The sequence below is a fragment of the Microbacterium marinum genome, assembly GCF_014204835.1.
GTDB lineage: Bacteria > Actinomycetota > Actinomycetes > Actinomycetales > Microbacteriaceae > Microbacterium > Microbacterium marinum.
The window spans coordinates 1-452,744 of record NZ_JACHMD010000001.1 but is presented as its reverse complement, the minus strand read 5'-3'; the positions used below and the strand labels follow the sequence as shown (position 1 = coordinate 452,744).

General features: G+C 68.8%; 432 protein-coding genes, 8 tRNA genes, 3 rRNA genes and 7 pseudogenes (1 of these 450 running past the window's edge). 202 read left to right on the top strand and 248 right to left on the bottom strand.

Features of this window, described 5'->3' with window-relative positions; translation table 11 throughout:
* Positions 1–484: the 3' portion of a DISARM system phospholipase D-like protein DrmC gene (gene drmC / locus BKA24_RS02245; RefSeq protein WP_184214648.1), read on the top strand. 227 nt of this gene lie to the left of the window's left edge; only the last 484 of its 711 coding nucleotides appear in the window; its start codon lies beyond the left edge, outside the window; the stop codon is at positions 482–484.
* A 282-nt stretch (positions 485–766) separates the two neighbouring features.
* Here the strand turns inward: drmC and BKA24_RS02240 are convergent, their stop codons facing one another.
* The 3 genes from BKA24_RS02240 to BKA24_RS02230 are packed head-to-tail and all read right to left on the bottom strand — an operon-like array spanning position 767 to position 3,021.
* Positions 767–1,990: an MFS transporter gene (locus tag BKA24_RS02240; protein ID WP_101305188.1), complete on the bottom strand. Its 1,224-nt coding sequence runs from the start codon at positions 1,988–1,990 to the stop codon at positions 767–769.
* Entirely contained in the window at positions 1,987–2,367 is a 381-nt protein-coding gene (locus tag BKA24_RS02235) for an ArsR/SmtB family transcription factor (RefSeq protein ID WP_067121069.1), read from the bottom strand. Before BKA24_RS02235 ends, BKA24_RS02240 begins: the two co-directional genes overlap by 4 nt.
* A 48-nt stretch (positions 2,368–2,415) precedes the next feature.
* Positions 2,416–3,021 carry a TetR/AcrR family transcriptional regulator C-terminal domain-containing protein gene (locus BKA24_RS02230; protein WP_067121071.1) on the bottom strand — a complete coding sequence of 202 codons (606 nt, stop codon included), beginning with the start codon at positions 3,019–3,021 and terminating at the stop codon, positions 2,416–2,418.
* 93 nt (positions 3,022–3,114) lie between these two features.
* Here BKA24_RS02230 and BKA24_RS02225 point away from each other — a divergent pair, with 93 nt between their 5' ends.
* Positions 3,115–4,056 (top strand): cation diffusion facilitator family transporter, encoded by a 942-nt coding sequence (locus BKA24_RS02225; protein WP_067121073.1) that lies wholly within the window; start codon positions 3,115–3,117, stop codon positions 4,054–4,056.
* A 45-nt stretch (positions 4,057–4,101) separates the two neighbouring features.
* On the opposite strand, the gene BKA24_RS02220 is transcribed toward BKA24_RS02225, so the two are convergent.
* Positions 4,102–4,488 (bottom strand): four-helix bundle copper-binding protein, encoded by a 387-nt coding sequence (locus tag BKA24_RS02220; RefSeq protein WP_067121088.1) that lies wholly within the window; start codon positions 4,486–4,488, stop codon positions 4,102–4,104.
* A 129-nt stretch (positions 4,489–4,617) separates the two neighbouring features.
* Here BKA24_RS02220 and BKA24_RS02215 point away from each other — a divergent pair, with 129 nt between their 5' ends.
* The 3 genes from BKA24_RS02215 to BKA24_RS02205 all read left to right on the top strand — a co-directional run bounded on the left by BKA24_RS02215 (position 4,618) and on the right by BKA24_RS02205 (position 6,645).
* On the top strand, positions 4,618–5,043 hold the full coding sequence (locus BKA24_RS02215) for a DUF6153 family protein (protein WP_067121074.1): 426 nt from the start codon (positions 4,618–4,620) through the stop codon (positions 5,041–5,043).
* Between the two features lie 79 nt (positions 5,044–5,122).
* Complete coding sequence (locus BKA24_RS02210; protein ID WP_067121076.1) at positions 5,123–5,734, top strand: DUF305 domain-containing protein; 612 nt, start codon at positions 5,123–5,125, stop codon at positions 5,732–5,734.
* Positions 5,735–5,805: 71 nt separating this feature from the next.
* Complete coding sequence (locus BKA24_RS02205) at positions 5,806–6,645, top strand: F510_1955 family glycosylhydrolase (RefSeq protein WP_082914452.1); 840 nt, start codon at positions 5,806–5,808, stop codon at positions 6,643–6,645.
* A 29-nt stretch (positions 6,646–6,674) separates the two neighbouring features.
* Here BKA24_RS02205 and BKA24_RS02200 read toward each other — a convergent pair.
* From BKA24_RS02200 to BKA24_RS02120, 17 genes are all read right to left on the bottom strand, one after another.
* Positions 6,675–6,745, bottom strand: a tRNA-Cys gene (locus BKA24_RS02200).
* A 58-nt stretch (positions 6,746–6,803) separates the two neighbouring features.
* Positions 6,804–7,118: a metal-sensitive transcriptional regulator gene (locus BKA24_RS02195; protein WP_067121078.1), complete on the bottom strand. Its 315-nt coding sequence runs from the start codon at positions 7,116–7,118 to the stop codon at positions 6,804–6,806.
* 18 nt (positions 7,119–7,136) lie between these two features.
* The gene (locus BKA24_RS02190; protein WP_221417263.1) at positions 7,137–9,311 is read right to left on the bottom strand and encodes a heavy metal translocating P-type ATPase; all 2,175 of its coding nucleotides are present in this window, start codon (positions 9,309–9,311) and stop codon (positions 7,137–7,139) included.
* An 18-nt stretch (positions 9,312–9,329) separates the two neighbouring features.
* The gene (locus BKA24_RS02185; RefSeq protein ID WP_067121082.1) at positions 9,330–10,535 is read right to left on the bottom strand and encodes an FAD-dependent oxidoreductase; all 1,206 of its coding nucleotides are present in this window, start codon (positions 10,533–10,535) and stop codon (positions 9,330–9,332) included.
* A 62-nt stretch (positions 10,536–10,597) separates the two neighbouring features.
* Positions 10,598–10,810, bottom strand: a complete 213-nt coding sequence (locus BKA24_RS02180; protein ID WP_067121084.1) for a YHS domain-containing protein — start codon at positions 10,808–10,810, stop codon at positions 10,598–10,600.
* Between the two features lie 143 nt (positions 10,811–10,953).
* Positions 10,954–12,474 carry a multicopper oxidase family protein gene (locus BKA24_RS02175; RefSeq protein ID WP_101305190.1) on the bottom strand — a complete coding sequence of 507 codons (1,521 nt, stop codon included), beginning with the start codon at positions 12,472–12,474 and terminating at the stop codon, positions 10,954–10,956.
* A complete protein-coding gene (locus BKA24_RS02170; protein ID WP_184214646.1) occupies positions 12,471–13,718 on the bottom strand; it encodes an MFS transporter in 1,248 nt (415 codons plus the stop codon). The genes BKA24_RS02175 and BKA24_RS02170 overlap by 4 nt, the downstream gene beginning before the upstream one ends.
* Positions 13,715–14,866, bottom strand: coding sequence for an FAD-dependent oxidoreductase (locus BKA24_RS02165; RefSeq protein WP_067119688.1), 1,152 nt, complete (start codon positions 14,864–14,866; stop codon positions 13,715–13,717). Before BKA24_RS02165 ends, BKA24_RS02170 begins: the two co-directional genes overlap by 4 nt.
* A 55-nt stretch (positions 14,867–14,921) precedes the next feature.
* Complete coding sequence (locus BKA24_RS02160; protein ID WP_067119691.1) at positions 14,922–15,218, bottom strand: metal-sensitive transcriptional regulator; 297 nt, start codon at positions 15,216–15,218, stop codon at positions 14,922–14,924.
* 55 nt (positions 15,219–15,273) lie between these two features.
* Complete coding sequence (locus BKA24_RS02155) at positions 15,274–15,516, bottom strand: YHS domain-containing protein (RefSeq protein ID WP_067119694.1); 243 nt, start codon at positions 15,514–15,516, stop codon at positions 15,274–15,276.
* A gap of 49 nt (positions 15,517–15,565) precedes the next feature.
* Positions 15,566–17,839 carry a heavy metal translocating P-type ATPase gene (locus BKA24_RS02150; RefSeq protein WP_067119698.1) on the bottom strand — a complete coding sequence of 758 codons (2,274 nt, stop codon included), beginning with the start codon at positions 17,837–17,839 and terminating at the stop codon, positions 15,566–15,568.
* A 35-nt stretch (positions 17,840–17,874) separates the two neighbouring features.
* Positions 17,875–18,837, bottom strand: coding sequence for a heavy metal-binding domain-containing protein (locus BKA24_RS02145; RefSeq protein ID WP_067119702.1), 963 nt, complete (start codon positions 18,835–18,837; stop codon positions 17,875–17,877).
* Positions 18,837–19,046 carry a heavy-metal-associated domain-containing protein gene (locus BKA24_RS02140; protein ID WP_067119704.1) on the bottom strand — a complete coding sequence of 70 codons (210 nt, stop codon included), beginning with the start codon at positions 19,044–19,046 and terminating at the stop codon, positions 18,837–18,839. Before BKA24_RS02140 ends, BKA24_RS02145 begins: the two co-directional genes overlap by 1 nt.
* A 450-nt stretch (positions 19,047–19,496) precedes the next feature.
* Positions 19,497–20,732 (bottom strand): IS256 family transposase, encoded by a 1,236-nt coding sequence (locus BKA24_RS02135; protein WP_046746337.1) that lies wholly within the window; start codon positions 20,730–20,732, stop codon positions 19,497–19,499.
* Between the two features lie 194 nt (positions 20,733–20,926).
* Positions 20,927–21,469 carry a hypothetical protein gene (locus BKA24_RS02130; protein ID WP_184214645.1) on the bottom strand — a complete coding sequence of 181 codons (543 nt, stop codon included), beginning with the start codon at positions 21,467–21,469 and terminating at the stop codon, positions 20,927–20,929.
* Positions 21,470–21,537: 68 nt separating this feature from the next.
* The gene (locus tag BKA24_RS02125) at positions 21,538–22,548 is read right to left on the bottom strand and encodes an ABC transporter permease (RefSeq protein WP_221417262.1); all 1,011 of its coding nucleotides are present in this window, start codon (positions 22,546–22,548) and stop codon (positions 21,538–21,540) included.
* On the bottom strand, positions 22,545–23,009 hold the full coding sequence (locus BKA24_RS02120) for a sugar ABC transporter ATP-binding protein (protein ID WP_184214644.1): 465 nt from the start codon (positions 23,007–23,009) through the stop codon (positions 22,545–22,547). The genes BKA24_RS02125 and BKA24_RS02120 overlap by 4 nt, the downstream gene beginning before the upstream one ends.
* Before the next feature lie 20 nt (positions 23,010–23,029).
* Here BKA24_RS02120 and BKA24_RS02115 point away from each other — a divergent pair.
* Both BKA24_RS02115 and BKA24_RS02110 read left to right on the top strand, forming a co-directional pair.
* Positions 23,030–24,073: pseudogene (locus tag BKA24_RS02115) on the top strand (FAD-dependent monooxygenase); the annotation flags it as partial.
* A gap of 158 nt (positions 24,074–24,231) precedes the next feature.
* On the top strand, positions 24,232–24,687 hold the full coding sequence (locus BKA24_RS02110; RefSeq protein WP_221417261.1) for a MarR family winged helix-turn-helix transcriptional regulator: 456 nt from the start codon (positions 24,232–24,234) through the stop codon (positions 24,685–24,687).
* Between the two features lie 6 nt (positions 24,688–24,693).
* On the opposite strand, the gene BKA24_RS02105 is transcribed toward BKA24_RS02110, so the two are convergent.
* From BKA24_RS02105 to BKA24_RS02000, 22 genes and pseudogenes are all read right to left on the bottom strand, one after another.
* Complete coding sequence (locus BKA24_RS02105; RefSeq protein WP_184214642.1) at positions 24,694–25,485, bottom strand: IclR family transcriptional regulator domain-containing protein; 792 nt, start codon at positions 25,483–25,485, stop codon at positions 24,694–24,696.
* Positions 25,486–25,606: 121 nt separating this feature from the next.
* Positions 25,607–26,773, bottom strand: a complete 1,167-nt coding sequence (locus tag BKA24_RS02100) for a thiolase family protein (protein ID WP_184214641.1) — start codon at positions 26,771–26,773, stop codon at positions 25,607–25,609.
* Entirely contained in the window at positions 26,770–27,405 is a 636-nt protein-coding gene (locus BKA24_RS02095; protein ID WP_184214640.1) for a 3-oxoacid CoA-transferase subunit B, read from the bottom strand. Before BKA24_RS02095 ends, BKA24_RS02100 begins: the two co-directional genes overlap by 4 nt.
* Positions 27,402–28,154 carry a 3-oxoacid CoA-transferase subunit A gene (locus BKA24_RS02090; protein WP_184214638.1) on the bottom strand — a complete coding sequence of 251 codons (753 nt, stop codon included), beginning with the start codon at positions 28,152–28,154 and terminating at the stop codon, positions 27,402–27,404. The genes BKA24_RS02095 and BKA24_RS02090 overlap by 4 nt, the downstream gene beginning before the upstream one ends.
* A 259-nt stretch (positions 28,155–28,413) precedes the next feature.
* Positions 28,414–29,631, bottom strand: a complete 1,218-nt coding sequence (locus BKA24_RS02085; protein ID WP_184214636.1) for an acyl-CoA dehydrogenase family protein — start codon at positions 29,629–29,631, stop codon at positions 28,414–28,416.
* A gap of 7 nt (positions 29,632–29,638) precedes the next feature.
* A pseudogene (locus tag BKA24_RS02080) lies at positions 29,639–31,002 on the bottom strand (NtaA/DmoA family FMN-dependent monooxygenase).
* A 288-nt stretch (positions 31,003–31,290) separates the two neighbouring features.
* The gene (locus tag BKA24_RS02075) at positions 31,291–32,796 is read right to left on the bottom strand and encodes an aldehyde dehydrogenase family protein (RefSeq protein ID WP_246366981.1); all 1,506 of its coding nucleotides are present in this window, start codon (positions 32,794–32,796) and stop codon (positions 31,291–31,293) included.
* Entirely contained in the window at positions 32,793–33,437 is a 645-nt protein-coding gene (locus tag BKA24_RS02070) for an HD domain-containing protein (protein ID WP_184214634.1), read from the bottom strand. Before BKA24_RS02070 ends, BKA24_RS02075 begins: the two co-directional genes overlap by 4 nt.
* Positions 33,438–33,446: 9 nt before the next feature.
* On the bottom strand, positions 33,447–34,730 hold the full coding sequence (locus BKA24_RS02065) for an NAD(P)/FAD-dependent oxidoreductase (RefSeq protein WP_184214632.1): 1,284 nt from the start codon (positions 34,728–34,730) through the stop codon (positions 33,447–33,449).
* An 11-nt stretch (positions 34,731–34,741) separates the two neighbouring features.
* On the bottom strand, positions 34,742–35,062 hold the full coding sequence (locus tag BKA24_RS02060; RefSeq protein ID WP_184214630.1) for a 2Fe-2S iron-sulfur cluster-binding protein: 321 nt from the start codon (positions 35,060–35,062) through the stop codon (positions 34,742–34,744).
* A gap of 29 nt (positions 35,063–35,091) precedes the next feature.
* Entirely contained in the window at positions 35,092–35,841 is a 750-nt protein-coding gene (locus BKA24_RS02055) for an SDR family NAD(P)-dependent oxidoreductase (protein ID WP_184214628.1), read from the bottom strand.
* A 30-nt stretch (positions 35,842–35,871) separates the two neighbouring features.
* Complete coding sequence (locus BKA24_RS02050) at positions 35,872–37,710, bottom strand: PEP-utilizing enzyme (RefSeq protein WP_184214626.1); 1,839 nt, start codon at positions 37,708–37,710, stop codon at positions 35,872–35,874.
* 27 nt (positions 37,711–37,737) lie between these two features.
* The gene (locus BKA24_RS02045) at positions 37,738–38,811 is read right to left on the bottom strand and encodes a PEP/pyruvate-binding domain-containing protein (protein ID WP_184214624.1); all 1,074 of its coding nucleotides are present in this window, start codon (positions 38,809–38,811) and stop codon (positions 37,738–37,740) included.
* Position 38,812: 1 nt separating this feature from the next.
* A complete protein-coding gene (locus tag BKA24_RS02040; RefSeq protein ID WP_184214622.1) occupies positions 38,813–40,117 on the bottom strand; it encodes a cytochrome P450 in 1,305 nt (434 codons plus the stop codon).
* 75 nt (positions 40,118–40,192) lie between these two features.
* Positions 40,193–41,017, bottom strand: coding sequence for an IclR family transcriptional regulator (locus tag BKA24_RS02035; protein WP_184214620.1), 825 nt, complete (start codon positions 41,015–41,017; stop codon positions 40,193–40,195).
* Between the two features lie 78 nt (positions 41,018–41,095).
* Positions 41,096–41,743, bottom strand: a complete 648-nt coding sequence (locus tag BKA24_RS02030; RefSeq protein WP_221417260.1) for a substrate-binding domain-containing protein — start codon at positions 41,741–41,743, stop codon at positions 41,096–41,098.
* A gap of 14 nt (positions 41,744–41,757) precedes the next feature.
* On the bottom strand, positions 41,758–42,747 hold the full coding sequence (locus BKA24_RS02025; protein ID WP_343065857.1) for an aldo/keto reductase: 990 nt from the start codon (positions 42,745–42,747) through the stop codon (positions 41,758–41,760).
* Positions 42,744–43,697, bottom strand: a complete 954-nt coding sequence (locus BKA24_RS02020) for a Gfo/Idh/MocA family oxidoreductase (protein WP_221417259.1) — start codon at positions 43,695–43,697, stop codon at positions 42,744–42,746. Before BKA24_RS02020 ends, BKA24_RS02025 begins: the two co-directional genes overlap by 4 nt.
* Positions 43,698–43,730: 33 nt before the next feature.
* Positions 43,731–45,140: a protocatechuate 4,5-dioxygenase subunit alpha/beta gene (locus tag BKA24_RS02015; RefSeq protein WP_246366979.1), complete on the bottom strand. Its 1,410-nt coding sequence runs from the start codon at positions 45,138–45,140 to the stop codon at positions 43,731–43,733.
* A 23-nt stretch (positions 45,141–45,163) separates the two neighbouring features.
* Positions 45,164–46,108, bottom strand: coding sequence for an amidohydrolase family protein (locus BKA24_RS02010; protein ID WP_184214616.1), 945 nt, complete (start codon positions 46,106–46,108; stop codon positions 45,164–45,166).
* A complete protein-coding gene (ligK, locus tag BKA24_RS02005) occupies positions 46,108–46,800 on the bottom strand; it encodes a 4-carboxy-4-hydroxy-2-oxoadipate aldolase/oxaloacetate decarboxylase (protein ID WP_184214614.1) in 693 nt (230 codons plus the stop codon). The genes BKA24_RS02010 and ligK overlap by 1 nt, the downstream gene beginning before the upstream one ends.
* 14 nt (positions 46,801–46,814) lie before the next feature.
* A complete protein-coding gene (locus BKA24_RS02000; RefSeq protein WP_184214612.1) occupies positions 46,815–47,846 on the bottom strand; it encodes an amidohydrolase family protein in 1,032 nt (343 codons plus the stop codon).
* Between the two features lie 106 nt (positions 47,847–47,952).
* Between BKA24_RS02000 and BKA24_RS01995 the strand changes: the two genes are divergently transcribed.
* The gene (locus BKA24_RS01995) at positions 47,953–48,867 is read left to right on the top strand and encodes a LysR family transcriptional regulator (protein ID WP_184214610.1); all 915 of its coding nucleotides are present in this window, start codon (positions 47,953–47,955) and stop codon (positions 48,865–48,867) included.
* On the opposite strand, the gene BKA24_RS01990 is transcribed toward BKA24_RS01995, so the two are convergent.
* The 5 genes from BKA24_RS01990 to BKA24_RS01970 form a co-directional block, all read right to left on the bottom strand.
* Positions 48,864–49,514: a nucleotidyltransferase domain-containing protein gene (locus BKA24_RS01990; RefSeq protein WP_184214608.1), complete on the bottom strand. Its 651-nt coding sequence runs from the start codon at positions 49,512–49,514 to the stop codon at positions 48,864–48,866. The two genes, BKA24_RS01995 and BKA24_RS01990, sit on opposite strands and share 4 nt — an antisense overlap.
* A gap of 312 nt (positions 49,515–49,826) precedes the next feature.
* Positions 49,827–51,278: an aldehyde dehydrogenase family protein gene (locus tag BKA24_RS01985; protein ID WP_184214606.1), complete on the bottom strand. Its 1,452-nt coding sequence runs from the start codon at positions 51,276–51,278 to the stop codon at positions 49,827–49,829.
* 74 nt (positions 51,279–51,352) lie between these two features.
* Complete coding sequence (locus tag BKA24_RS01980; RefSeq protein WP_221417258.1) at positions 51,353–51,778, bottom strand: carotenoid oxygenase family protein; 426 nt, start codon at positions 51,776–51,778, stop codon at positions 51,353–51,355.
* Between the two features lie 288 nt (positions 51,779–52,066).
* The gene (locus BKA24_RS01975) at positions 52,067–52,495 is read right to left on the bottom strand and encodes a MarR family winged helix-turn-helix transcriptional regulator (RefSeq protein ID WP_184214604.1); all 429 of its coding nucleotides are present in this window, start codon (positions 52,493–52,495) and stop codon (positions 52,067–52,069) included.
* Between the two features lie 44 nt (positions 52,496–52,539).
* On the bottom strand, positions 52,540–54,453 hold the full coding sequence (locus BKA24_RS01970; RefSeq protein ID WP_184214602.1) for an FAD-dependent monooxygenase: 1,914 nt from the start codon (positions 54,451–54,453) through the stop codon (positions 52,540–52,542).
* Between the two features lie 108 nt (positions 54,454–54,561).
* Here BKA24_RS01970 and BKA24_RS01965 point away from each other — a divergent pair, with 108 nt between their 5' ends.
* From BKA24_RS01965 to BKA24_RS01925, 9 genes are all read left to right on the top strand, one after another.
* Positions 54,562–55,311: an IclR family transcriptional regulator gene (locus BKA24_RS01965; RefSeq protein WP_184214600.1), complete on the top strand. Its 750-nt coding sequence runs from the start codon at positions 54,562–54,564 to the stop codon at positions 55,309–55,311.
* 90 nt (positions 55,312–55,401) lie between these two features.
* Positions 55,402–56,589, top strand: a complete 1,188-nt coding sequence (locus BKA24_RS01960) for a 4-hydroxybenzoate 3-monooxygenase (RefSeq protein ID WP_184214598.1) — start codon at positions 55,402–55,404, stop codon at positions 56,587–56,589.
* A 115-nt stretch (positions 56,590–56,704) separates the two neighbouring features.
* Positions 56,705–57,400 carry a sirohydrochlorin chelatase gene (locus BKA24_RS01955; RefSeq protein WP_184214596.1) on the top strand — a complete coding sequence of 232 codons (696 nt, stop codon included), beginning with the start codon at positions 56,705–56,707 and terminating at the stop codon, positions 57,398–57,400.
* A gap of 144 nt (positions 57,401–57,544) precedes the next feature.
* On the top strand, positions 57,545–59,266 hold the full coding sequence (locus tag BKA24_RS01950; RefSeq protein ID WP_184214594.1) for a nitrite/sulfite reductase: 1,722 nt from the start codon (positions 57,545–57,547) through the stop codon (positions 59,264–59,266).
* A complete protein-coding gene (locus BKA24_RS01945; RefSeq protein ID WP_184214592.1) occupies positions 59,263–60,003 on the top strand; it encodes a phosphoadenylyl-sulfate reductase in 741 nt (246 codons plus the stop codon). Before BKA24_RS01950 ends, BKA24_RS01945 begins: the two co-directional genes overlap by 4 nt.
* Positions 60,000–60,917, top strand: a complete 918-nt coding sequence (gene cysD, locus BKA24_RS01940) for a sulfate adenylyltransferase subunit CysD (RefSeq protein ID WP_246366977.1) — start codon at positions 60,000–60,002, stop codon at positions 60,915–60,917. The genes BKA24_RS01945 and cysD overlap by 4 nt, the downstream gene beginning before the upstream one ends.
* Positions 60,917–62,215, top strand: a complete 1,299-nt coding sequence (locus tag BKA24_RS01935) for a sulfate adenylyltransferase subunit 1 (RefSeq protein WP_184214588.1) — start codon at positions 60,917–60,919, stop codon at positions 62,213–62,215. The genes cysD and BKA24_RS01935 overlap by 1 nt, the downstream gene beginning before the upstream one ends.
* A 100-nt stretch (positions 62,216–62,315) precedes the next feature.
* On the top strand, positions 62,316–63,338 hold the full coding sequence (locus tag BKA24_RS01930; RefSeq protein ID WP_184220295.1) for an ABC transporter substrate-binding protein: 1,023 nt from the start codon (positions 62,316–62,318) through the stop codon (positions 63,336–63,338).
* A complete protein-coding gene (locus BKA24_RS01925; protein ID WP_184214586.1) occupies positions 63,335–64,171 on the top strand; it encodes an ABC transporter ATP-binding protein in 837 nt (278 codons plus the stop codon). Before BKA24_RS01930 ends, BKA24_RS01925 begins: the two co-directional genes overlap by 4 nt.
* Before the next feature lie 345 nt (positions 64,172–64,516).
* Here BKA24_RS01925 and BKA24_RS15990 read toward each other — a convergent pair.
* The 4 genes and pseudogenes from BKA24_RS15990 to BKA24_RS01905 all read right to left on the bottom strand — a co-directional run.
* Positions 64,517–64,744, bottom strand: a pseudogene (locus BKA24_RS15990) (class I SAM-dependent methyltransferase); the annotation flags it as partial.
* A gap of 503 nt (positions 64,745–65,247) precedes the next feature.
* Positions 65,248–66,423 (bottom strand): thiolase family protein, encoded by a 1,176-nt coding sequence (locus BKA24_RS01915; protein ID WP_005055005.1) that lies wholly within the window; start codon positions 66,421–66,423, stop codon positions 65,248–65,250.
* A gap of 30 nt (positions 66,424–66,453) precedes the next feature.
* Positions 66,454–67,656: an acyl-CoA dehydrogenase family protein gene (locus BKA24_RS01910; RefSeq protein WP_005055001.1), complete on the bottom strand. Its 1,203-nt coding sequence runs from the start codon at positions 67,654–67,656 to the stop codon at positions 66,454–66,456.
* Position 67,657: 1 nt separating this feature from the next.
* Positions 67,658–68,929 (bottom strand): CaiB/BaiF CoA transferase family protein, encoded by a 1,272-nt coding sequence (locus tag BKA24_RS01905; protein WP_230005329.1) that lies wholly within the window; start codon positions 68,927–68,929, stop codon positions 67,658–67,660.
* A 206-nt stretch (positions 68,930–69,135) separates the two neighbouring features.
* Between BKA24_RS01905 and BKA24_RS01900 the strand changes: the two are divergent.
* From BKA24_RS01900 to BKA24_RS01890, 3 genes and pseudogenes are all read left to right on the top strand, one after another.
* Positions 69,136–69,890: pseudogene (locus tag BKA24_RS01900) on the top strand (SDR family NAD(P)-dependent oxidoreductase).
* Between the two features lie 96 nt (positions 69,891–69,986).
* A complete protein-coding gene (locus BKA24_RS01895) occupies positions 69,987–70,886 on the top strand; it encodes a LysR family transcriptional regulator (protein ID WP_005054995.1) in 900 nt (299 codons plus the stop codon).
* Between the two features lie 102 nt (positions 70,887–70,988).
* Positions 70,989–72,047 carry an alcohol dehydrogenase gene (locus BKA24_RS01890; RefSeq protein ID WP_005054993.1) on the top strand — a complete coding sequence of 353 codons (1,059 nt, stop codon included), beginning with the start codon at positions 70,989–70,991 and terminating at the stop codon, positions 72,045–72,047.
* A 28-nt stretch (positions 72,048–72,075) separates the two neighbouring features.
* Here the strand turns inward: BKA24_RS01890 and BKA24_RS01885 are convergent, their stop codons facing one another.
* Both BKA24_RS01885 and BKA24_RS01880 read right to left on the bottom strand, forming a co-directional pair.
* The gene (locus BKA24_RS01885) at positions 72,076–72,924 is read right to left on the bottom strand and encodes a 3-hydroxyacyl-CoA dehydrogenase family protein (protein WP_005054991.1); all 849 of its coding nucleotides are present in this window, start codon (positions 72,922–72,924) and stop codon (positions 72,076–72,078) included.
* A complete protein-coding gene (locus tag BKA24_RS01880; protein WP_005054989.1) occupies positions 72,921–73,673 on the bottom strand; it encodes an enoyl-CoA hydratase/isomerase family protein in 753 nt (250 codons plus the stop codon). The genes BKA24_RS01885 and BKA24_RS01880 overlap by 4 nt, the downstream gene beginning before the upstream one ends.
* 212 nt (positions 73,674–73,885) lie before the next feature.
* On the opposite strand from BKA24_RS01880, the gene BKA24_RS01875 reads away from it, so the two are divergent.
* The gene (locus tag BKA24_RS01875; protein WP_005054987.1) at positions 73,886–75,256 is read left to right on the top strand and encodes an NAD-dependent succinate-semialdehyde dehydrogenase; all 1,371 of its coding nucleotides are present in this window, start codon (positions 73,886–73,888) and stop codon (positions 75,254–75,256) included.
* Positions 75,257–75,338: 82 nt separating this feature from the next.
* Here BKA24_RS01875 and BKA24_RS01870 read toward each other — a convergent pair whose 3' ends face one another.
* The 4 genes from BKA24_RS01870 to BKA24_RS01855 form a co-directional block, all read right to left on the bottom strand.
* A complete protein-coding gene (locus tag BKA24_RS01870; RefSeq protein ID WP_005054985.1) occupies positions 75,339–77,054 on the bottom strand; it encodes a helix-turn-helix domain-containing protein in 1,716 nt (571 codons plus the stop codon).
* Between the two features lie 69 nt (positions 77,055–77,123).
* Positions 77,124–77,579 (bottom strand): acyl-CoA thioesterase, encoded by a 456-nt coding sequence (locus BKA24_RS01865; RefSeq protein ID WP_230005328.1) that lies wholly within the window; start codon positions 77,577–77,579, stop codon positions 77,124–77,126.
* A gap of 50 nt (positions 77,580–77,629) precedes the next feature.
* On the bottom strand, positions 77,630–79,243 hold the full coding sequence (locus BKA24_RS01860) for a flavin-containing monooxygenase (protein WP_005054981.1): 1,614 nt from the start codon (positions 79,241–79,243) through the stop codon (positions 77,630–77,632).
* Positions 79,244–79,286: 43 nt separating this feature from the next.
* On the bottom strand, positions 79,287–80,198 hold the full coding sequence (locus tag BKA24_RS01855; RefSeq protein ID WP_005054979.1) for an alpha/beta hydrolase: 912 nt from the start codon (positions 80,196–80,198) through the stop codon (positions 79,287–79,289).
* A gap of 482 nt (positions 80,199–80,680) precedes the next feature.
* Here BKA24_RS01855 and BKA24_RS01850 point away from each other — a divergent pair, with 482 nt between their 5' ends.
* Positions 80,681–81,115 carry a hypothetical protein gene (locus BKA24_RS01850; RefSeq protein ID WP_184214584.1) on the top strand — a complete coding sequence of 145 codons (435 nt, stop codon included), beginning with the start codon at positions 80,681–80,683 and terminating at the stop codon, positions 81,113–81,115.
* 305 nt (positions 81,116–81,420) lie between these two features.
* On the opposite strand, the gene BKA24_RS01845 is transcribed toward BKA24_RS01850, so the two are convergent.
* The 5 genes and pseudogenes from BKA24_RS01845 to BKA24_RS15465 all read right to left on the bottom strand — a co-directional run.
* Positions 81,421–82,677: a hypothetical protein gene (locus BKA24_RS01845; protein ID WP_005054973.1), complete on the bottom strand. Its 1,257-nt coding sequence runs from the start codon at positions 82,675–82,677 to the stop codon at positions 81,421–81,423.
* Positions 82,640–83,983 (bottom strand): hypothetical protein, encoded by a 1,344-nt coding sequence (locus BKA24_RS01840; RefSeq protein ID WP_005054971.1) that lies wholly within the window; start codon positions 83,981–83,983, stop codon positions 82,640–82,642. Before BKA24_RS01840 ends, BKA24_RS01845 begins: the two co-directional genes overlap by 38 nt.
* A 69-nt stretch (positions 83,984–84,052) precedes the next feature.
* On the bottom strand, positions 84,053–85,156 hold the full coding sequence (locus BKA24_RS01835; protein WP_184214582.1) for a hypothetical protein: 1,104 nt from the start codon (positions 85,154–85,156) through the stop codon (positions 84,053–84,055).
* Positions 85,153–86,772: an AAA family ATPase gene (locus tag BKA24_RS01830; RefSeq protein ID WP_230007221.1), complete on the bottom strand. Its 1,620-nt coding sequence runs from the start codon at positions 86,770–86,772 to the stop codon at positions 85,153–85,155. The genes BKA24_RS01835 and BKA24_RS01830 overlap by 4 nt, the downstream gene beginning before the upstream one ends.
* Before the next feature lie 42 nt (positions 86,773–86,814).
* Positions 86,815–86,964 (bottom strand): annotated as a pseudogene (locus BKA24_RS15465) (translation initiation factor IF-2 N-terminal domain-containing protein); the annotation flags it as partial.
* A 517-nt stretch (positions 86,965–87,481) separates the two neighbouring features.
* Between BKA24_RS15465 and BKA24_RS01825 the strand changes: the two are divergent.
* Positions 87,482–87,943 (top strand): hypothetical protein, encoded by a 462-nt coding sequence (locus BKA24_RS01825; protein ID WP_005054965.1) that lies wholly within the window; start codon positions 87,482–87,484, stop codon positions 87,941–87,943.
* An 80-nt stretch (positions 87,944–88,023) separates the two neighbouring features.
* The gene (locus BKA24_RS01820) at positions 88,024–88,830 is read left to right on the top strand and encodes a metallophosphoesterase (protein ID WP_184214578.1); all 807 of its coding nucleotides are present in this window, start codon (positions 88,024–88,026) and stop codon (positions 88,828–88,830) included.
* Here BKA24_RS01820 and BKA24_RS01815 read toward each other — a convergent pair.
* From BKA24_RS01815 to BKA24_RS01795, 5 genes are all read right to left on the bottom strand, one after another.
* On the bottom strand, positions 88,827–89,234 hold the full coding sequence (locus BKA24_RS01815; RefSeq protein ID WP_043341843.1) for a hypothetical protein: 408 nt from the start codon (positions 89,232–89,234) through the stop codon (positions 88,827–88,829). The two genes, BKA24_RS01820 and BKA24_RS01815, sit on opposite strands and share 4 nt — an antisense overlap.
* A 227-nt stretch (positions 89,235–89,461) precedes the next feature.
* Positions 89,462–91,705 (bottom strand): TniQ family protein, encoded by a 2,244-nt coding sequence (locus tag BKA24_RS01810; RefSeq protein ID WP_101305218.1) that lies wholly within the window; start codon positions 91,703–91,705, stop codon positions 89,462–89,464.
* Positions 91,702–92,862, bottom strand: coding sequence for an AAA family ATPase (locus tag BKA24_RS01805; protein ID WP_005055282.1), 1,161 nt, complete (start codon positions 92,860–92,862; stop codon positions 91,702–91,704). Before BKA24_RS01805 ends, BKA24_RS01810 begins: the two co-directional genes overlap by 4 nt.
* On the bottom strand, positions 92,859–95,012 hold the full coding sequence (locus BKA24_RS01800; RefSeq protein WP_005055284.1) for a DDE-type integrase/transposase/recombinase: 2,154 nt from the start codon (positions 95,010–95,012) through the stop codon (positions 92,859–92,861). The genes BKA24_RS01805 and BKA24_RS01800 overlap by 4 nt, the downstream gene beginning before the upstream one ends.
* A gap of 56 nt (positions 95,013–95,068) precedes the next feature.
* Positions 95,069–95,788, bottom strand: a complete 720-nt coding sequence (locus tag BKA24_RS01795; protein ID WP_005055286.1) for a TnsA-like heteromeric transposase endonuclease subunit — start codon at positions 95,786–95,788, stop codon at positions 95,069–95,071.
* Positions 95,789–96,120: 332 nt separating this feature from the next.
* Between BKA24_RS01795 and BKA24_RS01790 the strand changes: the two genes are divergently transcribed.
* The gene (locus tag BKA24_RS01790) at positions 96,121–96,444 is read left to right on the top strand and encodes a hypothetical protein (RefSeq protein WP_005054589.1); all 324 of its coding nucleotides are present in this window, start codon (positions 96,121–96,123) and stop codon (positions 96,442–96,444) included.
* Here BKA24_RS01790 and BKA24_RS01785 read toward each other — a convergent pair.
* From BKA24_RS01785 to BKA24_RS01745, 9 genes are all read right to left on the bottom strand, one after another.
* Positions 96,441–97,172 (bottom strand): DUF6602 domain-containing protein, encoded by a 732-nt coding sequence (locus BKA24_RS01785; RefSeq protein WP_005054591.1) that lies wholly within the window; start codon positions 97,170–97,172, stop codon positions 96,441–96,443. The genes BKA24_RS01790 and BKA24_RS01785 overlap by 4 nt on opposite strands.
* Before the next feature lie 165 nt (positions 97,173–97,337).
* On the bottom strand, positions 97,338–97,859 hold the full coding sequence (locus BKA24_RS01780) for a Mov34/MPN/PAD-1 family protein (RefSeq protein WP_052323164.1): 522 nt from the start codon (positions 97,857–97,859) through the stop codon (positions 97,338–97,340).
* Entirely contained in the window at positions 97,856–99,145 is a 1,290-nt protein-coding gene (locus BKA24_RS01775; RefSeq protein ID WP_005054595.1) for a ThiF family adenylyltransferase, read from the bottom strand. The genes BKA24_RS01780 and BKA24_RS01775 overlap by 4 nt, the downstream gene beginning before the upstream one ends.
* A gap of 13 nt (positions 99,146–99,158) precedes the next feature.
* Positions 99,159–99,665: a hypothetical protein gene (locus BKA24_RS01770; RefSeq protein ID WP_005054597.1), complete on the bottom strand. Its 507-nt coding sequence runs from the start codon at positions 99,663–99,665 to the stop codon at positions 99,159–99,161.
* A gap of 2 nt (positions 99,666–99,667) precedes the next feature.
* On the bottom strand, positions 99,668–100,432 hold the full coding sequence (locus BKA24_RS01765) for a nucleotidyltransferase (protein ID WP_221417257.1): 765 nt from the start codon (positions 100,430–100,432) through the stop codon (positions 99,668–99,670).
* Between the two features lie 535 nt (positions 100,433–100,967).
* Complete coding sequence (locus BKA24_RS01760) at positions 100,968–101,348, bottom strand: VOC family protein (RefSeq protein WP_085603663.1); 381 nt, start codon at positions 101,346–101,348, stop codon at positions 100,968–100,970.
* A 2-nt stretch (positions 101,349–101,350) separates the two neighbouring features.
* Positions 101,351–101,755, bottom strand: coding sequence for a DUF1801 domain-containing protein (locus BKA24_RS01755; RefSeq protein ID WP_062637438.1), 405 nt, complete (start codon positions 101,753–101,755; stop codon positions 101,351–101,353).
* Positions 101,755–102,210 carry an SRPBCC family protein gene (locus BKA24_RS01750; RefSeq protein WP_054687628.1) on the bottom strand — a complete coding sequence of 152 codons (456 nt, stop codon included), beginning with the start codon at positions 102,208–102,210 and terminating at the stop codon, positions 101,755–101,757. The genes BKA24_RS01755 and BKA24_RS01750 overlap by 1 nt, the downstream gene beginning before the upstream one ends.
* Complete coding sequence (locus BKA24_RS01745) at positions 102,207–102,974, bottom strand: AraC family transcriptional regulator (protein WP_067121902.1); 768 nt, start codon at positions 102,972–102,974, stop codon at positions 102,207–102,209. The genes BKA24_RS01750 and BKA24_RS01745 overlap by 4 nt, the downstream gene beginning before the upstream one ends.
* A gap of 56 nt (positions 102,975–103,030) precedes the next feature.
* On the opposite strand from BKA24_RS01745, the gene BKA24_RS01740 reads away from it, so the two are divergent.
* Entirely contained in the window at positions 103,031–104,266 is a 1,236-nt protein-coding gene (locus BKA24_RS01740) for an IS256 family transposase (RefSeq protein WP_046746337.1), read from the top strand.
* Positions 104,267–104,820: 554 nt separating this feature from the next.
* Here the strand turns inward: BKA24_RS01740 and BKA24_RS01735 are convergent.
* The 3 genes from BKA24_RS01735 to BKA24_RS01720 form a co-directional block, all read right to left on the bottom strand.
* Positions 104,821–105,537 carry a class II aldolase/adducin family protein gene (locus BKA24_RS01735; protein WP_062633823.1) on the bottom strand — a complete coding sequence of 239 codons (717 nt, stop codon included), beginning with the start codon at positions 105,535–105,537 and terminating at the stop codon, positions 104,821–104,823.
* A gap of 95 nt (positions 105,538–105,632) precedes the next feature.
* Entirely contained in the window at positions 105,633–106,820 is a 1,188-nt protein-coding gene (locus tag BKA24_RS01730; RefSeq protein WP_139833214.1) for a thiamine pyrophosphate-dependent enzyme, read from the bottom strand.
* 291 nt (positions 106,821–107,111) lie between these two features.
* A complete protein-coding gene (locus tag BKA24_RS01720; RefSeq protein WP_062633835.1) occupies positions 107,112–108,566 on the bottom strand; it encodes an aldehyde dehydrogenase family protein in 1,455 nt (484 codons plus the stop codon).
* Positions 108,567–108,831: 265 nt separating this feature from the next.
* On the opposite strand from BKA24_RS01720, the gene BKA24_RS01715 reads away from it, so the two are divergent.
* From BKA24_RS01715 to BKA24_RS01690, 6 genes are read left to right on the top strand one after another with little or no spacing between them, the layout of a single operon-like run.
* Complete coding sequence (locus BKA24_RS01715; protein ID WP_228164524.1) at positions 108,832–110,274, top strand: Rieske 2Fe-2S domain-containing protein; 1,443 nt, start codon at positions 108,832–108,834, stop codon at positions 110,272–110,274.
* The gene (locus BKA24_RS01710) at positions 110,271–110,861 is read left to right on the top strand and encodes a 3-phenylpropionate/cinnamic acid dioxygenase subunit beta (RefSeq protein ID WP_062633826.1); all 591 of its coding nucleotides are present in this window, start codon (positions 110,271–110,273) and stop codon (positions 110,859–110,861) included. The genes BKA24_RS01715 and BKA24_RS01710 overlap by 4 nt, the downstream gene beginning before the upstream one ends.
* Positions 110,858–111,202 carry a hypothetical protein gene (locus BKA24_RS01705; RefSeq protein ID WP_085603657.1) on the top strand — a complete coding sequence of 115 codons (345 nt, stop codon included), beginning with the start codon at positions 110,858–110,860 and terminating at the stop codon, positions 111,200–111,202. Before BKA24_RS01710 ends, BKA24_RS01705 begins: the two co-directional genes overlap by 4 nt.
* Positions 111,183–111,377, top strand: coding sequence for a ferredoxin (locus BKA24_RS01700; RefSeq protein WP_062633830.1), 195 nt, complete (start codon positions 111,183–111,185; stop codon positions 111,375–111,377). The genes BKA24_RS01705 and BKA24_RS01700 overlap by 20 nt, the downstream gene beginning before the upstream one ends.
* Positions 111,378–111,387: 10 nt before the next feature.
* A complete protein-coding gene (locus BKA24_RS01695; protein WP_062633832.1) occupies positions 111,388–112,626 on the top strand; it encodes an NAD(P)/FAD-dependent oxidoreductase in 1,239 nt (412 codons plus the stop codon).
* Positions 112,623–113,462, top strand: coding sequence for an aldo/keto reductase (locus BKA24_RS01690; RefSeq protein ID WP_005050739.1), 840 nt, complete (start codon positions 112,623–112,625; stop codon positions 113,460–113,462). Before BKA24_RS01695 ends, BKA24_RS01690 begins: the two co-directional genes overlap by 4 nt.
* 99 nt (positions 113,463–113,561) lie before the next feature.
* Here BKA24_RS01690 and BKA24_RS15845 read toward each other — a convergent pair whose 3' ends face one another.
* Entirely contained in the window at positions 113,562–114,386 is an 825-nt protein-coding gene (locus BKA24_RS15845) for an IclR family transcriptional regulator (RefSeq protein WP_005050741.1), read from the bottom strand.
* 118 nt (positions 114,387–114,504) lie between these two features.
* On the bottom strand, positions 114,505–114,699 hold the full coding sequence (locus BKA24_RS01680; protein WP_043340511.1) for a hypothetical protein: 195 nt from the start codon (positions 114,697–114,699) through the stop codon (positions 114,505–114,507).
* Between the two features lie 542 nt (positions 114,700–115,241).
* Here BKA24_RS01680 and BKA24_RS01675 point away from each other — a divergent pair.
* Positions 115,242–115,796, top strand: a complete 555-nt coding sequence (locus BKA24_RS01675) for a putative antibiotic biosynthesis monooxygenase (RefSeq protein WP_005050743.1) — start codon at positions 115,242–115,244, stop codon at positions 115,794–115,796.
* Here BKA24_RS01675 and BKA24_RS15985 read toward each other — a convergent pair.
* Positions 115,717–116,124: an AMP-binding enzyme gene (locus tag BKA24_RS15985; RefSeq protein ID WP_005050745.1), complete on the bottom strand. Its 408-nt coding sequence runs from the start codon at positions 116,122–116,124 to the stop codon at positions 115,717–115,719. The two genes, BKA24_RS01675 and BKA24_RS15985, sit on opposite strands and share 80 nt — an antisense overlap.
* Before the next feature lie 159 nt (positions 116,125–116,283).
* Positions 116,284–116,508, bottom strand: coding sequence for a hypothetical protein (locus tag BKA24_RS01665; protein WP_039712023.1), 225 nt, complete (start codon positions 116,506–116,508; stop codon positions 116,284–116,286).
* On the opposite strand from BKA24_RS01665, the gene BKA24_RS01660 reads away from it, so the two are divergent.
* Positions 116,495–117,580, top strand: coding sequence for an SAM-dependent methyltransferase (locus BKA24_RS01660; RefSeq protein ID WP_039712022.1), 1,086 nt, complete (start codon positions 116,495–116,497; stop codon positions 117,578–117,580). The two genes, BKA24_RS01665 and BKA24_RS01660, sit on opposite strands and share 14 nt — an antisense overlap.
* A 268-nt stretch (positions 117,581–117,848) precedes the next feature.
* Here the strand turns inward: BKA24_RS01660 and BKA24_RS01655 are convergent, their stop codons facing one another.
* From BKA24_RS01655 to BKA24_RS01635, 5 genes are all read right to left on the bottom strand, one after another.
* Entirely contained in the window at positions 117,849–118,274 is a 426-nt protein-coding gene (locus BKA24_RS01655; RefSeq protein ID WP_005050749.1) for a hypothetical protein, read from the bottom strand.
* A gap of 35 nt (positions 118,275–118,309) precedes the next feature.
* Positions 118,310–118,711, bottom strand: coding sequence for a hypothetical protein (locus BKA24_RS01650; RefSeq protein WP_005050751.1), 402 nt, complete (start codon positions 118,709–118,711; stop codon positions 118,310–118,312).
* A complete protein-coding gene (locus tag BKA24_RS01645) occupies positions 118,708–119,532 on the bottom strand; it encodes a hypothetical protein (RefSeq protein ID WP_047801722.1) in 825 nt (274 codons plus the stop codon). Before BKA24_RS01645 ends, BKA24_RS01650 begins: the two co-directional genes overlap by 4 nt.
* Entirely contained in the window at positions 119,532–121,160 is a 1,629-nt protein-coding gene (locus tag BKA24_RS01640; protein WP_005050756.1) for a hypothetical protein, read from the bottom strand. Before BKA24_RS01640 ends, BKA24_RS01645 begins: the two co-directional genes overlap by 1 nt.
* Before the next feature lie 100 nt (positions 121,161–121,260).
* On the bottom strand, positions 121,261–121,497 hold the full coding sequence (locus BKA24_RS01635) for a hypothetical protein (protein WP_043340519.1): 237 nt from the start codon (positions 121,495–121,497) through the stop codon (positions 121,261–121,263).
* A gap of 93 nt (positions 121,498–121,590) precedes the next feature.
* Here BKA24_RS01635 and BKA24_RS01630 point away from each other — a divergent pair, with 93 nt between their 5' ends.
* Positions 121,591–122,124, top strand: a complete 534-nt coding sequence (locus BKA24_RS01630) for a helix-turn-helix transcriptional regulator (protein WP_005050761.1) — start codon at positions 121,591–121,593, stop codon at positions 122,122–122,124.
* 5 nt (positions 122,125–122,129) lie between these two features.
* On the opposite strand, the gene BKA24_RS01625 is transcribed toward BKA24_RS01630, so the two are convergent.
* From BKA24_RS01625 to BKA24_RS01605, 5 genes are read right to left on the bottom strand one after another with little or no spacing between them, the layout of a single operon-like run.
* Positions 122,130–122,882, bottom strand: a complete 753-nt coding sequence (locus BKA24_RS01625; protein WP_005050763.1) for an HNH endonuclease family protein — start codon at positions 122,880–122,882, stop codon at positions 122,130–122,132.
* A complete protein-coding gene (locus tag BKA24_RS01620; RefSeq protein WP_005050765.1) occupies positions 122,879–123,355 on the bottom strand; it encodes a hypothetical protein in 477 nt (158 codons plus the stop codon). The genes BKA24_RS01625 and BKA24_RS01620 overlap by 4 nt, the downstream gene beginning before the upstream one ends.
* On the bottom strand, positions 123,355–123,657 hold the full coding sequence (locus tag BKA24_RS01615) for a hypothetical protein (protein WP_005050767.1): 303 nt from the start codon (positions 123,655–123,657) through the stop codon (positions 123,355–123,357). The genes BKA24_RS01620 and BKA24_RS01615 overlap by 1 nt, the downstream gene beginning before the upstream one ends.
* Positions 123,650–123,901: a hypothetical protein gene (locus BKA24_RS01610; protein ID WP_005050769.1), complete on the bottom strand. Its 252-nt coding sequence runs from the start codon at positions 123,899–123,901 to the stop codon at positions 123,650–123,652. The genes BKA24_RS01615 and BKA24_RS01610 overlap by 8 nt, the downstream gene beginning before the upstream one ends.
* Entirely contained in the window at positions 123,901–124,785 is an 885-nt protein-coding gene (locus BKA24_RS01605) for a hypothetical protein (RefSeq protein WP_005050771.1), read from the bottom strand. Before BKA24_RS01605 ends, BKA24_RS01610 begins: the two co-directional genes overlap by 1 nt.
* A 152-nt stretch (positions 124,786–124,937) precedes the next feature.
* Here BKA24_RS01605 and BKA24_RS01600 point away from each other — a divergent pair, with 152 nt between their 5' ends.
* The gene (locus BKA24_RS01600) at positions 124,938–125,597 is read left to right on the top strand and encodes a type IV toxin-antitoxin system AbiEi family antitoxin domain-containing protein (protein ID WP_005050774.1); all 660 of its coding nucleotides are present in this window, start codon (positions 124,938–124,940) and stop codon (positions 125,595–125,597) included.
* Positions 125,590–126,648, top strand: coding sequence for a nucleotidyl transferase AbiEii/AbiGii toxin family protein (locus tag BKA24_RS01595; RefSeq protein WP_005050776.1), 1,059 nt, complete (start codon positions 125,590–125,592; stop codon positions 126,646–126,648). Before BKA24_RS01600 ends, BKA24_RS01595 begins: the two co-directional genes overlap by 8 nt.
* Positions 126,649–126,653: 5 nt before the next feature.
* Here BKA24_RS01595 and BKA24_RS15395 read toward each other — a convergent pair whose 3' ends face one another.
* Positions 126,654–126,809, bottom strand: a complete 156-nt coding sequence (locus tag BKA24_RS15395; RefSeq protein ID WP_425488716.1) for an Lsr2 family DNA-binding protein — start codon at positions 126,807–126,809, stop codon at positions 126,654–126,656.
* On the opposite strand from BKA24_RS15395, the gene BKA24_RS01585 reads away from it, so the two are divergent.
* Positions 126,800–127,243 (top strand): SDR family NAD(P)-dependent oxidoreductase, encoded by a 444-nt coding sequence (locus tag BKA24_RS01585; protein WP_082157159.1) that lies wholly within the window; start codon positions 126,800–126,802, stop codon positions 127,241–127,243. The two genes, BKA24_RS15395 and BKA24_RS01585, sit on opposite strands and share 10 nt — an antisense overlap.
* An 85-nt stretch (positions 127,244–127,328) precedes the next feature.
* Here BKA24_RS01585 and BKA24_RS01580 read toward each other — a convergent pair whose 3' ends face one another.
* The 4 genes from BKA24_RS01580 to BKA24_RS01565 all read right to left on the bottom strand — a co-directional run bounded on the left by BKA24_RS01580 (position 127,329) and on the right by BKA24_RS01565 (position 130,397).
* Positions 127,329–127,721 (bottom strand): SDR family oxidoreductase, encoded by a 393-nt coding sequence (locus tag BKA24_RS01580; RefSeq protein WP_005050794.1) that lies wholly within the window; start codon positions 127,719–127,721, stop codon positions 127,329–127,331.
* Positions 127,722–127,772: 51 nt separating this feature from the next.
* Positions 127,773–128,438, bottom strand: a complete 666-nt coding sequence (locus BKA24_RS01575; protein ID WP_005050795.1) for an N-carbamoylsarcosine amidohydrolase — start codon at positions 128,436–128,438, stop codon at positions 127,773–127,775.
* The gene (locus BKA24_RS15390) at positions 128,435–128,740 is read right to left on the bottom strand and encodes a polysaccharide deacetylase family protein (protein ID WP_005050797.1); all 306 of its coding nucleotides are present in this window, start codon (positions 128,738–128,740) and stop codon (positions 128,435–128,437) included. Before BKA24_RS15390 ends, BKA24_RS01575 begins: the two co-directional genes overlap by 4 nt.
* A gap of 260 nt (positions 128,741–129,000) precedes the next feature.
* A protein-coding gene (locus BKA24_RS01565) for an IS3 family transposase (protein WP_370428832.1) occupies positions 129,001–130,397 on the bottom strand; the annotation gives its coding sequence in 2 pieces (ribosomal slippage) (positions 129,001–130,061 and positions 130,061–130,397; 1,398 coding nt in all).
* A 124-nt stretch (positions 130,398–130,521) separates the two neighbouring features.
* Here BKA24_RS01565 and BKA24_RS01555 point away from each other — a divergent pair.
* Genes BKA24_RS01555 through BKA24_RS01535 form a run of 5 tightly spaced genes read left to right on the top strand, consistent with a single transcriptional unit; the run spans position 130,522 to position 133,725 of the window.
* Entirely contained in the window at positions 130,522–131,775 is a 1,254-nt protein-coding gene (locus BKA24_RS01555; protein WP_005054956.1) for an aromatic ring-hydroxylating dioxygenase subunit alpha, read from the top strand.
* Positions 131,772–132,359 carry a 3-phenylpropionate/cinnamic acid dioxygenase subunit beta gene (locus tag BKA24_RS01550; RefSeq protein ID WP_005054954.1) on the top strand — a complete coding sequence of 196 codons (588 nt, stop codon included), beginning with the start codon at positions 131,772–131,774 and terminating at the stop codon, positions 132,357–132,359. Before BKA24_RS01555 ends, BKA24_RS01550 begins: the two co-directional genes overlap by 4 nt.
* A complete protein-coding gene (locus BKA24_RS01545; RefSeq protein WP_005054953.1) occupies positions 132,356–132,682 on the top strand; it encodes a hypothetical protein in 327 nt (108 codons plus the stop codon). The genes BKA24_RS01550 and BKA24_RS01545 overlap by 4 nt, the downstream gene beginning before the upstream one ends.
* Positions 132,683–132,685: 3 nt before the next feature.
* Positions 132,686–132,883 carry a ferredoxin gene (locus tag BKA24_RS01540; protein ID WP_005054951.1) on the top strand — a complete coding sequence of 66 codons (198 nt, stop codon included), beginning with the start codon at positions 132,686–132,688 and terminating at the stop codon, positions 132,881–132,883.
* Positions 132,880–133,725 carry an NAD(P)/FAD-dependent oxidoreductase gene (locus tag BKA24_RS01535; protein WP_184214576.1) on the top strand — a complete coding sequence of 282 codons (846 nt, stop codon included), beginning with the start codon at positions 132,880–132,882 and terminating at the stop codon, positions 133,723–133,725. The genes BKA24_RS01540 and BKA24_RS01535 overlap by 4 nt, the downstream gene beginning before the upstream one ends.
* Positions 133,726–133,768: 43 nt before the next feature.
* On the opposite strand, the gene BKA24_RS01530 is transcribed toward BKA24_RS01535, so the two are convergent.
* Positions 133,769–135,004: an IS256 family transposase gene (locus tag BKA24_RS01530; RefSeq protein ID WP_046746337.1), complete on the bottom strand. Its 1,236-nt coding sequence runs from the start codon at positions 135,002–135,004 to the stop codon at positions 133,769–133,771.
* Between the two features lie 56 nt (positions 135,005–135,060).
* On the opposite strand from BKA24_RS01530, the gene BKA24_RS01525 reads away from it, so the two are divergent.
* From BKA24_RS01525 to BKA24_RS01510, 5 genes and pseudogenes are all read left to right on the top strand, one after another.
* The gene (locus tag BKA24_RS01525; RefSeq protein WP_184214574.1) at positions 135,061–135,516 is read left to right on the top strand and encodes an oxidoreductase C-terminal domain-containing protein; all 456 of its coding nucleotides are present in this window, start codon (positions 135,061–135,063) and stop codon (positions 135,514–135,516) included.
* A 112-nt stretch (positions 135,517–135,628) separates the two neighbouring features.
* Positions 135,629–135,781, top strand: a pseudogene (locus BKA24_RS15685) (helix-turn-helix domain-containing protein); the annotation flags it as partial.
* 42 nt (positions 135,782–135,823) lie between these two features.
* Positions 135,824–136,369, top strand: coding sequence for an IclR family transcriptional regulator (locus BKA24_RS01520; RefSeq protein WP_223159176.1), 546 nt, complete (start codon positions 135,824–135,826; stop codon positions 136,367–136,369).
* 161 nt (positions 136,370–136,530) lie between these two features.
* Positions 136,531–137,253 (top strand): alpha/beta fold hydrolase, encoded by a 723-nt coding sequence (locus tag BKA24_RS01515; RefSeq protein WP_005054944.1) that lies wholly within the window; start codon positions 136,531–136,533, stop codon positions 137,251–137,253.
* 16 nt (positions 137,254–137,269) lie between these two features.
* Complete coding sequence (locus tag BKA24_RS01510; RefSeq protein WP_005054941.1) at positions 137,270–138,184, top strand: alpha/beta fold hydrolase; 915 nt, start codon at positions 137,270–137,272, stop codon at positions 138,182–138,184.
* 1,037 nt (positions 138,185–139,221) lie between these two features.
* Here the strand turns inward: BKA24_RS01510 and BKA24_RS01505 are convergent.
* The 5 genes and pseudogenes from BKA24_RS01505 to BKA24_RS15380 form a co-directional block, all read right to left on the bottom strand.
* Entirely contained in the window at positions 139,222–139,317 is a 96-nt protein-coding gene (locus BKA24_RS01505) for a hypothetical protein (protein ID WP_370651862.1), read from the bottom strand.
* Positions 139,318–139,401: 84 nt separating this feature from the next.
* A pseudogene (locus tag BKA24_RS01500) lies at positions 139,402–139,827 on the bottom strand (integrase core domain-containing protein); the annotation flags it as partial.
* A gap of 16 nt (positions 139,828–139,843) precedes the next feature.
* Positions 139,844–140,953 (bottom strand): IS110 family RNA-guided transposase, encoded by a 1,110-nt coding sequence (locus tag BKA24_RS01495; RefSeq protein ID WP_184214570.1) that lies wholly within the window; start codon positions 140,951–140,953, stop codon positions 139,844–139,846.
* 195 nt (positions 140,954–141,148) lie between these two features.
* A complete protein-coding gene (locus tag BKA24_RS15840; protein ID WP_184214568.1) occupies positions 141,149–141,820 on the bottom strand; it encodes a DDE-type integrase/transposase/recombinase in 672 nt (223 codons plus the stop codon).
* The gene (locus BKA24_RS15380; protein ID WP_197077644.1) at positions 141,817–142,179 is read right to left on the bottom strand and encodes a transposase; all 363 of its coding nucleotides are present in this window, start codon (positions 142,177–142,179) and stop codon (positions 141,817–141,819) included. The genes BKA24_RS15840 and BKA24_RS15380 overlap by 4 nt, the downstream gene beginning before the upstream one ends.
* 315 nt (positions 142,180–142,494) lie before the next feature.
* Between BKA24_RS15380 and BKA24_RS01480 the strand changes: the two genes are divergently transcribed.
* Complete coding sequence (locus BKA24_RS01480; RefSeq protein WP_046746337.1) at positions 142,495–143,730, top strand: IS256 family transposase; 1,236 nt, start codon at positions 142,495–142,497, stop codon at positions 143,728–143,730.
* Positions 143,731–143,773: 43 nt separating this feature from the next.
* Here BKA24_RS01480 and BKA24_RS01475 read toward each other — a convergent pair whose 3' ends face one another.
* Positions 143,774–143,989, bottom strand: coding sequence for a helix-turn-helix domain-containing protein (locus BKA24_RS01475; protein ID WP_005055296.1), 216 nt, complete (start codon positions 143,987–143,989; stop codon positions 143,774–143,776).
* Between the two features lie 471 nt (positions 143,990–144,460).
* On the opposite strand from BKA24_RS01475, the gene BKA24_RS01470 reads away from it, so the two are divergent.
* Positions 144,461–144,754: a hypothetical protein gene (locus tag BKA24_RS01470; RefSeq protein ID WP_005055297.1), complete on the top strand. Its 294-nt coding sequence runs from the start codon at positions 144,461–144,463 to the stop codon at positions 144,752–144,754.
* A 271-nt stretch (positions 144,755–145,025) separates the two neighbouring features.
* Here the strand turns inward: BKA24_RS01470 and BKA24_RS01465 are convergent, their stop codons facing one another.
* Positions 145,026–145,625, bottom strand: a complete 600-nt coding sequence (locus BKA24_RS01465) for a GNAT family protein (RefSeq protein WP_043341936.1) — start codon at positions 145,623–145,625, stop codon at positions 145,026–145,028.
* 112 nt (positions 145,626–145,737) lie between these two features.
* Positions 145,738–146,581 (bottom strand): IS5 family transposase gene (locus BKA24_RS01460; protein ID WP_241186004.1). Its coding sequence is split into 2 segments (ribosomal slippage): positions 145,738–146,274 and positions 146,276–146,581, totalling 843 coding nucleotides; the frame shifts between segments, so codons are not numbered across the junction.
* A 169-nt stretch (positions 146,582–146,750) separates the two neighbouring features.
* On the opposite strand from BKA24_RS01460, the gene BKA24_RS01455 reads away from it, so the two are divergent.
* The gene (locus BKA24_RS01455) at positions 146,751–147,332 is read left to right on the top strand and encodes an ABC transporter permease (RefSeq protein ID WP_005052801.1); all 582 of its coding nucleotides are present in this window, start codon (positions 146,751–146,753) and stop codon (positions 147,330–147,332) included.
* 22 nt (positions 147,333–147,354) lie between these two features.
* On the opposite strand, the gene BKA24_RS01450 is transcribed toward BKA24_RS01455, so the two are convergent.
* The 6 genes from BKA24_RS01450 to BKA24_RS01425 form a co-directional block, all read right to left on the bottom strand.
* Positions 147,355–148,521: an amidohydrolase family protein gene (locus BKA24_RS01450; RefSeq protein ID WP_045245739.1), complete on the bottom strand. Its 1,167-nt coding sequence runs from the start codon at positions 148,519–148,521 to the stop codon at positions 147,355–147,357.
* A gap of 54 nt (positions 148,522–148,575) precedes the next feature.
* Positions 148,576–149,481, bottom strand: coding sequence for a phosphodiesterase (locus BKA24_RS01445; RefSeq protein WP_005052799.1), 906 nt, complete (start codon positions 149,479–149,481; stop codon positions 148,576–148,578).
* 18 nt (positions 149,482–149,499) lie between these two features.
* Positions 149,500–150,330 carry a tyrosine-protein phosphatase gene (locus tag BKA24_RS01440; RefSeq protein ID WP_005052798.1) on the bottom strand — a complete coding sequence of 277 codons (831 nt, stop codon included), beginning with the start codon at positions 150,328–150,330 and terminating at the stop codon, positions 149,500–149,502.
* On the bottom strand, positions 150,327–151,160 hold the full coding sequence (locus tag BKA24_RS01435) for an extracellular solute-binding protein (RefSeq protein ID WP_005052797.1): 834 nt from the start codon (positions 151,158–151,160) through the stop codon (positions 150,327–150,329). Before BKA24_RS01435 ends, BKA24_RS01440 begins: the two co-directional genes overlap by 4 nt.
* 102 nt (positions 151,161–151,262) lie before the next feature.
* Entirely contained in the window at positions 151,263–151,853 is a 591-nt protein-coding gene (locus tag BKA24_RS01430) for an SIS domain-containing protein (protein ID WP_005052796.1), read from the bottom strand.
* Positions 151,769–152,185 carry a MurR/RpiR family transcriptional regulator gene (locus BKA24_RS01425; protein WP_165801295.1) on the bottom strand — a complete coding sequence of 139 codons (417 nt, stop codon included), beginning with the start codon at positions 152,183–152,185 and terminating at the stop codon, positions 151,769–151,771. Before BKA24_RS01425 ends, BKA24_RS01430 begins: the two co-directional genes overlap by 85 nt.
* Before the next feature lie 117 nt (positions 152,186–152,302).
* On the opposite strand from BKA24_RS01425, the gene BKA24_RS01420 reads away from it, so the two are divergent.
* Entirely contained in the window at positions 152,303–152,653 is a 351-nt protein-coding gene (locus BKA24_RS01420) for a hypothetical protein (protein WP_005052795.1), read from the top strand.
* Positions 152,654–152,817: 164 nt separating this feature from the next.
* Here the strand turns inward: BKA24_RS01420 and dnaB are convergent, their stop codons facing one another.
* Positions 152,818–154,188, bottom strand: coding sequence for a replicative DNA helicase (gene dnaB / locus BKA24_RS01415; protein WP_184214566.1), 1,371 nt, complete (start codon positions 154,186–154,188; stop codon positions 152,818–152,820).
* 440 nt (positions 154,189–154,628) lie between these two features.
* Between dnaB and BKA24_RS01410 the strand changes: the two genes are divergently transcribed.
* On the top strand, positions 154,629–155,708 hold the full coding sequence (locus BKA24_RS01410) for a hypothetical protein (RefSeq protein WP_184214564.1): 1,080 nt from the start codon (positions 154,629–154,631) through the stop codon (positions 155,706–155,708).
* Between the two features lie 106 nt (positions 155,709–155,814).
* Positions 155,815–157,362, top strand: a complete 1,548-nt coding sequence (locus BKA24_RS01405; RefSeq protein WP_184214562.1) for an LPXTG cell wall anchor domain-containing protein — start codon at positions 155,815–155,817, stop codon at positions 157,360–157,362.
* A gap of 264 nt (positions 157,363–157,626) precedes the next feature.
* Here BKA24_RS01405 and rplI read toward each other — a convergent pair whose 3' ends face one another.
* The 4 genes from rplI to rpsF are packed head-to-tail and all read right to left on the bottom strand — an operon-like array spanning position 157,627 to position 159,285.
* Positions 157,627–158,079: a 50S ribosomal protein L9 gene (gene rplI, locus BKA24_RS01400; protein WP_184214560.1), complete on the bottom strand. Its 453-nt coding sequence runs from the start codon at positions 158,077–158,079 to the stop codon at positions 157,627–157,629.
* 11 nt (positions 158,080–158,090) lie between these two features.
* Entirely contained in the window at positions 158,091–158,345 is a 255-nt protein-coding gene (gene rpsR, locus BKA24_RS01395) for a 30S ribosomal protein S18 (RefSeq protein WP_005054609.1), read from the bottom strand.
* A gap of 53 nt (positions 158,346–158,398) precedes the next feature.
* A complete protein-coding gene (locus BKA24_RS01390; RefSeq protein ID WP_184214558.1) occupies positions 158,399–158,914 on the bottom strand; it encodes a single-stranded DNA-binding protein in 516 nt (171 codons plus the stop codon).
* Between the two features lie 5 nt (positions 158,915–158,919).
* Complete coding sequence (rpsF, locus tag BKA24_RS01385) at positions 158,920–159,285, bottom strand: 30S ribosomal protein S6 (RefSeq protein WP_184214556.1); 366 nt, start codon at positions 159,283–159,285, stop codon at positions 158,920–158,922.
* A gap of 165 nt (positions 159,286–159,450) precedes the next feature.
* Between rpsF and BKA24_RS01380 the strand changes: the two genes are divergently transcribed.
* Positions 159,451–160,449, top strand: coding sequence for a hypothetical protein (locus tag BKA24_RS01380; RefSeq protein WP_184214554.1), 999 nt, complete (start codon positions 159,451–159,453; stop codon positions 160,447–160,449).
* A 160-nt stretch (positions 160,450–160,609) separates the two neighbouring features.
* Entirely contained in the window at positions 160,610–161,722 is a 1,113-nt protein-coding gene (locus BKA24_RS01375; protein WP_184214553.1) for a hypothetical protein, read from the top strand.
* 1 nt (position 161,723) lies between these two features.
* Here the strand turns inward: BKA24_RS01375 and BKA24_RS01370 are convergent, their stop codons facing one another.
* The 5 genes from BKA24_RS01370 to BKA24_RS01350 form a co-directional block, all read right to left on the bottom strand.
* Positions 161,724–163,025, bottom strand: coding sequence for a DUF6716 putative glycosyltransferase (locus BKA24_RS01370; RefSeq protein ID WP_184214551.1), 1,302 nt, complete (start codon positions 163,023–163,025; stop codon positions 161,724–161,726).
* Positions 163,022–163,894, bottom strand: a complete 873-nt coding sequence (locus tag BKA24_RS01365) for an N-acetylneuraminate synthase family protein (RefSeq protein ID WP_184214549.1) — start codon at positions 163,892–163,894, stop codon at positions 163,022–163,024. The genes BKA24_RS01370 and BKA24_RS01365 overlap by 4 nt, the downstream gene beginning before the upstream one ends.
* A gap of 102 nt (positions 163,895–163,996) precedes the next feature.
* Complete coding sequence (locus BKA24_RS01360; protein WP_184214547.1) at positions 163,997–165,148, bottom strand: acylneuraminate cytidylyltransferase; 1,152 nt, start codon at positions 165,146–165,148, stop codon at positions 163,997–163,999.
* Positions 165,145–166,497, bottom strand: coding sequence for a polysialyltransferase family glycosyltransferase (locus BKA24_RS01355; RefSeq protein WP_184214545.1), 1,353 nt, complete (start codon positions 166,495–166,497; stop codon positions 165,145–165,147). Before BKA24_RS01355 ends, BKA24_RS01360 begins: the two co-directional genes overlap by 4 nt.
* On the bottom strand, positions 166,494–167,471 hold the full coding sequence (locus BKA24_RS01350) for a glycosyltransferase family 2 protein (RefSeq protein ID WP_343065832.1): 978 nt from the start codon (positions 167,469–167,471) through the stop codon (positions 166,494–166,496). The genes BKA24_RS01355 and BKA24_RS01350 overlap by 4 nt, the downstream gene beginning before the upstream one ends.
* Positions 167,472–167,684: 213 nt before the next feature.
* On the opposite strand from BKA24_RS01350, the gene BKA24_RS01345 reads away from it, so the two are divergent.
* Positions 167,685–168,230, top strand: coding sequence for a hypothetical protein (locus BKA24_RS01345; protein WP_184214541.1), 546 nt, complete (start codon positions 167,685–167,687; stop codon positions 168,228–168,230).
* A 75-nt stretch (positions 168,231–168,305) separates the two neighbouring features.
* Here the strand turns inward: BKA24_RS01345 and BKA24_RS01340 are convergent, their stop codons facing one another.
* The 5 genes from BKA24_RS01340 to BKA24_RS01320 form a co-directional block, all read right to left on the bottom strand.
* Entirely contained in the window at positions 168,306–168,692 is a 387-nt protein-coding gene (locus BKA24_RS01340; protein ID WP_184214539.1) for a DUF779 domain-containing protein, read from the bottom strand.
* A gap of 11 nt (positions 168,693–168,703) precedes the next feature.
* Positions 168,704–170,251, bottom strand: coding sequence for an acetaldehyde dehydrogenase ExaC (exaC, locus tag BKA24_RS01335; protein WP_184214537.1), 1,548 nt, complete (start codon positions 170,249–170,251; stop codon positions 168,704–168,706).
* A gap of 111 nt (positions 170,252–170,362) precedes the next feature.
* Positions 170,363–171,688, bottom strand: a complete 1,326-nt coding sequence (locus BKA24_RS01330; RefSeq protein WP_184220292.1) for a GAF domain-containing protein — start codon at positions 171,686–171,688, stop codon at positions 170,363–170,365.
* 73 nt (positions 171,689–171,761) lie between these two features.
* Positions 171,762–172,190, bottom strand: a complete 429-nt coding sequence (locus tag BKA24_RS01325) for a hypothetical protein (RefSeq protein WP_184214535.1) — start codon at positions 172,188–172,190, stop codon at positions 171,762–171,764.
* A 23-nt stretch (positions 172,191–172,213) separates the two neighbouring features.
* Positions 172,214–172,543, bottom strand: a complete 330-nt coding sequence (locus tag BKA24_RS01320) for a winged helix-turn-helix transcriptional regulator (RefSeq protein WP_184214533.1) — start codon at positions 172,541–172,543, stop codon at positions 172,214–172,216.
* A 72-nt stretch (positions 172,544–172,615) separates the two neighbouring features.
* Between BKA24_RS01320 and BKA24_RS01315 the strand changes: the two genes are divergently transcribed.
* On the top strand, positions 172,616–173,263 hold the full coding sequence (locus BKA24_RS01315; RefSeq protein ID WP_184214531.1) for an FMN-dependent NADH-azoreductase: 648 nt from the start codon (positions 172,616–172,618) through the stop codon (positions 173,261–173,263).
* A 16-nt stretch (positions 173,264–173,279) separates the two neighbouring features.
* Here the strand turns inward: BKA24_RS01315 and BKA24_RS01310 are convergent, their stop codons facing one another.
* The 7 genes from BKA24_RS01310 to BKA24_RS01280 all read right to left on the bottom strand — a co-directional run bounded on the left by BKA24_RS01310 (position 173,280) and on the right by BKA24_RS01280 (position 179,563).
* A complete protein-coding gene (locus tag BKA24_RS01310; RefSeq protein WP_184214529.1) occupies positions 173,280–173,786 on the bottom strand; it encodes a hypothetical protein in 507 nt (168 codons plus the stop codon).
* Complete coding sequence (locus BKA24_RS01305; protein ID WP_184214527.1) at positions 173,783–174,388, bottom strand: hypothetical protein; 606 nt, start codon at positions 174,386–174,388, stop codon at positions 173,783–173,785. Before BKA24_RS01305 ends, BKA24_RS01310 begins: the two co-directional genes overlap by 4 nt.
* Positions 174,385–174,990, bottom strand: coding sequence for a hypothetical protein (locus tag BKA24_RS01300; RefSeq protein WP_184214525.1), 606 nt, complete (start codon positions 174,988–174,990; stop codon positions 174,385–174,387). Before BKA24_RS01300 ends, BKA24_RS01305 begins: the two co-directional genes overlap by 4 nt.
* Positions 174,987–176,165, bottom strand: coding sequence for a hypothetical protein (locus tag BKA24_RS01295; RefSeq protein ID WP_184214523.1), 1,179 nt, complete (start codon positions 176,163–176,165; stop codon positions 174,987–174,989). The genes BKA24_RS01300 and BKA24_RS01295 overlap by 4 nt, the downstream gene beginning before the upstream one ends.
* Positions 176,165–176,476, bottom strand: a complete 312-nt coding sequence (locus BKA24_RS01290; protein ID WP_184214522.1) for a hypothetical protein — start codon at positions 176,474–176,476, stop codon at positions 176,165–176,167. The genes BKA24_RS01295 and BKA24_RS01290 overlap by 1 nt, the downstream gene beginning before the upstream one ends.
* Before the next feature lie 87 nt (positions 176,477–176,563).
* Complete coding sequence (locus BKA24_RS01285) at positions 176,564–177,991, bottom strand: CCA tRNA nucleotidyltransferase (protein ID WP_184214519.1); 1,428 nt, start codon at positions 177,989–177,991, stop codon at positions 176,564–176,566.
* A gap of 48 nt (positions 177,992–178,039) precedes the next feature.
* Complete coding sequence (locus BKA24_RS01280; RefSeq protein WP_184214516.1) at positions 178,040–179,563, bottom strand: DUF7059 domain-containing protein; 1,524 nt, start codon at positions 179,561–179,563, stop codon at positions 178,040–178,042.
* Positions 179,564–179,656: 93 nt separating this feature from the next.
* Between BKA24_RS01280 and BKA24_RS01275 the strand changes: the two genes are divergently transcribed.
* The 4 genes from BKA24_RS01275 to trxA all read left to right on the top strand — a co-directional run bounded on the left by BKA24_RS01275 (position 179,657) and on the right by trxA (position 184,866).
* Complete coding sequence (locus tag BKA24_RS01275; RefSeq protein WP_246366970.1) at positions 179,657–181,789, top strand: DUF6049 family protein; 2,133 nt, start codon at positions 179,657–179,659, stop codon at positions 181,787–181,789.
* Entirely contained in the window at positions 181,773–183,389 is a 1,617-nt protein-coding gene (murJ, locus tag BKA24_RS01270) for a murein biosynthesis integral membrane protein MurJ (RefSeq protein ID WP_184214514.1), read from the top strand. The genes BKA24_RS01275 and murJ overlap by 17 nt, the downstream gene beginning before the upstream one ends.
* A gap of 98 nt (positions 183,390–183,487) precedes the next feature.
* On the top strand, positions 183,488–184,468 hold the full coding sequence (gene trxB, locus BKA24_RS01265) for a thioredoxin-disulfide reductase (protein WP_184214512.1): 981 nt from the start codon (positions 183,488–183,490) through the stop codon (positions 184,466–184,468).
* Between the two features lie 74 nt (positions 184,469–184,542).
* Positions 184,543–184,866, top strand: a complete 324-nt coding sequence (gene trxA / locus BKA24_RS01260; protein WP_184214510.1) for a thioredoxin — start codon at positions 184,543–184,545, stop codon at positions 184,864–184,866.
* Positions 184,867–184,992: 126 nt separating this feature from the next.
* On the opposite strand, the gene BKA24_RS01255 is transcribed toward trxA, so the two are convergent.
* The 9 genes from BKA24_RS01255 to rpmH all read right to left on the bottom strand — a co-directional run bounded on the left by BKA24_RS01255 (position 184,993) and on the right by rpmH (position 190,695).
* On the bottom strand, positions 184,993–185,328 hold the full coding sequence (locus BKA24_RS01255; protein WP_184214508.1) for a tryptophan synthase subunit alpha: 336 nt from the start codon (positions 185,326–185,328) through the stop codon (positions 184,993–184,995).
* Between the two features lie 58 nt (positions 185,329–185,386).
* Positions 185,387–186,373: a ParB/RepB/Spo0J family partition protein gene (locus BKA24_RS01250; RefSeq protein WP_184214506.1), complete on the bottom strand. Its 987-nt coding sequence runs from the start codon at positions 186,371–186,373 to the stop codon at positions 185,387–185,389.
* Positions 186,373–187,299: an AAA family ATPase gene (locus BKA24_RS01245; protein ID WP_184214504.1), complete on the bottom strand. Its 927-nt coding sequence runs from the start codon at positions 187,297–187,299 to the stop codon at positions 186,373–186,375. The genes BKA24_RS01250 and BKA24_RS01245 overlap by 1 nt, the downstream gene beginning before the upstream one ends.
* 255 nt (positions 187,300–187,554) lie before the next feature.
* The gene (gene rsmG, locus BKA24_RS01240) at positions 187,555–188,205 is read right to left on the bottom strand and encodes a 16S rRNA (guanine(527)-N(7))-methyltransferase RsmG (RefSeq protein ID WP_184214502.1); all 651 of its coding nucleotides are present in this window, start codon (positions 188,203–188,205) and stop codon (positions 187,555–187,557) included.
* Positions 188,198–188,704: a R3H domain-containing nucleic acid-binding protein gene (locus BKA24_RS01235; RefSeq protein ID WP_184220289.1), complete on the bottom strand. Its 507-nt coding sequence runs from the start codon at positions 188,702–188,704 to the stop codon at positions 188,198–188,200. Before BKA24_RS01235 ends, rsmG begins: the two co-directional genes overlap by 8 nt.
* Complete coding sequence (gene yidC / locus BKA24_RS01230; RefSeq protein WP_184220286.1) at positions 188,698–189,849, bottom strand: membrane protein insertase YidC; 1,152 nt, start codon at positions 189,847–189,849, stop codon at positions 188,698–188,700. Before yidC ends, BKA24_RS01235 begins: the two co-directional genes overlap by 7 nt.
* A 6-nt stretch (positions 189,850–189,855) precedes the next feature.
* The gene (yidD, locus tag BKA24_RS01225; RefSeq protein WP_184220283.1) at positions 189,856–190,170 is read right to left on the bottom strand and encodes a membrane protein insertion efficiency factor YidD; all 315 of its coding nucleotides are present in this window, start codon (positions 190,168–190,170) and stop codon (positions 189,856–189,858) included.
* Between the two features lie 38 nt (positions 190,171–190,208).
* Positions 190,209–190,547: a ribonuclease P protein component gene (gene rnpA / locus BKA24_RS01220; protein WP_184214500.1), complete on the bottom strand. Its 339-nt coding sequence runs from the start codon at positions 190,545–190,547 to the stop codon at positions 190,209–190,211.
* A 10-nt stretch (positions 190,548–190,557) separates the two neighbouring features.
* Positions 190,558–190,695 (bottom strand): 50S ribosomal protein L34, encoded by a 138-nt coding sequence (rpmH, locus tag BKA24_RS01215; RefSeq protein WP_064002918.1) that lies wholly within the window; start codon positions 190,693–190,695, stop codon positions 190,558–190,560.
* 305 nt (positions 190,696–191,000) lie between these two features.
* Between rpmH and dnaA the strand changes: the two genes are divergently transcribed.
* The 7 genes from dnaA to BKA24_RS01180 all read left to right on the top strand — a co-directional run bounded on the left by dnaA (position 191,001) and on the right by BKA24_RS01180 (position 200,944).
* Complete coding sequence (dnaA, locus tag BKA24_RS01210; protein ID WP_184214490.1) at positions 191,001–192,422, top strand: chromosomal replication initiator protein DnaA; 1,422 nt, start codon at positions 191,001–191,003, stop codon at positions 192,420–192,422.
* A gap of 488 nt (positions 192,423–192,910) precedes the next feature.
* A complete protein-coding gene (gene dnaN / locus BKA24_RS01205; protein WP_184214488.1) occupies positions 192,911–194,053 on the top strand; it encodes a DNA polymerase III subunit beta in 1,143 nt (380 codons plus the stop codon).
* 42 nt (positions 194,054–194,095) lie between these two features.
* Positions 194,096–195,259, top strand: a complete 1,164-nt coding sequence (gene recF, locus BKA24_RS01200; RefSeq protein ID WP_184214485.1) for a DNA replication/repair protein RecF — start codon at positions 194,096–194,098, stop codon at positions 195,257–195,259.
* Positions 195,246–195,740, top strand: coding sequence for a DciA family protein (locus BKA24_RS01195; RefSeq protein WP_184214483.1), 495 nt, complete (start codon positions 195,246–195,248; stop codon positions 195,738–195,740). The genes recF and BKA24_RS01195 overlap by 14 nt, the downstream gene beginning before the upstream one ends.
* Positions 195,741–195,864: 124 nt before the next feature.
* Entirely contained in the window at positions 195,865–197,937 is a 2,073-nt protein-coding gene (gyrB, locus tag BKA24_RS01190) for a DNA topoisomerase (ATP-hydrolyzing) subunit B (RefSeq protein WP_184214481.1), read from the top strand.
* Between the two features lie 47 nt (positions 197,938–197,984).
* Complete coding sequence (gene gyrA, locus BKA24_RS01185) at positions 197,985–200,543, top strand: DNA gyrase subunit A (RefSeq protein ID WP_184214479.1); 2,559 nt, start codon at positions 197,985–197,987, stop codon at positions 200,541–200,543.
* The gene (locus tag BKA24_RS01180; protein ID WP_184214477.1) at positions 200,540–200,944 is read left to right on the top strand and encodes a DUF3566 domain-containing protein; all 405 of its coding nucleotides are present in this window, start codon (positions 200,540–200,542) and stop codon (positions 200,942–200,944) included. Before gyrA ends, BKA24_RS01180 begins: the two co-directional genes overlap by 4 nt.
* A 13-nt stretch (positions 200,945–200,957) precedes the next feature.
* Here BKA24_RS01180 and BKA24_RS01175 read toward each other — a convergent pair whose 3' ends face one another.
* Entirely contained in the window at positions 200,958–201,668 is a 711-nt protein-coding gene (locus BKA24_RS01175) for a VIT1/CCC1 transporter family protein (RefSeq protein ID WP_184214475.1), read from the bottom strand.
* 115 nt (positions 201,669–201,783) lie between these two features.
* Between BKA24_RS01175 and BKA24_RS01170 the strand changes: the two genes are divergently transcribed.
* The 3 genes from BKA24_RS01170 (at position 201,784) to BKA24_RS01160 (ending at position 202,593) form a co-directional block, all read left to right on the top strand.
* Positions 201,784–201,857, top strand: a tRNA-Ile gene (locus BKA24_RS01170).
* Positions 201,858–201,871: 14 nt separating this feature from the next.
* Positions 201,872–201,944 (top strand) — tRNA-Ala (locus tag BKA24_RS01165).
* Positions 201,945–202,167: 223 nt separating this feature from the next.
* Positions 202,168–202,593: an NUDIX domain-containing protein gene (locus tag BKA24_RS01160; protein ID WP_184214473.1), complete on the top strand. Its 426-nt coding sequence runs from the start codon at positions 202,168–202,170 to the stop codon at positions 202,591–202,593.
* Here the strand turns inward: BKA24_RS01160 and BKA24_RS01155 are convergent.
* Together BKA24_RS01155 and BKA24_RS01150 are read right to left on the bottom strand one after the other, a co-directional pair.
* The gene (locus BKA24_RS01155) at positions 202,584–203,081 is read right to left on the bottom strand and encodes an aminoacyl-tRNA deacylase (protein WP_184214471.1); all 498 of its coding nucleotides are present in this window, start codon (positions 203,079–203,081) and stop codon (positions 202,584–202,586) included. The genes BKA24_RS01160 and BKA24_RS01155 overlap by 10 nt on opposite strands.
* Complete coding sequence (locus BKA24_RS01150; protein ID WP_184214469.1) at positions 203,074–203,646, bottom strand: DNA helicase; 573 nt, start codon at positions 203,644–203,646, stop codon at positions 203,074–203,076. The genes BKA24_RS01155 and BKA24_RS01150 overlap by 8 nt, the downstream gene beginning before the upstream one ends.
* A gap of 99 nt (positions 203,647–203,745) precedes the next feature.
* Between BKA24_RS01150 and BKA24_RS01145 the strand changes: the two genes are divergently transcribed.
* Positions 203,746–204,303 (top strand): peptidylprolyl isomerase, encoded by a 558-nt coding sequence (locus BKA24_RS01145; protein WP_184214467.1) that lies wholly within the window; start codon positions 203,746–203,748, stop codon positions 204,301–204,303.
* 247 nt (positions 204,304–204,550) lie between these two features.
* Positions 204,551–205,189 (top strand): rhomboid family intramembrane serine protease, encoded by a 639-nt coding sequence (locus tag BKA24_RS15450; RefSeq protein WP_343065827.1) that lies wholly within the window; start codon positions 204,551–204,553, stop codon positions 205,187–205,189.
* An 84-nt stretch (positions 205,190–205,273) separates the two neighbouring features.
* Here the strand turns inward: BKA24_RS15450 and BKA24_RS01135 are convergent, their stop codons facing one another.
* On the bottom strand, positions 205,274–205,510 hold the full coding sequence (locus tag BKA24_RS01135; RefSeq protein ID WP_184214463.1) for a cell division protein CrgA: 237 nt from the start codon (positions 205,508–205,510) through the stop codon (positions 205,274–205,276).
* A gap of 55 nt (positions 205,511–205,565) precedes the next feature.
* Between BKA24_RS01135 and BKA24_RS01130 the strand changes: the two genes are divergently transcribed.
* From BKA24_RS01130 to BKA24_RS01120, 3 genes are read left to right on the top strand one after another with little or no spacing between them, the layout of a single operon-like run.
* Entirely contained in the window at positions 205,566–206,360 is a 795-nt protein-coding gene (locus BKA24_RS01130; protein ID WP_343065826.1) for a class E sortase, read from the top strand.
* Complete coding sequence (locus BKA24_RS01125) at positions 206,360–206,524, top strand: hypothetical protein (RefSeq protein WP_184214460.1); 165 nt, start codon at positions 206,360–206,362, stop codon at positions 206,522–206,524. Before BKA24_RS01130 ends, BKA24_RS01125 begins: the two co-directional genes overlap by 1 nt.
* Before the next feature lie 3 nt (positions 206,525–206,527).
* Positions 206,528–207,184 carry an anthranilate synthase component II gene (locus BKA24_RS01120; RefSeq protein WP_184220277.1) on the top strand — a complete coding sequence of 219 codons (657 nt, stop codon included), beginning with the start codon at positions 206,528–206,530 and terminating at the stop codon, positions 207,182–207,184.
* A 2-nt stretch (positions 207,185–207,186) separates the two neighbouring features.
* Here the strand turns inward: BKA24_RS01120 and pknB are convergent, their stop codons facing one another.
* The 7 genes from pknB to BKA24_RS01085 all read right to left on the bottom strand — a co-directional run bounded on the left by pknB (position 207,187) and on the right by BKA24_RS01085 (position 216,096).
* Positions 207,187–208,902 (bottom strand): Stk1 family PASTA domain-containing Ser/Thr kinase, encoded by a 1,716-nt coding sequence (gene pknB / locus BKA24_RS01115; RefSeq protein ID WP_184214459.1) that lies wholly within the window; start codon positions 208,900–208,902, stop codon positions 207,187–207,189.
* A 70-nt stretch (positions 208,903–208,972) separates the two neighbouring features.
* Positions 208,973–210,757, bottom strand: coding sequence for a protein kinase domain-containing protein (locus BKA24_RS01110; RefSeq protein ID WP_184214457.1), 1,785 nt, complete (start codon positions 210,755–210,757; stop codon positions 208,973–208,975).
* Positions 210,754–212,211: a peptidoglycan D,D-transpeptidase FtsI family protein gene (locus tag BKA24_RS01105; RefSeq protein ID WP_184214455.1), complete on the bottom strand. Its 1,458-nt coding sequence runs from the start codon at positions 212,209–212,211 to the stop codon at positions 210,754–210,756. The genes BKA24_RS01110 and BKA24_RS01105 overlap by 4 nt, the downstream gene beginning before the upstream one ends.
* Positions 212,208–213,584, bottom strand: coding sequence for an FtsW/RodA/SpoVE family cell cycle protein (locus BKA24_RS01100; protein ID WP_184214453.1), 1,377 nt, complete (start codon positions 213,582–213,584; stop codon positions 212,208–212,210). Before BKA24_RS01100 ends, BKA24_RS01105 begins: the two co-directional genes overlap by 4 nt.
* The gene (locus BKA24_RS01095; protein ID WP_184214451.1) at positions 213,581–214,813 is read right to left on the bottom strand and encodes a PP2C family protein-serine/threonine phosphatase; all 1,233 of its coding nucleotides are present in this window, start codon (positions 214,811–214,813) and stop codon (positions 213,581–213,583) included. Before BKA24_RS01095 ends, BKA24_RS01100 begins: the two co-directional genes overlap by 4 nt.
* A 12-nt stretch (positions 214,814–214,825) precedes the next feature.
* A complete protein-coding gene (locus BKA24_RS01090) occupies positions 214,826–215,362 on the bottom strand; it encodes an FHA domain-containing protein FhaB/FipA (RefSeq protein WP_184214449.1) in 537 nt (178 codons plus the stop codon).
* On the bottom strand, positions 215,359–216,096 hold the full coding sequence (locus BKA24_RS01085) for an FhaA domain-containing protein (RefSeq protein ID WP_184214447.1): 738 nt from the start codon (positions 216,094–216,096) through the stop codon (positions 215,359–215,361). Before BKA24_RS01085 ends, BKA24_RS01090 begins: the two co-directional genes overlap by 4 nt.
* 143 nt (positions 216,097–216,239) lie before the next feature.
* On the opposite strand from BKA24_RS01085, the gene BKA24_RS01080 reads away from it, so the two are divergent.
* A tRNA-Leu gene (locus BKA24_RS01080) sits at positions 216,240–216,326 on the top strand.
* A 208-nt stretch (positions 216,327–216,534) separates the two neighbouring features.
* On the opposite strand, the gene BKA24_RS01075 is transcribed toward BKA24_RS01080, so the two are convergent.
* Positions 216,535–217,497 carry a diacylglycerol/lipid kinase family protein gene (locus tag BKA24_RS01075; protein WP_343066146.1) on the bottom strand — a complete coding sequence of 321 codons (963 nt, stop codon included), beginning with the start codon at positions 217,495–217,497 and terminating at the stop codon, positions 216,535–216,537.
* 38 nt (positions 217,498–217,535) lie between these two features.
* Positions 217,536–218,069 (bottom strand): hypothetical protein, encoded by a 534-nt coding sequence (locus BKA24_RS01070; RefSeq protein ID WP_246366965.1) that lies wholly within the window; start codon positions 218,067–218,069, stop codon positions 217,536–217,538.
* A 183-nt stretch (positions 218,070–218,252) separates the two neighbouring features.
* Here BKA24_RS01070 and BKA24_RS01065 point away from each other — a divergent pair, with 183 nt between their 5' ends.
* Entirely contained in the window at positions 218,253–219,941 is a 1,689-nt protein-coding gene (locus tag BKA24_RS01065) for a DUF885 family protein (protein ID WP_184214445.1), read from the top strand.
* A gap of 8 nt (positions 219,942–219,949) precedes the next feature.
* Here the strand turns inward: BKA24_RS01065 and BKA24_RS01060 are convergent, their stop codons facing one another.
* A complete protein-coding gene (locus BKA24_RS01060; RefSeq protein ID WP_221417252.1) occupies positions 219,950–221,209 on the bottom strand; it encodes an amidohydrolase family protein in 1,260 nt (419 codons plus the stop codon).
* 179 nt (positions 221,210–221,388) lie between these two features.
* Between BKA24_RS01060 and BKA24_RS01055 the strand changes: the two genes are divergently transcribed.
* A complete protein-coding gene (locus tag BKA24_RS01055; protein ID WP_064002832.1) occupies positions 221,389–221,595 on the top strand; it encodes a cold-shock protein in 207 nt (68 codons plus the stop codon).
* A 34-nt stretch (positions 221,596–221,629) separates the two neighbouring features.
* On the opposite strand, the gene BKA24_RS01050 is transcribed toward BKA24_RS01055, so the two are convergent.
* From BKA24_RS01050 to BKA24_RS01035, 4 genes are all read right to left on the bottom strand, one after another.
* Positions 221,630–222,310, bottom strand: coding sequence for an HAD hydrolase-like protein (locus tag BKA24_RS01050; RefSeq protein WP_184214443.1), 681 nt, complete (start codon positions 222,308–222,310; stop codon positions 221,630–221,632).
* Positions 222,307–223,029, bottom strand: coding sequence for a hypothetical protein (locus BKA24_RS01045; protein ID WP_184214441.1), 723 nt, complete (start codon positions 223,027–223,029; stop codon positions 222,307–222,309). The genes BKA24_RS01050 and BKA24_RS01045 overlap by 4 nt, the downstream gene beginning before the upstream one ends.
* A gap of 109 nt (positions 223,030–223,138) precedes the next feature.
* Positions 223,139–223,723: a DUF2510 domain-containing protein gene (locus tag BKA24_RS01040; protein ID WP_184214439.1), complete on the bottom strand. Its 585-nt coding sequence runs from the start codon at positions 223,721–223,723 to the stop codon at positions 223,139–223,141.
* Positions 223,724–223,781: 58 nt separating this feature from the next.
* Complete coding sequence (locus BKA24_RS01035; protein WP_184214437.1) at positions 223,782–225,638, bottom strand: hypothetical protein; 1,857 nt, start codon at positions 225,636–225,638, stop codon at positions 223,782–223,784.
* 165 nt (positions 225,639–225,803) lie between these two features.
* Between BKA24_RS01035 and nucS the strand changes: the two genes are divergently transcribed.
* Entirely contained in the window at positions 225,804–226,490 is a 687-nt protein-coding gene (gene nucS, locus BKA24_RS01030) for an endonuclease NucS (protein WP_184214435.1), read from the top strand.
* A 27-nt stretch (positions 226,491–226,517) separates the two neighbouring features.
* Here the strand turns inward: nucS and BKA24_RS01025 are convergent, their stop codons facing one another.
* Positions 226,518–227,732, bottom strand: coding sequence for an MFS transporter (locus BKA24_RS01025; protein ID WP_184214433.1), 1,215 nt, complete (start codon positions 227,730–227,732; stop codon positions 226,518–226,520).
* A 65-nt stretch (positions 227,733–227,797) separates the two neighbouring features.
* Here BKA24_RS01025 and BKA24_RS01020 point away from each other — a divergent pair, with 65 nt between their 5' ends.
* Genes BKA24_RS01020 through mnhG form a run of 7 tightly spaced genes read left to right on the top strand, consistent with a single transcriptional unit; the run spans position 227,798 to position 235,176 of the window.
* Positions 227,798–228,886, top strand: coding sequence for a LacI family DNA-binding transcriptional regulator (locus BKA24_RS01020; RefSeq protein WP_184214431.1), 1,089 nt, complete (start codon positions 227,798–227,800; stop codon positions 228,884–228,886).
* 41 nt (positions 228,887–228,927) lie between these two features.
* Positions 228,928–231,849 (top strand): Na+/H+ antiporter subunit A, encoded by a 2,922-nt coding sequence (locus tag BKA24_RS01015; protein ID WP_184214429.1) that lies wholly within the window; start codon positions 228,928–228,930, stop codon positions 231,847–231,849.
* Positions 231,846–232,370 (top strand): Na(+)/H(+) antiporter subunit C, encoded by a 525-nt coding sequence (locus BKA24_RS01010; RefSeq protein ID WP_184214427.1) that lies wholly within the window; start codon positions 231,846–231,848, stop codon positions 232,368–232,370. Before BKA24_RS01015 ends, BKA24_RS01010 begins: the two co-directional genes overlap by 4 nt.
* A complete protein-coding gene (locus BKA24_RS01005; protein WP_184214425.1) occupies positions 232,367–233,938 on the top strand; it encodes a Na+/H+ antiporter subunit D in 1,572 nt (523 codons plus the stop codon). The genes BKA24_RS01010 and BKA24_RS01005 overlap by 4 nt, the downstream gene beginning before the upstream one ends.
* Positions 233,928–234,554 carry a Na+/H+ antiporter subunit E gene (locus BKA24_RS01000; RefSeq protein WP_184214423.1) on the top strand — a complete coding sequence of 209 codons (627 nt, stop codon included), beginning with the start codon at positions 233,928–233,930 and terminating at the stop codon, positions 234,552–234,554. The genes BKA24_RS01005 and BKA24_RS01000 overlap by 11 nt, the downstream gene beginning before the upstream one ends.
* Positions 234,551–234,823 carry an MrpF/PhaF family protein gene (locus BKA24_RS00995; RefSeq protein WP_184214421.1) on the top strand — a complete coding sequence of 91 codons (273 nt, stop codon included), beginning with the start codon at positions 234,551–234,553 and terminating at the stop codon, positions 234,821–234,823. Before BKA24_RS01000 ends, BKA24_RS00995 begins: the two co-directional genes overlap by 4 nt.
* The gene (gene mnhG / locus BKA24_RS00990) at positions 234,820–235,176 is read left to right on the top strand and encodes a monovalent cation/H(+) antiporter subunit G (RefSeq protein ID WP_184214419.1); all 357 of its coding nucleotides are present in this window, start codon (positions 234,820–234,822) and stop codon (positions 235,174–235,176) included. Before BKA24_RS00995 ends, mnhG begins: the two co-directional genes overlap by 4 nt.
* A 2-nt stretch (positions 235,177–235,178) precedes the next feature.
* Here the strand turns inward: mnhG and BKA24_RS00985 are convergent, their stop codons facing one another.
* The 4 genes from BKA24_RS00985 to argG all read right to left on the bottom strand — a co-directional run bounded on the left by BKA24_RS00985 (position 235,179) and on the right by argG (position 239,932).
* On the bottom strand, positions 235,179–237,074 hold the full coding sequence (locus BKA24_RS00985) for a YhgE/Pip family protein (RefSeq protein ID WP_184214417.1): 1,896 nt from the start codon (positions 237,072–237,074) through the stop codon (positions 235,179–235,181).
* Positions 237,071–237,757 carry a hypothetical protein gene (locus BKA24_RS00980; protein ID WP_184214415.1) on the bottom strand — a complete coding sequence of 229 codons (687 nt, stop codon included), beginning with the start codon at positions 237,755–237,757 and terminating at the stop codon, positions 237,071–237,073. The genes BKA24_RS00985 and BKA24_RS00980 overlap by 4 nt, the downstream gene beginning before the upstream one ends.
* Positions 237,754–238,365: a TetR family transcriptional regulator gene (locus BKA24_RS00975; protein WP_184214413.1), complete on the bottom strand. Its 612-nt coding sequence runs from the start codon at positions 238,363–238,365 to the stop codon at positions 237,754–237,756. The genes BKA24_RS00980 and BKA24_RS00975 overlap by 4 nt, the downstream gene beginning before the upstream one ends.
* Before the next feature lie 136 nt (positions 238,366–238,501).
* Entirely contained in the window at positions 238,502–239,932 is a 1,431-nt protein-coding gene (argG, locus tag BKA24_RS00970) for an argininosuccinate synthase (protein ID WP_184214411.1), read from the bottom strand.
* 195 nt (positions 239,933–240,127) lie between these two features.
* Here argG and BKA24_RS00965 point away from each other — a divergent pair, with 195 nt between their 5' ends.
* Complete coding sequence (locus tag BKA24_RS00965) at positions 240,128–240,625, top strand: substrate-binding domain-containing protein (protein ID WP_343065818.1); 498 nt, start codon at positions 240,128–240,130, stop codon at positions 240,623–240,625.
* A gap of 130 nt (positions 240,626–240,755) precedes the next feature.
* Here the strand turns inward: BKA24_RS00965 and BKA24_RS00960 are convergent, their stop codons facing one another.
* Entirely contained in the window at positions 240,756–241,487 is a 732-nt protein-coding gene (locus BKA24_RS00960; protein WP_221417249.1) for a Pr6Pr family membrane protein, read from the bottom strand.
* Positions 241,488–241,592: 105 nt separating this feature from the next.
* Here BKA24_RS00960 and BKA24_RS00955 point away from each other — a divergent pair, with 105 nt between their 5' ends.
* From BKA24_RS00955 to BKA24_RS00905, 11 genes are all read left to right on the top strand, one after another.
* Positions 241,593–242,879, top strand: coding sequence for an adenylosuccinate synthase (locus BKA24_RS00955; RefSeq protein WP_184214409.1), 1,287 nt, complete (start codon positions 241,593–241,595; stop codon positions 242,877–242,879).
* 4 nt (positions 242,880–242,883) lie between these two features.
* Positions 242,884–244,023, top strand: a complete 1,140-nt coding sequence (locus tag BKA24_RS00950; RefSeq protein ID WP_184214407.1) for a beta-propeller fold lactonase family protein — start codon at positions 242,884–242,886, stop codon at positions 244,021–244,023.
* Positions 244,024–244,066: 43 nt separating this feature from the next.
* Positions 244,067–244,927 carry a hypothetical protein gene (locus tag BKA24_RS00945; protein WP_184214404.1) on the top strand — a complete coding sequence of 287 codons (861 nt, stop codon included), beginning with the start codon at positions 244,067–244,069 and terminating at the stop codon, positions 244,925–244,927.
* The gene (locus BKA24_RS00940; RefSeq protein ID WP_184214402.1) at positions 244,924–245,679 is read left to right on the top strand and encodes a hypothetical protein; all 756 of its coding nucleotides are present in this window, start codon (positions 244,924–244,926) and stop codon (positions 245,677–245,679) included. Before BKA24_RS00945 ends, BKA24_RS00940 begins: the two co-directional genes overlap by 4 nt.
* A 34-nt stretch (positions 245,680–245,713) precedes the next feature.
* Positions 245,714–247,327 carry an AAA family ATPase gene (locus BKA24_RS00935; RefSeq protein WP_184214400.1) on the top strand — a complete coding sequence of 538 codons (1,614 nt, stop codon included), beginning with the start codon at positions 245,714–245,716 and terminating at the stop codon, positions 247,325–247,327.
* 5 nt (positions 247,328–247,332) lie between these two features.
* Positions 247,333–247,539 (top strand): DUF2997 domain-containing protein, encoded by a 207-nt coding sequence (locus BKA24_RS00930; protein ID WP_246366963.1) that lies wholly within the window; start codon positions 247,333–247,335, stop codon positions 247,537–247,539.
* A complete protein-coding gene (locus BKA24_RS00925; RefSeq protein WP_184214399.1) occupies positions 247,536–248,288 on the top strand; it encodes a 4Fe-4S cluster-binding domain-containing protein in 753 nt (250 codons plus the stop codon). The genes BKA24_RS00930 and BKA24_RS00925 overlap by 4 nt, the downstream gene beginning before the upstream one ends.
* Positions 248,285–248,788 carry a hypothetical protein gene (locus tag BKA24_RS00920; RefSeq protein WP_184214398.1) on the top strand — a complete coding sequence of 168 codons (504 nt, stop codon included), beginning with the start codon at positions 248,285–248,287 and terminating at the stop codon, positions 248,786–248,788. The genes BKA24_RS00925 and BKA24_RS00920 overlap by 4 nt, the downstream gene beginning before the upstream one ends.
* Positions 248,785–249,561: a ComEA family DNA-binding protein gene (locus tag BKA24_RS00915; protein WP_184214396.1), complete on the top strand. Its 777-nt coding sequence runs from the start codon at positions 248,785–248,787 to the stop codon at positions 249,559–249,561. The genes BKA24_RS00920 and BKA24_RS00915 overlap by 4 nt, the downstream gene beginning before the upstream one ends.
* Before the next feature lies 1 nt (position 249,562).
* Positions 249,563–249,703, top strand: a complete 141-nt coding sequence (locus tag BKA24_RS00910) for a hypothetical protein (protein ID WP_184214393.1) — start codon at positions 249,563–249,565, stop codon at positions 249,701–249,703.
* A gap of 65 nt (positions 249,704–249,768) precedes the next feature.
* Positions 249,769–250,059 (top strand): chorismate mutase, encoded by a 291-nt coding sequence (locus BKA24_RS00905; RefSeq protein ID WP_184214391.1) that lies wholly within the window; start codon positions 249,769–249,771, stop codon positions 250,057–250,059.
* Between the two features lie 64 nt (positions 250,060–250,123).
* Here BKA24_RS00905 and BKA24_RS00900 read toward each other — a convergent pair whose 3' ends face one another.
* The 7 genes from BKA24_RS00900 to BKA24_RS00870 form a co-directional block, all read right to left on the bottom strand.
* Positions 250,124–251,815, bottom strand: coding sequence for a thiamine pyrophosphate-binding protein (locus BKA24_RS00900; protein WP_184214389.1), 1,692 nt, complete (start codon positions 251,813–251,815; stop codon positions 250,124–250,126).
* A 167-nt stretch (positions 251,816–251,982) separates the two neighbouring features.
* Complete coding sequence (locus BKA24_RS00895; RefSeq protein ID WP_184214387.1) at positions 251,983–252,789, bottom strand: HpcH/HpaI aldolase family protein; 807 nt, start codon at positions 252,787–252,789, stop codon at positions 251,983–251,985.
* Positions 252,774–253,559: a 2-keto-4-pentenoate hydratase gene (locus BKA24_RS00890; protein ID WP_184214385.1), complete on the bottom strand. Its 786-nt coding sequence runs from the start codon at positions 253,557–253,559 to the stop codon at positions 252,774–252,776. Before BKA24_RS00890 ends, BKA24_RS00895 begins: the two co-directional genes overlap by 16 nt.
* 14 nt (positions 253,560–253,573) lie before the next feature.
* Positions 253,574–254,722, bottom strand: a complete 1,149-nt coding sequence (gene hpaD / locus BKA24_RS00885) for a 3,4-dihydroxyphenylacetate 2,3-dioxygenase (protein ID WP_184214383.1) — start codon at positions 254,720–254,722, stop codon at positions 253,574–253,576.
* Between the two features lie 40 nt (positions 254,723–254,762).
* Complete coding sequence (gene hpaE, locus BKA24_RS00880; RefSeq protein WP_184214381.1) at positions 254,763–256,292, bottom strand: 5-carboxymethyl-2-hydroxymuconate semialdehyde dehydrogenase; 1,530 nt, start codon at positions 256,290–256,292, stop codon at positions 254,763–254,765.
* A 19-nt stretch (positions 256,293–256,311) separates the two neighbouring features.
* Positions 256,312–257,010 carry a GntR family transcriptional regulator gene (locus BKA24_RS00875; RefSeq protein ID WP_184214379.1) on the bottom strand — a complete coding sequence of 233 codons (699 nt, stop codon included), beginning with the start codon at positions 257,008–257,010 and terminating at the stop codon, positions 256,312–256,314.
* On the bottom strand, positions 256,992–258,497 hold the full coding sequence (locus BKA24_RS00870; protein ID WP_184214377.1) for a fumarylacetoacetate hydrolase family protein: 1,506 nt from the start codon (positions 258,495–258,497) through the stop codon (positions 256,992–256,994). The genes BKA24_RS00875 and BKA24_RS00870 overlap by 19 nt, the downstream gene beginning before the upstream one ends.
* Before the next feature lie 114 nt (positions 258,498–258,611).
* Between BKA24_RS00870 and BKA24_RS00865 the strand changes: the two genes are divergently transcribed.
* Entirely contained in the window at positions 258,612–259,994 is a 1,383-nt protein-coding gene (locus tag BKA24_RS00865) for an MFS transporter (protein ID WP_184214375.1), read from the top strand.
* A gap of 12 nt (positions 259,995–260,006) precedes the next feature.
* Entirely contained in the window at positions 260,007–261,905 is a 1,899-nt protein-coding gene (locus tag BKA24_RS00860) for an FAD-dependent monooxygenase (RefSeq protein ID WP_184214373.1), read from the top strand.
* 57 nt (positions 261,906–261,962) lie between these two features.
* Here BKA24_RS00860 and BKA24_RS00855 read toward each other — a convergent pair whose 3' ends face one another.
* From BKA24_RS00855 to BKA24_RS00845, 3 genes are read right to left on the bottom strand one after another with little or no spacing between them, the layout of a single operon-like run.
* Positions 261,963–262,661, bottom strand: a complete 699-nt coding sequence (locus tag BKA24_RS00855) for a hypothetical protein (RefSeq protein ID WP_184214371.1) — start codon at positions 262,659–262,661, stop codon at positions 261,963–261,965.
* The gene (locus BKA24_RS00850) at positions 262,658–263,554 is read right to left on the bottom strand and encodes an ABC transporter ATP-binding protein (protein ID WP_184214369.1); all 897 of its coding nucleotides are present in this window, start codon (positions 263,552–263,554) and stop codon (positions 262,658–262,660) included. Before BKA24_RS00850 ends, BKA24_RS00855 begins: the two co-directional genes overlap by 4 nt.
* Positions 263,551–263,934 carry a GntR family transcriptional regulator gene (locus BKA24_RS00845; protein ID WP_184214367.1) on the bottom strand — a complete coding sequence of 128 codons (384 nt, stop codon included), beginning with the start codon at positions 263,932–263,934 and terminating at the stop codon, positions 263,551–263,553. Before BKA24_RS00845 ends, BKA24_RS00850 begins: the two co-directional genes overlap by 4 nt.
* 420 nt (positions 263,935–264,354) lie before the next feature.
* Between BKA24_RS00845 and BKA24_RS00840 the strand changes: the two genes are divergently transcribed.
* The 3 genes from BKA24_RS00840 (at position 264,355) to BKA24_RS00830 (ending at position 267,639) form a co-directional block, all read left to right on the top strand.
* Entirely contained in the window at positions 264,355–265,647 is a 1,293-nt protein-coding gene (locus tag BKA24_RS00840) for a quaternary amine ABC transporter ATP-binding protein (protein ID WP_343065816.1), read from the top strand.
* Positions 265,647–266,627, top strand: coding sequence for an ABC transporter permease (locus BKA24_RS00835; RefSeq protein ID WP_184214365.1), 981 nt, complete (start codon positions 265,647–265,649; stop codon positions 266,625–266,627). The genes BKA24_RS00840 and BKA24_RS00835 overlap by 1 nt, the downstream gene beginning before the upstream one ends.
* A 97-nt stretch (positions 266,628–266,724) precedes the next feature.
* The gene (locus tag BKA24_RS00830; protein ID WP_184214363.1) at positions 266,725–267,639 is read left to right on the top strand and encodes a glycine betaine ABC transporter substrate-binding protein; all 915 of its coding nucleotides are present in this window, start codon (positions 266,725–266,727) and stop codon (positions 267,637–267,639) included.
* Between the two features lie 51 nt (positions 267,640–267,690).
* On the opposite strand, the gene BKA24_RS00825 is transcribed toward BKA24_RS00830, so the two are convergent.
* From BKA24_RS00825 to BKA24_RS00805, 6 genes are all read right to left on the bottom strand, one after another.
* Positions 267,691–268,416, bottom strand: a complete 726-nt coding sequence (locus BKA24_RS00825; RefSeq protein ID WP_184214361.1) for a hypothetical protein — start codon at positions 268,414–268,416, stop codon at positions 267,691–267,693.
* A gap of 9 nt (positions 268,417–268,425) precedes the next feature.
* Positions 268,426–269,451: an efflux RND transporter periplasmic adaptor subunit gene (locus tag BKA24_RS00820; protein ID WP_246366961.1), complete on the bottom strand. Its 1,026-nt coding sequence runs from the start codon at positions 269,449–269,451 to the stop codon at positions 268,426–268,428.
* A 232-nt stretch (positions 269,452–269,683) separates the two neighbouring features.
* Complete coding sequence (locus tag BKA24_RS15680; protein WP_343065815.1) at positions 269,684–269,818, bottom strand: hypothetical protein; 135 nt, start codon at positions 269,816–269,818, stop codon at positions 269,684–269,686.
* Positions 269,815–272,148 carry a phosphoribosylformylglycinamidine synthase subunit PurL gene (gene purL / locus BKA24_RS00815; protein ID WP_184214359.1) on the bottom strand — a complete coding sequence of 778 codons (2,334 nt, stop codon included), beginning with the start codon at positions 272,146–272,148 and terminating at the stop codon, positions 269,815–269,817. The genes BKA24_RS15680 and purL overlap by 4 nt, the downstream gene beginning before the upstream one ends.
* 59 nt (positions 272,149–272,207) lie before the next feature.
* A complete protein-coding gene (locus tag BKA24_RS00810) occupies positions 272,208–272,468 on the bottom strand; it encodes a hypothetical protein (protein ID WP_184214357.1) in 261 nt (86 codons plus the stop codon).
* Between the two features lie 82 nt (positions 272,469–272,550).
* Entirely contained in the window at positions 272,551–273,789 is a 1,239-nt protein-coding gene (locus BKA24_RS00805) for an amidohydrolase (protein ID WP_184214355.1), read from the bottom strand.
* Between the two features lie 69 nt (positions 273,790–273,858).
* Between BKA24_RS00805 and BKA24_RS00800 the strand changes: the two genes are divergently transcribed.
* The 3 genes from BKA24_RS00800 to BKA24_RS00790 all read left to right on the top strand — a co-directional run bounded on the left by BKA24_RS00800 (position 273,859) and on the right by BKA24_RS00790 (position 275,809).
* Positions 273,859–274,206 (top strand): TraR/DksA family transcriptional regulator, encoded by a 348-nt coding sequence (locus BKA24_RS00800; protein WP_184214353.1) that lies wholly within the window; start codon positions 273,859–273,861, stop codon positions 274,204–274,206.
* Between the two features lie 209 nt (positions 274,207–274,415).
* The gene (locus tag BKA24_RS00795; protein ID WP_184214351.1) at positions 274,416–274,778 is read left to right on the top strand and encodes an ArsR/SmtB family transcription factor; all 363 of its coding nucleotides are present in this window, start codon (positions 274,416–274,418) and stop codon (positions 274,776–274,778) included.
* Between the two features lie 50 nt (positions 274,779–274,828).
* Positions 274,829–275,809 (top strand): SRPBCC family protein, encoded by a 981-nt coding sequence (locus BKA24_RS00790; protein WP_184214349.1) that lies wholly within the window; start codon positions 274,829–274,831, stop codon positions 275,807–275,809.
* A gap of 49 nt (positions 275,810–275,858) precedes the next feature.
* Here the strand turns inward: BKA24_RS00790 and sufU are convergent, their stop codons facing one another.
* The 3 genes from sufU to BKA24_RS00775 are packed head-to-tail and all read right to left on the bottom strand — an operon-like array spanning position 275,859 to position 278,416.
* Positions 275,859–276,320 carry a Fe-S cluster assembly sulfur transfer protein SufU gene (sufU, locus tag BKA24_RS00785; protein WP_184214347.1) on the bottom strand — a complete coding sequence of 154 codons (462 nt, stop codon included), beginning with the start codon at positions 276,318–276,320 and terminating at the stop codon, positions 275,859–275,861.
* Positions 276,317–277,612: a SufS family cysteine desulfurase gene (locus BKA24_RS00780; protein WP_184214345.1), complete on the bottom strand. Its 1,296-nt coding sequence runs from the start codon at positions 277,610–277,612 to the stop codon at positions 276,317–276,319. The genes sufU and BKA24_RS00780 overlap by 4 nt, the downstream gene beginning before the upstream one ends.
* Before the next feature lie 48 nt (positions 277,613–277,660).
* A complete protein-coding gene (locus tag BKA24_RS00775) occupies positions 277,661–278,416 on the bottom strand; it encodes a hypothetical protein (protein ID WP_184214343.1) in 756 nt (251 codons plus the stop codon).
* Between the two features lie 100 nt (positions 278,417–278,516).
* Here BKA24_RS00775 and BKA24_RS00770 point away from each other — a divergent pair, with 100 nt between their 5' ends.
* Entirely contained in the window at positions 278,517–279,461 is a 945-nt protein-coding gene (locus BKA24_RS00770) for a hypothetical protein (RefSeq protein ID WP_184214341.1), read from the top strand.
* A 1-nt stretch (position 279,462) separates the two neighbouring features.
* Here the strand turns inward: BKA24_RS00770 and BKA24_RS00765 are convergent, their stop codons facing one another.
* The 5 genes from BKA24_RS00765 to BKA24_RS00745 are packed head-to-tail and all read right to left on the bottom strand — an operon-like array spanning position 279,463 to position 286,226.
* Positions 279,463–281,511, bottom strand: a complete 2,049-nt coding sequence (locus tag BKA24_RS00765; protein ID WP_184214340.1) for an APC family permease — start codon at positions 281,509–281,511, stop codon at positions 279,463–279,465.
* Between the two features lie 39 nt (positions 281,512–281,550).
* Positions 281,551–282,318 (bottom strand): hypothetical protein, encoded by a 768-nt coding sequence (locus tag BKA24_RS00760; protein WP_184214339.1) that lies wholly within the window; start codon positions 282,316–282,318, stop codon positions 281,551–281,553.
* Positions 282,315–283,529: an amidohydrolase gene (locus BKA24_RS00755; protein ID WP_184214337.1), complete on the bottom strand. Its 1,215-nt coding sequence runs from the start codon at positions 283,527–283,529 to the stop codon at positions 282,315–282,317. The genes BKA24_RS00760 and BKA24_RS00755 overlap by 4 nt, the downstream gene beginning before the upstream one ends.
* A gap of 19 nt (positions 283,530–283,548) precedes the next feature.
* Complete coding sequence (locus tag BKA24_RS00750; RefSeq protein WP_184214335.1) at positions 283,549–284,544, bottom strand: substrate-binding domain-containing protein; 996 nt, start codon at positions 284,542–284,544, stop codon at positions 283,549–283,551.
* 2 nt (positions 284,545–284,546) lie between these two features.
* Positions 284,547–286,226: a glycoside hydrolase family 13 protein gene (locus BKA24_RS00745; RefSeq protein ID WP_184214333.1), complete on the bottom strand. Its 1,680-nt coding sequence runs from the start codon at positions 286,224–286,226 to the stop codon at positions 284,547–284,549.
* A 210-nt stretch (positions 286,227–286,436) separates the two neighbouring features.
* On the opposite strand from BKA24_RS00745, the gene BKA24_RS00740 reads away from it, so the two are divergent.
* Entirely contained in the window at positions 286,437–286,955 is a 519-nt protein-coding gene (locus BKA24_RS00740; protein ID WP_184214331.1) for an adenine phosphoribosyltransferase, read from the top strand.
* 49 nt (positions 286,956–287,004) lie between these two features.
* Here the strand turns inward: BKA24_RS00740 and BKA24_RS00735 are convergent, their stop codons facing one another.
* From BKA24_RS00735 to purS, 7 genes are all read right to left on the bottom strand, one after another.
* A complete protein-coding gene (locus BKA24_RS00735; RefSeq protein WP_184214329.1) occupies positions 287,005–287,919 on the bottom strand; it encodes a 2-hydroxyacid dehydrogenase in 915 nt (304 codons plus the stop codon).
* Positions 287,920–287,939: 20 nt separating this feature from the next.
* Entirely contained in the window at positions 287,940–288,740 is an 801-nt protein-coding gene (locus BKA24_RS00730; protein ID WP_184214327.1) for an ABC transporter permease, read from the bottom strand.
* Positions 288,737–289,540: an ABC transporter permease gene (locus BKA24_RS00725; RefSeq protein WP_184214325.1), complete on the bottom strand. Its 804-nt coding sequence runs from the start codon at positions 289,538–289,540 to the stop codon at positions 288,737–288,739. Before BKA24_RS00725 ends, BKA24_RS00730 begins: the two co-directional genes overlap by 4 nt.
* Positions 289,540–290,364 carry an ABC transporter ATP-binding protein gene (locus BKA24_RS00720; protein ID WP_184214323.1) on the bottom strand — a complete coding sequence of 275 codons (825 nt, stop codon included), beginning with the start codon at positions 290,362–290,364 and terminating at the stop codon, positions 289,540–289,542. The genes BKA24_RS00725 and BKA24_RS00720 overlap by 1 nt, the downstream gene beginning before the upstream one ends.
* Position 290,365: 1 nt before the next feature.
* Positions 290,366–291,460 carry an ABC transporter substrate-binding protein gene (locus BKA24_RS00715; protein WP_246366959.1) on the bottom strand — a complete coding sequence of 365 codons (1,095 nt, stop codon included), beginning with the start codon at positions 291,458–291,460 and terminating at the stop codon, positions 290,366–290,368.
* Between the two features lie 215 nt (positions 291,461–291,675).
* Positions 291,676–292,383, bottom strand: coding sequence for a phosphoribosylformylglycinamidine synthase subunit PurQ (gene purQ, locus BKA24_RS00710; RefSeq protein ID WP_184214318.1), 708 nt, complete (start codon positions 292,381–292,383; stop codon positions 291,676–291,678).
* The gene (purS, locus tag BKA24_RS00705; protein WP_184214316.1) at positions 292,380–292,625 is read right to left on the bottom strand and encodes a phosphoribosylformylglycinamidine synthase subunit PurS; all 246 of its coding nucleotides are present in this window, start codon (positions 292,623–292,625) and stop codon (positions 292,380–292,382) included. The genes purQ and purS overlap by 4 nt, the downstream gene beginning before the upstream one ends.
* A 259-nt stretch (positions 292,626–292,884) precedes the next feature.
* On the opposite strand from purS, the gene BKA24_RS00700 reads away from it, so the two are divergent.
* The 5 genes from BKA24_RS00700 to BKA24_RS00680 all read left to right on the top strand — a co-directional run bounded on the left by BKA24_RS00700 (position 292,885) and on the right by BKA24_RS00680 (position 298,764).
* Positions 292,885–294,207, top strand: coding sequence for an ABC transporter substrate-binding protein (locus BKA24_RS00700; RefSeq protein ID WP_343065814.1), 1,323 nt, complete (start codon positions 292,885–292,887; stop codon positions 294,205–294,207).
* A gap of 69 nt (positions 294,208–294,276) precedes the next feature.
* On the top strand, positions 294,277–295,323 hold the full coding sequence (locus BKA24_RS00695; protein WP_184214312.1) for a carbohydrate ABC transporter permease: 1,047 nt from the start codon (positions 294,277–294,279) through the stop codon (positions 295,321–295,323).
* A complete protein-coding gene (locus BKA24_RS00690; protein WP_184214310.1) occupies positions 295,320–296,246 on the top strand; it encodes a carbohydrate ABC transporter permease in 927 nt (308 codons plus the stop codon). The genes BKA24_RS00695 and BKA24_RS00690 overlap by 4 nt, the downstream gene beginning before the upstream one ends.
* A 12-nt stretch (positions 296,247–296,258) precedes the next feature.
* A complete protein-coding gene (locus BKA24_RS00685; protein WP_184214308.1) occupies positions 296,259–297,746 on the top strand; it encodes a GH1 family beta-glucosidase in 1,488 nt (495 codons plus the stop codon).
* A gap of 7 nt (positions 297,747–297,753) precedes the next feature.
* Positions 297,754–298,764, top strand: coding sequence for a LacI family DNA-binding transcriptional regulator (locus BKA24_RS00680; protein WP_343065813.1), 1,011 nt, complete (start codon positions 297,754–297,756; stop codon positions 298,762–298,764).
* Positions 298,765–298,798: 34 nt separating this feature from the next.
* On the opposite strand, the gene BKA24_RS00675 is transcribed toward BKA24_RS00680, so the two are convergent.
* The 3 genes from BKA24_RS00675 to purD form a co-directional block, all read right to left on the bottom strand.
* Positions 298,799–300,151, bottom strand: a complete 1,353-nt coding sequence (locus BKA24_RS00675; RefSeq protein WP_184214306.1) for a uracil-xanthine permease family protein — start codon at positions 300,149–300,151, stop codon at positions 298,799–298,801.
* Positions 300,152–300,231: 80 nt separating this feature from the next.
* Positions 300,232–301,116 (bottom strand): phosphoribosylaminoimidazolesuccinocarboxamide synthase, encoded by an 885-nt coding sequence (locus BKA24_RS00670; RefSeq protein ID WP_343065811.1) that lies wholly within the window; start codon positions 301,114–301,116, stop codon positions 300,232–300,234.
* Between the two features lie 144 nt (positions 301,117–301,260).
* Complete coding sequence (gene purD, locus BKA24_RS00665; protein WP_184214302.1) at positions 301,261–302,529, bottom strand: phosphoribosylamine--glycine ligase; 1,269 nt, start codon at positions 302,527–302,529, stop codon at positions 301,261–301,263.
* A 57-nt stretch (positions 302,530–302,586) separates the two neighbouring features.
* On the opposite strand from purD, the gene BKA24_RS00660 reads away from it, so the two are divergent.
* The 3 genes from BKA24_RS00660 to BKA24_RS00650 all read left to right on the top strand — a co-directional run bounded on the left by BKA24_RS00660 (position 302,587) and on the right by BKA24_RS00650 (position 304,160).
* Positions 302,587–302,940, top strand: coding sequence for a sterol carrier family protein (locus BKA24_RS00660; protein ID WP_184214300.1), 354 nt, complete (start codon positions 302,587–302,589; stop codon positions 302,938–302,940).
* Positions 302,941–303,031: 91 nt separating this feature from the next.
* Positions 303,032–303,811 (top strand): HtaA domain-containing protein, encoded by a 780-nt coding sequence (locus BKA24_RS00655; RefSeq protein WP_184214298.1) that lies wholly within the window; start codon positions 303,032–303,034, stop codon positions 303,809–303,811.
* Positions 303,812–303,845: 34 nt separating this feature from the next.
* On the top strand, positions 303,846–304,160 hold the full coding sequence (locus tag BKA24_RS00650) for a potassium transporter Trk (RefSeq protein ID WP_184214296.1): 315 nt from the start codon (positions 303,846–303,848) through the stop codon (positions 304,158–304,160).
* Positions 304,161–304,255: 95 nt separating this feature from the next.
* Here the strand turns inward: BKA24_RS00650 and BKA24_RS00645 are convergent, their stop codons facing one another.
* Positions 304,256–304,867 (bottom strand): zinc-binding alcohol dehydrogenase, encoded by a 612-nt coding sequence (locus BKA24_RS00645; protein ID WP_184214294.1) that lies wholly within the window; start codon positions 304,865–304,867, stop codon positions 304,256–304,258.
* Between the two features lie 165 nt (positions 304,868–305,032).
* Between BKA24_RS00645 and purM the strand changes: the two genes are divergently transcribed.
* The 3 genes from purM (at position 305,033) to BKA24_RS00630 (ending at position 309,032) form a co-directional block, all read left to right on the top strand.
* Positions 305,033–306,139: a phosphoribosylformylglycinamidine cyclo-ligase gene (purM, locus tag BKA24_RS00640; protein WP_184214292.1), complete on the top strand. Its 1,107-nt coding sequence runs from the start codon at positions 305,033–305,035 to the stop codon at positions 306,137–306,139.
* A gap of 48 nt (positions 306,140–306,187) precedes the next feature.
* Complete coding sequence (purF, locus tag BKA24_RS00635) at positions 306,188–307,651, top strand: amidophosphoribosyltransferase (protein WP_184214290.1); 1,464 nt, start codon at positions 306,188–306,190, stop codon at positions 307,649–307,651.
* 151 nt (positions 307,652–307,802) lie between these two features.
* Entirely contained in the window at positions 307,803–309,032 is a 1,230-nt protein-coding gene (locus tag BKA24_RS00630; RefSeq protein ID WP_425488701.1) for an MFS transporter, read from the top strand.
* Positions 309,033–309,072: 40 nt separating this feature from the next.
* Here BKA24_RS00630 and BKA24_RS00625 read toward each other — a convergent pair whose 3' ends face one another.
* Positions 309,073–309,291, bottom strand: coding sequence for a DUF3073 family protein (locus BKA24_RS00625; protein WP_184214286.1), 219 nt, complete (start codon positions 309,289–309,291; stop codon positions 309,073–309,075).
* Positions 309,292–309,445: 154 nt separating this feature from the next.
* Here BKA24_RS00625 and BKA24_RS00620 point away from each other — a divergent pair, with 154 nt between their 5' ends.
* The gene (locus BKA24_RS00620) at positions 309,446–309,973 is read left to right on the top strand and encodes a universal stress protein (RefSeq protein WP_184214284.1); all 528 of its coding nucleotides are present in this window, start codon (positions 309,446–309,448) and stop codon (positions 309,971–309,973) included.
* 5 nt (positions 309,974–309,978) lie between these two features.
* Here the strand turns inward: BKA24_RS00620 and BKA24_RS00615 are convergent, their stop codons facing one another.
* From BKA24_RS00615 to BKA24_RS00605, 3 genes are all read right to left on the bottom strand, one after another.
* Positions 309,979–310,590 carry a PadR family transcriptional regulator gene (locus tag BKA24_RS00615; RefSeq protein ID WP_184214282.1) on the bottom strand — a complete coding sequence of 204 codons (612 nt, stop codon included), beginning with the start codon at positions 310,588–310,590 and terminating at the stop codon, positions 309,979–309,981.
* 1 nt (position 310,591) lies between these two features.
* On the bottom strand, positions 310,592–311,446 hold the full coding sequence (locus tag BKA24_RS00610; protein WP_184214280.1) for a DUF4097 family beta strand repeat-containing protein: 855 nt from the start codon (positions 311,444–311,446) through the stop codon (positions 310,592–310,594).
* Positions 311,447–311,662: 216 nt separating this feature from the next.
* Positions 311,663–311,821 (bottom strand): hypothetical protein, encoded by a 159-nt coding sequence (locus tag BKA24_RS00605; protein ID WP_184214278.1) that lies wholly within the window; start codon positions 311,819–311,821, stop codon positions 311,663–311,665.
* Positions 311,822–312,003: 182 nt separating this feature from the next.
* Here BKA24_RS00605 and BKA24_RS00600 point away from each other — a divergent pair, with 182 nt between their 5' ends.
* From BKA24_RS00600 to BKA24_RS00580, 5 genes are all read left to right on the top strand, one after another.
* Positions 312,004–312,273 carry a DUF7218 family protein gene (locus BKA24_RS00600; protein ID WP_184214276.1) on the top strand — a complete coding sequence of 90 codons (270 nt, stop codon included), beginning with the start codon at positions 312,004–312,006 and terminating at the stop codon, positions 312,271–312,273.
* A gap of 1 nt (position 312,274) precedes the next feature.
* Positions 312,275–313,237: a DNA topoisomerase IB gene (locus BKA24_RS00595; RefSeq protein ID WP_184214274.1), complete on the top strand. Its 963-nt coding sequence runs from the start codon at positions 312,275–312,277 to the stop codon at positions 313,235–313,237.
* A gap of 83 nt (positions 313,238–313,320) precedes the next feature.
* On the top strand, positions 313,321–313,725 hold the full coding sequence (locus BKA24_RS00590) for a fluoride efflux transporter FluC (protein WP_343065809.1): 405 nt from the start codon (positions 313,321–313,323) through the stop codon (positions 313,723–313,725).
* Complete coding sequence (locus BKA24_RS00585) at positions 313,722–314,102, top strand: fluoride efflux transporter FluC (RefSeq protein ID WP_184214272.1); 381 nt, start codon at positions 313,722–313,724, stop codon at positions 314,100–314,102. The genes BKA24_RS00590 and BKA24_RS00585 overlap by 4 nt, the downstream gene beginning before the upstream one ends.
* 126 nt (positions 314,103–314,228) lie before the next feature.
* Positions 314,229–317,774 carry an efflux RND transporter permease subunit gene (locus BKA24_RS00580; protein WP_343065808.1) on the top strand — a complete coding sequence of 1,182 codons (3,546 nt, stop codon included), beginning with the start codon at positions 314,229–314,231 and terminating at the stop codon, positions 317,772–317,774.
* 2 nt (positions 317,775–317,776) lie between these two features.
* On the opposite strand, the gene BKA24_RS00575 is transcribed toward BKA24_RS00580, so the two are convergent.
* Entirely contained in the window at positions 317,777–318,355 is a 579-nt protein-coding gene (locus BKA24_RS00575; protein WP_184214270.1) for an antibiotic biosynthesis monooxygenase, read from the bottom strand.
* Between the two features lie 34 nt (positions 318,356–318,389).
* Positions 318,390–319,295: an aldose 1-epimerase family protein gene (locus BKA24_RS00570; RefSeq protein ID WP_184214268.1), complete on the bottom strand. Its 906-nt coding sequence runs from the start codon at positions 319,293–319,295 to the stop codon at positions 318,390–318,392.
* Between the two features lie 288 nt (positions 319,296–319,583).
* On the opposite strand from BKA24_RS00570, the gene BKA24_RS00565 reads away from it, so the two are divergent.
* Positions 319,584–321,809 (top strand): DEAD/DEAH box helicase, encoded by a 2,226-nt coding sequence (locus tag BKA24_RS00565; protein ID WP_184214266.1) that lies wholly within the window; start codon positions 319,584–319,586, stop codon positions 321,807–321,809.
* A gap of 166 nt (positions 321,810–321,975) precedes the next feature.
* Here the strand turns inward: BKA24_RS00565 and BKA24_RS00560 are convergent, their stop codons facing one another.
* The gene (locus BKA24_RS00560) at positions 321,976–324,075 is read right to left on the bottom strand and encodes an intein-containing Rv2578c family radical SAM protein (protein WP_184214264.1); all 2,100 of its coding nucleotides are present in this window, start codon (positions 324,073–324,075) and stop codon (positions 321,976–321,978) included.
* Between the two features lie 103 nt (positions 324,076–324,178).
* Here BKA24_RS00560 and BKA24_RS00555 point away from each other — a divergent pair, with 103 nt between their 5' ends.
* Both BKA24_RS00555 and BKA24_RS00550 read left to right on the top strand, forming a co-directional pair.
* Positions 324,179–325,141 (top strand): M15 family metallopeptidase, encoded by a 963-nt coding sequence (locus BKA24_RS00555; RefSeq protein ID WP_343065806.1) that lies wholly within the window; start codon positions 324,179–324,181, stop codon positions 325,139–325,141.
* A gap of 159 nt (positions 325,142–325,300) precedes the next feature.
* Positions 325,301–326,464: an acyl-CoA dehydrogenase family protein gene (locus BKA24_RS00550; RefSeq protein WP_184214262.1), complete on the top strand. Its 1,164-nt coding sequence runs from the start codon at positions 325,301–325,303 to the stop codon at positions 326,462–326,464.
* 140 nt (positions 326,465–326,604) lie between these two features.
* On the opposite strand, the gene BKA24_RS00545 is transcribed toward BKA24_RS00550, so the two are convergent.
* The 6 genes from BKA24_RS00545 to BKA24_RS00520 form a co-directional block, all read right to left on the bottom strand.
* Positions 326,605–327,843: a saccharopine dehydrogenase family protein gene (locus BKA24_RS00545; protein ID WP_184214260.1), complete on the bottom strand. Its 1,239-nt coding sequence runs from the start codon at positions 327,841–327,843 to the stop codon at positions 326,605–326,607.
* A gap of 21 nt (positions 327,844–327,864) precedes the next feature.
* On the bottom strand, positions 327,865–329,409 hold the full coding sequence (locus BKA24_RS00540; RefSeq protein WP_184214258.1) for an amino acid permease: 1,545 nt from the start codon (positions 329,407–329,409) through the stop codon (positions 327,865–327,867).
* A gap of 231 nt (positions 329,410–329,640) precedes the next feature.
* A complete protein-coding gene (locus BKA24_RS00535; protein WP_184214256.1) occupies positions 329,641–330,495 on the bottom strand; it encodes a siderophore-interacting protein in 855 nt (284 codons plus the stop codon).
* Between the two features lie 28 nt (positions 330,496–330,523).
* Positions 330,524–331,330 carry an energy-coupling factor transporter transmembrane component T gene (locus BKA24_RS00530; protein WP_184214254.1) on the bottom strand — a complete coding sequence of 269 codons (807 nt, stop codon included), beginning with the start codon at positions 331,328–331,330 and terminating at the stop codon, positions 330,524–330,526.
* Positions 331,327–333,162, bottom strand: a complete 1,836-nt coding sequence (locus BKA24_RS00525) for an energy-coupling factor transporter ATPase (protein WP_184214252.1) — start codon at positions 333,160–333,162, stop codon at positions 331,327–331,329. Before BKA24_RS00525 ends, BKA24_RS00530 begins: the two co-directional genes overlap by 4 nt.
* Before the next feature lie 68 nt (positions 333,163–333,230).
* A complete protein-coding gene (locus BKA24_RS00520) occupies positions 333,231–333,770 on the bottom strand; it encodes an ECF transporter S component (RefSeq protein WP_184214250.1) in 540 nt (179 codons plus the stop codon).
* A 160-nt stretch (positions 333,771–333,930) separates the two neighbouring features.
* Here BKA24_RS00520 and BKA24_RS00515 point away from each other — a divergent pair, with 160 nt between their 5' ends.
* Genes BKA24_RS00515 through BKA24_RS00500 form a run of 4 tightly spaced genes read left to right on the top strand, consistent with a single transcriptional unit; the run spans position 333,931 to position 336,361 of the window.
* The gene (locus tag BKA24_RS00515; RefSeq protein ID WP_184220247.1) at positions 333,931–334,896 is read left to right on the top strand and encodes an intradiol ring-cleavage dioxygenase; all 966 of its coding nucleotides are present in this window, start codon (positions 333,931–333,933) and stop codon (positions 334,894–334,896) included.
* Between the two features lie 18 nt (positions 334,897–334,914).
* Positions 334,915–335,187, top strand: a complete 273-nt coding sequence (locus BKA24_RS00510) for a Sec-independent protein translocase subunit TatA/TatB (protein ID WP_184214248.1) — start codon at positions 334,915–334,917, stop codon at positions 335,185–335,187.
* Positions 335,184–335,948 carry a twin-arginine translocase subunit TatC gene (tatC, locus tag BKA24_RS00505; RefSeq protein WP_343065803.1) on the top strand — a complete coding sequence of 255 codons (765 nt, stop codon included), beginning with the start codon at positions 335,184–335,186 and terminating at the stop codon, positions 335,946–335,948. Before BKA24_RS00510 ends, tatC begins: the two co-directional genes overlap by 4 nt.
* On the top strand, positions 335,948–336,361 hold the full coding sequence (locus BKA24_RS00500) for a twin-arginine translocase TatA/TatE family subunit (RefSeq protein ID WP_184214246.1): 414 nt from the start codon (positions 335,948–335,950) through the stop codon (positions 336,359–336,361). Before tatC ends, BKA24_RS00500 begins: the two co-directional genes overlap by 1 nt.
* Here the strand turns inward: BKA24_RS00500 and BKA24_RS00495 are convergent.
* Both BKA24_RS00495 and BKA24_RS00490 read right to left on the bottom strand, forming a co-directional pair.
* Positions 336,336–337,307 carry a pirin family protein gene (locus BKA24_RS00495; protein ID WP_184214244.1) on the bottom strand — a complete coding sequence of 324 codons (972 nt, stop codon included), beginning with the start codon at positions 337,305–337,307 and terminating at the stop codon, positions 336,336–336,338. The genes BKA24_RS00500 and BKA24_RS00495 overlap by 26 nt on opposite strands.
* The gene (locus BKA24_RS00490) at positions 337,304–337,639 is read right to left on the bottom strand and encodes a GNAT family N-acetyltransferase (protein ID WP_184214242.1); all 336 of its coding nucleotides are present in this window, start codon (positions 337,637–337,639) and stop codon (positions 337,304–337,306) included. Before BKA24_RS00490 ends, BKA24_RS00495 begins: the two co-directional genes overlap by 4 nt.
* A 206-nt stretch (positions 337,640–337,845) precedes the next feature.
* Between BKA24_RS00490 and BKA24_RS00485 the strand changes: the two genes are divergently transcribed.
* From BKA24_RS00485 to BKA24_RS00450, 8 genes are all read left to right on the top strand, one after another.
* Positions 337,846–340,125: a carbon starvation CstA family protein gene (locus BKA24_RS00485; RefSeq protein ID WP_184214240.1), complete on the top strand. Its 2,280-nt coding sequence runs from the start codon at positions 337,846–337,848 to the stop codon at positions 340,123–340,125.
* 101 nt (positions 340,126–340,226) lie between these two features.
* Complete coding sequence (locus tag BKA24_RS15445) at positions 340,227–340,433, top strand: YbdD/YjiX family protein (RefSeq protein ID WP_281385758.1); 207 nt, start codon at positions 340,227–340,229, stop codon at positions 340,431–340,433.
* A gap of 22 nt (positions 340,434–340,455) precedes the next feature.
* Positions 340,456–341,637: a sensor histidine kinase gene (locus BKA24_RS00475; protein ID WP_184214236.1), complete on the top strand. Its 1,182-nt coding sequence runs from the start codon at positions 340,456–340,458 to the stop codon at positions 341,635–341,637.
* Positions 341,638–341,646: 9 nt separating this feature from the next.
* The gene (locus BKA24_RS00470) at positions 341,647–342,360 is read left to right on the top strand and encodes a LytR/AlgR family response regulator transcription factor (protein WP_184214234.1); all 714 of its coding nucleotides are present in this window, start codon (positions 341,647–341,649) and stop codon (positions 342,358–342,360) included.
* Complete coding sequence (locus BKA24_RS00465) at positions 342,357–342,746, top strand: heavy metal transporter (RefSeq protein ID WP_184214232.1); 390 nt, start codon at positions 342,357–342,359, stop codon at positions 342,744–342,746. Before BKA24_RS00470 ends, BKA24_RS00465 begins: the two co-directional genes overlap by 4 nt.
* Positions 342,743–344,203: a sodium:solute symporter family transporter gene (locus BKA24_RS00460; protein ID WP_184214230.1), complete on the top strand. Its 1,461-nt coding sequence runs from the start codon at positions 342,743–342,745 to the stop codon at positions 344,201–344,203. The genes BKA24_RS00465 and BKA24_RS00460 overlap by 4 nt, the downstream gene beginning before the upstream one ends.
* Before the next feature lie 63 nt (positions 344,204–344,266).
* The gene (locus BKA24_RS00455) at positions 344,267–346,762 is read left to right on the top strand and encodes a DEAD/DEAH box helicase (protein ID WP_184214228.1); all 2,496 of its coding nucleotides are present in this window, start codon (positions 344,267–344,269) and stop codon (positions 346,760–346,762) included.
* A gap of 36 nt (positions 346,763–346,798) precedes the next feature.
* The gene (locus BKA24_RS00450) at positions 346,799–347,335 is read left to right on the top strand and encodes a DUF1697 domain-containing protein (protein WP_184214227.1); all 537 of its coding nucleotides are present in this window, start codon (positions 346,799–346,801) and stop codon (positions 347,333–347,335) included.
* Positions 347,336–347,339: 4 nt separating this feature from the next.
* On the opposite strand, the gene BKA24_RS00445 is transcribed toward BKA24_RS00450, so the two are convergent.
* Positions 347,340–347,825, bottom strand: a complete 486-nt coding sequence (locus BKA24_RS00445) for a DUF4262 domain-containing protein (protein WP_184214225.1) — start codon at positions 347,823–347,825, stop codon at positions 347,340–347,342.
* 62 nt (positions 347,826–347,887) lie between these two features.
* Here BKA24_RS00445 and BKA24_RS00440 point away from each other — a divergent pair, with 62 nt between their 5' ends.
* Genes BKA24_RS00440 through recQ form a run of 3 tightly spaced genes read left to right on the top strand, consistent with a single transcriptional unit; the run spans position 347,888 to position 350,747 of the window.
* Positions 347,888–348,079, top strand: a complete 192-nt coding sequence (locus BKA24_RS00440) for a type II toxin-antitoxin system VapC family toxin (protein WP_184214223.1) — start codon at positions 347,888–347,890, stop codon at positions 348,077–348,079.
* A gap of 37 nt (positions 348,080–348,116) precedes the next feature.
* Positions 348,117–348,602 carry a GNAT family N-acetyltransferase gene (locus BKA24_RS00435; protein ID WP_184214221.1) on the top strand — a complete coding sequence of 162 codons (486 nt, stop codon included), beginning with the start codon at positions 348,117–348,119 and terminating at the stop codon, positions 348,600–348,602.
* A 39-nt stretch (positions 348,603–348,641) separates the two neighbouring features.
* Positions 348,642–350,747, top strand: coding sequence for a DNA helicase RecQ (gene recQ, locus BKA24_RS00430; protein WP_184214219.1), 2,106 nt, complete (start codon positions 348,642–348,644; stop codon positions 350,745–350,747).
* Between the two features lie 248 nt (positions 350,748–350,995).
* Here the strand turns inward: recQ and BKA24_RS00425 are convergent, their stop codons facing one another.
* The 4 genes from BKA24_RS00425 to BKA24_RS00410 are packed head-to-tail and all read right to left on the bottom strand — an operon-like array spanning position 350,996 to position 356,276.
* Positions 350,996–351,910, bottom strand: coding sequence for a carbohydrate ABC transporter permease (locus BKA24_RS00425; protein WP_184214217.1), 915 nt, complete (start codon positions 351,908–351,910; stop codon positions 350,996–350,998).
* Entirely contained in the window at positions 351,910–352,830 is a 921-nt protein-coding gene (locus BKA24_RS00420; RefSeq protein WP_184214215.1) for a carbohydrate ABC transporter permease, read from the bottom strand. Before BKA24_RS00420 ends, BKA24_RS00425 begins: the two co-directional genes overlap by 1 nt.
* A gap of 1 nt (position 352,831) precedes the next feature.
* The gene (locus BKA24_RS00415) at positions 352,832–354,118 is read right to left on the bottom strand and encodes an ABC transporter substrate-binding protein (RefSeq protein WP_184214213.1); all 1,287 of its coding nucleotides are present in this window, start codon (positions 354,116–354,118) and stop codon (positions 352,832–352,834) included.
* Positions 354,119–354,149: 31 nt separating this feature from the next.
* On the bottom strand, positions 354,150–356,276 hold the full coding sequence (locus BKA24_RS00410) for an alpha-galactosidase (RefSeq protein ID WP_184214211.1): 2,127 nt from the start codon (positions 356,274–356,276) through the stop codon (positions 354,150–354,152).
* A gap of 134 nt (positions 356,277–356,410) precedes the next feature.
* On the opposite strand from BKA24_RS00410, the gene BKA24_RS00405 reads away from it, so the two are divergent.
* Positions 356,411–357,529: an ROK family transcriptional regulator gene (locus tag BKA24_RS00405; RefSeq protein WP_184214209.1), complete on the top strand. Its 1,119-nt coding sequence runs from the start codon at positions 356,411–356,413 to the stop codon at positions 357,527–357,529.
* 9 nt (positions 357,530–357,538) lie between these two features.
* On the opposite strand, the gene BKA24_RS00400 is transcribed toward BKA24_RS00405, so the two are convergent.
* Positions 357,539–358,810 carry a GNAT family N-acetyltransferase gene (locus tag BKA24_RS00400; protein ID WP_184214207.1) on the bottom strand — a complete coding sequence of 424 codons (1,272 nt, stop codon included), beginning with the start codon at positions 358,808–358,810 and terminating at the stop codon, positions 357,539–357,541.
* Positions 358,811–359,005: 195 nt separating this feature from the next.
* Here BKA24_RS00400 and BKA24_RS00395 point away from each other — a divergent pair, with 195 nt between their 5' ends.
* The 11 genes from BKA24_RS00395 to BKA24_RS00345 all read left to right on the top strand — a co-directional run bounded on the left by BKA24_RS00395 (position 359,006) and on the right by BKA24_RS00345 (position 380,102).
* The gene (locus tag BKA24_RS00395; RefSeq protein ID WP_184214204.1) at positions 359,006–361,111 is read left to right on the top strand and encodes an acyl-CoA dehydrogenase family protein; all 2,106 of its coding nucleotides are present in this window, start codon (positions 359,006–359,008) and stop codon (positions 361,109–361,111) included.
* 28 nt (positions 361,112–361,139) lie between these two features.
* Positions 361,140–361,718, top strand: a complete 579-nt coding sequence (locus BKA24_RS00390; protein ID WP_184214202.1) for a DNA-3-methyladenine glycosylase I — start codon at positions 361,140–361,142, stop codon at positions 361,716–361,718.
* Between the two features lie 22 nt (positions 361,719–361,740).
* A complete protein-coding gene (locus BKA24_RS00385; protein WP_184214200.1) occupies positions 361,741–364,122 on the top strand; it encodes an ATP-binding cassette domain-containing protein in 2,382 nt (793 codons plus the stop codon).
* Positions 364,123–364,286: 164 nt separating this feature from the next.
* Complete coding sequence (locus tag BKA24_RS00380; protein WP_184214198.1) at positions 364,287–370,382, top strand: Ig-like domain-containing protein; 6,096 nt, start codon at positions 364,287–364,289, stop codon at positions 370,380–370,382.
* 45 nt (positions 370,383–370,427) lie between these two features.
* Positions 370,428–371,399 (top strand): AAA family ATPase, encoded by a 972-nt coding sequence (locus BKA24_RS00375; RefSeq protein ID WP_184214196.1) that lies wholly within the window; start codon positions 370,428–370,430, stop codon positions 371,397–371,399.
* On the top strand, positions 371,399–372,739 hold the full coding sequence (locus BKA24_RS00370; protein ID WP_184214194.1) for a DUF58 domain-containing protein: 1,341 nt from the start codon (positions 371,399–371,401) through the stop codon (positions 372,737–372,739). Before BKA24_RS00375 ends, BKA24_RS00370 begins: the two co-directional genes overlap by 1 nt.
* Positions 372,736–375,042, top strand: a complete 2,307-nt coding sequence (locus BKA24_RS00365; protein WP_184214192.1) for a transglutaminase TgpA family protein — start codon at positions 372,736–372,738, stop codon at positions 375,040–375,042. The genes BKA24_RS00370 and BKA24_RS00365 overlap by 4 nt, the downstream gene beginning before the upstream one ends.
* On the top strand, positions 375,039–376,208 hold the full coding sequence (locus BKA24_RS00360) for an RDD family protein (RefSeq protein ID WP_184214190.1): 1,170 nt from the start codon (positions 375,039–375,041) through the stop codon (positions 376,206–376,208). The genes BKA24_RS00365 and BKA24_RS00360 overlap by 4 nt, the downstream gene beginning before the upstream one ends.
* A complete protein-coding gene (locus BKA24_RS00355; RefSeq protein WP_184214188.1) occupies positions 376,205–377,032 on the top strand; it encodes a PP2C family protein-serine/threonine phosphatase in 828 nt (275 codons plus the stop codon). Before BKA24_RS00360 ends, BKA24_RS00355 begins: the two co-directional genes overlap by 4 nt.
* Positions 377,032–378,408, top strand: coding sequence for an FHA domain-containing protein (locus BKA24_RS00350; protein ID WP_184214186.1), 1,377 nt, complete (start codon positions 377,032–377,034; stop codon positions 378,406–378,408). The genes BKA24_RS00355 and BKA24_RS00350 overlap by 1 nt, the downstream gene beginning before the upstream one ends.
* Positions 378,405–380,102: a protein kinase domain-containing protein gene (locus tag BKA24_RS00345; protein ID WP_184214184.1), complete on the top strand. Its 1,698-nt coding sequence runs from the start codon at positions 378,405–378,407 to the stop codon at positions 380,100–380,102. Before BKA24_RS00350 ends, BKA24_RS00345 begins: the two co-directional genes overlap by 4 nt.
* Positions 380,103–380,108: 6 nt before the next feature.
* On the opposite strand, the gene BKA24_RS00340 is transcribed toward BKA24_RS00345, so the two are convergent.
* Entirely contained in the window at positions 380,109–380,543 is a 435-nt protein-coding gene (locus tag BKA24_RS00340; RefSeq protein WP_184214182.1) for a recombinase family protein, read from the bottom strand.
* Positions 380,544–380,679: 136 nt separating this feature from the next.
* On the opposite strand from BKA24_RS00340, the gene ypfJ reads away from it, so the two are divergent.
* Both ypfJ and BKA24_RS00330 read left to right on the top strand, forming a co-directional pair.
* The gene (gene ypfJ / locus BKA24_RS00335; RefSeq protein WP_184214179.1) at positions 380,680–381,543 is read left to right on the top strand and encodes a KPN_02809 family neutral zinc metallopeptidase; all 864 of its coding nucleotides are present in this window, start codon (positions 380,680–380,682) and stop codon (positions 381,541–381,543) included.
* Between the two features lie 223 nt (positions 381,544–381,766).
* The gene (locus tag BKA24_RS00330) at positions 381,767–383,383 is read left to right on the top strand and encodes a DEAD/DEAH box helicase (RefSeq protein WP_184214177.1); all 1,617 of its coding nucleotides are present in this window, start codon (positions 381,767–381,769) and stop codon (positions 383,381–383,383) included.
* A gap of 180 nt (positions 383,384–383,563) precedes the next feature.
* Here BKA24_RS00330 and BKA24_RS00325 read toward each other — a convergent pair whose 3' ends face one another.
* From BKA24_RS00325 to BKA24_RS00315, 3 genes are read right to left on the bottom strand one after another with little or no spacing between them, the layout of a single operon-like run.
* Entirely contained in the window at positions 383,564–385,249 is a 1,686-nt protein-coding gene (locus tag BKA24_RS00325; protein ID WP_184214175.1) for an aldehyde dehydrogenase family protein, read from the bottom strand.
* A gap of 22 nt (positions 385,250–385,271) precedes the next feature.
* Positions 385,272–385,532, bottom strand: coding sequence for a glutaredoxin family protein (locus tag BKA24_RS00320; protein ID WP_184214173.1), 261 nt, complete (start codon positions 385,530–385,532; stop codon positions 385,272–385,274).
* Complete coding sequence (locus tag BKA24_RS00315; RefSeq protein ID WP_184214171.1) at positions 385,529–386,662, bottom strand: glycosyltransferase; 1,134 nt, start codon at positions 386,660–386,662, stop codon at positions 385,529–385,531. Before BKA24_RS00315 ends, BKA24_RS00320 begins: the two co-directional genes overlap by 4 nt.
* 130 nt (positions 386,663–386,792) lie before the next feature.
* Here BKA24_RS00315 and BKA24_RS00310 point away from each other — a divergent pair, with 130 nt between their 5' ends.
* Entirely contained in the window at positions 386,793–387,623 is an 831-nt protein-coding gene (locus BKA24_RS00310; RefSeq protein WP_184214169.1) for a hypothetical protein, read from the top strand.
* A gap of 18 nt (positions 387,624–387,641) precedes the next feature.
* On the opposite strand, the gene BKA24_RS00305 is transcribed toward BKA24_RS00310, so the two are convergent.
* The 4 genes from BKA24_RS00305 to BKA24_RS00290 all read right to left on the bottom strand — a co-directional run bounded on the left by BKA24_RS00305 (position 387,642) and on the right by BKA24_RS00290 (position 391,896).
* Positions 387,642–389,177, bottom strand: a complete 1,536-nt coding sequence (locus tag BKA24_RS00305) for a GMC family oxidoreductase (RefSeq protein ID WP_221417244.1) — start codon at positions 389,175–389,177, stop codon at positions 387,642–387,644.
* Entirely contained in the window at positions 389,174–390,625 is a 1,452-nt protein-coding gene (locus tag BKA24_RS00300; RefSeq protein ID WP_184214167.1) for an alpha/beta fold hydrolase, read from the bottom strand. Before BKA24_RS00300 ends, BKA24_RS00305 begins: the two co-directional genes overlap by 4 nt.
* Before the next feature lie 75 nt (positions 390,626–390,700).
* Positions 390,701–391,042 carry a hypothetical protein gene (locus BKA24_RS00295; protein WP_184214165.1) on the bottom strand — a complete coding sequence of 114 codons (342 nt, stop codon included), beginning with the start codon at positions 391,040–391,042 and terminating at the stop codon, positions 390,701–390,703.
* Positions 391,043–391,047: 5 nt separating this feature from the next.
* Positions 391,048–391,896 (bottom strand): NAD-dependent epimerase/dehydratase family protein, encoded by an 849-nt coding sequence (locus BKA24_RS00290; RefSeq protein ID WP_184214163.1) that lies wholly within the window; start codon positions 391,894–391,896, stop codon positions 391,048–391,050.
* A 43-nt stretch (positions 391,897–391,939) separates the two neighbouring features.
* Between BKA24_RS00290 and BKA24_RS00285 the strand changes: the two genes are divergently transcribed.
* Complete coding sequence (locus BKA24_RS00285) at positions 391,940–392,275, top strand: hypothetical protein (protein WP_184214161.1); 336 nt, start codon at positions 391,940–391,942, stop codon at positions 392,273–392,275.
* Between the two features lie 25 nt (positions 392,276–392,300).
* Here the strand turns inward: BKA24_RS00285 and BKA24_RS00280 are convergent, their stop codons facing one another.
* The 4 genes from BKA24_RS00280 to BKA24_RS00265 all read right to left on the bottom strand — a co-directional run bounded on the left by BKA24_RS00280 (position 392,301) and on the right by BKA24_RS00265 (position 392,928).
* On the bottom strand, positions 392,301–392,465 hold the full coding sequence (locus BKA24_RS00280; protein WP_184214158.1) for a hypothetical protein: 165 nt from the start codon (positions 392,463–392,465) through the stop codon (positions 392,301–392,303).
* Positions 392,466–392,607: 142 nt separating this feature from the next.
* A tRNA-Phe gene (locus BKA24_RS00275) sits at positions 392,608–392,680 on the bottom strand.
* Between the two features lie 82 nt (positions 392,681–392,762).
* Positions 392,763–392,836, bottom strand: a tRNA-Asp gene (locus BKA24_RS00270).
* A gap of 19 nt (positions 392,837–392,855) precedes the next feature.
* A tRNA-Glu gene (locus BKA24_RS00265) sits at positions 392,856–392,928 on the bottom strand.
* A 200-nt stretch (positions 392,929–393,128) separates the two neighbouring features.
* Here BKA24_RS00265 and BKA24_RS00260 point away from each other — a divergent pair.
* The gene (locus tag BKA24_RS00260; RefSeq protein ID WP_343065800.1) at positions 393,129–394,601 is read left to right on the top strand and encodes a peptidoglycan DD-metalloendopeptidase family protein; all 1,473 of its coding nucleotides are present in this window, start codon (positions 393,129–393,131) and stop codon (positions 394,599–394,601) included.
* A gap of 80 nt (positions 394,602–394,681) precedes the next feature.
* Here the strand turns inward: BKA24_RS00260 and ppa are convergent, their stop codons facing one another.
* Positions 394,682–395,215 (bottom strand): inorganic diphosphatase, encoded by a 534-nt coding sequence (ppa, locus tag BKA24_RS00255; protein WP_184214154.1) that lies wholly within the window; start codon positions 395,213–395,215, stop codon positions 394,682–394,684.
* Positions 395,216–395,280: 65 nt separating this feature from the next.
* Between ppa and tilS the strand changes: the two genes are divergently transcribed.
* From tilS to BKA24_RS00160, 19 genes are all read left to right on the top strand, one after another.
* The gene (gene tilS, locus BKA24_RS00250) at positions 395,281–396,276 is read left to right on the top strand and encodes a tRNA lysidine(34) synthetase TilS (protein WP_184214152.1); all 996 of its coding nucleotides are present in this window, start codon (positions 395,281–395,283) and stop codon (positions 396,274–396,276) included.
* A gap of 9 nt (positions 396,277–396,285) precedes the next feature.
* The gene (gene hpt / locus BKA24_RS00245; RefSeq protein WP_184214150.1) at positions 396,286–396,837 is read left to right on the top strand and encodes a hypoxanthine phosphoribosyltransferase; all 552 of its coding nucleotides are present in this window, start codon (positions 396,286–396,288) and stop codon (positions 396,835–396,837) included.
* A 101-nt stretch (positions 396,838–396,938) separates the two neighbouring features.
* Positions 396,939–398,945, top strand: coding sequence for an ATP-dependent zinc metalloprotease FtsH (gene ftsH / locus BKA24_RS00240; protein ID WP_184214148.1), 2,007 nt, complete (start codon positions 396,939–396,941; stop codon positions 398,943–398,945).
* A gap of 9 nt (positions 398,946–398,954) precedes the next feature.
* Positions 398,955–399,545: a GTP cyclohydrolase I gene (gene folE, locus BKA24_RS00235; RefSeq protein ID WP_184214146.1), complete on the top strand. Its 591-nt coding sequence runs from the start codon at positions 398,955–398,957 to the stop codon at positions 399,543–399,545.
* Positions 399,542–400,351 (top strand): dihydropteroate synthase, encoded by an 810-nt coding sequence (folP, locus tag BKA24_RS00230; RefSeq protein WP_184214144.1) that lies wholly within the window; start codon positions 399,542–399,544, stop codon positions 400,349–400,351. The genes folE and folP overlap by 4 nt, the downstream gene beginning before the upstream one ends.
* Entirely contained in the window at positions 400,348–400,713 is a 366-nt protein-coding gene (gene folB, locus BKA24_RS00225) for a dihydroneopterin aldolase (RefSeq protein WP_184214142.1), read from the top strand. Before folP ends, folB begins: the two co-directional genes overlap by 4 nt.
* Positions 400,710–401,249 (top strand): 2-amino-4-hydroxy-6-hydroxymethyldihydropteridine diphosphokinase, encoded by a 540-nt coding sequence (gene folK, locus BKA24_RS00220; protein WP_184214140.1) that lies wholly within the window; start codon positions 400,710–400,712, stop codon positions 401,247–401,249. Before folB ends, folK begins: the two co-directional genes overlap by 4 nt.
* Entirely contained in the window at positions 401,246–401,734 is a 489-nt protein-coding gene (locus BKA24_RS00215) for a DUF3180 family protein (protein ID WP_184214138.1), read from the top strand. Before folK ends, BKA24_RS00215 begins: the two co-directional genes overlap by 4 nt.
* Positions 401,679–402,275: a PH domain-containing protein gene (locus BKA24_RS00210; protein WP_184214136.1), complete on the top strand. Its 597-nt coding sequence runs from the start codon at positions 401,679–401,681 to the stop codon at positions 402,273–402,275. Before BKA24_RS00215 ends, BKA24_RS00210 begins: the two co-directional genes overlap by 56 nt.
* Complete coding sequence (locus BKA24_RS00205) at positions 402,272–403,921, top strand: PH domain-containing protein (protein WP_343065799.1); 1,650 nt, start codon at positions 402,272–402,274, stop codon at positions 403,919–403,921. The genes BKA24_RS00210 and BKA24_RS00205 overlap by 4 nt, the downstream gene beginning before the upstream one ends.
* Positions 403,914–404,597 (top strand): Rossmann-like and DUF2520 domain-containing protein, encoded by a 684-nt coding sequence (locus BKA24_RS00200; protein WP_184214134.1) that lies wholly within the window; start codon positions 403,914–403,916, stop codon positions 404,595–404,597. The genes BKA24_RS00205 and BKA24_RS00200 overlap by 8 nt, the downstream gene beginning before the upstream one ends.
* The gene (locus BKA24_RS00195) at positions 404,594–405,358 is read left to right on the top strand and encodes an SUMF1/EgtB/PvdO family nonheme iron enzyme (protein ID WP_184214132.1); all 765 of its coding nucleotides are present in this window, start codon (positions 404,594–404,596) and stop codon (positions 405,356–405,358) included. Before BKA24_RS00200 ends, BKA24_RS00195 begins: the two co-directional genes overlap by 4 nt.
* Positions 405,359–405,390: 32 nt before the next feature.
* Complete coding sequence (gene lysS / locus BKA24_RS00190; protein ID WP_184214129.1) at positions 405,391–406,914, top strand: lysine--tRNA ligase; 1,524 nt, start codon at positions 405,391–405,393, stop codon at positions 406,912–406,914.
* A 243-nt stretch (positions 406,915–407,157) separates the two neighbouring features.
* Complete coding sequence (locus tag BKA24_RS00185) at positions 407,158–408,189, top strand: LacI family DNA-binding transcriptional regulator (protein ID WP_184214127.1); 1,032 nt, start codon at positions 407,158–407,160, stop codon at positions 408,187–408,189.
* Between the two features lie 25 nt (positions 408,190–408,214).
* The gene (locus BKA24_RS00180) at positions 408,215–409,498 is read left to right on the top strand and encodes an extracellular solute-binding protein (RefSeq protein ID WP_184214125.1); all 1,284 of its coding nucleotides are present in this window, start codon (positions 408,215–408,217) and stop codon (positions 409,496–409,498) included.
* A gap of 5 nt (positions 409,499–409,503) precedes the next feature.
* Positions 409,504–410,493, top strand: a complete 990-nt coding sequence (locus BKA24_RS00175) for an ABC transporter permease subunit (RefSeq protein ID WP_184214123.1) — start codon at positions 409,504–409,506, stop codon at positions 410,491–410,493.
* Entirely contained in the window at positions 410,490–411,329 is an 840-nt protein-coding gene (locus BKA24_RS00170) for a carbohydrate ABC transporter permease (RefSeq protein WP_184214121.1), read from the top strand. Before BKA24_RS00175 ends, BKA24_RS00170 begins: the two co-directional genes overlap by 4 nt.
* 2 nt (positions 411,330–411,331) lie before the next feature.
* Positions 411,332–412,402 (top strand): glycoside hydrolase family 130 protein, encoded by a 1,071-nt coding sequence (locus BKA24_RS00165; RefSeq protein WP_184214120.1) that lies wholly within the window; start codon positions 411,332–411,334, stop codon positions 412,400–412,402.
* Positions 412,403–412,433: 31 nt separating this feature from the next.
* Positions 412,434–414,503, top strand: coding sequence for a hypothetical protein (locus tag BKA24_RS00160; protein ID WP_184214119.1), 2,070 nt, complete (start codon positions 412,434–412,436; stop codon positions 414,501–414,503).
* Between the two features lie 31 nt (positions 414,504–414,534).
* Here BKA24_RS00160 and BKA24_RS00155 read toward each other — a convergent pair whose 3' ends face one another.
* A complete protein-coding gene (locus BKA24_RS00155; RefSeq protein ID WP_184214118.1) occupies positions 414,535–415,626 on the bottom strand; it encodes a DUF4192 family protein in 1,092 nt (363 codons plus the stop codon).
* 146 nt (positions 415,627–415,772) lie between these two features.
* Between BKA24_RS00155 and BKA24_RS00150 the strand changes: the two genes are divergently transcribed.
* The 4 genes from BKA24_RS00150 (at position 415,773) to BKA24_RS00135 (ending at position 419,434) form a co-directional block, all read left to right on the top strand.
* A complete protein-coding gene (locus BKA24_RS00150; protein WP_184214117.1) occupies positions 415,773–415,958 on the top strand; it encodes a hypothetical protein in 186 nt (61 codons plus the stop codon).
* A gap of 56 nt (positions 415,959–416,014) precedes the next feature.
* Entirely contained in the window at positions 416,015–417,484 is a 1,470-nt protein-coding gene (cls, locus tag BKA24_RS00145) for a cardiolipin synthase (protein WP_184214116.1), read from the top strand.
* A 70-nt stretch (positions 417,485–417,554) separates the two neighbouring features.
* Complete coding sequence (locus BKA24_RS00140) at positions 417,555–418,256, top strand: hypothetical protein (protein ID WP_184214115.1); 702 nt, start codon at positions 417,555–417,557, stop codon at positions 418,254–418,256.
* 248 nt (positions 418,257–418,504) lie between these two features.
* A complete protein-coding gene (locus BKA24_RS00135) occupies positions 418,505–419,434 on the top strand; it encodes an endonuclease domain-containing protein (protein ID WP_184214113.1) in 930 nt (309 codons plus the stop codon).
* 157 nt (positions 419,435–419,591) lie between these two features.
* On the opposite strand, the gene BKA24_RS00130 is transcribed toward BKA24_RS00135, so the two are convergent.
* Positions 419,592–419,822, bottom strand: a complete 231-nt coding sequence (locus tag BKA24_RS00130; RefSeq protein ID WP_184214111.1) for a helix-turn-helix domain-containing protein — start codon at positions 419,820–419,822, stop codon at positions 419,592–419,594.
* Positions 419,819–420,577: a hypothetical protein gene (locus BKA24_RS00125; RefSeq protein WP_184214109.1), complete on the bottom strand. Its 759-nt coding sequence runs from the start codon at positions 420,575–420,577 to the stop codon at positions 419,819–419,821. Before BKA24_RS00125 ends, BKA24_RS00130 begins: the two co-directional genes overlap by 4 nt.
* Before the next feature lie 223 nt (positions 420,578–420,800).
* Here BKA24_RS00125 and BKA24_RS00120 point away from each other — a divergent pair, with 223 nt between their 5' ends.
* Positions 420,801–423,326: an ATP-dependent Clp protease ATP-binding subunit gene (locus BKA24_RS00120; RefSeq protein WP_184214107.1), complete on the top strand. Its 2,526-nt coding sequence runs from the start codon at positions 420,801–420,803 to the stop codon at positions 423,324–423,326.
* A 206-nt stretch (positions 423,327–423,532) separates the two neighbouring features.
* Here BKA24_RS00120 and BKA24_RS00115 read toward each other — a convergent pair whose 3' ends face one another.
* Positions 423,533–425,071: an amino acid permease gene (locus tag BKA24_RS00115; RefSeq protein ID WP_184214105.1), complete on the bottom strand. Its 1,539-nt coding sequence runs from the start codon at positions 425,069–425,071 to the stop codon at positions 423,533–423,535.
* Positions 425,072–425,238: 167 nt separating this feature from the next.
* On the opposite strand from BKA24_RS00115, the gene BKA24_RS00110 reads away from it, so the two are divergent.
* The 5 genes from BKA24_RS00110 to BKA24_RS00090 are packed head-to-tail and all read left to right on the top strand — an operon-like array spanning position 425,239 to position 430,205.
* The gene (locus BKA24_RS00110) at positions 425,239–426,594 is read left to right on the top strand and encodes a glutamine synthetase family protein (protein WP_184214103.1); all 1,356 of its coding nucleotides are present in this window, start codon (positions 425,239–425,241) and stop codon (positions 426,592–426,594) included.
* Positions 426,575–427,336 carry a gamma-glutamyl-gamma-aminobutyrate hydrolase family protein gene (locus BKA24_RS00105; protein WP_184214101.1) on the top strand — a complete coding sequence of 254 codons (762 nt, stop codon included), beginning with the start codon at positions 426,575–426,577 and terminating at the stop codon, positions 427,334–427,336. Before BKA24_RS00110 ends, BKA24_RS00105 begins: the two co-directional genes overlap by 20 nt.
* Complete coding sequence (locus tag BKA24_RS00100) at positions 427,333–428,688, top strand: aldehyde dehydrogenase family protein (RefSeq protein WP_184214099.1); 1,356 nt, start codon at positions 427,333–427,335, stop codon at positions 428,686–428,688. Before BKA24_RS00105 ends, BKA24_RS00100 begins: the two co-directional genes overlap by 4 nt.
* A 20-nt stretch (positions 428,689–428,708) precedes the next feature.
* Positions 428,709–429,482 (top strand): 3-oxoacyl-ACP reductase, encoded by a 774-nt coding sequence (locus BKA24_RS00095; RefSeq protein WP_184214097.1) that lies wholly within the window; start codon positions 428,709–428,711, stop codon positions 429,480–429,482.
* A gap of 3 nt (positions 429,483–429,485) precedes the next feature.
* A complete protein-coding gene (locus BKA24_RS00090; protein ID WP_184214095.1) occupies positions 429,486–430,205 on the top strand; it encodes a FadR/GntR family transcriptional regulator in 720 nt (239 codons plus the stop codon).
* A gap of 124 nt (positions 430,206–430,329) precedes the next feature.
* Here the strand turns inward: BKA24_RS00090 and BKA24_RS15835 are convergent, their stop codons facing one another.
* Positions 430,330–431,211, bottom strand: a complete 882-nt coding sequence (locus BKA24_RS15835) for a transglutaminase N-terminal domain-containing protein (RefSeq protein ID WP_184214093.1) — start codon at positions 431,209–431,211, stop codon at positions 430,330–430,332.
* Positions 431,208–433,715, bottom strand: coding sequence for a circularly permuted type 2 ATP-grasp protein (locus tag BKA24_RS00080; protein ID WP_184214092.1), 2,508 nt, complete (start codon positions 433,713–433,715; stop codon positions 431,208–431,210). Before BKA24_RS00080 ends, BKA24_RS15835 begins: the two co-directional genes overlap by 4 nt.
* Before the next feature lie 94 nt (positions 433,716–433,809).
* On the opposite strand from BKA24_RS00080, the gene BKA24_RS00075 reads away from it, so the two are divergent.
* The 3 genes from BKA24_RS00075 (at position 433,810) to BKA24_RS00065 (ending at position 435,788) form a co-directional block, all read left to right on the top strand.
* Positions 433,810–434,328: an amino-acid N-acetyltransferase gene (locus tag BKA24_RS00075; protein ID WP_184214091.1), complete on the top strand. Its 519-nt coding sequence runs from the start codon at positions 433,810–433,812 to the stop codon at positions 434,326–434,328.
* A gap of 45 nt (positions 434,329–434,373) precedes the next feature.
* Entirely contained in the window at positions 434,374–435,075 is a 702-nt protein-coding gene (locus BKA24_RS00070; RefSeq protein WP_343065794.1) for a hypothetical protein, read from the top strand.
* Positions 435,076–435,386: 311 nt separating this feature from the next.
* The gene (locus tag BKA24_RS00065; RefSeq protein WP_184214090.1) at positions 435,387–435,788 is read left to right on the top strand and encodes a dehydrogenase; all 402 of its coding nucleotides are present in this window, start codon (positions 435,387–435,389) and stop codon (positions 435,786–435,788) included.
* Positions 435,789–435,793: 5 nt separating this feature from the next.
* Here BKA24_RS00065 and radA read toward each other — a convergent pair whose 3' ends face one another.
* The 3 genes from radA to BKA24_RS00050 are packed head-to-tail and all read right to left on the bottom strand — an operon-like array spanning position 435,794 to position 439,589.
* A complete protein-coding gene (gene radA / locus BKA24_RS00060; RefSeq protein WP_184214089.1) occupies positions 435,794–437,152 on the bottom strand; it encodes a DNA repair protein RadA in 1,359 nt (452 codons plus the stop codon).
* 57 nt (positions 437,153–437,209) lie between these two features.
* Complete coding sequence (locus BKA24_RS00055; RefSeq protein WP_184214088.1) at positions 437,210–438,163, bottom strand: L-lactate dehydrogenase; 954 nt, start codon at positions 438,161–438,163, stop codon at positions 437,210–437,212.
* Positions 438,164–438,203: 40 nt separating this feature from the next.
* Positions 438,204–439,589 (bottom strand): MFS transporter, encoded by a 1,386-nt coding sequence (locus tag BKA24_RS00050; RefSeq protein ID WP_184214087.1) that lies wholly within the window; start codon positions 439,587–439,589, stop codon positions 438,204–438,206.
* A 61-nt stretch (positions 439,590–439,650) separates the two neighbouring features.
* Between BKA24_RS00050 and BKA24_RS15430 the strand changes: the two genes are divergently transcribed.
* The 5 genes from BKA24_RS15430 to treS all read left to right on the top strand — a co-directional run bounded on the left by BKA24_RS15430 (position 439,651) and on the right by treS (position 445,495).
* Positions 439,651–439,896, top strand: a complete 246-nt coding sequence (locus tag BKA24_RS15430) for a hypothetical protein (RefSeq protein WP_221417241.1) — start codon at positions 439,651–439,653, stop codon at positions 439,894–439,896.
* A 10-nt stretch (positions 439,897–439,906) separates the two neighbouring features.
* Positions 439,907–439,997: transfer RNA gene (locus BKA24_RS00040), tRNA-Ser, on the top strand.
* Positions 439,998–440,322: 325 nt separating this feature from the next.
* The gene (locus BKA24_RS00035; protein WP_184214086.1) at positions 440,323–441,930 is read left to right on the top strand and encodes an L-lactate permease; all 1,608 of its coding nucleotides are present in this window, start codon (positions 440,323–440,325) and stop codon (positions 441,928–441,930) included.
* A 247-nt stretch (positions 441,931–442,177) separates the two neighbouring features.
* The gene (locus BKA24_RS00030; protein WP_343065792.1) at positions 442,178–443,137 is read left to right on the top strand and encodes an arsenic resistance protein; all 960 of its coding nucleotides are present in this window, start codon (positions 442,178–442,180) and stop codon (positions 443,135–443,137) included.
* Positions 443,138–443,209: 72 nt separating this feature from the next.
* The gene (treS, locus tag BKA24_RS00025; protein ID WP_184214084.1) at positions 443,210–445,495 is read left to right on the top strand and encodes a maltose alpha-D-glucosyltransferase; all 2,286 of its coding nucleotides are present in this window, start codon (positions 443,210–443,212) and stop codon (positions 445,493–445,495) included.
* 31 nt (positions 445,496–445,526) lie between these two features.
* Here treS and BKA24_RS00020 read toward each other — a convergent pair whose 3' ends face one another.
* Entirely contained in the window at positions 445,527–446,765 is a 1,239-nt protein-coding gene (locus BKA24_RS00020) for a maltokinase N-terminal cap-like domain-containing protein (protein ID WP_184214083.1), read from the bottom strand.
* A gap of 668 nt (positions 446,766–447,433) precedes the next feature.
* Here BKA24_RS00020 and BKA24_RS00015 point away from each other — a divergent pair.
* From BKA24_RS00015 to rrf, 3 genes are all read left to right on the top strand, one after another.
* Positions 447,434–448,956 (top strand): 16S ribosomal RNA (locus BKA24_RS00015).
* Between the two features lie 390 nt (positions 448,957–449,346).
* Positions 449,347–452,452 (top strand): 23S ribosomal RNA (locus BKA24_RS00010).
* A gap of 110 nt (positions 452,453–452,562) precedes the next feature.
* Positions 452,563–452,679 (top strand): 5S ribosomal RNA (gene rrf, locus BKA24_RS00005).
* Together the 16S, 23S and 5S rRNA genes form the textbook arrangement of a ribosomal RNA operon.
* The last annotated feature ends 65 nt before the right edge of the window (positions 452,680–452,744 follow it).

Below are 452,744 nucleotides of genomic sequence, written 5' to 3'. Positions count from 1 at the left end.
CCTGCGGGAGCTGGTTCCGGTATGGACGATGCCTGGCAACGAAGCCAACACGGGCCGTCTGACCAGCGAGTTCCACCGCATCGTCGGTTCTGCACGACAATCGGTCACGGCCGCGACTTACAACTTCCAGGACACGTCTCGGATGTGGACGACACTGAAGGCGGCATCGGAGCAGCCAGGTGTCGTCGTCACCGTCTACGTCGACGCTGCGGTCGCTGACGCCACGACGATCAAGGTGCAGCTCCCACAAGCCACGGTGTACCGGTCAGCGGTCCTGCCGAACGGCAAGCTGGTCGTGAGCCACGCGAAGTTCATCGTGGTCGACCACGAGCTGCTCCTGATCACCAGCGCGAACTTCAGCTACTCAGCCGAGAACCGAAACGTCGAGTTCGGCATCCTCGTCCGCGACAGCGCCCTCGCCACGTCCGTCGAGGCAATGATGACGAGCAAGCACGGGTCGCTCTACGAGCTCATCAACGCCTGATCTGCACCCGTCACCTCGTTGCGAGGTAATCGCTCGTCGGCGGCCGTGCCGCCGAAATGTCCAGATGGACAGGTGGTGGACATTTCATCTGCGAAATGGACAACTTCAAACAAAACCTACACTCGGCTGTAGGAACCGCTCAGAGATGTCCACGACGACTCGACGAGACCGAGGAATCGCGGCTAAAGTGTCCGCGTCCAACGCGTGTGTCTACTCCTCGAGTTGTCCATCGCGGTTCGAGCTGACGACACCCGCCAGAAACATGTGCTCGCAGCTCATCGTTTACAGAGTGGTGACGACGGTACCTGCTGGTTTGTACAGCACAGCCAAGGCGGTAACGCCGACGATGGCGAATCCGAGCAGCGCGCTAGCCGCGATGGGCAGTCCAATGACACCGAGCCAGCCCGCGATCGGGTAGCTAACCAGAAAGCAGCCGTGCGAAAGTGCGAATTGTGCGGTGTATACCAGGTTGCGGTTAGCGGGGGTGGACGCGTCGGCTAGAAGCCGTGACGAAGGGGTGTTAATCAGCGAGGTACTGGCACCGAGCAACGCCCAGGTGGCAAGCAGCATCCACCAGCCCTCTCCCGTGGTCGTGGCGATAATCGTCATCGCGATGGCCGCGATCAGACCCGAAACAAGCGTCCAGGCACCGATGCTCATGGCGCACAAGACACCGATGCGGTCGACGATCCACGGGACGTTGAGGGCAATGATCAGGGAACCGACCCCATACGCGCCGAGGGCGAGGGCGAGGGCGGTGTCATCCAGGTCGAACACGCCTTTGGTGTAGACGACGGAGTTGACCAGGACGATAGCGGTGCCGGCCGCGACGACCACGTTGGCGGCCATCAGGAAGCGGAGGCTGGGCGTGCGGGCGAACACGCGCAGCCCGGTTGGCAGCCGCTCCCAGAACGTGCCGGTGGACGCATCGGGTACGTGTGCGGGAAGGCGGGCGATGAGGACGAGGGTGGCGGAGGCGGCGAAGCCGACGGCGGTGCCCACGAACAGGTTGTTGTAGCTGATCACGGCAAGTAGGGCTGCGGCGATGACGGGGCTGAGGATCGAGTCGAGATCGTAGGCGAGGCGTGACAGCGCGAGGGCACGAGTGTACTGCTGGGGGTCGGGCAGCACGCTCGGGATGAGTGATTGGAAGGCGGGGGTGAAGGTCGCGGACGCGGACTGCAGCACGAACACGAGCACGTAGATCTGCCAGGTGTCCTGGACGAAGGGCAGGGTGAACGCGATCGCGAGTCGAACGGCGTCGGCGCCGACCAGAACGGCCTTCTTGGGGAGCCTGTCCACGAGCGCTGCAACCAGGGGTGCGACGCCGACGTAGGCGACCATCTTGATCGTCAACGCGGTGCCGAGCACCGATCCGGCGGCATCTCCGGCGATCTCGAACGCGAGCAGTCCGAGGGCAACGGTGAGCAGGCCGGTGCCGACAAGGGCGATGACCTGGGCGAAGAACAGCGCCCGGTAGGTGCCGTTGCGTAAGACGGTGATCATGGCGCCACAGGGCGGCTGGCGTCGGCTCCGGCGTGGTGGTGCGGGGCGGCGCCACCGAGGGAGTGCTCGGCTTGGAAGATCGCGTCCGTGACCAGCTGGCGCGCGTGTTCGTCGGCGAGGGCGTAGAACACGCGGGTGCCGTCTTGTCGGGTGGTGACCATACGGGCCAGGCGCAGCTTGGCGAGATGCTGGGAGACGGCGGCGGGTGACTTGTCGACGATGTCGGCGATGTGGTTCACGGACAACTCCCCGGCTCCCTCGAGCGCGAGGATGATCCGCACGCGGGTGGCGTCAGCGAGCATCGCGAAGACCTCGACGGCGAGCTCTACGTAGAGGCTGTCGGGGTCGCGGCCGCATGTCACGTTATCTGCATTCATACGCAGATTCTTCCATATGGAGGGATGGCTCGCCGCTGACGATGATGCTCAGTCGAGGTGGCGGGCGCGGTGCAGGAGCGCGTCCATGCCGAATTCAAGGTGTGCGGCGGCGTTGTCGTCGAGGAAGAGATCGCGGACGCTGGTGAGTGCGGGGAACGAATGTGCGGCGAGTTCCTGCTCGAAGCGGTGGGCGCCGTCCTCGGGGGTGGTCTGTTCTTCGTGGACGAGTCCGACCACGAGGTAGTTGAGGCTCCAGAAGGTGGTGACGGCGAGGTCGGGGTCGACGCCGGCATCGAGCAGCGCGGCAATCACCGCCTCCCCTAGCCGCAGGGTGTTGGTTTCGGAGACCCTCGTACCCGAGACGAGATGTGCGCCGTCGCGGTGGTTCAGAAGGACCTGGCGGTAGCGGCGGAAGATCTCTTTGACCCGGTCGATCGGCGGGTGTGGGAGGTCGTCGAAGGAGAGCTCGCCGAGAATGGCGTCTGCCATCAGGTCGAAGAGGCGCGCTTTGCTCCCCACCTGCAGCGACACCGAGTTGAGGTGAACGTCGAGATGTCGGGCGATCCCACGGAGGGTGATGGCGTCCGCCCCGCCGCGATCGAGCAGGGCCAAGGCGGCGTGGATGACGTCGCGGCGGGATAGTCGGTCGGCCACAGGTCTCTCCTCCGAGCTTGGTCAGTGACCAACACTGTAGTATCTTGGTCACCGATCAAGGAAATTGGTCACTGACCAAGTAAGGAGTGGGACATGGGTGCGGGTCACAACCACGGTGCACCGACTACCGAGGCAGGAGCGCCCGGGGATCACCGAGCACGACTGTGGATCGCGTTCGGCCTGACGGCGACGATCGTGATCGCGCAGGCGATCGGTTCCATCGTCACCGGCAGCCTGGCGCTGCTGACGGACACCGCACACGCGATCACCGACGCGTCCGGTCTGCTGGTCGCGCTGATCGCGGCGACGCTGATGCTGCGGCCGGCTAATCCGAAGCGGACCTGGGGATTCCGACGCATCGAGGTGATCGCCGCACTCGGGCAGGCCGCACTGCTGCTGGTGGTGGGCACTTACGCCGCCGTCGAAGGTATCCGACGCCTGTTCGAGCCGCCGGAGGTCGCCGCGGGAGAGATGCTCGTGTTCGGCATCGTCGGCCTCGCGGCGAATGTGATCGCGATCGTGATCCTCTCCTCGAGCCGCGGCGCGAACTTCAATATGCGGGCAGCGTTCCTGGAGGTGATCAACGATGCACTCGGCTCGCTCGGGGTGATCGTGGCCGCGATTGTGATCGCCACGACCGGGTTCCAGCAGGCCGACGCGATTGCAGGGCTCCTGATCGCGGGACTGATCGTGCCGCGCGCGATCATTTTGATGCGCGACACCACCCGGGTGCTCATGGAGTTCACCCCTGCCGGGCTCGACTTGGACGAGGTACGCCGGCACATCCTTGAGCTCGAACACGTCACCGACGTGCACGACCTGCACGCATCGACGGTCGCCACTGGCCTGCCCACCCTGACCGCGCATGTGGTGGTCGAGGATGAGTGCTTCACCGACGGGCATGCCGCGGAGGTGTTGCACGAGGTACGCGAATGCGTGGCCGGTCACTTCCCGGTGTCGATTCAGCACTCGACCTTCCAGATCGAGACCGCGCACCTCACCGAGGACGAGCCAGCCCTTGTCCGCCACCGCTGAGCCGGGCCCCCCAGCGCCGCGGTAGCGGTCGGCGGAGGAAGGGTGTCAGAGCGTCGCGAGCAGGTTAGTGCAGGCCTGTTCACAGCGGCGGCAGGCGTCGGCGCAGACCCGGCAGTGCTCGTGCATGTCCGCGTGGGTGTCGCACTCGGCGGCGCATGCGGCGCACGCTGCGCGCAACGCCTCCAGCGCGGCACGAAGCACGGTGGTGTCCGTGCCGGTGTGGCGAGAGAGCAGGCGCGCGGTGGTGTCGCAGAGGTCGGCGCAATCCTGGTTCAGACGGATGCAGGTGGTCAGATCGGCGACCATCTCCTCGCTGAGACAGGCGTCGGCGCAGGTCGTACAAGCCTGGCCGCACTCGAGGCACGCGTCGATACAGGCCAGGAGCGCGTCTCGGTTGGCGATGTCGTTGGCTCGGGGGTGGGTGTCGAACATTTGGGCGGTGACGGTCACGGCCTTCTCCTTTGAATCGGTGAGGGGGTTACGTTACGTCGCTGTTCCGGATGCCGGCGACCCCCTTGGGTTACGGTGCGGGGGTATGGTACGGACGGTAGGCTGGACGGGATGATCGGCCTGTCCGCGTTGCGCCTGCGGCTGCCGCACCCGGTGCGGTGGCTGGTTGCCGTGTGCTTCGCTGCAGCGGTCATCGTCGGGTTGATGGGGATGCACACGATCTCCTCGGGACACACCGCCCCTACGACCTCGGAGAATGTCGAGATGCCGGGCGGGGCACCTCACCACTCGTCGGCGCCCGCGACCGGCGATGAGGATGCGGAGGCGTGCGCGTCGTGCAGCCCGAGCGGGGGCCATGACGTTCTGATGATGATGTGCGTGCTGGCGTTGCTGGCAGCCGCCCTCGTGCTGCTGGTCCCCCGCGCCGCATGGTCGTCTGTGTGGGAGCGGCATGCATTGCGTCCGCCGGTGACGCGGTGCCGGCCGGCCCCGGACCGGCCTCCCTCACTCCTGGAGCTGTCGATCAGCCGAACGTGACACGCACTGTCCCTGCCCTCTGGGGCGGGGGTGAGGTTCATTGCCCGTACGCGGGTTTCACGAGTGTTTGAGAGGACTGATGATGAACAAGAAGATGCGTTTGGCAGCGGTCGCGGCCGTACCGCTGGCAGCGGTGCTGTTCCTGGCCGGCTGCGCGGACAACGGAGGCAGCATGCCTGGAATGGATCATGGTGGGTCGTCGTCGGCCCCGTCGGAATCGGCGGAGGCGGACTTCAACATGGCGGATTCGATGTTCGCGATGATGATGATCCCGCATCACGAGCAGGCCGTCGAGATGAGCGACATGATCCTCGCCAAGAGCGACGTTGATCAGCGGGTGCTGGATCTGGCTCAGCAGATCAAGGACGCCCAGCAGCCGGAGATCGAGACGATGCAGGGATGGCTCGCCGAGTGGGGCGTGTCCAGTGACGACATGGACATGGGTGAGATGGAGCACGGCGGCGGGATGATGTCTGACGAGGACATGGCGGCGCTGGAGTCGGCGTCCGGGGCCGAGGCGGCACCCCTGTTCCTGGAGCAGATGATCGCCCACCACCAGGGGGCGATCGAGATGGCCGAGACCGAACTCGCCAACGGGAAGAACGCGGACGCGTTGGCGCTCGCGCAAGCCGTGGTCGATACACAGTCCGCGGAGATCGAGACCATGCAGGATCTGCTCGGCCAGCTCTGAGCCCGATCCGTCGAGTGGGGGCGCCGCTGCCATGCGCGGTGCCCCCACTCTTCGAACGCGGAGGTACGCGTATGCACGTCCATACGAAGACACTGGCGGCGGGCGCCGCTGCTTCCGCCCTCCTGATGCTGGCGGGGTGCGCGGACACTCCGACGTCGCCGCCGGCTGGGGACGGGCGCACCGGGGTACCGAGCCATGTCCACGCGGTGGTCGTCGCCCCGGACACTGACCAGCTTCTCCTGGGAACGCATGAAGGCATCTACGAGGTCACCGACACCGGGGAGTGGGGTGGCCGGGTCAGCACGGACAGCTTCGACGCGATGGGACTCACCGCCACTTCGCAGACACTGATCGCGTCCGGTCACCCCGGCCCCGGAAGCCCCGCCGAGTGGGGGGCACCGAACCTGGGCGTGATGCGCAGCACCGACGCAGGGGTGAGTTGGGAGTCGGTGGTGTTCGGTGGGGAGAAAGACTTCCACGCCCTCGCCGCCGGCGCCGATGACACGGTGTACGCCATCGCCACGGACGTCAGCGACGTGATCCGCAGCGACGACGCCGGGCTGACCTGGGAACCTACCGGTGCGGATCTGGTAGCGGCCAGTCTCGCCGTCGACGGTCGCGGACGGGTGATCGCGGCCACCGAAGAGGGTGTGCAGATCAGCACGGACGGCGGTGCGTCCTTCGCGGCGTGGCCCGAAGCGCCGCTGCTGTACACGTTGGGGGCTGCGGCCGACCGGACTCAGGTGGTCGGTGTCGGCACCGATGGGCAGATTTGGGTGACCGGAGCCGGTGCCGCGAGCTGGGAGCCGGCAGGTCGCGTGGACGGCCGGGTGCAGGCGGTCGGTATGGACGCCGCGGGCCGCATCGTGATCGTCGACGAGACCAGCGGCATCACGATTCTGCCCGGATAGCCCGCCGGGCACGCGACGGGCCGTATGCGAGGTGCCTACGGGAGTCGAACCCGTCTAGACGGCTTTGCAGGCCGTTGCCTGACCGCTCGGCCAAGGCACCGAGTGTCCCCTTACCGGGGACGTGGACGCAGCAGCGTGGGATCGCCCGTCTGGTCCGGTTAGGACCGGACCAGACGGGCGATCGCGTCGCTGGCTTCCTTGATCTTCTGCTCCGCCTGGTCACCCTCCATGCGCGCCGCGTCGAGCACGCAGTGTTTCAGGTGGTCGTCAAGCAGCCCGACGGCCACGGCCTGCAGGGCGCTGGTCAGAGCGCTGATCTGGGTGAGGATGTCGATGCAGTACTTCTCTTCATCGACCATCTTCGAGATGCCCCGCGCTTGACCTTCGATCCGCTTGAGCCGGTTCAGGTATCGGTCTTTGTCGGTGATGTACCCGTGGGGGGCGTGAGCGGTGTCGGGTGCGGGTGTGGTCATGGCCGGGTTCCTTCGGGTTTAGCTGTCCAGCGCTGCGCGGGTGCTGGCTTCGGGGCTGAGGTCGATGCGGCGCAGCAGCTGCGCGTTCAGGGCGACCACGACGGTGGACAGGGACATCAGGATCGCACCGATCGACATCGGCAGGACGAACCCGATGGGGGCGAGCACGCCGGCGGCGAGCGGCACGGAGATCAGGTTGTACCCGGCAGCCCACCACAGATTCTGCTTCATCTTCCGGTACGCCGCACGCGACAGCTGGATCACCGACAGCACACTGCGCGGGTCGGAGCTCGCGAGGATGACCCCGGCGGACGCGATCGCGACGTCGGTGCCGGCGCCGATCGCGATGCCGACGTCGGCCTGCGCGAGGGCGGGGGCGTCGTTGACGCCGTCGCCCACCATCGCGACCTTGCGGCCCTCCTTCTGCAGCTCGGCGACCTTGCTGGACTTGTCCTCCGGGCGCACGTGCGCGAAGACCCGGTCGATGCCCAGCTCGGCGCCGACGGCGTTCGCGACGGCTTCGGCGTCGCCGGTGATCATGACCACCTGGACACCCAGCTTGTGCAGGGCATCGACGGCTTCACGGGACTCGGGGCGGATCTCGTCGGCGAGCTTGAGCCCGCCGATGACTTTTCCGTCCCGGGTCACGTGCAGGATGATCGCGCCCTCGCTACGCCACGCGTCCGCCATGTCGACCTCGCTGGCACCGACGTCCTCGAGCAGACGGGGACCGCCGACACGGATCTCCGCACCGTCGACGGTCGCGGTGACACCGACCGCCGGGGAAGAGGAAAACCCGGTCGCCTTCGGCAGGGTCAGGTTCTTGTCCTTCGCGGCGCGAACGATGGCCCTAGCGAGCGGGTGCTCACTGTCGGCCTCGGCCGCCGCGGCGATCGCGAGCACCTGGTCAGCGTCCAGGTCACCGACCGGTTCCACGGCGGAGACGGTGGGCTCGCCCTTGGTGAGGGTGCCGGTCTTGTCGAACAGCACGGTGTCGACGGTGCGCATGCTCTCGAGCGCGAGCCGGTCCTTCACCAACACCCCGCCACGGGCGGCGCGCTCAGTGGCGATGGACACCACCAGCGGGATCGCCAGGCCCAGCGCGTGCGGGCAGGCGATGACCAGCACGGTGATGGTGCGCACGACCGCCGCATCGGGATTGCCGACGACAGTCCACACCACCGCGGTGATCGCGGCGGCGCCCAGCGCGAACCAGAACAGCAGCGCCGCCGCCTTGTCGGCGATCCGCTGCGCCCGAGAGGACGAGTTCTGTGCCTCCGTGACCAGCCGCTGAATACCCGCGAGGGTGGTCTCATCCCCCGTGGCGGTGACCTCCACGCGAAGGCCGGAGTCTGTGGCGACGGTGCCCGCGGTAACGGGGTCGCCAGTGCCGCGGGCGACGGGGCGGGATTCACCGGTGACCATGGACTCGTCCATGTCGGCGCGGCCGTCGACGATCTTCCCGTCGGCGGGGACGCTGCCGCCGGGGCGGACCACCACCACGTCCCCGACCTGCAGGTCGGCGGGTGAGACCTTGACGATCTGGTCCCCTTCGACGCGCTCTGCCTCATCCGGGAGCAGCGCCGCGAGGGTGTCCAGCGCGGAGCTGGTCTGGGCGAGGGAGCGCATCTCGATCCAGTGACCGAGCAGCATGATCACGATCAGCAGCGCCAGCTCCCACCAGAACTCCAGCTCGTGGTGCAGCAGGCCCAGGGTGGCGCCCCAGGACGCGAAGAACGCGACCGTGATGGCCAGACCGATCAGCAGCATCATGCCGGGTTTGCGGGAGCGGAGTTCGCTGACCGCACCGGTCAGGAACGGCCACCCGCCCCACGCGTACATGACGGTGCCGAGGACGGGGGCGATGAACAGTGCCCAGTCGGGGACGGTGTAGCCGAGGATCATCGCGAACATCGGGGAGAACGCCACGACCGGGACGGCGATGATCAGGTTGATCCAGAACAGTCGCCGGAACTGGCCGACGTGATCCCCGTGCCCACCGTGCCCGCCGCCGTGGCCACCACCATCGTGACCTGCGTGGTCCCCGTGGCTGGCCTGCGTGCCGTGGCCGGTGTGGGTGTCGTGCTGGGTGGGCGGCTCGGGGGTGTGGTCGCCGTGGCGGGTGTCTCCCCCGGTGGCGGTGGCGGCCTTGCCGGTGGGGTGGTCGGTGTGGTGTGCGTGCGGGTCAGTCATCGGTTCACTTCCCTGTGCCTAGCGTTGGTGTGAGTCTGCCGTCGCGGTTCCCGCGGAGGCGAGGTCCTGCGGATCGGTCGCGGCAGGAGTATGAAGGTTCGGCATCCACCCGAACACCGCGGGCACGGCGTCCAGCCCGAGCACCCCGACGGGGACACCGTCATGCTCGTGGACGACCAGGAGCGGGTCGGTAGTGTCGATGCGTGCGGAGGTGTGACCCCCGGTGATCCCGGCACCGGCGACCATCATGCCGTGCACGGTTGCCGTGAAGGGGGCGCGGGGCTGGTAGTCGCCCGGGTGGGTGCCGGCGCCGAGGTCGGCGAGCATGGTGCGTGCGGCATGTTCACCCTGCGCGGCCGCGTCCGACCAGTGATCGATGCGCCAGGCGCCCAGGGTGGTGTCATAGTGTGCGGCGACCCCGCCGGCGCTGTAGACGCCGGGGGTGGCGGTGCGCAGCTTCCCGTCCACGATGACCCCGTCTTCCCAAGGGGCGGGGCCGGTCGGGGTGGTTCCGTGGGCGATGATCAGCAGATCCGCCGTCAGCTGTGTGGTGTCGTCCAAGGCGAGCTCGAGCTGTGTGCCGGTGTCAGTGACGGCGGTGAGGGTGCGGCCGAACGCGACGTCCACGTGCTCCCGGTGCGCGGCGGCGAGGCGCTCCGCGGCGCCGGCGCCGAACACGCTGACCCCGGGGGTGGTCGCGCGGGCGAGGAGGGTGACCTGATGTCCACGGTCGCGGAGCAGCGTGGCGGTCTCGGCCGCGACCAGACCGGCACCGGAGATGACGATCTGCGCGGGGCGGCCAAGCGTGCCCAGGAGGTCGCGGACGGCGACCGCGTCTTCCAGGGAGTGCAGGGTGGTGACCCGTCCTGCCTCCGTGGCGGCGGTCAGGCCGGGCAGCGTGTCCGGCAGCAAGCGGGGGGTGCTGCCGGTGGCGAGGAGGAGCGCGTCGTACGGTTCGATCCGGCCGGATGCGAGCCGCACGGTCTTTCCCTGTGGGTCGACCTCGACCGCGGTGTCACTTATGACCTCCACCCCGGGGGTGACGACCTGTTCCGGGGTGAGCAGCCCGATCGCGACCCCCTTGTTGACCAGGGTGCGGTTGTACGGGGCCTGTCCGGTGCGGTCGACGAGGGTGACGCTCACCGTGCCGGAACCGTGAAGAACGCGCGCCGCGGCCGCGCCGGCGGCGCCGGCTCCCAGGATGAGGACCTTCTGGGGTGACAATGTTGCTCCTTGCGTCTCGCGAATGTGGGGGCTGGTGACCGGTATCCCCGGCCTGTGGTCGGTTAGGCGGCCGTGGCGTACTTGGCGGGGTCGGCGTCGAAGAGGGGGCCGCAGGCGGAGCAGCAGAACCAGTACCGCTGCCCGTCGTAGTCCCGGTAGAGGCCTTGGGCTTCCGCGGTGCTCTTGCTGACGGTGCTGCCGGGCATCACCGGGCAGGTGACGATGTCATCGGCGGGGGTGCCGGCGGGTGCTTCGTGGTGATGGTCGTGGCTCATATCCGTTGCTCTCCGTGATGTGGGTCCGGGGCGGCAGCCGTCGTCGCTGCCTCGTTTGTCTGCGTCCGAACCCCTCCAGGCTATACCCTGTACGGGTATGACAACAGGTGGGGTGTGGCGTGTATTCCCTGGACTGCTGGTGCTCAGGGGCGGTAGGCGAGCACGGTCATCATCCCGGCTTCGCCGTGGTAGATGTTGTGGCAGTGGGTCATCCATTGGCCGGGGTTGTCGGCGTCGAACTCGAGGTCGAGGGTTTGGTTCGGCAGCACGATGGAGGTGTCTTTGCGGGGGCCGCCACCGGCGTGCTGATAGGTGTGGCCGTGCAGGTGGAAGGGGTGCCACATGTCGGTGTCGTTCGTCACCCGCAGCCGCACCCGTTCCCCCGCGACCAGTGCGTGCGCGCCGCGCAACGGGTTGTGCATGTCGAACTGGGTGCCGTTGAACCCCCAGTCGTAATTGGCCATGCTGCCGGTGAGGGTGAGGTCGAGGGTGCGGTCCACGTCACGACGGTCGAGGGTGACCTCGGGTGCGGCGAAGAGCATGCTCGCCACCGCGACGACGCGGCCTTCGCCCAGTTCGGCGATGTCCGCGTCCGGGGTGGGCGCCTGTCCGCTGCCGGTGCGGATGATGGCGAAGCCGCGTTCCCGCTTGCCTTCGGCCTCCGCCACCAGGGGGAACGCACCGTCGCCCAGGGTGACGATCACGTCGTAGCGTTCCCCCATTCCCACCAGGACGCTATCGGCAGCGACCGGGTCGACGGGGAACCCGTCGGTGTGGGTGACGGTCAGCCGGTGCCCGCCGATGGCGACGCGGAACGCGGTGTCGCCGCCGGCGTTGATCAGCCGGATCCGTACCCGCGTGCCGGGCGTGCCGGTGAATTGGGCGGGGTCGGCGGCGGGTTTGCCGTTGATCAGGTAGTGCGGGTAGTACACGTCGCCGGCGTCGCCGCCGAGTAGGTCGGAGTCGGCGCCCATCAGCATGTTCCCCATCCGCATGAACATGTCGCCGTGCCCGCCCATGTCGCCCATTCCTTCTCGCAGCTGCTCGAGCACCGCGTCGGGGGTGGCGGTGACCCCGTCCAGCCAGTCGTCGAGGACGATGACCCATTCGTCGTCGTAGCGCAGCGGCTCATTCGGGTCTTCGACGATGAGCACCCCGTATAGGCCGGTGTCCAGCTGGGCGCCGACGTGCGGGTGGAACCAGTGCGTACCGGGGTCGGGGGCGATGAACTCGTATTGGAACGACTCGCCGGGGCGGGTCGCGGTCTGGGTGAGTGGGGGGACGCCGTCCATGTCGTTGCGGAGTGCCAGGCCGTGCCAGTGCACGGACGTGTCGACGGGGAGGGTGTTGCGCAGGGTGGCCTGCAGGGTGTCTCCTGCCTGGACGCGCAGGACAGGCCCGGGGATGCTGCCGTAGGAGAACGTGGACGCGGGTGTTCCTGCCAGATCGAGGGTCGCCGCCGCCGCCGTCAGCGTCGCGGTGACCACGCGGCCGGTGCCGCCACGGCCCCGTTCGGTGCGGTCGACGGCCGCTCCCGTCGGGCTGACCCAGGCGGGGGTGGGGGTGCAGGCGGCCAGAGCTCCAACCGCGGCGGCGGTGGCGCCGAGGGCGAGGAAGCGTCGCCGGGTGAGGTGGGGGGAACGGCGGGGCGCGGGGGCGGTCATGGTCGGCGGGTCCCTTTCGGTCGATGTTGCGTGGCGGGCGGTGTGAGCTCCGTGGGGGTGCGCAGGTGGGTGAGGGTGGCGGTGATGCTGAGCAGCACCACCACTCCCCCCAACACGGCCGCGGCTCCAGGGAGGGTGAGAGCGGGGACGAGGAAGCCGGCCAGCACGACGGGGACGGACATCGCGAGGTAGGAGATCGTGTAGATCACGGCCATAACGGTGGCGCGCTGCCCGGGGTCGACGTGCGGCAGCAGGGTGCGCATCGCGCCCATGAAGGCAGTCCCGAACCCGGCACCCACGACCGCGACACTGGCGAGGTACCCGGGCAGAGTTGGCACGGCCAGCGCGGCGAGGCTGAGCACGGTGCCTGCGCCGAGAGACACGGCCCCGAACACGCTGATCCGCCGGGCGGTGGCCCCCTGCAGTGCGGTGGCGGCGACCACCCCGGCCGCGGCGAGGATGATGATGGACCCGGCCTGGTGCAGGTAGGTGTCGGCGTGGAACCGGGTGGCGATGATCCCCGGTCCCAGGGCGAGGAACAGACCGTTGGTGACCCACCCGGCGATGATGGCGGGGGCGACCGAGACGATGATCCGCCGCCGCGTCGCCGCCGAGACCCGCCGGGCCCGTGGGTCCGGTCCCGCGTCCCCGGGAAGGACGGGTGGGGTGGGAATGGTCCAGGCGGTGGCGGCGAGGAGAGGGAACACCGCGGCGAGGAGCAGAAAGATGGTGCCCGCGTCGATGCCGGGTAGGTCCAGCAGTCCAGCGGCGGTGAGCGCCCCGAGCCCGAGACCGGCCATGGGGGCCACGGTGTTGGCCAGCGCGGCCGCCCCCAGCCAGCGGGAGGGTTCGTGGTCGACCATCATGGCGTTCAGAACCGGGACCAGCAGTCCCGCCGCCAGGCCTTGCAGGGCGCGGGCGGCGAGCAGCAGCAGGAAGGAATCGGCGGCCCAGAACATCAGCAGGCTCACCGACAGGGCCACCGATCCGACGGTGAGGATGCCGCGACGCCCGACCCGGTCAGAAAGCGACCCGAGCGTCAGCAGTGCGAGCAGCAGCGGGATGGCGTAGATCGCGAAGATAAGAGTGGTGGCCACCGGGGGCAGCTGGAGCTGCTCGGTGAGTTGCGGGTAGAACGGGGAAGGCGCCGACGCGGCCGCCATTAGCACGACGGTGCCGGTCACGGCGAGACAGAACCCGCCGCGGGCACGAGTGGCCGGGGTCACAGGGGTGGCGGCGGTCATGCGGCGCTCTCGTGCAGGTGCTGGGCGGTTTCGTGGACGGTGGCGACCGCGTCGACACCGCTCACCCCCACCAGAGCACCGTTGAGCGTGTGCGTGACGAGGGTGCCGGGTCCTGGGCCCTGTCCTTCGGTGGCGGGCGTCATGGTGTACCCGATGCCGGTGATGGCGGTGCCGTGGATCAGTGACGTGTAGGAGCTACGAGGACGGTAGGGTCCCGGGTCGGCGGCGCCGGTGCGGTCGTGGAGCACCGCGGCGGCGGCGTGCTGTCCTTGCGCGGCCGCGTCGGCCCAGTGATCCAGGCGCCAGATCCCGAGGTGGTCGTCGCGGTGTATGGCGGTGCTGCCGGCCGCGTACACGTGCGGGGCAGTGCTCCGCAGCCGGTCATCGACAGGCACCCCGGAAGAGAACGGTCCCGGTGCGGTGGGGGCGTTGCCGAGGGCGGTGATGAGCAGGTCGGCGGAGAGCGTGGTGGTGTCATCCAGGGTGATCCCCAGCAGCGGGCTCCTGTCACGGACGGCGGTGATCGTGCGGCCCAGGAATGTGGTGATTTTGCCGCGATGGATGCCGGTGATGTGGGCGGCGATCTGCGCGCCGAAGGAGGCCCGCCCGGGGATGCGGGAGCGGCTGATGAGGGCGACGTGATGTCCGGCGGCGTGGAGTGCGGACGCGGTCTCCGCGCCGGTGAATCCGCCGCCGTAGATCGCGACCCGGGACGGCCCGGCGGTGCGGGTGAGGTGTTCTCGGATCTGTTGGGCGTCCTGGATGCTGTGCAGGGTGACGACCTGGTGCCGTGCAGCGGGAGTGTGCCGCCCGGGCAGGCCCGGGGTGAGGGTGTCCGGGCGGCTGCCGGTGGCGATGATGACCGCGTCGTAGCGCAACTGTGCGCCGGAGGCGAGGTGCACGATGCGGCTGATCGGGTCGAGGTGGGTGGCGGTGTCTGCCAGCACGGTGACGGGCGGGAGCGGCGCGTGGATGGTCTCGGGCAAGGTGGGACCGAACGCGACGCCGGTGATGTGCATCCGGATGTACGGGGTCTCGTGGGTTCTGCCGACCAGGGTGACGTGGATGTCCTCGTGGCGGGCGAGGGCTGTTGCGGCGGCGACGCCGGCTGCTCCTGCCCCGAGGATGAGGACATGGTGGGTGGGCATGAGGTGCAGTTCGCTTCCGGGGTACGGGGGTCGCGGCGCTGCGAGGAGGGCAGGGTCAGGACCGGATCAGCTGGGTGATCGCGGTCGAGGCGGCATCAAGGACGGTGTCGTCGGTGAGGGTGCCGGTGGCGTGCGCGTGGCGCAGGTAGTCCGTCAGCAGGGCGAGACCGACACCCTGGAGCGCGCGTTGGGTGGCGGAGATCTGGGTGAGGGTATCGATGCAGGGGCGTTCCTGCTCGATCATCCCGGTGAGCCCGCGAATCTGCCCTTCCAGACGGCGCAGCCGGTTCCGGTAGGTGCGGGGGTCGGTGATGTAGCCCGGTTCGCGGGCGGCCGCGATGGTGGAGGTCATGAAGGGTCCGGTCTCCCGGTGCCCGCACGGGGTGTGTGGGCACCGGGAGTGAGGCTCAGGCCATGGCGGCGGCGTAGCGGGCCGGGTCCGCGTCGAACGCGGGACCGCAGCCGGCGCAGCAGAAGTAGTACCGCTCGCCCTCGTAGTCGCGGAACAGGCCGGCCGCCACGGCGGTGGCCTTGTTGACCGGGGTGCCCTCCATCACGGGGCAGGTGGTCATGTCGGCGCCACCGGCGGCGTCGAGGAGGTTCTCACGGCCGCCGGGGGCGGGGGCGCTGGTGCTGCAACAGCTGGACATGGGTGGTGTTCCTTCCGATGTGGGTGGTAGGTGCTGCCGGGTTGCCCGGTCAGCGGGCGATGCTCTTGAATCCGCGCAGACGCAGGCTGTTGCCCACGACGAACACGCTGGACAGTGCCATGGCGGCACCGGCGAGCATCGGGTTGAGGAGACCGAGGGCTGCGACCGGGATCGCGGCCGTGTTGTAGGCGAAGGCCCAGAACAGGTTGGTCTTGATAGTGCCGAGGGTCTTGCGGGACAGCCGGATCGCGTCAGCGGCGCTGCGCAGGTCGCCGCGGACCAGGGTGATGTCCGAGGCCTCGATCGCGACGTCGGTGCCGGTTCCCATCGCCAAGCCGAGGTCGGCCTGCGCGAGCGCGGGGGCGTCGTTGACACCGTCTCCGACCATCGCGACGACCTTTCCCTCGCCTTGGAGGCGGGTGACGACATCGACCTTGTCCTTCGGGAGGACTTCGGCGATGACCTGGTCGATACCGACCTCGGCGGCGATCTGGCGGGCGACCGCCTCGTTGTCGCCGGTGAGCAGCACCGGAGTCAGGCCGAGTGCCTTGAGCTGGGCGATGGCCTCCTTGCTGGTCGGCTTGACGGTGTCGGCGACGATGAGGATGCCGCGAGCGGCACCATCCCATCCGACGGCGACGACGGTCTTGCCTTCGCTTTCGGCCTGCGCCTTCGCGGCGGCAACCTCGGCGCTCAGGCGCAGCGACCACTCGGCCAGCAGCGATTCCCGGCCGACGATGAGTGCGTGTCCGTCGACGACACCCTGCACGCCCTTGCCTTCCAGGTTCGTGAACCCTTCCACGGTGGGGAGGGTGCCGGTCTGCTGGGTGGCGCCCTTCGCGATCGCCTGCGCGATGGGGTGCTCGGAGGCGTCTTCGAGTGCACCGGCGAGGCGGAGTAGCTCGTCCGCATCGGTGCCCGGCTCGGTGACGACGTTGACCAGGGTCATCTTGCCGGTGGTGACGGTGCCGGTCTTATCGAGCACGACGGTGTCGACCTTGCGGGTGGATTCCAGCACTTCCGGGCCCTTGATCAGGATGCCCATCTGCGCGCCGCGGCCGGTGCCGACCAGCAGCGCGGTCGGCGTGGCAAGACCCAGGGCGCACGGGCACGCGATGACCAGCACGGCGACGGCGGCGGTGAACGCGGCAGCGACAGGGAACCCGGCACCCAACCATGCCCCCATCGCGACGACGGCGATGAGGATCGCAATCGGGACGAACACGCCGGAGATCTTGTCGGCCAGGCGCTGCACCTCAGCCTTTCCGGTCTGGGCGTCCTCGACGAGCTTGGCCATCTGCGCCAGCTGCGTGTCCGAGCCGACCCGAGTGGCGCGAACTACCAAGCGTCCGCCGGCGTTCACCGTGGCTCCGGTGACGGGGTCGCCTTCGGCGACCTCGACCGGGACGGATTCGCCGGTGAGCATGGAGGCGTCCACGGCGGACGTGCCGGAAACCACGACACCGTCGGTGGCGATCTTCTCGCCCGGGCGGACGATGAACTCGTCCCCCGCCTGCAGGTCCTCGACCGGGATCTTCGTCTCCACCCCGTCGCGCAGCACGGATACTTCCTTCGCGCCGAGCTCGAGCAGCGCGCGCAGCGCGGCGCCGGCCTGACGCTTGGACCGCTTCTCGAAGTAGCGGCCGGCGAGGATGAACATCGTCACCCCGGCGGCGACTTCGAGGTAGATGTTCGCGGCTCCTTCCGAGGGGGCGAGGGTGAGCTCGAACGGGTGCGTCATCCCGGGGGTGCCGGCGGTGCCGAAGAACAGCGCGTACAGCGACCACAGGAACGCGGCGGTCGTGCCCATCGAGATGAGCGTGTCCATCGTCGCGGTGCCGTGCTTGAGGTTCGCCCACGCCGCCTTGTGGAACGGGAACGCCGCCCACACGATGACCGGCGCCGCCAGCGCCAACGACGCCCACTGCCAGTAGGTGAACTGCAGGGCGGGGACCATCGCCATCGCGATGACCGGGACGCTCAGGACGATGGAGACGATGAGCCGATTGCGGAGGCTGGTCAGCTCCGGGTCGGCATCGTCCGCGTCCCCGCCCTCGGCGGTGTCGTTCTTGGCCTTCTTCGGGGCCGGAAGCGCCGCGCTGTAGCCGGTCTTCTCGACCTCGGCGATCAGCAGGGCCGGGTCGTATCCGGCGGGGATGGTGACCTTCGCCTTCTCGGTGGCGTAGTTGACCGTGGCGGCGACGCCGTCGAGCTTGTTCAGCTTTTTCTCGATCCGCATCGCGCAGGAGGCGCAGGTCATCCCGCCGATCTGGAGTTCGACGGCGGAGTCCGCGGTCTGTTCTGCGGGGGCTGTGGTGCTCATGGTGTTCCTTCTTCTCTCAGATCACCGCGGGGCGGTCAGTGACCGTCGCCCGTGTCGCTGTGTGTGTCGTCCGTGTCCGTGTCGCCGGTGCCGTGCCCGGCGTCCACGACGAACTCGGCGGTGTGGACCTGCCCGTCGACCTGGAAGTCGAGGTAGAGCAGGTACCGGCCGGTGGTAGGCGCCTCGGCCGCGAATCGGATGTCGGGTCCGGCGGTGTCGCCGTCCTGCGGGTCGTCGCCTTCGGCGTGCACGTGCAGGTAGGCCAGGTCCCCATCGCGCAGCGCGACGAGGTGCCCGAAGGCCCCAAGGTACGGCTGCAGGGTGGTGACTGGCTGCCCGTCACGGGTGACCGACAAGGTTAGCTCGGAGCTCTCCCCCGCGGTCAGGTCCCCATCGAGGGTGACCGTGTACCCGTCGACCTCGCTTGTCGTCGACGTGGCGGTCGCCGGGTTCGGGGTGAACGCGCCCGCGACGTCGACCGTGCGGGTCAGGGTGACCTTGTCGGGGCCGTCGGCGACGTCCGGCACGAAGTCGGCATAGATCCGGTAGCTGCCGGCTTCGGTCCACTCCCAGGAGGTCGTCCAGGTGCCGGTGGCCTCGTCGAGCGTGGGGTGCACGTGCCGGAACTGGGTTCCATCGGTGCGCACCACGATCAGGTGCAGGTCCTTCTCATGCGAGGACTCGTACGCGGTCAGCGCAGTCCCGTCAGCGTCGAGGATCTGGAAGCTCAACTCGCCTGACTCGCCCGTTCCGGTGGGCGCGGCGATCGGGCTGAGTTCGTATCCGTAACCGGAGAGGGAGACGCCGGGGATGGTGGCGGTCTCGGCGGTGTCCTCGCCGGTCATGCCGGCGTGATCGGCCATCGAGCTGTCGTCAGCCGCGGCCGTCCAGTTGGCGACGGCGCTGTCCGGGACGACAGCTGCCGCGATGCCGAACGCCCCGCCGAAAGCCACGACGACGCCGGCGCCATACAGGCTGAGTCGTCCCGCAGCGTTCATCAGGCGCGCACCGCGGAGTAACCAGCCTCGTCGACCGCGGCCAGCACGGCGGCGTCATCCAGAGCACTGGTGGAAGACACGACGAGCTTGCCGGTCTGGGCGCTCACCTGGATCTCGTCCACGCCGGGGATCTGGGAGACCTCTTCACGGATGGACATCTCGCAGTGTCCGCACGTCATGCCGGTGACCTGGTACTCGCTGGTGGCCATGATGGTTTCCTTCCGTCGGTGATGCGCCAGAATCGGCGACACCCACCCTAACACCCCTACCCCCCTAGGGTATTCCGGAGTACTGAGGAAATCGTGGTGTCCATGCTCAGATTTGTTTGTGGCATCGCGTGAGACCTACCGCCTCGAACCGGCCGCCTGTGCGTGAATTACGTCTCCCGCCCAGCAGCTATCCCCTTGCTGCAGGAGAGATCACCCGAACCACCCGACCGAAATGTCCATATGGACACCACGTGGACACTTCATCTGCGAAATGGACATTTTAGAAAAATCCCTACAATCGGCTGTAGGGATCGCTCAGAGATGTCTGCGCCGCCCCTGTCACACAGCGGGGATTCCGACGTGATTTGTCCGAGTCTCGTTCGCGCTTCCGGGCCGCGTCCGTTTGAGTGGTGGTCTTTCGCTTCGTTGCGATGATCAGCTGTCGTTAGTTTAGGCGGCGGTGATCTCGGGGAGTATCACCGCCTCGTCGATGGTGGGGGTGGTCGCGGTGAGCTCGGTCATGGAGGCTTCGGAGAAGTAGCGGCGGTCGGCGGCTTCCCATTCGTCGTGTTGCTCGACGAGGACGGAGCCGGCCAGGCGGAGCAGGGCGGCGTTGTTCGGGAACACGCCAACGACGTCGGTGCGGCGCTTGATCTCCCGATTGAGGCGTTCCAGCGGGTTCGTGGACCAGATCTGTCGCCAATGCCGGGCGGGGAACGCTTTGAACGCGAGGATGTCGTCACGGGCGTCGGTGAGCATCACGGCGGTCTTGGGGTGGACGCGCTCGATCATGCGCACGACTTCGTCGAACTGGGCATCGATGTGCTCGGCGTCGGGTTGGGCGAAGATCGTGCGGATCACGCTGGCGACCATCTCCTGCCGGCCCTTCGGGAGGGCGGTCAGGACGTTGCGCATGAAGTGGACGCGGCAGCGCTGCCAGGCGGCGCCCTGCAACACGGTCGCTGCGGCCTTCTTCAGTCCGGCGTGGGCGTCGGAGATCACCAGCTTCACCCCGCCCAGACCTCGTGTCTTCAACGAGCGCAGGAACTGCTTCCAGAACTCCTCGGTCTCGCTGTCTCCGACATCGAAGCCCAGCACGACCCGCCGCCCGTCAGCGGCGACGCCGATCGCGACGACGACCGCCTGGGACACGACACGGTGGTCGATGCGGACCTTGCAGTAGGTCGCGTCGAGGAACACGTAGGGGTAGGCGATGTCAGACAGCGAGCGGTCGCGGAACGATGCGACCTCGGCGTCGAGCCCTTGGCAGATGCGGGACACCTCGGACTTCGAGATGCCAGTGTCAGCGCCGAGCGCTTTGACGAGGTCATCGACCTTCCGGGTTGAGACGCCGTGGAGGTAGGCCTCCATCACGACCGCGAACAAGGCTTGGTCGACCCGGCGGCGCCGCTCCAGCAGCGACGGGAAGAACGACCCCTGCCGCAACTTCGGGATCCGCAACTCCAGATCCCCAGCCGTGGTCGACAGCACCCGCGGCCGGGAACCGTTGCGGGTAGTCGTGCGCTCGCTCGTGCGCTCGTAGGGGGCGGCGCCGATGAATGCGGCTGTCTCCGCGTCGATCAGCTCCTGGTAGAGCCGCTCGGTCGCGGCTCGGATGCGGTCGGTGGTGCCGGTGAGCTTCAGTTCCCCGAGCAGCTCGAGGAGGGCAGACTGGTCAAGAGCCATCGTGCGGTGTCGTCTTTCTGTGTGAGTTCTTGGTCGTTCTCACTGACCATCGCACGATGGCTCACCCCGTCGCGGTCACGACGCCGCGGGCCCGAAAGACCACCACCCCGCGGGACTCCAGGCGCTTCCGGAGCACAACTTGTCCGCCGAAGCGGCTCCGCCGAGTTCCCACAATCGATCCCTGACCGTACGAATCAGCGCCCATCGAGTGGTTTGCGGAAGCGGTAGATGATGATCCCGACGTGGCTGTCCATCCACGCGGCGCGTTCGGGGCTGATCTCCCGCAGCTGGCGAGTTGGCAACGGCTCATCAATCTCGTCCAGGAGGAACCCCGCATTCAACGCGGGCTGAAGAGTCTCGCGGAACGTAAACGTGCGGTGTGTGACGGTGCCGGTTCCCCACGTCGCGGGGTAGGTAAAGGGAGAAGAGGCGCGGTACGCAACGGCCAACGGGATGTGCTCCGCCTCCGACCGTTCCACAGCGAATCGGATTGGGTGGGAACGGGCGACGACGAGGTGGCCGCCGGTGCCGTCGAACACCGGGCCGGGGGCTGTGAACTCCTCGACGGAGACGGATGCCGCGTCGACGATGTCCTTGGCCGCCTGCGCCTCGGAGCTGAGCTCGGCGGCCGGTTCGGTGCCGTTGTCAGTGGGCTCCTCGCCGCTGCTGGCGCAGCCGGCGAGAATGAGCATGCTGATGGCGGCGACAGCGACGCCAGCAGTGCGTGATGACTTCATGCGGGTGACTCCCTTGCTTGTGTTCGGGTTTGCTTTGTGTTCGGGCCTTGCTCGGTGGGGGTTGTGGATCAGCTCTTGACTCGGCGCTGGAGCAGATGAGAGACGGTGACGGCGAGGATCAGCGCCGCACCGTAGAACACCTCCGTGACCCAGCCGGTGAGGCCGAGCAGCTGCAGTCCGAAGACGCCGGTGATGAGGAAGTACGCCGCGATCAGCATCCCGATCGGGTTGAACCGACCGGGCACGACCGCGACCGTTCCGAGGAAGACGGCGGCGAACGTCGGCAGCAGGTAGGCGGAGGCGGATGCCGGGTTGAATCCGCCGTTGCCGATCGAGATGACGACGCCGGCGATGCCCGCCAGCAGCGAGCTGGCCAGGTACGCGCCGATGCGGACGCGGCCGACCGCGATGCCGGCGAGGGCGGCGACCGCGCGGTTGGATCCGACGAACGTCATGTGCCGGCCGATCGGGGTCGCGCCCATGATGTAGGCGACGATGACGACGCCGTACCAGAACAGGTGCGGCAGGCCCAGGAAACGTCCGGTCGATATCGCGGCGAGCGCGGGGTCGAGGGCGCTGACCGTCGTCTCGCCGGAGAGCAGGAAGGCGAGACCGCCGGCCACGCTCCACGTACCGAGGGTGACGACGACGGAGTTGATCCCGAGGCCGACGACGAGGGCGGCGTTGATCGCCCCGAAGACGAGCGCGATCACGAGGGCGCCGATGACGGCCAGCAGCACCGGCCATCCGTGCAGCACGGCGAGGGACGGCACGGCCACGGCGGCGATGCTGAAGATGCCGGCGAACGACAGGTCGAATTCGCCGACGGACATCGTGATGACCACGCCGAGGGCGAGGAAGACCACCGGGGTGATCTGGCTGAACACGGTGCGCATCGCGTCCACGGCGCTGACGTCTCCCGGGACCAGCGCGAGCAGGACGAGCAGCATGATGATCCACAGGATGACGAGCGCGTACCGCGAGAGCAGATCCATGCTGATCCGCCGCAGCGGCGACACCGACTTCGGGATGACGACGTTGGTGGTGGTCGTCTGCGGGTGTGAGTGCGTGGTGGTCATCGGTCTGTTCCTTCGTGCTCGTGAAGATCCCCTGTGCTGTGGAAGATCGCGGAGAAGATGTCGTCGGCCGTGAACGGGCGTGTGAGCTCTGTGAGCACCTTGCCTTCTTCGAGCACGACGACGCGGTCGCACACTGCGGCGAGGTCATCGACCTCTGAGCTGCAGAGCACGACGGCCGCTCCGTCGACGGCGGCCTGCCGCGTCGCCCTCAGGACCGCGGAGCGTGCACCGACGTCGACGGCCTGAGTCGGGTCGTCGAGCACGAGTGCTGCCGGGCCGCCGAGCAGCCACTTGCCCATGAGGACCTTCTGCTGGTTGCCGCCCGAGAACGTGGCGACGGCGGCGTTGCGGTTCGGCGGTGTGACCTGGAAGTCGCGGAGCACCGCCTCGGTCTCGGCCTTCTGCCACGCCGTCCCGGTCCACCACGCGCCCCCGCGACGACGCAGGTGCGGCAGGGTCACGTTCTCCTGACGTCCAGGTCGTCGAGCGTTACGCTTCGGCCCACGCATCCGTCTTCGGCGTCGGCATCATCCAGCCAATCAATGCGCTGCGCGCTCTGGATGCGCTGGGTGCGGCCGATGCCTGCCTGGAGTCGGGCTTCGCCGCTCCGGCCTGGGGCGCGATGTACGACCACGACGGCAACTTCATCCGCGACATCCACGGAACACCGATCGAGAGCAGCACGCTGCCCCCGATGAACGGTGTCACACGGCCACGGCTGCACGAGATCCTCACCGAGCGGGCGATCGAGGTCGGAGTGAAGGTCCAATACTCCACCTCGTTCGTCTCGCTCGAGGACCGCGGCGACGACGTTCTCGTCACGCTCGAGGGCGGCGAGCAGATCGCGGCCGACATCGTCGTGGGGGCGGACGGCGTCGCCTCGAAGGTGCGCGGGTACGTTTTCGCCGCCGAGCTGCAGCCCGAGTACATCGGGCAGTCGGCGTACCGCCAGAACATGCCCCTTCTGCCCGAGATCGATCGGATCATCCTGCAGGAGGGGCCGAACGGCATGGCAGGCTTCGTCCCGATCGGCAAGGACCTCGCGTACATGTTCTTCAACAAGCCGATGGCGCGGAACGAGCGGCCGGCGACCGCCGACCTGCCGACCGCGCTGCGCACGGAACTCGAGGGCTTCGGCGGGCTGGCCGGACGCTTCCGCGACGAGTTCCTCAGCGATGATCCCGCCGACATCGTGCTGCGACCCGAGGAGGCGATGATCGCCCCCGCGCCGTGGCACAAGGGGCGGGTGGTGCTCATGGGCGACGCCGTGCACGCGATAACGCCGCACCTCGGTCACGGCGCAGCCCAGGCCATCGAGGACGGCGTCGTTCTCGGGGAGGTGCTCTCGAAGCACGCGGGCGTCGAGGAGGCGTTCGTCGAGTTCACCGAGCGCCGGTTCGAGCGCTGCAAGCTCATCGTCGAGACCTCGCGCAACATCGGCGAATGGGAGATGGGCAACCTGCCGGGCTTCGACAATGTCGCTGCGACCATGCACGTGCTGAAGGTCATGGCTCAGCCGCTCTGAGCGAGAGTCGCCGCTGCGATTCCCCTTCCCTCAGACGGGGTCTGCAGCACGAGACAGGGGCTACCAGCGCCGTCTCGTGCTGCAAACCCCGTCTCGTCCCGCACCCACCCGCGCTCCGCGCTCGCGCGAGTGCGGGGCGCTAGGCTCAGGAGACCATGGTGACCTCCGACCGCCCCGGCCTGACCGACGTCAGCATCACGCTGCGGGAGCTCGCGTGGACGATCCACCGCAAGGCACCGGAACGCGCCGGAGTAGGGCCGCTGCCGACGACCGAGATCGCGTTGCTCAAGCAGGTGATCGACTCGCCGGCATCCACCGTCGGCGAGATCGCCGACGCGCTCGGGCTGCAGCAGCCGAACGTCAGCACGTCACTGCGCACGCTCGAGCAGCGCGGCTTCGTGACGCGCGAGAAGAGCCCGCAGGATCGCCGGGTCTCACTCATCCAGCCCACCGATTCCGGTATCGCCGAGCATCGCGCGATCTCCGAGGAGGGGGCGCGCCCGGTGAACGACGCTCTCCTGGCGCTCACGACCGAGCAGCAGACGGCGCTTGAGAATGCCGTCGACGCGCTGACCGCCGCGCACCGGGTGCTGCGGCGCGAGATGGGTCGCTGACCGACCTCACACGCGAGAGGCGCTCAGCTCATCCTCGATGACGGATGCCGCTTCCTGCAGCACGGGCAGTAACTCGGCGCGCACATCCTCGGCGGCGTCGCGCGCGGTGCTTGTCGAGACGTTGAGTGCTGCGGTGACTCCGGCGCGCGTTCGCAGCGGCACGGCGATCGACCGCAGACCTGCTTCGAGCTCGCCGTCGACCATCGCCCAGCCCTGGTGGCGGACCCGGTCGATCTCGGCGACGAGTTCGGCACGATCCGCACGGGTGCGCGGCGTGTATGCGATGAGCGGCGACGCGTCCAGCAGAGTAGCGGCATCCGCCTCGGGCAGCGCCGCAAGCAGCACCCGCCCCATGCTCGTGGCAGCAGCGGGCAGCCGCGTGCCGATCGTGATCCGAACGCTCATGATGCGGCGGGCGGCCGCGCGCGCGACGTAGACGATCTCACCGCCGTCGAGCACGGCGACCGAGACGGACTCGCCGATCCGGTGCGACAGCGCGTCGAGATGCGGCTGGACGACCTCCGGCAGCGACAGGGACGAGAGGTAGCCGTAGCCGAGTTCGAGGATGCGCGGGGTCAGCAGGAATCTCGCATCCGGCGTCGCCCTGACGTACCCGAGCTGCTCGAGCGTGCGCAGGAAGCGCCGGGCGGCGGCGCGCGGGATGCCGGTGCGCCGGGCGACCTCGGCGAGCGACAACTCAGCCGGTTCACCATCGAAGGCGCGAATGACGGCGAGCCCGCGGGCCAGCGACTGGACGAAGTCCGCGCTCGTAGCGGGAGCGGCATCCGATTCGGTCACATCGAAACCCTATCGTCGACATTCGCCCGCACGATCGGGAGGAGAACTCTCGGTTGGGAGGAGCCTGGGGCTGGATTCCTCCGCCCGAGGCTGAGATCTCCTCCTGTCCGTGCGGCCCTGATCACCGCTCCAGCACGACGGCGAGGCCCTGGCCGACGCCGATGCAGATGGCGACGACCGCGACTCCCCCGCCGCGGCGCTTCAGCTCGTGCGCGGCGTGGCCGATGATGCGGCCACCGGATGCGCCGAGCGGATGCCCGATGGCGAGCGCCCCGCCGTGGATGTTGAGCTTCTCGGGGTCGAGGTCGGGCCAGCCGCGCAGGCAGGCCAGCGACTGCGACGCGAAGGCCTCGTTCAGTTCGACGAGGTCGACGTCTGCCCAGGTGCGACCAGCGCGGGCGAGCGCCTTGTTGGCGGCTTCGATCGGCGCGGTCGGGAACTCGTCCGGATCGACGCCGTGCGCGCCGCGGCCGGTGATGCGGGCCAGCGGTTCGATGTCGAGGGCGCCCTCGGCGCCGAGCAGAACGGCGGAGGCGCCGTCGTTGATCGACGAGGAGTTCCCGGCGGTGACCGTTCCGTCCTCGGCGAACAATGCCTTCAGACCGGCGAGCTTCTCGACCGTCGATCCGTCACGGATGCCCTCATCACGCGCCAGCTCCGCCCCGGGAACCTGCACGATCTCGCCGTCGTACACCCCTGCCGCCCATGCCGCAGCGGCCAGCTCGTGCGAGCGGACCGCGAACGCGTCCTGGTCCTCGCGGCTGATCCCCCACGTGGTGGCGGTCTTCTCCGCCGCCTCCCCGTTCGAGATCGTCCAGCCCGTCGGCAGCGCGCGGTTGGTCATGCGCCAGCCGATCGCGGTGTTCCACATCGTCGGGTTTCCGGTCGCGGGGTACGGCTTCGCGGGCTTCTCGACCACGAACGGCGCCCGGCTCATGGACTCCACGCCGCCTGCGAGGATCAGCGAGGCATCGCCCGATTCGATCGCCCGCGACCCCTGGACCACGGCCTCGACACTCGAAGCGCACAGCCTGTTCACCGTCACACCGGTCACCGAGGTCGGGAACCCTGCCAGCAGCGCACCCATCCGGGCGACGTTGCGGTTGTCCTCCCCCGCCTGGTTCGCGTCGCCGAAGATCACGTCGTCAATGTGCGCGGCATCCAGCCCCGTGCGCTCCACGGTCGCGCGCATGACGGTGGCGGCGAGATCATCGGGGCGGATGCCGGCGAGCGCACCGCCCGCGCGACCGAACGGTGTCCGCACGGCGTCATAGATGAAAGTGGTCATCGCAGCTCCAACCCGGTCAGCTCTGAAAGGGACTCGACGGTATTCTCGCCGAACGCTTCCCGCACGCGGAAGCCGTCGGGTGTCACGTCGAAGACGGCGTGATCGGTGTAGACGCGGCTGACGCAGCCGACGCCCGTGAGCGGGTAGGTGCACTCGGCCACGAGCTTGGACGATCCATCCTTGGCGAGCAGATCGGTCATCACGTAGACGTCCTTGGCGCCGATCGCGAGATCCATGGCTCCGCCGACAGCCGGGATCGCGCCGGGGGCGCCGGTCGACCAGTTGGCGAGGTCGCCGTTCTGCGCGACCTGGAAGGCGCCGAGCACGCACACGTCGAGGTGTCCGCCGCGCATCATCGCGAACGAGTCCGCGTGGTGGAAGTAGGCCGCTCCCGCGACGGCGGTGACAGCCTGCTTGCCGGCGTTGATGAGATCGGGGTCGACCTGTCCGTCCGCGGGAGCGCCGCCCATGCCCAGCAGTCCGTTCTCGGTGTGCAGGATGATCTCGAGGTCGTCGGGCAGGTAGTTCGCGACCAGGGTCGGTGCGCCGATGCCGAGGTTCACGAATGCACCCTCGGGGATGTCGGCCGCGATGCGCGCGGCCAGTTCGTCGCGGCTGATGCGGGTGCTCATCGCGCTGCCTCCTCTGTCGCGGCATCCACAGGTCTGCCCTCAAGGTCGACGCCGCCGACGAATGCGCCGTCCTGCAGCCAGCGCCGCTCGCCGACCGCGACGACGCGGTTCACGAAGATGCCTGGCGTGACGACGGCCTCGGGGTCGATCGCACCGAGCGGCACGATCTCGTCGACCTGCACGATGGTCGTGGATGCTGCGGTCGCCATGATCGGCCCGAAATTGCGGGCCGTCTCGCGGTAGACGAGGTTGCCCCAGCGGTCGGCCCGCAGGGCGCTGATGAGCGCGAAGTCGGCCGTGATCGGATGCTCCAGCACGTAGCGGCGTCCGTCGATAGTGCGCTCCTCCTTGCCGGCGGCGAGCTCGGTGCCGACGCCGGTGGGCGAGAAGAACGCCCCGATGCCGGCACCGGCGGCGCGGATGCGTTCGGCGAGGTTGCCCTGCGGGACGAGCTCGAGCTCGATGCGCCCGGAGCGGTAGAGCTCGTCGAACACCCACGAGTCGCTCTGCCGCGGGAACGAGCAGACGATCTTGCGAACGAGTCCCTTGGCGAGCAGTGCGGCGAGGCCCGTGTCGCCGTTGCCGGCGTTGTTGTTGACGACGGTGAGGTCGCCGGCGCCGTGGGCGATGAGCGCGTCGATGAGTTCGACGGGCTGCCCCGCTCGCCCGAATCCGCCGATCATGACGGTCGCGCCGTCGGGGATGTCGGCGACGGCGGATGCCGCATCCGCCACGGTCTTGTCGATCACTGCGCCTCCTCGCGATGTTCGCTGTGCGAACGACTGTTCGCTATGCGCTCATTGTATCGCAGTGCAGGGGGTGTGGTGTCCGGCTTCGACGCGCTTCGCTTGCTCAGCCCGTTTCGACTTCGGGCTTCGCCCTTCGCTCAACGACCCGCATTTCCATACCCGCGGGGCGTTGAGCGGACGCCGCCCCACGGGTCGTTGAGCGAGCGGAGCCAGACGAAACGGGCTGAGCGACCGTAGGGAGTCGAAGCCGAGCTCCCCCCTACGGCGCGAACGCGGCGCTCGGGTCGGCGCCGTTCAGGTGCCAGTCGCCGATCACGCGCGCCCGGTAGACGCGCGGGTTGTGGGATGCGACGGTCCTGGCGTTGCGCCAGTGCCGGTCCAGCGCCCTGCTCTCCGCGAGCGCTGAGGAGCTCAGTGCGTCGAAGAGCAGGGTGGATGCCGCGAGCGCGGCTTCCGTCACCGTCAGCTGCGCCTCGTACACGGCGATCGTCGCCGCACGGAGTCCCTCGACGACCGCGGGCTCCTGCGATGCGAGGTCTTCGGCGAGCGTCACGACCGCGTCGTCGAGCACGCGGGCCGCCCACAGGACGGATGCCTCGGCCGACGACGCGAGCGCCGAGACGCGACCGACGACCTCCTGGATCTGGGCGTCCTCACGCGGTGCGTCCGCGAGACCCTGCGGGTAGTTGCGCAGACGCGAACGGACCGCGTCGGTCAGGTCGCGCTGCGCGGCACGGCTGATCCCGGCCAGAGTCGCCAGGTGGTTGAGCTGATACACGGCCTCCTGGTAGCGGGCGCGCTGCGCGAACGGATACCAGCGGCCGACGGGCACCGCGACCTCATCGAACGTCGTCGTCCCGCTGCCGGTGAGACGCTGGCCGATGCCGTCCCAGTCGTCGACGAGTGTCACCCCTGCGGCATCCGCCTCGACCAGCACGAGGCTCACCTGGTCGGCATCCGGCCCCGCAGCCAGCACGCTGATCCAGTCGGCGAACAGGCTGCCGGTGCTGTAGAACTTCTGCCTGTTCAGCACGGGGCCGTCGACCGTGCGCGTGAGCGCGGTGCGCATGTCGAAGAACGACCTGCTGCCGGCCTCCGACCAGGCTCCGCCGAACAGCGCACCCGTCGCGATCTCGTCCCGCCACTGCTCGTTGCGTCCGTCTTCGTCGTCGAACAGCACGTCCTCGACGAAAGCGAAGTGGTTGCGCCAGATCTGCGGCAGGTTCGAATCCGCAGCACCCAGTTCGATCAGCAGCGTATGCTCCTGCTCGATCGTCGCGCCGAACCCGCCCTCCTCGTGCGGCAGCCGCACGGCGCCGAACCGTGCCTTTTTCAGCCAGCCGACGGCATCGTGCGGCCTGCGGCGGTCCGATTCCCGCTCCAGGGCGCCCGCGGCGATCCGGTCGAGCACGGGTCGGAAATGCGCGAGCAGCTCGGCGGTCGTCGCGCCGGCGCGTGTCGCCGTTGTCGTCGGCATGCTCACCTCACACTCGCACGGCGGTATCGGAGATCGACTGCGGTCCTGTGGTGCCGCTGCCGTCCGTGCGGTCGGCGGCGAACGCCCCGCGATAGCGCGCAGCCGGATGCCGGTCGTTGAGCCTCGCGGTGCCGAACAGCTTCTCGCGCAGTGTCCCCGGTGCGTACTCGGTCTGCGCCAGCCCGCGATCGCGGAGCACGGGCAGCACCTTGTCGGCGAACTCCTCGAACGAACCGGGAAGCACCGCGTTGACGACGTTGATGCCGTCGACGCCGGCCGCCTGCCACTTCTCGATCTCGTCGGCGATCTGCTCCGGCGTGCCGACGACGAGGTTGTTGCGCGTCATCCGGCCTGCGACGTCGGCCACGGTCGGTTCGCGATCGGTGATCGATCGACGCAGCAGCTCGCTGAATCCCTTCATGGTGTTCGTGTCGACGTCGCGCAGCTCGGTCTCGGGCGGGTACGTGCGGCCCGTCTTGTCGACGATCGCCGCGTGAGCGAGGAAGCCCTCGTCGCTCGACCAGCGGCTGTACTCCTCGGCCTTCTCCTTCGCCTCGAGCTCGGTGTCGCCGATCACGAACGTCAGCCCTTGGAAGAATTTGATGTCGTCCGACTCGCGCCCGTTCTCGACGGCGAGCGCGCGTGTCTCCTCGATCTGCCACTTCGCGACCTCGGGGTTCGGGGCGATGATGAAGACCGCCTCGGCGTTCCGCGCGGCGAACCGGCGCCCGGACTCGGATGATCCTGCTTGGAACAGCAACGGAGTGCGCTGCGGGGACGGCGACGGCAGATGCGGACCCTCGACGCTGTAGCGCTCGCCCTGGTGGTGGATCTTGTGCACCTTCGTGACGTCGGCGTAGACGCCGCTCGCCTTGTCTTTCAGGACGGCATCTTCGTCCCACGATCCCTCCCACAGCTTGTAGACGACGTCGACGTACTCCTCGGCCCAGCGATAGCGCTCGGCGTGATCGGTCAGTTGCGGGAGCCCGAAGTTGCGCGCCCCGTTGTCCTGCGTGCCGGTGACGATGTTCCAGGCGATCCGGCCCTTCGAGATGTGATCGAGCGTGGAGACCTGGCGGGCGAAGTTGAACGGGTGGTTCTGCGCGACGTTCGAGGTCAGCGCGAGACCCAGGTGCTCGGTGACAACTGCGAGGGCGCCGAGGAGGACGGTCGGGTCGTTGCTGGGAACCTGCAGACCGTGGCGGACGTAGACCTCGTAGCCGCCTCGAGGGTCTTCGCCAGATCGATCCAGAGGTTCACGTCCTCGAAGTCGACCTGCCCGGCATCGGGCCTGCGCCAGTGCCCGTGCTGGATGTGCGAGTTCGTGTTCATCACGAAGGCATTGAATCGGAGGGGTCGGTCATGGCTCATGACACGAGGATGCAGTCGCTTCGACGCATGCGCGAGGAGTGTGTCGAAGGATCACGCCGCGTTACGCCGTGCGTCGCGATGAGTCTCGGTTTCGACTCCTCGCTCCGCTCGTCGCTCAACCCGTTTCGTCTCGCTTCGCTCGCTCAACGCCCCGCAGTGCGTCCCTCAACTCCCCGCATACCGCCCCACAACCCGTCGCCCCGTATCCCGCCCCGCGGGTCGTTGAGCGGAGCGCGAAGCGCGCAGACGAAACGGGCTGAGCGAGCGCAGCGAGCCGAAGCCGAACCCTCAGCGCACGCGACGATGCACCGACTGCGGCGTGAGGTACGCCGAGAGGCCCTCCAGCCCGTACTCGACGCCCAGCCCCGAGTCGTGTCGGCCGCCGAACGGCGCGTAGTGGTTAGAGGCGAACATGTTGATGCCCGCCGACCCGGTATCCATCCGCCGCGCGATGCGGAAGGCCGCATCCTCGTCGCCGCCGAAGACGATGCCGCCCAGGCCGAACGCCGTGTCGTTGGCGATGTCGACCGCGGCGTCGACGTCGGCTGCGCGCAGCAGGGTGATGACGGGCCCGAAGATCTCGTCGCGGGCGATCGTCATGTCGGGGGTGACATCGGCGAAGACCGTCGGGGCGACGAACGCTCCGCCGGGGATGGGCGCCGGCACATCGCCGCCGACCGTGGCGCGCGCGCCCTCGGCGATCCCGGAGCGGATGTAGCCGAGCACCCGGTCGCGCTGCGCGAACGTCGCCACCGGCCCGAACACGGTCTCCGGGTCGAGCGGATCGCCGACGGGGGCGGCACCCACGGTCGCGGTGACCATGTCGACCAGCTCGTCGTAGCGGTCGGGCGTGGTCACGAGGCGGGTGGAGATGTAGCAGGTCTGACCGGTGTTGCGCATGCTGCTGCGGATCAGCGTCCGCGACATGGCGTCGAGGTCGGCGTCCGGCAGCACGATCGCCGTCGACTTTCCGCCGAGTTCGAGCGTCACCGGACGCAGCAGCTCGCCGCACGCGGCGGCGATGCGGCGCCCGACCGGCGTCGAGCCGGTGAAGGCGACCTTGTCGACGCCCGGATGCCGTACGAGCAGGTCTCCGGTGGGGCCATCGCCGGTGATAATGTTGATGACGCCTGCGGGGATACCCGCGTCGGCGGCCGCGTCGAGCAGGAACCGCACCGACAGCGGCGTGGGGCCGGCGGGTTTGATGACGACGGTGCACCCGGCGATCAGCGCCGGAGCGAGCTTGATCACGACCAGGTTGATCGGGAAGTTCCACGGCGCGATCAGGGCACACACCCCGATCGGATCCTGCGCGACGACGGTCTCATGGCGGCCGTCGGGGAATGCGCGCACGTCGCCCTGCTCGAGGTGCCCGGCAAGGCTCGCGAACACGCGCAGGATGGCGGCGGCGTTCGCCGCCGCGCCCGCAGTCTCGGCGACCGGCGATCCGTTCTCGAGCGTGTTGGTCAGGCTCAGCACATCAGCGCGGGTCTCGAGGGCATCCGCCATCGTGCGCAGCAGCTCACCGCGCTCGGTGGGACGGCGCGCCGCCCACTCGCCGAAGGCGGACCGCGCCGCCTCGACGGCGCGGTCGACATCGGCCGCGTCGGCGACGGGGACGGACCCCCAGGTCTCACCGGTCGCCGGGTCGATGACGGGGGTCCGCCCGCCGTCGGATGCCGTCTCCTCGCCGCCGATCAGGTGACCGGCGACGTGCGTGTACGGCAGCGCGGCCGCGACCCGCTGGTGGCCGTCGCGCATCGTCGTGACCGTCTCGGCGCCGGCCGTGCTCATGAGAGCTGTTCGACCTTCAACAGCGCCTCGGCACGATCGAGCTCGGCCTCGGCCATCCGCACTGCCGCTTCTGTGAGCAGCTCCGGCATGATCTCGATGCGCAGCCGGGCGCAGTATGCGGCCGGAGTGCTGCCGAACCACGATGAGGCGAGGGCCACCCCGGTGGGCGTGAAGCGCCACAGTCGGTCGGCGTCGCGCACCAGGGTGTCCTCGAGCGAGTACGACACCTGACGCGTGTCGTGCCCGTCGATGATCGCCGTGACCCTGCCGATGAGGTCGTCGTCGTAGCCGAGCGGCGGCAGCACTTCACGGGCGATGTCGCAGCCGTGCCGCTCGTGCTCGAAGCGCACGTCGGCGCGGCGCCAGTCGCCGGCGAAGCCCTCCGAGATGATGCGGTCCTGGTCGACGCGGGCCCAGCCGGTGTCGTGCAGCAGGATCGCGATCCGCACGACCAGAGCGTCAGCATCGGGGTAGGCCTGGCACAGCCGCTCGGCGAACGCGTACGAGATGGGCAGGTGGATGTCGTTCTGCCGCGAGCGCGACTCGGTGACGATCGCGCGCCACAGCGGATCGAGGTCGTCGCTGGCGGCAGCAGCCGAGATGGGGCTCGTGTCGACGGGAATTGCGGTGGGAACAGTCATGATGTGCTCTCAGACGGTCGCTGCCTCTGGCAGCACGACGGCGGATTTCAACGGGACGGAGGTGTCGGCGGCGACATCTGGTGGGATGGTGCCGCCCTTGGCGAGCGCCGACTTCACGGCGAGGAACTCGACCGGATGGCCCACCACATCGGCGGCGATCAGCCGCCCCTCGCGGTAGTAGAGCACGGCGAACTTCTCGGTGTCGGGCTCGCCGCGCACGACCACCTGGTCGTACCCGGTCGACAGGCCCGCGATCTGCAGCTTGAGGTCGCCCTGATCCGACCAGAACCACGGCACGGAGCGGTACTCCGCCTCCTCACCCAGCAGCGAGGCGGCAGCGACCTTGGCCTGCTCGAGCGCATTGTTCACGCTCTCGAGGCGGATGCGGCCGCCGACGCCCAGCGGGTAGGGGTTGGGCATCACGGTGCAGTCGCCGGCGGCGACGGTGCGTCCGTCGGATGCCCGTGCCGCGGCGTCGACGACGATGCCGCCGTCGACCTCCAGACCGAGCTGGGCGGCGAGCTCGGTGCGCGGGACGACGCCGATGCCGATGAGCACGAGGTCGGCGGGGATGACGGTGCCGTCCGCCAGCTCGACGCCGGTGACCGACCCCAGCGCGCCGGCGACGACGGCGTCCCCGCCGATGATGCGGGAGATGCGCGCGTCGAGCACGACCTCGATGCCGCGTCGGCGGTGGGCGGCCAGGTAGAAGGCGCTGGTCTCTTCGGCGACGACGCGTCCGACCAGGCGGGGAGCGGCCTCCAGCACGGTGACGTTCTTGCCGAGCCCGCGGGCGACCGCTGCGGTCTCGAGGCCGATGAATCCGCCTCCGATGACGACGACGTTCCGCACCCGCTCGTCGGCGAGCGCGGGCTGCAGGGTGATCGCCTGATCGGCGTCGCGCAGGTAGTGCACGCCGTGGTAGTCGGTGCCCAGCAGCGGAAGACGCCGGGCGGAAGCCCCGGTGGTCAGCGCGAGACGGCTGAACGCGATCTCGCGGCCGCCTTCTGTCATGGCGGTGCCGGTGCCGTCCTCGGCACGGCGCACCGTGACGACCCGGTCGCCGGTGATCAGTTCGATGTCGCGCTCGGCGAACCACTCCCGGGTGCGCAGGATCACGTCGTCGGGCTGCAGCTCACCCTTGATCCACCCCTTCGACAGCGGCGGGCGCTGGTAGGGACGGTGCGCCTCCTCGCCGACGAGGTAGATGGGGTCGGTGTCGCCGCGGTCGCGCAGGATCGAGGCGATCTGCACGCCGGCCTGGCAAGCGCCGACGATGAGTGTCGCATTCATGATGGCCTCCGTCAGAGCTGGTCGCTCGGGGTGGTGACGTGGTACTCGCAGCCGTCCTGCAGCTTGATCTGGCAGGACAGGCGCGACTCGTCGCGGCGATCGACGGCGGTGCCGTCGAGCATCTCGTCCTCGAGGTCGCCCGGTCCGCCCACGAGCTCTCGGGTCTCCGGCGACACGAAGACGTGGCAGGTGGCGCACGAGAGGCTGCCGCCGCACTCGCCCACGATTCCGGGTACGCCGTTGCGGACGGCGGTCTCCATGACCGAATCGCCGGGGCGCCCGTCGATGGTGGTGACGGTGCCGTCGTCGGCGGTGTAGACAACGGTGCTCATGAGGTCTCCTTCGATCCGATGGACTTCGGTCAGATGAACTGTCGGCCGCCGTCGACGACGACGGTCTGGCCGGTGACGAACGCGCTTGCGGGTGAGGCGAGGTACTGCACGGTGCCGACGATGTCCTCCGGCTCGATGGCCCGACGGATCGCGCCGCGGTCGACGCCGTACTGCTCGGCGTTCTCGATCAGCCCGTGGCTGGCCTCGGTGAGGGTGAATCCGGGGGCGACGGCGTTGACCGTGATGCCCCTGGCTCCCAGTTCCTTCGCCAACACGCGGCTGAGTCCGATGACGCCCGACTTGGACGCGACGTAGTGCGCCCACTGCGCCGAGCCGCTGAACACCGTGGCGGAGGAGATGTTGATCACCCGGCCGCCGTCTGCGAGGTGCGGCGACAGCGCGCGGGTGACCTGCCACGGGCCCTTCAGGTTCACAGCCATCACGCGGTCCCACTCGCCCTCGTCGATGTCCTCGAACGAGGAGCGGGTGACGGCCGCGTAGACGGCGGCGTTGTTGACGAGCACGTCGACCGATCCGCCGGCCTCGACGGCTGCCCGGGCGAGGGCATCCGTCGAGGCGCGATCGGTGACGTCGACCCGCACGGCGAGCGCGGGGACAGGCGCGCTCGCGGTGATCTCCGCAGCGACGCGCGCAGCGGCGTCGCCGTCGATGTCGGCGACGATCACCCGGTCGCCGGCGGCCGCGAAGGCCCGGGCGAATGCGGCGCCCAGTCCCCCGCCGGCGCCGGTGATGACCACCGTGCGGATCGATGTGCTCATGTCGTGCGTCCTTCTGGTGCGGTCGGCGGGTCAGTCGAGGATGGTGACGGTGCCGGTGTTGCCGTTCACGCGCAGCATCTGCCCGGTGGTGATCTCCACCGAGGCGGTGCCCGTGCCCGTGACCGCCGGCATGCCGTACTCGCGGCAGACGATGGCGGCGTGGCTCATCATTCCGCCGATGTCGGTGACGGTGGCACGGATCCGTCCGAAGATCGGGCCCCAGCTGGGCGCGGTGACCGGTGCGACCAGGATCTCGCCGTCCTGCACCTCGCTGAGCTGGTCGGCGGTCGAGATGACCCGCGCCGGTCCTTCGGCGGTGCCCGGTGAGGCGGCCATGCCCTTGAGAGTGCCCTCGGGCACGTCGCTCTTGCCGAGCCAGTTCTGGATCTGGTCGTCGGTGATGCCCCACAGCATGAGGGTGAAGGGCTCGGTGATCACCTCCGGAGGCGTGTTCAGCGCCGGCTGCGGGCGCGCGGTCGACAGCGCGTCGACGATGGCGCGACGGCGCTCGACCTCGGCCGGCCAGCGCGAGGGTCCGATCGCGGGTGCGCCGACCATCCAGCTGTTGACGTAGTCGAACAGCACCTCGCGCACCTCGTCGCGACGCAGGTAGAACATGTCGTTCGGCTCAGCCCAGAAGCCCTCGCGGTGCAGCACGGCCGAGAGCTGTCGGGCCTTGCGCCAGAACACCCCCATGGTCCAGTGCTCGATGTAGAAGTTGTGGTTCTCGACGTACGGGTAGACGACCCGCGCCAGCCCCAGCTTGCCCTGGAACGTCGCGAGAGCATCCCCGTCCAGCAGCTCGGAGTACTCGCCGGTGATGCGGTCGCGCTCGGCGACGAGCGCATCGACGTGCCGGTCGATGTCGGCGCCCTGCTGCAGCTTGGCGATGTAGTCCTTGATGAAGCCGAGCGGGATGGCCGGCACGTCACGCCAGTACTGGTCGTGTGCGTAGAAGCCGTTGCCGGTGGTGAAGTTGAACCACGGGTCCTGTGCGTCGTTCCACGCCTGGGTCCAGTCGGCGCCCGACTGGTGGGCCGCGATCGCCGCGAGGGTTCCGTCAGCATCCGACGTGTCTGCGAACAGGTCGGCCAGACCGTCGCGCACGGCGATCCTGGCCAGCTTCTTCAGCTCGTCGTCGGGGCGGAACAGCTCCATGTCGACGCCCTGCACCATGGTGGCGATGGCCTGGTCCGAGATGCGCGGGAAGACCTCCTTGCAGAACATGAACAGGTCGAGGTAGGCGACATAACCGAGGTTGAGGAACTCGAAGTGGTACTGCCACGCGCGATAGGCGAGCGAGATGAGCCGGTCGTAGTTCTCGAGCAGCTCGGTGCCGGCTCCGGTGCCCTTGCCCGAGAGCACGTCGTCGATGGGGATCATGTCGGGCAGTGCGCTGAAGTCGAGCGACTCGATCTCGTCGATGGTGGCGCGCAGCTTGACGTGCCAGTTCTGCAGCAGGCTGTCCCAGTTCTCGAAGTAGTGACCGGCGCGTCGCATGAACTCCGGCACGCGGGCCTCGATGTGCTCGGGGTTCACGGCGACCGGCGACATGAACACGTAGCCGTTGTGAATGCGGTATTCGATGCCGTTCGCGGTGGGGATCAGCAGCTGGCGGGCGTTGTACTGACCCAGGCACCCGACGGCGAACTCGAACCCGATCGTCTCGAACGGCTTGGTGACGGTGGGCCAGTGCTGGCTGTCGCAGAACCAGAACTTGGCTTCTTCGACGTCGCGCAGATTGTCCTGGAAGACGAGGTTGTAGGCGTAGAGGTCCTTCCAGCCCTCGGCACCGGCGGGCGGTGCCTGGTCGTACGGGCTGGGGAAGGCGTTGCGGACAGGTGCGGCGACAGCGGTCGACTCTGACATGACGGTGGTCCTTCTCGGGTAGTCGGCTCAGCGGCCGATTTGGGTCATCAGGGATTGGGTGATGCTGGCGATGCCGAAGCCGGAGCTGGTCGGCGTGCGGTCCTGCTGCTTGTTCGACCAGACGGTCTCGGGGCGTGACTGCAGCAGAAGGAGGTTCTCTCCGGCGGGCAGGGTGCGATCGATCGCCCACTCGATGTCCTGCGGGCTGCCGAAGTGCTTCTCGGCGCGCTTGGCGATGGTGGCGACGGCCACGACCTCGTCGTCGTCGAGGCTGCGGATGCTGCGCCGCGCGGGCTCGACCTCGCGTTCGACGATCCCCTGGGCGTCGGCATCCGGCACCAGCTCGATGTGCTTGTCGCCGATGTGCTCTTCGGACACGGTGAGCAGCACCTTGTCGATGTGCAGGTTGTCGGGGGTGACGGTGCCGGAGACGACGGCTTCGCCCAGTCCCCACGCCGCGTCGACGACGATCGTGGAGCGGTCGCCGTTGGACGGGTCGATGGTCATCGCGACGCCGGCGACCTTCGCGTCGACCATCTTCTGCACCGCCACGGCCATCGACAGACCCTCATCGGGGATGCCGTTCGCGAGCCGGTAGACGATGGCGCGCGACGTGTACAGCGATGCCCAGCAGCGGCGGATGTGCTCGCCGACGGCATCCCTGCCGCGCAGCCACAGGTAGGTGTCCTGCTGCCCCGCGAAGCTCGCGTCCGGCAGGTCCTCGGCGGTCGCCGAGGAGCGCACCGCCACCGGCTGCTCCTCGCTGAAGCGCTGCTGCAGCGCCGCGTACGCGCGGTCGAGTTCAGCGGTGATCGGCGCGGGGACCTCGCGCGAGAGGAACTGCTCGCGGATCTTCGCTGACACGTCGTCGATCACCGTCACGTCGTCGGCGTCGAGCCCCGCGAGCAGGCGGTCGATCTCGTCCGCGAGCCCGCTGAGTTCCACGAAGGACGTGTAGGCGGCCGTGGTGACGGCGAATCCAGGTGGCACCGGCAGCCCCGCGGCGGTGAGGTTCACCAGCGACGCGCACTTGCCGCCGAGGTCCTCGACCGTGGTCGGGCCGGGCTCGTCGAAGAATCGGATGAAGAGGTAGTCGCTCATGTCAGGCCTCCCAGGTGACGGGAACGGAGAGGGGTACGCGGAACGAGAGGTTCTCGCGGAAGCCGATGTCGGCGCCGTCGGCCAGCCGAAGGCCGGGTACCGCGGCGAGGGTCTCCTCGAGCACGATCTTCGCCTGAAGCTTCGCGAGCATGTTGCCGAGGCAGTAGTGGATGCCGAATCCGAACGAGAGGTGGTTGCGGGCATCCGGGCGGGTGATGTCGAAGACGTCGGGGTTCTCGAAGACGTTCGCGTCGCGGTTCGCCGACCCCATCACCAGCAGGATGTTGGCGCCCTTCGGGATCGCCACTCCGCCGATCTCGGTGTCCTTCAGCGCCTTGCGCCGCCAGGCGACGATCGAACCGCTGAAGCGGAGCACCTCGTCGACCGCGCCGGGAATGCGACTGGGGTCGTCGATGAGCTGCAGCCACTGATCGCGGTGGGACAGCAGCACCCGGATGCAGTTGGAGATCAGTGTGGTGGTGGTCTCGTGGCCGGCGAACAGCAGGCTGTACGCGAGCGAGGCGATCTCGTGATCGCTGATCTCGGCGCCGTCGCCCTGCGCGGCGACGAGGTCGGCGATGAAGCTGTCGCCGCCGTCGGCATGGGCGGCTGTCACCAGCGCGAGGCACTCCTGCCAGTACTCGACGAGATTGTGCGCGTGCGGCACCTGCTCGTCGTCGTCGAGGTTGCCCCAGGTCATCGCGGCACGGGAGTCCGACCACCGCTTGTAGGTGGGCACGCGCGAGGTGTCGACGCCCAGCAGCGTCAGGATCGTGACCGTGGGGATGTCGTAGGCGACCTCGGCGAGGAAGTCACCGGTGCGGTCGGGGCTGGCGAGCATCGCCTCGAGCGCCTTTCGGGTGTTCTCGCGGATCGCAGGCTCGAGGGCCTTGAACCGGCGCGGGGTGAAGGCGCGCTGCGCGATGGCGCGGATGCGGGTGTGCTCCGGCGGGATGCGGGCGGAGAGCCCCGAGTAGGCGGTGAACCCGCCGTCCTTCATGATCTGAGTGGCCTGCGGGCCCCGCTCGCGGACGGGCGCCTGCGCGTTCTCGCTCGAGAAGGTCTCCCAGTTCTCGAACGTGGATTTCACGTCGTCGTAGCGGGTGACCACCCAGCAGTCGATGCGCTCGTCGTACATGACCGGCTCGTCGCGACGCAGTTCGGCGTAGGCGGGGAACGGGTCCTTCATCTCGAAGGGCTCGTAGCCGTGGTGCGCATCTCCGGATGCGGCACGGGCGATCGCCTCGTGGTCGACCGGGCAGCCCGCTGCGGCTGCTGCTCGAGCTTCGGTGGGCGAGAGTGCCATGACGACTCCTTCGTGTCTGCACCTGTGGCTGTTGGAGGTCCGGCGTCCCCCCGGAACGCCGGAACCTGTGACCATCTAACGTCGCCGGCTCGACGATCCGTCGTCCGACTTCCGCCCAGTGGAAGCAGGTTGTCGAAGCGTGTTCAGCGGAAGGGCCCCGACGCTGGCCTCGATGCGCCGGGAGATGCCCCGCATCGCCGGCAGATGGCGCTCGATCGTCATCGCGCCGTCTGTCGTGGTCACCAGTCCCAGGGCTGCCCCGACCACGCCGTTCTGAAAGATCGGCACGGCGATCGAGGTGGCCCCGATCCGGGTCTCGTCGAGCGTGGTGGCGAAGCTGCGGGTGCGCACCTGTGCGAGTTCGGCGCGCAGCACATCCGGGTCGACGTGGGTGTTGGCGGTGCGTCGCTCGAGCGGCTGGGCCAGGAAGGCCTCCCGCACCCATGGCTCCTCGAACGCGAGCAGGACCTTGCCCACTGCGGTGGCGTGCAGCGGCAGACGTCCGCCGACCCGGGAGGCCTGCGGCACGCGTCGGGTACCGTACACGCGGTCGATGTAGAGCGCTTCCGCGTTCTCGCGCACGGCGATGTGCACAGTCTCCTGCGTGAGGGTGAACAGGTCCTGCAGCAGGGGGCGGGCGATCTCGCGCACCTGCCGACCGGCATGCTGGCCGAGCTCCCACAGGCGCAGGCCGATCTGGTAGCGGCCGTTGTCGTCGCGCTGCAGCGCGCCCCACGCCTCGAGCTCGCCGACCAGGCGGTGCGCAGTGCTCAGCGCCAGCCCCGTCTCGGCACTGATCTCGGTGAGACTTCGCGGGGCGAGCGAGCGCTCGAACACCGCCAGGATGGCGAGCACCCTGCCCGTCACGCTCTGCCCGGGCTGCGCTGTGCCTCCGGCCATCGGACACCTCCTCGTGTCACTTCCGCTCAGTGGAAGCCTACGTCTGAAGCATCATGTTTCGGCCGGACGCCAGCGGAATCAGTCGTGCGGGACGCCGAAGGCGTGCCGCTGCTTGATCGGGGCGACGGCATCCGATGCCAGCTGCGCTACCACCTCGGCGGCGCGGGCAGGCGACGGCGATGCAGTCGCCACCGCCGCTGCGAAGACCGTGTCGATGGTCGCGCCCTCGGGCATGACGCCGAGGATGCGGATGCCGGGCTGACCCACCAGCTCGCTGAGCTGCTGGAAGCCGAGGTCGACCTCGCCGGCCGCGAGCGCGGCGGCGACGGGAACGCCGGGACGCGCCTGGACGAGTTGCCCGACGGCATCCGTGATGCCCCAGCGCTCGATCATCGAGACGAGGGCGGTGCCGCTGGGTCCGGTGGAGTATCCGATGCGCCGGGCGGCGCGAAGGGCGTCCTGCAGATCGGCGACGGAGTCGTAGGCGGCGCCGGACGGACGTTCGCCCACTCCGTCGGCGGGAACGGCAACGCCCGTCTGCGACAGCACGAAGGGGGTGGCGGGTCCGACGTGGCCGTCCGCCGCCAGCCGCTGCAGGGCACCGGATGCCAGTACGACGACGTCCCAGGCTTCGCCGCGGGCGACGCGCTTCTCGGCGTCGACCCCGCCCATCGATTCGACGGTGTCGTCGGGCAGCAGCTCGGCCAGCAGGTGACGCGTCGCCATCGACGAGATCACCCTCACGCGGCGGCTCCGAAGGTCTCGGCGTCGACTTCGCTCGAACCCTGCGGGTTGTAGCGCTCGCCGGCCACGGTGTCGTGGTTGATGAGCTCGCCGGCACGCGTCAGCACCGCCGGGTCGATGTCCAGCGAGGCCGCGGCGAGGTTGTCGCGCACATGCCGGAGCGAGGTCGATCCGGGGATCGCGACGACGTGCGGACCGCGCGCGAGCACCCAGGCCAGCGCCAGCTGCGCCGGCGTCACCCCCGCTTCGGCGGCCAGCGAGCGCCACGCAGGCAGCAGCGACTCGTTGGCCTGCCAGTTCGGCTCCTGGAACCGCGGCATCGAGCGGCGAATGTCCCTCTGCGCCAGCGTCGCGGGGTCGCCCACCGAGTCCGACAGGAACCCGCGCCCCACCGGCGAGAAGGCGACCAGCTGCACGCCGAGCTCTCGCGTGGCCTCGAGCATGCCGAGTTCGGCGTTGCGCGTCCACAGCGAGTACTCGTTCTGCACGGCGGCGATGGGCGCCACGGCGAGCGCTTCGCGCAGACGCGCGACCGACACCTCGGACAGGCCGATCCCGCCGATCTTGCCAGCCGCGACGGCCTCGGCGAGCGCGCCGACGCTCTCGCCGATGGGCACGGTCTTGTCCCAGCGGTGCAGGTAGTAGAGGTCGATGTGATCGACGCCCAGGCGCTGCAGCGAGGCGTCGACCTGCGCGCGCAGGGTGTCGGGTCGCCCGTCGATGACCTTCACCCCGTCGACGTTCGCCATGCCGCCCTTCGAGGCCAGCACGACCTCGTCCCGCCTGCCGCGGAGCGCCCGGCCGACCAGCGACTCGTTCGCCGTGTCGCCGTAGAGCGTGGCGGTGTCGAGGTGGGTGACTCCCGCATCGAGCGCACCGCGCACGAGCGCCTCGCCCTCGGCGGCCGGCAGCGGTGCGCCGTAGGCGTGGCTGACGTTCATGCATCCGAGGCCGAAGCGCGGCAGGGTCACCACACGCGCACTCACGCGAGCTGCTCCTCCAGTTCGCCCAGCACCCGATAGCAGTCGATCACCTGGCGCATCGACGAGTTCGGCTCGCGGCCCTCGCGGATCGCCGCGACGAACTCGCGGTCCTGCAGCTCGATGCCGTTCATGCTGACGGCGACGTCCGAGACGTCGATCTGCTCCTCCTTGCCGGTGAACAGATCGTCGTAGCGGGCGATGTAGGTCGCTGTGTCTCCGATGTAGCGGAAGAAGGTGCCGAACGGTCCGTCGTTGTTGAACGACAGCGAGAGGGTGCAGATGGCGCCGGTCTCGCTCTTCAGCTGGATCGACATGTCCATGGCGATCCCGAGCTCCGGGTGGATCGGGCCCTGCATGGCGTGCGCCTCGACGATCCTGCCCGCCTGGTACGCGAACAGGTCGACGGTGTGTGCGGCATGATGCCAGAGCAGGTGGTCGGTCCACGAGCGCGGCTCGCCCTTGGCGTTGGTGTTCGTGCGGCGGAAGAAGTACGTCTGCACGTCCATCTGCTGCACGGCGAACTCTCCGGCCTCGACACGGCCGTGCACGAACTGGTGCGAGGGGTTGAAGCGCCGGGTGTGACCGACCATCGCCACCCGACCGGACGCCTCGGCGGCCGCGAGGGTCGCCTCAGCATCCGCCAGCGAATCGGCGAGGGGGATCTCGACCTGCACGTGCTTGCCGGCGGCGAGCACCGCCTGCGTCTGCGAGGCGTGCAGGCCGGTCGGGGTGGCGAGGATGACAGCATCCACGTCGTCGCGTTCGAGCACCGCCTCGAGACCGACGACGGCGTTCGGGATGCCGTACTTCTCGGCGACGGCATCGGCCTTCTCCTGCGAGGTAGCGCTGACGACGGTCACCTCGGCGTCCTCGATGTTCGCCAGGCCGTCCAGGTGCTTCATGCCGAAGGCGCCGTTCGCACCGACGACGGCGATGCGGATCTTGTCAGTCATTCGCTCTCCCTTTCGCGAGTCGGAATCCAGGTGTCAGGCGTTGGCCACGGCCGCGGTCTCCGCGGGCTCCGGCGCGTGCGCCGCCTCGGGATCCGCCGGCGCCGCGATTCCCGCCTCGTCGAAATCGACAGCGGTCCTGCCGACCGGGTTGCTGATGACGAGGTGGCCGACGGCGGTGTTGGACGCGGGCACGTGGTAGAAGCGGTGGTCGACCTCGGGCGCCTCGCCGCCGAACTGGTCGTCCATCGCGCCGCGCGCGATCAGCCAGTCGACGAGTTCGATGCCCTCGGAGCCGGCCTCATCGACGTACTCCATGTGCGGCCACTCGGTCAAGCCCAGCGGGTCGGCGATCAGGTGGTCGAGGAACGCGTTGTCCCACTCCTTGTTGATGAGGCCGGCGCGCGGACCCTGCAGCTGGTGGCTCATGCCGCCGGTGCCCCAGATCTGCACGTTGAGCTCTTCGCCGTCCCACTTGTCGATCGCGCGGCGCAGCGCCTTGCCGAGCTCGTAGCAGCGGCGGCCGGACGGCACCGGGTACTGCACGACGTTCACGGCGAGCGGGATGACCTTGACCGGCCACTGCTCGTCGGCGCCGAGCTCGCCGTAGACCAGCGAGAGCGGAACGGTCAGGCCGTGGTCGACGACCATCTCGTTGACGAGGGTGAGGTCGAAGTCGTCCTGGATGATCGACTGCGCGAGGTGCGCGGCGAACTCCGGGTAGCCCTGCACGTCCGGCACGGGGCGCGGGCCGTAGCCTTCGTCAGCGACGGGATACTCCACGCCCGTGCCGAGCACGAAGGTCGGGATGATCGAGGCGTCGAACGCGGTGGCGTGGTCGTTGTAGACGAGGATGACGACGTCGGGGGTGTTCTCCTTGGCCCACTTGCGGGTCCACTGGTATCCGTCGAAGACCTGCTTCCAGTACGGCTCCTCGGTCTTGCCGAGGTCCATGGCCGCACCGATCGCGGGCACGTGCGAGGTGAACAGGGCCGAGGTGTACTTCGCGGGGGCGTCCGGGCGGAAGGTGTCGGCCTTCTCGCCGGAGGGCGGCGTCCACCCGTCGAGGTCCTTCAGCCGATTGCCCTCGGGGCGGCGGCCGCCGCCGAGCATCATGTCGCGGTAGGCGGCCTCGCTCATGCCGGTCATCGAGCCGGCCATCTGCTGGAAGCTCAGTCCGTGCGTGGCACCGATCTTGCTGAGGAAGTAGATGTTGCCGCCCTCGGCGATCATCGTGTTCAGATCCATGTCGAGCACGGCCTGGTGCTGCACGGGGGTCAGCGGCCACTCGTCGAGGTAGGCGGCCTGGTCGGCGAGGAAGCGCTCGCGGTTCTCGGGCTTCATCAGCGACATCGCGAACTGGTTGAGGTGGTACCCCTTGCGCGCCTGCTCGGCGTCGTAGATGGTCGTACCCGGAATGTCCTTATAGGGCTTGTCGAGTGCCATGGTCATTCTCCTTCTGGCGTGGTTCAGTCTGCCCAGTACAGTCGCGACGGGTTGTCGACGAGCAGCTTGCGCTGCAGCTCGGCGGTCGTGGCGATCTGGGGGATGTAGTCGACCAGCAGCCCGTCGTCGGGCATGTGGTCTTTGAGGTTGGGGTGGGGCCAATCGGTTCCCCACAGCACGCGGTCGGGGAACTCTTCGACCACGCGTCGGGCGAAGGGCACGACGTCGGTGTACGCCTGCAGCTCGCCGTCTCGGATCTCTTTGGGAAGGGCGCGCGGCCCCGTGACGCTCAGGCGCTCCGGGCACGAGACCTTCGTCCACACGTTCTCGTTCTCGCGCATGAAGCGCAGGAACAGTGCGAACTCCTCTCCGTCGGGATCCTTCGTGACGTCGGGTCGACCCATGTGGTCGACGACGACGTCGGTGGGGATGCCGGAGAAGAAGTCGTACAGCTCGGGAAGGTCCTCGGCCTCGAAGTAGATGACCACGTGCCACCCGAGCGGGGCGATCTTCGCGACGATCTCCTCGAGGGAATCCGTGGGGACCCGGTCGACGAGCCGCTTGACGAAGTTGAACCGGACGCCGCGCACACCGGCCGCGTGCAGCTGCGCCAGCTCTTCGTCGGTCACGTCGCGGCGGACGGTGGCGACGCCGCGAGCACGCCCGCCGCTGCGCCCGAGCGCATCCACGAGCGCGCGGTTGTCGGCGCCGTGGCAGGTGGCCTGCACGATGACGTTGCGGTCGAATCCGAGGTGGTCGCGCAGTGCGAACAGCTGGTCGGCGGAGGCGTCGCACGGCGTGTACTTGCGCTCGGGGGCGTAGGGGAACTCCGCACCGGGTCCGAAGACGTGGCAGTGCGCGTCGACGGCGCCTTCGGGCAGCGTGAACTGCGGCTTCGAGGGGCCGTCGTACCAGTCGAGCCAGCCCTCGGTCTTGGTGAAGTCACCCGTGGTGTCGCCGTGCGTCATCAGTCCTCCACGTACTCCAGACCGGCGGCGGCGAGCGGCTCGCGCATGCCGTACAGGTCGAGGCCCAGAACGCCCTCGCGGAACTTCTGCCGCTTGGATTCCTCGTTGTCCTCGCGCTTCCGGCTGGCATCCGCCACCGCCCCGACGAGCTCACGCGGCACGACCACGACGCCGTCGACGTCGGCGACGACCACGTCACCCGGGTTGACCAGGGCGTTGGCGGCGACGACGGGGATGTTGACCGAGCCGAGGGTGGCCTTCACGGTTCCTTTGGAGTTGATCGCCCGGGAGAAGACCGGGAAGTCCATCTTCTCGAGATCGGCGACGTCGCGGACGCCGCCGTCGATCACGAGGCCCTTGCAGCCACGGGCGGTCAGCGAGGTCGCGAGCAGTTCGCCGAAGAAGCCGTCTTCGCTCTCGGTGGTGCATCCGGCGACGATGACGTCGCCCTCCTGCACCTGCTCGGCGGCGACGTGGAACATCCAGTTGTCTCCGGGCTGCAGGAGCACCGTGACGGCGGGGCCGCACAGCTTGGCGCCGTTGTAGGCCGGGCGGATGTAGGGGCGCATCAGTCCTACGCGCCCCATCGCCTCGTGGATGGTGGCGACGCCGAACTGCGAGAGGCGGGCGACGTCGTCGGGATCGGGACGCTGGATGCTGGTGCGGACGATGCCGAGGCTGTTGAGGCGCATTCTGGTGATTCCTCTCAGAGTCCGCGGGCCGTGAGGGCGCGGTCGAGACGCGGGTAGACGCGACGGGCGTTGCCCTCGAAGACCTGCTGACGCTGCGCGTCGGTGAGGTTCTCGGTCGCGTCGACGTACCGCTTGGTGTCGTCGAAGTAGTGTCCGGTGCGGGGGTCGACGTCGCGGACCGCGCCGATCATCTCGCTGGCGAACAGGATGTTGTCGGTGGGGATGACGTCGGTGAGCAGGTCGATGCCCGGCTGGTGGTAGACGCAGGTGTCGAAGTAGACGTTGCCGAGCAGGTGCTCTTCGAGCTCGGGCTTGCCGAGTGCCATCGCCAGGCCGCGGAATCGTCCCCAGTGGTAGGGCACCGCGCCGCCGCCGTGCGGGATGACGAGCTTGAGGTCGGGGAAGTCGCGGAACAGATCGCCCTTGAGCAGCTGCATGAAGGCCGTGGTGTCGGCGTTCAGGTAGTGGTCGCCGGTGGTGTGGAAGACATCCGGGCGGCAGGTGGTGCTGACGTGCACCATCGCAGGGATCTCGTACTCGACGAGCTTCTCGTAGATCGGGTACCACGAGCGGTCGGTGAGCGCGGGGGCCGACCACTTGCCGCCGGACGGGTCGGGGTTGAGGTTGACGGTGACGGCGCCGAGTTCTTCGACGGCGCGGGTGAGCTCGTCGACCGTCGTCGAGGGGTCCTCCCCCGGCGATTGCGGCAGCATCGCGCCCATCAGGAACCGGTCGGGGAACAGCTCGCTGACCCGGGCGACCAGGTCGTTGCAGATGCGGGCCCAGGTCGCGCTGACGGCGAGGTCGCCGATGTGGTGGGCCATGAACGAGGCCCGCGGGCTGAAGACGGTGACGTCGCTGCCGCGGTCGTTCATGAGGCGCAGCTGGTTGGCCTCGATGGTCTCGCGGATGTCGTCGTCGCTGATTCGCAGGGTCGCCGGGTCGGGGGCGTCGCCCGCGCCATCGGCGAAGGCGATCTGCAGGTCACGCCAGGCGCCGAGCTGCGCCGGCGCGGTGGTGTAGTGGCCGTGGATGTCAATGATCAACGCGTGTCGTCCTTGTCACTCGGATGCTGTCATCCATGACTCTAAGTCGGGCCGGGCACCCCGTCCAATAGATGCTGAAGGCAGGCAGCATAGATAGGATCTATACATGGCATTGGCCGATCTCAACCAGCTGCGCACCTTCGTCGTGCTTTACGAACTGCGCAGCGTGACCGCTGCCGCCGACCGGCTGCATGTCACCCAGCCGACCGTCAGCTACACGCTGCGGCGCCTGCGCGAGAAGTTCGGTGATGAGCTGTTCCGCCGCGAGGGGCACGACATGGTGCCGACCGCGAAGGCGACAGCGCTGTTCACCCCGCTGCAGGAGGCGCTGGCGCAGATCGACGCGACGGTGAGCGACCCGGAGTCCTTCGAGCCGGCGGGCTTCAGCGGCGAGCTGGTGCTGGGGCTCACCTCGATCGGCGAGCAGACGTTCCTGCCGCCGATCATGGCCGCTCTGGCCCGAGAAGCGTCCCACCCGCACCTGTCGGTGCAGCGCCTGGACTCCGATCAGGTCGAGGACGGCCTCGTCCGCGGGGCGATCGACCTCGCACTGTCGGTGTCGATGATCGGCAGTCCGCGCCTGTGGCGCACGCATGTGCGGGCCGTCGAGTACATCGCCCTCACCTCGGATCGGCACCCGCTGCCCGACACCGCGCCCGACATGTTCGCCGGGCGGCACTTCGTGCGGGTCTCCGCGCGCGGCGGCCACGTGTTCCCCCTGCAGGTGCTCACCGAGCACGGCCTGATGCCGCAGGTGTCGCTGACCGTCGAGGAGTACGCCACCGTTCCCGCAGTGCTGCAGACCACCGATCTGGTGGTGCTGATGCCGCGCCACGTCGCGGAGGTGTTCAGCGGCTGGTTCGGCGGCCTTCGGATCTCGGATCTGCCGTGGCCGGGGCAGAGCACACCGGTGTCGCTGTACACCCGCCGCGAGGCGAGCCTGTCTCCGGCGCAGAGGTGGTTCCGGGCGCTGGTGCGGGACGCCGTCGCGGCCGGGGAGTACCGGCGGGGGTCGGTCTAGGTCCGCCGCTTGTTCCAGCTCGCCTTGGCCGGCGCGAACGGGCTGCGGATCGGGATGGTCCACGAGGAATGCGGATGGATCCGCAGCAGGGCCGTCTCGTAGGTGCCCTGGGCCTCGTCGGACAGTGCGGGCAGCACGGCTTCCTTGTCGAGGTCGTCCTCGGGACGCGGCCGCAGGGCCTTCCAGATCAGCTGCACCTCGGGCGCCCCGGTGGGGATGCCGTCCAGATCGAGCACCGCACGGTCCCAGGGCAGGGTCAGTCGCGGGTCGCGCTTGTAGACCCACGCGCGCGGGGCTCCGTCCTCGGCGTTGACCTGCAGCACCCATACGCCGGCGGTGTCGTCCCGGACGAGCACGGGCTGCAAGTCGGCATCCTGCGGAGCATCCGCGAACGGCACGAGCTCGCCGTCGTCACCGGCGGGTGCCCACGCGCTGTACCCCGCCGGGAGCGCCGCCACCAGCTCTGCCAGGTCGGAGGCGACGACGCTGACGTCGATGTTCGCGCGCTCCCGGATCTGACGTCCCAGCCAGCGGTCCAGCGCGGCTCCGCCCGACAGCCACCAGCGCACGGGGGCGGGCGCGAGCAGCTCCGCGACGCCCTCAGGCGGGACTGGCTTCCAGGGTGTCGCGGCTGCGGAGGTGAGCATAGGACGAGGCTACCGCCGCGCTGAGCTGAGCTGAACTGGAGGATGTCGGGGGTGACCTCCCCACCGTGGACGAGTTCGACCTCGATCGTGATCAGGTGCGCCAGTGCGAGCATCAGGCACTCTCACCTTCGGACAGCCCGGAGGGGATGCCCAGTTCATCCGGCTTCGACGACTTGCGCATCACGATGAGGACGATCAGTGCGGACAGGGCCGAGATCCCCGCCATGACGCAGCCCGGCCGAACGAGAGAACGCCTTGCCGACACGGCAAGGCGTTCTCTTCAGGCTGTTCTACGGTCCGGCGCCGAAGGGATCAGAACGGGTACCGCGCGATGTCGGACTGGATCGTGACCCACTGCAAGTCGCAGAAGGTGCTGAGGTTCACCGACGAGCCGAAGTGCCCGCCTGAACCCGAGGCCTTCGTGCCGCCGAATGGAGCCACCGCCTCGTCGTCGACGGTCTGGTCGTTGATGTGGACGGCACCGGATTTGATGCGATCGGCGAGCTCGAACGCCGCGTACGGATTGGCGGTGAGCACCGAGACCGAAAGGCCGTACTCGGACGAATTGATGATGTCGATCGCCTCGTCGACCGTGTCGTATGCAGTGATCGGCGCCACCGGACCGAAGATCTCCTGCGCGAACGCCGGAGTGTCATGCGGCACGTTCGACAACACAGTCGGCCGGTAGAACAGTCCCTCGAAGGTTCCCCCGGCGTTCAAGCTCGCGCCGGCGGCGACCGAGTCCTGCACGATGCCGTCGATCTTCGACAGCTGCCCGGCGTCGATGATCGGACCCAGCGCGTTCTGCGGATCGGTCGGGTCGCCGACCGTGATCCGGTTCGCGATCTCAGTGAGCTTCTCGGTGTACTGCTCGACCATGGAGCGGTGCACGAGGTGGCGCCCGGTGGTCATGCAGATCTGCCCCTGGTGCAGGAACGACCCCCACGCTCCGGCGGATGCCGCGGCATCCACGTCGGCATCGGGCATGACGAGCAGCGCATTGTTGCCGCCGAGTTCGAGGTGCAGCTTCTTCAGAAGCGGCGCAGCCGCCTCTCCGATCTTGCGGCCCGCAGCCGTCGAGCCCGTGAACGAGATGCATGGCACATCGGGGTGCGCCACCAGTGCCGCGCCCACGTCCGACCCGCCGGGGAGCACATGCAGCAGGCCGTCGGGCAGCCCCGCTTCAGCGAGGATCTCGGCGAGGATGAGGCCGCCCGCGATCGGCGTGCGAGGGTCCGGCTTCAGGATCACGGCATTGCCGAGGGCGAGCGCCGGCACTACCGAGCGTGCCGACAGGATCGACGGGAAGTTGAACGGGCTGATGACACCCACCACACCGACAGGCACGTACCGACCGATCGAGGTGCGCGGCTTCATGCTGCGCAACAGCTGTCCGTACGGCTGAGCGGCCAGGCCGGCGCCCTCGGCGAACTCAGAGGCGACCAGGCCGGCCTCGAACGCAGCCTTGCCCGCCCCGGATCCGGATTCGGGAATGAGCCAATCGGTGAGCCGTTCGGGTGCGGCCTGGAGGATCGCTGAAGCCTTCGCCATGACGGCGGCGCGTTCGGTGTAGGGCAGGGCCGCCCGAGCGGGCTGTGCCCTCGTCGCCGACGCGACGGCGACGTCGAGGTCGGCGATGGCGGCCTGGCCGACCTTCGCGATCACCTCGCCCGTCGCCGGGGCCTGGACTTCGAGGGTCCCGCCCTCGCTCGCGGCGAAACCGCCGGCCGTGTAGATCTTCTCTTCCCAGATGGTGGTGGTCATCGTTCATCCTCTCGAGTGTTCGGGTCAGTCAAGCGGCGTTCTCGCGCTGCGCGGCAGGGGCGGCGTCCCGCTACTCAGCCTCCGCCGAGTGCAGCGCACATCGATGCCGTCGTTGAAGTCATGTGTACCGAAGGTGTCGAGCGTCCCGGCTTCGAGCGAGTGCGGAGCCAGCCCTCGTTGTACACGAGCAGGTGGTCGGCGAACAGACCGCCGTTGGTGTCGGCGACGTTCTTCACCGGCGGAGCTCCGGCGGGCGGCGATACCAGGCCGTTGACGACGCCACTGTAGACAGCCTCGCCGGCCTCAACCTCGATCTTCATTGAGTCCGTCATCACCCACTTCATCCAGAACGACGCCTTGCCATCGCGGATGTGGGTCGCAGCCACTCCCCCGTCGCCCTCCCACCAATGGTAGCGGTCGAGGTCGCGCGGCGCGGTCCGCGGGCTGTTCGCGATGCGGAACAGCGCTCCGGCGAGATCCTCGCGAAGTTTGCCGAGCACAGGTTGTTCGGCAGCACCCACAGGCCGGTTCGCAGTACTGTGCCATCGGGCAGAACCACTTCCATGCCCGCGCCCGTGCCCGCGCCCGCGCCCGCGGATGCACGGTCGCCGAATCCGGTGTAGCCGCAGCCGTGCTCAGCGGCGTTTCCCACGACGCCGTCCCAGCCGAGGTCGGGCGTCGAGAACTACAGCTTCAAGCCACGCTTCTTGATCTCGGCGTACAGCTCTGCGAAGGAGACGCCCGGTTCGACGATTGGCAACAGTTCGGGAACGAGCACGGGTAAGCCCTCACCGCTCCAGCATCGCCCACAGTCCGCGGAAGAGCGCTGATGCTTCCTCCGCTTCCAGGTGCGCGGTGAGCTCGCGCTGCACCTCGATCACCCGCGGTGCGAGCCGCGCGTACTCGGCGGCGCCGTGCTCGGTCAGCGCCACGATGTTGCGGCGTGCGTCGCTCGCGGCCCGCTGGCGGGTGATCAGCCCGGACTTCTCCATCCGCCGCACGAGGTCGGCGATGGTCGACCGGTCGAGATCGACCTCGTCGCCGAGCTCGCGCTGGCTCGCCTCTCCGAGCCGGTCGAGCACGGCGAGGATGCTGTACTGCGTGCTGGTGATCTCAACAGAGGCCACGCGCGCCCAGGTCGCCAGGTGCAGCTGCTGCGCCCGGCGGATGAGGTTTCCGACGTGGCGCTGCGGCTCGGGGATGTCTGCCATCGTCATCACGGCATCCATCCTGTCAGGCGTGCACCGTCAGTCGAACACGGTCAGGCGTGCACCTGCTGCCCCACCGGCACCAGGAAGCCCGCGAAGAACTCCCGCAGCTCCTCCCGCGCCGAGAGCGGGAGCACGTGCGCGACGTACTGGTCGGGTCGGACGACGACGACCGCCCCCTCTGCGGCGATCCCGCGCCGCGTGAAGATGTCATCGTCAGCATCCGATGCCCACGTCTTCTCCCAGTCCTGCAGACCGAGCGGACCCGACGTCGGAAGCAGCAGCGACGGCAGCGACGTGATGTCGATGTCGTGGTGCGAGCCGCGGAACACCGCGTGCACGTCGATCACGCTGTCGATGTCGGCATCCGGTGCCGTGAAGGCGCGCACCGGAGAGGCCGCGTCATCGCTCAGCCACGTCGCGAACTCGCGCAGGGCCGATCCCGACTCGTCGCCGAACGCGTAGAGGCGCCAGCGTCCGTCGGCGAGGTGCGAGTGGCCGAGCTCCATGCGACGGGCGTCTGCCACGCGCCGCACCGGCGCGGAGTGGAAGCGGGTGCCGATCCCGAAGCCGGTCGCGAGCGCCTGATGGTCGGACGCGCCCGTCAGCGAGGACGGCGTGTACGTGGTGGCGAGCCCCGCGGTGTACCGGCCCTCCCGGGCGAATTCAGCCTGCATCGCGGCCGGCGTCACGCCGCCGTTCTCGGGGTGCTCGGGGTCGAGCGCCGGCTGTGCGATGTACGCCGACCAGTATTTGTCGAACTCGATCAGATCGACGGCGATGGCCTGGCGCTCCTCCGAGTAGGTGCGCAGCAGCCGGGCATCCGATCGCCCCTGCAGCACGGCCGCGAGCTTCCACCCCAGGTTGAAGGTGTCCTGCATCGACACGTTCATGCCCTGTCCGGCCTTGGCGCTGTGCGTGTGGCACGCATCGCCGGCCACGAAGACGTGCGGCGTGGCATCGGCCGGCGAGTCGTCCGTGAGGTCGTCGAACCGGGCGGCGACCCGCTGGCCGACCTCGTAGACGCTCGACCAGGCGACCTGCCGCACGTCGATCGAATACGGGTGCAGGATCGCGTTCGCGACGTCGGCGAGCTGAGCGGCCGTGGTGCTGCGGATCTCGCTGTCACCGGCGGGCACGGCGCCGAGGTCGACGTAGCAGCGCACCATGTTCCCGCCCTCGCGCGGGATCATCAGCAGGCTGCCCTTGCCGGCGGACTGCACGACGTTCTTGGTGCGCCAGTCGGGGAAGTCGGTGGTGGCGAGCACGTCCATCACGCCCCAGGCGTGGTTGGCTGCATCGCCCTCGAGTCGGATGCCCAAGGCGCGGCGCACGTTGCTGCGGGCGCCGTCGCAGCCGACGACGTACTTGGCGCGGACGGTGAACTCCACGCCCTCGTGCTCCCCTGCCGTGTGCCGCAGGGTGGCGACGACAGGATGCTCGGAGTCGGCGTCCATCTCGTAGCCGACGAACTCGATGCCGTAGTCGACCTCGAGCCTGCTGGCGGACTGCGCCGCGTGCTCGAGCAGGAACTGCTGCATGCGCGCCTGGTTCACGATCACGTGCGGGAACTCGCTGAGCCCGGCCGGGGTGTCCTCCACCCAGCCCGTGCGGACGATCTTCGAGCGGTCGTCATCGGACGGCCCCCAGAACCGCACCTCTCCCACCCAGTACGCCTCGCGCACGAGCGCGTCGGCCAGGCCGAACGCCTGGAACATCTCGACCGTGCGGCACGCGACGCCGTCGGCGTGCCCGAGCTGGAGCGGCTCCGGGCGGCGCTCGATGACCCGCGTGGAGATGTCGGGGAAGGATGCCATCTGCGCGGCGAGCACGGTGCCGGCGGGACCGGTGCCGACGATGAGCACGTCGAGGGTCTCCGGCAGTCCGACGCTGCGTGCGGCGACCTGCGGGGCAGCGGGCTTGAGGTCGGGGTCGCCGGGGCGATAGCCGTCTCGGTAGAACTGCATGGGATCTCCTTCGATCATGACCGGTCGTTCGCTCGACCCGATTCGTTGGGGTACCAACGATAGTACCTGGGACCGTCCCTCGTCGCCACCGCGTGCCAAGCTTGCCCCATGGCGAACTCCCGTTCCGGAGACTCGATGACCGAGCGCATCGTGCGCGTGCTCGACACGTTCACGAGCGAGCGGACCATGCAGACCGCCAGTGAGATCGCCCGGCGCACCGGCCTGCCGTCCTCGACCGCGCACCGAATCGTCGGCGAGCTCATCGAGCAGGGCCTCCTCGAGCGCGACGAGGAGAACCGGGTGCGCCTCGGCCTGCGCCTGTGGGAGCTAGCACTGCGTGGCTCCAGCGCTCTGCGGCTGAGGCAGGCAGCACTGCCGCACATGGAGCACGTGCAGACGCTGGTGCGCGAGCACACCCAGCTGGCAGTACTCGAACACGATGAGGCCCTGTTTCTCGAGCGACTGTCGCACCCGGATGCCGGCGCCAACATCACGCGGGTCGCCGGGCGTCTGCCGGTACATGCCTCGTCGTCCGGGCTGGTGCTGCTGGCGTTCGCCGACCCGGCCCTGCGCGAGCGGGTGCTCGCGGGCCCCCTGCGCGCGGTGTCGCGCGAGACCGTGACGGATGCCGTCGCCCTGCGTGCGCTGCTGATCACGATCCGCCGACGCGGTTTCGTGGTCGCCCCGGGGTCGATCGAGCAGGTGTCGACCGGCGTCGCGGTGCCGGTGCGCGATCGCGGTGAGGTCGTGGCCGCACTGTCGGCCGTCCTTCCCCGCGAGGCGCCGACCGAGCCGGTGATCGCGGCCCTGCTCGACGCGGCGGCGGCGATCGAGGAGGATCTGCGTACTTCCCGTTGAATGAGAATTCTCCAACGGCGTGCGCACTCCCGTCGCACAGTGGTCGACATACCCGGGACGCACCGGCATCCGCATGTCGAAGGAGACACCATGAGCACCGCCACGCAGACGATCCGCACCCGCGTCGCAATCGTCGGAGCCGGCCCGGCCGGCCTGATCCTCTCGCACCTGCTCGCCGACGCCGGCATCGACTCCGTCATCGTCGACCAGCGCACCCGCGGCGACATCGAGCAGACCATCCGCGCCGGGATCCTCGAACAGGGAACCGTCGACCTGCTCACCGCGATCGACCCGAGCAGTCGCGTGCACACCGTCGGAACCAGGCACGACGGCATCGAGCTGCGCTTCGAGGGCGAAGGGCACCGCATCGACTTCCCCGCGCTCGTCGGCCGCAGCGTCTGGCTGTACCCGCAGCACGAGGTGCTCAAAGACATGCTCGCGCTGCGACTGCGGGCCGGCCAGGACCTGCGCTTCGAGGTGACCGCCTCGCGCGTCGAGGGGGTCGACACCCCCACGCCGCGGGTGTTCGCCACCACGGCCGCCGGCGACGAGCTGATCATCGAGGCGGACTTCGTGGTCGGCGCCGACGGCTCGCGCTCGGTCGTGCGACCGGCGATCACCGGAGACGCGTTCAACGGACACTTCCGCGAGTACCCGTTCGCCTGGTTCGGCATCCTGTGCGAAGCACCCGAGAGCTCGGAGGAGCTCATCTACAGCAACTCCGACAACGGCTTCGCCCTGATCAGCCAGCGGAGCCACGACGTGCAGCGGATGTACTTCCAGTGCGACCCCGAGACGGATCCCACGGTGATGAGCGAGGAGGAGATCTGGGAGACCCTGCAGTCCCGCGTTCCGGGCACCACGCTGAAAGAGGGCCCTATCTTCCAGCGCGACGTGCTGCGCTTCCGCAGCTTCGTCGCGAGCGAGCTGCGCCACGGGCGTGCCGCCCTCGTCGGCGACGCTGCGCACACCGTGCCGCCGACCGGCGCGAAGGGCATGAACCTCGCCGTCGCCGATGTGGTGCTGCTGGCCCGCGCGGTGAATGCGCTGCTGGTCGAGAACGATGCCCGGCTCATCGACGCCTACGCCGACGAGGCGCTGAAGCGCATCTGGAAGGCGCAGCACTTCTCGTGGTGGATGACGAGCATGCTGCACACGCTGCCCGAGCACACCGAGTTCGACCGTCGCCGCCAGCTCGGCGAACTGCGCTCGGTCGTCGACTCCGAGGCAGGCCGCACCTTCCTCGCCGAGGCGTACACCGGCTGGCCGCTGGCGTGACCGCGCTCCGCGTCCCGCGCGATCGACCCCGGCACACCTGTGCCCGATCGGCGAGGTGTCGCCGCGTGACGCCGAGACAGACGGGGGCGGATGCCGCGGCATAGACTCCGAGGCCATGCGCCCGACCCTGCTCGCCGTCTCGCACGGCACGTCCGATGCCACCGGCGCGTCCGCGATCGCGGAGCTCGTCGCACTCGTCGACCGCGCGCTGCCCGACGTCGACGTGCAGGCCGCCTTCGTCGACGTGCAGCAGCCGGATGCCGCCGACGCGGTGCCCGCGATCGAGGGACCGGTCGTCATCGTGCCGCTGCTGCTGTCGAGCGGGTTCCACGTGCACCACGACCTCCACGGCATAGCCGCGAAGAAGACGGATGCCGTGGTCGCCGACCCGCTCGGTCCCGACCCGCGTCTCGCCGATGTGCTCGCCGAGCGGCTCGCCGCGGTGCCCGGCGACGGGCAGCCCGCGGCATCCACCTCTCCCGTCATCCTCGCCGTCGCAGGGTCCCGCGATCCTCGATCGCTGACGGATGCCGAGGGCATGGCTCACCTGCTCGAGCAGCGTCTCGGGCGTCCCATCGAGCTCGCCTACCTCGCCGCGAGGAAGCCCGACCTTCGCACGACCCTGACCGCGCACCCTGACGCCCCCATCGCGACCTACCTGCTCGCCCGCGGATTCTTCTTCGATCTCGCGACCCGGCTCGCGCCGGGGCGCGCCCTCACCCTGCCCCTGCTCGACAACGGTCCTGTGCCGTCGGCCCTGGTCGACCTCATCGTCGACCGGTATGAGGCCGCCGAGGCGAACGTCATCTGACGCTCTGCACACATCTGCCGCGAGCGCCAGCATCCGCCCTCAGATGTCCTCCCGTGACGAACTCCGTCGTCGCATGTCGCACGAGGTTCTTGAATCGCATCCATCTTTCTAGCTTGTTCCGAAGCCACCCAGGGAGCAGCACAGATGACGATCCAGCAGCCGACGCCGATCCGCGGCGCACGCACCCGCACGAACCGGGCGCCCACCAAGCCGCACGGACAATGGGCGGTCGACGGCAATGAGCCGTTGAACGCGAACGAGGAGTTCAAGCTCGACAACGGCGGCCTCAACGTGCGCGAGCGCATCGAGGGCATCTACGCGGCCGGCGGCTTCCGGAGCATCGACCCGACCGACCTGCACGGGCGCTTCCGCTGGTGGGGCCTGTACACGCAGCGCAAGCCGGGCATCGACGGTGGGCGCACCGCCCAGCTCGAGCCGCACGAGCTCGAGGACGAGTACTTCATGATGCGCGTGCGCATCGACGGCGGTCAGCTCACCACCGAGCAGCTGCGCGTGATCGGCGAGATCTCGACCGAGTTCGCCCGCGACACCGCCGACATCACCGACCGGCAGAACGTGCAGCTGCACTGGGTCGAGGTGCAGGACGTGCCCGAGATCTGGCGCCGCCTCGAGGCAGTCGGGCTCAGCACGACCGAGGCGTGCGGCGACGTGCCGCGCGTGATCCTCGGCTCGCCCGTCGCGGGCATCGCCGCCGACGAGCTCATCGACCCCACCCCGCAGATCCGCGAGATCGCCGACCGGTTCCTGGGCGATGAGACGCTGTCGAACCTGCCCCGCAAGTACAAGACCGCCATCACCGGGCACCCGAGCCAGGACGTGGTGCACGAGATCAACGACTGCGCCTTCGTCGCGGTCGAGCACCCCGAACTCGGCATCGGCTACGACCTGTGGGTCGGCGGCGCCCTGTCGGTCGTGCCCCGGCTCGGCGAGCGCCTCGGCGCCTTCGTGCCGCCCGAGCGCGTCGCCGAGGTGTGGCACGGGGTCACCCAGATCTTCCGCGACTACGGCTACCGGCGCCTGCGCAACAAGGCGCGGCTGAAGTTCCTGCTCGCCGACTGGGGCACCGAGAAGTTCCGGGCGGTGCTCGAGAACGAGTACCTCGAATCCCCGCTGCCCGACGGCCCCGCCGCCCCCAAGCCGAACAGCCTGGGCGACCACGTCGGCATCCACCGGCAGGAGGACGGCCGGTTCTTCGTCGGCGCCGCCCCGCTCGTCGGCCGCGTCTCGGGCAGCACCCTGACCGCACTGGCCGACCTCGCCGAGGCCCATGGATCGCAGCGCGTGCGCACCACCCCGCACCAGAAGCTGCTCGTGCTCGACATCGACGAGAGCCGCGTCGAGAGTCTCGTCGCCGGCCTCGACGCCCTCGGCCTGTCGGCGCGCCCGAGCCTGTTCCGCCGCGGCACGATCGCGTGCACCGGCATCGAGTTCTGCAAGCTCGCGATCGTCGAGACCAAGGTCAACGCGGCCCGCGCGATCGAGCAGCTGGAGGAGCGCCTCGGAGCCCTCGAGCCCGCGATCGGGCGGCCGATCACGCTGCACGTGAACGGATGCCCGAACTCGTGCGCGCGCATCCAGACCGCCGACATCGGGCTGAAGGGTCAGCTCGTGCTCATCGACGGGCAGCAGGTGCCCGGCTACCAGGTGCATCTCGGCGGCGGACTCGCGAACGTCGACCGTGAGGAGGCCGGACTCGGTCGTACCGTGCGCGGTCTGAAGGTGCCCGCCGACGGCATCGCCGACTACGCCGAGCGCGTCATCCGCCGCTACCTCGCCGATCGTGACGGCGTCGACGAGACCTTCGCGCAGTGGGCGCATCGGGCGGATGACGAGGCCCTGCAATGAGCACTCACGTCACGATCGGCTCCACCCGACGCTCGGCGGCCGAGCTCGAGGCACTCGCCGAGCGCGGCAACCGCGAGCTGCGCAGCCGACAGCCCGACGAGGCGAGCCCGGCCGAGGTGGTCGCGTGGGTGGCGGCGAACTTCGCCGTCCCGCAGGCCGCCGTCGCCTGCTCGATGGCCGATGCCGCCCTGCCGCACCTGGTGGCCGAGGGCCTTCCCGGTGTCGACGTGCTGTTCCTCGACACCGGGTACCACTTCGCCGAGACGACGTTCACCCGCAACGAGGTCGCTTCGCGGCTCGACGTGAACGTCGTCGACGTGAAGCCCGCGCAGAGCGTGCGGGAGCAGGATGCCGAATTCGGCGCCGACCTGTTCGCCCGGGACCCCGGGCTGTGCTGCGCACGACGCAAGGTCGAGCCGCTGCAGCGGGCGCTGGGCGGGTACGAGGTGTGGTTCACCGGAGTGCGCCGCGACGAGGCGCCCACCCGCGCCGAGACGGAGCTGGTCGTGTGGGACGCGCGCAATGGACTCGTGAAGGTGAACCCCGTCGCGGCGTGGAGCTTCGACGACCTCATCGACTACGCCACCGTGCACGAGGTGCCGGTGAACCCCCTGATCGCGAGCGGGTACCCGTCGATCGGATGCGCGCCGTGCACCCGGCCGGTCGCCCCCGGCGAAGACCCCCGATCCGGTCGCTGGGCCGGACTGACGAAGACAGAATGCGGGCTGCACGTATGAGCACTGTTGCCGACCCCACCACCGCCCTGAGCACGCTCGACCTGCTCGAGGCGGAGGGCATCCACATCATCCGCGAGGTCGTCGCGGAGTTCGAGCGCCCCGTGCTGCTGTTCTCGGGCGGCAAGGACTCGGTCGTGGTGCTGCACCTCGCCGCGAAGGCGTTCGCGCCGGGGCGGGTGCCGTTCCCCGTGCTGCACGTCGACACCGGCCACAACTTCCCCGAGGTCATCCGGTTCCGCGACGAGACAGTCGCGCGGCTCGGCATCGACCTCGAGGTCGCCCGTGTGCAGGACTACATCGACGACGGCCGGCTCGCCGAGCGCCCCGACGGCACGCGCAATCCGCTGCAGACCCAGCCGCTGCTCGACGCGATCGCGGCCGGTCGCCACGACGCCGTCTTCGGCGGCGCCCGCCGCGACGAGGACAAGGCGCGGGCGAAGGAGCGCATCATCTCGCTGCGCGACGAGTTCGGTCAGTGGGATCCGCGCAACCAGCGCCCCGAACTGTGGAGCCTGTACAACGGCCGCCACCTGCCGGGGCAGCACGTGCGCGCCTTCCCCATCTCGAACTGGACCGAGCTCGACATCTGGCGCTACATCGAGCGCGAGGACATCGCCCTGCCGCCGCTGTACTACGCCCACGAGCGCGAGGTGTTCCGTCGCTCGGGCATGTGGTGGGCGGTCGGCGAGTTCTCGCAGCCGCGCGACAACGAGCAGGTGGTGCACCGCACCGTGCGCTACCGCACGGTCGGCGACATGAGCTGCACCGGTGCGGTCGAGTCGGATGCCGCCGACACGGCCGCCATCGTCGACGAAGTCGCCCGCACCACCCTCACGGAGCGCGGTGCGACCAGAGCCGATGACCGCATCAGCGAGGCCGCCATGGAGGACCGCAAGAAGGACGGATACTTCTGATGAGCACGACACTGTTCCGGTTCGCGACCGCGGGTTCGGTCGACGACGGCAAGTCCACCCTGGTGGGCCGGCTGCTGCACGATGCGAAGGCGATCCTCGCCGACCAGCTCGATCAGGTCGCCGCGACCTCGCGGGCCCGCGGCTTCGCGCACGGCGGGTTCGACTTCGCGCTGCTCACCGACGGCCTGCGCGCCGACCGCGAGCAGGGCATCACGATCGACGTCGCATACCGCTACTTCGCGACCGACCGGCGCAGCTTCATCCTCGCCGACTGCCCCGGTCACGTGCAGTACACCCGCAACATGGTCACCGGTGCCGCCACGGCCGATGCCGTAGTGGTGCTGGTGGATGCCCGCAAGGGCGTCGTCGAGCAGACCCGGCGTCACCTGGCCGTGGCGTCGCTGCTGCGGGTGCCGCACGTGATCGTCGCGGTGAACAAGATCGACCTCACCGGCTTCGACGAGCAGGTCTATGTCGACATCGAGCTCGAGGCGCTGCGCGTGGCGGACGAACTGGGCATCAGTGCGGTGCGCGTGCTGCCCGTCTCCGCGCTCGAGGGCGACAACATCGTCGACAGGTCGGAGCGCACCCCGTGGTACCGCGGCGAGACGCTCTTCGAGCTGCTCGAGACGCTGCCCGTGCGCGCCGACGTCGACGAGCCGCTGCGTCTGCCGGTGCAGCTCGTGCTACGCCCGCAGGGCGGTCTCTCGCCCGAGATCCCTGACGAGGAGGCCGAGCGGCTGCGTGACTTCCGCGGCTTCGCCGGTCGCGTCGCCGCGGGCGCCGTCTCGGTCGGCGATCGCGTGCAGGTGCTGCCTTCGGGCCGAGCCACCGAGGTCACCGGCGTGCACGTCGCGGGTGCCGACATCGGCACGGCCGCGGTGCGCCAGTCGGTCACGCTCACCCTGGCCGATGAGATCGATGCCGCCCGCGGTGCGCTGATCGTCGCCGAGGGCTCGGCTCCCGAGCTGCGTCGGGACGCCGTGGTCGAGCTCTTCCAGCTCGACGCGCGCGCCACCGCCTCGGGCGCCCGGGTGCTCGTGAAGCACGGCACCGCGACCGTGCAGGCGATCGTCGCCGAGGTGCTCACCCGCCGCGACCTCGAGACGTTCGCCCACGCCGATCTGACCGCGCAGCCCGAGGCGTCGCTCGCCGAGAACGAGATCGGTCGGGTGCGGCTGCGTCTGGCATCCGATCTGCCCCTCGAGCCGTACGCCCGCAGCCGCGAAGGCGGCTCGCTGCTGCTCATCCATCCCGCCGACGGCGCGACGCTCGCCGCCGGCACCGTCATCGACTGACCCGACCCCGCATCACCGAACCGCAGCACGAGCCTAAGGAGGCGAAACCGTGAACTTCACCCGCAGGAACAGGACATTCACCGCACTGGGAGCCCTCGCCATGGGATTCTCCGCTCTGGCGCTCACGGGCTGCGCCCCGGCATCCGGCGCCGCGATCGAGCCGGTGACCGAGGTGCGCCTCGGCTACTTCGCCAACGTCACCCATGCGCCGGCTCTCGTCGGGCTGTCGGAGGGGCTGATCCAGGATGCCCTGGGCGACGTCGCGCTGCAGACCGAGGTGTTCAACGCCGGCGCCGCTGCGATCGAAGCGCTCTCGGCCGGGGCGATCGACGCGACCTACATCGGTCCGAACCCCGCCATCAACACCTTCATCCAGTCCGGCGGCGCCTCGGCGCACATCATCGCCGGAGCCACCTCGGGCGGGGCTGCACTCGTCGTCCGCGACGGAATCGACACCCCCGACGACCTCGCCAGCAGCACGATCGCGACCCCGCAGCTCGGCAACACGCAGGATGTGGCGCTGCGCAGCTGGCTCGCCGACGAGGGATACGAGACCTCTGTCGCGGGCGACGGCGACGTGAACGTCACCCCCACCGAGAACGCTCAGACGCTGACGCTGTTCCAGGACGGCAAGATCGACGGCGCGTGGCTTCCCGAGCCGTGGGTCTCGCGGCTGGTCGTCGAGGCCGGCGCCCACGTGCTGGTCGACGAGGCCGACCTGTGGCCGGACGGTGACTTCCCCACCACCGTGCTGCTGGTGCGCGCCGAGTTCGCCGACCAGCATCCGGAGGTCGTCGACGAGCTGCTGAAGGGCCACATCGCCGCGGTGGAGTGGCTCGACGAGAACGCCGACGAGGCGCCGTCGGTGATCAACGCGGCGCTCGACGACGCCACCGGCAAGACCCTCGACGACGCGGTTCTCGCCCGCGCGCTCGAGAACGTGACGTTCACCGTCGATCCGGCAGCCGCCACATTCGAGACCCTGGTGGACCACGGCCTCGCCGCGGGCACGCAGAAGAAGGGCTCGATCGACGGGCTCTTCGATCTGCGGGCGCTGAACGCACTGCTCGAGAAGTCGGGCGCCGAGACCGTCTCGGCCGCCGGGCTCGGTGCCGACCGATGACCCGCGACGACACGCTGGCCCGCCCGCTGACGGCGACAGCGCCCCTCTCCCCCAGCTTCGACGGTGTCGCGCCGCTGGCACCGCCGGCGCCCGTCGTCGAACCCGCCGTGCGCATCTCGCACGTCACCAAGCGCTACGGCTCGGGGCCGGTGGTTCTCGACGAGGTGTCGCTCGACATCGCGCCCGGAGAGTTCGTGTGCCTGCTCGGAGCATCCGGCTGCGGCAAGTCGACCCTGCTGAACCTCATCGCCGGGCTCGAGCCGCTCACCTCGGGCGAGCTCACGACCCCCGCATCCGGCGCGGCTGTGATGTTCCAGGAGTCCGCGCTGATGCCGTGGCTCACCGCCCGCAGAAACGTCGAGCTGACGCTGCGGCTGCGCGGGATGCCTCGTGCCGAGCGCCATGCCGAGGCCGAGCGGCTGCTTCGCACCGTCAATCTGGCCGAGGCGGCCGACAAGCGCCCGCACGAGCTGTCGGGCGGGATGCGCCAGCGCGTGGCGCTCGCCCGCGCCCTCGCGCAGAACCGCTCGGTGCTGCTCATGGACGAGCCGTTCGCCGCACTCGACGCCATCACCCGCGACCTGCTGCACGAAGAGCTCGAGCGGGTGTGGCGCGCCACCGGCCGCACCATCGTCTTCGTCACCCACAACGTGCGCGAGGCCGCACGGCTCGGTCAGCGGGTGATCCTGCTCTCCAGCCGCCCCGGCCGCATCGCCGGCGAGTGGCGCATCAAGACCACCGCGGGCAGGCGCATCGAGTCGCCCGAGGTCGCGGCCCTCGCCGCCGAGATCACCGCCGAGCTGCGGAAGGAGATCGCCCGCAATGCCCAGTGAACCGACCGCGGCCCTCGTCCTGCCAAGCCCCATCTCGGCCGGCGAGGATCTCGACACGCTCTCCGCCGGACTCGACCGCCTGCAGTCGGATGCGGCCGAGCGCCCGCCGTTCGTGCGCGACCTGCTGGGCAAGATCGTGCCGCCAATCGCGCTGCTGCTCGTGCTGATCGGGGTCTGGCAGCTGTACATCGTCATCGCGAACCCGCGCCCCGACAAGGCGCCGAGTCCCACGGCGGTCGCCGGAGCGTTCGGCGAGGCATGGGAGTCGGGCCGTCTGCAGGAGGCCGGAACGACCGCCTCGAACACGTCGCGCAGCAGTGCGGCTTCGTCGGTTGCGTATCCGATCGCCTGCAGCACAGTCACCACATCGAAACGCTCATCACCGATCGTCGCGCGGATGTCGTTGAGATCCCCTACCCGCAGCTTGACGTCGACATCGTGTGGAATCTCCGCGAACGCGTCGACGATGTCTAGTCCAACGACGCGAGCCCCTTGCTGAGCGAGCCAGACGGCTTTCGCCCCGCTGCCGCATCCCAGATCCAGGATCGACAAGCCCTCGACGCCTCCGATCATGCGTTGCTGTGCTGGCCACTCGATCAGCGCATCCAGCGATCCGCCCGAAGACCGAACCGACTCGTAGTCCGCAGCGATCCGCTGCCAGTCCTCGCTCGTCATGTTCCCGATGTTCTCAGAGCCCACTACCGCCTGTCGAAATGTCCAGATGGACATCGCGTGGACATTTCACCTGCGAAATGGACATCTCAGAAAAATCCCTACATCGGCGTTGTAGGTTCCCGCTCGAGATGGCGGATAACCCCAGGGATTCCACGCTAGTTGGCGGTGGTCCCGGACTCAGGATTCCACGGGAAATGGCGGATTCCTACACCGCTCTCTGACGCGCCGACCCTGTCTGGTCAGCGGCCTGTCACGGCGGCGAGAGCGCTGGAGGTCACTGCAGCTGGCCGAGCTCGAGCATCTCACCGTCGAGGAAGAACGTCGGAGGGGAATGCTGAAGCTTCGGTTGACTCTGGGACTGCCAATGACCCCACCACGAACGGATGCTCGCGGTCTCACTGTCACCGTTCCAGCACGACGGCGAGGCCTTGACCCACGCCGATGCAGATCGCCACGACGGCGACGCCGCCTCCGCGTCGCGCAAGCTCATGCGCGGCATGCCCGAGAATGCGGCCCCCCGAAGCGCCCAGCGGATGGCCGATGGCCAGCGCTCCGCCGTGGATGTTGACCCGCTCAGGATCAAGTTCAGGCCACCCGGCGACGCATGCGAGCGACTGTGAAGCGAACGCCTCGTTGAGCTCGACCACGTCGACATCGGCCCAGGACCGGCCGGCGCGTGCGAGCGCCTTGTTCGCCGCCTCGATCGGCGCGATCGGGAACAGATGCGGATCGACGCCATGCGCCCCGCGTCCCGCAATCCGCGCGAGTGGCTCGCCGGGCAGCGCACCCTCCGCGGCGATCAGAACGGCGGAAGCGCCGTCGTTGATCGGCGAGGAGTTGCCGGCGGTGACGGTGCCTTCGCCGTCGCGCGCGAACAGCGGAGTAAGCCCGGCGAGCTTGTCCACGGAAGTGTCGTCCCGGATGCCCTCGTCGCGTGCCAGGTCGGCCCCTGGCACGTGCACGATCTCGCCATCGTAGACCCCGTCAGCCCACGCTTTAGCTGCCAGCCGGTGAGAGCGCACGGCGAACTCGTCCTGGGCATCTCGGGAGATTCCCCACTCTCGGGCGATCTTCTCCGCCGATTCTCCATTGGAGATGGTCCACTGCTTCGGCAGCTTCGGGTTGGTCATCCGCCACCCGATGGAGGTGTTCCACAGTGTCTGGTTACCGACCGCCGGCCACGGCCTCGGCGACTTCTCCACGATGAACGGCGCCCGGCTCATCGACTCCACTCCGCCGGCGAGCACGAGACCGGCGTCGCCGGTCTCGACAGCGCGGGCGGCCTGGATCACCGCTTCCAGCGACGACGAGCAGAGTCGGTTGACGGTCACGCCGGTGACACTGGTGGGGAAGCCTGCCAGCAGCGCCCCGAAACGGGCGACGTCGCGGTTGTCCTCTCCTGCTTGGTTCGCATCGCCGAAGATCACGTCATCGATGCGCGCGGGGTCGAGGCCCATGCGCGCGACGGTCGCCTTCATGACGACTGCGGCGAGATCGTCGGGCCGGATGCCGCTGAGCGCGCCACCCGCCCGCCCGAAGGGGGTGCGGACAGCATCGTAGACAAAGCTCGCGGTCATGGCGGGCTCCCTTCCGTGGTCGGCCGAGGGTCAGGCGAACGCCGATATTCCGGTGATCTGGCGCCCGATGATGAGCGACTGGATGAAGTCGGTTCCCTCATACGTGTGGACGACTTCCATGTCGGTGAGGTGGCGGGCGACGTGGTTCTCCAGAAGGAGTCCGTTGCCGCCGAGGAGGTCACGGGCATCCCGGCAGAGTGCACGCGCGTGCTCGCCGGTGAACATCTTCGCGAGCGAGGCCTGTTCGTTCGTCAGTCGGCCTTCATCCTGCAGGGTGGCTGTGCGGAAGCAGAGCAGCTGCATCGCGGTGAGATCGGCGAGCATGTTGGCCAGCTTGTTCTGCACCAGCTGGTAGCTCGCGATGGGCTTGCCGAACTGGACGCGCTCCTGGACGTAGGCCGCTGCCGCCTCGTACGCGGCGAGTGCGTGCCCGAGCGCCTCCCACGCGACGGTGCTGCGGGTGCGATTGAGGATCGCGGAGACGTCCCGAAAGGAGCTCGACTTCGCGAGCTTGTTCCCGGCAGGGATCCGCAGTCCGGAGATCTCGATGTGCGCCTGCTGGATCGCGCGTTTGGCGATCTTCCCGGTGATCGCCTCGGCCTCATATCCGTCGGGGTATCCTCCATCGGCATTCTTCTCAAGGACGAATGCCTTCACCTTCGAGTCTGCGGTGTCGCGTGCCCAGATGATGACGATGTCGGCGACATGGCCGAGGCCGATCCACCGCTTGGCACCGTCGATCACATAGACGTCTCCTTCGCGGCGGGCTGTGGTTTCCAGCGCAACGGAGTCTGATCCGTGCTCGGGCTCGGTCAGCGCGAACGCGCCGAGCTTGCGGAGGGCTGCCATTTCGGGCAGCCAGCGCTGCTTCTGCTCGTCGTCGCCGAGCAGTGCGATGCTGCCCATCGCGAGTCCCGAGTGCACGGCATTGAGCGTGTTCACACTGCCGTCGCCGCGTGACAGTTCCATCGCGACGAGGCCGGTCTGCAGTCGGGTCAGTCCCGGGCAGCCGTAGCCCTGGATCGCGGTGCCCACGATCCCAAGCTCGCCCAGGGCGGGGAGGATCTGGTAGGGGAAGTCCGCCAACTCCCAGTGTTCGTTGATGACAGGGAGGACCTCGGAGTCCACGAATCCGCGCACACGTGTGATGAGGTTGCGGTCGTCGTCGCCGAGAAGATCGCCGATCTGGTAGAAGTCTGTGTCGACCGGGTGTGCTGTCGTCGTGATCGTCATCTTAGTGTCCCTCTTCCCGAATCGCCGGGACGGTGACCCGGCCGCCGACGTGGTCTTCATCGCCTTCCGCGTCTTGCAGCCACCGTCGGACCGCCTCGCCATCCTGGTCGAGTGCAGGAGGCGCGGTGCGGTAGGTCGCGGGGGTGCGGGAGAACGTGATCGGGTTGCGAATGGTGGGCACCGCCTGGTCGTCGGTGCCGGCCGGAACGCTCGGGTCCAGCCCGATCTTGGCGGCGAACTCGACGCCTCCGCGAACATCCAGGACCGGCGCGCATGGGACCTGCAACGGGCTGAGGATGTCGAACCATTCCCATGCGGTCTTGGACGCCAGCCGTGCTGTCAGCAACGGGCGCAGGGCGTCTCGGTGCGCGCTGCGGTCCGCATTGGACGCGAAGCGGGTGTCTGCGGCCAGCTGCGGCAGCCCGATGGTGTCGCAGAACGTGGCGAACTGCACATCGTTGCCGATCGCGAGGACCAGTTCCCCGTCACGGGTGGGGAACGGTGCGTAGGGGTAGATACTGGGGTGGTCGTTGGCCATCCGGGTAGGAGACTGCCCGCTGAGCAGGAACCCGCCGGTCTGGTTGACCATGCCCGACAGTGCGGAGGACAGCAGGTTCAGTTCGACGTGCTGTCCCTCTCCCGAACGCTGTCGGTGGTAAAGGGCGGAGGTGATCGCGATGCAGGTGTGCAATCCGGTGATCACATCGAACACCGCAACGCCCGCGCGGAATCCTTCCGCGTCCGGCGCGCCGGTCACGCTCATCAGTCCGGACAGTGCCTGTGCGAGCAGGTCGTAGCCGGCGAGCCCTGCGCCTCCCGCGGTGCCGAAGCCGGTGATCGACGCGTAGATCACATTGGGGTTCTCCCGCTTGACGGACTCGTAGTCCAGGCCGAATCGCCGGAGCCCGCTGGGTTTGAAGTTCTCTGTGACCACATCGGCTCTGGCCGCGAGACGCTGTGCGAGGACAAGGTCATCGGGGTTGCGGAAGTCCAGCACCACAGACTGCTTGTTCCTGTTGATGGAGAGGAAGTAGGTCGACTCGCCTCGGTACTCCGGTGGCCGGTAGCTGCGTGTCTCATCCCCCAGCGGGCTCTCCACCTTGATGACCGTCGCGCCGAGGTCCGCGAGCAGCATCGTGCAGTAAGGGCCGGCAAGTACCCGGCCGAAATCGGCGACTAGGAGGCCGTCGAAAGGGCCGCCGGGAACGTCCTGCACCGTCCGGTCATCCGGGAGCGAGCTCTTCATCATCGGGAACACCTCAGTCGTCGTCATGTCCATCCAGACTCCCAGCAGCCGTTTATGTCCGTCCAATACCTGATCGGACACGTATTGATGCTGTGATCTCATGAAACGAGGGGCTGTTCCAGAACGGCACACTCGAGACTCCCGTTTGGACATCACCCTGGGGAGCGTCGAGGCGACGGTGCCGACAGCGGCCTGCGCCTGGGCGTGATCAGCAATGAGGCTAAGGAGAACCCATGGGTAGCAGGCTTGCAGGCAAGGTCGCGATCGTCACCGGCGCGGCGAACGGGATGGGGCGCGCGCATGTGCGCCGCCTCGCCCAGGAAGGGGCGAGCGTCCTCGCCACCGACGTCGACTCCGCCGGGCTCGAGCAGACCGTCGCCGAAGCGAACAGTGACGGCGGACGGCCGTGGGGCTGGAGCAGGACGTCGCGATCGCGGCGAGGTGGGACGAGATCGTGGTAGAAGCCGAGCAGCGTTTCGGTCGGCTCGACATCCTGGTCAACAACGCGGGGGTGCTCATCCTCAAGCCCGTCGAGGAGACCACAGAGGAGGAGTGGGACCTCATCTTCCGCATCAATGCCAAGGGCGTCTTCCTCGGCACCAAGGCCGCGGCGCCTGCTCTGGTCCGCTCAGGCGGCGGATCGATCGTGAACATCTCGTCCATCTACGGCATCGTCGGCGCACCGAGCGCCGCCGCGTATGAGGCGTCAAAGGGCGCCGTCCGGCTGCTGACCAAGGCCAGCGCGGTGGACCTGGCCAAGTACGGCATCCGGGTGAACTCTGTGCATCCCGGTGTCATCGCCACCCCCATGACCACGGGGCTGCTGGCGACGCCGGAGTCGACGAAGGCCGTGCTGTCCACGACGATCCTCGACCGGCCCGGCCAGCCCGAGGAGGTCTCGAACGTCGTGCTCTTCCTCGCCTCGGACGAGGCTTCCTTCGTCACCGGCGCCGAGTATGTCGTGGATGGCGGCTATACCGCGCAGTGATCTCGGTCGGCCGGGGTCTGCGCGACCCCGGCCGACTCATCCAGACTTGTATGCCAATCCACCTTCCATCGGTACGGATTATGCAATAATCCCTGGATGGATCTGCAGCAGCTGCGCGCCTTCCTCGCCGTCGCCGAGGAACTGCACTTCGGGCGGGCAGCCGAGCGCCTGCATATGGCGCAGCCGCCGATCAGCCGCGGCATCCAGCAGCTGGAGCGGGAGTTGGGTGCGCGGCTGTTCGAGCGGAGCACCCGCAAGGTAACGCTGACCTCGGTGGGCGAGGCCCTCGTCGCCCCCGCCCAGGAGGTCCTGGACGCGCTGGACAGGGTGAGCAGGGTCGCCCGCGCAGCCGGAACGGGCGAGATCGGTCACGTCCGTCTGGCGTACGCGGGTGCGTCCTCCAACGTGATGGTCGGATTGCTCGCCCGAGCGGTCAACCAGAACCACCCGGGCATCCACCTCGAGCTGCTCAGCCAGCACTTCGCCCAACCGGCGATGCAGCTGCTCACCCGCGGCGACATCGACATCGCCCTCGGCAGGTGGGACCACATTCCCGCCGCCGTGCGCACCCGCGTGATCGCTGTCGAGGAACTCGTCATCGCCGTCCCGGAGACCCACCGTCTAGCCGACGCCGGTGCCGTGTCGATCGCGCAGTTCGAGGGTGAGCCGTTCGTGTCGCTCCAACCGCAGACCGGCACGTTGCTGCTGGAGCGGCTGCGACAGATGAGTAGAGCCGCCGGGTTCAACGCCGATGTCGTCCAGCACGCACCGGACTCGTGGACGCTGATGTCCCTCGTCTCCGCCGAGATCGGCTGCTCATTGACCCTGTCCTCGGTGATCGACAGCATCGCCGACCCGCACTTGCGCTTCCTGCGCCTGACCGACGACGTCGCACCTGTCGAGCTGCGGATGGCGTGGCTGCGCGACAGCGACGACCGTGCCTTGCACGCCGTGCTCCGGTTGTCCGAATCCGTCCTCCCGACGCCGCAGGACTAAGGGTCGCCAGGTATCAATCCGCCTGCCATTTGGTATTGGAGAGAATCAGAACGAAGTGGAAGCGTGGAGTCCACTGTGCGTATATCAACGGCGAGGACAACCATGCACGCGTTCGCGATCTTCCAAGACGACCACACCGTGACCGATGTGGAACTGCCGACACCAACGCCCGAGGGCACCGAAGTGCTCCTCCGCGTTGTTCGCTCCGGGGTGTGCCACACCGACATGCACCTGCGTGAGGGGTACTACGATCTCGGCAGCCGGGGGCGTCTGAATCTGATCGACCGGGGCGTCACCTACCCGCTTGTCCTCGGCCATGAGGTCGTCGGCGTCGTCGAAGCGGCCGGCCCCGACGCCGACGGGGTCTCGCCGGGTGAGCATCGCCTTGTCTACCCATGGATCGGCGACGGCTCCTGCGACGCATGCCAGGCAGGTCACGAGAACCTGTGCCCCTCGCCCCGTAACCTCGGCGTCGCCCGCCACGGCGGGTATGCCGAGTTTATCCTCGTCCCGCACCCCCGTTACCTCCTCGACGTCACCGGGATCGAAGAGCGGTGGGCCGCAACTCTCGCCTGCTCCGGCCTGACCGCCTACAGTGCCGCGCGCAAGGCCCTTCCGGCCACCGCGTCCGATCCGGTCGTGGTAATAGGCGCCGGCGGTGTCGGGTTGATGGCGATCGCCACGCTGCGCGCGCTCGGCCACGAAGCAGTCCTCGCGGTGGACCTGCAGGAGCGCAATCTGGAACTGGCGCGGCAGCTCGGAGCGACCACGACGATCTCCGCCCGCCAGGAAGACCTTGCCGCCGCCATCGTCGCCGGCGCCGGTGGGCCGGTCGCGGCGATCGTGGACTTCGTCAACAACTCCACAACAGCTCCCGCTGCGTTCGCCGCGCTCCGCAAGGGCGGAACGATGGTTCAGGTCGGGCTGTTCGGCGGAGAGCTGGTCATCCCCACCGCGTTGCTCACTCTGAAGATCATCACCATCCGCGGAAGCTTCGTCGGGTCCCTCGGCGAGCTCGAGGAGCTCGTCGGGCTCGCGCGGCGCGGCGCGCTCCCGCATCTCCCGATCATCGACGGGGAGTTGTCTGCGACGGCGGTGCAGGATGCGCTGGACCGGCTCGCCGCGGGCGGCGTGCCCGGCCGGATCGTGCTCAGCGCGTGACCGCGCCGGGCGTCCAGCCGGCCACGACTCACGCGTAGTCGAAGAAGCCGCGTCCCGTCTTGCGTCCCAGCTCCCCGGCCGCGACCTTGTCGCGGAGGATCTGCGGCGGGGCGAACCGCTCGCCGAGCGTCTCATAGAGGTATTCGGCGATCCCGAGACGCACGTCCAGCCCGACAAGATCGGAGGTGCGCAACGGACCTGTCGCGTGACGGTATCCCAGCACCATCGCCGTGTCGATGTCCTCAGCGCTGGCCACCCCCTCTTCGAGCATCCGCATCGCTTCCAGCGCGATTGCCGCGCCCAGGCGGGAGCTCGCGAAGCCGGGCGCGTCGTTGACGACGATCGGGGTCTTCCCCAGCGATGTCACCCACTGCTCCGCCCGTTGCCGCAGGTCCGGGTCGGTCGACGGCGTCAGCACGATCTCGACGAGTGACGAGGGCGGCACCGGATTGAAGAAGTGCAGTCCGCACACGCGCTCCGGCCTCGCGAGCTGCGCCGCGAGCCTTGTCACCGACAACGATGAGGTATTCGTGGCCAGCCACGCCGACTCCTCCACGATCCCCTCTGCTCTCTGCATCGCCTCGACCTTGAGTGCGAATGTCTCTGGGACCGCTTCGATCACGAGCTCGGCATTCCGCAGCGCCTCGTAGTCGGCGCTGGCCGCGACGCGGCCGGCGATTGCGTCGACGTCGACCGAGGCATCCCGCTCCGCGGCCTTGCGGATCCCATCGGCCAACCGCGCGGCGGCCGCGCCCGCCGCTGCCGGGTCGCGTTCGATCACGGTGACCTGCGCGCCCGCCTGAGCGAATACCTGCGCGATACCGGCGCCCATGCGGCCGCCCCCGATCACGCCGACGGTGGAGGGAACAGTGATCATCGGGTCTCCTGAGAACGGTTGAGGAATCGGGTCATCAGCTGCGTCTTGGCGTCCGACTCGAACAGGATCGCCTGCGCGAGTTCGTCGACAAGGGGGTGGGCGTCCCGCGGCGCAGCGAGCACGCGCTTCGAGACGCGGAGGGCGAGCGGATCCTGGCCAGCGATCCGATCGGCGACGGTATCCGCCGCCGCCGCTAACTGGTCGGGTTCATGCACCGAGGCCACCAACCCACACCGCAGCGCCTCCTCGGCGTCCAGCCGGCGCCCCGTGAACAGGATCTCCTTGGCCAGCGGCTCCCCCACCAGCTCGGCGAGCCGCCAGGTCGCCCCGGCCGCGGCCAGGATTCCGATCGCCGTCTCGGGGTTGCCGAACACGGCGCGGGTGGACGCGATCCGGATGTCGGCCGCGTACGCGAGTTCCGCACCGCCCCCGATCGCGAACCCGTCGACCGCAGCGATCACCGGCATCGGCAGCCGCGCGATACGGATGAACAGCCCGGAGTTGATGCCGGCCAGCGCTTCGTCGCGGCCGCGCTCGAGCAGCTGCCGGATGTCTGCGCCAGCCGCGAACACACCCCGTTCGGGCGTAGAGGTTCCGGTGAGAATCAGGATGCGGGGCTCTCGCTCCAGGCTCGTGCATACCGCGTGAAGTTCGTCGACCATGTCGTCGTTGATCGCGTTTCGCACGTCAGGACGGTTCAGTTCGACGTGAAGCCGGTCCGCGCCCTCGCGGAGTATCAGAGTGGTCACCGTCCCAGCCTCCCATCACCGATCAATGCGCGTCCAATACCCGATCCACGTACATCTGATGCGCCATCGTCATCAATCTGGACCGGGATCAGTATTGGACGAACTCGGCCACGGCGCGACAGGCTGAGAGGGCAGTACCGCGCCAGACGACCGCCGATCTGGGCGGGCGTGGCCCGTGAGACGCACGACAGCAATGAAGCGAGGAGACCACGATGGGTGCATACCGGACCATCAACCCAGCCACCGGTCAGACGGTCGCCGAGTACGCCGTGATCGGCGATGCGGACGTGGCCGACATCGTCGCCCGCTCGCACACGGCCTACCGCAAGTACCGGGAGCTGCCGCTCGCCGAACGGACGGGGATCCTGGCACGCGCGGCGCAGCTGCACCGGGACCGCATTGATGAACTGAGCGCGCTGCTGACACTCGAGGTCGGCAAACCCGTCACGCAGGCCCGCGGGGAAGTCGAGCTGGTCGCCTCGATCTACCAGTACTACGCCGACCACGCCGAAGCGTTCCTCGCCGACGAGACCCTCGACATCGTCGGCGGAGGGGAAGCGCTCGTCCGCACCGAGCCGATCGGGCCGCTGTTGGGGATCATGCCGTGGAACTTCCCCTACTACCAGGTGGCCCGGTTTGTCGCCCCCAACCTCGCACTGGGCAACACGATCATCCTCAAACACGCCCGCAACTGCCCGCAGTCCGCCCTCGCCATCGAACGCGTGCTCCACGACGCCGCGCTTCCAGCCGACGCGTACATCAACGCGTTCGTAGACAGCCGCCAGATTGCCGGCATCATCGCCGACCCGCGCGTGCAAGGGGTGTCGCTGACCGGCTCCGAGAAGGCGGGCTCGGCTGTCGGCGAGGTGGCCGGCAGGCACATGAAAAAGGTCGTCCTCGAGCTGGGCGGCTCGGACCCGTTCATCGTCCTAGAGGATGCTGACGTCGACGCGGCCGTGGCAGCCGGCGTACGCGGCCGCATCGCCAACGGCGGCCAGGCGTGCACGGCATCCAAGCGGTTCATTGTCGTGGATGCCGTCTACGACGAGTTCTCTCGGAAGTTCATCGACGCGATCACGAAGATCATCCCCGACGACCCCACGGACCCCGACACGTTCCTCGGCCCGTTGGCGTCCGCGGATGCCGGAGATGAGCTCGAGGAGCTCGTCGAGGACGCGGTCGCCAAGGGCGCCACCCTGCACATCGCCCCCGGTGCACGCCGAGAGGGCGCCTTCTACCCGCCCAGCGTGCTCACCGGGGTCACCCCGCTGATGCGAGCCTACGAGGAGGAGCTGTTCGGACCGACCGCGGTCGTGTACCGGGTGCCCTCCCCGCAGGCCGCGGTCGCCCTGGCCAACGAGTCGCCCTTCGGGCTGTCCAGCAGCGTCTTCACGCAGGATCCTCTGGCAGCCGCGCAGATCGCCCGCGAACTGGAGGTCGGGATGGTGTGGATCAACAGCACCAGCCGCAGCGCACCGGACCTCCCCTTCGGCGGCGTGAAGCGCTCCGGCGTCGGACGCGAACTCGCCCGGTACGGCATGGACGAGTTCGCGAACAAGAAGCTCATCCGAACCCCCGCCTGATATCCCCGTGTAACGCCTCCGCCGCGCCGAGTACGCAACTGCGAATCCAGGCCTCCCTGGTCGGCAGGCGGGGGCGCTGTTTTCAGGAGATCAGGGTGTTCTGCCCGTCGAAACCGTACGCGCGCAGTTTCCGGTACAGCGTCGTGCGCCCGATACCGAGGATCTCCGCTGCACGCGAACGGTTTCCGTCCGCCTCCCGCAGCGCCGCATCGATCGCCCGGTACTCGGATGCGGCGATGCCGCGCAGCTGGCGGGCACGTGTGCGCATCTCGGCGGGCAGAAGGTCGACGTCCAGGACGGTGCCGCCGGGACGCTGCACCACCATCGCGGCAATCAGAACCCGCAGCTCCGAGGCGCCACCACGCCAATCCCACCGGGAAAGCGCCTGCAGCACAGCAGGACTCAGTGTCACCGAGTACTCCTGAGCGAGTCTCACAGCCAGGCCGATGACACGGTCTGGGTCATCGCGCAGCGCAGGGAGATCGAGCCGCGGCCCTTGGCGGCCCAGGAAATCGACGACGACGCCAGTCAGGTCGTCTGCGACACAGAACACCACCCGGGCGGACCGGACGGGATCTGCCGCGCCAGCCAATTGCTGCAGGACCGGGAAGTCAACGTCGGTCAAAGACTCGACGCTGCAGACGACCACCGATGTACCTGTGCTCAGCGCCTGCACCGCCGTGGCCACGGCCCCCGGTTCCCGAAATGCCGGGGCGCCGATGACGACCGGGTCGTGGCGATCGCGTTCGCGCAGCCAGAGCTGGGCGAGAAGCGTCTTCCCACTGTCGCGCGGACCGTGGATCGCGATGCACCCGCTGCTGCGGCCGAGCACGTCGAGGTGCGCGGCAAGGCGGGAAAGCCGGGTGGGTTCCGGCGCTGCGGCCGGCTCGGACTCGGCAAGTTCCACGAGGTAGATGCTCTCCCCTGCCCGATTCACGATGCGGCGGGCAGTGCTCGGCCGATCCGCGAGCAAGACGGATGCGACATCCCCCTGCCAGTGGTGGGCCTGGAGCTCGTCCCACAGGGTCACGTGCCGCTCGGCCGAGAGCATCGGCAACGCGCCCGTCGAGGCGAGCACGCCGCCACGGCCGATGGCCAGCACACGGTGGCGGGCGGTACCGTCCGCGAACCGGGCCAGCAGCGCCTGCAGCTCCAGCGGTGCGGTGTTAAGCAGCGCGTCCTGGAGGTCACGAGCGGCCTGCTTCGCGATCGCGAGCATCGCGGGGTGGGACGCCCCGACGGGAGAGGCGAGGGCGAGCGAGCCGATGACCCGCCGCGAAAGAGGGTCGTGGATGGGGGCGCCAGCGCAGGCGAGGGTCTGCAGCCGGTCGTTGACGTGCTCGGCGCCGCGCACGAACACTGCGGATCTTTCCTCGATCGCCGTTCCGAGTCCGTTCGTGCCCAGCGCGGACTCCGAGAATTCGAATCCTTCGGCCGCGGACACCTTGTCGAGCCGTCTCGCGTGGCTCGGGTCGCCCACCTTTCGGGCGAGGATCCGTCCGGATCGGTCGCTGACCAGCAGCGCGACACGCATGTCCGCGAGTGATTCCGCCCATCGCGCCAGGACGATCTCAGCGGTGTCCTGAAAGCGTCCCGCCGGTTCGGAGAACGGGTGGTAGGCAGGAGTCGCCGTCGGATCGTAGCCGCCACCGGTGGTGAACGAGCGACGCCAACTGCGCTCGATCACCGGGGGGACGTTCAGTGTTCGGGGAGTGAGACCGTGCGCGCCGACGCCAGCTTCGAGAAGGCGTTCACGAGCCTGCCGCACGCTCGCGGCGGAATAGGTATCGGTGGACATAGCTGGGACCTCGCGTCACTGCAAGTGGTCCCACCCAGTATCCGCCTCCCTATTAGGACCCGCCAATACCTAGTCCGCTGTGGATCCATCCTCTGTGCGCATGAGTCCATGGTGGTGGGGAAGCCGGTCGCGTTCGTAGGTGATGTCGGTGTAGCCGTGAGGAATGGGCTGGCCGTGGTCGTCGAGGCCGACGAAGACGATCTTCTCGATCGTCAGAATGCGGTCACGGGTGATCATGTTGCGCACCTCGGCGCGCATCGTGAGGGAGGTGCGCCCGAACGCGGTGGCGCGCAGTCCCATCTCGATCAGGTCACCTTGTCGTGCGGAGCTGACGAAGTCGATCTCGGATATGTACTTGGTGACCGCCCGAGGGTTTCCGAGCTGGATGATGGCGTAAATCGCGGCCTCTTCATCGATCCAGCGCAGCAGGCTGCCGCCGAACAGGGTGCCGTACGCGTTCAGGTCCTCGGGACGGACCCAGCGGCGTGATCGGAAGGTGACGTCTTCTGACATGTTGTCGCTCATAGGACGACCGTAGGCCGGGAAGCACACTCCCGGCCTACGGTTACCGTCGATCAGGCCGGGATGGGCTGTCCGATGCTGAATCCTTCGAAGTCCTTCGCCTGGATCTCCGAGAGGAGGCCGCGGTAGGCGCCTAGGCCGCCGAGGTAGAACATCACGGCGTGCTTCTTGCCGGGGATGTTCGCCCCGAAGATCCACGAGTCGGTCTTGGGGAACAGCGTGTAGTTTGCGATCGTCGTGCAGGTCTCGGTCCATTCGTCCTCGACCTGCTGCGACACCTCGATGAGCCCGCCTCTCCGCTCCGCCTCGGTCACCAGAGTCGTGATGAACTCGACCTGCGCCTCGATGCTGGGCACCAGGTTGGTGAACGGCCCGTTGGGGCCGAGGATCATGAACATGTTCGGGAATCCGGCCGTCATGATGCCGAGGAAGCTGGTCGGGGCGTCGGCCCAGTGCTCGTCGACGCTCACCCCTCCGCGCCCGCGGATGTCGATGCGGCGGTAGTTGCCGTCGACCGCGTCGAACCCGGTAGCCAGCACGAGCACATCCAGCTCGTGCTCAACACCGTCCGCGGTCTTCACCCCTCGTGGGGTGATCTCAACGATTGGGTTCTCCTTGATCGACACCAGCTTCACGTTGTCCTGGTTGTACACGTCGTAGTAGCCCTGGTTGCACAGGGGCCGCTTCGCATACGGCTGGGTCGGGGTGAGCAATCGCGCCGTCTCCGGGTCCTTGACCGTCTCAGCGATCTTGCGGCGGATGAACGCAGCGGCTGCCTCGTTCGACTCCGGGTTGATAGCGATGTCGTTGAACGTGCCGAACATGAAATAGAATCCGTTGCCTCGGTCCCATGCCGCCTGGAACACGCGCTCCCGCTCGGCCTCGTCGACATCGGTGGCCGCGACGGTGGACTCCTCGAACCCGAAGGCGACGCCGGAGTTTCGGACCTGCTCCCAGATCTCCGGGAACCGGGACTTGTATCCGTCCACCTCCCCCGGGCCGACCGGTCCGTTGCCGGAGGGGACGCTGTACTGCGCCGAGCGCTGGAACACGGTCAGGTGCGACACCTGCTTGGCCGCGGCGACGATGAACTGTGTTCCGGTCGAGCCAGTGCCGATGACCCCCACCCGCTTGCCCTCGATCGACAGGTCCTCCGGCCACTCCGCGGTGTGCACGAGGCGGCCTTCGAACGAGTCGATCCCGGGGATGTCGGGGATGTTGGTTGCTGCGAGCAGTCCCAGCGCCGCCACCACGTATCGGGCCGTGAAGGATTCTCCGGCGGAGGTGCCGACCGTCCAGGTGTTGGTGGCTTCGTCGAAGACGATCGACGTGACTTCGGTGTTCAGCCGGAAGTCCTTGCGGAGGTCGTACCGGTCGACGACGGTCTCAAGGTAGCGGAGGATGTCGGGCTGGTCAATGTACTTGCGGGCCCAGTCCCACTCCTGCAGCAGTTCGTCATCGAACGAGTATCGGTAGAAAGGGCTCTCCGTGTCGGACATGGCGCCGGGGTACCGGTTCCAGTACCAGGTTCCTCCGATGCCGGCGCCCTTCTCGAACCCGCGGACGCGCAGGCCGAGCTTGTCGCGCAGGGTGTGTAGCTGGTAGATGCCGCCGAAACCGGCGCCGACGACGATCGCGTCGAAGTCCGTGGTCTGTGTGGATGTCATGGTGCAACTCCTTCGGTGAATGAGGTGGGTGGGGTGCTGCAGGTCAGTGGCGAAGCCACTGGCCGATCGCCGCAAGCTCCGCGTCGACGTCCGCGTCGCGGCCAGCCAGGAACGGGTAGACGTGCTGCTGTCCTTCGGCGACATGCAGGGTGACGTCAACGCCGGCGCCCTTGGCGCGCTCTGCCACGCGGATGGCATTGTCGACCAACGACTCGACCGAACCGGCGTTGACGTACAGCGGGGGGAACCCGGTGAAATCCGCGTAGAGCGGGTTCGCGAGCGGCGCCGACGGGCTGGTGGTCTCCCCCAGCACGCCGGCGATCATGCCCTCCAGGAGCGGCACGGAGATCAGCGCGTCGGTCGCATCGTTGGTGACCAGCGTCGCGCCGCGGTTCTCCATGTCCAGCCACGGGGAGAACGCGATGACGTGCCCGGGCAGCGGCCGTCCCTTCGCCTTCAACGCCAACGGGATGGCGATGGCGAGATTGCCTCCCGCCGAGTCGCCGATGGTGGTGACGTCCTCGGGGTGGACCCCCCGCTCCAGCAGGGCCTCGAACGCCGCGACCCCGTCGTCTACCTGGGCGGGGTGCGGGTGCTCGGGCGCGCGACGGTAGTCCAGCACGAACGCTGTTACCCCGGCCGCCTTCGCGACGTGCGCGGCGAGCTTCCGGTGGCTGGCCGCAGAGCCGACGGCGAACCCGCCGCCGTGCGTGTAGAGGAGGACCTTGGAGCGATCGGCTCCGGCCGGGAACGCCCAGATGCCGGGCACGCCGCCGACCGTCTCCTCCTTGTAGGTGACATTTTCCGGTTCGATGGTCGGCTGGTGCCATTCATCGAAGATGCTGCGGAACAGCCGCATGTCCAGCTCGTGGGTGGCCATGAGCTCGGACCAGCCCAGATACAGATCACGCAGGGCGCTCGGGACGACTGCGGTCGCGGTGGATGACGAGGACATCGCATAACTCCTTCGTTGATGCTCGGCGCCTGCAGGAACTAGGCGACCACTCGGTGGATGAGCTCTACTCTCAGGGAGGATTCCGCCACAGCGCTGTGCCGATTTGGAACAGCTCACCCGGGTTGCCCGGTGACCACGACAGAGATCGGCTCCGGCGCACGGCATGATCAGGATCCAGCGCACGAACGAGACCGGATCGGGCACGGTGCCAGACGATCAGCGCCGCCACGACGAGAGTCGCGGCGGTCACCGCCATTGCTCCGACCCAGCCGCTCTGCGTGAAGACCGTCGCCAGGACGAGACCGACAGCCGGGATTCCATCTCCACGGAGAGCGACGGCAGCACACGCCGGACGGCGAAGATCTACTCACCGCCACCGTCTCCGCTTCCGACGACGACGACAGCTTCGGCTTCTACTCCCGGCCCACCAAGGCCCACATCATCGCCGCCGGCATCCGCCGCACCGCATGAACGAGCGCCTCATGAACAGCCGCACCAGCCTCACCATCTACCCCGCCCACGACGAGCAAACCCTGCTCCCGCCGACGCCGATCCTCGTCGACGAGCACTACTTCGTCCGCGCCGGGCTCGAGCAACTCCCCGCCCGCCTCATCGGGTTCAGCCCCGCCGGCGCGCTCGCCATCACGGCGTGGGTTCACGACGTGTTCCGTGCCCCGGAGCTCGCACGCGACCTGTACCCGACTTTCATCATCGCCGGTCGCGTCCAGGCATATCCGATCCCCGCCGCCAGGGTCACCGTGCGCGAGCCCTCCGGCGTCGTCCAGGTCGTGATCACCGACCCTCGCGGCAAGAGATACCGGCCATACCTCGGCGAGGACCGCGACATTGCCGACCGCATCGCCGCTGCCTGGGGCTCCCACCGCGGCTACTCCGCCACCGTCCAACCGATCACCTGACAATCACGAACGGAGACACCATGCGCTGCTTGATGTGCGAAGAGCCCACCACGATGTACATCCCCTCGGACGACGTCGACGGCATCGGGCTGCATAGCTGCGGTGTCTGCGGGTTCGAGATCGAAGGCCCCCGCGACGAACCCGCGCATGTCGCCGACCATCGGAAGCTCACTGCAACGACGACCTCGACGACGTGTAGGTTCCCGTTGGAAATGGCCGAGGATGCCGGGAATCCCCGGTAGTTGGCAGTGGCCGAAGGCTCAGGATTCCGTGGGGAATGGCGAATCCCTACAGCCCCACGCCAGTCAGTCCTCGGCAACGCTGTCAGCGGCGTCGAGGCCGGGCAGTGTGAGAGCAGTCGCTTCGATCTCTTGCTGGGGTGCAGGCTCGGGCGGCGCCTGCGCCGGCTTACCGAACCCTGCGATTAGAAGCTCGCTGATGTCGTCCTTCAGAGAGCCAAAGCTTCGCAGGAACGCTGCAATGAGGCTCACGCTTGATCTTGCCGCCGGATCATTGAGTCGAAGCTGAGCCCCCGCAGCTTCTGAGATGTCTCGCCCACGAGCTAGCCGCTCGTGAACGACGAGATCAAACTGTCGAGGCAAGTCTCGGAGCGCGGGCTGACGGCCTAGCCGGATTGCGAGTTCTGCAGCAGAGTCAGCCCACTCCGGCGGTGAGGGCTCAAACGCGCCCATGGCCTCAGTCCGCACCTCGGGCGAGGCCTTCGCCGCCGCGAGCAGTCCACTGATGAACTTGTCGAAGTCGCGCGACAACTGGCGCATGCGCTGAGCGGGCACAACTCCGTCTGCGAGGCGTTCGCGAAGAAAACTTGTGAATGCACTCGGATCCATCGGGCGGACAAATCCCACGATCGTTACGAGGTTGAGTACCCAGATACTGAGGGTCTCTGAAATGAGCCACCGTACCGCGAGCTGTTCGTCATCCTTGACGCCGGGCGTCCAGCGCTGGCAAAGCGTCTCAAGTAGACCCAGGCTCTGCTTCAGTGCAGCGAACGGATCTAGAAACCACACGGTGGAAGTGAGGAACTTGAACGCAGGTCCGAGCGTGGGATCGTCCTTGCTGACTACTTTGACTGTGCGCCGCAGAAGCAGGGCGTTGGGTCCGTGGGCCCCAAGATCTGTGAGTTTCGAGAGATTAAGTGCGGCCTCTCGCGCCTGGAGGTCGTTGATCGATTCGACGCTGACGCGGGAATGGCGGCCCAGCTCCCGGGTTCTGGGCGTCACGCTCGAGGCAACAGTCAGTTCCGCTCGCTCTGCGCCTACCAACTCTTGCAGTCCGCGTAGCCACACAATACGGTCGAGTGGTTTCGGCGCGCTCTTCCCCGTCCCGCTCTTGGACTCGCCAATGGTCCGGTGACTCTCGAGCCCGGGACCAAGCCCGATGGCGAGTAGATCCAGGTCGGTGACTTGGATGAGTTCCGCGCCGTAGTAGCTGATGAGGTCGATGCCTACCCGAGTGAAGTACCCCTCCCAGAACCACACTTGGCCTACGCGGCATTCGAGTCGATCACCGGGGGTTAGCGGGTCGGTCTTGACGGGTGGCACGTTGCAGTTCCTTTCTCAGCTCGAGGATCGCTGATCTCGCGATCTCGTCAGCGGCTCCGAGGTCGCCCGCGCCCGCACGTGTTTGCTCTGGGTTGGTGAACTCGCCTGGAGCTCGGAGGAGGTTCACCGTCGGGTCCGTCGTTCCTGCGGACGTTGATGAGTTCTGAAGCCACGCGAGCCCGCCTTCGACGATCTCCTCCTTCACAAGTTCGAGGTATGCCCGGCCGTGGTCCGTTTCACGGACGCGAACGATGCCGTGCGCCTCAAGCAGGTGGTAGTCGGTGCTGATGTTGCTCGCAGGCCCAACGCTCCCGCGGTTTAGGAGCGCCCGCACGAGGACCACAGGATCGTGTATTCGACCGCCGCTACGTTCCGCTCGTTCATGCCCGAAGAGCATGTGGGCGACAAAAAGCTTGCGCTGATTCAGCGCCTCGGTGGTTGTGAGCCGGTCGTCCTCCGACTCGAGAGTAGGTGAAAAGACATATGTCTGCGCTCCGGATCCTCCCGTCGACTTGACGGTGGCGGCCTGGACGAGTCCGACCTTCTGTGCTGCGCCGAACACGCCGGGGGTCGGTTGCGCGAGGAGTGGAAGTGCGAGGCCGGGGTGTTGCGCTGCCTGTTCACATATGCCGAGAAGCGCGTCGCGCTCGCCCGGGGGAAGGCCACGGAGGAACGACGCGATCTCAATCTGTCCTGACTCCCACACGTAAGGGCTATAAATTACGTCCTCGGCGAGATCGACGGAGTTGACGCGCTTTGTAAGGCCTGTCGCCAGTGCAAGGTTCAGACCGGTTTCGCTGACTTGGTCGTTGAATCCTCGTCGGTGGAGTTGGTCGAGATGTTGGGTGGTCGTCAACGGGGCGAACGATGCGACTTCGATCGAGTGCAGCGTTACGATCTCATCGATGGTCGGGTTGAGCTGCTGTAGAACGCGGTAGGACTGTTCGATGAGGTTCCCGGTTACGCCCAGAAACTCCTGCACCTCGATTACAACGCCTTGTGTGTCCAGCGCGAAGTCTGCAACATTGGCAGCCTTCAGCGCCGGCAGCACGGTCGAGTGAAGTGATTGCCTTCCAATTCCTGCCTGGACGGCGAAAGACTCGAGGGCGGATGCACTCAAGGGGTCGGAGAATCCATGGATGCGGGCGACGAAGTCCATCGCTTCGCCTGCGTGAAGTAGTGACTCGAGTCTGGGTCTCAGAGCCGGGTCGATTGTGCGCGAGGCTTGATGAACCCGCGTCACAGCGCGCCCGAGTCGCCGGTCGGACCTGTTGACGTCCAGATCGGCAGTGGTGCTCTCCGCCATTCGAATCTCCTCACCCGCTACCGAGATGAGCCTACTGATCGGGCGTACGCTCCTCGCAGTGCGCTCGTCTCAATTTGTGGGGAATCGCATTTCGAGCACTCGCTGCCATTTGACGACGTCGGCGGCGTCCTCGGGCCGAAGACTGCGCATGTGTGCCAGACGATTCCGAATCGGCATGATCTGCGCGCTGAACTGTCGCCAGTGAGCGGCGCTCAACCCCAAGTCGCCGATCTGGGAACGGCCCTTTAGTTGGAGCAACTCCCCGAGTGAGAGCCATTCGAGAGGGTCGCGCAATTGCTTGACCGACGTGGCGCCCATGTATGCCGATTCGCTCGCTCGCTCGAGCACTTTTTCCGGAAGGTCGCCGTTCAGGCACTGCGTGCGCCAGTTCTCCGCCCATGCGGCGATTGCGCGCCGACGCACTTCGCGTCGGATGATCCGCTCGATCTTCCAGAGTCCCGAACTCACCTCGGCAAGCTGCTGCTGAGGATCGAGGGCATCCGCGAGAACCTCGTCGAGCGCCTTCTTGAGCGGTCCGAGATGCTTCGGAAAATTCCATGTCCGAGTCGCACCGTCGGGCGCTGTAAGGCTGGAACCATCCAGCGCCTCAAGCTCCCTCGCGTTGAGCAGGCCCAGCGCGCTCTGGCCAATCAGCAGGCTCTCGTACACGACACGATCGAGAGACGCAGCCAGGTCCATACCGAGTTCTGTCAGCGCCCGGCACAGTACGTCGGCCGGGGAGGCGCCGTCTTCAACGCACGTTGGCCACTCGTGAGCGCCTGTGCTCTTGACGACCGGAGCATGCGCCAGGCTGGCGTCGTCAAGGAGCGAACTCCCGACCACTGGAGGGAAAGCAATCCGAGGCGCCCGGGAGAGGAGGATGACCCTGCCGCCGGCCTCGACGTCGCTGAAGACGCGCTCGCGTAGCGCACCCATCTGAGTGGCCTCACTCTGCATCGTGAGCGACTCCATCCCGTCGATCACGACTGTTCCGGTGGTAAGTGGGCCATCTGGCTGCAAGTAGTCCCGGACGCGCGTCACGTTCACCTGCGAAGCCCCCAGAGCGCGGCGGGCTGGCTCGTTGCTCGAGCCCAGCTGCAGGAACACGACGCGGAGTTGCTCCGCTTTTCGGTGAACGCCCAGTATCCAGTCGGAGTAGTCGGTCGCGCTCATACGAGCTCCAGGATCACGCTGACTTCGAACTCGCCGTCCTGTTCGTGAATCAGACCCAGGTCCTTCAGTCGACGAACTGCGACGTGCTCGCTGGATGCGAGTTCCTTGAAGTCGGCTGCACTGTCCATCAGCACGTCCAGCATGACGGCCTCGTTCGCGTAGTAGCGCTTGACGTGTTGGACCATCTCCTCAATGTTGCCTTGGACGCGACTCTTCCAATCATCAAGTTCTGTGAGCACGGAAGCGCGAGTCATCGTACGTTGGAAGACGTCGGTCGGAAGGTGCTGCACGACGGCTGAGCTCAGATTTCGATACAGATAGGCGTGACCACCGGACGCCTCGTGGAGTGCCTCGAGCGCACCAGGTTCGATCTGGATGCCCATCTTGCCGCCGACGGTGCTCGCGAGATCGTCCGCCTCTTCTCGCTCCAGCGGCTTCACGTACACGGCCTTCGCCCAAGAGAAGAGGGGATTCGGTCGACCATACAGTCGTCCACCTTCAACGATGGCGCTTGTAAGGCCGGACAGCACGAAGGTGAAGTTCTCAGACTCCTGCACGATGCTCCTGAGGGCCGATAGCAGCTGCGCAATGCGTGGCATGTCGCCTTCAGCGATATCGATGCGATCCGCTGGGGTCAAGTACTCGATCTCGTCCAGGAGGAGCAGGATCCTATGCCCGTCTTTGTGGAGATGCTTGAGTATCGCCTGGAGAGCGTTCTTCAGGTCGAGGATGCTCGGGCGTTCCTGCAGCTGCGAAAGCTCTTGGGTGCGCAGCTTGTGAGCTTTGAGTTCAGCAATCAGTCGTCGACGCAGATCGCTGACGATGTCGTCGGTGGGGTCTTCCGGCGGAGAGGGGAAGGCCTCCAGGTCCATGAGGACGGTCACCACTTTGTCCTCTTGCAACTCCTCCTTAAGCTGCATGAGGATGCTCGTCTTGCCCGACTTCCGCAGTCCGAAGACGCCTGTGACTCGCTGGTTGAACACGTCGTCACGCATCGACTGCAGCAGTGTCCTGCGGCCGAAGAAGCTCGCGCCATACACGGGAGTCGTCATGTAGAAGAGGTCTCGGGCATAGATGTAGTCGCGAAGAAGGGTAATTAGCGAGAGTTCGTCTTCGTCGTCAATCAAGAGCGGGATCGCTAGTTTCGCGGGGCGCGACCAGTCGTTCAGTTTGATCTGTAGACGCCGATCGGGCGACCACATGAAGAAGATGTCCGGAGTGATGGAACGATCGGCGCCACCGAGCTCGCGGGCCGCAGCCTGGAAGGTCCGGCCCTGGAGATCCTCATGCGGACTGTAGAAGATCATCACCTCGCGGGTAAACCCAAACCCGGCCTCGATCGCTCCACTGAATCGCACATGGACGATCGCGCAGTCCCTGAAGCCATCCTGACGGCAGAACCCCGCGTAGACCACCTGGGAGCCAAGACTTCGCAGAGCGTCGATGTGGTCACGCAGGACCGGGTACTTGTATCGAACGCGCTCGACGTTTGCCAGCAGGTCTGGGTGCTGGGGCGCCGCCACAGCGCCCGATCGCCAGCCGAACTGTCGAGTGGATGGTGCGGTCGGATCGAATCCCGGCCGATCGACATGCGGGTCTACGTGCTCACGTCGCATCGGCGATGGCCGAGGCGAACCGGGTCGAGGGGGTCGGGCACCGAACGACGCCCTCACCTTGCGAGCAACTGGAGCTTCTATCGATGAAGACGGGCTCTTGACGAACTCACCAAGTTCTCGCAGACGGACCAAGACGGCCTTTGCGTCGACTCCCAGTTCGGCGGCGAGCTCGTGCACTCGCATCTTCGCCATCTGTTCTCCGCTCGTGGTCACTTGGCCCGCTGTGTCTGCCAGGGGCTGTGCATTACCGGCGAAGCCGGGTTGCCAGATCAGTCTGTTGCATGCTGCAGACACCGGCTGCGATGACACGGCTCGATATATCAGTCGCCGTCCGCCGTCCCACCGAGGCGGCGCGCCTTGAGCAGCACGTTCATGTGCCTCGGGTGGGCTACCCATTGAGTTGTGATCGGTCCAGCGCGTCGAGTGAAATGGCCTTCCACCGGCTGCTAGGCCTTGCTGGGCCTCGGGCCAAACGGGGTCCAGGCCCATGCCCGCGACGAACGTCACGCAGCGCTGGATGTCGATGAGGTCTTCTGGGGCCGCTTTCAGCCGCTTGAAGTGTGCGATGCCATGAGGCGAGCATCTCACGACGGGCGAGACTTCCTGAGCGAGAGCAACCACTCGACTCGAACAGGCTCTGACCCAATCAGTGGACACAAATTCACCGGTGTGAGAGACTACTCCGTTCGCCAAACGAAGGGTCTGGCCGATGTCACACTCTGACGGCAACACGGACTGGGGGCGGATCATCCGCGACATGATCGCGCGTAGCACCGACTCTGCCCCCACCGAGCCCGGGGTCTACCGGATGCCGTGTGGGAACTGCTACGTCGACTTCTTCCTCGCCTCGGACGGCACCGAACGGTGGCTCGTCCCAGGCGATGAGCGCAGCTACACCCGCGACACCGTGGCCATCGCTCGCCACGGCGAGCACCCGTGGGAGCGGATGTACACCCTCGGCCATGCCGCCGCCGAGATCCGCCGCCGCGCGACCGCCGACGGCACACCCGTTCTTGTCCTGATCGATGAGCTGGCAGCGGTCGCCGCCACGGAGGATGCGGCGGAAGACGAGGAAATCGCCCGTATCGCCCGGGAGCGTCCCGCCGACAGTGCGGAGGTGGCGCGCTCCGATCTCGCCCGGAAATTCGGGATCGATCTCGACGAACTCTAGGAACATCTAGCGGTGTCTACCGAAACGCTAGACACCGCTAGATTCTGCTAGACATCCGTCACATGCGAGGAGCGTTAGCCGTGAGTGAGTATCCGTGGTTCGACTTCGACCGAGTCGACTACGTCACCGCGGACACCCACTTCAGCCACGCCCGGATCAGCGAACTCGCGGACCGTCCATTCACCACCGTCAACGAGATGAACACCGAGCTCATCCGCCGCTGGAACGAGACGGTCGCCCCGACAGATGTGGTGCTACATCTCGGGGATGTCGCGCTCGGGCCGATCGAGGAATCGATCACCCTCACCGCGCAGCTGAACGGTCACCGGTACCTCGTCCCCGGGAACCATGACCGGGTCTCACCAGCGACACAGTCCAGGAAGGCGATCGAACGGTTCGCGCCGCTCTACGAGGCGGCCGGGTGGACGATTCTGCCGGAGGTCATCGAAGGCACCCGGCACGGCTACCGGATCCTCGCATCCCACTACCCGTACAAGGGCGACTCGCAGGAGTCGGACCGACACACGTCGCACCGGCCCCGCTGGGACGATGGGATCCCGCTGTTGCACGGTCACACGCACGCACGCGACCACGGCCCGAATGGGCACCAGTTCCACGTCGGCGTCGACGCCCACGCATACGTGCCCATCCCGTTCACCGTCATCGACGAGTGGGTCCGGGGCCTACCGGATGTCGAGCCGTGGCTCGATGTGGCGGTCCGTGAAGCCCGTCAACTCCTCGCCAACCTCGACGCCACCGAAACCTCGAACTCCGACGCGATGTTCTACACGATGGGCTACAACGAACTGCGCGTCGCGCTGGAGGAACTCCTCGGCGCGCTCTACTCTTCCCACCCCGACTCCCCCGGGAACACCGCCAAGGCTTAGGACTGCCTCGGACGCGCTTTCGGCGCGGGCGACGGTATGAACAGTTCGCCTGCCGCGGGGCCGGATCGGAGGGTCCGCGGTTCTCGTCGGAAGCGGATCCATCCACAACGCTGCCAGTGCACCATCGTCAGGTACCGCGGCGACGACGACGTCCAGGCAGCCTGATGCTCCGCGGCGCTGAGATCGTGCGACGCGAGCTCCGGGAATACTTCCCGGAAGGTCGGGGATTGGCCGTGTTCGCGGGCGTAGCGATGGAGGAATGTCACAGCGCGACGCGCCCACACCGGCGCCGTCTCGTCAGCGGTGAGTTCAATGAACAGCGGCGCGAGGTGAGGTGCCGACCACGGCTTGTCCTCCCGGCCTGAGTCGGCCGACACCACGCATTCCTTGCCCTCGACCGTCATCGCAGAGATCCCACCCCGGACTCAGCTCCGGTCACGGGTGTCGTCGGGTGCGCGTTGCGTGTCGGCGGGACCCGCAGGCTCCTCGCCCTGATCTCGTCCTCCAGCTCGGCTGCTGGATGAACCCGCATCCATGACTGCCTTCAGCGCCGTGGTGTACTTCTCTCCTGTCACCTTCACGCGTTCCCGCGCGTCGTGCCGCAGCCGACTGGAAGTTCGTTTCTTCTGCGTCATGCCGACGTCCTTCGCGTGTCTGGAATTCGAGTATTCGTCGATGGCTCGACGGGAGTGCTGCGACGGAGTCCGTGAGCCTGTGATGGGCCCCGCGGGGCGGGCGGGTCAGATCGTTGCCTGCCTGCGTCCGAGGTAGACCCGTTGATGCGCGCCCCGCGTGGGCGGACCGGGATGCCGGCGCTATGCAAATGCCGGTTGATGGTCATCTCGCTACAGCCGGCGAGCTGCGCGATCTGTGCGATGGTCCAGTGCTTCGTTTCATAGTGATCGCGGAGCCAACGGGGGTCGAGGTCGAAGGTGCGGGGTCGTCCCCTTCGAGTCCGGGTGCCCGCGTCGGCGAGAATGCGACCCACTGTCTGCCGAGACACCCTCGTGTCTGCGGCGATCGTGTAGGTGGAAGCTCCCGCCGCGTACACCTGCGTCAGCCGGTCTGGTGGCATGGCTTCTGTCGCTGTCGCTCGTGCCGGCCGGATGGGCGGCCACGACGGCGCGATCTGGGGTCCGACTTCCGGGAGCTGAGGGGTGGGTTCGGGTGTCCAGGTGACGGGCTCCTGAATGCCGTTGGCGACGAGGAACTCTGCGGCGATCTGATCGAGCGCCGCCCGCACCGCCGGCGGGAGCTCCTCTACGAAGCGGGCTACGGCGGGCGGGCTCGCCCTGGTCGTGTGCCACGCCGTAGGCATCGCACGCAGCGGGTTCCCGGAGAGTTCTTGGTACAGGGCTGCGCGCGCCAACTCCCAGCGTCGTCCGCTCCCTGGGGACACGCCCGCGTCCCGGCAGAGCTGCCCCCACTGTGATTCGGGCAGGAGATCGGTGTAGTCGAGGTGGCGGCGGCGGGCGTAGTCGATGGGCACGTCTTGCGTGTCCAATAGAGCTGCCAGGCGGAGGACCGCGTGCAGGGTCGTCACGTGGTGAGTGCTGCGGCCCAGCTCACGCATCACGTGCGTCACCTGCCGTGACGGTGCGTGCGGATCGAGCAGCGCGAGCGCGGCGGAGTGTGTGAGCCTCGTGCCGGTAAACACGACCGCTGCTGCCAGCGCGGACGCGGCGATCTCGTTGTCGACCCGCAGTGGGGCGTACTGGGCGATCCAGTCCCCCCACAACTGTGCCGGCACTTTCCGTGCTCGCTCTTCCGGGCTGACGCCCGACGGCGGTGCGGACTGCAGAAACACGGTGGGGCGGCGGCGGCGACCCAGCGCGGCCGCGATCAGGGTCTGTAGTTGTGGTGTGTGCGCGGTGTACGACGTGCTGTGCGCCAGCCGCCCCTGCAGCAGGGAGATGATCGCGGCCGGATTGGTCAGTGCGCGGTGACCGAGGGTGGTGCCGACAGCGGCCCCGACGGCAGAGTCTGGTCGCGCCCGGATCGCCCTCGTCCAGTCCTCGCTCATCTCGAACAGCCCAATGAGCTCCCGGCCCAGCGGGCTCGCGTCGATGCTGTGACCGCCGACGATTGCGTCCCGCGCGGTGCGGGACAGTAGCCGAATGTCTTCCAACACAGGCACGGCCGGCTGCGGTGCATCAGCATAGATCCCGAACTGCGCCTGACCGGTGGAGACGATGCGCATCATCGCCCGTTGCGCATCCAGCACCGCCTGCGGCACCGGCGTGCGGGTCCGGTCCTCGGTGAGGTCCGCGCGACACCGGTTGGCCTGCGGACCCCTCCCCGGACCCCGCACGGGATTGTGGCAACGCCCGGGAACGGGAACAAGTGCGAGCGGGTGAGCGCGGTGTCGGGCAGGAAGATCACAGGTCTGGCACCGATCCACGAGAAGGCGGCGGTGGCGGGCACAGGCGAACCCGAACGGGAACTGCCACGACATCCGCCACCGTCCACCCGAATCGACCAGGCATTCCGGGCAGTATCGTCCCGCGGTCCCTGCAGCCGGGCATTGCGCGCTGATCCGACCCTGCCGGGTATAGCGGATCGCGTGACGGGCGAAGCGCATCCTCGTCATCTCGTGAAACTGATCGGCAGGGATGCCCGTGGAAGCCTCAAGCCGGGCAGCCTGCTCCTCGGTGAGGGTTGTGGCCCACTTGTCCGCCATCCACGCGGTCGCCGATACAGCCAAACCCTTCTCCTGCTCGATGAGACCGAGCGCGCATGCCATCTCGTTCATCGTCGCCCCATAGGTGGCCGCCATCTTCTCCAGCCAGGAATCGAACGGCTCATCCGGCAGTGGCCGCACCCGAAACGGCAGCACCCGCACCTCGTCGGAACGCGTCGCGGCCTTGCCGGTCATGCGGCTGCCACCTCGCCACCCTGGGTCTTTCGGCGGCGGCCCGCTCTCTGGCTTCGAAGCTGCCGTTCCAGCTTCGCCTCCAGCTCACGACGTTCCGTCTCGGCGCCCTCGTCGATGCGAATATCATCGAGCAGCTCCCGATCGATGCGTTCCCTGCCGGTGCGGATTGCGCGCGATGCGCCGCGGCGGATCAGGTCCATCAGCGACCCGATGTTCCCGGTCGTGCGGGCGAACAGGTACCGCGAGAGGTCGACGAGCATCCCGTCTCTCCCGTCGGTCAGCACGAGGGCCTGGTCGATGCCGAACAGCAGCCGGTCCCATTCATCGCGGCCGCGTTTGTGGGCGAGGGTGAAAGGTTCCAGGCTGAGGACTGTCCACCGTCGGAAGGTCTGCGCCATTGCTGCGCCTTCGCCGGTCTGGCCCTCCCCGACGAGTCCCCGCTTGCGGAGGGCGACACCGGCGAACAGGAACGTGGCGTTGTATTCATTCGAGAGCCACTTCAACTGGTTCGCGACCTCTACCCCGTCACGGGTATTCATCCGCAGGAAGTGGAGATCATCAACGATCACCAGGCGCGTGTCGTGGCGTTCGATGCACTCCGCGGCTGCCCGGGCAAGATCTCTACCCGCCATCGAGCGGTGCAGGATCCCGGCGGTGGCGGGGTGGGCGTAGAACCCGAGGATCATCATGTGCAGACCCTTGATCGTCGGCCGGCCCGTCAACGTCACATGACACACCGGCAGGTGCCGCACGTCCCGGTCCTGATCCAGCCACTCCCCGGCCTCCGCGATCCGCTGCTGGTGGAACACTCGACCGAAGTTGTTCACCACCGTGGACTTCCCGAGCGCCGGCGGCGCGTCGATCGCCGCCGCTGACTTCACCCGGTCGGCGTCTTGCAGGTTCGAGTCCAGGATGTCGCCGAGTTGCAACTCGATCTCCTGCACCTGTCGGGTGCGCAGCAGGATGTTCGCGTGCCACTGACGCCGCGCCAAGTCATACCCGACACGCTCCTGCGTGGATAGCGCCGCCAGCCGCTTCAGCGTGAGGGTGTCCGGACGGGTCCGGGCTGGGCGTTCTGCGAAGTCGTTCCACCCCTCGTAGGTGGACAGGCTCCGCTGCCGTGCTCCCGCCTGCGGCTGGGGCTGGGTGGTTGTCATCGGAGCATCTCCATCGGCTCGAAGCGGTAGTCGCCACGGATGGTGGGCTCGTCGATGTCGTCCTCGTCGTCATCATCTCCGGTCTCCGGCACATCGACCCGTGTCCTCGGATCCCTCACCCCGCCGGTCAGCTCCGTCGCCAGGTCCGACCCGGCCGTGAGTTCTGCGTCCAGCATCCGTTGCACCGTCCGCAACGACCACACCCCTTCCGGATCGGGGTTCTTCTCATCCAGGCGGGCCGCCATCCGGGCGCTCATCCGCCGCTCCGACGGTGTCAACCCTCGGCCCGCGCCCCAGTCCTCGAGCAACTGCGCGGCAACATCATCGACCTGCGAGGGGCGGCCCTGCCGGATCGCAATCTTCTTCGCATACTCCAACGCGTCCAAACTGAACGGGGTGTCGAACGCGTCCTTGTGCTCCCACTCCAGGGTGTGCCAGGTGTGATCCTCCGGGTCGTGGAAGTAGATCTTCGTCAGGTCGTCCGGGTTCACCACGAACGGCCACTCCGTGCCCGTGTCCCGGTGGATCGACCGGGCCCGGTTGCGGTACTTCGCCACCGAATCCCCCGTGTAGCGAAGATTGTGAATCTCCACCCCATAGTGGTTGAACTGACGCTTCACCACCGGCAGCAGCTCCAACAGCACATTCCGGTCCGTCGGCATCCGCAGCGAACCCGCGACAGCGAGCCCCTGGTCATACTTCTGCGCCGGACTCAACTTCACACCCGGGAGGCTGGGATCGGCGAGCGACTCATGCGGGCGGAGGTGATAGACCGTCGCGATCCACTCGCGGATGATCTGCTCCAACTGCGGAACCGTATACACCGCCTCACCCTCAACATCGTCCCCACGACCCGACACGTCCGCACCCTTGTAGCCGGGGAGCTCCTGCAGGAGAGAGTCGAGAGTGCGAAAGAAGCGCTCCACCGGGCTCTTGTCGGTGGGCTGGTAGATACGGGCTGGCTGGATTGATATGCCCAGTCGGGCGCACGCGGTGGTGACATGCTCGGAGAGGAAAGGGCGACCGTGGTCCACGACGATCGTCTCGGGCAAGATGCCGGCGCGTGTGAAACGGGCGACATCGGTTCGGGTGGGGTCGACGAGCACCGTGTCAGGCACGCCGTGATACGGGACACGAGCGGCGGTATCCCAACTGCCCGGTAGGTCGAACGGCAGCATCGCTTCGACGAGAACACCGGACACGTCGATGGACTTGGTCGATCCTGGCGTCAAGCGCAGCCCGAGAATGCACCGTGAGTAGAGATCGATCGCGACCGTGAGGTCCGCGCAGACCCACTTGCCCGTCACCGGAGCGACGGCGAACACATTCAGTGGGGTGGTGTCAAGAAGTACGAACTCACCGGGACGTGACGCGGTCAACCGTCCGTAGGGAGCGGCGGGCCGGTTCGCGATCGATCTCTTTGCCTTCGTGGAACCCGCGAAAGTGCCTCGTCCGCGGGTGAGCTCGTCCAAGCCCCGGTATGCGCTGGCGGTGGACGGGAATGTGACGACGTCGGGGCCGTGAAGTCTCTCGATGCGTGCGCGGATCCGGGCGAGGATGATCTTCTTCTGCACCTTGGACTGATCGTCCTGCTCATCGAGTATCGTTCGCGCGGCGTCAACCCACCGCGGGTCGAAGTTTGTCAGTGCCGCACCCGTCCGTGACATCCGGGTATCGATGAGACCCGCTTCCCCGGTGTCTCGATACCGGGAGACCCATCGCTCCAGGGTCCGTAGGCCTATGTCGAGCTCTTTGGCCTTGGCCTTCTGTCGCTCTCGGAGCGGCCGTTGCGGGTGGTACTCCAGTCGTGGCTCGCCCTCTCGGGCGACCTCACGACTGCCCGACCGGTATCCCGTGAGCACCTCACGGACGTGATCCGCCCGATGGTGAGCACCCGCCTGAGCGGACTGGGTTGCGTCCGACCAGACAAGCATCAAAGGTTGCGTCTGCTCGTCGTCGCCCACCCTGCCTGGCACGTGCACTCTGCCGCCTTCCGACTCCGGTTGCAGCACATCGATCATGCGGAGACGGCGAGTGCGCCCATCCGCGGTGCGGACGATGACGGCGCCATCACCGATCTCCGCGACCGTGCACATCTTTCCGTCGTAGGCAATCTGGGCCCCCGGGCTGACCTTCCAGGTGTTCTTCATCGGACGCGTTTCCCTTCTCGTTGATCTGCGGGTGTGTGGATCGTCGCGCTCGACACTCATGTCTCCAGGAGGCTGGTGATGTCGAGCACGCGGGTGAGGTCCGTGTGCAGGCGCCGCGTCCACATCAGGTGCAACACAACGGACCGAGCCAATCGCGGATCGGCAGTGATCGCCGTGACAGCTCGCACCGCTTCGCCGAATGTGACCGGAGTGGATAGCAACTCTGCTGCGCCATCGACTTCGGACTCGAGGAACTGGAAGCGCCGCCTATACCCGGCGAGGAACCGCACGTTCGCCAGCACGACAGGATCGGGCTCGGATTGCACCCGGTACTCCCAGCCGTGCCCCTCGATCACGCGCCGCGACCATCCCAGAGAATCGCGCACTTTCGGGCGTGACAACTTCTCAGCCGGCTTCACATCAACCACGCACCCCGACTCATCGGCGTGGACGAACAGGTAATCCGGGACGTGCTTGCGGCGCGTGCCGCGATCATCGCCGTCGAGCAGAAACGGCTGCGAGAGGATCCACACCACCCGCGGGTCGAAGTCGGCCAGCAGCAGGTTCACATACTCCAACCGCGACTCGTACCCCACCGGGGCCTCCATCGTCGCCGACCAGTACGAGCCGGAGAAGTGTCGCTGCTTGCGGTACCAACGAAACTCCCGCCACGGCACCGCGGTATCGAACTGACGAAGACGAACATCATTCAAGGCGATGACATCGACGTGATCGTCTGACCTGCGAATCTGAACCGTCGACGCCAGCCCGGTCACAGCCCCGACGCTCCCTGGTACGACAACGGAAACGAACCAGCCCCTGCGGTCCGGCGGTTTGTGAACATGTCGCCATCATGGGCGCCCACACACGCGTGCATCCATGCACGAAACCACCACGAATACGTAACACACGTCATACCGAGTTGCTCTTGCGAATCGGTCAATTACGTACTACGTGACGTACGTTCTAGTGAATGTCACATTCACTGTACTCTCGAAACGACCAGAATCAAGTTGTGTACGTCAGATAGACAACACCGGGAAGGAAGTCGCCTCGGAATCACCTCGCGCACGTGCCGGACGTCGGTGACGTATGCGAAACTCGGGGCATGACGATAGTGGAGCCGATCGCACCAGCGGAGTCGCGGCTGTTCTTCGGCAACAGCTACATGAACGCTGTCGTCATAGAGATCGCCGCCCTCGAAGGCGACACCTTCTCTCCCAAGCAGATCGTCGAAGCGACTGGACTGTTGGGGAGCATCGTCCACCCACTGATCCACAAGCTCCGCGACGCACACTTCCTTGAGTTCGTCGGACGCGTGCCCGGAGAGCGGACCCTGCTCTACCGGATCCGTGACAACTACTGGTGGGAAGCCGCGCGACGCTACGCCGCCGACCGGGAAGCCGCATCGGCCGAGCGCACGGCTTCCTAACTGCCTGGGGACTGCAGCGGAACGTAATAGGCATCCAGATCGATTGCTAGAGCTGTTCCCAGCCGGGAAAGTGCGCGATACAGACGCGTCGCGAACCAGATCAGTTCCTGTCCTCCTGGGGAGTACGCGACCCCGTCAGTCTGATCGAAGGCGCCTCCTCGGACAGCAATGCCGAGATCGAGCCCCGTGGGCTGAGGCTCGGTGATCGAGCCCACAGCTGCAGCACCGCGGATATCTCCCCAATCAAGATCCGTGCTGAGAAAGACACCCAGGATCGGCTTGGCTTCCGGATCCTGAGCTGGATACGTACCGCCTGCATGCCGGATCTCCGCTGAGGTGCGGTGAAGTCGGCGAACGCTGGCGACCTTGTCCCGGGCGTAGTCGAGGTTCTCCTTGTTCATTCTGGGCTTCACCTCACAAACGGCGTACAAGCTCTCGACCGGCACGAAGCGGACGTCGCCCTGCTCGAAAAAAAGGGGCGAGTACTGTCGATCGAAGATCGCAATGTCGATCTGTCCGCTCTGTTGCCCGAGGGAGTCGATTGCGAAGATTGGCCCGACCCCGTATCGCTGGGGAAGAAACTCCCGGAGCACGCTGACCCATTGCTCCTCGGTGGCGTCACCCTTGGTGCCGGGATGATCTGTGAACTGCGGCATGAGCCCCAGCCCTGTGAGCATGTGGTCCTGCTTCGCCGTATATGCCTTGGCAAGGTCGAACGGTTCGGACATGGGTGGTCTCGCTTTCAATGGACGCGGCTGGGAGATCGCCCGCGGGGATGGTGTCGAATGTTCGTGTTCGGACGCCACGCGCTTTGTGTAGGTCCACGACGTAGTTCTACCCGTCGCGCATAGCGGTCAGCAATGATGTGGGCAGCGGCCGGTACTGGTGAAACCTCAACTTCGATGTTGGACTTCAGTGGCTTCGCCGGGTGGCATCTGGTTCCGCGAGCCCTGATCGGTTGCTGTGAGTGCGAGCGCGGCACGGTGGAGTTCGATGCCGTCTGGCGATTGCGCGAGCACCCATACGCTCAGGTGCGGGCGGGGATTCGGTGACCCAATAAGCGCGATGAATCGATGGAAGCGAAGTTCCAAGTCGACGAGGTGGGAGATGTAGGTGTTGAGATCCAGCGGGCTGGGTTCTGGCGGACCGTTGGGATGGGTGTGCCATTCTCCGATCCATTGTGAGCGGTCGACCTTGTGGGCGCGGTCCGCGGCGAGTTGGGTGTATTCGAGGTCACGGAGGAAGTAGCCGGGTTGGTGGACGGCGTTCGGACCGGGTGCGGAGGCGGATGTAATGACGAGGGCGTTTTCGTGTCCGAAGAGTGCACCGCCGGTTTCGAGCGTGGGGTCGCTTCTCGCGATGATCGTTCTGATCGATGTGAGCGCACCCTGGGTGATACCGACGGTCCAGCTCACGGGTGGCGATGGCATGCGGGGCAGTCCGGGTAAGGGGGCGTCGCGGAGGACCAGTGCGGGTGGAGTGCTCGTCGCGCATCGAAGGGGGCGGCGTAGCCGGGTGATGGGCGGAGGGCGATGACGAGGTTGTCATCGGTGAGGGTCTGATCGACTTCACCGGCGTTTTGCAAGAGAGTCGCGACGGCGACTTTCGCTGCGATGCTCCCAACGAGGTGAAGGTCTCCACCTATTGCGGTCATCGGGTTGTGTCGGGTGCCGTCCCCGTAGCCTCGGTCCAGGCTCGGTTCGGGATCGATCATTCCGTTGTCGCGCATGTATCGACGCTGACAGTCGAGGCATCCGACCTCGGGCAGTGCACGGATGCGCAGAATCTCTCCGTATCTGCCGTCGGCGAGGACGCAGGCGAACACAATCGGTTTGCCCGCACGGCGTGCAAGGTAGTTTGCGACGCGTCGGGGTTCGACTCCGTCGACGGTGCAGATGATGATGTCGGCGGCGTCAATCAGGGGTCGGGTGATGTTGGCGTTGGCGGTGAGGTCGATGGGCCATGGGCTGATGTTGCTTTCCGGCCACTGCCTGTTCAGGGATGCCTTTAATCCATCCACTTTGGACATTCCAACGCTCGCGGCAGCGAGGACGTGCCGGGGAACGTTGTGGAAGAGGATCTTGTCAGGATCGACCAGGTCGATGTGGCCAACTCCGTAGCTTGCGAGTGCTTCGGCTGCGGCTCCTCCGATGCTGCCGGCGCCTAGCAGGAGCGCCCGCGAGGTCGAGAGGAGGCTGGTTGGCCAGAGGCTTCCAAGGGCGGTCACATGCTGGGTTCCGTCCTGGATGTCCAAAGAAATGGGGCGGACGGTGTCGTTCGAGATCGTCCACGCCGACCAGGCCGGAAGCCGTTCCCCATCGCGGATCTCCGGAGGGTCGGGACAGAAGGTCACGGCGATGTGCCATTGGCCGGGAAGCGGTGCGATCGCCTGCGGGACGAGGGTCTGGAAGGCGTCGAAGGGCATTGTCGCGTGTTGGTGGGTGAGAAGGTACGCGCAAAACGCGGCGTCCGCCGGCACTCGGTACCAGTGGCCGACGCGATTGAAGTCGGCGACCGTGAGGAAGTGGTCGGGATCCTCCGTGAGATGGACGAGGTCCGAGTCTTCGTTCGAGAGGGCGACGACTATGGCGGCCTTGTCCGGTGCGGACAGACGGCAGGTGAGATTGCCCCACGCGTACGACTTGTCGATGACCTCCATCGCTTCGGTGGGCAACAGCACCAGCCAGTTCTCGCCACTCATGCGCTGTGCTCGGTCACGCTGTCTCTTCCGCGGTCGCGGTGATCAAGTGATCGAGTTGCTCGTCGGTGACGATGCCGTTGACTGTCATGTTCGGGATCTTGCCGCGCTGAAACAGGGCGAACTCGATCATCCATCCCGACGCTTTCAGGATCAGATCGCTGGTCCGCGAGAAGAGGTCCCACTGGTCGGCATCACGGAGCAGGCAGAGGCCGCCATTGGGGAGCACGTGGTACTGGGTGAAGCTTCGCAGGGTGACGTCGGGCTGCGGTTCCAAAGGGTAGAGGATTGGTGGGACCGCGGGGAAGCCGTGCCCGTACGCGACCCGCGCGCGCAGCGGCTGGTCGACGAGGTTTGACAGCCCGGCTGGTTCGGGTCGTGTGAATGGCCATACCGGGAGTGCGCCGCTGAAGTGACCGGCACCTTCGGGCGTCCACTCGAGGGCGGGGGCCACCGAACCGATGTCGTCGATCTCCTGCGCGAGACGACCCGGGTCATCCTCCCACCAGCTGCGGAGGATCAAGGTCAGCCCTGCGGGGAATCGCGAACCGGACGCGGCCCAGTCTCTCCCGCTCCACCGGGAGGCAGTACGAGCGGGAACGCAGTCCCGAAGACGGACTGCCAGTGACGTGTCGCGGCCGGCTGATCATTGGAGGCGACGGCCCGAAGCGCCGCGACGGCGTCAGCTGCTGCATCCTCTAGGGACCTGCGCAGACCGGCCACGTCCAGACTCGGCTGGATCAACCCGGAGAGCTCCGCGGGATCTTCAACGCGCAAGGAGTGCGTCGAGGCGTTGACGAAGAAGTTCTTCAACGCCTCGGGTCGGTTGTTGCTCACCGACAGGCAGTCCAACGCGAGAACCTCCATCACGAGCGACTTGACCGTGCCGGTCACATCTTCATGCTGACGCGACCAGTACTTGAGGACCCGGACCAGCGGGCGAAACAACGACCAGTCCTGCTGCCGCCGTGCGACCTCGTTGATGAGGTACTCAGGGTCTGCGAGCGACCAGCGCTCCTCCTTCTTGAACGGGATCAGGATCCCGTCCGGACGTCGCAACGCTGGCATCACATCGACAGTGAACGCGTTGTCCTGCTCCGGCGGATCGACGAAACACTTCGCGGCGCGATTGCGGTCGGCGGTGCGGATCAGGCGCACCAGCTGCGCGCGCGATCCGTGGGACACGGAGAGGAGATCGTTCACCAGATCATGGCAACGCTCGATCGCCTCTTCGGCAGAGCCCCCGTCCTCGCCCCAGTCCGGGTGCTCGTCCTGATCGAACTCGACCACGAGATCCACATCATGCACCGGCTGCAGCTGGGTGCTGCGGGCGAGCGAACCCGACCCCCACACCACCTTCACATCCGGCGCGGTCAGCAACGCGGACGTGAAGGTGTCGCGACGGTCACGGGCAATCTGCACGACCTTCACATCCGCGTCGACAACCGACTGCAGGGTAGCGAAAGACTCGAGAACCGTCATGGAGCACCTCTCCCCAGCGGCCCGGGTGCGGGCGCTGATTCAGCGTACGGCCGACCTCGGACATCTTGCGGAAGAGTCGCCGTCTCTCGTCCCGCATACTCGGCGCCCTCACGTCCGACTACATGCAGCGTTCTCAGGAACATGGCGGATCCGCCATTTGTCCGCCACTTCATCTGAGAATCCGCCATCTTCGCCGAGAACCTACAGGCGTGTAGGAACCGCTCAGAGTTGTCCGCGGTGCCAGCCACAGAGCCGGGATCTCCCACCGAAGATGTCCACCGGAGTGCGGCCAGATTCTGTGCTGAGTTGTCCACGACGGCTGCGGCCAGCTTCGTCGAAGCCGTCAGTACTTGATTTCCGCTGGATCTCTGAACGCCACTAGACCTACGAGATTTCCTTCGGGGTCGCGAATGAATGCTTGCCATTCTTCTCGCCCTGCTGGTCCGAGCGCATCTCTGGTGTGAGTGAAGATCGGCCGCCCCGGGGATACGATTTCGACCTCGCCGGCTCGGTCGACGGCTAACTCCAGATCATCGACGCGGAGGTAGAGCAGCGCTGACGGTGCCGCGCTCTCGAGTAGCAAACGGACGCCGTCGAGATCGAAGAACACCAAACCGGGCGGATCGAATCGGGCCACAGGGGCGGAGCCGAGCAGTGCGGAATAGAAGGCTGTGGCGCGTTCCAGATCGACCACGCGCTGGGCTACTTGGACGAGAGACGCCATGCTCATTTGCCGTCGCCGTGCACGTCTCGAATGACGGCGAGGGAGCGATCGAGTAGTTCCCGCAGCGCATCTTGGTCCACCCCCGACAATCGGGGGAGGTAGAGGCACGCGCTACTGGTGCGGTGTGGACCGAGCCGCTCGAGCAGGTCGGGCCACCGCTCGGCAAACCCCTCGACCAGGTAAAGCGTGTGCTTGGACCCGGAAGCGAAGGCGATCTCAGGCGCGATACCCTCTCGCCCGCTGTCGTACGCGTAGCCGTATTGGCCGAACCCGACAATCCGTTCCGCCCACACCACCGGCGGGCGCTGTGCAACGTGCTCGAAGAGCTCGAGGAGTTCGGTTACCTCGCCGCGTCGTGGCCCGGTTGCCCGGTCCAGCGCCTCGTCGACGCTGGTGTCGGAAGGCATCACGAGGCGGTCTCCGTTGCTCGCTGCGATTCGATGTATGCCTTGAGTCGGGCCAGATGGTCGCCGTCCTCCTTCTTTGTGATCGCGGCCACCAGGGGCAGCATCATCCGCCGCAGTCCGCCGGCGGCGAGCTCGCACGTCCACTCGATCCGCGTGCCGGTGCCGGCCGGGTGCAGCCGGTAGACGTAGGTCGCGGTGATGCCCTCCGCCTCGCTGGCGACCGCAAAAGCGGTGGGCGGCTCGAGAGCCACGATCTGCAGCTGCCCCGTCGCCTCCTTGCTCTTCACTCGGCGCGTCTCCTCGATGACGGACCCCACAGCGAGCGGGCCATCCGTCACCTTCACGCTCTTCACGACACCGTCGACGTAGTCGACCGCCCTTGTGGGATCTGCCAGCACTGCGAACACTTCCTGTTGCGATCTGTCGATGTGCTCGGTGAACTCGAAAGCGATCATGGGCCTTCTCCTGGGTGATGGTCGGGGTGGTGATCAAGAGGCACATAGGCGTCTGTCCAGCTGACGCGAACGGCGTCGTTCGCGCGCTGGTCGACGTGATGGATCTCGAAGGGCGGTGCGCAGCGCAACCGCCACCCTTCTGAGGGCATCCATTGCACCCCGATAGCCGCGAAGGTCTTCGCGATCTGCTCTGCACCGCCGGTGTGCCGATGCGCGACGCACACCTGCGCCGGCATCTGGCGGTAGGTGAAGGGGTGGGGTGGATCTATCGGTGCGGCAATGGGGATGCCAGCGTCGAAGCGGATCTGCTCGTTGTCCACCACGTAAGGGTCATCTGGGGTGATGCCCACGAGGAGGTCGGAGGAGTGGGCGATGCCGTGCTCTATCGCGAAGGCCCTCAGCTGCTGCCACGGCTCGACCGATGGGTGCCCGATGCCGAGGCCGTTGTACCCGCGATGACGGAGGACGAGCAGGTGCCGCTCGGGGGTGCTCTCAACCCGTACCGGGACGGCATCGAGGTCATAACGGAGTGTCAGCGGCGTCTCTTCTGCGAAGCCCGCAAACGTCGTGCTCTGCTGCGCCAGGTCCGCGTGCTCGCGGTACGCGCGCAGCATCCTCCGATACTCCGATGGACTGATCTCGAACCGCTGCACGAACGCGCGTGTGAAGGTCTCGGGCGTTGCGAACCCGGATTCCAACCTGGAGTCCCGCGGGGTGGTGGTCTTTCGGGCCCGCGGCGTCGTGACCGCGACGGGGTGAGCCATCGTGCGATGGTCAGTGAGAACGACCAAGAACTCACACAGAAAGACGACACCGCACGATGGCTCTTGACCAGTCTGCCCTCCTCGAGCTGCTCGGGGAACTGAAGCTCACCGGCACCACCGACCGCATCCGAGCCGCGACCGAGCGGCTCTACCAGGAGCTGATCGACGCGGAGACAGCCGCATTCATCGGCGCCGCCCCCTACGAGCGCACGAGCGAGCGCACGACTACCCGCAACGGTTCCCGGCCGCGGGTGCTGTCGACCACGGCTGGGGATCTGGAGTTGCGGATCCCGAAGTTGCGGCAGGGGTCGTTCTTCCCGTCGCTGCTGGAGCGGCGCCGCCGGGTCGACCAAGCCTTGTTCGCGGTCGTGATGGAGGCCTACCTCCACGGCGTCTCAACCCGGAAGGTCGATGACCTCGTCAAAGCGCTCGGCGCTGACACTGGCATCTCGAAGTCCGAGGTGTCCCGCATCTGCCAAGGGCTCGACGCCGAGGTCGCATCGTTCCGCGACCGCTCGCTGTCTGACATCGCCTACCCCTACGTGTTCCTCGACGCGACCTACTGCAAGGTCCGCATCGACCACCGTGTCGTGTCCCAGGCGGTCGTCGTCGCGATCGGCGTCGCCGCTGACGGGCGGCGGGTCGTGCTGGGCTTCGATGTCGGAGACAGCGAGACCGAGGAGTTCTGGAAGCAGTTCCTGCGCTCGTTGAAGACACGAGGTCTGGGCGGGGTGAAGCTGGTGATCTCCGACGCCCACGCCGGACTGAAGAAGGCCGCAGCGACCGTGTTGCAGGGCGCCGCCTGGCAGCGCTGCCGCGTCCACTTCATGCGCAACGTCCTGACCGCCCTCCCGAAGGGCCGGCAGGAGATGGTCGCCAGCGTGATCCGCACGATCTTCGCCCAACCCGACGCCGAGCACATCGATGCCCAGTTCGACGAAGTCGTGCGCATGATCGAGCGCGTCCACCCCAAGACCGCCGTGATGCTCACCGACGCCCGTGACGACATCCTCGCGTTCAAAGCGTTCCCCGCCCGGCATTGGCGACAGATCTGGTCCACGAACCCGCTGGAACGCCTCAATCGGGAGATCAAGCGCCGCACCGACGTCGTTGGCGTGTTCCCGAACAACGCCGCCCTGCTCCGCCTGGCCGGCTCCGTCCTCGTCGAGCAACACGACGAATGGGAAGCCGCCGACCGCCGCTACTTCTCCGAAGCCTCCATGACCGAGCTCACCGCGACCACCCCCACCATCGACGAGGCGGTGATACTCCCCGAGATCACCGCCGCCTAAACTAACGACAGCTGATCATCGCAACGAAGCGAAAGACCACCACTCAAACGGACGCGGCCCTACCGGGAGTCGAAGGTCCGAGTCTCGGAACGGCACCGGCGCCAGGTTGTCGTCGAGATCACGTTCGCTTCCCCCCATGACCTCATCCGGTGGGAGGACAGTAAGGAGCGGCAGGCGCACCTGCAACAGGCCGTGCCGCTCACGATCGGGCAGGCCCGTCCACTGACTCCGGACGCCCTCACCGGTGCAATCCCGACGGCCGGTCCCGCGCGCCCGCGGTGGTGGACGGCGCGATAACGCTGCACCCGAGCGCCCCGCCGAGACGATCCGGCGGGGCGCTCCCGTGTCCACCCCCCGGCCCGTCAAATGTCCGACCCCCCCTACTACTGTTGTGTGTGTCAGATACACAACATGGCGCGAGCCGTTAGGCGCGGGCGGCGTGTGCCGGCATGCCGGACCGCCCCACCAGGGGCGAACGGCCGGCTTCGCCGACGCGATGACGCGCCGGCCGCGAGCGGGCGGATTTGCTCAGCGCGCCTGGAGGAGGCGCGCTTTCAGACGCTCTCCCCGCGCCTGGCGTTGGCTCTCCAGATCTCCCAGGCCCTCGTGAGCTGCCCGTTGTTGGATTCCGCGGCCGCGGCGCCCTCTTCTGCGGTGAGGGCGGTGTAGCCGCCGAGCTGACCGGCCGTCACCTGTGCTCGGGCGTTGAGGTCCGCGTAGACCGCGCGGGCGACCGCCTGCGGGATCGAGTCGCCCACGGCGACGAATCCGTGTCCTCGCATGAGTGCGACCGCCGCGCCCCCGAGGGTCGCAGCAAGGTCCGCGCCGAGCGAACCGCTGCGGATCAGCAGGTCGCTGGAGGACCCGACGCTGTCACGGATCTCGAAGACCGGGACCGCTTCGCCGAGGAAGCCCGCCATGTGCCACACCGCCTGCAGAGGCGTCCTGGAGATGCTGAAGGGCACCATCGACGCGGAGTGGCTGTGGACAACGGCCTGGACATCGGCGCGTGCCCGGTAGATCTCGCCGTGGATGAATCGTTCGAGATAGCTCGGTCTGTCGTCCGCGGTCGTCCCGTCCAATCCGATCACCTGAATGTCGTCGGGCGTGACGAGGCCGGGGGCCAGGTTTCTGGAGATGAGGAACCTGCTCGGGTCGTCGGGGTCACGGACGCTCACGTGGCCGAAAGCATCGAGGATGCCGTGGCGGACGAGAATGCGATTCGCATCGACGAGATCCTCTCGAACCCCTAGTCGATCACCAGTTGACATCCTTCATCGCTCCCTACTGCAGACGTACGTGTCGCTGTCAGCCCGAACACGCGGCTCACTCACCGTATACGGCGCTGTCACTCCTGCTCGACATCTCACGCGAACGCCTGCCCGAAGACCCGGACATCGCCCATCGCAGACGCGACCTGGATCAGCGTCGGCCCATCCTCGGCGAACGCGGCGGCGAACGCGCTCTCGAGCTCCTCCGGGTTGGACGCCCGCCAAGACTTCAGTCCCAGGCTTCGGGCGTACGATGCGTGGTCGATCGGGGGCCGGAAGGTCCAGCGCATCGCATCCTCTGCGCCGGGCTCTCCGAGCGAGCTGCCCATCGCTCCCGTCACGGTCGCGACGTCCCGCCAGCCCCCGTTGTCGAGGACGAGGTAGACGACCGGAACGTCGTACGCGGCAGCGGTGTGGATCGCTGTGGAGTTGAACATGAACCCGCCATCGCCGAGGACGGCGATCACTCGACGATCGGGACGAGCCATCTGGATGCCGACCGCCGCCGGCGCGCCCCAACCCTGAGCACTCGCCTTCCCCGAGAGGCCGAAATACGTCCACGGTGCGCCATAGTCGACGAGTGTGTCGATGAAGCCCTCCGCGGATCCGCACTGGTTGACGACGATCGTCTCGGAGCCGCCGAGGCGATGGATGAGGTCCGCGATGTGGGCCGCCGATACCGCGCCATCAGCCTCGCCGAGCAGGCGCGACCGCAAGGCTTCGCGGCCCGCTTCCCAGCGCTCTCTGAGCCCTCGCACCCGCCCGCCCGAGCTCACGGGTACCGCTCCGCCTTCAGCGAGGCGATCGGCGACCGCATCGAGCAGGCGCCCGGGGTGGCTGAGGATGCCGACCTGACCTGCGTACTGCCGGCGCAGAGCGAGCGGGTCCACGGTGACCTGCACCACGAGGCTGTCACCGAAATCCGGCAGGGGCATCGCCAGCCCCTCGGTGAGCTCGGCGCCGAGGAGGACGACGACGTCTGCGCCCTCCAGTGCAGGGCTCGATGCGGTCAGCTTGCCGACGTACCTCGGATTGGTGTTCGGGAAGGCGAGGTCGGCGCCCTTGATCTCCCCGAGCACGGACGCGTCCACCAGGTCGGAGAGCCTTTCCAGCGCGGCAATCGCACCGTACCGCGCGACCTCTGTCCCCACCACGATGACCGGACTGGCCGCCGTCCTGAGAATCTGGGCGAGACGCTCTACCGCATCCGGATCGAGCGCCTCATGCAGATACTCGGTCACCGGTCCCGGGGTGAACTCGATCTCCTCTTCCAGAAAGTCCATCGGAATGCCGAGGTGCACCGGACCGTAGGGAGGGGTGGAAGCGATCTGGAACGCTCGCTCGAGGAACTCCGGAAGCCGCTCCGCCCGGGGGATCTCAGCCGACCACTTCGTGTACTGCTGTGTCGCCTCTGTGATGGCCCGGGGAACGTTTTCGGCGCCCAGGCATCCCTGCAGGCGGCCTTCGCCTCGACGGGGTTTGCCCGAGGCTGACGGGAACAGCGCCTCCCAGCACCGCCGGCATGGATCGCGCCGCGCTTGCTGCGACGACGTACAGCGCGCAGCGCTGCCCCCCTACGAGAGCAGAACGGTCACGGTCTTCGTCTCGGTGTACGAGATCAGTTCGTCGAGGGACTCCTCGCGGCCGATCCCCGAAGCCTTCACCCCTCCGAACGGCAGTCCCCAGAAGTGCCGGCTGCCACTGTTGACGAGGATGTAGCCGGCCTCGATCTGCCGGGCGACGACGTGGGCGCGCGTGACGTCGCGCGTCCAGATGCTCGAGGTGAGCCCGTACTGGACGCCGTTGGCGATCCGTACGGCCTCCTCGTCGGCGTCGAAGGTGGTGACGGAGAGGACGGGGCCGAAGATCTCGTTCTGCTCGACGAACGACCCGGGGCTGACACCGGTGAGCAGCGTCGGCTCGACGAACCACCCCTCATCGAGGCCGGCGGGACGGCCGCCGCCCGTCGCCACGGTGGCACCCGCCTTCCTGCCTTCGGCGATGGCGCTGATGGACTTCTGGAACTGTGCCTCCGACACGAGCGGGCCCATGTCCACGGACGGGTCCAGCGGGTCTCCCACCCGGATCGCGGCCATGCGCTCGGCGACCCGGCCGATCACTTCGTCGGCCACCGAGGAGTGCACGAGCAGGCGGCTCGTCGAGCCGCAGCTCTGTCCGGCGACCCACGTGAAGTTCATACCCGCGACGGCACCGGCCGCAGCCGCCTCCAAATCGGCGTCGGCGAAGACGATCTGAGCGTTCTTTCCGCCCAGTTCGAGCGACACGTGCTTGACTCCGGTCTCGGCTGCATCCCGCTGGATCGATTGCCCCGTCGCGGTGGACCCGATGAAACCGATCCGGCGGACCTCGGGATGACGCACCAGCGCGCGTCCGGTCACCGCGCCGCGACCGCTGACGGTGATCAACAGATTGTCCGGGAGGATCCCGACCGCGAGCTCGGCCAGGCGCAACGAAGACAGCGGCGTCTGGTCCGGGGCCTTGAGGACCACGGCGTTGCCGGCGACGAGGGGCGCGGCGACCTTCGCCGCCGCGAAGAAGAAGGGATGGTTGAACGCACCGATACGCGCGACCACTCCGTAGGGCACCTGCATGGTGTAGTGGAGGTTCGTGCTCACCGGAATCGTCCGGCCACCGAGGTCGAGCGCCATGTCGGCGAAGATCTCCATGAGTTCCGCCGCCGCGTCCACATCGCCCCTCATCATCGAGAGGGTGAACCCGCCGTCCAGTGCGTCGAGAGTGGCGAGCTCCTCACGGTGCTCTCGGATCGTCGCAGCGAGTTGCCGGATCACGGCGGCCCGGGCTCGGGGCGGCATCGCGCCCCAGGCCGGCTGCGCAGCCTGCGCCGCCGCCACCGCGCGCCCGACCTCCTCCTCGGAGAGGTCGGGGGCGGAGGTCAGGGGACGCCCGGTCGTGGGGTTCTCGACCTCGTAGCGCGCGGCACTGGCCCACGGCTTGCCATCGAGAGTGACGGTCCATTCCCGGTCTGCGACATCGGTCGACGGGCTCATCATTGACTCCTCGTTTCCAGCAGAAGCGGTTTCTGTGTTCCAGAGGAGCATGCCCACCCTCTGGGACGGGAGGATGGTCCTCGCAGCCGCGACGCATCGCCTCCTCCTCCGAGCGCGGCCGCGAAGGCCTTCCTCGGGCCCACTTGACGTAAGGCGCGCGTGTGTGGCAGAATCAATTTCTGCACATCAGAAACTATGCCTCGGCCCGCTTCGACGTGCGACGTCGGAGCGGTGTCGAAGCATTACACTACGGATAGGCGCGACGATGAGCACTTCCAGCATGACGATCTACGACGAGATCCGTCGCGGAATGATACCGGCGTACATCTACAACGACGCGGAGATCTTCGCGCGCGAACGAAAGAACCTTTTCAGCCGCGCCTGGCTGTTCGTGGGCCACGAGTCCGAGATTCCTCAGGCCGGCGACTACGTCGTCCGGCGAATACTCGACGACTCGTTCATCATCGTCCGCGACGAGAAGGGTGAGATCCGCGCCCACTTCAACATGTGCCTGCATCGCGGCATGCAGGTCTGCCGGGCCGAGATGGGGAACGCCTCGCACTTCCGCTGCCCGTACCACGGGTGGTCCTACCGCAACGACGGACGCATCGTCGGACTCCCCTTCCACGAGGAGGCCTACGGCGGCGAGGCCGGGTTCAGCCGAAAGGGCGCACGGCTCCTGCCGGCGCCGAACCTCGGTATGTACAACGGCCTGATCTTCATCAGCATGGACCCGGATGCGCCGAGCCTCGAGGACTACATCGGCGACTTCAAGTTCTATCTCGACTACTACACCCGGCAGAGCCCCAGCGGCATCGAGCTCCGGGGCCCGCAGCGGTGGCGCGTCAAGGCGAACTGGAAGATCGGCGCCGAGAACTTCGCCGGCGACATGTACCACACGCCCCAGACGCACACCTCGGTCGTCGAGATCGGGCTGTTCCGCGAGCCGAAGGCCGAGAAGCGCAAGGACGGCAACACATACTGGGCCGGCAACGGAGGCGGCACGACCTACAAGCTCCCGCCGGGCACGCTCGAGGAGCGGCTGCGGTACGTCGGCTACCCGGACGAGATGGTCGAGCGGATGAAGGCGACCTGGTCTCAGGAGCAGCTCGATGTCATCGGCCGCGACGGGTTCATGATCTCCGCGGCCTCGCTCTTCCCGAACATGTCCTTCGTCCACAACTGGCCCAAGGTCGAGGAGGGTTCGGACGAGGACGTGCTCCCGTTCATCTCCATCCGGACGTGGCTTCCGATCAGCGAGGACGAGACCGAGGTGTACTCCTGGTTCGCGGTCGACGCTGAGGCTCCGGAGGAGTTCAAGGCACTGTCGTACAAGGCCTACCTGATGTGCTTCGGGTCGACGGGCATGTTCGAGCAGGACGACGTGGAGAACTGGGTCTCGCTCACGAACACGGCGAAGGGATCAATGGCGCGGCGCCTGCTCCTGAACAGCCGCATGGGCATCCTCAAGGATGGATCGCCGGTCGTCGAGCCGCTCGGCCCCGACCAGTTCGCCGGCCCCGGCGTCGCGCACGTGGGCTACGGCGAGTACAACCAGCGCCATCTGCTCCACCGCTGGGCGGACTACCTGGAGTCGGAGTACGAGGGCGTCGACTTCCGTGCCCTGTCGATCGGCGGCGAGCCGCCACTGGATGTCGAGCCCCGACCTGCGGGCATCACGAACAATGGTCAGAAGGTGGTCCGATGATCGAGGAGACCGGCAAGGCAGTTTCCGAAGTCTCCCGGCTTCGCAAGTCGTCAACCCTCGCCGACCGGGTGGGCTCGTCCCTGCCCTTCACGAGCGAGCTGCACGCCACGATCCATCGCTGGCTCGTCGAAGAGGCCTACACTCTCGACCAGCAGCGGTATGAGAGCTGGCTGGACATGCTGACGGAAGACATCCACTACGTCATGCCCGTCCGCGTGACCACCGCACTCGGCACGCCCTTCAGCACGTCCCCCGGGATGGCGCACTGGGACGAGAACAAGTACTCGCTCAGCCGGCGCGTCGCACGGTTCCTTACCGAGCATGCCTGGACCGAGGACCCTCCGTCCCGGCTGCGTCACTTCGTGACCAACGTGCGGGTGTTCGAGACCGACGTGCCCGGCGAGGTGCTCGCCGACTCCGCGATGCTGCTGTTCCGCAGCCGAGGAGACGTGAACGAGCCGTCGATCATCTCCGCCCACCGGGAGGATGTGTTCCGTGACGTCGGAGGCGAGTACAAGCTCGCGCGCCGCGTCATCCTCGTCGACGAGTCGGTGCTGCGCACCCAGAACCTGGCGATCTTCCTGTGACCCTGGAGTGGGAAGGCGCCGACGTCGATCGGGCCGCCGCGATCGCCGCCGCCGAGGAGCGCGCACGTTTGGTCGCGCGCACCGTCGGCGAGCCGCTCACGATCGCCAACGAGTTCTCTGAGATCACGGTGAGCCGGGTCGAGACCCGCAACGGGACGCGTCTGCTCATCGACTCTCCGAAATCCGGACAATGGATCGCACTCGACCCGCTCGAGCTGGAGGCGCTCACCTGGCAGACCGTCCAGACGTTCTCAGCGATGATCGGGTCGCCGTACGCGCCCGTGTTCCCCGACCCCGACCCATCATCAACGAGGAATGACCATGGCCACGGTGAAGGCTGACCTCTCCCTCTGCCAGGGCTACGCGAACTGCGTCGTGGCCGCGGGAGACTACTTCGACATCGACGACGACGGCAAGGTCGTGCTCTTGCAGCTCGAGGTGCCGGACGCGGAGCGCACTCGCGTCGAGGAAGCCGCCCGAAGCTGCCCGGTCTCGGCGCTGTCTGTCGAGGGTTGAGCCGATTCGCATGTCTCACGTCGTCGTCGTCGGTGCTTCCGTCGCCGGAGTCAAGCTCGTACAGAATCTTCGTTCGGAGGGGTTCACCGGCGCGATCACGCTGGTGGACCAGGAGAGCCATCCCCTCTACGACCGTCCCCCGCTGTCGAAGAAGTACCTCAGCGGCGCCGCATCCGACCCGGAGATCGCGCTGACGACGGCGGAAGCGCTCGAAGGCCTGCGGGTCGAGACCCGTTTCGGCGTCGCCGCGACCGAGCTGGATCCTGCCGGCAAGACGCTGACGCTCGCCGACGGCAGCGAGCTGACCTACGACATCCTCGTCATCGCGACGGGTGCCCGAGCTCGCCGAACCCCGTGGGCTTCCACTCCCGGCGTCCACGTGCTGCGTACCCGCGCCGATGCCGACGAGCTGCGCAAGGAGCTCGTTCCGGGCCGCCACCTCGCGGTGGTCGGCGCCGGATTCATCGGCGCCGAGGCGGCCGCCACAGCGCTTGCGGCCGGTGTCAAGGTCACCATCATCGAACCGATCGGTGCTCCGATGGGCCGGGCGATGAATATGGAAGTGGGCGGTATCTTCGCGGAGAAGTACCGCAGGGAGGGTGCTGAGCTACGCTTCGGCGTCTCCGTCGAGAACGTCGAGCGCACGGGTGACCGCGTCCAGGTCACGCTCACCGATGGCGCGACGCTGGATGTCGACGCTGTCCTGCTCGGTATCGGAGCGGTCGTCAACACGGAGTGGCTCGAGTCGTCGGGCCTCGCGCTGGATAACGGTGTCGTCTGCGAAGGCACGCTTGCCGCCGTCGGCGTCTCCCACGTGTATGCGATCGGCGACGTGGCACGATTCATGAACCGACGGCATCCCGACCCGATCCGGTTGGAGCACTGGACGAGCGCGACGGATCAGGCGCTGATTGTCGCGCATAACATCGCTCACCCGGATGACCTGCGCAGCTACGACCCGACGGAGTATGTGTGGAGCGACCAGTACGACTGGAAGATCCAGATCGTCGGGCATACCGGATCTGATCACTGGACGATGGTGGGCGACCCTGCGCAGGACCGCTTCGCCGTCGTGTACGGCGAGAGCCAAGGGCAGGCCGAAGGTGCCGTCATCGTGAACTGGCCGCGTGCCCTCGTCGACGCCCGCCGCTCGGTCGCCTCGCGAGCGAAGGCGGACGAGCTGATACATCGGCTGCGCGCCCTCCTCGAGCCCTCGAGCACGGCTCCGGCGAAGGCGGCCGCCCGATGAGAGCTGACGACACCACCCTCCCCCTCCTGCACGGTCACCGCATCCCGCGAATCGGGGTGGGCACGTGGCCACTCACGGGAGACGAGTGCGCAACGATGGTCGAGAAGGCGGTCGGCTACGGTTACCGCCTGTTCGATACGGCGTACAAGTACGCGAATGAGGAGGCCGTCGGTGCCGGTCTGCGTGCATCGGGCATCCCTCGTGACGAGGTCTTCATCACGAGCAAGTTCAACAAGGAGGACCACAGCGTCGAGGGAGTGCAGCGCGCGTACGACCGATCGCTGAAGACCCTTCGCGTCGACTACCTCGATCTGTTCCTGATCCATTGGCCGGTTCCGGCCCTCGACCGATACGTCGAAGCGTGGAAGGGTCTGGTGAGACTGCTCGAAGAGGGACGAGTGAAGGCGATCGGCGTCTCCAACTTCAAGTCTCACCACCTTCAGCGCGTCGTCGACGCGACCGGTGTCGTCCCCGACGTCGATCAGATCCAGCTCAGCGTCGACATCGCCCGTGTCGAACAGCGCAGCTTCCAGCGCGCTCACGGCATCCTGACCGAGGCGTGGAGCCCGCTCGGACGCGGAGGAGCCCTGCTGTCCGATCCCGCGGTGACCGCGATCGCGTCGAAGTATGACAAGTCGCCCGCACAGGTCCTACTGCGCTGGCACATCGAGGAAGGGATCGTTCCCGTCCCGCGCGCCGGCGATGAGAAGCATCTCGCGCAGAACATCGACGTCTTCGATTTCACGCTCAGCTCGGAGGATATGGCGACGCTGAGTGGGCTGGATCAAGGCGAAGAAGCCGCCCGCGACCCGGACGATCCGGCCAACGGGCACTGAGGCCCACGGCGGCGGGTCGGTCGCTCCCGCAGCCACGCTCATCAGCGGCGTGTTCGCGTGCGCAGCGCATCCATGGGCGCTACGACGACCCGGGCCGGTTCACCCCAACAGTTCGGCGAGGCGGATCGCGGCGTCCTGCAGTGACCGCGCTAGGGACTTGACCTTGCCCGGCGGTAACCGCTGCACGGGCGCGGAGGCGTTGATCGCCAGTCGCAGTCCCGACGAGACGTGGACCGGGACCGCGACGCTCGCCACGCCGTCCTCGCTTTCCTGCCGATTCACGGCATAACCGTCCAGTCGTGTCCGAACCAGTTCGGCGACGAGTTCGTCTCGGGAACGTATGGAGTTCGGTGTGACGATCTCGAGCTGCTCGTCCGGGTACAGCCGGAAGAGCTGCTCGTCGCTCAGCTCGGCAAGCAGCGCCTTGCCGGTCGAGGTGCAATGCGCCGGCAGGGTCTTGCCCAGTCTCGAAACCACGCGCACGGCCACATCGGGCTCGGCAACGGCGAGGAATCGGACATGGTTGCCCTCGAGCGTGCCCAGGTGGCAGGTCTCACCGAGGGCGGCGCTGAGGTCCTCGAGGATCGGCTGCGCCAGTCTCGGGACATCCATCCTGCGCAGCACCGAGAAGGCCACCGTCGTCAGCGCCGGGCCAGGGCCGTAAGCCTTGGTCACCGGGTTCTGCCGCACGAAGCCGCGCCATGCCAGCATCGCGAGAAGTCGGTGCGCGGTCGAGGTCGCCACCCCGAGGAGGGCACCGGCGTCCGTGAGCCGCAGCTCGTGCTCCTCACCCAGCAGCAGGATCAGCTTCAGCGCGTTGTCGACCGACTCGATCGGATACTGGGGTGGATCGCCCGGCGACCCGAGCTGTCGATTCTGCACGGCAGAAAGCTTACTTGCAACGTGGGCGCGCTCCTCCTGCACCGCGCGCTCCGATGCCGACCCGACAGGCGGGAGGATCGTCTCCGCGGTGCCACTGCAGCCCGTGCCACCCCACGCCGCCCGCGTGGCTCCCTGTGACGGCCCCGACGGCCCAGGCGCTCTACGGTCGGAGCAGGACCTTCAGGCTGCTGGACGCGTCGCGGGACTGCTCGAAGGCGGCGGCGGCATCGTCGAAGGCGAACTCGTGGGTCGCCAGCGGCGACAGATCGATCCCCTGGGCGTCGGACGCCTGACGATCGACTCGAGGACGGCCTCGTACTCGCGATGAGCGATGGCGAACGACTGCGGGTGCCACAACTGATAGATGTGTAAGCAGCGTTCCGGGTAGGAGTCCACTACCCGCCCCAACGGGATGTCTGCACGCGCGACGCAGCAGCGGAGGAACGCGTGGTGCGCCACCAGCCAGGCGCCCATGTCACCGACTGCCAGCGCCGCATCCATTAGCGTCCCGTACTCGCGCGAAGCGCCGATCTCGGAGCGCAGCATCCGTCCACCGTCCGGCGCGCGCCTAAGGACTCCAGCTGAAGCCGGACACCGTAGAGCTGGTCGACCTCTTCTACGTCCGGGTGATACACCGTCGCTCGGCGATGGTATCGGCCTCGTTTGAGCCTTTCTTCCCGCAGCAAGCGAAACGCCTCGTGCAAATGACCTCCCCGTCGATCCAGGTCTTTCAACTTTCCATCCTGCGTGAGGCGGCAGTGGCGGTGACACTCCACTGCTCGGAAGAGCACTATTTCGCGCTATTGATCCGGACCCCGATGGTCGGAAGCTGTTCAGTGCCGCGTCATCGGCGCAATACGCTGGGAGACGGGGCTTCCTCTGCCCCGGGAGGACACCATGCAACCAGATAACCTCACGGTCACGGCTCGGGTGGCGCGCACAGCCGTCCCCGGGCGGCTGGACGATCTCACCGAGTGGGCGCATGGTTTCACCGGCCGGGCCCAGTCGTTCCCCGGCTACCGGGAGTCGAAGGTCCGAGTCTCGGAACGGCACCGGCGCCAGGTTGTCGTCGAGATCACGTTCGCTTCCCCCCATGACCTCATCCGGTGGGAGGACAGTAAGGAGCGGCAGGCGCACCTGCAACAGGCCGTGCCGCTCACGATCGGGCAGGCCCGTCCACTGACTCCGGACGCCCTCACCGGTGCAATCCCGACGGCCGGTCCCGCGCGCCCGCGGTGGTGGACGGCGATTTTAGTGTGGATCGCGCTGGTACCGCCTGCCATGTTCAACGCCTACTTCATCGCTCCGCTCCTGACCGGCCTGCCGCCGTACCTCCAGATCCTATGTACGACGCCACTGACCGTCGCGTGCGTCATCTGGGTGATGTTGCCTCTATTGCACGCGCTCGAGGAGAGCATCCGCCACTGGCTCGCGTGGCGGCGCGGGCGCTGAGCGTCTGCCCCATTAGGCGCTGTCGCGGCGGGCAAAGCCCTCTCCGCTCCCTCTTGTCAATCTTGCCTACCTTGGTGAGGGGCATGTCGTCGACGGCGATCAGCCGCTCGGGGTGCTTATGCTTAGCCACCCCGGCGGACTCCATGGCGGCGCGGATCCGTTCGAGCCCGAGCGGGCCGCCCTCCTTGAGACTCACGTAGACGCATACCCGCTCGCTGAACACGGGGTCGAGCATCGCGACGGCGGCCGCTAGATCGAAGCTGTCATAGCGGTAGACGAGGTCCTCCACCTCTTCGCACGAAATCTTCTCGCTGCCTCGGTTGATCATGTCGAGATGTAGCCATCCTCGGTGAAGGACCGCGCGTTCGTCTCAGGTGCGCGGTAGCATCCGCGCGGGGTGTAGCGGATCGGTTTCCTGCTCGAGCATAGATCGACGGCTCATCAGATGCCTCCAGAGTTCTTTTCGTCGGTTATGTCGGTGTGGTGATCAGCGGCGGCGCTGGCGCTTGCCGCCCCAGAACGCGCGGACTGCCATGGTGATCGCTTCGTCTTTGGTGAGGCGATCACCACGGGCCGCGGCTTCGTCGCGTGCCTGGTTGATGTACTCGAAGACGTCCGGAGGTAGTCGGAAGGTCGCGGGGTGTTTTTCGATGCGCTGGACATTGTACGGGCCGCGCTTCTTGCCGGTGCGGGGCGACGTGTCACACCCCAATCAGGGCGGCTTCGACGTCGTCATCGGCAACCCACCCTACGTCAACCGGCGCGAGCTCAGCTACCGCATCACCGGCTTCGAGACAGACAACGTCGACGACATCTACGCCTCCTGCTGCGAGCGCTCGGCGCAGATCACGCGCCCGGATGGCCGGCTCAGCCTGATCGTTCCCATCCGCAGCCAGTTCGCCGATCGCGACGAGTCACTGCGGAAGTTCTACGAGCGGCGGTTCGATGCGATCTGGGTGAGCACCTTCCAGGAACGCCCGGCTGCCCTGTTCCAGGTGAAGGTGCGCAGCACGATCATCACCGCCGCCGGGTATGGCAGCGTCTCCGAGCTGCACACGACGCTCACCCACAGCTGGATCGAGGCGTTCCGTCCGCATCTGATGGCGACACTGCGGTATTCGCTTCGGCCCGCCGGCTCGCGGACCCCGAACTGGATGCGCGCCAGCAGCGACGCGATGTTCGAGCTGATCGACACGCTGCTTGCGAAGGGCACGATCTCCTCGACGCCGCTTGTCCGTGTGAGCGACTACTCCGTCGGTTTCAAGAAGACCGCCACGTACTTCCTGAGCACGTACACGGTGCCGCCGGTCACCTACGACAAGACCACGCACGCCACGGTGCCCCTCAACGAGGGGAAGCTGTTCGTTCAGAACCGGAAGGACCAGCTCGCGGCCAGCGCGATCGCGGCGTCGCGGCTGGCGTTCCTGTGGTGGACGTTCACGGGCGACTGCTTCAACGTCACCAAGGGCACGATGTCGCAGATCCCATTCTCCCCGCACGCTTACGGGCAGGACACGTTCGATGCTCTGGTGGAGCTCGGCGAGAGGATCGAGGAGGCGCTGCCGGCCGTGCGCTCCTGGGATCTCAACTCCGGGAAGTACGTGGGCGGGTACGCGATCCCCGAACTGCGTCATCTCACCGGTCAGGCCGACGAGATCATGCTGGAGGCGATCGGCCGCATCGATCTGCTGCCGGAGATCCAGTACGCCCACGCCCGGATGTACAAGAGCACCGGGATTTCCGCGACGACACTGCGAAAGTTGCCGTTCGAGGTCGAGGTGTGACGCGCGACATCCGCACGGGTCCTTTGCCCTCGAGCGACTGCGATCGTTCGTCCGGGTCAGGATCCTCTGAGTGATGGATATGACAGGTAGGCGCTACCGGATGAGTTGACCCATCTCCCAGTCGCCGAGAGGGATCGTCCGACAAGTTCTGTCAGCGGTCCAAGCGGGACGGTGGCGGTCAGGTTGATCATCGCCGCACAGCATAGAACGCGTTCTCGAACTCGATGGGCGGGACGACACACCGACAGCGGTGGGGTGCCTACCCTTCTCAGGCGGAGTCACGGAGCGAGGTGACAAGCTCCGCGGGGAGGGCAAAGACCTTCTCGAGCAACGGGAGAAGGTCCCGGACTGCCTCGAGGTGCTGCTCTTCGGTCAGATCGTCGATCGCCGGAGGCTCGTCGCCAGTCCAGCCGATCGCTTCCGCCACGATCGTCAGGGACCAGGAGTCCCACCTGAGCCGCCCCTCGGATCGCAGCTGCTCCCGGAACTGACCGAGCACGCCCACGGGCTGAAACGCATTGCGATCGCGCGCGAGCTCGTCGCGAACGTACAACATCGCCGTTTCGAAACCGAGCAGGAACGTGTGCACTCGCTCGAACGTGACGGGCTGCCCGATATACATTCCGGATCGCTTCACGAATGCCTCGGCGATCGAGTAGACCGGCAACTCGGCCGGCCCGTTAGTTTCACTCATCTCGACTTCCCTGCCAGCAGCTCAGGAGACGGTCATTACCCGCGGCGCCGTTTGCGGCCCCAGTAGGCGCGAAGCGCAACGGTGACGATCTCGTCCTTGGTGAGGCGGTCGCCGCGGCTGGCTGCATCCTGCTTGGCCCAGTCCATCAGTTCAAGCGCGTCGTCGGGGAGACGGATCGAGACGGGCTTCTTCTGGACGTAGACGACGTTGTAGGGCCCCCGCTTCTTCTTCGCCGGCGGTGGCGTCTCCGCCTCGGCCGACTCAGGAGGCGTCGCGCTCGCCGCTGCCGGCTTCTGGCTTGCGCGAGGTGCGCGTGCGGGTGCTTCGGACGTCGCTGCCTGGTCGACGTCGCTGGTGACTTCCTCAGCGGGGGGCGCGGCCTTGCGTGCGCGGGGCTTCGCTGCAGCTGTGGGCTTCTTCGGGGCGGCCATGGTCACTGACCACCTCCTCGGTTTCCACGGCGGCGAGCGCGGCGCTCCTCGATGCGCCGCTTCTCTTCCATGCTGATGAGCTCCGCCGGCGACAGCGAGCGGGGGCGGCGAGTGCGGCCGCGCTCGGCCTGCCTCTGGTACTCGGTCGTCTTGGCCGTGCTGACGACGTTGAGGGTGACGCCGGTGATGGTGTCGCGGCTGGTGTCGAGGTTCACGTATCGGTTCTTCGACTCTTCGCGGAACCAGCCGAGGGCGTCGCCGCCGTTCTCGTGGATGCGCTTGAGCATCGTCGAGGCGTTGTACGAGTTGACCTCCATCACGCGGCCGTTGGAGAAGGTCAGGTGGGCGGTGATCTGCTTCTGCTTGTCGTGGGACTGGCCCTTGGCGGCGTTGCGGACCTGCTTGATCAGTTCGGCGTTCGCCTGCTCGCGGCCCTTCGCGGTGCGGCCCTTGGGGATGCGCATCTCGATGTACCGGTCGCCCCCGGTGGCGTATGCCACGTCGACGCGCAGCCGACCACCCTGGCGACCCTCAACGTAGGTGCCGCTGAGGTCTTCGGGGATGACGGGCTTGGCGCCGGCCTTGCCTCGCACGGGGGCGATCGAGCCGTCCTTGCGCCGGCGCCGCGGCGGGACGTGGGTGAGGCGTCCGGTGTCAGCGAGCTCCTGGAGCGCCTGGCGGTAGAGGGCGCCGCTGGTTTCGCCGTTGAGGATCTTGCGGACCATTCGAGGCGAGCGGTGCAGCTCCTCGGCGATCTCGGCCGTGCTGATGCCCTTGCGCCGCAGATCGCGGATGAGGTCTTGGGCGGTGCGCTGCTGGTCAGCCATCAGCCCTTCTCCTCTGCCTGCTCGAGCGCCTTGGCGATGCCGGCCCGCTCGGCACGTGCTTTCAGCGCGTCACGCTGCCGCAGCGTCTCCGGCGTGATGAAGGATCCGTTGAGGTAGCCCTGCAGGCGCAGGCGCCCGGTCTTGCCGTCGTCGCCGCCGCCGATGAACCGGTCCGGCAGGGACCACGCCGGCAGCTTGGTCGTGTAGATCGCATCACCCTGGATGCCGATGAGCGTCGAGGGGTCGACCGTGAGAGCACCGGAGGTGTAGCCGCCGAGGGAGCTGGGGCCGTGGAGGACGCGAGCGCGTGCGCGACCCCAGACCTGGGCGGCGAGCTCCGGGTGGTAGAAGCTTCGGGTGCGGTCGTTCGGGCGCGACGGGATGCGATAGATCCAGAGGTTGCCCTGTCGCAGCATCTTGGCCCTGTACTCGGGCGGGACGTCATCGGGCGACGCGGCGACGCGGGTCTCGTCGCGGCCCGCGGCGGCGAATGCACCGATCGAGTGCAGCATGATGTTCCGCAGCGCGGCGAGCACAGCGCGGCGCAGGTCCGGGTGCATCTCGTCCTGCAGCTGGACTCGCTCGCGGGCGCGCGTCATGCGCTCGGTGAAGGTGTCTAGAGGCTTGGCCTTGCGGAACACCACGGCCTCGTGAGGGCGGATCTCCCACCCGTGCTTGAGGGCGACGTGGATCTCGCTGCCGTCGGCCCAGGTGTCGTGCACCGCTCCGGGCCGGTTCGGATAGAACCAGCCTTCGCGAACGTCCAGGTGCTTCACACCGAGCAGGCCAACGTGGTTCCAGCCCTGAGGGACGCGGAACCGCACGTGGAAGCGGGCGCGCGCGTAGGGGTCTTGCTCGAGCAGCTCGTACGCGGCGGCCTGGTTCAGCCGGATCGCGGGGCCGATACCGAGCTCGCGCCCGACGCCGGCGAACATGAACCGGCCGTCGACGTAGGCGAACTCGCTGATCTTCTTCGTCTTGGCCGGGTCGATCAGCGGGACGCAGTCCTCGTGCTTGGCGAACGACTCCCCCGCGACCAGGTGGTCGTAGTGGTGCAGGCCCGAGGTGAAGTGGATCTCCTGGGCGATGTCGTCTTCGACCGGCACGGGGTTGATGTTCTTCGGCAGCGACAGCGCCCACAGGTTCGTTCCGGTGGCGGCAGGGCTGTTGAACAGGCGCGCGTTCTCGTCGGCGTGGCGAATGATCGACGCGGTGACGTTCCAGGCCAGACGAGCCTGGGCAGGGGTCAGCGGCCCGTCGCCGAACCACTCCTCCGCGGTGCGGACTTCGATCTTGAAGCCGGTGACCGCGTGCTCGAACCGACCGGTGGGCGGGCCGTTGTTGACCCAGTGGGCTCCGGGCTTCCAGTTCGGGGTCTGGACGTACAGCCAGTGCCGCACGCCAGGCGCAGGCTCGGGGCGCTTCCCGGTCAGCATGATGCGGTTAGCGCCGTACGAGGCAGCCGTGTCGAGCAGGTCCGTCAGGTTGGGGTTCTTGCGGCGCTCGCCGATGACGGGGCGAACGGGCGTGCCGGCGTCGGTGACGCCTTGCCCGGTGGTCTGGTCGACCCAGATCGTGGGCACGTCCTTCGGCGTCCACGGCTTGGGTCGGTAGTTCAGCTCGTCCATCTCACCCCCTCATTCGTCAGGTTATATTAGTCAAGAGTGCTTGAAAATTGCAATCAGATTTCGCAGTCGACGGGCGCTCCATGAAGGTCTGGCGGGGTCGCTAGGACGCGAGGCGGCCGCCGTAAGAGCGCCCGCGTCCGTGGTAGGACTTCTGCGCCTTCCGCAGCCCTTCCTCGGTCATCCCCAGCAGGAGGGCGATCTCTCGCTGGGTCAGCTCGGCCGCGCGCGCCTCGTCGACGACTTTGCCGCGGCGTTCGCGCAGCTCGTCCGCTTGCGCGAGCTGCTGGCCGATGCGACGGAGCTCCTCACGGATGGCGTCCGCGTCCTTGTTAGCCATGCGCCCCAGCATCCCCAACCAAGTTGGGTCTGGTTGCCGCGGCGCGCCGTAACCGCGAAAGTGGTTATATTCATCCAGCTGAGAGGAGCGCTGATGACCGGACGGCACCTCACCACGGCGGACGTCGCCGAGAAGCTCGGCGTGTCCGTCGTCGCGGTCTACAAGATGCGCTCCATCAGCAACAAGCTGCGCAGAGCCGGCCAGGAGGGTCCTCTGCTCCCCGAGCCGGTTGCCATAGAAGGCAACTCCCCGCTCTACGACGAGGCCGCGATCGACGCATTCGCGCAGGAGCGCGCGCGCAGGGCGCCCTCGCAGCGCGGCCGCCGGCCGCGACTGATGCCGGGACTGGCGCGCGATGCGGCTTTCGCGGAGCGGTTGCGGGCGGCGATCGCGGACGGGGCGGGGGCGCCCGAGGTTCCCACGCAGGCGGCTCTGATCGACCTGCTCGGCTTGAACGTCGTCACGTTCGGTGAGCGGATGCGAGGGCGCACCCGCTGGACCGACGCCGAGCTCGAGGTGATCAGGCGCACCCTCGGTGTCGACACGACGGATGCGAACGAGGTCGTAGACCGCGCTCGCGCGGCCAAGCGTCAGGCGCGCGCGGCGAGATCCCACGCGGGTTCGTAGCGGCTTCACGACATGCTCCCGCTCTCGTCGCTGGCTTGCTGGGCAGCGCAGGTTGAGAGCGTGTCCACGAGCGCACCGCGGTCGGCTTCGTCGACCGCGAGGTGCCAGGTGTCGACGATCTCCGTGTAGCGGGCGACGTAGGTGCACACGTAGTCGGCGTTCGATGGCAGCCACAGGGCTGGCCCGTGGTCGTTCTTGGCCGCATTCGTGTTGCCATCGACGGCGACGATGTTGTCGAACGAGTTGGCGAACTGAATGCGCTGCTGCTCGGTCCACGCCCACGCGCCCCCGGCGTGCGCCGCCGAAAGGCTGACGATGTGGTCGATCTGGACGCCGGAGCTTCCCGGGGCTCCAGGGGCGGCGATCCGGTCGTGCTCGAACTCAATGCGTGTGCCCGTGTACGGATCGGGGTCGAGCACGCCGGAGAGCACCGTGCAACCGTCACGGACGACGTCCTGCAGCTGGACGGCGAGGAGATCGTCTCGCTGATCGCAGCCGTTTCCCTCGATGTCGATCCAGCGCTCGCCGAACGTGGCGCGGCGATACTCGGGAATCTCCTCGGTGGGATCGATCAGCGGCAGCTCCTGCGCGACTGCGGCGAGCGCGGTGTAGTCGTAGGTCGGGTCCGGGGCGGGTGCCTGCGGGCGCGTCCATGTGTCGATCCAGGAGGTGATGCCCAGCTGGTGGGCGCCGAAGCCGAGCGCGAGAGCTGCGACCGCGGCGAGGGCTGTGCTGGCGCGGCGGGTGCGTCGGTTCATCTGCGCTCCTTTGCCTGTGCGGTGTCGGCTTGGTCGAGCAGCAGTATGGTTCGGGCGATCTGGGTGCGTGCCTCGTCGATGACCTCGAGGGTTTCGTCGTCGGCGTCGAGCTCTGAGAGTGCGTGGCTCTGGCGGCGGAGCTGGTCGCCGAGGTGGAACATGCCGGCACTGAGGAGGACCTCGGCGAGCGCGGCCGCGCGGGCGCCTTGGTGGTCGGCGCTGACGGCGAGGTCGTCGATGATCTCGATGAGGGTTGCGCGGGATCCCATCGTTGGGTCTTCTCCTGGAGTGAGCTCGCGGAGCGCTTCACGGTTGAGCAGCGTCTGGAAGAGCCTGTGCATCCGTTGGGTGAGGGGGCGGCCGTCGCGGCGGGTGCAGTTGAGCGCGAACTCGCGGAAGCTCCATCGGACGGTGACGGGTGTGCCGGTCTGGATGGTCATGGCTTCCTGGAGGCGCACGGCGATGTCGGTCATCAGTGCTCCTCGGTTCGGCCCAGGTGGGGGATCTGCTTGAGGTGGGCGCCGCGGCCGTTGCCGAGCTGGGGGGAGATCGCGCAGCTGGGCAGGTGCAGTCTCGCGTTCGGCCCGTGGCCTGCTGCCGCGTGGGGTGTGGGCTGCCGCGTTGGCCGGGTGTGCCGGGCGCCTCGCTGAGTCAGCGGGAGGGGGTTGAAGCGCAGCGACAGGGCCCAGCGATGGCCGCCGAGCGCGCGGACGACCCGCAGCCACTCTCCCTCTTTGGTGGAGTCGATGGTGAAGGTGTTCGGCTGGTCAGACATCTGCGGCTTCTTTCGGTGCGAAGGGGCTGTTCTTGGCGTCGCGGAGCATCTGCCGGGTGATCGGCTCGGTCTCCTCGAGCGAGGCGAGCGAGAAGTAGTGGCGGCGGGCGCGGGCCGCTTCGGTGCAGGTGAGCAGCTGGCGGTTGCCGTGGTTCGGGCATCCTCCCTTGCTGCGGCATCCGGCCAGGTAGCCGGCGGTGGTGCCGTGCAGGGCGGCTTCGAGGATGTCGAGCGTCTTGCTCATCAGGCGGCCTGCCGGAGTCCGAGGTCGTCACGGTCGCGGTCGATGGTGCGGACGTCGACGCCGAGCAGGTCGCTGAGCTGGGTGAGGCTGAGTCCGCGTTCGGTCCCGCGTCGGGTGGCTTCGAGGCGCTCGTCTCGGGTGAGGCGGACGTTCTGGCCGGCGAGAGCGAGCTCGATCGCGATCTCGTCGAGCAGGGGTTCCTGCCCGGCTGTGGGCGGTGCCGGGTCGGTGTCGATGTCGTCCCAGGCCAGCGGCGGCAGCCAGCCGTGCCGGCGTGCGACCGTGAGTGCGTAGGAGCGGCCGACCCGCTGCGCTCGGGTGTGGGTGGGGGGCTGCTGGTCCCAGAGCTCGTCGTAGAGCGCGGCGATGTCGTCGTGGACACGGATGTCCACGTAGGCGCCTTCGAGTGCCTTGTTGACCTTCCAGCGCGGGTAGCCGAGTCGGCGTGCGATCTCGTGGTGGTTCCATCCGATCGCGGCCAGAGCCTGGAGGCGCCGGCGGGTGCCGCGGCCGTTGACTCGGCCCTGCGCGGCGAGAGTGCTGCTGTCGGGGGTGACTGCGAGGAGTTTGCGGGCGGTGGCGCCGGTGACGAACCGTGCCGTCTCGCTGTTGAGCAGGCGACGGACCGTGGCGCCGCCGACGCCGGCGCTGATGGCGATCCGTTCGGGGATCATCCCGGTGTCGACCAGTGCCTGCAGGTGCTGCCGGATCGGCTCGATGGGTTGGTGCGCGTCCTGGTATCGCCCGTAGGCCAGGAGACGGTAGCGGTCGCGGCGGCGGCGCGCGTTGCCGTCCATGCAGGCGCGGCACCCGCAGAGGTGGACGACGTAGCAGGTGGAGGTCAGCCCGTGCTTGTGGTCCGGCGGGCAGGTGTGGGTCCGCATCTTCTCCTCCTCACAGATGGTTATATTCCCGAATATAACCCGTTCCCGAGGGTTTGGAACCCCCTCACTGCTAAGGGGTGGCCCCAGAGGCTCGAAGTCGACAATCTGAACGAGCTACAACGTTTGTTGCGGTTTCTCGCTACACTGTGCGCATGGCAGGATCAACTTTCGCTCGTCTGGGCGAGCTCGCGTCACAGCGTTGGGGCCTGGTGACCACCGCCCAGGCGCTCGAGGCTGGCGTGGCGCGCCCGACCCTGACGCGCCTCGCCAACAGCGGCGCGCTCATCCGCGTCGCGCGCGGCGTCTACCGCCTCGCCGGCGCGCCAGAGCACGAGCAGGAGGCGATCCTCGCGACCTGGCTCGCCCTCGGCGGCGCCGACCGTCCCCGCACAGACACCGGCGTCCCGCCCGTCGTCGCCGCAGGCCAGACGGCCGCGCAGCTGCATGGCATCGGCGACTGGTTCCCCGGGCCACTCGAGTTCGTCGTTCCCACCCGCCGCGGTACCCGCCTGGACGGGGTGCGGCTCCGCACCCGCGAGCTCGCGCCCACCGAGGTGGTCTCCGTCGACGGGATGCCGACCATGAGCGTCGAGCGCACGATCGCCGACCTGATCGAGCAGTGGGTCGACCGCTCCCTCGTCGCCGATGCGCTCGCCGACGCCGCGGACGCGGGAAAGCTGCTCTCCCCCGCCCGCCTGACCGAGTATCTGGAGCCGCTGGCCAAGCCCAACAAGTACCCCTCGGGTGCCGCGCTCGCGGCTGATCTGCTCGCTCTTGCGGGCGTCGACGCGGTGGTGCCGGCCGATGCCTGAGCCCGACGGCTACAAAGACTGGACGGGGCTTGCGCAGGCGATCAAGGCGGCCGCGACGAAGGCAGCCGGTGACGGCGCGAGCGCGCTGGATGTGAATGCGCAGATCGTGCAGGCACAGCACGATCGTTTCCTCAGCCGGGTCTTTGCGGAGGGGGAAGAGTCCGAGTGGCTGCTCAAGGGCGGCACGGCGATGCTCGCCCGGGTGCCGAAGTCACGGTCGACGAAAGACCTGGATCTGGCCTCGACCGGCGCCGCCGATCTGGATGCCGCGCAGCAGGCGCTCGAGCAGGCAGCCGCGCGTGATCTCGGCGACCATGTGCGGTTCCAGCTCACCCGTGCCCGTGCGACCGGGCGAGGAGAGAACCAGCCGGGTGTCGCGACCCGGCGCCTGGTGTTCACATGTCTGGACGCGAACACCGGCCGGAGGATCTCCGACATCCCCATCGACGTGGTCGTCGGCCCTCCCCCGGTCGGCCGCGTCGAGACGATCGAGCCGTCGACGCGGCTGCAGCTGGGGCGGCCGGTCCCGTCGCACCCCTACCGGCTGTTCCCGATCTCCGATCAGGTCGCGGAGAAGGTCACTGCGACGATGAGCACCTACAACGGCCGCCCCAGCAGCCGCGCGAAAGACCTGGTGGACATCGTCACCATTGCACGCACGCAGCGCGTCGACCTGCGCGAGCTGCAGATGGCCATCGACGCGAAGCGTGCACTGTCAAAGCTCGACTCGTTCACTACGTTCACGGTCCCGGACGGTTGGGACGGTCCCTACCGGGTGCTCGCGGCCGGCACGCCCTCAGCCGGCGGGATCACCGATCTGGGTGAGGCCGTGGCTCTCGCGCGTCAGCTGATCGATCCCGCGCTCGCCGACGCGCCCGTGCAACCGGGGACGGTCTGGGTCCCTGGCTCAGGCTGGACACAGAACCCTCCGCCGCCGGAGCCGGGCGGCAGCGGATCCCCTTCGGGGGAGGTCCACGTGCGCGCGCACGTGCGCTCCGGTTATCCCGTCACGGAGCACTGGCGCGCAGCGCGCGGCTCAGCCCAGGAGTGACCGCGTCAGTGCGCCGCGTCGTACGCCTCGAGGATGGACGCGGGAACCCTGCCGCGATCGCTGACCTGGTGTCCGTTCTGACTGGCCCATTCACGCACCGTGTTGAGATCGGCCCGTCCGCCCCGCGACGTCCTCGCCGGACGCCGGGTGGCTGCGCCGATGCGGCGCGCGCTCTTGGCCCAGGCCTCGAACTCGAGATCGATCTCGAGTTGCTTTCCGTCGATCGCGAAGGTCGCGGGATCGAGCCGCTCGCCAGGTCGCGCACACCACCGCGAAGGGCGGCGTCATCGCGATGACGAAGTCGCTCGCTGCGGAGGGCGCCCGCTACGGCGTCCGCGCGAACTCGATCTCGCCTGGCTTCGTCAGCACCCCGGCGACGGACAAGGCGGTGGATGCGGAGGGCAAGGCCTGGCAGGTCGGCAACGCGCTCATTCAACGCCCCGGCACGGGCGAGGACATCGCGTACATGCCGCTCTACCTGGCCTCCGACGAGTCCTCTTGGGTGACCGGACAGAACTACAGCGTCGACGGCGGCGCGACCGCCGGGTGGCGGAACGACAGCGAGACGGACCGACTGGCCGCGAAGAACGGCTGACACGCGGGTCGCGGCGCGACCGGTGACGGACGTGAGGCACGGTGTCAGCTGACACCGTGCCTCCCGTCCGTCGTGGCCACCTCGTCTAAATCGCGAGGTACCCGCCGTCGACGGCGAACTGCGCGCCGGTCGCGAAGGCGGCCGCGTCGGAACCGAGCCACGCGACCATCTCGGCGATGTCGTGCGGCGTGCCGAGTCGGCCGATCGGGTGCTTCGTCAGCAGCGCGTCCTTGAAGCCGGGGTAGGTCTCCTCCAGCGCGTCTATCATTGGCGTCTGGATCACCCCGGGCAGCACTGCGTTCACGCGGATGCCTTTGTCGGAGTACTCCACCGCGGCGGCTCGGGTGAGGCCGATGACGCCGTGCTTCGACGTGACGTAGGCGGACTGGTGGGCGATGGCGACCTGCCCGAGGGACGAGGCGGTGTTGATGATGGATCCGCCGCCCTGCGCCAGCATCTGCGGGATCTCGGCCTGCACGCCGGTTCAATATTCCGCACAGAGGAAGTTGGCCCCACGGCGTTACTGCAGTCAATCGTTCTGTTGCGCAAGCCCCCGCAGGTAAGCACGTGCGTCGTCGAGGCTGACGACATCGCCGTACTTCGCGTCGATGTCAAAGAGGCTGGCCAGGTGCGGAAGGGCTGCCCGGTCGCCGACTGCCTCTTCGACGACGATGGTGTGGAAGCCGTAGGAGCAGGCGTCAACCGCCGAGGCGCGCACGCACCCACTGGTGGTGCAGCCGACGATGATGATGGTGTCGACACCCCGTGAGATCAAGCGTGCGGCGAGATCAGTTCCGAAGAAGCAGGATGCGTACTTCTTCACCAGGGTCATCTCGTGGGGCAGCTGGCCCAGCCTGCTGTCGACCTCCACCCATTCGCTGCCCTCCACCAACAGGTGGTTGGACGGGATCTTCTTGATCCAGAGCCCCGCCTCCTGCAATTCGGTGTCGTACGCGACCGTCGAGAAGAAGATGGGGATCTCGAGTTCACGGGCGGGGACGAGTAAGGCATTGGTGGCGGCCAGCTGTGACTCCAGTTCGCCTGACAGGGGCGAACGGCTGTCCGTGAATCCGGTGATCAAGTCGACGATCAGCAGCGCCGGCTTCTCGCCGTAGCCGATCCGGCCGCCCAATCCCTTGGCCTTGAACTCGTCGCGCAGCCGTGCGTACTCATCGATCAGCTCCGTATTCGTCACGAATCGGCTCTCCTGTTCCCCGTCGACTGATAGTGCGCCGCGATGGCATCGCTCGTCGTCACCCAGACACCATCGTGAGACGTGATGTGCTCGAGGGCCCGATCAAGGTAGCGGTGGCGGAACGGCTGGCCGACGATGAACGGGTGCAACGGCAGCGACATGACGCGACCCGAGTGCTCGGAGTCTGAATAGAGCTGATCGAACTGGTCGATCACCGCTTCCAGGAACTGCGGGCCGGTATAGCTCTTACTCACGAACATCGTCACATCGTTGAGTTCTATCGTGTAGGGAACGCTGAACATCCCGTCGACGTTCAGCGGATACGGCTGATCGTCGTTCGTCCAGTCCAGGACGTAGTCATACCCCAGCTCCCGAAGGATCCGGCTGCAGCATCGCGGTACCGCCGAAGATGCTCGTGGAGGGCTTGTCGATCTGATAGTGCTCGATGTTCAGCCCGACATAGAACGCCACTCGGGCCCCATTCGGCCACGAAATCGTCGGTCGCTCCGTGATCGGGCTGTAATCGAAGCGGAAAGTGTCAAGGCGGGTGAGACAGATTCCGTCAGGCGGTCTGTATGAGGGCCTCCTGTGAGGGCTGGTTGATCCAGGCGGCCTCGGGCAGCTTGGGCGCCTGGGGTCGGCGGTGGCCGAAGCGCTCGGGACGGGCGGCGTAGGCCGCGTCCAGGGTGGCCTGGCGCTGGGCGCGGACCTGCCCGGCGGTGCCGAAGTGGACGCTGGCGGGGGTGTGCAGCCCGATCCCGCAGTGGCGGTGCTCGTGGTTGTAGTAGGCGAAGAACTGCTCGGCGAACGCGCCGGCGTCGGCCAGGGACCCGAAGCGCTCGGGGAAGACCGGGGCGTACTTCAGCGTCTTGAACGCCGCCTCGCTGTAAGGGTTGTCGTTCGACACGTGCGGGCGGGAGTGCGACCTGGCCACCCCGAGGTCGACGAGCAGCTGAGCGACCGGTTTGGAGGTCATCGAGGTCCCGCGGTCGGCGTGGATCGCCTCCGGCACGCCATGGATGCCCATGGCGTGCTCGAGCAGGTTCTTGGCGATCTCGGCGTCCTCGCGGGCCGCGATGGTCCAGCCCACGACGAACCTGGAGAAGATGTCGAGCACGACGTACAGGTCGTAGTACACGCCCCGCTCCGGCCCCTTGAGCTTTGTGATGTCCCAACTCCACACCTGCCCCGGCGCCGTCGCGACGAGCTCGGGCCGGGTCCGGGGCGGGTGGCTCGCCTGCCGGCGCCGTTCCCCGGCCATGTCGTGCTCGCGCAGGATCCGGTGCATCGTGGACATCGAGCACAGGTAGGTGCCCTCGTCCAGCAGCGTGGCCCAGACCTGGGCGACCGACTTGTCCGCGAACCGCTGGCTGGTCAACACGGCCAGCACGTGGGCCCGCTCGGCGGCGGACAGCTTGTTCGCCGGTGCCGGCCGCGGTGTCCGTGGACGTGGCGGTGGCGGGTTCTTGGCCCGGTAGTGACTGGCGCGGGAGCGACCCAGCAGCGCGCACGCAGCCGCGGTGCCGACGTGCTCGGCCAGCCCGTCGACGGCCGGGTTGATCACCGCGGCGACCGCGGCGGCTTGTCCGCGCTCTCGGAGAGCGTCTCCAAGAGCGCGTGTGCTTTTCCCATCAGGTCCAGCGCCGCCCTGGTCTTGGCCAGCTCGGCCTCGGCCTTCTCCGCCCGGGCCCGTAGCGCCTGCAGCTCCCGCTCGCGCCGGTCCCGCGGCTTGCTGCCCAGCCCGGACAGCGAGCCGGCGGCCGCGGCCTTGCGCCACTCGATGATGTGGGAGGTGTACAGGCCCTCCCGGCGCAGGATCTCCCCACGCCCAGAGCGGTCCGCGGCGTCGTACTCGGCCAGGATCGCCGCTTTGAACTCGGCGGTGAACGTCCGCCTCTTGGGCCGGTCAGCACGAGGAGCCATAGCCCCATCATCGGTGCCGACGTCAGCAACCGTCATCGTCATCTCAGTATTGGTCCGTTCTCGCCCCGTGCAGTGCGAAGGTCAGCAGTGCTGGTGTCTCACCCCATCCTGACGCACAGGGCTCGAGCGGGAGCGCTTGTTCAGTCGCGCGTGGATCTTCGTGGGTCACGAATCAGAGATCCCTCAGCCCGGCGACTACGTGGTGCGGCGAGTGCTCGACGACTCGTTCATCGTGGTGCGCGACGAGAGTGGCTCCGTCAAGGCGATGTTCAACATGTGCCTGCACCGAGGAATGCAGGTGTGCCGGGCGGAAATGGGCAACGCCTCGCACTTCCGCTGCCCGTATCACGGCTGGTCGTACCGCAACGACGGACGAATCGTGGGGCTGCCGTTCCACGAAGAGGCGTACGGTGGCGAGGCTGGCTTCAATCGCAAGGGAGCCCGCCTGCTTCCGGCGCCGAGCCTCGACAGCTACAACGGGTTGATCTTCATCAGCATGGATCCGGATGCGCCACCGCTGATCGACTACCTCGGCGATTTCGCTTTCTATCTCGACTACTACACGAAGCAGAGCTCCTCGGGCATCGAGCTCCGCGGCCCGCAGCGCTGGCGGGTGAAGGCGAACTGGAAGATCGGCGCAGAGAACTTCGCCGGCGACATGTACCACACGCCACAGACCCACACCTCGGTGGTCGAGATCGGCCTCTTCCGCGAACCGAAGGCGGAGAAGCGTAAAGACGGCAACACGTACTGGGCGGGCAACGGCGGAGGCACGACCTACAAGCTTCCGGAGGGAACGCTCGAGGAGCGGCTGCGCTACGTGGGCTACCCCGACGAGATGATCGACCGGATGAAGGAGGTCTGGTCCCAGGACCAGCTCAATGTGATCGGCGAGAACGGCTTCATGATCTCGGCGGCCTCGATCTTCCCGAACATGAGCTTCGTGCACAACTGGCCGAAGGTGGAAGACGGCGACGACGTGCTCCCGTTCATCTCGATCCGTACCTGGCAGCCGATCAGCGAGAACGAGACCGAGGTGCTTTCCTGGTTCGCCGTCGACGCAGCGGCACCGGAGGAGTTCAAGGCTCTGTCGTACAAGGCGTACCTGATGTGCTTCGGCAGCACGGGGATGTTCGAGCAGGACGATGTGGAGAACTGGGTGTCCCTTACGAACACCGCGAAAGGGAATATGGCGCGGCGCTTGCTGCTGAACAGCCGGATGGGCGTGCTGAAAGACGGCAGATTCGTCGTGGAGCCGCTCGGACCGGACGCGTTCTCTGGCCCGGGCGTGGCCCACGTCGGTTACGGAGAGTACAACCAGCGGCATCTGCTCGAGCGCTGGGCGGACTACCTCGAGACGGAGCCGACCGCGCTGATCATCTCGTCGGTGGGGATGCCGGAGGGGCTGTCATGACCGAGGCGCGCTGGGTTCGACTGAAAGAGTCGCCGCTCGGAGCACATACGACCAAAGCCACGCGGGTGGGGAGTTCGTTGTCGTTCTCGGACGGCCTGCATCTGGAGACGCACAGGTGGCTCGTCGAAGAGGCATACATCCTCGACGAGCAGCGGTACGAGGACTGGCTCGACCTCATCGCCGACGATGTGCACTACATCATGCCCGTGCAGGTCACTACCGCGCTCGGCGCCGGGTACTCGACGTCTCCGGGCATGGCGCATTGGGACGAGAACAAGTACTCCCTGAGCCGGCGGGTCGCCCGCTTCCTCACGGAACACGCCTGGACAGAGGATCCGCCCTCCCGGCTCCGTCACTTCGTCACGAACGTGCGCACCTTCGAGAGCGACGTCCCGGGCGAGGTCGTCGTCGATTCTGCGGTGCTTCTTTTCCGCAGTCGCGGCGACGTGCACGAGCCCGCGGTGATCTCGGCCGGCCGCGAAGACGTTCTGCGACGTGTCGGCGGCGGGTTGCAGCTCGCACGCCGAACCATCACGGTCGACGAGTCGGTCTTGCGCACACAGAATCTGGCGATCTTCCTATGAAACTCGAATGGGAAGGCGAAGAGGACGACCGCATCGCGGCCATCGCAGCAGCAGACGAACGTCAGCGGCTCGAAGACCAGCGGGTAGGGGCTCCGATCTCGATCGCCAATGAGTTCTCGGAGATCCGGGTATCTCGCGTGGAGACACGCAACGGCTCCCGGCTCCTGATCGAGTCGCCGCGATCCGGGCAGTGGGTCGCTCTCGATCCGCTCGAGCTCGAGGCGCTGACCTGGCAGACTACGGCGACGTTCTCCGCCATGATCGCCCAACCGTTCGCACCGATGTTCCCTGAGATAACGCCTGAAGAAGCAGGAGAGGAGTGACACATGCCTGTCGTGAAAGCGGATCTCGGGCTCTGTCAGGGCTACGCCAACTGCATCATGGCCGCGGGAGACTATTTCGATCTCGATGACGACGGCGTCGTGATCCTGCTCAGAACAGAGGTCGACGAGGCCGACCGGAAACGGGTCACCGAGGCGGCGAACAGCTGCCCGGTTTCCGCGCTCCGGGTGGAAGACGAATGACGACAGCGATTGTCGGTGCGTCGATCGCGGGGGTACGGGCCGCGCAGGCGCTTCGGGCAGAGGGGTATCGCGGAGACGTTGTGCTCATCGGCTCCGAGCCCGTGCTGCCCTACGACAAGCCGCCGCTGTCGAAGGGATACCTCGTCGGTGCAGGTGCAGCCGAGGTCACGCTCCTCACGGCGGCGGAGGCGCTCGAGCTTAACATCGACCTTCGTCTCGGTGTGCCGGCGGTAGGTCTGGACCGTGCGTTGTCGGAGCTCCGGCTGGCGAATGGACGGCGGGTCGGCTTCGATGACCTCGTGGTGGCGACCGGCGTCCGCGCGCGGCCGTCGCCGTGGGGTGAAGGCGAGGGAATCCATGTGCTGCGGACACTCGACGACGCAGACCGGCTGCGCGCCGAGCTAGTTCCCGATCGCAGGATCATCGTCATCGGAGCGGGCTTCATCGGCGCCGAGGTCGCCGCGACCGCTCTTGGGCTCGGAGTCGATGTCACCCTGGTCTCGGCGACACGCGACCTGATGTCACGCCGGCTCGGTGACGAGATTGGCGCCCTCTTCTCGCAGAAGCACTCCCGGCATGGCGTACATGCGGTTCTCGGACGGACGGTCGCGCAGATCGACGGTGCGAAGGGAGACTTCCGCGTGCTCCTGGATGACGGTTCCGAGCTCCACGGTGATGTCGTCGTCATCGGCATCGGGGCAGTGCCGAACGTCGAATGGCTCGAGGACTCAGGGCTCGAGATCGACGACGGTCTCGTCTGCGACGAATTCCTCACGGCACTCGGCGCCCCGGAAATCCATGCGATCGGCGATGTTGCGCGGTGGCGGGCCGCGTCCGTTTGAGTGGTGGTCTTTCGCTTCGTTGCGATGATCAGCTGTCGTTAGTTTAGGCGGCGGTGATCTCGGGGAGTATCACCGCCTCGTCGATGGTGGGGGTGGTCGCGGTGAGCTCGGTCATGGAGGCTTCGGAGAAGTAGCGGCGGTCGGCGGCTTCCCATTCGTCGTGTTGCTCGACGAGGACGGAGCCGGCCAGGCGGAGCAGGGCGGCGTTGTTCGGGAACACGCCAACGACGTCGGTGCGGCGCTTGATCTCCCGATTGAGGCGTTCCAGCGGGTTCGTGGACCAGATCTGTCGCCAATGCCGGGCGGGGAACGCTTTGAACGCGAGGATGTCGTCACGGGCGTCGGTGAGCATCACGGCGGTCTTGGGGTGGACGCGCTCGATCATGCGCACGACTTCGTCGAACTGGGCATCGATGTGCTCGGCGTCGGGTTGGGCGAAGATCGTGCGGATCACGCTGGCGACCATCTCCTGCCGGCCCTTCGGGAGGGCGGTCAGGACGTTGCGCATGAAGTGGACGCGGCAGCGCTGCCAGGCGGCGCCCTGCAACACGGTCGCTGCGGCCTTCTTCAGTCCGGCGTGGGCGTCGGAGATCACCAGCTTCACCCCGCCCAGACCTCGTGTCTTCAACGAGCGCAGGAACTGCTTCCAGAACTCCTCGGTCTCGCTGTCTCCGACATCGAAGCCCAGCACGACCCGCCGCCCGTCAGCGGCGACGCCGATCGCGACGACGACCGCCTGGGACACGACACGGTGGTCGATGCGGACCTTGCAGTAGGTCGCGTCGAGGAACACGTAGGGGTAGGCGATGTCAGACAGCGAGCGGTCGCGGAACGATGCGACCTCGGCGTCGAGCCCTTGGCAGATGCGGGACACCTCGGACTTCGAGATGCCAGTGTCAGCGCCGAGCGCTTTGACGAGGTCATCGACCTTCCGGGTTGAGACGCCGTGGAGGTAGGCCTCCATCACGACCGCGAACAAGGCTTGGTCGACCCGGCGGCGCCGCTCCAGCAGCGACGGGAAGAACGACCCCTGCCGCAACTTCGGGATCCGCAACTCCAGATCCCCAGCCGTGGTCGACAGCACCCGCGGCCGGGAACCGTTGCGGGTAGTCGTGCGCTCGCTCGTGCGCTCGTAGGGGGCGGCGCCGATGAATGCGGCTGTCTCCGCGTCGATCAGCTCCTGGTAGAGCCGCTCGGTCGCGGCTCGGATGCGGTCGGTGGTGCCGGTGAGCTTCAGTTCCCCGAGCAGCTCGAGGAGGGCAGACTGGTCAAGAGCCATCGTGCGGTGTCGTCTTTCTGTGTGAGTTCTTGGTCGTTCTCACTGACCATCGCACGATGGCTCACCCCGTCGCGGTCACGACGCCGCGGGCCCGAAAGACCACCACCCCGCGGGACTCCAGGCGGTGGCGGCATCCGGTTCGCGGCGATCTCACCCGTCTTGAGCACTGGACGAATGCGGTCGACCAGGCGCGCTGTGTCGCGCACAACATCGCTCATCCCGACGACCGACGCTCATATCTGCCTGTCGAGTATGTCTGGAGTGACCAGTTCAACTGGAAGCTGCACATCGTCGGTCGCACGACGGCAGTCAACCCCGAGATGGTGACGGACCCTCGAACACCCGACCGGATCGCGTCTCTGTACTCTCAGAATGGTCTGTCATTCGACGGGGCAGTGGTACTGAATTGGCCCCGCGCTCTCGTCGAAGTCCGCCGGTCCATCGCAGCGGGATCGTCGCTTTCCGACGTTCGTGTACGACTGGGCCGGCTGCTCGAATCGGCGTCCGGATAGACCTGGACGGGATCGCCTTGCCCTTGATGGCGGCCCTGAGGGCCGGCAGGAACGATACAGTTTCTGTTGTGCAGAGAAATAGAGCAGCCGACGGAGTCGATGCGGCTCCGCAATACCGATCGAGTCGGTCGACAATGCCCTGAAACTCCTGCTCCTGCTCGGTGAGAAGAACGAACTTCGACTGACGGACGCCAGCAAGCACCTGGGTGTCGCGACCTCAACGGCGCATCGCATCCTCGCGATGCTTCAATGGCGAGGATTCGTGCGGCAAGACCCGCGAACGAAGACATACGGGCCAGGGCCGTCGTTGACCACGATCGCCTTCTCGGTGCTGAGAAAGATGGACATCCCGCAGATCGTGCAACCGATCCTCGAGGAACTCAGCCACCAAGCCGGCGAGACGGTTCACCTCGGCACGCTCGACGGCAACTCCACTCGCTTTCTCGCAGTCTCGGAACCGACGACGGCGGTGCGAGTCGCTTCACGGTTGGGCAAGGAGATGCCGGCCCATTGCACCTCCACGGGAAAGGTTCTCCTGGCGCAGCTCCCGCGAGAACAATTGGACCGTCTCTACCCCGACGAGCAACTCTCACAGGTGACTCCGCAGTCGATCCGTACCAAGACCGAGCTCCTCGCACAACTGGATCTTGTCGCGAAGCAGGGCTATGCAACGAACCGGGAGGAGAGCGAGGAGGGCGTGGCCTCGGTGGCCGTGGCCGTTCCCTCGGCGAGCGGGCTGCGGTTGGCGATCAACGCATCTGCCCCGGTGTTCCGCTTGCCTCCCCGCAAGGTGAAGACCCTCGTCGCACTCCTCGATGAGGCAGCCGTACGTCTGGCCGACCTGACCTCCTGAAGGCTCGTCGTCTCTTTCCCCTGCGACCTGGTGCAGGGGTCGTTCGGCGCGTTCTGAAGAGAGCTCGAGCCATGCTGGACTGTTGGCGCCGCGCAAGCTATTGTGTCTTCTAGTTAGGAACAAGTTCTGCTCAGCAGATAAATATGCGAAGAGGATGATCAATGCAGATCGTACTGGTGCACGGCGGATGGGTAGGCGGCTGGGTGTGGGACGGCGTCGCCGACGAATTGCGCAGAATGGGGCACGAGGTGATCGCGCCGACGCTGCGCGGTCTCGAAGACGGTGACGTGGACCGCTCCGGCGTCACGATGAGCATGATGGCGCGCGATCTGATCGATCAGGTAAGAGAGCTCACCCAGCTCGACATCGTGCTCGTCGGTCATAGCGGCGGAGGTCCGCTCATCCAACTCGTCGCTGAGGCGATGCCCGAGCGCATCGGCCGGGTCGTCTTCGTCGACGCCTGGGTGCTGCGCGACGGCGAGACCATTAACGACGTGCTCCCCGATCCGTTGGTCGCAGCGACGAAGGCGCTTGCGAGTCAGTCCGACGACAACACCATCGTCATGCCGCCTGAGCTCTGGGCCGCGTCTATGCAGGACATGTCCCCGTTCGAGCAGCAGCAGCTCGCCGCGCTCGAGCCGAGGCTCGTCCCAGCGCCGGCAGGCTGGTCCGATGAGCCGATCCGCCTCGACCGGTTCTGGGCGAGCAGCATCCCGTCAAGTTATGTGTTCCTCGCTCAGGACCAGGCCGTTCCCGCTGAGATCTACCAGGCCGCGGCCGGGCGGCTTGATAGTCCGCGCACGATCGAGATCGACGGAAGCCATTTGGTGATGCTCACGCATCCGGAGAGGCTCGCACGGGCCCTCGACGCCGTCATTGCCTAACAGGCCTGGGGAAGCTATGGATTCGATTTCACGCCCAGACGACGTCGCGCCGATCTCGTACACCGAACTGGCGCCGTCGGGTGCGCCTGCTCGGTGGATCGTCCTCGTGCACGGGGGTGGTGCCTCGAACGAGTACTATCTCGAGACGCCCGACGGCCGACAGGGCTGGGCGGCACGATTCGTATCGCATGGCTACGGTGTGCTGGTGGTGGACTGGCTGGGGTTGTCCTATGAGGCGGCCCAACACGTCGATGATCGTGCGGCGTCTGCGCGGCTGGACTATGAGAGCGTGTGCCGAGGGATGGGCGTGTTCCTCTCTGGTCTCGGCCGGAACGTCGTGCTGGTCGTGCACTCGATGGCAGGTCCGATTGGCTTCCGCCTCCTAGAGACGCATGGCGATCTCATCGACGGGCTCGTAGCCGTCGCTCCGGGCCCGCCTGGAAATATACAGGCGGTGCCCGAGATCGTGAGGGAGTCCGACCAGGAGGTCTCCATCCGTGGAGCGGCCATCGACTGGACCATCCCGAAGATGGGTTTCTGGGAACCCACAAGCGCCTTCGTGAACGACAAGGCCATCGGACCCAGCCGGCGGTTCCCCCGCGAGTGCATCGAGGTGTTCCGCCGCACCCTTCGGCCGATCCCGGCCCGGATGCTTTATCAGCGTCAGAACATCGGTGGGAGCCAAATGAGGATCGGGCCGACCGACGCGTTCACGAACAAGCCGATTCTCGTCTTCACGGGTGGAGCCGATACCGACCACCCCTCGCAGCTGGATCAGGACATCGTGGCCTGGCTCACCGATCAGGGCGCCGCCGTCACCTTCTGGTCGTCCGAACTGCCTCTTCTCGCTGGGAACGGCCACTCGCTGATGGTCGAAGACAATAGCGACGAGATCGCTGACGAGATCGCGCGGTGGATCACGGCGCTCTGACTCGCCACCGTATCGTCCCGGCCATTATTTCAGCCGACCCGACGTCCCCAACAGCGGAGGAGAACGCCAGTCGTTTCCTTCGTGTCACTCGAGGGAACGCTGTGCCAGCTCGTTGCCGACTACGACTTGGTCGATCGGGCCCTTGCTCGAACTCCTCATTTCATACGTCTGGCGATGGACTCAAGGGAGATGTTCGCCGACGGCCGCGTGCAACTCCAGGTCATCGGTGGACAGCTGAGGCGTCTGCCACGACGCATCGAGACGATCGGTTCGCAGCTCGAACGGAACGTTCGGGCTGAGCATAAGGATGTTCCGAGACCTCCAGGAACGCGGATGGATCGGTTCGTTGGTCGGGGAGCTGACGACCACCCTGGTTGGCGTGGCGCTTATCGTCGCTGCGGTGCTACTTTCGGTCTCGGGGGGTGGCCCCCAGCTCGCCCCGACGTCGCACTCCTACCGTTCCTAGGGGCGGGGTGGTCGGCCTCGCGGGCAGGCTCCTCGTGCTGAGGCCGCTGCGCACCTCCTTGATGCGCACCACGCTGATCGCCGGATCCTGGCAAACTATCCCGCGACGCGAATTCGCAGGGGGTGTCGGCGCGACTTTCGATCGACGTACAGTGCCGTCCGTTAACAAACGATCGGTTCGTGCGACCGAACTGTCGAACGCCTGTGCATCGCTGCGGCGAGTTCCTCATGGCGCAGTACCTGGGTTTCGCTTCCGGAAGAAGATTTCACGAACCCCAGCGACACGGTGTTGCGGTGACGTTCGACGAAAGAGAAGAAGGATGGCCCGGCGAATCCCAATCGCGCGAAGTCTCGCCTTCGAAATGACAGAAGCGCTCCTGTGCTCGCGCGTCGGTTACTTCGCACCTTCTAGGTGTGACGTTATCAATTAGGGTGATGACGACCGGTGACGGGTACCGGTACCTGCTGAACTCTGTCGTGTCCGGTGACGGCGACCGCGACGCCTCGTCTGTGTTGACGCGGTATTACGCGGAGGCCGGGACTCCTGGCTCGATGTAGCGCCGAGGGGGTCGCTACTGGTCGGTTCCGACGTTGTGTTCAACCCAGTCGCGCAGATGCTTCAACGGGGCGGCTGCGCTGTGTCCGAGGTCAGTAAGTTCGTACTCCACGCGAGCGGGAACCTCGGGGTAGACGGTGCGAGTGAGCAGGCCGTGGTCTTCCGGAAAGTGTCAAGGCGGGTGAGACAGATTCCGTCAGGCGGTCTGTATGAGGGCCTCCTGTGAGGGCTGGTTGATCCAGGCGGCCTCGGGCAGCTTGGGCGCCTGGGGTCGGCGGTGGCCGAAGCGCTCGGGACGGGCGGCGTAGGCCGCGTCCAGGGTGGCCTGGCGCTGGGCGCGGACCTGCCCGGCGGTGCCGAAGTGGACGCTGGCGGGGGTGTGCAGCCCGATCCCGCAGTGGCGGTGCTCGTGGTTGTAGTAGGCGAAGAACTGCTCGGCGAACGCGCCGGCGTCGGCCAGGGACCCGAAGCGCTCGGGGAAGACCGGGGCGTACTTCAGCGTCTTGAACGCCGCCTCGCTGTAAGGGTTGTCGTTCGACACGTGCGGGCGGGAGTGCGACCTGGCCACCCCGAGGTCGACGAGCAGCTGAGCGACCGGTTTGGAGGTCATCGAGGTCCCGCGGATGCTCTCCTAAGAGTCAAGCGGCGATTCTCCTCGGTTTCGTGTTCGGGGTGATGTGTTCGATGCCGGGGTTGAGGAGGAAGTAGACCTCGCGGGCGAGGTAGCGCTTGAGGCAGCGGATGATCTCCATCTTGGAATGCCCCTCGGCGGTCTTCTTCGCTGCGTAGGCTTTTGTCCTCGGGTCGAGCCTGAGGCGACTGATCACGGCGAGGTGGAGTGCGCGGTTGGCTTGCCGGTCGCCGCCCCGGTTGAGCCGGTGTCGTTGCGTCATCCCGGATGAGGCGGGCAGAGGGGAGACGCCGCAGAGCATCGCGAACGCGGCTTCGGACTTCATGCGCTCGGGGTTATCGCCGGCGGTGACCAGTAGCTGCCCGGCGACCTCGATGCCGATCCCGACGCGTTCGAGTAGCTGCGGGGCGAGGGCTTGGACGATGGGGTTGATCAGGTCGTCCAGATCGACGATCTCGTCAGTGAGCTCGAGGTATCGGCGGCCGAACGACTTCAACGCAACCCGGTAGGCGACGACGGGATCGGTCGCATTCGAGACGTCGGGACGCCATGCGGCGAGGTGACGGATCAGTTGCATGCGGGTGAGGTTACGGATCTGGTCGCGGACTTCGTCGGGTGCGGCGACGATCGACATCCGCAGCAGTTGCAGCGTGTTGCGTCGTTCACGGACTGCCTGAGCGCGCGCGACACGCAGGATTCTCAGGGCTTCGACCGCACCGTCTTTGGACTTCGGGATCGTGGTGCGGCGTTCGTGGAGTGCGGCGCGGGCAGCGTTGATAGCGTCCAGATCATCATCCTTGCCTTTCCGGCGGCGGTCTGATCGATCCGGCCGGTCGACCTCGAGGACCGTCACGTCGTTCTTCGCGAGATGCCGGGTGAGGCCTGCGCCGTAAGAGCCGGTGCCCTCGATCCCGATCCGCACCAACACGCCGTGACTGCGCACCCATGCCAGCAGAGCCCGGTAGCCCGCGCGAGTCGTGGAGAAGCTATGCGTCCCGAGAACCGTCCCGGTCTCGTCGACGACCGCGGCGACGTGGATCTCCTTGTGAGTGTCGACGCCGGCGAACACCAACGCTCGCGATTGAGGTTGCTTGCCGGCGTCGGGGATGATGGTCATGTCGTGCTCCGATCTGTACGCATGGGCGGGGAACGGCACCGCGCTCGACCAGACCGGCGGACAAGACAGTGATGAGCACCTGTTGGCGCAGGCTCTCCTTAGGTCACTCCGGCGGCGAGGCGTGACGCCTCACCGGGTGTTCTCAGGGGACCGACAGATCCGTGGAAAGACAGCAGTTGTCGATCGGCGTGAGGGTCAGGAACCCCTGAGAACACCCGGCACCAGCATCCTTGCGCGTCCATCGCTGTGAGGGTCAGGACCCCTGAGAACACCAGCACGAACAGTCTCACTGTCGGCGTGGATCGCCTCCGGCACGCCATGGATGCCCATGGCGTGCTCGAGCAGGTTCTTGGCGATCTCGGCGTCCTCGCGGGCCGCGATGGTCCAGCCCACGACGAACCTGGAGAAGATGTCGAGCACGACGTACAGGTCGTAGTACACGCCCCGCTCCGGCCCCTTGAGCTTTGTGATGTCCCAACTCCACACCTGCCCCGGCGCCGTCGCGACGAGCTCGGGCCGGGTCCGGGGCGGGTGGCTCGCCTGCCGGCGCCGTTCCCCGGCCATGTCGTGCTCGCGCAGGATCCGGTGCATCGTGGACATCGAGCACAGGTAGGTGCCCTCGTCCAGCAGCGTGGCCCAGACCTGGGCGACCGACTTGTCCGCGAACCGCTGGCTGGTCAACACGGCCAGCACGTGGGCCCGCTCGGCGGCGGACAGCTTGTTCGCCGGTGCCGGCCGCGGTGTCCGTGGACGTGGCGGTGGCGGGTTCTTGGCCCGGTAGTGACTGGCGCGGGAGCGACCCAGCAGCGCGCACGCAGCCGCGGTGCCGACGTGCTCGGCCAGCCCGTCGACGGCCGGGTTGATCACCGCGGCGACCGCGGCGGCTTGTCCGCGCTCTCGGAGAGCGTCTCCAAGAGCGCGTGTGCTTTTCCCATCAGGTCCAGCGCCGCCCTGGTCTTGGCCAGCTCGGCCTCGGCCTTCTCCGCCCGGGCCCGTAGCGCCTGCAGCTCCCGCTCGCGCCGGTCCCGCGGCTTGCTGCCCAGCCCGGACAGCGAGCCGGCGGCCGCGGCCTTGCGCCACTCGATGATGTGGGAGGTGTACAGGCCCTCCCGGCGCAGGATCTCCCCACGCCCAGAGCGGTCCGCGGCGTCGTACTCGGCCAGGATCGCCGCTTTGAACTCGGCGGTGAACGTCCGCCTCTTGGGCCGGTCAGCACGAGGAGCCATAGCCCCATCATCGGTGCCGACGTCAGCAACCGTCATCGTCATCTCAGTATTGGTCCGTTCTCGCCCCGTGCAGTGCGAAGGTCAGCAGTGCTGGTGTCTCACCCCATCCTGACGCACAGGGGGCGGCTGGACGATCTCACCGAGTGGGCGCATGGTTTCACCGGCCGGGCCCAGTCGTTCCCCGGCTACCGGGCCTGGAGTCCCGCGGGGTGGTGGTCTTTCGGGCCCGCGGCGTCGTGACCGCGACGGGGTGAGCCATCGTGCGATGGTCAGTGAGAACGACCAAGAACTCACACAGAAAGACGACACCGCACGATGGCTCTTGACCAGTCTGCCCTCCTCGAGCTGCTCGGGGAACTGAAGCTCACCGGCACCACCGACCGCATCCGAGCCGCGACCGAGCGGCTCTACCAGGAGCTGATCGACGCGGAGACAGCCGCATTCATCGGCGCCGCCCCCTACGAGCGCACGAGCGAGCGCACGACTACCCGCAACGGTTCCCGGCCGCGGGTGCTGTCGACCACGGCTGGGGATCTGGAGTTGCGGATCCCGAAGTTGCGGCAGGGGTCGTTCTTCCCGTCGCTGCTGGAGCGGCGCCGCCGGGTCGACCAAGCCTTGTTCGCGGTCGTGATGGAGGCCTACCTCCACGGCGTCTCAACCCGGAAGGTCGATGACCTCGTCAAAGCGCTCGGCGCTGACACTGGCATCTCGAAGTCCGAGGTGTCCCGCATCTGCCAAGGGCTCGACGCCGAGGTCGCATCGTTCCGCGACCGCTCGCTGTCTGACATCGCCTACCCCTACGTGTTCCTCGACGCGACCTACTGCAAGGTCCGCATCGACCACCGTGTCGTGTCCCAGGCGGTCGTCGTCGCGATCGGCGTCGCCGCTGACGGGCGGCGGGTCGTGCTGGGCTTCGATGTCGGAGACAGCGAGACCGAGGAGTTCTGGAAGCAGTTCCTGCGCTCGTTGAAGACACGAGGTCTGGGCGGGGTGAAGCTGGTGATCTCCGACGCCCACGCCGGACTGAAGAAGGCCGCAGCGACCGTGTTGCAGGGCGCCGCCTGGCAGCGCTGCCGCGTCCACTTCATGCGCAACGTCCTGACCGCCCTCCCGAAGGGCCGGCAGGAGATGGTCGCCAGCGTGATCCGCACGATCTTCGCCCAACCCGACGCCGAGCACATCGATGCCCAGTTCGACGAAGTCGTGCGCATGATCGAGCGCGTCCACCCCAAGACCGCCGTGATGCTCACCGACGCCCGTGACGACATCCTCGCGTTCAAAGCGTTCCCCGCCCGGCATTGGCGACAGATCTGGTCCACGAACCCGCTGGAACGCCTCAATCGGGAGATCAAGCGCCGCACCGACGTCGTTGGCGTGTTCCCGAACAACGCCGCCCTGCTCCGCCTGGCCGGCTCCGTCCTCGTCGAGCAACACGACGAATGGGAAGCCGCCGACCGCCGCTACTTCTCCGAAGCCTCCATGACCGAGCTCACCGCGACCACCCCCACCATCGACGAGGCGGTGATACTCCCCGAGATCACCGCCGCCTAAACTAACGACAGCTGATCATCGCAACGAAGCGAAAGACCACCACTCAAACGGACGCGGCCGATTCCAACGCGATGTGCAGCACCGTGTCCGTACTGACTTTGAGTCGGTAGACCGCTCGCTCAAGCCGCAACCGGCGCAGGTGCGCTTTCGGGTTCTCACCCACGACCGCACGGAAGACGCGGTGAAAGTGATGCGGCGAAAGACCAGCGACCGCCGCGATCTCGGCGAGGGTCACCGGCTCCTCGAGACGCTCCTCCATCCAGTGAAGTGCCCGGCTCACACGTTCCGCATGCCGCTGAGCGGTGAGTGGAAGGACGACTGAGGACACGCTTCGAATCTACGAGCGCCGGTCAGTCGGCGTCTCGACGTTTTTTGCGAATCCCACCGAAGCGACTCGCCCCAATGCCCCGAAAGGTCCATATGGACATCGCGTAGACATCTCCCCTGCGAAATGGACAACTCGGAGCGTGACATCTGTAGGAACCGGCTGACGATGAACTGCTGTCGGTCGTCAGAACTGGTCTGCGAGCGCCCTCCGCTGCGCATCCCAATCGAAGTCCTCCAACGTTTTGCGAGCCGGTAACCCGGCGGCCTTGATCCGCAGCTCTGCGCCCGAAGCGTTGCGCGCCGTGGTCTTCCGCGTGAAGGAGCCTGAGTGGGACACTTCTTCTGAGGGCCACCTGTAGGGATCGCTTTGGGGTCGTCGACCGCGCATGAAGGGAGAACCGTGATGACTGGGGATGAAGTGTTCGACACGATCGCTCACGAGATGACTGCGCTTGACGGTGTGTCACGGAACCACCGCGGCAGTCTCATCGTCTCGGGAAGCAGCAGTGGCGCCGTGCGCGCCATGACCAGCGGCGGGCAGGTGGTGGTGAAGCTTGACCCAATGCGCACGGCGGCTCTCGTTGACGCCGGCGTCGGGACACACTACAAGGGTCAGAAGAACGCGTGGCTCCAGCTTCCGGCCGACCTCGACTTTGATCACGTGCGCGGTCTCATCCTCGAGGCGCTGACTGCATGAGAAACCCTTCTTGATTGATGGTCCTGTCCCCTGGTGTGGTGGAGGATCCGGCCGGGTTGTCTTCGTCGTAGACGTTGGTGAGCCATCGTGGTGATAGTCAGTGAGGGCTCGTCGGATCTGATCGACGCGGGAAGCGACCGTGTGGATCGTTGCCGCTCCGCACGATCTCACCACGGAGCGCACCGCCCGCCGCAACTGGACCCGCCCGACGACGCTCGCCACCTGGCCGGGGAGGTCGACCTGAAGGTTCCCAAATACCCGGGGGCGTGACTCACGCCTCGAGGTTCTCGGTCCCGACGAACGCGTTGTGACGCCAATAGATGTTGTCCCGGAAGTGCGCAAACCCGACGCTTTCGTACGACGCAGCGACCTTCTTTCGGGAGCGCCGAAACTCGATCTCGGACAGGTGCTCCCACGGCACCGGTTGCGCGCGGAGAACGATGAGAGTCTCCCTCCCCGTGCCGGTCACCGTCTCCACCAGCGTCGTGAGCAGACGTGGACCAAGGCGCTGACCCCGGTACGGTGGCTCCACAAAGACGCCCTCGACGATCACGAGCTGCGACACCTGCTCGCCAACCAGCGGATCGCGGGAGTCGAGCCACTCGAAGACGTTCTCATCACCGAGAATCGACTCGGTGATCTCGAATGCTTCGCCGCCTACTTGATCGAACACGTCAACGACGTCACCCACCCGGTCGAGGTCGACGGTGTACGCAGTAGCGCGCGCGATGACACGACGCTCCGGCTCCCCCTCGTCGTCGTCATCGAAGATGTACAACGTCGCGTCAGCGGAGATCTTCGCGACGCCCGACGGCAACTCCGTCCAGTTCACGGAGTCCGGTACTCCGACCAGTGGCCGCGTGACCTTCACAATGCACTCAATATCCGTGAGGTCCACGTCAAGTCGCGCAACAACAGCAGACATACTCACCCCTTCAACAACGGATACGCGGCAACGGCATCGTGCCGACAATACCCGGGCGCTAGGGCGTGTCTCTTAAAGCCTTGAGCCAGATGGTGATGGCGCGTAGGACGACGCCGCCGCGATAGGTCAGGGCGAGTTTGTCGTAGCGGGTGGCCAAGGCGCGCCATTGCTTGAAGATGTTGAATCCGCGCTCGACGACGTTGCGGCGCTTGTAGGCCTCGGTGTCGTAGGTGACCGGGCGACCACCCTTGGCGCCGCGGCGCTTGCGGTTGGCGATCTGATCATCGCGTTCGGGGATGACGGCCTGGATGCCGCGCCGGCGCAACAGCTTGCGGTTGGCCCGGGAAGAGTAAGCCTTGTCACCCAGCGCCCGGTCGGGCCTGGTGCGTGGCCGGCCCCCACCCAGGCGCGGTACCCGCAGGGCGTTCATCACGTGCTCGAACATCGGGGAGTCCCCGCCCTGCCCGGGCCCGAGCAGCATCACCAGCGGCCGCATGTTCCCGTCGCACAGGTGGTGGATCTTCGTCGACAGGCCGCCGCGGGAGCGGCCGATGGCGTGATCAGGCGGCTCGATGCGCAGATTCGTGTAATTCGTCAGGTCCCCCTGTGTCCCGGGGCAGGTTGGTGGCGTGCTGATGGGCGCGGTTGATCGTGGAGTCCACCGAGACTTCCCAGTCGATCAGCCCGGCGGCGTCGGCATGGGCCAGCAGGACGCTGTGGATCTTGTCCCACGTCCCATCACCGCTGAAGCGGCGGTGCCGCTTCCACACCGTCTGCCACGGCCCGAAGCACCCGGGTAAGTCCCGCCACGCGATCCCGGTCCGGTAGCGATAGATGATGCCCTCCACCACGGTGCGATGATCGGCGAACGGCCGACCACGACGCCCCTGCGAGGACGGCATCAACGGAGCAATCAGCTCCCACTGCGCATCAGTCAGCAACTCCGTTCGAGACACACACCGAGCGTTCCAGCGACCAGCCCAAACCTTTGGGAGACACGCCCTAGTCGCTTTCCAGGAGAACTGGCTCTTCGCGCGGATGGCGAGCGACGTCTTGCCGAGTCTTTCCAGGATGATGATCGGGTTCATCGGCGCTGTGGTCATCGGCGTGGTCGTGGGGTTCGTTCTCGGTCAGGCGCACCGCCTCCAGGCGATGTTCGCACCCGTGCTCGAGTTCCTGCGCGCGATCCCTGCGGTCGCGTTGATTCCCCTCGTCATCATCGTGCTGGGCCTCGACGACACCGCGAAGGTGATTCTGATCACCTTCATCTGCCTCTGGCCCGTGCTCCTCAATACCGAAGCTGCAATCAGAGGAATGGACCCCGGACTGCGCGAGACCGCCCGGGTGTACGGCATCCACTGGTTCCGCTACGAGTTGCAGGTCGCACTTCCCGCGGCAGCTCCGCAGATCTTTGCCGGAATGCGCACGAGTCTTTCGCTCGCGCTCATCATGGTCGTCGTGAGCGAGATGATGGCGGGAGGCAACGGGATCGGCGTCTTCGTTCTTCAGTCGCAGAGGTCGTTCGCGATCACGGACATGTGGTCGGGCATCGTGCTCATCGGGATCTTCGGGTACGTGTTCAACCTGCTGCTCATCGTCGTCGAGAACCGGGTGCTCGCGTGGCACCACGGCGCGAACACCGCCGTGGAGTGACACCGCGGTCGAGAGGACGCCCTCACACCTCGATGCCGCCGCACCACACACGCAGAACGCGACGCGCGGCAGCGATGTCGGTGAGCGGATCGCCGTCCACCAGCACGAGGTCGGCTCGCAATCCGGGGGTGATCGCCCCCCGATCGTCGAGTGAGAACGCGTGCGCGGCCGTCGAGGTGGCAGCGCGCAGCGCTTCGGCTGTTGACAGGCCGGCGTCCACGAGCAGAGCGAGTTCGTCGTGCATGCTCTCGCCGTATGGCGGCATTGCCCGTTCGAGGAGCCCGATGTAGGCGTCTTCGTCGTGCATGCTCTCGCCGTATGGCGGCGATGCCCGTGTGAAGGACCCGATGTAGGCGTCGGTGCCGGCCAGGACCGGAACGCCCGCGGCATGCATCGCGCGCGTGCTCTCGTGGGCGTGTGCATAGCTCACACCGGGAACGCCCGCTGCGGTGAGATTCGCGGCGACGCCTTTCATCATCGTCAAGGTCGGGATGAACACCGTGCCCTGGGCGAGCATCGTCTCAGCCGTCGCATCGTCGAGCGCGCGGTCGAGTGGAGCATGGGTGATCATGTCGGCCCCCGCAGCGAGGCTCATACGCACAGCTTCGTACAGGGCTGCGTGCGCGATGACCTTGAGCCCCCGCGCGTGCGCAGCAGCCACGAGTGCATCGAGCACGTCCTGGGTGGGACCGGGCAGATCGGCGATGATCTTGATGTAATCCACCCCGTCTGCCACCTGCACCTCGACGAACCGCTCCGCCTTGTCGGGGGAATCGACCAGCGCGACGTCCGGATAGGTCGGAATGCGGCTGTGCGTGCTGCCCTGAGATGTCGCCGCCATGCCGGCGGTGCGGAAGTCAGCGACTCCCCTCAGTCCCCGCAACGACTGGAACTGTGATGCGGGCCATGTCGCCATGTCCAGGCCGGTGGTGACACCGTACGTGGCGAGCGTCTCGAGGGACTCGCGCCCCTTCAGGTGCATGTGACAGTCGATCAGGCCAGGAAGGAGCACCGTACCTTCCGCGTTGACGACAGCGGCACCGACGACGACCGCATCCGCTGATACGTCACCGATGCGCCCGTCGGGCTGGACGACGACCGTCGTGGGGGCGCTCAGACTGTGTCCGTCGAAGACCCTGGTGTTCGTGATCGCGGTCGCAGAGACTGCGCCGAGCGTGGAATCCGTCATGAACTGCTCCGTTCGAGGAGATGTAGATACGAGACATTATTGTTCACGGGCTGACTACTCTCCCGCCGACGCGTTGACGGCGGCGAGCTGCTCGTCGGGGGTCATGTTCATGAACGCCTCGAGCATCTCGGGAGTCATCTCGTAGACGGTCGGGAACTGCCCGATCGGCACGACGGAGTGCAGCACCCGGTCGCCGTAGACGTGCACGAGGTTGTAGGACTGGCCGCCGTCCTGGCCGCGGGCACCGGGGTAGGCGACGGCGAGGTCCTGCGTGTAGCAGGTCGCCGACGCGACCGACACGGGCACGCCCGCGAACGTGCTGGTGGTCGAGTAGTGCAGGTGACCGCCCAGGATGCCGCGCACGTCGGTGCCCCGGATGACCTCGGCGAGGCGCTCCTGGTCGCGCAGCTCGACCAGGGCGATGAGCCCGATCGGGCTCGGCACGGGCGGGTGGTGCAGCGCGATGAGGGTGCCGTCGGGCGCGGGGACTTCGAGCTCGCGGCGCAGCCACGCCAACTGCTCGTCGCTGATCTCGCCGTGGTGCTGCCCGGGCACCGTCGAGTCGAGCGCGATGATGCGCAGACCGTTGACGTCGTAGACGCGGTCGACGGGCTCGGACTGGTCGGCCTCCTCGTCGAGCAGGCCGCGGCGGAACGCGACGCGCTCGTCGTGATTGCCCATCACCCAGATCACCTGGGCACCGAGCTTCTCGGCGGCGGGCTCGACGATGGCCCGCAGGCGCTCGTAGGCGTCGGGGCGGCCGGTGTCGGCGAGGTCGCCGGTGAACACGATCGCTTCGGGGCGGGCGTTGGCCTTGGTGAAGCCGTCGAACAGCTCTGCGAGGTTCTTGTCACTGTCGATGCGCTCGTGCAGCAGGTCGCCGTCGCCCACGAAGTGGGTGTCAGAGACATGCAGGATGAAGTGCTCGGGAGCGGGATGCTGGCTCGCGATGTGCGACATGGTGTGTGTTCCTTCCGATCAGACCGCGGTGGCGGCGGGGTCGATGATCACGGCGGTGAGACGCTCGAGCTCGGTGGGGGTGAGTCCGTGGGCGAGGAGGTAGGCGCTGATCGACCCGTGCTCGCGGTCGATGCGCTCGAGCAGCGCCTCGAGCACCTCGGCGGGGCTCTCGGTGATGAGTTCGACCATTCCCGCGGTCAGTTCGATGCCGCGCTGTTCGAAGACGGCGGTCATCGCGTCTGACCACTCGCCGCGCAGGTTCTCGGCGGTGGCGGCGTAGTCGGCCACGACGTCGTCGCGGTCGACCCCGGCGGCGGCGAGCGCGAAGGCCACGACGAGACCGGTGCGGTCTTTGCCGGCGGTGCAGTGCACGAGCACCGCGTCGTCGTCGTCAGCCGCGATGATCACCCGGATCGCGTCGACCAGCTGCGCCCCGCGCTCGTCGACGATGTGGTCGTAGACGGGCACGAGTCCGACGTGCGTGGTGGCCTGCGCGGCCGGGTCGGCGTCGTCGAACACGGGCAGGTGGTGCACGGTGACCTCGAGCCCGTCGACCGCGCTCGGCGCTGTGGCGCGCTCGTCGCCGCCGCGCAGGTCGATGATGTGGGCGACGCCGATCTCGGCCAGCCGGTCGCGACCGGTCGCGTCGATGCGGTGCAGAGCATCTGACCGCAGCAGCTTGCCCCACCGGCTGGTGCCGCCGGCTGCACGGTAGCCGCCGGTGTCGCGCAGGTTGTAGAGGCCGGCCACGGCGTGGCGACGCTCACGAGGCGCCGCGGTCGCGGCATCCGGCGACGAAGCGGCCGCGGCATCCGTCGCCGAAGGCGTCAGGTCGAGGTCGATGGTCATTCGATCAGCCCCTGCGCGCGCTCGGCGGCCTCGGTCATAGTGGCGGCCGGGTCGGCGCCGTAGAAGACCGCGTCTTCGATGGCGGTGGCGAGCACCTGGTCGACCTGGGCGTAGCTGTCGCCGGGGTACGACACCCACGGCTCGAGCGCGTCGAGCTGCTCGAGGTTGGGCTTCACGAGCGGGTTGGCTTCGACCCAGTCATAGAGCGGTCCGCCCTCGTCGGCCATGCTGCTGCGCAGCGGTAGGTACCCGATCTGGGTCGAGATGATCTCGTAGGCGCGGGGGCTGGTCATGAACTGCATGAGCTCCCACGCGGCGGCCTGCTTGGCGGGGTCGGTGGCGAACATCGCGAGGAACGAGCCCGAGTTGGTGGGCACGACCGCCTGGTCTCCGAACGCGGGCAGGGTGTGAGCGTCGAGGGTCCAGCCACCGGCCTCGGCGCCCATCATGAACGCGCCCTGCAGGGCCGAGCTGTTGACGTGGATCGCGGTCTTCCCCTGCGCGAACGCCTCGTACTGGCTGGTGAAGTCCTCGTTGGTGAGCACGCCGTCCTCGTACATCTCGGTGAAGGTCGCGACCGTATCGATCGCGGCGTCCGAGCCGAACTCGATCGTCGTGCGGTCATCGCTCAGCACCTGGGCGCCGTTCGAGAGGAAGAGGCCCTGCATGCACCAGCTGCCGCCGGTGATCACGCACGACGCGCTCATCGAGGGGGCACCGGTGGACTCGGTGATCTGCGCGGCGGCGTCTTCGATGATCAGGTCGATATCACTGACGGCGGCGGTGCTCTTGAAGGAGCGACCGACACCAGAGAGCTGGATCGTTCCCATGAGTCGCCTTCTGCAAGCGACCTGACGAACCGGGGCCTTCCCGCGAAATCCGCTTGCAGAGCTATTGCAATCGAGGAAAGTGAATTTCCTGCAAACGGAGTGTCAACGCCCATCGCCGTGGTCGATAACGTCTGGCACGTCGGATGCCTCGGCGTCGGAGCCGTCGTCGGCGACGATGTCGAGCACCTCTTCGCGCACCGCGAGGCGCGCGCGGTCGGCGGCGTCGCTCATGCGGTCGGCGACGGCGATCTGCAGGGCGTTGAGCACGAGCAGCTGTACGAGCCCGCTGCCGAGAATGCCTTGATCCCACGCCTGGAAGCGCGCACCGGCGACGAGCAGGTGGTCGGCGCGGGTGGTGAGCGGGGTACGGGCGAAGCTCGTGACCCCGATCACGGTGGCGCCGGCGTCGACGGCGGCGTCCGCAACCGCGAGGGTCACCGAGTTGGCGCCACTCGAGCTGACGATGAGGCACACATCACCGGGGGCGAGCACGCGGGCGGTGAGGTGGGCGACCACGCCGTCAGCGGGCGCTTCGCAGGGCCGGCCGTTGACGGCGAACGCGACGGCCGACGCCTGGGCGGCGGCGTGCGAGGCGCCGGTGCCCGAGATCAGCAGGCGCGGCGCGCGGGCGATGGCGTCGGCAGCGGCGTCGAACGCGACCGGGTCGATCGAGGCGAGCGCGGTCTGCAGCATCCCACCCGCCCCTCGGCCAGCCACCGCAGAAAGCCCTCGGTGCCGGCGGGTGCGTCGGGCGCGGCGGTGGCGTCGGCGGCGAGGTCACGCACGAGCAGCATGCGCAGGTGCTGAAAGCTGCGCAGCCCCAGCGCCTGGGCGGTGCGGCTGACGGTGGCCGGCGACGTGTTGGCGGCTTCGGCGAGGTCGGCGCCCGACATGTCGACCACGTCGTGGGGTCGCTCGGCGCAGATGCGGGCGACGCGCTGCGCGCTCGGTACGAGCGACGGCAGGATCGAGAGGATGTGGTCGATGGTTCCGCCGAGCGGCGGCTCGTTGAGGGGCGAGTTCATGTAGCCGGTGATCACCTTTCGGGTTCGCCGCACATCGTATGGGCGCAATGCGACCACGACCCCAACCATAGGTGAACGCAGCGTTCATCGCCTCCGCTATCCGCGAAAGGCAATTTCATGACCTCCCTGCGTCCGCTCGAGCTCCCGAACAGTGCCATGCCCGCAAGGAAGTCGGCCAAGGGTGACTCGACCGAAGACGCCCACCTCGAGCGCCGCGATGGCGCCTACGATGACCGTCCGTGCGAGCCAGAGCCACGTGATCTGTCGATCCCGGCGGTCAAGCGCTCGAACGTTCCGCACGTCGATGTTCCGCTGGCGGGGGCGCCGGGGCAGCAGACACCGGTAACCAACGACGCGAAGAAGCCTGCCACGACGATGACGCCCGCAGCGCGGAACCAGAGGGCGGGGGCGACGCGCGAAACTGATCCTGCTCATGGCCCGATCAGACCGATGGCCACTCAGACGTGAAAGGGGAGACATCGCGTAGCCGCGATCCAGCAGAGAAGCTGAGGCGCTGTGAAACCGCCGCCCACATGATCGCGACGGTCGGCCGGCGTCCGAAATGTCCATATGGACATCGCGTGGACATTTCAACTGCGAAATGGACATTTCAGAAAGATCCCTACAAGGCGTCAGTCCATCCCGACGGCCATGTCGGTGAAGCGCGAGAAGTGACCCTGGAAGGCGACGACGACGGTGTCGGTCGGACCGTTACGGTGCTTGGCCACGATCAGGTCGGCTTCGCCCGCGCGGGGGCTGTCCTTCTCGTAGGCGGCCTCGCGGTGCAGCAGGATCACCATGTCGGCATCCTGCTCGATGGACCCCGACTCACGCAGGTCGCTGATCGCGGGCTTCTTGTCCGCGCGCTGCTCGGGGCCACGGTTCAGCTGCGAGAGGGCGATGACCGGGACCTGCAGCTCCTTCGCGAGAAGCTTCAGCGCACGGGAGAACTCCGAGACCTCCTGCTGGCGGGACTCGACGCGCTTTCCGCTCGTCATCAGCTGGAGATAGTCGATGACGACCATCTCGAGGCCGACGCGCTGCTTCAGCTTTCGGCACTTCGCCCGGATCTCGACCAGCGTCATGTTCGGGCTGTCGTCGATGTAGAGAGGGGCATCGTTGATGCGGCCGCGGGTCGACGCGATCGTCGTCCAGTCGCGGCTGTCGAGCATGCCCTTGCGCATGCTCTGGAGCGGCACCGCGCCCTCGGCGCTCATGAGGCGCATCGCGATCTCGCTCCGGCCCATCTCGAGCGAGAAGAAGACGGTCGGGCGGTTGTGCTTGATCGCCGCAGCGCGCGCGAAGTCGAGCGCGAGCGTGGACTTACCCATCGCGGGTCGCGCCGCGACGACGATCATCTGGCCACCGTGGAGACCGTTGGTGAGAGCGTCGAGGCCCTGGAACCCGGTCGGGATGCCGGTCATCTGACCGTCTCGACCCCGCGCCGCCTCGATCTCCTCCACGGCGGCGTCGACGGCCACCTGCAGCGGGACGTAGTCCTCGGACTGCTCGGCACCGGTGACGGAGTAGATCTCGGCCTGCGCGTTGTTGACGAGGTCGAGCGCTTCGCCCTGGCCGTTGTAGCCCATCTGGACGATCCGGGTGCCGGCTTCGACGAGCCGTCGCAGCAGAGCCCGCTCGCGGACGATGGACGCGTAGTACGCGGCGTTCGCTGCGGTCGGAACGATCGAGGTCAGCGAGTGCAGGTAGTCCGCACCGCCGGCTCGCTGTAGGTCGCCGGTCTTGATGAGCTCGTCGGTGACCGCGACGACATCGGTGGGTTCACCGTGCGAGTACAGCGAGAGGACCGCTTCGAAGATGAGCTCGTGCTTGGGCACGTAGAAATCGGTGCCGCGAAGCGCCTCGATGACGTCGGCGACCGCGTCGCCGGAAAGCAGCATGCCGCCCAGGGTGCTCTGCTCTGCGAGCATGTCGTGCGGCGGGACTCGCTCGGCTCCGCGGGGTCCGCCGAGGCGGTCGTCCGACAGATCCGCAATCGACATGAATCCCCTTTTCCCCGGCCAGCTGGATGGCCTCCCGACACGTTATGAGGGGCCTCCGACCCTCGCAAACCACCCTGTGGATAACTCTGTGGAGAGATTGCGTGAAACGCCGTCGACCCTGTGAGCAGTGCCTGTGGAAAACGTCGAAAGCCTTGCCGGCTGAGCCCTTCGCTTTACTGCCTGATCTGGGCTTTGCCATTCCACAGCCTGTGGATGAGGGATGTGGTTAAACCACCGGTTGAAGGTTCACGCTTTCGCGACGACATGTGTAAAAGTCCGCGCATGTCAAATGAGAATTTCGGCCTGGCGTGGCGCGGGAAAGTCCGGACGACGCCCCTCTTGTCAAGCAGAGAATCCGGGCGTAATCTCTTGGCTCCAGGCACCCCGCAGACGCGGCCGTATCGGTTCGCGTCCCGATGATCCATCGTGGGAGGTGACCTGTGGATACCGTGGCATTCCGTGCACGCACTCGATTCGTCGTTCTGGCGATCGCCGGCGTCGGCTTCGCTCTCCTCTGGGCCGCGCTCGTCACGATCCTCTCCCCGTCCGCGGCGCACGCAAAGGACGAGGGGTCATCAGAAGGTGGGGTGCTCCGGTCACTCACCGCACCGGTCAGCGACGTCGTGGACGAGGTTGTGAAGCCCGTCGCCGACGAGATCGTCGCGCCGGTCGTGAAGCCCGTCGCCGACAAGGTCGTGAAGCCCGTCGCCGACAAGGTCGTCGCGCCGGTCGTGAAGCCCGTCGCCGACAAGGTCGTGAAGCCCGTCGCCGACAAGGTCGTCGCGCCGGTCGCGAAGCCCATCGCAGACAACATCGTCGCGCCGGTCGTGAAGCCCGTGGTCGAGAACGTCGTCCAGCCGGTCACCGAGAAGGTCGTCACGCCGGTGGCGACGCCAGTGCTCGAGACGGTCGACGCTGTCGTGGCGCCCGTCCTGGAGCCCGTCAGCGGTGTGATCGACGACGTCGTTGCACCCGTGAACGACGCAGTGATCGCCCCGATCACGACTCCGATCTCGGAGGCACTGACCCCCGCGATCGATCCCGTTGCGCCCTCCCCGGGGGCGGGTTTCGTGGACGGCGGAGCCGGCGAGAACGGCCTTCCGACTTCGCCCGGATCAGTGGCGCCCATTCCCGGATCAGTCGCTGCTGCTCCCGCTGTCGTTGGCGCTGACACCATCTCCAGTGCGACTGCCGCGGGCGCACGCACTGGCGGCATTCTGCCTTTCGCTGACACACGTGTGACCTTCGGGGATGCGTTGAGCGCCGCCGGCGCAACCGTCGGCTCAATCACCGTCGTCCTCCTGCACGACCTCGTCTTCCCAATGTCGGCGCCCGCCCTCGGTGGCGGGGCAGCGACACCCGCGGCTTTCTCGTCCAGCTTCGGAGGTGTGGCCGGTCTGAGCGCCGTGCTGCCGTTCGCCTTCCTCTTCGCACACCGTGCCTGGGTGCGTCGAGGAATGCCGGGCAGCGATGACGCTCTTCCGGCCCCCTTCTTCGACACCGACGTCTCTCCCGACTGACGGCGACCCGGCCGCCCCTTCGTGCGGCACGGTCCCCGGCGCATCCGCGCCATGGCGCACTCTGCGCCGTCAGTTTTCACACTTTTGGAGAGATGAAATGAACGCCATGTGCAAGCGCGTCCTTCTCGGGACGCTCGTGGCCGGAGGCATCACGCTCTTCGGCGCCGCAGCGGCAAACGCTGCGGAGACCTCAGGGGAGGACGGTCTGCTTTCCGGGACCCAATCCATCATCAACGTCGATGTACCCGTCGACCTGGGCGACGTCGCCGTCTCGGTCATCGGCGACAGCAGGGCGGAATCCTCCGACCAGACGGATGCCGCACCGGCAGCGCCCGCGGAGTCGGCTCCCACCACCGACGGTTCCGATGGCACCGCGTCAGGTACGCAGGCGCTCGTCGATGTGTCCGTTCCGATCTCGGTCGGTGACGTGGCTGTCGCCGTGGTCGGCGACAGCTCGACCGAGTCGTCGGACGAGACGGATGCCGCACCGGCCGCACCCGCGGAATCGGAGCCGTCGACGAGCGGTTCCGACGGCACTGCCAGCGGAACCCAGGTCGTCGCACCTGTCACCGTCCCGGTGAGCGTCGACGACGTGGCCGTCTCGGTCATCGGCGACAGCTCGACCGACAGCGGCGACGCCGGCGCGGCGACACCGGCCACAGAGAGCGGAGGCACTCCTGCCGCCACCACCGACGGAGCCGAGGGGACCGCCAGCGGCACCCAGGTCGTCGCACCCGTCACCGTCCCGGTGAGCGTCGACGACGTGGCCGTCTCGGTCATCGGCGACAGCTCGCCCGACAGCGGTGACACCACCACCGCGGGCACGGACGGTACCACCACCGGCGCACCGACCACCTCGGGCAGCGACGGTGTGGCATCCGGCTCGCAGGTCGTCGCACCGATCGGGATCCCCGTGACCGTCGACGACACCGCCGTCTCCGTGATCGGCGACAGCTCGACCACCAGCGGTGACACCACCACCGGCACTGCCGGAACCGGCTCCAGCACCGGCGCACCGACCACCTCGGGTGAAGACGGCACCGCCGGTGGAACCCAGGTCGTCGCACCGATCGGCATCCCCGTGACCATCGACGACACCGCCGTCTCCGTGATCGGCGACAGCTCGACCACCAGCGACGACACCACCACCGGAACCGGCACCACCGGCCCCGGGGCGCCGAGCACGTCGGGCGAGGACGGAACGGGCAGCGGAACCCAGGTGATCCTGCCGATCGACATCCCTGTGACGGTCGGCGACACCGCCGTCTCCGTCATCGGCGACAGCTCGACCGACAGCGGTGACACCACCACGCCGACCGTTCCCACGGTCCCGACGGTTCCCACGGTCCCGACGGACCCCACGGACCCGACGGACCCCACCGACCCGACGGACCCGACGGACCCCACCGACCCGACGGACCCGACGGACCCGGGCGTTGACCCCGGTACCGTGCCGGGCGACGAGCCCGGGCTGGGCACCGACGACCAGATTCCCGGCTCCGGCACGCCGAGTGCTGTCGGTGCGGAGATGACGGCGGAGAGCGCTGAGGCGCTCGCGGAGACCGGCGGCACCGCGTCGCTGCTCACCCCGCTGTTCGCCGGCGCACTGATCGCGGCCGGAGCGCTGCTGATCCGTCGCCGCCGCACGGTCTGACCGGGTGACAGGGGCGGATGCCGCGACGGTGGCATCCGCCCCTCGCCCGCGCCCATGACGCGTGCGCGAATGCAATGCGAGGCAGGCGACACGCCGTCCATGGCCTCCTGGATGCGGCGCGCCGCCCCCGATCCATTGCATTTCCGCACGGGCGGCCATCGGGCCGCGGAGGGGATGGATCAGGCACGACGTCCCCCAACGCGCGGATGCCGCGGACCCGGCCCCGAAAGGGTCAGATCCGCGGCATCCGTGTGCGCGCCAGAATTACTTGGCGGCAACCACCTGCAGCGTGATCGCAGCGGTGAGGTCGTCACGCAGACGAATGGTCGCCTCGTGCTCGCCCACGGCCTTGATCGGCGCGGTGATGTGGATCTTGCGCTTGTCGAGGTCACCCAGACCGGCGGCCTTGACGGCGTCGGCCACGTCGGCCGGCTTGACCGAACCGAACAGGCGACCCTCGGCGCCGGCCTTCACGGTCAGCTTGACCGTGTTCGACTCGAGCGTGTTCTTGAGGGCCACGGCCTCTTCGTGGTCGTGGATCGCACGCGACTCGCGGGCGGCGCGGATCGACGCCACCTGCTTCTCGCCACCGCGGGTCCAGGCCACAGCGAAGCCCTGGGGGATGAGGTAGTTGCGGGCGTACCCGTTCTTGACCTCGATGACGTCGCCGGCGCTACCGAGCCCGGCGACCTCGTTCGTGAGAATCAGCTTTGCCATGTCGGTGCTCCTTACCGGCCAGCGCCGGCGTAGGGCAGGAGCGCCATTTCGCGGGCGTTCTTGATCGCCTTGGCGATCAGACGCTGCTCCTGCACCGAGACTCCGGTGATACGACGGGCGCGGATCTTCCCGCGCTCCGAGATGAACTTACGAAGCGTTGCGACGTCCTTGTAGTCGATGACGCCGACGCGGATCGCCTTCGCGGGAGCGGCGTTCTTCGCGCCCTTCCGCGGCTTGCGGCGATCGCCGGTTGCCTTTCCAGCCATGTGTCTTCCTTAAGAGATGTGGATGCCGCGCCTCGCGGCATCCGGAATTCGATTCAGAACGGGGTGTCGTCGCCGTAGCTCGTCCCGGGCGCGCTCCATGCGTCAGGAGCGGAGGTCCCGGGCGTCGCCCAGGGCTCGTCCTGCTGCACCTGCGGACGCGACTGCTGTCCACCGCCGCCGCCGAAGTTCCCGCCGCCGCCATTGCTGGCGGCACGGGTGACCTGCGCCGTGGCGTACCGGAGCGAGGGGCCGATCTCGTCGACCTCCAGCTCGATCGCCGTGCGGTTGTTGCCTTCGCGGTCCTGGTAGGAGCGCTGCTTCAGGCGGCCGGTCGCGACGACCCGCATGCCCTTGGTGAGCGAGCCGGCCACGTGCTCAGCGAACTCGCGCCAGACCGACGCGCGCATGAACAGCGCTTCGCCGTCCTTCCACTCGTTCGCCTGACGGTCGAAGCTGCGGGGCGTCGACGCGATCGTGAAGTTCGCGACGGGGAGACCGTTCTGCGTGTACCGCAGCTCGGGGTCCGCCGTGAGGTTCCCCACGACCGTGATGATGGTCTCGCCGGCCATGAGCCTTAGGCCTTCGCAGCCTTGCGGGCAGCCTTGGCCTCAGCGCGCTCCTTCTCGGCGGCGACCTGAGCGATCGCCTCCTCGGCGCGGAGGACCTTGGTGCGCATGATCTGCTCGTTCAGCTTGAGCTGACGGTCGAGCTCCTGCGTGGCCTCGCTGGTACCCGTGAAGTTGACGACGGCGTAGATGCCCTCGTTCTTCTTCTGGATCTCGTAAGCAAGACGGCGCTTGCCCCACACGTCGACGTTGTCGATCGAGCCACCATCAGCGGTGATGACCTTCAGGAACCCGTCGAGCTTGGGTACGACCTGGCGCTCGTCGACCTCGGGGTCGAGGATCACCATGAGTTCGTACTGGTGGATGTGCGTCATTAACCCACCTCCTTCGGACTAGAACGGATGCCGGGCGGTTCCCGGCATCAGGAGGGTTGATGCACGTGTCCGCGGAATCTGCGCCGAAACGCAGGCAGACAACCACAACAGTCTAGCGGATGCCGCACGCCGCCAACCACAGCGGGTCCGGGTACCGTGGCGACCATGGAGTGGACCCGCGATGTCTCTGCCGGCGACTGGCTGCGCGAGCGCATCGACGACCCGTGGCGCGGGACCATGCACGACGTCGTGCCGCGAGGGTTCGAGGCGTACGCGCGGGTGTTCCACCCGGCATCCCGAGACCGGCCCCACGGTGCGGCCTGGCCGGATGCACCGTACTCCGACGACCGCGCATGGACGGAGTTCTCGGAGCGGCATCCCGAGCTGGAGATCGAGACCGAACGAGTCACCTGGGCGCAGGCCGCGGCCGCGCTCGGGACGACGATGCATCCGCTGGCGCAGTGGCACTCCCTCGCGAGGTTCGACCCGCTCGCGAATCGGGAGGACGACCCGCGCGACGCCGACGGGTGGCGCTACCACGACCCCAGCGAGGGGGCGCTGCCGGCCGACCTTCTCGCCTCGCTCGCTCGCGTGCTCGCTCGCCACACCCGCACGCCGGATGCCGGTGGCGTGGCCCTCTGGGAAGGAAGGGGCGGTCTCGTCGGGCATCTCGGAATCGGTCCGTCCCGCGCCTTCTATCAGGCGAGTGACCAGTCGGACGCCGCACTGGATCGTCATAACGCGATGCTCGGCGGCAGCGTGAAGGACGTGTGGAACAACGTGTTCCGCAGGCGCACCTGGCAGGAGGGCATCCTCTCGAAGGAGATCTCCGAAGGTCCGCGGCTGCGGCTGCCGAACCGCGACTTCGTGCTGTTCGCCGGCGGGGTCTCGGCGTTCACCGCCGAAGACTGGGCGTTGAGCGTGCCCTGGCGCGATCTCGAAAGCGAAGCGCACGGGTTCCCGCCCGGCGCGCAGAGCCCGAACCTGATCTGGCCCGCGGACCACGCGTGGGTCCTGGTCGGCGAGATCGACTTCGACTCGACGATCGTCGGTGGATCGGCGGAGCTCGTTGCAGCTCTCGTGGCCGATCCGGGCCTCGAGGCCGCCGAGATCCCCGCCGACACGGTGCTCGGCTACGACATCCCCGACCCGTTGAAACCCTGACCCCGCACGCCGTGCACGGCGGCGGATCCCGTGTGCGACAAGCCGCGCACCGACTGCGACACGCCGACGAGTGGGCCTCAGCGTCCGCCGTTGTGCACGCGGGATACCCAAGACCGCGGCGGACACAGCCGGAACACACCCGCCCGGTACGGTGGCGGGCATGAGCAGCTTCGACCCGACGCCCCTGACCGAGCCGGTCGATCGCGCCACGGTGAAGGCGTACCGCGCGCAGCTCATCGCCTCGGGCCGCGCGCCCCGCGGCAGCGGCGCCGCGGGAATCGTCCTCGGCGTGGTCGCGGCGCTGTTCTTCGGGTTCACGTTGCTGAACACGGTCGTCGGCGCGATCGTCTCGGCCTCACAGGGCGGCGGGTTCGGGTCGTTCGCCGTCCTCCTGGTCATCGGCGCCGTGGGTGTGGGCGCGACGCTGCTCATCGTGCGGGGCGTCCGCGGCTCAGCTGAGCGCTGGTACCGCCTGGACCGGTTCGCGCAGGCGAACGGACTCACCTGGTATCCGCAGTCCGTCGCCCCGTCGCTGCCCGGCATGATCTTCGGCCAGGGCAGCTCGCGACAGGCGAACGACATCGTGCGCGGCGAGCGCCCCCGCTTCGTGGAGTTCGCGAACTACCGGTACACGACCGGCTCGGGCAAGAACAAGACGACGCACCGCTGGGGGTACGTCGCCATCAAGCTCGCCTCGCCCCTGCCGCACATCGTCCTCGACGCGGTCGGCAACAACGCCCTCTTCGGCTCGAACCTGCCGCGGGTGTTCGACAAGGACCAGCGGCTCAGCCTCGAGGGCGACTTCGACCGGCACTTCGCCCTCTACTGCCCGCAGGGGTACGAGCAGGATGCCCTCTACCTCTTCACGCCCGACATCATGGCCCGCTTCATCGATCACGCCGCGGAGCTCGACGTGGAGATCGTCGACGACTGGCTGTTCCTTTACGCGAAGCGCGACTTCTCGACGCTCGACCCGAACACGTGGGCGTGGCTGTTCTCCGTCGTCGGTGCGCTGCTCGACAAGCTCGGGCAGTGGGAGCGGTGGCGCGATGATCGCCTTGCCGCACCTTCCGTTCCGATGACGCAGGATGCCGCGGGCGCGGCATCCCTGCCCTTCACCCCGCCCGCGCAGGCGCTCCGCCCGCCGATCGGCGTCGCCCCGCAGGGCCGCCGACTGCAGGGAGGTGTCCCGTGGGTCGCGATCGTGGTGGTCGGGGTGTTCGCGGTGGTCTTCTTCGCCTTCCAGGCCGGGTTCTTCGGGCTGCTGCGCTGACTCAGCGCAGCGGCACCGGGCTCGCCGTGTGCGACGGCGTGAGGGTGAAATCCGAGGCGGTGTCGCGCCACGACCCCGCGCCGACGCGCCCCCGTCGACGGAGGGCGACGAGCGCGCGGACCACGGGACCGACCACTGCGACGGCGACGGCACCGGAGACGGTCCGGTCGGCACTGCCCAGCACGCTCTTGCGGTGCCATGCGGCGTGCAGCGCGCCCCCGCGTGGGACGGGCACACGACGCGGCGGCAGATTCCCCGCCCGACGCTTGGCGACCAGCCGTTCCACCCGACCCCACCAGGTGGACTCGTCGGCATCGTGGAAGTAGTTGTCGCGCATCCAGACGGCATTGGGATGCCGGAACCTGCCGGCGACCACGTCGTCCGCCGAACCGAGCAGACCGCTCCGCTCGAACACGGTGTTGAGGTTGTGCTTGGAGACCCCGAAGGTGTCGAGCGCGATGACGGGCACCCCCGCCGCGATCGCCTCGAGCGCCGCCGTCGAGCTCACGGTCACGAGGCCGGCGGCGGTCGTGAGCGCCTCCGACATGGGCGCGTGCGAGAAGACGAGGTTGTCCGGCCGATCGGCGAGGAGGCCGGTGAAGCCGAACTGCTCGCCGTGCGTCTCGCTTTCGCCGGGGCGCGAGCGGAGCTTCACCACGACCCGCCGGTTCGGATCCGCGAGAGCGGCCTGGCGGAGGATGTCCGCCAGGCGGATCCTCTCCTCCCGCGTTCGCGGCACGAGGGCCTGCGCCGCGAAGACGAGGTCGGTTCCTCCCGCGACGGAGCGCCGGCGCGCGTACGGGAGCGTCGCGAGGGTGATGTCCAGCGGCAGCGACAGCTTCGCGGACAGCTCGCTGAACGCGCGCATCTCTCGACGTGAGTGCACGACGAAGAGGTCGGTGTGACGGCGGTACTGCGCGGCGCCGCGCATCGCTGGGATCGAGACTCCCGGCATCCCCGACACGACCACCGGACGGGGGTGCACACGGTCGATCTGCGTCCCGAGGAGGCGCACGAACGGCCCCCGGCCGGCGAGCACGACGACGTCGGGGCGGTCGTGCGTGAGCCAGGATGCCACCGCGTCGAAGTCGAGTCTCGTCACGGCATCCGTGTCGAACGAGGTGCCGGCGAGCGCGGACTCGAGCTGCGCCTCGCTGACCGTCAGCGGGGTGCGCACGAGGACGAGGTGACGACTGATGCCGGGGACGGCGTCGATGAGCCACGCCCCCCACTTCACGAACGAATCGGCGTCGGCGATCGCCACCACGCGCAGGCGGGGCCGACGATCGCTGCGGGAGGTCATGCCGGGACGCGCCGCAGCTTCGCCATCGGAGCGAGCTCGCCGTCGAAGACGCGCTTCACGCCGTCGCCGAGCGCCGTCTCGATGACCCGGATGTCGCGGACGAGGTGCTCGAGGCCGGTGGGCTCGAGGGATGCCGCCTGGTCGGAGCCCCACATGGTGCGATCGAGCGTGATGTGGCGCTCCACCGCGACGGCGCCGAGGGCGACGGCGGCGAGCGAGATCTGCAGCCCGCGCTCGTGCCCCGAATAGCCGACGGGGATGCCGGCGTAGCGGTCGCGGAGGGTCGCGATCGTCTTGAGGTTCGCCTCTTCGGGCTCCATCGGGTAGGTCGACGTCGCGTGCATGAGCACGGTGCGGTCGGTGCCGAGGACCTCGAGTGCGCGGTCGATCTGGGCGATGGTCGACATGCCCGTCGAGAGGATGACGGGCTTGCCTGTCGCGCGCAGCGCCTCGAGCAGCTCTATGTCGGTGAGGCTGGCGGATGCCACCTTGTGGGCGACCACGTTCAGGTCTTCGAGGAAGTCCACGCTCGGCACGTCCCACGGCGAGGCGAACCAGTCGAGCCCGAGCATCGTCGCGTGATCGCCGATCTCGATGTACTGGTCGCGGTCGAACTCGACGCGGTGGCGGTACTCGAGGTAGGTCATCGTGCCCCACGGCGTCTCGCGCGGGGTGGCGCGCATGTGCGGCGGCGTGGCGATCTCGGGGGTGCGCTTCTGGAACTTGACGGCGTTCGCGCCGGCCTTCGCGGCGACGTCGATGAGCCGCTTGGCGATGTCGACGTCACCGTTGTGGTTGAGGCCGATCTCGCCGATCACGTAGACGGGGCGCCCTCCGCCGATGACGTGGGATCCGATGGTGACGGTCATGGTGTTCCCTTCCGCACACGCCGATGCGCGCACCTCTTCAGGGTCCGCGCGGGCGGTGAACGCGCACTGAACCACGGGTGGCCGTGGTCTCACCGACTGCTGTCAGTCGCGCAACACGCGGTCGGCCAGCTCCCGCACCGCTCCGTGGCCGCCTCGCCGCTGCAGGACGACGCGTGCGGCCGCCCGGACGGCAGGGTGCGCGTCGGCGGTCGCCACGGGCCACCCGACGAGCGACATGGCGGGCAGGTCGTTGACGTCGTTGCCGAGGTAGGCGACCCGATCGAGCCGGAGACCGGCATCGGCAGCCCAGGCGGTGAGCGCGGACGCCTTGTCCTCGACGCCGTGGCGGACGGGGACCCGCAGCTTCTCGGCGCGCGCCCGGACGACCGGGTTGGTCTCGGTCGAGAGGATGAGCAGCAGCACCCCTGCACGGCGCAGCAACGCGACACCCATGCCGTCCGACCGGCTCACGCGCACCAGCTCGCGGCCCTCGCTGTCGACGAGGGCGCTGTCATCGGTGTGCACGCCGTCGAAGTCGGTGACCACGGCGTCGACGTCGAGTCGCTCCGGCGCGTCGACCAGGGGTGCCAGCGCTCCCGCGACGGCGAGCTGGTGCTCGTCGTCGATCTCGATCGCACTGCGCTCGGGCACCTCGATGACGGCGGTCCGACCGAAGAAGCGGTGCAGCGCGAGGCGGAAGCCAGCGGCATCCATCGCGTAGAACGCCCCGGTCTCGAGGTAGTGCGGTTCCCGGTCCTGACGCCGGGGGCGGTGGGCGGCATCGTGGTTGATCGCCGCCGCCGCACAGGTCTCGTCGCGGCGCCACAGGAACCCGTACGTCTCATGGGCGGCGAATGCGGTGTCGTAGTCGCCGCGCACCGCCTCGACCGCGCGGTCGATGCCATCGACGGGAATGAAGGGCGACGTCGCCTGCAGGAAGACGACGACGTCGGGCTCGACGCCCTCGCCGGCGAGCACATCGAGCGCGTGCAGCAGCGCCGACTCCGACGAGGCGGTGTCGCCCGCGAGTTCTGCGGGCCGCTCGACGATGCGGGCCCCGGCGGCGCGGGCCGCGGCGGCGATCTCATCGTCGTCGGTCGACACCACGACCAGATCAACGGATGCCGCGGCCACCGCCGCCTGCACCGCGCGCACGACCAGGGGGACGCCGCCGATCCTGCGGAGGTTCTTGCGGAGAACGCCCTTCGACCCGCCGCGCGCGGGGATCACGGCGACGACGGAGATCTCTGTCATCGGCCCTTCAGCTCCTTCCACGCCCGCGCGGCGCGGCGCCGTGCGCCACGCGCCACGAGGCGCGCCTGTTCGATCTTGCTGACGGCGTCCGGCGCAAATCGCACGCGCGTCGCCAGCCGATCCGACGCGCCGGGAAGCCGGAGTTCGGTCAGCCGCCGCTCCCCGATGTAGCGGGCGCGCTCGGCGGCGCTCATCGAGGCGATCGTCTTCACCGCGAGAGGACGCAGGTGACGCATCAGCCGCGGCTGCATCGTGTACGCGGTCATCGCGACGAGGTCCGCGAGGGATGTCGCCGGCGAGTCGTCGCGCGTCAGCGCGTCGACGATCGTCACCGGCATCCGATTGCTGTTCTCATACGGGTCGAAGCGAGCGAGCAACTCGGCATTCCCGACCGACGCAATCGGCGTGCCGGCGAGCGCGCGCAGGGTGGGAAGAGCGGTCGAGAACCCCGCGACGACCGCCGTGACGCCGAGGCGCTGGGCGACAATCTCGGCGGGCACATCGCCCTCGTACACGACGACGTCGAGATCATGCTCGCGTGCACGCACCACGACCGCGTCGGACAGTGTCGGCGGAGCGGACGGGTGCGGTTTGAAGACGATGCGAGCGGGATGCCACGCACGGGCGCGCTCGACCATCTCGGCCTGCATCGCATGCTCTTCGCTCGCGCTGACGAGCCCGAGCGAGGCCAGGTACTGCCCGAGGACGAGCACCGTCGGTGCCGGGTCCTGGGCCAGGCGCGCGAGCTCGGGGTCGACGACGTCAGCCGCGACCTCGTCGACGACGACCTGCAGGCGGTCCATCGGCACGGGGTGGCGGGCGATGCCGCGCTCCGCGAGCACGAAGGGCTCGACTCCCGGGACGATGTCGGCGTAGACGACGCCGGTCATGCGCGAGAGCGTCGCGTTCGGAAGGGTGACGCGCAGGGGCGCGTAGGTCATGAGACCGTCGCCGACGACGGTGAGCTCCGCGCCCGCGAACAGCGCTGCCATCGTCCGCGACGGCGGCACCTGCGGGCTCTGCAGGAAGAGCTGCACACGTGCCGATCCGATCCCCCACACCCGGCGGAGCAGCCTCTCGAGCACGGCGAGGTCCTCCGGACCGGGCTCCCACTGGGTCGGCAGGACGGGGGCGACGAGGGCACCCAGCGACTCGACGCGGTCGAATCGCCGGAGGAGGGCGGCGAGGTGCGGGATGTCCTCGAGACTCGGGGTCGCCTCCGGAACCATCGCGGCATTGACCGTCAGCAGGATGCGCGGCCCGCCGGTCGGTGCGATCGCACCCGAGTCGATCGCCGCGACCGCCGTCATCAGACCGAACGTCGAGTTGAGGACGAAGATCTGGGTCATGCGCGGCGCACCTCCCGCACCGTTCGCGCGAGCAGGCGCCGCCGGCGATCGGAGAGCCGGGCGAGCGCTGCGTCGAGCTCGGATGCGGGGATGGGCCGAAGGAGCTCGCGAAGACCCGTGCGCAGTTCCGCGCGGTGGGGGGCACTCATTGCGCGCGCACGGAAGAGGTGGTGCGAGCAGATCGCCAGGATCGTCGCGACGATCTTGGGGCGATACAGGTCGGCATCCCGATCCGCATCGACGAGTTCATAGGCCTGAGCCAGCGCCGGGACGAAATCGAGCTGGCGCCGGTCGAAGACCTGGGTGAGGGAGGTGCTGACCCCACGGCGATAGAGGATCGCAGGCGCATCCACGACGGCGAACGTGGCGTCGGAGAGGTGGAGGCGCCAGATCCAGGGTCGGTCCTCCGCCGTGTGCAAGCCGGCGGGGAACTCTGCGAGCCCCTCGTCGATCACACGGCGGTGGAACATTCCCGCCCAGGCATAGGGGTAGTCGACCATCGAGTTCTCCTCCGCAGGGAGGATGGCGTTCCGCGCCGGCGACACGATGCCGCGCCACGGATACGGCGCGCGCACGTGGCGGCGCTGCGCGTCGGTGACGGCGAGGTGGTCGGTACGCACGAAATCGCATTCCAGATCGCGCATCGTATCGATAAGCGCCTCGAGACGGCCGGGCTGCATCCAGTCGTCGCCGTCCACGAAGCAGAAGTACTCGGTGTCGACCCGCGCGATCCCTTGGTTCCGCGCCGCCGCCAATCCGACCGGGTCGGTGTTCGCGATCACCTGGACGTGGTCGAAGCGCTCCCCGTAGTGGAGCATCTGCGCGCCGGTGTCGTCGCGAGATCCGTCGTCGATCGCCACCAGCCGCAGCCGTGAGGGATCGTCGAACTGCCGCGCGAGCGTCGTGAGGGTGGTACCGATGAAGGCGCCGGCATCCTTCGCGGGGAGGATGACGGTCACGATCGGCTTCGGCACTCCGCGATCCTCACAAGCGATCGTGACGCCGGGGTGGCGAGCGGGTGAACGATGGCTTACGGTGCCGAGCATCGCCGAACCGCCCGGAGTATAACCACGGCACGCGCGGCGCGCACCGGGTGGGCATCGTTCGAGGTGGCGGGTAGCGTCGATGCGAGTCGGGGGGCCTTGAGATCTTGGTGTGCACCCCGCCGAGACCAAGGAGACAATCACATGCCCCGTTCGCTGACCGTTTCGAGCGGCCTCGCCGCCGCCGCCATCGCTCTTCTCGCCCTGTCGGGGTGCGCATCGCCGTCGGCTCCCTCGAACACCGAGGACACCTCCAGCTCCGCCGAGGCCGAGGCGCCCGAATCGACGGAGACCGAGTCGGAGGCTCCCGCCGGCGACCAGAGCGTTGCCGACGCGTGCGCCCTGGTCCAGTCGGAGCTCACCGAGGTCTCGACGCAGATCAACGACGCCAGCACCGAATTGACCGAGGCCGTCCAGTCGGGCGACACCAGCGGCGCGCGCGAACTGTTCGGTCAGGTGGGCACGCGGATCGATGAGATCTCGACGCAGGTCACCAACCCCGAGGTCGCCGAGGCGTTCGGTGCCTACTCGACCGCGTGGAGCGACTTCGAGACCCTCTTCGGCCAGGTGAGCGACGCGGTGGACGCACAGGACCAGGAGGCGATCCAGGAGGCCGCGAGCGGCCTGACCGACACCTCGAGCGCCCTGGTCGACTCGACCCAGGGCCTGAGCGACGTCTGCACCGGCTGACACACACGCCCACGAAACGCGCCCCCTTCGGTCCGCCGGGAGGGGCGCGTTTCGTGGGTCAGGCAAGCCGACGGATCAGGCGAGCCCGACGGCTTCGAGTTCTTCCGCGGTGAGCATCCGCGACCGGGTGAGGAAGCGCATCCCGGTCGGCCCTTCGACGGAGAAGCCCGCGCCGCGGCCCGGGACGACGTCGATGGTGAGGTGCGTGTACTTCCAGTACTCGAACTGGGATGCCGACATGTACACCTCGATCCCGTCGTCCAGCCCCACCTCGACCGTGCCCAGCAGCACGTCGCCGGGGCCGGTCAGGAACATGCCGACGGGGTAGCACATCGGCGCGCTGCCGTCGCAGCATCCTCCCGACTGATGGAACATCAGCGGGCCGTGCTGCGCGGTGAGGGTGCGCAGCAGAGCCGCCGCCTCCGGGGAGACGGCGACCCTGCCTGAAGCGGTGTCGACCATGGGATGCCGATTCAGAAGAAGCCCATCGCGCTCTCGGCGTACGACACGAGGAGGTTCTTCGTCTGCTGGTAGTGATCGAGCATCTTCAGGTGGTTCTCGCGTCCGATTCCCGACTGCTTGTACCCGCCGAAGGCCGCGTGGGCGGGGTACTGGTGGTACGTGTTCGTCCACACCCGACCGGCCTCGATCGCACGGCCCGCCCGGTACATGGTGTCGGCCGAACGGCTCCAGACGCCCGCACCCAGCCCGTAGAGGGTGTCGTTGGCGATGTCGATCGCGTCGCCGAAGTCGTCGAAGCTCGTCACCGACACCACGGGGCCGAAGATCTCCTCCTGGAAGATCCGCATGTCGTTCGTGCCCTCGAACACCGTCGGCGCGACGTAGTATCCGCCGCTCAGGTCGCCGCCGAGGTCGACCCGCTCACCGCCGGCGAGCAGCTTGGCGCCGCCCTGCTTCCCGATGTCGATGTAGCTGAGGATCTTCTCCAGCTGGTCGTTGGAGGCCTGCGCACCGATCATGGTCGCCGGGTCGAGCGGGTTGCCCTGCACGATCTTCGAGACCCGGTCGAGGCCGTCGCCCAGGAACTGGTCGTAGATCGACCGCTGGATGAGAGCGCGTGACGGGCACGTGCACACCTCGCCCTGGTTCAGCGCGAAGAACGTGAAGCCCTCGAGCGCCTTGTCGTAATAGGCGTCGCGGTCGCGCGCCACGTCGTCGAAGAAGACGTTCGCGCTCTTGCCGCCGAGCTCGAGCGTGACGGGGATGAGGTTCTGCGATGCGTACTGCATGATGAGCCGGCCGGTCGTGGTCTCACCGGTGAAGGCGACCTTGCGGATGCGCTTGTGCTGCGCGAGCGGCGCGCCCGCCTCGATCCCGAAGCCGTTCACGATGTTGACGACGCCCGCCGGAAGCAGGTCGCCGATGATCTCGAAGAGGAACAGCAGTGATGCGGGAGTCTGCTCGGCCGGCTTGATGACGACGCAGTTGCCCGCGGCGAGGGCGGGTGCGAGCTTCCACGTGGCCATCAGGATCGGGAAGTTCCAGGGGATGATCTGACCGACCACTCCCAAGGGCTCGTGGAAGTGGTAGGCGACGGTGTCCTCGTCGATCTGGCTGAGCGAGCCCTCCTGCGCGCGCAGCACACCGGCGAAGTAGCGGAAGTGGTCGACGGCGAGCGGGATGTCGGCGGCGAGGGTTTCGCGGACGGGCTTGCCGTTCTCCCAGGTCTCCGCGACGGCGATCTTCTCGAGGTTCTCCTCGATCCTGTCGGCGATCTTGTTGAGGATGACGGAGCGTTCGGCGGGAGTGGTGCGCTTCCACGACTCGAATGCCTTCCACGCCACGTCGACGGCCCGGTCGATGTCTTCGACGGTGCCTCGCGCGACTTCGGTGAACGGCTTTCCGGTGACGGGGGTGATGTTCTCGAAGTACTCGCCCTTGATCGGTTCGACGAACTCGCCGCCGATGTAGTGGCCGTACCTCGGCCGGTAGTCGGCGACCGCTCCCCGCTGGCCCGGTGCGGCGTAGACGCTCGAGACGCCCTCTTCGACGATGGTCATGCTGTCTCCTTCGACGTCATGGTCGCGGCGGCTCCGCCGCGAACTCGGATGCCGCGCACGCTACGCCGCGCAACGTTGCATCCGGTTGCGCCGGCACTGAGGGCTCCCTGATCAGGTCGTCGTCTCGGCGCCGAGCGCCTCGAGCCGAGCGACCAGCCCAGGGCGACGCGGGGAGCGCGGCGGCAGCATCCGCAGGCACAGGCCGAGCACCTCGGCGTCCTCTCGGCCGTCGGCGCTGTCGGCGTAGGCGAGCAGCGCCTCGACGCCGGCCTCGCCGATCATCGACTCGCGGAGGGTGGCCCGCACCGAGGCGCGCAGCTCCTCCACGCCCGGGGCGACCGAGTCCGGCAGCACCGGCCCGGTGTACGCGGCGAGCGCGACGCGGTGCGCCCCGCGGTCGAGCAGCGACACGACGTGCTGCACGTCGGTCTCGAGCTCCGCCGGCAGCCGGTACGGACGCGACAGCGGCACGAGCTGAGGCGCCTGCTTCTCGAGCACCCTGCGCAGCCGCACCATCTCGGGACGCAGGGTCTCGACCGCGGGCTCGCCGTAGACGAGGTCGGCGAGCGCCTCGGCCGACAGGCCTTCCCGGTGGCTGGCGAGCATGAGCAGGATCTCCGCGTGTCGTGCACTGAGCTCGAGGACGGATGCCGCGGCATCCCCCTCCGTCTCGAGCAGCGCCCGGTCGCGCCCCAGAACCCGCAGGGTCGCGTGCCGGACGGTCGCGGCGCGGGGGGCTCGGCGCCGGGGCGCCTCGGCGCGGGAGCGCAGCCGTCCGACGAGCAGCTCGCTCTCGATGGCGCGCGCCGTCGCGTCGACGAGCAGCTGCGCCTGCGGCGTCACCGCTTCGGGTCCTCCGGTGACGTCGATGACCCCGAGCAGCCGCCGGGTCTCGGGGTCATGGACGGGGGCGGCGGTGCACGACCACGGCTGGACGTAGCGGTTGAAGTGCTCAGCCTGTCGGATCTGCACGGCGCGGTCGAGGGCGAGGGCGGTTCCGGGGGCGGAGGTGCCGACCTCGGCTTCGGACCAGTTCGACCCCGCGACGAATCCCATGTCCCCGGTGAGGCTGCGGACGCCGCGGTCTCCTTCGACCCAGAGCAGTCGTCCCGAGGCGTCGCCGACGGCGACGACCACCCCGGAGTCTTCCGCGGACCCCGGGAGGAGCAGCGACCGCACCATCTGCATGACGCCTGCGAGGGGGTGCGCCCGGCGGTAGTCCTCGAGTTCGTCGGCGGTGAGATCCAGGCGGGGCAGGCTCTCCGCTCCGACCGACGACGCCAGCGACCTCCGCCATGAGTCGCGCACGAGCGCACGGACGTCGCCCAGCCGGCGATCGCCGAGGTTCCCGGCGAGGAGCTCGTCGTGGGCGCGCTCGACGAGCAGACGCGAGGTGTCGGGAGCGACCTCGGTGTAGGTGGACCACGGCGACGGCACGGCGGCTCCGATCATCGTCGAAGGAGCGGATGCCGCCAGTGTAGGCGTCGACCCGCCCGCCCGCGAGGGTGGGTCAGTCGGTGATGTCGACGCCCGCGTCGAGGGTGAACTCACCGGCACGGACGTGGAGGGTGGCGAGGCCTCCGACCGCGTCCCCGGGAACCGTGACGGCGGTCGTGAAGGCACCGTCGGTGATCGCCGCCGTGCCGAGCTCCTGCTCGCTGAGGTCCTGCTGCCACGTGATCGCCGCTTCCGGCCATGCCGGGTCGGATGCCTTCGATGTGTCGTTGCACGGTCCCCAGTTCGATCCCGACACGGTGATCTCCTCACCCGGGGCGGCCCGGGCAGGCGTGACCGTCACGATGGGGGCGGCGCACGCGCCGGCAGAGTCTCCCGAGGGGGGCGCGTCGGGGCCGCCGGCGCAGCCGGCGAGCGCTGCGGTGAGCGCTGCGGTGAGCGCGAGGAGGAGCAGAGCGGCGCTCGCGGTGCGGGTCCTGGTCATGGCTCCGTGGGTCGCCGAGCGCGTCAGCGCCTCGTCAGGTTTCCGTCGGCCCACTCACCCAGCTGGCTGAGGATGGGGATGAGTCGTGTTCCCGCGTCGGTGAGGACGTAGGCGACCGCGACCGGGGGGCCTGGGTCGACGCGCCTGTCCAGGAGCCCGGCGTCGCTCAGCTCGGTGAGTCGATCGGACAGGACGGCGTCGCTGATGCCGGAGACGGCGCGCCGCAGCCCGACGAACGAGAGGGCGCCCTCGCCGAGGACGTCGAGGATCATGCCGTTCCATCTCTTCCCGAGCACCGAGAAGGCGTGGGAGACCGCGGCGTCGCACTGCCGTGCGTGGTGCTCTTCGGTCATGCCTCCATCGTATCCGTGCTAGCGTTCCCGAAGCCGCTTTGTTTTTCATAGTCACTTTGATCGGAGAAGCACATGACTCTCTTCCGCCTCGATGCCAGCATCCTGCCCGCCACGTCTGCCAGCCGCGCCCTCGGCGACCTCGTCGAGGCCGAATGGCTCGCCGCGCACCCCGACAGCTCCGTCGTGCGACGCGACGTCGCCGCCGATCCGATCCCCGCGACGGCGTGGCGCGACTCGGTGACCTCCGGGTTCACCCCGGCCGACCAGCACACCGACGGGCAGCGCGAGGCGATCGCGCTGCGCACCCTGCTGGCTGACGAGCTGATCGGCGCCGACGCCCTGCTGTTCACCGTCCCGCTCTACAACTACGGGGTCTCGCAGCACGTGAAGGCCTGGTTCGACCTGGCCTACACCGACCCGCGCATCGACCCACAGGGCACCGCCCTCCGCGGAAAGCCCGCCACCTTGGTGACCGTGCTCGGCGGCAACTACGAGCCGGGCAGCCCCAAGGAGGGCTGGGACCACTCGACCGGCTGGCTGCGACGCGTCTTCGAGGACGTCTGGGGCCTCGACCTGACTGTCGTGCACCGCCCGTTCACACTCGTGGGCGTGAATCCGGCACTCGACGCGTTCGCCGATGCCGCCGCTGCCTTGAAGACGGATGCCGAGCAGGCCGCCGTGACCGCGGGGCGCACGCTCGCGGCATCCCGCGCCGCCTGAGAGCAGGATCGGGCGATCAGCCCCGCGCGAGCTGGAGCGCGTCGTCCCACACGGCGCCCAGGGCACGCGTGTCGCGATCGAGCACGTCGACGATCCGCACGAGGCCGTCCGAGGTCGGCACCTGCACCCGCAGCAGGAAGGCCACCTCGGGCGCCCCGGCCGGCGTTACGACCGACAGGGTGACGAGGGCGCCGTCGTCGTGGGCCTCCCGGCGCTGCAGGTCGGCATGGGGGAAGTCCGCCGGTGCCGCCGCGTCGAGCGTGTCGGCCGCTCGCTCTTCGACGGAGAGGTCGGCGACGACACCGGTCGCCACCTCGCCGAACCCGTGCCACATCCGCGCCGCGACACGAGTGGTCACGGGCAGCCGAGCCATCGCTGCGGCGAGGAAGTGGGTCGCCTCGTCGACGTCCGCACCCTCACCGGGTACCGCCCCGCTCGCGGCGAGCAGTTCGGGCGCCACCGCTTCGGCGGCGTCGGCCGTCAGGGCGAAGGGGATCGGGAGCCACCCGTCGGGAATGCTCATGCGAACCGCCAACGGAACGTCGAGACCATGGCGTCCGCCAGAGTCGTGAATGCCTCGAGTGCCTGCCCCGACTCCTCGACCCCCAGGTGCACGATCGAGGCCATCAGCAGAACGCCGCGTCGGGGCGCGCGACCGGGGAACGGGACGACGTAGGAGATCTCCCGCGCGAACAGCTCCGCCATCCCTTCGGGTCCGGGCCGCTCCGCGACCCAGCGGAACACCGTTCCCGGTTCGGGGAGCTCGACGCGCTCGACTGGGCGCTCCGCACCGGCTCGGCCCCTCAGGTCGGACTCGAAGTCACCCGCTGCGACCCACGGGGACGCCGCGACACTCATCGGCGTCGCGCCCTCGCGCGCGGGCTCGACCGGCAGGAAGATCTCCATCACGTTCGCGGACTGCATCCGCTGCCACTGCCGGTGCACCATCGAGCGTGTCTCCGCATCGAGATCGGGGCGACCGACGGCCTTGAACCGGCTCGACATCAGTCGGATCAGCTCGTCGCGCCCCTCCGTCGTGGCGGGGAAACGCCCCCAGTCCGGCGGTGTCAGCAGTGTGTAACCCGCGGGCGGTCGCTCCGCCCCCAGCTCGGCTCGCAGGCTCATGCGCCATCCTGCCGACGGTCACGGGCTGAGGCGCGCAGCGCGCGACCGGCCTCCCGGCGCCTCCGCGCCGCGGCGCCGGAGCGCACGGACGCGACGATGCCGACGATCAGGACGACCGCCGCCAGCGGGGTCAGCACCCAGTGCCATCCGATGGGGTAGCCCTCGGGACCGGGGGTGCGGATGATCCCCGTCGGGTCGGCGTCAAGAGCGGCGATGGCCCACGGGAAACCTCCGAAGAGCAACAGAGACACGAGACTGACGTACGGCGCATCGGCGCCCACGGCGCTCCTGCCGCGCAGAAGGTAGACGAGCGCCGCCGCCATCCCCACCGCTCCCGTGGCGACGGTGAGCCACGCCGGCACGCTCAGGACGCGGTCGTCGATCGCCGACCCCCAGAGCGAATGCTCGTCGTCGGTCGGCCAGACGCGCCCGCCGTTGAGCGCGAGCCGTGCCACGAGGGGAACGATGAACTGTGCCGCCGCGAACATCGCGCACACCGTGAAGATCAACCGGATCCGTCCGAGCCCGCCGGGCAGCCTCGCCCGGTTCCGGGTGACCGGTGAGAGATCGGTGAAACCCGCGTGCACCCGCCCGTCGCTCACGGGCGTCCCACCGGCGTGTAGAACGGCGTGCTCGTGAACACGCCGCCGCCGGTCCCGGCGATCCAGTTGCCGAGGCTCGCCCACCCGCGCGCACCGATCTTCGGCACAGCCTCGACCACCATGTCACCCCACGCTGCGGCGATCGTGCCGCTGCGCGCCGGGGTCGACGCCCACTGGGTGAGGTTTCCACCCCACTTGTTGAGGACCGCCCAGCTCTGCCCGCGCATGAGGGTGGAGAACGGGTTCACGCTCAGCCCGGAGGGAATCCTCGGCATCGAGAAGCCTCGGGCTCCTCGAGTGAAGACGGGAAGGTCCTGCGCGAGGTTGGAGGCGTTGAGGATGCTGCTGCCGGGGCGCGCGGCCGCGTTCACGCCGCGGGCGAGGAGACCGCCGGCGCCGGCGGTGACCAGACCGAACGCGCTCCACAACACATCGGAGAGCGACGCTTTGCCGTTCGCGTAGAGATAGGCGGTGCCGGCCAGGTGCACCGCGGAGAGGGTGATCGTGGCCGCGAGGATGATCGACGACCACGGGCTCGACACCACGAACAGGGCCGCGACGGCGAGCACGATGATCGCGTAGCCGATGATCTTCAGCGCATCGGCTATCCAGTCCCATTTGCCGTCGTCGTTGTCGGCGGCATCCATCGCCTCCGCCACCCCGTCGGCGGCCTTCTCATAGGCGGACTCCCACGTCGAAAAGGCGGTGTCGAAGGGCTTCCACGCGTCGCGCAGATCCTGCTCGGCGGCCTCGAGGGTCTCGGCCGGGGTCGGACCGTCGTCGGCGGGCGCATCAGGGGTCGGCGTGACAGGGGCGAAGGACGCATTCAGCGCCGTGCGGTATGCCTCCATCGCCACGGTGATCGCGCTGCGATGGGTCGTGTACGCGTGGCGCGCGTCCGCCAGCGCGGGACCGTACGGCTCCAAAGCGATGCCGGTCTCCTCGTAGCGGACGGCGGCTTTGCGCAGGTCGCCTTCGAGCTTGTCGGCATCCTCTTTCAGCCGGTTCGTGCCCATGCTGATCTGCGAGTCCGCGATGTCGCGGAGGGTGTCGGCGGTCGTGGCCATCGCCTCACCGAGCGTCTTGTAGTCACCCGCGGTCTTCTCGATGATCTCGGGATTCCCGGCGAACTGACGCAGTTCGTTGCCGTCGGGCGAGCGGTGCAGGAGCGACATCAGGATCCGTCCTCCGTGCCCATCTGCTCGAGCTGGGCGCTGGCTTCGGCTTCCCACTCGTCCCAGCCCTGGATGATCGACGAGAGCCCCTTGCGGACATTCTCGATCATCTCGGTCAGATCCTCGCGGTTTCCCGACCAGTTCGCCTCGAACCACCCCACCCGGTCGCGCAGGGAATCCTTCCCGTGCGGGTTGTCGATCGCCGACTCGAGCGAGTCGTTGATCGATGAGGCGTTCTTGAACGCGGTCTCGGCACTGCGAAGCGTGTCGCGTGCGTCGCGCAGTCGGTCTCGGTCGAGCAGGACGTCCATCAGGGCCTCCGAACAGGGTGCGGTCGGTCCGTCCACCCTAACCAGCGCGGGCGCGACGGCCCATGGGGAGTGCTCCCCACTCGGGGATCAGCCCCGGGCAGACCACCATTCGCGCAGGCGCTGCTCCGCGGCATCCGGGCCGATGAGGCCCTCGTCGAGCCGGATGTCCAGCAGGTAGCGGTACGCCTCGCCGACCTCGCGCCCAGGCGGGATGCCCAGCAGCTCCTGGATGCGGTTGCCGTCGAGCTCGGGACGCATGGCGTCGAGCTCCTCCTGCTCGGCGAGCAGGGCGATGCGCGACTCGATGTCGTCGTACGCCGTCCGCAGCCGGTTCGCCTTGCGCTTGTTGCGCGTGGTCACATCGGCGCGGGTCAGGATGTGGAGCCGCTCGAGCTGATCGCCGGCGTCGCGCACGTATCGGCGCACGGCCGAATCGGTCCACGCGCCCTCCGCGTACCCGAAGAATCGCAGGTGCTGCTCGATCAGCTGCGCCACAGCGTCGATCGTCGCGCTGTCGAACCGCAGCGCCTGCAACCGCTTGCGCGCCATACGCGCGCCCTTGACGTCGTGGTGGTGAAAGCTGACCGCGCCGCCCTTCTCGAGCTTGCGCGTCGCCGGCTTGCCGATGTCATGCAGGAGCGCCGCGAGACGGAGCGTCACGTCGGGAGCCGCGTCGCCGTGCCGTTCGCGCTCGAGACCGATCGCCTGCGACAGCACGGTCAGCGAGTGCTCGTACACGTCCTTGTGGTGATGGTGCTCGTCGACCTCGAGGCGCAACGCGGGCACCTCGGGGAGGAACAGCTCCATCAGGCCGGTGTCCACCAGAAGACGGATGCCGCGGTCCGGCGCGTCCGTGGACAGCAGCTTCACGAGCTCGCCCTGCACCCGCTCGGGGCTGACGATCGACAGCGTCGCGGCCAGGCGCGTCATGGCCTCGGTCGTGTCGTCGGCGACGACCATGCCGAGCTGGCTGGCGAACCGGGCCGCGCGCAGCATGCGCAGCGGATCGTCGCCGAAGCTGACGTCGGGATCGGCTGGTGTCCGCAGCCGCCCCGCGACGAGGTCCTCCACACCCCCGGTCGGATCGACGAGAGAGGGGCCCGGCACCCGGAGCGCCATCGCGTTGACGGTGAAGTCGCGGCGGGAGAGGTCCTCCTCGAGCGTGTCGCCGAACGCGACGGTGGGCTTGCGGGTGACGCCGTCGTAGCTGTCTGCCCGGTATGTGGTGATCTCCACCTGCTCGCCACGGACCTTCGCCCCGATGGTCCCGAACGCGCGTCCGATGTCCCACGTCGCCGTCGCGAGCGGCTTGACGATGCGGAGGATGTCGTCGGGGCGGGCGTTGGTCGTGTAGTCGAGGTCGTTCGTGCGCCGACCGAGCAGTGCGTCGCGCACCGGACCGCCGACGATGGCCAGTTCGTACCCCGCGTCGGCGAAGGCACGAGCCAGGAGCGCGGTCACGGGAGCCTCGGCGAGCGCCCCCAGGCGCGCGAGACCGTCGACCATGTTCAGCATGCCTACGAGCCTATCTGCGGCGTGCAATCCGCCCCGGCGGCATCGGGATCAGGCCAGGCGGAGGAAGCCGGTGAAGACCAGCTCGCGCACCCGTGGGAGGAGATCCGCGCGCAGCGCCGCGGCATCCACCTCGAGCAGATCGGCGATCGCGTCGATGAGCACCCCCACCGCGAGGTCGCCGTCGCACGCCCCCACGAGCGCCGCCAGCGCCGGATCCACGTCGAGCACCCGGCCGAAGCCACCGCCCTGCCGCAGCTCGATCACGGTGGGATCTTCCTCGCCGGGCCGATGATGACGCGCCTCGGTCACATCGGTCGCGACGATCGCCGTCGACTCCGCGAGCGCGTCGTCGTCGAGGATGCCCAGCCGATCCCACGCCGACAGCGCCTCGCCGAGGTGCGGGCCGAGAGCGCCCGCGACCGGCTGTCCGACTCTCTCGTAGCGCGCGAGCGGCGGCATCCCGATCGGCGTCCGACGCAGCAGCAGGTACCCGAACCCGATCGCCGTGACGCGTCGCTGCGCGAAGTCCTGCAGCCAGGCGTCGATGAGCCCTGCGTATTCGGGGCTCCCCGGTGTGGTCCCGCCGTCGCGCACCCAGAGTTCGGCGTACGCGAGCGGGTCGAGCTGCTCGCGCTCGACGATCCAGGCGTCGAGCGGCACACCGGATGCCGCGACCCAGCCGCGCACCCGATCAAGACCGTCCTCGCCGTCGCGGTACTCCCAGTTGCCGAGCAGCTGCGCGGTGCCCGCCGGGCGCAGGACGTCTCCCACGCCCGACACGAAGGCCGCCACGAGCTCGTCGCCCGCGAACCCCGCGTCGCGGTACTCGTACTCGGGAACCCCCGCGACGCGCGGCGTGATGACGAACGGCGGATTCGACACGACACGGTCGAACGTCTCGCCCGCCACGGGCGCGAACAGGCTCCCATGCCGCGTCTCGATGCCGTCGAGTCCGTTCAGGGCGGCGTTGAGAGCCGTGAAACGGAGCGCCCGCTCCGAGACATCCGTCGCCACGACATGCGGCGCGGCACGGCGCGCCCGAAGGGCCTGGATCCCGCAACCGGTGCCGACGTCCAGCACGCGTTCGGCCGGCGTCGTCAGCTGCAGCCCGGCGAGGGTGAGTGACGCTCCACCCACCCCGAGCACGTGCCCCGTCGGCAGGGCACCGCCCAGCGCCGCCTCGTCGAGGTCGCTCACGATCCACCAGTGCTCCGCGCCCGCGGCATCCTCGACGTCTTGCGGGCGCAGCAGCACGAGCGGCGACACCGCATCGCCGTCGACCCGCACGAGCCCGAGGGCTTCGGCCCCGGCGACGCCCAGCGTCGGCAGCGCGCGGTCGACAGCCGTGACGGACGCCGCCGACCCCAGGAACAGCAGCCGTGACAGCGTCGCGAGCGCATCGTCACGGGCATCGAGCGCCCGCAGTGCTGGCCCGAGCAGTCCGCGCCCGGTCGCCGCGTCGGCAAGCGGCCCCCACGCCGCTCGGACGGCGTCGGCCGTGTATCCCGCCGCGGTCAGATCGTCACGCAGCGCGGCGACGAGCGCGGCATCCGGCAGATCGGTGTCACTCACCGTCCCATTCAACCGTGCCACCGCCCTCGCAACGAGCGGGGCACACGCAGGCTATCCCCGGGTTCGCAGCCACCGCGCCGTAGACTCGCTCCGATGGTGCGGTCATGGATCGCACAGGAAATCGACCTCGCCATGACCTTCTCCCCGTCTGTCGCGGACCGCCGCGCCGCGAACCGCCGCCGCTGGGCGCGCCCGCTGGTGACCGCCGCCGTCGCGATCGGCCTGCTCGCGCCGCTCCCGGCGGCCGCGGCGACTTCCGACGAGGAGCCCGTCGGATTCACCGTCGCACCGTCGAATCAGGGCGTCGTGGCGAGCGGCCAGTCCCTCGTCCTGTCGGTTACGACGGTCAATCCCGGCGCCGACGCCCTCGCCGAGGGCGAACTGGTCATCCAACGCGGTGCACGCCGTCTGACCACGGAGGGCGCGCTCGACGCGTGGCTCACCGCCGGCGATGCCTCGGGGTCGTTCGTGGAGATCTCGACCACCGACGTCGACGCCGTCGCCGCCCAGAGCGAGGCGAACGCGACCCTGGCGCTCGATGACGACGACACCGGGATCGATGACCTGGCCGCCGGCGTGTATCCGATCCGCGCCACCTACGACACGGGTGGCGAGAGCGTGTCCACGCGGACGGTGATCGTGAAGCCGCGATCCGCGTCGGGCGCCGCCGGCGTCGGCGTGATCGTCCCGATCACCGCGGGCGCCATCTCGACGGGCATGCTGGGTGCCGAGGCGCTGACCGAGCTGACCGGGCCCGACGGCTCCCTCACGGCCCAGCTCGACGCCGTCACCGCCACCCCGGCCATCCTCGCCGTCGACCCCGCGATCGCCGCGTCGATCCGTGCCCTCGGCTCCTCGGCTCCTGCGACCGCCGAGGAATGGCTCGACCGACTCATGGCGCTCCCCAACGAGCGCTTCGCCCTGCAGTACGGCGACGCCGATCTGGCCGCACAGGTCGGAGCGGGGCTCGACGCTCCGCTCCAGATGACGTCGTTCGCGCCGTATCTCGACCCTGCGAACTTCGATCCTCCGGACACGGCCGGCACCGACGACGGTGACACCCCGGCGGCGAGCCCCACGCCCGGCGCCCCCGTCCTCCCCACCCCCGAGCAGCTTCTCGAAGTGGGCGCGACGCGGGATGCCGTGTACTGGCCGGCCACGGGAACAGCCGGCGCCGAGGTCGCCGAAACCCTGAGCGGGCTCGGCACCTCCGCCGCGGCATCCGGCTCGCCCCTCATCGTCCTTCCCGACTCCGTCGTCAATGAGAGCTCGGCCACCCGCGCCGTCGCCGGCGAGGCCGAGCTGCTCGTCTACGACTCCGACCTCTCCGCCGATCTCCTCGAGGCCTCCACGACGGACGCGCCGACGGAGCGCGCCGCGCTGCTCTCGGCGCTGACCGCTCGCACGACGCTCGCAGCGGCATCCGGCCCGCTGCTGGTGACCGTCGATCGTGCCGACGGCCGCTCGAGCGCAGCGCTGCGCGACACGATCCTCGCGGTCGCCGGTCTCCCCGCCCGGGTGTCGTCCGGACTCGACTCCCTCGTCGCGGAAGATGCCGTCCGGGTCACGCTCGATCCAGTCGACGCGGATGCCGCGCGCGCAGCCGCCCTCGCCGGTTTCATCGATGCGGGCCCGGACCTCAACCGGGTGGCCGCCGTCCTCGAGGACCCCGACCTGCTGCGCGCGAACGAGCGGGCGACCGAGCTCCAGCTCCTGGGCAACGCGTGGTCGACCTCACCGGAAGACTGGGCGGAGGCGATCGTCGCGCATCAGGCGCGGATCGCGGCCTGGTCGGACGGCGTCGCTCTCGTGCCGGGGCAGGACATCGACCTCTGGGGGTCCAACGCGGTCCTGCCGTTCACGGTGCGCAACGACCTCCCCTGGCCTGCCACCGTCGACCTCTTCGTCACCCCCAACGACGCCCGACTCGTCCTCACCGGCGAGACGACGGTCGTCGTGGGCGCCGAGCAGACGGCGCGCGTCCAGGTGCCGGTGGAGGCACTCGTCGGCAGCGGACGGTCTTCGATCGACCTGCAGCTGCGCACCCCGGGAGGCGTCGACCTCGGCGAACGGCAGACGTACAGCGTCTCGGTCCAGGCCGAGTGGGAGTCCGCCGCGATGATCGGGCTGAGCGTCCTGGTGACCGCCCTCGTCGTTCTGGGCATCGTCCGCACGGTCCGTCGCCGTCGGCGGGGAGGGGTGAGATCCGATGGCCGGGCTGGGTAGGGCCAGCGCGACCGTCGCCGCGGGCACGATGGTGTCGCGCGTCACGGGCCTGATCCGCAACATCGTCATGACGGCCGCTGTCGGCCTCATCGGCTCGCACGCCGCTGACGCGTTCGGCGCGGCGAACCAGATGCCGAACACGGTCTTCACCGTGATCTCGTCCGGTCTGCTCGCTGGCGTCATCGTCCCGCAGATCGTGAAGGCCGTGAAGACCCACGATGATCGCGGCAGCGCGTTCGTCTCCAAGCTCCTCACGCTCGGCGTGGTCGTCCTCACGATCGCGACCGCCCTGGCACTCCTGGCGGCCCCTGTCCTCGTGCAGATCTACGCCGGGCAGTTCAGCGAAGAGGCACAGGCCCTCACCCTCTCGCTCGCGTACTGGTGCCTACCTCAGTTGTTCTTCTACGGGCTTTACGCGCTCGTCGGCGAGGTGCTGAATGCCCGTCGCATCTTCGGCCCCTACGCGTGGTCGCCGATCGTCAACAACGTGGTGTCGATCGCCGGCTTCGGTGTCTTCATCGCGCTGTACGGCCTCTACGAAGACGCGACGGGCTGGACTCCCGCGATGATCGCCCTGATGGGAGGCACAGCCACCCTCGGTGTCGTCGTGCAGGCCGGCATCCTGTTGCTGTTCTGGCGGCGGGCAGGCCTGCATGTCCGACCCGACTTCCGGTGGCGCGGCATCGGTCTGCGCCACATCGGACGTCTTGCCGGGTGGACGTTCCTGATGGTGATCGTGGGCCAGATCGCCGGCGCGGTGCAGGCCTATCTCGTAAGCGCGGCATCCGGCCAGGACGCCGCGAATGCCAGCCTCCAACAAGCCTGGCTGTTGTTCATGCTCCCCTTCTCTGTGATCGTCCTGTCGCTGGGAACCCCGTACTACACGAAGCTCAGCGAGCACGTCGCCGAAGGGCGGACAGAAGCGGTCACCGCCGATCTCGGCTCCCTGACCCGCACCGTCGGGATCTTCATGGTCGGCGTCCTCGCTGCGATGATCGCCGCCATCGTGCCCCTGTCACGCATCTTCTCGAAGGATGCCGCCGATGCGGTGGCCTTCTCCTGGGTCCTCGCCGCGTTCCTCGTCGCGCTGTTGCCTCTGTCGTTTCAGTTCGGCGTGCAGCGCACGTTCTACGCGCTCAAGGACACCCGTACCCCCTTCTTCTACACCGCCGTCCAGGCCGCCGTCGTGATCGTCACCGCGATCACGGCTTCGGCACTCGTGAAAGGTGGCGCACTCGACATCGCCTGGCTCGCCGTCGCGATCGCGTTCGGCCAGTCGATCGCGAACCTCGCTCAGTTCGCCCTTGCCCTGACTCTGCTCCGTCGGAAGATCGGGGCGCTGGGCCTCGGACCTGCGTTCGCCGCCATCGCGAGGTTCGTCTTGGCGGCGATCCCGGCAGGGGCCGCGGGCTGGGGAATGTTCCTCCTGTTCGGGGGAACGTCGGGCTGGTCCGCGTCCGACCGATTCCTCGGCATCCTCGGCGCTGCCCTGATCGGTGGCACGACACTCGTCGTCTACGCCGCGATCCTCGCTGCGTTCCGGACTCCGGAACTGGCCGTCGCCGGCCGAGCCCTCCGCCGTTTCCTTCCCGGTCGCTGAGACACCCCGCACGCCCAGGCGTCGTGGAATGCCACACGACTAGCATTGGTTGGACGTGTCGGGGCGAGGATATCGCCCCGATTGAGAAGGGATTCATCGTGCGCAAGGTCATCATCATCGGCTCGGGCCCCGCGGGTTACACCGCGGCGATCTACGCGGCGCGCGCCAACCTGTCCCCCCTGCTCATCGCGAGCTCGGTCGAGGCCGGCGGTGAGCTGATGAACACGACCGAGGTCGAGAACTTCCCCGGATTCCCCGAGGGCATCATGGGCCCCGACCTGATGACCAAGATGCAGGAGCAGGCCGAGAAGTTCGGCACCGAGGTCGTCTACGACGACGTCACCGCGGTCGACTTCTCCGGCGACATCAAGTCGGTCACCCTCGGCAGCGGAGTCACGCACGAGGCTGAGGCCGTCGTCTTCGCCACCGGTTCCGCGCCCCGCAAAATCGGCATCGAGGGCGAATCCCGCCTTTCGGGCCGTGGCGTGTCGTACTGCGCGACCTGTGATGGATTCTTCTTCCGCGAAAAGGCGATCGCGGTGGTCGGCGGCGGTGACTCCGCCATGGAAGAGGCCACCTTCCTCACCAAGTTCGCCTCCAAGGTCTACGTCATCCACCGTCGTGACGAGCTTCGCGCATCGAAGATCATGCAGGACCGCGCACTGGCGAACGAGAAGATCGAGTTCGTCTGGAACAGCGAAGTCGTCGACATCCTCGGCGACGACGCGGTGAGCGGCGTGCGGTTGCGCAACACCGTCGACGGGAGCGAGAGCGATCTGGCTCTCGAGGGCGTCTTCGTGGCCATCGGCTACGACCCGCGCACTCACCTGGTCCACGGTGTCCTCGACATCACCGAGCACGGCACGATCCAGGTCGACGGTCGCACGTCCAAGACGTCCGTCCCCGGGATCTTCGCCGCCGGTGACGTCATCGATCCCACGTACCGGCAGGCGGTGACCGCGGCTGGCAGCGGCACCGTGGCCGCCCTCGATCTCGAGCACTACCTGGCTGCACGCGGCGACGCCGGTGCCCCGGCACAGGATGCCGCAGAAATCCAGGGCCTGCCCACACCCGCCTGAGCCCGGAACAATTCCGGTATCCCCCGCGTTTTCCCCACTGACACGACCGTGTCGATTCCGAAGGAGACAGACATATGACCGCCAAGGCCACGAGTGAAAGCACCTGGCAGCAGGACGTCATCGACGCCGAAGGCCCCGTTCTGGTGGACTTCTGGGCAGCCTGGTGCGGACCCTGTCGCATGGTCGGCCCCATCCTCGACGAGATCCAGGCCGAGAACCCCGAGAAGATCACGGTTCTGAAGCTCAACGTCGACGAGAACCCGCAGCTCGCCATGGAGTACCAGATCACCTCCATCCCCGCGATGAAGGTCTTCAACAAGGGTGAGGTCGAGAAGACGATCATCGGCGCGAAGCCGAAGTTCGCCCTCCAGCAGGACCTCGCCGACTACATCGGCTGACCCGCTCCTCGAAGGACCCGCTCGACACCTTGTCGGCGGGTCCTTCGTCGTTTCCACGGATGTTTCACGTGGAACGTTCGCGCTCGCGAGTGGGCGTGCTCGGTCGTGCGCGCTCTCGCCGAGATCTCAGGATGCGCGGACGGACAGATCCCACGTCCGATGCGGCTCGCTGCCCAACAGGCGCCACACCGCGGCGCTCAGCTGCGGGAAGTCGAGCGCGATCTGCCTCAGCACTCGGTAGTTGCGGGCGTGGGTGGGCCGATTCCCGCCATCGGCCGCGATGTTCTCGGCGCGCAGCGTCAGAACGACAAGCTCATCCACCGTGGGGAGATCCTCCATGAACTCCCACGGATCCTCGCCGTCCCGCAACCGCTCCTCGACCAGCACCGACAGTTCGTCGGCGGCCTCCGCACGCAGGAGCTCGAGGCTCGCGCGGCGTGGCAGGGAGGGGTCGTTGGTCACCCTTCCAGGGTACGCGGGTCTGAGAACCACCGGACGGTCGGGACCGCACCTCCGTCCGTCAGAGCGCGCCGTACTCCGTCTCACCCAGTTCCCCGAGGATGCGGTTGAGGTCCTGGATCGTCGCGAAATCGACGATGATCTGGCCTTTCTTCGCCGTTAGGTTGATCTTGACCTTCGTATTCAGCCGGTCGCCGAGCCGATCTGCGACGTCGTCGAGGTGCGCACGTCGGCCGCCGGCCTTCGGCGGGGCAACGACGCGGTTCCCCACGGTCTTCGCGGCCGCCTCGGCCGCACGCACCGACAGATCCTCGTTCACGATCTTGTCCGCGAGACGCTGCATGGTCTCCACATCGTCGAGCGACAGGATCGCGCGCGCGTGACCGGCGCTCAGCACGCCGGCCGCCACCCGCTGCTGCACCGGCACCGGCAGCTTCAGGAGCCGGATCGTGTTGCTGATCTGCGGGCGAGACCGCCCGATGCGGGAGGCGAGCTCCTCCTGCGTGATCCCGAAGTCCTCGAGCAGCTGCTGGTAGGCCGATGCCTCTTCGAGCGGGTTGAGCTGCGAGCGGTGGAGGTTCTCCAGCAGAGCGTCACGGAGGAGGAACTCATCCTCGGTCTCCCGCAGGATCGCCGGGATGGCGGTGAGGCCCGCCTCGCGAGCAGCGCGGGTACGGCGCTCGCCCATGATGAGCTCGTACTTACCGTCCTCGTTTCGCCGCACGACGACGGGCTGGAGCACGCCGAACTCGCGGACGCTGTGGACGAGCTCGGCCAGGTCATCGGCGTCGAAGTTCGTCCGCGGCTGGCGCGGGTTGGGGACGATCTCGTGCGGATCCACCTCGATGAGGCGTGCGCCCGGGATGGCCACGAGCTCGGCAGCATCCTCAGCCGCAGCGGAGGGAGTCGTGGCCGCGACATCAGCGGCATCCGTGTCCCCTGCCGAGGCCGCACCCGGGAAGAACACGTCGACTGGTCGTGCCTCTGAAGAGTCCGCCGTGGGGATGAGGGCTCCGATACCTCGGCCCAGTCCGGTTCGCTTGGCCATCATCGGGCTCCTTCTGTTGATTGCTGCTGACCTCGGGCGACGATCTCCACCGCCGCCTCGCGATACGCGACCGCGCCCGTCGACTGCCCGTCGTAGGCGATGACCGTCTGGCCGAAGCTCGGTGCTTCGGAAATGCGCACGGAGCGCGGGATGACCGTGGTCAACACCTGCTCCGGGAAATGGGTGCGGACCTCGTCGGCCACCTGCTGCGCGAGGCGCGTACGGCCGTCGTACATCGTCAGCAGGATCGTCGAGAGGTGCAGCTTGGTGTTGAGGTGCTTCTGGATCATCGACACGCTGCCCAGGAGCTGGCTCAGTCCCTCGAGCGCGTAGTACTCGCACTGAATGGGGATGAGAACCTCATCCGCAGCGGTGAACGCGTTGATCGTGAGCAGACCGAGCGAAGGTGGGCAGTCGATGAACACGAAATCGACGTGATTCTCCGCGAGATACGTCTCGAGCGACGTCCGCAGACGGTGTTCACGCGCCACGCGAGACACGAGTTCGATCTCCGCGCCGGCGAGGTGGATGGTGCTGGGGGCGCACAGCAGATTCGGCGACTCCGGGCTCACCTGGATGACATCCGCGAGCGGCTCTTCTTCGATGAGCACGTCGTACACGCTCGGCACATCAGCGCTGTGCGGCACGCCCAGCGCCGTGGATGCGTTGCCCTGCGGGTCGAGGTCGATCACGAGGACCCGCGCACCGACGGAGGCGAGGCCGGCCGCAAGGTTGACGGTCGTGGTCGTCTTCCCCACGCCGCCCTTCTGGTTGGACACCGTGATCACGCGGGTCGATCCGTCGAACTCCACGTGCACCTCCGCGAGCGCCTTGCGCCGAGTCGCCAGATCGGCGAGTTCTCGCGCAATCGGACTGTCGTCGAGTGAGAAGGGTGCGGAGGCGGTCGCATTCTCCGGTTCCGGCACCTGAAACTCCTGTCGTGTCGAGGACCATCCCACTGTAGTCGAGGCATCCCCCGTCCGCGTCAGCGCCGCAGTCTTCCGCGCCGCTGATGGTCATGTTTCACGTGAAACACCGAGTGCGCGGTCCCTGTTCGGCGGCACTGCCGGTCACCGGTGTTTCACGTGAACCACGTGCCAGACAGCGTTTCTGGACCGATCAGGATGAACGCGAATGCCGTCACAACGTTTCACGTGAAACATCGCGGCGCGGCGCTGGCCTCAGCGGACGGTGGCGCGGATGACGCGTGTCGGCTCGGCGATCGTGCCCACCCCGACCGTCTCCACGCGCACGTGGGAAAGACGGAACTTCCGGATCTGCTTCTCCGCAGCACCGATCTCGTTCTCTGCGTTCGCGCCCTTGAGGAGGACGAGCTCCCCGCCATCCCTGACAAGCGGGGCGGTCAGAGGAATGAGAGTGCGGAACGCACTTACCGCCCTGGCCGTGACGGCGTCCAACGTCGCGCCTTCGTCCCAATCCTCACCGCGGGCGCGCACGATCTCGACGTTGTCGAGACCGAGCGACTGAACCTGTTCGGTCAGCCATGCCACGCGACGCTCCATCGGTTCGATCAGTACCCACCGGACATCCGGCCTGGCGATCGCCAGCACAAGGCCGGGGAGCCCGGCGCCCGACCCGATGTCGCCGACGCGCGAGCCCGACGCGAAGAGGGGCGCTGCGATCGCGCTGTTCAGGATGTGACGGTTCCACAGACGGGGGAGTTCCAGCGGCCCGATCAGGCCCCTTTCTTCTCCCTCGGCCGCGAGATCTGCCGTGAATCGACGGGCAAGGTCGATTCGGGCTCCGAACAGGGCTGCTGCCTCGGTCGGCTCCGACTCGACGCCGGATGTTTCACGTGAAACGTCAGCCACGTCGGATGACCGTGTGGCGGTCGGCGCCCTCGCCGTAGGACTCTGAGATCAGCCCATGCTCGGCCGCGATGTCGTGGATGAGCTTGCGCTCGTAGCTCGACATCGGCGGCAGAGAAGCCTGGCTCGCACCCTCATCCAGACGGGCGACGGCGCGCTCGACCAGCTTGGCGAGCTGACCCTGCCGAGCATCGCGCGAGCCGGCGACGTCCAGGATCAGGCGCGAAAAGCGGCCCGTCCTCGTCTGAACGGCGATGCGCGTCAGCTCCTGCAGAGCCTGGACGGTGTCAGGGTCCGAGAGGGCGGCGAGAGCGCCCGGGTCCTCGTTCTCCACCGAGACGTATGCACGGCCGTTCTTGACGTCCAGTGCGAGGTCTCCATCGATGTCGGCGATGTCGAGGATGCCCTCGACATAGTCCGCAGCGATGTCGCCCTCTTCTTCGAGCTGCTCGATGGATGCCGGGACGCGCGCGTCCGTGGTCTGCTCCGGAGTCGTCACGATGCGTTCCCTCCCTGGGTGGGGGCGTCGGGTGTCTGCCCGTTCTGCGACGGAGCGGACGTGCCGTCCTGCTTGCCCTTCTGGGCCTGCTTCTTCGCGCGCTGCTTGCTGATCGGCTGCTGACGCTTCGGCGCTTCGGCCTTGGCCTTCTGCGCCTCTTCGAACAGTCGCTGCTGTTCGGCCTGGTGCTTCTCGAGCGGGATGACGCGGCCCTTGGCATCCAGTGCCTTGCCGCGCTTGGCGAGCCGCTCGTCGCGGGCCTTGGCCGCTTCGGAGCCGGGGGTCGGGAGGTTCCGGATGACGACGAACTGCTGTGCCATGGTCCACAGGTTGGAGATGAACCAGTACATGACCACGCCGAGCGGGAAGAAGACGCCGGAGAAGACGAAGGCGAGGGGCAAGACGTAGAGCATGATGCGCTGCATCTGGTACGCCTGGCCGGTCTTGGCCTCCGGCGACAGGTTCTTCGAGATGATCTGCAGCTGCGTGAAGAACTGCGAGACGATCATGAGGACGACCAGGACGATGAGGATCGCCACGGTGACTGTCTGACCGTCGTTGATCGCCTCGATCATGTTGACGTGCAGGGGAGCGACGCCGAACAGCTGTGCGTCGTAGAACTGCTTCGTGAGTTCCGAATCGAGGAATCCGACACCGCCGACTCCCCACTCGGCGTGCTTCTTCACGTCGCTGAGCGTGTAGAACATGCCGAGGAGGATCGGCATCTGCACCAGCAGCGGGAGACAGCTCGAGAACGGCGTCGTTCCGTGCTTCTTGTACATCGCCATCGTCTCGCGGCTCATGGCCTCGCGAGAGAGCTGGTCCGTCTTGCCGCGGTAACGCTCCTGGATCTTGCGCATCTCGGGCGCGAGCTCGAGCATCTTCCGCTGGCTCTTGATCTGCCGCACGAACAGCGGGATCAGCGCCGACCTCACGATGATGACGAGCCCGACGATGGACAAAACCCAGGTCAGACCGGTATCCGGCTGCATCCCGAGGGATGTGAAGATCCAGTGCCAAAACACGAGGATCGCCTCGACGGCCCACTTGAAGGGCCACATGATGATGCTGAAGAAATCAGGATCACCGGGGGGCGGGGTGGTCGGGGTCGGGACCGCCGGCGTAGGGGTCGCGGCGAAGAGATCCAGCAAGGATCAGTCCTTTCTGCGGGGCACGACGAATCCGTGCGAAGTCAGGTTGTATCGGAAGTGCGCGTGAGGAGGAACGTCGTCGATACCGCCGGCCGCCCAGGGGTGGCACCGCAGCACACGAGCCGCGGCGAGGGCGGCACCCTTCACCGCTCCATGCTGCTGAACGGCACCCAGCGCGTATGCCGAGCACGACGGGTAGTACTTGCAGACGTCCCCGTACACCTTGGACACCGTCGCACGGTAACCATGGAGGAAGCCGATGACGGCGTTGCGAGGGAGCAGCGGGATCGACGAGGGAAGGGATGCCGTGTCGAGCACGGCCTCGCCCCTCGTGTAGGACGGCAGCGTCGCGGAGCTCACAGCGCCGCCTTGCGCTCGAGACAACGGATCACTTCAGCACGCAGCGACGAGAAGTCGGCCGTGGCCGCTGTCGGAAGCGCCCGGATGACCACGTCAGCGCCCACCCTGACATCGGGCAGTGCCTCCGCACAGATCGCCTTGAGCCGTCGTCGAACGGTGTTGCGAACGACAGCGCCCCCCACATGCTTGCTCACGATGAAGCCGAAGCGTGGAGGGCGTTGCTCGGAGGTGCTGACGACGTGGGTGACCGTGTGCGAACCGGCACAACGGGCACCGCCGCGGACGACGGCTCGGTAGTCCGTCCCGCGGGTGATGCGATTCCCGCGCGTCAGCACCGTGGAAAGGTCAGGCCGAAAGCTCGGTGCGCCCCTTGGAGCGGCGAGCCGAGAGGATGGCGCGGCCGGCGCGCGTACGCATACGGGCGCGGAAGCCGTGCTTCTTGGCGCGGCGGCGGTTGTTGGGCTGGAACGTGCGCTTGCTCATGAAGATCACTCCGGATGGGCGGGGTCACCCGAACGCTCTAAGACCGGGGACACAGGTACATGGGGGACTCACCCCGTAGGGCATAAGTCAACCGACTTAGGATACGTCGAGATTCCTGAGATCCCAAACCGACGCAGCCCGACCGGACATTATCCACCGGTCGCCAGGTCGTCGTGGCGACGACACGCGGGCCCGATCTACAGTTGATTTTGCGGTGTTCGTCGCCGATGACTAGCGTGAACGGGTCTGTTATCCACAGGCTGTACACAGAGCCTTGCACACCTTTTTCCACACTCGGGAGGGCCATGTCCGAGCACCACCTTCCGGATGTCCCCGTCTGGACCGCCGTGCTCGATGTGCTGGCCACGGACGAGCGGGTCACGCCGCAGATGCAGGGCTTCCTGAGCCTCGCGGTCGCCCAGGGCGTGATGAGCGGCACGCTCTACCTCGACGTGCCGAACGACCTGACGGCCGCTCAGCTGAACAAGCGGCTGCGCGGACCGATCATGGAGGCACTCGCTCAGGTCGACGCCGAGCCGGCCGCGTCCACCTTCCGCGTCGTGGTCAATCCCGAACTGGTCGACAGCCACCTCACCGCGCCCGTTCCCGTGCAGTCCGCGCTCTCGCCGACATCGACGCCGGCCCGCCCTGCCGCCGAGGAGTATCACGAGCCCGCGGCACCGGCATCCCGCAACGACACCCGGCTGAACCCGAAGTACACCTTCGACAATTTCGTGATCGGCCAGTCGAACCGGTTCGCGCACGCTGCCGCGGTCGCCGTCGCCGAAGCACCTGCGAAGGCGTACAACCCGCTCTTCATCTACGGCGACTCGGGCCTCGGCAAGACCCACCTCCTCCACGCGATCGGCGACTACGCGATCAACCTCTACGCGGGGATCAAGGTGCGGTACGTGTCGAGCGAGGAGTTCACGAACGACTTCATCAACTCGATCGTCAACAACCGCGCCTCGGCGTTCCAGGCCCGGTACCGCGACGTCGACATCCTCCTCATCGACGACATCCAGTTCCTGCAGGGTCGCGCCGAGACGCAGGAGGCGTTCTTCCACACCTTCAACCAGTTGCACGACCACGACAAGCAGGTCGTCATCACGAGCGACGTCCCGCCCCGTCACCTGACCGGGTTCGAGGACCGTATGCGCAGCCGGTTCGAGTGGGGCCTGATCACCGACGTGCAGGCGCCCGACCTCGAAACCCGCATCGCGATTCTCCGCAAGAAGGCGCAGTCCGAACGGCTCCAGGTTCCCGACGAGGTGCTCGAGTACATCGCGACGAAGGTGTCGAGCAACATCCGCGAGCTCGAGGGCGCACTCATCCGCGTCTCGGCGTTCGCGAGCCTCAACCGCTCGAACCTCGACATCTCGCTCGCGCAGACCGTGCTCCGCGACATCGTCGACCAGGACGACGCGAACGTCATCTCACCGACCGACATCATCTCTGCCACGGCGCAGTACTTCCGCCTCACCGTCGACGACCTCTACGGCTCGAGCCGTTCGCAGTCCGTCGCGACCGCGCGTCAGATCGCGATGTACCTCTGCCGCGAGCGGACGAGCCTGTCACTCCCCAAGATCGGCCAGCTCTTCGGCAACCGCGACCACACGACGGTGATGTACGCGTACAAGAAGATCAGCGAGCTCATGAAGGAGCGCCGCTCGATCTACAACCAGGTCTCCGAGATCACCACGCAGCTGGGCCGTTCCGCGCGCTGACGCCGATCGAGCGCCGTCGCACCGTCGTTACGACGTCGTCGGCTGACGATCCGACTTGACATGCATGCCGCGTCGGTCCCATCATGCGCGTTTCCCACAGTGTGGAAAGCCTGTGGATAACTGTGCGGCGGACGCCTCCGAATGTGAACGAATGGCGACGTCCTGTGGATGACGAGGCCAACCGGTCGCCAACGTCGATGCCACTGTTCACGCGCTTTCCGCAGCCCGTGCACAAGTTACACGCATGTGGTTCCGGCTCCACGAGCGGGATCGCTCGAGTTATCCACACTTTCCACAACGGTTAACACCATGACAAATCTTCATCTCTAGAAAGCCGATCCGATCACCCTGAGGGGAACGGCCTGGGGAGAGCTCCACGGATGCCGACTCGTCGACGACCACCTCCGACGCGAGGAGAACGCGCTTCCGGAGTCGAGAACCGAGGGCACTAGCATGGGAGAGCCCATCACGCCGTCAAGGGAGCATCTGTGAAGTTCCACGTCAACCGCGACGTCTTCAGCGAAGCCGTGTCCTTCGTGGTCAAGCTGCTCCCGCAGCGCAATCCGCAGCCGATCCTCGCGGGTGTCCTCATCGAGGCGACCGAGGCGGGTCTGTCTCTGGCAGCCTTCGACTATGAGGCGTCCGCTCGCACTCTGATCGAAGCGACGGTCGACGAGCCCGGGACGATCCTCGTCCACGGACGTCTCCTGTCCGAGATCGCATCCCGGCTTCCGAATGCGCCGATCCAGATCCAGCAGGATGCCGACGGCGAGATCCTCCTCACGTGCGGTTCGGCGCGCTTCACCCTGGCATCCATGCCGGTGGCGGAGTACCCGGCCATTCCGGAGGTCTCCGGTGAGTCCGGTCTCGTCCCGGGCGCGGACTTCTCGACGGCGATCGCGCAGGTCGCGTTCGCGGCATCCCGCGACGATGTCACCCCAGTGCTCACGGGCGTCCAGCTCGAGGTGACCGGAAACGAACTGAGCCTGGTGGCGACCGACCGTTACCGTGTCGCCCTTCGCGAGATCAACTTCGACAGCGGAGCGGTGGCCCGCGAGGAGTCGACGACGGCTCTGGTTCCCGCCCGTACGCTCACCGAGGTCGGGAAGACGTTCTCGAACGCCGGCGACATCCAGGTGTCGTTCTCGGGATCGGGTGACCGCGAGATCATCGCGTTCACGGCGGGCAACAAGACCGTCACCTCGTTGCTCATCAAGGGGAACTTCCCGCCGGTCCGGCGGCTTTTCCCCGCTCAGACCGAGCACTACGCGGTCGTCAACACGGCCGAGCTGGCCGAGGCTGTGCGTCGTGTGTCGCTCGTGCTCGACCGGTCTGCGCCGCTGCGGTTCTCGTTCTCCGACGAGGGTGTGTCGATGGATGCCGCGGGCACCGAACAGGCCCGCGCGACCGAGTCGGTCGATGCGACGCTCGCCGGCGAAGAGGTCACGCTGGGTCTGAACCCGCAGTACCTGCTCGAGGCGCTCGGTGCGGTGAAGAGCGAGTTCACCCGCATCACCTTCACGTCGAGCGAGAACGCGAACAAGCTGAGCCCGGTGCTGATCACCCCGCAGACGTCGGGCACCCCGGAGAGCTTCAAGTACCTCCTGCAGCCCAACCTGCTGCTGCGCTGACGTCCCTGCCGGGATGTCGGACTCCCGGAGGAGGATGATCCGATGATCGTGGAGCACCTGAGTCTCGTCGACTTCCGCAATTATGCGGCGGCCGATGTGACGCTCGTTCCCGGTCCGAACGTCGTCGTCGGTCGGAACGGCCAGGGCAAGACCAATCTCGCCGAGGCGATCGGGTATTTCGCGACGCTCGGGTCGCATCGGGTGTCGCAGGACGCGCCGATGGTGCGATTCGGCTCGGAGGCGGCGTTCGTTCGGGCGCGTCTCGGGTATGGCGATCGGCGGATTCAGCTCGAGGCTCAGCTGAATCGCTCCGGGTCGAACAAGGCGCGGGTCAACGGCTCGCCGGTGCGGACGTCGGAGTTGCCGCGCTATGCGCAGGTCGTGCTGTTCGCTCCGGAGGACCTCCAGATCGTGCGGGGCGATCCGTCGGCGCGTCGCCGTTTCGCCGATCAGCTGCTCATGCAGCGGGTGCCGCGTCTGGCGGGCGTCCTCGGCGACTACGACCGGGTGCTCAAGCAGCGCACCGCGCTGCTGAAGTCCGCGCGTGCGCGCGGTCTGCGGGCGGAGCAGTTGACGACGCTCGACGTGTGGGACGACAAGCTCGTCTCGCTGGGCACCGAGATCGTGCTTGCTCGGCTCCGCCTGACCGAGGAGCTGGCCGGCCCGTTGCGTGCCGCGTATGAGGCGATCGCCGGCGCGGACCACGACCCGCAGATCGACTGGGTCTCGAGCATCGCGGGCGCCGATCCCGAGGAAGACGCCGCCGCGACGGATGCTGCGGTCTTCTCCGATCCGGATGCCACGGCGGCCGCGTTCCGCGCGGGTCTCATGGCCAAGAGGTCTCAGGAGCTCGAGCGCGGGGTGACGCTCGTCGGCCCGCACCGCGATGATCTGCTCCTCCGTCTGCGCGGACTTCCGGTCAAGGGATACGCGTCGCACGGTGAGAGCTGGTCGGTGGCGTTGTCGCTTCGGCTGTCGTCGGCGCAGCTTCTGCGCGACCAGTTGCGTCTGGGCGACCCGATCGTCATCCTCGACGACGTCTTCGCCGAGCTCGACGCCGATCGCCGCTCTCGTCTCGCCGGTGTCGTGGCGGATTTCGAGCAGGTCATCGTGACGGCCGCGGTGGAGGGCGATGTCCCGGAGCCGCTGCGCGCCCGCACGGTGCGGGTCGAGGCGGGCACCATTGTGACGGATGCCGATGAGTGACTCGTCCGAGATCCCGGAGACCACCGCGACCTACCTCCGCCTTCGAGGGCTGGAGCCGTCCGCGGCGAAGAAGCGTCGTCGCCGCCGGCGGGAGGTCGACGAGGACAACCTGCCCTTCGCCCCGGGCCGCGACCCGAAGGGGCTCGGCGATCTGATCACCGATCTGACGCGTCAGTCGGGGTGGGGGCCGCAGCTGGCCCGCGAAGACCTCGTGCTGCAGTGGGCCGAGGTGGCAGGCGAGGAGACCGCACGTCACGCGGACCCGGTCGCGTTGAGCGATGGGACGCTGACGGTTCAGTGCGATTCAACGGCATGGGCGAAGAACCTCCACCTCATGCGCACGACGATCGTCACGGAGTTGATCCGCCGCTTCCCGGAAGCGGGTGTGGAGACGATCCGCTTCGTCGGACCGGACGTCCCCTCGTGGAAATGGGGCCCCAGAGCCGTTCCAGGGCGCGGCCCTCGCGATACCTACGGCTGACCCACGTCCTGCACCCTTCGGAACGGTTTCCGCGCGCCACAGGGCCGTTCAGCGGCGTCCGGCGCCCGGATACGGGTAGACTGGAGGCAAGCCCCGGACGATGAATGTGGAGCGCACGAAACCGATGACGTCAGATACTTCAGACAACGTTCCCGAAGACGTCGATCCGACTCCCGAATCGCCTGAATCAGCCGCCACCCCGGACACGACGCGTGTCCCCGCCGAGTACGGCGCCGACGCGATCCAGGTCCTCGAGGGTCTCGAAGCGGTCCGCAAGCGCCCCGGTATGTACATCGGCTCGACGGGTGAGCGCGGTCTGCACCATCTCGTCTACGAGATCGTCGACAACTCGGTCGACGAGGCACTCGCGGGGTACTGCGACACGATCCACGTGACGATCCTCGCCGACGGCGGCCTGCGCGTCGTCGACAACGGGCGCGGCATCCCCGTCGACCCCCACGCGTCCGACCCGACCAAGTCGACCGTGGAGGTCGTCCTCACGGTCCTCCACGCCGGTGGCAAGTTCGGAGGCGGCGGCTACGCGGTCTCCGGCGGTCTCCACGGCGTCGGATCATCGGTCGTGAACGCGCTCTCGACCCGCTTCGAGGTGGAGATCGGACGTCAGGGACACATCTGGCGGCAGAGCTTCTCGTCCGGCGGAAAGCCCGAGGCGCCGCTCCAGAAGGGCGAGGAGAGCGACCGCACCGGGACGATCATCACCTTCTGGCCCGACGACGAGATCTTCGAGACGGTCGACTTCGACTACGACACCCTGCGTACGCGCTTCCAGCAGACCGCGTTCCTGAACAAGGGACTGCGGATCACCCTGACGGACGAGCGCGAATCGGCGATGACGGTGGTCGACCTCGAAGAGGGTGGGTCCGAAACGCAGCAGCGTCACGACGACTTCCTCTACGAGCGCGGACTCGTCGACTACGTCGAGTACCTCAACAAGGTGCGCAAGGCCGAGGTCGTCAACGAGGAGATCATCGAGATCGAGTCGGAGGACACTGTCCGCCACATTTCGCTCGAGCTCGCGATGCAGTGGACCTCGAGCTACACCGAGAACGTGTTCACCTTCGCGAACACGATCAACACCCACGAGGGTGGTACCCACGAGGAGGGCTTCCGGGCCGCGCTCACAGTGCACATCAACCGGTACGCGCGCGAAAAGGGCCTCCTGAAGGAGAAGGACGACAACCTCGCCGGCGAAGACATCCGCGAGGGACTCACCGCCGTCATCTCGGTGAAGCTCTCCGAACCGCAGTTCGAGGGCCAGACCAAGACGAAGCTCGGCAACACCGAGGCGAAGGCGTTCGTCCAGAAGGTCGTCGGCGACCAGCTCATCGACTGGCTGGATCGCAACCCCGCGCAGGCCAAGCGAGTGATCATGAAGGCGGTGGATGCCGCCACGGCCCGCCTCGCCGCACGGAAGGCCCGCGAGACGGCGCGTCGCAAGAGCGTCTTCGAGTCGGCATCCATGCCCGAGAAGCTCAAGGACTGCACGAGCAAGGACCCGTCCATCAGCGAGATCTTCCTCGTCGAGGGCGACTCGGCAGGCGGTTCCGCGGTGTCGGGGCGCGACCCCGAACGGCAGGCGATCCTGTCCCTGCGCGGGAAGATCCTCAACGTCGAGAAGGCGCGGCTCGACCGCGCGCTCGGCAACGCAGAGATCCAGGCGATGATCCAGGCGTTCGGCACCGGCATCGGCGAGGACTTCTCCGTCGAGAAGGCGCGGTACCACAAGATCGTCCTGATGGCCGATGCCGACGTCGACGGCCAGCACATCACGACCCTGCTGCTCACGTTGCTCTTCCGCTACATGCGCGGGCTGATCGAGGCCGGCTTCGTGTATCTGGCACAGCCGCCGCTGTACCGCCTCAAGTGGTCGAACGCCCCGCACGAATACGTGTACAGCGACCGTGAGCGGGACGCACTGCTGAAGGAAGGCCAGGCCGCGGGCCACCGCATTCCGAAGGACAACGGCGTGCAGCGCTACAAGGGTCTCGGCGAGATGAACGCCAAGGAGTTGTGGGAGACGACGATGAACCCCGAGACGCGCACGCTGCGTCAGGTCACCATCGACGATGCCGCGGCAGCCGACGAGATCTTCTCGGTGCTCATGGGTGAGGACGTGGAGGCGCGGCGCGGATTCATCCAGCGCAACGCCAAGGACGTCCGCTTCCTGGACATCTGAGCCGCGGCATCCCGCGCGACGCGACGACGAACGAAGACTGAGAGAACATGGCTGACGAAGAGCGTCCCGACCCGAACGCCGGGTACGAGCACGGCAACATCGACCAGGTCGACCTCCAGGTCGAAATGCAGCGGAGCTACCTCGATTACGCGATGAGCGTCATCGTGGGTCGTGCACTCCCGCGCGTGGAGGACGGCCTCAAGCCCGTCCACCGCCGCGTGCTGTACGGCATGTACGACGGCGGATACCGCCCCGACAAGAGCTACTCCAAGTGCGCCCGCGTCGTCGGCGAGGTCATGGGTCAGTACCACCCCCACGGCGACAGCGCGATCTACGACGCCCTCGTCCGTCTCGTCCAGCCGTGGTCGCTGCGCTACCCGCTCGCCGATGGTCAGGGCAACTTCGGGTCGCCCGGCAACATGGGCGCCGCGGCCCCCCGGTACACCGAGACGAAGATGGCTCAGCTCGCGCTCGAGATGGTGCGCGACATCGACGAGGACACCGTCGACTTCGAGGACAACTACGACGGCCGCACGCAGGAGCCGGTCGTCCTGCCGTCGCGCTTCCCGAACCTGCTGGTGAACGGCTCGGTCGGCATCGCCGTCGGCATGGCGACGAACATCCCGCCGCACAACCTGCGCGAGGTCGCCGACGGTGTGCAGTGGGCGCTCGATCACCCGGATGCCACCCGCGATGAGCTCCTCGAGGCGCTCATGGAGCGCATCCCGGGGCCCGACTTCCCCACCGGTGCGCAGATCCTCGGCACCAAGGGCATCCGCGAGGCCTACCGCACCGGCCGCGGGTCCGTCACGATGCGCGCGGTCGTCAGCGTCGAGGAGATCCAGAACCGCACCTGCCTCGTCGTCACGGAGCTGCCGTACCAGGTCAACCCCGACAACGTCGCGGCGAAGATCCGCGACCTGGCGCGGGACGGCAAGATCACGGGCATCGCGGACATCCGCGACGAGACCAGTGACCGCACCGGGCAGCGCCTCGTCATCGTCCTCAAGCGCGACGCCGTCGCCAAGGTCGTGCTGAACAACCTGTACAAGCACACGCAGCTGCAGGAGAACTTCGGCGCGAACATGCTCGCGATCGTCGACGGCGTGCCCCGCACCCTGCCGCTCGACGGTTTCGTGAGCTACTGGCTCGCGCACCAGTTCGAGGTCATCGTCCGGCGCACCCGCTACCGGCTGCGCGAGGCCGAGAAGCGCATGCACATCCTGCGCGGGTACCTCAAGGCGCTCGATGCGCTCGACGAGGTCATCGCGTTGATCCGCCGGTCGCCCACCGTCGACGAGGCGCGTGCCGGCCTGAAGTCGCTGCTCGACATCGACGACGCTCAAGCGGATGCCATCCTGTCGATGCAGCTGCGCCGACTCGCCGCCCTCGAACGTCAGAAGATCATCGACGAGGCCGCCGAGCTCGAGCTCAAGATCGCCGACCTCAACGACATCCTCGCCTCGCGCGACCGGCAGAGCACGATCATCTCGGAGGAGCTCGGCGAGATCGTCGCCAAGTTCGGCGACGAGCGTCGCACCCACATCCTGCACGGGTTCGACGGCGACATGTCGATGGAAGATCTCATCCCCGAAGAGGAGATCGTCGTCACCGTCACCCGCAACGGGTACGTCAAGCGCACCCGCAGCGACAACTACCGTTCGCAGCACCGCGGCGGGAAGGGTGTGAAGGGTGCGCAGCTGCGCGCCGACGACGTCGTCGAGCACTTCTTCGTGACGACGACCCACCACTGGCTGCTCTTCTTCACCACGAAGGGCCGCGTCTACCGGGCCAAGGGCTACGAGCTGCCCGAGGGCGGTCGTGACGCGAAGGGTCAGCACGTCGCGAACCTGCTCGCCCTCCAGCCCGACGAGGAGATCGCGCAGATCCTCGACATCCGCGATTACGCGACCGCGGAATACCTCGTGCTCGCCACGCGCGACGGCAAGATCAAGAAGACGGCTCTCACCGAGTACGACACCAACCGCCAGGGCGGCATCATCGCCATCCGTCTGCGCGGCCAGGACGAGGAGAACGGCGACGAGCTGGTCAGCGCCATGCTGGTCGACTCCACCGACGACCTCCTCCTCGTGTCCCGTCTCGGGATGTCGCTGCGGTTCACCGCGAGCGACGAGTCGCTGCGTCCGATGGGACGCTCGACCGAGGGTGTGAAGGGCATGTCGTTCCGCGAGAACGACAGTCTCCTCTCGGCATCCGTCGTCCGAGACGAGGGGTACGTGTTCGTCGTGACGCAGGGCGGCTACGCCAAGCGCACCGCGGTCGACCAGTACCGCGTCCAGGGACGCGGCGGCCTCGGCATCAAGGTGGCGAAGCTGCACGACGATCGGGGCGAGCTCGCCGGGGGCTTGATCGTCAGCGCGGTGGACGAGGTCCTGGTGGTTCTTGCCAGCGGCAAGGTGGTACGCTCGGCCGTTGCCGAGGTGCCCGCCAAGGGCCGCGACACGATGGGCGTGGTTTTCGCCCGTCCCGATGACGACGACCGCATCCTCGCGATCGCCCGGAACGGCGAACGCGGGCTTGCTGAGGAGATCGCCACGGAGGACGCAGCCCCGGCTCCCGAGACCACCGAAGAGAGTGACGCATGAGCACGGTAGCCGACAAGCTGGCGAAGAAGTCGTCGAGCAAGACGAACGCGAAGCAGGTGCGCCTGCGCCTGGTCTACGTCGACTTCTGGTCGGCTGTGAAGCTGTCGTTCCTCACGGCTGTCGCCCTCGCGATCGTCACGGTCATCGCCACCTTCCTTGTGTTCCTGGTCATCCAGTCAACGGGGCTCATCACCCAGGTCGATGAGTTGCTGACGGCCGTGACCGGTGGTGACTTCCTCCTCGGCTCGGTCCTGAGCCTTCCCCAGGTGATGGCCTTCGCCGCCGTCGTCGCGATCCTCAACCTGATCGTGGTGACGGTGCTGGGCGCCGTTCTCGCCGGGATCTACAACCTGATGGTCAAGGTGACCGGCGGCCTTCTGGTCGGCTTCACCTCGAACTGATCGCGCGCGACGGTCAGAGCACCGTCGTTCCGAGAAGTACTCCGATCACCCAGGTGACAGCGAGCGCGAGCGCGCCGCCGATCACCAGACGCAGCGAGGCGCGCACCCTGCCGGCACCGCCGAGGGCGGCCGAGACCGTGCCGGTGACCGCAAGCGCGACCAGGACGGCGACGAATGTCGTCGGCACGCGCCACTCCGGCGGGGGCAACAGGATCGCCAGCAGCGGCAGCAGTGCTCCCAACGTGAACGCGATCGCAGAGGACAGGGCCGCGTGCCACGGGTTGGTGAGGTCGTCCTGGTTGATACCGAGCTCCACCTCGAGGTGCGCGGCGAGAGCGTCGTGCTCGGTGAGCTCCACCGCCACGCGGTGGGCGGTCTCGTCCGACAGTCCGCGCTGGCGATACAGCTCCGTCAGTTCGGCGAGCTCCTCCTCGGGCATCTCCGCGAGTTCCCGACGTTCCTTCTCGATGAGCGCTTTCTCCGTGTCGCGCTGACTGCTCACCGACACGTACTCGCCCAGGGCCATCGAGATGGCGCCACCGACGAGAGCCGCCGTCGACGCCGTCACGATCGGCCCGAGGAGCGTCGTCGCGCCCGCGACGCCGACGGCGACAGCGGCCACCGACACGATGCCGTCGTTCGCGCCGAGCACGCCGGCGCGTAGCCAGTTGAGCTTCTCGCCGATCTTCGCGTCGTGCGGTTCGTCGTGGATCGTGTCGGTCATGACGCCAGTAAACCAGAACGCCGGGAGGGCGGGGGCCGCGCGGCATCCCGATTCGTCAAACCGATGCCTCTTCGGGTAAAGTCTTGGAGGTTGCAGGCGTAAGCCAGGCAACGACGGGGCTATAGCTCAGGCGGTTAGAGCGCTTCACTGATAATGAAGAGGTCCCAGGTTCAAGTCCTGGTAGCCCCACTCTCACCCATCGAGGGGCCTTAGCTCAGTTGGTAGAGCGCCTGCTTTGCAAGCAGGATGTCAGGAGTTCGAATCTCCTAGGCTCCACAATCTCCGAACGCCGGCCCCGTGGCCGGCGTTCTTCGTTACACCTGGCCACGCCGCGTTCGTCTCGTTCACATGCACTTCTCGTGCATAACGGCGGAGTCGAGACCGCTACGCGCCGCGCGGCGCTTCTCACCACGGCGTGTCGAGCCTCCGCATCCGCTGTGGTGCACGCCAGGACGAAGCCGGCCCGCGGCCCCGCGAGCCCTCCCGATAGGGTAAGGGCGTGGACATGAGGGTCGCAGCGTATGCCGTCATCGTCGACGGCGATCGGATCCTCCTCGCGCATTGGAACAACGCACGCCGTCCCGCCTGGACGATGCCCGGCGGGGGCCTCGAGGCGGGCGAAGACCCCGCGGATGCCGCGGTGCGGGAGGTCCTCGAAGAGACGGGGTTTCACGTGGAACTCGACGGCATCCTCGGCGTCGACTCGCACGTGATCGCTGCGCGCGACCGTCTCCACGGGCACGACGCGCTGCACGCCCTCCGGATCCTGTACCGCGCACACATCGTGGGAGGTGAACTTCGCAACGAGCTCGACGGATCCACCGACGAAGCGGCGTGGTTCCCCCTCGCTGAGGTGCCCGACCTGACGCGTGTGGGCCTCGTCGACGTCGCGATGAGGATGGCGGGTCTGTCGCCTCAGCCCTGACGCGCCGACATCTCCTCCGAGATGTCCGCAACGGTCGCGCCGTAGGCGCGGATCAGGTCGTCCGCCTGCACGAACAGGCTGAAGCCGTGAACACCGGCACCCATGGCGATGCGGCGCCCGACGATGCTCTCATCGGCGAACACAGGCCAGTCGGTGGTGCTTCCGATCGGGGTGATCGTGCCGCGCTCGTATCCGGTCGCAGCCAGTGCGAGGGCGGCCTCCGGGAGGCGGAGCTTGTTGACGCCGACCACGGCGCGGAGCTTCGGCCACGAGATCGCACGATCACCCGGGATCAGCGCGAACAGGTAGGTGTCATCGCTGCGCTTCACCACGAGCGTCTTCACGATGTCGGACGGCTGGAGACCCAAGAGCTCCGCCGCGTCTTCGAGGCTGTTCGCGGCGGGCCGTTCCCGGAATTCGACCGCCAAAGACCGGGAGCGCGCCGCTTCCGCGACGCGCTCCGATGGTGCAGAAGCCGATTCAGGCATCCGGGGCGCGCAGCGGGTCGTCCGCCACCCAGAGCTCGTCGTCGGCACGAAGGGTCTGCCATGCGGCGTAGAGCACGCCGGCCGTAGCGGCGACGCCGAGGATGATGGCGATCACGCCACCGGCGCCGATGCCCTTCTTCGCGGGCGGGGCGACGGTGAACTGCTTGGTCGCCTTCTTGCCGGCCTTCGCGGCGTTCTTCTTGAACTTCGCGACGTCGAAGTCGCCGAAGCTCTTGCCGTGAGCCAGGCGGTGGCGCTTGTCGTTCGCCACATCCCACACCGACAGGGCGGTTCCGACGACGGCGCCCGCAGCGGGGACCAGCGCGCCGTTCAGGACGCGACGCCCTGTCTCGACACCCTGCTCGACATACGGGGCGGCGAACTTGTCGTACGAGTGCTGCACGGTCGGTACGACGTGCTCGCGGTTGTAGTTGCCGAGCTGGCGGCCGGCTTCGCGCGCGACGTCACCTGCCTGACCGACCAGGACCTGCTGGGTCTCCCACAGCTTGGCTGCCTGGTTCTGCAGCTTGCGGAGTTCCTTCTTGCGCTTGCGGTTGAGGCTCACGGTGCCCTCCCTTTTCCGGGGTCATCCGGGGACGTTTGTCCCCATACTGCCAGACGCATCCCGACGGCCAAGGGGGTTGCGGGTGAGAGAATGATCAGTATGCCGATTCATTCCGCTGTCGCGACCCTGCACACCAACCACGGCGACATCGTCGTCAACCTGTTCGGCGATCAGGCGCCGCGCACCGTCACCAACTTCGTCGGTCTCGCCGACGGCTCGCAGAGCTGGACCCACCCCGCCACCGGCAAGCCCGGCGAGGGCCCCCTGTACAAGGACGTCATCTTCCACCGCATCATCCCCGGCTTCATGATCCAGGGTGGCGACCCGCTCGGTCAGGGCGTCGGCGGTCCGGGATACAACTTCGACGACGAGATCAGCCCCGAGCTGTCTTTCGGCAAGCCGTACCTGCTCGCGATGGCGAACGCCGGCCTGCGCCGCAACGCCATCACGGGCAAGGCCGAGGGCACCAACGGCTCGCAGTTCTTCATCACCACCGACCCGACTCCGTGGCTCAACGGCAAGCACACGATCTTCGGTGAGGTCGCCGATGACGCGTCGCGCGCGGTCGTCGACGCCATCAGCGCCGTCCCCACGGGCGCGCAGGACCGTCCGATCGAGCCGGTGGTCATCTCCTCGATCGACGTCGCGGCCGTCTGACCGCACTGTGAGCTCCACCGATCCCCGGAGCAACCCGGACAACTTCTGCTACCGGCATCCTGATCGCCAGAGTTTCGTGCTCTGTCAGCGATGCCTGCGCACGGTCTGCCACGAATGCCAGACGCCGATGCCCGTGGGTGTCGTGTGCCCGGAGTGCCTGGCCGAGCAGCAGAAGGGTCAGCGCGCGGACAACGTGCGCCGTCTTCCTGGACGTATCTCCCGGAAGCTGCGCAGCGACCGTCCGATCGTGACGTACGCGATTCTGATCGTCACCGTCGCCGCGTACCTCATCGGGTTGGTTCCGGGGATCGGGCCGGTCGTTCGCGGCCTGCTCCTCTTCAACAGCGCGTACGTCTATCCCGGGCTGCCGGGCGGGAGCTTCGAGCCGTGGCGGATCCTCACCGTCACGCTGGTGCATGCCACCCCCCTTCCGTTCCACGTCGCGCTGAACATGCTGGCACTCTGGGCGCTGGGGAGAAGTCTCGAACCGCTGCTCGGGCGGTGGCGCTTCCTTGCGCTCTATCTGCTGAGCGCCGCGGGCGGGTCGGCGTTGGTCGCTCTGATCGCGCCCGGCACCACCGTCGTCGGTGCCTCGGGTGCCGTCTGGGGTCTGCTCACGGCGATGCTCATCATCGGCCGGAACATCGGCGTCAACGTGTTGCCGATCGCGATCCTTCTCGGGATCAACCTGGTGTTCTCGTTCGTGGGAACGGGGATCTCGTGGCAGGCGCACGTCGGCGGCGGTCTCGTGGGACTGCTCGTCGGATGGATCTTCGCGCGCACGCGGCCGGTCAAGCGTCAGCCGTTGCAGGTGTCACTCCTGGTGGGAGTGGCGGTTCTGCTGCTCGTCGTGACGATCGTCGTGCCGCCGCTGCTGTATCGCTGAGTTATCCACAGGTTCATCCACAGGTGGGGATGAATCACACCCGTGTAATTCCTGTCGTACGGATGCTGCGGGCGAGCGGAACGCTCAGCGCCAGCGCGTGGTCATCAGGAAGCCGATGAAGGCGATCCCGAAGCCGATGACGAGGTTCCAGGCTTCGATGCCCGGAATCGGGTACGCCTGGCCGCTCAGATAGAACACGATGATCCAGACGAGACCGATCAGCATGAGGCCGATCATGATCGGCTTGAACCAGACCGGGTTCGGGGCGGCTTCGCCTTCGGGCTCGACGAGCCGGTCCTCGTCCTTGTCTCCACGTGCCATGGCCGAAAGTCTACCTGCCAGCCTCCCCACAGCCTGCGCTGACTAGAATCCGATCGTGACCGAGCCCTCCACGCCGTCGGAGCAGCCTTCGCGCCGCTCGCATCGCGCACGCCGACGCCCACGGCCGCGCGCCACGTTCTTGAGCGTGCTCGGCGAGATCCTCATCACCGTCGGCGTGGTGGCGCTCATGTATGTGAGCTGGCACACCTGGATCGGCGACATCATCATCTCCAACCAGAAGAAAGCCGAGGCGGATGCCCTCGCGCAGCAGTGGGCGGCCGAGGCTGAGGAACCAGAGCCGTCGCCCACCGACCCGGACCCGTCTCCGGCCGACCCCGCCGCGATCCCGGTGCTGGGTGATCAGGAGCACGGTGACGTGTTCGGGATCATGCGGATTCCCCGGTTCGGCTCGGACTGGAAGTTCAAGATCGCCTCGGGCATCTCCCGCCCCGACATCCTCGACCAGGGCGAGGTGGGACACTATCCCGACACGGCCATGCCGGGCGACATCGGTAACACCGCATATGCGGCCCACCGGTGGACTTCTGGCGCTCCTTTCGATCCGATTGACAAGCTCGTCATCGGCGACGCCATCGTGATCCAGACGAAGGCGGGTTGGTACACGTACCGATTCCGCTCGCTCGAGTACGTGCAGGACACGCAGGTCCAGGTGCTTCTCCCGGTGCCCAACCAGGAGGGCGTCGAGGCCAACGGTCGATACCTGACGCTCACCAGCTGTGCTCCGAAGCTCAACATGCTCGAGCGGATCGTGGCCTACGCGGTCTTCGAAGACTTCACGCCGGCCTCCGAGGGTGCGCCGGCTTCGCTGACGGACGGAGTGACGGCCTGATGTACGGCGCACTGTGGCGGATCCTCCCCGGTCCCTGGTGGGTCCGGACCCTGATCCTGCTGGTCCTCCTGGCGGCGGTCCTCTACCTCCTGTACTTCCACGTCTTCCCCTGGGTGTTCACGTTCTTCGCGCCCGACCAGGAATCGACCATCGGCGGCGGCTGAGTGCTGCCCGCTTCCGACGCCGCGGCATCCGTCCGCATCCTCGTCGTCGACAACCACGACAGCTTCGTCCACACGCTCGTCGGATACTTGCGCGAGCTCGGCGCGGTGGTGGACTTGGTCGAAGCGGATGCCGGGGACGCGGTCGACCGCATCGCGCACGGGTACGCCGGGGTGCTGTTGTCCCCCGGTCCCGGCGCGCCGGAAGACGCAGGCGATTCGATCGCCGTCGTTCGCGCATGTGTCCGCGAGCGGATGCCGCTGCTCGGCGTGTGCCTCGGGCACCAGGCGATCGCGGTGGCGGTCGGCGCCACCGTGGGTCACGCTGCGGAGCTGATGCACGGCCGGACCTCGGAGGTGCAGCACGATGGGTCTCCGCTGTTCGACGGACTCCCCGAGCCATTCCGCGCGGCGCGTTATCACTCGCTCGCGATTGAGGCAGACACCCTCCCGGCCGACCTCGTCGTCACGGCGTCGACCTCGTCGGGAACCATCATGGCGGTGGCCCACCGCTCGGCGCCGGTCCTCGGCGTGCAGTTCCATCCGGAGAGCGTCCTGACAGAGGGCGGTTACCGGTTGCTCGGCAACTGGCTGGAATCGGTGGGGCTCACGGATGCCGCGTCGCGCGGGGCCGCGCTGTCACCGCACCGGAGCGTCGCCTGACCTCAGCCGCTGCAGACGGTCAGCGTGATCTCCGAGTGCACGGGAACCTCGCCGACGTGCGACTGCACCTTGACCATGCGGGGGTCAGTCGCAGGACACGACGGATCCTCTTGGATCACCGGGGTCAATCCATAGGCGTCTGACCGCAGGATCTCGACGGCCTTGTCGACCGAGTAGTTGAGCGCGAAGTCCTCCACCGTCACGGTCCCGGTCGCGACGACCAGGTCGACGGCGGTGCCCTTGGGGAGCTCGTCGCCCTCTGCGACGCTGCCGGCGCCGACGGTGGCGCTCACGACGGTGTCTTTGCCGAGGTCGGGGTCGCTGCGTCGACTGACTGCTCCGAGGGAAAGACCGGCGCCTTCGAGCGCGCGCGTCGCTTCGTCGAGCGTCAGCGACTCGAGCGGCGGGACGGCGGCTGTTTCGATGCCGGACGACACGAAGACGGTGATCTCGTCGCCGGGGGCGACACTCGTGCCGGCGAGGGGGTCGGTGCGGATGACGGAGTCCGCGGGCACGTCTGCACTCGTCTCGGTGACGCGCCGGACCTCGAGTTCGGATTCGGTGAGCACGTCGTTCGCACGATCCCACGTCATCGAGACGACGTCGGGAACGAGGAGTGCGTTCGGGGTGACCTCCGCGCCTGCGGGCCGGAACGCGGTCACCCAGATGAGCACCGAGATCAGGAGCGCCGCGAGGAGGGCGATTCCGGCCCACACCCACGCGACCGGCGGCCCGGACTGCGTCCGTCGCATCGTGTCGTCGCTGCTGAGCTGACGGAGCGAGCGCGCTGTCTCCGCCGCCTGTCGCGGATCGGCGCCGTACAGCTCGTTGCTGAGCGACTCGACCTTCCGCTTGCTCGGCGCTTTGCGTCCGGCAGCCGTGGCCAGCGCGTCGCGGAAGGCCGCCGCTGTCTGCGGGCGCTGGAACGGGTCTTTGGCGAGTGCCCGAAGAACGATCGCGTCCAGCGCGCGAGGAGCGGCATCCGTCACCTCGGAGGGCGGCACCGGCGCTTCGCTGACGTGCTGGTACGCGACGGCGATGGGGTTCTCGCCCCGGAACGGCGGCTGCCCGGCGAGCATCTCGTACAGGACGATGCCGGCGGAGTAGATGTCGGCGCGTGCGTCGACGGGGTCGCCCTTGGCCATCTCGGGCGAGAAGTACGAGGCGGTCCCGATGATGGCGGTGGTTTCCGCGACGGTCGAGGAGGAGTCGGAGACGGCACGGGCGATGCCGAAGTCCATCACCTTCACCTGACCGGCATCCGTCACCATGACGTTTCCGGGCTTGATGTCACGATGGACGACGCCGGCGAGGTGGGAGTATTCGAGCGCCTCCAGGATGCCGTCGGTGTAGCGGAGCGCGTCGGCGAGCGGAAGCGGCCCCTCGGCGAGGATGTCCTTCAGCAGGCGCCCGGTGACGAGCTCCATGACGATGTACGGCTCGGGGTGCGGGGCGCCGTCGGGGCCGGTGCGCGTCTCCTCGCCGGCGTCGAACACCCGCACGATCGCGGGGTGCGACATGCGCGACGCCGACTGCGCCTCGAGGCGGAAGCGGGTGCGGAAAGCCCCGTCCGCGGCGAGACCCGGATCGAGGATCTTGATCGCGACTGCCCGGCCGAGGGTGAGGTCTTCGCCACGGTACACCGAAGCCATGCCGCCACGGCCGATGAGGTCATCGACGCGGTAGCGGCCCGATAGTACGCGTGACTGAACGGACACATCACTCCCAGGGCTGGACGGGGCAAGCCTATAAGAGTGCTCCGGGGAGCCTCCTGATAGACGCCCCGGGTCAGCCGTCCCCGCCCTCGACGGGCGGCGTGACGACCGGGTCGGGCTCCTGTGCCGGCACGATCGAGGCGGAAGCCTCGCCGGAGTCGCCCGAGGTGCGCTCCCCGTTCTCGCCGTCGCAGGTGACGGTGTAGGCCACCGAGAGCACGCCGCTGTCGCCGGCGACGACCTGCTGTGGGCGCTGGTCGATGCTGAACTGACCGGTCGATTCACCGTTCACGGCGAAGGTGCCTCCGGAGAGGGTCATCGTGTACGTGGAGACTGTCGGCGAGCCGGCGGGGCAGGTGTAGCTGTCCCACATGACGTTGACCGTCGATCCGGCGGTGACCGTACCGTCCGCGTTCCCACCCTCGATGCGGGGCGCAGCGGGCGTGTTCATCGGGGCGGCGGTGTCGTAGTAGCTCAGTGTGATCTGGCGCGTGAAGTCGACGTTGCCCGTCGGGTCGACCGCGTAGACGAGGCCTTCCTGGTCGCTCGAGCCGGCCGGCGTGCCGCGTTCGCAGACGACGTTGCTGAACTGGTTCTCGTTCAGGATGCGCGTCGCCTCGTCGCACGTCTTGCCGTTGAGGTCGAGCGCGCCGGGGTTCCCCGTGGTCGGCTCGGGCTCTTCGGAGGGCGTCGGTTCGTCCGGTGTTTCCACCGGCGTCTCGATCGTCGAAGAATTCGACGGGCCGGGATCGGCCTCGTCGCCCGGGTTGGAGACGAGGGCGATGATCGTGCCGATCAGCACGACCGCCAGGAGGGCGATGAGCGCGATCAGCGGCCAGGTCCACGGGCTGCGCTTCTTCTTCTTCGTCTCGGGCTCGTCGGTCACGGTCGAGGCGGCGGCCTCGGCAGGCAGTGCCGCTGTGGTCGGGAGGATCCGCGTGGCGGCTCCCGTCGCCCCCGCGGACGTCAGGAGCTTCGTGAACTCGTCATCCGACCCACCGCCGGCGATTGCCGGCACGATGGCCGCAGCACCGGCGACGTCGCCGCGACGCAGCGCGGTCGCGGCCCGAGCGACGGCCGAGGTCGACGCGGGGCGCTCCTCCGGCTTCTTCGCGATCATGCTCATGACGAAGCGCTGCACGGGGTCGGCGACGGTCTCGGGAAGAGGTGGCGGGGTGTCGTTGATCTGCGCCATCGCGATCGCGACCTGCGACTCGCCCGTGAACGGACGACGTCCTGCGAGCAGCTCGTACGCGACGATGCCGAGCGAGTAGATGTCGGTCGCGGGGGATGCCGCGTGGCCGGAGGCCTGCTCCGGGGAGAGGTACTGCACCGTGCCCATGACCTGACCGGTCGCGGTCAGGGGAACCTGGTCGGCGATCCGGGCGATGCCGAAGTCGGTGATCTTCACGCGGCCGTCGGGCGTGATCAGCAGGTTGCCCGGCTTGATGTCGCGGTGGACGAGACCGGCCGCATGCGCGGCCTGGAGGGCGGATGCCGTCTGCGCCACGATGTCGAGCGTCTTGTCGGTGGAGAGGGAGCCCTCGCGTTCGAGGATCGTCGACAGCGCCTCGCCGGGGACGAGCTCCATCACGAGGAACGCGGACCCGTTCTCCTCGCCGTAGTCGAAGACGCTGGCGATGCCCTCGTGGTTGACGAGCGCGGCGTGGCGCGCCTCGGCGCGGAAACGCTCGAGGAACCCGGGGTCGCCCATGTACTCGTCTTTGAGGATCTTGATCGCGACGGTGCGGCCGATGACGTGATCGGTCGCCTCCCAGACCTCGCCCATGCCGCCGATGGCGATCCGAGAATCCAGCTCGTACCGTCCACCGAAGCTCACACCCTGAGTGGGTCTCATTCGCTCAGCACCGCCTCAATCACTCGTTTCGCGATCGGGGCCGCGATCCCACTGCTCGTGCCCTCTTGGCCGAGCCCTCCACCGTTTTGAACCATCACCGCGACGACCACTTCGGGATTCTCGGCGGGCGCGAACCCGGTGAACCACAGCGTGTACGGGTCCCCCGGGTTGTGCTCCGCCGTACCGGTCTTCCCGGCGACGTCGACTCCGTCTATTCTCGCACCGCTCGCTGCGCCGTTTTCGACATTGCCCACCATCATCTCGGTGAGCGTCGCGGCGTCCTCCTCGGACATCGCGCGGCCGAATTCGGTGTCGGCCGGCTCCTCTTGAACGGTGAGGTCGGATGCCACGACGCGGTCGACCATGCGCGGGTTCATGACCACGCCGTCGTTCGCGATCCCGGCGGAGATCAGCGCCACCTGCAGCGGCGTCGCCTGCACGTCGCTCTGACCGATGCCGCTGAGCGCGGTCTGCGGCTCGTCGAGACCCTCGGGGTACTTCGACGCGGTGACGTCGAGCGGGATCTCGAACGCGGAGTTGAAGCCGAACTTCTGCGCCTGCTCGCGGAGCGCGTCGGTGCCGAGTTCGAGGGCGAGCTCGGCCATCGGGATGTTGCAGCTCAGGCGCAGGGCGGTCTCGAGGGTGACCTCGTCGCCGGGGCCGCAGGTGCCGCGGTCGAAGTTGTGCAGGACGCTGTCGCTTCCGGGGAGCGTGAAGGTGGCGGGGTTGTCGAACGTCGACTCGGGCGTGTAGTCGCCCGAGGCGAGAGCCGCCGCGGTGACCACGAGTTTGAAGGTCGACCCGGGAGGGTCGAGGGCGTCCCGCGAGGCGCGGTTGTAGAGCGGGTCGAGCGGATCGTCGACGAGCTGCTGGTACGCCGCGTTCACCTCGGAGCTGTTGTGCGAGGCGAGCAGGTTGGTGTCGTAGCTCGGGCTCGTCGCGAGGGCGAGGATGCGGCCGGTGTCGGGCTCCATCGCCACCACGGCGCCTTCGTATCCGTCCAACGCTTCATACGCGACCCGCTGGAGGTCGGGGTCGAGCGAGAGGAGGACGTTCGAGCCGCGCGCCGGCTGGCCGCTGATGATCTGCTCCATGCGGGTCAGGAACTGCTGGCTGCCCGTCCCCGCGAGGGCCGAGTTCATCGCCTGCTCGAGCCCCGTGGACGAGCGGAGCACCGGGTTGATGAACCCCGTGACGGGCGCCCACATCTCGGCATCCGGATACGTGCGCGACCAGCTGTAGACGTCGTCGCTCGGCACGGACGAGGCGATCGCGGTGCCGCCGGCGAAGATCGTGCCGCGCTGCACTTCGTAGGAGTCGTAGAGCGACCGGCGGTTCTCGGGGTTCTCGGCCAGCTGCGGAGCGATGGCGACCTGGATCCAGCTGGTCGCCGCGAACAGGCTGACGAACATCAGCAGGATCACGATGCTGAGTCTGCGGAGCTGTTTGGTCATCCGATCACCACCCGGGGACGCGAGCGAACGGCGTCGGAGATCCGCAGCAGGATGCCGATGATCAGGAAGTTCGCGATGAGGGACGAGCCGCCGGCGGCGAGGAAGGGCATCGTCAGGCCGGTCAGCGGGATGAGCCGCGTCACGCCGCCCACCATGATGAACACCTGCAGGGCGAGGGTGAACGACAGGCCCGTCGCGAGGAGCTTGCCGAAGTCGTCCTGGCCGGCGATTCCCACACGGATGCCGCGGCTCACGAACACCATGTACAGCGCGAGGATCGCGAAGACGCCGACGAGGCCGAGCTCTTCGCCGAGGCTCGGCAGGATGTAGTCGTTGTGGGCGAGCGGGGTGAGGTTCGGTCGGCCCAGTCCCCAGCCCGTGCCGAGGAGACCGCCGTGGGCGAGACCGAAGATGCCCGAGACGAGCTGGTAGCTGCTGCCGTTCACGTATGCCGGGTTGAAGGCGTCGAGCCAGTTGTCGAAGCGCGCGCCCACGTACGGCAGGATGCGCGACGCAACGAGCGCACCGGAGACGGCCAGAAGCACGCCGATGATGACCCAGCTGGTCTTGCCGGTCGCCACGTACAGGGTGGCGACGAACATCCCGAAGATGAGGATGCCGGTGCCCAGGTCGCGCTGCAGCACGATGATGCCGAGCGAGGCGCCCCAGATGATCAGGAGCGGACCGAGCTGGCGGGCCTTGGGCCACGTGATGCCGAGGAACTTCGTGCCGACCGAGGTCAGGGCCTCGCGGGTGCGCACGAGGTAGCCGGCGAAGAAGATCGCGAGGCAGATCTTCGCGAGCTCACCGGGCTGGAACGTGAAGACCCCGGCCACCGAGACCCAGACGTCTGCGCCCGCTTCGACGCCGAGACCGGGGACGAAGGGCAGCAGGAGGAGCAGGAGTCCGGTGAGTCCGAAGATGTAGGTGTAGCGGAACAGGACCCGGTAGTTGCGCAGGAAGATCACGATCGCGATGGCTCCGGCGACGGCGATGGCCGCCCAGACGAGCTGACGCATCCCGAGGGAGGTCCAGCCGCTGACGTCGCGCGCGATGTCCAGGCGGTAGATCATCGCAATGCCGAGACCGGTGAGCAGCGTCGCGATCGGCACGACGAACGGGTCGGCGTCGCGGGCCCGGATCCGTGTCACCACGTGGAGCGTCAGGGAGAGCGCGGCCAGACCGCCGCAGTACGACAGGAACGTCGGGTCGATCTCGCCGTGGGTGCCCAGCTGCACCAGCACGGCCGCCGCGGTCGTGATGAGGAGGGCGAACAGCAGCAGGCCGAGTTCCCGGTTGCGCTGGGTCGCCGGCATCCGCAGTTTCCGGAGTGCCTTGATGACGGTGGTGTCCGTCTCGATCTGAGCGGTCATGGCGCTCCCTGCTGACGGAGGTTGTCGACGATGGCCTGCGCGTCGGCGAGCGAGCGCGCCGAGATCGTCTGCTCGACGGAGAGCCGCTGGTATGCGGGGAGGTCGGCCAACAGGATGTCGGTGTCCTCGTAGGTGGTCGACAGCGAGATCGGACCGATGTCCTGCTGGATGCCGCGGTAGATCACCACGCTGTCGTCGTCGGGGCCGATGAAGTAGCGGGTCTGCGTCCAGGAGTACGCGAGGAAGCCGGCCGCGGCGATCGCGGCGATGATCGCGACGAAACCGACGAACCACCAGACGCGGCGGCGGCGGCCGCGGCGTCGATCCTCCTCGATGAGCTCCTCGAGGTATTCGGCGGCCGGCTCGAAGTGGGTCGGCTCGTTCGCCGCCTGGCGCCCGGTCTGGAACCAGCCGCTGCGGGCGGGCCGCTCCGCGACGATCTCGATCCCCTGCGGGTTCGACGCGGAGCCGACGATGGTCGCCGTGCCACTGAACATCGGGTGGCGGCCGCCGACGTCGACGATCACGATCGTCACGTTGTCGGGGGCGCCCGCGTCGAGTGCCTGCTTGAGCAGCATGTCGGCCGTGCGGCCGGGGGCGAGGTCCTGTCGGAGCACCTTCGCGGTCTGGGTGTCCTCGACGACTCCGCAGAGCCCGTCGGAGCAGATGAGCCAGCGGTCGCCCGGCTGGGTCTGCATGATGAACGCGTCGACTTCGGGGTCTGTGCCCATGTCGCCGAGCACGCGCATCAGAACCGAGCGACGCGGGTGATAGCGCGCTTCCTCGGGAGTGATGCGTCCCGAGTCGACGAGGCGCTGAACGAACGTGTGGTCTGTCGTGATCTGCGTCAGGACCCCGTCGCGGAACAGGTACACACGAGAGTCGCCGATGTGGGCGATCACCGCGTACTCGTCGACCATCAGCACGGCGCTGACGGTCGTGCCCATCCCGGCGAGCTCAGGCCGCTCGGCGACCGTGTCGACGAGGAGGTGTGCGGCGTCGGTGATCGACTCGCGGAGCTCGCGCTCAGCCTCTGCCGGCGTCGGGAAGGAGTGGTCGAGGGACTTCAGGTGGTGCACCGCGATGCTCGAGGCGATGTCGCCGCCGGCATGACCACCCATGCCATCCGCCACCATGAACAGGTTCGAGCCCGAGAAGCCCGAGTCCTGGTTGTTGGAGCGGACCTTCCCGGTATGCGAGATGGCGGCGCTGGAGCCCTCGAAGACCATCGGTGCGGGCCGTTACTTCCGCAGCTCGAAGGTCGTCGCGCCGACCTTGATCGGGGCGCCCACGATGATCGGGACAGGGGATGCCACGCGCTCGCCGTTGTGCCAGGTGCCGTTCGTCGAGTCGAGATCCTGCACCATCCACTGCTCCCCCCACAGCACGAGGCGTGCGTGGTGGCTGGACGTGTAGTCGTCGCGGATGACGAGGCCGGATTCGCTCGACCGGCCGATCGTCAGCGGCTCGTCTCCGAGCGGCAGCTCGAGTCCGGCCTTGGGTCCGCTCGTGATGACGATCCGCGAGACGCTGTCGACCGTCGCCTTCCGCGGTCCGCTCGGCGCGGCAGGACGCTGCGAGATCGGGGTGACGAGCGAGGTCTCCGCGTTAGCCGGCGCGGTCGCGACCGGGCCGGGCGCGGCGGCCGCGGGCTCCGGCATCCGCCTGACCTTCACACCGAACAGGTCGGCGCGGAGCGAGTAGACGACGGCGAAGACGAAGAACCACAGCAGGATCAGGAATCCGATCTGCAGCAGCAGCAGGGTCAGTTCACTCACGCAGAGCCTCCGAGGTCGAACAGCCTCGTCGCGTCATCGTCGGCGGGCCGGGACGGGGTGCGCGGCGCCTGGGCGACGACGCGGAACGTGATGCGGGTGCGACCGATCGTGACGACCGAGTCCGGCGTCAGCGCGGCCTCGGACACCTTCTGGCCGTTCAACTGGGTGCCGTTGGTCGACCCCATGTCGCGGACCATCGCGCGGCGACCGTCCCAGAGGATCTCGACATGGCGGCGGCTCGTGCCGGCGTCGGGGATGGTGATGTCGGCATCCGACCCACGTCCGATGACCGTGCGGCTCTTAATGAGGGTGTGCTGCTTGCCGTCGATCTCGACCACGCCCTGCCACGACACGTCCTCTGCCGTGGCGGCCGAGCGGGAGCTGACCCTCACGGTGCCCGTCGAGAGCTTCTCGTCGGTGACGAGCGTGATGGAGACGGGGCCGGCGAAGCTGTAGTTCTGCTCACGCGCGTGCCGCTCCACCAGCTGTCGCAGCTCCGTATCGAGCGCTGACCCGATCGCCTGCATGCGCTCGTGGTCGGCGTGTGCCAGGCGCACCTCAAGGGTGTTGGGCACGAGGATGCGGTCGCGCGAGACGACGGCGGCCTTCGCATCGAGCTCGCTCCGCAGCGCGGAGGCGATCTCGACGGGCTGCACGCCGCTGCGGAAGGTCTTGGCGAACGCACCGTTCACGGCGCGTTCGATTCCCTTCTCGAAGCTGTCTAGTAGTCCCACGGGGCTCCTCAGGCAGTCTGGACCGGTGCGTACATGCTAGTTGCAGACCCTGGCAGGGTCTGGGGAAGGCGGGTGCGGGCGATTCTCCGGCGGGCTCGCGCCATGATATCCTCGGAAAGTTGATCCCGTGGAGACACGGGCTCGCGCGAGTGGCGGAATTGGCAGACGCGCTGGCTTCAGGTGCCAGTGCCCTTATGGGCGTGGGGGTTCAAGTCCCCCCTCGCGCACCACAGGTGCGAGACAAGCCGGTCGGAGATGTGAATCCCGACCGGCTTCGTCGTTTCCGGGGACCGGGAGGCGACTGACGTGCGAGCCCCATCCGATCAGCGATGACGAGGCGTGGTCGAAGCGGGGTGGACTCGCGGAGCTCCGGTCGTCCCATAGGCTCGCTCGCGCTCCGCGACCTCCGGTCTCGCGCCTGTCTCGCAGTGCTCGTCCCTATGACACCCCTGCCAGGAGGGCGGGGTGTTGAGTTCTTACGAGGAGCGCACCGGGCTGGACCGTGATGCGGACAGCTCGGACTTTCCCAACGCTGTCACCGTCCAGTTGTATCGCCCGCGGCTGATCGAATGTGGCGTCGAACGCGCTGCCCTGAGCGTAGGCAAGTGAGTGCAGGTCGGGGATTCGTCGCAGGATCCGGCGGCTCAATCGTGACCGACGCGCTGCGCCCTGAAGGGTGAGCCGTGAACCGATCCCCGCCCACCCGAAGCGTCCCGTCGGTCGCATCATGACGACATCGAGAAGTCCGTCGTCGATGACGGCTCGGGGAATCAGCAGCATGTTGCCGGCGAGGGTGCCGCAATTGCCGACGATGATCGTATGGGCGCGCGAGCTGTGCGCCCGACTCCCATCGACGCGGTAGACGACGTGGAACAGCCGATTCGCGATCACGGATCTCGCGATCGGGGTCACGTATGCGGCCCAACCCAGATGCTTCTTGGCGAGAGCGTTCGTGTTCTCAGCCATGTCCGCATCCAGGCCGATGCCGGCCATCACCACGAATACGTGCGTCGTCCGATGCCGGTGCTCGTTTTCCAGCTCCACGATTCCGACGTCGATTCGCCGGTCGTGGCCGGTGAAGGCCGCCGCGACAGCTGTCTCGGTGTCGCTGAGAACGACGCCGAGTTCGCGAGCAAGGAGGTTTCCGGTGCCAGCGGGTAGGAGTGCCATCGGTATTCCGGTGCCCTGCAAGACCGCCGCTGCGGCTCGAACTGTCCCGTCACCGCCCGCGACGAGCAATACTGCTGGTCCGCCGCTGATGGCCTCTCGTGTCGCATTCAGTCCGGAGTCCTCTGCGCGTGTGGGGTACCAGCGAGTCGGCGCCCAGTCGAGCGCCGTTTCACGAGCCGCGGCGAGCTCACGAATCTGCCTCAAGGACGCCTTCTCAGGGTGGTAGACCACAGCCGCGTGCGGGGCTTCGTTCACCTCTCGCCGATCCGTCACCGGGGTGCGCTCGTCGTTCCCGACCAAGCTTCGATTTGTGAGCGATAGGTGCGAGCCCGCTGATCCGCACCGTCGTCCGGCATCGGTGGAATCGCAAACGAGACCATCTCGGCGAGCTCGGTCACCGCCGCCACCCGCTCCAGCTCTCGAGCCGCCACCGAGCGCGCGCTACTCGCTGACGCCTCCTTCGCGCTTCGGGTCAGCTCACTGATCTCAGCCAGACGCATCGCGAGTACTCGCGCCAGCCCTTCCCGCAGTTCCTCCAGGTTCGTGTTGTGAATCTCGAGCCGCCGGTCGGACACAACCAACGCCACGTTCGGATAGCCGGAACTCGCGAGGATCTCGCGGGTTTCCGGGCCGAGCAGGCCCCGGACCTCATCTCCGCCCGGCCGGCGGCTGAACACAGCTTCGACGGTGTAGCGGGTGGGCGCCTCCTGCGTCATCAACGTTCTGGGTAACGACCCCACGAGAACCGACGCGAGAGCGAGGTTGTCCGCAGGGTGTCCATCAGTTTCCTGTTTCATACTCATCTTCGGACGTTACGCCCCGGAGATGTGTGCCGCACAGGTTCGTGCCGGCCGCTCGGACACCGTTGGGTCCGCGCTCCGCAAGCCCTCCGGGCCTGCACTCCGCGCCGATCCGCTCGCCTTGCAAACTCGCTCCTTCGGCGCGAGCTCGAGCCACTCCTTGACGGTGCCCCATAGGGTGAGCGGGTGCACCGCGCCGATCCGATCCACGCCCTCGCCGACGACTACGTGGCCGAGCTGGCCGAACACGAGCCGGATGCCGCGCAGGCGATCGGCCGGGTGTCCGCCTCGCTCCTCCCTGACGTGGGTCCGGCGTGGCTCCAGCGGAAATACGCGCTCCAGGGCGAGACCCTCGCGGCACTCGACGCGACACCGGAGGGCGACCCCGTCCTGCGCGCCGCGCTCCGGGAGCGCTTGGAGCACGAGCGCGTGCTGTTCGACACCGGATTCACCCCGCGCCTGGTCGCGGGCCTCGCAACTCCCGTGCATCTCATCCGCCAGGCGTTCGAGGGTGCGGTCGTCACGCCGGATGCCGCCGGGCAGACCGTCGTCGCACGGCTCGAGGCCGCACCGGCCGCCGTCCGCGACTACATCGCCGCGCTCCGGTGGGCCCGTGACGAATCGCATCGGTTCGCCGGGAGCGGGGTCGCCCCGGTCCGTCAGCTCGACACCCTCGCCGCTCAGGTGGACGGGTGGGTCAGCTCCGATTGGTTCGCGTCCCTGCCGCTCGCGGGGGGGATCGATGACGCGACGCGCGCCCGCGTCCGCACGGCCGCCGCCGAGACCTCGGCCGCGCTCCGCGAGCTCGTCGACCTGCTCCGCAATGAGCTCCCGGCATACGCACCGGCGCGCGACGGCGTGGGCGAGGAGGTGTACGCGGCCATGACGGCGGCGATGCTCGGCGCGCAGATCGATCTCGACGACACATACGCATATGGCTGGTCGGAACTGCGCCGGCTCACCGCCGAAGCCCGAGCGCTCGCCGAGCGTCTCGGCGGCGTGGGGTCGGATCCGGTGCGGGATGCCGCGGCCCGGCTGGACCGCGATCCGGCGTACCGTCTTGAGGGCGTCGAAGCGATCCGGGGGTGGCTCGCCGAGCGGGTCGCGCAGACGATCGCCGCGTCAGCGGAGGCTTTCGACCTCCCGGCATCCGTTCACCACGTCGAATGCCTGGTGTCGGAGGCCGCATCGGGCGTTGTCTATTACAGCCCGGGCGCCCCCGACGGCTCGTCACCGGGCCGGGTCGTCTGGACCATCCCGACCGGGGTGCCGGTGGCGGCGACGTGGCAGGAGGTGACGAGCGTGCACCACGAGGGAGTGCCGGGCCACCATCTTCAGTTCGTCCTGACGGCCGCCGATCCCGACCTTCACCCATGGCAACGGCACCTGTGTCACATCCACGGGTATGCGGAGGGTTGGGCCCATTACGCGGAGCAGGTCGCCGACGACCTCGGACTCATCCGCGACGACGCCGAGCGCCTCGGCCTGATCCTCGGGCAGATCTGGCGGTCCGTTCGCATCGTCGCCGACATCGGACTCCACACCGGGCGCGGCATCCCGCTCAATCCCTTCACCTCCGAGACGGAGTGGTCACCGGAGCTCGCCGTGCGCCTGCTCGTCGACCTCGCCCTGGTCGCACCGGAGCTCGCCGGCTTCGAAGTCGATCGCTATCTCGGGTGGCCGGGCCAGGCACTGGCGTTCAAGGTCGGGGCGCGGCTGTGGTGGCAGGCCCGGTCGGCACGCGAGGAGGCGGAAGGGTCGCGATTCTCCTTGCGCGACTTCCACCGTGACGCGCTCGCGTTGGGTCCGATGGGGCTCGGTCCGCTGCGGGCTCTTCTGACCAACCCGGATGCCGCGCCGTCGGCGAGCGGGTGAGAGCGCCGTCAGTGTGAAGCCGACCCCTCTCGCTGACGGTCGTCGCGCACGATGACGCCCGCCTTCATCACGAAGTCGAGGCCCCGGAGTGCAGTGATCCCCGCCGAAGGATCAGCGGGCATGGCAATGAGGTCCGCCGCCATCCCCGGGAGGAGACGCCCGTAGCGGTCGTGGTCGCCAAGCCACTGCGCCGGCCCGACCGTCGCCGCTCGGAGGAGATCGTGCCCGGTCAGTCCGCCCGCCTCCATGTGCTCGAGCTCGCGGACGATCGCCGTCGTCCCCTCGAAGTCCCAGTACGGCGGCATGTCGCTGCCCAGAAGCACGGTGACGCCGGCCGCGATCGCCGCGCGGTACGACTCGAGGTGGCGGGGTCCGGCGCTCAGCGATCGCTCCTGCATCCACGCCGGAACGCCGAGGTCGTCGAAGAACGCCTGCGCGCGGGTGACGACGAGCGTGGGAACGAGTGCGGTCCCGTGCTGAGCCATGAGGCGCGCGACCTCGGGCGTCAGCTCGTAGCCGTGCTCCACACAGTCGAGGCCCAGGCGCACGGCTTCGGCGATGACGGCGGCGGGCCCCGCGTGGGCGGTGACCTTCCTACCCCACGCGTGCGAGGTCTCGATGGCGGCCGCCATTTCGCTCCGGGTCAGCTGCGGCGTCGTGATCTGCTCGTGCTCGCCGGCGATGCCGCCGGAGATCATCAGCTTGATGAGGTCCGCACCCAGAGCGATCTGGCTCCGGACGCCGCGGGCGAACCCGTCGGCGCCGTCGCATTCGACCGTGTCCCCGGTCTCGTGGCCGTGACCTCCGGTGCAGCAGAGCGCGCGCCCCGCCGTGCGGATGCGCGGCCCCACCACCTGTCCGGCGTCGATCGCCCTCCGCAGCGCGAAATCGGCACCGTCCTTCTCGGCGACGCATCGCACTGTCGTCACCCCGGAGAGCAGGGTCCGCCGCGCGGCATCCGCCATATGGAGGGCCAGTCCGTGCGCACCGAGCGCACTCACGGCGTCGCCGCCGGGGCCGGGCAGCGACAGCGAGAAGTGGTTGTGCATGTTGACGAGGCCCGGCATGACGAAGGCCCCGCCCATATCTATTGCGGTGCCGGATGCCGCGACCTCGTCCGCGTCGATCGAGGCGATCACGCCTTCCTCGATCACGAGGGAGCGATGCTCGGGGGCAGCGCCCGTGCCGTCGAGCAGCCGCACGTTGCGGAGCACCGCGCTGCCGACGACGGGAAGGCGGCCGGGAGGGGCAGAGGGGGAGGCGGGCACGGCTTCACCCTAGACGCCGGGCGGTGCCGCGCCGAGGGCTTGGCGAGGAGGCCGCCGGGTGACGGTCGGGCAACGTTTTCGTCACCTTCTCACCCAGGGGGAGACAGGCGGCGCGCGGGCGGCTAGGTTGGGGAGCGACCGGCGCACGTGTCGTCGGCATCTATCAAGTAAGGCAGTTCATGAGCGTCAGCGGTACCGTCAAGTGGTTCAACTCGGAGAAGGGCTTCGGCTTCATCGCTCCCGATGAAGGCGGCGCCGACGTCTTCGCCCACTACTCCGCCATCGAGTCCTCGGGCTACCGCTCGCTGGAAGAGAACCAGCGTGTCGAGTTCGACATCGCGCAGGGCCCCAAGGGCCTGCAGGCGGAGAACATCCGCCCCCTTTGAGGCTTCATCAGACATCACGTCTGATCTAGGCCTGTCAGACCTCGTCTGACAGGAGGAGCAGGCGGCGGAGGTCGGCCACCGTGTCGACCGCCGCCTGCGCCCCCTCGGATTCGTGCGGCCAGCTGAAGCCCCACCGCACGAAGATCACCGGTACGCCGTTGGCAGCGCCGCCGTCCACGTCGTGGTGGCGGTCGCCGATGAGGATCGGTCGGCTCACGTCTGCTCCGCAGGCGGCGAGCCTGCGCAGCGATTCGGCGACGATGTCGGCCTTCGAGGCCAGCGTCTTCTCGTCGGGCGTCGCGCCGGCCATCGCCTGCATGTGTTCGGCGAGGCCGAAGTGCTCCATGAGCGCCACGACCTGGTTCTCGGGCTTCGAGCTTGCGGTCGCCTGCGGGATCCCCGCGGCGGCCACCTCTGCGATGAGCTCTCCGATCTCCGGGTAGAGCCGCGCCCCCGACGTGTAGCCGTCGGCCTTGCCGATCGCGCGGTAGTACGTGACCGCCTCGGTCGCCTGCTCGGGCGTCATCCCCACGTTCTTCTGGAACGAGTCGAACATCGGCGGACCGATCCAGTGGACCAACTCTTCGCGGGTGGGCGCCGGGAGACCGAAGTGCGTGAGGCAGCGGGTGAGGCGATTCAGGATGCCCTCCGAGGCGTCCACGATCGTGCCGTCCACGTCCCAGAGGATGCAGGACCAGGGGGAGCGCGTCGTCATGCCTCCAGCCTAGAGCCGTGCGCATGACGCACGTCGACGGAGCCCGTCGCACCGACGACGCGTGCGATCGCGTACGCTGCAGCGCCGACCGCCAGTTTGTCGACGACCGAGATCGTGAGGTTGACGACCCCGATCGCGACGCCGGAGTCGACGCGGGCGATCGCCATGACGGTGTCACGTAGTGCGTCGAGCCCTCGATCCGTCGCGCCGCCGAGGTAGAGCACGGTGATCGGCACGGCGATGAGCGAGGTCGCGACCGCCACGATCGCGCTGAGGCCGAGGAAGCGCGGCAGCGTCGACGCCATGCCGAATCGCGTGGCGCCGAAGCCCCAGACGAGCCCCGCCGTGACCATCGTGACTGAGAAGAGGGCCGCGACGAGCTGACCCTTCAGGAGCTCGACGAGGATGAACAGCGCGCCGACACCCGCAGCGACCCATGGCCCTGCGAGGATCGCGACGACGGCGGTCCCGATCATGTCGAAGAAGAAGACGTCGCCGAGCAGCGGGTTGACGAACTTTCCAGTCGCGTTTAGAAGAAGGCCGGCGAGGAGGAGGAGGAGAATCCATCCCGGAGGCCTGCGCGCGGGCGGCGTGCTCACGAGGTTGGGGATTGGATCGGGCACCGCATCGACTGCGGGCAGCGCATCGACTGCGGTCGCCGCCGCGACGCGGGCTCGCCATGCGTCGACGGCCGTTGGGTCCTCGTCGAGTGCGGCCACGATCTCCGCGATCAGCGCCGGGTTGAGGCGGCGTCGTCCGAGGCGGAATGCGTCCGAGATGGTCGTATGCGGTAGGCCGCAGCATCCGCCATCGTCGGACCTGCCGCGATCAGGCGTAGTAGTTGGACAGCACCGCGGACTCGAACGCGGCATACTCCAGCTGGGCCCGTTGCGCGTCCTTCGCGGCGGCCTTCGCCACCGAGCCCGCGAGCATATTTCCGACCAGGCCGCTGACGATCCCCCCACCGGCGGACAGCTCGTTGGCGAGTCCCATCTTGCCTCCGCGTGAGGCGCCGTCCTTGCTCCAGACGCCGTTGTCGGGCGACCAGCTGACACCGTGCGGAGTCTTCACCACCTCGATCTTGACCCAGTAGTTCTTCACGGTCTTCAAGCTCGCCGTGAAGGTTGCCTCCACCTCGCCGCGGCGCTTGTTCACCTTCGAGGTGACTTTGTGCTTCGTCAGCATCCCGGCAGCGATCGCGTCGGTTTTCAGCGAGTTCAAGATGCCCACGATGTCATCGTCACTCGTGGGCGCCGCGGCGATCCGTGCGACGTCGGCGGCCGCCACGACGGGAGCGGCCGGGGTCTCACCGAGGGGCGGATGGAAATGCTCGGTCCACTGCGCGCCGTCCCAATAGCGCTGGTGTCCGGGGTGTTGTTCGGCGGCGTACCAGCCTGCGGGAGTCGTGGTCATGACGGTCCTCTCTCGTTGGGTGGGTTCGACGGAATGTCTGTGCGCATTCCGCTCGAGGTCAGAGTGCATCGCCGAGCGGGCGGATGCGATCGCGTTCGATGGAGGGGAGGAGGGCGAGGATCGGCCGCTGGAAGCGCTCCGTGTCCGCGACGAGCGCGGCATGGGCGTCGCTCGCCCCGCGGTGCTCCTCGTCCAAGGCATCGAGCTCCGCTTCGAGCTGTGCGATGCGGGCGGCCTCACTCGCCACTCGCTGCTCCATCGCGGTGAGTGTCGCGGTCGCGGCGGCGAGATCCCCTTCGGCGCGGTCCCGAGCGCGATCCGCCTGCTGCTGAGCGAGCATGACCTGATGTTCCCGAATCTGCTGTGCTGTGGCCGCCTCACGCCGTACGACCTCGCGTTCCTCTGCGAGCGCTCGAAACGCCTTGACAAGCCATACGACGAGGAGGATCGCGAAGACGAACGCGGCGATCCCGGCCGGAACGGAGACCATCGTGTTCGCACCCGCCACGTTCGTGAGCAGAATCACCAACATCAACGCCACCAAGGGGCGAAGGAACAGCCGGATGCCGCGGCTCGCGCGCGCCTCATGTTCGAGGGTGGCCGTCGCAGGCGGGAGCATGCGGTACGCCTCGACTGCAGCCCGGTTCCGCGCCACGCGCGCTGCCGCCTCGTCTCTGCGGCGTTCATGACCGCGCAGGGAGTCGTGCGCGCCGGCGAGAGTGATCCGACCGAGGTCGGCCGCGGCCTTGGTCATAGACGCAACCGCAGCGGCGCCCTCGAGACGCTGAGGGATGCCCGTGCGTACGTGGCGCGCGATCGTCGGCAGCACCGTGCGCACCCATCCGGGGTACCCGATCATGGCCTGCGGGACATCGGCGGGCGGGGCGTCGCTCCCAAAATCTGGATCTCCCGACGACGCCACGATGCGCTGGATCTCCCGGCGGGCACGGATGGGTCCCGCCGGATCGTCGTGAACAGACTGTGCGGCCTCCTCGGCACCGGGAACGCCCCCCTGAACGGCCACGAGAGCCAGCTCCGGAGCGAGGGTGAACGCCGCGACGAGGTCATCGTACGAGCCCAGATGCGCCGCGCGGACCAGGAGCAGTTCGGCGCAGGTCGGCGCGACGAGCAGTGCGGTGTCCAACGCGCGCGCCACCTCGTCGGCCTGTTCTGGGCCGGCGACGGAGCGCAGCAAGATCGCCGCGCTCGCGGCCAACGATGCCCATCTCTCGTCGGCGACGGAGTACTTGATGGCCGAGGCGAGCGCGGTGAACGCATCCGCGGGTTCGTTCGATGCGGCCTTCGCGACGCCGAGCGCATAGTGCGGCGCAGGATTGGTCCGGTCTTTGTCGACAGCCTGCTCCAGTTCGGCGATGGCCTCCTCGAGCCACCTCTGCTGCAACGACTGCACACCACGGCGGTAGTGCTCGGCCGCAGCGGTCGACAGCGGGTTCGCGGTCATCGTCGCGATGTCGCCGAGCACGGCGGTCTGCTCGAGCATGCGCTGACCGACCAACTCGAAGCCGCCGTGCATCACCCCCGCGAGCACATCCAAGTTCCGATCGAGGGTGGCGATTCCCTCATCCACCGTCTGCTGGAGGCGCAGGAAGCCGAGGTCCAGCGAGTCACCGACACGATCGGCGAGGGCATCCACCGAAGCCCCGACCTCGGCGACCACGCCGGCGGTCGCGTACTGCGCCTCCACCTGCCGATCCGCGGCATCCTGCATCGCGAGCGCCGTCTCGCGAATCGCGACCGTCTGCTGCTGGGTTGCCTCGACCTGTCGACGTGCCGCCTCCAGTTGCACGCGGCGACTGCGCTGCGCCTCGGCGGCGATCGTCGCGCCCAGCGCAGCGGTGTCGGCGTGCGCGCTGTCGACGATGTAGTCAGCCCATTCGGGTCGTGGTCGTGCCATGGCACCCGATCTAACAAGCCATATCGTGGGCCCGAAGTCGAAAATCGCCATTCCGGACGATCCCGGACACCCGCGTCCGCGTCGCGAATGCGCGCGCGAGCTGTTCGACGAACCGCGGCGTCGCCGACCGGCGCCTCGACGAGCGGTGCCGAGTAATCTGAGTCGGTGAGACTCGTCATTGCTCGTTGTTCAGTCGACTACACCGGTCGGCTCAAGACACATCTCCCCCTCGCGACACGGCTCATCATGGTCAAGGCGGACGGCACGGTCGCGTTTCATCGAGACGTACAACACGCACCCCTGAACTGGATGAGCCCGCCGTGCACGCTCACCGTCGTCGAGCCGGGCGAGGACGATGCGGACGTCGTGGAGATGTGGCGGGTCACGCACGCGAAGACCGGCGACGCCCTCACGGTTCGGCTGTACGAGGTGATCCACGATTCGTCCCACGAACTCGGCATCGATCCCGGGCTCATCAAGGACGGCGTCGAAGCCGACCTCCAGCGGCTGCTCGCCGAGCAGGTCGGTGTCATCGGCGAGAACCTGACCCTCGTCCGCCGCGAGTTCCCGACCGCGATCGGCCCCGTGGACCTCCTGCTCCGAAACCCCGAGGGCGGCACCATCGCCGTCGAGGTGAAGCGCCGAGGAGACATCGACGGGGTCGAGCAGCTCACGCGATACCTCGAGCTCCTCGGGCGCGACCCGCACCTCGCGCCGGTGACCGGCGTCTTCGCCGCCCAGGAGATCAAGCCGCAGGCCAAGGTGCTCGCCGCCGATCGCGGCATCCGCTGCGTCACCCTCGACTACGACGAGATGAAGGGCATCGAGTCGGGCGCGCCCCGCCTGTTCTGACCCGGTGTCGTTCCGGCTCGGCCGCCGTCAGCGCGAGGTGCCACGCGTGCCGGGTAGCGGCTTGGCCGCCGCCGACGCGAATCCCGACGCCGCGACGAGGGCGACGATGATGTACAGCGTGTTGAGCAGGCCGATGCGGTCGCTGATCACGCCGAGGATCGGCGGTCCGCAGAGGAAGGCGACGTAGCCGATCGTCGCGGCCGCGCTGACGCGAGCCGCGGCGCGCGCGGGGTCATCGGCTGCAGCGGACATGCCCAGCGGGAACCCGAGCGACGCGCCCGCACCCCACAGTGCCGCACCCACGAACACCAGCGGCATGTTCGGCGCGAGGATGAACAGCAGGATGCCGATCGTCGCCGTCGCCGCCAGCACCCGGAGGGTCGTGACACGGCCGAACCGGTCGACGAGCGGACCGCCCAGCACGCGGAACACGGTCATCGCGACCGAGAAGACGGTGAGCGCGACGGCGCCGAGTGCGGGCCCACCGCCGTGATCCTCGCTGACGCCGAGCGCCATCCAGTCGTTCGCACCGCCCTCTGCGAACGCCATGCCCAGCATGACGATGCCGAGGACGTAGGTGCGCGGCTCGCGCCAGGCCGACAGGGCCGTCGCGAGCCGGTCGCGCCAGCCGCTGGGGGCGTCATCGGGTGCCCCGAAGGTGCGCTGGGGCACGTAGACGAACGAGATCACGGCGATGGCCACGATGGCGATGGCGATGGTGACGGTGTGGGGGAACACGTCGATGCGCGCCCCGGCGGCGGCGGCGCCGATGCCGGCACCGATCACGGTTCCGAAACTGAAGAAGGCGTGGAACAGCGGGAGGATCGTCTTCCCGACCTCCACCTCGATCGCCGCCCCGTCGACGTTCATCATGACGTCGAGGGCGCCGTTGCCGAACCCGAACAGAGCCAACCCGACGAGGACGAGCGGCAGCGCCGGGACGACGTCGGTGCCGACACCGATGAGGGCGAGACCGGTCGCGAGGACGAGCATCACGGCGAGCATGCCGCGACGCGTCCCCATCCGTGCAGCGATCACCGACGCCGACGACAGCCCGAGGATCGATGCGGCGCCCATTCCCAGCAGCAGGAGTCCGATGGCGGAGTTGTCGATGTCGAGCGCGGCCTTGATCGAGGGGACGCGCGACGCCCAGGTCGCAATGCTCAGCCCGCTGGCGGTGAAGATGGCGAAGACGGCCAGGCGCCAGGCCAGCAGTCGGGAGGCGGTTAACTCGGTGTGCACGTCGACACTGTAGCGGAATCTCCGAAACGATTCGATCGCTGGAACAGAGCGGGTACCATCGCACCATGAGTTCCCGTCGAGCCACCATTGCGGACGTGGCGCGCGAGGCCGGCGTCTCGGCATCCACGGCATCCGTCGTCTTCAGCGGCAAGGTCGTCGTCTCAGACGCGACCCGCGCCAAGGTGATCGCCGCCGCGGAGTCGCTCGGCTACACGGGCCCCGACCCCCGGGCGGCATCGCTGCGCACCGGACGCGCCGGCATCGTCGCCGTGCTCTTCCGGGAGAGGCTGGGCGCGGCGTTCCGCGACCCGGTCAACGCCGCCATGATGGACGGCTTGAGCGACGCGCTCGCGCCGATCGGCGCGGGCATCCTGCTGCTGCGGGACGAGGGCCCCGACGCCCCCGCGACTGCGCCGAGCCTCACCTCGGCGCCCATCGATGCCGCCGTCCTCCTCGGCTGCAACGAGATCGTCCGGGCGTCGGTCGAGACCGTCCGCGGTCGCGGCCTTCCCGTGGCCGTGATCGAGGGCGATGCCGGTGCCGACATCCCCCGCATCCTCCTCGACAACCGCGAGGCGCAGCGACAGGCGGCGGAGCACGTGCGCTCGCTGGGACATCGCGATGTCGCCATCGTCACGCTCCCGCGGGACGGGGCTCGGCGCCGCGGCTTCCACGACGACGAGGCCGGCATCACGGTGGACGTCACCCGCGACCGCCTGCAGGGCGCTCGCGACGTCTACCCCGATGCCCCCGCGTACGCGACGGCGGAGAGCTCCATCGACGAGGGTCTCGCCGCCGGCCGGGTGCTCCTCGCCGGTGTCCGCCCGACCGCGATCCTCGCCCAGAGCGACATGCTCGCCGCGGGTGTCATCCGCGCCGCCGAGGAGGCGGGGCTTCGCGTCCCGGAGGACCTGAGCGTCACCGGCTTCGACGGAATCGTCGTCGACGGTCTCGCCCCCTACGCGCTCACCACGCTCGTGCAGGATGCCGCGGCGAAGGGACGCGCCGCCGGGGAGGCCGTGGTCGCCATGCTCGAGGGACGCGAACCGGCATCCCTCACCCTCTCCTGTACATTCCGACGAGGGAACACGACCGCTCCCGTATCCGTCTCCGCTGGGAAGGCGCTGGGGCCCCGCTCGGACTCCGCCGGGTAGACTGGAATCCTCGACCCCCGCGACGCACAGAGGAGGCCAGGTTGCTGATCCTCCTCCTCGCGTTCGCGCTCGTGCCGTTGATCCTTCCGGCCCTCGTGCCGCGGTGGGGATCCCGCACCTTCCTGGTCGCCGCGGTCGTGCCGATCGTCGCCTTCGTGCACACGGCTCTGCAGGGGCCTCGCATCCTCGCGGGTGATATCCCGTTCGAGACATACGCCTGGATCCCCGATCTGCAGGTCCGCCTGTCGATGCAGATGGACGTGCTCGGCTGGGTGATGTCCCTCATCGTCACCGGCGTCGGCGCTCTCGTCCTCGTCTACTGCCGGTGGTACTTCGCGGGCAAGAAAGAAGGTCTCGCCCTCTTCTCCGCCGTGCTGCTCGCCTTCGCCGGCGCGATGTACGGCCTCGTCCTGACCGACGACATCGTCGTGCTGATCATGCTGTGGGAAGTGACGAGCGTCCTCTCCTACCTGCTCATCGGCTTCTACCACCGACGCGGCGCGAGCCGTCGAGCCGCCCTCCAGGCGCTACTGGTCACGACCCTCGGCGGCCTCGTCATGCTCATCGGCGTCGTGATGCTCGTCGTCCTCTACGAGACCACCAGCATCAGCGACATGATCGCTGCCGGCCCGATCTTCGAGGGGCAGCAGGCGATGCTCCTGGATGCCGCGCTCGTGATGCTCCTGGTCGGCGCGCTCAGCAAGTCGGCGATCTTCCCGTTCCACTTCTGGCTCCCCGGAGCCATGGCCGCCCCCACCCCGGTCAGCGCCTACCTGCACGCGGCCGCCATGGTGAAGGCCGGCATCTACCTAATCGCCCGGTTCGCTCCCGGGTTCGCCGAGGCCGAGCCCTGGCGACCGATCATCATCGCGCTCGGCCTGTTCACCATGCTGCTCGGCGGCCTGCAGGCGCTGCGCGAGTCGGACCTGAAGCGCGTCCTCGCCTTCGGCACGGTCAGCCAGCTCGGCATGCTCACGGTGGTCCTCGGCTACGGCGAGCGGAACTCGGCCCTCGCCGGCCTCGCGCTGCTCATCGGGCACGCGCTCTTCAAGTCGGCGCTGTTCCTGATCGTCGGCGTCATCGACCGACAGCTCAGCACCCGTGACATCGGAGAGCTCTCGGGAGTCGGTCGACAGGCTCCGACCCTCGCCGTCTTCTCGATCATCGCGATCGCCTCGATGGTCGGCGTGGCACCCACGGTGGGCTTCGTCGCCAAGGAGGCGACGCTGACCTCGTTCCTCGAAGGCGGCACCGATCCCTCCGCGTGGGTGCCTCTCGTCGGGATCGTGCTCGGCTCCGCGCTCACCGCCGCCTACGGAATCCGCTTCGTGTGGGGCGCGTTCTGGACGAAGAAGGATGCCGCGGGCCAGACGCTGCCGCGGACCGAATGGCCCGACCCGCCCCTCGGCTTCATGGTCGCGCCCGTCGTGCTGAGCGGCCTCACCGTCGTCGCCGGCGCCGCGGCGCCGCTCCTCGACGTGGCATTGGCGGGATACGCCGACACCATTCCCGAAGCCGAGGGCGGGAAGCCGTACCACCTCGCGCTGTGGCACGGGTGGGAGCCGGCGCTGTTCCTCTCGATCGGGTCGATCCTCGCGGGCGCGCTGCTCTTCTGGCTCGTTCAGCGGCTGCAGTGGAAGCGCCGCGTCCTGCCCTTCACCGCGAACGACGTCTACAACGGCACGCTGCGCGGCATCGCGAAGCTCTCGGTCTGGACGACCTCGCTCACCCAGCGCGGGTCGCTGCCCTTCTACGTCGGCACGATCTTCGTGGTCTTCATCGCCGCCGAGGCGACCGCACTGCTCGCCGGAACCGAGTGGAAGATCGCCTACGACGCGTGGCAGAGCCCCGCCCAGCTGATCGTCGCGCCGATCATGATCCTCGCCGGGTTCGTGGCCGTCCGAGCCCGCAAGCGCTACACCGGCGTCGTGCTCGTCTCGGTCACCGGGCTCGGGATGGTGCTCCTGTTCGCGACGAGCGGGGCCCCCGACCTCGCGTTGACCCAGATCCTCGTCGAGACGGTCACGCTCATCGCATTCGCTCTCGTCCTGCGCCGCATCCCGGCGCGTATGGGCGACCACAACGCGTCCGTGCTCCCGGTCCTGCGCGCCATCCTCGGCATCGGGGTCGGCGTGACGATGGCCGCGATCGCCCTCATCGCCACCGGTGCGCGGGTCGCACAGCCGATCTCCGACAGCTTCGCCGACCTCGCGTACGAGATCGGGAACGGCAAGAACGTCGTGAACGTGACGCTCGTCGACCTGCGCGGCTGGGACACGATGGGCGAGCTGTCAGTGCTGATCCTCGCCGCCACCGGCGTGGCATCCCTCGTCTTCGTCACCCACCGGGCCGACACGTGGTCGCAGCGGATCCCCTCGCTGCCGTCGGCCACCGCCCGCTTCCGGCGGCCGCTCGTCGAGACTTCGGAGGGTCCCCGTCCGCGCGGATCTGCCAGCGGCAGCACGCGCCAGGCCTGGCTCGTCGGGGGGCAGAAGGTGCGTCCGGAGAACCGTTCGCTGATGCTCGAGGTCATCGTGCGGGTGCTCTTCCACACGATCATCGTCGTCTCGATCTACCTCCTCTTCGCCGGCCACAACCTTCCCGGCGGCGGCTTCGCCGGCGGGCTCGTCGCGGGCATGGCGCTCGTCATGCGCTACGTCGCGGGCGGCCGGTACGAGCTCGGCGCAGCCGCACCGACCGACGCCGGTCGCCTCCTCGGAGCGGGCATGCTGCTGGCCGTGGGCACCGCCATCGTGCCGGTGCTGTTCGGTCAGGCGCCGCTCACCAGCACCTTCTGGGAGTGGGACATCCCCGTTCTCGGGCACGGCGAGTTCGTCACGTCCACCCTGTTCGACGTCGGCGTGTACCTGGTCGTCATCGGGCTCGTCCTCGACGTGCTCCGATCGCTGGGCGCCGAGGTCGACCGTCAGACGCAGGAGCAGAAGGAGCGGGTGAACGCATGACGGTCTCGCTCGTCCTGGTCATCGTGATGGGCGCCCTGTTCGCAGCCGGCGTCTACGCGATGCTCGAGCGCAGCCTCACCCGCGTCCTGATCGGCTTCCTCCTGCTCGGAAACGCCGCCAACCTGTTCCTGCTGATCGTCATGGGTCAGCCCGGTGTCGCCCCCTTCTTCGGCGCCGCAGACGACCCCGACGCGATGAGCGACCCGCTGCCGCAGGCCCTCACCCTCACGGCCATCGTCATCACCTTCGCGGTATCGGCCTTCCTGCTGGCCCTGATCTATCGGTCCTGGCAGCTGGGACAGGCCGACACGGTCGTCGACGACGAGGCCGACCGCGAGGTGCGTGAGCGCGCCGCCGCCGACGAGGACACGATGGACGACGAGATCACCGACGAGGACGACGATGCCACGACCGACTTCATCGGCACCGAGACGTCCCCGATCGTGATCCTCCACGCCCAGGACATCGCCGAGCTGCGCGACGACGCACCGATCGACCGACCGCGAGGTGACGACCGATGAGCGCCCTCGTTCCCCTCCTCGTCACGCTCCCCCTGCTCGGGGCCGCCGTCGCGCTGATCTTCGGCCGCCGGCGCCGCGTGCAGGTCGGGGTCTCGATCACGACGCTCACCCTCGTCGCCGTCGTCGCGGCGATCCTTCTCTACGCCGTCGACGCGAGCGGCGTCCCGCTCGCCGTGTCGGTGGGCGGGTGGCCCATCCCGTTCGGCATCGTGCTCTACGTCGACCGGCTGGCGGCGCTGCTGGTGGTCGTCTCGAGCATCGTCCTGCTCGCCGTCCTCATCTTCTCCGTCGGCCAGGGTGCCGCCGACGGAGACGACGAGACGCCCGTCTCGATCTTCCACCCCTCGTACCTCATCCTCGCGGCCGGCATCTTCAACGCCTTCATCGCGGGAGACCTCTTCAATCTGTACGTCGGCTTCGAGATCCTGCTCGTCGCGTCGTATGTGCTCATCACACTGGGCTCGACCGAGTCGCGCATCCGCACGGGCGTCGTCTACATCGTGGTCTCGCTCGTGTCGTCGATCCTCTTCCTCGCGGCGATCGCGGCCATCTACGGCGCGCTCGGCACCGTGAACATGGCCCAGCTCGCCGACCGGATGGGTGAGCTGCCCGACGAGGTACAGCTCGTCCTGCATCTGATGCTGCTCCTGGCCTTCAGCATCAAGGCGGCCGTCTTCCCGCTGTCGTTCTGGCTGCCCGACTCCTACCCGACCGCGCCGGCACCGGTGACCGCCGTCTTCGCGGGACTGCTGACGAAGGTCGGCGTCTACGCGATGATCCGCACCGAGACGCAGATTTTCCGCGAGAACGACGTCAACACCCTGCTGCTGATCGTCGCCCTCGCCACCATGGTCGTCGGCATCCTGGGAGCGGTGGCGCAAGCCGAGCTCAAGCGCATCCTGTCGTTCACCCTGGTCAGCCACATCGGCTACATGGTCTTCGGCCTCGCGGTCGGCACCGCCGAGGCGCTCGGCGCCACGATCTACTACATGGTCCACCACATCGTGGTGCAGACGACCCTGTTCCTGGCGGTCGGCCTCATCGAGCGTCGCGCGGGTTCGACGTCGATCCTCAAGGTCAAGGGCCTCATGCGCGCCGCCCCCTTCCTTGCGGTCCTGTATTTCATCCCCGCCATCAACCTGGGCGGGCTGCCCCCGTTCTCGGGATTCATCGGGAAGTACGCGCTCTTCGACGCCGCGGCCGCGGTCGGCACGCCTCTCATGTACGTGCTCATGGTCGGCGGCATCGTCACCTCGCTCCTGACGCTGTACGCCCTCATGCGCGCGTGGAACCTGTCGTTCTGGCGTGAGGACGAGGACCAGGCCGACGAGCCCGGACTGGTCGACCGGATCTCCTACCTCGACGCCGCGCCCGCCTCGGGCATCCAGACGGAGCGACGGGTGATCCCCCGCGTGATGACGGCGGCGACCGCCGGCATGGTCGTCGTGACGCTCGCGCTGACGATCTTCGCCGGGCCGCTCTACCGGCTCTGCGCCAGCATCGGTGAGGCTCTCCCGTACCCGGTGAGCCTCACCCAGCTGCAGGAGGAGGTGGACGATGCGAACTGACGCCAAGCGCAGCGCTCTCACCGGGCTCTGGCGACAGCTGCCGTTCTTCGTGTGGCTGATCGCGGTGTGGATGCTGCTGTGGGGTCAGTTCACCGTCCTCGCGTTCGTCACCGGGCTCGTGATCGCGATCTTCGTCACCGCCGTCTTCCGGCTGCCCCCGGTCGAGCTGTCGGGGCGACTGAACCCGTGGTGGCTCCTGGTCTTCGTGCTGCAGTTCACGGCCGCCCTCATCCAGGGATCGCTCACCGTGGCATGGCAGGTCATCGACCCGCGGCGCCAGCCGGGAGTCGCCGTCATCGCGGTGCCGCTGGTGACCGACGACGACCTGATCATGGCGCACGTGGGCATCACGGCATCCCTCATCCCGGGCTCTCTCGTGCTCGAGACCGACCGTGATCGGCGCATCATCTACCTGCACGTGCTCGGCACCCGCAGCGACGACGACGTCGAGCACCACCGGCGGGCGGTGCAGCGCTGGGAGGAGCGCCTCGTCCGCGCCGTCGGGTCGCGCGCGCAGCTTGAGGCGGTGCGTTCTGCCCGTGCCGCTCGAGGTCGGGGGACGCCGGCGAAGGATGCCGCGAAGGCGCCCCGCGCCTCGGGGGAGGGGAACGCATGACCACCGTCCTCATCGTCGTCATCAGCGCAGTCTTCGGGATCAGCGCTCTCCTCACCGTGTGGCGGATCATCGTCGGACCGTCGATCCTCGACCGCGCCGTGGCATCTGATGTCCTGCTGACGCTGCTCATCTGCGTGCTCGGTGCCGAGATGGCGATCAACCACCACACCCGCACGTTGCCGGTGCTGCTGATCGTCGCCGCCGTGGGCGTGTTCGGGTCGATCTCGATCGCGCGCTTCGTGGCGCGCCGGGACGGGGCGGAACAGTGACCGAGGTGCTCCACATCGTCTCGCTCGCGCTCATCCTGGCGGGCGCGCTCCTCTGCCTGACCGCGGCGATCGGACTGCTGCGGTTCCGCGACGTGCCCACCCGCCTGCACGCGGCCACCAAGCCTCAGGTGCTCGGGTTGCTGCTGATCGTGATCGCCGTCGGCATCGAACTGCAGTCGTGGGCCGCCGTCGCCTTCCTCGTCCCGGTGATGCTGATCCAGTTCGCGACCGCGCCGCTGTCCGCGCACATGGTCGGCCGCCAGGCCTACCGCAACGGCACGATCGACCGGCAGGAGCTGTACGCCGACGAGCTCGACGCCGCGAAGCAGACCCCGCCTGCTGCCGGCGGCTGACCTCAGCCGATCAGGCTCGGCTGCAGATCGCGCATCGTGCGGCGGTGCGTCATCCGCGTGACCCCGATGATGGCGACGACCAGGGCGACGGCCAGCCAGGTCGCGAGCACCGCGGCATCCGCCCACGCGCGAGACGCGTCACCTCCGTACATGACCTGCCGCATGGCGTCGACGACATACCCCATCGGGAGCACCTGGTGGAGCGCGGCGAGCGGCGCGGGAAGCGTCTGCCACGGGAACGTGCCGCCGGCGGTCACCAGCTGCAGCACCATGAGCACGAGGCCGACGAACTGACCGACCGACCCGAGCCAGACGTTCAGAGCGAGGATGATCGCGGCGAACGTCGCCGAGGCGAGCAAGAGGATGCCGAGCGTCGGGATCGGATGCGTGAACGCGAAGCCGAGCGCGATCGACAGGATGCCGAACAGCGCCGTCATCTGCACCGCTCCCAGAAGGGCGGGTGTCACCCAGCCCGCCAGCGCGACGCGCACCGGGGAGCGGAGGGCGGTCACCGCCCGCTTCGAGACGGGCTTCACGATGAGGAAGAGGGCGTAGATGCCGATCCACCCCGCGAGGGCCGCGAAGAACGGCGCAAGTCCGGCGCCGTAGTTCTGCGCCTCGGTCAGGGCGTCCTCCGACACACCGACGGGGTCGCCGAGCGTGGCCGCCTGGGCGGCGCGGGTGTCGGCGTCGTCGTCGGGCAGCTTCGCGGCGCCGCTGCGCAGTCCGTCTCGGAGGGTGGTGGCCCCCTCGTCCAGGCGGTGGATGCCGCTCACCAACGAGCCGGTCCCGTCGCTGAGCTGGTGGGCGCCGTCATCCGCCGTGGCCGTGCCCTCGGCGAGGTCGTGCGCACCGGTCGCAGCCGTCGCGGCGCCGTCGGCGAGTCGAGCGCTTCCGCTCGCGACCTGGGCGGCGCCGTCGTCGAGCCTGTCGATGTCGGCCACCGTGCCCTGCACGCGGTCGTCCAGCTCCGCGACGCGTGAGCCGAGCGGGTCGAGGGTCTCGAGGACGGTCGCGATGCGGGTCTCGTCGAGCCCCTGCTCGCGCAACGCCGCCGCGAGGTCGCTCCGGACATCGGGCACCGCCGAGGAGAGGGAGTCGGATGCCGCACCCACGCGGTCGGCCACCTCACGGAGCCGGGCGGTGCCGGCGGCGACCTGGTCGGCGCCGTCGGTGAGGGTGCGGAGGTTCGACGCGATCGTGTCGACGCCGGCCGCCAGCTCGGCGGACCCGCTGCGGAGCGAGGCCGTCCCGCGGGCGAGAGCCGCGGCTCCATCGTCGAGGTCGGCCGCTCCGGCACCGGCGGTGTCGAGACCGTCGACGAGCTGCGTCGCTCCGTCCGCGGCGTCGAGCAGATTCACGCGCACCGTGTTCAGTGCGTCGAGCATGGTCAGACCCGCCTCGCGGACCACCTTCTCGGTGATGGCGGTCCGGATGCGCTCGACCGCCTGGGAGCCGATCGTCGAGGCGAGGTAGTTGTTCGCGTCGTTGGTCGTCAGGTCGATGTCCGCCTGGCGCGGGTCGTCCGTCGAGATCGACGCGACGGACGACGTGAAATCGGCCGGCAGGGTCACCGCGAAGTCGAAGGCGCCGTCGGCGAGGCCGCGCTCGGCGCCCGCGGCATCCACGGCATGCCAGTCGAACGCACCGTCCTCGATCAGGTCCTCGGCGATCTCGTCGCCGAGGTTGCGCGCGTCACCGTTCAGCTGCGCCCCCTCGTCCTGGACGACGAGGGCCACCGGCACCTCGTCCAGGTTGCCGTACGGGTCCTGATTCGCCCAGAGGTACAGGCCGCCGTAGAGCACCGGAACGAGGAGAAGCGCGATGAGGGCGATGACCCGCATCCGGGTCGAGGTGAGGCGTCGCAGCTCAGCGGCGAACATGGCGGGGATCTTCATGGGTGGATGTCTTCTCGGGGAGAGCGTGTGCGGGCGGGGCGCAGTGCGCTCCCCGGCCGGAGTCGGGGTCGCGCCGGTCGGCGGCGGGTCGTCGTGGGCGGGGCGAGCGCTGTCGCCGCGGCGATGCCTGCGATCACGAGGACCGCGAAACCGCGGTCGGCGAAGCTCTGCGCGATGCGCCACCAGTGCACGGGGTCGCCGCCGTGTCGATCGGGGGAGACGAGGACCAGTGCCTCGACTCCCGGACGCAGGCTCGCGAGTTCGAGGAGCATTCGGATGCGGTCGTCGGCGGAGACCTCGCCCATCGGCGTGGCCGCGAGGGGGCGCAGCCCGTGCTGGTCGAGCCAGCGCCGGGCGGCGAGGGGGTCGGACCGGCGTCCAGCGAACATGAGCTCCTCCGCCACGATGCCTGCCACCGTGACGTCGGGTGCCGGGTCGTTGACGTCGGGCGCATCGATGAGCGCGCTCGCCCGGCGCACACGGCGCGCGGAACGCAGGCCGTCGACGGTGACCGTCCCGGCTGACGGCCGCATGCGGCCGGTGGCGATGAGACCCAGCACCGAGGGGCGCTGCTCGGTCTCCGCAGTCGCCAGCGTCGCCTGACCTGATTCGAGGACGAGCGATGTCGGCGGCAGGATGCCGCCGGCGCGGCCCTTCGACACGGCGTCGAGCTCGATCCTCACGGGCGGAGGCTTCCGAGGACCGTGTCGGCCTCCCGCCACCCGAGGCCCGCGACGCCGAGGATCGCGCGGGCGGCGACATCGGCGGCATCCGGTCGGGATCCATCGAGGCGGGTGATGACGGTGCGCGCGGCTTCCTCGACCAGGCGGGAGACGGTGACGGCGGACAGGTCGGTGCGGAACGTACCCTCATCCCGCCCGCGCTCGATGATCCGGAGGACGCGGCGACGGAGGGGGACGAGCACGGTGGCGGTGTCGCCCACGTGGATGTCGTCGAGGGCGATCGCGGCGGCGAACTGGACGTGCGCGGCGCCCTCCCACAGGGCGAGCGCGAGGCGGGCCAGGACCACGGGGGCGGGGCCGGAGTCGTCGACGCCCTCCGCAATCGCGTTGAACCGCTCGGCTCCCGAGGCGATCAGCTCGCGCACGAGCGCGTCGCGGTCGTCGAAGTGCCCGTAGAGCGCTCGGCGGCTGAGGCCGGCCGCCCGTGCGATCGTGTCGATGGAGGCCGTCGGGTCGTGCGCGAGGGTGTGCGCGGCGGCGGTGAGGAGCCCGAGGCGGTTCGCCGCGGCATCCTTCCGGATCCGACGGGGAGAGGCGGTGTCAGTCACGACCTCGAGCGTAATAACCTGCACACCAGTGTGCAAGTTATCTCAGCCAGCTCCCAGCGCACGGAGCGACCTCGCGCACTCGCGAGCCGACGCAAAGTGCGGCATCCGACCCGCGAAAGCGACAGATTGCGTCGGGTCAGTCGGCGCCGAAGTCGAACGATGCCGAGTCGCCGGCCTCGTCGATCGCCTCGGCCAGCTCATCGACCTCACCGGAGTTCCCGGTGATGGCCTCGGCTCCGCCCTGCTCCAGCTCGCCGACGAGATCTGCGGTCGCGCCGCCGATCATGCCGAGCGAGACGAAGTGCTCGAGTCGCGCGCGCGAGTCGGCGATGTCGAGATTGCGCATCGTGAGCTGGCCGATGCGGTCGGTGGGACCGAAGGCGGCGTCGCCGACGCGCTCCATCGAGAGCTTCTCGGGCGAGTACGACAGGTTCCGCGATTCGGTGTTCAGGATCGTGTAGTCCTCGCCGCGGCGCAGGCGGAGGGTCACGGTGCCGCTGATCGCGGACCCTACCCAGCGCTGGATCGACTCGCGCAGCATGAACGACTGCGGCTCGAGCCAGCGGCCCTCGTACATGAGCCGACCCAGGCGGCGACCCTGCTCGTGGTACGTCGCGAGGGTGTCCTCGTTCAGGATGCCGTTGACGAGGCGCTCGTACGCGACGAACAGCAGCGCCATACCCGGTGCCTCGTAGATGCCGCGGCTCTTTGCCTCGATGATGCGGTTCTCGATCTGGTCGCTCATGCCGAGGCCGTGGCGCCCGCCGATCTCGTTCGCCGCCATGACCAGGGCCACGGCGTCGGTGTACTCGACGCCGTTGATCGCGACGGGGCGACCCGCTTCGAAGGTGACCGAGACGTCCTCGGTCTCGATGGCGACGGCGGGGTCCCAGAAGCGCACGCCCATGATGGGCTCGACGATCTCGAGCGAGACGTCGAGGTGCTCGAGGGTCTTCGCCTCGTGGGTCGCGCCCCAGATGTTCGCGTCGGTGGAGTAGGCCTTCTCCACCGAGTCGCGGTACGGGAAGCCGTGCGCGACGAGCCACTCGCTCATCTCGGTGCGGCCGCCCAGCTCGGTGACGAAGTCGGCATCCAGCCACGGCTTGTAGATGCGCAGGGCCGGGTTGGCGAGCAGGCCGTAGCGGTAGAACCGCTCGATGTCGTTGCCCTTGTAGGTGGAGCCGTCGCCCCAGATGTCGACGCCGTCCTCCTTCATGGCGCGGACGAGCATCGTGCCGGTGACGGCGCGGCCGATCGGCGTGGTGTTGAAGTAGGTGCGTCCACCGCTGCGGATGTGGAAGGCGCCGCACGAGAGGGCGACGAGGCCCTCCTCGACCATCATCGGCTTGCAGTCGATGAGCCGGGAGCCCTCAGCGCCGTATTGCAGCGCGCGACCTGGGATCGACTCAATGTCGTCTTCGTCGTACTGGCCGAGGTCGCCGGTGTAGGTGAAGGGGACGGCGCCCTTGTCGCGCATCCACGCGACGGCGACGGAGGTGTCAAGGCCCCCGGAGAAGGCGATGCCGACGCGCTCGCCGACGGGCAGGGACTGGAGGACCTTCGACATGCCTCGATTCTACTGAGCGGAGCGTGCACGTTTCGGTCGCCCGTTCCGCCCCGGCATCCCCTCGCCCGCGTCGAGCCGACGCGACCTGTCCGCTCGGGCGATCGGATGACGCGTTTTGCGTCGGGTCAGCGTTGATCCCGGGGGTGGCAGCCGGGGCGATGAGGCGGGAGGGCAGGATGTGAATGCTCACATCTGGTGGCGGCCCCGGTGACCCCTGCGGGCAGCTATCGACCACGCCGCCCGCCTGTCGCCGGTGCGCCGCGCAACCCGGACGCGATCGAGCGCATCCGGGGGTGGCGCGACGAGCTGGCCGCCCGCGGCCTCGTGCCTGAAGAACCGGGGCACGGGGACTGGTCGGCGCCGAGCGGTCACGAGATCGGCACGGTGCTCGAGGCGGAGCCCGACACCGCGGTCTTCGTCGGCAACGACCACATGGCGATCGGCCTGTTGTCGGCCCTCCGAGGGCGAGGACTCCGGGTGCCGGAGGACGTCGGCGTCGTCGGATTCGACGACGTGCCCGAGGCCGCCTACCTGGCGCCCGCGCTCACGACGGTCCGGCAGGACTTCCGTGCGCTCGGGGAACTGATGATGCAGAAGGTCCTCCTCGCCGTCGAGGAGCCCGACGGGCTGAGCGAGGACACCCCGATCGCGACCCACCTCATCGTGCGGGAGTCGGCTCGGCGACTGGACTGAGCTCAATGGCGGTCGGAGTCGCGGCATCCCGCGCGTGCGTCGAGCCGACGCAATCTGTCCGCTGGAGCGATCGGATGCCGCGTTTCGCGTCGGCTCGGCGACTCGACTGAGCGCAGTCGATGCCGCGCGGTCAGACGGCTGTCCCGGCGCGCTCCCGCTCCGACGCGACGCCGGATCGGCCCGCGCGCAACCGACCGACCCACACCACGATCGTCCCCACGACGACGAACGCGAGCGCGATGCCGATGACGTACGCCCCCACGCCGCCCCAGCCGGCGACGCCGTTGGGGTTCAGGAACGGGTACGGGTACCAGAACTCCACCCCGTCCAGCGGGTTCGTCACGAACGGTCCCCGGATGAGCGTGTAGACGATCCAGATGATCGGGAAGACCAGGATGCCGAGGACGGAACGCCACGGCAGGCGTCGGCGCATCGGGGCGAGGAGCAGGTCGAGCACGAGGAGGATGGGGCCGACGACGTGAAGCACCTCGTTGGTCCACGGCACGGAGTCGTCGGACAGGCTGGGCAGGCCGCGCAACAGCGTGTTGTAGACGATGCCGGTGATCGCGAGATAGGTGGTCGCGCACGCCAGGGCGACCGCGACGCCAAAGGGCTCGATGACGTCGTGGCGCGGTCGGAGCCAGAACCACAGGGCCGCGGCCAGCAGCGCGAAGGCGCCGACGAGGTTCGAGAGGATCGTGAAATAGCTGAAGAAGTTCGCGATCGTCGTGACGGTGTCGCGCTCGTCGTCGATCGCACCCCGCACGGTCGACACGAACTGGGTGACGACGGCGGCGATGAGCAGGGCCGCGGTGAGCAGGCGGATGGCCGACCACACCGTCGGCCAGGCGGGGATGCGCATGACGGAACCCTAGCGAACGCGCCGCGGCATCCGTCATCGACGAGGGCGGCGCAGGCCTCGCCCGATAGGATGGGGTGTAACCGTCCGATAACGGGGGAGTAGCCCATGCCAGGCATTGTGATCGTCGGCGTTCAGTGGGGGGACGAGGGCAAGGGCAAAGCCACCGACCTCCTGGGTGAGCGGACCGACTGGGTCGTCAAGTTCAACGGCGGCAACAACGCCGGCCACACGGTCGTCATCGGCGACGAGAAGTACGCGCTGCATCTCCTGCCCAGCGGCATCCTCTCGCCCGGCGTGAACGCCGTCATCGGCAACGGCGTGGTCATCGACCTCGAGGTGCTGTTCGCGGAGCTCACCGCCCTGCAGGCGCGCGGCGTCGACGTGTCGCGGCTGAAGGTGAGCGCGAACGCGCACATCATCACGCAGTACCACCGCACCCTCGACAAGGTCACCGAGCGGTTCCTGGGCAAGCGCATGATCGGCACGACCGGCCGCGGCATCGGCCCGACCTACGCCGACAAGATCAACCGCACCGGCATCCGGGTGCAGGACCTCTTCGACGAGAACATCCTGCGTCAGAAGGTCGAGGGTGCTCTCGACCAGAAGAACCACCTGCTGGTGAAGGTCTTCAACCGTCGCGCGATCACGGTCGACGAGGTCGTCGAGGATCTCCTCTCCTACGCCGAGCGGCTGCGTCCGATGGTGTGCGACACCGGTCTGCTGCTGAGCCAGGCGTTGGATGCCGGTGAGGTCGTCGTCTTCGAAGGTGGCCAGGCGACGATGCTCGACATCGACCACGGCACCTACCCCTTCGTCACGTCGTCGTCCGCGACCGCGGGCGGTGCGGCCACCGGTTCGGGTGTCGGTCCGAACCGCCTCGACCGCATCGTGGGCATCGTGAAGGCGTACACGACCCGTGTCGGATCCGGTCCGTTCCCGACCGAGCTGTTCGACGAGAGCGGCGACTTCCTGCGCTCGCGCGGGTTCGAGTTCGGCACGACGACCGGCCGTCCGCGCCGCGTCGGCTGGTACGACGCCCCGATCACGCGCTACGCGACCCGGATCAACGGCATCACCGACCTCGTGCTGACCAAGCTCGACATCCTCACCGGCCTGACCGAGATCCCGGTCTGCGTCGCGTACGACGTCGACGGCGAGCGGTTCGACGAGGTTCCGGTGAACCAGTCGGACTTCCACCACGCGACGCCGATCCTCGAGTACTTCCCCGGCTGGACCGAGGACATCTCGACGGCGCGCACCTTCGAGGACCTGCCTGTCGCGGCGCAGGAGTACGTCCTCGCCCTGGAGAAGATCAGCGGCACCCGCATCTCGGTCATCGGCGTGGGCGCGGCCCGCGACGCGGTGATCGTGCGTCACGGCCTGCTCGACTGACGCCGTGCGCTACCTGCTCGGCGGGTACGGCGCCGACCTCGGCGGATCCGCCGAGGGCATCGGCGTCCTGACCGCCGGCGCCGCCGACTCGCCGCTCGCGAGCGGACCGCTCGGCGTCGCCGACGCGGTCGCCGGCGCGGCGTCGCCGTCGTGGGTGGCGCGGCATCCGCACCTCGACGTCGTGTACGCGACGCTCGAGGGCCAGGGGGCCGTCCAGGCGTTCCGCCGGACGGGCGAGACCACCTTCGCGCCGCTGGGTCGCCCGGTCGCCGTCGGTGCGGCGCCGTGCCACGTGCTCGCCCTTCCGCAGGCGCTGATCGTGTCGTGCTGGGGCGACGGCGCCGTGGTGCGCGTCGCCCTCGACGCGGCGGGGCGTCCGGGAGCGGCCGTCGCGTGGGCGGCCGTCGACGCCGGCGCGGAACCCGAAGACACCGATCGCACCCGATACGACGACGCGCTGCGGGCGGTGCGGGCGGCCGTCGGGGAGGACGCCGCCCACCTGCTTCCCGAGCCCACCGAGGTCGACGCCGTGCCCGATGCCGGGAACGCCACCGCGCAGGCTCGCGTGTCCCGAGCGCACCAGGCGGCGCTCGTCGGGCCGGGCCTGCTCGCGACGACCGACCTCGGCCTCGACCTGGTGCGCTTCTGGCGTACCGACGGCGAGGCGCAGCGCGTGCGACTGCCAGTGGGCACCGGACCACGACACATGGTGTGGCATCCCAGTGGTCACCTCTACGTCGTCACGGAGCATTCCGGCGAAGTGTTCACCCTCGGGCAGACGCCGACGGGTTCGTGGCGCATCGTGGGCGGGGTGTCGCTCGGGGGGATGCCGGGCGACGCCGCAGCGGAGTTGGCGCTCTCCCGCGACGGCGAGGTCCTCTACGCGGGTCTTCGCGGCAGTGACACGATCGCGACGCTGCGGGTGCTCGGCAGCGGCGACGAGGTGCGGACGACGGCGCTGTCGGAGGCGGGGGTCTCGTGGCCGCGGCACCACATCATCGCCCGCGACACCGTGCTGGTCGCGGGACAGCGCTCCGACGAGATCGCCTCTCTCGCCCTCGACGCGCGCACCGGTGCTCCGGGTCGCGTGCGGCACCGCACCATAGCACCGTCGCCCACCGCGATCCTCCCCTTCCCGGTCTGATCCGGCCGCCGGGTAGCCTGTTTCCGTCGGGCGAAGGGGGCGTATGAGTTCGGGGACGTCGAGTGGGGCGGGCGCGCGCCCGACCGCGGACGGACGTCTTGCCGGGTTCAGTGCCGTCGTCTGGGTGTCGGGCCTGCTCCTGGTCGCCCTCATCGCGTGGTTCTTCGCCGATGAAGGCGGCTTCGACGTGGCCGGTCTCGGCGAGGGCGTGGATGACGACTACCGACTGTCACCGTGGACGAGTGACACGCCGATCCCGGCCGAGGATCTCGGCGGGGGCCTGTATGAAGGACGCGACGGCGCGATGATCTCGCTGACCGGCGTCGACGTCGGCGAGCCGATCATCCTGACACCGGAGCCGGAATCGTACTTCGGCGGAGTGTGGGTCACGGGCACTGGTGGCCGCATCGTGACGGCGGGAGACGGCCACGAGCCGCCCGACTTCCACTCCCTCGGCGACGGGCGGGTGGCCATCCTGGTCGAGCAGCCCGACGTCGAGCTGTGGATCAACGGACCCAACGACGGCACGTGGCGGGGCCGCGTGAGTTTCGGTGGCCTCGACGCCGTGACCGATGTCGTCTCGGGCTTCGAATCCGACGCGTTCCTCTACGACGGCGGGGAGAGCACGGCGCGGTTGAGTGCCCGCGGCGACGGCGACGTCATGATCTCGGTCGCGACCGTGCACGGCACCCAACGGGTTCTCTCGGCGGTGTCCCCCCTCGACCAGTCCATCGCCTGGCAGGACTCGCCCCGCGTGCTCTTCGACGTGCAGTCCTGGGGTGACGCCGGCTGGCGCATCGGTTTCCCGACGGATGCCGCCTCGCCCGGCCCCAGTCCGACGGGCGACGCTTCGCCCGTCCCGAGCCCGACTGACGACGCGCCCGCGCCGGAGGCGACCCCGTGAGCCTCGCCGATGCGCGCATCCGACGGTTCTCCGCGATCACCTGGCTGACCGGGAGCGTCGCCGCGATCGTGGTCGCCTTGCTGACGATGCCCTTCCTCGGGGTCAACCCCGACACCGGCGGCCTGATCTTCACCGATCCGAACCGGTACGAGCTGCGTCCATGGGAGAACCCCGACATCGGCGAGCTCGAGATCGTGGACGACGAGATCGTCGGGACGGCGGACGGCGGGTGGATCGACCTGCCCGCCGGCGACGCTCTCTGGGTGATCGGCCCCGTCACCGAAGGCGGCGAGAACTACACGAACGTGTACCAGCAGCTCGACGCCGGGGTGAGCGTCACGGTCGAGCGTCCTGAGTACATCGGGCTCATCAGCGACGGACGCGATCAGGTGATCTTTCCGGGACGGACCGGCGGTCGGCTCTGGTTCGCGCCGCGCCTGACCGACTGGAAGGCGACCGTGACCCTCGAGGAGCCCACGCCCTTCGGCGGTCCCACGGTCTCGGGAGAAGGCCCCGCCCTGCTCGTCTACGACGGCGAGGCGCTGAGCGGCCGCTTCACGTTCACCGGCGACGGGTTCTTCACCGTCGACGCTATCGTGCCCGGCGCCGTCACCGAACTCGTCGAGGGCGTCGACGACGTCGACCAGCGCGCCTCGTGGGTGACATCCGACACCGTCGTGCTCCGCGTGGACGTCGACGACGGTGCGGGATCGTGGACCATCACCCTCGACCAACCGGCATCCACGCCCTGAACGACGCCCCGCAGACCGACACACAGGAGAAGACGTGACCTTCGCGAAGACGCTGGACGAGGCCTTCAAAGCGCGCCTGCCGCTGCTCTACATCGAGACCGGTGAGGAGGTGCGCGCCGTCGCCGCCATCACGGATGCCGCCGAGGCGCAGCGCAACCGCCGGGCGGTGTGGTCGTGGACGTCGGCGCTGGGCCTCATCGGACCCGACGGCAAGACGGTCTCCAACACGGCGAACCCGTCGCGCGCGCTCCAGCACGCCGCCGGGGTGACCGAGCCGAGCGTCTTCATCTTCTGCGACCTGCACGCCTATTTCGGCACCGAGCACCGCTCCGGCGATCCGGCGATCGTCCGCACCGTCCGCGAGACGGCCCTCGAGTTCCGTCACGGCGACGTCTCACGGACCCTCGTCGTCACCGCACCGGTGCGGGTCATCCCGCCCGAGCTCGACGAGCTGACGCACCTGTTCGACTTCCCCCTGCCGAGCGCGGAGGAGATCCGCGAGCTGCTCGACACGATGATCGACAACAACGCGCGCGACATCAAGGTCTCGGCCGACGACGCCGCGCGCGAACAGCTGGTGCACGCCGCGCTCGGCCTCACGATGGCCGAGGCCGAGAACGCCTTCGCGCGTGCGATGGTCAACGACGGCACGCTCTCGGGCGCCGACATCGACGTCGTCCTCGACGAGAAGCGTCAGGTGGTGCGCAAGTCGGGCGTGCTCGAGTTCGTGAAGGCGGAGCTCGATCTCGACGACGTGGGCGGGCTGAACAACCTCAAGCGCTGGCTCGACCGCCGGAAGGGGTCGTGGCTCCGCGGGGCGCAGGAGTACGGCCTCCCGGCGCCGAAGGGTGTGCTCATCACCGGCGTCCCCGGGTGCGGCAAGTCGATGACCGCCAAGGCGACGGCGGCGTCGTGGGGCCTCCCGCTGCTCCGCCTCGACATCGGCCGGATCTTCTCCGGGCTCGTCGGATCCAGCGAGCAGAACCTGCGCACCGCGATCGCCACCGCCGAGGCCGTCGCCCCGTGCATCCTCTGGGTCGACGAGATCGAGAAGGGCTTCTCGAACACCACCGGGCAGGGGGATTCGGGCACCACCGCGCGCGTCTTCGGCACCTTCCTCACCTGGATGCAGGAGAAGAAGCACCCCGTCTTCGTTGTCGCCACGGCCAACAACATCGACGTCCTGCCGCCGGAGTTCATGCGCAAGGGGCGTTTCGACGAGATCTTCTTCGTCGACCTGCCCACCGCCGTCGAACGCGAAGCCATCTGGGAGCTCCAGCTGCAGGCACGGGCGACGGATGCCAATGGCCTCGGCGCCGTGGCATCCGATCGATCGGCGGTGGACGCCCTCATCGCCGCCAGCGAGAACCACTCCGGCGCCGAGATCGAGCAGGCGGTCGTCTCCGCCCTGTACGAGGGATTCAGCGCGAAGGGGACGGTCGGCCTCGACACCCTCGCCGGTGTGGTCGCCTCGACGATCCCCCTCGCCGTCACCCAGGCCGAAGAGGTGCAGCGCATCCGCGACTGGGCGACGCAGCGCGCCGTCCGGGCGACCGGCGCGGAAGACTTCGACACCAGCGAACTCGCCGGCGCCGAACACGAAGGCTCGCTGTCGCCCCGCCGGGGCGGCCGGACCGTGGACTATTGAGGTCGATGATGAAGAAGCTCGTCGTTCAGCTCCGCGCCGACGGATCGGTCGCCGCCGAGACCTTCGGCATGACCGGCCCCGAGTGCCTCGACTACATCCAGCAGCTCGAGGCGCTCCTCGACGCCGAGACGACATCGTCGACGTTCACCGATGACTACCGCCGGGTCGAGACCACCGCGGCATCCGACACGTACGTCGAGGAGGATCTGTGACCGTCGCCGAGGCTGTCGGCCGCGGCGGCGAGCAGAGCCTCCTCGGCACCGCTCCGCCGCCGCCGGGCGACGGAGCGTTGCGATGGTCGCGGTTCGTACCCGCGACGGAGGCAGAGGGACCGGGACGGCGCGCGGCCGTCTGGGTGCAGGGGTGCGCCGTGCGCTGCCCCGGATGCTTCAACCCGCAGCTGTGGGCCGTCCGCGGTGCGCACTCCGAGGCCCCGGGTCAACTCGCGGACCGGTGGGTGGCAGCCGCGACCGCCGCGGGAGCCCGCGGGATCACCCTGCTCGGCGGGGAGCCGTTCGACCAGGCCGGCGCGCTGGCCGTCGTTGCCGAGGCGTTCCGCGATGCGGGCCTGACGGTGATGACCTTCAGCGGGTACACCCTCGAGCGCCTGCGCGTCTGGGCGGCCACCCGACCCGACATCGCGCGTCTGCTGGCGGCGACCGACCTGCTCTGCGACGGTCCGTACCTGCGCGACCTGCCCGACACGACCCGGCCGTGGATCGGCTCGCGCAACCAGTCCATCCGTGCCCTGACCCCCGTCTACGCCGACCGGGTCCAAGCGATCGCGTCGGCCGGCGGCGCCGACTCGCTCGAAGTGCGCATCTCGCGCGACGGCACCGTCGCGGTGAACGGATGGGCCACGGATGCCGCGCTGGCCGCGCTCCTCGACGATCTCGGCATCCGCGCCGACCGACCGTCGACGGTCGCCGTCGCCACCCTCGAGAAGGAGAACCCCTCATGAGCATCTCGCTGATCCTGATTCCGGCGGCGCTCGCCGCCGCTGCCGCTCTGGGTGCGACCGGGGTGGCCGGGGCCGCGCGCGAGTTCGCGGGGACGAAGCCCGAGGGCGGTGGGGGAGAGCCGGTCGCCGTCGCGGTGCAGACGCGCATGAAGGACCCCGACCTGCTCGCCGCCGCATTGCGCGATCTCGGGGCGATCTCGGTCGACTCTCGGGACGGCTCGCTGGTCGCGGTCGTCGACGGGTTCGAGGTCGAGATGACACGCACCGAGGACGGCGTGTGGGCGGCGCACCTCGAGCGCGTCGACGGGCACGACGTGTCGGAAGAGGAGGCGACGACCTTCATCGGGCGACTGGATGCCGCGTACGCCGCGCACGTCCAGCGGGCCGTCGCGGAGCGGATCCGCTCGCGGGCGGATGCGGCCGGGTTCGAGCTCGTCTCCGAGACGCGCGACGACGAGGACACCGTGACGATGGTCCTGAACGTGAAGGACTGGGCATGACGATCGCCTCGCGGCAGACGCAGGTCCCCGGCTTCGGGTGGCTGCTGGGGATGAGCGCGTGGCTCGTGCTGACCCTGTTCGGCCCGGGCTTCGCGTGGATCGGCTTCCTCGCGATCGGTCTCATCTCGCGTCGGGTGGCCGCCCTCGTCACCGGCATCCTGATCGTCATCGTGTCGATCACCCTCGGGATCGAGGTCTGGGGTCCGCTCGACGATCTCGTGAACTCGGTCGCGCACCTCGCGGGGATCGTGGTCGCACTCGCCCTGAATCCGGGCTGGCTGCGCACGATGTGGGAGCGTCGTAGCCGGGGTCAGAGTCTGCGAGGGTCGGATGCCGCGGGCGCCGAGCAGTCGGGGGCTCGCGCGCCGCGGCCTGCGGGGTCCTCGCGCTCGTCGCGTTCCTCGCGTTCGAAGCGGTCGGCGTCGCGGGGAGCCCGAGAGCGCGACGAGAAGGCCGCCGAATCCGAGGCGACCAGGATCGCGGCTGATCTGGGGGCGGGGTCGTCCGACCTGCTGGCGTCGGAGGCTCCCGCCGAACCGGTCGACGTGCAGACGGCGACGGCTGAAGAGCTGCAGGACCTGCCCGGCATGAACCGCACCCGCGCTCGCCGCGTGGTGAAGGAGCGCACGAAGCAGAACGGCTTCTCGTCGCTCGAGGACTTCGGCGAGGCCGCCGGGCTGCAGCCGCACGAGATCGTCCGGCTCCGTGCCGCGGCGACCTGCTCGCCTCGGCCACGCGGTGAGCGCCGCTTCGGGCGCCGGGTCGACCTCTGAGATGAGTCGCCCGACCGTCGACCCGCGCGCGTGCCCCACCTGCGGCGACCCGCTGCGGTTCGAGATCCTCGACGACGAGCGGTTCCTCGTCGTGTGGTCCTGCCTGACCTGCGGCCTCGTCCGCACGACCGAGCCGACCTGACCCGCGGCGGGGGGGCGCGGCGGCAGGGCCATCCCACGCGCGATAGGGTCGGGCGCGGAGGAATCATGACCGACCCGATCGCCCAGCTGCACAGCCTGCGTTCCAGCATCGACAACATCGATGCGGCGCTCGTCTTCATGCTCGCCGAGCGCTTCCGCTGCACCAAGCAGGTCGGCGTGCTGAAGGCGGAGCACGGGATGCCGGCATCCGACCCCTCGCGTGAGGAGCAGCAGACCGCACGGCTGCGCCGGCTCGCCGAGGAAGCCGACCTCGACCCCGAGTTCGCGGAGAAGTGGTTCAACTTCGTCGTCGCGGAAGTCATCCGCCACCACACCGCGGCGGCCGAAGACCGCTGAGACCGCTGAGGCCGGACGGAACGGCGGTCCGCGTCGCGCTACGGGCCAGCGGTGACGATCCCCCTCAGTCGAGGCTGCCGGGCGCCGCGGCGACCGGTCGGGTCACGCCGTTCACCCGCATGATCTCCTCCTGATACGGCGCGATCACATCGCCCGAGATGCGGCAGTCGAGCACGAGGAACGGCCGTTCAGCGGCGGGTGTCGCCGCCCACGTGCCGAGACGTTCGAGGTCGGCGATCCGCTCGACGGCGACACCCTCGGCGCCGACACCGCTCGCGAGGGCGGCGAAGTCGACCTGGGGGATCATCATCGGTTCGCGCGCGAGCCCCTTGAGCCCGTACAGGTTCACCTCGGCACCGTACGCGGCGTCGTTCCACACGACGGCGAGCCCCCGCCCCCCGGCAACCCGGACCGCCGACTCGAGGTCGGCCAGCGCCATCAAGCCGCCGCCGTCACCGGTGGTCAGGACGACCGTGGCATCCGTGTCGGCCATCGACGCGCCCACGACCGACGGCCACCCCTGGCCGATCGACTGGAAGGCAGTGCCGATCATCATCATCCGGTCGGGCGAGGCGACGGGCCAGTACATGTTCGCCCAGCCGATGAAGTGACCGCCGTCCGACACGACGATGCGGTCAGCCGGGAGGAGCTCGCCGATGCGGGCAGCGACCGAGCGTGGGTCGAGGCGTCCGTCGGGGGCGATCCCGTCACCCGGGTCGTACGCGCGCAGCGGCGTGAGATCGACGGACTCCCGCCAGCCGGTCGGGGCGGACCCGGCGGAACGCAGCGCGGCCACGATGGCGTCGGCGACGAGCGTCGCATCGCCGCGCACATACCCGCCGACGTGCGGATGCGTCGCGGTGGGGGCGAGGTCGACCTGGAAGACGCGGGTCGTCGGCGCGAACAGCTCGCCGAAGCGCATCGTGAACTGGTTGAGGGACGCGCCGAACACGACGGCGACGTCGGCGTCGCGGATGAGGTCCATCGCCCCCTCCGCCCCGAATCCGCCGGTGACGCCGAGATCGAACGCGGCGTTCGGGAAGACCCCGCGGCCGAGCGCCGATGTCGCGGTGATCGACCCGGTCAGGTCGGCCAGCGCGCCCAGGGCCTCGCCCGCACCCGAGATCCACGCCCCTCGCCCGGCGAGGAGGAGCGGACGCTCGGCTCCCGCGAGCGCCGCGGCGATCTCGCGGATCGTGCCCTGGGCGAACGGGCTGCTCGGAGCCAGCGCGGCGGGGAGGCGCGGCTCGGGGGCCGGGAGCACCGGGCCGGCGTCGAGGGTGGCGACGTCGTACGGCACGGCGAGGACGGTCGGCACGCGATAGGTGAGGGCGTGCTCGATCGCGATGACGGTGGTCGCGGCGGCATCGGTCCGTCCGACCGTGTATGTGCGGACCCCGACCGCCGAGGCGAGCGCGATCTGATCGACGTCCCACGCGCGGGGGCCGGCGGTCGGAGCGTCGCCGACGATCACGACGAGCGGCACGTGCGCCTGGGCTGCCTCGGCGAGGGAGGTGAGCGTGTTCGTGAACCCGGCTCCGTAGGTCGCGGTGGCGGCGGCGATCCGGCCGGACGCGCGGTGGTAGGCGTCGGCGGCGACGACGCCACCCGCCTCGTGGCGGACGGCGGTGTAGGTCGCGGACGTCTCGCGCTCGAGGGCGTCGAGGACGTAGGCGTTGCCGTTGCCCATCACCCCGAAGACGTGATCGATGTGCTGGGCGAGGGCGTGCGCGACGTGCGCGGAGACGGTGGGCATGACGGAGCCTTTCGGCCCTCACGGATCGCGAGGACGACGTACGGATGCTGAGGCCGTATGTGTCTCGCGCGTGGTGTGCACGGCTGCGTGCCCCTTTTTCGAGCACCGGCAGGGTCGTTCGTACCGGACGCTCAGATCATATACGAAGCGGGCCGCGCGCCCCAGGGTCAGTAGCTCTTCGCCGGGCCATCGGATCCGCCGGCCGGCGACCAGCGTGCCGCGAGCGCTTCGGACCCGCGAGCCAGGAGCGCCACATCCGCGCCGACGAGCACGAACGAGGCGCCCGCCTCGAGGTACGCCTGCGCGGCATCCGGATCGAAGGCGTTCACGCCGACCGGCTTGCTCGCAGTGATGACGGCATCGAATGCGCGGTGCACGGCGGCGACGACGTCGGGATGCGTCTGCTGGCCGAGCAGCCCCATCGAGGCGGCCAGGTCGCTCGGGCCGACGAACACCCCGTCCACCCCGTCCACGGCGGCGATGTCGGCGGCAGCCTCGACCCCCGCGGACGTCTCGATCTGCACGAACAGCGAGACGTGCCGATCGGCGTCGGTCAGGTAGTCCGTCACCCGGTTCCAGCGGGCGGAGCGGCCGAGGGCGGAGCCGACGCCGCGCTGGCCTCGCGGCGGGTACCGCACGGCGGCGACGGCTGCTTCCGCTTCCGCGGCCGTCGACACCATCGGCACCAGCAGGTTCTGCGCGCCGAGGTCGAGGACCTGCTTGATGATCACGGGATCGTTGATCGGCACCCGCACCACCGGGGTGATCGGGTAGGCCGCGACGGCCTGCAGCTGCGCGAGCACCGACTCCAGACCGTTGGGGGAGTGCTCCATGTCGATGAGCGTCCAGTCCAGGCCGGAACCGGCGCAGATCTCCGCGACCAGCGGCGAGCCGGAGCACACCCAGATACCCGCCAGCGGACGATCGGATGCCGCGATCGCCTCGCGCAGCGTGTCGTTCAGGTGAAGCGGCATGTCACTGTTCCCATCGGTCCGTAGTCGCAGACGACCTCGTCTCCGGCGGCCACCCACATGGGGCGGGTGAACGACCCGGCGAGGATGATCTCGCCGGCCTCGAGTCGTGCGCCGTGCTGCGCGAACTTGTTGGCGAGCCACGCTACTCCGGTCGCGGGGTGCCCGAGCACGCCGGCGGCGACACCGGTCTCTTCGATCTCGCCGTTGCGGGAGAGGACGCCCGGCACCCAGCGCAGGTCGATCTCGTCGGGACGCTTGCGCACCTCACCGAGCACCATCGCGCCGTAGGCGGCGTTGTCGGAGATCGTGTCGACGATCGTGCGACCCTCGAGCTCGATGTGCGAGTTGAGCACCTCGAGCGCCGGGATCGCGTAGTCGATCGCGGCCAGCGCGTCGTCGAGCGTGCAGTCCGGTCCTTCGAGCGGTTCGCGCAGCACGAAGGCGAGCTCCACCTCGATGCGCACGTTCGAGAACCGGGAGGTCTCGATCTCCGCACCGGACCGGTGGACGGTGTCGTCGAACATGACGCCGTAGTCGGGTTCGGTGATCCCGGTGGCCTGCTGCATCGCCTTCGAGGTGAGGCCGATCTTCCGCCCGACGAGGCGCCTGCCGGCGGCGAGGTTCTTGTCGCGCCAGACGCCCTGGATGGCGTACGAGTCCTCGATCGTCGCGTCGGGGTACCGCGCCGTGATGCGGGGGATCACGCCGTGGGTGCGGTCGGCCTCGGCCAGCTCGTCGGCGATCCGGGCGATGACGTCGGGTGGCAGCATCCGATCTCCTCGTCTCAGAGCTGGTTGCCGAGCTTGAACTCGCCGTCGCCCGCCGACTCGGGGGCGCGGGTGTACGAGAACCCGTCGGCGCCGATCGTGACGGCCATCTCGGACGAATCCGTTCGGGCGACGACGGGCTGCGGGTTGCCGTCGAGGTCAAGGACCAGCGAGGCCTCGGTGTACCAGCTCGGCACGACGGGGTTGCCCCACCAGTCGCGACGCTGGTTGTCGTGCACGTCCCAGGTGACCACGGGGTTGTCGGGGTCGCCGGTGTAGTAGTCCTGCGTGTACACCTCGACGCGGTGCCCGTCGGGGTCGCGCAGGTACAGGTAGAAGGCGTTCGAGACGCCGTGGCGACCGGGGCCCCGCTCGATCGCGTCGGAGCGGCGCAGGGCGCCGAGCTTGTCGCAGATGGCGAGGATGTTGTGCTTCTCGTGCGTCGCGAAGCAGACGTGGTGCATCCGCGGGCCGTCGCCCCCGGTCATCGCGGTGTCGTGCACGGTGGGCTTGCGGCGCATCCACGCGGCGTAGACCGTGCCCTCTTCGTCCTGGATGTCCTCGGTCACCCGGAAGCCCAGCGACTGCATGAAGTTGACAGCGCGCGGCACGTCGGGGGTCACCTGGTTGAAGTGGTCGAGTCGGACGAGCTCGCCCGGGCTGTAGAGGTCGTACCGCCACGACAACCGCTCGACGTGCTCGGTCGCGAAGAAGAACTCGTACGGGAAGCCGAGGGGATCGATGACCCGGACGGAGTCGCCGATGCCCTTCGTGAACCCCTCCGGTGCGCGACGGACGTCGCAGCCGAGCTCCTCGTAGAACGCGACCGCCTTGTCGAGGTCGTCGGCCGAGCGCACCCGGTAGGAGAACACGGCGACTGCGGCGACGGGGCCCCGGCGCAGGACGAGGTTGTGGTGGATGAACTCCTCGGTCGACCGGAGGTAGATCGCCTCGTCGTCCTCCTCGGTGACGTGGAGGCCGAGCACGTCGACGTAGAAGACACGGGACGCCGCGAGGTCGGTGACCACGAGCTCCATGTACGCGCAGCGCAGCACGTCCGGGGCCGGCGCGGTGGGGGTCGGGATGGGGTTCGCCGACCGGATCGGCGCCTCCTGGCTCACCCAGAAGCCGGAGGAGGTCAGGGTCATGTCGTCACGGTGGCTCATATCGCGTCCTTGCGTGTGTCGTGAGAGGAGTGGATGCCGCTCAGTGCGCGGCATCCGCCTTGCCGAAGGTGGGGTTGTGGACCTTGCCGAGCGTGATGTGCACGGCCTGCTGATCGGTGTAGAAATCGATCGAGCGGTAGCCGCCCTCGTGGCCGAGGCCCGAGGCTTTGACCCCACCGAAGGGGGTGCGCAGGTCGCGGACGTTGTTCGAGTTCAGCCACACCATGCCGGCCTCGACGGCCTGTGAGAAGTTGTGGGCGCGCTTCAGATCGTTCGTCCAGATGTAGGCGGCGAGCCCGTACTTCGTGTCGTTCGCCAAGGCCAGCGCCTCATCGTCGGTGTCGAACGGCGTGATCGCGACGACGGGGCCGAAGATCTCCTCCTGGAAGATCCGCGCGGTCGGCGGGACGTCCGCGAACACGGTGGGCGCGACGAAGTTCCCCGTCTCGAAGCCCTCGGGGCGGCCGCCGCCGGCGACCAGGCGCCCCTCGCTCTTGCCGATCTCGACGTAGCTCATCACCTTGTCGAAGTGTTCGGGGTGCACCAGCGCGCCCACCTCGGTGGCGGGGTCGTGCGGGTAGCCGACGACCACGCGCTTCGCCTGCGCCGCGTACCGCTCGACGAAGTCGTCGTACACCTCGCGCTGGACGAGGATGCGGCTGCCCGCGGTGCAGCGCTCGCCGTTGAGGGAGAAGACGCCGAAGATCGTGGCGTCGATCGCCGCGTCGAGGTCGGCGTCGGCGAAGACGACGGCGGGGGACTTGCCGCCGAGTTCCATCGACAGTCCCTTCAGGAAGGGTGCGGCGTTGCCGAAGATGATCTGGCCCGTGCGGCTCTCGCCGGTGAACGAGATGAGCGGCACGTCGGGGTGCTTCACGAGCGCGTCACCGGCGTCCTCGCCGATGCCGTTCACCAGGTTGAAGACGCCCTCCGGCAGGCCCGCCTCCTCGAAGATGCCCGCCCACAGCGAGGCGGACAGCGGGGTGAACTCCGCCGGCTTCAGCACCACGGTGTTGCCCGTCGCGAGCGCGGGGCCGAGCTTCCAGGACTCGAGCATGAAGGGCGTGTTCCACGGGGTGATGAGCCCCGCGACGCCGATCGGCTTGCGGTTGACGTAGTTGATCTGCCGGCCGGGGACTTTGAAGGTGTCATCGGACTGTGCGACGATCAGGTCGGCGAAGAAGCGGAAGTTCTCGGCCGCGCGGCGCGCCTGGCCGAGCGCCTGCGTGATGGGGAGGCCGGAGTCGAACGACTCCAGCTCGGCGAGCCGGGCGTCACGCGACTCGACGAGGTCGGCGACGCGGTGCAGCACCCGTGACCGCTCGCGGGGAAGCATGCGAGGCCACGGACCCTCGGTGAAGGCGCGACGCGCTGCGGCGACGGCTCGGTCGATGTCGGCCTTCTTGCCGGCCGCGGCGGTCAGGTAGGTCTCGTTCGAGACCGGGTCGAGGACGTCGAAGGTCGCGCCGTCGATGGAGTCGACGAACTCGCCGCCGATGTAGTGCTGGATGTGATCGGGCAGGTCGGCGGGCACGTGGCGCTGCGTCCGGCTCGTGTCGATGTCGGTCATGGTGCTCCTTCGCGGGTGTTCAGAAGGCCGGAAGGCCGAGGGTCTCGTCGGGGTGCTCGTGGATCAGGTAGGCGTCGAGCGTCGCCGCGCGGTGGCGGCGGGCTGCCTTTTCGATCTCGCCGAGCGGGGCGCTGTTCTCGATGAGGCGCAGGATGTTCTCGTGCTCGTGCACCGATTCCTGGGCGCGGCCGGGGACGAAGCTGAAGGTCGAGTCGCGCAGGTGGCCGAGGCGCGCCCACTCGGACTCGACGAGGTCGAGCATCCGCGGGTTCGCGCACTTCCCGTACAGCGCGGAGTGGAACTCCTGGTTGAGGCGGGTGAACGATCGCGGGTCGAAGTGGGCGAGCGACTCGATCATGAGTTCGTTGATCTCGCGTGCGTGCCGCACGTCCTTCTTCGTCAGACGCCGGGCGGCGAGAGCGGTCGCGGCGCCTTCGAGGATCGACAGGGACTGCATGCTGTAGCGGTACTGCGTGTCGTCGACCATCGAGACGCGCGCTCCGACGTTCCGCTCGAACGTGACGAGTCCCTCGGCCTCGAGCTGCCGGATGGCCTCACGCACGGGGACGACGCTCATGTCGAGCTCGCCCGCGATCGTCCCGAGTACCAGACGGTAGCCGGGCGTGAACTCCTGCGCCGCGATGCGCTCCTTCACCCAGTGGTACGCCCGCTGGGACTTGCTGAGGCCGTTCGCGGCCGTCACTTCTCCGCCCGCCATGCGAGGTACCGATCCTTCCATTCGCCGGTGAGCGGGAAGAGCCCGTCCACCGGGTGACCGGATGCCACCTGTGCGGCGATCCAGCCGTCTTCGATCTCCTGCTCGAGTGCGGCATCCGCCACCTCGTCGGCGATCGCCGGCGGGATGACGATGACGCCGTCGGCGTCGCCGACGATCACGTCGCCCGGTTGGACGGTGGTGCCACCGCAGGCGACCGTGAGATCGGCATCCCACGGCACGTGCTTGCGGCCGAGGACAGCCGGGTGAGCGCCTGCGGAGTACACGGGGATGCCCACGGCGGCGACCGCATCGGCGTCTCGGACTCCGCCGTCGGTGACGATGCCGGCTGCACCTCGGGCGTGCGCGCGGATGGCGAGGATGTCGCCGAGGGTGCCCGAGCCGCGTTCACCGCGCGCCTCGATGATGAGCACCTCGCCTTCGCCCACCGCGTCGAAGGCGCGCTTCTGGGCGTTGTAGCCGCCACCGTGGCTCGCGAAGAGGTCTTCGCGGTTCGGCACGAACCGGAGGGTCCGGGCGAGTCCGACGACCTTGGTGCCGGGAAGCAGCGGTCGGACGCCGTCGATCGTGACGTTGTTCAGTCCTCGTTTGCGCAGCTGCTGTGACAGTCCCGCGACCGGGGTGCGCTCGAGCTTGGCCCGGAGGGCGGCGTCGAGGCCCCCGGGGGTCTCGGGGGTTTCGGGGGCCAGGCCGGCAGCCTCGCGGGATCCCCATGCCTCGGCGCGCTGGACGTCGTCCACGGCGGGGAGTGAGCCGATCACCGCATCGAACCCCGCATCGCCCTGAATCACCGACGTGCGCAGTCGGCCGGAGGTGGGTGCACCGGGCGACCCGGGCGCGTCGACTTCGACCTCGACGACATCGCCCGGGCCGACCACGGACGACCCCGCGGGGGTGCCGGTGAGGATGACGTCCCCCCGCTCGAGCGTCATGTGCTGCGCCAGGTCGGCGATGAGCTGCGCGAAGGGAAAGATCATCCTCGCCGTGGTGTCCTCCTGGGCGAGCTCGCCGTTGACCCAGGCACGCACCCGAAGCCCGTTGGGCTCGATGGTCCGAGCGTCGATGAGCTCCGGACCGACGGGGGTGTATCCATCGCGCCCCTTGGAGCGCACGTTCGATCCGCGGTCGTTCGCACGCAGGTCGTAGAGCCCGAAGTCGTTCGACGCGGTGACCCACCCGACGTGCGACCACGCGTCGTCGACACTCACGCGGTACGCGTCCGTGCCGATGACGAGTGCGACCTCGGCCTCGAAGGCGAGCAATTCGGTGCCGGCGGGGCGCTCGATGCTGTCCCCGGACGCGGCGACGGAGCTCGACGGCTTGAGGAAGTACGACGGTGCGGCCGGGCGGCGTCCTCGCTGGTCGGCGCGGGACGCGTAGCTCAGGTGGATCGCGATGATCTTGCCGGGACGCAGGGGGAGAGCGGCGAAGCGCCGGTCTGCGGCATCCGTCGATGTGTCGTGTGTCATGAGCTCCCTCGCTCTTGCGGCGTATCCCAAATCGTATATTATCGTCTCACCCGCGGCAACCGATCACCACGATCACCTGCCGGCGACGACGACGTCACCGAGGAGTCAACGAAGATGAGCGAGCGATCGCACACGGGGTTCACCCCCACCGGCACCATCAGCACGGCCAGCGACCGACGACGCGTCGTCTTCGCCACGGTCGTCGGCACCACCGTCGAGTGGTACGACTTCTTCATCTATGCGCAGGCAGCCGGACTCGTCTTCGGCACGCTGTTCTTCGCTCCCGCCGGCGAGGGGATGGGGACGATCCTCTCGTTCCTCACCGTCGGCATCAGCTTCCTGTTCCGTCCGCTGGGCGCCTTCCTCGCCGGTCACTTCGGCGACAAATACGGCCGCCGGATCGTCCTCGTCGTGACCCTCGTGCTCATGGGCGTCGCGACCACCCTCGTCGGTCTGCTTCCGACGTACGCCGCGATCGGGATCGCCGCGCCGATCCTGCTCATCGTGCTGCGCATCCTGCAGGGCATCTCGGCCGGTGGCGAGTGGGGCGGCGCCGTGCTCATGGCGGTCGAGCACGCACCGCGTCAGAAGCGGGGCCTGTTCGGCGCCTCGCCGCAGATCGGTGTGCCGATCGGCCTCCTGCTGGCCTCCGGGATGATGGCGCTGATGTCGTTCCTCGCTCCCGGGGACGCGTTCCTCGAGTGGGGCTGGCGCGTGCCGTTCCTCTTCTCGATCGTCCTGATCCTCGTCGGCTACTACATCCGTCGCCGCGTCGAGGAGAGCCCGGTGTTCCTCGAACTCGCCGAGCGCAAGGAACGCACGCACACCCCGATCGTGCAGCTCTTCCGTAAGCATGCGCTGCTGGTGTTCATCGCCGCGCTCGTCTTCGCCGGCAACAACGCCGTCGGGTACATGACGACCGGCGGGTACATCCAGAACTACGCCACCAACCCCGAGGGTCCGCTCGGCTTCGAGCGCAGCAGCGTGCTGCTCGCGGTCACCGGCTCGGCGCTGTTCTGGCTCGCCTCGACGTGGACGGCCGGGTGGATCAGCGACCGCATCGGACGCCGGACCACGTACATCGGCGGGTGGATCCTGCAGCTCGTGGGAGTGTTCACGCTCTTCCCGCTGGTCAATTCGGGAGACATCTGGCTGCTGTTCACGGGTATCGCCTTCCTCGCCCTCGGCCTCGGGTTCACGTACGGTCAGCAGTCCGCCTACTACGCGGAGCTGTTCCCGGCGTCGATCCGCTTCTCCGGCGTCTCGATCTCGTACGCCATCGGCGCCATCCTCGGTGGGGCGTTCGCACCCACGATCGCGACCGCGCTGGTCCAGGCCACCGGGTCCACGTGGGCGGTCGCCTTCTACCTCGCCGGGATGACCGTCCTGGGCCTCGCCGCGACGCTCGTGCTGCGCGACCGCACCGGCATCCCGCTCGGACCGGACCACGAAGAGGAGCAGGCGAGGAGCCCCATCTACGGGGTCGCCCGGGCCTGAAAGCGAGACACCATGCAGTTCCACCACCACGGCTACGTCTCCGGCGACCCGCGCGTCGCGCCCGCCGCCGGCACCGGCCTCGACCGGCCCGCCGACCTGCCCGACGAGATGGACGTCCTCATCGTGGGATCAGGGCCCGCCGGCATGCTCCTGGCTGCGCAGATGTCGCAGTTCCCGTCGGTCACCACGCGCATCATCGAGCGCCGCGACGGGCGCCTGCCGCTCGGCCAGGCCGACGGCATCCAGCCACGCAGCGTCGAGACCTTCCAGGCGTTCGGATTCGCGGAGCGCATCGTCGCCGAGGCCTACAACATCGCGTACATGAACTTCTGGGGCCCCGACCCCGCCGACCCGTCGCGCATCGTGCGCACCACCCGCACCGAGGACTACGCGCTGAAGATCAGCGAGTTCCCGCACCTGATCGTGAACCAGGCACGCGTGCTCGACTACTTCGCCGAGGCCGCGGCACAGGGGCCTGCCCGCATCACCCCCGACTACGGCGTCGAGTTCGTGGGGCTCAGCCGCGACGACGAGCAGGAGTATCCGGTCGCGGTACGCGTGCGCCACACGGTCGGCGCGCGTGCGGGGGAGGAGCGGACGATCCGCGCGAAGTACGTGGTCGGCTGCGACGGTGCCCGCAGCGGCGTGCGCGAGGCGATCGGCCGCAAGCACGTCGGCGAGTTCGCGGCGCACGCCTGGGGCGTCATGGATGTGCTCGTGAACACGGACTTCCCGGATTGGCGCACGAAGTGCGCGATCAACGCGCAGGCCGGCAACATCCTCCACATCCCCCGGGAGGGCGGGTACCTCAGCCGTATGTACATCGACCTCGGCGAGGTCGCCGACACCGACAACCGCGCGGTGCGGGCGACGCCGATCGAGGCGATCATCGGCAAGGCGAACGACATCCTGCACCCCTACTCGATCGACGTGAAGCAGGTCGCGTGGCACAGCGTGTACGAGGTGGGGCACAGGGTGACCGACCGCTTCGACGATGTGGAGGACGGCGACGGACGGACGCCGCGGGTCTTCCTCACCGGCGACGCCTGCCACACGCACAGCGCGAAGGCCGGCCAGGGCATGAACGTGTCGATGCAAGACGGATTCAACCTCGGGTGGAAGCTCGGCCACGTGCTCACCGGCCTCGCCCCCGAGTCGCTGCTGTCGACGTACTCCGCCGAACGGCAGCCGGTGGCGCAGCAGCTCATCGACTTCGACCGCGAGTGGTCGTCGCTGATGGCGCGCAAGCCCGGTGAGATCTCCGACCCGCAGGAGCTGTCGACCTACTACCTTGCTACCGCCGAGTTCCCCTCCGGTTTCATGACGCAGTACGGTGCCTCCGCGATCGTCGGTGACGACGGGCATCAGGCACTCGCCGCAGGCTTCCCGCTCGGCAAGCGCTTCACGTCGGTCGAGGTGACGCGCGTAAGCGACGGCAACGTCGTGCATCTCGGCCATCACGCCCGTGCCGACGGGCGGTGGCGCGTGTACGCCTTCGCCGACGCGGATGCCACCGCGCTCGCCGACTGGGCGGCACGGATGACGGCGCCCGATTCGCCGCTGTCGCGGGCAACGCCCGCGGGCGCCGACGTCGACGCCGTGTTCGACGTGAAGGTGATCTATCCGCAGTCCTACGACGCGGTCGACATCGCGGCGGTGCCCGGCCTCTTCCTGCCGAAGACGGGGCCGCTCGGGCTCACCGACTGGGAGAAGGTGTTCGCCGCGGGACCGAGCGGGTGGAACACCGTCGATATCTTCACCGAGCGCCAGATCGACCGGGCCGGCGTGGTGGTCGTCGTCCGGCCAGACCAGTACGTCGCCGCGGTGCTGCCGCTGTCGGCCCCCGACGAGCTCACCGCCTTCCTCGATGGCGCGGTGCACATCCCCGCGAAGGAGAACTCGGCTGTGTGAGTCTTGTGGAACGCCGACGGCCGGGAACCGCGGGTGCGGTCCCCGGCCGTGGCGGCATCAGGCGATGGAGCGGCGCAGCATCAGGTACGAGCCGCCGGCGAGCACCGCCGCCACCGCGAGCATGGCGCCGGTGAGGCTGATGGGCGTCAGCGACCCGAACCAGGCCATCACCTCCGGCCACGCCTGCAGCTGGCCGATCAGCCAGAGCCCTGCCACGAACAGGAGGGCGAGTCCGATCAGCGAGATGGTGAGCACCACGTTGCCCCAGCGTTTGTACACGGTGGCTCCGCAGAAGCCGACGACGAAGAACAGCATCGCCAGGGAGAAGAAGAACAGACCGGCCAGGACGGCCCCCTGCGACCAGACCCAGGTGAGCCGGAACATGTAGCCGCCGAGGCCCCAACCGTTCGTCGCCTCCTCGATGAATCCACCGATCACGAACAGGAGCGCGAGCCCGAGCGCGGTCAGGGCCGCCGTGATGAGGGTGCCGAGGTAGAACTCCCGGCGGGTGACGCTCATGGCCTGCGAGAACGGGAACGTGAGCGTCAGCGCCTGCACGCCGACGACCGCGAAGTACCAGAGCGGTGCCTGGGCGCCGCCGCCGAACATGTCGACCTCGACGTTCCCGTTGCTCGCGATCAGGCCGAAGATCGCGAGGCTGATCACGATGGTCCCGCCGAGCACCATGAGCGGGACCCAGATGTAGGTCGCCCGGTTCACGAGCTGCATGCGGACGACGTTCAGGGTGCGGTTCATCGCAGTGCTCCTTCATCGGCGGGGGCGGCGTGCTGGGTCTGACGCACGATCAGCTGCTGGAGCGAGACCGGTGCGACATCGAGTCCGGATGCCGCCAGCGCGGCGCGGTCGGACGACGTCAAGGCGCCGAGGACGGTGACGCTCGTCACGCGCCCCAGCGATTCGCGGTGGATGACCTCGCGGTCGGCGACGAAGGCCTCGACGGCGGCGCTGTCGCCGAGGATCGTGGCCGCACGGTCGCGCACCGATTCGGTGTCCTCGTCCATGACGATCTGTCCGCCGTCGATGACGATGACCTTCTCGAGGAGATTCGAAACCTCGTCGATCAGGTGGCTGGACAGGATGATGGTCCGGGGGTGCTCGGCGTAGTCCTCGAGGAGCCGGTCGTAGAAGATCTGACGCGCCACGGCATCCAGACCCAGATACGGCTCGTCGAAGAAGGTGATCTCCGCCCGGGCGGCGATGCCGATGATCACCCCGACGGCGCTCAGCTGCCCGCGCGACAGCTTCTTGATGCGCTGTTTCACGGGGAGCTGGAACTCGGCGATCAGGCGCTCCGCGAGCGGCTGATCCCAGTTGGGGTAGAACAGCCGGGCGATGCGGAAGGCGTGCAGCGGGGTGGCGTCGTCAGGGTACTTCTGGCTCTCGCGGACGAAGCACATCCGACGCAGGACGCCCGCGTTCTCGTAGGGCGCTTCCCCGAACACGCGCACGTCTCCGCTGGTGGGGAAGTTCTGCGCTGTCAGGATCGACATGACGGTCGTCTTGCCGGCGCCGTTGCGCCCGAGGAGTCCGTAGATCGAGTCCCTCTCGATCGTGAACGAGATGTCGTCCACCGCGGTCTTCTCGCGGTAGCGCTTGGTGAGGTTCTTCACCTCGATGACGGCGGTCATCGTGCGGTTCCTTCCGTGGTCGTGGTCGTGGCGCGCGCCTGGAGCAGGCGCGCAATGTCGTCGGGGCCGAGGCCGAGCTTGCGCGCCTCGGCGAGAAGCGGGTCGAGATAGCGGTCGGCGAAGGCCGCCCGTCGTTCGCCCAGCAGGAGCTCCCGGGCGCCGTCGGCGACGAACATGCCGATGCCGCGCCGCTTGATGAGCACGCCTTTGTCGGTGAGCATGGCGATCCCCTTCGCAGCTGTGGCCGGGTTGATGCGGAAGAAGGCGGCGAGCTCGTTCGTCGAGGGAGCCTGGTCCTGTTCCGACAGGCTTCCGTCGATGATCGAGTCCTCGACACTCTCTGCGATCTGCACGAAGAGCGGGCGTCCTTCTTCGACCATTCCGGCTCCGTTCCGACTCGCTCGCGCGAGCTTGGTTGGTTAGTTACATGAGTAGGTAACCAAAGAACCAAGCGTTCGTCAACCCCTCTTTCGACGCGGGATGCCGCGACGCGCGCCCGCGCGAGTACCTCAGTCGGCCGTCGGTATCAAGGGAGTGGCCCGGTTTGATCCCCGTGAATACGCCGCCTACGGTGGATGAGGGCCTCGAGCCCTCGACGACCAGTCCGCGGTCGCTCGAGCCGGTCTCCCTGGGGAACGCCGGCGACGAGCGAGCGTACGGTCGGCGGTCTGGGCGACGATCCCGATGTTCGTCGCCGGAGCATGGCGCTGGATGTGTTCGCGAACGCTCGCGCCGAGCCTGTGATCGCCACCCGGGCGCAACCGATGCGGACGCGTGCGCGCCCGCCGAGGTGCAGACACGTGACCACCCCCGCAGTCGAAGCGAAGAGCTTGTTCAAAGTCTTCGGACGCAATCCCGCCCAGGCCGTCAAACGCCTGAAGGCGGGAGAGACCCGAGACAAGGTCAAAGACGCCGGAACCGCCGCCGTCATCGATGCGAGTTTCACCGTCGAGCGCGGCGAGATCTTCGTCATCATGGGGCTCTCCGGCTCGGGCAAGTCCACCATCATCCGCATGTTGAACGGGCTCCACGACGCTTCCGGCGGAGAGGTGCTCGTCCACGGCGACCCGATCACGGGCATCCCGGCCTCTCGTCTGCGCGGCATCCGCCGCGAGCGCATCGCCATGGTGTTCCAGCACTTCGCTCTGCTCCCGCACCGCACGGTCGCCGCCAACGTGGCCTACCCGCTCGAATTGCGCGGCACCCCCAAGGCCGAGCGCCTGGCCAAGGCCGAGGAGATCCTCGAGCTCGTGGGCCTCGGCGGCTGGGGCGACAAGCTCCCCTCGGCGCTGTCGGGAGGCATGCAGCAGCGCGTCGGCATCGCCCGCGCGCTCGCCGCTGACACCGACATCCTCCTGATGGACGAGGCCTTCAGCGCCCTCGACCCGCTCATCCGCCGCGAGATGCAGGAGCAGCTGCTCGAGCTGCAGCAGAAGCTGCAGAAGACGATCGTCTTCATCACCCATGACCTCAACGAGGCGATGTTCCTCGGCGATCGGATCGCCGTCATGCGCGACGGCCGCATCGTGCAGATCGGCACGCCCGAAGACATCCTCACCGACCCCGCCAACGACTACGTCGAGCAGTTCGTCCAGGACGTCGACCGCGCCCGTGTGCTCACCGCCGCCAACGTCATGGAACGGCCGAGCTCGGTCGCCGTCACCGACAACGCCGGGCCCCGCATCGCGTTGCGCACCATGCGGGACAACCGCATGGCCGCCGTCTACGTCACCGATCGCAGCCGCAAGCTCCTGGGCATGGTCACCGACCGTGACGCGCTGAAGCTCGTCCGCCGCGGACAGACCGCCCTCTCGACGGTGCTCCGCCCGGTGCCGCAGGCCGTCGGTCGCGACGACGTGCTCATGGATCTGTTCGTGCCCGCGGCCGAGTCCCCCCTGCCTCTGGCTGTGACGGATGCGGAAGGTCGCCTGGTCGGCGTCATCCCCCGCATCACGCTGCTGACCGCCCTCGGCCCGCAGACCACCGAGACGACCGAGATCCCCGTGATCCTCGACCCCGTCTCCCGTGTCGAGATCGACGAGGCACTCGCTGCCGTCGACCCCTCGGCCACCGACTCCGAGGAGGTGCGCTGATGGATGGGTTCCGCATTCCCGTCGGCGACTGGGCCCGCAGCGCCGTGGACTGGATCCGCGACAACCTCGATTGGCTGCTGACCGCCATCGCGACCGCGGTCGGCTGGCTCGTCGACTCCCTCGCCGATCTGCTGCTCAACGCCCCGATCGTCGCCGTGATCGTCGTGCTCGCCGCCCTGGCACTGCTGCTGCGCTCGTGGCAGTTCGCCGTCGGCACGGTCATCACCTTCGTGCTCATTCTCGCGATGGGGCAGTGGGTCAACTCCATGCAGACCCTCGCGCTGGTGCTCGTCGCAGCGGTCATCGCCGTGATCATCGCGGTGCCGCTCGGCATCGCCGCCGCACGCAGCGACCGGCTCAGCGCCGGCATCCGTCCCGTGCTCGACCTCATGCAGAGCATGCCCGGATTCGTCTACCTCATCCCCGCGATCGTCTTCTTCAGCATCGGCGTCGTGCCGGGCGTCGTGGCGACCGTGATCTTCGCCCTCCCGCCCGGGGTCCGGCTCACCGAGCTCGGCATCCGCGGCGTCGACTCCGAGACCGTCGAAGCAGGTCACGCCTTCGGCGCGACCCCCGGTCAGATCCTGCGGGGCGTGCAGCTCCCGCTCGCGATGCCGAGCATCATGACGGGCGTCAACCAGCTCATCATGCTGGCGCTCTCGATGGCCGTCATCGCCGGCATCGCCGGCGCAGACGGACTCGGCAAGGAGATCGTCCAGGCGATGTCGACCGTCAACATCGCCAAGGGCGTCGAAGCCGGCCTCAGCGTCGTCATCCTCGCCGTCTACCTCGACCGGCTCACGGCGGCCCTGGGCGACCTGCGTCGTCAGCGCTGGTCGCTGCTCGGCATCATCGCACGCCGCCGCGCGCCGCAGAGCGGACCGCCGTCGGCACTCACCCCCGACGCCGACGCGCGTGACCAGGCCGAGATCGAGAAGGCCTCGCCGCGGCGCGCGCCCGTCGCCGCCGGCGGCGCGTGACCCCAGACGTACGACCGCACCAGCGGGCGTACGGTCCGGCGACATCCGGACCACAGCACGATACGAAACGCATGCAATCACATACGGAAGGCACACGATGAACAAGCGACACCTCACCGGTCTCGTGGCGCTCGGCGCCGCGGCATCCCTCACCCTCGCCGGCTGCGCCAGCGGCAACCAGGCCCAAGGCGGGTCGAACGAAGGCGGCGATGGCAGCCTCGGAACCATCACGCTCGGCTACCTGCCCTCGTGGACCGACGGCCTCAGCACCGCATATCTGCTCGAAGACCAGCTCGAGAAGATCGGCTACACCGTCGAGCTCGAGGAGCTCACGGAGGCCGGTCCGCTGTACACCGGGCTCGCGCAGGGCGACGTCGACATCTACCCGTCGGCATGGCCCGAGCTGACCCACAAGTCGTACATGGACGAGTACGGCGACAAGATCGAGGACCTCGGCGCCTACTACGAGAACGCGAAGCTCACCATCGCGGTGCCGGAGTACGTCGACATCGACTCGATCGAAGACCTCGCCGACAACGCGGACCGCTTCAACGGCACCATCTACGGCATCGAGCCCGGCGCGGGCCTCACTAAGCAGACCCAGGAGTCGATGCTCCCCGAGTACGGCCTCGAGGGCGACTTCGAGCTGGTGACGTCGTCGACGGCGGCCATGCTGACCGAGCTCGACAGTGCGACCGCCGCCGAGAAGGACATCGTCGTGACGTCGTGGCGTCCGTTCTGGGCCAACGAGATGTACGGCCTGAAGGACCTCGAGGACCCGCGCGGCGCCATGGGCGACGCCGAGGCCCTCCACTTCCTGGGCACCGCCGGCTTCGCGGAGGAGTTCCCTGAGGCGGCCGAGTTCATCGCGGGCATCAAGCTCGACGACGAGCAGTACGCGACTCTCGAGGACATGGTCGTCAACGAGTACGGCGAGGGCAAGGAAGCCGACGCGGTCGACGCGTGGCTCGAGGCCAACCCCGACGCGTTCGACACGCTCGTCGCGGAGTGATCACACCGTGACATGGAGGGGATCCGGCTGCGGCCGGGTCCCCTTCGTCGTTCACGCCGCCGGCGGCTCGGTCGAGGGTCGCTCGGTCAGCTCGCGAGCGACCTTCTTCTCGAGCACCTCGACAGCCTCGTCGGAAAGTGCGATCAGACCGTCGATCTCCTCCCGCACGCGCTGGTAGGCGACGTGACGCTCGGCGGGCGTGGCGGCCTCGTCGGTCGCCACCGCGAGCAGGCGGGATGCCGTCGCGAGCCGCTTGCGCTCGGGCTCGCTGAAGCCGGTGTCGCGCACCCGCCGCGCTTCGCGCTCGGCCAGGTCGAAGGCGACCTCGAACTCGGTGACGGCGGCGCGGTAGGCCGCGACGTCCTCCGCCGACGGCTTCGCACCCTCGGCTGGGCGGGCGCGGTCGGCGACCTTCTTCGCGCGCAGGAACGCCGCCGTCAGCGCTTCGCGACCGTCGCTCATCGACGGGAAGGCGATCAGCTTGGCGACGTCGAGCTCGTAGTCGAGCCAGCGGCGGGTCACCTCGTCGTGCACGGCGCGCAGGTCGTCGACCTGTTGGGGGAGGGTGTCCGCCGGCGCGGCCGCCTCCGTCGCCGCGGCGATCCCGATGCCGCGCTTGGCGGCCGTCAGCTCGGCCTTCGCGCGGATGACCTCGAGGCGCTGCTGGTGGCGGCGCTTGGCGTTCTTCGTCCAGGTGTTCCCCGCAGCGGAAGCGAGCCCGAACAGCGGAAACACCAACCACCAGTAGCTGCCCGCGAACGTCCAGAATGCTTCCACGGTGTCAGCCTATTGCGGGCGGGCGTCGCGGTCTGGCCTGTCGGTGCGCCCGGGCCGATCGGTGCCGCCGGTGTCGTTGCTGCGCCGGGTGTCGTCGGTGCGGCGAGTGTCGTCGGTGCGGTCGCTGCGGTCGGTGCGCCCGGGAACGGGCCACACCGGGCGCCGAACACGGTCGGAGGCGTCGCGCTCTGAGGGCTCCGCTCGCCCGCGATGGGCATCCAGAGCGGATGCCGCGGACTCAGCGGCTCGCGCCAGCCCCTCGGCCGAGCGACTGATCGCCTCCGTCGCGACCACGCTCCACCGCTGCGCGAGTGAGGGCGGCGGCGGTGGGGCATCGGCGGGACGCTGTCCCGCGAGCCGCCACGCCTCCTGCTCGGCGACGTCGAACGCGCGCTGCAGGTGATCGACGGAGCGACGATACGCGGCGTACTGCTCGGCGGTGATCCGCGCCCGCGGCGACGCAGGCCGGAGGCGCCGGGCTTCGGCGTCGAGGCGCAGGAACTCGCCCGTCGTCGGCACCCGGGCGTCGCTCATCGCGGGGAAGGCGATGCGCCTGGCGGCATCCGTCTCGTATTGGATCCACCTCGCTGCGATCGCGTCGTGTGCGGCCATCGTGCGGGAGACGGGAAGGTGCACCGGATCGGTTCCGCGGGCGGGGACGGCGGAACGCTCGACGCCGATGCGGGCACGGGCCACGCGGATGTGCGCCACCGCGGCAGTTCTCGCGCGCTGGGCGGCCTCGAACGCGCGCCGGGCGGCGTGGACGTCGGCGCCGGTCGCGCGCCCGGCACCGCGTTCGGCCTCGATCCGGGCGACCTCGGCCTGCGCCACGCGTGCGCTCGCGCGGGCTCCGGCGGCCTCGTTGCGCGCCTGCTGGAGTTCGAGCTTCGCGGCGGTGACTCCCAGCCGCCGCGCCTTCGTGGAGCGACTCCGCCGCACGCCGATCACACCGGCCGCGCCGGCACCGGCCGCCGCCGGGGCGACCCACCAGAACTCGACCAGCGCGGCCCCGAAGGCGACGACCCAGGGCTCCACCCCGCCATGCTAACCGGCCTCGGCACGCGGCATCCACGTGACAGCTGCGACACCCGGTCCGGCCGCGCGCCCGCAGCCCGGATCACCACGCGGCATCCGCCGTCGCTCTGACCGCGAGACAGCAGTGTCGGCCCGAGACGTCGGTCGACAACCACCGTCTCGGGCTGTGACTGCTGTTTCGCGGCCCGGGCCCGGGCCGGGCCGGGCGGGCGTGCGGGGGATGCCGCGGCGCTCAGCCGAACAGCAGGCTCAGCACCGTGGCGCCGCCGCCGACGAGCACCATCGCGATGATGACCACCCAGGCGACCGCCCGGGTCCGCGCGCGGCGGCGGACGTCGAAGTCGGCGTACTCGGGGTCGTCGCTCACGCGGGGACCTCGTCGACGATCTCGCCGAAGGCGGCCGGGAGGGTCGCCTTCGACACCGCGCGCAGCTGCGACGCCGGAATCGTGAACAGTCCCTGCACCTCGAGGGCCGGCTCGTCGCCGTCCCCGGCGGGGTCGGTCACGCCGATGCGCAGCACCGGGTAGCCGCGCCCCTCGCAGAGGCCGCGGAACTTCACGTCCTCCTCGCGAGGCACCGAGACGATCACGCGGCCGGTCGACTCGCTGAACAGCGCCGTCGCGGCGTCCACGCCGTCGCGCTCCATGATCTCGCGCAGCCAGACGCGGGCGCCGACGCCGAAGCGGGAGACCGCCTCGGCCAGCGCCTGGCCGAGGCCGCCGGCGGAGAGGTCGTGCGCGCTCGAGACGAGCATCTCGTCTCGAGCGGCCTGCAGCAGGCCCGCGAGGGTCTTCTCGCCGGCGAGGTCGACCTTCGGCGGGCGACCGCCCAGGTGACCGTGGACGGTTCCGGCCCAGGCCGAGCCGTCGAGCTCGGTGGACGTCGTGCCGAGCAGGTAGATGTTCTCACCGGCATCCTGCCAGCCGCTGGGGATCCGACGGGCGACGTCGTCGATGATGCCGAGGACGCCCACGACCGGGGTCGGGAAGATCGGCTGGTCGCCGGTCTGGTTGTAGAACGACACGTTGCCGCCGGTGACCGGCACCCCGAGCTCGAAGCACGCGTCGGCGAGACCGTCGACGGCCTGCCCGAACTGCCACATCACCTCGGGGTTCTCGGGGCTGCCGAAGTTGAGGCAGTCGGTGACCGCGGTGGGCACGGCGCCGGTGACGGCGACATTGCGGTACGCCTCGGCGAGGGCGAGCTGCGCACCCGCGTACGGGTCGAGCTGGCAGTAGCGGCCGTTGCAGTCGGTCGCGATCGCGAACCCGAGGCCCGACTCCTCGTCGACGCGGATCATGCCGGCGTCGTCGGGGAAGCTGAGGGCGGTGTTGCCCATCACGTAGTAGTCGTACTGGTTGGTGATCCAGGAGGTGTCGGCCAGGTTCGGGCTGCCGAGCAGCTGCAGGAACTGGGTGCGCAGGGTGTCGGGGTCGTCGCTCCGCTCGAGCGCCGACGCCGAGTCGCCCTGGAGCGCGTCGATCCACGTGGGGTAGGCGACGGGGCGCTCGTAGACCGGTCCGTCGACCGCGACCGTCGAGGGGTCGACGTCGACGATCTGCTCGCCGTGCCAGAAGATCTGCAGCCGGCCGTCGCCGGTGACCTCGCCGAGCACGCTCGTCTCGACGTCCCACTTCTCGACGACGGCGAGGAAGGCGTCCAGCTTCTCGGGAGCGACGATCGCCATCATGCGCTCCTGGCTCTCGCTCATGAGGATCTCCTCCGGCGTGAGCGACGGGTCGCGCAGCAGCACCTTCTCGAGGTCGACCTTCATGCCCGAACCGCCGTTGGCGGCGAGCTCGCTCGTCGCACAGGAGATGCCGGCGGCGCCGAGGTCCTGGATGGCCTCGACCAGCTCGCCCTTGTAGAGCTCGAGGCAGCACTCGATGAGCACCTTCTCGGCGAACGGGTCGCCGACCTGGACGGCGGGACGCTTGGTGGGTCCGCCGTCGGCGAAGGTGTCGGATGCCAGGATCGACGCGCCGCCGATGCCGTCGCCGCCGGTGCGGGCGCCGAACAGCACGACCTTGTTGCCGGCGCCGGTCGCGTTGGCGAGCTTGATGTCCTCGTGGCGGAGGACGCCGACCGCGAGCGCATTGACGAGCGGGTTGCCCTGGTAGACGGAGTCGAAGACCGTCTCGCCGCCGATGTTCGGCAGGCCCAGGCAGTTGCCGTAGAAGCTGATGCCGCTGACGACGCCGTGGACGACGCGCGCCGTGTCGGGGTCGTCGATGGCGCCGAAGCGCAGCTGGTCCATGACAGCGACGGGGCGGGCGCCCATCGAGATGATGTCGCGGACGATGCCGCCGACGCCGGTCGCGGCGCCCTGGAACGGCTCGATGTAGCTGGGGTGGTTGTGCGACTCGACCTTGAAGGTGACGGCCCAGCCCTCACCGACGTCGACGACGCCGGCGTTCTGCCCCATGCCCACCATGAGGCGCTCTTTCATCTCGTCCGAGACCTTGTCGCCGAAGCGGCGCAGGTAGATCTTCGACGACTTGTACGAGCAGTGCTCGCTCCACATCACGGAGTACATCGCCAGCTCGCCCGAAGTGGGGCGGCGGCCGAGGATCTCGCGGATGCGGTCGTACTCGTCGGGCTTCAGCCCGAGCGCGCCGTACGGCTGCTCCCTCTCCGGCGTGGCGATGGCGTTTTCGACGGTGTCTGCGACGGAGGGGGTGACTGGGGTGCTCACGCGGCTGGGCTCCAAGATTCGGGATGCCGGGGGTACGGCGCCAGTCTAGTTCGTGGCGACTACCGCTCGTACGGGTCCTCGTCGGGGTCCTCGCCGGGGTCGGCGGTCTCCGGTGCGGCTTCCGCGTCAGGCGTCCCGGACTCCACGATGCCGATGCCGACCGCGTGGTGCGACTTGCCGTCGTCGGAGGGGTCCTCGCCGCCGTCGGACGCCTTCGGTTCTTCGCCGGGGTCCTTCGCCGTGCTCGGCTCCTCGAGTTCTTCGGTGTCGGGCTCGCGGTCGTCAGCCTGGGGTGCGTTGTCGGGGGTGCTGTCGCTCATGCCACCACCCTGCGCCTCGGCAGCGTGCCATGGCGATGGGGTTGACGGGGTGGCATCCATTGGTCTCGCGTGCCGAGCGCTCTCAGCCGCGCCAGGAGGTGCGGCCGAACCGCTCCCAGCGCTCCACCACCCGCGGGGTGGCGTCGTCGGCCCCGGTGGGCTCGACGACGTCACGGCCACCGATGAACACGCGCTCCACGCGGGAGTCGATCGCGAGCGGATCGCCCGACCACACCACGATGTCCGCATCGCGGCCGGCCTCGAGCGCTCCGACGCGGTCGTCGAGCCGGAGGATGGCGGCCGGGTTGACGGTCAGCGCCTCCGGCGCGATCTTCGGATCCAGGCCCTCGCTCACGGCGAGGATCGCCTGCAGGCGGAGCTGGTCGATCGGCACGACGGGGTGGTCGGTCGTGATCGCCACGGTCACGCCGGCCTCGGCGATGAGCGCCAGGTTCCCGATGCCGCGGTCGCGCAGCTCCACCTTCGAGCGCGAGGTGAGCATCGGTCCGAAGATGACGGGGATCCCCTTCTCGGCGAGGACGTCGGCGATCTTGTGGCCCTCGGTGCCGTGGTTGACGACGAGCCGATAGCCGAATTCCTCGGAGAGACGGATGGCGGTGGCGATGTCGTCGTGGCGGTGGCAGTGCTGATCCCAGGCCAGGTCGCCGTCGAGGACCGCGGCGAGGGTCTCGTGGGTGAGGTCGCGGTCGAACGGCTCGCCCTTCGAGGCTGCCGCTGCACGCTTCTCGGCGTAGGTGCGCGCACCGACGAATGCCTCGCGGAGGACCGCGGCCACACCGAGACGCGTCGATGGTGTCTGCTTCTTCTCGCCGTAGACGCGCTTGGGGTTCTCGCCCAGCGCTGACTTGACGGACACGTCGGCCCGCAGCACCTGCTCGTCGACGGTGCGCCCGCCCCAGGTCTTGATCGCGACCGTGCGTCCACCGATGGGGTTCCCGGAACCGGGCTTGATGACGGCGGTGGTCACACCGCCGCGCAGCGCGTCGCGGAAGCCGACCTCTTCGATGTCGATGCCGTCGAGGGCGCGGAAGCGCGCGCCGTTCGGATCGGTCATCTCATTGGTGTCGTTGCCCGACCATCCCTCGCCGTCCTCGTGGACGCCCAGGTGCCCGTGCGCCTCGACGAGCCCAGGGAGCACCCAGCTTCCGGTCGCGTCGACGATGCGCGCGCCGTCGGGGATCGCGATGTCCGCGCCGACATCGGTGATGACGCCGTCGACGGCGATCACCGTCCCGCCATCGATCGAGTCGCCCACGACGGGGACGACGTGACCACCGGTGATCGCCAGGATGTCAGCCATGCGTTCCAGCCTATGCACTCCCTTCCGGGTGGATGCCGCGGTGTCGGCGGCCGCGCTTACGCTGGGCGTATGCCCGCCGACGACCCCGCCGCCCGGCTCGCAGAACGCGAGCGCGAGCTGACCGCGCTCCTGGCTCGGCTGGACGCGGACGACGCGTCGCTCCGCGCCGATCGAGCGGATGCCACGGCCGACGACGAGCACGACCCGGAAGGGTCCACGCTGTCGGGTGAGTGGCAGCGCGTCGCGGCGGTCCGTTCGGCGACGCAGCGGGAACTCGACGACGTGCGCGCTGCGCTCGCGCTCGTCGCGGCGGGCACCTACGGCGTGTGTGAGCGCTGCGGCGAGCCGATCCCGGTCGCCCGTCTCGAGGCGCGTCCGCAGGCCACGCGGTGCGTCGCCTGCGCATCGCTCCTCTGAGCCCGCGGCATCCGCTCGGCGCGAGCAAGGCAGGGTCGGCAATCGATCAGCGATCACGGCGGCGCCTGCAGCGCCAGCGGCATCCGCTCAGCAATCGCCGACCCGACGCGAATCGTCGTGGCTTTGCCCCGAACGGAGCATTTTGCGTCGGCTCGCGACGGGAAGAGAGGTCTTGACGCGCGCCGCGGCCGGGCCTAACGTACAACCAAATGGTTACACATAAGACCTCCGCACGAAGCGAGCTGACCGATGAGCAGATCGACCGGGTGTTCCACGCCCTCGCGACCGCCACGCGGCGCGACATCCTGCGCCGCACGATCGAGCGCGAGCAGTCCGTCTCGACCCTCGCGGCCGAGTACGACATGTCGTTCGCGGCGGTGCAGAAGCACGTCGCCGTCCTCGAGGCGGCCGAACTCATCGTCAAGCGCGCCGACGGCCGGGAGCGACTCGTGCGGGCGGATCCGGCCATGATCGCCCGCGCCCGCGCGCTCCTCAGCCGCTACGAAGACCTCTGGCGGACGCGCATCGACCGCCTCGACGCGCTGCTCGCCGAGCCCGACGACCACACCTGAACACATCCGACCGCAGACCACGCAGCATCCATCCGACGAAGGAGAAGGACATGCCCGTCACCGACATCACCACCGATCCCGAGGCTCTCACCATGACCCTCACGGCCGATCTCGACGCCCCCGTCGACCGGCTCTGGCGCGCCTTCACCCAGCCGCGTCAGCTCGAGCGCTTCTGGGGTCCCCCGGGATGGCCGGCCACCTTCACCGCCTTCGACTTCACCGTCGGCGGGCATGCGCACTACGCCATGACGAGCCCGCACGGTGAGACCTCCCGCGGCACATGGGAGTTCCTCGCCATCGACGACGGCCGCAGCTTCGAGGTCATCGACGCGTTCGCCGACGCCGACGGGCAGCCGCTCGCGGACTTCCCCTCGATGCGCATGGTGTTCTCGTTCGACGAGACTCCGGGAGGCTCCCGCCTGTCGAACGTGACCCACTTCACCTCGGCCGAAGCGCTGGAGCAGGTCGTTGCCATGGGCGCCGTCGAGGGTTCGCGCCTCGCGATGTCGCAGCTCGACGCGGTGCTCCACGACCTCCGCGAGTACTCGAAGGGCAAGGGGACCGTCGTCGAGCTGCTCGACGACACCCACGTCCGCATCACCCGACTCGTGGAGGGCTCGCGCGAGCTCGTCTGGCGCGCGCATCACGAGTCGGAGCTGCTGCGGAAGTGGCTGCTCGGTCCCGACGGATGGGTGATGACCGTCGCGGAGCCCGCGAACGAGGTGGGCGCGCAGTACCGGTACGCCTGGGAGCAGGAGGGCCAGCCCGAGACCGCGTTCGGTTTCGAGGGCGAAGCCGTCCTGGTCGACGCGCCGCGTCGCGCGGTGACGACCGAGAAGATGTCGGGGATGGAGGGGCCGTCGACCCTCAACGACCTGCAGCTCTACGAGGAGGACGGCGCGACCCTCCTCACCCTCCTCATCGAGTACCCCGACAAGGAGACCCGCGACATGATCCTCGCCACCGGCATGTCCGACGGCATGGAGACCTCGTACGCCCGGCTCGAGTCCGAGGTGCTGCAGGCCGCCTGACCGGCCGCCTGTCGGCGGCGCGCAAGCGGCAGGCGGCCGCCACCGGGAGTCAGGCGCGGGCGAGCGCGTCCTCGAGGGCGACCCAGGCGAGCATCGCACACTTCACGCGGGCGGAGAACTTCGAGACGCCGGAGAGGGCGGCCGCATCCGCGTACGTCTCCTCGTCGAGCGGGATCGTCCCCCGCGAGCGGAGCGCCTCGCGGAAGCCCTCGATCAGGCGGGTGGCGTCCTCACGCGGAAGGCCTTCCTCGCCGCCGTCCTCCTCGACGAGCGCCGCCAACATCGACGCCGACGCCTGCGAGATGGAGCAGCCCGACCCCTCCCACGACAGGTCGACGAGCCGCTGGCCGGCGTCGTCCACACGCACGCGGAGGGTGATGTCGTCGCCGCACATCGGGTTGTGCTGGTGCGAGCTGGCCGTGCGCCCCTCTTCGGGCGCGAGGCCCTGTCCGTGCGGGTGCTTCGAGTGGTCGAGGATCAGCTCCTGATAGAGCGAGTCGAGTCCGTTCATGCGTTCACTCCGAAATAGGTGCGGATGCCGCTGACGGCATCGAGGAAGGCGTCGACGTCGGACTCGGTGTTGTAGAGCGCGAGCGAAGCGCGAACCGACGCGGTCATGCCGAAGCGGCGGTGGAGCGGCGCGGCGCAGTGGTGCCCCACCCGCACGGCGATGCCCTGGGCATCGAGGAACTGGCCGGCGTCGTGCGCGTGCACGCCTTCGACGTCGAACGCCCACAGGCCCACACGCTCTACGCCCTCGGCGTCGCCGAGCAGGCGGATGCCGGGGATCTCGACGAGACCGGCGCGCATGCGCTCAGCGAGGCGCACCTCGTGCGCGTGGACGGACTCGAGCCCGGCATCCTGCAGATACGACACAGCGGCGGCCAGGCCGATCGCGGGCCCGATGGGCTGCGTTCCCGCTTCGAAGCGCTGCGGCGGCGGAAGGTATCCGGCCTCGTCGAGGGTGACCGTGGTGATCATCGATCCGCCTGTGAGGAAGGGCGGCAGGGCTTCGAGGATCTCACTACGCCCGTAGAGGCCGCCGACGCCGTAGGGGCCGAGCATCTTGTGCCCGCTGAAGACGGCGAGGTCGACGCCGAGCGCGGGGAGGTCGAGCGGGAGGTGCGGCGCCGACTGGCAGGCGTCGAGCACGGTGAGGGCTCCGACGGCCTGCGCGAGCGACACGATCTCGGCGACCGGGTTGACGATGCCGAGCACGTTCGACACGTGGGTGAACGCGACGATCCGGGTGCGCTCGCCGATGATCCCGGCAGCGGCATCCAGGTCGAGGGTCCCGTCGTCGTGCACCGGGATGTGGCGCAGCGTGGCACCGGTGCGAGCGGCGAGCTCCTGCCAGGGGATGAGGTTCGCGTGGTGCTCGATCTCGGTCGTGACGATCTCATCGCCCGCCGTGAGGGCGAATCGAGCGGATGCCGGGGCTCCGCGCCCGACGGTCGCGTTGCCGATCGCGTAGGCGACGAGGTTGAGGCCGAGCGTCGCGCCCGCCGTCCACACGAGCTGCTCCGGCAGGGCTCCGACGAAGCGCGCGACGGCCGTGCGGGCGTCTTCGAAGAGGTCGGTCGCCTCGGCGGCGAGGGTGTGCGCGCCGCGGTGCACGGCCGCGTTGCTGCGCGTGAGGAAGTCGTATTCCGCCTGGAGCACCTGGCGCGGCTTCTGGCTCGTCGCACCGGAATCGAGGTAGACGAGAGGATGCCCGTTCACCTGCTGCTGCAGGATCGGGAAGTCCGCGCGGAGCGCGGCGGCGTCGAACGTCGCGGCGTCGGGCAGGGCGGAAGGGATCACCCTTCTAGGCTACGCCGGTGCCGGGCGCCCGGGTCGGTTGCGTCAGCGTCAGAGCCGGGAGAACGGGCGATAGATGATCTCGTCGACGGCGCCCTCCTCGACGGCACCGATGATGAGTGCGTACTCGCCTTCGCCGCCCTCGGCCGTGTCGAAGCCGTCGCGTTCCGTCCCGAAGAAGATGCGGACTCTGCCGTCGCTGAGCTCGACCTCCTCGTCGGGACCGAGCGCGCGTACATCGTCGATGCTCGTCCCGACGGTGAGCCCGGATTCCGCGGTCAGCGCGACGCCGCTTTCCGCGCCCACGGTGAATTCCGCGTATGAAGGTTGCCAGTACTCGGTGCGAGGCTTGCCGCCATCGGTTTCGATCATGTCGAAGAGCGAGAACCCACCCCACCGGTAAGACGTGTAGTCCGGGAAGTGAGTCCCGTCACCCTCGGTGATCGATTCATCCGGCGCGGTGCCGAAGACGTCGGTCAGCGCGGCGACGGCGAGCGCTGCGTCACCGTTCCACCGGTAGGTGAACAGGTCCGACCCGTCATCGCCGACGACGGTGATGCCCGTCGCGCCCACTTCGATCTCCGCTGCCGTCGCTTCTGTTGGACCTGGGGACGGGGACGGGTCGGCCGTGGATGTTGCGCTGGTCGTCGGAGTCGCGCTCGGCACCGCCGCAGGCGGCGTCGTGGTCGCCCCTGCGGTCGGCGCCTGCGGCCGCGAGAGCAGCATCACCATCGCGATCACCGCGGCGATCGCGAGCACCCCGGCAACAGTCAAGACGGGCAGCAGTGCCTTCGGTCGTTCCCCCATGTCGGGGAGTCTCGCACACTCGCATGACGGGCGCGTATCGGATTCGGATGCCCGGTTCAGCCCATGCCATCGCGCGGCAGACCCTGCCACGATGGACCCCATGAGCGCCTCGACACCGTCCGATGTCCTGCGGGATGCCGCCGCCGCCCGCACTCGCCGCGACCAGCTTCGCGTGCAGGCCGCGGCGGCCGCCGATCTCGTCGCAACACGGGGGCGCGAAACGGCGGAGCTCCAGGAGCGCCTGAGTGCGGAGACCGCCGACGTCGAAGGTCTCGAAAAGCTGTCGCCGGCCCGTCTGTGGGCATCGCTTCGGGGTGAGCTCGACGACCGACTCGCGCGAGAACGCGCCGAGCGTCAGATCGCCGCCCAAGCGGTCGACGGCGCGACCGAGCGCCTCCGGTCCGCACGCACAGAAGCCGACCGGCTCGCCGCCGCGATCTCCGAGCTCGGTGACGTGGATGCCGCGTTCGCAGCCGCGCTCGCTGCCCGTGCCGCCGTCCTGCGGGCGGAGGGTTCGGCGGCATCCGACGAACTCGTCGCGATCGACACGCAGTTCGGCGCGCTCGCCGCCGAGGGCATCGAGATCAGCGAGGCCCAGCGTGCGCTCGCCCTCGCGCAGCGCGCGCTCGCCGAGGCGCAGCGCGCGCTCGACTCGGCCGGCGGCTGGTCGACGTATGACACGTTCTTCGGCGGCGGCATGATCGCCGACCTCATGAAGCACGATCGCATCTCGCAGTCGGCGCGCGCGTTCGCGGCGGTGAACCGCGCGCTCGAACATCTCGCGGCGGAACTCGCCGACCTCGGGGCGGGTCCGGTCGAAGCCGTTCAGATCTCGGACTCGCTCGCCGTGTTCGACGTCCTCTTCGACAACATCCTGTCGGACTGGGTCGTCCGCGAGCGCATCGCGGAAGCCGCACAGCAGGCCGACCAGCTGGGTCGCCGTCTCGCCGCGCTGGAGGTGGACCTCGCAGGCCGGCTCGATGGAGTCGCCGAGCGCCGCGGCTGGCTCATCGAACGGCGCGAAGCACTGCTCCTCGCCGACTGAGTCAGTTCTCGGAGTGCTCGACCAGACCGAAGTGCGGCTGCGCCCGGCCGCCGCGATCGTCGCCCGGCAGCGGGCGTGACCGCCGGCCGTAGATGATCTCCGACGAGTCGAGCAGCCACGGCACGAGCGTCACCGTCACCCCGTGCAGCAGCATGAGCTGGTGCGCGATGCGCCGCGCACGACGGTTGTGCAGCGGCGCCTCCCACCAGTGCCCGACGATGTACTGCGGCAGGTAGACGGTCACCACGGACGGCCCGTGCTTCTCGCGGTACTGCTCGATGAAGGCGATCAGCGGCGCGGCGTAGTGGCGGTACGGGCTGTCGACGACGACCAGGGGCACGGGCATCTCGTGCACCTCCCAATCGGCCTGCAGCTCCGCGATGTCGTCGGAGGTGACGGCGATGTGCACGGCGAGCGTCTTCTCGTGCTTCGCGGCCAGGGCGTAGTCGATGGCCTTCGCGACCGGCTTCTGGAGCGTGCCGACGAGGATGATCGCGAGGTCGCCCGTCGACCCGTACTTCACGGTGTCGTCCATCGCGATCTCGTGCTCCACGTCGCGGTAGTACCGGTTCACGCCGATCATCAGGAACGAGAGCACCGGGATGGCGAGGAACACCAGCCACGCCCCGTGGGTGAACTTCGTCACCGTCACGATCAGGAGCACCGTGATCGTGAACGCGGCGCCCACGCTGTTGATGAGGAGCCCGGCCATCGCGGCGCGCCGCCCGGCGGCATCCGTGCGGCAGAACCGGAGTTCGCGCCGCCAGTGCCGCACCATCCCCAGCTGCCCGAGCGAGAACGACACGAAGACGCCGATGATGTACAGCTGGATGAGGGTCGTGAGGTTCGCCTGGTAGATGACCAGGACGGCGATCGCGGCCGCTCCGAGGATGAGCATCCCGTTCGAGAACACGAGCCGGTCGCCGCGAGAGTTCAGGGCCTTCGGCGCGTATCCGTCGCGGGCGAGCACCGACCCGAGCAGCGGGAAGCCGTTGAAGGCGGTGTTCGCCGCCAGCAGCAGCACGCACGCGGTGGCGGCCTGCACGAGGAAGAAGAGGGGGGATGCCGCGCCGAACGTCGCCGCCGCCACCTGGGCCATGAGGCTCGGCTGCGGACCCGCGGCGCAGTCGAACCCGATGAGGTCGCACGGATCCTCGGCGTAGTGGACACCCGCGACGAGGGCGAGCGCCGTGAGGCCGGCGAACAGCATGATTGCGATCGTCCCCATGAGGACGAGCGTGGTCTGCGCGTTGCGGATCTTCGGGGCGCGGAAGGCGGGGACGCCGTTGCTCACCGCCTCGACGCCGGTGAGGGCGGAGCAGCCGCTCGAGAACGCCCGCAGCAGCAGGAGGATGACGGCGACCTGCGACAGGTTCTCGGCGTCGACGGCGTAGGTGGCGCTGGAGGCGACGGGCACGTCGCCGATCGCCCACCGGAACAGCCCGGTCCCGATCATCAGGGCGACCGAGCCGATGAAGACGTAGGTCGGGATGGCAAAGGCGTGCGAGGCTTCGCGCACCCCGCGCAGGTTCACGATGACGAGCAGGATCACGAATCCGACGGCCAGCTCGACACGCCACGGGTCGAGTGCAGGCAGCGCCGAGATGATGTTGTCGACGCCCGACGACACCGACACGGCGACCGTCAGCACGTAGTCGACGAGCAGCGCCGATCCGACGACGACCCCCGCCTTCTCGCCGAGGTTCGTGCGGGCGACCTCGTAGTCGCCGCCGCCGGAGGGGTACGCCTTGATCAGCTGTCGGTAGCTCAGCACCACCACGATCAGGAGCACCACGACGGCCAGCGCGACGGCGGGCGTGAAGGCGAGGAACGCCGTGCCGCCGACGAGCAGGATCATCACCAGCTCCTGCGGCGCGTAGGCGACCGACGAGAGGGCGTCCGAGGCGAAGATGGGGAGGGCCCGCTTCTTCGGCAGGAGCTGCTCGTCGAGCTTCTCCGATGTCAGCGGATCGCCGATCAGGATGCGTTTGACGATGGGGGAGGCGGCCGGGTTCGGGTCGCGACTGTCAGGAGCCACGGCGGGCGACATTACGCCTGCCGCGACTCCCGCGCAACGCCGCCGCGATCGCTACTGTCCGCGGGCGCGGAACGTGTAGGTGATGGATGCCACAGTCTGCCCTGCGGCATCCGATTCGACGAATGCGTTGAAGGCCCTCTTGCCGTCGTTGTAGAAGGTGCCGCGGTTGTTTCCGAGCACGAGACGGACGCCGCCCCCGGAGAGTCCCACCTCGTCGATGGGGCCGAGGTCGCGGACCGCGTCGATGCTGTCGCCGACCGCCACGCCGAACTCGTCGACGATGCCGACCTCGGCGGGCGAGCCGGTGACGGCGACGTAGGTGGGGGCGGGAACCTCGTCGCGCGAGCGGCCGCCGTCGCCGAGGAACACGTCGTACAGACGGAATCCCTCCCAGACGTAGATGTCGTAGGCCCAGTTCTCGGCGTCGCCGTTCTGGAAGTCCTCGGTCGGCGCCGAGCCGAAAAGTTCGCTGAGCGCCTCGATCGCGGGTGCGGCGGGGTCTGCCCACCGGTGGGAGAACTCGGTGCCGTCTGCCTGCGTGATCGTGAAGCCGACGCCGTTCACGGCGACCTCGGCATCCGGTGCCGCCTCCGTCTCTTCGGGTGCCGGCTGCTCCTCGGTCGTCGGTTCCTGCGGGGCCGACTGGCCGGGGGCCTCATCGGGGGCGGGCTCGGGGTCGCCGGTCTGGCGCGTGAAGAGCAGGACGAAGGCGATGATCACCCCGACCAGCAGCAGGCCGGCGACGAGCCCCAGCACGATCGGCGTGCGATTGTCGCGACGCTCGTCCGGCTCGTCGACGATGTCGAGGGGCTTGGTCATGCCAGGAACTCCCGGGCGGCGACGGTGAGCGCGTCGACGCCGCGCTCGATGGTCGGGTGCAGGATCGGCGCGAAGAAGGGCGAGTGGTTCGTCGGGATGTCCCGCGCGACGGTGCCGGCGGCGACCGCATCGGCGTACTGCTGGGGGTCGACACCGCCCCAGAACCAGTAGACGAGCGGCACGCCGGCTTCGCGGGCGAACCACGAGACGTCCTCGCTGCCGGTGAACATGCCGGGGTCGACGACGGTGCCGTCGCCGAATGCACGATCGAAGGCGGCGGTCAGCTTCGCCGTCGCCGCGGGGTCGTTGATGGTGGGCGGGAGGGTGTGGTCGGTCGTGATGACCGGCTCCTCCTCGGCACCGGATGCCGCGGCCTCGGCGCGCACGATCCGTTCGACGCGGGCGAGCACGTCGGCGCGCGCATCATCGTCGGGGTAGCGCAGGCTGAGTTCGAGCTTCGCCTCGGCGGGGATGATGTTGTTCTTCAGGCCGGCGTGGATGGACCCGACGGTGACGACCGCCATCTCGCGCGGATCGATCTCGCGGGAGACGACGGTCTGCAGGCGCATGACGGTGGCGGCCGCCATGACGACCGGGTCGATCGTGGAGTGCGGCCGCGAACCGTGCCCGCCGCGTCCGAGGAGGCGCACGGTCAGGCCGTCGGAGGCGGCCATCTGGGTGCCGGGGCGCACACCGATCGTGCCCGCGGGCAGCGGCGTCAGGTGCTGGCCGAGCACGATGTCGGGGCGCGGGTAGCGGTCGAGCACGCCGTCGGCGATCATCGCCTGGGCGCCGGCGCCGTACTCCTCGGCGGGTTGGAAGACGGCCACGACCGTGCCCGACCACTCCTCGCGGGTGGCCTGCAGTTTCTCGAGCGCGCCGAGCAGGGCGGTCACGTGCATGTCGTGCCCGCAGGCGTGCATGACCGGGACGTCGGTCCCGGCGGGGTCGACGCCGCGCGCCGTGCTCGCGTAGGCGAGCCCGGTCTGCTCCTCGACGGGCAGTCCGTCGGTGTCGGCGCGCAGCCACACCACGGGTCCCGACCCGTTGCGGATCACCGTGACGACGCCGGTGCGGCCGACGCCCTCCTCGAACTCGAGTCCCAGGGCGTCGAGTTCGCGCGTGATGACCCCTGCCGTCCGGGTCTCCTGGAAGGAGAGCTCGGGGTGGCGGTGCAGGTCGATGTAGAGCGCGTCGAGGTCGATGGTCATGCCATCGAGCCTACGGGGATCAGCCGGGAGGCGCCGTGGAGGACCGTCGCACGAGTTCGAAGGGGAGCGTCTGATCGGCGGCATCCGTCCCCTCCTCGATCGCGCGCAGCACCGCCTCGCCGGCGCGCTCACCCTGCGCGTGGGGGAACTGCGCGATCGTCGTCAGCCCGAAGAAGCCGCTCATCTCGTGACCGTCGACGCCGATGACCGACAGGTCGCGCGGCACGTCGAGTCCGCGTTCGCGTGCGGCGAAGAGCGCACCGAAGGCCATCTCGTCGGATGCCGCGAAGATCGCCGTGGGCGGGTCGGCGGCATCGAGCAGCGCGCCGGCGGCGCGGTGCCCGTCGTCGATCGTGAAGTCGGCGGGGGCGAACAGCGGCGTCGCGACACCGGCATCCGTCATGGCCGCATCGAAACCGTGGCGGCGCAGCGACGGGATGTCGAAACCCGGGTCACCGTCGAGGCTGAAACCGATGTGCGCGATGCGCCGGTGACCGAGGCCCAGGAGGTGCTCGGTCGCGAGACGCGCGAGCGCGCTGTCGTCGACCCGCAGCACCGGCAGCCGGCCGCTCGTGGCGCCGAGCCCGACGATCGGGAGGCCCAGCGACAGCAGCCGGTCGACCTCGTTCTCCGACAGGGCGAGCGACAGCACGATGAGTCCGTCAACGCGTCCGCGCCGCAGGGAGACGTCGAGCACGCCCGCGCGCTGGTCGGGGTCGTCGCTCATGCTGTACAGCGTGATGTCGTACCCGCGCGGGGCGAGCCGGCTCGCGATGCCGTCGAGGACGTTCGCGAAGAACCACCGGTCGAGCAGCGGGACCACGACACCGATGTTCGCCGTCCGCCCCGTCGCGAGCGAGGATGCCGCGGACGACACGACGTACCCGAGCTCGGCGGCCGCAGCGCGCACGCGGACGCGGGTCGCATCGGAGATGCGCCCGCGCCCGCTGAGCGCGCGCGAGACCGTCGCCGCCGAGACGCCGGCGGCGCGGGCGACGTCGTCGATGCCGGTCACGGTCAGTCCGCGGCGATCCAGACGGTCGTATCGGCGGGCAGCTCGCCGCCCTCGAACGTGTCGCTGGCCACCAGGAGGGTTCCCGCGGGCAGGGCGACGGGCTCGGTGCCGACGTTGGCGATCACGGTCACGTCACCGGTGCGGACGGCGATGACGTCGTCGCCGTAGCCGTCGAGCCACTCCAGCTGCGCGGCGCCCAGGTCGTGCGCGCGACGGGTGGCGAGCAGGGTGCGGTACAGCCAGAGCGTCGACTCGGGGTCCTGCTCCTCGACGTCGCGGGCCAGCGCCGACCAGTCGGCGGGCTGGGGGAGCCAGCTCTCACCCGTCGGGCTGAAGCCGAACGCCGGGTCGGCGGCCGACCAGGGGAGCGGGACGCGGCATCCGTCACGGCCGTAGCGCTCGCCGTTCGTGCGGAACCAGGTCGGGTCCTCGCGCACGTCGTCGGGGAGTTCCATCGCCTCGGGAAGGCCGAGCTCCTCGCCCTGGTAGACGTAGGCCGAACCGGGGAGGGCCAGCATGAGCGCCGTCGCGGCGCGGGCGCGGCGGAGGCCTGCGGCCGGGTCGGGCTTGCCCTCCGTGGCGGGGCCGACGCCGTGTCCCTGCGGGTGGCCCGGCATCGCCAGGCGGGTCGCGTGACGGATCACGTCGTGGTTGGAGAGCACCCAGGTGGCCGGGGCGCCCACGGCGGGGAAGGCGCGCAGCGACTCGCTGATGATCTCGCGGAGCTGCTCGGCATCCCACTCGCTCATCGCATACGGGAAGTTGAACGCCTGGTGCATCTCGTCGGGACGCACCCATTTGGCCGTCTCGTCGACCGTCGGCAGCCAGGCCTCCGCGCAGAGGGCGCGGTCGCCCTCGTACTCCGCGAGGACGCGGTGCCAGTCGCGCCACACGTCGTGCACGCCTTCCTGGCCCCAGTACGGCACCGGCTCCTCGCCGCCCATCGAGTCGGCGTCCTCCGGCGGCGTGTAGTCGGGCAGTCCGTCGGCCTTGACGAGGCCGTGGGCGACGTCGACGCGGAAGCCGTCGACGCCCCGGTCGAGCCAGAAGCGCAGCGTTCCACGGAACTCCTCGCGCACCTCTTCGTTGGTCCAGTCGAAGTCGGGCTGTGAGGTGTCGAACAGGTGGAGGTACCACTGGCCGTCTTCGACGCGCGTCCACGCCGGACCGCCGAAGACCGACTCCCAGTTGTTCGGCGGGAGTTCGCCGTTCTCGCCCTGTCCGTCGCGGAACATGTAGCGCGCACGCTCGGGGCTCCCGGGTGCGGCGGCGAGCGCCTGCTGGAACCAGACGTGCTTGTCGGAGGAGTGGTTCGGGACGAGGTCGATGATGACGCGGATGCCGCGCGCGTGCGCCGCCTCGAGCATGTCGTCGAAGTCGCCGAGGGTGCCGAAGAGCGGGTCGACGTCGCGGTAGTCGGCGACATCGTAGCCGGCGTCCTTCTGCGGGGAGGTGAAGAAGGGACTGAGCCAGACGGCGTCGATGCCGAGAGAGGCGAGGTCGTCGAGGCGCGACGTGATGCCGGGGAGGTCGCCGATGCCGTCGCCCGAGGCGTCGGCGAAGGAGCGGGGGTAGATCTGGTAGATGACGGCGGTGCGCCACCATTCGGCGCCGGGTCGGCTCTCGCCGATCGCGGCCAGCGTAGACGGCGAGGTCTGCGTCGGGAGGGAGGTCGAAGTCATGCGCGCCAGCCTAGCGCAAGCGCTTGCGCATACGGGAGTCCTCACGTGCCGGAGACGTCCGGCGGCCTCGTCTGCAGCAACTCCTCAGATGTGCGGCTCGGCGGCCCGCCGGAGCTGCCCCGGATCGGGCCGCGGTCGATCTTGGGGAGTTAGTGCAGTGCCGCCGTGCAACCCCGGGCGCGATCAGGCGGGTCGGCTACCCTCGACCCAGTGAATCCCGACGCACTCGCCCGAGCCGAAGCGCTCATCGCGACCATTCCCGACTTCCCCGAGCCCGGCATCCTCTTCCGTGATATCTCGCCGTTGCTGGCGGATGCCGCCGGCCTGCGCACCATCGCGATGGCGATGGCCGAGCCGTTCGTCGGCCGGTTCGACGTGGTCGCGGGCGTCGAGGCACGCGGGTTCCTGCTCGCGGGCGCCCTCGCCGTGGCATCCGGTGCCGGCCTCGCGCCCATCCGCAAGGCGGGGAAGCTGCCCCGGCCGGCGGGTTCGGTCAGCTACGACCTCGAGTACGGCAGCGCGACGATCGAGATGTCGGATGACCTGCCCGCCGGTACGCGCGTGCTGCTGGTCGACGACGTGCTCGCCACCGGCGGGACCCTTCGCGCGGGCCAGCAGCTGCTCGAGCAGCTCGGCTACGAGATCACCGGGACGGCCGTCCTCATGGAGCTCGCGGCGCTCGGGGGCCAGCGGGTCTGCGGGCCCGTGCACAGCGTCTTCACCGTGTGAACGACGCGCGCCGCGCCACCTGACCCGCGGGTCCGTTCGACCACCGGCCTCAGGTGCGCAGGACGATGTTCTCGGGGGTCTCACCGCGCTGCAGGTGCCCGATCTGTCGTCGGATCAGCGCCTCACTGCGCGGCGCCATCGCGTTCGTCGCACCGCCGACATGCGGCGCGATGAGGACGCCGTCGAGCGTCCACAGCGGGTGATCTGCCGGGAGGGGCTCCGGCTCGGTCACATCGAGCGCCGCGCGGATGCGGCCGCGCGAGACGTGGTCGACGAGCGCGTCGGTGTCGATGAGCGAGCCGCGGCCGACGTTCACGATCAGCGCACCGTCGGGCAGCGCGGCGAGGAACTCGTCGTCGACGATGTGTCGCGTCGCGTCGCCACCGGGGAGGGTCGCGATGACGATCTCGGCGGCGGGGAGCAGGTCGGGCAGCTCATCGACGCCGTGGACGTGCACGCCGTCTTCGTCGCGAGCGCGGGTGGCGACCGGGATCACCTCGACCTCGAACGGTGCGAGGCGCGCGGCGACCGCCTTGCCGACGCCGCCGTAGCCGAGGACGAGCACCCGGCGGTCGGCGAGGCTCGACGCGACGACCGGTGACCATGTCCCCGTCGCCTGCGCCTGCATGAACCGGACGAACTCGCGCTGCGCGGCGAGGGCCAGCGCGAGGGCGAGCTCGGCGGTCGAGGTCTCGTGCACTGTCGCGGCGTTCGCGAACACGACGCCCGCCGGCAGCTTCTGCTCGACGCCCTCGTACCCGATCGACTGCCCCTGGACGAGCTGCGTCCGCACGCCCTCGAGCAGCGGCAGCCCCGCATTGCCCGCCATGTACGGCGGCACGACCAGATCGATCGTCTCGCGCGGCGCGGGACCGTCCATCTTCCACACCAGCACCTCCGCGCCGGTGTCAGCCAGCTTCTCGGCGAGGCGCTCGGACGGGACGCTGACGGTGATGGATGCCATGCTCCGAGGCTACCGGCGGCTCACTCGACGGTCGTCACCATGCCCATCCGGGCGAGGACGACGTTCTCGATGATCTGCACGACGTTGTAGAGCACGAGGGTCACGAGCGTAATGATCGCGACCGATGCCCACAGGTCGTCGAAGCGTGCCTGCGCGGTGAACTTCTGGATCATGCCGCCGATGCCGGTACCGGTCGACAGCCATTCCGCGAGCAACGCCCCCGTCACGGCGCCGGGAACCGACACGCGCGCCGCCGCAAACAGCGACGGCAGCGCGCCCGGGATGTTCACCTTCCGCAGCTGTGCGAACCTGCCGCCGCCGTAAACGCGCACGAGGTCGAGGCTCTGCGCCGACGCGCGCGAGAGCCCGAACAGGATCGACGCGAGTGCCGGGAACAGCACCACGATCGAACCGATCACGGCGACGGATGCCGCGGTGCCGCGCCCCGTGATGAGGATGATGACCGGCGCGATGGCCACGAGCGGAATGCTGCGCAGGAGCAGCGCAAGTGGCATGACGCCGGCCTCGATCGCGCGCGAGAGCGAGAACGCCACGGCGAGCACGAGGGCGGCCACCATGCCGGTGACGAAACCGAGCAGCGAGTCCTGCAGTGTCTGCCCGAGGAGCGGCCACAGCCCAGCGCGGTTCGCCGCGGCATCCGTATCGACGAACAGGAACTCCCACACGTCGGCCGGGCCCTTCGCGACGTACGGCGAGATGCCGGTGAACGACACGACCGCCCACCATGCGGCGAGGACGATGGCGACGGTGAGGAGGGCGTTCGCGGCCGAGCGGCCGAGCGGGCGCCAGATCGCCTTCATGCGGCCACCGTCCGTCCCGACACCCAGGGCGTCACCAACCGGGCGACGAGCCCGACGAGCCCGTACCCGAGCAACGCGACCGCTGCGGTCAGCAGGAACACCGCCCACACGCGGGGAGAGTCGAGGTCGCCCTGCAGCTTGATGAGGGTGATGCCGACGCCACGGTCGATCGCGCCCATGTACTCGCCGAGGATGGCGCCGAGGAATGCGCTCGGCACCGCGATCTGCAGTGCGGTGAGGATCGCGGGTGCCGCGGCGATGAGCCGCACCTTGCGCAGCTGCGTGAACCGCGTGCCGCCGTAGACACGGACGACGTCGAGCGTCGCCCGGTCGGCGGCCTTGAAGCCGAGCAGCGCGCCGACGACGGTCGTGAAGAACACCGCGAGGGCCGCGAGGAACACCGCGGTCGCGCTGAGGTCGCCCACGCGCTTCGCGCCGCCGAGCACAACGATCGCGATGCCGCCGACGGCGACGACGGGCAGGCAGTAGCTGACGACGGCGATCTGCGTGATGACCGTCTCGGCCTTCGGAAGCAGGAGGACGACGGATGCCAGCAGGAGGGCGATCGCGTTTCCCCAGGCGAACCCGACCAGCGCTTCGCCGATCGTCACCTGGAATACCGGCCAGTAGGCCGCGATTCCGTCGGAGAAGATCGTCGCGAACACGGTCCACGGCGAGGGGACCGGGGTGAAGGTCGTCCCCTCGGCGGGGATGAAGATCGTCGCCGAGAACAGCCACCATGCGCCGATGAGCGCGGCCAGGCCGATGACGCCGGCAGCCCAGCGGGGCAGGGCGCGCATCACGCCTCCGCGGCCGCGCGACCGTCGTCGCCGAACAGCAGTTCGGAGGCCTGGTCGACGAGCGCATGGAACTCGGGGGTGCGCTGCATCTCTGGCAGGCGGGGGCGCGGCAGGTCGACCTCGATGATCTCCTTGACCCGGCCGGGTCGGGGCGACATCACGGCGACGCGGTCGGAGAGGAAGATCGCCTCTGAGATGCCGTGCGTGACCATGAGGGTGGTCGCGGGCTTCTCCGTCCAGATGCGCAGCAGCTCGAGGTTGAGGTTCTGGCGGGTCATGTCGTCGAGCGCGCCGAACGGCTCGTCGAGCAGCAGCACTGAGGGCTTGAGGGTCAGGGCGCGGGCGATCGAGACGCGCTGGCGCATGCCGCCGGAGAGCTGGGCGGGCTTCGCCTTCTCGAAGCCGCGGAGACCGACGAGACCGATGAGCTCGTCTATGTAGGCCTTGTCGGGCGTCCGCCCCGCGATCTCGAACGGCAGCCGGATGTTCGTGAGCACGCTCCGCCACGGCAGGAGCGCGTGGTCCTGGAATGCGATGCCGAGCTCGTGGTCGCGGCGCAGCTCGGACGGCGTCTTGCCGTCGACGAACACCTCGCCGGTGGTGGGGTGCTCAAGGTCGGCGAGGATTCGCAGGATCGTCGACTTGCCGCAGCCCGAGGGGCCGAGGAGCGAGAGGAACGAACCCTTGTCGGTGTGCAGGTGCGTGTCCTGCAGGGCGGCGACCGATCGGCCGCGCCCGGTGTCGAAGGTCTTGCTGAGACCGTCGATGCGGATGCCGGTACCCGGGAGGGCGCCGGCATCCGCGGCGGCGGAGCGTGTCGTCATGTCAGGGCAGGTATTCCATCAGGTCGGGGTTCTCCGCGTAGATCTCGTCGATGATCGTCGTGTCGAACAGGTCGTCGACGGAGACCTCCCAGCCGGCGCCGGCCAGCGATGCGACGGTCTGCTCCTTGAGCTCGTCCGAGATGGTGAAGAGCCCGTTCGCTTCGGTCTCGTCGGTCGAGATGAGCAGGTTCTGCGCCTCGATGCCGGCGGCGGTCTTCGCGGGGTCGAGTGCGCCGAACACGGCCTCGAGGCCCTCCTCGGACGCCTCGGCGGCCTGGTTGTAGTACGTCTCGACGAGCGAGACGGTGTCGTCGACCGGCTCCTGGAAGACATGCGTCCAGCCCTTGATCTCGGCGATGAGGAACGCCTTCAGCAGGTCGGCGTTCTCGGCCAGATACTGGTCGGTGACCGTGAAGGTCTCGGCGACGTACGGCACGCCGTTCTCGGCGTAGGCGAGGTTCGTGGTCTCGTACCCGGCCAGCTCGACGGTCAGCGCCTCGTTCGTGAGATATGCCATGAAGCCGTCGACCTCGCCGTTCATGACCGGGGTCGGGTTGAAGTCGACGGGCACGACCTCGACGTCCGCGGGGTCGATGTCGTTGGCGTTCAGGAGCGCGGCGAACACCGACGCGTTGGAGTCCTGCACACCGATCTTCTTGCCGACGAGGTCCTGCGGGGTCTGGATGTTCGCGCCGTCGGCGAGCGACAGGATCGTGAACGGGTTCTTCTGGAAGGTCGCGCCGATGATCTTCAGCGGTGCTTCTTCTTCGGCGATGGCCGCACCGACGGATGCCGCGTCGCTCAGCGCGACCTGCACCGTGTTCGACAGCAGCTTGGCGACACCCGTGTCGGGGCCCGAAATGCCGATGACGTCCGAGAAGCCGGCCTCGTCGTAGTAGCCGTTCTCGTAGGCGTAGAACTCTCCCGCGAACTCCTCGTTCTTGATCCAGGAGTACTGGACGCTGATCTCGCCGTGGTCGACGGCTTCGCCCTCGGAACCTGCGGGGGTTTCGCCGCCGGCGCAGCCGGCGAGCAGGAGGGCGGAGGCGGCAGCGGCGGCGATACCGATGACGCGCGTGCGGGACAGAAGGCGCAAGGGGACTCCTCGGGTCATGTTTCGGGACATGGCGGTGCGGGCCCGACGCTAACGCGCGCGTATTTCCGCGCGATTTCGCGCGTACTACCTGCAGGCACATCGCGACACGGCGGCCGTGAGGACCGTATTCACCGCCGTCGGTCCGGCGTGAGGAGCAACCGGTGCCGCGATGTCTCTCGCTGAACGTTGTTTCTCGCGGATGGCGCGAGGGCGCCTCAGGCGGCGGATCCCACCACGGCGCTGACCGCCGCGGTGAAGAACTTCAGCCCGTCGACTCCCGACCGCATGGCGGCCGCGGTGTCGGGCCCGAACCCGGGTTCGATCGCGTGCTCGGGGTGCGGCATGAGGCCGACGACGTTGCCGCGCTCGTTGGTGAGCCCGGCGATGTCATCGACCGATCCGTTCGGGTTGACGCCCGCGTAACGGAACGCGACGAGGCCTTCGCCCCGGATGCGGGCGAGCGTCTCGTCGGATGCGATGTAGCCGCCGTCCGCGTTCTTCAACGGGATGACGATCTCCTCGCCGTTCGTGAACTCGTGCGTCCACGCCGTGTCGGCGTTCTCGACGACGAGGCGCTGGTCGCGACGGATGAACTGCTGGTGGGCGTTGCGGATCAGGCCCCCGGGCAGCAGGTGCGCCTCGACGAGCATCTGAAAGCCGTTGCAGATGCCGAGGATCGGCATCCCCTTCGCGGCGGCATCCTTCACCTCGGACATGATCGGCGCGAGAGCGGCGATCGCGCCGGCGCGGAGGTAGTCGCCGTAGCTGAAGCCACCCGGCAGGACGAGTGCGTCCACGCCGTCGAGGTCGTGCGAACCGTGCCAGAGGGCGACCGGCTCGGCTCCCGCCAGGCGGACGGCGCGCTGCGCGTCGCCGTCGTCGAGCGATCCCGGGAAGGTGATGACGCCGACGCGGACCGTCATTCGACGACCTCGATGCCCACGACGTCCTCGATCACCGCGTTCGAGAGGATCTCTTCGGCGATGGTCTTGACCGTCGCGAGCGTCTGCTCGTCGGCGGTGTCGACAGTCAGCTCGAAGCGCTTGCCGATCCGGACGCCGGAGAATCCTTCGTGGCCGAGGCGGGAGAGTGCGCCGGCGACGGCCTTCCCCTGCGGGTCCAGCAGCTCGGCCTTGGGCATGACGTCGACGACGATGGTGGGCATTCGAAAGCTCCGGGATGTCGCGGGCAGGGGTGGGACCAGTCTACGGCCAGGCGGTCGCGCGCCGAGGACAGGGCGGCAGCGTCCGAACGCGGGGATGAGCACGGTCTCCGAACGGCCGTGACCGAACCGTGACCGATCGTATGGGAGCGCTCCCTTGACAGCCATGGGAGCGCTCCCGTACCGTCTGATCTCAGTTGAGAGCGCTCCCATGGGAGGGAGCACCGCACCCGTCTCTCTCCACATCACAAAGGAGTGTCCTGTGAACTCACGCGCCCTGCGCCGCGTCGGCGTCCTCGCCGCCGTCGCCTCGACGTCCGCTCTCGTCCTCGCCGGCTGCGCCGGCGGCGGCGACACGAATGGCGAGGAGGGTTCGGGCGACGAACCCGTCACCCTCACCATCACCACATTCGGCACCTTCGGCTACGAGGAGCTGTACGAGGAGTACGAGAGTCTCCACGACAACGTCACCATCGAGGCCACGAACATCGACACCGGCGGCAACGCCCGCACCGACCTGTTCACCAAGATCGGCGCCGGAGGACTCTCCGACATCGTCGCAATCGAAGAGGGCTGGCTCGGCGCGATCATGGAGGAGGGCGTCGTCGAGAACTTCGCCGACCTGCGCGATTACGGCATCGAGGACCGCAAGGCCGACTGGGTCGATTGGAAGTACGAGACCGCCACGGCACCCGACGGCCGTGTCATCGGCTACGGCACCGACATCGGCCCGAGCGGCATCTGCTACAACGCCCCGGCGTTCGAGGCGGCCGGCCTCCCGACCGACCGCGAGAGCGTCGCCGAGCTGCTCGACGGCGACTGGGAGAACTACTTCGAGATCGGCCAGAAGTACACCGACGACACCGGCAAGGGGTGGTATGACCACTCCGGCTTCGTGTGGAACGCCATGGTGAATCAGCTCGACGAGGGCTACTACACCTCCGACGGGACGCTGAACGTCGACGGCAACGCCGAGCTGAAGGAGCGCTTCGAGCTCCTCGGCGCCGCCACGGAGGGCGGCCAGTCCGCCGCGCAGGCGGCGTGGGACTGGAACGGCAACAAGTCGTTCGTCGACGGCACGTTCGCGACCTTCGTCTGCCCGGGCTGGATGCTGGGCATCGTCAAGGAGCGCGTCGAGAGCGCCGGCGGGGACGCCTCCACCGGATGGGACTTCGCCGACGTCTTCCCCGGCGGCGCAGCCAACTGGGGCGGCGCGTGGCTTTCGGTCTCCGAGTCCTCGGAGCACAAAGAAGCCGCGGCGGAGCTCGCTGACTGGCTGACGCAGCCCGAGCAGCAGGTCAAGCAGTCGGCGGCCGCGGGCAACTTCCCGTCGACCATCGAGGCGCAGGAGAAGCTCGCGAGCGACGCGACGCCCAACGAGTTCTTCAACGACGCCCCGACCGGCGCGATCCTCGCTGAGCGTGCCAAGGGTGTCGTCGCCCAGTACAAGGGACCGGACGACTCGGTCATCCAGGAGAACGTCTTCGGGCCTGCGCTGAGCGCACTGGACCGGGGCGAGGTCGACACCGCCGGCGCGTGGGACAAGGCGCTCGCGGAGCTGGCCAAGCAGGTCGAGTCCGACTAGGACCTTCTGCACGGGTCACCGGCATCGCCGGTGACCCGTGCACCATCCCGGCGCACACGAGAGGACACCATGACCACCACCGCTTCGCCGCCGCCTCGCGTGCGCCCGGAGGCGCATGCTGATGTCGCGGCTCGACCGCCGCGCCTCACCGCACGCCAGCGCCTGTCGCGATTCGCGTACCGCGGTTCGCCCTACGCCTACATCGCCCCGTTCTTCCTGCTCTTCGGGCTCGTCGGTCTCTTCCCACTGCTGTACACGGTCAACGTCTCGTTGTTCGACTGGGATCTGCTGAGTGGTCAGGACGAGTTCGTCGGTGCGGGCAACTTCGTGAGCGTCCTCCAGGACGACTCGTTCTGGAAGTCCATCGGCAACACCCTGAGCATCTTCCTGCTCTCGGCCATCCCGCAGCTCTCCGTCGCGCTCCTGGTGGCCTACCTCCTCGATCGCGGCCTGCGTGCACCGACCTTCTGGCGCATGAGCGTCCTCATCCCCTTCGTGGTCACCCCTGTCGCCACCGCGCTGATCTTCTCCAGTGCTTTCAACGAGGCGGACGGCCTCGTCAACAACGTGCTGAACCTCGTCGGCATCCCCGACCAGGAGTGGAAGCACGACACGTTCCTCAGCCACATCGCGATTGCGACGATGGTGAACTTCCGGTGGACCGGGTACAACGCGCTCATCCTCCTCGCGGCCATGCAGGCCGTGCCGCGCGACCTCTACGAGTCGGCGGCCATCGACGGTGCCGGGCCCGCGCGCCGGTTCTTCTCGATCACCATCCCCTCGATCCGGCCGACGCTCATCTTCGTCATCATCACCGCGACGATCGGCGGTCTGCAGATCTTCGCGGAGCCCCGGCTGTTCGACGTGTCGACCGCCGGCGGCACCGGCGGCAGCGACCGGCAGTTCCAGACGACCGTCCTCTACCTCTGGGAGCTGGCGTTCTTCCGCCGCGACCTCGGCGAAGGCTCGGCCGTCGCCATCCTCCTGTTCGTCCTCATCGTCGGGATCGGCCTCATCAACTTCCTCGTCTCGCGCGGCATCGCCGGCGGCGCCGAGCGTGCCGACCGCAAGGCGCGCCGCGCGCGTCGTTCCGACTCCACGAAAGGCACCCGATGACCACCGCGATCCCGGGACCGCTGCCCGTCCAACAGGTCGACGTCGTCGAGCCCGAGCGTCAGCGCCGCGGCGGCCGCCGCCGTCCTCGGGAGAGCGGGCCGGCCGGCATCGGCAGCCGCCCCGGCTTCCTGACCTACGGCCTTCTGACCGCGTTCGTCATCGGCAGCGTGTACCCGATGTGGTGGTCGTTCGTCGTGGGCAGCGGCACGAACGCCACGCGGGCCGAGACTCTTCCGCTCATCCCGGGCGGCAACTTCCTGGCGAACGCCATGAAGGTCCTCGACGCCATCCCGTTCTGGGTCGCCCTGGGCAATTCGGTCCTCATCTCGTCGATCATCACGGTCTCGGTTGTGTCGTTCTCCACACTCGCGGGCTATGCGTTCGCGAAGCTGCGGTTCAAGGGCCGCGACGGCCTCATGGTCTTCGTCGTCGCGACGATGGCGATCCCCACCCAGCTCGGCATCATCCCGCTGTTCATGCTGATGCGCGAGCTGGGCTGGACCGGCAGCATCGGGGCCGTCATCATCCCGACCCTTGTCACGGCGTTCGGTGTCTTCTTCATGCGGCAATACCTCGTGGACGTGATCCCCGACGAACTCATCGAGGCCGCCCGCGTCGACGGCGCGGGCCAGTTCCGCACCTTCCTGACGGTGGGTGTGCCGGCGGCGCGACCGGCCATGGCGATCCTCGGTCTGTTCACATTCATGACGGCGTGGACCGACTTCCTGTGGCCGCTGCTGGTACTCAAGCCGCAGAGCCCGACGCTCCAGACGGCGCTCAGCCAGCTGCAGTCGGGTTACTACGTCGACTACTCGATCGTCCTCACGGGTGCGATCCTGGCAACGTTGCCGCTTCTGGTGCTCTTCGTCGTGGCGGGTAAGCAGCTCATCAGCGGCATCATGGCCGGCGCGGTCAAGGGCTGACAGGATCACGACATGACGATCGTCGCCCGGGAGGGCTCTGCCCTGACCGCCTCCCGTCCCTTCCCGACCGGCTTCCTGTTCGGCGCGGCCACGGCGGCCTACCAGATCGAGGGGGCCGCGTTCGAGGACGGCCGCACCGCCTCGATCTGGGACACCTTCAGCCGGGTGCCCGGCGCCGTCATCCACGGCGACAACGGCGACGTCGCGTGCGACCACTACCACCGGTACCGGGACGACGTCGCGCTGATGCGGGAGCTGGGGCTCGACACCTACCGGTTCTCGACGTCCTGGTCGCGGGTGCGTCCCGACGGCGGGCCCGTCAACCAGCGCGGGATCGACTTCTACAAGCGGCTCGTCGATGAGCTCCGCGACGCCGACATCATCCCCTGGCTCACGCTGTACCACTGGGACCTGCCGCAGGCGCTCGAGGAGCGCGGCGGCTGGACGGCCCGCGAGACGAGCGACCGGTTCGTGGACTACGCGCTGTCCGTGCACGATGCGCTCGGTGACCGGGTGGGCATCTGGACGACGCTGAACGAGCCGTGGTGCTCCTCGTTCCTCAGCTACACCGGCGGCATCCATGCCCCGGGACGGACCAGCATCGCCGACGGGCTGACGGCGTCGCACCACCTGCTCCTCGGCCACGGTCGCGTCGTGTCGGCCCTGCGTGAGCGCGACGCGACGCTGAACCTCGGCATCACACTGAACCTCACGGTCGCCGAACCCGCCGACCCCACCCGGCACGACGACGTCGACGCCGCTCGTCGCATCGACGGCCAGTTCAACCGCTGGTTCCTCGACCCGGTGTTCGGCCGGGGATATCCGCAGGACATCGTGGCGGACGTGCGGGCAGTGGATGCCGCGGCGGTCGCCGCCTTCGAGGAGGCGGTCAGGCCCGGCGACCTCGAGGCGATCGCGCAGCCGCTCGATGCCCTCGGCGTGAACTACTACCACGGCGAGTTCGTCGGCGGCACAGCGCCTGCGCAGCCGCCGCTACCGGGAGACGCGCCCACCGATCGCCCGGTCGGGTCGCCGTGGCCCGCGGGCAAGGACATCCACTGGTACGAGCGCGGCCTGCCGCGCACGTCCATGCACTGGGAAGTGCAGCCGGAGGCGCTCACGACCCTGCTCGAGCGGGTGTGGCGGGAGTATGCGGAGGCGGCGGGCACGCCGCTGTACGTGACCGAGAACGGCGCCGCGTACGACGACCGACCCGTCATCGAGGACGGCGTCACCCGGGTGCACGATGACGACCGGGTCGCGTTCCTGCGCGGTCACCTCGGCGCGATCGTGGATGCCGCGGACGCGGGCGTCGACGTGCGCGGCTACTTCTACTGGTCGCTGCTCGACAACTTCGAATGGGCGTGGGGCTACGACAAGCGCTTCGGCATCGTGCGGGTGGACTACGACACCCAGGAGCGGGCATTGAAGGACAGCGCACTGGAGTATCGTCGGGTCATCGCCGCCCGTGCGATCGACGTCGCACCCTTCCCGAGGTAGCCCAGCCGTGACCGACACCATCCGCACTCCGGTGACCATCGAAGAAGTCGCGGCGGTGGCCGGGGTCTCGCGCTCCACGGTGTCGCGGGTTGTGAACGGCTCCACGGCCGTGAGTCCCACCGCACTCGAGTCGGTGCGACGCGCCATCGATGAGCTCAATTACGTCCCCAACCGTGCTGCGCGCTCGCTCGCCAGCCGAGCCACGATGGCGATCGCGCTTGTCGTGCCCGAGGACACGACCCGGTTCTTCGGTGACCCCTTCTTCGCGGCGATCGTCAGCGGCATCCATGCACGAGTCAGCAGGTCGGATTACGTGCTCAACCTGATCATCGCCAGCGACGACCCGCACGACAAAGCCACCGCATACCTGCGCAGCGGCGCCGTCGACGGCGCGATCATCGTGTCGCACCACACCAGCGACTCCTTCATCGACCGCATCGCGGCGGCCATGCCCGTCGTCTACGGCGGACGCCCCGTCCGCGAGCGCGAGCGCGACTACTACGTGGACGTCGACAACCGTGCCGGGTCGCGCCTGGCGACCGAGCACCTGCTGGCGCGGGGCCGTCGAAAGATCGCCACGATCGCCGGCCCCCTGACCATGCCCGGCGGCATCGACCGTCTCGAGGGCTTCCGGGCGGCGCTGGATGCCGCGGGCCTGGAACCGGCCGGCGTGGAGGACGGCGACTTCACCTCCGACGGCGCGGTCGCCGCCACGATGCGGCTGCTCGAGTCGGGCACGCCGTTCGACGGACTCTTCATCGCGAGCGACCTGATGGCGCGGGGTGCACTCGTGGCGCTCGCGCGCGCCGGCATCCGTGTTCCCGAGGACGTCTCCATCGTCGGATACGACGACTCTCCGGTGGCGACCTCGGTCGTGCCGGCGCTCACGACGGTGCGTCAGCCGTCGCTGCAGCAGGGTGAGCAGATGGCCGACATCCTGCTGCAGCTGCTCGCCGGCGGCACCCCGCCGCGGGTGACGCTGCTCGAGACCACGCTCGTCGAGCGCGAGTCGGTCTGACGTCGAGACCGACCCGCGCTCGCGCGCGGGGGTCTCAGCGCGGGTCGCCGCCGAGCTGTCCGATCGGGACGATGGGGCCGCCATCGTCCGCACCGGTCTTGCGCGCTCGGGCGATCGCGTTGCCGCCGTGGTAGATCGCGAGGGCGGCGAGAGTGCCGAGAACGATGCCGCCGAACTGCAGCTGGCCGAGGTTCATCGTGAAGCCCGCGATGGCGATGACGAAGGCGACAGCGACCGTGTACTGGTTCACCGGACGTGAGAAATCGACCTGGTTGTCGACCCAGATCTTGATGCCGATGACGCCGATGAGGCCGTAGAGGGCCGTCGTCACACCGCCGATGACGCCGCTCGGGATCGTGAAGAGGATCGCGCCGACCACCGGCGAGAACGACAGCAGCACGGCGATGATGCCGGCCACCCAGTACGCCGCGGTGGAGTAGATGCGGGTGGCAGCCATGACGCCGATGTTCTCGCCGTAGGTCGTGGTGCCCGAACCGCCGAACAGCCCGGCGAGGGCTGTCGCGGCGCCATCAGCGAGAAGCGCGCGGCCGGTGCGCGTGTTGACGGTGGGGTCACCGGTCATCGTGGCGACGCCTCGCACGTGGCCGACGTTCTCGGCGATGAGCACCAGCACCACCGGCAGGAACATCGGAAGCAGACCCCAGGCGACCGGGTCGCCGAACGAGGGGAGGTGGAAGGTCGGCAGGCCCACCCACTGGCGCGCCTCGATGAGGTCCGCGACCCCGCTGAAGTCGACGCGGCCCAGGATCACCGCGACGATGTAACCCACCACGACGCCGAGGAAGATCGAGATACGCCCGAGGAACCCGCGGAACAGCACCGAGAAGAGGATGCAGGCGATGAGGGTGACCGAGGCGAGGAGCCCGTCGGTCCGGAAGTTCTGCCACGCGACGGGAGCGAGGTTCAGGCCGATGAGCGCGACGATCGCGCCCGAGACGACCGGCGGCATGAGCCGCTCGATCCACCGCGTACCGGTGACCTGCACCAGCGCGCCGACCCCGGCGAGGAGGAGCCCCGCGATGAGCACGCCGACCAGCGCCTGACCGATCTGCTCGGGCGTCTCGAGTGCCTTGCCACCGTTGAACGCCGTGATCGGCGCGATGAACGCGAACGACGACCCCAGGTAGCTGGGGAGGCGATTGCGGGTGAGCAGGAGGAACAGCAGCGTGCCGAGACCTGAGAAGAGGAGCGTCGTCGTCACGGGGAACCCGGTGAGGATTGGCACGAGGAACGTCGCGCCGAACATCGCCACGACGTGCTGGCTGCCGATGGCGAGCGTGCTGCCCCAGTTGAGGCGTTCCTCGGGCTTGACGACGGCGCCGGGTGCGATGCGACGGCCATCGCCGTGGAGGGTCCAGATGGGCATGCGTGTGCTCCTCAGGTTCGGGGGTGCCTGCGGTCAGGCTACCTGGGAGCCGGCTGGGAGCCGCGCAGCGACGCCGACCGTTACGCGGTGAGGAGTGTGAGCAACTCGCGGTACTTCGCGGCGGTCCGCTCCACGATGTCCGAGGGGAGCTCGGGCGGCGACCCGGTCTTGTCCCACGAGGCGGCGAGCCAGTCGCGGACGATCTGCTTGTCGAAGCTCGCCATCCGCTCGGCGGGTGTCGTGCCGGAGCGCCACGCGGTGGCATCCCAATACCGCGACGAATCACTCGTGAGCACCTCGTCGGCCAGGGTGAGCACGCCGTCGGCGTCCAGGCCGAACTCGAACTTGGTGTCGGCGAGGATCAGCCCCTTCGCCTCCGCGATGGCGGCGGCGCGGCGGTAGATCTCGAGCGAGGTGTCGCGCAGCTCGGCGGCGCGCTCGGCACCGACGAGCTCGACGGTGCGCTCGAACGAGATGTTCTCGTCGTGCTCACCGAGCGGCGCTTTGTAGGCCGGGGTGAAGATGGGCTCCGGCAGGCGGTCGCCGTTGCCGAGTCCTTCGGGCAGTGGGATGCCGCACACCGTGCCGTCCTGCTGGTACTCGGCCCACCCCGACCCGGTGAGGTAGCCGCGCACGACGCATTCGACGGGCAGCATGTCGAGGGACTGAACGACCATGCCGCGACCCTCGGCCTCGGCGGGCGGAACCGCGCCGTCGATGAGGTGGTTGGGGATGGCGCGCCCGCCGTCGGCGCCGGAGAGCTGCGCAAACCACCACAGGCTGAGCGCGGTCAGGAGCGCGCCCTTGCCGGGGATCGCCGGCTCCAGAACATGGTCGAAGGCGCTGACGCGGTCACTCGCGACGACGAGCATGCGATCGGCGCCGTCCTCGGGGCGGTACAGGTCGCGGACCTTGCCCGAGTAGGTGTGGGTCCATCCGGCCAGGGGAGTCGCGGCATCCGTCACCCGCCCATTATCCCGGGTGGTCTTCGGTGCGCGAGTCCGCGAGACAGCAGTCACGGCCCGAGACGTTGACATCCTGCGCATGTCTCGGGCTCCCCCTGCTGTCTCGCGGTCAGGGGAGGATGCCGCGCGGCCGCGGTGGCGCGGTCAGTCGGCGACGCGGGCGGCGATGTCGGTGCGGAAGTGGGAACCGTCGAGGGAGATCTCGCCCAGCGCGGCGTAGGCGCGTTCGCGGGCCTGCGTGAAGTCGTCGCCGACGGCCACGACGTTCAGGACGCGCCCGCCCGTGGCGAGCAGGTCCGCCCCGGACGCGGTCGTCGCGGCGTGCGCCAGGTGCACCCCGTCGACGGATGCCGCGCGGTCGGTGCCCGTGATCACGCGCCCCGTCACCGGTGCCTCAGGGTACCCCTCGCTCGCGAGCACCACGGTCACCGCGGCGTCCGCCGCGAACTCGGGCTCGGGCTCCGACTCGAGCGTCCCCGAGGCGGCGGAGAGCAGCAGTCGGGAGAGCGGGCTGCGCAGTCGCGCGAGCACCACCTGGGTCTCGGGGTCGCCGAAGCGGGCGTTGAACTCGATGACCTTCACGCCGTCGTCGGTGAGGATCAGACCGGCGTAGAGCAGACCGATGAACGGGGTGCCCTCGGCGTCGAGACGGCGGATGACCGGCTCGGCGACGTCGCGCGTGACCTCCGCGACGAAGGCGGCTTCACTGCCGAACCGCTCGCTGAGCCAGGGCAGCGGCGAGTAGGCGCCCATGCCGCCGGTGTTCGGCCCGGCGTCGCCGTCGAAGGCGCGCTTGAAGTCCTGCGCGGGGCTCAGCGCGCGGACGGTGTCGCCGTCCGACACGAAGAACAGCGACACCTCGGGGCCGGAGAGGAACTCCTCCACGAGCACGCCGCCCTTCGGCAGGTACGTCTCCGCGTGGGCGAGCGCCGCGTCGCGGTCATCCGTGACGATCACGCCCTTGCCGGCGGCGAGCCCGTCGGCCTTCACCACGTACGGCGCACCGAACTCGTCGATCGCCGCGGCGACCTCGTCGAGGGTGCGGGCGCGCGCGGCCTTGCCGGTGGGGACGCCCGCGGCATCCATGATCCTCTTCGCGAACGCCTTCGATCCCTCGAGCTGTGCCGCCGCCTTGCCCGGCCCGAACACGGGGATGCCGCGCTCGCGGAGCGCATCGGCGACGCCGGCGACCAGGGGGGCTTCGGGGCCGATGATGACGAGGTCGACGTCGTTCTCGAAGGCGTAGCCGGTGACCGCGGACGGATCCTCGGCGTCGAGGGGGAGGAGGGTGGCGTCGGCGGCGATGCCGGCGTTGCCGGGTGCGGCGAGCACCTCGTGCCCGGCGTCCTCGGCGAGGAGGGCGAGGATGATGGCGTGCTCGCGGGCACCCGAACCGAGGACGAGGATCTTCACGCGGCCAGCCTACCGGCGGCCCTTCGCGCCCCTTCGACCGGGGCTAGCGTGGTCGTCATGGTGCGGAAGATCCTGATGGGCGATGGCCGGGCCGCTCTGGATGCGGTCCGCGGCGGCAGCACCGCGCGGGCCGATCTCGGGACGGCGGTGCGATATCTGCTGCAGCTGCTCGCCGAGAAGGCTCCCGGGAACTCGGTCGAGGTGCGTGTGCCTCCGTACGGCGCCGTGCAGGTCGTCGAGGGGCCCCGTCACACTCGCGGCACTCCCCCGAACGTCATCGAGACGGATGCCGCGACCTGGATCGCCCTCGCCACGGGAGAGGCCTCGTGGGCGGAGGCGGTCGACGCGGGGAAGGTGCAGGCGTCGGGAACGCGGGCCGATCTCATCGGACTGCTGCCGCTGCGCCCCTGACGTCCGACCGCGCGGACGCTCCGGCCGCGCGGCGCTCGACGCCGGGACGCCGCCGCCGCGCCGGTACCATCGCTCGGGGGAGAGGAGCCCGATGACCCGCACTGCGCTGCTGCGCTCCACCCTGGTGGTGCTCCTCGCCGTCGCCTCGGCCGCCCAGGCGCCCGTCGCCGCGTCGGCCACCGACACCGCCGCATGCACCGCGACCGAGGCCGAGCTGGCCTGGGACCTCGGCACGTCGGAATTCTCGGCGTCCGGTGGCGCCACGCAGGAGGGCACCGTCCTCCGCCTCACCGGCGGCGCAGGGGTGATCGACCCGGTCGGGCCGGTCGGGAGCATCGCGTTCGAGGCGACCGTCGAATTCATCAGCGATGCGGGCGTCGCCACCGTGCTCACCAACCCGACCCTCGTCCTCGCGGAGGAGTCGGGTCAGCTGCTGGCGGATCTCGAACCCGAGGGCACCGCGCTCGTCGCGCAGGCGCCTCTCGCGTCGGTCGACCTTCGCGCGGGTGCGATCTCGGAGGACGGCGAGGCCATCACCGCCACCGCCGTGGATGCCACGACCGAGCGCGCCACTGACGCCGTCGCCTTCTGGTCGGCGGACCCGGGAGAGCTCGACTACACGATCACGGCGGAGTGCCCGCCCGTCGAGTCCACGGTGACGCCCTCCGGTGCACCGGACGCCGCCGGCGACGACGGCGGCGACGGGTCGGGTATCTGGATCGGCCTCGGGGTGGGCGCGGCGGCGCTGATCGTCGTCGTCCTGCTCACCGCCGGCTCGATCGCGCGGCGGCGGCGCGACGCGGCATCCGTCGACGCCCACACCGCGCCCGAACCGGAGGGTCTTCCGGGGGAAGGGCGCTCCGGCCGCTGACCGCGCGAGCCGCCCGCGGGTGGACAATGGAGGTATGGCCGAGCACACCGAATCGCACGTCGAGAACGCGGAACTGCGCCGCAGCCCCCGCTTCGGCGTCTTCTTCGCGCTCGGTGCCGCGCTGGGCGTGCTGCTCGCGGTGATCCTGACCTTTGCGTTCGACACCCAGGAGAGCGCCGGCACCGGCGTCACCTACTCGACCACACAGGTGTTCGGCTTCCTGCTGCTCGTGTGCGTGCCGGTCGGGCTGGCCGTCGGAGCCGTGATCGCGCTGCTGTTCGATCGTGCGTCTCGCCGTCGGGTGCGCACGGTGCGCATCGAGCACGAGACGGTGCAGGACGAGGACTGATCCCCCTCACGCGGGTCAGCGCTGTCCTCGACGGGGGACGATGAAAGTAACGGGTCCGGATGCCGCGACGCGTTCCATCGCCCGCAGTCTGGAAATCAGGCGATCTCGGCGATGATCGGCTGGATCGCCGGATCGAAGGCGGCGACGTCGCCGCGCAGGCCGTCGGTGACGGCGACGGTCAGTGATCCGATCCACCAGACGCCGCGCTGTGTCAGGGGGAGGACGTGCACGTTGAGCTCGAAGGAGTGGGCGCGCCGACCCACTCTCCGTTCGTGTTCGGCGATCGCGCTGGCGTAGGCACGGTAGCTGCTGGCCGACCCGCTGCGCGTCTGCAGCGCATAGCGCTCGTTCGCGGCCGTCGCATACGCGACCGCGTCCGCCGCGTGGGGTTCCATCGCGGTGCGCAGCTCGTCGAATCCCTCGACCGGCAGGACGGCATACGTCTCGAACCCGTCCACGAGTTCGAGCGGCACCGGCGAGGGGTGGGCCTGCGGTTCGACCGTCATCGCCCAGTACGCGAGCCACTGCCGCTCCCGCAGCCGATGCTCGTCGCTGTCGTCGTACGCGTCCGCCGCCGGAGCGCCGCGCAGATGGGGCAGCTCCTCGGGAGCGCGGATGCCGAGCACCTGGCGCAGGTACAGCGCGACCAGCACCGACGCCCCGGCATCCTCACGCACGACCCATTCGGGCCGTTCAGCCCCGCTCATGGCGCCATCCTAGAGGCGTCGATGCCGAGCGTCCCGGGTTCGAGTGGCAGGTCTTGCCGCTTCGCGCGCCGTGAAGCGACGCGAGGTGCCACCTGAAGCGCATGACGAGCGGATGCCGCGCTGCCCGACGAACGGGACGCGCCCGGCGGCCGGTAGGCTGACCCCGTGGCCGCGACTCCCACCGATCCCTATTCCGCTGCCGGCGTCGACACCGCGGCGGGCGATCTCGCCGTCGAGTTGATGAAGTCGGCCGTCCGCCGTACCCAGGGCCCCGAGGTCCTCGGCGGCGTCGGCGGCTTCGCCGGCCTCTTCGACGCATCGGCCCTGCTCGGGTACGAGAAGCCGCTGCTGGCGACCTCCACCGACGGCGTCGGCACGAAGGTCGCCATCGCGCAGGCGATCGACAAGCACGACACGATCGGGCAGGACCTCGTCGGCATGGTCGTCGACGACATCGTCGTGGTCGGTGCGAAGCCGCTCTTCATGACGGACTACATCGCGACCGGCAAGGTGTTCCCCGAGCGGATCGCCGACATCGTCCGGGGCATCGCCGACGGCTGCTCCGCGACCGGCACCGCCCTGGTCGGGGGCGAGACCGCCGAGCACCCCGGTCTCCTCGGCATCAACGACTACGACGTCGCGGGCGCGGCCACCGGTGTGGTCGAGGCCGGTGCCGTCCTGGGCGCCGACCGGGTGCAGCCCGGCGACACGGTGCTCGCCCTGGCATCCAGCGGCCCGCACTCCAACGGCTACTCGCTGATCCGGCACATCATCGCCGGTGCCGGGATCGGCTACGGCGACCACGCCGCCGACTTCGGCCGCACCTGGGGCGAGCAGCTCCTCGAGCCGACCCGCCTGTACACCTCGCCGCTGCTGCGCGCGATCGACGCGCAGCCCGGTGCCGTCCACTCCCTGAGCCACGTCACCGGCGGCGGCATCGCGGCCAACCTCGCGCGGGTGCTCCCCCGGGGAACCTGGGTCGATGTCGACCGCGCCTCGTGGTCGCCGTCCTCGGTGTTCCGCGTGCTCGCCGACCTCGGCGGGCTTTCGCTCGAACAGACCGAGGGCACCTGGAACCTCGGCATCGGGTTCCTGGCCGTCGTCGCGGCCGATCAGGCAGACGCCGTGGCATCCGTCCTCACCTCCGAGGGGATCGACACGTGGCAGGTCGGCGTGGTGTCGGATGCCGCGCTCCCCGACGGACACTACGAGCAGGGCGCGAAGGGAGTCGACGGCGGGGCAGTCCGCCTCGTCGGCTCGTACGCGTCCTGATCTCGGATTCGAACCACCAGCGCAACACGGGAATGGCGAACTAACGGAATGTGCGGAATCGTCGGCGTCGTCGGCCAGGGACAAGCCAACCAGGATGTCTACGACGCGCTGCTGCTGCTGCAGCACCGCGGACAGGACTCCACCGGCATCGCGACAGCGGAGCCCGGGGGAACCTTCCACATCGCGAAGAAGAGCGGGATGGTCCGTGAGGCGTTCCGCACCCGCGACATGCGCTCGCTGCTCGGCACCATCGGACTCGGCCACGTGCGGTATGCCACGAAGGGAACGGCCTCGAACGAAGAAGAGGCGCAGCCCTTCTACGTCAACGCGCCCTACGGGATCGTCCTCGTCCACAACGGCAACCTGACGAACACGCGTGAACTGACGGAGGAGCTGTTCCGCACCGACCGTCGTCACCTCAACACGTCGTCCGACACCGAGCTGCTCGTGAACGTCCTCGCGAACGAGCTGCAGGCGGTCATCTCCGGTCTCGAACTCGACCACGAGCAGATCTTCGAGGCGGTCTCCCGGGTGCACGACCGCGTCGAAGGCTCCTACGCGACGATCGCGCTGCTCGCCGGGTATGGGCTCCTCGCGTTCCGTGATCCCTTCGGCATCCGTCCCCTCATCCTCGGCACGCGTCGCGCCGAGAACGGACGCTACGAGTGGACCGTGGCATCCGAGTCGCTCGTCCTCGAGAACGGCGGCTTCGACGTCGTCCGCGACATCGAGCCGGGCGAGGCCATCTTCATCGACCTCGACGGCAACCTGTACACGAAGCAGTGCGCGCCGGCGGTGCAGCTCGCGCCGTGCTCGTTCGAGTACGTCTACCTCGCCCGTCCCGACTCCGTCATGAACGGCATCTCGGTATACGAGGCGCGGTTGCGCATGGGCGAGCGCCTCGCGGACACCATCGCGAAGTACACCCCGCAGGGCTCGATCGACGTCGTCATGCCGATCCCCGACTCGTCGCGCCCCGCGGCGATGCAGGTCGCCCGAAAGCTCGGCATCGAGTACCGCGAGGGCTTCTACAAGAACCGCTACATCGGGCGGACGTTCATCATGCCCGGGCAGGCGGTCCGCAAGAAGAGCGTGCGCCAGAAGCTCAACGCGATGTCGACGGAGTTCAAGGGCAAGAACGTGCTTCTCATCGACGATTCGATCGTGCGAGGAACCACGTCGAAGGAGATCATCCAGATGGCGCGGGATGCCGGCGCGAAGTCGGTCACGTTCGCCTCGGCGGCGCCTCCCATCCGGTTCCCGCACGTGTACGGCATCAACATGCCCTCGCGTCACGAGCTCGTCGCCTACAACCGGACGATCCCCGAGATCGCCCAGGAGCTCGGCTGCGACTACCTCGTCTACCAGGAGATCGACGACCTCAAGGCGGCGATCCTCGAGGGCGCGCCTGACGTCGAGGACCTCGACATGAGCTGCTTCGACGGTCGCTACGTCACCGGCACCGTCTCGGACGAGTACCTGGCGTGGGTGGAGGGCACTCAGGAGTCCTGACCCGCCGGCGGGGCGTGTTGCTTCAGGTGGCAGGACACGCCGCTACGCCGGGGTTGAGGCGACGAGAGGTGCGACCTGAACGGGGCGGATGCCGCGGAGCCGGCCGCCCGCGCGCGTCGGCCACGCGCGACGCCGGTCTAGGCTGAATCGGGTGACATCCGATGCCCCACGGCCCCTCTGGACGGGGCGGGTGCTGGCGGTCGTCGGCATCGTCCTGATGGCGTTCTCGCTCCGCTCCGCGGTCGCTTCGCTGTCCCCGCTCTACGACCACATCGCCGAGGACTTCGCTGTGCCCGCGGCCGTCGCCGGGCTCATCGGCACCGTCCCGCCACTGTGCTTCGCGGTCTTCGGACTCCTGGCATCCGGACTCGAACGGCGCTTCGGACTGGAACGCACGACGATCGCAGCGCTCCTGCTCGCGACGGCGGGCCTCGTCGCCCGGGCACTTGCGGCCGATGCGGTGGGACTGCTGCTCGGCTCCGCACTCGTGTTCGCGGGCGTCGGGGTTGGCAACGTCCTCCTGCCCGCGCTCGTGAAGAAGCACTTCCCCGATCGCATCGGGCTGATGACGACCGTCTACTCGACGATGATGGCCGTGTCGACGTTCACTCCTCCGCTCATCGCGGTTCCCGTCGCGGATGCCGCGGGGTGGCGCACCTCGCTCGGCCTGTGGGCCGTGTTCGCCCTGGCCGGGATGGTGCCCTGGTTGCTGCTGTCGATCCGAAGCCGTGCGGCAGCGGCCGACGTCGACATCGAGGCCGTCGACACGCGCGTCTTCGGGCGGATGTGGCGTCTGCCCACGCCGTGGGCGCTCGCGGTGACCTTCTTCGTGTCGAGCACGATCGCGTACACGTGCTTCGCGTGGCTGCCGACGATCCTGGTCGACACGGCGGGGGTGAGCCCCCAGGCGGCCGGGGTCCTGCTGTCGCTGTTCGCGCTCATCGGCCTGCCGGCCTCGCTCGTCGTCCCGTCGCTGGTGGCGCGGCGCGGGGTGGTCATGCCCCTCTTCGCGATCGCCTCGGGGGCCGGCGTGATCGGCGTTGCCGGGCTCCTCCTCATCCCGTCGACGGTCACGTGGCTGTGGGTGGCGCTCCTCGGCACCGCGCCGCTGCTGTTCCCCATCGTGCTCACCCTGGTGGGTCTGCGCACGCGCCGCCACGATGCGACCGTCGCGCTGAGCTCGTTCGTTCAGAGTCTCGGCTACGGCGCGACGATGCTCATGCCGTTCGGCATCGGCCTTCTCCACGATGCGACCGACTCATGGACGGGCGCCCTCGTGATCCTGGGCGCGGTCGCGCTCCTCGCACTGCCGGCGGGTCTCGTCATCGCGCGGCGACGGGCCGTCGAGCAGGAGTGGGAGGCGCGCCACGGTCGATGGTGACGGTCGCGTCCCGGTGACGAGTCAGGTCGAGTGCGGGCGGTCAGGCCTTCTCGAACGAGGGAGAGGTCGACTCCGATGAATCGTCGTCTTCGTCTTCGTCCTCGTCGTCCTCGTACTGGTCAGCCCACTTGTCCTCGTACTGGTCCTCGTGAGGCGCACCCAGCTCGCGCTCGAGCGCGTTGATGTTCAAGCTGTAGGTGTCGTACTTCAGCTCACGGGCGATTTTCGTGTTCTTCGCCTTTTGACGGCCACGCCCCATGCGTAACCCCCTCATTTCACGAGTCGCGAGCTGGTCCGAGTGCCCGCTGCAGGAATAGTCCGGATGAAGCCGGGAAGAGTAGCATCCAGGATATCACGGAGCCCTCGTGCCGCCCCGACGCGGCCGGGCCGAACCGACGAAAGGCAGCCCGACGATGACCGACGCCGCCCCGCCCCCGACCGGTCGACGCCCGCACCGTCCCGTGATCGTGGGAGTGATCCCGGGTCAGCATCCGCGTGTGGTCCGTGAGGCCGCCGGATACGCCCGCCTCCACGGCGCGGCCCTACTGGTGACGCATGTGGATGTCACGCGCTTCGTCTCGTACGAGGATCCGGACGGTTACGTCCACACCGCGCCGATCAATCTCGACGTCGTGCCCAGCGAGGCGCTCACCGCGCAGCTGCGAGACGAGGTGGAGCGCGCGCTGTCGGGAGTGGAGGTCTCGTGGAGTCTCGAGCAGGTGGTGGGTGATCCCGCCATCGCACTGAAGGATCTGGCGGAGAAGACTGACGCGCGTCTGATCGTCGTCGGCACCCGCAAGCGCGGCATCGGCGAATCCATCCGCGAGTTCTTCACCGGATCGGTCGCGGCGCGGCTGGCCCATCGGCAACCGCGCCCGATCCTCGTCGTCCCGCTGGGTGAACCTGCGCGTGACGACGAGGATCTGTGGCCCGAGGCCTGAGCCGCTCAGCCCTTCGTGGCTCGGCGGACGGCCCTCGCCGCGTCGTCGAGCGCGGCGGCGAGATCGTCGATGACGGATGCCGCCAGCTCACCGCCCTTCGCCACGTGCGTCCGGAGGTCGGTGCGCACATCGCCGCGGAACTCGGCGATCAGCGCTTCAGCGCGGCGCACCTGCTCCCGCGCGTCGCTGCGACCGTCGCCGTCGGCACGCGGCGCCTCTTCCGGCGGGCTCACGGGTGCGGTGGATGCCGCGGCGAGGTCGGCCCGCAGGCTCTTCATCGCCTCGCGGACGCCCGCGCGGACACCGTCGGCGATGAGTCGGACGCTGTCGGCGAGTCCCGCCTCGATGCCCTCGAGATCGCCCGCCCGTGCCGCGACTTCGGCTCGGCCGGCATCCGTGATCTCGTAGATCGTCTTGCGGCCGTCGACCGACTTGGTGACGAGCCCTTCTTCTTCGAGCTTCGCCAGGCGCGGGTAGATGGTGCCCGCGCTCGGGGTGTAGGTGCCGCCGGTGCGGTCGGAGAGCGCCTGCATCAGGTCGTATCCGTGCCGGGGGCCCTCGTCGAGGAGGTTCAGGAGGTAGAGGCGGAGGTCGCCGTGGGAGAAGACGGGGGGCATGTCACCACTCCTCGGGGGTCGGGGCGTCGCCGGGTTCAGCGGCGACGGGGGTGCGTCGCAGCACCGTCACATCGCCCGAGACCGTGTTGGCGCGGACGTCGGCGAAGGAGCCGCTGAGCTCGCCCACGGTGCCGGAGTAGCTCGTTCCGATGCCGCTCTCGGAGCGCTCGACGCCGTCGACGCGGAGCTTGCCGCTGACGCTGCGGAGGGCGTACTTGGTGGCGACGTCCTGGTCGAGACGGATCGTCACGTTGCCGCCGACGGTGTTGAACCCGATGCTCTGAGCGGGGCCGGTGGAGTCGATGAGGGCCGCTCCGCTGACGGTGTCGACCGACGCGGTGCGGATCGTTCCGGTCGCCGTGATCTCACCCGAGACCGAGTTGGCGCCGAGGGTGCCGGTGAGTGAGCGCACCTGCACGTCGCCCGACACGGTGTTGACGGTGACGTCGCCCGTGAGGCCGTCGACGATGATGTCGCCCGAGACGGTGTTGAGCTTGGCGTCGGATTCGATGCCGGCGACCAGCGCGCTCGCGCTCACGACGCCGAGGGTCAGGGCGATCGCACGGGGAACGGCGACGCTGATCTCGGCCTGCGGTCCACCCGAGCCGAAATTGCGGAACACTTCGAGGAAGTTGTCCCACCGCAGCTGCGCGTGATCGATCTCGACCGATCCGTCGGTCGCTTCGATGCGCAGCTCCTTCGTCGAGACCGAGTGCACTTCGATCCGCACGCCGGGTTCGTCGTGGGCGACGACGTCGACCTGTCCGCCGACGAGGCCGATCTTGAGACGGCGGATGCCGTCGAGGTCGATGACCCGGGTCTCACCGGGCTGGACGAGCCACTTCTCGAGAGTCATGTCTTCTCCTGGAGGATGGGGCGATTCGAGATATATCGCGTTGGCCGAGAATAACACGATATATCGCGAGTGGGAAGAGTCGGGCGCTGGTGGTCGCCGCGCGAAGGTCGATCGGCAAAGGAGAAGCCCCCTCGACCGGATGACCGGGAGGGGGCTTCTTCGCGCTGGGGGAGCGCTGCCGACGACGCTGGGGGACGCGTCGGACGTGGTGCCGACTCAGGAGTTCTTACGCAGTACTCGCAGCAAGAAGGCGATCAGGGCGATGACACCGACGATGATCGCGACCCAGAGCAGGAACTCGAGGCCCGATCCGAGGCCGCTGACGATCGCGAGAACAATGGCGATCACGATGATGATGATGAGTGCGAGATTCATTTGGAGGCTCCTTGTCGTCTCCGCTTCCGCCTTGCGGCGGCGGGGTGGCACGGGTGTGTGCCGAGTCATTGTTACCAGCGTTCTTTCAGGCATCACGAGGGTCTTGACAGCGGTCGGTGACCGTGACATAGCGTTACCCGACGCGGGCGCCCTCTGCCCGTCGAAGCGGGAGGCGGAGTGACATGCCGGCAGGAAGAGGCTCGAACAGCCTGAAGGACCCGGAGCTCTACGAAGAGCTCCGGGGGGACGGCGCCTCGAAGGAGAAGGCGGCACGGATCTCCAACGCCGCGGCGAGGGACGGTCGCTCGGCCGTCGGCACGCGCGGCGGGAAATCGGGCGACTACGAGGACTGGACCGTCGCCGATCTCCGCGGCCGGGCCAAGGAGCTCGGAATGACCGGGTACTCCGGCAAGCGGAAGGCGGAGCTCATCGACATGCTCCGTTCGCACTGACGTGCCGAGGCTGAAGCGCGTCAAGCCGGGCACCGACATCGGCTACCGGCGGCTGGGCGCGGGTACCGGCTTCCGGTACGTCGACGCGGATGGGAATCCCCTGCCCCGGCGTGAGGCCGATAGGGTGCGAGCCCTCGTGATCCCACCCGCCTGGCAGGACGTCTGGATCTGCTCCGACCCCTACGGGCACATCCAGGCGACCGGAGTCGATGACGCCGGTCGCGTGCAGTACATGTACCACCCGCAGTGGACGGCCGGTCGAGATCGCGGCAAGTACGCCCGGGCTCTGGCGCTCGCCGAGGCGCTTCCGCGCGCGCGGGGTCGGGTCACGACATCGCTTCGGCGCGACGACATCGATCAGGAGCGGGTGCTGGCTGCCGCCTTCCGCTTGCTCGACCAGGCGGCGCCGCGCGTGGGAGCCGAGCGCTACCTCGTCAAGCATGGCAGCCGCGGGCTCACCACGCTCCTGCGGCGCGACGCGCTCGTCGACGGCAGCACGGTCGCGCTCCGGTTTCCCGGCAAGAGCGGGCAGCGCCAGGAGATGGAGATCGACGACATCGACCTCGCCACCGCGGTGCAGCTGCTCGTCGCCGGGCGCCCCAGTTCGCCCCTCCTCGCCTACCGGCGTGGCCGGCGACGCGTCGCGCTCTCAGGGCGAGATGTGAACGTGTACGTCCGATCGATGACCGGCGGCGCCTTCACGGCGAAGGACTTCCGGACTCTCCGCGGAACGATCCTCGCGGCCGACGCACTCGCCCGGATCGGGCCGGTCGACACCAAGACCGAGCTCAAGCGTGCCGAGGTCCTCGCGGTCAAGGCGACCTCGGAGGCCCTCGGGAACACGCCCTCGGTGGCGCGAACGTCCTACATCGATCCGCGCGTGTTCGAGCGTTACCGCCGCGGCATCCTGCTCGACACGTCGCTGTCGCCCGAATCGGCGATCCGCCAGCTGATCCTGAACTGACGCCCCACACACCACCGCGCTCACGGGCGCTTTCCGGCGTGCCCTCCACGGGATGCTCCCGCTCCGGGCAATAGCGTGTGGCCGTGGCATCCGATCGTCCGGTGTGGTGGGTGGCGCTGCTGATCGTCGTGATCGGCGGGGCCGCCGGCGTCGCGGCGCGTGCGGCGGCTGTGCTGCCGTTCCCCGCCGACGCCCACCCGCTGGTCGTGCCCGCCGTCACGATGGGCGTGAACATCGTCGGCTCGCTCCTGCTGGGCCTGCTTCTGGGCGTGCTCGGCGACCGTCGCCCGGGCCTTCGCCTGCTGGTCGGGACCGGCTTTCTCGGTGGCTTCACCACCTACAGCGCCTTCGCCGTCCACTCCCTCCAGGTCTTCACCGATGCCCCCGTCGTCGGCCTGGTGCTCATCGCCGTCTCCCTTTTCGGCGGGGTCATCGCCGCTGGGGTGGGGCTCGTCGTCGGCAGCGGTCGCAGAGCGGATGCCGCATGACCGGCGGTGAGCTGGTGATCCTCGTCGTCGCCGGTGGCCTCGGTGCGGGGCTCCGCTATCTCGTGGACCGGGCGATCACGGCCCGCCGGGGCAGCCGGCGGTTCCCGCTCGGCATCCTCATCGTCAACGTCATCGGATCGTTCGCCCTCGGCGTCATCGCAGGTCTCGGAGACCTCGTTGCCGACCCCTGGGTGGCGATCGTCGGTGTCGGCCTGCTCGGCGGCTTCACGACCTTCAGCACCGTCTCCGTCGACAGCGCCCGCTTCGCGCGCGCCGGGCGACGCGACCTCGCGTGGACCAACCTGCTGGGCACCTTCGGCGCCTGCGTCGTGGCCGCGGGCGTCGGTCTCATGCTGGGCGGCTTCTTCGTCCGGTGAACCGGGCGCGGCATCCCGCGGAGTGACATCGCCCCAGGCGTGGGGCGGGAGGGCGCGCTCCCATGGGAAACTGGGGGTGATCCCACGCGCACCGTGGACATCTCCACCTCGAAGACAAGGCCCGTCGTGTCGAACCTCGCCGTCCTGAGCCTCAAGAACCGCGCGCTCATCGCCCTCATCACGATCGTCGCGGCGATCTTCGGCGGCCTCGCGCTGACGAACCTGAAGCAGGAGCTGATCCCGCCGATCGAGCTGCCGCAGCTGTCGATCCTCACGACCTATCCGGGAGCCTCGCCCGATGTGGTGAGCAACGACGTGTCAACGCCGATCGAACAGGCGATCCAGGCCGTCCCCGACCTGGAATCGACGAGCGCGACGAGCACCACGAACGCCTCGATCATCCAAGCGTCCTTCGCCTACGGCACCAACCTCGCCACGGCCGAGCAGAAGATCCTCCAGGCGATCGGCCGGATCGACGACTCGCTGCCCGACGGCATCGACACGAGCGTCCTCGCGTTCTCGACCGACGACCTCCCGGTCATCTCCCTCGCCCTCACCGGCTACGACGACGCCGCCGACGTGCAGGCGCGACTCGAGAACAGCGTCGTACCCGACATCGAGGACCTCGAGGGAGTCGCCGCGGCGCAGATCATCGGCGGTCAGACCGCCCGCGTCACCATCGTCCCCGACCAGGCCGCGCTGGCCGAGGCCGGGTACACGCAGACGGCCATCACCGACGCGCTCGATCAGAACGGTGTGCTCTTCCCCGGCGGCACCGTCGACGAGGGCGACCAGACGCTCACCGTCCAGACCGGAACGAAGCTCTCCTCGGTGGACGAGATCACGGACCTTCCCCTGGTGCCGTCCTCGGCGGAGCAGATCGCCGCCGGCGCCACGACCGTCGGCGACGTCGCCGAGGTGACGCTCGACGAGGACCCGGTCGAGTCCATTTCACGGGTCGACGGCGAGCCCGCGCTCACGGTCTCCATCACGAAGCTCCCCGCCGCCAACACGGTCGAGGTGTCGCACGCCGTGATCGATGCGCTGCCCGCCCTGCAGGACGCCATCGGCGGCGGCGCCGAGTTCACCATCGTGTTCGACCAGGCCCCCTACATCGAGCAGTCGATCGAGGCGCTGGCGCAGGAGGGCCTGCTCGGTCTCGCCTTCGCAGTGATCGTCATCCTGGTGTTCCTGCTGTCGGTCCGCGCGACTCTCGTGACCGCGATTTCGATCCCCACGAGCGTGCTCATCACCTTCGTCGGCATCCAGGCGTTCGGGTACTCGCTCAACATCCTCACCCTCGGCGCCCTCACGATCGCGATCGGTCGCGTGGTCGATGACTCCATCGTCGTCATCGAGAACATCAAGCGTCACTTCGTGGGCACCGCGGACAAGCGGGCGTCGATCCTGCTCGCCGTGCGCGAAGTGGCGGCCGCCATCACCGCGTCGACCCTCACGACTGTCGCGGTCTTCCTGCCGATCGCCTTCGTCGGCGATCTCACCGGCGAACTGTTCCGCCCGTTCGCCCTCACCGTCACGATCGCGATGCTCGCGTCGCTGTTCGTCGCACTGACGATCGTGCCCGTGCTGGCCTACTGGTTCCTGCGGCCCGGCAAGCCGGTGCTCGACGAGAACGGCCGCGCGATCGACCCGGAGGACCCGGCGGCCCCGCCCTCCCGCATGCAGAAGGCGTACATCCCGGTGCTGCGGTGGACGCTCCGTCACTCGGCGACCACCCTCGTGCTGGCGCTCATCGTGCTCGGCGGCACGATCGCCGCGGTGCCGCTGATGAAGACGAACTTCCTCGGCGACTCGGGTCAGAACACCCTCACCGTCACGCAGAACGTGGGCGACACGGCGAGCCTCACCACCCAGGACGAGGCCGCGGCCGTCGTCGAAGACGCCCTGCTGGGCATCGACGGCATCGACACCGTGCAGACCTCGATCGGCTCGAGCGGGTCGGAGCTGCGCGACGCGTTCACCGGCGGCGGGTCGGGAATCACGTACTCCATCACGACGGATCCGGATGCCGATCAGGAGACCGTCCGCGCCGACGTGCAGGACGCGCTCGCCGGAATCGACGACGCGGGCGAGATCTCGATCGCCGCGGCGCAGGGCGGGTTCGGGTCGAACGACATCGAAGTCGACGTCACGGCCCCCGATGCCGGCGTCCTCCGCGATGCCACCGACGAGGTCATCGCGGCCGTCGAGGGCGAGGACGGCATCGAGCAGGTGGAGTCGAACCTGTCGGCATCCCTCCCGTTCGTCGCCGTGACCGTCGACCGCGACGAGGCGGCATCCCTCGGTCTGTCCGAAGTCTCGGTCGGCGCGCTCGTCTCGAACACGATGCAGCCCCGCCAGGTCGGCACCGTCGAGATCGACGACACCTCGCTGACGGTGTACCTGCAGGCCGACGAGATCCCCGACACCATCGAGGGACTCCGCGGGCTCGAGATCGCGGGGGCCGCCGGACTCGTCCGCCTCGACGAGGTGGCCACCGTCGAAGAGTCGGAGGGCCCCTCGTCGATCACCACCGAGCGCGGCCAGCGCACCGCCTCGGTGACCATCACTCCGTCGTCGGACGACCTCACCGCCGCCTCGGCGACCGTGAGCCAGGCGCTCGACGCGCTCGACCTTCCCGACGGGGCGAACGCCGCCGTCGGCGGCGTCGTGACCCAGCAGCAGGACGCCTTCACCCAGCTCGGGTTGGCGATCCTCGCGGCGATCCTGATCGTCTACATCGTCATGGTCGCGACCTTCAAGTCGCTGCGACAGCCGATCCTCCTGCTCATCTCGGTGCCGTTCGCCGCGACCGGGGCGATCCTGCTCCAGATCGTGTCGGGCGTGCCGCTCGGCGTCGCGTCGCTCATCGGCGTGCTCATGCTCGTCGGCATCGTCGTCACGAACGCGATCGTCCTCGTAGACCTCGTGAACCAGTACCGCGAGAAGGGGCTGACGACCCCGGATGCGGTGATCGCCGGTGGTGCTCGCCGACTGCGGCCGATCCTGATGACCGCGCTGGCGACGATCTTCGCCCTCACGCCGATGGCGCTCGGGATCACGGGGCACGGCGGGTTCATCTCCCAGCCGCTGGCCATCGTGGTGATCGGCGGTCTGATCTCGTCGACCGTCCTGACCCTGCTCGTGCTGCCCGCCCTCTACAACCTCGTCGAGGGAGCCAAGGAGCGTCGCGCCGCGAAGCGTGGCGAGCCCCTGCCGCAGGCGAAGGATGCCGCCGCCGCCGCGCCCCAGTCCCGCCGTGAGCGGCGCGCGCTGGCCGAGGCGGCCACCGTCACGGGTGCCGCGGCGGTCGTGATCGACCCGATCATCGAAGAGGCGCCGGACATCGAGATCGCGGCTCCCGTCGTCGACGACGCTGTCGTGGACGCAGAGGGCAGCGCGGCAACGGACGAGCCCGTGGAGGCGGCCGACGAGCCCGTCGAGGCGGCCGAGGAGCCGGTCGAGTCGGTCGAGGAGCCGGTCGAGTCGGCTGACGAGCCGGTCGAGCCCGCCGAGGAGCCGGTCGACGCGCCCGCCGACGAGCTCGCCGCCGTGCAGACCGAATCGCCCGACGTGGAGATCCCGACCTCAGACGGGGACGACACCCCGGAGCCGGCCGAGACGGACACGACGGAGCCGACCGACACGGACGGCGCCCCCGAGGAGCGCTGACCTCAGCGGTGCAGCCAGGGGCGCAGCATCCGCGTCACCCACGGCAGCACGAAGAACACCATCAGCGGGGTGAACAGCGCCGTGCTGATCCCGACCCGTGCGACGAGGTGGAGCTCGACGAACCCCGGGATCAGGCCCAGGAGCCACGTGCCGACGACGTTCGTGGGGAAAAACCCGAGCCAGATCGCGACCGCCTGCTTCCACCGGGGCGGCGCGGTGGCCGTCGTGGCGATCGCTCCCGTGGCGACCTGAGGCTCGAGGATCGTTCCGCCCGGCGCGTCGAACCAGCCCTCGATGCCGGTGCGGCGCTCGCTCCGCTCCTCACGGGCGAACGCCTGACCCGACTGCAGCCACCATTCCCGCGCCGACGACTGCTCCCACTCCTCCAGGGTGGAGATGTCGCGGAAGCGGTAGAGCATGTACCAGAGGTCGCTCTCCTCGCCCGCGCGCACCCACCCCGAGCCGAGGAAGCCGGGGAAGGTCGTCGCCAGGTCGGTGCCCGCCTGCATCCAGCTCGTGGCCTCTGCGGTGCGGACCGGATCGATGCGTCGCTCGATCGCGACGGTGATGGGATCGGCCATGCAGACCATTGTGCGCCGCGCCGGCGGCATCCGATCACGCGTCGAAACGAACGCCCCAGTGCAGCTCCCACCGCTCGCCCGGGGCGAGCCGTCGCAGGCTCCGACCGGAGTTGAACGCGTCGGCGGGCGCCGTCATCGGCTCGATCGCCACCGCCACGTCGTGGCCGGGGTACCGATCCGTCACGAAGAGCTGGACGTAGTCGAAGCCGGTTCCCGCCCAGACGACGAGGCGGCGTCCGTCGGGAGCAGCGAGGACCGTGTTCGCACGGTCGTGCGCGTCGCGGGCGAGACCGGCGAAGGCGGCGTCGAGAGCGAGGTCGCCGACGCGGCGCGGCTCGCGGAGGTCGTGCGCCTCGTCGAGCGGCTCCTCCGCGACCGGGATGTTCTGCTCGTCCAGCCGGAACCACATCTCCGCCTCGAGCTGAAGGGTCAGATCGGCGGTGTCGACGTCGGAGATCTGGAAGTACGGGTGCGTGCCGAGGGCCACCGGCGCGGCATCCGTACCGACGTTGTCGATGGTGTGGATGACCTCGATGCCGTCGGCGGTCAGTGCGTAGGTCACACGGGTCGCGAGGTGGTACGGATATCCGGTCTGCGGGTAGACGTCGGCGCGCAGCGTGAGGCTGCCGTCGGTCTGAGACTCGACGCGGTAGGCGGTGTAGCGGAGGAGACCGTGCGATGCGTTGCCGAACTTCGGCTCGGTGATCGCCAGCTGACGCTCCTCCCCGTCGTCGTTCCAGCGCCCGTCGCGGACACGGTTGGGCCAGGGGACGAGCACGATCCCGGATGCCGCCGGCGTCGGCGCATCGTCGGGGTATGCCGGGACCAGGTCGACACCCGCCACCCGCAGTGCGCGCAGGGCGGCGCCGACCTCGGTGACCTCCGCGGAGACGTCGGCGGCGCGCAGCGTGAATCGGGTTCCGGTGGGGTCGGCGCTCATGGGCACAGCGTATCGGCGGCGCGCGGCGTGGGTGGTGCGCGGGTCTGTCGGCGGTGCGGCGGTGCCCGCGCCCGGCGGCCTCCCAGGAGCGTCCGGTATCGTGGGGGAGTCGGCGGAGGACACCGTGCTGTGCACGGGCATTCTGTGTGAGTCCTCGGGGCCGATCTCGAAACCCGATCCGCGGTTTCGGAACCAGTAACTGGAATGGCCCCCGGTCGACGACAGCCCGGGTATGTCTGCGTGTGTGCGCAGCGCTGTTCTCGTGTGAGAACTCAGAAGGAATCTCCCATGCCCAAGAACAAGAAGCCGGCCGGCGGCCGCGCGCAGAACTTCGAGCCGCGCTACGGCAAGAAGACCTCGTACCAGGACGCCAAGCGCCGTCCCGGTCAGTCCTCGGCCGGAACCGCCGGCAGCAAGAGCCCCAGCCACCGCGGCTACCGCGCCCCCGAAGAGGGCGGCGCCGCTGCGAAGGGCCGCTGGAGCGCACAGGAGCGCGTCGGACGCGACGAGGCACGCGGCATCCGCTCGCAGGCCCGTGGCGACCGCCGCTTCGACCGCGACGAGCGCCCGCGTCGCGATGCCGACGAGCGTCCGCGTCGGTCGTTCGACGGCGACCGGCCCCGCTTCGGCCGGGACGACCGCCCGCAGCGCTCGCTCGGCGACCGGGACAGCCGTCCGCGTCGTGACGTCGGCGACCGGCCGGCTCGATCGTTCGACCGTGACGAGCGTCCGCGGCGCGATGACCGTCCTGCGCGGAGCTTCGATGACCGCCCGCGTCGCGATGACCGCGGTGGCTTCGACCGCCCGCAGCGCGCCGAGCGTCCGCGGTACGAGCGCGACGACCGTCCGCGCCGCGACTTCGGCGACCGCCCGCAACGTGACGACCGCGGTGGCTTCGACCGCCCGCAGCGCGCCGACCGCCCGCGGTACGAGCGCGACGACCGTCCGCGTCGTGACGACCGCCCCGCGCGGAGCTTCGACGATCGCCCGCGTCGTGACGACCGCCCCGCGCGGAGCTTCGACGACCGCCCGCGCCGTGACGACCGCCCCGGCTTCGACCGCCCGCAGCGCGCCGAGCGCCCCCGCTTCGAGCGCGACGACCGTCCGCGTCGTGACCTCGGCGACCGGCCGCAGCGCGACGACCGACCCCGCCGAGGCGACGGCCCGAGCCGTTCGAGCTGGGGCCACGCGGCCGGAGGCTCCACGCGACGCGACAGCGGCGCGTGGAGTGGCCGTGGGGGGTCCGCCGAGACCAACGCCCAGGCGCAGCGTGCCGACGTCGTGCACGAGCGTCTGCAGGCTAAGGCCGTCGACGCCGAGAGCGTCGAGCAGTCGTCCTTCGCCGAGCTCGGCCTCGGCGACAACCTGGTGAGGACGCTCGCCGACATGGGTGCGGCCGCGCCGTTCCCGATCCAGGCGGCCACCATCGGCCCGATCCTCGAGGGTCGCGACGTGCTCGCCCGCGGGCGCACCGGTTCCGGCAAGACGATCGCGTTCGGTGCCCCGCTCGTCGAGTCGATCCTCCGCAGCCAGGCCGGCCAGCGCCGCGAGTTCGGGCGGTCGCCGAAGGCGCTGATCCTCGCGCCGACCCGCGAGCTCGCGCTGCAGATCGACCGCACCGTGCAGAGCCTCGCGCGCAGCGTCGGCCTGTTCACGACGCAGATCTACGGCGGCGTGCCCCAGGCGCGGCAGGTGGGCGCGCTGAAGAAGGGTGTCGACATCATCATCGGCACCCCGGGCCGCATCGAAGACCTGCAGGCGCAGGGCAAGCTCGACCTGTCCGAGATCCGCATGGTCGTCCTCGACGAGGCCGACCACATGAGCGAGCTCGGCTTCCTCGAGCCGATGCAGCGCATCCTCCGCCTCGTGCAGGACGGCGCCCAGAAGCTGCTGTTCTCGGCGACGCTCGACCGCGAGGTCGCTGCTCTCGTCGACGAGTTCCTCGTCGACCCGGCCGTCTACGAGGTGGCCGGCGAGACCCAGGACACCGGGACGATCGACCACCGCGTGCTCGTCATCGACCACCGCGACAAGGCCGAGATCCTCAGCTCGCTCGTCGACCGCGACGGCAAGACCCTCGTCTTCACCCGCACCCGTGCGTTCTCCGAGATGCTCGTCGAGCAGTTCGAGGATGCCGGTATCGCGGCCGTCGCGCTGCACGGTGACCTCAACCAGGCCAAGCGCACCCGCAACCTCGAGCGGCTGACGAAGGGCAAGGTCAACGTCCTCGTCGCGACGGACGTCGCTGCCCGCGGCATCCACGTCGATGACATCGACCTGGTCGTGCAGGCGGACGCTCCCGACGAGTACAAGACGTACACCCACCGCGCCGGGCGCACCGGTCGCGCGGGCCGCTCGGGCACCGTCGTGACGCTCATCACGCGTCAGCGTCGTCGCAAGATGACCGAGATGCTTGAGCGCGCCGAAATCGACGCCCCGTTCGAGGAGGCGCGCATCGGCGACGACGTCATCGAGGAGCTTGCGGGCCGTCAGGCGTCCAACGTCGACGCCTGACCCCACCGGTGACCGGCGCCGAGAGCGCCCTCTGTTGCCGAAAGCGCCCCCTCTGCACGAGTCGGAGGGGGCGCTTTCGGCACGAGGGGCGCTGTCAGGCGCGGATGCCGCGCTGCGCGGCGCCGCCGGCGGTTGACGCGGCCATTCGCGCATCACCGCCTGACCCTCAGAACAGCATCGCGGCGGCCTGTTCGCGCGTCGCCGTCTTCATCACCGCCCCGGTCGTCTGCACCGGACCGAGGCTCGAGTGGCGCGCTGGACCCTCTTCTTCGGCGCGACCGGCGACCCGGTGCTTCCGCAGCAGCGGCCGCACCCGCGCGCTGAGCAGTTTGCGGTAGCCGGCCGGCGCGTATGAGGAGACGCCCGGGTAGAGCCCGCGATAGCGAGGGAGCAGGTCGGGTCGCTCGCGCTTGAGCCACGCGAAGAACCACTCTTTCGCGCCCGGGCGCAAGTGCAGCGCGCCGAACACGACGCGGACCGCACCGGATGCCGCGATGCGACTGATCGCGTCGTCGAGCACCTCGGGCGAGTCGGTGAGGTGCGGCACGATCGGCATGAGGAAGACGGTCACGCGGAACCCGGCATCGGTGGCTGCGCGGACGGTGTCGAGTCGTGCCTGGAACGTCGGCGCGCCCGGTTCGAGGAGCTGCCGCAGAGGTTCGTCGAGCACCGCGATCGAGAACGCCAGGTGCACGGGCACCGAGGTCGCGGCGTCCGTGAGCAACGGCAGGTCTCGTCGCAGCAGCGTGCCTTTGGTGAGCACGGAGAACGGGGTGCCATGCGAGGCGAGTGCGTCGATGATGCCGGGCATGAGCCGGTATCTGCCCTCGGCGCGTTGGTACGGGTCGGTGTTCGTCCCGAGTGCGACCGGCTCGCGACCCCATGACGGCCGGGCGAGCTCCCGCGAGAGCACCTCGGCGACGTTCACCTTGACGACGATCTGCGAATCGAAGTCGCGCCCCGCGTCGAGGTCGAGGTACGTGTGCGTGTTGCGGGCGAAGCAGTTGTGGCTGATGACGCCGGCGGCGATGAAGTCCTCGGTGTCGGTCGAGATGTCTATGAGGTCCCGTTCCCCGACATCCTCGATCGACACGATGCGCAGATCGGACGTCGTCTTGACGGCCGAGCCGATGATGGCGAGCTTCCGGGTGATCGCAGGTGTGGTGAGTCGGAAGAACCGATCTCGCGACGGGAGCCCGCCGGTCACCCGAACAGCGATGACGCCGTTCGGGCGCGGCGGCTCCGTCACGGACTGCACATCGAAGTGGTCGAGTGCCTCGCGCACGCTGCGGATGAGGCGCGTATCGGTGTTCACGATGCGCAGGATGCCCCGCGAGCACGAGCCTTCAGCGTCGAAGATCCCTGACAGAAACCCCGCGCGCCATGCGGACGTCGGGTCGCTCGGCTCGCTGATGAGTGCTTCGATGCGTTCGACGTGGTCCTTCCGACCGGTGTGGATCGCTGTCATCGCTCGCCGCGTGGCGGTCTGCGGAGCGAATGCCCGCTCGTACGTTTCGACGCCGGCGTTCTGGAGGAACGTGCGAGACCGGTCGAGCGCTTCGCGATCCGCCAGCGCGAGGCGGAACCGGTGCACGACTCGTGTGCGCTTCGCGTCGGTGTAGCTCTTGTGGAGCAGCATTCCGTCGCCGCGGATCATGCCGCTCAGGTAGCCGCGTTCGAAATCGCGATCAGTAGCGAAGTCGCTCGCGTCGTGCGGCGCGCCCGTGCCGAAGCCCTGCAGGCGGTTCCCGGTCGTGAGATGCGGGCGTTGCGCCGCGCCGGAGCCGGTTCCCGTGACGTACTTCCATCCGCGGTTGGTGAGGAACCTATGGTCACCGCTTGAGATGATTTCCGTCCCGTCTGCAAGCGTCACGCGGTATGCGCGTTTGCGCGTCGCCCAGACTGCGCGCACGGTAGAGGGAGTGTAGCGCCGGTACTCCCCGTCTTGCCGAGTTCCGACCAGCACGTCACCGACTCGAACATCCTTGAGTCGCCGGTGTCGGCCGTTTTCGGTCATGACGAGCGTTTCGGGATCAAGGCAATACGTGCATGCATGCGAGCAGCCGCGATAGGGGTTGACGGTCCAGGAGAACGGCATCGCCGAGGTGTGCGGCACGTGATTGAGCGCCGACTTCGCGACCACTTCGTGGAACGTCATCCCGGCGAACTCGGGGGTGGTGACGGAGCGTACGAGGCCACCCAGCGACTCCAGGCCGGGCAGGGCTGCATCGTCGACCGTCGTGATGCTCTGCCCGTTACACCGCACAATCAAATTCGAACAGAGTATCGAAGGTGTGTCAATAATAGAAATCACGAAATCGAACGTGTCGCGCCCGATGCGGTCGCCGCGCCTCGGCGACAATGGAGGGGTGTCGCAGCCCCGGAGTTGCGCGCGCCGGCGCGCGATCCTTCGGGCACGACGACGGCGTCGCGCCCTCGTCATCCTCGTGCTGACGGCCGGGATGGTCATCACTGCGGCCGTCGTCATCCCCCGTGCGCTGGCACCGGATGCGCCCGCCGTCGCGGAGGACGCGCCGCTGATCGCGGCCGACGCCCCGGCCCCCGCGGCCGACGCGCCGAGTCCTGCGGAGTCACCGGCGCCGCCCACCGCCGTGTGTGACCGGCCCGAGGTCGCGGCGGCGCTGCAGACCGGAACGGATGCCGACGTGATCGCCGCTTTCGGAGGCGGTGAGGCCTTCCGTGACGCGGTGGCGACGGATGCCGCGCCCTGCATCGATCTGCACGACGCGGGCCGGCTGTGGGTCGTCGTGAACAAGCGGAACGCACTCGATCCGCTCGAGTACTGGCCCACCCCGCAGGCTCGCCCGCAGGACACGCGGATCGTGGCGGGCGGCTGGCTCCTCGAGCCCGTGGCATCCGCCCTCGACGAACTCTCCGCGGCGGTCTCCGATGCCGGTGCGGGGACGATCGCGGTGAGCAGCGGCTTCCGCCCGTACGACTTCAAGGTCGACACCTACCGGCGGTACGTATCGATGCGCGGGCAGGATGCCGCCGACCTGCGCAGCGCCCGCCCCGGGCACAGCGAGCACCAGACCGGGCTCGCCGTCGACGTCGTCGCGTGCGACAGCGCTGGGTGCGGCGACCACGACGGCTTCGGTGGCACGCCGCAGTCGGACTGGATCGCCGAGAACGCCTGGCGTTACGGGTTCGTCGTCCGCTACGAGGACGGGCACACGGCGACCACCGGGTACTCGGCGGAACCCTGGCATCTGCGATTCGTCGGCCGCGACCTCGCTGCCGCGTACGCCGAGGGCGGGTACACGACGCTCGAGGAGTTCTTCGGCCTGCCGGCCGCGCCCGACTACGGCTGAGCCGCGACCGCAACCTCGACCCGACCTGGTCGACCCGCCCGCCCGAAACGCGGCACTCAGTCGCATCGGGCCTGGCATCCGATCCCACGACGCGCGTACAGTGGAACCGGCGACGCAGCCCACGAGCGCAGCGTCGCGCCGACATGAAAGGGGTGTCGCATGGAGCGCGCCATCTACGACGAGGACCACGAAGCGTTCCGCGACGTGGTCAAGGAATTCCTCAAGCGCTACGTCACGAACGAGAAGCGCGAGCAGTGGGATGCCGCGGGCGAGGTCGACCGCGACACGATGCTCGCCGCCGGTGAAGCCGGGATCATCGGCCTGACGGTCCCCGAGGAGTTCGGCGGCGCCGGCATGCTGCAGGACTACCGATTCCGGACGGTCGTCAACGAGGAGGTCATCCGAGCGGGTGCCGGGTCACTGGCCGGCGCCTTCGGCATCCAGGACGACCTCGCGGTGCCCTACCTCGTGCACATGGGCACCGATGCCCAGAAGCAGAAGTGGCTGCCCCGCATGGCCACCGGTGAGGTCCTCGGTGCGCTGGCGATGACCGAGCCCGGGGCCGGTTCGGACCTCCGTGGCATCAAGACGACGGCGAAGAAGGCCGACGGCGGCTACGTCGTCAACGGCGCGAAGACGTTCATCTCCTCGGGTGCGACGGCGGACATCTTCGTCGTGTTCGTGAAGACGGGCGAGGGCAACCGCCCCGACGCGTTCTCGCTGCTGCTGCTCGAAAGCGGCATGGCCGGGTTCGACCACGGCAAGAAGCTGCACAAGATGGGCTTCCATGGCCACGACACGGCTGAACTGAGCTTCACCGACGTGTTCGTGCCCGAGGAGAATCTCATCGGCGGCGAGGAGGGCAAGGGCTTCATCCAGCTGATGATGAACCTCCCGCTCGAGCGGCTGTCGATCGGCGTCGCCGCGGCTGCTGCCGCGCAGGCCGGCGTCGAGTGGACGATCGCCTACACGAAGGACCGCGAGGCGTTCGGTCAGCGCGTCATCGACTTCCAGAACACCCGCTTCGCGATCGCCGATCTCGTGACGACCGTCGATGTGCTCTGGGCCTACGTCGATCGCGCGATCACGCTGTACAACGAGGGCCAGCTGTCGGCTGAGGAGGCCGCCAAGGTCAAGTTCTGGACGACCGAGCGCGAGGGCGAGGTGCTCGACACCTGCGTCCAGCTCCACGGCGGCTACGGCTACATCATGGAGTACCCGATCGCGCGCGCCTTCCTCGACGCCCGCGTGCACCGCATCTACGGCGGCACGAACGAGATCATGCGCGACATCGTGTCGCGCCAGATCGCCGGCAAGCGCTGATCACGCGCTGATGACGCGGGTGGATGCCGCGCGGGATCCACCCCGCCCGGCATCCACCCCGCCCGGGATCGCCCCCGAAACGCAACCTGCCGGTCGACACGCACGCGTGTTTCGACCGGCAGGTTGCGTTTCGGCGCGAATCAGCCCTGCTGCGGCAACGGCTGCTCGCGCATGCCCCACGGGGAGCCGTAGCCCTCGGGCTGCGCAGCGGCGAGCAGGTCGAGGAACGGCTTCGCGTCGAACGCCTCCGGACCGAGCACGCCGGCGCCCGACCAGGTGCCGCGGGCGAGGAGCTCGAGCGCGATGACCGGGTTGATCGCGGTCTGCCAGACGACAGCCTGCGAGTTGTCCTCGCGCATCGTCTGCTCGTTGTCGGCCACGTGGTACAGGTAGGTCGAACGCGGCTGCCCGTCCTTGCCGGTGCCTGTCACCCAGACGCCCGCGCACGTCTTGCCGGTCATCTTGTCGCCGAGGGTGGCGGGGTCGGGCAGGGCCGCGGCGACGACGTCGCGCGGTGAGACCTCGACCCCCTTCACGGTGAGCGGCTCGGTCTTGTCGAGACCGAGCTTGTTCAGGACCTTCAGCACCTCGATGAACTCGTCACCGAGGCCGTACTTGAAAGTGACCCGCTTGGCCTTCGTCCAGCGCGGCATGAGGAGCACCTCCTCGTGCTCGACGTTGACGCACTCGACCGGTCCGATCCCCTCAGGGAAGTCGAACACCTCGGGCTCACTGAACGGCTCGGTGACGAACCAGCCCTTGTCGCGCTCGAACACGACCGGCGGGTTCAGGCACTCCTCGATCGTCGTCCAGATCGAGAACGACGGCGCGAAGTCGTATCCCTCGACGACGAGGTTCGCCCCGTCGCGCACGCCCAGCTCGTCGATCTCGTCGAACAGCTCGTCCTCCGCATAGCGCGCGAAGACGTCGGACAGGCCCGGCTCGACGCCGATGCCGACGAGCGCCAGCCGACCGGCATCCTTCCATTCGCCCTCTTTCGCGAACTGTTCGTCGCCCAGCTTCACACCCACCTCTTCATAGGGGCGATCGGGATGCCGCTGCGACAGGCTCATCGCCATGTCGAGGTACGTCGCCTCGGCGGCGAACGCGCCGTCGAAGATCGGCATGACGAAGCGGGGATCGACCGCGTTCAGCACGTGCGTCGCCCCGTGCTCGCGGATGAGGGCGGCGACCGACCCGGCGTTGGACGCGTCGACCTGCGCGGCGCTGAATCGCTCGTCGCGCAGCTCGTCCACGAGCGCCTGCGGCCGGGCCGGGTCGTAGTCGGCGATGACGACGGCGTCGAAGAAGTCGCGTCGGCGGAGGATGCGGGCGGCGGCGCTGCCGACACCGCCCGCTCCGATGATGAGGATGCGCATGGGATGTGGTCCTTCCGGCGGTCAGATGCCGCCGTCGATGGAACGGGGAACGGAGCTGGAGTCGTCGGGCACGAGCACGGGGGTCTCGCGGTTGAGGCTCTCGCCGCGGAAGAACCGCTTCGCTCGGGGGAAGGTGAACCAAATCACCATCAGCACGACGCCGATGCCGAGCGCGCCGATCCCGACGACGAACGTCGAACCGACGCCGAGCAGCGTGCCGGAGTATCCGTAATCGGGGTCGAGCATGTCGATCGCGGACTGGACGAAGGCGTAGGTGAGCATGAGCGCGCCGAGCAGCGGGAGGAGTCCCTTGTAGACGAAGTCGCGGCCCGAACGGAACAGATCGTGGCGGAAGTACCAGACGCACGCGTACCCGGTGATGGCGTAGTAGAACGCGATCGCGAGGCCCAGCGAGAGGATCGTGTCCTGCAGGATCGCGTCGCTCAGCGACGTCATCACGACGTAGTAGACGGTCGCGACGACCCCCATCACGAGCGTCGAGAACGACGGCGTCTTGTAGCGCGGGTGCACGTCCTTGAACTTCGCGGGCAGGGCCCGGTAGACGCCCATCGCCAGCGTGCCGCGGGCGGTGGGGAGGATCGTCGTCTGAGTCGACGAGACCGCCGAGATCAGCACCGCCACGACCAGCAGCCAGCCCCACGGGCCGAGCAGTCCGTCGCGGATGCCGAGGAAGAAGTCGTCCGCGTTCGCCTCGTTGCCCAGGCCCGTGCCGTCCTCACCGATGCCGGCGTACATCATGGCGGCGATGGTGACGGTGACGTAGGTGACCAGCAGCAGCACGCAGGTCAGCAGGGCCGCGAGGCCGGGAATGCGCTTCGGGTCCTTCGTCTCCTCATTGAGGGCGAGGCAGGTGTCCCACCCCCAGTAGATGAACAGCGCGAGCAGGATCGCCTCGACGAACCCGCCCCACTCGCCGAAGGCGAACGGGTTCAGCCACTCCCAGTCGAACGCCGTCGGGTTCGGGGCGGTGCCGGCGAAGAACTGTGTCAGCGCAGCGATCACGAACACGATGAGGGCCAGGTACTGGATGGCGAGGAGCACGTTCTGGATGCGCTCGCCGATCTCGACGCCGCGCCAGGAGACCCAGGTCATCGCAGCGATGAAGGCGACCGCGACCAGCACGATCCGCCAATCGTTCGGCTCGTCGAACTCCTGGCCGAGCAGCGCCCAGAAGTAGACGGAGGCGATCTGGGCGAGGTTGGCGAGGACGATCATCCCCGCCACGGCGACACCCCAGCCGCCCATCCACCCCACCCAGGGGCCGAACGCCTTCGTCGCCCACGTGAAGGTGGTGCCGCAGTCGGGCACCGCGTTGTTGAGCTCCCGGTAGGCGAAGGCGATGAGCAGCATCGGGATGAACGCGATGATGAACGCGATCGGCGCTTGCCCTCCCACCGCGAGCACGACGTACCCCAGCGTCGCGACGAGGGAGTACACCGGCGCGGTCGAGGCGAGGCCGATGACGGTCGAGCCCCAGAGGCCCAGGGTCCCGCTGGCGAGCCCCTTCCCGTCCGGCCGTTCCAGATGGATGGGTGTCGTGCTCACGCGGCCTCCTCGGGAAAGGTGGCCTCACCATAGCAGCGGCATCCCGCCCGGCGGGAGGGGTGCGCGCTGCTTCGGGTGGCAGTTTTGGTCGCTTCGCGGGGTGGGTTGCGGCGTGTCCTGCCACCTGAAGGGGAGTGGATGCCGGTGCAGCGGCGTTCCGACACGCTGGGGGCGCTGCGTCAGGCGGCGGGAGCGCGGTGGCGTGCCAGGCGGGCGACGCCGGCGGCCATGTCAGTGCCCCGCATCCGTGGTCGCGCGGGCGCCGGTGGCGGTGCGATCGAGGCGCCAGTAGCCGATGAAGCTGATCGCCGACTTGTCGACGCCGTTCGCGACGAGGTGGCGCCGCGCCGAGGTCGGCAGCGACTGCTCGCCGACGATGAAGTGGTGCGCATCGGATGCCACCTCGAGCCGCTCGAGCGCGGCGAGGGCGGCGCTGCCGGGCGCGGCATCCGCTTCGCGAACGAGCCAGCGGACCTCGACCCCGGCGGGCGCGTCGAACGGGAGCACGTCGTCGGCGCTCGGGGCCTCGATGAGCGCGACGCCGGTGGCGGTCGGGGGCAGTGACGCGCAGATGCCGGCGACGGCGGGCGCGCCGGTCTCATCGGCGATGAGGACGACCTCGCCCACCCCGCGGTCGGGGTTGAACCCGAGCCCCTCGTCGATGATGACGACGCTCTCGCCCGGCTGCGCCGACTGCGCCCAGCCTGAGGCGGGGCCCGCGTGCTCGCCGCTGCCGTGGAGGACGAAGTCGACGTCGAGTTCGGCTCCGTGACCCTGGGATGCCGGGCGGTAGGCGCGCACCGTGTAGCTGCGCATCGCGGGGCGCATGCCGTCGGGGATCCGCAGGAACTTCAGATAGCCGAACAGCCTGTTCGCCTTCGCGGGAATGCGGTCCAGGCCCGCCTCGCCCGCGATGGGCAGGAAGATGCGGAACCACTGGTCGTACCCGAGGGGCGTGAACCGTTCGATGTCGCCCCCGCCGAGGGTCACGCGCGTCCAGTGCGGCGCGAGTCGCTCGGTGCGCAGGACGGTCAGGTGCAGGAGTTCCTGCACCTCGGGCTTCACGAGTGCGCTGGCACGGGCCATCGGCATCCTTCTGTCGCAGGTCGGAGAATCAGGGAGTCCAGGGGAAGAGGGCGACGAGGATCGCCGCGGATGCCGCCCAGCACACGGCGACGAACACGGTGTCGCGCCGGCGCCACGGCACGACCGTGCGCTCCGTGCGGGTCGGATGAGCGCCGAACGCACGGGAATCCATCGCGAGCGCGACGCGCTCGGCGTGGCGGATCGCGCCGGCCAGGAGCGGCACGACGTACCCCCACCAGCGGGCGATCGCGGCGAACGGGCCGCGGCCGCCGTGCGCGCCGCGCACGCGGTGTGCCTGGCGGATCACCTCGAGCTCGTACGCGAACCGCGGCACGAACCGGAACGCCGCGAGCGCGGTGTACCCGATGCGGTACGGCACGCGCAGCTGCTGCACGCTCGCGCGCACGAGCTCCGCTCCCGTCGTGGTGAGCCCCGCGATGAGACCGAGCGCGAGGATCGCCGCGACGCGCACGCCGGTCGCCAGGCCGATCTCCACTGCGCCGAGGTGCAGGGTCCACCCGCCGATGGTGAGGAGGGTCGCCGTGCCGTCGACCCTCATCGGATCGACCCACAGCGAGAGACCCAGCCCGACGACCAGCGCGCCGGCCGGCAGAGCGAGACCGAGCAGCAGCCCGACCTTGCGGGTGAGCGGCGCCCCGACGAGCAGCACCAGGTACGCCAGCCCGACGAACACGAGGGGCGTGGCGATGTCGCGGGTGAACACGAGCACGAGCATCGCGGGCACGGGGCCGGCGAGCTTCGCGAGCGGGCTCAGCCCGACGAGGAGCCGCCGCGACGGCGCGGCCGCGGCATACGGATCGACGACCGCGGTCATGCGTCCGCCCCCGCCAGTTCCGACAGGGCGGTCACCGTCGCGAACCGCGGATGCCGCGTCACGCCGGACAGTGCGGCGCGCAGCGGCGGCAGGCGGAGGCCCTGTGCGCGCAGCAGCGCCTCGTCGGCGAAGACGTCGGCGGTGGCGGCATCCGCCACGATCCGACCATCACCGACGACGATCGTGCGGCGAGCGTACTCGGCGACCAGCTGCATGTCGTGCGTGACGACGAGGACGGTCGTCCCGGCGGCGTTCAGCTCCCGCAGCAGACGGAGCAGTTCGTCGGCGCGGGCGCGGTCCTGCCCGAACGTCGGCTCGTCGAGCGCGAGGATCGGCGCCCCGCCGATGAGCGCCGTCCCGACGGAGAGGCGCCGCTTCTGCCCGCCCGAGAGCAGGAAGGGGTGCACGTCCGCCTTGCCGGCGAGGCCGAAGCGCTCGAGCATCGCCATGGTGCGCGCCCGCACCTCGTCGGTGGGCAGGCCTCGGCCGCGGAGACCGTGCGCGAGCTCGTCGAACACCGTGTGCGAGATGAACTGGTGCTCGGGATTCTGGAACACGAAGCCGATCCGGCGGGACAGGTCGCGCAGCGCCGTGCGAGCGGGATCTGCGCCGCCCACGGAGACGGTGCCGCGCGGCGGCGGGATCACCCCCGCGATCGCCTGGACGAGGCTCGTCTTTCCGGCGCCGTTCGCGCCGACGACAGCGACGAACTCCCCGGCACCGACCTGCAGTGCCACGTCGTGCAGCACCGGCCGGCGGCCCCGCTGCAGGGTGAGACCCCGCACATCGATGACGGGCGCGGCGGTGGTCTCGTGCGTGAGCTGTGCCGAAGGCAGGGAGAAAGCCGCGCTTTCGGCGCCGTCGAGGCCGGAGGCGCCCGTTCCACCTGCATTCGGCACGCCGTCGCGCGGCGCCCACCCGGCCGGCGCCTCCGCAGCCTCCAGGGCCTCGCGCAGTTCGGCGGGGGTCAGCGGCATCCGTTCGAACGACCAGCCGACCCGCTGCAGCGACAGCGCCGCCATCGTCGAGACCGGCAGCCACACGCCGAGGTCGTGCAACTCCTCGGCGCGGTCCCGCAGAACCGCGTCGACTCCGCCGACGGCGACCGTCCGTCCGTCGGCGTCGAGCACCACGACTCGGTCGGTGAGCTGCACCGCCGCGTCGAGGTTGTGCTCGACGAGCAGGATCGAGCGGCCGTCGGCCACGACGGTGCGGAGGGCGTCGTACACGTCGTCGATGCCGGCGGGGTCGAGGTTGGCGGTCGGCTCGTCGAGGACGAGCAGGTCGGACCCCATCGCAAGCGCCGACGCGATCGCGAGCCGCTGCTTCCCGCCGCCCGACAGGCGGTCGGGGTTCTCGTCGCGCCGCTCCCACAGACCGACCTGCCGGAGTGCCCGCTCGGTGCGCCCCAAGACCTCGTCGACCGGCAGCAGGAGGTTCTCGGGGCCGAACGCCACGTCGTCGCGGAGGGTCCCGGTGATCAGCTGCGCGTCGGGGTCCTGGAAGACCATGCCCACGTGGCGCGCGAGCGAGGCGACGGATGCCGCGGTGGTGTCCGTCCCGTGGACGAGCACCGAGCCGGTGAGGCGGGCGGGAACGGCGTGGGGGATGAGTCCGTTCAGCGTGAGCGCGAGGGTCGACTTGCCCGATCCGCTCGGCCCGAGCACGAGGACGACCTCCCCTGGTGCGACCTCGAAGGTCACAGATGCCGGGGTCGCGGCGTCTTCGCCCTCGTGTGTGACCGCGAGGTCGCGCACGCGCAGCAGCGGCGGGGGCGTCGGGCGGTCGCGCGGCGCCTCGGCCGCGGCGTTGCCGGGAGCGGCAGAGGTCACGGAGGGTCCAAACCGAGGGGAGCTGTCCCTCCAGGTTAGCCTGCCCTAACTTGAGGGCCAACCGTGGGTCAGAGCCGGCGGGCGACGCCGGCGCGGCGCAGCTGCTCACCGACGGCGAGCCCTGCCGCCGTCCAGGCGACGGGGCCGAGCACCGAGATGGCGAGATAGGTGATCTGCGCCCACGGGGGCAGCGTCGCCAGGTCGGCGACGAAGAAGACGACGACGGCGACCACGACGCCCACGATCGCGCCGGAGAGCAGGAACCGCCACGCGCCCCACGCGCGGTACCGGGTCAGCGCGGCTATGCCCTCCTGGATCGCGCCGAACAGGAGGGCGGTCCCGATGAAGCGACCGATCCAGGCCGGGTTGGCGGCGGTGGCGACGAGAGCGGCGAGCAGGTGGGTCGTGAGCGCGACCAGCGGCAGCCGGAAGACCTGCTGCGCGATGATCCCGGGCAGGACGTGCGAGCCGAGGACGAGCCCGTAGGCGAACGGCGCGGCGACGAGGACGACGGGCGTCAGCAGGCCCGCGATCCCGCCGAGGATTCCCGTCGCGACACCGATCGCGGCGCAGACGAGGAGCACACGCGTCGAGAGGGTCCGGGCCACGTTTCCAGCGTATCGGCGCGCGGAACGCCGGGATCGGGGCGGGCCGTGCAAAAGGGTCGGCATCCGTCATAGGAAACGCATGGATGCCGCAGAGGATCCGGATCATGCCGTCGGTCAGGCTGAGGATCAGCCACCGAACCACGACGCAGGAGACGACGACATGAGCCGCATCCCCGAACCCACCCAGACCCCCGACGGCCCCGCCTACGAAGGCCGGCTGCTCGCCCGACCCGACGACGAGGTCGTCGACCAGGGCGCCGGCTTCGACCTGCGCACGCTCGTCAGCCGCCGCGGTGTGCTCGGACTCGTGGGGGTCGGCGCCGGGACGATGGTGCTCGCCGCCTGCGCGCCCACCTCGAGTGCGACGCCCACGGCGACCGCCACCGCGTCGAGCTCGCCGAGCGCCTCCGCCACGGCGACGCCGACGCCGACGGCCACGGCCGTGACGCTTCCCTCCGGCGAGATCCCCGACGAGACCGCGGGTCCCTACCCGGGCGACGGATCGAACGGACCCGATGTGCTCGAGGAGAGCGGCATCGTGCGCGCCGACATCCGCACCGACATCGGAGGGACGACGGCGGTCGACGGCGTCGCACTGACCTTCACCCTCACCGTCACCGACATGGCGAACGGCGACGCGCCGTTCGAGAACGTCGCCGTCTACGCCTGGCACTGCGACGCCGAGGGCCGGTACTCGATGTACTCCTCCGGCGTCGAGGACAACACCTGGCTGCGCGGTGTGCAGGTCGCCGACGCGAACGGGCAGGTGACCTTCACCTCGATCGTTCCCGGCTGCTATGCCGGCCGATGGCCGCACATCCACTTCGAGGTCTACCCCGATGTCGATGCGATCACCGACTCGACGAACGCCATCGCGACCTCGCAGCTCGCCGTCCCCGAAGACATCCTCGCGGGCATCTACGCACTGCCGGCGTACGACGGCTCGTCGCAGAACCTCTCGCAGATCAGCCTCGACAGCGACAACGTCTTCGGGGAAGACGGCGGCGAACTCCAGCTCGCCACCGTGTCGGGTGACCTCGACACCGGTTATGTCGCGTCGCTCGTCGTCCGCGTCGACACCACCACCGAGCCCTCCGGCGGGTCCGCGCCCGGCGGCCGCCCCTGAACCCGAAAGAAGCCCATCATGCTGCAGAACCTCACCGGCTGGCACGCCCTGATCGTGCTCGCCATCGTCCTCCTCATCTTCGGCGCCGCGAAGCTTCCCGCCCTCGCCCGGAGCGTGGGCCAGTCCGTGCGCATCCTGAAGCAGGAGAGCACTGACGCCGCGTCCGACGACCCGGTGCCGCCGACGACCGCCGTGCCCGTCGCACCCGCCGTCCCCGTCGCACCCGCCGTCCCCGTCGCACCCGCCGTGCCCGTCGCGGCGTCCGTCCCGCCGACCCCCTCGACGCCGTGACCGCCGCGATCGCCGCGCCGTCCGAGACCGACCGGATGCCGCGCATGCCGTGGGCCGCGCACCTGCGCGAAGCCCGCACCCGCGGCATCCGTGCCGGTCTGGCGCTGGCGGTCGCGGCCGTTCTCGGTTTCGTGTTCGCCGACCCGATCATGGACGTGCTGCGCGCGCCGATCGAGGCGGTCGCGCAGACGCGCGATGCGAGCCTCAACTACGACAGCGTCACGGGCGCGTTCGATCTGCGTATGAAGGTCGCGCTGTTCGCGGGCATCGCCCTGTCGAGCCCGGTCTGGCTCTACGAGCTGCTCGCCTTCCTCACGCCGGGGCTCACCCGCCGGGAGCGGCGGTACACGCTCGGCTTCTTCGCGGCCGCGCTGCCGCTGTTCGCCGCCGGGTGCGCGACCGGGTTCGTGCTCTTCCCGCACATGGTCGAACTGCTCACCGGGTTCGCCGCCACCGAGGACAGCACGATCCTGCAGGCGGCGACCTACCTCGACTTCGTGATGAAGATCGTGCTCGCGACCGGTGTCGCCTTCGTGCTGCCGGTCGTCCTCGTGATGCTGAACCTGCTCGGCATGCTGCCCGCCGCGACCCTTCTGCGCGGATGGCGGTACATCGTCGTCGCGATCGTCGTGTTCAGCGCGCTCGTGACCCCGGCAGCCGACGCGCTGTCGATGTTCCTCGTCGCGGTCCCGATGTCGGCGCTGTTCGGCGCCGCCATCGCGATCGCCTGGCTGCATGACCGACGAAGGACGGTCGCCTGATGTTCGGGCTCAGCGCCGAGAAGCTCGTGCTCGTGGCGTTCCTGGCGGCGATGATCATCGGCCCGAGCCGGCTTCCGGCGCTCGCACAGCGTCTCGGCGAGCTGATCCGTGCGCTCCGCAGCATCGTGGATGCCGCGCGGGCACGCGCCGAGAGCGAGGTCGGTCTCACCGCCGACAACTGGCGCTCCCTCGACCCGCGGCAGTACGACCCGCGGCGCATCGTCCGCGAGGCGTTCCTGCCCGAGGCGACCGAGGTGAAGCCCGAGCCCGGCGCCGGCTCGGAGACGACGCCCCGCGCGCGGTCGACCCGGGTCACCGGCAGCTCGGGGCATCCGCGCCGACTGTTCGATCCGGCACCCGCGGGCCGGTCGCCGGTCGACGCCCCCGTCAGCTCCGCCGTCGTCGCTGAGTGAGGCGGACGGTCGGCATCGGCGGCGCCGGGATGCGCTCGTCGCCGTGGGTCACGACGTGGCCGAACCGCTCCGTGCCCGCCTCCCACGCCTCGCGCGCCGCCACGATCTCGTCGTGATCGCGGCCGACGAAGTTCCACCACATGACGATGTCGCTCTCGAACGGCTCGCCGCCGAGGAGGAACACCGTGGCATCCGTCTCGGTCTCGATCTCGACATCGTCCCGGCCGAGACCGAGGTAGAGCAAAGCGTTCTCGCCCACCGGCGTCGGGGCATCCGACGCGTGGACGAGCGGGGCTCCGTCCACGCCGACGACGGCGTACTCCCACGCCGGCTCGAGTGGCAGACGCACGCGCGAACCTGCGGGGAGGAAGACCTCGGCACCGACGATGGGCGTGTACATGGTGGCGGGGGAGCGGATGCCGGCGAGCTCGCCGACCACGACCATCGCCGCCGCGCCGTCGTCCAGCTCGAGAACCGGCAGGTCGACGTGCCGCTCGAAGTCGCGCGCGCCGTGGCGACGGGACTCCGGCAGCGCGACCCACAGCTGGAGCGCATCGGTGGCAACGGGGCCGTCGCCGACGGAGTACTCGGAGTGGGAGATGCCCGCGCCGCTGGTCATGATGTTGAGCTGCCCCCGCTTGATGACGACGTCGGAGCCCAACGCGTCGCGGTGGCGGGTCTCGCCGGTGAACGGCCAGGTCACCGTCTGCAGGCCGATGTGTGGGTGCGGCTCGACGCGCATCGTCGTCACCTGCGGGCCGAACCGGTCGAGGAAGCACCAGGCGCCCACCATCGGCAGCTCCCGCTGCGGCAGGCTGCGGTGGACGGTCATCCCGCGGACGCCGCCGAGCGGCACCTCACGAGCCTCGAGCAGGAGGCTCCGCGGCCCGTCGCAGGCGGGCGGCGCCTCGGAGGTCTCCGTCGGGTCGACGTCGAGCCGGGTCACGGGCGGTCCGTGGCGTCGTTGCCGTCGTCAGCGGCCGGACGCCAGGACACGTCCAGCCCCGGGACCTCGTTCTCGCGGAGGTACTTCACGACGAACGGGCACACCGGCACCACGGTGTCCCCTCGCGCCGCCAGATCGGCGAGGGTGTGCGCGACGAGCGTTCCGCCGAGGCCGCGGCCGCTGAAAGCCGGATCGATCTCGGTGTGCGGCAACACGACGCGTCCCGCGTCGTCGTCGCGGATGAGGGTGAACCCCGCGACGGTCCCGTCGACGGAGATCTCGTACCGCCCTCGGGCGTCGTTTCGGGTGACGTGGATGCTCGGCTCGGTCACGGTAACCCTCCCTCGTGGCGTGCCTCCAACCTAGGCGTCTTCGACGCGGACACGCCAGCGGCCAGGACCGCCCATGCGGCCCGACGGGATGCCGTTCGTCGCAGGACCGCCGCCGTTCAGCGCATCGGGTCCTCCGCGTTGCCGCCGCGGCGGCATCCGTCTTCCTAACCTGAGGCGCACGCAAAGACGCGCTTGAAGGAGTCACCATGTCTGCACCGTCGCGCCGTGGCAAGGACACCACGCTCGACCCGGATGCCGGAGTCCGACCGGATCCGTCGCTTCCCCCTGTCGCCCTCACCGAGGAACAGAAGACCAAGGACGGTCGCTGGACCCCGCTGAAGATCGTCATCTGGACGGCCATCGCGCTGCTCGGCGGGCTCGGCTGGACGATGCTCGCCATCGTCCGCGGCGAGACCGTCAATGCCATCTGGTTCGTGTTCGCGGCCGTCGCGACCTACCTGATCGGCTACCGCTTCTACTCCAAGGTCATCGAGAAGCACCTTCTGCGGCCCGATGACCGGCGCGCGACGCCCGCCGAGGTCAAGTCGGACGGCAAGGACTACGTCCCCACCGACCGCCGCGTCCTCTACGGCCACCACTTCGCCGCCATCGCCGGCGCCGGTCCGCTCGTGGGTCCCGTGCTCGCCGCGCAGATGGGCTTCCTCCCCGGCACGATCTGGATCATCGTCGGCGTCGTGCTCGCCGGCGCGGTGCAGGACTACACCGTGCTGTTCTTCTCGATGCGCCGCGGCGGACGCACGATCGGCCAGATGGCCCGCCAGGAGCTCGGCAAGATCGGCGGCACCGCCGCGATCGTGGCATCTCTGCTGATCATGCTGATCATCGTGGCGATCCTCGCGCTCGTCGTCGTCAACGCCCTCGGCGAGAGCCCGTGGGGCATCTTCTCGGTCTCGATGACCATCCCGATCGCCCTCTTCATGGGTCTGTACCTGCGGTACTTCCGTCCCGGCAAGGTCACCGAGGTCTCGATCATCGGCTTCATCCTGCTGATCGGCGCGATCGTTGCCGGCGGCTGGGTCGCCGAGACGGCCTGGGGTCAGGAGTACCTGCACCTCGACCGGACGGTCATCGCGTGGGGCATCATCATCTACGGCTTCATCGCCGCGATCCTCCCCGTCTGGCTGCTGCTCGCTCCGCGTGACTACCTGTCGACCTTCATGAAGATCGGCGTCATCGTCATGCTCGCCGGCGCGATCGTGCTCGTCCGTCCCGAGATCACGGTGCCGGCGGTGACCGACTTCGCACTCGAGGGCACCGGGCCCGTGTTCGCCGGGCCGCTCTTCCCCTTCCTGTTCGTCACCATCGCCTGCGGTGCCCTCTCCGGGTTCCACGCGCTGATCTCGTCGGGCACGACCCCGAAGCTCGTCGAGAAGGAGCGCCAGACGCGCTTCATCGGGTACGGCGGCATGATCATGGAGTCGTTCGTCGCGATCATGGCCCTCGTCGCCGCGATCTCGATCGACCAGGGCATCTACTACGCGATGAACGCGTCGGCCGCCGCCACGCAGGGCACCGTGGAGGGTGCCGTCGCCTTCGTGAACTCGCTCGGCATCACCGGGGTCAACCTCACGCCCGAGATGCTGACGAGCACCGCGGCCGCGGTCGGCGAGGAGTCGATCGTCTCGCGTACCGGTGGCGCCCCGACCCTGGCACTGGGTCTCGCGCACATCATGCAGCAGGCCCTCGGCGGCCCCGCGATGATGGCGTTCTGGTACCACTTCGCGATCATGTTCGAGGCGCTGTTCATCCTCACCGCCGTCGACGCCGGCACCCGTGTCGCGCGCTTCATGCTGCAGGACTCGATCGGTGCGTGGGTCCCCAAGTTCCGTGACGTCTCGTGGCGTCCTGGCGTCTGGATCACGACAGCGATCATGGTCGCCGGCTGGGGAGCGATCCTCATCCTCGGCGTGACCGACCCGCTCGGCGGCATCAACACGTTCTTCCCGCTGTTCGGCATCGCCAACCAACTGCTCGCCGCGATCGCGCTCGCCGTGGTCCTCGCGATCGTGGCCAAGCGAGGCCGCAGCTACGTGAAGTGGCTGTGGATCATCGGGCTGCCCCTCGCATTCGCCGCAGTGGTGACCATCACGGCCTCGGGGTACAAGATCTTCTCCCCGAACCCGGCCATCGGCTACTGGGCGAACCACATCAAGTACCGCGACGCGCTGGCATCCGGCGACACGACGCTCGGGACTCCCGAGGTCATGGGCGCCGTCATCCGCAACACCTTCGTGCAGGGCACCCTGTCGATCGTGTTCGTGGTGCTCGCGATCGTCGTGATCGTGGCATCCGTCCTCGTCACCATCGCCGCGATCCGACGCGGCGGCGGCGACAACAACGAGGACGAGCCGACTCCTTCGCGTCGCTTCGCCCCCGCCGGGTTCGTGACGACCTCCTCCGAGCGTGCGCTCGAGAAGGAGTGGGAGCCGATCCTCGCCGACGAGCGCGCGGCGAACCGGCACTGACCGGAGGAACACCCATGGCCGCCGTGCACAACTCCTCGAGAACGTCGACGATCGGTGCCGTACCGGCCCGAACCGAGCCGAACCGCACAGGGTTTGAAGAGTTGTGCGCGCGGGGGTGGGCACTCGTGGTCCAGGCGGGCCGCGGTGTCCGCTGGTACATGACGAACCTCATGGGCGACAGCGCCTATGGCACCTACGTCGCCCACCACCGGCGTGTGCACCCGAACGAAGAGCCGATGACCGAACGACAGTTCTGGCGCCAGAAGATGGACGACCAGGATCGCAACCCCGGAGCCCGCTGCTGCTGACTCTCCGCTCTAGGCTCATCGCATGACCGATGCCGTCGTCCTCGCCGCCCTGCTCGGCGGGGTCGGCGGCATCGTGCTGACGCTGCTGCTGATCCTCGCCCGCAGGTTCGCGCGCGGCGCCTCGGGACTGGGCAGCGAGGCCGAGGAAGCCACCTACCGCGCCCTTCATCAGGCGAGCCTCGCGGCTCCGCACCTGCGGGGCGGTCTCGCCGGCGCCGACGCCGGCCGCAGCGCGAAGCACCTCCGGGCCGTGCTCGGCAGCCGCGCCGTCGTGCTCGTCGTGGGTGACGTCGTCGTCGCGCGCGACGGACAGACCGACGGGTTGGATGCCGCGGCCCGCCGCATCGCGGCGCAGGTCCGCGGCACCGGCCGTCGCCGCGTCTTCCCCCGACCCGACGGCGGTGACGACCTCGAGGCGGTGGGCGCTCCGATCCGCGTCGACGACGAGATCGCCGGAGTGCTGGTCGCGTTCGCCGCGCCGGTGCGCGCGGCGCTCGTGCGGGCGACGGGGGAGCTTGCGGACTGGTGCGCGGCACAGGCGACCATCGGTGAGCTCGACGCCTCGCGCACAGCGCTCGCCGAGGCCGAACTCCGCTCGCTCCGCGCGCAGATCTCGCCGCACTTCATCTACAACGCGCTGACGGCGATCGCCTCGTTCATCTCCACCGACCCGCCTCGCGCCCGGGAGCTGGTGCTGGAGTTCGCCGACTTCACCCGTTACTCGTTCCGCCGGCAGGGGGAGTTCACCACCCTGGCCGAGGAGCTGCGCAGCATCCACTCCTACCTCGAACTCGAGCGGGCCCGGTTCGGCGACCGCCTCACCGTGACGCTGCGGATCTCGCCCGAGACCCTCGCCACCGTGATCCCGTTCCTGTCGGTGCAGCCGCTCGTCGAGAACGCCGTCCGCCACGGTCTCGAGCCGGGGGAGCGCGGCGGGACGATCCTGATCGCCTCGATGGATGCCGCGACCCACACCGAGATCACGGTCGAAGACGACGGCGTCGGGATCGACCCCGAGGAGCTCCACGCGCTGCTGACCCGGGTCTCCGACGGCGCGCACGTCGGGTTGCAGAACGTCGACACCCGCCTGCGCCAGCTGTACGGACCCGACGGGGGACTGGTCGTGGAGACGAATGTGGGCGCGGGTACCCTGGTGCGGATGCGAATCCCGAAGTCGCAGCCCCACCACGATTCAGACCGGTGAGGTGAAGCCATGATCGATGTCCTCGTCGCCGACGACGAGCGTCCCGCACTCGACGAGCTCGCCCACCTTCTGGGAGCAGACGAGCGGGTGGGCCTCGTGCTCACCGCGTCATCAGGAGCGGAGGCGGTCCGGCTGCTCAGCGAGCGGGCGGTGGATGCCGCGTTCCTCGACATCCACATGCCCGGCCTGTCGGGACTCGAGCTCGCCGCCGCGCTGCGGGGCCTCGCCAATCCGCCCGCGATCGTGTTCGTGACCGCCGACGACGCCCACGCGGTCGACGCCTTCGAGCTGCGCGCGCTGGACTACCTGCTGAAACCGGTCCGCGTCGAGCGGCTCCGCCGGGCCGTCGACCGGGTGGTCGAGCTCGAGCGCCCTGCCGACGCCGACGAGGTGCTGCCGGTGACGGTCGGCGCGAGCGTGCGGTTCGTGCACCGCAGCGACGTGAAATGGGTGCGCGCCGAGGGCGATTACACACGGCTCCACACGGATGCCGATGCCGCGGGCAGTCTCGTGCGGATCCCCATCTCGGAGCTCGAGACCCGCTGGGCGGACGCCGGCTTCGTACGCGTGCACCGGTCGTACCTCGTGCACGTGGCATCCGTCACCGAGATCCGCCTCGGCGGAGCGGACCCTGCCGTGTGGGTCGGCGAGATCGCGCTGCCGGTGAGCCGGCGACTGCTGCCGTCCGTGCGCGAGAGCCTCACCCGCCGGAGCGGGCCGTGACCGCGGGGCCGGACGAGGCGGCGGGCGCCCCCGAACGGGTGCGGGTCACGGCGGGCACCTCACGCCCGGGTGCACCGACGCGGGGGATCGCGCTGCCCGGGGCACCGGTCGACGACGTCGACGCCGTGTACGCGCGGGGCCTGCAGAGATCGCAGCTGCGGTTGGCGCTCGGCATCCTGCTCGGATTCCTCACCGTCATGCTCGCGATGGTCTCGCTCATCACCCTCGTTCCCGAGCTCGATGACATCGTGATCCTCGGGGTCCCGGTGTCGTGGCTGCTGCACGCGTTCGGGCTGTACCCGGTCATCGCCGGCTTCGCGCTCCTCTATCTGCACGGCGCAGCCCGCAACGAGCGCCGCTACCGGGCGTTGCGGGAGCAGGAGTGAATAACGTTCTCCTCGACCTCGTCGCCGTCGCCTTCGTCATCGTCGCGACCGCCCTCATCGGGATCTACGGGCTGAGGGTCTCGCGCACCACGAGCGACTTCTTCGTGGCATCCCGCACCGTCCGTCCGCTGTGGAACGCCTCCGCCATCAGCGGCGAGTACCTCTCGGCCGGAACGTTCCTCGGGCTGTCGGGGCTCGTGCTGCTGGGCGGGTCGGAGGGGTTCTGGTTTCCGATCGGGTACGCCGCCGGCTACCTCCTCGTGCTCCTGTTCATCGCCGCGCCGTTGCGGCGGAGCGGGGCGTACACGATCCCCGACTTCATCGAGGCGCGGCTCGAATCCCGTCGAGCGCGGCGCATCACGAGCGCGGCGTGCCTGCTCATCGGGTGGCTGTACATCGTGCCGCAGCTGCACGGTGCGGGCATCACGCTGCAGGTGGTCGCCGACATCCCGCCGTGGGTGGGGGCCGTGCTCGTGGCGGTGCTGGTCGCCGCCGCGGCTGCGGCGGGAGGCATGCGCGCGATCACGTATGTGCAGGCGTTCCAGTACTGGCTGAAGCTCACCGCGCTGCTGGTGCCCGCCATCCTCATCGTGTTCGCCGTGAACGGCGGCGCGCAGGAGATCGACCCGGCGGTCGTGTTCCCCGCCGAGGCCGGGCCGTCTGCGATCGACGCCTATTCGTCGGGATCGCTGCTGCTGGCCCTGCTGCTCGGCACGATGGGGCTGCCGCACGTGCTCGTGCGGTTCTACACGAGCCCGACCGGGGGCTCGGCGCGGCGGACGACCGTTCTCGTCATCGTCATGGTGAGCGCCTTCTACGCCGTCTCGAGCGTGATCGGACTGCTCGCCCGCGTGGTGGCGCCCGACCTCGCCTCCCCGGGTGTCGCCGACACCGTCGCCCTCGTCCTGCCCGCGCGCGTCTTCCCCGGACTCGTCGGCGAGGTCCTCACCGCGCTCGTCGTCGCCGGCGCGTTCGCCGCGTTCCTCGCGACGTCGGCCGGCCTGACGGTGTCGCTGGCGGGGGTCATCAGCCAGGACGTCTTCTCCGGATCAGTGCGCTCGTTCCGGGTGTCGGCGCTCGTGTGTGCGGCGGTGCCCCTCGGGATCGCGCTCCTGACCGTGCCGGCCGGGCTCGTGGCATCCGTCGGCCTGGTCTTCCTCTTCGCCGCGTCGAGCCTGTCGCCCGTGCTCCTGCTCGCGGTGTGGTGGCGGCGACTCACCGCCCGCGGAGCGGTGACCGGCATGGTCACCGGCGCGGTCTCGTGCGGACTCGCCCTGCTCGTGCACGCTGCCGTCGGCGGCGTCGGCGCCGCCGCACCCCTGCTCGAGCAGCCCGCGGCCTGGACGATCCCGCTCGCCACGGCCGTCACCGTGCTCGTCTCGCTGACCGACCGCTCCGGCCCACCCACCCGCACCGGCCCCTACCTCGCCCGGCTCCACACCCCCGAACGGGGCTGAGCCGTCGCTCGCCCCCGCCCCGGCGAGACTCGGGCAGGGGCCCGCATGAGGCAGACTCGAGGGATGACCGTCACGCTGAGGGACCGGATCCCGGCGGGGTCGACACCGGATGCCGTCTACGAGGCGTTCCTCGAGTGGAGCACCGGCCGGGGCATCGAGCTCTACCCCGCGCAGGACGAGGCGATCATCGAACTCGTCTCGGGCTCGCACGTGATCCTCGCCACGCCGACCGGCACGGGCAAGTCGCTCGTCGCGGTCGCGGCGCACGCGGCATCCCTCGCCCGCGGCGGGCGCACGTACTACACGGCGCCGATCAAGGCCCTCGTGAGCGAGAAGTTCTTCGCCCTCGTCGACATCTTCGGGCCGGATGCCGTGGGCATGGTGACCGGCGATTCGTCGGTGAACCCCGACGCCCCGATCATCTGCTGCACCGCCGAGATCCTCGCGAACACGGCGCTCCGTCTCGGGCAGGACGCGGCGGTCGACCAGGTCGTGATGGACGAGTTCCACTACTACGGCGATCCCGATCGCGGCTGGGCGTGGCAGGTGCCGCTGCTCATGCTGCCGAAGGCGCAGTTCCTGCTGATGTCGGCCACGCTCGGCGACGTGTCGGCGATCTCGGCCGATCTCGAGCGGCGCACGGGGCGGCCGGTGTCGCTCGTCGCCGGAGCGGAGCGTCCCGTTCCGCTCGACTTCTCGTACGCGCGCCGGCCGGTGCACGAAGTGCTGGAGGGGCTGCTCGAGAACGGCGAAGCACCGGTCTACATCGTCCACTTCTCGCAGGCCGCCGCCCTCGAGCGCGCACAGGCGCTGTCGAGTGTGAAGATCACCACGCGCGAGCAGCGCGACGAGATCGCCGCGGCGGTCGGCGGGTTCCGCTTCACGACCGGCTTCGGCAAGACCCTCTCCCGACTCGTGCGCGCGGGTATCGGCGTCCATCACGCCGGGATGCTGCCGCGTTACCGCCGGCTCGTCGAGACGCTCGCGCAGCGCGGCCTCCTCCGCGTCATCTGCGGCACCGACACCCTGGGCGTCGGCATCAACGTCCCGATCCGCACGGTGCTGATCACCGCGCTGTCGAAGTACGACGGCACGAAGATGCGGCAGGTGTCGGCGCGCGAGTTCCATCAGATCGCCGGTCGCGCGGGCCGCGCCGGATTCGACACGCACGGCAGCGTCGTCGTGATGGCGCCCGAGTGGGAGATCGAGAACGCGGTCGCCCTCGCCAAGGCCGGCGACGACGCCGCGAAGCGGAAGAAGATCGTCCGAAAGAAGGCGCCGACGGGCGTCGTGAACTGGGGTGAGGGCTCGTTCGAGCGGCTCGTCGCGGCTGAGCCCGAACCGCTGTCGCCTCAGCTGCAGCCCACGGCGGCGATGCTCATCAACGTGATCGGACGCGGCGGCGACGTCTTCGCGAACGTCCGCTCGCTGGTCTTCGACAACCACGAGCCCCGCGCGCGGCAGTACGAGCTGGCGCGGCGCGCGATCGCGCTGTTCCGCACCCTGGTGGTCGCCGAGATCGTGGTGGCGGATGCCACCGGCATCCACCTCACCGTCGACTTGCAGCCGAACTTCGCGTTGAATCAGCCGCTGTCGCCGTTCGCGCTCGCCGCGATCGACCTGCTCTCGCCCGACGACGCCGAGACCGGAACCTCGCACTACGCGCTCGACGTCGTCAGCGTCATCGAGTCGACGCTCGACGACCCGCGGGCGATCCTCGCGCAGCAGCAGTACAAGGCGCGGGGCGAGGCGGTCGCGGCGATGAAGCGCGACGGCGTCGAGTACGACGAGCGGATGGCGCTGCTCGAAGAGGTCACGTGGCCGAAACCGCTCGACGAGCTGCTCGCGCAGGCGTACGAGACGTTCGCGTCGAGTCAGCCGTGGGTGCGCGACTTCGAGCTGTCGCCGAAGTCGGTGGTGCGCGACATGTTCGAGCGGGCGATGACGTTCGGCGAGTTCGTGTCGTTCTACGAGCTCGGCCGGAGTGAAGGGCTCGTGCTGCGGTACCTGTCCGACGCGTACCGTGCGATCCGGCAGACGGTGCCCGCCGAGGCCCGCACCGACGACCTGCTCGACCTCATCGAGTGGCTCGGCGAGCTGGTCCGCCAGGTCGACTCCAGCCTTGTCGATGAGTGGCAGGCGCTTGTGAACCCGACGGATGAGCCGGATGCCGCGATCGTCCCGCCCGCGCCCCCGTCGATCCTCACGAATCGCCGCGCCTTCGTCGTGCTGGTGCGCAACGAGCTGTTCCGCCGGGTGCAGCTCGCGGCGCTGCAGGACGACGATGCGCTCGAGGCGCTCGACCCCGCCGTCGACTGGCCGGCCGCGCTCGACGCGTACTACGACGACCACGACGAGATCCTCACCGGTGGGCCGGCGCGCTCGCCGTCGCTCTGCGTCATCGACGAGTCGGAGACCGGCGTCTGGCGCGTCGAGCAGATCATCGACGACCCGGCCGGCGACCACGACTGGCGCATCCGGGCGGAGGTCGACCTCGCGGCATCCGTGGAAGAGGGCATCGCCGTCGTGAGGGTGTCGGAGGTCGTGCGGCTGGGCTAGCCTTCACCGCATGCCCGTCGTCACCCGGTCCGCCTGATGGCGGTGCACCTCGCGTTCCTCCGGGCGATCAACCTGGGGCCCAAGCGCGTCTTCCCGAAAGCCGACATCCATCGGGTCGTCGGCGAGATCGGCTTCGACGAGATCGAGACGCACCTGAACACCGGGAACGTCCGCTTCGGCACGCGCATGCGCTCGCGGCCGAAGATCGAGGTGGCGCTCGAACGGGCCTTCGCGCGCGACCGCGGGTTCGAGGTGCCGACGATCGCCTTCTCGGCAGCCGAGTTCGTGCAGGTCGCAGCCGACACCGCCCGGCTCGATGACGAGCATCCGGGCCTCGCGCGCCACTACGTGTACCTCCTCAAGGAGCCGCTCGACGCCGACCGTGTCGCGGAGGTCGAAGCGCGTGCCGACGAACGCGGTCGCATGATCGTGCGCGGGCGGGCCGCGCACGCGCTGCTGCGCCCCGGCTATCAGGACGGCCAGATCGACCCCCTCGCCGCCGCGAACCTGCTCGGCGTCGCCACGAATCGCAACGCCAACGTCGTCCGCACCCTCGCGGCGAAGTGGTGCTGAGCTCTCAGCCCCGCCAGTCGCCGGGTCGCGGCTGCACCCAGTCTGGGTTGCTGTAGCCGTCGTCGGTGGGGAACCGGCCATCTCGGTCGTCGTAGGTGAGTTGCAGCAGCGGGACGGAGGCCTCGTTCGGGCGCTGGTAATAGCGGTTCGCCGCGAACGCGATCTCCCCGGGGTTCGGTACGTCCTCGACGAGGACGCGGTGCGGCCAGTCGGTCCCGAAGCCGAGCACCATTCCCGCAACGAGAACCTCACCCGCGCGGACGCGGGCGGCGACATCGTTCAGCACGGCACCGGCGTTGCCAGTGCTGAGGCCGACGATCGCGAGCTCCGGATGGTGGGTGCCGAAGAGTCCGACGGTGTACGCGAATGGCGCCTCCTTCGTTGAAGGGTCGCCGCCGACGGACTGAATGTAGACGCCATGCTGCCGGATGATCTCGGCGGTGTGCGCGTCCTCCTGATCGAGCCAGGCTTCTTCCTGTGGGCTGAGCATCTGGACCTCCTTGAACCCGAGTATCTGGAGCGTACAGCCGAGCTCCGACAGACCCCGAGGTGGTGTCGGTCACCGACGAGCAGGTGCGTACCGCGCGACGGGCCTTCCGAGACTTCGGTCGAGGCTCGGGTCATCCCGCCAAGCTCAACTTCGGCGACTGCATCTCATACGCTCTCGCGGCCGAGAGACGCGAGCCGCTCCTCTACGTCGGCGACGGCTTCGCGCACACCGACATCGCGTCCGCACTGGGCTGAGTGGCGCTGAAGCGCGCCGACATGTGAGGCTCGGGGCATGGCCCTGACGATCCGCACGCCGTCTTCTGCGGATGCCACGGCGCTCGCCGACCTGCACGTGCAGACCTGGCGCGAGACGTACACCCATCTCCTGCCGGAGGGGTACTTCGACGAGGCCTTCATTCGGGGCCGGCACGAGATGTGGGCGCGCCTCACCGGAGACGCGCGCGAGGACCTCACGGTGCGGCTCGCGGAGGTGGACGGCGTGCTCGTCGGTCTCGCGATGTCCGGGCCACCGCAGGGCGACGACCCCCCGCGTGACCGCCAGCTGTACTTCATCTACGTCGCGGCATCCGCCCACGGGACCGGTGCCGGGCAAGCCCTGCTCGAGGCCGTTCTCGGTGATGCTCCGGCCCTCCTGTGGGTCGCGAAGCAGAACCCCCGCGCGATCGCGTTCTACCGGCGCAACGGCTTCGCCTTCGACGGCGTGGAACAGCTCGACCCCGGCGCGCCCGCCATCACCGACCTCCGCATGGTCCGCTGACCGCGGCGGGTGTCGGCGCCCGCGGCTATCGTGGATCGGGTGAGTGACGGCGGCTGGAACGGTGACCCCTACGCCGATCTCTCGTGGGATCCCGACGACCTCGTCCCGCCCGAAGACTTCGACGCGCCGCCCCCGCCCGATCCGCGGTACGACGATTACGGTGCCGCCGTCGCGCGCGCGACGCGTTCTGCACCGGATGCCGGGTCGCCGGCATCCGGCAGAGACCAGTTCCAGGGCGCGGGTGCCCCTCGAGGCGCCGCGGCCCGCACCGCCCCTCCGCGGGTGCCCGCGGCACCGGCATCCGTGCTGCGGCTCGAACGGCGCGACCACGTCGGCGACGATCCGGTCGCCGTGCTCGCGGACGTGTTCGGCTATCCCGCGTTCCGCGGCGACCAGGCCGACATCGTCTCGCACGTGATCGCCGGAGGCGACGCAGTCGTGCTCATGCCCACCGGTGGCGGCAAGTCGATCACCTACCAGGTACCGGCGCTCGTGCGTCCCGGCACGGGCCTCGTGATCTCGCCGCTGATCGCGCTCATGCACGACCAGGTCGACGCGCTCATCGCCAACGGTGTGCGCGCCGCCTTCCTCAACTCCACGCAGAGTCCTGCCGAGCGCGCGGGTGTCGAACAGGCCCTCCTCGACGGCGAGCTCGACCTCATCTACGTCGCGCCGGAGCGGCTTTCGGTGCCGGCCACGACCGCGCTGCTCCAGCGCGCGCAGCTCAGCGTCATCGCGATCGACGAGGCCCACTGCGTGTCGCAGTGGGGCCACGACTTCCGACCCGACTACCTCGCGCTCGGCGACCTCGGCGAGCGGTTCCCGGGCGTCCCGCGCATGGCGCTCACCGCCACCGCGACCCGCGCGACCCACACCGAGCTCACCGAGCGGCTGCACCTCGGCGACGCCCGCCACTTCGTCGCGAGCTTCGATCGCCCGAACATCCAGTACCGCATCGAGCCGAAGGTCGACGTGCGGCGCCAGCTGGTGCAGTTCGTGCGCAGCCAGCCCGAGGGCTCGGCCGGCATCGTCTACGCACTCAGCCGCAAGTCGGTCGAGCAGACCGCCGAGTACCTGCGCTCGCAGGGCCTCGACGCGCTGCCGTACCACGCGGGTCTCGACGCCGGCATGCGTGCCCGTCACCAGTCCCGCTTCCTCCGCGAGGACGGCGTCGTGATGGTCGCGACGATCGCGTTCGGCATGGGCATCGACAAACCCGACGTCCGCTTCGTCGCCCACATCGACCTGCCGAAGTCGGTCGAGGGCTACTACCAGGAGACCGGTCGCGCGGGCCGCGACGGCGAGCCCGCGACGGCGTGGATGGCGTACGGCCTGGGCGATGTGGTCCAGCAGCGACGCCTCATCGAGCAGTCGCCCGGCGACCGCACCTACAAGATGCGCATGGGGCAGCACCTCGATGCGATGCTCGCGCTCTGCGAGACCGTCGCGTGCCGTCGTCAGAACCTCCTGAACTACTTCGGGCAGTCCTCCGACGCGTGCGGCAACTGCGATACGTGCCTCACCCAGCCCGACACGTGGGACGGTCAGGTCGCCGCGCAGAAGCTGCTGTCGACCATCGTGCGCCTCCAGCGCGAGCGGGGTCAGGCGTTCGGTGCGGGGCATCTCATCGACATCCTCCGCGGCGGCTCGACCGAGCGCATCCGCCAGCAGGGGCACGACAAGCTCTCGACCTACGGCATCGGGAACGACCTTTCCGAGCAGGACTGGCGTTCCGTCGTGCGGCAGCTCCTCGCGCGCGGCATCCTCGTCGCACAGGGCGAGTACGGGGTGCTCGCCGTCGGCGAGAGCGGCGCCGCCGTGCTGCGCGGAGAAGAGGCGGTGCCGTTGCGGCGCGACGTGCTCGGTCGCTCGGGCGGCGGTTCCGCGCGCGCGAAGCGGCAGTCCAGCTCGGATGCCGTGCCCGAAGGCGACCGCGACCTGTTCGAGGCGCTGCGCACGTGGCGCGCGGGCCAGGCCAAGGAGCAGGGGGTGCCGGCGTACATCGTCTTCGGCGACGCGACCCTGCGGGCGCTCGCCGAGCACCGGCCGCGGTCGGTGGGAGACCTCGACGGCATCACGGGCATCGGCGCCAAGAAGCGCGAGGCCTACGGCGAGGCCGTCGTCGCCGTCATCGCCGGCGCCTGACGCGCCCCCGCTTCAGGTGGCAGGACACGCCGCTTCCTCGCGCCCGAAGCGACAAGAGCTGCCACCTTGAGCGCAGCCAGGCGCGCGCGCCGCGCTGAGGCGGCCCGCTTCAGGTGGCAGGACACGCCGCTTCCTCGCGCCCGAAGCGACACGAGCTGCCACCTGAACCCGCACCAAGCCCAACAGGGCGGATGCCGCGAACCCGCGACACCCGCCCCGACCTCGACGCCCGACGGGCGCCGAGGCCCCTACTTGATCGACCCCCGCATCACGCCGGAGATCACCCAGCGCTGGGAGAAGATGTAGACGATCAGGAGCGGCGCCATCGCCATGAGGTACGAGGCGAACGCGACGGTGTAGTCGGTGTTGTACTGCCCCTGGAACACGTACTGCGCGAGCGACAGCGTGCGGTCCGACGGCTCGGTCAGCACGACGAGCGGCATGATGAAGTCGTTCCACGCCCACACGCAGGTGAGGATGCCGACCGTCGCGTTCATCGGCATGAGCAGCGGGAACACGATCTGCCGGAAGACGCGCCAGGTCGAGGCGCCATCCATGCGCGCCGCTTCCTCGAGCTCAATGGGGATCGAGCGGATGAACGCGGTGTAGATGAAGATGTTCAGGCTCAGCCCGTAGATCGTGTACAGCACGATCATTCCGGCGGGGTTGTCCAGCCCCAGCAGCGAGGTCTGCTTCACGAGCGGCAGCATGATGATCGGGAACGGAATGAACAGCGCCGCGAGCAGGTAGTAGAACACGCCCTTGAAGAACGGGCGGTGCAGGTTCCGCGCCAACGCGTAGGCGACGAGCGAGCTCGTGAACAGCGTGAAGACGACGGAGCCGACGGTGATGATCGCCGTGTTCAGGAGCGCCTGCGGGAAGGACGTGCGCTCCCACGCGACCGCGAAGTTCTCCCAGTTGATCGGCCAGGGGAGCTCGAACCCGGTGCCGGATGCCAGTTGCGCAGGCGTCTTCAGGGCGACGGCGACGGCGAGGTAGAGCGGGATGATCACGGTGAGCGAGCACACCGCGATGAGCGCGGTCGCCCACCAGTTCGTGCGGCGGGTGTCGGAGGGGTCGCCGCCGCGGAGGCGACGGCGCGGGACGACGACCGCGGTGGTGGCGGGCCCCGCCTCGACGGGGGTGGTGGTGGAGCTGGACATCAGAAGTCGGCCTCTCTGCGCTGAAGGACCCGGAATTGGAGGAGCGAGACGATCGTGATCACGATGAAGAAGATCACCGCGTTGGCCGTCTGGTAGGCGAACTCGCCGCCGGTGAAGCCGCCGCGGAAGATGAGCATCGTGACCGATTCGGTCGAGGTGCCCGGTCCGCCGTTGGTCAGGGCGATGATCGGGTCGAACACCTGCAGGAATCCCTTCAGGCTCAGCACCACGTTGATGGTGAAGAAGGCGCTGATGAGGGGGAAGGTGATCGAGCGGAACTGCCGTGCGGGGGTCGCCCCGTCGATGGATGCCGCCTCATAGATGTCCGCCGGGATGGTCTGGAGACCGGCGAGGTAGATGATGATCGAGAACGCGCACGCCTGCCAGACGGCGAGCACGACGACCGCCGTCCACGCCCAGTCGGGGTTCGTGAGGATGTTGTCGGCGAACAGGGGGATGCCGGAGAGGATCTTCGGCAGCGAGTTCGAGAACAGGAACTGGAACACGTATCCGACGACGAGCACGGCGAGGATGTACGGGACGAAGTAGACGCCGCGCCAGAAGTTGCGTGCGCGGATCTTCGCGTTGAGCCCCATCGCGATCGCGAGCGAGATCGCGTTCGTCAGCACCGTCGCGACGATGGCGAACAGGAACGAGAACCCGTAGGCCTGCAGCACGCGGTCGTCGCGGAAGATGTTCGCGTAGTTCGCGATCCCCACGAAGTCCCAGGTGCCGTAGCCGGCGTAGTTGGTGAAGCTGAAGAAGACGCCGATGATCACCGGCACGGTGTGGAACGCGGCGAACGCGAGGACGGCCGGCCACACGAACCAGTAGTAGGCGCGGGGGGCGAGCTTCGACCGTTTCCGCGGGGCCGCGGTGGCGTCGGGGCGACGGGTGTCGGCGGTGGTGACGGTGGCCATCTCAGTCCTCCTGCTTCGGAGTGATCGTCCGGGCGGCGACCTTGCGCCACTCGTTGTCGAGGGTGCCGAGGGCCCCGTCGGTGTCGCCGTCGTAGAGGAACTGCTGCACGACGCCGGTGAGGGGGATGGCGGTGGGGACCTGGTGGTCGATGAACCCGGTGATCTTGGCGTCGTCGAAGTACGGTGCGATCGACTGCAGGGCGGGATCGTCGCTGAGCTCGGCCTCGGTCACCGAGGGCACCATGGTCTGGGATGCCGCGAACTCCTCGATCACGTCGGGACGGAAGAGGTACTCGATGAAGCGGAGCGCTTCCTCTTTGTGCGGGGTCTCCCGGGCCATCGTCACCGTGACGTCGACGCCGGAGACGAGCATCCGGTCGGTGGGGTCTTCGGGGACGGGGTAGGGGAAGATCGCCGCGTCGATGTCGGGGTTGACCGCTTTCACGGGGCTGAGCGCCCAGATGCCCTGGAGCATCATGGCCGCCTCGCCGTTCGCGAACAGTGACGTGCTGTCGTCGTACGACGCGCCGCGGTATCCGTCCTGCGAGTACTCGAAGAGCTGCGCCTGGCGCTGCATCGCTTCGGGGAAGTCCGCCTCGAACGAGGCGCCGGAACCCTCGCCGACGGTGTCACCCTCGGCGCGCATCTCATCGAAGAACCCGTCCTGCGCGTAGTAGGCGCCGATGCCGTTCCACGAGGGCATGGCCGTCCAGTTCTCGGCGAGCGACGTCGCGAAGGGGGTGATCCCGCGGTCGACGAGGGTGTCGCAGAGGGCGATGAGCTCGTCCCACGTCTCGGGGACCTCGAGGCCCTCCTCTTCGAAGATCGCGCGGTTGTAGATGATCCCGTTCGCGTTGTTGACGTAGCCGAGGCTGTTGACCTCGCCGTTGTGGGTGCCGAGGTCGGCCAGAATGTCCTGGACGCCGGGATTGATGGTGCCCAGCACCGGCTCGTCGGTGAAGTCGTAGAAGACGCCCGCCTCGGCCAGCTTGCCGAAGTTGCCGTTCGCGTTCAGGGTGATCACGTCCGGCGTCCGGTCCTTCACGAGGAGGGTGCGGATGAGGGTCTCCGAATCGGCGACCTGGTTCTGCACCACGTCGATGTCGGGGTTGTCCGCTTCGAACGCCGCGATGATCTCGTTGAAGTCCTCGAGCGCTTCGCCTTTGAACTGGAAGAAGTCGAGCCGGGTCTTTCCGGAGCCGGCGTCGGCGGAGCAGCCCCCCATGCCGAGGGCGAACCCGGCGATGACGATGCCCGCGACGGCGGTGCGGATGGGTCTGGATCTCATGGGAAGCGCCTCCTTGCGCGGATGCCGCGGGCTACGCGGCTGTGATCTCGATGACGGTGGCTTGCTGCGGGTTCTGCACGGGCGGCCGGACGCCGACGAGGGCGAGCTGACGTCCGGTGAGGACGGTGTCGTGATGCGCCCACACGAGCGGCGACTGCGCAGGGGTCTGCACGATGCCTCCGGGCGTCGCCACGCGGACGCGGTAGGTGCGCTCGGGGTCGAGCCCCGGCAGCCGCACCCGTCCCGCCGGCGACGAGATGAGGGTCTGCGTCTGCGCGATCGTGAAGAACGCGGATGCCGCGTCCGCAGCGACCACGCCGCGCACGTCGAGTCCGGGGTCGGCCACGTCCACGTTCACGACGCGGCCCGTTGCGACGAGGGGGCGCACGCGCTTGGCGAGGGCGACCCAGTCGCCGACGACGGCGGCATCCGTGTCGGAGAGCGTCGTCACGTCCCACTCGATGCCGAAGTGGCCGAACAGCGCGACGGCGCCGCTGAGGGTGAGCGAGACCGTGCGACCCGTCGAGTGCACGTGCGGGGTTGTGAGGTGCATGCCCATCATCTCGGGCGGCACGACGAGCGCGGTGTAGCGCTGGTTCTCGAGGCGCTCGACGGGATCGAGGCAGTCGCTGGTCCAGATGCGGTCGGTGCGGCCCAGGATGCCGAGGTCGACACGGGCGCCGCCCGACGCGCAGCTCTCGATCTCGAGTCCCGGGTGGGCTGCCTTGAGCTCGTCGATGAGGCGGTAGACGGCGAGGGTCTGCGCGTGGACCTGGCCCGCGCCGCCGGGGCCGGACGCGGCGTCGACGAGGTCGCGGTTGTGGTCCCACTTGATGTACGAGATGGGGTATTCGGCGAGGATCGCCGAGATCACCTCGAGGATGTAGGCGTACGCCTCGGGGTGGGCGAGGTTGAGCACCTGCTGCTGACGTGCCGACGGCGGGAGCTGGGTGCGGCCGTGGAGGAGCCAGTCGGGGTGCGAGCGGGCGAGGTCGCTGTCAGGGTTGACCATCTCGGGCTCGAACCAGAGCCCGAACTCCATCCCCTTCGCGACGACGTGGTCTGCTATCGGGTGGAGGCCCTCAGGCCAGACGGTGTCGTCGACGTACCAGTCTCCGAGCCCGGCGGTGTCGTCGCGGCGGTGGCGGAACCAGCCGTCGTCGAGGACATACCGTTCGACGCCGATCTCGGCGGCGGCGTCGGCGAGAGCGATCAGCTTGGGCAGGCGGTGGTCGAAGTAGACGGCTTCCCAGGTGTTCAGCGTGATCGGACGCGGCCGGCGCGGGTGCTGCGGGCGGGCGCGCCACTCGTCGTGGAAGCGGGCGGCGAGGGCGTCGAGTCCGTCGCCCCACGAGCCGAGCACCTCGGGTGAGGCGATCTCCTCGCCGGGCGCGAGGCGGATCTCGCCGGGCAGGTACAGCTCACCTGCGCCCAGGAACGCCTCGCCGGTGGGGGTCCGTTCCGCGAAGGTGCGGGCGTTCCCGCTCCAGGCGAGGTGGATGCCGTGGACGCGGCCTCGTTCGAACCCGAAGCCGGGCACGCCGGCGGCCAGCAGGAGCGTCGCGTCGGCACCGGGCCGGCCGCGGCGGGACTCGCGCAGGTGCGTGCCGAACGTGAGCTCGTGGCGCTGGGCGGAGCGCTCGCGCAGGTGCCGTCCGGTCGTGTCGAGGATCTCCGTGGCATCCCAGGGCAGGGGGAGGGTGGGCTGCAGGGCCTGCACGGTGTAGTCGGTGTCGCCGTCGTTGCGCACCGTGATGAGGGTGCGAACCAGTCCGGTGGCCCCCACCGACAGTTCGACTCGGGCGCTCAGCTGCATCTCCGCGTCGGTGAACTCCAGCGCGGCGGCGTGTGCCGAGGTCTCGACGCGGTCGAGGGTGAAGAGGGCGCTGATGTCACGACCGTCGCGGTGACCCTCGAACGAGGGGGTGCCGAGCCACCCGGACGCCCCGGTGGTCAGCACGCCGAGGCGCGCGGTCTGGTCGAGCCCGCCCGAGACGCGCTGCAGTCTCGACGCGACGGCGAGCGAGCGGAGGGTCTCATCGGGTGCAGCGCCGAGGTCTTCGCCCCAGTGCGCGATGGCGGGGACGGTGTCGCCGAGGTCGAGCAGGAGGCTGGTGCCGCCGCGGCGGAGGTGGACGACATCGTCGGGTTCGAGCATGGGATTAGTTCTATCGAGAAACTATTCCGACGTCAAGAGGCCCCTAGCTCGCCCTCCCGATCGGCACGTGCTGGCATGAGCGCGGAGGATTCATGCCAGGATGAAACCAACCGAGTCCCGACGGTGGGGGTGTCATGAGCGAGAGCGAAGCCGCACTGGCGCGCGCCGTCCTCATCCATGGACCGGTTTCGCGCAGCGATCTGACGCGGCGTCTGGGTCTGTCGCCCGCCAGCCTGACCCGGCTCGCGAAGCCCCTGCTGGAGAGCGGGCTCCTGGTGGAGCGGGAAGAGGTCGCCGACGGCTCGGTCGGTCGCCCGTCCCGGCCGCTCGATATCGCTCCCGGACTGGGCACCTTCGCCGGAGTGAAGATCACCGGCGACGCCGTGATCGCCGTCGGCACCGACATCCGCGCCGGAACCCTCGCCGTCGAAGAGCGGGCGCTCGACGACCGGGCACCCGCCGCCGTTCTCGGCGCAGTGGTCGCCGCCGTCACCGCCTTGGCTCTCGACGACCTCGTCGCGGTCGGGGTGAGCCTCGGCGGCGTCGTGCACGACGGCGTCGCGGTCTTCGCGCCGTTCCTCGACTGGCGGGACGTCGACGTCCGAAACGCGCTCGAGACGGCGCTCGGCGTTCCGGTCCACGTGGAGAACGACGTGGTCGCGCTCGCCGAGGCCGAGCGCTGGTTCGGTGCGGGCCGCGGGCTCGAGGGATTCGCGACCGTGACGATCGGGGCGGGCGTCGGCTACGGCCTCGTCGTTGCCGGCGAGGTGGTCCGCACCCCCGACGCGACCACCGGCACCGGAGGCCACATCCCGCTCGACCCGTACGGCCCGGTCTGCTCGGACGGGCACCGCGGCTGCGCACAGGCCATGCTGTCGTCGGGATCGATCACGGCCCAGGTGTCGGCCGCCCTGGGGCGAACGGTGGACTACGACGAGACGCTGCGCCTCGCGGCATCCGACGATCCAGCCGTCCGCACCATCGTCGGAGCCGCCGGCAGCGCGCTCGGCACCTTGATCGCCCTGGCCGCCAACCTCAGCCTGCAGTCGTCGATCGTGTTGGCAGGGGAGGGGATCGCGCTGTTCGGCGTCGTGCAGGACCGCGTGCGGGCGGCGATCGCCGCGGGCCGCGACCCGCAGGCGCAGCCGCTCGACATCCACGTCGACGACTCGGGCTTCCGCGCCTGGGCTCGAGGCGCCGCGGCCGTCGCCATTCAGGCGTCCATGGAGCGGATGCGATCCGGCCGTGGCTGAGCGGCGCCGTCAGGCGAAGGTGCGCACGCGTTCGACGCGCATCACGTGCGGGAGCGCATCGGTGTCGCGGGGAGACGACGGGTCGGGCAGCTCGTACAGGTCGAGCATCAGCTGCACCGGGTAGTCGATCGCCGCTGCCACCGTCTTCACCCAGCGTCCGTCGACGAAGAAGCGCAACCGCTCGGGCGCCCACTCGACCGCGTAGTCGTGCGGCTGAGTGAGGTCGCCGTCGACCCACACCTTCTCGAACGACCAGCCCTTCTCGAACGCATCGCGCAGCCGTGGATCGTTCTGGGGTTTCACGCCGACGCCGACCCAGCCGCCGTCGTCGCTCATCTCCGAGCCGAAGATCTCCGCGATGCAGATCTCGCCGGAGTCCTCCGGTGCGTCCTCGACGCCGATCGGCCAGAACGCGACCATGGCGTCGGGATGCCACACCGCCGACATCCGCACCTCGATGACGCCGAAGTGCGGCAGCCAGAGCCGGCGCTCGGGCTGGGCTTCGCGGACGACGAGCCCGTCGCGGAACCGGTGCTGGCCTTCGGAGGTGCCGACGTCCCCCGAGACCTGACCGGTCTGCAGATGAGAGACGCGCACGTCGCCGTCCCACTCGGGCGCCCACGGCGGCGTGTCCTCGTCGATGCGGAGGAGGAGGCCGTCGCCGACCTCGTACCGGGCGGCCGTGCGCTCGCGCGACGACCAGTGCGGCGTATAGAACGGCCACCACCGATCGGGGGAGAGCGTGTCGGAATCGAAGCGTTCGTCCACGGTGGCCACCCGCCCGGTGAGGTCGAGTGGGGAGAGATCGAGCGCCCAGACGCGGAAGTGCAGCTCGCCGCCCCGCCACGGTTCGCGGCCCTCGCCACGCACGTCGAAGCCTGCTCGTGCGCACAGGGCGTTGGATGCCGCGTTGTCGACTCCCGGGTACGCGGTGAGCAGCGCGCGTCGTCCGTCTCGACGAACCTCGGCGATGAGCAGTCGCAGCGCGGCGCCCGCGACACCGGCTCCCTGATGCTCCGGCACGACGCTCCACCCCGCCTCGTACGCGGGGGTGCCGTCCTCGTCTGACTCCCAATAGCCGATGCCGCCGGCGGGCTCGCCGTCGACCTCGATGCGGAACATCCGCCCGCCCGTGCTCGCCACGCGGAGGTAGCGCGCCTGGCGGCGTTCGAGATCCTCGGCCGACTCGGGGCCGCCGAGATGGGCCGTCATCTCGGGCGTGTTCATCCGTTCCAGCAGGGGCAGATCCTGCTCGCCCCACGGCTCGATCGTGACCGTCATCCGCGCTCCGTCCTCGCATGCTCAGGATGCCGCGAACCTGCGACACCGGCATCCGGTGTAGGCCGTGCACAACCACCCGGGGCGGCGTCGCCCGCAGTGCTTGTCCCTCCTGCACAACCGTGTTGGTGCTCTGTTGGAGGACTCCTACCGTTGGATGCGAACTTCCCTGTCCCGCCGCTCTCGGAAAGGCCAGTGATGACCGACACCGTCGTCCGCTCGAACACCCCCGCCACCAACCGCCGCACACCCGCCGGCGGCGCGCCCACCGCACCGCACACCCCCGACGAGGCCGGTGAGCCGCGCATCGACATCGATGCCGTCGCCGCGATGCTGCGCGGCACGTGGGGCGACACCCGCCTCACCGTTCGCGAGCTCATCAAGGACCCCGCCTACTGGCGCATCGACGGCCAGTCCGTCGCCGAGCACCGGGAGCGCGTGATGGGGCAGGTGCGACTGCTGGCGCAGAACGGCGGCTCCTCGCGTGCCCTGCCGCCGGAGTACGGCGGCCTGGGCGACAACGGCGCCAATCTCGCCGGCTTCGAGGAGTTGGTGCTGGCCGACCCGAGCATGCAGATCAAGTCGGGCGTGCAGTGGGGTCTGTTCGGCTCCGCCGTCCTCCAGCTCGGAACCAAGACGCACCACGACCGGTGGGTCGCCGACATCCGCGACGCGAAGCTTCCCGGGGCGTTCGCCATGACCGAGATCGGCCACGGTTCCGACGTCGCCGCCATCGGCACGACGGCCACCTACGACCCGGAGACGGAGGAGTTCGTCATCCACACGCCGTTCCGCGCGGCGTGGAAGGACTACCTCGGCAACGCGGCCGTCCACGGCCAGGCGGCGACCGTCTTCGCCCAACTCATCACGAACGGCGTGAACCACGGCGTGCACTGCTTCTTCGTGCCGATTCGCACGGCCGACGGCGAGCTGCTGCCGGGAGTGCAGAGCGAGGACGACGGCGTGAAGGGCGGGCTCAACGGCATCGACAACGGCCGACTCGCGTTCGATCACGTACGCGTTCCGCGCACCAACCTGCTCAACCGCTACGGCGATGTGGCGGCGGACGGCACCTACTCGAGCCCCATCGAGAGCACCGGCCGTCGCTTCTTCACGATGCTGGGGGCGCTCGTGCAGGGTCGCGTCTCGCTCGACGGGGCCGCGACGATCGCGTCGTCGCTCGCGCTGCACGTCGCCATCACCTACGGCAACCAGCGCCGCCAGTTCGACTCCGGCGCGGGAACCGATGAGGTCGTCCTCCTCGACTACGGCAAGCACCAGCGCCGCCTGCTGCCCCTGCTCGCGCAGAACTACGCGCAGTTCTTCGCCCACGACGAGCTGCTCCAGAAGTTCGACGGCGTCTTCGGCGGAACGCACGACACCCCGGCCGAGCGCGAAGACCTCGAGACCCTCGCCGCCGCGCTCAAGCCGCTCAGCACCTGGAACGCGCTGAGCACGCTGCAGGAGGCGCGGGAAGCGTGCGGCGGATCCGGCTTCATGGCCGAGAACCGCCTCGTCGGACTGCGTTCCGACCTCGACGTCTACGTCACCTTCGAAGGCGACAACAACGTGCTCCTGCAGCTCGTCGGCAAGCGCCTGCTCGCCGACTTCGCGGCGCAGTTCAAGGGGGCGGATGCCGCGAAGCTCGCGAAGTTCGCCGCTCGTCAGACCGCGGGCAAGGTCTTCCACGGTGCGGGGCTGCGCAGCCTCGGGCAGACGGTCGCCGACTTCGGCTCCACGGCTCGCTCGGTGGAGCTCGGCCTCCGCGCCGAGCAGCAGCACGAGCTGCTCTCGGACCGCGTCGAGCAGATGATCGCCGACGTGGCGGGGGCACTCCGTCCGGCGTCCAAGCTCCCCCGTGAGGAGGCGGCTGCGCTCTTCAACCTGCACCAGGCGGAGCTGATCGAGGCGGCCCGCGCTCACGGCGAGCTCCTGCAGTGGGAGGCGTTCTCCGACGCGGTGAAGGCGACCGAGAACGACGACACCCGGCAGGTGCTCACCTGGCTGCGCGACCTGTTCGGTCTGCACCTGATCGAGAAGCACCTCGCGTGGCACCTCATCAACGGGCGCCTGTCGACCCAGCGCGCCGCCGCCGTCTCGAAGTACGTCGACCGCCTGTGCGCGCGCCTGCGCCCGCATGCGCAGGACCTCGTCGACGCGTTCGGTCTCGAGCCCGAGCATGTTCGCGCGCCGATCGCGTCGGGCGTGGAGCAGAACCGGCAGGACGAGGCCCGGCAGTACTACGCGGACCTCGCCGCCAGCGGAGACGCACCCGTCCCGGAGAAGTCGCTGAAGAAGAAGTGATGTCGGAGGCCGTCGGTAGCCTGAGCGAGTGAGTCTGATCCTCGGGCCCGACGGCCTTTCCCGCTGCGCCTGGGTGGGCGACGATGCCGAATACCGTCGTTATCACGACGAGGAGTGGGGCCGGCCGCTGCATGGGGACCGCGCGCTCTTCGAGAAGATGAGCCTCGAGGGGTTCCAGGCAGGGCTGTCCTGGATCACGATCCTCCGCAAGCGGCCCCGCTTCCGCGAGGTCTTCGCCGGCTTCGAGCCCGAGGCGGTCGCGCGCTTCGACGAGGCCGACGTGGAGCGTCTGATGGGGGATGCCGGCATCATCCGCAACCGCGCGAAGATCCTGGCGACGATCGGCAACGCGCGACTCGTGACGACGATGGCGACGGGCGAGCTCGACACACTCATGTGGTCGTTCGCACCCGAGCCCGGACCGAGGCCCACCTCGCTCGCCGAGGTGCCCGCGACGACCGCGGCATCCGATGCGATGTCCAAGGCCCTGCGTAAGGCGGGGTTCCGGTTCGTGGGATCGACGACGATGTACGCCCTCATGCAGTCGAGCGGCATGGTCGACGATCACGTCGTCGGGTGTCATCGCGCGACGGATGCGACAGACTGAGCCGCGGCGGAAGGACGGGTACATGACCCGCAACGAGATCACCGGGATCGGCTCCCTCGAGCAGGCGGAACACGTCGCCGACGCGCACGACGTCATCCGCGTCATCGGCGCCCGGGAGAACAACCTCAAGGGCATCGACGTCGAGATCCCCAAGCGCCGGCTCACGGTCTTCACCGGGGTCAGCGGCTCAGGCAAGTCGTCGCTCGTGTTCGGAACGATCGCCACGGAGTCGCAGCGCCTCATCAACGAGACCTATCCGACCTTCGTGCAGCAGTTCATGGGGCAGCTCAGCCGGCCCGAGGTGGACGGGCTCGAGAACATCAGCCCCGCGATCATCGTCGACCAGGAACGCCTGGGGGCGAACGCCCGATCCACGGTGGGGACGGTGACCGACGCGCACGCGATGCTGCGCCTGTTGTTCAGCCGGCTCGGCGAGCCGCACGTGGGGTCGCCGCAGGCCTTCTCGTTCAACGTGCCGTCGGTCTCGGGTTCGGGGGCGGTCACCATCAAGGTCGGCGACAAGAAGGGCACGCGCGAGCACCGCACCTTCGAGATCACCGGTGGCATGTGCCCCGCGTGCGAAGGGCTGGGAGAGGTCAGCGACGTCGATCTCGACGAGCTCTTCGACCGTTCGAAGTCTCTCGCCGAGGGGGCGATCACCGTTCCCGGCTACAACGTCGACGGGTGGATGGTGCGCATCTTCACCGAATCGGGATTCGTCGACGCGAACAAGCCGATCGCCGACTACAGCGACGACGAGCTCGCCGACTTCCTGTACAAGGAGCCCACGAAGGTGAAGCTCCAGAACATGAACATGACCTACGAGGGCCTGGTACCCAAGATCACGAAGTCCTTCCTTCAGAAGGACCGCGACGCCCTCCAGCCGCACATCCGGGCCTTCGTGGACCGGGCCGTGAAGTTCCTGCCATGCCCGGCGTGCGAGGGCACTCGGCTGAACGACGGCGCGCGCTCATCGAAGATCGCCGGCGTCAGCATCGCCGACGTGGCCGCGATGCAGATCACCGATCTCGCGGCCTGGCTCGAGACGGTGGATGCCGCCTCGGTCGGACCTCTGCTGTCGGGTCTGAAGACGACGATCGGGTCGTTCATCGACATCGGGCTCGGGTACCTGTCGCTCGATCGCTCGTCGGGCACCCTGTCGGGCGGCGAGGCGCAGCGGACGAAGATGATCCGCCACCTCGGGTCGGCGCTCACCGACGTGACCTACGTGTTCGATGAGCCCACGGCCGGGCTGCACCCGCACGACATCCAGCGGATGAACGACCTCCTCCTGCTTCTGCGCGACAAGGGCAACACCGTGCTCGTCGTCGAGCACAAGCCCGAGGTGATCGCCATCGCCGACCATGTGGTCGATCTGGGGCCGCGCGCCGGGTCGAACGGCGGCGAGATCATGTTCGAGGGCGATGTCGCCGGTCTGCGGGCCTCCGATACGCTCACCGGTCGTCACCTCGATCACCGGGCCCGCCTCAAGGCGACCACCCGCACCGCGACCGGCGCACTGCAGATCCGCGGTGCCCGCCAGCACAACCTCACCGGGGTCGACGTCGACATCCCGCTCGGGGTCCTCACCGTCGTCACCGGAGTGGCAGGGTCGGGCAAGTCCTCGCTGATCCACGGCAACGTGCCCGCGTTCGACGATGTGGTGGTCGTCGATCAGTCCGCGATCAAGGGGTCGCGTCGGTCCAGCCCGGCCACGTACACCGGCATCCTCGACACGATCCGCACCGCGTTCGCGAAAGCGAACGGCGTGAAGGCGTCACTGTTCAGCGCGAACTCGGAGGGCGCGTGCGTCGCGTGCAAGGGGCTCGGCGTCATCATCACGAACCTCGGCTTCACGCAGAGCGTCGAGACCCGTTGCGAGGTGTGCGACGGCTCCGGGTTCAGCGATGCCGTCCTCGAGTACCTGCTCGACGGCAAGAACATCGCCGAGGTCCTCGCGATGCCGGTCGACGAAGCGCACGAGTTCACGACCGGCACCGCCAAGACCACCCTCGGCCGGATGAAGGACGTCGGGCTCGGTTACATCACGCTCGGCCAGGCGCTGAACACCCTCTCCGGAGGCGAGCGGCAGCGGCTGAAGCTCGCGATCGCGATGGCGAAGAAGGGGGCGGTGTACGTCCTCGACGAACCGAGCACCGGACTCCACCTCGCCGACGTCGACAACCTCCTCGCGCTGCTCGATCGTCTCGTGGATGCCGGGAACTCGGTCATCGTCATCGAGCACCACCAGGCGGTGATGGCGCATGCCGACTGGATCATCGATCTCGGACCCGGTGCCGGACGCGACGGTGGCCGGGTCGTCTTCGAGGGGACTCCGGCCGACCTGATCGCGCAGCCGAGCACCCTGACCGGCGAGCATTTGGCGCGTTACGTCGCCGGCTGAAACGCGCGAAGAAGCATATATGGGGAGTTCTCCCCACGTCACGCGCTCGAACCATTTCGGTGTCTCGCTTACCCTGGAACCGTCCAGTTCATCTGCGAGCGCCTGATGCAGCGGTCAGGTCCCGACGCCACGCACTCATGTTCGCCCGGGGGAGGCCGAGCTCTATGAAGTCTTTCGCGTGGCTTCGTGCGCGCCCGCGCACGCTCGCATCGATCGGCGCGGTCACCACCGCGGCAGTCGCCATCGGCGTCCTCGCCATCACGTACGAGGGCGAGCCGACCACCGAGGTCGACCTCAACGACGGCGGCGTGTGGCTCACCAAGCAGAGCAGCTTGCTGGTCGGACACTTCAACAACGAGTCCCGCCTTCTGGACGGCGGACTCCGCACGCTTTCCGCTGAATACGACATCCAACAGGCGGGCAGCCGAATCCTGGTGACCGACCAGACCGAGGCCACGGTCACCGCCGTGGACCCCGCCCGCGTCGCCCTCTCCGACAGCGCCGACCTCGGACCCGGCGCGCAGGTCGCGCTGGGCGGGCCGACGGTCGCGGTGGTCGACGAAGCCGGAGCGCTCCGGGTCGGTGCGTTCTCCTCGATCGGCACCGTGGGCAAGGAAGCCGGAGACCCGATCGCCGAGCTCGGCAAGGGCGCGGTGGCGACCGTGAGCACCTCGGGCATCGCCTACGCGTTCGCCCCCGAGACCGGCATCCTGTCCGCCTACGGGCAGGGCGGCGACGGCACGATGGTGGAGACCGCTCAGCGCGAGCTCGAGGGCATCGACCCCGACCACACCGTGACGATCTCTGCGGTCGGCGACGTGAGCCTCGTGCTCGACAACGACACCTGGACGCTGTATTCGAGTGACGGCCTGGAGACCGAGGTGCCGGCGGACAGTGTCCTCCAGCAGCCCTCCAACGCGACTGATGCCGTGACCCTGTCGACGCCCACTGAGCTGGTGCGGGTGCCGCTCGGCGGCGGCGAGCCCACGCGCGTCGACTCCGGCGCCGAGGGCACGGCCGCGCAGCCGGTCTACGTCGCCGGCTGCGCCTACGGCGCATGGTCGGGATCGGGCGCTTTCGTCCGCGACTGCGCGGGCGAGGGCTCCGACGTCGTCGAGACGATCGAGGGCGTCGATGCGACCAGTGATCTCCGTTTCCGCGTGAACCGCGACGTCGTCGTCTTGAACGACGTCTTCGGCGGCGCCGCGTGGATGGCGAGCGACGCGCTGCAACAGGTCGACAACTGGGAGGACATCACCCCTCCCGAGGGTGAGGGTGAAGAGGAGGAGGAGACGACGGAGGAGACCATCCAGACGACGCTCCCCGAACGCACCGAGCAGAACACCGATCCCATCGCGAAGAACGACCGCTACGGCGTGCGTCCGGGCCGCACCACCGTGCTCCCCGTTCTGGAGAACGACCTCGACGCCGACGGCGATGTGCTCGTCGCCACGGTCGAGAACGAGCCGTCGTTCGGCGAGATCACCCCGATCTACAACGGCACAGCACTCCAGATCCGCCTCGACGACGATGCCAGCGGCACCACCTCGTTCACCTACTCGATCAACGACGGTCGTGGCGGCGAGGACGAGGCGCGCGTCGATCTGACCGTCAGCCCGCTGAAAGAGAACTCCCCGCCCGTCCAGAAGCGCACGACGGCCATCACCGTGGAGACCGGCGGCGTTGTCTCGTACAACATCCTGACCGACTGGAACGACCCCGACGGGGACGACATCTTCCTTCAGGAGGTGACCACCGACGGCGGTGACGAGGTCGAGTTCACCTCCGACGGCCAGATCACCTATCGCGCGATCGGCGGGCTCCAGGGCCGCAAGGACATTCCGGTCGTCGTCTCGGACGGCAGCGAGCGCACCACCGGTATCGCGCGCCTCGACATCCGTCCCCTCGGCACCACCCTTCCGGTGACCAACGCCGACCACGTCGTGACCCGCGTCGACCGCCCGGTGACCGTGTCCCCGCTCGCGAACGACACCAGCACCGGTAGCGAGCCACTGCGCCTCACGCGCGTCGACGACGTCGAGGGCGGACGTCTGACCCGCGACTACCCGGACGCGTCGTTCACGTTCGAGTCCGCGACGCCCGACACCTACTACGCGACCTACCTCGCGTCCGCCGGCCCCAACTCCTCGCCCGGCATCGTCCGGATCGACGTCCTGCCCGAAGAAGAAGACGATCGGGCGCCCATCGCGGTGCGCGATGTCGCGCTGCTCCCCGCCGGTGGCGACGTGCTCGTCAACGTCCTGGGCAACGACACCGACCCCGCCGGCGGCATCCTCGTCGTGCAGTCGGTGACGGCCGAGAGTGACAGCGGGATCGCCGCGGCCGTGCTCGGACACGAGACGATCCGCATCAGCGACCAGGCCTCCCTCGACCAGCAGGTGCGACTCACCTACACGGTGTCCAACGGGTCGAAGTCGAGCCAGGGCGAGATCATCGTCATCCCCGTCCCCGCGCCGGCCAAGCTCCGCCCGCCGATCGCTGTCGAAGACGAGGTCGTCGTCCGCGTGGGCGACATCGTGACCATCCCGGTGATGGAGAACGACTATCACCCGAACGGCGACGAGATCCATGTCTCGCCCGAACTCGTCCCCCCGCTGGTGGACGAGGAGGACGGCGAGCTCTTCGTCTCGGAGGACACCCTCCGCTTCCGCGCCGGCAGCGAGCCGAAGACGGTGACCGCGACGTACGAGGTCGTCGACTCGACGGGGCAGCGCGATGCGGGCTTCGTCACCATCCGGATCCTGCCGCTGAACGACGAGGCGAACGCGGCTCCGCGTCCGCGCGACGTGACGGTCCGCACGCTCAGCGGCTCCCGGGTAACCGTGCCCATCCCGCTGAACGGCATCGACGCGGACGGCGACTCGGTGGAGCTCGTCGGCCCGGCATCCGCCCCCTCGAAGGGACGCGTCGTCTCGGTGGGAGCCGACTCCTTCGTCTACGAGGCGTTCGAGGACTCCGTCGGCGTGGACCGGTTCCAGTACCGCGTCCGCGACAACCTCGGCAAGGAAGCCACGGCGCGGGTCGAGGTGGGCATCGCGCCCGCCGAATCGAGCAACCAGGCGCCGTATGCCGTGCGGGACACCATCACAGTGCGCCCGGGCCGCCAGGTGGCCGTCGACGTGCTCGCGAACGACTCCGACCCCGACGGCGACGCGTTCGGATTCGCGGAGAACGCCGTCGATGTGCCGGATGTGTCCGGGCTGGATGCCGAGGTCTCCGGTGAGCAGCTGCTGATCACCGCGCCCGACGAGCCGATGCAGACGAGCGTGCTCTACACGATCGCCGATGCACGCGGCCTCGAGGCGACGACCTCGGTGCAGATCACGGTCGACCCCGACGTGCCGCTGATGCGACCGATCGCCCGCGACGACCGCGTCCTCGCCGAAGACGTGGCCGAGGACGGCACTGTGACGATCGACGTGCTCGCCAACGACGACGACCCTGATGGCACGCGCGCGGTGCTCGAGGTCACCCTCGGCGACGGCGGCGACGCCGCCCGGGTCCTGGGCGACGGCTCGGTGCGCCTCACCGTGCGCGACGAGCGACAGGTCATCACCTACGCGATCCGCGACGAGGACGACCTCGTGGCATCCGCCTTCATCCACGTGCCCGCTCTCAATGACCTGCCGCCGACGCTCCTGTCCACCACCCCCCTCGAGGTCGACAGCGGCGAGACAGTCGAGCTGCCGCTCTCCGAGTACGTCCAAGCCGTGGGCGGGAAGGACGTCGTCATCACGGAGGCGGCCAAGGTCGTCGCCGCGCACAGCAACGGTGCCAACCTCGTGAAGGACCAGAGCACCCTCGTGTACACGTCCGCCGATCGCTACTTCGGCGCCGACGCCCTGACCTTCGAAGTCACCGACGGCACGGGTCCCGACGACCCCGAGGGCCGCAAGGCCACCCTGACGATCCCGATCACGGTGCTACCGCCCGAGAATCAGCAGCCCACGATGACCGGTGCGTCGATGAGCGTCGCCCCGGGTGAGGATGCCGCCGTGCTCGGCCTGACCGAGTTGGCGTCCGATCCCGACCCGGGAGACGAGCTGACCTTCTCGCTCGCCTCGGACGCGCCGGCCGGTGTCGACGCCTCCGTCAGCGACGGCGCGCTGCGCGTCTCGGCGGACGCGAACGTTGAGAAGGGAACGCGATTCTCCCTGACCGTGCAGGTGACCGACGGCGAGACCGAGCCCGTGGAGGCAACCATTGCGGTGACCATCACCGCGTCGACTCGGGAGCTCGCGTCGGTCAATGACGACATCGTCGAGCAGGCAGACCAGGGCGAGACCGTCTCGGTGAACGTGCTCCGCAACGACGTGAACCCGTTCCCCGACACGCCGCTGAAGATCGTCGGCACCGAACTCGAAACCGGTCAGGCCGACGTGTCTGCGGCCGGGACCGATGTGAACATCACGACGGCGAGCGACTTCGTCGGTACGGTCGTCGTCCGCTACACCGTGCAGGACAAGACCGAGGACGCCGACCGCAACGTCGACGGTCGGGTACGCGTCATCGTGCAGGGTCGACCCGACGCGCCCGGCAAGCCGACCGTCACCGCGGTCGAGAGCCGGACCGTGGTGCTCAGCTGGACGCCGCCTGTCGACAACGGACGCCCGATCTCGTCGTACACGGTCACCTCGACGGCCGGCGGCTACGAGCGCCAGTGCAGCTCGACAACCTGCACGCTGGACGGGCTCACCAACAACGTCGAGTACAACTTCGTCGTGACCGCGACCAACAGCGTCGGCGAGTCCGACCCGTCGGTGCCGTCCGAGACCGCGCGTCCCGACCAGCGTCCCGACCAGCCCGCCCCGCCGACCCTCCAGTTCGGAGACCGGAAGCTCGACGTGTCGTGGGTCACGCCTCGCACTGAGGGATCGCCGGTGGAGAATTTCACGCTCGAGATCTCGCCCGCGCCGCCATCCGGTGTGACGCAGAAGACCGGTGTCACCGGCGAGTCGACCACGTGGGACGGGCTCCAGAACGGCACCGCGTACCAGGTGCGCGTGCGCGCGCACAACCGCGCGCCGGAGCCGTCGGACTTCTCGCAATGGTCGTCGCCCATGATCCCGGCCGCTCCGCCCGCGGCTCCCGGTGCTCCGACCGTCGCGCGCATCGAGCCCGTCGGCAACCAGGCGCAGATGCGGGTGAGCTGGAACCAGCCCGCCGAGAACGGCGATCCGATCGCGGGATACGAGCTGAACGTCCTCCGCGGCGGATCCGTCGTGAACACGATCTCGGTGCCCGCGAGCCAGACGAGCCAGGCCGTCGTAGTCGACACCTCCCAGTCCGACTACACGTACACCGTCCGTGCCTCCAACAAGGCGGGATGGGGCGACCTCAGCCCGCAGTCCGCGCCGCGCCGCGCCTTCACTGCACCGGGCGCGCCCACATCCGTCGCCGCGGCTGCCGGGAACAACCAGGTGAGCGTCACGTGGCAGCCGGGGGCGTCCAACGGCGCGAACGCCGGCGAGATCCGGTACCAGTACAACGTCAACGGCACCGGCTGGCGGGCTGACTGGGTCAGCGGCGGCTCGAGTAACTCCGGCACCGTCGGCAACGGCGCGGTGAACAACAACGGCCAGTACACGATCCAGGTCAGGGCCGTCGCGACTGCCGACGGGTCGACCTACGAGGGCGCGGCATCCGCCGCGTCGAACCAGGTCGCTCCCTACGGCCCGATCGGCAACCCGTCCGCGAAGGCGACCGCCAACGACCGGACGATCACGATGACCTGGTCGTCCCCGGCCCGCAACGGCCGCGACATCAAGACCGAGATCCGCACCGGTGACGGTCGCGGATGGCGCACGGTCGCCGCGAGCGGCACCGAGACGTACAACGTGCCGTACAGCACGACCCGCACGCTCGACGTCCGCACCACGGCCGCCGGACAGACGACGACAGCCTCCGACAGTGCCCGCTCGGTCGATGAGCCGCCGCCGCCGCAGCCGAAGGTCTGGGTGACCCGGGGCGGCGCAGCTGGCTCCTGCGTCAACGGGTGTTACCGCTTCGTCATGAACACCGAGAACTTCCCCGCCGGAAACTACAACGTCATGTGTCGCTACAACAACGGGTCGCGCGATCTGAACGTGAGCGGGACGGCATGGTCGTACAGCGTGCCGGCGAATGGTCAGATCACCCTGCAGTGTTACCTCGGCGCGGACGGATATGACGTCTGGGTCGATATCCAGGGATGGGGTGGGGCCGTCGACACGGAGAAGCGCTGGTGGCCGCGCGGCTGACCTGGGGCAGCTGCCCAGATACTCGGAGAAAAAAGGACTGAACGAATGAGCATGACCCCCGAACAGGCGGCCTGGTTCCGCGACACGTTCACCCGCCTCGTCGACAACGTCGACCAGGCTCTGATGGGCAAGCGCGAGGTGGTCGGACTCGTGCTGGCCGCGATGCTCGCCGAGGGCCACGTGCTCCTCGAGGATGCGCCGGGAACGGGAAAGACGAGCCTCGCGAAGGCGCTCGCCGCCAGCGTGCAGGGGTCGTCCACTCGCATTCAGTTCACGCCCGACCTGCTGCCCTCCGACGTGACGGGCGTCACGATCTACGACCAGGCGAACCACTCGTTCGAGTTCCACCGCGGTCCGGTGTTCGCCTCGATCGTGCTCGCGGACGAGATCAACCGCGCCTCGCCGAAGACCCAGTCCGCTCTCCTCGAGGTCATGGAGGAGTCGCGGGTGACCGTCGACGGCACCCCGCACGAGGTGGGGCGCCCGTTCCTGGTCATCGCGACACAGAACCCGATCGAGCAGGCGGGAACGTACAAGCTCCCCGAAGCGCAGCTCGACCGCTTCATGATCAAGACCTCGATCGGCTACCCCTCCCTCGCGGTCGCCGAACGGATCCTCGCGGGCAACGTCGAGCGCAACCCGTCGGCGAACCTCCAGGCGGTCATCACGACGCGTGCCGTCGCCGACATGGCCGACCTCGCGGCATCCGTCCACGTCGACCCCGCCGTGGCGCGCTACGCCGCGCAGCTCGTCGAGGCGACGCGTGAATCGGCGTCGACCAAGCTCGGCGTCTCGGTCCGCGGCGCGATCTCGATGATGCGCATCGCCCGCGTTGTCGCAGCCTCGCAGGGTCGCCACTACGTCATCCCCGACGACGTGAAGGCTCTGGCCGCGCCGGTGTGGACGCACCGTCTGGTGCTCGACCCCGAGGCGGAGTTCGCCGGCACGACGCCCGAGTCGATCATCGAGCGGGCACTCGGCGACGTCGAGGCACCCCTGGCACGGGCCTCCGCCTGATGACGATGACGCCGGAGGCTGTTCCCGAGACGCAGGACGCGACTCGGAACTCCGGTGTGCCCTCGGTGGCGGACGCCGCTGACGAGTCCGCCCCGCAGCTCGCGCCGCGCGAGGCGACGAGAGCGGAGCGGCTGCGCGAGACCGCCTTCGCGTGGGGCCGGATCGTCGGGCGGTACGCCCGGGTCGTCGCCGCCGCCATCCGTCCCGTGGGCTGGGTCGTGATCGCCCTGGCGATCGTGCTGTGGGTTGTGACGTTCACCCTCGGTTGGGAGGAGGCGTTCGTCGCCGCGGCCATCGCGACCGTGATCGTCGCCCTGTGCGTCATCTTCCTCTTCGGCCGCACCGCGTACGACGTGGAGCTGGACCTCACCCGCACTCGCGTGGTGGTGGGGGAGCGTGCGGTCGGTGCGCTCACGCTCGCCAACCGGACCTCGCGATCGCTCCTCCCCTCGGAGGTCGTTCTCCCGGTGGGCTCGGGTCGCGGCGTCTTCCAGGTGCCGCGGCTGCAGCCCGGCAGCGAGCACGAGGAACTCTTCGCGATCCCGACGACGGCTCGCGGCGTACTCGCGGTCGGACCGGTCAGCGTGCTGCGCGGCGACCCGCTGGGCCTGTTCGAGCGCACCAACGACCGCCGTCAGGCCGTCGATCTCTTCGTGCACCCGAAGACCACCTCGTTGGAAGGGCTCTCGCTCGGTCAGCTGCGCGACCTCGAGGGTCTGCCCGACCAGCATCTCGCCCGCGACGACGTGTCGTTCCACGCGCTGCGCGACTACCAGCCGGGCGACGACCTGCGTCACGTGCACTGGAAGTCCACCGCGCGCACCGGCACGCTCATGGTGCGTGAGTACGAGCAGACCCGTCGCTCGCACTTCGTCGTCGCGCTGTCGACGCACCCGGGGGAGTATCGCGACCCGCAGGAGTTCGAGACCGCGATCTCGGTCGGCGGTTCCATCGGCCTCCGTGCGCTCCGCGACTCGCGCACGCTCGATGTCCGCACCTCGGCCGGCCGCATCCGCGCCGAGACTGGTCGCCGCTTCCTCGACTCCCTGTCGGCTCTCGAGCCGAGCAAGCCGCGTGAGGGTGGGATCGTCGCGCTGGCGGGGGTCCTGGCCACCCATTCGCCGGATGCCGCTGTCGCGGTGCTCATCTGCGGCTCCACCCTCGACGCCGGTGAGCTGCGGCTGGCCTGCTCGCGCATCCCGTACGGCGTACGCGTGCTCGCGGTCATCGCCGACGGTCGGGTCGACAGCCCGGCCCTGCGCCGAGTGGGGGATGCCGACGTGGTGACCCTCGGCGACCTCGAACAGCTTCCGAGCGCGATCCGGAAGGTGCTGGCATGAGCGGCTTCAGTTGGCGGACACCCGCGGTCGACCTCCGGCGCCTCATCACCGACGTCGCAGCGGTGGTGCTGCTCATCGCCGTCGCCGTCATCGGGTTCGCGGCCACGTTCGAGGGGCCGCAGTACCTCGTCGCTGCGATCGGCGCGCTGGTCATCGGCCTCGCCCTCGCCTGGGTGGGCCTGCGGTGGCGCTGGGGCGTGCTGTCGCTGAGCGGCGCGACCATCGGCGCGTACTTCCTCTTCGGTGGCGCGCTCGCCCTTCCGCACACGGCTCTGCTCGGGGTCATCCCCACGATCGAGACGTGGCGCCAGCTGGCGATCGGTGTGGTGACGTCGTGGAAGGACCTCCTCACCACTGTTCCGCCGGTCGCGCCGAGCGACGGCCACCTCATCGTCCCGTTCCTGATGACGCTCGCGGCATCCGTGCTGGGAGGCTCTCTCGCCCTCCGCGCGAAGCATGCCGCGTGGGCGCTCCTGCCCCTCGCCCTCTACTTGGGACTCGCGATCCTGATGGGGACCGCGCAGCCGACCGCTCCGCTGCTGCAGGGCGTGATCTTCGCGATCGTCGCCGTTCTCTGGCTGGCGCTGCGCGCGCTGTGGAGCCCCGACCGTGCCGCCGTCGTCGCCGAGGCCCCGGGTGCCGGTGCGTCGCGGGCGGCACGCCTGCGCCGGCTGGTGTCGGGCGGTGTCGTGCTCGCGCTCGCCGCGGGCGTCGGTGTCGCGGCGGCGGCGTCCGCCAACCCTCCGGTCCAGCGGTACATCCTCCGCGACTTCGTGATCCCGCCGTTCGACATCCACGACTATCCGAGTCCCCTGCAGTCGTGGCGCAAGTTCGTCCGCGACTACGAAACCGAGACCCTCTTCCAGGTGTCGGGACTGCCCGACGACGGGCGGGTGCGACTGGCCACGATGGACGCCTACGACGGCATCGTCTTCAACGTCGCCGACGACGGCGCCGGCTCGTCGAGCGCCTTCACATCGGTGCGCTCGAACATGTCGCCCGGTGCCGAAGGCGACCCCACCACGGTGCGCGTCGAGGTCGATCAGCTCGATGGTGTCTGGCTCCCCACGGTGGGCGCTGCGAAGGAGTTCCTCTTCGACGGTGACCGCGCCAGCGACCTCCGCCGGGGTGCGCACTTCAACGACGCCACGGGCACCGCAGTGTCGACCGCGGCGCTCCAGGCCGGCGACGCGTACACGATCGACACCGTCATCCCCGTCGTCCCGAAGGACGAGGTGCTGGCCGACGTGCCGTTCGCCCCGCTGAAGATGCCCAAGCAGGAGGGCATCCCCCAGTCGCTCAGCGAGCTCGCCTCGAACGCGACCGAAGACGCGGAGAGCCCCATCGAGCGGGCGCGCGCCCTGGAGTCGTACCTGCAGTCGGACGGCTACTTCAGCCACGGCCTCGCCGACGACGTCTACTCGCCCTCGGGCCACGGCGCTGCGCGCATCTCGCAGCTCGTCGGCGGTGAGCAGATGATCGGCGACGACGAGCAGTATGCCGTGGCGATGGCGCTGATGGCGACGCAGCTCGGGATGCCGGCGCGCGTCGTCATGGGCTGGTACCCCGACGAGGAGGAGCGGAGCGCGGACGGCACGTTCAGCGCCACCGGCGACAACCTGCACGCCTGGGTGGAGATCGCCTTCACCGGGCACGGCTGGATCCCCTTCGACCCCACTCCTGACGAGGACAACGAGCCGAGCGAGCAGAACACCAAGCCGCGGGCCAATCCCAAGCCGCAGGTGCTGCAGCCGCCGCCGCCGGCTCAGGAGCCGGCCGAGCTCCCGCCGGCACTCGCCGAAGACCGCGGGCAGGATGACGAAGACGAGGCCGGGTTCGACTGGCTCGGTCCGATCCTGCTGTACAGCGGAATCAGCCTCGGCGTGATCGCCCTGCTCCTGTCGCCTTTCCTGGTGATCGGCGCCATCAAGGCGGCACGACGCACGAAGCGGTTCACGGCGCCCCGCGCCGCCGACCGCATCTCGGGCGGCTGGGACGAACTCGTCGATCGGGCGGCCGACTACCGTGTCGCGGTCCCCGCCGGCGCGACCCGTGCCGAGAGCGCCGAGGTCGTCGGCGCCGCCTTCGCGGGTGAACGCGTGACCACGCTGGCCCGGCGGGCCGACGCCGATGTCTACGGGCCCGGCGAGCCCACACCCGAAGACGTCGACGCCTTCTGGCGGGAGGTCGACGACATCGTCGGCGGCATCGCGGGTGGGACCACGTTCTGGAAGCGGCTGCGCGCCCGGTTGAGCCTGCGCTCGCTGCGGCGTCGTGCGCCGAAGGCGGGATCGAGCCGATGATGGGACGCACCCCCGCGAACCTCCGTCACCGCGTCCTCGCCGTTCTCGTCGACGCCGCCGTCGCGGTGGGTGTCGTGGCGGTGGCCTCGAGCCTGGCCGTGACACTGTCGGTCGTCACCGACGGTGCCGTGCCGCTCGCTCTGCTGGGCCCGATCTCGGCCGCCGCTGCGGTCGCGTGGCTCCTCGTGCAGTCCGCGATGCAGGGCGGTCAGGGATCGGTAGGCATGCGGCTCCTGGGTCTGCGGCTCGCCCACGCCGACGACGATCAGGACCTCGGCTTCGGCCGCGCCCTCGGGCGCAACCTGGTGTGGGCGGTCACCGGAGGGGTCATCGTCGGTGTCTTCTCCCCGCTGTTCGACCCGTCGCCCTGGCGGCGCGGCTGGCACGATCTCGCCAGCGGCGCGGTGATGGCGGATGCCATACCGGCACGCACGGCAGCCCCGCGGGCGGTCCGCCTGCCCGAGGTAGCGATCGAACCGGCTCCCGCACGCGAGCGGGTGACGCCTGCCACGCCGCGCATCGCGCCGGCATCGCCGCGCGTCGAGCCCGCCGTGCCGCGCGTCGAGCCCGCAGTGGTGCGAGTCGAGCCCGCCGTCCTCCACCTCGACCCGGTCGCCCTCCGTGCCGAGCCGGCCGTCCTCCCGGCTGCCGCCGCGTCGACGCGGCTGTCCGCGCCGGCGGCATCCGTCGCGATCGCACCGTCGCCCGCGTCGTGGGCGCCGTCCGCCCCCCGGGCAGCCGCGCGCATCCCGCGCACGCTCCCGGTCGATGTCATCTCGACCGTGCCCGGCGTGCCCACGCGGGGCGGTGTCTCGCCGAGTGCGGCGCAGGCCGCGCCGCCGGCGACCCTGGCACTGCTCGTCTGGGACGACGGCACCCGCCACACCGTGTACGACGCCACCCTGTTCGGCCGCAGTCCTGCGGGAGAGCCCGGTCTGCGGGTGACGCCGGTGCGCGACGAGACCCTCTCGATCTCGAAGACGCACTTCGAGATCGGCGCCGACGCGCAGGGCACCTGGATCGTCGACCGTCACTCGCTCAACGGCGTCGTGATCACGCGCGGCGGGATGCCGCAGCGCATCGTGCCGGGCGAGCGTGCACGTCTGTGGGCCGGCGATGTCGTCGACGTGGGTGACCGCCGCGTGACCGTGGAGAGCGCGCGATGACCGAGCTGGTCATCGACATCGAGGCCGGAGCCGCCACCCACCCCGGTCTCAAGCGCCGGGTGAACGAGGATTCGCATCTGGCGCGCTATCCGCTGTTCCTCGTCGCCGACGGCATGGGAGGTCACGACGCGGGCGCCGCGGCGAGCGCGGCCGTCGTGGCGGAGTTCGCCCTGCTCGCCGGAGCGCGCTCGGTCGGCATCGACGCCATGCGGGGAGCTCTGGCTCGCGCGCGCGTCACCGTGGACGGCATCGGCAACCAGGGGCGCGCGGCCGGGACGACGCTCAGCGGCGTCGCCGTGACCGAGGTGGACGGCTCGGGGTATTGGCTCACCGTCAACGTGGGCGACTCGCGCACCTACCGGTACGCCGAAGGTGAGCTCGAGCAGATCAGCGTCGACCATTCGGTGGTCCAGGAGCTCATCGATGCCGGCGTTCTCGACGGCGCCGCCGCCGGCACGGACAGTCGGCGCAACGAGATCACCCGGGCGATCGGTGCGGGCAGTGGCGGCGAAGCCGACTTCTGGCTCGTTCCCGCCGAACCGGGAGACCGCATGCTGATCTGCTCCGACGGCCTGTCGGGCGAGGTCCCCGAGGAGCGGATCGCGCAGATCCTCGCCGACGTCCGCAACCCGCAGGAAGCGGCGACGCGCCTCGTCCACGAGGCGATGCTCCACGGCGGGCGCGACAACATCACGGCGGTCGTGGTCGACGCCGTGCGTGTGGCAGGGCACGATGATGATGCGTATGAAACGGCCCCGGCAGGCGGGTCGTACGACGCAGAGGGTGACACGGTGCCGCGTGCAGCGGCAGGAGGAGACGGCTGATGCGCGCAGTGCGATACCGGCCCGACGGCGGTGAGCAGGCCTGGCGGGCCGCCGTGACCGGATCGGCGTTGGCGGTGCTGCCTCCCGAGGTGACCTCGCACGCGGTCGAGGCGGTCTGGCGGCGACTCGACGCCGGCGGCATCGGCGTGATCCTCGAATCGCTCACCGGTGCGTTCGGCACCTCTCTGACGGCGATCCCCCCGTTCGGTCTCGCGATCGCCGAGGGCGACGGTGTCCGTGTCGCCGTACGCGGCCCGGTCGAGCTGGTCGTCGAGACCGCGTCGGGCGCCGAATCGATCTCGGGTGCCGGAGTGTCGACCTGGACGGAGCGCTTCATCGCCGGGGCGACGCAGGTGAGCGTCGAGCTCGGCGCCGCGGGCCATGCCGACACGTTGCCGATCGATTCCGGCGTCGTCCCCGCCGCCAGCCTCGTCCTGCGCTTGACCGACGACGCTCCGGCATCCGGGCCGATCCCCGTCCCCGCGGCGACCGCTGTTCCCGCGGCTCCCGCGAAGCCCGCCGTCCCGGCGAAGCCGGCAGCCGCCCAGTCGGCAGCCACCCAGACGCCGACGCCGCCGACAGCGGCAGTGCCGGTGGCAGACGCCCTCGGTGAGACCGTCGTGACGGATGCCGGTGCCGCGAAGGCCCGTCGCGACGAGGTCGCCGCTGACGATCCGCCTGTCGACGCCGACGAATCCGCCGCCGAAGAGGACGCGTCGCCCAGCGGCGTCCCGGGCCTGGTGACCGGTGTGCCCGCGGCATCCGATCGGCAAGACAGCGAACCGCAGGGTCGCACTCCGACGGAGCTCGACGATCCGATGCTGGGCGAGACGATCGCGAGTCCGCGGAAACCGGCGACCCCGCCTGTGCCGCCGGTTCCGTCCCTGCCGCCGTTCGTACCGCCCGCGGCGCCGACTCCGCAGCGGCTTGGCGACCACGACGGGGCCACCATCTCGGTGGCCGAGGCGCGCGCCCTGCGCGGCGAGTCCGCCCCGCGCTTCGACTCGATCGACGACGTGCCCGCCCGCACGCCATCGCAGGGGCGGATCCGTCTCGCGGATGGGCGGACGTTCGAGCTGGAGCGCACCGTGATCGTGGGTCGCCGCCCCCGCTCCACGCGTCCCGCCGAGGCGGAGCTGCCGACGCTGATCGCCGTCGACGGACCCCAGCACGACATCTCCCGCAACCACGTCGAGATCCGCGCCGAGGGCGAACACGTCCTGGCCGTCGATCTCGCGAGCACCAACGGGACCGTCCTGCTGCGCGGCGGTCACGACCCGGTGCGTCTGCACCCGAATGAGCCGACCATGGTGGTGAACGCCGACGTGCTCGACCTGGGCGACGGCGTCACCCTGACGTTCGAGGATCTTCCGTGAGCTCCAAGCGCGCCCCCGCGCCCCCGCCGCAGCTGCCCGGCTTCACCTATCAGCAGGTCCTCGGTTCCGGCGGGTTCGCCGACGTCTACCTGTACGAGCAGGCGCTCCCTCGGCGTCGCGTGGCGGTGAAAGTCCTCCTCGCCGACAAGATGACCGGTGGGGCGGTCGAGCAGTTCCAGGCTGAGGCGAACGTCATGGCCATGCTCTCGACGCACCCGGCCATCGTCACCATCTACCAGGCCGGCGTCTCCGACGACGGCCGGTCGTACCTCGTGATGGAGTACTGCTCCAAGCCGAACCTGCAGGTCCGCGCCCGCACCGCGCCGATATCTGTGGCAGAGGCGCTGCGTGTCGGCATCCAGGTAGCGGCAGCCGTCGAGACGGCCCACCGCGCCGGCATCCTCCATCGCGACATCAAGCCGGCCAACATCCTCGTGACGGAGTACAACCGTCCCGCGCTCACCGACTTCGGCATCGCCACGACGGCCGACGGCACCGACCCCTCCGCGGGGATGTCGATCCCGTGGTCGCCGCCCGAGTCCTTCGCCGACGTCCCCGAGTTCACCGTCCGCTCCGACGTGTGGGCGCTCGGCGCCTCCGTCTACAACCTGCTCGCGGGCCGCTCGCCGTTCGAGGTGCCGGGCGGCCGCAACGGCGGCGCCGACCTCATCCGTCGCATCGAATCGGAGCCGCTCGCGCGGTTGGAGCGCCCCGACGCCCCGGCATCCCTCCACCTCGTCCTCGAGCGCGCGATGGCCAAGCGCTCAGCCGATCGTTACGAGTCGGCGGTCGCCTTCGCCCGCGCCCTGCAGAAGGTGCAGATCGAGCTCGCGCACTCGGTGACGCCGATCGACATCCTCGACGACTCCCCGCCCGAAGAGGAGAAGGAGGAGGACGGTGAGCTCACCCGCGTGCGCGGCATCGTCAGCATCGACCCGCAGACCTCCCCGGCCGCGGGCCCCACCTGGGAGCGCTCGGCGCTCGGCAATGCGCAGGGGTTCGCTCCGCCCGATACCGGCGGATCGGATGCCACGGCGCTGCGCGCTCCGATGTCGATCCCCCCGTCCGCACCGGTGGCCTCGCCCGTCGAGGATGGCACGATCGTGCGTGGTCCCCGTGCGGTGCCGCCGGCTGCGGCGCCCTACGGAACGGCCCCCAGCGCGGTTCCCGACACCACGCAGGCGGGGATGGCGCACGCGGCGGCGACCCACCCCGCGACGACTGCGCCGCAGGGGCCCGTCCCCGTGGCGCCGGCGCCGGACGGGCCGAAGTCGCGTCGCGGCCTGTGGATCGGACTCGCCATCGCGGCCGCGGCGATCGTCGTCGTGGGGGTCGTGGCGACGGCGAGCCTGCTCGCGCCGCCGCCCGACGAGACCGCCCCGGAGCCGACGACCTCCGAGGAACCCAAGCCGCAGGACCCCGTCGCCGGCTTCGTCGCACCCCCGGCCGACGGCCGCGGTGCGATCAGCGGCGAGACCGCCATCTTCACCTGGAAGAACCCCGACCCCGAGAGCGGCGACAGCTTCGTGTGGTCGCGCGTGACGCTGGACGGCAGCGGCTCCGACGCGCGCGCGGTGGCCGACCCGACCGTTTCGATCGACCTCAACGGGGAGACGCAGGCGTGCATCGACGTCGCGGTGCGCCGTGCCGACGGAACCGTCAGTCAGGACTCGCGCATCTGCGCAGCGAACTGACCGGAGTCAGCCGCGGTCGAGCACCTTCACGATCACCGAGCGCCGGCGCAGTTCGGCGACGGTCCGCGTCTCTTCGGAGGCGTCACGACCCAGTGCCTTCGCATCGGTCACGACGACCACGTCGCCGGCACCGAGGCGCCCGAAGAGTCGAGTCAGCCGCTCCTCCCACGTCTCGCCGGTTTCGGGTGCGGGATGCCGGAACCCCTCGATCGGCACGCCGAAACGTGACAGCGCCTCACGCTGAGCCACGATGCTCGGCATGTCGGGGCGCGAGACGACGAGACCGACCAGGCGTGCGCCGGCGGGGAGCGCCAGCCACCACTCCGGGGTGGACTGCAGCGCCGCCAGCGCCGGGGGGACGTCGGCCGGGTCGGCGGGGATCGCGATGAGGCGCGACTCGGCGTAGTCGGCCGGGGCGTTCTCACCCGATGCTGCGTCCACGGTGCTCTCCTTTGCGCGGTCCTCCCATTGTGGCCGACGGTGGCGCCGACGACGTACCCGGACCTGCCCGAAGCACGGTTTCCGGCCCGCGCGCAACCACCTGCGCGCGACACCCGCGGGGGAGTATTTTCCCGGCATGACATTCAATCCCGATGCAGATGTCACCGGTTCCAGCGCCAAGCGGCGCGGCCGGGGACCGGTGATCGCCGGCGGCGCCGGATTCGTGGGCATCGCCGTCGTCGTGATCAGCATGCTGACCGGCGTCGACCTCACCGGGCTCGTCGGAGGCGGCTCGCAGGGCTCGCAGGACCCCGGCACGGCGGTCGAAGGGTGCCTCACGGGGCAGGACGCGAACGAAGACGACGTCTGCCGCCTCGACGCGGGCGAAGAGGTGATCAACTCCTACTGGGCCGACATGCTCGGCGAGCAGTACCGTGCACCCGAGCTCGTCATCGTCGACCAGTCGACCCAGAGCGCGTGCGGCACCGCCTCGAACGCGACGGGTCCGTTCTACTGCCCGCCCGAGGAGAAGGTCTACATCGACCCCACCTTCTGGTCTATCGTGCGCCAGCAGCTCGGCGCCGACGCCGGCAACCTCGCGCAGCTCTACGTCCTGTCCCACGAGTACGGGCACCACGTGCAGCAGCTTCTCGGCATCTTCGAGCAGTACCCCCGCGAGGGGACGGGCGAGGACAGCAACGCGGTGCGCACCGAACTGCAGGCCGACTGCTTCGCCGGAGCCTGGGTCGCGGATGCCGCGAGCCAGAAAGACAAGAACGGCGTCTCGTACATGAAGGAGCCCACGCGTCAGGAGATCGACGACGCGCTGGAGGCTGCGGCGGCGGTCGGGGACGACCACATCCAGGAGCAGTCCGGACAGGTGAACCCGGAGAGCTGGACGCACGGTTCGAGCGAGCAGCGGCAGCGCTGGTTCACCCACGGGTACGAGGGAGGTTGGGAAGCCTGCGATACGTTTGCGGTGTCCGGAAGAGAACTCTGAGCCGCATTCTGAACGGCGCTGGACTCCGTCTCGGCCCGCCCTCAGCGGGCACTGGTAGGCTGGGGTAGTTGCGGCATCCTCCCCGATGCCCCTCGCGTCGTAGAACGCATCATCCGCTGCCGATCGATTGATCGTCGCCGGCGACTCCTTCTCACGGCGAACCCGCATGCGCACCCGCATCCGGGCCACCGATCCGGGCGATCACGCCCGAGTTAGTTCTGTCATGACTGAACCCACGTTCGGCACGCTCGGCGTGCCTGCACCCCTCGTCTCGGCGCTCGCCGCGGACGGCAAGACCACCCCGTTCCCGATCCAGATCGATACGCTCCCCGACACGCTCGCCGGACGCGACGTCCTGGGCCGCGGCCGCACCGGCTCGGGCAAGACCCTCGCCTTCTCGATCCCCCTGGTCGCGCGCCTGGGCCAGGAGCTCGCCGGTGGCACCCGCCGCCGTGGCCGCATCCTCGGTCTCGTGCTCGCCCCCACCCGCGAGCTCGCGACGCAGATTGATCGCACCCTCGCGCCGCTGGCAGCTGCGTACGGTATGACGACCACCACCATCTTCGGCGGCGTCAACCAGAACCGTCAGGTGCAGGCGCTGCGCGCCGGCGCCGACATCGTCGTGGCCTGCCCCGGTCGCCTCGAGGACCTCATGCAGCAGAAGCTCGTGAGCCTGGATGCCGTGGAGATCACGGTCATCGACGAGGCCGATCACATGGCAGACCTCGGCTTCCTGCCGGGTGTCACGCGGATCCTGAACGCGACGCCGCAGGGCGCACAGCGGATGCTGTTCAGCGCCACCCTGGACAACGGTGTCGACAAGCTCGTGAACCGCTTCCTCCAGAACGAGGTGCTGCACTCCGTCGACGAGGCGCACTCGCCGGTCGCGGCCATGACCCACCACGTGTTCCACGTCGCGGGCAGTGACGAGAAGAAGGAGCTCGTGAAGTTCCTCGCCTCGGGCATGGGACGCCGCATCCTCTTCACCCGCACCAAGCACGCCGCCAAGAAGCTCGCGAAGCAGCTGACCTCGCAGGGCATCCCGTCGGTCGACCTGCACGGCAACCTGTCGCAGCCGCAGCGCGACCGCAACCTCGCCGCGTTCTCGTCGGGCGAGGCGAAGGTCCTCGTCGCGACCGACGTCGCCGCCCGCGGTGTGCACGTCGACAACGTCGAGCTGGTCGTCCACGTCGACCCGCCCATGGAGCACAAGGCGTACCTGCACCGCTCGGGCCGCACCGCACGTGCCGGCGCCGAGGGCGCGGTCGTCACGATCGTGATGCCCGAGCAGCGTCGTGACGTCGACGGCCTTCTCCGCAAGGCGTCGATCTCCGTCACCCCCGAGACGGTCACCGCGGCGTCGCCGTCGGTGGTCGACCTCGTCGGCCAGGTGGCGCCGCACGTCACCCCGGCTCCGGTTCAGGAGCAGCCGCGCGGCGGCGGTCGCAGCCAGGGCGCCAACGCGCAGCGCAAGCGCGCCGCACGCGCCGGTCAGGGCGGCGGCGAATCCGGCGGTCGCGGTCAGGGCGCGACGCGCGGTCAGGCCAGCGGGCGTGATCAGGCCAGCGGTCGCGGTCAGGGCGCCGGGCGCGATCAGGGTGCCGGGCGCGGCGCCGGGAACGGTCGGGGCACCGGGGGCGGTCGCACCGCTCAGGCCCCGGCGGCTCGTTCGCACGGTGCGTCGCACGGTCAGGGAGCCTCGGCGGGTCACTCCGGCGCGAAGTCGGGAGCCCCGGCATCCGGCGGCGCCCGCCGTACCGGTCGTCGTGCGTCGACCGGCGGCCTGACGGTCGGCTCGGTCGTCCGCCAGAACGGCGGCAACCGGCGCACCGGCCGATGAGCGACGCTCGCGCTCGCTGACGCCTCCGGGCTCACGACGACGCGAGGCTCACAGTTCTCCGCGAGGGTCACACGATTCGCTTGAATCCGTGTGGCCCTCGCGTCATTCTGTGCGGCTCGCGGATGGGATGCCGCAGGCGCGACGCCGCGTCCACACGGCCCGCCGTTGCCCCCCGGCGCGCTACGCGCCAAATGCGCGGACGAGGGTGACGGCGAGGCGGCCCCAGTGGCGGTCGATGCGGAACCGCGCGAAGCCCTCCGACACCGCGGCGCCGGTGCGCGCCGTGACGAACCACGGCGGCTTGGGGAGCACCGAGAACCGGCTCCTCCCGAGCGAGCGGGGGAAGGGGCGGAACGGCCCGCGCACGACCGTGCGCTCCACGTCGTCGAGCAGCAGCGCGTTGTGCACGATGCCGAGTCCGCTCGGAGCGTCGTCGACGGTGCCGCCCGGGTAGGCGCCCCAGGTCGCCGTCGGCGTGAGGAACCCGAACGCGGTCCAGGAGTTGACGGCGACGGTGCCGTACCGCAGGCGCGCGACGGCCTCCTCGAACCGCGGGCCGAGTCGGTGCTGCGTCTCAGGGTCGACGAGGATGTTCGCCCCGAGGGTTCCGGTGAGGCGGTTGTTCGCGTGCTCGACGGCGGCATCCAGGAACCCTTCCGCATCCCCACCCAGGGGGAGGATGCCGAGGACCGGCGCGAAGTACTCGGTGGTCTCCACGTCGCCGCCGCCGGTGACGATCGCCCGGGTGTCACCCGACGACCACTCCGCGTCGGGGTAGGCCTCCCGCACGGCCGCGAGGCGCGCGTCGCTGTGCGGGTACCAGACCGGGCGGCGGGGTGCGCGGGCGTACGCTCGGCGGAGTTCGCGCTCGAACTCTTCCCGCTGCGGCCAGTCCCGGCTGAGGAGCACGACCTGGCCGGCGATGCAGTTGTGTCCGCTGTTCTGCAGGCGCATCGTGGCGATGTGCTCGGCCTGGAAGCGCAGGTCGGCGCGCGACCACCGACCGGGCACGACGATGATCGGCGAGACCCCGCCGAGCTCCGCGGTGATCGGCACGGCGAGGCGGTCCTTCCCACCGCCCACGATGGCGCGGAAGGTGGCCTCGGATCCGGTGATGTGGATGTGGTCGATGTCGGGATGCCGCGTCAGGTACGCCCCGACCTCGCCGCCGCCGCGCACGATCTGCACGGCGCCGACGGTGACCAGCGGGGCGAGGGCTCGCGTGAAGACGGGCACCAGCGCATCCTGCGTGGGGTTCACCTTCAGGAGCGCAACCCGGCCGAACGCGATCAGCTCGTAGAGCACGTCGAGGAAGGGGATCGAGGTCACGTTCCCCGCCCCGAGCACGAGTCCCACGCCGCCGTTGATGGACGGATGCCGCGCCGCGAGGCCGGCGGCATCCCTCGCCTGCCGCGCAGACACGCCGGGTCGCAACCAGACCTCGGTCGTGTACCCCGAGAGCAGGAGGGCGTCGATCGGATTCAGCGGCGAGGTGTGGACGACGGTGCGACCGCCCGGAGCCGTGCCCGTGCGCACCCGGTCGATCGGGCTGCGGCCCTCGATGAGCGACTTGAGGGTGTCGGCGTACGCGTCGAGCGCGACCAGCGCCGCGTACGGTCCCGCCAACCATTCCTCGCCGCGGAGGGGGTGACCTGCGGACAGGCCCTTACCGGCGGCGGCGATGTTCGCCCAGTCCGCGGCGACGACGCCGACCGCGGCGCGGACCTTGAGGAGGAGTGCACGCCGCTCGGTGAGCGTCTTCGACGCCCAGGCGTCGGCCCCGACGCGCAGGCGCGCGATCGCCGCGTCGAGGGCGGCGCGGCTGTCTTCGCTCGAGGACGCGGTGGCCGGTGACGTCGTCGTCATCGTGCGGGATGCCGCGGAGCGGTCAGATCAGCGACAGTTCGCGGAGCTTGGCCGCGACGTCGTCGTTGCTGGGCTCGACGTGGTGCGACGCGTCGGGGTAGACGACGACCGGGATGTTGGTGCGGCCGGAGATCTCGCGGGCGACGTCTGCCGCTTCGGGCTCTGCCTCCAGGTCGATGTAGCGGTAGGCGACGCCGAGCCCGTCGAGCTGGGCCTTCGTGCGGCGGCAGTCGCGGCACCAGTCGGCGCCGAACATCGTGATCTGGTCGGTCGTTTCGGTCATGGTTCCAGCGTACGCCCGGGGGAGACGGCCTCGGCGGTCTCGGCGGCGGCTGTCCGGCGGGCGCGGGCAGGGGCGTACACGACGAGCGCGTGGAACATGAATCGGAGCACGAACGCGGCGATGAGGGTGAGTGCGGCGGCGAGGACGGCGGGGATGTGCACGCCTTCGACGAGGATCGACAGCACCGGGATGCGGATGATCGCCTCAAGGCCGTTGAAGGTGAACGACTTGACGAACCGTGCCCGCATCCGGCCCGACTCCGAGCGCATGTCGGCGAAGACGAGGTACTCGAGCAGGAAGAAGTTCGTGATGATCGTGATGACGCTCGCCGCGATCGCGGCGGGCACGTAGTCGACGCCGAGCCGGATGAGCCCCCACATGATGATGAGGTTCGCGATCGCGCCGACGCCACCGACGAGCGCGAACGCCGACATGCGCCCGAAGCGGAGCATCGCGAGCTGGGTGAGGAAGCGGATCCCCTGGGTGAAGGTCGCCTTCGACTGGCCGGCGTAGCGCTGCGCGAAGTCGAAGGGCACTTCGTCCAGGCGGAGCTGGCGGCGGGCGAGGATCTCGAGCAGGATCTTGAACCCGCGAGGCCGCAGGGCGTCGAGGTCGACGGCATCCGTGTCGAGGAGGAAGAAGCCGGTCATCGGGTCGGTGCAGCCGGCGAGCTTGCGCGGGAACATCGCCTTCGTGAGTGCGGTCGACGCGCGCGAGACTGCCGTGCGCGTCGCGTCGGCGAGCCCCTTCGAGGTGCCGCCCGACGCGTACCGCGATGCGATCACCACCTCGACATCGCCGCGCTCGGCCCGCTCGATGAGCCGGGGGATGTCTTCGGGTGGATGCTGCAGATCGCCGTCCATCACGAGGCACCACCGGGAGGTCGCGACGCGGAAGCCCTCCACGACAGCACCGCCCAGACCCGCGGTCGGGACATCGCGGTGGATGAGGCGCACCGGGAATCCGGCTCGTTCGGCGGCGGCGGCGATCACCGCGGGGGTGTCGTCGGACGAGTCGTCGACGAAGATCACCTCGAACACGCGTCCCTCGAGCGTCTCCCCGATGCGGCGCAGCAGCTCATCGACGTTCGGACCCTCGTTGAAGGTCGGGACGATGATCGACAGATCCATGGGGGCTCGCGATGCTCGGCGGGCACGGGGACGCCTCAGCCTACCCGGGGCGCCTTTCGCCCGACTGGACGTTTCCGGGTCGAGGAGAGCGCCTGTCGTGCCGAGCGAGTGCACGTGATAGACACGGTGCATGACCTGGGGGGACCTGGCGCGCCGTCGCGCCGCAGCGCCGATGATCTCCGTCGCGGTGGCGTTGCTCGCTCTCACCGGATGTGTGGCCACGGGCGACGTCATGGCGCCGGCTGCGGACGTCGAGTCGGCCACTCCGCGCGCGACCGCGACCCCCACCCCGACGCCGCGCCCGGTCGCCTCACCCTCACCTCCGGCCGTGTTCGCCGATCAGGTCTACAGCGGTGTCGGGACGGGTGAGACGGAGAAGGTCGTCGTCTCGGTGCCGACCGGCGCCCGGTCGGTCTCGATCTCGGTCACCTGCGTCGGCGAGAGCCAGTTCGGGGTGGAGTACGGCGATTCCATGGCGCTCGGGCAGGCCATGCTCGGCGGTTGGTGCGACGGCACGTACGACTCGTCGTGGCCGCTGCTGCCCGCATCGGGAGACGTCGTCAACGTCTTCATGGGGGAGGGGATCGAGTGGGAGGTCGTCGTCACCTTCTCACGCGATCCGTTCGATGAGGACGAAGCGCTGACCCGCGAGTGCGCCGCGTTCAGCGACGTGCTCAGTCAACTGCAGAACGCCGATGACGGGTACGGGTTCTACGCCGCGTTCGGTGCGGCGGAATGGTACGACCGGGTCGACGCGGCCACGTATGACCTGGCGGAGCTGGCGGAGTCGTCCTCGTCGGAGCTCGCGGCGTCCTTCTCCGCGATCCTCGCGATCCTCCAGGAGCGCGACCGGGTCGCCGGCGGCGCGCTCGAGGACGTGTGGCGGGACTACGGACCGATCTCCGATGCCTGCGACCGCAACCAGACACCGCTCGTCATCATGGCTGAGTTCGGCGGCTGACGCGGACCTGAAAGAGCCTCAGCGGACGTCGAGCATCAGGTCGGCGGTGCGCAGCGACAGCGCCATCTGCGTGAGTGCTGGGTTGGCGGTGAGGGCGCTCGGGAAGGTCGAGTTGTCGCAGATCCACAGGTTGTCGATCTCGTGCGACCGACCCGCGGCATCCACCACACCGTCTTCGGGATCCTCGCTCATCCGGCAGGTTCCGAGCGTGTGGCACGACCGTTGCAGCACGCGGGTGCTCGTCGCGCCGGCGGCGCGGAGGATCCGCTCCATCACCGCGATCGCGTGCGCATCGATCGCGCGCTCGTTCTCGCCCTGGCTGAAGAGGATCTGCGCGACCGGCATCCCGTCGTCAGCGATCTCGTCCGTGAGGGTCAGTGCATTGGCCTCGGAGGGAAGGCACTCGCCGTTCATGCCGATGCCGGCGCTGAAGGAGTAGTCGTCGATCGCCGTCATGAGATCGGCACCCCACAGCCCAGCGCCGCGAACGAGCTGCGTGCCGAAGTTCAACGGCATGACGCCGAGGCTCTGCAGGAGGTATCCCCCGACGAAGTTCGCGTCGTCGGGCCGGATGAAGTCCTCGCTGATGATCGACGACGGGTAGCCCCGGTACCCGCGGATGCGCTCGTCGAACCGCCCCCACACCTGCGCGCCGCCGTGAGCGAGGAAGTTGCGACCCACCTGTCCGTTCGCGTTGGCGATTCCGGTGTGGAGCAGGAGTCGGGGCGTCTCCACCCCGCCCGCCGCCAGCACCAGCGCGCCGCACCGTTGCCTCCTGTCGATGCCGCCTCGTCGATACACGACCGCGGTGATCCGGCCCGCGGCATCCCGTTCGATGTCGTGCACCATCGCGTCGGGACGGATCTCCGCACCCGCCGCCACGGCTGCGGGCAGGTAGGTGATCGCCGTCGTCGCCTTGGCGCCGAACCGATCGCCCTGGTGGATGTCGCCGTTGTCGAGGGTCGCGCGGCGAAGACCGTAGTGCGGCTGATCGCGGTCGCGGGTGAGGATCGCAGCGGGGCCGTCGGTGGCGGTGATGCCGAGCGCGTCGCACCCGCGGATCATGGCGTCCGACGAGGCGTTGCGGCGCACCGGCGGGTACGCGTAGCGACGATCCGGGTCCCACGGGTAGTGCCGCGGCCCGCTCACTCCGATGTCGGACTCGACCCGCTCGATGTACCCGATCAGCTCGGCGTGATCGATCGGCCAGTCGCGACCCTGCCCGGTCTCGGTGCGCAGCATGAGGTCGCGGGCGTCTGGTCGAGGGGTGAAGGCGCCCCAGTGCAGGGTGCTGCCGCCGACGCCGTAGCCGCTGTTGTTCGGCCCGAACGCGGTCGGGTCGTCACCGCCGCTCAGCCGGTCGGACATCCAGTTGATCTTCGTCGCCTCGAGCTCGTCGGGCGTGAAGTCGTGCAGGGCGAAGTCGGGCCCCGCCTCGAGGACGACCACGCGCAGGCCGGCGTCGGCGAGGCGTGCGGTCAGGGGCGCACCGCCGGCGCCACTGCCGATCACGACGACATCGACGACCTCGTCGTCGGAGAATGTCTGCATCATCGGGTGCTCCCGTCTTCTTGCGTCGTGTCCTCCGAGTCGTTCTTGCGTCCTCGTTCGGGACGGCCCAGTTCGGCGGGTTCCCACGCCTCGCGCTCGCCGGCGCCGAGCGTTCGCCATCCCACCGGTTCCGCGCCGGTGCCACCCACCGCGAATCCGTCGTAGCCGACCCTGGCGAGGGAGGCCGGATGGGCGAGCCACACGCGCATGAGGTCGTTCCGTGCGTCTTCGAACCAGGAGCGGATGCCGCCGGCGGTGAGCGCGACGTGATCGGACTCGTCCTCGGCACCGTGGTGTTCGGTGCCGGGCGGTTCGATGCCGTCGGCGATGAGCCGCTGGATGAGGTCGTCTTGGGCTGCGGGCTCGGTGGGCCAGTGCGCGGCGACGGTGTCGAGGCCGGTGCGGTAGGCATCGCGGTCGGCGGGGGCGCCTGCGGGTCGCCAGCCGTCACCGCTGCCGTCGGCGAGCATCGCGTCGACGCGCAGCGCCAGGTCGATGCCGGGGGTCCCCTGCGGCACGAGGCGGGCGGCGAGGGCGCGCAGGGTGTCGAGTTGCGTCGGGGTCATGGCGCGCGGCGTGGCTGCGGGGTCGTCCGCGAGCGCCCGACGCGCGAGCGTGCCGCGAACGGCGTGATCGACGCGGGTCGAGGCGATGACCGCGCCCCAGGCGGCGGGGACCCGGGGGCTGCGGGAGGCGACCTCATCCCACAGCGCGGCGATCTCCGCCGCGACGCGCTGTGGCGCTTCGTAGGGCAGGAGGTGGCCGATGCCGTCGAGCGCGACGAACCTTGCTCGCGGATACACGTCACCGAGAAGCTTGGGTTGCGCCGCGGCGCCGAGATCGTCGTCGGCATCGCCGGCGAGCACGGTGACGGGCAGGTCGAGGGTGCCGACGAGGTCGGTCGCATCTTCGCGGCTTCCCGTCGTGAGCCAGTCCCGCCAGGCGGATGCCGGTTGCCGGACGATCGCCTCGAGTGCGGCGCCGCGGAGGCGGTCGTCGAGCTGCGCGCCGAGATTGTCGTCGAGGAAGGCCGCCGCGTCGGCGGGGGAGAGGTGCTCGCCCGCCGCCCACTCCTGCATCTGCGACCGGGCCTCGTCGGGCATCGGCTCGGGGGATGGCGGCGAGGGGGCCAGCAGGACCGCGCCGGCGAGTCCGAACACCGGCTCCGTCCCGGCGAGGAGGCGCGCCATGACCCGGCCGGCGACCTTGCCGCCGAGGCTGTGGCCGACGAGGACGAAAGGTCCGCCGTCGGCTGCGGCGGCGATCCGTTCCAGGGCGACGTCGGCGAGCGCATCGACGCTCGCCGCGTGGCCCCGATCGAGCAGGTTCACACTGACGACCCGGAACCGCCCGTCGATCTCGTCGGCGAGGGATGCCGCGGACGTGGCATCCAGCCCAAGTCCGGGCAGGAAGAAGACGGTGCATTCGGGCGTCTGGTCTGCGTGCGGCACGGCCTCACTGTAGGGAGCTGGCCTTCCTCGTGCCGTCGGTTGTGCGGAGGCGATCGGCCTGCGATGATGCCGGCGTCACCAGCCGTGGCTGTTCAGCCACTCCCGTCGGCGGGTCACCTCCTCGGCGGTCTCGGAAGCATCCGAGGCGTCGTGGTCGGCGAGGATGCCGTCCTCGATCGCGACGAAGCGCTGGCACCGGGTGCACAGGGCGCGACCGTTCGGATAGCCGTCCGCTGCGGTCTCGGCCGGACGGGCGGCTTCGCCGGAGCCTGCGCAGCGCGGCGGGTCGGCCGCGGCATCCGTCCACATGATCGTGCGGTGCCGGTGGAGCCCGGGGTGCTCGAGTGGTCGCGTGCAGCGGCGCCCGCTCTTTCGGCTGCGACAGAACCGGACGAACGCGTCACCGGCATCGGCCACCCGGATCAGCCGATCTCGTCGCGCCACGAATGGCGCGGCTGGTAGCCGAGGAGCCGCTGCGCCTTCGCGGTGGAGAAGAGTGAATCGTGCTCGCCGAGCTCGCCCCGCACCTCGACCCCCGGGAAGACCTCGGCGACGAGGTCAGCGTTGGGCCGGCTCATCACGGTGTCGGCGGCTGCGATCAGGAAGTGATCGAACCCGGGCGGGGCAGATTCGAGCGCGCGGGCGATCGCCTGCGCACCATCGCGGGCGTCGATGTAGCTCCAGAGGTTCCACTTCCGCTGTCGGGAGTCGGCGTCGAACGAAGGGAACTCGGCGTAGTCCTCGGGCACCATCACGTTCGAGAAGCGCAGAGCGGTGATCGACGCCTCGGGATGCCATCGGGTCAGTTCGATCGCGAGCTGCTCCTCGAGGTGCTTGACGACCGAGTACACCGACTCCGGCCGGGCCGGGTACCCCTCGTCCACCGGGATGTATGGCGGCGGCACGTCGAAGGGGAGCCCCTGCACGGTCTCGCTCGATGCGTAGACGATGCGAGTGACCCCGATGCGCAGGGCCGCCCAGAACACGTTGAACGTGCTCGTCATGTTGTTGTGGAAGGTCGCGACGTCGGAGCGGATGCCGGGAGCCGGGATGGCGGCGAGATGGACGAGCGCATCGACGCCGTCGTGCTGATCGCCCACGGCGGTCAGGGCGTCGACGACCTGGCCGTAGTCGGTCAGGTCGACCTGCACGAAGCCGGGGCCGCGGGTGCCGTGGACATCGAGCCCGATGATCTCGTGGCCCGCCGCAGCGAGCTCTCTGACGACGACGGTGCCGAGCTTTCCGGAGGATCCTGTGACGGCGATGCGCATGCCGTCAGCTTGCCACGGCGGTCGGGTGCTACGGTCGCGGATCATGTCGCCTGAGGCCTCTCAACCACCTGCCGGATCCCGTGCAGCCGGTGCCGTGGCCGCGGTCGCGGTGCTGCAGGTCGTCGCGACCGTCGTGCTCGCGCTGACCTGGTTCTTCGAGGTCGTCTTCGGGAGTGCCGCGTGCGGACCCGGCTGCGACCCGGCGGCCGTCGACCGGGCGGGGATGGTTTTCCTGCTGGCGATCGCGGCGAGCTACGCGATCAGTGCGGTCGCCTTCGTCGTGGCATGGCGGACGAGCCGGGACCTCGCGTGGGTGCCCCTCCTCGCGACAGGCGTTCTCCTCGGCGGCTTCTTCCTCGCGCGGTCCTTCGCCGGCTGACCCGGGGCTTGCGGAAGCTGCTGGTCTAACGCTGGTGAGCGGTTCGGGCGGTGTCCTCTGGCTTCGCCGCACGTGTGACACGTGCGTCTCGAATGCCGTGGGCGACGGCCTTGCGAACGATCCAGTAGAGGACGTAGAAGCCGATGGCGCAGAGCGTGAGCGTGAGCACGAGGCTCGTGAGGGGATCCACGCTCCGAGTCTGGCTCAGTCCGATCCGTATGGCGACACTCGTCCCGGTGTCGCGAAGCCGCGTGCCACCCCGGAAAAGACGAAACCCCCGCCATGTAGAAGCTAGGCGAGGGTTCCTGGGACCGTTGTAACGACGATCCTTGTGGCTCCGACGGGCGTCGATCCCGTGACCTCACGATTTTCAGTCGTGCGCTCTACCAACTGAGCTACAGAGCCGCATGGCTGCGAGAGCCATGTCCTAGACGAAAGGCCCGCTGAATTCAACAGAAGCTGAAGACAAGGGGCCTGTCGCTCGGAGCGACCCTGACGGGACTTGAACCCGCGACCTCCGCCGTGACAGGGCGGCACGCTAACCAACTGCGCTACAGGGCCATGCATATTCAATTTTGAGTGACCCCAACGGGATTCGAACCCGTGCTACCGCCGTGAAAGGGCGGCGTCCTAGGCCGCTAAACGATGGGGCCGAGCGAACCGCGGGGGCTCACGCTTACCGAGGGTCAAGCATATGCGATCTCCTGCGAATGTGCGAATCGAGGGCGCGTCCACCCGCACGGACGCCGCGACGTGCGAAAAGATGGCGCACGGCAGTGCGCGAAATCACCCCTGTGACGAATGTGAACACTGTTGCTACTGTGATCAGCGGACCTGTGAGGGGGTGCCTGCCGTGACTGCTGCGTTCGAGCCGACCGATGTCGATTGCGGCTGTGCGCCCACGGCCGAGGAGGCGCGCTCTTTCCGGCGTCCGATCAGCAGGCGCAACGCCATCGGCCTCGGGGTTCTCGGGGTCGCGGTCGCGGGCGCCGGCGTGGGCTTCGCGAGCCCGGCCTTCGCGGCGAAGTACCCGTCGTGGGAAGACGTCGAGAAGGCTCGCGCCAACCAGTCCGCCAAGGGCTCGGAGATCACCCGCATCGAGGGACTGATCCGGTCGCTCGAGAACGACGTCCAGTCCAAGCAGGCCGAAGCCGAGCGGCTGGGTGCCGAATACCAGCTCGCGCTCATCGCCTACGAAGACGCTGTGGCCCGTGCCGACTCGCTTCAGGCGCAGGCGGATGCCGAATCAGCACGCGCCGACGAATCGGCGGCGAAGCTGGGCGTCTTGGCTGCGCAGCAGTACCGCACCGGCAAGACCGACGCGACCCTCGAGCTCTTCTTCTCCGACTCCGCGTCCGGTGCGGACGACCTCCTCGGTCGCCTCGGCACGATGGACAAGCTCGTCGAGGCCAACCGCGACGTGTACGCGGCGGCGGTCGGTGCGCGTGACAACGCGAAGAGCCTCGCCGATCAGGCAGCGGTCGCCCGTGACGAGCGGGACCGCCGCAAGGCCGAGGCCGAGCAAAAGCTCCTTGCCGCGCAGGCGGCGGCCCAGGCGGCCGAGGCCGCACTGGCATCCCAGAACGAACACCGCGACGTCCTCGAGGCGCAGCTGGCAGCCCTCCGCGACACGACCGCGTCGACCATCGCCGGCTACAAGGCGGGCGTCGAAGAGCGCCGCCGTATCCGCGCGGCGAGAATCAAGCGCGAGCGCGAGGAAGCCGCTCGGAAGGCCGCTGCCGAAGAGGCGCGCCGCCGACGCGAAGAGGAGAAGCGGCGTCAAGAAGAAGAAGCCGCCAACAACTCCGGCGGCGGAAACTCCGGCGGTGGCGGATCGTCGGGTGGTGGCTCGGGCGGCGGCGGATCGTCCGGGGGTGGCTCCGGCGGCGGTGGCGGACAGGTCCAGCCCTCGGGCTGGGTGCGTCCCGCGCACGGCTGGATCAGCTCGTGGTTCGGCACCCGCGGCAGCATCTGCTCCAACGGCCGGTGCACCGCCAGCGGTCACCGCGGTATCGACTTCGCCAGCTCCTGCGGTTCGCCGATCTACGCGGCGGCCGCCGGTACGGTCATCTTCGCCGGCTACAGCGGCGACTGGGGCAACTACATCCAGGTGCGGCACAGCGACGGCACGGTCACGGGCTACGCCCACATCATCTCCGGCGGATACAACGTGAGCTACGGGCAGCGTGTCCGCGCGGGCCAGGTCATCGCCTACATCGGCAGCACCGGCGCCTCCACGGGCTGCCACCTCCACTTCGAGGTGTACCTCGGCGGCGTCCGCGTCGACCCCGCGCCCTTCCTCCGCGCGCGGGGCGTCAGCGTCTGACGCCCACCTGAGGCATCGACGCCCGGGCGAAAACGACGAAGGTCGGATGCCGCGTGGCATCCGACCTCCCTCAAAGTCGCTCAGAGGCTGTTGGGCGCTTCGCCCTCACCCTGCGTCTTGGTCTGTCCCTCGTGCTCGTCGAAGCGCTCGAAGGCCTCGGTGACGAGGCGCTCGGCCTCGGCCGCACCGGCCCACTCGTCGACCTTGACCCACTTGCCGGGCTCGAGGTCCTTGTAGTGCTCGAAGAAGTGGTTGATCTCATTCTTGGTCCAGTCGTCGACGTCGGCGACGTCCTGGATGTGACCCCAGCGCGGGTCCTTCGCGAGCACGGCGACCACCTTGTCGTCGCCACCCGCCTCGTCAGTCATCTTGAGCACGCCGACGGGTCGCACCTTCGCGAGGATGCCGGGGGCCAGGTCGTGGTCGAGCAGCACGAGCACGTCGAGCGGGTCGCCGTCCTCGCCGAGGGTGTTCTCGAAGAACCCGTAGTTGGCGGGGTAGCCCATCGGGGTGAAGAGGATGCGGTCGAGGAAGACGCGTCCGGTGCCGTGGTCGACCTCGTACTTGATCTTGCTGTTGCGCGGGATCTCGATGACGGCGTCGTAGGCGCCCATGCTGGTACTCCTTCGGAAGGGTGAAGATTGCGCGTACAGCCTACTTGCGCGGATACGGTGGCTGCGTGCCCTCCCTCCACCCCGCGCTCGCCGAGGTCCGCCGTGCCGTACGCCAGGCGCTGACGGGTCTGCCGGCCGGCTCGGCTGTCGTCGTGGGTCTGTCCGGCGGTGCCGACTCGCTCGCGCTGGCATCGGCGGTGGGATTCGAAGCGCCGAAGCTGGGCCTGCGCGCGGCATCCGTGACGGTCGACCACGGGCTGCAGGAAGGGTCGGATGCCGCCGCCCTCACCGCCGCACGCCTGGCCGCCGAACGCGGACTCGACGCTCTCGTCGTGCGGGTCGAGGTCGGCTCGGGTGGCGGGCCCGAGGCCGCCGCGCGTGATGCGAGGTACCGCGCCCTGGGCGACGCCGCCCGCGACGCGGGGGCCGCAGCGCTCCTCGTGGCGCACACGCTCGACGACCAGGCGGAGACGGTGCTGCTCGGCCTGGCGCGCGGATCGGGCGGGGCGAGCCTGCAGGGCATGGCGCCGGTCTCCGACCTCGACGGCGTCCCGCTGATCCGCCCCCTCCTGGGCATCCGGCGCGCGACGATCCGCGCCGCGTGCGCCGCCGACGGGCTCGAGCCGTGGGAAGACCCGCACAACGACGACGAGCGCTTCGCCCGTGTCCGCACGCGGCACCGTGTCCTCCCGGTGCTGGAGGCCGAGTTGGGGCCGGGCGTCGCCGAAGCGCTCGCCCGCACCGCGGAGCAGCTGCGGGAGGACGCCGAAGCGTTCGCCGAGATGATCGACGAGACCATCGAAGACATCGTCGAGCCGGCCGAGGCGGGCATCGCGGTGTCGGTCGCGGCGCTCGCCGCGAATCCGCCGGCGCTCCGGCACCGGATCATCCGGCACGTCGTCGCCAGCGAGTTCCACGTCGCGCTCACCCGATCGCAGACCCTCGAGGTCGCCCGCCTGGTCACGGACTGGTCGGGGCAGGGGCCGATCGATCTGCCGGGCTGCCGTGCCCGACGGGTCGGCCGGGTCGTCGAGTTCACGGCATCCGGGACGGGTCTTTAGACTTCTGCAATGCGCGCTGCCGAGATCGCCGACCAGCTGACCGAAGTCCTCGTCACCGAGGAGGAGATCCGCGCGAAGCTCGAGGAGCTCGCCCGGCGCGTCGAGGTCGACTACGAGGGCAAGGACCTGCTGCTCGTCGGCGTCCTCAAGGGAGCGGTCATGGTCATGGCCGACTTCGCACGCGCACTCAAGCGCGACATGGAGATGGACTGGATGGCCGTCTCGTCCTACGGGGCCGGCACGAAGTCCAGCGGCGTCGTCCAGATCCGCAAGGACCTCGACACCGACATCTCCGGCAAGCACGTGCTGATCGTCGAGGACATCATCGACTCGGGCCTCACCCTCAGCTGGCTGCTCGACAACTTCGCGTCCCGCGGCGCCGCCTCGATCGAGGTGCTCGCGTTGCTGCGCAAGCCCGAGGCGGCCAAGGTCGAGATCGACTGCCGCTACGTCGGATTCGACATCCCCGTGGAGTTCGTCGTCGGTTACGGCCTCGACTTCGCCGAGCGCTACCGCAACCTCCGCGACGTCGCGGTGCTCGCTCCGCACGTCTACTCCTGACGGATGCCGCGCGTTCCCGCTCCTGGAGCGGGCGGCGGGCCGTACGCCGAGGGCGAATACCCAGACGCGCCATAGCCGGGCCGGGGTAGCCTGATCGGATCATGAACGTCAAGAAGCTCTCGCGCAACCCGCTGATCTACGTGTTGCTGGTCGCTGTGCTCCTGATCGTCGGGATGTCGCTCATCTCGAGCCTCACCGGCGCCAAGCAGATCACCACGCAGCAGGGCCTGGAGCTGCTCGACGGTGACACGGTCACGAAGGTCACGATGACCGACGTCGACCAGCGCGTGGACCTCGAACTCGGCAAGGAGTTCGAGGGATCGGAGACGGTGCAGTTCTACTACGTGGAGCAGCGCGCCGACGAGGTCGTCGCCGCGGTGGATTCGGCCGCGCCGAAGGACGGCTTCAACGACGTCGTGCCCCGGGGCAACTGGTTCGGCAGCCTGCTCTCGATCCTCCTCCCCGTCCTCCTGCTCGGTCTGCTGTTCTGGTGGCTCATGTCGAGCGCGCAGGGCGGCGGCAGCAAGGTCATGCAGTTCGGCAAGTCGCGCGCGAAGCTCGTGACCAAGGAGACGCCGACGGTCACCTTCGCCGACGTGGCCGGCTCCGACGAGGCCATCGAGGAGATGCAGGAGATCAAGGACTTCCTGAAGGACCCGGCCAAGTTCCAGGCCGTCGGTGCGCGCATCCCGAAGGGTGTGCTGCTGTACGGCCCTCCCGGAACAGGCAAGACGCTGCTCGCCCGTGCCGTGGCCGGCGAGGCCGGAGTGCCCTTCTACTCGATCTCGGGATCGGACTTCGTGGAGATGTTCGTCGGTGTCGGTGCGAGCCGCGTGCGCGACCTCTTCACGCAGGCGAAGGAGAACTCGCCCGCGATCATCTTCATCGACGAGATCGACGCCGTCGGCCGTCACCGCGGCGCCGGCATGGGCGGCGGACACGACGAGCGCGAGCAGACCCTCAACCAGATGCTCGTCGAGATGGACGGCTTCGATCCGAAGGTCTCGGTCCTCGTGATCGCGGCGACGAACCGCCCCGACATCCTCGACCCGGCGCTGCTGCGTCCGGGCCGCTTCGACCGCCAGATCGGCGTCGACGCCCCCGACCTCAAGGGCCGCCAGAAGATCCTCGAGGTCCACGGCCGCGGCAAGCCGCTCTCGCCCTCGGTGGACCTCTCGGTCGTCGCCCGCAAGACGCCCGGATTCACCGGAGCCGATCTCGCGAACGTCCTCAACGAGGCGGCCCTGCTGACCGCCCGCTCGAACGCGCAGCTCATCGACATGCGTGCGCTCGACGAGGCGATCGACCGCGTGATCGCCGGTCCGCAGCGGCGCACCCGCGTGATGAAGGACAAGGAGAAGCTCATCACCGCGTACCACGAGGGCGGTCACGCGCTCGCGGCGGCGGCGATGAACAACACCGACCCCGTCACGAAGGTCACGATCCTCCCGCGCGGCAAGGCGCTGGGCTACACGATGGTGCTCCCGGTCGACGACAAGTACTCGGTCACCCGCAACGAGCTCCAGGACCAGCTTGCCTATGCGATGGGCGGACGCGTCGCGGAGGAGATCGTGTTCCACGACCCCACCACCGGCGCCTCCAACGACATCGAGAAGGCGACCGGCATCGCCCGGAAGATGGTCACCGAGTACGGCATGACCACCGACGTCGGGCCCGTCAAGCTCGGCTCGTCGTCGGGCGAGGTGTTCATGGGCCGCGACATGGGTCACGGTCGCGACTTCAGCGAGCGGATCGCCGAGCGCGTCGACGCGCAGGTGCGCGCCCTCATCGAGCAGGCCCACAACGAGGCGTACGAGGTCATCAACGCGAACCGCGACATCCTCGACAAGCTCGCGCTGGCGCTGCTCGAGAAGGAGACGCTCGACCACATCGAGCTGGCTGACATCTTCTCCGACGTCAAGAAGCTCCCGCCGCGACCGCAGTGGCTCTCCAGCAGCGAGCGGCCGGTCTCGACGCTCCCTCCCGTCGACGTCCCGCGCCGCGAGGAGTCCGCACCCGTGGCTGCGAACGTCGAGGCTGAGCAGACCTCGTCCGAGTCCGCTCCTGCGCGCCGCCAGGCCGGGCAGGCACGACCCGCGACGGCGTAGGGAGGCCGCATGGCGGTCGACCGCGAACGCGTGTCAGCCCTGGTGCGCGAGCTCCTCGAGGCGATCGGTGAGGACCCGGATCGCCCGGGTCTGCGCGCGACCCCGGAACGCGTCGCGGACGCGTACGCGGAGTTCTTCTCCGGGGTGGGGGAGGATGCCGCGGCACCGCTGGCCCACACCATCTCGGTCTCGCGGGGACCGGCACCCGACACCCTGCCCTCCGGCGCGGTCATGCTCCGCGACATCCGCTTCCGGTCGGTGTGCGAACACCACCTCCTCCCGTTCGCGGGGCGCGCCCACGTTGCCTACCTCCCGGGGGAGCAGGTCGTCGGGTTGGGCGCCCTGCCCCGGGTGATCGACATCCTCGCCGCCCGTCCGCAGGTACAGGAGCGGCTCGGCGAGCAGATCGCCGACACGATCGCCGGCTCCCTCGACACCCGCGGAGTCCTCGTCGTGCTCGACGCCGTCCACGAATGCGTCACGATGCGCGGGGGACGTCAGCCTTCGGCATCCACCGTCACGATCGCCGCCCGCGGCGAGTTCACCGAGCCGGTCGCCCGCGCCGAGGTCATCGCCCTGCTCACGGGCGGTGGCCCGTGACGCTCGTGATGGGCATCGTGAACGTGACGCCCGATTCCTTCAGCGACGGTGGCAGATACGCCGACCACGACGCCGCGATCGCGCACGGCCTGCGACTGCGCGCCGACGGGGCCGATCTTCTGGACGTGGGCGGGGAATCAACACGTCCCGGCGCCGAGCGTGTCACCGAGGCGGAAGAGCAGGCCCGGATCCTGCCCGTGGTCGAGGCTCTGGCCGACGCCGGTGCGATCGTCAGCGTCGACACGATGAACGCCGCCACCGCGGTCGCCGCTGTCCGCGCGGGCGCCCTCATCGTCAACGACGTCTCGGGCGGGCTCGCCGACCACGGCATGCTCGCCGCTGTTGCGGAACTCGACGCGGACATCGTTCTGCAGCATTGGCGGGGCCACTCCGCCGACATGTACGGTGCAGCCGTGTACGACGACCTCGTCGCGGAGGTCGTGGGAGAACTCGGCGTCCGCGTCGACGCGGCGCGGGCCGCCGGCATTCCGGACGAGCGCATCATCGTCGACCCCGGCTTCGGGTTCGGGAAGACCCCGGAGCAGAACTGGGCGGTCGCGCGCGGCCTCTCCCGATTGACGGAGGACGGGCGCCGCGTGCTCATCGGCACGAGCCGCAAGCGGATGCTCGACGTCGCCGCCGGTGCCGCGGGCATCGCCCTCGGCTCCGAGGCCGACCGAGACCTCGCCACCGCCGTGACGAGCGTCCTCGCCGCGCAGGCCGCGGTGTGGGCGGTGCGCGTGCACGACGTCGCATCGACGCGCCTGGCCCTCGCCGTCCGCGACGCGTGGGAGGGGGAGCGATGACCGACGAGATCACCGTCACCGGCATCCGGGCCTTCGGGTACCACGGCGTCTACGCGCACGAGCGGCGCGAAGGGCAGGAGTTCATCGCCGACGTGGTGCTTTCGCTGTCCACGCGCAAAGCCGCCGAGAGCGACGACGTGCTCGACACCGTCCACTACGGCGAGCTCGCCGAGCAGGTGGCGGCGATCCTCGCGGGGGAGCCCGCCAACCTGCTCGAGACCGTCGCGCAGCGGATTGCGAATGCGGCGCTCGCCTGGCCCATCGTCGACGAGGTCGCCGTGACGATCCACAAGCCGAGCGCCCCCATCGAGGTCCCATTCGGCGACGTGGCCGTGACGATCCGGCGGAGGCGCGAGGTATGAACAGGCGACTCGCGGCCGATCTCCCGGTCGACCCTCCGCGCCCCGCCGCAGACGCGCGGCGCGCGGTCGTGGCCCTTGGAGCCAACCTCGGCGATCGCGCCGCGACCATCGCGGAGGCGATCGCCGACCTCGGTCGCCTGCCGCTGACCGATCTCGTCGCGGCCGCGCCGCCGCTCGAATCGATCGCGCTGACGCTCGGTGGTCCCGATGCCGAGGCGCCTCGGTACCTCAACACGGTCGCCCTCCTCGACACCCGACTCGCGCCCACTCTGCTGCTGGGATACCTGCACGCCATCGAGGGGCGTCACGGTCGGGTCCGCCGCGAGCGCTGGGGAAGCCGCACCCTCGATCTCGACCTCATCACCTACGGCGACGTGCGCAGCGACGACCCCTCGCTCGTGCTGCCGCACCCGCGCGCGGCAGAGCGGGACTTCGTACTCGGCCCGTGGCACGCCGTCGATCCGGATGCCGTCCTGCCCGGCGTCGGCCTCGTCGCCGATCTGCTGCGCCGCCTCGGTGGAGGGGAGCAGCCGTGAAGCGCACGAACACCCTGGGTCTCGTCGCCCTCGCCGTGATCGCGGGCGGCGGCGGGTTCATCGTCGACCAGCTCCTGACAGCGGGCGGACATCCCTCGTTCACCCCGTCCACCGTGCTGCCCCTCATCCTCGTCGCGCTCGCCGTCGCCGTCGTGGCGGCCGCGATACCCGTCCGGCGTGCCACGCGGGGAACCGCGCCGATCGATCCCTTCCGGGCGCTGCGCATCGCAATGCTCGCGAAAGCGTCGAGCATCGTCGGCGCGGTCGTCGCCGGCTTCGCCGGAGGGCTCCTCGTCTTCGTCCTCACACGTCCGGTCTCACCCTCGTTAGGCTCGACGGGTGCGGTGATCGCCGCGCTCCTCAGCGGAGTCGTCCTCGCGGCGGCCGCCCTCTTCGCCGAGTACCTGTGCACCATCCGGAAGGACGACGATGACGAGCAGCCCGGACCAGACGAGCCCGGACTCGGCCTCTCCCACCTCGACTGACCGCAGCAATGCGGTCTTCGACACGGGAACCTACGACCGCATCCCCGAGCCCCGCAGCACCAAACGCCTCCCGCTGGGCGACGGCACGTGGCACCAGATCTCCCGCAAGTACATCGTAGGACAGCTGATCGGGTACGTCTTCCTCCTCGCCGTGATCGCCGCGGTGGTGCTGGTCGTCCGATTCGTCTTCGACGAGACCTGGCCCCTCATCCCCGGCGGGATCGCGTTCGCCGTGATGCTGTTCTTCGCGGTCATCACCCCGCGACAGGCGCGGTCGATCGGCTACCAGCTGCGAGAGGACGATCTGGTCTTCCGTCGCGGCATCCTGTGGCAGCGCATGGTGGCCGTGCCCTACGGACGACTTCAGCTCGTCGACATCACCCACGGGCCCCTCGACCGCGGGCTGGGCATCGCGCAGCTGAAGCTGGTGACAGCTGCGGCATCGACCGGCGTCACCATCCCCGGGCTCCCGCAGCGCGCCGCCGAAGAGCTGCGCGACGCGCTCATCGAGGTGGCCGAGACGCGGCGGACCGGTCTGTGAGCGACCTCGACCCCGACCGGAACGCCCCGGCGTCCCCGGTCGCACCGGCCGCGTCTCCCGTCGCACCGTCGGCGCACGCGGTCCGCTCGGACCTGAGCGACGGCGAGTGGCATCGGCTGCACCCCCTCTCGCCCCTGCTGCGGGGCGGGCTGACGCTCATCGTGCTGATCGGCATCGTCGTCGCCAACCTGCGCGACCGCTTGATCTCCCTCTTCCTGCCCGAGGGCATGAACTGGGAGGAGGAGGGCGACCCGGTCGACTACATCCTCGACAACGGCGTCATCGTCCCCGCCCTGCTCGTCGTCGGCGGTGGCCTCCTCCTTCTGGTCGCGATCTTCTGGCTGTCGTGGCGGTTCCACACCTTCCGCATCACCGACGACGACGTCGAGGTCCGCAGCGGGGTGCTGTTCCGCACCCACCGCCGGGCGCCCCTCGACCGGGTGCAGGGAGTGAACCTCACGCGCCCCGCGCTCGCGCGGCTGGTCGGCCTCGCCAAGCTCGAGGTCGTGGGCGCCGGGCTCGATGCGAACGTCAAGCTCGAGTACCTGTCGACCTCGAACGCCGAGACGATCCGCGGCGACATCCTCCGACTCGCCTCGGGCCGGCAGAAAGCGGATGCCGCGGTGCGTCGCGCCGCCGAGCCGCAGGGCGCCGTCGGGCGGATCTCCGCCGGCGTCGGCGAGATCGTGCTGGGTGTGGACGAGGACGACACCGAACCCGCCTCGATCGTCCGCGTGCCGTTGGGGAGGCTCATCCTCGCCAACCTGCTGTCGGGGTCGACGATCTGGTTCCTCGCGCTCATCGTGGCGGCGATCGTCGGTGTGGTGCTCCAGCCCGCCTGGCTGATCGGCGCACTGGGAGCCTCCATCCCGGCCGCGATCGGTTTCGGGACGTACGCGGTGCGTCAGTTCATCCGCACGCTGCGGTACTCGATCGCGCCGACGTCGGCCGGTGTGCGGGTGACGTTCGGTCTCCTCACCACCGTCACCGAGACGCTCCCTCCGGGTCGCGTCCACGCGGTCGACGTCCGCCAGCCGCTGCTGTGGCGCTGGGGTGGCTGGTGGCGCATCCGCGTGAACCGGCTCTCGGGCCGCTCCGCGACCGACACGTCGTCGACGCAGTTCGCCGACGTGCTCCCCATCGGCAGCGCCGACGACGTCGAGCGCGTCCTGCGCCTGCTGCTCCCCGCCGTCGAGGTGGATGCCGCGCTCCTCGACGCGGGTCTGCGGGGGCCGCGCCCAGGCGACGGCTACACGGTCTCGCCGCGCCGCGCTCGATGGTTCCTGCCGCTCTCGCAGCCGCGCAACGGATTCCGGCTCCTCCCGGAGGCGCTTCTCCTGCGCCGCGGCCGGCTGTGGCCGGCGCTCGTCATCCTCCCGCTCGCGCGGCTGCAGTCGGTGCGGGTCGACCAGGGCCCGCTCGACCGCGCCCTCGGTCTCGCGCGCGTGACGGGCCACACCGTCGTCGGCCCCGTCTCCGGCGCCCTCGGCGGCCTCGACTCCCGCGACGCCGTCGCGCTCTGGCGGGCGACCACGGATGCGACCGTGGACGCCGCGGCATCCGCCGACCGAGTTCTCGGTGCCGGAGAGAGCGTCGAGATCGAGTGGGGCGCGGACACACCCGCACCGGAGCCGCGCGATGCGTGACGGTCGTCTCGGCGTCGGCGTCATCGGGGCCGGACGCGTGGGCCCCGTCGTCGCGGCGGCGCTCGCCGGTGCGGGTCACGCGCTCACCGGGATCACGGCGGGATCGGACACCGACCGCGTCGAAGCGATCCTCCCCGGTGTCCCCACGCTGACCGCCGACGAGGTCGCGCGCCGGAGCGAGCTCGTGGTGCTCGCGGTGCCGCGCGACGAGCTCGCGGGGCTCGTGTCAGGGCTCGCTGACCTCGGGGCATGGCAGATCGGCCAGCTCCTCGTGCACACCGACGCCGCGCACGGGATCGGCGTGCTTGCCCCGGCCGCGGCGAAGGGCGCCATCCCGCTCGCCATCCACCCCGCCATCGCCTTCACAGGCACGTCCACCGATCTGCGCGCGCTGCAGGACTCGTACGCCGCCGTCACCGCGCCGGCCGCCGTGCTGCCGATCGCCCAGGCGCTCGCCGTCGAGATGGGCTGCGAGCCCGTCGTCGTGGCGGATGCCGATCGTGCGGCGTACGGCGAGGCGATCGCGACCGCCACGGAGTTCTCGGCCTCGATCGTGCGGCAGGCATCGGCCCTCCTGGCCGGCGCAGGCGTCGAGGAGCCCGGGCGCTACCTGTCCGCCCTCGTCCACACCACCGTCGACCGCGCGCTCACCGCGGGCGACGACCCGGTGCTGTGACCGACGTCGAGCTCGCGCGGATACCCGCCGGCACCGTCACGCTGCACGACGCGCGGCGGAAGATCCGCCGCACCGTGGAGCTCGAGCCGTTCGAGATCGGCGTCTTCCCCGTCACGCAGGAACAGTTGGGCGAGGTGCTCGGCATCACGGCATCCCACCCCCGACGTCCCGCCGTCGATGTCAGCTGGCAGCGGGCGGTGCGCTTCTGCAACGCGCTGTCGGAGTGGGAGGGTCTCGACCCGGCCTACGCGGTCGACGGCGAGGAGGTGCGGTGGCACGTCGACAGTGACGGGTACCGCCTGCCGACCGAGGCCGAGTGGGAGTACGCGTGCCGTGCCGGGTCGACCGGACCGCACTACGGGCCGCTGGTCGAGATCGCCTGGACGGCGGCTGACGGCGTCGCGTCGCCGCAGCCCGTCGGCGGCAAACTCCCGAACCTCCACGGCCTGTTCGACACCCTCGGGAACGTCTGGGAGTGGTGCTGGGACTTCCTCGACACCGAGCGCTACGACGACTACCGCGTCTTCCGCGGCGGCGGATTCGCCGACGACTCCTGGAGTGTCCGGGCCAGCGTCCGTCGGGGCGGCGGCCCGCGCATGACCCACGAAGACGTCGGGTTCCGGGTCGCGCGAGGCGGCTTCGACGCGGTGGATGCCGCGCAGGGCTGGTCCGCCTCCGCCGATGCGGTGGCCGGCGGTCGGCCGCTGCCGCCGGGATGGACGCCGCGGCGGCCCGGCGGAGGGCCGGGGACCCGCCGGTAGACTGGGAGGACACCCCCGAGGAGCTTTCCCCCATGACCGACGCGCCCGCGCCCGTGCCCGCCGAGACGACCGACGAAGAGGTCATCGAGCAGAAGGCCGTCCGACTCGCCAAACGAGAGCGCCTCCTGTCCGAGCGATCGGATGCCGCGGGCGGGGCCTACCCCGTCGCGGTCCCCGTCACCGACACGATCCCCGCACTTCGCGAGCGCTACGCCGCGCTCGAGGCGGGCGAGGAGACCGGCGCGGTCGCCTCCGTCGCTGGACGCATCGTGTTCAGCCGCAACACCGGCAAGCTCTGCTTCGCCGCCCTCCAGTCGGGTGACGGCAGCCGCATCCAGGCCATGGTGTCGCTCGCCGAGGTGGGCGAGGAGTCGCTGCAGTCGTGGAAGGAGCTCGTCGACCTCGGCGACCACGTCTCCGTCACCGGACAGGTCATCTCTAGCCGCCGTGGCGAACTGTCGATCATGGTCACCGAGTGGGCGATTGCGGCGAAGGCGCTGCTGCCGCTGCCGAACCTGCACTCCGAGCTGAGCGAGGAGAGTCGGGTGCGTTCGCGCTTCCTCGACCTCATCGTGCGCGACACGGCCCGCGAGACCGTCGTCGCCCGCGCCAAGGTCAACGCGTCGCTGCGCCGCACGTTCGACGCGCACGGCTTCCTCGAGGTCGAGACCCCCATGCTGCAGGTGCAGCACGGTGGTGCCGCGGCCCGCCCGTTCACGACGCACTCGAACGCCTTCGACACCGAGCTCTACCTGCGCATCGCGCCCGAGCTCTTCCTCAAGCGCGCCGTGGTCGGCGGCATCGACCGGGTGTTCGAGATCAACCGGAACTTCCGCAACGAAGGCGCTGACTCCACGCACAGTCCCGAGTTCGCGATGCTCGAGGCGTATCAGTCGTACAGCGACTACAACGGCATCGCCGACCTGACGCAGGAGCTCATTCAGAACGCGGCGGTCGCCGTGTCGGGGTCGACGACGGTCACGTGGGCCGACGGCACCGAGTACGACCTCGGCGGGCAGTGGGACCGCATCTCGATGTACGACTCGCTCTCGGATGCCGCGGGTCGCACCATCACGCCCGAGACCCCGGTCGCCGAGCTCGCCGCTCTCGCCGCAGAGGTCGGCGTCGAGGTGCCCGAGAAGATCGCGACGCACGGCAAGTTCGTCGAGGAGCTGTGGGAGCACTTCGTTAAGGGCGGTCTCGAGCGGCCGACGTTCGTCATGGACTTCCCGCTCGACACCTCGCCCCTCGTGCGCGAGCACCGCAGCATCGCGGGTGTCGTCGAGAAGTGGGACCTCTACATCCGCGGCTTCGAGCTGGCCACGGGTTACTCCGAGCTCGTCGATCCCGTCATCCAGCGCGAGCGCTTCGTCGAGCAGGCGAAGCTCGCCGCGAAGGGAGACGACGAGGCGATGCGCGTCGACGAGGAGTTCCTTCGCGCCCTCGAGCACGGCATGCCGCCCACCGGCGGCATGGGCATGGGCATCGACCGCCTCCTCATGGCCATCACGGGCCTCGGCATCCGCGAGACGATCCTCTTCCCGCTCGTCAAGTAACCGGCTCGCCCCGCCCTGCCGGCATCCACTCACCGACATCATGTCCTCTCGCCGAGTGCACATGTTCTGCGCGCGCATGACGTGTGGTTTCGGCGAGAGGACATGATCCGGACGGGTGGGGCGGCAACGCACCCAACGTCTTCCCGCGCGCGGGTACGCCGACGCGCCGAGACTGTCAACCCCTTCCGTTCGCGAGCCTGAACCGGTTTAGTGGAGGCTGTCCGCTGACGAAGGAGTGATCGGATGCCGCAGCAGACCCGCCCGACGATCGCCGACGTGGCGCGCGCCGCCGGCGTGAGCAAGGGGCTCGTCTCGTTCGCCCTCAACGACCGTCCCGGTGTCGCGCCCGACACCCGTGCCCGCATCCTCGCCGCCGCCGCGGACCTCGGGTGGACGCCAAGCCTCAGCGCCCGTTCTCTCAGCGTCGGCCGCGCCTTCGCGTGCGGCCTGGTCATCGGGCGGAGCCCCGACGTGATCGCCGCCGACCCCTTCTTCCCCTCCTTCATCGCGGGTCTGGAAGACGAGTTCTCCGTCACCGGCCAAGCGCTCGTGCTCGCCGTCGCCACCCCCGGGCGCCAAGAAGCCGAGACCTACCGCGCCCTGGCGGCCGACCGTCGCGTCGACGGCGTCATCCTCACCGACATCCGAGCCTCCGACCCGCGGGTGGAGCTCGTGCAGCACCTCGGGATCTCCGCCGTCACGCTCGGCGTCCCCGACGTGGCATCCCCGTTCACCTCGGTGTCGGCCGACGACGGGGCGGGTATCCGCCTGGTCGTTGCGCACCTCGCCGCCCTCGGCCACCGTCGCGTCGCGCACGTTGCCGGTCCCGAGGGCATGCTGCACGCGCGTCGCCGGCACCACGCGTTCCGAATAGCAGCGGATGCCGCAGGGTTCAACACCCGCACCGTCGAGACCGACTTCAGCGCAGCGGGCGGTGCTCGCGCGACCGCGGCGCTGCTGGATTCCCCCGAGCCGCCGACCGCCATCGTCTATTCGAACGACAGCATGGCCGTCGCCGGCATCGGCGTCGCCCACCAGCGAGGGCTTCGCGTTCCGGGCGACCTGTCGATCACCGGCTTCGACGACACGGAGATCGGCCGCTACATCCACCCCGCCATCACCACGGTGGCCACCGATGCCCGCGGCTGGGGCGCGACGACCGCCCGCGCCCTGCTGGCCGCGATCGCCGGCGACGAACCCCGGCACATCGACCTCGCCGACCCGACCCTCACCGTCCGAGCCTCCACCGGCCCGGCCCCCACCCCCGCGGCCTGAGGCCGCACCGACGAAGGAGATCGACATGCGACGACGCATCCTCATCACCGCCGCAGCAGCAAGCGGCGTCCTCGCCCTCACCGCCTGCGGCGGCGGAGGCGGTGGCGCAGGCGGCGACCTCGAAGGTCGCGGCGACATCACCATCTGGTACTCCAACAACGAAGCGGAGATCGCCTGGGGCAAGCAGATGGTCGAGGCGTGGAACGCGGAGAACCCCGACGAGCAGGTGAAGGCGCAGGAGATCCCCGCCGGCGCATCAAGCGAAGAGGTCATCGGCGCGGCCATCACCGCCGGCAACGCGCCATGCCTGGTCTTCAACACCTCGCCCGCCGCCGTGCCCGGCTTCGAACGGCAGGGAGGACTCGTCAACCTGTCCGACTTCGAGGACGGCGACGACTACATCACGGCCCGCAGCGGCGAGCTCGCCGACCAGTACCGGTCCGAGGACGAGGGCTTCTACCAACTGCCGTGGAAGTCGAACCCCGTGATGATCTTCTACAACAAGGCCATGTTCGAGGAGGCGGGTCTCGACCCCGAAAACCCGAAGCTCTCCACGTACGACGAGTTCCTCGAGACCGCGCGGACGCTGAAGGATGCCGGAGTCGCCGACTACGCGATCAACCCGGCGCCGACGAGCGAGTTCTTCCAGTCGTGGTTCGACTTCTACCCGCTGTACGCCGCCCAGACCGGTGGCACGCAGCTGGTCGAGGACGGGAAGGCCACGTTCGACGACGAGAACGGCAAGGCCGTCTCGGACTTCTGGCGCACCCTCTACGAAGAGCAGCTCGCCGGGAACGAGCAGTACCAGGGCGACGCGTTCGCCGACGGCTACGCCGCCATGGCAATCGTCGGGCCCTGGGCGGTCAGCGTGTACGGCGACTCCGTCGAGTGGGGTGCCGTCCCCGTCCCGACCGAGGCGGGCACCGCTCCCGAAGAGACGTGGACCTTCAGCGACGCGAAGAACATCGGCATGTTCACGGCCTGCGAGAACAAGGCCACCGCGTGGGACGTCCTCAAGTTCGCGACCAGTGAAGAGCAGGACGGCGCATGGCTTGAGGAGACCGGCCAGATGCCGCTGCGCCAGGACCTCACCGGCACCTACCCCGAGTATTTCGAGGCGAACCCGGCCTATGAGCAGTTCGGCGACCAGGCCGCCCGCACCGTCGAGGTTCCCAACGTCACCAGCTCGGTCGAGATCTGGCAGGCGTTCCGCGACGGCTACTCCAAGTCCGTCATCTTCGGCGAGACGCCGGTCGACACGTTCCTGACCGACACCGCAGCCGAGGTCGACGAGCTCGCCGCGGGGTGAGTGACGTGGCATCCGATCTCCTTCCGGGTCGCGCCGGGTCGGACCCCGGTGCGACCCCGGAGCCGGGGCGCCGCGCGGGCGACGCCCCGGCCGCACCCCGGCGCGCGGGCCTGCTCCGGCGACTGCTCGGCGCGCAGCCCCACGGGCTGCTGTTCTCAGCGCCATACATCGCGTTCGTCCTCGTGGTCTTCGCCTACCCCGTCGTGTTCGCGGTGTGGATGTCGTTCCAGGACTACTTCTTCGCGGCACCCGGTGCGCAGGTCGACCGCCCGTTCGTCGGGCTGGAGAACTACGTCACCGCGCTGAGCGACCCCGAGGTGTGGCGCTCGTTCGGCAACGTCGGGATCTTCCTCGTGATCAACGTGCCGCTCACCGTCGTGCTGTCGATCCTGCTGGCGACCGCGCTCGACCGCGTCACGAAGGCGCGCACGTTCTTCCGGGTGAGCTACTACGTGCCGTACGTGACCGCCTCGGTGGCCGTCGTCGCGGTCTGGCTGTTCCTGTTCTCGCGGGGCGGGCTCGTCAACAACGTGCTCGGGCCGCTCGCCCCCGACCCGTCGTGGCTCGTGAACTCCGCGCTCGCCATGCCCACCATCGCGCTGTTCGTGACGTGGAAGGGGCTCGGGTTCTACATCCTGCTGTACCTCGCGGCCCTGCAGAACGTGCAGCGCGAGCTCTACGAGTCGGTGTCGGTCGACGGCGGCGGCAAACTGCGGCAGTTCTTCTCGGTCACCGTGCCGAGCGTCCGGCCGGCGACGCTCCTCGTCGTGCTCCTCGCGACCATCACCGGCGCGAACCTCTTCACCGAGCCGTACCTGCTGACCGGTGGCGGCGGCCCCAACGGCGCCTCGACCTCGCCGGTGCTGCTCATGTATCAGCGCGGCATCGAGCAGCAGAACCCCGACGTGGCGGCCGCGATCGGCGTCGTCCTCATCGTGTTCGTGCTGGCCATCGCCGCGCTGCAGCGGAAGTTCGTGGGAGGTGAGGAGCGATGAAGCGGGCACTCGGCTCGAAAATCGCGATGTACACCGCGTTGTCGATCGGCGCGCTCGCGTTCCTCTTCCCCTTCTTCTACATGATCGTCGGATCGCTGCAGACGAACGTCGACCCCAGTCCGGCGGGGGCCTTTCCCAACCCGTCGAACCTGACGCTCGACAACTACAGCGCCATCAACGGCCGGATCGATCTGCTCCAGGGACTCGCCAACTCGGGCATCTTCACGGGCGGGGTCATCCTCGGCACCGTGGTGTTCGGTGTGCTCGCCGGCTACGCGCTGGCCGTGCTGCGGTGGCGCGGTCGCGGGGCGACGTTCGCTCTCGCCCTGCTCGTGCAGGTCGTCCCGTTCCAGCTGCTGATGATCCCGCTGTACGTGATGATCGCCCGCGACTATGGGCTCGCCGACAGCTACCTCGGCATGATCCTGCCGTTCTTCATCAACTCGACGGCCGTGATCATCTTCCGGCAGTACTTCCTGCAGCTCCCGAAGGAGCTGTTCGACGCGGCGCGCATCGACGGCGCGGGGGAGTTCCGCCTGCTCTGGAACGTCGCGCTGCCGCTCGTGCGCCCGGCGCTCCTGACGGTCGTACTGCTCACATTCATCGGCCCTTGGAACGAGTTCCTGTGGCCGTTCCTCATCACGAAGGATGCCGCGATGCAGCCGCTCGCGGTGTCGCTGGCGAACTTCATCTCCAACGTCGCGGCATCCACCGCCAACCCCTTCGGCGCGATGATGGCGGGCGCCGTCGTGCTCGCCGCACCCGCAGTGGCGCTGTTCCTCGTGTTCCAGCGCTACTTCACCTCCAATGACCTCGGATCCGGAGTGAAAGGATGACCATGCCCCCGGAAACCCCCACCGTCCCCTACCGCCTCACGCGCATGGGGATCGTGATGACCCCCGCGCCCGGCGACCCGCTGGAGGCCGAGGGTGTGCTCAACCCCGCGTCCGGGCGGGGACCAGACGGGACGCTGTACCTGCTTCCCCGTCTGGTCGCCGAGGGCAACGTCTCGCGCGTCGGCCTCGCCCGTGTCGTCGTCGAGGACGGCGTCCCGGTGGGCGTGGAGCGCGAGGGGATCGTGCTCGAGCCTGACCGCGGCTGGGAGCGGGGCGTGGGCAACGCCGGCACCGAAGACCCGCGCACGACGTGGATCGAGGCCCTCGGCATCCACGTCATGACCTACGTCGCGTACGGGCCGCTCGGGCCGCGGACCGCCGTCGCCGTCTCGGCGGACCTCCGCGACTGGAAGCGGCTGGGTCCTGCACTGTTCCGCTACCAGGACGACCTCGACATGGACCTGAACCTGTTCCACAACAAGGACACCGTGTTCTTCCCCGAGCCGGTGACGGCGCCCGACGGGCGCAGGGCGCTCGCCGTCCTGCACCGCCCCATGTGGGACCTCGGCGAGACGAAGCCCGGGCAGGGCGTGCGCGTGCCGGCGGGTGTCGAGGACGAGCGCCAGTCGATCTGGATCAGCTACGTCCCGTTGGATGCCGTGGAGGCCGACATCTCGGCCCTGACGCTGTGGGAGCAGCACCGCTTCGTGGCGGGGCCGGAGTTCGACTTCGAGGCGCTCAAGATCGGCGGGGGACCGCCGCCCCTCCGGGTTCCCGAGGGGTGGCTCGTGCTGCACCACGGCGTCACCGGTGTCATCGACAGCGCGTTCTCGCAGCAGCAGCGGGTGAACTACGCGGCCGGCGCGCTCCTGCTCGACGCCGATGACCCATCCCGGGTCGTCGCCCGCACTCCGGAGCCGCTGCTGGCGCCGGAGACCGACGACGAGCGCAGCGGAATCGTGCCCAACGTCGTCTTCCCCACGGCCATCGAGGAGATCGACGGTCGGCACTTCGTGTTCTACGGCATGGCCGATTCCAAGATCGGCGTCGCCCTGCTGGAGCGCACCGACTGACCGTCGCACCGAAGCGAAAGGAACGACCCTCATGTCCACCTCCGCACAACGTCGTGCGCGCACCGTCGGACTCGCCGCGGCGGCAGCACTGGCTCTCACCGTCCCGCTCGGGGCGACAGCCGCGGCAGCCGCGCCGCCCGCGGCCTCCGCCGCCGTGCGGGCAGAGGCCGCCGCGCGGGCAGAGGCTGCACCCGCCGCCGCACCGGCGGACGCCCCGGTCACCAATCTCGACCACCTCGACTTCCTGCTCGATGAAGCCACGCCGCCCGCGGGTGTTGACGGCCACACCACCTACCGTCTCGAGGAGGAACCGGCGCTCGTGATGCCGTGGACCTATGCGGACGCCCGGCCGGGCGGCACGTTCGAGCGGGTCGGCGGCGGTCCGCTCGACCCGGCCACGGGGTACTGGGGTCAGGGTGCGTACAACGCCGACGACATCACGCGCGCCGCCGTCGTCTACATCCGTCACTGGCAGCAGACCGGCGACGATGAGAGCCGCGACACCGCCTACCAGCTTCTGCGTTCGGTCGCGTACTTCCAGACCACCGAGGGACCCGACGCCGGCAACGTCGTGCTCTGGATGCAGCCCGACGGCACGCTCAACCCCTCCGCGGAGCCCGTCGAGCTGCCGGACCCGTCCGACAGCGGGGAGAGCTACTGGCTCGCCCGGACGCTCTGGGCGCTCGGTGAGGGCTATGCCGCGTTCAAGGACGAAGACCCGGAGTTCGCGTCGTTCCTCGACGACCGGTTCGACCTGTCCCTCGATGCGCTCGAGCGTCAGGTTCTCACCCGGTACGGCGAGTGGACGGTCTCCGACGGCAAGCGTGTGCCGGCCTGGTTGATCACCGACGGAGCCGACGCGTCGGCCGAAGCGGCGCTCGGGCTCGCCGCCCGGGTCGAGGCCGGACCCGACGGCGCGTCAGCGACCGCGCTGCGTCAGTTGGCGAAGGGCATTGCGGCCATGTCGGAGGGGTCGGTGCGGGAGTGGCCGTACAACGCGGTCCTGCCGTGGGCCCAGTCGCGCGCGATCTGGCACGCGTGGGGGTCGCAGATGCCGGCGGCGCTCGCCGCGGCATCCGCTGCCCTCGATGATCGTTCGCTCCCTCGTCCCGCCGTGGCGGATGCTGCGTCGTTCACGACGACTCTGCTCACCGCGGGAGGGCCCGACAACGGCTGGAATCCGAGTCCGTTCGATCGGGTGCAGATCGCGTACGGGGCGGACTCGCGCGTGCAGTCGCTCCTTGGTGTCGCGGAGGTGACCGGGTCTCAGGGCTTCGCCGACCTCGCCGCGCTGCAGGCTGCGTGGTTCTTCGGTGCGAACCACGCCGGTGCGCAGATGTACGACCCCGAGACGGGCGTCACCTACGACGGCCTGCAGCCCGATGGCACGGTCAACCGCAACAGCGGGGCGGAATCCACCATCCACGGGCTCCTCACCGCTCTGGCGCTCGACGCGAATCCCGCCGTGAAGGAGCACACGCTCGGTCTGACCGAGGTGGTCGACCGCGACGGCCTCGAGTGGGTCGAGGCCGAGGACGCCCTCTCGACTGACGGCGACATCGCCACGCCGGAGTCGTGGACGGGGGAGTCGAGCTGGTCGCGCGACGCCCTCACCCTGACGCGGGGCGAGCACGCTGTGTTCGACATCGGTCGCGACAGGACGGCGCGCTGGGTCGAACCGGTGATGTGGACGGACGAGGGGGCGAAGAGCGCATCGACGTGGCGAGCCGGGCGCGGTGTCGTCAGTCAGCTCCGCCTCACCGGTCCTGAGCAGGGCATTTCGCCTGCGCCCGGTGTCCTGCTTCCCCACGCGCTGCGCACCGTGGTCCCCGGTGACCGCCGGCAGCTGCGGGTGGATGTCACTCGCGGAGCGGCGGAGCTCGACGGGCTGATCGTGCGCCCGCTGGTCTCTCGCCTCGTGCTCGGAGGAGCCGACGCCCGGACCGAGCTCGTGCACTCCGCGGCCGTCACGCCTCAGCGGGTCGGTGTCGGTGCGGGCGAGGTCGCTGTCTATGACGCCCGCGGCCGGGAGATGCACGCGAAGGTCGTGAGGGGGACAATCACGCTGCCCGCGGGCGGTTTCGCGATCATCGAGCGGTGAGGGCTCCGCCGGTGGCCTCGGGTGGGTGAGGTCACCGGCGGAACGCCCAGTCCGGCAGATGCGACGCGGCCACGAAGGATCGCACGATGTCCGCCAGGCCGTGGTGTCGCTCCTGCGCCAGTGCCGCCGACGCGTAGGTGCCCGCATGCGTCGAACGGCCGAGTGCCCAGGCGAGCCAGGCCGCCGTGGCGAGTGGTCCGGCGCGCAGCTCCTCGGGCGCGATCGCCGCGATGTGGCGCACGAGGGTCAGCGCGGTCTCGAGCCGGTCCGGGTCGGGGCGGGAGCCCTCCCCCCACATCACGCAGCCGAGGTCGCTCGGGTACTCCTCGCCGTCCTCCCAGCGACGCTGGGCCTCAAGGGCACGGTCGCCGCCGCGTCGGTCGCTCGACCACTGGACGATCGCCACGTCGCGCAGCGACGGCCGCGCCAGGCACCACACCAGAAGCGCGCCGCGAAGCGGGTCGAGATCATCGACATCCCAGCGGAGGGCGTCCTCGTAGAGGGCGGGCAGGTCATCGAGCGCGCAGGCGGCTTCGAGTGCCGCCGGTTCGAGACGCTCCGGCGGATCGGCGAGGCTCGGGATGCCGCAGATCAGGGTCAGCGCCGCCTCGAGGGAGGCGACCGCAGCGGGGATCGCCGCTACCACCGCGTCGTCGACGTCGGGCAGTCGCGCGCCCGAGGTCTGATCGCCGGGCGGCGGCATCCGTGCCGACAGCTCGGCGAGGTCGTTTCCTCCCGACGGCAGATCCGCCGACCGGTGGGACCCCCACCCGTCGCCGGCGACCGTCAGGGCGTCCGTGACGCCGAGACCGCAGGCGTCGGCGGAGCGCGAGAGCGCAGCCATCAGCTCGGCCTCGGGCAGTCCCGCCCGCGCGGACGCGAACGTGTAGGCGACGGCGACGAAAGCCTCGGCCGTGGGGATGCGGCACACCATGCCGACGATGCTCGACGCCACGGCATCCACATCGGCGTCATCGGGCGGCAGATCGACGCGCATCGCGCCGAGGCTCCGGCCGTCGGCCATCGGCACGACGACGAGACTCTCGGTCGGGGTGTACCCGAGGAGACGGGGGACGAGGGACAGGAACTCGGCGGCGTCGGCCGCTCTCACGATGGTGGACATGCACCGAGGGTGGGCCACGGCAAGACCCGATAACCGAGACGGTGCTTCAGCCAGGAACGCCCCCGCCCGAGGCCGCCTGGGGAGGAAGCGGTGCACTCGCGCCGTGCGCGGGGAACGCCGGGTCGGAGGCCGATTACGATAGAGGTATGGACGAGTACCTCACCGCCGTCATCTGGGCGATCCTGCCGACGGTCGTGGTTCTCGGGCTCCTCATCTTCGTGCTCCGCAGCATCCTGCGCATGGACCGCAATGAGCGGAAGGCGTACGCCAAGGTCGAGGCCGAGGAACGTCGACGCCGCGGCCTCGCCCCCCGCGACGAAACGGCCGGTTGAGAGCCTAAACGCCCCGTTTCTGGGCACTAGGCTGGCCGGAACACCCTGGGGGACCCGTGATCAGCATCAGCGTCGACTGGACCTGGACGTGGTGGGTCGTCCTCGTCATCGTCTTCGACCTGTCCGTGCGCGTCATCGCGGTGCTCATCGTCCCGCCCGGGCGCCGTCCGACGGCGGCGATGGCGTGGCTGCTCGCGATCTACTTCATCCCGCCGCTCGGCATCCTTCTCTTCCTCCTCATCGGGAACCCTCGCCTTCCCCGGAAAAGGCGCAAGGAACAGGAGGCGATCAACGACGCCTTCAGATCGGCGAGCGAGGGGATCGACTTCGGCACGCTGCGCCCCGACGCGCCGGTGTGGTTCGAGCAGCTCGTGGACCTCAACCGCAAGCTCGGCGCTCTTCCGATGGCCGGCGACAACGGCGCGCAGATCATCTCGGACTACCAGGGCAGCCTCGACACGATGGCGTCGGAGATCGACCGCGCCACCCGGTACGTGCACGTCGAGTTCTACATCCTGCAGTCGGACGGTGCGACCGACGGGTTCTTCGCGGCGCTCGAACGCGCCGCGGCGCGAGGTGTGACCGTCCGGGTGCTGCTCGACCACTGGGCGAACCGCTGGAAGCCGAACTATCGGGCGACGATCGCCCGCCTCGAGCGGATGGGTGCCGAGTGGCGGCTCATGCTTCCGGTGCAGCCGCTCAAGGGGAAGTACCAGCGCCCCGACCTCCGCAACCACCGAAAGCTCGTCGTGATCGACGGTGTCATCGGGTTCATCGGGTCGCAGAACGTCACCGATCGCAGCTACAACCTGAAGACCAACCTGCGACGTGGCTTGCAGTGGGTGGACCTGATGGTGCGCGTCGACGGCCCCGTCGTGGCATCCCTTTCCGCAGTCTTCGTGTCTGATTGGTATGGGGAGACCGGCGAGGTGTTCGCGGTCGAATCGGACTTCTCGACGGATGCCGGGACGGGTGATCTCGACTGTCAGATCGTCCCGAGTGGACCCGGCTTCGAGTACGAGAACAACCTGAAGCTGTTCATGAGTCTGATCTTCGCCGCGAAGCACCGCATCGTGATGGTCAGCCCCTACTTCGTCCCCGACGAGGGACTCCTGCTCGCGATCCAGACGGCCTGCCATCGCGGTGTCGAAGTCGAACTCTTCGTCTCCGAAGAGGGCGATCAGGCGATGGTCTACCACGCACAGCGCAGCTACTACGAGCAGCTGCTGGCGACCGGTGTGAAGATCTGGATGTACAAGAAGCCGTTCATCCTGCACTCCAAGTCGATGTCGATCGACGACGAGGTTGCCGTCGTGGGCTCGAGCAACATGGACATGCGCTCGTTCGGTCTGAACCTCGAGGTCACGATGCTCGTGCGCGGTGCCGAGTTCGTCGAGCAGCTCCGCACGGTCGAGAACCAGTACCGCGGCATGTCGCGGGAGCTCACGGTCGAGGAGTGGGAGAAGCGACCGCTGCGCTCGATGATCCTCGACAACCTGGCGCGGCTGACGTCCGCATTGCAGTGAGACGATCCGGCGGCCGGTGACACTTCCCGAGTGGATGCCGCGGCATCCCTCTTCCGGAAGGACCCCCGTCATGCGCCCTCGCCTGCTCGCCGCCCTTGGCGGAACCGTCGTGCTCCTCGCCGCCCTCGTCGGGTGCGCGACCCCGGGTGCAGCCGGTCCCGGCGGCTCGGTTCCCGACGGAGGCGCGGCTGACTCCGCGCCCGCGTGGGAGGTGGATGCCGGCTGGATCGCCGGGGGAACGATGATCGCCGTGGTGACCTACGGGAGCTCGTCGTGCGCACCCGTGCTCGGCGAGGTCGCGGAGGTCGACGGCGTCGTGGACGTCACCCTGCGCGATCCGGAGGCCGAGGCGTGCACGGACGACCTCGTGCCCCAGCCGCTGGCGGTGCCCGTGCCCGCCGGCGTCGAGCCGCGGGACGGTGCGCGCGTCACGGTCTCGCTCGGCGACGCGCGGGGCGACATCGACCTGCCGGCGTACACGGGTGACCCGGTCGAGGAGTTCACCCCGTCGGCCGGGTGGGTCGGCGACGATGCGATCGCCCTGCTGACGTGGGGATCGTCGAGCTGTCGGCCGATCGTCGAATCGGTGTCGGTGAAATCCGCGGCATCCGTCGTCGTCACGTTCGCCACGCCGGATGCGGATCAGGTCTGCACGATGGACATGGCACCGCAGCTGACGGTCGCTCAGCTGGACCCTGATGTCGAGGTCGATCGCGACGCGACCGTGACGCTCGGCGTGCTCGACGCGGCCGAGACGGTCTCCATCCGCTGACGCGGGTGGGCGGGGTTCCGGGGACCCGATCGGTCGTTTGCGCGCGGCATGCGCGGCAGATCGGGTCCCTGGAACGGGAGCCGCCTTTGCTCCGGGGACGCGTCTGGTCGTCTGCCGCTGACAGACACGGCAGATCGCGTCCCCCGAACGGGCGCCGAGCGTCCTCCCCAACTCGTCCGTTCGAGACTGCGTCCACGTCTCCCGAGAATCCTCCGATCGCACGGTCATCACGGCGTGAGCATCGGCGCATGGAGCCTCGACCATTGCCCCCGGCTCTCGGATCCGTGTTCTCTGTGAAGGCGGCGACGGATGCCGGTGTCTCGCCGCGTCGGCTCCGCGCGCGCGACCTCGACCGGCCGTTCCGTGGCGTACGAGTGCAGTCGACGACGGTGCCGACGGATGCCGAGGGCGACCACGCGCTCCGAGCGCTCGCCTACGCCGTGGTGCTGCCCGACGGGCATTTCTTCAGCCATCTGACCGCCGCAGTCCTGTGGGGTCTGCCGCTGCCTGCGTCGGCGTTCCGGCCAAATGCGGTGGATGTCGCCGTCCTCGCGCCCAGCCGCACACCGAGGAGCGCGCGCATTCGAGGGCACCGGATGGTTCAGGCCTCGACTCGGGTGTGCGTTCACCCGCAGCTCGGTGTGCCGCTGCTCGCCCCGGCATCCACCTGGGCGAGCCTCGCGGCGGTGCTCCCCGACGTCCGTGACCTCGTCGCCGTCGGCGATGCGATCGTACGGGTGCCGATGTTCCGCGGCGATGGGCCGGCGCTCGCGACGATCGACGACCTCGCCGCTGCGGCGTCGGGGCGGCGGGTCGGTGTCGAGCGGTTGCGAGCTGCACTGCCGCTCGTGCGGGAGCGGTCGGCATCCCGCCCCGAGACGTGGTGTCGTCTCGCGCTGATCGACGGCGGTCTTCCGGAGCCGGAACTCAACTGGAACGTCGTCGTCGACGGTCGGCTGCTGGCGTGCGTGGATCTCGCCTACCCGCGCCACCGCGTCGCCGTCGAGTATGACGGAGAGCACCACCGGGCTGACGCGCGGCAGTGGTCGCGCGACATCGAACGTCACGAGGCGCTCGCCGCGGCGGGCTGGGTCGTCATCCGGGTCACGAAGCAGCACCTGTTCGCGGATGCCGCAGGTCTCGTCGCCCGTGTGCGGCGTGCGCTCGCACGTCGCTGACCGCTCCCGCCCGTGGTTCCGGGGACGCGTCTCGTCGTGTGACGCGCGCGAAGCGGCGCATCGCGTCCCTGAAAACGCTCGCACCTGCGATTCCAGGGACGCGAATCGTCGCGTGCGGCAGCCCGACGCGACGATTCGCGTCCCCGGAATCGGAGGCTCAGTCCGCGCGCACGAGCAGCTCGCCGACCTCGCAGTCGAGGGCGCGGCAGATGGCCGAGAGCGTCGAGTAGCGGATCGCGCGGGCGCGGTCGTTCTTGAGGATCGACAGGTTCACGACAGAGACCCCGACGAGCTCCGACAGGCGGGTCAGGGTCATGCCGCGGTCCGCGAGCAGTTCATCGAGGCGACAGTGGATGCCGGTGAGCTCGTCGTCTTCGGCGGGACTCACACGAGCCCCTTCACATCGTGCTGCAGGCGGGACCCGGACCGCAGCACCGCGGCGAGCACCGCGAACCCGAGGCCCACCGCGATCGGCCAGAACGGGAACGAGATCTGCACGGTCGCGGCAGGCACCCAGGCGTCGAACACGTTGTCGATGCCGGCGTAGTCGCCCTCCCACGAGCCGCCCTTGGACCCGAAGAGCTGCGTCGAGGCGATGCTCCCCGCGAGGTCGCCCACCACCTGCGCGGCGACGCCGCCGAAAGCGACGACGGCGCCGGTTGTGGCCGCCATCTTGGCGACGACGGGTGCGAACGCGGCTCCGGCGAGGAGGCGCGAGCACGCGACGACGACGAAAAGCGCGACGACGCCCGGGATCGCCCACGCAACCATCTGACTGATCGCCCAGAGCACGCGGGCGACGGCGCTCAGGCCCTCGACCGCCAGGGTGACGGTCGTGAAGCCCCCCGCGACGCGCGTCGCCTCGGTCTGCAGATCGACCGTGCTCGGAAGCTGCGGCCAGAACTCCTGGATCGGCATCGTGATCGACACGGCGGGGGAGAGCAACGGGATCAGAAGGTTCGCCAACGCGCCGATGGTCGCGAACACCAGCCACACGACGCCGACCGCGCGGGTCACGCGCACCAACGGCGCGGCATCGTCGCCGGATCGTCCCCGGCGCGCCGCCGCGAAGGCGAACACGACGATGGTTGCGACGATGAGCAGCACGGCGAGCACCGCGGCGATGGTCATGATCCGGGCCATATCCAGCCTCCATATCGAAAGTCGTTGTTATCGAGAAACGATATGGTTCCGTGCGGGTGCACGTCAAGACTCCGTCCTCGCGGATGCCGAACCCCGCCGCGCTTCGCATCGGGCACCGCGCACGCGGGCCGGTATGCCCACGGCGAACACGGGCATACCGGCATCCTCTGCTCGTTAGCCTCTACATACGACGCCATCGGTGCGTCAGTAGGAGGAGGGGACGATGTTCGAGAGATTCACAGACCGTGCACGTCGCGTGGTGGTGCTCGCCCAAGAAGAGGCGAAGATGCTGAACCACAACTACATCGGCACGGAGCACATCCTCCTCGGCCTGATCCACGAGGGCGAGGGTGTCGCCGCCAAGGCCCTCGAGTCGCTCGGCATCTCGCTCGACGCCGTGCGCGAGCAGGTCCAGGACATCATCGGCCAGGGCCAGCAGCAGCCGACGGGTCACATCCCGTTCACGCCGCGCGCCAAGAAGGTGCTCGAGCTGTCACTGCGCGAAGCGCTGCAGCTCGGCCACAACTACATCGGCACCGAGCACATCCTCCTCGGCCTCATCCGCGAGGGCGAGGGCGTCGCCGCCCAGGTGCTCGTCAAGCTCGGTGCAGACCTCAACAAGGTGCGCCAGCAGGTCATCCAGCTGCTCAGCGGATACCAGGGCAAGGAGCCCGCGGGTGTCGCGACCGGCGCCGGCGAGCAGGCCCAGGCCTCCGCTCAGGGCGGCTCGGCCGTGCTCGACCAGTTCGGCCGCAATCTCACGCAGGCCGCGCGTGACAACAAGCTCGACCCCGTCATCGGGCGCGAGAAGGAGATCGAGCGCGTGATGCAGATCCTCTCGCGCCGCTCGAAGAACAACCCTGTCCTGATCGGTGAGCCCGGCGTCGGCAAGACCGCCGTCGTCGAGGGCCTCGCGCAGGCGATCGTCAAGGGCGAGGTGCCCGAGACGCTCAAGGACAAGCAGGTCTACTCGCTCGACCTCGGGTCGCTCATCGCCGGATCCCGCTACCGCGGTGACTTCGAGGAGCGCCTGAAGAAGGTCACCAAGGAGATCCGCACGCGCGGCGACATCGTCGTCTTCATCGACGAGATCCACACCCTCGTGGGTGCGGGCGCCGCCGAGGGCGCGATCGACGCCGCCTCGATCCTCAAGCCGCTCCTCGCCCGCGGCGAGCTGCAGACGATCGGTGCCACGACGCTCGACGAGTACCGCAAGCACTTCGAGAAGGATGCCGCGCTCGAGCGCCGCTTCCAGCCGATCCAGGTCGCCGAGCCGAGCCTGCCGCACGCGATCAACATCCTCAAGGGGCTGCGCGACCGGTACGAGGCTCACCACAAGGTGCAGATCACCGACGGTGCCATCGTCGCCGCGGCGAACCTGTCCGACCGGTACGTGTCCGACCGCTTTCTGCCCGACAAGGCGATCGACCTGATCGATGAGGCCGGTGCGCGCCTGCGCCTGTCGATCCTGTCCAGCCCGCCGGAGCTCCGCGAGTTCGACGACAAGATCGCCAAGGTCCGCGAGGACAAGGAAGCCGCCAGCGAGGAGCAGGACTTCGAGAAGGCCGCCGCCCTGCGTGACGAGGAGAAGTCGCTGCTCGCTGAGCGCCTCCGCCTCGAGAAGCAGTGGCGCTCGGGCGACGTGGCATCGCACGCCATCGTCGACGAGGGTCTGATCGCAGAGGTGCTGGCGCAGGCCACCGGCATCCCGGTATTCAAGCTCACCGAGGAGGAGACCAGCCGTCTCGTCTTCATGGAGAAGGCCCTGCACCAGCGCGTCATCGGTCAGGAAGAGGCCATCGCGGCCCTCTCCCGCACGATCCGCCGTCAGCGCGCCGGCCTCAAGGACCCGAACCGTCCCTCGGGCTCGTTCATCTTCGCCGGACCCACCGGTGTCGGTAAGACCGAGCTGGCCAAGGCGCTCGCCGAGTTCCTCTTCGACGACGAGGGCGCGCTGATCTCCCTCGACATGTCGGAGTTCGGCGAGAAGCACACGGTCTCGCGTCTGTTCGGTGCCCCTCCCGGATTCGTCGGGTTCGAAGAGGGCGGCCAGCTCACCGAGAAGGTGCGCCGCAAGCCGTTCTCCGTGGTCCTGTTCGACGAGATCGAGAAGGCTCACCCCGACATCTTCAACTCGCTGCTGCAGATCCTCGAAGAGGGTCGACTGACCGACGGTCAGGGCCGTGTGGTCGACTTCAAGAACACCGTGATCATCATGACGACGAACCTCGGTTCGTCGGCGATCGCCGGTGGCCCGGTCGGCTTCCAGGTCGAGGGCAACTCGCAGACGACCTACGAGCGGATGAAGGGCAAGGTCGACGAGGAGCTGAAGCGCCACTTCAAGCCCGAGTTCCTCAACCGTGTCGATGACGTCATCGTCTTCCCACAGCTGAACAAGGACGAGCTGCGTCAGATCGTGACGCTCTTCACGAAGCGCCTGAGCGAGCGACTGCTCGACCGGGACATGACGGTGGAGCTCTCGGATGCCGCGAAGGACAAGCTCATCGAGATCGGGTTCGACCCGACACTCGGTGCCCGTCCGCTGCGCCGCGCCATGCAGCGCGAGGTCGAGGACCAGCTCTCCGAGCGGATCCTCCGCGGTGAGCTGACGTCGGGAGACCACGTGAAGGTTGACGCCGAGGCCGGGAAGTTCGTCTTCGAGACGACCCGCCAGGAAGGCCGCGAAGCGGTCGGGGTGGGCGCCGCGGGCGAGATCACCGCGAGCCCGGACATCATCGCCGGGTCGTAAGCGACACCAACGACAGGGGTCGGATGCCGAGAGGCGTCCGACCCCTTCGTCGTTCCCGCCGCGTGTACGCGATTGCAATGGATGCCGGGCGACACGCGGCATCCATTCCCCTGAGGCCGGGGTGTCGGGGATGATCCATTGCAATCCCGCACGAACGGCGAAAGGCCGGGGCGCCGAAGCGGCCCCGGCCCTTCGAGCCGTCCGGACTACTTGTCGCCGAAGACCTCACCCTCCATGGCGTCGTATCCCTCCTGCTGCGGGTTGCCGTGCGTCCCACCAGAGAGGGCGTACTCCTCCTCCGGGGAGAGAACCAGGCGGTGGCGGCCGTACACGGCGAACCCGACGAAGATCACCGCGTAGACCACGATGATGGCCACGATCGCGAGCAGATAGGTCGGGTTGAAGAGGAGCCCGAGGAACACGATCGCGGCGATGATTGCCGCCGAATAGGCGCCGAACAGACCCCAAGGGCTCTTGTACGGACGCGCGGCGTTCGGGAACTTCTTGCGCAGGATGATGAACGAGACCATCTGCAGGAAGTAGGCGAGCACCGCACCCCAGACGGCGATGTTCAAGACGATCGCGCCGGCGGGCGAGGCGTCACCACCCGCCGCCTGCACCACGACGAGCGCCAGGTAACCGATGACCGCGCCGACCACGAGGGCGACCCAGGGTGTCTGCGCCTTGCCCGTGAGGGAGAGCCAGCGGGGGTAGTAGCCGGCCCGCGACAGCGAGTACATGTTGCGCCCGTACGCGAACATGATGCCCATGAGGGAGGCAAGCAGGCCGATCAGCGCCAGCAGGGCGAGGATCGCCGCGGCCTGCGGCGGCAGGAACGCCTTGAAGCCGTCGAGCAACGGTTCGAGAGATGCTCCGGTCGCCTCGGCGCCGAGCACCCCGGTGTTGATGAAGAGCACGATCAGACCGGTGACGATGAGGGTTCCTCGAGCCCACAGGCCCGCGCGGGGGATGTCACGCGCGGGGTTGCGGGACTCCTCCGCGGCGAGGGGGAGCTCCTCGATGCCGAGGAAAAACCACATCGCGAACGGGAGGGCGAACAGGATCGCCCCGAATCCTTCGGGGAGGAACACCGACGCACCGGCGATGTCCGGGTTGGGTGCCTTGTCCCACAGCGAGCTCCAGTCGAACGCCCCGGATGCGAGCGCCATCACCCCGAAGATGACGATGATGGCGATGGATATCACCGAGACGACGATCGCGAATCCGAACGAGATCGCGGCACCCGCGGCGTTCAGGCCGATGAAGAGGGCGTAGAGAATCAGCCACCAGACCCACCCGGGAAGGCTGACCCCGGTCAGCAGGTAGAGCGCCTGATCGGCGTACGCGCCCGAGAAGTACACGACGACCGCCGTGGTCGCGACGTACTCGATCGTCTCGGCGAGCCCGGTCGCGAGCCCTCCCCAGGGCCCCATCGCCGATCGCGAGAACGAGTAGGCCCCACCGGTGTGCGGCATGGCCGCTGCCATCTCGCCGATCGAGAACGTGAGGCCGTAGTACATGAGCACGAGCAGGGCGAAGGCGATGAGCATGCCGCCGAAGCCGGCGAAGCCGATGCCGAAGTTCCAGCCCGAGAAGTCTCCCGAGATGACGGCGGCGACGGCGAGGCCCCAGAGTCCCCAGACACCGGCGGAGCGCTTCAACGTGCGTTTCTCGAAGTACCCCTCGCCGGCTCGCGCGTAGCTGACGCCGGCGACTTTCTGTGACGTGGTGCTCGGATTCGTCATGAGACCTCCTGGCTGCGGGTCGGCGCGCAGGGCGCCGTCGGGTCGGCGCGCTGGCCGCGCCTTGCGAATGAGTGTGGAGGTTATTGGTATGCCGTGTCTACCTTTGGCATGTAAGTTTCTCGTTACACGAACCGGCCGCGGTCTTCCGTCGGCGGAGAGGATGAGGGATGCCGGGCAACCTGACAGCGACTCAGCTCGAGGCCGCGATCGCCGCCGACGAGATCGACACCGTCATCGTCGCCTTCCCCGACGCGCAGGGACGGCTCGTCGGCAAGCGCGTGGCCGGACGATTCTGGGTCGACGAGGTCGCCGGTCACGGCGCCGAGGTCTGCGACTACCTGCTGTCCGTCGACGTCGACCTGAACACGGTCGACGGCTATGCGATGTCCGGGTGGGACAAGGGCTACGGCGACATGGTGCTCCGCCCCGACATGGATACCCTCAGGCGCATCCCCTGGCAGCCGGCGACAGCGCTCGTGATGGCCGAGCTCGAATACGTCGGCGGCGGATCGGTCGTGCAGTCGCCCCGAGGCATCCTCGGCGCCCAGCGTCAGAGGCTCGCAGAGAAGGGCCTCGTCGCCTACTCCGGCACGGAGCTCGAGTTCATCGTCTTCGACGACTCGTTCCGGGATGCCTGGGCCAAGCGCTACGTCGGGCTCCAGGCATCGACCGACTACAACGTCGACTACAACCTCCTCGCCACCACCCGTCTCGAGCCGCTGCTGCGCGACATCCGCCGCGGCATGGAGGGCGCGGGCCTGTACTGCGAGGGCGTGAAGGGCGAATGCCACGATGGCCAGCAGGAGATCGCGTTCCGATTCGCGGAGGTTCTCGAGACCGCCGACCAGCACACGATCTACAAGAACGGCGCGAAGGAGATCGCCGACGCGCACGGCAAGTCGCTGACCTTCATGGCGAAGTTCGACCAGCGCGAAGGCAACAGCTGCCACATCCACCTGTCGGTGCGCAGCGACGACGGTGACACCGTCATGGCGGGCGACGGCGAGTACGGGTTCAGCCCGCTCATGCAGCACTGGATCGCCGGCATCCTGGCGACGCTGCGCGAGTTCACGCTCCTCTATGCACCCACGATCAACTCCTACAAGCGGTTCGCGAAGGGCTCGTTCGCCCCGACGGGTATCGCCTGGGGTGTCGACAACCGCACGTGTGCGCTGCGCGTCGTCGGTCATGGATCCTCTCTGCGGGTCGAGAACCGCGTACCCGGCGGGGATGTGAACCCGTATCTGGCGATCTCGGCGATCATCGCGGGCGGCCTGCACGGCATCGAGAACGAGCTGGAGCTTCCCGCGCCGCTCACCGGGAACGCGTACGATTCCGACGTCGCGCATCTGCCGACGACCCTTCGCGAGGCTGCGGATCTGTTCGCGCAGTCCGAGGTCGCGCGCGCGGCGTTCGGCGACGATGTCGTGGCCCATTACCTGCACCAGGCGCGCATCGAGGTGGAAGCCTTCGACGCCGCCGTCACCGATTGGGAGCGCATCCGTGGCTTCGAACGACTCTGACCCCCGCCGTCCGGTCATCGGACTCACCACGTACCTCGAGCAGGCGAAGCAGGGCGTCTGGGACGTGCGTGCCAGCTTCCTGCCGCAGCAGTACTTCGACTCCGTGACCGCGTCGGGCGGGGTGGCCGTGCTGCTGCCTCCGCAGCCGTCCCCCGAGGCGGCCGCGTCGGCGGTGCTGGACGGGCTCGACGGCCTCATCCTCACCGGCGGGCTCGACGTGCAGCCCGAGCTGTACGGCGCCCCGCGGCATCCCCTCACCGATCCGGCGCGGGCTGACCGCGATGCGTGGGAGCTCGCGCTGCTCGCGGGGGCGCGGGAGCGCGGCATCCCGGTGTTCGGCATCTGCCGCGGACTCCAGCTCATCAACGTCGCTTACGGCGGCACCCTCCACCAGCACCTTCCCGAGGCGCTCGGAACGGAGCGCTACAAGATCGGTGGGGGCGTCTTCGCCGAGAACACCGTCGAGGTGGATGCCGACACGAAGCTGGCCGGCCTGCTCGGTGCGGGGCCGTTCGGCATCCACAGCTACCACCACCAGGGCGTCGACCGGGTCGGTGACGGGCTGGTGGTCACCGCCCGGACCGACGACGGTCTCGTGCAGGCGTTCGAGGCGCCGGGCGACGACTACCTCGTCGCCGTGCAGTGGCACCCCGAGGAGAACTCCGCCGACCGACGCCTCTTCCTGGGGCTCGTGGCCGCCGCCGACGCATACGCAGCCTCTCGCCGGGGGGTGCCCGCGTGAGCGCCTTCACCGTCCTGAACCCCGCCACCGGCGCCGCCGTGCGCGACGTCGAACTCGCTTCGGTGGAGCAGACGGATGCCGCGGTCGCGCGCGCCGTCCGCGCCCAGCGCGTGTGGGCGGAGCTCGCCCCCGTCGCCCGGGCCGACGCGCTGCGCCGCTTCGCGACCGTCGTCGAGGAGCACGTCGAAGAACTCGCCCAGCTCGAGCTGCTCGAGGCGGGTCATCCGATCTCGTCCGCCCGGTGGGAGGCATCACACGTCGCGCAGGTCCTGAACTACTACGCGGGTGCGCCGGAGCGACTCATCGGACGCCAGATCCCCGTGGCGGGCGGTCTCGACGTCACCTACCTCGAGCCGTACGGCGTGGTGGGGATCATCGTGCCGTGGAACTTCCCGATGACGATCGCCTCGTGGGGATTCGCGCCCGCGCTCGCCGCCGGCAACGCCGTGGTGCTCAAGCCCGCCGAGCTGACGCCGCTGACCGCGATGCGGCTCGGTGACCTCGCTGTCGAGGCAGGTCTCCCGGAGGGTGTCTTCACCGTCGTGCCGGGCGCCGGTCCCGTCGTCGGTGAGCGATTCGTGACGCACCCCGACGTCCACAAGGTCGTCTTCACCGGGTCGACGCGCGTGGGCACCCAGGTCGCCGCAGGCTGCGCGCGCGAGCTGAAGCCGGTCACGCTCGAACTGGGCGGGAAGAGCGCCAACATCGTCTTCGCCGACGCTGACCTCGAGGCCGCGGCTGCCGCCGTGCCGGGTTCCGTGTTCGACAACGCGGGGCAGGATTGCTGCGCCCGCAGTCGCCTGCTCGTGGAGCGCTCGGTGTACGACCGGTTCCTCGAGCTCGTCGAGCCCGCCGTCGCGGCATGGCGCGTCGGCGACCCGAACGACGAGGGCACCGAGATGGGACCGCTCATCTCGGCGGCGCAGCGCGACCGTGTCGCCTCGTATGTCGACGGCGCCGACGTCGCGTTCCGGGGGACCGCCCCGGACGGCGACGGATTCTGGTTCCCGCCGACCGTCGTCCTCGCCGGGCGGGACGAACGCATCGCGAAGGAGGAGGTCTTCGGACCGGTCGTCGCGGTGCTGCCGTTCGACGATGAAGCCGACGCGATCGCGCTCGCGAACGACACCGTCTACGGACTCGCCGGTTCGATCTGGACGCGTGACCTCGGCCGCGGCATCCGTGTCTCGCGCGGTGTGCGCAGCGGTGTCCTCTCCGTCAACTCGCACTCGTCGGTCCGGTACGCGACGCCGTTCGGCGGCATGAAGGCCTCGGGCCTCGGCCGCGAGCTCGGCCCCGACGCCGCCGAGCACTTCACCCAGACCAAGAACGTCTTCTACGCCACCCCCTGACCCACAGCAAGGACATCCGCATGGACCTCACTCAGCGTCTCCGCGACCGCGTCGCCATCGTCACCGGCGGTGCCAGCGGCATCGGTCTCGCCACCGCCCGTCGGTTCGCCGCCGAGGGCGCGCGCGTCGTCATCGCCGACCTCGACCCCGCATCGGGCGAACGCGCCGCCGCCGAGGTGAATGGTGTGTACCGCCAGGTCAACGTCGCCGACCAGGCATCCGTCGACGCGCTCTTCGACGGCGTCGCCGCCGACCTCGGATCGGTCGACATCGCCTTCAACAACGCCGGCATCTCGCCCGCCGACGACGACTCGATCGAGACGACCGAGCTGCCCGCGTGGGACAAGGTGCAGGACGTCAACCTCAAGAGCGTCTACCTCTGCTCGCGCGCGGCGCTGCGCCACATGGTGCCCGCCGGTAAGGGCTCGATCATCAACACGGCGTCGTTCGTCGCGCTGCTCGGCTCGGCCACGTCGCAGATCTCGTACACCGCGTCGAAGGGCGGCGTTCTCGCGATGACCCGCGAGCTCGGCGTGCAGTTCGCCCGGCAGGGCATCCGCGTCAACGCGCTCTGCCCGGGGCCGGTCAACACGCCGCTGCTCCGCGAACTCTTCGCGAAAGACCCCGAGCGCGCGCAGCGCCGACTCGTGCACGTCCCGATGGGACGCTTCGCCGAGCCCGAGGAGCTCGCCGCGGCGGTCGCGTTCCTGGCATCCGACGACGCGTCGTTCATCACCGCGAACGCGTTCGTCGTCGACGGCGGCATCACGAACGCATACGTGACCCCGCTCTGACCCATGCCCGACCACCCGCCGCCGCACAGTCTCGGTCGCACCGTCTACCGGCCGGTGCGCGGCGGGAATGCGCTCGAAGACACCGTCGCCCGGCTCGTCCAGACGGTGCGTCTCGGCGTGGTCGCGCCGGGGGAGTCGCTCCCCTCCGAGCGCGATCTCGCCGAGCGGTACGGCGTGAGCCGCGACACGGTGCGCCAGGCCATCGCGGAGCTCGCCGATGCGGGTTTCGTGGTGCGCCGACGGGGGCGGTACGGCGGCACCTTCGTGGCCGACCCCCTTCCGCGTCCCGCCGAGCCGGTCCCGATCGACCGCGCCGAGCTCGATGACGTCCTCGGCCTCCGCCGAGTGCTCGAGGCGGGGGCGGCGCGCGCTGCGGCATCCCTCGATCTGACGGATGCCGCGCGGTCCAGCCTCCACGAACGGCACGCTGCTGTCGCCGGCGCCGAGGAGTCCGACTACCGGCGCCTCGATTCGCTTCTGCATCTCACGATCGCCGAGGTCAGCGGCATCCCGTCGCTCCTGCCGCTCGTGGTCGAGAACCGGGCGCGCATCAACGCCTGGCTCGACACGTTCCCCCTGCTGCCGCGCAACATCGAGCACTCGGACGCCCAGCACGAGCGCATCGTGGGTACGATCCTCGGGGGTCGGCCGGATGCCGCCGAGGCGGCGGTGCTCGATCATCTCGCCGGGTCGGAGGCGCTGCTGCGCGGCTTCCTGACCTGAGGGCGCGCGCTGCCTGTGGTGGTGATTGCAATGGATGCCGCGCGACACGCGGCGTCCGCCCGTCTGTCGACGGCGTGTCGAGCGCGATCCATTGCATCCGCGAACGCGACGCGACCGCACAGACTCAGCCGACGGGGGCGACGTCCACCTGCACGCGCAGGGTCGAGGTCTTCGCCTCGGTGAAGATGATCCCCTTCACGGGCGAGACGTCGCCGTAATCGCGACCCCACGCCACCGTGACGTACCGGTCGTCCGCCCATTGGTCGTTCGTGGGATCGATGGCGAGCCACTGGTCGGTGCCGGGAAGCCACACCGCCAGCCAAGCGTGGGACGCATCGGCGCCGAAGACCCGTTCCTTGCCCGGTGGCGGTTGCGTCGCGAGATAGCCCGACACGTATCGCGCCGCGACGCCGTGGGCGCGCAAGCAGGCGAGGGCGACGTGCGCGAAGTCCTGGCAGACGCCGGCGCGTGCCTCGAGCGCGTCGGCGACCGTGCTGGTCACGGTCGTCGCGGTCTTGTCGTAGTCGAAGTCGCGGAAGATCCGCCGCATCAGGTCGGTCGCCGCCTCGCCGATCCGCCGGCCCGGCGTCAACGAAACCGCACCGTATGCAGTGGCTGCAGCCACGTGCCGGGCCCGGTCCGACTCGAGCGCGTACTCGGTCGCCTGCCACGCTCCCGGCAGCTCGGGGTGGTGGAGGGGGCGGGCGAGCTCCCACGGCGCCGCGAGGGCGGCGGCGTCGTAATCGGGGGTGGCGACGGTCACCTCGCTGGTCGACTCGATGGTGAGCGCCTCGTGGGGATCGGTGACGTGGAAGTATGTCGACGAGTTGCCGAAGTAATCCACGTCGGGCGAGATGTCGCCCGGGGAGGGCGCCACCGTCACCTCGGATGCCGTGACCTGCTGCCACGGCAAATCGCGTGGCGTGAGGTGGAACTGGCCCACGCTGTCGTGCACCGCGTCGCTGTACGTGTACGCCGTGCGATGCCACACCCGGTAGCGCTTCACGGTCGCACCTCGATGAGCGAGATCTCGTCCAGCGACATCGGCGGGGGGCCGGCCTCGAAGTGGAGGTGCCCGATGGCATCCGACAGCTGTTCGAGCTGTGCGACGACCTCGGTGAGCGCCTCGGTCAGCCGGGGGCGATGACCGCCGTCGACGAGGGTCAGCTCGGCCGCGTCGATCTCGGCCAGCCACGTCTCCAGCTGGTCGAGGAGCCGTTCGGCACGACTGCTTCCCGTCGAAGCGGGAAGCGCCGCCAGGTGGGACCGGAGTGCGGCGAGCGAGAAGGCCAGCGAGCGCGGGTTGTCGGGATCGAGGAGGAGCAGCTCGGCGACGTCGGCTGCGCGAGTCGTGCCCCGGTAGCGGCGACGGTGGGTGACGACGCTCTCCGCCGTCACGAGCAGCGACTCGAGGACATCGCGGTCCGCGCGCACCGAGCGGGGTGTCGCGAGGGTGTCGGCGAGTAGGCGGGACAGTTGGATGCCGCGTTCGAGATACCGACCGGCCTCGATCATGTGCCACCCGGCGTCACGGATCATGTTCGCGGTGACGCCGTACAGCGACAGCATCGCCGCCAGCATGCGGCCGGCGGATTCGGCGGTCCGATGCGGATGAGGCGAGCTCCGCAAGGCGCGCATCGCTCGCTCGATGTTCGAGAACACCCGCCAGGTGTCGCCGGAGAGCTGATCGCGGACGCCCTCCATCGCGTCGCGCAGCCTCGCGATCGAATGCGCCGCCGATCCCGGCCGGGCGGCCTGCAGGAGGAGCGAGCGGAACTCGAGCTCGGGATCCTCCTCGCGGCGCCCGGCGAGGGAGGCGAGCGCCGACAGGAGGACCTGGACGGCGTCGCGCGTCCGGGCCGCGCTGTGCGCGCCGGGCTGATCGAGCGTGGCCTGCGTGGCCAGCACCAGACGCAGCAGGTCTTCGGTGCGCTCCGCGTAGCGGCCGGTCCAGAACATGTCCGACAGGGCGCGGGGCGAGAACGCGGGGTCGCTGCGGGTCGTCGGAAGCGATGCGACGTCTGTCAGGCCCTGGTCGGCGTCGCCCTCGTCGGCCTTCAGGACCCACACGTCCTTCGTGCGCGGCGCGGCATCGCCGGCGCCCTGCACCGTCGCGAGGCCCCCGACGAGCGGCCGGTAGGTCGAGCCGAAGCGGATCGCGAAGCCGCGCAGGGTGATCGGCAGAGCGGATGCCGCGCCGCCGCCGCCCCAAACGGGGGCCTGCGACAGGGGGAGACGCTGCTGCGCCGCGAACCGGTGTGGCTCCGAGGCGATCCGCTCGACGAGCTCCTCGGGACGGAGCGCGAGCGCGCGACGGGGGTCGTCGATGAGGCGGACGTCGAGATCGGGGTCGCCGGCCTGCACCCGCGGGAGCACGTCGCGGCGCGCGTCCGGATCGCCGAGCCACCAGGTGGGCACGGAGGGAAGCCGCAGCTGCTCGCCGAGGAGGTGCTCGCAGACCGCGGGCAGGTAGGGCAGGAGCGCGGGATTCTCGAGTACGCCGGCACCGAGCCCGTTGACGAGCCGCACCCGGCCCCGGCGCGCGGCCTCCGCGAGCCCGGCGACGCCCAGCCGCGATCCCGCGCGCAGCTCGAGGGGGTCGCACCATTCGGCATCCACTCGGCGGAGGATGACGTCGACGCGTTCCGCCGGCGTCTTGGCGGGCCAGCCGGCGGGCTTCATCCACACGCTCCCGTCCCGAACGACGAGGTCGCTGCCCTGCACGAGGGGGAAGCCGAGGGCGTTGGCGAGGAAGGCCTGATCGAAGGCGGTCTCCGACAGTGGGCCGGGGGAGAGCACGACGATCCGCGGGTGGGGGCGCTCTTCTGGCGCGGCGGCGATGAGGGCCGCGCGCAGAGCCGCGAAGTACGGATCCATCCGGTGGAGCGCGTCCTCGTCGAGGAGGTCGGGCAGCACCTGCGAGATGACCCGGCGGTTCTCCGCGGCGTAGCCCAGGCCGGACGGTGCTTGCACCCGATCGGCGAGGACGTGCCACTCGCCCGCCGCATCGCGTCCGAGGTCGGCGGCCGAAAGGAGCAGCGGCGTGCGGTCGGGCGCGCCCTCTGTCGATGCCCGGCGCGCGGCGGCGCGGACGAAGCCGGAGTGACCGACGACGGCTGCGGCGGGGATGAGCCGATCGCGCAAGACGGTCTGCTCGCCGTACAGGTCGACCAGGAGCGCGTTGAGGAGTTCCGCCCGCTGAGCGAGTCCTACCTCGATGCGCGACCATCCCGCCGCGTCGAGCACGAACGGCATCGGGTCGAGCCGCCACGGCTGGAGGTCGTCGCCCGCGCGGGCGTACGAGACGCCGTCGTCGGCGAGAAATCGCACGATCTCCCCGTCGACGCGGGTGATCTCCTCGCGGGTGAGCCCGAGGGCGAGCGAGGCGAGCGAGCGCCAGGCGGGCCGGAGCGTGCCGTCGGCGTCGACGACCTCGTCGTAGCGCGCGGTCGACGCGAATGGCAGCGTCGGCTGCGACACGGCCGTGGCGTAGTCACGGAGCACACTCACTCGGGGTCCCCTCCCTGACTCCAGCGTAGGGGGCGTTGGGTGCTCGCCCTGCGTGCGCGGCGCCTGCGCTGGCGGGAGCAATACAGTGGAGCGCATGACTTCTCCGGGCGAGGATCCCGCATTCGAGGTGCGGCAGGCGCGCACGTCGGACGTGCCCGGCATCCTCGAGCTGCTCGAGCCGTGGGTGACCAAGCGCATCCTGCTCGGAAAAGAGCGGGTGACGCTGTACGAGACCGTTCAGGAGTTCGTCGTGGCCGAGTCGGCCGGGCGGCTGGTGGGGTGCGGCGCTCTGCACGTCATGTGGGAGGACCTGGGCGAGATCCGCACGCTGATCGTCGCGGACGACTGGCTGCACCGCGGGGTGGGCGGCGCCGTCGTCGACCGGCTGGAGCGCAACGCCCGCACCCTGGGACTGACGCGGCTGTTCTGCCTCACGTTCGAGGTGCCGTTCTTCTCCCGCCGCGGTTTCGAGACGATCGGTGAGCAGGTCGTGGCACCCGACGTGTACTCGCAGCTGCTGCGGAGTCCCGACGAGGGCGTTGCGGAGTTCCTCGATCTCGCCCACGTGAAGCCCAACACGCTGGGCAACACCCGCATGCTCAAGCAGTTGTAGGCGCGCCGGACGAGGGTCTGAGGGGGCGCCGCTTAGCCTGGACGCGTGAGCAGCACACCCCCGCGACGCCGGCCCTCGCCGGCTGTGTACCGCCGTCGGCGGCTGGTCGTGGTGCTCCTCGCGCTCCTGGTGGTGGGCGGCATCGTCGCGCTGGTCATCTGGCAGCCGTGGCGGTCGTGGCTGGATGCCGCGGCGTCGGGGCCCTCGCCCGCACCGGCATCCTCGTCTGCACCTGCCTCGCCGACGGCGTCCTCGGGGTCCGCATCCCCGTCTGCGACGTCCGCACCGGCCGAGCCCGACCCGGAGTCGTCGGATCCCGCGGACGCCGAGGGCGATGAGCCGGAGGTGCTGCCGTGCACGACCAGCGATGTCACGGTGAGCGCCATCGCCGACAAGAGCGCGTACGGCACGGGGGAGCTGCCGAAGCTCTCGATCCAGCTCGTCAACGACACCGAGTTCCCCTGCCTCATGAACGTGGGCACCACCGCGCAGGCCTTCGAGATCACGAGCGGGAGCGACACGTGGTGGCGGTCGACGGACTGCCAGTCCGAGCCGAGCGATCAGGTGGTGCAGCTGAACGGTGGGCAGACGGTCACGAGTGCGGAGCCGCTCGTCTGGGACCGCACGCGCTCGTCCGCGGACGATTGCGACGGGCAGCGGCAGAGCGCTCTGCCCGGGTGGTACAACCTCACGGTCTCGATCGGCGGGATCGAGTCGGTGGAGCCGGCGCAGTTCACCCTGCGCTGACGTGGACCCCTTCCCGTCGCTCCGGAGCGCGCGCTTCCTGAGAACATTCTCATCTTCGAAGTCGTGGTTCGGGGTTCCCTCATCTGCCATCCCGCGTAGCCTGGTGTCAGCTCCCGGCGGAGCCCCCGTTGTCCCCAGCATCGGAGTCCCGTCAAACCCCAGAGACAGGACGCCTGGATCACCGCCGGTGAGCAATGGGCCCTCTCGACTTCCCCAGTCCCCAATGGGGAGTTCGAGAGGGCCCCACACGTTAACCCCCGGCGCCAGGTCTTCGGCGTTCAGGCTCGGGCCGCGATCGTAGGCTGGTATCCATGGCCGGCAAGAAGCGAGACAAGAAGCCGCTCGAGTTCCGCAACACGCAGCTCGCGGACGCCCTGCAGACGCAGGACATGGCGGCGCTCGCGTTCGCGCTCCGGCACGGGCCGACGGTGGTCCCGCTCCTGCGCCCCGGTCAGCGCGACGACCCCCGCGACGACGGCGAGGTGTGGACCTATCGGGATCCGAACACCGGCGACGTCGCCCTTCTGCTGTTCAGCGATGCGGCGAACAAGCCGGCGGCGCTCCCGCCAGGTGTCGGGCTGCAGTCACCGGCGTGGCTGCGGGCCTTCCTGGGAACCCACGGCGACCAGATCACGACGGTCTTCTTCGACATCGCGGGACCGCACGCGATGCAGGCGTCGCCCGTCGATCTCCTCGCCGCGCTCGAGGCCTGAACCGATCAGAACCCCGGCTCGTCGCCCGGTGTCGGCGCGTGGTGCCGGCTGCGTTCGGCGAGTGCGGCGCGCAGCGTGCCCGCTGCCGCGTCGATGACGGCCCCGTACCCCAGACGGGCGGCTTCGCTGCGGCGCTGATCGTGCTGGGTGACGCGGCGGATCTCGCCCGACAGGCTGAGCTCGCCGATCGCCGCGACGCCGGCGGGATTGGGCCGCTCGGATGCCGCGCTGGCGATGGCGAGCGCGATCGCGAGGTCGGCAGCGGGCTCGGTGAGTCTGACGCCACCGACCGTCGAGACGTAGACGTCCTGGTCGGACAGGGTGATGCCGGCGCGCTTCTCGAGCACGGCGAGCACCATCGCCACTCGTGCCCCGTCGACGCCGCTGACGATTCGCCGCGGGTTCGGCGCTGTTGTGCGGAGGGTGAGTGCCTGCACCTCGACCGGGAGTGCGCGCCGTCCCTCGAGGGCGACCGTCACGCACGTGCCGGGTTCGCTCCGGCGGTTGCTGAGGAAGAGGGAGCTCGGATCGGGCACTTCGGCGATGCCGTCGCCGGTCATGTCGAAGCAGCCGACTTCGTCGGTCGCACCGAAACGGTTCTTCAGCGCGCGCACGAAGCGGAGGGAGGTCTGCCGGTCGCCCTCGAAGTGGCAGACGACGTCGACGAGATGCTCGAGGACGCGGGGGCCGGCGACCTGGCCGTCCTTCGTGACGTGCCCGACGATGATGACGGGCAGGTCACGCTCCTTCGCGACGCGGATGAGGGTGGATGCCACTTCGCGCACCTGGCTGGGTTGCCCGGCGGCTCCGTCGATGAGCGAGGACGACACGGTCTGCACCGAGTCCACGATGAGGAGGTCGGGACGCACGTCGTCGATGTGGCCGAGGGTGGTCGCCAGGTCGGTCTCGCTGGCGAGGTAGAGCTCGTCGTGGAGGGCGCCTGTGCGCTCGGCGCGGAGGCGGACCTGGCTCAGTGACTCCTCCGCGCTCACGTAGAGGACGCGACGGCCGGAACGGGCGCTCTGGGCTGCCACCTCGAGGAGCAGCGTCGACTTGCCGACGCCCGGTTCGCCGGAGAGGAGGATGGCGGCGCCCGGCACCACGCCACCGCCGAGCACGCGGTCGAACTCTCCGACGCCGCTCGTGCGCCGCGGGGTCTCGCGGGTGTCGATCTGGGTGATCGGGCGCGCGCTGCGCGTCGGGGCCAGGGGCGTCACCGACGCGGTGATGCCGGTCTGCGTCGACGACTCGACGACGGTGCCCCACTGCTGGCATTCGCCGCAGCGACCCACCCACTTCGCCGTCGTCCACCCGCACTCCGTGCAGCGGAAGGCGGCAGTCGGTGCGGGACGACGAGAAGCCATGCGAGCCAGGCTATCTGCGGCGTCGGACATCGGGGCGCGCTCTGCGCCCCGAAGCGATCAGCGCAGCGAGTCGGCGACGTCGCGGAGGGCTCCCGCCGACCGCCGGAGCAGCCCGAGCTCGTCGTCCGAGAACGCTGTGCCGTGGATCGGCTTCGCGCCCGCGCTGCTGACCACCGACGGCACGGACAGGGCCACGCCGTCGATGCCGTGGAATCCGCTGAGCACCGTGGAGACGGGCATGACGGCGTGCTGGTCGCCGAGGATCGCCTCCACGATCCGCGCGCTCGAGAGGCCGATCGCGTAGTTCGTCGCCCCCTTGCCGCGGATCACCGTGTAGGCGGCATCCCGCACGTCCACCGCGATGCCGTCGAGCTCTTCCTTCGTGAAGCGCGGCTGACCGTCGAGCGGCTCCCAGTCCAGAATCGGGACCGTGCCGATCGTGGCGTGCGACCAGAGCGGGAACTCGGTGTCGCCGTGCTCGCCGATGATGTGGGCGTGCACGCTCGACGTCGAGACGCCGGCGCGCTGCGCGAGCTTCCACCGCAGCCGCGAGGTGTCGAGCACGGTGCCCGAGGCGAAGATCCGCTCGGGAGGCAGGCCGGTCGTCTCCTGACCGATCACGGTGAGGACGTCGCAGGGGTTCGTGACGATGACGTAGACGGCGTTCGGTGCGACCTCCAGCAGCTGCGGGAGCATCTTTCGCAGGATGCCGGCGTTCACACCTGCCAGTTCGGTGCGGGTCTGGCCCGGGTTCTGCTTCGCACCCGCCGTGATGACGACGACGTGCGAGCCGGCGGCGACCGAGATGTCCGCCGCGCCGATGATGTCGCTCGAACCGGTGAACTGGGCGCCGTGGGCGAGGTCGAGGACCTCGGCTTCGACCTTCTCGGCGGCGATGTCGTACAGCGCGACGTGACGGGCCGAACCTCGGATGAGGGCCGCGTAGGCCACGCTGGAGCCGACCGCTCCCGCCCCGACGACGGTGAGTTTCGAGTTCTCGATGACGCTCATACCGTCAGTGTGTCAGTGACGGATGCCACCTGACCAGGTGTCAGCCGGGTTTATTGGTGGCCTCCTCAGGTTGCGACGCAGGTCGCGGGTTCCGGATACCGGCGTACGCGACAACTCCGCCGATCGCGAGGAGGGCCGCCGTTGCGACCGCCGCGCGGTGGAAGCCGTCGAGATCGAGCGTGCCGCCAACGATCACCGCGAGGACGGCGATGACGACGAGCCCGGCGATGCGGGCGACGGCGTTGTTGGTCGCGGACGCGATGCCGCTGCGCTCGCCACCGATGGCGCCGAGGATCGTGGAGGTCAGCGGCGAGACGGTGAGGGCCAGGCCGAGTCCGAACACGACCAGGCCGGGGAGCACCTGCGTCCAGTAGTCGAAGTCCTCGCCGACGGTGAGCAGCAGCAGCGACCCTGCGGCCATGATGAGTGGGCCAGAGGTCATGAACAGGCGCGGGCCGAGCTTCGCCGACAGGGTGCCGGCGAGCGAGCTCAGGCTGATGAGCAGCAGCGTCGCGGGCAGGCTCGCGAGGCCGGCGAGGGTGGCCGAGAGGCCCGCTCCCTGCTGCAGGTAGACGCCGACGACGAACCCGTTCAGCGTCAGCGCGGCGTAGACGAATAACGTCGAGACGTTGCCGGTCCAGAAGTTCCGGACGGTGAAGATCCCGAGGGGGAGGATCGGGTGCGCGGCGGTGCGCTGGCGCAGGACGAACGCGACGAACAGGACGGTGCCGGCGAGGAGCGGCATCCAGATCGCCTCATGCGTCCAACCGAGGTTCGGTTGTTCGATGAGTGCGAAGACGATCCCCCCGAGACCGAGGGTGCACAGGGCGGCGCTGAGGATGTCGATGCGGGCGTCGGGGGAGCGGCGGTCGGTGCCCTTCATGCGGGCGAGCAGCACGAACGTCGCGGCGATCGGGATGACGTTGACAAGGAACGCGTACCGCCACGACAGGGTGTCGACGAAGACGCCGCCGATGAGCGGGCCCGCGAGGGTCGCGCCGGTTGTCCAGGCTGTCCACTGGCCGATCGCCTTCGATTGCGCGGTGCCCTGGAGGAGCGAAGTGATAAGGGCGAGCGAGCTCGGCACGAGGAACGCGCCTGCGGCACCCTGGAGGGCGCGGGCGATGATGAGCGTGACCGGGTCGGGTGCGAGGCCGACGGCGATGGATGCCACGCCGAACCCGATGAGCCCGATCTTGAGCACCAGCACGCGACCGTACGCATCGCTCACCGAGCCGGCGAAGAGGATGAGTGAGCTCAGGGTCAGCAGGTACGCGTCGACGGTCCACTGCTGAGTCGCGAGGCCTCCGCCCAGTTCGTCGCTCATCGCGGGGAGGGCGACGTTCACGACCGTGCCGTCGAGGAACGCGACCGCTGATGCGAGCGCCGCGATCGCGACGATGAGGCGGGACGAGGGTGCGGTCACGTGCTCACCGTACGCCCGCCCCTGACCGGTGTGGGCGGTGCGGCGTACCCTGCAGGAACGGATGCCACGAAGGAGCCGCCATGACCTCGCCACCCAGCGCCGCCGGCTGACGATGGTGCGGATGCCGGAGTACGTCCTCGAGGGGCCGTCGGGGGAGGTGCGGCTCGTCGACCAGGACGACGCGCGGTTCGTGATCGTCACGCAGGGGCCGATCGACGAGGCACTCGCCGACAAAGAGCGTGTTCGGGGAGCTGGATGGAGCGGGCCGCGGCTGACGTGGTTCGCGGCATTTCGGATCGTGTCGTAAACTGGACGACGGTGACGTGTCCGAGCGGCCGAAGGTGCAACTCTCGAAAAGTTGTGTAGGGTAACCCCCTACCGTGGGTTCAAATCCCACCGTCACCGCCAGAAAAACCCCCGCGAGTCGGGGGTTTTTCCATTTCTAGATGCCGCCGTGAGGCGACGGCGTGCCCCGTTCAGCAAAGCGCGGGCGCTCGCGCCCAGTCTGCACTTCGAAGCCATGGGTGTTCCTCGTGATCGGTATACCCGCTCCGGCATCGCATGACGAGAACCCGGCCGCTGCTTGCCGCGGACCCGTTCGCCGATCACGCGGCTGCGGGCCTGACGCTCACTGCAGGCGTGCTGACGCCGCATCCCGCCACACAAATCTGCTCGTTATCGGGATCTGCACGTCGATAGCATGAGCCCGAATCGACCCTAGAGGAGCGCCCCCATGTGGACTCAGACGCTTGACCCGACCGGCCAACTCTGGCTGTCCGCTCTCATCGCTGTTCTCCCTATCGCCGTCTTCCTGATCGGCTTGCTCGTCTTCAAGCTCAGCGGCCTCGTCGCCGCGGCGATTGCCGTCATCGTGGAGATCGTCGTCGCGGTGTGGCCGTTCGGGATGCCGATCGGCTCAGTCGCCGGCGCGGGGCTCTTCGGGGTCCTCACCGCGATCTGGCCGATCGCGTACATCATCGTCATGGCCGTGTGGCTGTACCGCATCACCGTCGCCAGCGGGCGCTTCGATGTCATCCGCGACAGCATCTCCGGCATCTCACCCGATCAACGCATCCAGGTGCTGCTCATCACCTTCTGCTTCGGAGCGTTCCTCGAGGGCGCAGCGGGGTTCGGTGTGCCGATCGCCATCTGCGCCGCGCTGCTCGTGCAACTTGGGTTCGGCCCGATCAAAGCCGCCATGCTGTCGCTCGTTGCCAACGTCGCCGCCGGGGCATACGGAGCGATTGGTATTCCCGTCATCGTCGGCGCGCAGGTCGGTGAGGTGCCACTCGCCGACCTGTCCGCCGATATGGTACTCGTCCTCCAACTTCTCACCTTCAGCGTGCCGTTCATCCTCGTCATGATCCTCGACGGCCTTCGCGGGCTGCGAGAGACACTCCCGATCACCGCGGCCGTCGCCGTCGCGTACGCAGGCACACAAGCCGTCATCCTGCTCTTCCTCGGCCCCGAGCTCGCGGACATCGTCCCGGGGCTGGTGGGAATGGTTGTCGTCTTCGGGGTCTCGCGGATTTGGCAGCCGCAACGCGTCTATCGCGAAGGGGGGAGTGAGATCCCGGATCGCGTTCGACAGGACTTCGGCGATGTCGTGGTCGCGTGGAGCCCGTTCTACATCCTCACCGGCCTCATCTTCGTGTGGAGCATTCCGTGGTTCAAGGCGCTCTTCGCTGCCGAAGGCCCGCTGGCGTGGTTGACCTTCGCTGTCCCGATCCCGGGTATCACGGGCGTCGTCGTTCCCGCCGGGTCCGACGCAGCGGTCGCGACAACCTGGGCATTCACCCCGGTCAACGCCACCGGTACAGCGATTCTCATCGCGGTGATCGTCTCCTTCCTCACGATGCCGCGAGTGAGCGTCGACGAGCTGGGGCGACAGCTCGTCGGGACCGTTCGAGCCCTGGGCACGCCGATCATCCTGATCGCACTGATCCTCGTCATCGCGAACATCGCCAACTTCTCCGGAGGGTCCGCAACGATCGGCAACGCCCTGGCGGCGGTGGGCCTCGTGTTCCCGCTGTTTGCGCCGATCATCGGCTGGTTCGGTGTGTTCGTGACAGGGTCGGTGGTGAACAACAACACGCTCTTCGCGCACCTCCAAACCGTCACTGCGCAGCGCATTGGGGTCGACCCGACGCTGCTCGTTGCCGCCAACACTGCCGGTGGCACCGTCGCGAAGGTGGTCTCACCGCAGTCGATCGCCATCGCGGCGGGTGCCGTCGGGCTGACCGGCCGCGAGAGCGAGATCCTGCGGGCGTCGATCAAGTACAGCCTCGGCATGCTCGCCTACGTGTGCGTCTGGGTGTTCTTGCTCTCGCTCGTGCGCTGATCATCTCGAGCACGGCGTGAAGGGAGTCGGGCACCACTTTCGAGCTCGTCGCCGAGCGCGGTCATGCGCAGGCGTCGTGCATGGGGAACTTTCGGTCGCAGGGAACGGTCGACAGACCGCTGCCGACCAGACTTCCCGGCTCACCGTTTCGTGCGCACGCGACGATACTCCTGGAGCGATGACTCCGTGGCATCCCGCCCGGATACGGTCGAGGGATGCCGCTTCCCGTCGCGTCCACGGTGTGCGCGTGAGCGCTGCGCAGGGGTGGGCGGAACGCCACCAGATCGCGTTCTACGTCGTCGCGATCGCCGCGGGCCTCACGCTCGGCTGGCTGATCCCGTCGGCCCCCACGCTCGACGTCGCGATCACCCCCGTCCTCTCGGTTCTGCTGTTCGTGACGTTCCTCGGCGTCCCCTTCGGGCGCATCGCCGAGGCGTTCCGCGACCTGCGGTTCCTCGTGACGTTGCTGATCCTCAACTTCGCGATCGTCCCGCTCATCGTCTTCGTGCTGTCCCGCTTCGTCGCGACGGATGCCGCGCTGCTGATCGGCGTGCTGCTGGTCTTGCTCACCCCGTGCGTCGACTACGTGATCGTGTTCACTGGCCTCGCCGGCGGCGCCCAGGACAAGCTGCTGGCCGCGGCGCCGCTGCTGATGCTCCTGCAGATGTTGTTGCTCCCCGTGTACCTCACGGCGTTCGCGGGACAGGGGATGCTCGGCGGCATCGACGCGGCGCCCTTCATCGAAGCGTTCGTCTTCCTCATCGTGGTCCCGCTGCTGCTCGCGGCGGTGACCCAGTGGGCCGCGCGTCGCACGAGCTGGGCCCGCGGCGTGGAACGGGTCGGCGCGGCATCCATGGTGCCGTTGATGGTACTCACCCTGTTCGTGGTCGTCGCGTCGCAGGCGGCGCTCGTCCTCGGCAACGTCGCGGCGCTCGCCGCGGTGCTGCCGATCTTCGCCGGCTTCCTCGTCGTGATGGCGCTCGTCGGCATCGCCGTCGCCCGCGTTGCGAAGCTCGATGTCCCGAGTGCGCGGGCGGTGACGTTCTCCGGTGCGACGCGGAACTCGCTCGTCGTCCTTCCGCTGGCGCTCGCGCTCCCCGCCGAGTTCGCGCTCGCACCCGCAGTGGTCGTCGCGCAGACCCTCATCGAACTCATCGGCATGGTCGTCTACGTCCGTGTGATCCCGAAGCTCATCCCGGCGCACTGACCCGCCATACCCGGTCCGGCCCGCGGATGCCAGACCTGCCATTCCGGCGACCGGCTCCGTAGCGTGGACTCCATGGCGCATGAGGACGACCGACCCGAGGATCTCTACACCGGCCCCATCGACCTGTCGGCGCTCGCCGCAGCCGAAGAGGGCGACCTCGAGATGCCCGAGATCAGCTACGACGAGCAGCGCTACCCCGCCCGTCCGCGCCGGCTGCGCCCGCGCGACAACCTGCGCGGCAGCAGCGTCCGCCGCATCCGCACGGATCCCCGGACCGCCAACGGCACGAACCCGTCATACATCGAGTGGCTCGTGCGTCAGTCCATGCTGAAGGATGCCGATGTGCTCGCCCGGCAACTCTCGGGTCAGCCGACCATGTGGCGCAACGCTTACGCCCGCCCCGACGCGCGACGCGCGATCGCGACGAGCGACGTCTGGTTCACGGCGTACCCGATCTCGCTCATCACCCGACCGGGGCAGTCGTTCCTCGCCGCCCTCGGGGATGACGAGCTGTGGTCGACGTTCGAGCGCATCGGGATCACAGCGATCCACACCGGTCCGGTCAAGCGTGCCGGTGGCATCGCGGGGTGGGGGGAGACGCCGAGCGTCGACGGTCACTTCGACCGCATCAGCACGGCCATCGATTCCGCGTTCGGCACCGAGGACGAGTTCCGCGACCTGTGCGACGTGGCTGATTCGCACGGCGGCAGCATCATCGACGACATCGTCCCGGGGCACACCGGCAAGGGCGCCGACTTCCGCCTGGCCGAGATGGGCTTCAAGGACTACCCGGGGATCTACCACATGGTCGCGATCCCGCCCGAGGACTGGCACCTGCTGCCCGATGTGCCGCAGGGATACGACAGCGTCAACCTCGATCCCGCGACCGAGCACGAGCTCGCCGAGCACGGGTACATCATCGGCGCGCTGCAGCGTGTGATCTTCTACACGCCCGGTGTGAAGGAGACGAACTGGAGCGCCACCGCGCCGGTCGTCGGTCCCGACGGGATCACGCGGCGCTGGGTATACCTGCACTACTTCAAGCAGGGGCAGCCCTCGATCAACTGGCTCGACCCCACCTTCGCGGGCATGCGGCTCGTCATCGGCGACGCACTGCACTCTCTCGGCGAACTCGGGACGAGCGCCCTCCGCCTCGATGCCAACGGCTTCCTCGGTGTCGAGAAGAGCACGGAGGGGCTCCCGGCGTGGTCGGAGGGTCACCCGCTCTCACACGCCGCGAACCACATCATCGCGGGGATGGTCCGCAAGGTCGGCGGGTTCACCTTCCAGGAGCTGAACCTCACGATCGAGGACATCCGCGATACCGGCGCGGTCGGCGCCGACCTCTCGTACGACTTCATCGGCCGCCCCGGGTACCACCACGCGCTCGCCACGGGTCAGACGGAGTTCCTCCGGCTCGCCCTCACCACCTCCCTCGAGCTCGGCGTCGCGCCCGTGCAGCTCGTGCACGGTCTGCAGAACCACGATGAGCTCACCTACGAGTTGGTGCACTGGGCGACCCGTCACGGCGATGACGTCTACGCGTTCCGTGGCGAGGAGATCTCGGGCGGCGAGATCGCCGAGGTCGTCCGCGCCGAGCTGACCGAAGCGCTCGTCGACGCCGGCGACTACAACCGAGTCTTCACCCAGAACGGCATCGCTTGCACGACGACGTCGCTGATCGCCGCCACCCGCGGCATCCCCCGCCTCGACGACATCACCGATGCCGACGTTCCCGCGATCCGCGACGCGCACCTGCTCCTGTGCGCCTACAACGCCTGGCAGCCCGGCGTCTTCGCCCTCTCCGGGTGGGACCTCGTCGGCATGCTGACCCTGCCCGCCGACGAGGTCGCCGATCTCATCGGCGCCGGCGACACCCGGTGGATCGAGCGCGGTGCGCACGACCTGCTCGATGTGGATCCGGACGCCACGCGTTCGACGTCCGGCATGCCGCGCGGCCGTGCGCTGTACGGCCCGCTGCCCGCGCAGCTGGATGACCCGGAGTCGTTCGCGTCGCGGTTGAGCGCCATCCTCGACCTCCGCCGGGAGCACGGGATCGCCACGGCCACCCAGGTCGACATCCCGGAGGTCGCGCACGCCGGGATGCTCGTGTCGGTGCACCGTCTCGACGACGGGCAGGCGGACACGGATGCCGCGCTGCAGGTCACGGTCCTGAACTTCTCGGCGGACCCCGTCGAGGGGACGGTGCGGTCGGAGCACCTCACGCCGCAGAGCCGTGTCGTCGACGCCGCGACCGGGGAGACCATCGGTCGCGTCGACGATCTGCAGAGCTTCTCGGTCTCGCTGCCGGGGTACGGCGCGATGTTCCTCCTGCTGGAGGCGCCTGAGGCGGAGTGACCCGCTGGCGGGCTGATCGCCGGCGGGCGGATCAGCTCAACGCGGCATCGATTCCCGCGAGCGGGACGGGCAGCCAATCCGGGCGATTGCGCGCCTCGTAGATGGACTCGTACACGGCCTTGTCCAGGACGAGCGCCCGTAGCAGCTCCGGATCGAGCGCCACAGCTCCGGGCGCTGAGACGTATGCCTCCACGAAGGCCGCGCGGCACGCGGCCGCCCAGGCGGCGGCATCCGGACCCCCGCCGACGGCGGCGGCGTAGTCGAACGAGCGCAGCATTCCTGCGACGTCGCGCGGGGGGAGATCGGGGATCGCACGCTCCTCCATCGGGCGGAGCGGTTCGCCCTCGAAGTCGACGATGCGCCAACCGCCGTTGGGAACGGCGAGCACCTGACCGAGGTGGAGATCGCCGTGGATCCGCTGCAGCCTCGGCCAGGGGCGGGCGAGCGCAGCTCGGTACACCGCGTCGATCTCGGCCCGTCGCTCTGCGACGGCGGGAACCTCGGTCGCCGCGATCGACAGCCGACGAGCCCAGGCGGCGCCCGTGGTCGTGACGACGGCCTCATCGGCATCCGCCGTCTCGAGGGCGGCGCCCAGGGCGCCGTGCACTCCGGCGACGGCGATGCCCAGGTCGCGGGCGGCGGCGGTGAAGTCGCGACCGGCGCGGGCTTCGTCCAGGGCGATCGCCCATCCGTCGCGGACGCCGCTCAAGAACTCCTGCGCGAAGCCGAGGGTGCCGCGGGCCACGCCTTCGGGTCTGCCCACGTCGGGCCACTCCGCGTCGAGGCTGCCGAAGAACCGCGGGACGAAGGGGGAGCCGGCCTCGCTGAGCACGCGCTGGACGGTGACGTCGGGGTTCTCACCGTGGTGAAGGGTGCGGAAGAGCTTCAGGATGATCGCGGGTGTCCCGTCGACGTCGTAGACGATCGAGGTGTTCGACTGCTCACCGGTGAGGACGCGCGAGGAGGTCACGCGGTCGACGTCGAGTCCCATGTCGCGGAGCATGCCGATGGTGAAGTCGGGATGCCGCGTCGCGTCGACGAGATGACGGTCGCCGTCGCGCGCGGCGACGTCGTCCCCTTCGCTGCGGTCGCTGTGTGCGAGGGGCACGTTGTACAGCGTGGGAACGGCACCCGCGTCGTCCATCACGAGGTAGGTTGTCGCGCCGGTGGTGGGTCGCGCGTCGAGCACGCGGAATCGGGGCTCGTGACTCTTGCCGGCATACCAGCGCTGTCGCGCCACCCAGGCGCCGAGGTCGTCTTCGAATCGCACACTCACACCCTGGCCCGAACGAGCGGGGCAGCGTAAGGGGTGGACGCGTCCAAGTGGGGAGGGTATGGCGGCGGTGGCGATCGAGATCACGCCCACAGCCCTCAACACGCGCGGAGACCTGCGCCCCGCGCCCGCGGAATTCCGCGCGACACGCCCGCGTGCACGCGACGATTTGCCGAGGGTCCAGGATCGACGTAAGTTAGTACCTGTTCGCCCCACAGGGCAGAGCGAGAGGCCGAAAGGCCCGCCGCCCTCAAGCTGGTGAACCACTCCCCTGAGAAGAAACAACCGTTCGCGGTTGGGTCTGGCTGTTTCGGCCTAGGTGGGATCAGGATGCCGATGACCTCGGTGATCTGCCACACGCGCCTCGCAAGAAGCACGGCGTGTCGGATTTGACGGAGGTCAGAACGTGTCCTAAGCTAGTGAAGTTGCCTCACTACGAAGCCCGGAAGGGTGGTGTGGGAGCATCCGATCCTTGAGAACTCAACAGCGTGCACTTGTCAAATGCCAAATAACCTCGTCCCAGTTTTGGCTGGGTGAGATTCCTTTGGATCAAGTCCAATCCTCTTTGTTGGGGGTTGGCGTTATGGATTGTCAGTTTTGACATCCTTTTGGTCAGTTCAAACTCGCTGCTTCGGCCTTTTTCCGGTCGTTGTCAGTATTTTTCTTTTACGGAGAGTTTGATCCTGGCTCAGGATGAACGCTGGCGGCGTGCTTAACACATGCAAGTCGAACGGTGAAGCAGAGCTTGCTCTGTGGATCAGTGGCGAACGGGTGAGTAACACGTGAGCAACCTGCCCCGGACTCTGGGATAAGCGCTGGAAACGGCGTCTAATACCGGATACGAGATTCCACCGCATGGTGAGTTTCTGGAAAGATTTTTTGGTCTGGGATGGGCTCACGGCCTATCAGCTTGTTGGTGAGGTAATGGCTCACCAAGGCGTCGACGGGTAGCCGGCCTGAGAGGGTGACCGGCCACACTGGGACTGAGACACGGCCCAGACTCCTACGGGAGGCAGCAGTGGGGAATATTGCACAATGGGCGGAAGCCTGATGCAGCAACGCCGCGTGAGGGATGACGGCCTTCGGGTTGTAAACCTCTTTTAGCAGGGAAGAAGCGAAAGTGACGGTACCTGCAGAAAAAGCGCCGGCTAACTACGTGCCAGCAGCCGCGGTAATACGTAGGGCGCAAGCGTTATCCGGAATTATTGGGCGTAAAGAGCTCGTAGGCGGTTTGTCGCGTCTGCTGTGAAATCCCGAGGCTCAACCTCGGGTCTGCAGTGGGTACGGGCAGACTAGAGTGCGGTAGGGGAGATTGGAATTCCTGGTGTAGCGGTGGAATGCGCAGATATCAGGAGGAACACCGATGGCGAAGGCAGATCTCTGGGCCGTTACTGACGCTGAGGAGCGAAAGGGTGGGGAGCAAACAGGCTTAGATACCCTGGTAGTCCACCCCGTAAACGTTGGGAACTAGTTGTGGGGTCCATTCCACGGATTCCGTGACGCAGCTAACGCATTAAGTTCCCCGCCTGGGGAGTACGGCCGCAAGGCTAAAACTCAAAGGAATTGACGGGGACCCGCACAAGCGGCGGAGCATGCGGATTAATTCGATGCAACGCGAAGAACCTTACCAAGGCTTGACATACACCAGAACGCCCTAGAAATAGGGAACTCTTTGGACACTGGTGAACAGGTGGTGCATGGTTGTCGTCAGCTCGTGTCGTGAGATGTTGGGTTAAGTCCCGCAACGAGCGCAACCCTCGTTCTATGTTGCCAGCACGTAATGGTGGGAACTCATGGGATACTGCCGGGGTCAACTCGGAGGAAGGTGGGGATGACGTCAAATCATCATGCCCCTTATGTCTTGGGCTTCACGCATGCTACAATGGCCGGTACAAAGGGCTGCAATACCGTGAGGTGGAGCGAATCCCAAAAAGCCGGTCCCAGTTCGGATTGAGGTCTGCAACTCGACCTCATGAAGTCGGAGTCGCTAGTAATCGCAGATCAGCAACGCTGCGGTGAATACGTTCCCGGGTCTTGTACACACCGCCCGTCAAGTCATGAAAGTCGGTAACACCTGAAGCCGGTGGCCCAACCCTTGTGGAGGGAGCTGTCGAAGGTGGGATCGGTAATTAGGACTAAGTCGTAACAAGGTAGCCGTACCGGAAGGTGCGGCTGGATCACCTCCTTTCTAAGGAGCATCTGGCAGCTTCGGCTGTCCAGGCCCCCGATCAGAGCGAATGTCTCTGCGGGGAGCTCATGGGTGGAACATTTGATGAGGTGTCGGAGGGTGACTTCCGGATTCAGTACGGCCTTCGGGTCTGGAACGGTTCGGGGTGAGGCTTCTGGCACATGCACGCTGTTGGGTCCTGAGGGACCGGATGGGTTGGGTCTTCGAATCTGATGCTGACGAACCTCAGGGCCTTTCCTTTTGCCGGCAGTGCCGGTGCGGGGGAGGTACCGCCCGTACTTTGAGAACTACACAGTGGACGCGAGCATCTTTGTTTCGACTTCGGTCGGAACAGAAAGATGATCTTAAAGATCATTAGTCAATTTCGATTGACGATTCGAACTCATGTGATTTCAAGTCTTTAAGAGCAAACGGTGGATGCCTTGGCATCTGGAGCCGAAGAAGGACGTAGCAATCTGCGATAAGCCTCGGGGAACTGATAAGCAAGTTTTGATCCGAGGATGTCCGAATGGGGAAACCCCGCCAGGGCGCGTGCGTACCTGGTGACTCCCGCCTGAATATATAGGGCGGGTAGAGGGAACGTGGGGAAGTGAAACATCTCAGTACCCACAGGAAGAGAAAGCAACCGCGATTCCGTTAGTAGTGGCGAGCGAAACCGGATCAGGCTAAACCTAGCGTGTGTGATAGCCGGCAGGCGTTGCACGTTGGGGGTTGTGGGACTTTTCAGACATCACTGCCGTGGTGTCGGCGTTACAAGAAGGTATAGACGAACCGCATTGAAAGGCGGGTCATAGAGGGTGCCAACCCCGTAGTCGAAATGCTTCTCTTGACGCGAAGAGTATCCCAAGTAGCACGGGGCCCGAGAAATCCCGTGTGAATCTGTCAGGACCACCTGATAAGCCTAAATACTCCCAGATGACCGATAGCGGACAAGTACCGTGAGGGAAAGGTGAAAAGTACCCCGGGAGGGGAGTGAAATAGTACCTGAAACCGTTTGCTTACAAACCGTTGGAGCCTCCTTAGCAGGGGTGACAGCGTGCCTTTTGAAGAATGAGCCTGCGAGTTAGCGATATGTGGCGAGGTTAACCCGAGTGGGGTAGCCGTAGCGAAAGCGAGTCTGAATAGGGCGATTCAGTCGCATGTCCTAGACCCGAAGCGAAGTGATCTATCCATGGCCAGGTTGAAGCGACGGTAAGACGTCGTGGAGGACCGAACCCACTTAGGTTGAAAACTGAGGGGATGAGCTGTGGATAGGGGTGAAAGGCCAATCAAACTTCGTGATAGCTGGTTCTCTCCGAAATGCATTTAGGTGCAGCGTTGCGTGTTTCTTGCCGGAGGTAGAGCTACTGGATGGCCGATGGGCCCTACAAGGTTACTGACGTCAGCCAAACTCCGAATGCCGGTAAGTGAGAGCGCAGCAGTGAGACTGTGGGGGATAAGCTTCATAGTCGAGAGGGAAACAACCCAGACCACCAACTAAGGTCCCAAAGCGCGTGCTAAGTGGGAAAGGATGTGGAGTTGCTCTGACAACCAGGAGGTTGGCTTAGAAGCAGCCACCCTTGAAAGAGTGCGTAATAGCTCACTGGTCAAGTGATTCCGCGCCGACAATGTAACGGGGCTCAAGCACGCCACCGAAGTTGTGGCATTGACATTATTGGTAGGCCTTCGTGGTCCAGCCGTGTTGATGGGTAGGAGAGCGTCGTGTGGCCAGCGAAGCGGCGGTGTGAACCAGCCGTGGAGGCTACACGAGTGAGAATGCAGGCATGAGTAGCGAAAGACGTGTGAGAAACACGTCCTCCGAAAGACCAAGGGTTCCAGGGTCAAGCTAATCTTCCCTGGGTAAGTCGGGACCTAAGGCGAGGCCGACAGGCGTAGTCGATGGACAACGGGTTGATATTCCCGTACCGGCGAAGAACCGCCCAAGCTAATCCAGTGGTGCTAAGAGTCCTAACCCGGACGAGTGGATCCCTTCGGGGTGAGACCGTCCGGTCTAACGCTCGACCCCATGCTGGTGCGGCTAGCGTATTAACAGGTGTGACGCAGGAAGGTAGCCCAACCCGGGCGATGGTTGTCCCGGGGCAAGTGCGTAGGCCGAGTCATAGGCAAATCCGTGACTCATACAGGCTGAGACACGATGCGGATAAAAAGTGGGTGATCCTATGCTGCCGAGAAAAGCATCGACGCGAGGTTCTAGCTGCCCGTACCCCAAACCGACTCAGGTGGTCAGGTAGAGAATACTAAGGAGATCGAGAGAATCGTGGTTAAGGAACTCGGCAAAATGCCCCCGTAACTTCGGGAGAAGGGGGGCCATCCACTTATTAGGACTTGCTCCGAAAGGGTGTGGTGGCCGCAGAGACTAGTGGGTAGCGACTGTTTACTAAAAACACAGGTCCGTGCCAAGTCGCAAGACGATGTATACGGACTGACGCCTGCCCGGTGCTGGAAGGTTAAGAGGACCGGTTAGCCGCAAGGCGAAGCTGAGAATTTAAGCCCCAGTAAACGGCGGTGGTAACTATAACCATCCTAAGGTAGCGAAATTCCTTGTCGGGTAAGTTCCGACCTGCACGAATGGCGTAACGACTTCCCAACTGTCTCAACCGCGAACTCGGCGAAATTGCACTACGAGTAAAGATGCTCGTTACGCGCAGCAGGACGGAAAGACCCCGTGACCTTTACTACAGCTTGGTATTGGTGTTCGGTGTGGCTTGTGTAGGATAGGTGGGAGACTTTGAAGCGGTGACGCCAGTTACCGTGGAGTCATTGTTGAAATACCACTCTGGTCACTCTGGATATCTAACTTCGAACCGTAATCCGGTTCAGGGACAGTGCCTGGTGGGTAGTTTAACTGGGGCGGTTGCCTCCCAAAAAGTAACGGAGGCGCCCAAAGGTTCCCTCAACCTGGTTGGCAATCAGGTGGCGAGTGTAAGTGCACAAGGGAGCTTGACTGTGAGACTGACAGGTCGAGCAGGGACGAAAGTCGGGACTAGTGATCCGGCAGTGGCTTGTGGAAGCGCTGTCGCTCAACGGATAAAAGGTACCTCGGGGATAACAGGCTGATCTTGCCCAAGAGTCCATATCGACGGCATGGTTTGGCACCTCGATGTCGGCTCGTCGCATCCTGGGGCTGGAGTAGGTCCCAAGGGTTGGGCTGTTCGCCCATTAAAGCGGTACGCGAGCTGGGTTTAGAACGTCGTGAGACAGTTCGGTCCCTATCCGCTGCGCGCGTAGGAAATTTGAGAGGATCTGACCCTAGTACGAGAGGACCGGGTTGGACGAACCTCTGGTGTGCCAGTTGTTCTGCCAAGAGCACCGCTGGTTAGCTACGTTCGGGATGGATAACCGCTGAAAGCATCTAAGCGGGAAGCCGGCCTCAAGATGAGATTTCCATACCTTCGGGTGAGAGGCTCCCAGCCAGACTACTGGGTTGATAGGCCAGATGTGGAAGCGTGGTAACACGTGCAGCTGACTGGTACTAATAAGCCGATGACTTGATAACACACCGTTCTAGGTGCTTGCGTCCACTGAGTGGTTCTCGATGTACGGTCGAGAACCACACAACACATGAACATTCATGCTGTTGTGTCGATTTTGAAACATCAATAGTGTTTCGGCGGCCATAGCGTGAGGGAAACGCCCGGTCACATTCCGAACCCGGAAGCTAAGCCTCACAGCGCCGATGGTACTGCAGGGGGGACCCTGTGGGAGAGTAGGACACCGCCGGACTTCTTTCGTGAAATGGCCACCCAAAGCTGGGTGGCCATTTCTCGTTAACACACCACAACGCCTCG

Bases quoted from the DNA above. Each gene is read 5' to 3' on its own strand.
- BKA24_RS02175 (WP_101305190.1), bottom strand. From the start codon at position 12,474: ATGACCGCCCCCGCGCCCCGCCGTTCCCCCCACCTCACCCGGCGACGC.
- BKA24_RS00830 (WP_184214363.1), top strand. From the start codon at position 266,725: ATGAACAAGCGACACCTCACCGGTCTCGTGGCGCTCGGCGCCGCGGCA.
- BKA24_RS00155 (WP_184214118.1), bottom strand. From the start codon at position 415,626: ATGTCCACCATCGTGAGAGCGGCCGACGCCGCCGAGTTCCTGTCCCTC.
- BKA24_RS02065 (WP_184214632.1), bottom strand. From the start codon at position 34,730: ATGAATGCGACACTCATCGTCGGCGCTTGCCAGGCCGGCGTGCAGATC.
- hpaD (WP_184214383.1), bottom strand. From the start codon at position 254,722: ATGAGCCACCGTGACGACATGACCCTGACCTCCTCCGGCTTCTGGGTG.
- BKA24_RS01750 (WP_054687628.1), bottom strand. From the start codon at position 102,210: ATGATCGCTTTCGAGTTCACCGAGCACATCGACAGATCGCAACAGGAA.
- BKA24_RS00860 (WP_184214373.1), top strand. From the start codon at position 260,007: ATGCAGTTCCACCACCACGGCTACGTCTCCGGCGACCCGCGCGTCGCG.
- BKA24_RS02075 (WP_246366981.1), bottom strand. From the start codon at position 32,796: ATGAGCACGGCCGGCGCCGAGACGGTCACGACGATGCGCGACGGCCAC.
- BKA24_RS00875 (WP_184214379.1), bottom strand. From the start codon at position 257,010: ATGGCGGGCGGAGAAGTGACGGCCGCGAACGGCCTCAGCAAGTCCCAG.
- gyrB (WP_184214481.1), top strand. From the start codon at position 195,865: ATGACGTCAGATACTTCAGACAACGTTCCCGAAGACGTCGATCCGACT.
- BKA24_RS01365 (WP_184214549.1), bottom strand. From the start codon at position 163,894: ATGACCGTCACCATCGGATCCCACGTCATCGGCGGAGGGCGCCCCGTC.
- BKA24_RS01740 (WP_046746337.1), top strand. From the start codon at position 103,031: ATGGCTCTTGACCAGTCTGCCCTCCTCGAGCTGCTCGGGGAACTGAAG.
- BKA24_RS00310 (WP_184214169.1), top strand. From the start codon at position 386,793: ATGACCTGGGGGGACCTGGCGCGCCGTCGCGCCGCAGCGCCGATGATC.
- BKA24_RS00810 (WP_184214357.1), bottom strand. From the start codon at position 272,468: ATGAGCGACAGCACCCCCGACAACGCACCCCAGGCTGACGACCGCGAG.
- BKA24_RS01405 (WP_184214562.1), top strand. From the start codon at position 155,815: ATGTGCAAGCGCGTCCTTCTCGGGACGCTCGTGGCCGGAGGCATCACG.
- lysS (WP_184214129.1), top strand. From the start codon at position 405,391: ATGACCGACGCGCCCGCGCCCGTGCCCGCCGAGACGACCGACGAAGAG.
- BKA24_RS01285 (WP_184214519.1), bottom strand. From the start codon at position 177,991: ATGCTGAACATGGTCGACGGTCTCGCGCGCCTGGGGGCGCTCGCCGAG.
- BKA24_RS00835 (WP_184214365.1), top strand. From the start codon at position 265,647: ATGGATGGGTTCCGCATTCCCGTCGGCGACTGGGCCCGCAGCGCCGTG.
- BKA24_RS01855 (WP_005054979.1), bottom strand. From the start codon at position 80,198: ATGTCCTCGTCATCCACCGCGACCGCAGTCGTCCCGAGCGCCCTGCGT.
- BKA24_RS01720 (WP_062633835.1), bottom strand. From the start codon at position 108,566: ATGAGCCCGTCGACCGATGTCGCAGACCGGGAATGGACCGTCACTCTC.
- BKA24_RS02070 (WP_184214634.1), bottom strand. From the start codon at position 33,437: ATGACTGTTCCCACCGCAATTCCCGTCGACACGAGCCCCATCTCGGCT.
- BKA24_RS01695 (WP_062633832.1), top strand. From the start codon at position 111,388: ATGTCTCACGTCGTCGTCGTCGGTGCTTCCGTCGCCGGAGTCAAGCTC.
- BKA24_RS00915 (WP_184214396.1), top strand. From the start codon at position 248,785: ATGACGATCGCCTCGCGGCAGACGCAGGTCCCCGGCTTCGGGTGGCTG.
- BKA24_RS01690 (WP_005050739.1), top strand. From the start codon at position 112,623: ATGAGAGCTGACGACACCACCCTCCCCCTCCTGCACGGTCACCGCATC.
- BKA24_RS01155 (WP_184214471.1), bottom strand. From the start codon at position 203,081: ATGCCTGAATCGGCTTCTGCACCATCGGAGCGCGTCGCGGAAGCGGCG.
- BKA24_RS15430 (WP_221417241.1), top strand. From the start codon at position 439,651: ATGCCACGAAGGAGCCGCCATGACCTCGCCACCCAGCGCCGCCGGCTG.
- BKA24_RS00400 (WP_184214207.1), bottom strand. From the start codon at position 358,810: ATGACGGTCACGATCGAGCCGTGGGGCGAGCAGGATCTGCCCCTGCTG.
- BKA24_RS00065 (WP_184214090.1), top strand. From the start codon at position 435,387: ATGGCCGGCAAGAAGCGAGACAAGAAGCCGCTCGAGTTCCGCAACACG.
- BKA24_RS01655 (WP_005050749.1), bottom strand. From the start codon at position 118,274: ATGAGTGAAACTAACGGGCCGGCCGAGTTGCCGGTCTACTCGATCGCC.
- trxA (WP_184214510.1), top strand. From the start codon at position 184,543: ATGACCGCCAAGGCCACGAGTGAAAGCACCTGGCAGCAGGACGTCATC.
- BKA24_RS01180 (WP_184214477.1), top strand. From the start codon at position 200,540: ATGAGCACGGTAGCCGACAAGCTGGCGAAGAAGTCGTCGAGCAAGACG.
- BKA24_RS01935 (WP_184214588.1), top strand. From the start codon at position 60,917: ATGAGCACGACACTGTTCCGGTTCGCGACCGCGGGTTCGGTCGACGAC.
- BKA24_RS00645 (WP_184214294.1), bottom strand. From the start codon at position 304,867: ATGAGCGGGGCTGAACGGCCCGAATGGGTCGTGCGTGAGGATGCCGGG.
- BKA24_RS02030 (WP_221417260.1), bottom strand. From the start codon at position 41,743: ATGGCGACGCGTCACCTGCTGGCCGAGCTGCTGCCCGACGACACCGTC.
- BKA24_RS01990 (WP_184214608.1), bottom strand. From the start codon at position 49,514: ATGCTCACCTCCGCAGCCGCGACACCCTGGAAGCCAGTCCCGCCTGAG.
- BKA24_RS01355 (WP_184214545.1), bottom strand. From the start codon at position 166,497: ATGACCCAGATCTTCGTCCTCAACTCGACGTTCGGTCTGATGACGGCG.
- BKA24_RS01545 (WP_005054953.1), top strand. From the start codon at position 132,356: ATGAAACTCGAATGGGAAGGCGAAGAGGACGACCGCATCGCGGCCATC.
- BKA24_RS01430 (WP_005052796.1), bottom strand. From the start codon at position 151,853: ATGCTGCAGACCGCGCTCGCCTCGATCGACCCGGTCGCGTTCGACGCC.
- BKA24_RS00450 (WP_184214227.1), top strand. From the start codon at position 346,799: ATGGCGGTGCACCTCGCGTTCCTCCGGGCGATCAACCTGGGGCCCAAG.
- BKA24_RS00770 (WP_184214341.1), top strand. From the start codon at position 278,517: ATGAGCGCCTCGACACCGTCCGATGTCCTGCGGGATGCCGCCGCCGCC.
- BKA24_RS00315 (WP_184214171.1), bottom strand. From the start codon at position 386,662: ATGGATCTGTCGATCATCGTCCCGACCTTCAACGAGGGTCCGAACGTC.
- folB (WP_184214142.1), top strand. From the start codon at position 400,348: ATGACCGACGAGATCACCGTCACCGGCATCCGGGCCTTCGGGTACCAC.
- BKA24_RS00510 (WP_184214248.1), top strand. From the start codon at position 334,915: ATGCTGCAGAACCTCACCGGCTGGCACGCCCTGATCGTGCTCGCCATC.
- BKA24_RS01440 (WP_005052798.1), bottom strand. From the start codon at position 150,330: ATGACCATCGACCTCGACCTGACGCCTTCGGCGACGGATGCCGCGGCC.
- BKA24_RS01865 (WP_230005328.1), bottom strand. From the start codon at position 77,579: ATGAGCGACAACATGTCAGAAGACGTCACCTTCCGATCACGCCGCTGG.
- BKA24_RS00530 (WP_184214254.1), bottom strand. From the start codon at position 331,330: ATGACCGCGGTCGTCGATCCGTATGCCGCGGCCGCGCCGTCGCGGCGG.
- BKA24_RS00365 (WP_184214192.1), top strand. From the start codon at position 372,736: ATGAGCGGCTTCAGTTGGCGGACACCCGCGGTCGACCTCCGGCGCCTC.
- BKA24_RS01700 (WP_062633830.1), top strand. From the start codon at position 111,183: ATGGCCACGGTGAAGGCTGACCTCTCCCTCTGCCAGGGCTACGCGAAC.
- BKA24_RS00420 (WP_184214215.1), bottom strand. From the start codon at position 352,830: ATGGCCACCGTCACCACCGCCGACACCCGTCGCCCCGACGCCACCGCG.
- BKA24_RS02190 (WP_221417263.1), bottom strand. From the start codon at position 9,311: ATGACTGACCCGCACGCACACCACACCGACCACCCCACCGGCAAGGCC.
- BKA24_RS00180 (WP_184214125.1), top strand. From the start codon at position 408,215: ATGCGACGACGCATCCTCATCACCGCCGCAGCAGCAAGCGGCGTCCTC.
- BKA24_RS00610 (WP_184214280.1), bottom strand. From the start codon at position 311,446: ATGACTCTCGAGAAGTGGCTCGTCCAGCCCGGTGAGACCCGGGTCATC.
- BKA24_RS15390 (WP_005050797.1), bottom strand. From the start codon at position 128,740: ATGTTCAGCGTTCCCTACACGATAGAACTCAACGATGTGACGATGTTC.
- BKA24_RS00870 (WP_184214377.1), bottom strand. From the start codon at position 258,497: ATGACACACGACACATCGACGGATGCCGCAGACCGGCGCTTCGCCGCT.
- BKA24_RS00735 (WP_184214329.1), bottom strand. From the start codon at position 287,919: ATGGCATCCATCACCGTCAGCGTCCCGTCCGAGCGCCTCGCCGAGAAG.
- sufU (WP_184214347.1), bottom strand. From the start codon at position 276,320: ATGAACGGACTCGACTCGCTCTATCAGGAGCTGATCCTCGACCACTCG.
- BKA24_RS00760 (WP_184214339.1), bottom strand. From the start codon at position 282,318: ATGACCAAGCCCCTCGACATCGTCGACGAGCCGGACGAGCGTCGCGAC.
- BKA24_RS02235 (WP_067121069.1), bottom strand. From the start codon at position 2,367: ATGAATGCAGATAACGTGACATGCGGCCGCGACCCCGACAGCCTCTAC.
- BKA24_RS01675 (WP_005050743.1), top strand. From the start codon at position 115,242: ATGCAACCAGATAACCTCACGGTCACGGCTCGGGTGGCGCGCACAGCC.
- BKA24_RS00745 (WP_184214333.1), bottom strand. From the start codon at position 286,226: ATGACTTCGACCTCCCTCCCGACGCAGACCTCGCCGTCTACGCTGGCC.
- BKA24_RS00845 (WP_184214367.1), bottom strand. From the start codon at position 263,934: ATGGTCGAAGAAGGACGCCCGCTCTTCGTGCAGATCGCAGAGAGTGTC.
- BKA24_RS00380 (WP_184214198.1), top strand. From the start codon at position 364,287: ATGAAGTCTTTCGCGTGGCTTCGTGCGCGCCCGCGCACGCTCGCATCG.
- BKA24_RS01785 (WP_005054591.1), bottom strand. From the start codon at position 97,172: ATGTCCGAACCGTTCGACCTTGCCAAGGCATATACGGCGAAGCAGGAC.
- BKA24_RS01790 (WP_005054589.1), top strand. From the start codon at position 96,121: ATGACGATAGTGGAGCCGATCGCACCAGCGGAGTCGCGGCTGTTCTTC.
- purF (WP_184214290.1), top strand. From the start codon at position 306,188: ATGTGCGGAATCGTCGGCGTCGTCGGCCAGGGACAAGCCAACCAGGAT.
- BKA24_RS00895 (WP_184214387.1), bottom strand. From the start codon at position 252,789: ATGCCGCTTCACCTGAACGACACGCTGCGCGAGGCGATCGCGGCATCC.
- exaC (WP_184214537.1), bottom strand. From the start codon at position 170,251: ATGACCATCGTCGAAGAGGGCGTCTCGAGCGTCTACGCCGCACCGGGC.
- BKA24_RS01445 (WP_005052799.1), bottom strand. From the start codon at position 149,481: ATGTCGCACATCGCGAGCCAGCATCCCGCTCCCGAGCACTTCATCCTG.
- BKA24_RS01035 (WP_184214437.1), bottom strand. From the start codon at position 225,638: ATGGCACGACCACGACCCGAATGGGCTGACTACATCGTCGACAGCGCG.
- BKA24_RS02205 (WP_082914452.1), top strand. From the start codon at position 5,806: ATGCACGTCCATACGAAGACACTGGCGGCGGGCGCCGCTGCTTCCGCC.
- BKA24_RS01325 (WP_184214535.1), bottom strand. From the start codon at position 172,190: ATGACCAGGACCCGCACCGCGAGCGCCGCTCTGCTCCTCCTCGCGCTC.
- BKA24_RS02060 (WP_184214630.1), bottom strand. From the start codon at position 35,062: ATGAGCACCGTTGTCTACACCGCCGACGACGGCACCGTCACCACCATC.
- BKA24_RS02145 (WP_067119702.1), bottom strand. From the start codon at position 18,837: ATGAACGCTGCGGGACGACTCAGCCTGTATGGCGCCGGCGTCGTCGTG.
- BKA24_RS01295 (WP_184214523.1), bottom strand. From the start codon at position 176,165: ATGTCGCTCCTGCACCGCTCGCCCGACGGCAACGAACTGCGTCAGTTC.
- hpt (WP_184214150.1), top strand. From the start codon at position 396,286: ATGCGCGCTGCCGAGATCGCCGACCAGCTGACCGAAGTCCTCGTCACC.
- BKA24_RS00325 (WP_184214175.1), bottom strand. From the start codon at position 385,249: ATGACGACGACGTCACCGGCCACCGCGTCCTCGAGCGAAGACAGCCGC.
- gyrA (WP_184214479.1), top strand. From the start codon at position 197,985: ATGGCTGACGAAGAGCGTCCCGACCCGAACGCCGGGTACGAGCACGGC.
- BKA24_RS00095 (WP_184214097.1), top strand. From the start codon at position 428,709: ATGGACCTCACTCAGCGTCTCCGCGACCGCGTCGCCATCGTCACCGGC.
- rpmH (WP_064002918.1), bottom strand. From the start codon at position 190,695: ATGAGCAAGCGCACGTTCCAGCCCAACAACCGCCGCCGCGCCAAGAAG.
- ftsH (WP_184214148.1), top strand. From the start codon at position 396,939: ATGAACGTCAAGAAGCTCTCGCGCAACCCGCTGATCTACGTGTTGCTG.
- BKA24_RS01745 (WP_067121902.1), bottom strand. From the start codon at position 102,974: ATGGCTCACCCCGTCGCGGTCACGACGCCGCGGGCCCGAAAGACCACC.
- BKA24_RS00570 (WP_184214268.1), bottom strand. From the start codon at position 319,295: ATGAGCGCCGACCCCACCGGAACCCGATTCACGCTGCGCGCCGCCGAC.
- BKA24_RS00765 (WP_184214340.1), bottom strand. From the start codon at position 281,511: ATGTCGCCCGCCGTGGCTCCTGACAGTCGCGACCCGAACCCGGCCGCC.
- BKA24_RS00485 (WP_184214240.1), top strand. From the start codon at position 337,846: ATGTCTGCACCGTCGCGCCGTGGCAAGGACACCACGCTCGACCCGGAT.
- cysD (WP_246366977.1), top strand. From the start codon at position 60,000: ATGAGCACTGTTGCCGACCCCACCACCGCCCTGAGCACGCTCGACCTG.
- BKA24_RS00675 (WP_184214306.1), bottom strand. From the start codon at position 300,151: ATGCCCATCTGGACCCTCCACGGCGATGGCCGTCGCATCGCACCCGGC.
- BKA24_RS01815 (WP_043341843.1), bottom strand. From the start codon at position 89,234: ATGACGGTCGAGGGCAAGGAATGCGTGGTGTCGGCCGACTCAGGCCGG.
- BKA24_RS01310 (WP_184214529.1), bottom strand. From the start codon at position 173,786: ATGAGCATTCCCGACGGGTGGCTCCCGATCCCCTTCGCCCTGACGGCC.
- BKA24_RS00585 (WP_184214272.1), top strand. From the start codon at position 313,722: ATGACCGGCGGTGAGCTGGTGATCCTCGTCGTCGCCGGTGGCCTCGGT.
- murJ (WP_184214514.1), top strand. From the start codon at position 181,773: ATGGCCGGGCTGGGTAGGGCCAGCGCGACCGTCGCCGCGGGCACGATG.
- BKA24_RS01110 (WP_184214457.1), bottom strand. From the start codon at position 210,757: ATGAGACCCACTCAGGGTGTGAGCTTCGGTGGACGGTACGAGCTGGAT.
- purQ (WP_184214318.1), bottom strand. From the start codon at position 292,383: ATGACGGTCCGCGTCGGCGTCATCACCTTCCCGGGATCGCTCGACGAC.
- BKA24_RS00210 (WP_184214136.1), top strand. From the start codon at position 401,679: ATGACGAGCAGCCCGGACCAGACGAGCCCGGACTCGGCCTCTCCCACC.
- BKA24_RS01525 (WP_184214574.1), top strand. From the start codon at position 135,061: ATGGCTCACCCCGTCGCGGTCACGACGCCGCGGGCCCGAAAGACCACC.
- BKA24_RS00515 (WP_184220247.1), top strand. From the start codon at position 333,931: ATGAGCCGCATCCCCGAACCCACCCAGACCCCCGACGGCCCCGCCTAC.
- BKA24_RS01360 (WP_184214547.1), bottom strand. From the start codon at position 165,148: ATGACAGAGATCTCCGTCGTCGCCGTGATCCCCGCGCGCGGCGGGTCG.
- BKA24_RS01950 (WP_184214594.1), top strand. From the start codon at position 57,545: ATGACGATCCAGCAGCCGACGCCGATCCGCGGCGCACGCACCCGCACG.
- BKA24_RS01835 (WP_184214582.1), bottom strand. From the start codon at position 85,156: ATGAGCGCGACCGACTACTCCGACTGGATACTGGGCGTTCACCGAAAA.
- BKA24_RS01610 (WP_005050769.1), bottom strand. From the start codon at position 123,901: ATGAGCAAGACGCTCGACATCCTCGAAGCCGCCCTGCACGGCACCACC.
- BKA24_RS02210 (WP_067121076.1), top strand. From the start codon at position 5,123: ATGATGAACAAGAAGATGCGTTTGGCAGCGGTCGCGGCCGTACCGCTG.
- BKA24_RS01370 (WP_184214551.1), bottom strand. From the start codon at position 163,025: ATGACCTCCCGCAGCGATCGTCGGCCCCGCCTGCGCGTGGTGGCGATC.
- BKA24_RS00055 (WP_184214088.1), bottom strand. From the start codon at position 438,163: ATGAGCGTCATCGAGAACTCGAAACTCACCGTCGTCGGGGCGGGAGCG.
- BKA24_RS01435 (WP_005052797.1), bottom strand. From the start codon at position 151,160: ATGGGAACGATCCAGCTCTCTGGTGTCGGTCGCTCCTTCAAGAGCACC.
- rplI (WP_184214560.1), bottom strand. From the start codon at position 158,079: ATGGCAAAGCTGATTCTCACGAACGAGGTCGCCGGGCTCGGTAGCGCC.
- BKA24_RS02170 (WP_184214646.1), bottom strand. From the start codon at position 13,718: ATGACCGCCGCCACCCCTGTGACCCCGGCCACTCGTGCCCGCGGCGGG.
- BKA24_RS00115 (WP_184214105.1), bottom strand. From the start codon at position 425,071: ATGACGAATCCGAGCACCACGTCACAGAAAGTCGCCGGCGTCAGCTAC.
- BKA24_RS00600 (WP_184214276.1), top strand. From the start codon at position 312,004: ATGCCGGCAGGAAGAGGCTCGAACAGCCTGAAGGACCCGGAGCTCTAC.
- BKA24_RS00415 (WP_184214213.1), bottom strand. From the start codon at position 354,118: ATGAGATCCAGACCCATCCGCACCGCCGTCGCGGGCATCGTCATCGCC.
- BKA24_RS01805 (WP_005055282.1), bottom strand. From the start codon at position 92,862: ATGACAACCACCCAGCCCCAGCCGCAGGCGGGAGCACGGCAGCGGAGC.
- BKA24_RS00200 (WP_184214134.1), top strand. From the start codon at position 403,914: ATGCGTGACGGTCGTCTCGGCGTCGGCGTCATCGGGGCCGGACGCGTG.
- BKA24_RS02165 (WP_067119688.1), bottom strand. From the start codon at position 14,866: ATGCCCACCCACCATGTCCTCATCCTCGGGGCAGGAGCAGCCGGCGTC.
- BKA24_RS00695 (WP_184214312.1), top strand. From the start codon at position 294,277: ATGACCACCACCGCTTCGCCGCCGCCTCGCGTGCGCCCGGAGGCGCAT.
- BKA24_RS01005 (WP_184214425.1), top strand. From the start codon at position 232,367: ATGAGCGCCCTCGTTCCCCTCCTCGTCACGCTCCCCCTGCTCGGGGCC.
- BKA24_RS01020 (WP_184214431.1), top strand. From the start codon at position 227,798: ATGAGTTCCCGTCGAGCCACCATTGCGGACGTGGCGCGCGAGGCCGGC.
- BKA24_RS00290 (WP_184214163.1), bottom strand. From the start codon at position 391,896: ATGCGCATCGCCGTCACAGGATCCTCCGGAAAGCTCGGCACCGTCGTC.
- BKA24_RS00435 (WP_184214221.1), top strand. From the start codon at position 348,117: ATGGCCCTGACGATCCGCACGCCGTCTTCTGCGGATGCCACGGCGCTC.
- BKA24_RS02020 (WP_221417259.1), bottom strand. From the start codon at position 43,697: ATGACTGACAAGATCCGCATCGCCGTCGTCGGTGCGAACGGCGCCTTC.
- BKA24_RS01730 (WP_139833214.1), bottom strand. From the start codon at position 106,820: ATGGACTTTCTGGAAGAGGAGATCGAGTTCACCCCGGGACCGGTGACC.
- BKA24_RS00960 (WP_221417249.1), bottom strand. From the start codon at position 241,487: ATGCGCATCCCCGCCTGGCCGACGGTGTGGTCGGCCATCCGCCTGCTC.
- BKA24_RS01340 (WP_184214539.1), bottom strand. From the start codon at position 168,692: ATGGTCGACACCGCTTCAGGCAGGGTCGCCGTCTCCCCGGAGGCGGCG.
- BKA24_RS00075 (WP_184214091.1), top strand. From the start codon at position 433,810: ATGACTTCTCCGGGCGAGGATCCCGCATTCGAGGTGCGGCAGGCGCGC.
- BKA24_RS01470 (WP_005055297.1), top strand. From the start codon at position 144,461: ATGACTGGGGATGAAGTGTTCGACACGATCGCTCACGAGATGACTGCG.
- BKA24_RS01125 (WP_184214460.1), top strand. From the start codon at position 206,360: ATGTACGGCGCACTGTGGCGGATCCTCCCCGGTCCCTGGTGGGTCCGG.
- BKA24_RS00625 (WP_184214286.1), bottom strand. From the start codon at position 309,291: ATGGGGCGTGGCCGTCAAAAGGCGAAGAACACGAAAATCGCCCGTGAG.
- BKA24_RS00575 (WP_184214270.1), bottom strand. From the start codon at position 318,355: ATGGCCGATCCCATCACCGTCGCGATCGAGCGACGCATCGATCCGGTC.
- BKA24_RS01895 (WP_005054995.1), top strand. From the start codon at position 69,987: ATGGATCTGCAGCAGCTGCGCGCCTTCCTCGCCGTCGCCGAGGAACTG.
- BKA24_RS01970 (WP_184214602.1), bottom strand. From the start codon at position 54,453: ATGCAGTTCTACCGAGACGGCTATCGCCCCGGCGACCCCGACCTCAAG.
- BKA24_RS02215 (WP_067121074.1), top strand. From the start codon at position 4,618: ATGATCGGCCTGTCCGCGTTGCGCCTGCGGCTGCCGCACCCGGTGCGG.
- BKA24_RS01320 (WP_184214533.1), bottom strand. From the start codon at position 172,543: ATGACCGAAGAGCACCACGCACGGCAGTGCGACGCCGCGGTCTCCCAC.
- ppa (WP_184214154.1), bottom strand. From the start codon at position 395,215: ATGGGCGCCTACGACGCCGTCATCGAGATCCCGCGCAACAGCAAGATC.
- BKA24_RS01760 (WP_085603663.1), bottom strand. From the start codon at position 101,348: ATGGCGTCTCTCGTCCAAGTAGCCCAGCGCGTGGTCGATCTGGAACGC.
- BKA24_RS00620 (WP_184214284.1), top strand. From the start codon at position 309,446: ATGACCGACGCCGCCCCGCCCCCGACCGGTCGACGCCCGCACCGTCCC.
- BKA24_RS01600 (WP_005050774.1), top strand. From the start codon at position 124,938: ATGGCAGGATCAACTTTCGCTCGTCTGGGCGAGCTCGCGTCACAGCGT.
- folK (WP_184214140.1), top strand. From the start codon at position 400,710: ATGAACAGGCGACTCGCGGCCGATCTCCCGGTCGACCCTCCGCGCCCC.
- BKA24_RS01755 (WP_062637438.1), bottom strand. From the start codon at position 101,755: ATGCCTTCCGACACCAGCGTCGACGAGGCGCTGGACCGGGCAACCGGG.
- BKA24_RS00410 (WP_184214211.1), bottom strand. From the start codon at position 356,276: ATGCTCGAACCCGACGATGTCGTCCACCTCCGCCGCGGCGGCACCAGC.
- BKA24_RS00945 (WP_184214404.1), top strand. From the start codon at position 244,067: ATGAGTTCGGGGACGTCGAGTGGGGCGGGCGCGCGCCCGACCGCGGAC.
- folE (WP_184214146.1), top strand. From the start codon at position 398,955: ATGGCGGTCGACCGCGAACGCGTGTCAGCCCTGGTGCGCGAGCTCCTC.
- BKA24_RS01195 (WP_184214483.1), top strand. From the start codon at position 195,246: ATGCCGATGAGTGACTCGTCCGAGATCCCGGAGACCACCGCGACCTAC.
- BKA24_RS01840 (WP_005054971.1), bottom strand. From the start codon at position 83,983: ATGGCGGAGAGCACCACTGCCGATCTGGACGTCAACAGGTCCGACCGG.
- BKA24_RS01850 (WP_184214584.1), top strand. From the start codon at position 80,681: ATGAACAGCCGCACCAGCCTCACCATCTACCCCGCCCACGACGAGCAA.
- BKA24_RS00905 (WP_184214391.1), top strand. From the start codon at position 249,769: ATGACCGACCCGATCGCCCAGCTGCACAGCCTGCGTTCCAGCATCGAC.
- ligK (WP_184214614.1), bottom strand. From the start codon at position 46,800: ATGCGCCTCAACAGCCTCGGCATCGTCCGCACCAGCATCCAGCGTCCC.
- BKA24_RS01105 (WP_184214455.1), bottom strand. From the start codon at position 212,211: ATGACCAAACAGCTCCGCAGACTCAGCATCGTGATCCTGCTGATGTTC.
- BKA24_RS01625 (WP_005050763.1), bottom strand. From the start codon at position 122,882: ATGAACCGACGCACCCGCCGCGCCAGCACAGCCCTCGCCGCGGTCGCA.
- BKA24_RS00320 (WP_184214173.1), bottom strand. From the start codon at position 385,532: ATGACCGAAACGACCGACCAGATCACGATGTTCGGCGCCGACTGGTGC.
- BKA24_RS00455 (WP_184214228.1), top strand. From the start codon at position 344,267: ATGACCGTCACGCTGAGGGACCGGATCCCGGCGGGGTCGACACCGGAT.
- BKA24_RS00565 (WP_184214266.1), top strand. From the start codon at position 319,584: ATGCCCAAGAACAAGAAGCCGGCCGGCGGCCGCGCGCAGAACTTCGAG.
- BKA24_RS02155 (WP_067119694.1), bottom strand. From the start codon at position 15,516: ATGTCCAGCTGTTGCAGCACCAGCGCCCCCGCCCCCGGCGGCCGTGAG.
- BKA24_RS01930 (WP_184220295.1), top strand. From the start codon at position 62,316: ATGGGATTCTCCGCTCTGGCGCTCACGGGCTGCGCCCCGGCATCCGGC.
- BKA24_RS01945 (WP_184214592.1), top strand. From the start codon at position 59,263: ATGAGCACTCACGTCACGATCGGCTCCACCCGACGCTCGGCGGCCGAG.
- BKA24_RS00850 (WP_184214369.1), bottom strand. From the start codon at position 263,554: ATGACCGCCGTCATCGAGGTGAAGAACCTCACCAAGCGCTACCGCGAG.
- BKA24_RS01315 (WP_184214531.1), top strand. From the start codon at position 172,616: ATGACTCTCTTCCGCCTCGATGCCAGCATCCTGCCCGCCACGTCTGCC.
- BKA24_RS01100 (WP_184214453.1), bottom strand. From the start codon at position 213,584: ATGACCGCTCAGATCGAGACGGACACCACCGTCATCAAGGCACTCCGG.
- BKA24_RS01450 (WP_045245739.1), bottom strand. From the start codon at position 148,521: ATGACGGATTCCACGCTCGGCGCAGTCTCTGCGACCGCGATCACGAAC.
- argG (WP_184214411.1), bottom strand. From the start codon at position 239,932: ATGTCGAAGGTCCTCCAGTCCCTGCCCGTCGGCGAGCGCGTCGGCATC.
- BKA24_RS01070 (WP_246366965.1), bottom strand. From the start codon at position 218,069: ATGAGTATGAAACAGGAAACTGATGGACACCCTGCGGACAACCTCGCT.
- BKA24_RS01455 (WP_005052801.1), top strand. From the start codon at position 146,751: ATGATGATCGGGTTCATCGGCGCTGTGGTCATCGGCGTGGTCGTGGGG.
- BKA24_RS00090 (WP_184214095.1), top strand. From the start codon at position 429,486: ATGCCCGACCACCCGCCGCCGCACAGTCTCGGTCGCACCGTCTACCGG.
- BKA24_RS00500 (WP_184214246.1), top strand. From the start codon at position 335,948: ATGTTCGGGCTCAGCGCCGAGAAGCTCGTGCTCGTGGCGTTCCTGGCG.
- BKA24_RS00285 (WP_184214161.1), top strand. From the start codon at position 391,940: ATGTCGCCTGAGGCCTCTCAACCACCTGCCGGATCCCGTGCAGCCGGT.
- BKA24_RS01010 (WP_184214427.1), top strand. From the start codon at position 231,846: ATGACGGTCTCGCTCGTCCTGGTCATCGTGATGGGCGCCCTGTTCGCA.
- BKA24_RS00405 (WP_184214209.1), top strand. From the start codon at position 356,411: ATGAGCGAGAGCGAAGCCGCACTGGCGCGCGCCGTCCTCATCCATGGA.
- BKA24_RS00805 (WP_184214355.1), bottom strand. From the start codon at position 273,789: ATGGCTGACATCCTGGCGATCACCGGTGGTCACGTCGTCCCCGTCGTG.
- BKA24_RS02150 (WP_067119698.1), bottom strand. From the start codon at position 17,839: ATGAGCACCACAGCCCCCGCAGAACAGACCGCGGACTCCGCCGTCGAA.
- BKA24_RS00305 (WP_221417244.1), bottom strand. From the start codon at position 389,177: ATGATGCAGACATTCTCCGACGACGAGGTCGTCGATGTCGTCGTGATC.
- BKA24_RS00660 (WP_184214300.1), top strand. From the start codon at position 302,587: ATGGTGCGGAAGATCCTGATGGGCGATGGCCGGGCCGCTCTGGATGCG.
- BKA24_RS01250 (WP_184214506.1), bottom strand. From the start codon at position 186,373: ATGGCCAAGCGAACCGGACTGGGCCGAGGTATCGGAGCCCTCATCCCC.
- BKA24_RS00170 (WP_184214121.1), top strand. From the start codon at position 410,490: ATGAAGCGGGCACTCGGCTCGAAAATCGCGATGTACACCGCGTTGTCG.
- BKA24_RS01615 (WP_005050767.1), bottom strand. From the start codon at position 123,657: ATGTCTGACCAGCCGAACACCTTCACCATCGACTCCACCAAAGAGGGA.
- BKA24_RS00425 (WP_184214217.1), bottom strand. From the start codon at position 351,910: ATGTCCAGCTCCACCACCACCCCCGTCGAGGCGGGGCCCGCCACCACC.
- BKA24_RS02015 (WP_246366979.1), bottom strand. From the start codon at position 45,140: ATGGCACTCGACAAGCCCTATAAGGACATTCCGGGTACGACCATCTAC.
- BKA24_RS01145 (WP_184214467.1), top strand. From the start codon at position 203,746: ATGCCGATTCATTCCGCTGTCGCGACCCTGCACACCAACCACGGCGAC.
- BKA24_RS01275 (WP_246366970.1), top strand. From the start codon at position 179,657: ATGGTGCGGTCATGGATCGCACAGGAAATCGACCTCGCCATGACCTTC.
- BKA24_RS00125 (WP_184214109.1), bottom strand. From the start codon at position 420,577: ATGGCCCGGATCATGACCATCGCCGCGGTGCTCGCCGTGCTGCTCATC.
- BKA24_RS00550 (WP_184214262.1), top strand. From the start codon at position 325,301: ATGGAGCGCGCCATCTACGACGAGGACCACGAAGCGTTCCGCGACGTG.
- BKA24_RS00930 (WP_246366963.1), top strand. From the start codon at position 247,333: ATGATGAAGAAGCTCGTCGTTCAGCTCCGCGCCGACGGATCGGTCGCC.
- BKA24_RS02140 (WP_067119704.1), bottom strand. From the start codon at position 19,046: ATGGCCACCAGCGAGTACCAGGTCACCGGCATGACGTGCGGACACTGC.
- BKA24_RS01425 (WP_165801295.1), bottom strand. From the start codon at position 152,185: ATGAACTCGCCCCTCAACGAGCCGCCGCTCGGCGGAACCATCGACCAC.
- BKA24_RS01775 (WP_005054595.1), bottom strand. From the start codon at position 99,145: ATGAGTGGCGAGAACTGGCTGGTGCTGTTGCCCACCGAAGCGATGGAG.
- BKA24_RS00730 (WP_184214327.1), bottom strand. From the start codon at position 288,740: ATGAAGGCGATCTGGCGCCCGCTCGGCCGCTCGGCCGCGAACGCCCTC.
- ypfJ (WP_184214179.1), top strand. From the start codon at position 380,680: ATGACATTCAATCCCGATGCAGATGTCACCGGTTCCAGCGCCAAGCGG.
- BKA24_RS01645 (WP_047801722.1), bottom strand. From the start codon at position 119,532: ATGGCTGACCAGCAGCGCACCGCCCAAGACCTCATCCGCGATCTGCGG.
- BKA24_RS01875 (WP_005054987.1), top strand. From the start codon at position 73,886: ATGGGTGCATACCGGACCATCAACCCAGCCACCGGTCAGACGGTCGCC.
- BKA24_RS00140 (WP_184214115.1), top strand. From the start codon at position 417,555: ATGCGCCCTCGCCTGCTCGCCGCCCTTGGCGGAACCGTCGTGCTCCTC.
- BKA24_RS01055 (WP_064002832.1), top strand. From the start codon at position 221,389: ATGAGCGTCAGCGGTACCGTCAAGTGGTTCAACTCGGAGAAGGGCTTC.
- BKA24_RS00370 (WP_184214194.1), top strand. From the start codon at position 371,399: ATGACGATGACGCCGGAGGCTGTTCCCGAGACGCAGGACGCGACTCGG.
- BKA24_RS01710 (WP_062633826.1), top strand. From the start codon at position 110,271: ATGATCGAGGAGACCGGCAAGGCAGTTTCCGAAGTCTCCCGGCTTCGC.
- BKA24_RS01635 (WP_043340519.1), bottom strand. From the start codon at position 121,497: ATGGCTAACAAGGACGCGGACGCCATCCGTGAGGAGCTCCGTCGCATC.
- BKA24_RS01535 (WP_184214576.1), top strand. From the start codon at position 132,880: ATGACGACAGCGATTGTCGGTGCGTCGATCGCGGGGGTACGGGCCGCG.
- BKA24_RS02195 (WP_067121078.1), bottom strand. From the start codon at position 7,118: ATGACCACACCCGCACCCGACACCGCTCACGCCCCCCACGGGTACATC.
- BKA24_RS01595 (WP_005050776.1), top strand. From the start codon at position 125,590: ATGCCTGAGCCCGACGGCTACAAAGACTGGACGGGGCTTGCGCAGGCG.
- BKA24_RS01810 (WP_101305218.1), bottom strand. From the start codon at position 91,705: ATGACCGGCAAGGCCGCGACGCGTTCCGACGAGGTGCGGGTGCTGCCG.
- BKA24_RS02035 (WP_184214620.1), bottom strand. From the start codon at position 41,017: ATGGCCGGAGGCACAGCGCAGCCCGGGCAGAGCGTGACGGGCAGGGTG.
- BKA24_RS00855 (WP_184214371.1), bottom strand. From the start codon at position 262,661: ATGAACCGCACCCTGAACGTCGTCCGCATGCAGCTCGTGAACCGGGCG.
- recF (WP_184214485.1), top strand. From the start codon at position 194,096: ATGATCGTGGAGCACCTGAGTCTCGTCGACTTCCGCAATTATGCGGCG.
- BKA24_RS00545 (WP_184214260.1), bottom strand. From the start codon at position 327,843: ATGCGCATCCTCATCATCGGAGCGGGCGGTGTCGGCAGCGCCGCCGCC.
- BKA24_RS02050 (WP_184214626.1), bottom strand. From the start codon at position 37,710: ATGTCAGAGTCGACCGCTGTCGCCGCACCTGTCCGCAACGCCTTCCCC.
- BKA24_RS01715 (WP_228164524.1), top strand. From the start codon at position 108,832: ATGAGCACTTCCAGCATGACGATCTACGACGAGATCCGTCGCGGAATG.
- BKA24_RS00955 (WP_184214409.1), top strand. From the start codon at position 241,593: ATGCCAGGCATTGTGATCGTCGGCGTTCAGTGGGGGGACGAGGGCAAG.
- BKA24_RS00655 (WP_184214298.1), top strand. From the start codon at position 303,032: ATGACCCGCACTGCGCTGCTGCGCTCCACCCTGGTGGTGCTCCTCGCC.
- BKA24_RS01825 (WP_005054965.1), top strand. From the start codon at position 87,482: ATGTCACACTCTGACGGCAACACGGACTGGGGGCGGATCATCCGCGAC.
- BKA24_RS00790 (WP_184214349.1), top strand. From the start codon at position 274,829: ATGCCCGTCACCGACATCACCACCGATCCCGAGGCTCTCACCATGACC.
- BKA24_RS02135 (WP_046746337.1), bottom strand. From the start codon at position 20,732: ATGGCTCTTGACCAGTCTGCCCTCCTCGAGCTGCTCGGGGAACTGAAG.
- BKA24_RS00685 (WP_184214308.1), top strand. From the start codon at position 296,259: ATGACGATCGTCGCCCGGGAGGGCTCTGCCCTGACCGCCTCCCGTCCC.
- BKA24_RS02220 (WP_067121088.1), bottom strand. From the start codon at position 4,488: ATGTTCGACACCCACCCCCGAGCCAACGACATCGCCAACCGAGACGCG.
- BKA24_RS00330 (WP_184214177.1), top strand. From the start codon at position 381,767: ATGACTGAACCCACGTTCGGCACGCTCGGCGTGCCTGCACCCCTCGTC.
- BKA24_RS00725 (WP_184214325.1), bottom strand. From the start codon at position 289,540: ATGCGCGCCCTGCCCCGCTGGGCTGCCGGCGTCATCGGCCTGGCCGCG.
- BKA24_RS02125 (WP_221417262.1), bottom strand. From the start codon at position 22,548: ATGACCACCACGCACTCACACCCGCAGACGACCACCACCAACGTCGTC.
- BKA24_RS00160 (WP_184214119.1), top strand. From the start codon at position 412,434: ATGTCCACCTCCGCACAACGTCGTGCGCGCACCGTCGGACTCGCCGCG.
- BKA24_RS01495 (WP_184214570.1), bottom strand. From the start codon at position 140,953: ATGACCATCATCCCCGACGCCGGCAAGCAACCTCAATCGCGAGCGTTG.
- BKA24_RS01910 (WP_005055001.1), bottom strand. From the start codon at position 67,656: ATGACGATCACGACGACAGCACACCCGGTCGACACAGACTTCTACCAG.
- purS (WP_184214316.1), bottom strand. From the start codon at position 292,625: ATGCCCACCATCGTCGTCGACGTCATGCCCAAGGCCGAGCTGCTGGAC.
- BKA24_RS01800 (WP_005055284.1), bottom strand. From the start codon at position 95,012: ATGAAGAACACCTGGAAGGTCAGCCCGGGGGCCCAGATTGCCTACGAC.
- BKA24_RS02010 (WP_184214616.1), bottom strand. From the start codon at position 46,108: ATGACGCACGGCGACACCACGGGTGACTTCACCAAGACCGAGGGCTGG.
- BKA24_RS02055 (WP_184214628.1), bottom strand. From the start codon at position 35,841: ATGAGCACATCGATCCGCACGGTGGTCATCACCGGCGCCGGCGGGGGA.
- BKA24_RS01475 (WP_005055296.1), bottom strand. From the start codon at position 143,989: ATGGAGGAGCGTCTCGAGGAGCCGGTGACCCTCGCCGAGATCGCGGCG.
- BKA24_RS00985 (WP_184214417.1), bottom strand. From the start codon at position 237,074: ATGAAGATCCCCGCCATGTTCGCCGCTGAGCTGCGACGCCTCACCTCG.
- BKA24_RS01960 (WP_184214598.1), top strand. From the start codon at position 55,402: ATGAGCACCGCCACGCAGACGATCCGCACCCGCGTCGCAATCGTCGGA.
- BKA24_RS00110 (WP_184214103.1), top strand. From the start codon at position 425,239: ATGCCGGGCAACCTGACAGCGACTCAGCTCGAGGCCGCGATCGCCGCC.
- BKA24_RS02180 (WP_067121084.1), bottom strand. From the start codon at position 10,810: ATGAGCCACGACCATCACCACGAAGCACCCGCCGGCACCCCCGCCGAT.
- BKA24_RS01925 (WP_184214586.1), top strand. From the start codon at position 63,335: ATGACCCGCGACGACACGCTGGCCCGCCCGCTGACGGCGACAGCGCCC.
- BKA24_RS01975 (WP_184214604.1), bottom strand. From the start codon at position 52,495: ATGACGATGGCAGACATCCCCGAGCCGCAGCGCCACGTCGGAAACCTC.
- BKA24_RS01985 (WP_184214606.1), bottom strand. From the start codon at position 51,278: ATGACCACCACCATCTGGGAAGAGAAGATCTACACGGCCGGCGGTTTC.
- BKA24_RS00395 (WP_184214204.1), top strand. From the start codon at position 359,006: ATGACCGACACCGTCGTCCGCTCGAACACCCCCGCCACCAACCGCCGC.
- rpsF (WP_184214556.1), bottom strand. From the start codon at position 159,285: ATGACGCACATCCACCAGTACGAACTCATGGTGATCCTCGACCCCGAG.
- BKA24_RS00035 (WP_184214086.1), top strand. From the start codon at position 440,323: ATGTGGACTCAGACGCTTGACCCGACCGGCCAACTCTGGCTGTCCGCT.
- BKA24_RS01640 (WP_005050756.1), bottom strand. From the start codon at position 121,160: ATGGACGAGCTGAACTACCGACCCAAGCCGTGGACGCCGAAGGACGTG.
- BKA24_RS00445 (WP_184214225.1), bottom strand. From the start codon at position 347,825: ATGCTCAGCCCACAGGAAGAAGCCTGGCTCGATCAGGAGGACGCGCAC.
- BKA24_RS00865 (WP_184214375.1), top strand. From the start codon at position 258,612: ATGAGCGAGCGATCGCACACGGGGTTCACCCCCACCGGCACCATCAGC.
- BKA24_RS01375 (WP_184214553.1), top strand. From the start codon at position 160,610: ATGAGCAGCTTCGACCCGACGCCCCTGACCGAGCCGGTCGATCGCGCC.
- BKA24_RS01040 (WP_184214439.1), bottom strand. From the start codon at position 223,723: ATGACCACGACTCCCGCAGGCTGGTACGCCGCCGAACAACACCCCGGA.
- BKA24_RS01050 (WP_184214443.1), bottom strand. From the start codon at position 222,310: ATGACGACGCGCTCCCCCTGGTCCTGCATCCTCTGGGACGTGGACGGC.
- BKA24_RS01630 (WP_005050761.1), top strand. From the start codon at position 121,591: ATGACCGGACGGCACCTCACCACGGCGGACGTCGCCGAGAAGCTCGGC.
- BKA24_RS01175 (WP_184214475.1), bottom strand. From the start codon at position 201,668: ATGACCGACACGATCCACGACGAACCGCACGACGCGAAGATCGGCGAG.
- BKA24_RS01860 (WP_005054981.1), bottom strand. From the start codon at position 79,243: ATGACATCCACACAGACCACGGACTTCGACGCGATCGTCGTCGGCGCC.
- BKA24_RS02160 (WP_067119691.1), bottom strand. From the start codon at position 15,218: ATGACCTCCACCATCGCGGCCGCCCGCGAACCGGGCTACATCACCGAC.
- BKA24_RS01905 (WP_230005329.1), bottom strand. From the start codon at position 68,929: ATGACGACGACTGAGGTGTTCCCGATGATGAAGAGCTCGCTCCCGGAT.
- BKA24_RS01380 (WP_184214554.1), top strand. From the start codon at position 159,451: ATGGAGTGGACCCGCGATGTCTCTGCCGGCGACTGGCTGCGCGAGCGC.
- BKA24_RS00755 (WP_184214337.1), bottom strand. From the start codon at position 283,529: ATGACCATCGACCTCGACGCGCTCTACATCGACCTGCACCGCCACCCC.
- rpsR (WP_005054609.1), bottom strand. From the start codon at position 158,345: ATGGCTGGAAAGGCAACCGGCGATCGCCGCAAGCCGCGGAAGGGCGCG.
- BKA24_RS01135 (WP_184214463.1), bottom strand. From the start codon at position 205,510: ATGGCACGTGGAGACAAGGACGAGGACCGGCTCGTCGAGCCCGAAGGC.
- BKA24_RS02095 (WP_184214640.1), bottom strand. From the start codon at position 27,405: ATGAGCACCCGCATCAGCCGCGACGAACTGGCCGCGCGCATCGCGGCC.
- BKA24_RS01510 (WP_005054941.1), top strand. From the start codon at position 137,270: ATGGATTCGATTTCACGCCCAGACGACGTCGCGCCGATCTCGTACACC.
- BKA24_RS01870 (WP_005054985.1), bottom strand. From the start codon at position 77,054: ATGTCCACCGATACCTATTCCGCCGCGAGCGTGCGGCAGGCTCGTGAA.
- BKA24_RS00360 (WP_184214190.1), top strand. From the start codon at position 375,039: ATGATGGGACGCACCCCCGCGAACCTCCGTCACCGCGTCCTCGCCGTT.
- BKA24_RS01290 (WP_184214522.1), bottom strand. From the start codon at position 176,476: ATGGACGTCCTGCTCGACCGAGACCGACTGCGCGACGCACGCGACACG.
- dnaB (WP_184214566.1), bottom strand. From the start codon at position 154,188: ATGTCGATTGCGGATCTGTCGGACGACCGCCTCGGCGGACCCCGCGGA.
- radA (WP_184214089.1), bottom strand. From the start codon at position 437,152: ATGGCTTCTCGTCGTCCCGCACCGACTGCCGCCTTCCGCTGCACGGAG.
- BKA24_RS00535 (WP_184214256.1), bottom strand. From the start codon at position 330,495: ATGGCCCGTGCCAGCGCACTCGTGAAGCCCGAGGTGCAGGAACTCCTG.
- BKA24_RS00470 (WP_184214234.1), top strand. From the start codon at position 341,647: ATGATCGATGTCCTCGTCGCCGACGACGAGCGTCCCGCACTCGACGAG.
- BKA24_RS00615 (WP_184214282.1), bottom strand. From the start codon at position 310,590: ATGCCCCCCGTCTTCTCCCACGGCGACCTCCGCCTCTACCTCCTGAAC.
- BKA24_RS01420 (WP_005052795.1), top strand. From the start codon at position 152,303: ATGACCTCCCTGCGTCCGCTCGAGCTCCCGAACAGTGCCATGCCCGCA.
- BKA24_RS02045 (WP_184214624.1), bottom strand. From the start codon at position 38,811: ATGAGCGACTACCTCTTCATCCGATTCTTCGACGAGCCCGGCCCGACC.
- BKA24_RS00605 (WP_184214278.1), bottom strand. From the start codon at position 311,821: ATGAATCTCGCACTCATCATCATCATCGTGATCGCCATTGTTCTCGCG.
- BKA24_RS00650 (WP_184214296.1), top strand. From the start codon at position 303,846: ATGGCCGAGCACACCGAATCGCACGTCGAGAACGCGGAACTGCGCCGC.
- BKA24_RS02240 (WP_101305188.1), bottom strand. From the start codon at position 1,990: ATGATCACCGTCTTACGCAACGGCACCTACCGGGCGCTGTTCTTCGCC.
- BKA24_RS01305 (WP_184214527.1), bottom strand. From the start codon at position 174,388: ATGAGCCTGCGAGCCGAGCTGGGGGCGGAGCGACCGCCCGCGGGTTAC.
- BKA24_RS00165 (WP_184214120.1), top strand. From the start codon at position 411,332: ATGCCCCCGGAAACCCCCACCGTCCCCTACCGCCTCACGCGCATGGGG.
- BKA24_RS00900 (WP_184214389.1), bottom strand. From the start codon at position 251,815: ATGCCCACCGTCTCCGCGCACGTCGCGCACGCCCTCGCCCAGCACATC.
- BKA24_RS00375 (WP_184214196.1), top strand. From the start codon at position 370,428: ATGAGCATGACCCCCGAACAGGCGGCCTGGTTCCGCGACACGTTCACC.
- BKA24_RS01965 (WP_184214600.1), top strand. From the start codon at position 54,562: ATGGCGAACTCCCGTTCCGGAGACTCGATGACCGAGCGCATCGTGCGC.
- BKA24_RS00690 (WP_184214310.1), top strand. From the start codon at position 295,320: ATGACCACCGCGATCCCGGGACCGCTGCCCGTCCAACAGGTCGACGTC.
- BKA24_RS01000 (WP_184214423.1), top strand. From the start codon at position 233,928: ATGCGAACTGACGCCAAGCGCAGCGCTCTCACCGGGCTCTGGCGACAG.
- BKA24_RS00910 (WP_184214393.1), top strand. From the start codon at position 249,563: ATGAGTCGCCCGACCGTCGACCCGCGCGCGTGCCCCACCTGCGGCGAC.
- BKA24_RS00350 (WP_184214186.1), top strand. From the start codon at position 377,032: ATGCGCGCAGTGCGATACCGGCCCGACGGCGGTGAGCAGGCCTGGCGG.
- BKA24_RS02100 (WP_184214641.1), bottom strand. From the start codon at position 26,773: ATGACCACTTTCATCTATGACGCCGTGCGGACACCGTTCGGTCGCGCG.
- BKA24_RS02225 (WP_067121073.1), top strand. From the start codon at position 3,115: ATGGGTGCGGGTCACAACCACGGTGCACCGACTACCGAGGCAGGAGCG.
- BKA24_RS01955 (WP_184214596.1), top strand. From the start codon at position 56,705: ATGCGCCCGACCCTGCTCGCCGTCTCGCACGGCACGTCCGATGCCACC.
- BKA24_RS00720 (WP_184214323.1), bottom strand. From the start codon at position 290,364: ATGACGACACGCTCCGCCGCCGCGGATGCCGGCGCCCTCCCGGGTACC.
- BKA24_RS01890 (WP_005054993.1), top strand. From the start codon at position 70,989: ATGCACGCGTTCGCGATCTTCCAAGACGACCACACCGTGACCGATGTG.
- BKA24_RS00185 (WP_184214127.1), top strand. From the start codon at position 407,158: ATGCCGCAGCAGACCCGCCCGACGATCGCCGACGTGGCGCGCGCCGCC.
- BKA24_RS01515 (WP_005054944.1), top strand. From the start codon at position 136,531: ATGCAGATCGTACTGGTGCACGGCGGATGGGTAGGCGGCTGGGTGTGG.
- treS (WP_184214084.1), top strand. From the start codon at position 443,210: ATGGCGCATGAGGACGACCGACCCGAGGATCTCTACACCGGCCCCATC.
- BKA24_RS01550 (WP_005054954.1), top strand. From the start codon at position 131,772: ATGACCGAGGCGCGCTGGGTTCGACTGAAAGAGTCGCCGCTCGGAGCA.
- BKA24_RS00385 (WP_184214200.1), top strand. From the start codon at position 361,741: ATGACCCGCAACGAGATCACCGGGATCGGCTCCCTCGAGCAGGCGGAA.
- BKA24_RS02085 (WP_184214636.1), bottom strand. From the start codon at position 29,631: ATGCCGACGACAACGGCGACACGCGCCGGCGCGACGACCGCCGAGCTG.
- BKA24_RS01345 (WP_184214541.1), top strand. From the start codon at position 167,685: ATGCCCCGTTCGCTGACCGTTTCGAGCGGCCTCGCCGCCGCCGCCATC.
- BKA24_RS01605 (WP_005050771.1), bottom strand. From the start codon at position 124,785: ATGCGGACCCACACCTGCCCGCCGGACCACAAGCACGGGCTGACCTCC.
- hpaE (WP_184214381.1), bottom strand. From the start codon at position 256,292: ATGACCGACATCGACACGAGCCGGACGCAGCGCCACGTGCCCGCCGAC.
- BKA24_RS01530 (WP_046746337.1), bottom strand. From the start codon at position 135,004: ATGGCTCTTGACCAGTCTGCCCTCCTCGAGCTGCTCGGGGAACTGAAG.
- BKA24_RS01830 (WP_230007221.1), bottom strand. From the start codon at position 86,772: ATGCGACGTGAGCACGTAGACCCGCATGTCGATCGGCCGGGATTCGAT.
- BKA24_RS01540 (WP_005054951.1), top strand. From the start codon at position 132,686: ATGCCTGTCGTGAAAGCGGATCTCGGGCTCTGTCAGGGCTACGCCAAC.
- BKA24_RS00475 (WP_184214236.1), top strand. From the start codon at position 340,456: ATGACCGATGCCGTCGTCCTCGCCGCCCTGCTCGGCGGGGTCGGCGGC.
- BKA24_RS01390 (WP_184214558.1), bottom strand. From the start codon at position 158,914: ATGGCCGGCGAGACCATCATCACGGTCGTGGGGAACCTCACGGCGGAC.
- BKA24_RS15380 (WP_197077644.1), bottom strand. From the start codon at position 142,179: ATGGCTCCTCGTGCTGACCGGCCCAAGAGGCGGACGTTCACCGCCGAG.
- BKA24_RS00800 (WP_184214353.1), top strand. From the start codon at position 273,859: ATGCCCGCCGACGACCCCGCCGCCCGGCTCGCAGAACGCGAGCGCGAG.
- BKA24_RS00135 (WP_184214113.1), top strand. From the start codon at position 418,505: ATGGAGCCTCGACCATTGCCCCCGGCTCTCGGATCCGTGTTCTCTGTG.
- BKA24_RS00775 (WP_184214343.1), bottom strand. From the start codon at position 278,416: ATGGGGGAACGACCGAAGGCACTGCTGCCCGTCTTGACTGTTGCCGGG.
- BKA24_RS01915 (WP_005055005.1), bottom strand. From the start codon at position 66,423: ATGACCGCGAGCTTTGTCTACGATGCTGTCCGCACCCCCTTCGGGCGG.
- BKA24_RS00120 (WP_184214107.1), top strand. From the start codon at position 420,801: ATGTTCGAGAGATTCACAGACCGTGCACGTCGCGTGGTGGTGCTCGCC.
- dnaA (WP_184214490.1), top strand. From the start codon at position 191,001: ATGTCCGAGCACCACCTTCCGGATGTCCCCGTCTGGACCGCCGTGCTC.
- BKA24_RS00920 (WP_184214398.1), top strand. From the start codon at position 248,285: ATGAGCATCTCGCTGATCCTGATTCCGGCGGCGCTCGCCGCCGCTGCC.
- BKA24_RS00150 (WP_184214117.1), top strand. From the start codon at position 415,773: ATGGACGAGTACCTCACCGCCGTCATCTGGGCGATCCTGCCGACGGTC.
- BKA24_RS01995 (WP_184214610.1), top strand. From the start codon at position 47,953: ATGGCATTGGCCGATCTCAACCAGCTGCGCACCTTCGTCGTGCTTTAC.
- BKA24_RS00995 (WP_184214421.1), top strand. From the start codon at position 234,551: ATGACCACCGTCCTCATCGTCGTCATCAGCGCAGTCTTCGGGATCAGC.
- BKA24_RS15985 (WP_005050745.1), bottom strand. From the start codon at position 116,124: ATGATCAACCGAGGCAGCGAGAAGATTTCGTGCGAAGAGGTGGAGGAC.
- BKA24_RS00355 (WP_184214188.1), top strand. From the start codon at position 376,205: ATGACCGAGCTGGTCATCGACATCGAGGCCGGAGCCGCCACCCACCCC.
- BKA24_RS01095 (WP_184214451.1), bottom strand. From the start codon at position 214,813: ATGGTCTTCGAGGGCTCCAGCGCCGCCATCTCGCATACCGGGAAGGTC.
- BKA24_RS01620 (WP_005050765.1), bottom strand. From the start codon at position 123,355: ATGACCGACATCGCCGTGCGCCTCCAGGAAGCCATGACCATCCAGACC.
- BKA24_RS01885 (WP_005054991.1), bottom strand. From the start codon at position 72,924: ATGATCACTGTTCCCTCCACCGTCGGCGTGATCGGGGGCGGCCGCATG.
- BKA24_RS01480 (WP_046746337.1), top strand. From the start codon at position 142,495: ATGGCTCTTGACCAGTCTGCCCTCCTCGAGCTGCTCGGGGAACTGAAG.
- BKA24_RS02130 (WP_184214645.1), bottom strand. From the start codon at position 21,469: ATGAAGTCATCACGCACTGCTGGCGTCGCTGTCGCCGCCATCAGCATG.
- BKA24_RS00890 (WP_184214385.1), bottom strand. From the start codon at position 253,559: ATGCTGCCACCCGACGTCATCGCCCGGATCGCCGACGAGCTGGCCGAG.
- BKA24_RS01735 (WP_062633823.1), bottom strand. From the start codon at position 105,537: ATGTCAACTGGTGATCGACTAGGGGTTCGAGAGGATCTCGTCGATGCG.
- BKA24_RS00795 (WP_184214351.1), top strand. From the start codon at position 274,416: ATGGTTACACATAAGACCTCCGCACGAAGCGAGCTGACCGATGAGCAG.
- BKA24_RS02040 (WP_184214622.1), bottom strand. From the start codon at position 40,117: ATGGCACTCTCGCCCACCGAAGCTCGAGCAGCAGCCGCAGCGGGCTGC.